This is a genomic window from Streptomyces syringium, assembly GCF_017876625.1.
Lineage (GTDB): Bacteria > Actinomycetota > Actinomycetes > Streptomycetales > Streptomycetaceae > Streptomyces > Streptomyces syringius.
The window spans coordinates 2631257-3092629 of sequence record NZ_JAGIOH010000001.1 but is presented as its reverse complement, the minus strand read 5'-3'; the positions used below and the strand labels follow the sequence as shown (position 1 = coordinate 3092629).

At 71.5% G+C, this 461373-nt stretch carries 379 protein-coding genes, 9 tRNA genes, 3 rRNA genes, 1 other RNA gene, 3 pseudogenes and 1 riboswitch (2 of these 396 only partly in view); of the genes and pseudogenes, 224 read left to right on the top strand and 171 right to left on the bottom strand.

All coding sequences use genetic code 11. From position 1 onward, the window contains the following. On the top strand, positions 1–642 hold the 3' portion of the coding sequence (hutI, locus tag JO379_RS13635) for an imidazolonepropionase (protein WP_209515107.1). 582 nt of this gene lie to the left of the window's left edge; 642 of the gene's 1224 nt are visible here — the last part of the coding sequence; the start codon falls outside the window, past its left edge; its stop codon occupies positions 640–642. A gap of 10 nt (positions 643–652) precedes the next feature. Here hutI and JO379_RS13630 read toward each other — a convergent pair whose 3' ends face one another. Beyond that, entirely contained in the window at positions 653–1132 is a 480-nt protein-coding gene (locus JO379_RS13630) for a nitroreductase/quinone reductase family protein (RefSeq protein ID WP_209515105.1), read from the bottom strand. A gap of 59 nt (positions 1133–1191) precedes the next feature. Here JO379_RS13630 and JO379_RS13625 point away from each other — a divergent pair, with 59 nt between their 5' ends. Continuing rightward, positions 1192–1551 (top strand): MerR family transcriptional regulator, encoded by a 360-nt coding sequence (locus tag JO379_RS13625; RefSeq protein WP_209515104.1) that lies wholly within the window; start codon positions 1192–1194, stop codon positions 1549–1551. A 62-nt stretch (positions 1552–1613) separates the two neighbouring features. Continuing rightward, entirely contained in the window at positions 1614–2354 is a 741-nt protein-coding gene (locus tag JO379_RS13620) for an HAD family hydrolase (RefSeq protein WP_209515102.1), read from the top strand. A 1-nt stretch (position 2355) separates the two neighbouring features. Here the strand turns inward: JO379_RS13620 and JO379_RS13615 are convergent, their stop codons facing one another. After that, positions 2356–3591, bottom strand: coding sequence for a helix-turn-helix domain-containing protein (locus JO379_RS13615; RefSeq protein ID WP_209515100.1), 1236 nt, complete (start codon positions 3589–3591; stop codon positions 2356–2358). 167 nt (positions 3592–3758) lie between these two features. Between JO379_RS13615 and JO379_RS34130 the strand changes: the two genes are divergently transcribed. Continuing rightward, positions 3759–4301: an ATP-binding protein gene (locus tag JO379_RS34130; protein ID WP_372449079.1), complete on the top strand. Its 543-nt coding sequence runs from the start codon at positions 3759–3761 to the stop codon at positions 4299–4301. Between the two features lie 95 nt (positions 4302–4396). Here JO379_RS34130 and JO379_RS13605 read toward each other — a convergent pair whose 3' ends face one another. After that, positions 4397–5287, bottom strand: a complete 891-nt coding sequence (locus tag JO379_RS13605) for an RNA polymerase sigma factor SigF (protein WP_130878195.1) — start codon at positions 5285–5287, stop codon at positions 4397–4399. A gap of 259 nt (positions 5288–5546) precedes the next feature. Here JO379_RS13605 and JO379_RS13600 point away from each other — a divergent pair, with 259 nt between their 5' ends. The 6 genes and pseudogenes from JO379_RS13600 (at position 5547) to JO379_RS13575 (ending at position 11301) form a co-directional block, all read left to right on the top strand. Then, entirely contained in the window at positions 5547–5915 is a 369-nt protein-coding gene (locus JO379_RS13600; protein WP_130878194.1) for an STAS domain-containing protein, read from the top strand. 207 nt (positions 5916–6122) lie between these two features. After that, positions 6123–6617, top strand: coding sequence for an ATP-binding protein (locus tag JO379_RS13595; protein ID WP_130878193.1), 495 nt, complete (start codon positions 6123–6125; stop codon positions 6615–6617). A 216-nt stretch (positions 6618–6833) separates the two neighbouring features. Beyond that, positions 6834–7607, top strand: a complete 774-nt coding sequence (locus JO379_RS13590; protein WP_372449078.1) for a peptidase — start codon at positions 6834–6836, stop codon at positions 7605–7607. A 42-nt stretch (positions 7608–7649) separates the two neighbouring features. Next, the gene (locus tag JO379_RS13585; RefSeq protein WP_130878191.1) at positions 7650–8546 is read left to right on the top strand and encodes a COG1470 family protein; all 897 of its coding nucleotides are present in this window, start codon (positions 7650–7652) and stop codon (positions 8544–8546) included. Continuing rightward, a pseudogene (locus JO379_RS13580) lies at positions 8543–9556 on the top strand (neocarzinostatin apoprotein domain-containing protein); the annotation flags it as partial. The gene JO379_RS13585 and the pseudogene JO379_RS13580, both read left to right, overlap by 4 nt. Positions 9557–9945: 389 nt before the next feature. Then, entirely contained in the window at positions 9946–11301 is a 1356-nt protein-coding gene (locus JO379_RS13575) for a hypothetical protein (protein ID WP_209518693.1), read from the top strand. 104 nt (positions 11302–11405) lie between these two features. Here JO379_RS13575 and JO379_RS13570 read toward each other — a convergent pair whose 3' ends face one another. Beyond that, on the bottom strand, positions 11406–12938 hold the full coding sequence (locus JO379_RS13570; RefSeq protein ID WP_130878188.1) for a peptide MFS transporter: 1533 nt from the start codon (positions 12936–12938) through the stop codon (positions 11406–11408). Positions 12939–13403: 465 nt separating this feature from the next. Between JO379_RS13570 and JO379_RS13565 the strand changes: the two genes are divergently transcribed. Together JO379_RS13565 and JO379_RS13560 are read left to right on the top strand one after the other, a co-directional pair. Then, on the top strand, positions 13404–14084 hold the full coding sequence (locus JO379_RS13565; RefSeq protein WP_130878187.1) for a response regulator transcription factor: 681 nt from the start codon (positions 13404–13406) through the stop codon (positions 14082–14084). Positions 14085–14131: 47 nt separating this feature from the next. After that, the gene (locus JO379_RS13560) at positions 14132–15391 is read left to right on the top strand and encodes a sensor histidine kinase (protein WP_130878186.1); all 1260 of its coding nucleotides are present in this window, start codon (positions 14132–14134) and stop codon (positions 15389–15391) included. Between the two features lie 52 nt (positions 15392–15443). On the opposite strand, the gene JO379_RS13555 is transcribed toward JO379_RS13560, so the two are convergent. Further along, positions 15444–15959 (bottom strand): GtrA family protein, encoded by a 516-nt coding sequence (locus tag JO379_RS13555; protein WP_130878185.1) that lies wholly within the window; start codon positions 15957–15959, stop codon positions 15444–15446. A 223-nt stretch (positions 15960–16182) separates the two neighbouring features. On the opposite strand from JO379_RS13555, the gene JO379_RS13550 reads away from it, so the two are divergent. The 7 genes from JO379_RS13550 (at position 16183) to JO379_RS13520 (ending at position 21984) form a co-directional block, all read left to right on the top strand. Beyond that, on the top strand, positions 16183–17313 hold the full coding sequence (locus JO379_RS13550) for a 5-(carboxyamino)imidazole ribonucleotide synthase (protein ID WP_245382097.1): 1131 nt from the start codon (positions 16183–16185) through the stop codon (positions 17311–17313). Next, complete coding sequence (gene purE / locus JO379_RS13545) at positions 17310–17834, top strand: 5-(carboxyamino)imidazole ribonucleotide mutase (protein ID WP_209515095.1); 525 nt, start codon at positions 17310–17312, stop codon at positions 17832–17834. Before JO379_RS13550 ends, purE begins: the two co-directional genes overlap by 4 nt. Positions 17835–17836: 2 nt before the next feature. Continuing rightward, a complete protein-coding gene (locus tag JO379_RS13540) occupies positions 17837–19036 on the top strand; it encodes a dipeptidase (protein WP_209515093.1) in 1200 nt (399 codons plus the stop codon). A 169-nt stretch (positions 19037–19205) separates the two neighbouring features. Beyond that, entirely contained in the window at positions 19206–19340 is a 135-nt protein-coding gene (locus JO379_RS13535) for a keywimysin-related RiPP (protein WP_130878181.1), read from the top strand. A gap of 114 nt (positions 19341–19454) precedes the next feature. Further along, on the top strand, positions 19455–21269 hold the full coding sequence (locus JO379_RS13530; protein WP_209515091.1) for an asparagine synthase-related protein: 1815 nt from the start codon (positions 19455–19457) through the stop codon (positions 21267–21269). A gap of 9 nt (positions 21270–21278) precedes the next feature. After that, positions 21279–21536, top strand: a complete 258-nt coding sequence (locus JO379_RS13525; protein ID WP_209515089.1) for a lasso peptide biosynthesis PqqD family chaperone — start codon at positions 21279–21281, stop codon at positions 21534–21536. 10 nt (positions 21537–21546) lie between these two features. After that, positions 21547–21984, top strand: coding sequence for a lasso peptide biosynthesis B2 protein (locus tag JO379_RS13520; protein WP_209515087.1), 438 nt, complete (start codon positions 21547–21549; stop codon positions 21982–21984). Positions 21985–21998: 14 nt separating this feature from the next. Here the strand turns inward: JO379_RS13520 and JO379_RS13515 are convergent, their stop codons facing one another. Next, positions 21999–23339 (bottom strand): UDP-glucose dehydrogenase family protein, encoded by a 1341-nt coding sequence (locus JO379_RS13515; RefSeq protein WP_209515085.1) that lies wholly within the window; start codon positions 23337–23339, stop codon positions 21999–22001. 184 nt (positions 23340–23523) lie between these two features. Here JO379_RS13515 and JO379_RS13510 point away from each other — a divergent pair, with 184 nt between their 5' ends. After that, positions 23524–24684 (top strand): acyl-CoA dehydrogenase, encoded by a 1161-nt coding sequence (locus tag JO379_RS13510; protein ID WP_130878176.1) that lies wholly within the window; start codon positions 23524–23526, stop codon positions 24682–24684. 145 nt (positions 24685–24829) lie between these two features. Beyond that, the gene (locus JO379_RS13505) at positions 24830–25621 is read left to right on the top strand and encodes a VOC family protein (RefSeq protein ID WP_130878175.1); all 792 of its coding nucleotides are present in this window, start codon (positions 24830–24832) and stop codon (positions 25619–25621) included. Between the two features lie 66 nt (positions 25622–25687). Here JO379_RS13505 and JO379_RS13500 read toward each other — a convergent pair whose 3' ends face one another. Then, positions 25688–27040 (bottom strand): LCP family protein, encoded by a 1353-nt coding sequence (locus JO379_RS13500; protein ID WP_130878174.1) that lies wholly within the window; start codon positions 27038–27040, stop codon positions 25688–25690. 119 nt (positions 27041–27159) lie between these two features. Here JO379_RS13500 and JO379_RS13495 point away from each other — a divergent pair, with 119 nt between their 5' ends. Then, positions 27160–27708, top strand: coding sequence for an acyl-CoA thioesterase (locus tag JO379_RS13495; RefSeq protein WP_130878173.1), 549 nt, complete (start codon positions 27160–27162; stop codon positions 27706–27708). 223 nt (positions 27709–27931) lie between these two features. On the opposite strand, the gene JO379_RS13490 is transcribed toward JO379_RS13495, so the two are convergent. Continuing rightward, positions 27932–29434 (bottom strand): LCP family protein, encoded by a 1503-nt coding sequence (locus tag JO379_RS13490; protein ID WP_307841986.1) that lies wholly within the window; start codon positions 29432–29434, stop codon positions 27932–27934. A gap of 187 nt (positions 29435–29621) precedes the next feature. Between JO379_RS13490 and JO379_RS13485 the strand changes: the two genes are divergently transcribed. After that, positions 29622–30653, top strand: a complete 1032-nt coding sequence (locus JO379_RS13485; RefSeq protein WP_130878171.1) for a glycosyltransferase family 2 protein — start codon at positions 29622–29624, stop codon at positions 30651–30653. A 70-nt stretch (positions 30654–30723) separates the two neighbouring features. Here JO379_RS13485 and JO379_RS13480 read toward each other — a convergent pair whose 3' ends face one another. The 4 genes from JO379_RS13480 to JO379_RS13465 all read right to left on the bottom strand — a co-directional run bounded on the left by JO379_RS13480 (position 30724) and on the right by JO379_RS13465 (position 36926). Continuing rightward, a complete protein-coding gene (locus JO379_RS13480; RefSeq protein WP_209515081.1) occupies positions 30724–32676 on the bottom strand; it encodes an LCP family protein in 1953 nt (650 codons plus the stop codon). A 99-nt stretch (positions 32677–32775) separates the two neighbouring features. After that, positions 32776–34548, bottom strand: a complete 1773-nt coding sequence (locus JO379_RS13475; RefSeq protein ID WP_130878169.1) for an LCP family protein — start codon at positions 34546–34548, stop codon at positions 32776–32778. A 240-nt stretch (positions 34549–34788) separates the two neighbouring features. Continuing rightward, on the bottom strand, positions 34789–36024 hold the full coding sequence (locus JO379_RS13470) for an LCP family protein (protein WP_307841985.1): 1236 nt from the start codon (positions 36022–36024) through the stop codon (positions 34789–34791). 149 nt (positions 36025–36173) lie between these two features. Further along, positions 36174–36926, bottom strand: coding sequence for a TIGR03089 family protein (locus tag JO379_RS13465; protein WP_130878168.1), 753 nt, complete (start codon positions 36924–36926; stop codon positions 36174–36176). Between the two features lie 139 nt (positions 36927–37065). Between JO379_RS13465 and JO379_RS13460 the strand changes: the two genes are divergently transcribed. The 3 genes from JO379_RS13460 (at position 37066) to JO379_RS13450 (ending at position 40813) form a co-directional block, all read left to right on the top strand. After that, complete coding sequence (locus tag JO379_RS13460; protein ID WP_242626093.1) at positions 37066–38595, top strand: peptidoglycan recognition protein family protein; 1530 nt, start codon at positions 37066–37068, stop codon at positions 38593–38595. An 81-nt stretch (positions 38596–38676) separates the two neighbouring features. Next, complete coding sequence (gene manB, locus JO379_RS13455) at positions 38677–39759, top strand: mannose-1-phosphate guanylyltransferase (protein WP_130878166.1); 1083 nt, start codon at positions 38677–38679, stop codon at positions 39757–39759. A 61-nt stretch (positions 39760–39820) separates the two neighbouring features. Next, positions 39821–40813 (top strand): DNA-3-methyladenine glycosylase family protein, encoded by a 993-nt coding sequence (locus JO379_RS13450; protein WP_209515078.1) that lies wholly within the window; start codon positions 39821–39823, stop codon positions 40811–40813. 130 nt (positions 40814–40943) lie between these two features. Here the strand turns inward: JO379_RS13450 and JO379_RS13445 are convergent, their stop codons facing one another. The 3 genes from JO379_RS13445 to JO379_RS13435 form a co-directional block, all read right to left on the bottom strand. Further along, positions 40944–42299 carry a coenzyme F420-0:L-glutamate ligase gene (locus JO379_RS13445; protein WP_209515076.1) on the bottom strand — a complete coding sequence of 452 codons (1356 nt, stop codon included), beginning with the start codon at positions 42297–42299 and terminating at the stop codon, positions 40944–40946. Beyond that, complete coding sequence (cofD, locus tag JO379_RS13440) at positions 42296–43261, bottom strand: 2-phospho-L-lactate transferase (protein WP_130878163.1); 966 nt, start codon at positions 43259–43261, stop codon at positions 42296–42298. The genes JO379_RS13445 and cofD overlap by 4 nt, the downstream gene beginning before the upstream one ends. A 144-nt stretch (positions 43262–43405) precedes the next feature. Then, positions 43406–43921: a cysteine dioxygenase gene (locus tag JO379_RS13435; RefSeq protein ID WP_130878162.1), complete on the bottom strand. Its 516-nt coding sequence runs from the start codon at positions 43919–43921 to the stop codon at positions 43406–43408. Between the two features lie 652 nt (positions 43922–44573). Between JO379_RS13435 and JO379_RS13430 the strand changes: the two genes are divergently transcribed. From JO379_RS13430 to JO379_RS13420, 3 genes are all read left to right on the top strand, one after another. Then, positions 44574–44837 (top strand): WhiB family transcriptional regulator, encoded by a 264-nt coding sequence (locus tag JO379_RS13430; RefSeq protein WP_004952403.1) that lies wholly within the window; start codon positions 44574–44576, stop codon positions 44835–44837. Between the two features lie 370 nt (positions 44838–45207). Then, positions 45208–48987 carry a glycosyltransferase family 2 protein gene (locus JO379_RS13425; RefSeq protein ID WP_209515074.1) on the top strand — a complete coding sequence of 1260 codons (3780 nt, stop codon included), beginning with the start codon at positions 45208–45210 and terminating at the stop codon, positions 48985–48987. After that, positions 48984–50513 (top strand): DUF5719 family protein, encoded by a 1530-nt coding sequence (locus tag JO379_RS13420; RefSeq protein WP_209515071.1) that lies wholly within the window; start codon positions 48984–48986, stop codon positions 50511–50513. Before JO379_RS13425 ends, JO379_RS13420 begins: the two co-directional genes overlap by 4 nt. 26 nt (positions 50514–50539) lie before the next feature. Here the strand turns inward: JO379_RS13420 and JO379_RS13415 are convergent, their stop codons facing one another. Then, the gene (locus JO379_RS13415) at positions 50540–51010 is read right to left on the bottom strand and encodes a metallopeptidase family protein (RefSeq protein WP_130878158.1); all 471 of its coding nucleotides are present in this window, start codon (positions 51008–51010) and stop codon (positions 50540–50542) included. A gap of 274 nt (positions 51011–51284) precedes the next feature. Between JO379_RS13415 and JO379_RS13410 the strand changes: the two genes are divergently transcribed. The 6 genes from JO379_RS13410 to JO379_RS13385 all read left to right on the top strand — a co-directional run bounded on the left by JO379_RS13410 (position 51285) and on the right by JO379_RS13385 (position 57329). After that, positions 51285–51725, top strand: a complete 441-nt coding sequence (locus tag JO379_RS13410; protein ID WP_130878157.1) for a DUF3499 domain-containing protein — start codon at positions 51285–51287, stop codon at positions 51723–51725. 180 nt (positions 51726–51905) lie between these two features. Further along, positions 51906–53261, top strand: a complete 1356-nt coding sequence (locus JO379_RS13405; protein WP_130878156.1) for a phosphomannomutase/phosphoglucomutase — start codon at positions 51906–51908, stop codon at positions 53259–53261. A gap of 281 nt (positions 53262–53542) precedes the next feature. Then, positions 53543–53728 carry a Trm112 family protein gene (locus tag JO379_RS13400; protein WP_130878155.1) on the top strand — a complete coding sequence of 62 codons (186 nt, stop codon included), beginning with the start codon at positions 53543–53545 and terminating at the stop codon, positions 53726–53728. Positions 53729–53813: 85 nt separating this feature from the next. After that, the gene (locus tag JO379_RS13395) at positions 53814–54968 is read left to right on the top strand and encodes an SIS domain-containing protein (RefSeq protein ID WP_130878154.1); all 1155 of its coding nucleotides are present in this window, start codon (positions 53814–53816) and stop codon (positions 54966–54968) included. 104 nt (positions 54969–55072) lie between these two features. After that, on the top strand, positions 55073–56272 hold the full coding sequence (gene manA, locus JO379_RS13390; protein WP_209515069.1) for a mannose-6-phosphate isomerase, class I: 1200 nt from the start codon (positions 55073–55075) through the stop codon (positions 56270–56272). 88 nt (positions 56273–56360) lie between these two features. Continuing rightward, positions 56361–57329 (top strand): cation diffusion facilitator family transporter, encoded by a 969-nt coding sequence (locus tag JO379_RS13385; RefSeq protein ID WP_130878152.1) that lies wholly within the window; start codon positions 56361–56363, stop codon positions 57327–57329. Between the two features lie 84 nt (positions 57330–57413). Here JO379_RS13385 and JO379_RS13380 read toward each other — a convergent pair whose 3' ends face one another. Then, positions 57414–59402: a fructose-specific PTS transporter subunit EIIC gene (locus tag JO379_RS13380; protein WP_209515068.1), complete on the bottom strand. Its 1989-nt coding sequence runs from the start codon at positions 59400–59402 to the stop codon at positions 57414–57416. Positions 59403–59790: 388 nt separating this feature from the next. Between JO379_RS13380 and ahcY the strand changes: the two genes are divergently transcribed. From ahcY to rrf, 5 genes are all read left to right on the top strand, one after another. Next, positions 59791–61248, top strand: a complete 1458-nt coding sequence (ahcY, locus tag JO379_RS13375; RefSeq protein ID WP_130878150.1) for an adenosylhomocysteinase — start codon at positions 59791–59793, stop codon at positions 61246–61248. A gap of 93 nt (positions 61249–61341) precedes the next feature. Continuing rightward, positions 61342–61956 (top strand): hypothetical protein, encoded by a 615-nt coding sequence (locus JO379_RS13370; RefSeq protein WP_130878149.1) that lies wholly within the window; start codon positions 61342–61344, stop codon positions 61954–61956. Between the two features lie 674 nt (positions 61957–62630). Beyond that, positions 62631–64154 (top strand): 16S ribosomal RNA (locus JO379_RS13365). Positions 64155–64433: 279 nt separating this feature from the next. Next, positions 64434–67557: ribosomal RNA gene (locus tag JO379_RS13360) — 23S ribosomal RNA — on the top strand. 73 nt (positions 67558–67630) lie between these two features. Next, positions 67631–67747: ribosomal RNA gene (rrf, locus tag JO379_RS13355) — 5S ribosomal RNA — on the top strand. The 16S, 23S and 5S rRNA genes sit together here, the layout of an rRNA operon. A 176-nt stretch (positions 67748–67923) precedes the next feature. Here rrf and JO379_RS13350 read toward each other — a convergent pair. After that, positions 67924–69183, bottom strand: coding sequence for a DUF7847 domain-containing protein (locus JO379_RS13350; protein ID WP_209515066.1), 1260 nt, complete (start codon positions 69181–69183; stop codon positions 67924–67926). 191 nt (positions 69184–69374) lie between these two features. Here JO379_RS13350 and mtnA point away from each other — a divergent pair, with 191 nt between their 5' ends. The 7 genes from mtnA to JO379_RS13315 all read left to right on the top strand — a co-directional run bounded on the left by mtnA (position 69375) and on the right by JO379_RS13315 (position 77858). Beyond that, positions 69375–70532, top strand: coding sequence for an S-methyl-5-thioribose-1-phosphate isomerase (gene mtnA, locus JO379_RS13345; RefSeq protein WP_130878138.1), 1158 nt, complete (start codon positions 69375–69377; stop codon positions 70530–70532). After that, positions 70529–71206 (top strand): two-component system response regulator MtrA, encoded by a 678-nt coding sequence (gene mtrA / locus JO379_RS13340; RefSeq protein ID WP_130878137.1) that lies wholly within the window; start codon positions 70529–70531, stop codon positions 71204–71206. The genes mtnA and mtrA overlap by 4 nt, the downstream gene beginning before the upstream one ends. Before the next feature lies 1 nt (position 71207). Beyond that, entirely contained in the window at positions 71208–73193 is a 1986-nt protein-coding gene (gene mtrB, locus JO379_RS13335) for an MtrAB system histidine kinase MtrB (RefSeq protein WP_130878136.1), read from the top strand. A gap of 11 nt (positions 73194–73204) precedes the next feature. Further along, positions 73205–75040: an LpqB family beta-propeller domain-containing protein gene (locus JO379_RS13330; RefSeq protein ID WP_242626089.1), complete on the top strand. Its 1836-nt coding sequence runs from the start codon at positions 73205–73207 to the stop codon at positions 75038–75040. A gap of 110 nt (positions 75041–75150) precedes the next feature. Continuing rightward, a complete protein-coding gene (locus JO379_RS13325) occupies positions 75151–75954 on the top strand; it encodes a ComF family protein (RefSeq protein ID WP_245381456.1) in 804 nt (267 codons plus the stop codon). 248 nt (positions 75955–76202) lie between these two features. Next, positions 76203–76886: a ribosome hibernation-promoting factor, HPF/YfiA family gene (hpf, locus tag JO379_RS13320; RefSeq protein WP_372449077.1), complete on the top strand. Its 684-nt coding sequence runs from the start codon at positions 76203–76205 to the stop codon at positions 76884–76886. Between the two features lie 228 nt (positions 76887–77114). Beyond that, positions 77115–77858, top strand: coding sequence for a response regulator (locus JO379_RS13315; RefSeq protein WP_130878134.1), 744 nt, complete (start codon positions 77115–77117; stop codon positions 77856–77858). Positions 77859–77912: 54 nt separating this feature from the next. Here JO379_RS13315 and JO379_RS13310 read toward each other — a convergent pair whose 3' ends face one another. Next, on the bottom strand, positions 77913–79118 hold the full coding sequence (locus JO379_RS13310; protein WP_130878133.1) for a winged helix-turn-helix domain-containing protein: 1206 nt from the start codon (positions 79116–79118) through the stop codon (positions 77913–77915). 44 nt (positions 79119–79162) lie between these two features. Further along, positions 79163–79756 carry a GNAT family N-acetyltransferase gene (locus tag JO379_RS13305; protein WP_209515064.1) on the bottom strand — a complete coding sequence of 198 codons (594 nt, stop codon included), beginning with the start codon at positions 79754–79756 and terminating at the stop codon, positions 79163–79165. A gap of 338 nt (positions 79757–80094) precedes the next feature. Between JO379_RS13305 and secA the strand changes: the two genes are divergently transcribed. Continuing rightward, on the top strand, positions 80095–82923 hold the full coding sequence (secA, locus tag JO379_RS13300) for a preprotein translocase subunit SecA (RefSeq protein ID WP_130878131.1): 2829 nt from the start codon (positions 80095–80097) through the stop codon (positions 82921–82923). A 66-nt stretch (positions 82924–82989) separates the two neighbouring features. Here secA and JO379_RS13295 read toward each other — a convergent pair whose 3' ends face one another. Continuing rightward, positions 82990–83508, bottom strand: a complete 519-nt coding sequence (locus tag JO379_RS13295) for an Rv3235 family protein (RefSeq protein WP_245381455.1) — start codon at positions 83506–83508, stop codon at positions 82990–82992. A 294-nt stretch (positions 83509–83802) separates the two neighbouring features. On the opposite strand from JO379_RS13295, the gene JO379_RS13290 reads away from it, so the two are divergent. The 4 genes from JO379_RS13290 to JO379_RS13275 all read left to right on the top strand — a co-directional run bounded on the left by JO379_RS13290 (position 83803) and on the right by JO379_RS13275 (position 91655). Beyond that, positions 83803–84306 (top strand): DUF6912 family protein, encoded by a 504-nt coding sequence (locus JO379_RS13290; protein WP_130878130.1) that lies wholly within the window; start codon positions 83803–83805, stop codon positions 84304–84306. Between the two features lie 57 nt (positions 84307–84363). Continuing rightward, on the top strand, positions 84364–85026 hold the full coding sequence (locus tag JO379_RS13285; protein ID WP_130878129.1) for an HAD family hydrolase: 663 nt from the start codon (positions 84364–84366) through the stop codon (positions 85024–85026). Positions 85027–85409: 383 nt separating this feature from the next. Next, the gene (locus JO379_RS13280; protein ID WP_209515062.1) at positions 85410–90419 is read left to right on the top strand and encodes an NAD-glutamate dehydrogenase; all 5010 of its coding nucleotides are present in this window, start codon (positions 85410–85412) and stop codon (positions 90417–90419) included. Between the two features lie 78 nt (positions 90420–90497). Further along, positions 90498–91655 (top strand): putative hexosyltransferase, encoded by a 1158-nt coding sequence (locus tag JO379_RS13275; protein WP_209515060.1) that lies wholly within the window; start codon positions 90498–90500, stop codon positions 91653–91655. Here JO379_RS13275 and JO379_RS13270 read toward each other — a convergent pair. Then, the gene (locus JO379_RS13270) at positions 91583–92089 is read right to left on the bottom strand and encodes a GtrA family protein (RefSeq protein WP_130878146.1); all 507 of its coding nucleotides are present in this window, start codon (positions 92087–92089) and stop codon (positions 91583–91585) included. The two genes, JO379_RS13275 and JO379_RS13270, sit on opposite strands and share 73 nt — an antisense overlap. A 325-nt stretch (positions 92090–92414) precedes the next feature. Between JO379_RS13270 and manB (JO379_RS13265) the strand changes: the two genes are divergently transcribed. The 6 genes from manB (JO379_RS13265) (at position 92415) to JO379_RS13240 (ending at position 101239) form a co-directional block, all read left to right on the top strand. After that, positions 92415–93494, top strand: a complete 1080-nt coding sequence (gene manB / locus JO379_RS13265) for a mannose-1-phosphate guanylyltransferase (protein WP_130878126.1) — start codon at positions 92415–92417, stop codon at positions 93492–93494. Between the two features lie 81 nt (positions 93495–93575). Continuing rightward, complete coding sequence (locus JO379_RS13260) at positions 93576–94397, top strand: polyprenol monophosphomannose synthase (RefSeq protein WP_130878125.1); 822 nt, start codon at positions 93576–93578, stop codon at positions 94395–94397. A 4-nt stretch (positions 94398–94401) separates the two neighbouring features. After that, on the top strand, positions 94402–96006 hold the full coding sequence (locus JO379_RS13255) for a hypothetical protein (protein ID WP_307841983.1): 1605 nt from the start codon (positions 94402–94404) through the stop codon (positions 96004–96006). After that, a complete protein-coding gene (locus JO379_RS13250) occupies positions 96003–97265 on the top strand; it encodes a glycosyltransferase family 87 protein (RefSeq protein WP_209515058.1) in 1263 nt (420 codons plus the stop codon). Before JO379_RS13255 ends, JO379_RS13250 begins: the two co-directional genes overlap by 4 nt. A 3-nt stretch (positions 97266–97268) precedes the next feature. Next, positions 97269–100091 (top strand): bifunctional glycosyltransferase/CDP-glycerol:glycerophosphate glycerophosphotransferase, encoded by a 2823-nt coding sequence (locus tag JO379_RS13245; protein WP_209515056.1) that lies wholly within the window; start codon positions 97269–97271, stop codon positions 100089–100091. Further along, positions 100088–101239, top strand: a complete 1152-nt coding sequence (locus tag JO379_RS13240) for a glycosyltransferase (protein ID WP_242626086.1) — start codon at positions 100088–100090, stop codon at positions 101237–101239. The genes JO379_RS13245 and JO379_RS13240 overlap by 4 nt, the downstream gene beginning before the upstream one ends. A gap of 217 nt (positions 101240–101456) precedes the next feature. Here JO379_RS13240 and JO379_RS13235 read toward each other — a convergent pair whose 3' ends face one another. After that, a complete protein-coding gene (locus JO379_RS13235; RefSeq protein WP_130878122.1) occupies positions 101457–103358 on the bottom strand; it encodes a glycosyltransferase family 2 protein in 1902 nt (633 codons plus the stop codon). A gap of 125 nt (positions 103359–103483) precedes the next feature. Here JO379_RS13235 and JO379_RS13230 point away from each other — a divergent pair, with 125 nt between their 5' ends. Further along, positions 103484–105208: a glycosyltransferase family 39 protein gene (locus tag JO379_RS13230; RefSeq protein WP_245381454.1), complete on the top strand. Its 1725-nt coding sequence runs from the start codon at positions 103484–103486 to the stop codon at positions 105206–105208. An 80-nt stretch (positions 105209–105288) separates the two neighbouring features. Here JO379_RS13230 and JO379_RS13225 read toward each other — a convergent pair whose 3' ends face one another. From JO379_RS13225 to JO379_RS13210, 4 genes are all read right to left on the bottom strand, one after another. Beyond that, the gene (locus tag JO379_RS13225; protein WP_130878121.1) at positions 105289–106170 is read right to left on the bottom strand and encodes a carbohydrate ABC transporter permease; all 882 of its coding nucleotides are present in this window, start codon (positions 106168–106170) and stop codon (positions 105289–105291) included. Then, positions 106167–107531, bottom strand: coding sequence for a carbohydrate ABC transporter permease (locus JO379_RS13220; protein ID WP_130878120.1), 1365 nt, complete (start codon positions 107529–107531; stop codon positions 106167–106169). The genes JO379_RS13225 and JO379_RS13220 overlap by 4 nt, the downstream gene beginning before the upstream one ends. A 13-nt stretch (positions 107532–107544) precedes the next feature. Beyond that, positions 107545–108960: an ABC transporter substrate-binding protein gene (locus JO379_RS13215; RefSeq protein WP_130878119.1), complete on the bottom strand. Its 1416-nt coding sequence runs from the start codon at positions 108958–108960 to the stop codon at positions 107545–107547. Between the two features lie 204 nt (positions 108961–109164). Continuing rightward, the gene (locus tag JO379_RS13210) at positions 109165–112776 is read right to left on the bottom strand and encodes an FtsK/SpoIIIE domain-containing protein (protein ID WP_209518687.1); all 3612 of its coding nucleotides are present in this window, start codon (positions 112774–112776) and stop codon (positions 109165–109167) included. Between the two features lie 501 nt (positions 112777–113277). Here JO379_RS13210 and JO379_RS13205 point away from each other — a divergent pair. The 4 genes from JO379_RS13205 to JO379_RS13190 all read left to right on the top strand — a co-directional run bounded on the left by JO379_RS13205 (position 113278) and on the right by JO379_RS13190 (position 119362). Next, positions 113278–115092, top strand: a complete 1815-nt coding sequence (locus tag JO379_RS13205) for a serine/threonine-protein kinase (protein ID WP_209515054.1) — start codon at positions 113278–113280, stop codon at positions 115090–115092. Positions 115093–115305: 213 nt separating this feature from the next. After that, positions 115306–116622 (top strand): serine/threonine-protein kinase, encoded by a 1317-nt coding sequence (locus JO379_RS13200; protein WP_130878117.1) that lies wholly within the window; start codon positions 115306–115308, stop codon positions 116620–116622. A 466-nt stretch (positions 116623–117088) separates the two neighbouring features. Further along, the gene (gene prfB, locus JO379_RS13195; RefSeq protein ID WP_130878116.1) at positions 117089–118195 is read left to right on the top strand and encodes a peptide chain release factor 2; all 1107 of its coding nucleotides are present in this window, start codon (positions 117089–117091) and stop codon (positions 118193–118195) included. A 222-nt stretch (positions 118196–118417) separates the two neighbouring features. Then, a complete protein-coding gene (locus tag JO379_RS13190; RefSeq protein WP_209515052.1) occupies positions 118418–119362 on the top strand; it encodes an LPXTG cell wall anchor domain-containing protein in 945 nt (314 codons plus the stop codon). A gap of 174 nt (positions 119363–119536) precedes the next feature. On the opposite strand, the gene JO379_RS13185 is transcribed toward JO379_RS13190, so the two are convergent. Beyond that, entirely contained in the window at positions 119537–119731 is a 195-nt protein-coding gene (locus JO379_RS13185; RefSeq protein ID WP_130878114.1) for a hypothetical protein, read from the bottom strand. 276 nt (positions 119732–120007) lie between these two features. Between JO379_RS13185 and ftsE the strand changes: the two genes are divergently transcribed. The 5 genes from ftsE (at position 120008) to ssrA (ending at position 123956) form a co-directional block, all read left to right on the top strand. After that, on the top strand, positions 120008–120697 hold the full coding sequence (gene ftsE / locus JO379_RS13180) for a cell division ATP-binding protein FtsE (protein WP_130878113.1): 690 nt from the start codon (positions 120008–120010) through the stop codon (positions 120695–120697). A gap of 9 nt (positions 120698–120706) precedes the next feature. Next, entirely contained in the window at positions 120707–121618 is a 912-nt protein-coding gene (ftsX, locus tag JO379_RS13175) for a permease-like cell division protein FtsX (protein ID WP_130878112.1), read from the top strand. Positions 121619–121709: 91 nt separating this feature from the next. Continuing rightward, the gene (locus JO379_RS13170) at positions 121710–122948 is read left to right on the top strand and encodes a S41 family peptidase (protein WP_207303913.1); all 1239 of its coding nucleotides are present in this window, start codon (positions 121710–121712) and stop codon (positions 122946–122948) included. A gap of 18 nt (positions 122949–122966) precedes the next feature. Next, entirely contained in the window at positions 122967–123473 is a 507-nt protein-coding gene (gene smpB, locus JO379_RS13165; protein WP_130878110.1) for an SsrA-binding protein SmpB, read from the top strand. 113 nt (positions 123474–123586) lie between these two features. Continuing rightward, positions 123587–123956, top strand: a transfer-messenger RNA (tmRNA) gene (gene ssrA, locus JO379_RS13160). A 69-nt stretch (positions 123957–124025) separates the two neighbouring features. Here the strand turns inward: ssrA and JO379_RS13155 are convergent. The 3 genes from JO379_RS13155 to JO379_RS13145 all read right to left on the bottom strand — a co-directional run bounded on the left by JO379_RS13155 (position 124026) and on the right by JO379_RS13145 (position 127776). Further along, positions 124026–125237: an MFS transporter gene (locus JO379_RS13155; RefSeq protein ID WP_130878109.1), complete on the bottom strand. Its 1212-nt coding sequence runs from the start codon at positions 125235–125237 to the stop codon at positions 124026–124028. A 119-nt stretch (positions 125238–125356) separates the two neighbouring features. Then, positions 125357–126664 carry a DegT/DnrJ/EryC1/StrS family aminotransferase gene (locus tag JO379_RS13150; RefSeq protein WP_130878108.1) on the bottom strand — a complete coding sequence of 436 codons (1308 nt, stop codon included), beginning with the start codon at positions 126662–126664 and terminating at the stop codon, positions 125357–125359. Continuing rightward, positions 126658–127776, bottom strand: a complete 1119-nt coding sequence (locus JO379_RS13145; protein WP_245381452.1) for an NAD-dependent epimerase/dehydratase family protein — start codon at positions 127774–127776, stop codon at positions 126658–126660. Before JO379_RS13145 ends, JO379_RS13150 begins: the two co-directional genes overlap by 7 nt. A gap of 315 nt (positions 127777–128091) precedes the next feature. Between JO379_RS13145 and JO379_RS13140 the strand changes: the two genes are divergently transcribed. After that, on the top strand, positions 128092–129237 hold the full coding sequence (locus JO379_RS13140) for a hypothetical protein (protein ID WP_209515050.1): 1146 nt from the start codon (positions 128092–128094) through the stop codon (positions 129235–129237). A gap of 47 nt (positions 129238–129284) precedes the next feature. Here the strand turns inward: JO379_RS13140 and JO379_RS13135 are convergent, their stop codons facing one another. Both JO379_RS13135 and JO379_RS13130 read right to left on the bottom strand, forming a co-directional pair. Next, entirely contained in the window at positions 129285–129986 is a 702-nt protein-coding gene (locus tag JO379_RS13135) for an antibiotic biosynthesis monooxygenase (RefSeq protein ID WP_165451542.1), read from the bottom strand. Positions 129987–130039: 53 nt separating this feature from the next. Then, positions 130040–130210 (bottom strand): hypothetical protein, encoded by a 171-nt coding sequence (locus JO379_RS13130; protein WP_165451541.1) that lies wholly within the window; start codon positions 130208–130210, stop codon positions 130040–130042. A gap of 83 nt (positions 130211–130293) precedes the next feature. Between JO379_RS13130 and JO379_RS13125 the strand changes: the two genes are divergently transcribed. Then, positions 130294–131259, top strand: a complete 966-nt coding sequence (locus JO379_RS13125) for a LysR family transcriptional regulator (protein ID WP_209515048.1) — start codon at positions 130294–130296, stop codon at positions 131257–131259. Here JO379_RS13125 and JO379_RS33235 read toward each other — a convergent pair. From JO379_RS33235 to JO379_RS13100, 5 genes are all read right to left on the bottom strand, one after another. Continuing rightward, on the bottom strand, positions 131256–131453 hold the full coding sequence (locus JO379_RS33235; RefSeq protein WP_207303912.1) for a DUF397 domain-containing protein: 198 nt from the start codon (positions 131451–131453) through the stop codon (positions 131256–131258). The genes JO379_RS13125 and JO379_RS33235 overlap by 4 nt on opposite strands. A gap of 480 nt (positions 131454–131933) precedes the next feature. Further along, positions 131934–132311 carry a hypothetical protein gene (locus tag JO379_RS13115; RefSeq protein ID WP_130878104.1) on the bottom strand — a complete coding sequence of 126 codons (378 nt, stop codon included), beginning with the start codon at positions 132309–132311 and terminating at the stop codon, positions 131934–131936. Positions 132312–132448: 137 nt separating this feature from the next. Beyond that, positions 132449–133345 carry a helix-turn-helix domain-containing protein gene (locus tag JO379_RS13110; RefSeq protein WP_165451540.1) on the bottom strand — a complete coding sequence of 299 codons (897 nt, stop codon included), beginning with the start codon at positions 133343–133345 and terminating at the stop codon, positions 132449–132451. Between the two features lie 509 nt (positions 133346–133854). Next, a complete protein-coding gene (locus JO379_RS13105; RefSeq protein WP_209515046.1) occupies positions 133855–134055 on the bottom strand; it encodes a DUF397 domain-containing protein in 201 nt (66 codons plus the stop codon). Beyond that, complete coding sequence (locus tag JO379_RS13100; RefSeq protein WP_245381451.1) at positions 134052–134876, bottom strand: helix-turn-helix domain-containing protein; 825 nt, start codon at positions 134874–134876, stop codon at positions 134052–134054. Before JO379_RS13100 ends, JO379_RS13105 begins: the two co-directional genes overlap by 4 nt. Before the next feature lie 112 nt (positions 134877–134988). Between JO379_RS13100 and JO379_RS13095 the strand changes: the two genes are divergently transcribed. From JO379_RS13095 to JO379_RS13080, 5 genes are all read left to right on the top strand, one after another. Further along, positions 134989–135414, top strand: a complete 426-nt coding sequence (locus JO379_RS13095; protein ID WP_130878101.1) for an ATP-binding protein — start codon at positions 134989–134991, stop codon at positions 135412–135414. Next, positions 135336–135647 carry a DUF6255 family natural product biosynthesis protein gene (locus JO379_RS34125; RefSeq protein ID WP_372449076.1) on the top strand — a complete coding sequence of 104 codons (312 nt, stop codon included), beginning with the start codon at positions 135336–135338 and terminating at the stop codon, positions 135645–135647. The genes JO379_RS13095 and JO379_RS34125 overlap by 79 nt, the downstream gene beginning before the upstream one ends. Positions 135648–135657: 10 nt before the next feature. Beyond that, entirely contained in the window at positions 135658–136290 is a 633-nt protein-coding gene (locus tag JO379_RS13090) for a hypothetical protein (protein WP_307841981.1), read from the top strand. Positions 136291–136309: 19 nt separating this feature from the next. Next, positions 136310–136906, top strand: a complete 597-nt coding sequence (locus JO379_RS13085) for an HD domain-containing protein (RefSeq protein WP_130878099.1) — start codon at positions 136310–136312, stop codon at positions 136904–136906. Positions 136907–137114: 208 nt separating this feature from the next. Beyond that, positions 137115–137711, top strand: a complete 597-nt coding sequence (locus JO379_RS13080; protein ID WP_130878098.1) for a CGNR zinc finger domain-containing protein — start codon at positions 137115–137117, stop codon at positions 137709–137711. A gap of 24 nt (positions 137712–137735) precedes the next feature. On the opposite strand, the gene JO379_RS13075 is transcribed toward JO379_RS13080, so the two are convergent. Further along, the gene (locus JO379_RS13075) at positions 137736–138740 is read right to left on the bottom strand and encodes a CHRD domain-containing protein (RefSeq protein WP_209515044.1); all 1005 of its coding nucleotides are present in this window, start codon (positions 138738–138740) and stop codon (positions 137736–137738) included. Positions 138741–139072: 332 nt separating this feature from the next. Here JO379_RS13075 and JO379_RS13070 point away from each other — a divergent pair, with 332 nt between their 5' ends. The 5 genes from JO379_RS13070 to JO379_RS13050 all read left to right on the top strand — a co-directional run bounded on the left by JO379_RS13070 (position 139073) and on the right by JO379_RS13050 (position 145501). After that, complete coding sequence (locus tag JO379_RS13070; RefSeq protein ID WP_242626090.1) at positions 139073–139561, top strand: sigma-70 family RNA polymerase sigma factor; 489 nt, start codon at positions 139073–139075, stop codon at positions 139559–139561. Next, complete coding sequence (locus JO379_RS13065; RefSeq protein WP_130878095.1) at positions 139558–140286, top strand: anti-sigma factor family protein; 729 nt, start codon at positions 139558–139560, stop codon at positions 140284–140286. The genes JO379_RS13070 and JO379_RS13065 overlap by 4 nt, the downstream gene beginning before the upstream one ends. A gap of 168 nt (positions 140287–140454) precedes the next feature. After that, a complete protein-coding gene (locus JO379_RS13060; protein WP_209515042.1) occupies positions 140455–142848 on the top strand; it encodes a HelD family protein in 2394 nt (797 codons plus the stop codon). A 665-nt stretch (positions 142849–143513) separates the two neighbouring features. Beyond that, positions 143514–144947, top strand: a complete 1434-nt coding sequence (locus JO379_RS13055; RefSeq protein WP_209515041.1) for an NAD-dependent malic enzyme — start codon at positions 143514–143516, stop codon at positions 144945–144947. A gap of 272 nt (positions 144948–145219) precedes the next feature. Beyond that, on the top strand, positions 145220–145501 hold the full coding sequence (locus tag JO379_RS13050; protein ID WP_004951951.1) for an HU family DNA-binding protein: 282 nt from the start codon (positions 145220–145222) through the stop codon (positions 145499–145501). Positions 145502–145749: 248 nt separating this feature from the next. On the opposite strand, the gene murA is transcribed toward JO379_RS13050, so the two are convergent. After that, the gene (gene murA / locus JO379_RS13045) at positions 145750–147096 is read right to left on the bottom strand and encodes a UDP-N-acetylglucosamine 1-carboxyvinyltransferase (RefSeq protein ID WP_130878078.1); all 1347 of its coding nucleotides are present in this window, start codon (positions 147094–147096) and stop codon (positions 145750–145752) included. Between the two features lie 252 nt (positions 147097–147348). Between murA and JO379_RS13040 the strand changes: the two genes are divergently transcribed. The 15 genes from JO379_RS13040 (at position 147349) to JO379_RS12970 (ending at position 168293) form a co-directional block, all read left to right on the top strand. After that, on the top strand, positions 147349–148005 hold the full coding sequence (locus JO379_RS13040) for a YqgE/AlgH family protein (RefSeq protein WP_130878077.1): 657 nt from the start codon (positions 147349–147351) through the stop codon (positions 148003–148005). Between the two features lie 200 nt (positions 148006–148205). After that, the gene (locus JO379_RS13035) at positions 148206–148499 is read left to right on the top strand and encodes a DUF3039 domain-containing protein (protein ID WP_130878076.1); all 294 of its coding nucleotides are present in this window, start codon (positions 148206–148208) and stop codon (positions 148497–148499) included. A gap of 273 nt (positions 148500–148772) precedes the next feature. Continuing rightward, positions 148773–150074, top strand: a complete 1302-nt coding sequence (locus JO379_RS13030; RefSeq protein WP_209515040.1) for an extracellular solute-binding protein — start codon at positions 148773–148775, stop codon at positions 150072–150074. Next, positions 150071–150982: a carbohydrate ABC transporter permease gene (locus tag JO379_RS13025; protein WP_209515039.1), complete on the top strand. Its 912-nt coding sequence runs from the start codon at positions 150071–150073 to the stop codon at positions 150980–150982. Before JO379_RS13030 ends, JO379_RS13025 begins: the two co-directional genes overlap by 4 nt. Next, a complete protein-coding gene (locus tag JO379_RS13020; protein WP_130878073.1) occupies positions 150979–151821 on the top strand; it encodes a carbohydrate ABC transporter permease in 843 nt (280 codons plus the stop codon). The genes JO379_RS13025 and JO379_RS13020 overlap by 4 nt, the downstream gene beginning before the upstream one ends. A 4-nt stretch (positions 151822–151825) precedes the next feature. After that, on the top strand, positions 151826–153478 hold the full coding sequence (locus JO379_RS13015) for a beta-N-acetylhexosaminidase (RefSeq protein WP_209515038.1): 1653 nt from the start codon (positions 151826–151828) through the stop codon (positions 153476–153478). A gap of 298 nt (positions 153479–153776) precedes the next feature. Continuing rightward, on the top strand, positions 153777–154703 hold the full coding sequence (locus tag JO379_RS13010) for an FAD binding domain-containing protein (RefSeq protein ID WP_130878071.1): 927 nt from the start codon (positions 153777–153779) through the stop codon (positions 154701–154703). Next, a complete protein-coding gene (locus tag JO379_RS33910; protein WP_209515037.1) occupies positions 154700–157153 on the top strand; it encodes a 2Fe-2S iron-sulfur cluster-binding protein in 2454 nt (817 codons plus the stop codon). The genes JO379_RS13010 and JO379_RS33910 overlap by 4 nt, the downstream gene beginning before the upstream one ends. Before the next feature lie 50 nt (positions 157154–157203). Further along, on the top strand, positions 157204–159504 hold the full coding sequence (locus JO379_RS13000) for a xanthine dehydrogenase family protein molybdopterin-binding subunit (protein ID WP_245382076.1): 2301 nt from the start codon (positions 157204–157206) through the stop codon (positions 159502–159504). Between the two features lie 268 nt (positions 159505–159772). Continuing rightward, on the top strand, positions 159773–160282 hold the full coding sequence (locus JO379_RS12995) for a DUF2563 family protein (RefSeq protein WP_209515033.1): 510 nt from the start codon (positions 159773–159775) through the stop codon (positions 160280–160282). Continuing rightward, positions 160282–161889: a hypothetical protein gene (locus JO379_RS12990; protein ID WP_209515031.1), complete on the top strand. Its 1608-nt coding sequence runs from the start codon at positions 160282–160284 to the stop codon at positions 161887–161889. The genes JO379_RS12995 and JO379_RS12990 overlap by 1 nt, the downstream gene beginning before the upstream one ends. 68 nt (positions 161890–161957) lie before the next feature. After that, on the top strand, positions 161958–163133 hold the full coding sequence (gene mycP / locus JO379_RS12985) for a type VII secretion-associated serine protease mycosin (protein WP_307841977.1): 1176 nt from the start codon (positions 161958–161960) through the stop codon (positions 163131–163133). Between the two features lie 103 nt (positions 163134–163236). Further along, positions 163237–163581 carry a hypothetical protein gene (locus JO379_RS12980; RefSeq protein WP_130878066.1) on the top strand — a complete coding sequence of 115 codons (345 nt, stop codon included), beginning with the start codon at positions 163237–163239 and terminating at the stop codon, positions 163579–163581. Next, positions 163578–167888, top strand: a complete 4311-nt coding sequence (locus tag JO379_RS12975) for a DUF6531 domain-containing protein (protein WP_209515028.1) — start codon at positions 163578–163580, stop codon at positions 167886–167888. The genes JO379_RS12980 and JO379_RS12975 overlap by 4 nt, the downstream gene beginning before the upstream one ends. Before the next feature lie 18 nt (positions 167889–167906). Then, positions 167907–168293, top strand: a complete 387-nt coding sequence (locus tag JO379_RS12970; RefSeq protein ID WP_130878064.1) for an Imm50 family immunity protein — start codon at positions 167907–167909, stop codon at positions 168291–168293. A 321-nt stretch (positions 168294–168614) separates the two neighbouring features. On the opposite strand, the gene JO379_RS12965 is transcribed toward JO379_RS12970, so the two are convergent. The 4 genes from JO379_RS12965 to JO379_RS12950 form a co-directional block, all read right to left on the bottom strand. Then, positions 168615–169028 (bottom strand): phage holin family protein, encoded by a 414-nt coding sequence (locus JO379_RS12965; protein WP_130878063.1) that lies wholly within the window; start codon positions 169026–169028, stop codon positions 168615–168617. Positions 169029–169104: 76 nt separating this feature from the next. Then, positions 169105–169425 (bottom strand): DUF4190 domain-containing protein, encoded by a 321-nt coding sequence (locus tag JO379_RS12960; protein ID WP_209515026.1) that lies wholly within the window; start codon positions 169423–169425, stop codon positions 169105–169107. A 79-nt stretch (positions 169426–169504) separates the two neighbouring features. Further along, positions 169505–169576: transfer RNA gene (locus JO379_RS12955), tRNA-Cys, on the bottom strand. Positions 169577–169674: 98 nt separating this feature from the next. After that, positions 169675–170571: an alpha/beta fold hydrolase gene (locus JO379_RS12950; RefSeq protein WP_130878061.1), complete on the bottom strand. Its 897-nt coding sequence runs from the start codon at positions 170569–170571 to the stop codon at positions 169675–169677. A gap of 109 nt (positions 170572–170680) precedes the next feature. Between JO379_RS12950 and JO379_RS12945 the strand changes: the two genes are divergently transcribed. The 7 genes from JO379_RS12945 (at position 170681) to JO379_RS12915 (ending at position 178870) form a co-directional block, all read left to right on the top strand. Then, a complete protein-coding gene (locus JO379_RS12945) occupies positions 170681–171586 on the top strand; it encodes a LysR family transcriptional regulator (protein WP_130878060.1) in 906 nt (301 codons plus the stop codon). 110 nt (positions 171587–171696) lie between these two features. Beyond that, positions 171697–172251: a cysteine dioxygenase family protein gene (locus JO379_RS12940; protein ID WP_130878059.1), complete on the top strand. Its 555-nt coding sequence runs from the start codon at positions 171697–171699 to the stop codon at positions 172249–172251. Positions 172252–172300: 49 nt separating this feature from the next. Next, complete coding sequence (locus tag JO379_RS12935; RefSeq protein ID WP_372449075.1) at positions 172301–173380, top strand: YeiH family protein; 1080 nt, start codon at positions 172301–172303, stop codon at positions 173378–173380. A 136-nt stretch (positions 173381–173516) separates the two neighbouring features. Further along, a complete protein-coding gene (locus JO379_RS12930; protein WP_209515024.1) occupies positions 173517–174962 on the top strand; it encodes an MFS transporter in 1446 nt (481 codons plus the stop codon). A 157-nt stretch (positions 174963–175119) separates the two neighbouring features. Further along, positions 175120–176907, top strand: coding sequence for a DEAD/DEAH box helicase (locus JO379_RS12925; RefSeq protein ID WP_130878057.1), 1788 nt, complete (start codon positions 175120–175122; stop codon positions 176905–176907). Positions 176908–177229: 322 nt separating this feature from the next. Further along, entirely contained in the window at positions 177230–177871 is a 642-nt protein-coding gene (locus JO379_RS12920; protein ID WP_130878056.1) for an IclR family transcriptional regulator, read from the top strand. Between the two features lie 198 nt (positions 177872–178069). Then, entirely contained in the window at positions 178070–178870 is an 801-nt protein-coding gene (locus JO379_RS12915) for a YlbL family protein (protein WP_209515022.1), read from the top strand. A gap of 60 nt (positions 178871–178930) precedes the next feature. Here JO379_RS12915 and JO379_RS12910 read toward each other — a convergent pair whose 3' ends face one another. From JO379_RS12910 to JO379_RS12890, 5 genes are all read right to left on the bottom strand, one after another. Then, positions 178931–179872 (bottom strand): glycine betaine ABC transporter substrate-binding protein, encoded by a 942-nt coding sequence (locus JO379_RS12910; protein WP_245382073.1) that lies wholly within the window; start codon positions 179870–179872, stop codon positions 178931–178933. Between the two features lie 68 nt (positions 179873–179940). After that, positions 179941–180873, bottom strand: a complete 933-nt coding sequence (locus tag JO379_RS12905) for an ABC transporter permease (RefSeq protein ID WP_130878054.1) — start codon at positions 180871–180873, stop codon at positions 179941–179943. Positions 180874–180913: 40 nt separating this feature from the next. After that, a complete protein-coding gene (locus tag JO379_RS12900; RefSeq protein WP_242626080.1) occupies positions 180914–182128 on the bottom strand; it encodes an ABC transporter ATP-binding protein in 1215 nt (404 codons plus the stop codon). 70 nt (positions 182129–182198) lie between these two features. After that, entirely contained in the window at positions 182199–182846 is a 648-nt protein-coding gene (locus JO379_RS12895) for an ABC transporter permease (protein ID WP_130878052.1), read from the bottom strand. Positions 182847–182933: 87 nt separating this feature from the next. Continuing rightward, complete coding sequence (locus JO379_RS12890; protein ID WP_130878051.1) at positions 182934–183401, bottom strand: Lrp/AsnC family transcriptional regulator; 468 nt, start codon at positions 183399–183401, stop codon at positions 182934–182936. A gap of 121 nt (positions 183402–183522) precedes the next feature. Here JO379_RS12890 and hppD point away from each other — a divergent pair, with 121 nt between their 5' ends. Both hppD and JO379_RS33675 read left to right on the top strand, forming a co-directional pair. Continuing rightward, positions 183523–184665 (top strand): 4-hydroxyphenylpyruvate dioxygenase, encoded by a 1143-nt coding sequence (gene hppD, locus JO379_RS12885; RefSeq protein WP_130878050.1) that lies wholly within the window; start codon positions 183523–183525, stop codon positions 184663–184665. 145 nt (positions 184666–184810) lie between these two features. After that, positions 184811–186216 (top strand): annotated as a pseudogene (locus tag JO379_RS33675) (FAD-binding oxidoreductase). Between the two features lie 145 nt (positions 186217–186361). Here the strand turns inward: JO379_RS33675 and JO379_RS12875 are convergent. Beyond that, positions 186362–186832 carry an SsgA family sporulation/cell division regulator gene (locus tag JO379_RS12875; RefSeq protein WP_130878048.1) on the bottom strand — a complete coding sequence of 157 codons (471 nt, stop codon included), beginning with the start codon at positions 186830–186832 and terminating at the stop codon, positions 186362–186364. A gap of 434 nt (positions 186833–187266) precedes the next feature. On the opposite strand from JO379_RS12875, the gene JO379_RS12870 reads away from it, so the two are divergent. Together JO379_RS12870 and JO379_RS12865 are read left to right on the top strand one after the other, a co-directional pair. After that, on the top strand, positions 187267–188889 hold the full coding sequence (locus JO379_RS12870; protein ID WP_209515020.1) for an RDD family protein: 1623 nt from the start codon (positions 187267–187269) through the stop codon (positions 188887–188889). 91 nt (positions 188890–188980) lie between these two features. Beyond that, entirely contained in the window at positions 188981–189631 is a 651-nt protein-coding gene (locus tag JO379_RS12865) for an RDD family protein (RefSeq protein ID WP_130878046.1), read from the top strand. On the opposite strand, the gene JO379_RS12860 is transcribed toward JO379_RS12865, so the two are convergent. Further along, entirely contained in the window at positions 189617–189877 is a 261-nt protein-coding gene (locus JO379_RS12860) for a hypothetical protein (RefSeq protein WP_130878045.1), read from the bottom strand. The genes JO379_RS12865 and JO379_RS12860 overlap by 15 nt on opposite strands. A gap of 318 nt (positions 189878–190195) precedes the next feature. Between JO379_RS12860 and JO379_RS12855 the strand changes: the two genes are divergently transcribed. Then, positions 190196–192607 (top strand): immune inhibitor A domain-containing protein, encoded by a 2412-nt coding sequence (locus JO379_RS12855; protein WP_130878044.1) that lies wholly within the window; start codon positions 190196–190198, stop codon positions 192605–192607. 169 nt (positions 192608–192776) lie between these two features. Next, complete coding sequence (locus tag JO379_RS12850; RefSeq protein WP_130878043.1) at positions 192777–193109, top strand: hypothetical protein; 333 nt, start codon at positions 192777–192779, stop codon at positions 193107–193109. A gap of 211 nt (positions 193110–193320) precedes the next feature. Here JO379_RS12850 and JO379_RS12845 read toward each other — a convergent pair whose 3' ends face one another. Both JO379_RS12845 and JO379_RS12840 read right to left on the bottom strand, forming a co-directional pair. Then, positions 193321–193914, bottom strand: a complete 594-nt coding sequence (locus JO379_RS12845; RefSeq protein WP_130878042.1) for an isochorismatase family protein — start codon at positions 193912–193914, stop codon at positions 193321–193323. 141 nt (positions 193915–194055) lie between these two features. Beyond that, positions 194056–195396, bottom strand: a complete 1341-nt coding sequence (locus JO379_RS12840; protein ID WP_130878041.1) for a nicotinate phosphoribosyltransferase — start codon at positions 195394–195396, stop codon at positions 194056–194058. Between the two features lie 262 nt (positions 195397–195658). Between JO379_RS12840 and clpS the strand changes: the two genes are divergently transcribed. From clpS to JO379_RS12805, 8 genes are all read left to right on the top strand, one after another. Next, the gene (gene clpS, locus JO379_RS12835; protein WP_130878040.1) at positions 195659–195961 is read left to right on the top strand and encodes an ATP-dependent Clp protease adapter ClpS; all 303 of its coding nucleotides are present in this window, start codon (positions 195659–195661) and stop codon (positions 195959–195961) included. Then, positions 195961–196560, top strand: a complete 600-nt coding sequence (locus JO379_RS12830; RefSeq protein ID WP_209515018.1) for a DUF2017 domain-containing protein — start codon at positions 195961–195963, stop codon at positions 196558–196560. The genes clpS and JO379_RS12830 overlap by 1 nt, the downstream gene beginning before the upstream one ends. Before the next feature lie 423 nt (positions 196561–196983). Then, the gene (locus JO379_RS12825) at positions 196984–198468 is read left to right on the top strand and encodes an amino acid permease (RefSeq protein ID WP_130878038.1); all 1485 of its coding nucleotides are present in this window, start codon (positions 196984–196986) and stop codon (positions 198466–198468) included. A 79-nt stretch (positions 198469–198547) separates the two neighbouring features. Continuing rightward, complete coding sequence (locus JO379_RS12820) at positions 198548–198970, top strand: M67 family metallopeptidase (protein WP_130878037.1); 423 nt, start codon at positions 198548–198550, stop codon at positions 198968–198970. A 113-nt stretch (positions 198971–199083) separates the two neighbouring features. Further along, positions 199084–199197, top strand: a complete 114-nt coding sequence (locus JO379_RS34120; RefSeq protein WP_362214519.1) for a putative leader peptide — start codon at positions 199084–199086, stop codon at positions 199195–199197. Positions 199198–199280: 83 nt separating this feature from the next. Next, a complete protein-coding gene (locus tag JO379_RS12815) occupies positions 199281–199568 on the top strand; it encodes a MoaD/ThiS family protein (RefSeq protein ID WP_130878036.1) in 288 nt (95 codons plus the stop codon). A 3-nt stretch (positions 199569–199571) separates the two neighbouring features. Then, positions 199572–200522 (top strand): PLP-dependent cysteine synthase family protein, encoded by a 951-nt coding sequence (locus tag JO379_RS12810; RefSeq protein WP_130878035.1) that lies wholly within the window; start codon positions 199572–199574, stop codon positions 200520–200522. 283 nt (positions 200523–200805) lie between these two features. Further along, entirely contained in the window at positions 200806–201558 is a 753-nt protein-coding gene (locus JO379_RS12805) for an MBL fold metallo-hydrolase (protein ID WP_130878034.1), read from the top strand. A 76-nt stretch (positions 201559–201634) separates the two neighbouring features. On the opposite strand, the gene JO379_RS12800 is transcribed toward JO379_RS12805, so the two are convergent. Both JO379_RS12800 and JO379_RS12795 read right to left on the bottom strand, forming a co-directional pair. Then, on the bottom strand, positions 201635–202927 hold the full coding sequence (locus JO379_RS12800) for a PTS transporter subunit EIIC (protein WP_130878033.1): 1293 nt from the start codon (positions 202925–202927) through the stop codon (positions 201635–201637). Positions 202928–203157: 230 nt separating this feature from the next. Then, on the bottom strand, positions 203158–204492 hold the full coding sequence (locus JO379_RS12795) for a PTS transporter subunit EIIC (protein WP_130878032.1): 1335 nt from the start codon (positions 204490–204492) through the stop codon (positions 203158–203160). Between the two features lie 225 nt (positions 204493–204717). Between JO379_RS12795 and JO379_RS12790 the strand changes: the two genes are divergently transcribed. The 4 genes from JO379_RS12790 to rdgB all read left to right on the top strand — a co-directional run bounded on the left by JO379_RS12790 (position 204718) and on the right by rdgB (position 206978). After that, the gene (locus JO379_RS12790; protein ID WP_130878031.1) at positions 204718–204951 is read left to right on the top strand and encodes a PTS sugar transporter subunit IIB; all 234 of its coding nucleotides are present in this window, start codon (positions 204718–204720) and stop codon (positions 204949–204951) included. A 102-nt stretch (positions 204952–205053) separates the two neighbouring features. Beyond that, the gene (gene rph / locus JO379_RS12785) at positions 205054–205785 is read left to right on the top strand and encodes a ribonuclease PH (protein WP_130878030.1); all 732 of its coding nucleotides are present in this window, start codon (positions 205054–205056) and stop codon (positions 205783–205785) included. Between the two features lie 130 nt (positions 205786–205915). Further along, positions 205916–206326, top strand: coding sequence for a hypothetical protein (locus JO379_RS12780; protein WP_130878029.1), 411 nt, complete (start codon positions 205916–205918; stop codon positions 206324–206326). Between the two features lie 49 nt (positions 206327–206375). Next, positions 206376–206978 carry an RdgB/HAM1 family non-canonical purine NTP pyrophosphatase gene (gene rdgB / locus JO379_RS12775; protein WP_130878028.1) on the top strand — a complete coding sequence of 201 codons (603 nt, stop codon included), beginning with the start codon at positions 206376–206378 and terminating at the stop codon, positions 206976–206978. Between the two features lie 48 nt (positions 206979–207026). Here rdgB and JO379_RS12770 read toward each other — a convergent pair. From JO379_RS12770 to JO379_RS12755, 4 genes are all read right to left on the bottom strand, one after another. Further along, positions 207027–207102 (bottom strand) — tRNA-Leu (locus JO379_RS12770). After that, positions 207064–207327 (bottom strand): HNH endonuclease signature motif containing protein, encoded by a 264-nt coding sequence (locus tag JO379_RS33905; protein ID WP_307842209.1) that lies wholly within the window; start codon positions 207325–207327, stop codon positions 207064–207066. The genes JO379_RS12770 and JO379_RS33905 overlap by 39 nt, the downstream gene beginning before the upstream one ends. Positions 207328–207977: 650 nt before the next feature. Next, the gene (locus JO379_RS12760) at positions 207978–208604 is read right to left on the bottom strand and encodes an HNH endonuclease signature motif containing protein (RefSeq protein ID WP_209515016.1); all 627 of its coding nucleotides are present in this window, start codon (positions 208602–208604) and stop codon (positions 207978–207980) included. A gap of 94 nt (positions 208605–208698) precedes the next feature. Continuing rightward, positions 208699–210207, bottom strand: a complete 1509-nt coding sequence (locus JO379_RS12755) for an MFS transporter (protein WP_209515014.1) — start codon at positions 210205–210207, stop codon at positions 208699–208701. 273 nt (positions 210208–210480) lie between these two features. On the opposite strand from JO379_RS12755, the gene JO379_RS12750 reads away from it, so the two are divergent. Continuing rightward, positions 210481–211008, top strand: coding sequence for a hypothetical protein (locus JO379_RS12750; protein ID WP_130878024.1), 528 nt, complete (start codon positions 210481–210483; stop codon positions 211006–211008). After that, the gene (locus tag JO379_RS33670) at positions 211008–212249 is read left to right on the top strand and encodes a sensor histidine kinase (RefSeq protein WP_130878023.1); all 1242 of its coding nucleotides are present in this window, start codon (positions 211008–211010) and stop codon (positions 212247–212249) included. The genes JO379_RS12750 and JO379_RS33670 overlap by 1 nt, the downstream gene beginning before the upstream one ends. Before the next feature lie 92 nt (positions 212250–212341). On the opposite strand, the gene bcp is transcribed toward JO379_RS33670, so the two are convergent. Further along, entirely contained in the window at positions 212342–212809 is a 468-nt protein-coding gene (bcp, locus tag JO379_RS12740) for a thioredoxin-dependent thiol peroxidase (RefSeq protein ID WP_130878022.1), read from the bottom strand. Positions 212810–212971: 162 nt separating this feature from the next. Between bcp and JO379_RS12735 the strand changes: the two genes are divergently transcribed. The 3 genes from JO379_RS12735 to JO379_RS12725 all read left to right on the top strand — a co-directional run bounded on the left by JO379_RS12735 (position 212972) and on the right by JO379_RS12725 (position 214210). Next, entirely contained in the window at positions 212972–213292 is a 321-nt protein-coding gene (locus JO379_RS12735) for a DUF3618 domain-containing protein (protein WP_130878021.1), read from the top strand. Between the two features lie 156 nt (positions 213293–213448). Then, a complete protein-coding gene (locus JO379_RS12730) occupies positions 213449–213751 on the top strand; it encodes a GroES family chaperonin (protein WP_048831771.1) in 303 nt (100 codons plus the stop codon). 41 nt (positions 213752–213792) lie between these two features. After that, positions 213793–213857: riboswitch (guanidine-III (ykkC-III) riboswitch) on the top strand. A 32-nt stretch (positions 213858–213889) separates the two neighbouring features. Beyond that, entirely contained in the window at positions 213890–214210 is a 321-nt protein-coding gene (locus JO379_RS12725; protein ID WP_130878019.1) for a DMT family transporter, read from the top strand. A gap of 5 nt (positions 214211–214215) precedes the next feature. Here the strand turns inward: JO379_RS12725 and JO379_RS12720 are convergent, their stop codons facing one another. Next, the gene (locus JO379_RS12720) at positions 214216–216534 is read right to left on the bottom strand and encodes a transglycosylase domain-containing protein (protein ID WP_209515012.1); all 2319 of its coding nucleotides are present in this window, start codon (positions 216532–216534) and stop codon (positions 214216–214218) included. Between the two features lie 281 nt (positions 216535–216815). Here JO379_RS12720 and JO379_RS12715 point away from each other — a divergent pair, with 281 nt between their 5' ends. From JO379_RS12715 to JO379_RS12700, 4 genes are read left to right on the top strand one after another with little or no spacing between them, the layout of a single operon-like run. Beyond that, entirely contained in the window at positions 216816–217616 is an 801-nt protein-coding gene (locus JO379_RS12715) for an ABC transporter permease (protein ID WP_130878017.1), read from the top strand. Beyond that, positions 217609–218478 carry an ABC transporter permease gene (locus JO379_RS12710; protein ID WP_372449073.1) on the top strand — a complete coding sequence of 290 codons (870 nt, stop codon included), beginning with the start codon at positions 217609–217611 and terminating at the stop codon, positions 218476–218478. The genes JO379_RS12715 and JO379_RS12710 overlap by 8 nt, the downstream gene beginning before the upstream one ends. 3 nt (positions 218479–218481) lie before the next feature. Further along, positions 218482–219471 (top strand): ABC transporter ATP-binding protein, encoded by a 990-nt coding sequence (locus JO379_RS12705; protein ID WP_209515010.1) that lies wholly within the window; start codon positions 218482–218484, stop codon positions 219469–219471. A 45-nt stretch (positions 219472–219516) separates the two neighbouring features. Then, positions 219517–220212 carry a DUF1707 SHOCT-like domain-containing protein gene (locus tag JO379_RS12700; protein WP_207303909.1) on the top strand — a complete coding sequence of 232 codons (696 nt, stop codon included), beginning with the start codon at positions 219517–219519 and terminating at the stop codon, positions 220210–220212. 93 nt (positions 220213–220305) lie between these two features. On the opposite strand, the gene JO379_RS12695 is transcribed toward JO379_RS12700, so the two are convergent. Then, positions 220306–221631 (bottom strand): SGNH/GDSL hydrolase family protein, encoded by a 1326-nt coding sequence (locus JO379_RS12695; RefSeq protein WP_209515008.1) that lies wholly within the window; start codon positions 221629–221631, stop codon positions 220306–220308. Between the two features lie 434 nt (positions 221632–222065). Between JO379_RS12695 and JO379_RS12690 the strand changes: the two genes are divergently transcribed. Next, complete coding sequence (locus tag JO379_RS12690; protein ID WP_242626072.1) at positions 222066–223346, top strand: DUF445 domain-containing protein; 1281 nt, start codon at positions 222066–222068, stop codon at positions 223344–223346. Between the two features lie 77 nt (positions 223347–223423). Here the strand turns inward: JO379_RS12690 and JO379_RS33665 are convergent, their stop codons facing one another. Further along, a complete protein-coding gene (locus tag JO379_RS33665; protein ID WP_130878012.1) occupies positions 223424–223810 on the bottom strand; it encodes a DUF4258 domain-containing protein in 387 nt (128 codons plus the stop codon). A 234-nt stretch (positions 223811–224044) separates the two neighbouring features. Here JO379_RS33665 and JO379_RS12680 point away from each other — a divergent pair, with 234 nt between their 5' ends. After that, positions 224045–225190 carry a GDSL-type esterase/lipase family protein gene (locus JO379_RS12680; protein ID WP_130878011.1) on the top strand — a complete coding sequence of 382 codons (1146 nt, stop codon included), beginning with the start codon at positions 224045–224047 and terminating at the stop codon, positions 225188–225190. A 37-nt stretch (positions 225191–225227) separates the two neighbouring features. Here the strand turns inward: JO379_RS12680 and JO379_RS12675 are convergent, their stop codons facing one another. Continuing rightward, entirely contained in the window at positions 225228–226751 is a 1524-nt protein-coding gene (locus JO379_RS12675; RefSeq protein WP_209515006.1) for a beta/gamma crystallin domain-containing protein, read from the bottom strand. A 56-nt stretch (positions 226752–226807) separates the two neighbouring features. After that, on the bottom strand, positions 226808–227278 hold the full coding sequence (locus JO379_RS12670; RefSeq protein ID WP_209515004.1) for a hypothetical protein: 471 nt from the start codon (positions 227276–227278) through the stop codon (positions 226808–226810). Positions 227279–227968: 690 nt separating this feature from the next. Here JO379_RS12670 and JO379_RS12665 point away from each other — a divergent pair. From JO379_RS12665 to JO379_RS12655, 3 genes are all read left to right on the top strand, one after another. After that, positions 227969–229054: a glycosyltransferase family 4 protein gene (locus tag JO379_RS12665; RefSeq protein WP_209515002.1), complete on the top strand. Its 1086-nt coding sequence runs from the start codon at positions 227969–227971 to the stop codon at positions 229052–229054. A gap of 830 nt (positions 229055–229884) precedes the next feature. Beyond that, entirely contained in the window at positions 229885–230685 is an 801-nt protein-coding gene (locus tag JO379_RS12660; RefSeq protein ID WP_209515000.1) for a hypothetical protein, read from the top strand. 85 nt (positions 230686–230770) lie between these two features. Next, positions 230771–231244, top strand: coding sequence for a hypothetical protein (locus JO379_RS12655; RefSeq protein ID WP_209514998.1), 474 nt, complete (start codon positions 230771–230773; stop codon positions 231242–231244). 132 nt (positions 231245–231376) lie between these two features. On the opposite strand, the gene JO379_RS12650 is transcribed toward JO379_RS12655, so the two are convergent. The 3 genes from JO379_RS12650 to JO379_RS12645 form a co-directional block, all read right to left on the bottom strand. Then, on the bottom strand, positions 231377–231616 hold the full coding sequence (locus JO379_RS12650) for a hypothetical protein (RefSeq protein WP_209514997.1): 240 nt from the start codon (positions 231614–231616) through the stop codon (positions 231377–231379). 87 nt (positions 231617–231703) lie between these two features. Further along, positions 231704–231988, bottom strand: coding sequence for a DUF6255 family natural product biosynthesis protein (locus tag JO379_RS34115; RefSeq protein ID WP_372449072.1), 285 nt, complete (start codon positions 231986–231988; stop codon positions 231704–231706). Next, positions 231985–232305, bottom strand: a complete 321-nt coding sequence (locus JO379_RS12645) for a hypothetical protein (RefSeq protein ID WP_209519040.1) — start codon at positions 232303–232305, stop codon at positions 231985–231987. The genes JO379_RS34115 and JO379_RS12645 overlap by 4 nt, the downstream gene beginning before the upstream one ends. A gap of 251 nt (positions 232306–232556) precedes the next feature. On the opposite strand from JO379_RS12645, the gene JO379_RS12640 reads away from it, so the two are divergent. The 3 genes from JO379_RS12640 to JO379_RS12630 are packed head-to-tail and all read left to right on the top strand — an operon-like array spanning position 232557 to position 233867. Further along, positions 232557–233420 carry a helix-turn-helix domain-containing protein gene (locus JO379_RS12640; protein ID WP_307841976.1) on the top strand — a complete coding sequence of 288 codons (864 nt, stop codon included), beginning with the start codon at positions 232557–232559 and terminating at the stop codon, positions 233418–233420. Further along, positions 233401–233649: a DUF397 domain-containing protein gene (locus JO379_RS12635; protein WP_307841975.1), complete on the top strand. Its 249-nt coding sequence runs from the start codon at positions 233401–233403 to the stop codon at positions 233647–233649. The genes JO379_RS12640 and JO379_RS12635 overlap by 20 nt, the downstream gene beginning before the upstream one ends. Further along, positions 233646–233867, top strand: a complete 222-nt coding sequence (locus tag JO379_RS12630; protein WP_130878005.1) for a DUF397 domain-containing protein — start codon at positions 233646–233648, stop codon at positions 233865–233867. Before JO379_RS12635 ends, JO379_RS12630 begins: the two co-directional genes overlap by 4 nt. A 38-nt stretch (positions 233868–233905) precedes the next feature. Here JO379_RS12630 and JO379_RS12625 read toward each other — a convergent pair whose 3' ends face one another. From JO379_RS12625 to JO379_RS12600, 6 genes are all read right to left on the bottom strand, one after another. Then, positions 233906–234319, bottom strand: a complete 414-nt coding sequence (locus JO379_RS12625; protein ID WP_130878004.1) for a hypothetical protein — start codon at positions 234317–234319, stop codon at positions 233906–233908. Between the two features lie 75 nt (positions 234320–234394). Beyond that, complete coding sequence (locus JO379_RS12620; RefSeq protein ID WP_209514995.1) at positions 234395–235252, bottom strand: fumarylacetoacetate hydrolase family protein; 858 nt, start codon at positions 235250–235252, stop codon at positions 234395–234397. Positions 235253–235403: 151 nt separating this feature from the next. After that, entirely contained in the window at positions 235404–236144 is a 741-nt protein-coding gene (locus tag JO379_RS12615) for a YidC/Oxa1 family membrane protein insertase (protein WP_209514993.1), read from the bottom strand. A gap of 123 nt (positions 236145–236267) precedes the next feature. Then, positions 236268–236579, bottom strand: a complete 312-nt coding sequence (locus JO379_RS12610) for a DUF6412 domain-containing protein (protein ID WP_130878001.1) — start codon at positions 236577–236579, stop codon at positions 236268–236270. A 64-nt stretch (positions 236580–236643) separates the two neighbouring features. Next, on the bottom strand, positions 236644–238152 hold the full coding sequence (locus JO379_RS12605) for a sodium:solute symporter family protein (protein WP_209514991.1): 1509 nt from the start codon (positions 238150–238152) through the stop codon (positions 236644–236646). Beyond that, complete coding sequence (locus JO379_RS12600; RefSeq protein ID WP_242626069.1) at positions 238149–238346, bottom strand: DUF3311 domain-containing protein; 198 nt, start codon at positions 238344–238346, stop codon at positions 238149–238151. The genes JO379_RS12605 and JO379_RS12600 overlap by 4 nt, the downstream gene beginning before the upstream one ends. Positions 238347–238713: 367 nt before the next feature. Between JO379_RS12600 and JO379_RS12595 the strand changes: the two genes are divergently transcribed. Genes JO379_RS12595 through JO379_RS12585 form a run of 3 tightly spaced genes read left to right on the top strand, consistent with a single transcriptional unit; the run spans position 238714 to position 241622 of the window. Next, positions 238714–239244 carry a DUF6230 family protein gene (locus tag JO379_RS12595; protein ID WP_209514989.1) on the top strand — a complete coding sequence of 177 codons (531 nt, stop codon included), beginning with the start codon at positions 238714–238716 and terminating at the stop codon, positions 239242–239244. Then, the gene (locus JO379_RS12590; protein ID WP_130877998.1) at positions 239241–239627 is read left to right on the top strand and encodes a DUF6114 domain-containing protein; all 387 of its coding nucleotides are present in this window, start codon (positions 239241–239243) and stop codon (positions 239625–239627) included. The genes JO379_RS12595 and JO379_RS12590 overlap by 4 nt, the downstream gene beginning before the upstream one ends. 30 nt (positions 239628–239657) lie before the next feature. Further along, complete coding sequence (locus tag JO379_RS12585) at positions 239658–241622, top strand: polyprenyl synthetase family protein (RefSeq protein WP_130877997.1); 1965 nt, start codon at positions 239658–239660, stop codon at positions 241620–241622. Between the two features lie 44 nt (positions 241623–241666). Here the strand turns inward: JO379_RS12585 and JO379_RS12580 are convergent, their stop codons facing one another. Then, a complete protein-coding gene (locus tag JO379_RS12580; RefSeq protein ID WP_130877996.1) occupies positions 241667–242641 on the bottom strand; it encodes a zinc-binding dehydrogenase in 975 nt (324 codons plus the stop codon). Between the two features lie 148 nt (positions 242642–242789). Here JO379_RS12580 and JO379_RS12575 point away from each other — a divergent pair, with 148 nt between their 5' ends. After that, entirely contained in the window at positions 242790–243428 is a 639-nt protein-coding gene (locus JO379_RS12575) for a LysE family translocator (protein ID WP_209514987.1), read from the top strand. A gap of 18 nt (positions 243429–243446) precedes the next feature. Here JO379_RS12575 and JO379_RS12570 read toward each other — a convergent pair whose 3' ends face one another. Beyond that, positions 243447–243722 (bottom strand): hypothetical protein, encoded by a 276-nt coding sequence (locus JO379_RS12570; RefSeq protein ID WP_130877994.1) that lies wholly within the window; start codon positions 243720–243722, stop codon positions 243447–243449. 96 nt (positions 243723–243818) lie between these two features. Next, the gene (gene lepB, locus JO379_RS12565; protein ID WP_130877993.1) at positions 243819–244670 is read right to left on the bottom strand and encodes a signal peptidase I; all 852 of its coding nucleotides are present in this window, start codon (positions 244668–244670) and stop codon (positions 243819–243821) included. A gap of 464 nt (positions 244671–245134) precedes the next feature. Here lepB and JO379_RS12560 point away from each other — a divergent pair, with 464 nt between their 5' ends. Further along, positions 245135–245413, top strand: a complete 279-nt coding sequence (locus JO379_RS12560; RefSeq protein ID WP_130877992.1) for a hypothetical protein — start codon at positions 245135–245137, stop codon at positions 245411–245413. Positions 245414–245685: 272 nt separating this feature from the next. Here the strand turns inward: JO379_RS12560 and JO379_RS12555 are convergent, their stop codons facing one another. The 3 genes from JO379_RS12555 to JO379_RS12545 form a co-directional block, all read right to left on the bottom strand. Then, entirely contained in the window at positions 245686–246831 is a 1146-nt protein-coding gene (locus JO379_RS12555; protein WP_307841973.1) for a serine hydrolase domain-containing protein, read from the bottom strand. Between the two features lie 150 nt (positions 246832–246981). Beyond that, the gene (locus tag JO379_RS12550; protein WP_209514984.1) at positions 246982–247461 is read right to left on the bottom strand and encodes a heme-degrading domain-containing protein; all 480 of its coding nucleotides are present in this window, start codon (positions 247459–247461) and stop codon (positions 246982–246984) included. Next, positions 247458–248564, bottom strand: a complete 1107-nt coding sequence (locus JO379_RS12545) for a Gfo/Idh/MocA family protein (RefSeq protein ID WP_209514983.1) — start codon at positions 248562–248564, stop codon at positions 247458–247460. Before JO379_RS12545 ends, JO379_RS12550 begins: the two co-directional genes overlap by 4 nt. 48 nt (positions 248565–248612) lie before the next feature. On the opposite strand from JO379_RS12545, the gene JO379_RS12540 reads away from it, so the two are divergent. The 6 genes from JO379_RS12540 to JO379_RS12515 all read left to right on the top strand — a co-directional run bounded on the left by JO379_RS12540 (position 248613) and on the right by JO379_RS12515 (position 254560). After that, positions 248613–249992, top strand: a complete 1380-nt coding sequence (locus tag JO379_RS12540) for an ROK family protein (protein ID WP_245382054.1) — start codon at positions 248613–248615, stop codon at positions 249990–249992. Positions 249993–250112: 120 nt separating this feature from the next. Continuing rightward, positions 250113–250940, top strand: coding sequence for a hypothetical protein (locus JO379_RS12535; protein WP_209514981.1), 828 nt, complete (start codon positions 250113–250115; stop codon positions 250938–250940). Between the two features lie 132 nt (positions 250941–251072). Beyond that, positions 251073–251852 (top strand): HAD-IIA family hydrolase, encoded by a 780-nt coding sequence (locus JO379_RS12530; protein ID WP_130877986.1) that lies wholly within the window; start codon positions 251073–251075, stop codon positions 251850–251852. Between the two features lie 146 nt (positions 251853–251998). Beyond that, a complete protein-coding gene (locus tag JO379_RS12525) occupies positions 251999–252655 on the top strand; it encodes a hypothetical protein (protein WP_130877985.1) in 657 nt (218 codons plus the stop codon). Positions 252656–252675: 20 nt separating this feature from the next. Continuing rightward, complete coding sequence (locus JO379_RS12520) at positions 252676–253338, top strand: class F sortase (protein ID WP_130877984.1); 663 nt, start codon at positions 252676–252678, stop codon at positions 253336–253338. A gap of 175 nt (positions 253339–253513) precedes the next feature. Next, entirely contained in the window at positions 253514–254560 is a 1047-nt protein-coding gene (locus JO379_RS12515) for a glycoside hydrolase family 6 protein (RefSeq protein ID WP_130877983.1), read from the top strand. Between the two features lie 208 nt (positions 254561–254768). On the opposite strand, the gene glxA is transcribed toward JO379_RS12515, so the two are convergent. From glxA to JO379_RS12500, 3 genes are all read right to left on the bottom strand, one after another. Continuing rightward, positions 254769–256727 (bottom strand): radical copper oxidase GlxA, encoded by a 1959-nt coding sequence (gene glxA, locus JO379_RS12510; RefSeq protein WP_130877982.1) that lies wholly within the window; start codon positions 256725–256727, stop codon positions 254769–254771. Beyond that, positions 256724–258607 carry a glycosyltransferase family 2 protein gene (locus JO379_RS12505; RefSeq protein WP_209514980.1) on the bottom strand — a complete coding sequence of 628 codons (1884 nt, stop codon included), beginning with the start codon at positions 258605–258607 and terminating at the stop codon, positions 256724–256726. The genes glxA and JO379_RS12505 overlap by 4 nt, the downstream gene beginning before the upstream one ends. 324 nt (positions 258608–258931) lie before the next feature. Beyond that, positions 258932–259005, bottom strand: a tRNA-Lys gene (locus tag JO379_RS12500). Between the two features lie 247 nt (positions 259006–259252). On the opposite strand from JO379_RS12500, the gene JO379_RS33900 reads away from it, so the two are divergent. The 3 genes from JO379_RS33900 (at position 259253) to JO379_RS12485 (ending at position 261677) form a co-directional block, all read left to right on the top strand. Beyond that, positions 259253–260119 carry a C40 family peptidase gene (locus tag JO379_RS33900; protein WP_209514979.1) on the top strand — a complete coding sequence of 289 codons (867 nt, stop codon included), beginning with the start codon at positions 259253–259255 and terminating at the stop codon, positions 260117–260119. Between the two features lie 231 nt (positions 260120–260350). After that, entirely contained in the window at positions 260351–261013 is a 663-nt protein-coding gene (locus tag JO379_RS12490) for a nucleoside/nucleotide kinase family protein (protein WP_209514978.1), read from the top strand. Positions 261014–261086: 73 nt separating this feature from the next. Then, positions 261087–261677: a lytic polysaccharide monooxygenase auxiliary activity family 9 protein gene (locus JO379_RS12485; protein ID WP_209514976.1), complete on the top strand. Its 591-nt coding sequence runs from the start codon at positions 261087–261089 to the stop codon at positions 261675–261677. A 79-nt stretch (positions 261678–261756) separates the two neighbouring features. On the opposite strand, the gene JO379_RS12480 is transcribed toward JO379_RS12485, so the two are convergent. The 5 genes from JO379_RS12480 to JO379_RS12460 all read right to left on the bottom strand — a co-directional run bounded on the left by JO379_RS12480 (position 261757) and on the right by JO379_RS12460 (position 264971). Beyond that, a complete protein-coding gene (locus tag JO379_RS12480) occupies positions 261757–262626 on the bottom strand; it encodes a cytochrome c biogenesis CcdA family protein (protein WP_209514975.1) in 870 nt (289 codons plus the stop codon). Next, a complete protein-coding gene (locus tag JO379_RS12475; protein WP_130877976.1) occupies positions 262623–263408 on the bottom strand; it encodes a DsbA family protein in 786 nt (261 codons plus the stop codon). The genes JO379_RS12480 and JO379_RS12475 overlap by 4 nt, the downstream gene beginning before the upstream one ends. 75 nt (positions 263409–263483) lie before the next feature. Further along, positions 263484–263894 carry a hypothetical protein gene (locus JO379_RS12470; protein WP_209514974.1) on the bottom strand — a complete coding sequence of 137 codons (411 nt, stop codon included), beginning with the start codon at positions 263892–263894 and terminating at the stop codon, positions 263484–263486. Between the two features lie 147 nt (positions 263895–264041). Beyond that, positions 264042–264115, bottom strand: a tRNA-Lys gene (locus tag JO379_RS12465). Positions 264116–264212: 97 nt separating this feature from the next. Then, positions 264213–264971: an IclR family transcriptional regulator gene (locus tag JO379_RS12460; RefSeq protein ID WP_130877974.1), complete on the bottom strand. Its 759-nt coding sequence runs from the start codon at positions 264969–264971 to the stop codon at positions 264213–264215. 271 nt (positions 264972–265242) lie between these two features. On the opposite strand from JO379_RS12460, the gene JO379_RS12455 reads away from it, so the two are divergent. Further along, positions 265243–266340, top strand: a complete 1098-nt coding sequence (locus JO379_RS12455; protein ID WP_209514973.1) for an LLM class flavin-dependent oxidoreductase — start codon at positions 265243–265245, stop codon at positions 266338–266340. A 244-nt stretch (positions 266341–266584) separates the two neighbouring features. Here the strand turns inward: JO379_RS12455 and JO379_RS12450 are convergent, their stop codons facing one another. Next, positions 266585–268369, bottom strand: a complete 1785-nt coding sequence (locus tag JO379_RS12450; RefSeq protein WP_130877972.1) for a putative bifunctional diguanylate cyclase/phosphodiesterase — start codon at positions 268367–268369, stop codon at positions 266585–266587. Between the two features lie 385 nt (positions 268370–268754). Here JO379_RS12450 and JO379_RS12445 point away from each other — a divergent pair, with 385 nt between their 5' ends. Next, complete coding sequence (locus tag JO379_RS12445) at positions 268755–269978, top strand: M6 family metalloprotease domain-containing protein (RefSeq protein ID WP_130878086.1); 1224 nt, start codon at positions 268755–268757, stop codon at positions 269976–269978. A gap of 73 nt (positions 269979–270051) precedes the next feature. On the opposite strand, the gene JO379_RS12440 is transcribed toward JO379_RS12445, so the two are convergent. The 7 genes from JO379_RS12440 to JO379_RS12410 all read right to left on the bottom strand — a co-directional run bounded on the left by JO379_RS12440 (position 270052) and on the right by JO379_RS12410 (position 277083). Beyond that, positions 270052–270125: transfer RNA gene (locus tag JO379_RS12440), tRNA-Lys, on the bottom strand. Positions 270126–270213: 88 nt separating this feature from the next. After that, a complete protein-coding gene (locus JO379_RS12435) occupies positions 270214–270864 on the bottom strand; it encodes a bifunctional DNA primase/polymerase (RefSeq protein WP_130877971.1) in 651 nt (216 codons plus the stop codon). Positions 270865–271010: 146 nt separating this feature from the next. After that, a complete protein-coding gene (locus JO379_RS12430; protein WP_130877970.1) occupies positions 271011–271379 on the bottom strand; it encodes a DUF8844 domain-containing protein in 369 nt (122 codons plus the stop codon). 258 nt (positions 271380–271637) lie between these two features. Next, positions 271638–272999: an AAA domain-containing protein gene (locus JO379_RS12425; RefSeq protein ID WP_307841972.1), complete on the bottom strand. Its 1362-nt coding sequence runs from the start codon at positions 272997–272999 to the stop codon at positions 271638–271640. A gap of 43 nt (positions 273000–273042) precedes the next feature. Then, a complete protein-coding gene (locus JO379_RS12420) occupies positions 273043–274623 on the bottom strand; it encodes a hypothetical protein (RefSeq protein WP_209514972.1) in 1581 nt (526 codons plus the stop codon). Then, complete coding sequence (locus tag JO379_RS12415; RefSeq protein WP_372449071.1) at positions 274614–276173, bottom strand: hypothetical protein; 1560 nt, start codon at positions 276171–276173, stop codon at positions 274614–274616. Before JO379_RS12415 ends, JO379_RS12420 begins: the two co-directional genes overlap by 10 nt. Further along, positions 276094–277083: a phosphatase PAP2 family protein gene (locus JO379_RS12410; RefSeq protein ID WP_209514971.1), complete on the bottom strand. Its 990-nt coding sequence runs from the start codon at positions 277081–277083 to the stop codon at positions 276094–276096. The genes JO379_RS12415 and JO379_RS12410 overlap by 80 nt, the downstream gene beginning before the upstream one ends. 266 nt (positions 277084–277349) lie before the next feature. Between JO379_RS12410 and JO379_RS12405 the strand changes: the two genes are divergently transcribed. After that, complete coding sequence (locus JO379_RS12405; protein ID WP_130877967.1) at positions 277350–277943, top strand: histidine phosphatase family protein; 594 nt, start codon at positions 277350–277352, stop codon at positions 277941–277943. 238 nt (positions 277944–278181) lie between these two features. On the opposite strand, the gene JO379_RS12400 is transcribed toward JO379_RS12405, so the two are convergent. Continuing rightward, positions 278182–279606 carry an NsdA family TPR-like regulatory protein gene (locus JO379_RS12400; RefSeq protein WP_130877966.1) on the bottom strand — a complete coding sequence of 475 codons (1425 nt, stop codon included), beginning with the start codon at positions 279604–279606 and terminating at the stop codon, positions 278182–278184. Positions 279607–279872: 266 nt separating this feature from the next. Here JO379_RS12400 and JO379_RS12395 point away from each other — a divergent pair, with 266 nt between their 5' ends. Both JO379_RS12395 and JO379_RS12390 read left to right on the top strand, forming a co-directional pair. Continuing rightward, positions 279873–280331 (top strand): hypothetical protein, encoded by a 459-nt coding sequence (locus tag JO379_RS12395; protein WP_372449139.1) that lies wholly within the window; start codon positions 279873–279875, stop codon positions 280329–280331. Positions 280332–280467: 136 nt separating this feature from the next. Continuing rightward, entirely contained in the window at positions 280468–281337 is an 870-nt protein-coding gene (locus tag JO379_RS12390; RefSeq protein WP_307841971.1) for a spermidine synthase, read from the top strand. A 34-nt stretch (positions 281338–281371) separates the two neighbouring features. On the opposite strand, the gene JO379_RS12385 is transcribed toward JO379_RS12390, so the two are convergent. From JO379_RS12385 to JO379_RS12340, 10 genes are all read right to left on the bottom strand, one after another. Further along, the gene (locus JO379_RS12385; protein WP_130877963.1) at positions 281372–282814 is read right to left on the bottom strand and encodes a GH1 family beta-glucosidase; all 1443 of its coding nucleotides are present in this window, start codon (positions 282812–282814) and stop codon (positions 281372–281374) included. Positions 282815–282888: 74 nt separating this feature from the next. Then, positions 282889–283803, bottom strand: a complete 915-nt coding sequence (locus JO379_RS12380) for a carbohydrate ABC transporter permease (RefSeq protein ID WP_209514970.1) — start codon at positions 283801–283803, stop codon at positions 282889–282891. A gap of 9 nt (positions 283804–283812) precedes the next feature. After that, positions 283813–284832: a carbohydrate ABC transporter permease gene (locus JO379_RS12375; protein WP_209514968.1), complete on the bottom strand. Its 1020-nt coding sequence runs from the start codon at positions 284830–284832 to the stop codon at positions 283813–283815. Continuing rightward, the gene (locus tag JO379_RS12370) at positions 284829–286166 is read right to left on the bottom strand and encodes an ABC transporter substrate-binding protein (RefSeq protein WP_209514966.1); all 1338 of its coding nucleotides are present in this window, start codon (positions 286164–286166) and stop codon (positions 284829–284831) included. The genes JO379_RS12375 and JO379_RS12370 overlap by 4 nt, the downstream gene beginning before the upstream one ends. A 41-nt stretch (positions 286167–286207) precedes the next feature. After that, complete coding sequence (locus JO379_RS12365; protein ID WP_130877960.1) at positions 286208–286432, bottom strand: hypothetical protein; 225 nt, start codon at positions 286430–286432, stop codon at positions 286208–286210. A 145-nt stretch (positions 286433–286577) separates the two neighbouring features. Continuing rightward, positions 286578–287546, bottom strand: a complete 969-nt coding sequence (gene hemC / locus JO379_RS12360; RefSeq protein WP_307841969.1) for a hydroxymethylbilane synthase — start codon at positions 287544–287546, stop codon at positions 286578–286580. A 159-nt stretch (positions 287547–287705) separates the two neighbouring features. Then, positions 287706–287778, bottom strand: a tRNA-His gene (locus JO379_RS12355). Positions 287779–287876: 98 nt separating this feature from the next. Then, positions 287877–288482 (bottom strand): oligoribonuclease, encoded by a 606-nt coding sequence (orn, locus tag JO379_RS12350; RefSeq protein ID WP_130877958.1) that lies wholly within the window; start codon positions 288480–288482, stop codon positions 287877–287879. A 5-nt stretch (positions 288483–288487) separates the two neighbouring features. Continuing rightward, complete coding sequence (locus JO379_RS12345) at positions 288488–289843, bottom strand: helix-turn-helix domain-containing protein (RefSeq protein ID WP_130877957.1); 1356 nt, start codon at positions 289841–289843, stop codon at positions 288488–288490. A 368-nt stretch (positions 289844–290211) separates the two neighbouring features. Beyond that, positions 290212–290544, bottom strand: coding sequence for a hypothetical protein (locus JO379_RS12340; protein WP_242626061.1), 333 nt, complete (start codon positions 290542–290544; stop codon positions 290212–290214). A 340-nt stretch (positions 290545–290884) separates the two neighbouring features. On the opposite strand from JO379_RS12340, the gene JO379_RS12335 reads away from it, so the two are divergent. Then, positions 290885–291406: a universal stress protein gene (locus JO379_RS12335; protein WP_130877956.1), complete on the top strand. Its 522-nt coding sequence runs from the start codon at positions 290885–290887 to the stop codon at positions 291404–291406. A gap of 422 nt (positions 291407–291828) precedes the next feature. Here the strand turns inward: JO379_RS12335 and glmS are convergent, their stop codons facing one another. The 7 genes from glmS to JO379_RS12300 form a co-directional block, all read right to left on the bottom strand. Further along, positions 291829–293649 carry a glutamine--fructose-6-phosphate transaminase (isomerizing) gene (gene glmS, locus JO379_RS12330; protein ID WP_209514962.1) on the bottom strand — a complete coding sequence of 607 codons (1821 nt, stop codon included), beginning with the start codon at positions 293647–293649 and terminating at the stop codon, positions 291829–291831. Positions 293650–293709: 60 nt separating this feature from the next. Then, positions 293710–293985 carry a hypothetical protein gene (locus tag JO379_RS12325; protein ID WP_130877954.1) on the bottom strand — a complete coding sequence of 92 codons (276 nt, stop codon included), beginning with the start codon at positions 293983–293985 and terminating at the stop codon, positions 293710–293712. A gap of 100 nt (positions 293986–294085) precedes the next feature. Then, positions 294086–295006, bottom strand: a complete 921-nt coding sequence (locus JO379_RS12320) for a DUF4429 domain-containing protein (RefSeq protein ID WP_209514961.1) — start codon at positions 295004–295006, stop codon at positions 294086–294088. 32 nt (positions 295007–295038) lie between these two features. Further along, entirely contained in the window at positions 295039–296199 is a 1161-nt protein-coding gene (locus JO379_RS12315) for an acyl-CoA dehydrogenase family protein (protein ID WP_130877952.1), read from the bottom strand. Between the two features lie 3 nt (positions 296200–296202). Continuing rightward, complete coding sequence (locus tag JO379_RS12310; protein WP_130877951.1) at positions 296203–297141, bottom strand: hydroxymethylglutaryl-CoA lyase; 939 nt, start codon at positions 297139–297141, stop codon at positions 296203–296205. Then, positions 297138–299381: an acetyl/propionyl/methylcrotonyl-CoA carboxylase subunit alpha gene (locus tag JO379_RS12305; RefSeq protein WP_209514960.1), complete on the bottom strand. Its 2244-nt coding sequence runs from the start codon at positions 299379–299381 to the stop codon at positions 297138–297140. Before JO379_RS12305 ends, JO379_RS12310 begins: the two co-directional genes overlap by 4 nt. Positions 299382–299407: 26 nt before the next feature. Further along, entirely contained in the window at positions 299408–301039 is a 1632-nt protein-coding gene (locus tag JO379_RS12300) for a carboxyl transferase domain-containing protein (RefSeq protein WP_209514959.1), read from the bottom strand. 88 nt (positions 301040–301127) lie between these two features. Between JO379_RS12300 and JO379_RS12295 the strand changes: the two genes are divergently transcribed. The 4 genes from JO379_RS12295 (at position 301128) to JO379_RS12280 (ending at position 304333) form a co-directional block, all read left to right on the top strand. Continuing rightward, positions 301128–301757: an SACE_7040 family transcriptional regulator gene (locus tag JO379_RS12295; RefSeq protein WP_130877948.1), complete on the top strand. Its 630-nt coding sequence runs from the start codon at positions 301128–301130 to the stop codon at positions 301755–301757. 188 nt (positions 301758–301945) lie between these two features. Then, complete coding sequence (locus tag JO379_RS12290; protein ID WP_130877947.1) at positions 301946–303103, top strand: acyl-CoA dehydrogenase family protein; 1158 nt, start codon at positions 301946–301948, stop codon at positions 303101–303103. Positions 303104–303139: 36 nt separating this feature from the next. Continuing rightward, a complete protein-coding gene (tesB, locus tag JO379_RS12285; RefSeq protein WP_209514958.1) occupies positions 303140–304027 on the top strand; it encodes an acyl-CoA thioesterase II in 888 nt (295 codons plus the stop codon). Positions 304028–304081: 54 nt separating this feature from the next. After that, the gene (locus JO379_RS12280) at positions 304082–304333 is read left to right on the top strand and encodes a hypothetical protein (RefSeq protein ID WP_130877945.1); all 252 of its coding nucleotides are present in this window, start codon (positions 304082–304084) and stop codon (positions 304331–304333) included. A gap of 7 nt (positions 304334–304340) precedes the next feature. Here the strand turns inward: JO379_RS12280 and JO379_RS12275 are convergent, their stop codons facing one another. Further along, a complete protein-coding gene (locus JO379_RS12275) occupies positions 304341–305129 on the bottom strand; it encodes a phosphatase (protein WP_130877944.1) in 789 nt (262 codons plus the stop codon). A gap of 200 nt (positions 305130–305329) precedes the next feature. Between JO379_RS12275 and speB the strand changes: the two genes are divergently transcribed. From speB to JO379_RS12250, 5 genes are all read left to right on the top strand, one after another. Then, positions 305330–306310: an agmatinase gene (gene speB, locus JO379_RS12270; protein ID WP_130877943.1), complete on the top strand. Its 981-nt coding sequence runs from the start codon at positions 305330–305332 to the stop codon at positions 306308–306310. A 168-nt stretch (positions 306311–306478) separates the two neighbouring features. Further along, positions 306479–308593 (top strand): potassium-transporting ATPase subunit KdpB, encoded by a 2115-nt coding sequence (kdpB, locus tag JO379_RS12265; RefSeq protein WP_209514957.1) that lies wholly within the window; start codon positions 306479–306481, stop codon positions 308591–308593. A gap of 108 nt (positions 308594–308701) precedes the next feature. Then, positions 308702–312478, top strand: coding sequence for an ABC transporter ATP-binding protein (locus tag JO379_RS12260; protein ID WP_209514955.1), 3777 nt, complete (start codon positions 308702–308704; stop codon positions 312476–312478). Between the two features lie 233 nt (positions 312479–312711). Then, complete coding sequence (locus tag JO379_RS12255) at positions 312712–314142, top strand: S28 family serine protease (RefSeq protein ID WP_130877940.1); 1431 nt, start codon at positions 312712–312714, stop codon at positions 314140–314142. A gap of 83 nt (positions 314143–314225) precedes the next feature. Beyond that, positions 314226–315404 (top strand): IS4 family transposase, encoded by a 1179-nt coding sequence (locus JO379_RS12250; protein ID WP_209514724.1) that lies wholly within the window; start codon positions 314226–314228, stop codon positions 315402–315404. 224 nt (positions 315405–315628) lie between these two features. On the opposite strand, the gene JO379_RS12245 is transcribed toward JO379_RS12250, so the two are convergent. The 3 genes from JO379_RS12245 to JO379_RS12235 all read right to left on the bottom strand — a co-directional run bounded on the left by JO379_RS12245 (position 315629) and on the right by JO379_RS12235 (position 318410). Next, positions 315629–316258 (bottom strand): hypothetical protein, encoded by a 630-nt coding sequence (locus JO379_RS12245; RefSeq protein WP_209514953.1) that lies wholly within the window; start codon positions 316256–316258, stop codon positions 315629–315631. Positions 316259–316791: 533 nt separating this feature from the next. Further along, positions 316792–317478, bottom strand: a complete 687-nt coding sequence (locus JO379_RS12240) for a TetR/AcrR family transcriptional regulator (RefSeq protein ID WP_209514951.1) — start codon at positions 317476–317478, stop codon at positions 316792–316794. 128 nt (positions 317479–317606) lie between these two features. Next, positions 317607–318410, bottom strand: coding sequence for a sugar phosphate isomerase/epimerase family protein (locus tag JO379_RS12235; protein ID WP_209514950.1), 804 nt, complete (start codon positions 318408–318410; stop codon positions 317607–317609). Between the two features lie 203 nt (positions 318411–318613). Between JO379_RS12235 and JO379_RS12230 the strand changes: the two genes are divergently transcribed. The 5 genes from JO379_RS12230 (at position 318614) to JO379_RS12210 (ending at position 325795) form a co-directional block, all read left to right on the top strand. Beyond that, positions 318614–319825 carry a Gfo/Idh/MocA family protein gene (locus JO379_RS12230; RefSeq protein ID WP_245381450.1) on the top strand — a complete coding sequence of 404 codons (1212 nt, stop codon included), beginning with the start codon at positions 318614–318616 and terminating at the stop codon, positions 319823–319825. Continuing rightward, on the top strand, positions 319822–320976 hold the full coding sequence (locus tag JO379_RS12225; RefSeq protein WP_209514948.1) for a dihydrodipicolinate synthase family protein: 1155 nt from the start codon (positions 319822–319824) through the stop codon (positions 320974–320976). The genes JO379_RS12230 and JO379_RS12225 overlap by 4 nt, the downstream gene beginning before the upstream one ends. Next, positions 320973–321821, top strand: coding sequence for a sugar phosphate isomerase/epimerase family protein (locus JO379_RS12220; RefSeq protein ID WP_209514946.1), 849 nt, complete (start codon positions 320973–320975; stop codon positions 321819–321821). Before JO379_RS12225 ends, JO379_RS12220 begins: the two co-directional genes overlap by 4 nt. Before the next feature lie 298 nt (positions 321822–322119). Beyond that, complete coding sequence (gene recD2 / locus JO379_RS12215; protein ID WP_130877933.1) at positions 322120–324339, top strand: SF1B family DNA helicase RecD2; 2220 nt, start codon at positions 322120–322122, stop codon at positions 324337–324339. Positions 324340–324505: 166 nt separating this feature from the next. Further along, positions 324506–325795, top strand: coding sequence for a citrate synthase (locus JO379_RS12210; protein ID WP_130877932.1), 1290 nt, complete (start codon positions 324506–324508; stop codon positions 325793–325795). Between the two features lie 689 nt (positions 325796–326484). Here the strand turns inward: JO379_RS12210 and JO379_RS12205 are convergent. From JO379_RS12205 to JO379_RS12180, 6 genes are all read right to left on the bottom strand, one after another. Beyond that, positions 326485–328740: a heavy metal translocating P-type ATPase gene (locus JO379_RS12205; protein ID WP_209514944.1), complete on the bottom strand. Its 2256-nt coding sequence runs from the start codon at positions 328738–328740 to the stop codon at positions 326485–326487. A 58-nt stretch (positions 328741–328798) separates the two neighbouring features. Next, complete coding sequence (locus JO379_RS12200) at positions 328799–329032, bottom strand: heavy-metal-associated domain-containing protein (RefSeq protein WP_130877930.1); 234 nt, start codon at positions 329030–329032, stop codon at positions 328799–328801. Positions 329033–329273: 241 nt separating this feature from the next. Further along, positions 329274–329480 carry a helix-turn-helix transcriptional regulator gene (locus tag JO379_RS12195; protein WP_130877929.1) on the bottom strand — a complete coding sequence of 69 codons (207 nt, stop codon included), beginning with the start codon at positions 329478–329480 and terminating at the stop codon, positions 329274–329276. Between the two features lie 193 nt (positions 329481–329673). Beyond that, entirely contained in the window at positions 329674–330693 is a 1020-nt protein-coding gene (locus JO379_RS12190) for a Gfo/Idh/MocA family protein (RefSeq protein WP_209514942.1), read from the bottom strand. Between the two features lie 282 nt (positions 330694–330975). Further along, entirely contained in the window at positions 330976–331995 is a 1020-nt protein-coding gene (locus tag JO379_RS12185) for a Gfo/Idh/MocA family protein (RefSeq protein ID WP_209514941.1), read from the bottom strand. Positions 331996–332193: 198 nt separating this feature from the next. Beyond that, on the bottom strand, positions 332194–333138 hold the full coding sequence (locus JO379_RS12180) for a sugar phosphate isomerase/epimerase family protein (RefSeq protein ID WP_209514939.1): 945 nt from the start codon (positions 333136–333138) through the stop codon (positions 332194–332196). A 267-nt stretch (positions 333139–333405) separates the two neighbouring features. Between JO379_RS12180 and iolC the strand changes: the two genes are divergently transcribed. From iolC to JO379_RS33195, 7 genes are all read left to right on the top strand, one after another. After that, complete coding sequence (gene iolC / locus JO379_RS12175) at positions 333406–334380, top strand: 5-dehydro-2-deoxygluconokinase (protein WP_209514937.1); 975 nt, start codon at positions 333406–333408, stop codon at positions 334378–334380. A gap of 12 nt (positions 334381–334392) precedes the next feature. After that, positions 334393–335274, top strand: a complete 882-nt coding sequence (locus tag JO379_RS12170) for a Cgl0159 family (beta/alpha)8-fold protein (RefSeq protein ID WP_209514936.1) — start codon at positions 334393–334395, stop codon at positions 335272–335274. 157 nt (positions 335275–335431) lie between these two features. Further along, positions 335432–336364: a 5-deoxy-glucuronate isomerase gene (gene iolB, locus JO379_RS12165; protein WP_130877924.1), complete on the top strand. Its 933-nt coding sequence runs from the start codon at positions 335432–335434 to the stop codon at positions 336362–336364. Next, on the top strand, positions 336361–338235 hold the full coding sequence (iolD, locus tag JO379_RS12160; protein ID WP_209514935.1) for a 3D-(3,5/4)-trihydroxycyclohexane-1,2-dione acylhydrolase (decyclizing): 1875 nt from the start codon (positions 336361–336363) through the stop codon (positions 338233–338235). Before iolB ends, iolD begins: the two co-directional genes overlap by 4 nt. A 15-nt stretch (positions 338236–338250) precedes the next feature. After that, complete coding sequence (locus tag JO379_RS12155) at positions 338251–339744, top strand: CoA-acylating methylmalonate-semialdehyde dehydrogenase (RefSeq protein WP_209514934.1); 1494 nt, start codon at positions 338251–338253, stop codon at positions 339742–339744. 109 nt (positions 339745–339853) lie between these two features. Next, positions 339854–341203, top strand: coding sequence for a S28 family serine protease (locus JO379_RS12150; protein WP_130877921.1), 1350 nt, complete (start codon positions 339854–339856; stop codon positions 341201–341203). An 87-nt stretch (positions 341204–341290) separates the two neighbouring features. After that, the gene (locus JO379_RS33195; RefSeq protein WP_245381449.1) at positions 341291–342577 is read left to right on the top strand and encodes a cytochrome P450; all 1287 of its coding nucleotides are present in this window, start codon (positions 341291–341293) and stop codon (positions 342575–342577) included. Between the two features lie 96 nt (positions 342578–342673). Here the strand turns inward: JO379_RS33195 and JO379_RS12145 are convergent. From JO379_RS12145 to JO379_RS12130, 4 genes and pseudogenes are all read right to left on the bottom strand, one after another. Continuing rightward, positions 342674–344770: pseudogene (locus JO379_RS12145) on the bottom strand (MMPL family transporter); the annotation flags it as partial. 384 nt (positions 344771–345154) lie between these two features. After that, the gene (locus JO379_RS12140; RefSeq protein ID WP_307841967.1) at positions 345155–346897 is read right to left on the bottom strand and encodes a sigma-70 family RNA polymerase sigma factor; all 1743 of its coding nucleotides are present in this window, start codon (positions 346895–346897) and stop codon (positions 345155–345157) included. Between the two features lie 313 nt (positions 346898–347210). After that, positions 347211–348776, bottom strand: a complete 1566-nt coding sequence (locus tag JO379_RS12135) for a PH domain-containing protein (protein WP_209514932.1) — start codon at positions 348774–348776, stop codon at positions 347211–347213. Then, positions 348773–349300, bottom strand: coding sequence for a PH domain-containing protein (locus JO379_RS12130; RefSeq protein ID WP_209514931.1), 528 nt, complete (start codon positions 349298–349300; stop codon positions 348773–348775). Before JO379_RS12130 ends, JO379_RS12135 begins: the two co-directional genes overlap by 4 nt. Positions 349301–349397: 97 nt before the next feature. Between JO379_RS12130 and JO379_RS12125 the strand changes: the two genes are divergently transcribed. Continuing rightward, on the top strand, positions 349398–349997 hold the full coding sequence (locus JO379_RS12125) for a TetR/AcrR family transcriptional regulator (protein WP_130877916.1): 600 nt from the start codon (positions 349398–349400) through the stop codon (positions 349995–349997). Between the two features lie 22 nt (positions 349998–350019). Here JO379_RS12125 and JO379_RS12120 read toward each other — a convergent pair whose 3' ends face one another. Then, entirely contained in the window at positions 350020–352200 is a 2181-nt protein-coding gene (locus tag JO379_RS12120) for an FUSC family protein (protein ID WP_130877915.1), read from the bottom strand. Between the two features lie 75 nt (positions 352201–352275). Next, the gene (locus JO379_RS12115) at positions 352276–353208 is read right to left on the bottom strand and encodes an aminoglycoside phosphotransferase family protein (RefSeq protein ID WP_130877914.1); all 933 of its coding nucleotides are present in this window, start codon (positions 353206–353208) and stop codon (positions 352276–352278) included. Positions 353209–353331: 123 nt separating this feature from the next. Between JO379_RS12115 and JO379_RS12110 the strand changes: the two genes are divergently transcribed. The 3 genes from JO379_RS12110 to JO379_RS12100 are packed head-to-tail and all read left to right on the top strand — an operon-like array spanning position 353332 to position 354525. Then, complete coding sequence (locus JO379_RS12110) at positions 353332–353523, top strand: hypothetical protein (protein ID WP_207303905.1); 192 nt, start codon at positions 353332–353334, stop codon at positions 353521–353523. Positions 353524–353568: 45 nt separating this feature from the next. After that, entirely contained in the window at positions 353569–354249 is a 681-nt protein-coding gene (locus JO379_RS12105) for a lipoprotein (RefSeq protein ID WP_130877913.1), read from the top strand. Positions 354250–354303: 54 nt separating this feature from the next. Continuing rightward, positions 354304–354525, top strand: coding sequence for a hypothetical protein (locus JO379_RS12100; RefSeq protein WP_130877912.1), 222 nt, complete (start codon positions 354304–354306; stop codon positions 354523–354525). Positions 354526–354537: 12 nt separating this feature from the next. On the opposite strand, the gene JO379_RS12095 is transcribed toward JO379_RS12100, so the two are convergent. The 3 genes from JO379_RS12095 to JO379_RS12085 are packed head-to-tail and all read right to left on the bottom strand — an operon-like array spanning position 354538 to position 357942. Then, positions 354538–355293 carry a succinate dehydrogenase/fumarate reductase iron-sulfur subunit gene (locus JO379_RS12095; protein WP_209514929.1) on the bottom strand — a complete coding sequence of 252 codons (756 nt, stop codon included), beginning with the start codon at positions 355291–355293 and terminating at the stop codon, positions 354538–354540. Next, positions 355290–357236 (bottom strand): fumarate reductase/succinate dehydrogenase flavoprotein subunit, encoded by a 1947-nt coding sequence (locus JO379_RS12090; protein ID WP_130877910.1) that lies wholly within the window; start codon positions 357234–357236, stop codon positions 355290–355292. The genes JO379_RS12095 and JO379_RS12090 overlap by 4 nt, the downstream gene beginning before the upstream one ends. Position 357237: 1 nt before the next feature. Continuing rightward, entirely contained in the window at positions 357238–357942 is a 705-nt protein-coding gene (locus JO379_RS12085; RefSeq protein WP_130877909.1) for a succinate dehydrogenase cytochrome b subunit, read from the bottom strand. Positions 357943–358028: 86 nt separating this feature from the next. On the opposite strand from JO379_RS12085, the gene JO379_RS12080 reads away from it, so the two are divergent. Further along, on the top strand, positions 358029–358925 hold the full coding sequence (locus tag JO379_RS12080; RefSeq protein ID WP_209514926.1) for a LysR family transcriptional regulator: 897 nt from the start codon (positions 358029–358031) through the stop codon (positions 358923–358925). Between the two features lie 14 nt (positions 358926–358939). On the opposite strand, the gene crcB (JO379_RS12075) is transcribed toward JO379_RS12080, so the two are convergent. From crcB (JO379_RS12075) to JO379_RS12065, 3 genes are read right to left on the bottom strand one after another with little or no spacing between them, the layout of a single operon-like run. After that, positions 358940–359290, bottom strand: a complete 351-nt coding sequence (gene crcB, locus JO379_RS12075) for a fluoride efflux transporter CrcB (RefSeq protein WP_130877907.1) — start codon at positions 359288–359290, stop codon at positions 358940–358942. Beyond that, positions 359287–359778 carry a fluoride efflux transporter CrcB gene (gene crcB, locus JO379_RS12070; protein WP_372449070.1) on the bottom strand — a complete coding sequence of 164 codons (492 nt, stop codon included), beginning with the start codon at positions 359776–359778 and terminating at the stop codon, positions 359287–359289. The genes crcB (JO379_RS12075) and crcB (JO379_RS12070) overlap by 4 nt, the downstream gene beginning before the upstream one ends. Before the next feature lie 46 nt (positions 359779–359824). Next, the gene (locus JO379_RS12065; RefSeq protein ID WP_209514924.1) at positions 359825–361072 is read right to left on the bottom strand and encodes a styrene monooxygenase/indole monooxygenase family protein; all 1248 of its coding nucleotides are present in this window, start codon (positions 361070–361072) and stop codon (positions 359825–359827) included. Positions 361073–361389: 317 nt separating this feature from the next. Here JO379_RS12065 and JO379_RS12060 point away from each other — a divergent pair, with 317 nt between their 5' ends. Together JO379_RS12060 and JO379_RS12055 are read left to right on the top strand one after the other, a co-directional pair. Continuing rightward, entirely contained in the window at positions 361390–361629 is a 240-nt protein-coding gene (locus JO379_RS12060; RefSeq protein WP_130877905.1) for a chaplin, read from the top strand. A 222-nt stretch (positions 361630–361851) separates the two neighbouring features. Further along, positions 361852–363054, top strand: coding sequence for a hypothetical protein (locus tag JO379_RS12055; RefSeq protein ID WP_209514923.1), 1203 nt, complete (start codon positions 361852–361854; stop codon positions 363052–363054). Between the two features lie 7 nt (positions 363055–363061). On the opposite strand, the gene JO379_RS12050 is transcribed toward JO379_RS12055, so the two are convergent. Both JO379_RS12050 and JO379_RS12045 read right to left on the bottom strand, forming a co-directional pair. Next, positions 363062–363265 carry an acyl-CoA carboxylase subunit epsilon gene (locus tag JO379_RS12050; protein ID WP_209514921.1) on the bottom strand — a complete coding sequence of 68 codons (204 nt, stop codon included), beginning with the start codon at positions 363263–363265 and terminating at the stop codon, positions 363062–363064. A 331-nt stretch (positions 363266–363596) separates the two neighbouring features. Beyond that, positions 363597–363669: transfer RNA gene (locus tag JO379_RS12045), tRNA-Arg, on the bottom strand. 305 nt (positions 363670–363974) lie between these two features. On the opposite strand from JO379_RS12045, the gene JO379_RS12040 reads away from it, so the two are divergent. The 7 genes from JO379_RS12040 (at position 363975) to JO379_RS12010 (ending at position 373286) form a co-directional block, all read left to right on the top strand. Further along, positions 363975–365624, top strand: a complete 1650-nt coding sequence (locus JO379_RS12040) for a dynamin family protein (protein ID WP_209518662.1) — start codon at positions 363975–363977, stop codon at positions 365622–365624. After that, positions 365621–367828, top strand: a complete 2208-nt coding sequence (locus tag JO379_RS12035; RefSeq protein ID WP_209514919.1) for a GTPase — start codon at positions 365621–365623, stop codon at positions 367826–367828. Before JO379_RS12040 ends, JO379_RS12035 begins: the two co-directional genes overlap by 4 nt. Positions 367829–368003: 175 nt before the next feature. Beyond that, on the top strand, positions 368004–368498 hold the full coding sequence (locus tag JO379_RS12030) for a single-stranded DNA-binding protein (RefSeq protein WP_209514917.1): 495 nt from the start codon (positions 368004–368006) through the stop codon (positions 368496–368498). A gap of 219 nt (positions 368499–368717) precedes the next feature. Then, positions 368718–370163 carry a Cys-Gln thioester bond-forming surface protein gene (locus tag JO379_RS12025; RefSeq protein ID WP_130877791.1) on the top strand — a complete coding sequence of 482 codons (1446 nt, stop codon included), beginning with the start codon at positions 368718–368720 and terminating at the stop codon, positions 370161–370163. A gap of 185 nt (positions 370164–370348) precedes the next feature. Continuing rightward, a complete protein-coding gene (gene ettA / locus JO379_RS12020; protein WP_130877790.1) occupies positions 370349–372013 on the top strand; it encodes an energy-dependent translational throttle protein EttA in 1665 nt (554 codons plus the stop codon). Positions 372014–372015: 2 nt separating this feature from the next. Then, a complete protein-coding gene (locus tag JO379_RS12015) occupies positions 372016–372489 on the top strand; it encodes an acyl-CoA thioesterase (protein WP_209514915.1) in 474 nt (157 codons plus the stop codon). Beyond that, a complete protein-coding gene (locus JO379_RS12010; RefSeq protein ID WP_209514913.1) occupies positions 372486–373286 on the top strand; it encodes a DUF8010 domain-containing protein in 801 nt (266 codons plus the stop codon). The genes JO379_RS12015 and JO379_RS12010 overlap by 4 nt, the downstream gene beginning before the upstream one ends. 40 nt (positions 373287–373326) lie before the next feature. On the opposite strand, the gene JO379_RS12005 is transcribed toward JO379_RS12010, so the two are convergent. From JO379_RS12005 to JO379_RS11930, 16 genes are all read right to left on the bottom strand, one after another. After that, the gene (locus tag JO379_RS12005) at positions 373327–373731 is read right to left on the bottom strand and encodes a globin (RefSeq protein ID WP_209514911.1); all 405 of its coding nucleotides are present in this window, start codon (positions 373729–373731) and stop codon (positions 373327–373329) included. A gap of 198 nt (positions 373732–373929) precedes the next feature. Next, the gene (locus JO379_RS12000; protein ID WP_209514909.1) at positions 373930–374970 is read right to left on the bottom strand and encodes an FHA domain-containing protein; all 1041 of its coding nucleotides are present in this window, start codon (positions 374968–374970) and stop codon (positions 373930–373932) included. A 105-nt stretch (positions 374971–375075) separates the two neighbouring features. After that, on the bottom strand, positions 375076–376434 hold the full coding sequence (locus JO379_RS11995; protein ID WP_130877785.1) for a vWA domain-containing protein: 1359 nt from the start codon (positions 376432–376434) through the stop codon (positions 375076–375078). Between the two features lie 104 nt (positions 376435–376538). Next, entirely contained in the window at positions 376539–377858 is a 1320-nt protein-coding gene (locus JO379_RS11990) for a protein phosphatase 2C domain-containing protein (RefSeq protein ID WP_209514907.1), read from the bottom strand. A gap of 3 nt (positions 377859–377861) precedes the next feature. Next, on the bottom strand, positions 377862–380474 hold the full coding sequence (locus JO379_RS11985; RefSeq protein ID WP_209514905.1) for a serine/threonine-protein kinase: 2613 nt from the start codon (positions 380472–380474) through the stop codon (positions 377862–377864). Further along, positions 380471–381793 carry a hypothetical protein gene (locus tag JO379_RS11980; protein ID WP_130877782.1) on the bottom strand — a complete coding sequence of 441 codons (1323 nt, stop codon included), beginning with the start codon at positions 381791–381793 and terminating at the stop codon, positions 380471–380473. The genes JO379_RS11985 and JO379_RS11980 overlap by 4 nt, the downstream gene beginning before the upstream one ends. A gap of 135 nt (positions 381794–381928) precedes the next feature. Then, the gene (locus JO379_RS11975; protein WP_209514903.1) at positions 381929–382939 is read right to left on the bottom strand and encodes a glutamate ABC transporter substrate-binding protein; all 1011 of its coding nucleotides are present in this window, start codon (positions 382937–382939) and stop codon (positions 381929–381931) included. Continuing rightward, entirely contained in the window at positions 382936–384315 is a 1380-nt protein-coding gene (locus tag JO379_RS11970; protein WP_209514901.1) for a GlnX family signal transduction membrane protein, read from the bottom strand. Before JO379_RS11970 ends, JO379_RS11975 begins: the two co-directional genes overlap by 4 nt. 311 nt (positions 384316–384626) lie before the next feature. Further along, positions 384627–385448, bottom strand: coding sequence for a tyrosinase MelC2 (gene melC2, locus JO379_RS11965; protein WP_130877779.1), 822 nt, complete (start codon positions 385446–385448; stop codon positions 384627–384629). 46 nt (positions 385449–385494) lie between these two features. After that, positions 385495–385911: an apotyrosinase chaperone MelC1 gene (gene melC1, locus JO379_RS11960; protein ID WP_209514899.1), complete on the bottom strand. Its 417-nt coding sequence runs from the start codon at positions 385909–385911 to the stop codon at positions 385495–385497. Between the two features lie 452 nt (positions 385912–386363). Beyond that, a complete protein-coding gene (locus JO379_RS11955) occupies positions 386364–387380 on the bottom strand; it encodes an N-acetylglucosamine kinase (RefSeq protein WP_209514897.1) in 1017 nt (338 codons plus the stop codon). Further along, the gene (locus JO379_RS11950) at positions 387377–388630 is read right to left on the bottom strand and encodes a 6-phospho-beta-glucosidase (protein WP_209514895.1); all 1254 of its coding nucleotides are present in this window, start codon (positions 388628–388630) and stop codon (positions 387377–387379) included. Before JO379_RS11950 ends, JO379_RS11955 begins: the two co-directional genes overlap by 4 nt. Positions 388631–388646: 16 nt before the next feature. Continuing rightward, positions 388647–389498, bottom strand: coding sequence for a carbohydrate ABC transporter permease (locus JO379_RS11945; RefSeq protein ID WP_209514892.1), 852 nt, complete (start codon positions 389496–389498; stop codon positions 388647–388649). 6 nt (positions 389499–389504) lie between these two features. Next, positions 389505–390458 (bottom strand): carbohydrate ABC transporter permease, encoded by a 954-nt coding sequence (locus JO379_RS11940; RefSeq protein ID WP_130877774.1) that lies wholly within the window; start codon positions 390456–390458, stop codon positions 389505–389507. Positions 390459–390469: 11 nt separating this feature from the next. Further along, positions 390470–391843: an ABC transporter substrate-binding protein gene (locus JO379_RS11935; protein WP_209514891.1), complete on the bottom strand. Its 1374-nt coding sequence runs from the start codon at positions 391841–391843 to the stop codon at positions 390470–390472. Positions 391844–391900: 57 nt separating this feature from the next. Further along, positions 391901–393097 (bottom strand): ROK family transcriptional regulator, encoded by a 1197-nt coding sequence (locus tag JO379_RS11930; protein ID WP_242626034.1) that lies wholly within the window; start codon positions 393095–393097, stop codon positions 391901–391903. Positions 393098–393371: 274 nt separating this feature from the next. On the opposite strand from JO379_RS11930, the gene JO379_RS11925 reads away from it, so the two are divergent. Continuing rightward, the gene (locus JO379_RS11925; protein WP_209514889.1) at positions 393372–401000 is read left to right on the top strand and encodes a LamG-like jellyroll fold domain-containing protein; all 7629 of its coding nucleotides are present in this window, start codon (positions 393372–393374) and stop codon (positions 400998–401000) included. 119 nt (positions 401001–401119) lie between these two features. After that, complete coding sequence (locus tag JO379_RS11920) at positions 401120–401641, top strand: FBP domain-containing protein (protein ID WP_130877772.1); 522 nt, start codon at positions 401120–401122, stop codon at positions 401639–401641. Between the two features lie 61 nt (positions 401642–401702). Here JO379_RS11920 and JO379_RS11915 read toward each other — a convergent pair whose 3' ends face one another. From JO379_RS11915 to JO379_RS11900, 4 genes are all read right to left on the bottom strand, one after another. Then, the gene (locus JO379_RS11915; protein ID WP_130877771.1) at positions 401703–402677 is read right to left on the bottom strand and encodes an acyl-ACP desaturase; all 975 of its coding nucleotides are present in this window, start codon (positions 402675–402677) and stop codon (positions 401703–401705) included. A gap of 342 nt (positions 402678–403019) precedes the next feature. Further along, entirely contained in the window at positions 403020–403292 is a 273-nt protein-coding gene (locus tag JO379_RS11910) for a hypothetical protein (RefSeq protein ID WP_130877770.1), read from the bottom strand. A 47-nt stretch (positions 403293–403339) separates the two neighbouring features. Further along, complete coding sequence (malQ, locus tag JO379_RS11905; RefSeq protein ID WP_209514886.1) at positions 403340–405523, bottom strand: 4-alpha-glucanotransferase; 2184 nt, start codon at positions 405521–405523, stop codon at positions 403340–403342. Further along, positions 405524–405808 (bottom strand): hypothetical protein, encoded by a 285-nt coding sequence (locus JO379_RS11900; RefSeq protein WP_130877768.1) that lies wholly within the window; start codon positions 405806–405808, stop codon positions 405524–405526. It lies immediately after the preceding gene. A 264-nt stretch (positions 405809–406072) separates the two neighbouring features. Between JO379_RS11900 and JO379_RS11895 the strand changes: the two genes are divergently transcribed. Beyond that, on the top strand, positions 406073–409258 hold the full coding sequence (locus JO379_RS11895) for a beta-N-acetylglucosaminidase domain-containing protein (protein ID WP_209514884.1): 3186 nt from the start codon (positions 406073–406075) through the stop codon (positions 409256–409258). 76 nt (positions 409259–409334) lie between these two features. Here JO379_RS11895 and JO379_RS11890 read toward each other — a convergent pair whose 3' ends face one another. Further along, positions 409335–409871 (bottom strand): HNH endonuclease, encoded by a 537-nt coding sequence (locus JO379_RS11890; RefSeq protein WP_130877766.1) that lies wholly within the window; start codon positions 409869–409871, stop codon positions 409335–409337. A gap of 258 nt (positions 409872–410129) precedes the next feature. On the opposite strand from JO379_RS11890, the gene JO379_RS11885 reads away from it, so the two are divergent. Further along, complete coding sequence (locus JO379_RS11885; RefSeq protein ID WP_130877765.1) at positions 410130–411218, top strand: mechanosensitive ion channel family protein; 1089 nt, start codon at positions 410130–410132, stop codon at positions 411216–411218. A gap of 88 nt (positions 411219–411306) precedes the next feature. Here JO379_RS11885 and pepN (JO379_RS11880) read toward each other — a convergent pair whose 3' ends face one another. From pepN (JO379_RS11880) to JO379_RS11870, 3 genes are all read right to left on the bottom strand, one after another. Further along, a complete protein-coding gene (gene pepN / locus JO379_RS11880) occupies positions 411307–413874 on the bottom strand; it encodes an aminopeptidase N (RefSeq protein ID WP_209514882.1) in 2568 nt (855 codons plus the stop codon). Positions 413875–414045: 171 nt separating this feature from the next. After that, entirely contained in the window at positions 414046–415089 is a 1044-nt protein-coding gene (locus JO379_RS11875) for an aspartate-semialdehyde dehydrogenase (RefSeq protein WP_130877763.1), read from the bottom strand. Between the two features lie 201 nt (positions 415090–415290). Beyond that, positions 415291–418593: a S8 family serine peptidase gene (locus tag JO379_RS11870; protein WP_209514880.1), complete on the bottom strand. Its 3303-nt coding sequence runs from the start codon at positions 418591–418593 to the stop codon at positions 415291–415293. Positions 418594–419098: 505 nt separating this feature from the next. Between JO379_RS11870 and JO379_RS11865 the strand changes: the two genes are divergently transcribed. Beyond that, on the top strand, positions 419099–420835 hold the full coding sequence (locus JO379_RS11865; protein WP_130877761.1) for a TIGR03767 family metallophosphoesterase: 1737 nt from the start codon (positions 419099–419101) through the stop codon (positions 420833–420835). Between the two features lie 40 nt (positions 420836–420875). Here JO379_RS11865 and JO379_RS11860 read toward each other — a convergent pair whose 3' ends face one another. Beyond that, positions 420876–421922, bottom strand: a complete 1047-nt coding sequence (locus JO379_RS11860; protein WP_130877760.1) for a hypothetical protein — start codon at positions 421920–421922, stop codon at positions 420876–420878. A gap of 136 nt (positions 421923–422058) precedes the next feature. Beyond that, positions 422059–424665: an aminopeptidase N gene (gene pepN / locus JO379_RS11855; RefSeq protein ID WP_130877759.1), complete on the bottom strand. Its 2607-nt coding sequence runs from the start codon at positions 424663–424665 to the stop codon at positions 422059–422061. A 113-nt stretch (positions 424666–424778) separates the two neighbouring features. On the opposite strand from pepN (JO379_RS11855), the gene JO379_RS11850 reads away from it, so the two are divergent. Continuing rightward, positions 424779–425417 (top strand): mycothiol-dependent nitroreductase Rv2466c family protein, encoded by a 639-nt coding sequence (locus tag JO379_RS11850; protein WP_307841965.1) that lies wholly within the window; start codon positions 424779–424781, stop codon positions 425415–425417. A gap of 168 nt (positions 425418–425585) precedes the next feature. On the opposite strand, the gene JO379_RS11845 is transcribed toward JO379_RS11850, so the two are convergent. The 3 genes from JO379_RS11845 to JO379_RS11835 all read right to left on the bottom strand — a co-directional run bounded on the left by JO379_RS11845 (position 425586) and on the right by JO379_RS11835 (position 429395). Continuing rightward, positions 425586–426227: a superoxide dismutase gene (locus tag JO379_RS11845; RefSeq protein ID WP_130877757.1), complete on the bottom strand. Its 642-nt coding sequence runs from the start codon at positions 426225–426227 to the stop codon at positions 425586–425588. 164 nt (positions 426228–426391) lie between these two features. Next, positions 426392–427693, bottom strand: coding sequence for an amino acid permease (locus JO379_RS11840; protein ID WP_242626055.1), 1302 nt, complete (start codon positions 427691–427693; stop codon positions 426392–426394). A 292-nt stretch (positions 427694–427985) separates the two neighbouring features. After that, positions 427986–429395, bottom strand: coding sequence for an amino acid permease (locus JO379_RS11835; RefSeq protein ID WP_209514876.1), 1410 nt, complete (start codon positions 429393–429395; stop codon positions 427986–427988). 480 nt (positions 429396–429875) lie between these two features. Here JO379_RS11835 and JO379_RS11830 point away from each other — a divergent pair, with 480 nt between their 5' ends. Both JO379_RS11830 and JO379_RS33895 read left to right on the top strand, forming a co-directional pair. Then, positions 429876–430478, top strand: a complete 603-nt coding sequence (locus tag JO379_RS11830; protein ID WP_130877754.1) for a biotin transporter BioY — start codon at positions 429876–429878, stop codon at positions 430476–430478. A 169-nt stretch (positions 430479–430647) separates the two neighbouring features. Next, positions 430648–431472, top strand: coding sequence for a CAP domain-containing protein (locus tag JO379_RS33895; protein ID WP_307841964.1), 825 nt, complete (start codon positions 430648–430650; stop codon positions 431470–431472). Between the two features lie 220 nt (positions 431473–431692). Here JO379_RS33895 and JO379_RS11820 read toward each other — a convergent pair whose 3' ends face one another. Beyond that, positions 431693–433141, bottom strand: coding sequence for an amino acid permease (locus JO379_RS11820; protein WP_130877752.1), 1449 nt, complete (start codon positions 433139–433141; stop codon positions 431693–431695). A gap of 154 nt (positions 433142–433295) precedes the next feature. Between JO379_RS11820 and JO379_RS11815 the strand changes: the two genes are divergently transcribed. Together JO379_RS11815 and JO379_RS11810 are read left to right on the top strand one after the other, a co-directional pair. Next, the gene (locus JO379_RS11815; protein ID WP_130877751.1) at positions 433296–433781 is read left to right on the top strand and encodes a ribose-5-phosphate isomerase; all 486 of its coding nucleotides are present in this window, start codon (positions 433296–433298) and stop codon (positions 433779–433781) included. 180 nt (positions 433782–433961) lie between these two features. Further along, on the top strand, positions 433962–434765 hold the full coding sequence (locus JO379_RS11810) for an Fpg/Nei family DNA glycosylase (RefSeq protein ID WP_130877750.1): 804 nt from the start codon (positions 433962–433964) through the stop codon (positions 434763–434765). A gap of 23 nt (positions 434766–434788) precedes the next feature. Here the strand turns inward: JO379_RS11810 and JO379_RS11805 are convergent, their stop codons facing one another. After that, complete coding sequence (locus JO379_RS11805; RefSeq protein ID WP_130877749.1) at positions 434789–436036, bottom strand: GNAT family N-acetyltransferase; 1248 nt, start codon at positions 436034–436036, stop codon at positions 434789–434791. A gap of 171 nt (positions 436037–436207) precedes the next feature. On the opposite strand from JO379_RS11805, the gene JO379_RS11800 reads away from it, so the two are divergent. The 16 genes from JO379_RS11800 (at position 436208) to JO379_RS11725 (ending at position 455625) form a co-directional block, all read left to right on the top strand. Further along, entirely contained in the window at positions 436208–437347 is a 1140-nt protein-coding gene (locus JO379_RS11800; RefSeq protein ID WP_130877748.1) for a PP2C family protein-serine/threonine phosphatase, read from the top strand. 191 nt (positions 437348–437538) lie between these two features. Continuing rightward, positions 437539–437871, top strand: a complete 333-nt coding sequence (locus tag JO379_RS11795) for a hypothetical protein (protein ID WP_130877747.1) — start codon at positions 437539–437541, stop codon at positions 437869–437871. Positions 437872–437890: 19 nt separating this feature from the next. Continuing rightward, the gene (locus tag JO379_RS11790; protein ID WP_130877746.1) at positions 437891–438205 is read left to right on the top strand and encodes a pore-forming ESAT-6 family protein; all 315 of its coding nucleotides are present in this window, start codon (positions 437891–437893) and stop codon (positions 438203–438205) included. A 44-nt stretch (positions 438206–438249) separates the two neighbouring features. Next, positions 438250–438633 (top strand): DUF6507 family protein, encoded by a 384-nt coding sequence (locus JO379_RS11785; protein WP_130877745.1) that lies wholly within the window; start codon positions 438250–438252, stop codon positions 438631–438633. Continuing rightward, positions 438630–441158, top strand: a complete 2529-nt coding sequence (locus JO379_RS11780; RefSeq protein ID WP_245381446.1) for a hypothetical protein — start codon at positions 438630–438632, stop codon at positions 441156–441158. Before JO379_RS11785 ends, JO379_RS11780 begins: the two co-directional genes overlap by 4 nt. A 37-nt stretch (positions 441159–441195) precedes the next feature. Continuing rightward, positions 441196–441969 carry a hypothetical protein gene (locus JO379_RS11775; RefSeq protein WP_245381445.1) on the top strand — a complete coding sequence of 258 codons (774 nt, stop codon included), beginning with the start codon at positions 441196–441198 and terminating at the stop codon, positions 441967–441969. Positions 441970–442092: 123 nt separating this feature from the next. Then, positions 442093–444594 carry a hypothetical protein gene (locus JO379_RS11770; protein ID WP_209514872.1) on the top strand — a complete coding sequence of 834 codons (2502 nt, stop codon included), beginning with the start codon at positions 442093–442095 and terminating at the stop codon, positions 444592–444594. Positions 444595–444609: 15 nt separating this feature from the next. After that, the gene (locus JO379_RS11765; RefSeq protein WP_209518658.1) at positions 444610–445254 is read left to right on the top strand and encodes a hypothetical protein; all 645 of its coding nucleotides are present in this window, start codon (positions 444610–444612) and stop codon (positions 445252–445254) included. A 162-nt stretch (positions 445255–445416) separates the two neighbouring features. Then, positions 445417–445734, top strand: a complete 318-nt coding sequence (locus JO379_RS11760) for a hypothetical protein (RefSeq protein ID WP_209514871.1) — start codon at positions 445417–445419, stop codon at positions 445732–445734. A gap of 32 nt (positions 445735–445766) precedes the next feature. Next, positions 445767–446462: a hypothetical protein gene (locus JO379_RS11755; RefSeq protein ID WP_209514870.1), complete on the top strand. Its 696-nt coding sequence runs from the start codon at positions 445767–445769 to the stop codon at positions 446460–446462. A gap of 26 nt (positions 446463–446488) precedes the next feature. Then, a complete protein-coding gene (locus tag JO379_RS11750) occupies positions 446489–447061 on the top strand; it encodes a hypothetical protein (protein WP_209514869.1) in 573 nt (190 codons plus the stop codon). A gap of 39 nt (positions 447062–447100) precedes the next feature. Continuing rightward, a complete protein-coding gene (locus tag JO379_RS34110) occupies positions 447101–447580 on the top strand; it encodes a hypothetical protein (RefSeq protein ID WP_372449068.1) in 480 nt (159 codons plus the stop codon). A gap of 13 nt (positions 447581–447593) precedes the next feature. Continuing rightward, on the top strand, positions 447594–449000 hold the full coding sequence (gene eccD, locus JO379_RS11740; RefSeq protein WP_372449067.1) for a type VII secretion integral membrane protein EccD: 1407 nt from the start codon (positions 447594–447596) through the stop codon (positions 448998–449000). Between the two features lie 19 nt (positions 449001–449019). Next, positions 449020–450180, top strand: coding sequence for a MinD/ParA family ATP-binding protein (locus tag JO379_RS11735; RefSeq protein WP_245381443.1), 1161 nt, complete (start codon positions 449020–449022; stop codon positions 450178–450180). Next, on the top strand, positions 450177–454181 hold the full coding sequence (gene eccCa / locus JO379_RS11730; protein WP_209514868.1) for a type VII secretion protein EccCa: 4005 nt from the start codon (positions 450177–450179) through the stop codon (positions 454179–454181). The genes JO379_RS11735 and eccCa overlap by 4 nt, the downstream gene beginning before the upstream one ends. Positions 454182–454197: 16 nt before the next feature. Continuing rightward, positions 454198–455625, top strand: a complete 1428-nt coding sequence (locus tag JO379_RS11725; RefSeq protein ID WP_209514867.1) for a DUF6177 family protein — start codon at positions 454198–454200, stop codon at positions 455623–455625. A 103-nt stretch (positions 455626–455728) separates the two neighbouring features. On the opposite strand, the gene JO379_RS11720 is transcribed toward JO379_RS11725, so the two are convergent. After that, positions 455729–456880 carry an acyltransferase family protein gene (locus JO379_RS11720; protein ID WP_209514866.1) on the bottom strand — a complete coding sequence of 384 codons (1152 nt, stop codon included), beginning with the start codon at positions 456878–456880 and terminating at the stop codon, positions 455729–455731. A gap of 258 nt (positions 456881–457138) precedes the next feature. On the opposite strand from JO379_RS11720, the gene JO379_RS11715 reads away from it, so the two are divergent. After that, positions 457139–457336 carry a hypothetical protein gene (locus JO379_RS11715; protein ID WP_242626030.1) on the top strand — a complete coding sequence of 66 codons (198 nt, stop codon included), beginning with the start codon at positions 457139–457141 and terminating at the stop codon, positions 457334–457336. Between the two features lie 79 nt (positions 457337–457415). On the opposite strand, the gene JO379_RS11710 is transcribed toward JO379_RS11715, so the two are convergent. Continuing rightward, a tRNA-Gly gene (locus tag JO379_RS11710) sits at positions 457416–457489 on the bottom strand. 288 nt (positions 457490–457777) lie between these two features. Here JO379_RS11710 and JO379_RS11705 point away from each other — a divergent pair. The 5 genes from JO379_RS11705 to clpX all read left to right on the top strand — a co-directional run. Then, a tRNA-Pro gene (locus JO379_RS11705) sits at positions 457778–457854 on the top strand. Between the two features lie 257 nt (positions 457855–458111). Continuing rightward, positions 458112–459494: a trigger factor gene (tig, locus tag JO379_RS11700; protein ID WP_209514865.1), complete on the top strand. Its 1383-nt coding sequence runs from the start codon at positions 458112–458114 to the stop codon at positions 459492–459494. A gap of 290 nt (positions 459495–459784) precedes the next feature. Then, entirely contained in the window at positions 459785–460402 is a 618-nt protein-coding gene (locus JO379_RS11695; RefSeq protein WP_370419281.1) for an ATP-dependent Clp protease proteolytic subunit, read from the top strand. Positions 460403–460458: 56 nt separating this feature from the next. Next, positions 460459–461127: an ATP-dependent Clp protease proteolytic subunit gene (locus tag JO379_RS11690; protein ID WP_130877735.1), complete on the top strand. Its 669-nt coding sequence runs from the start codon at positions 460459–460461 to the stop codon at positions 461125–461127. Between the two features lie 152 nt (positions 461128–461279). After that, positions 461280–461373, top strand: the 5' end (the start) of a protein-coding gene (gene clpX / locus JO379_RS11685; RefSeq protein ID WP_130877734.1) for an ATP-dependent Clp protease ATP-binding subunit ClpX. It continues 1193 nt past the right edge of the window; only the first 94 of its 1287 coding nucleotides appear in the window; it begins with the start codon at positions 461280–461282; its stop codon lies off the right edge, out of view.

Sequence of the window (461373 nt, the reverse complement as noted above, 5' to 3'; positions counted from 1 at the left end):
GCGTACGTCGACCTGGTCACCGGCCCGATGCTCGACGCCTGCGCCCCGCACGCCCGCTGGATCGACGTCTTCTGCGAGCGCGGCGCCTTCGACGGCGACCAGGCCCGGGCGATCCTCACCGCCGGCAAGCGCGCGGGCCTGCTGCCGCGCGTCCACGCCAACCAGCTCACCCACGGCCCCGGCGTCCAGCTCGCCGTCGAACTCGACGCCGCCTCCGCCGACCACTGCACCCACCTCACCGACGCCGACGTCGACGCCCTCGCGGGCGGCTCCACGGTCGCCACGCTGCTGCCCGGCGCCGAGTTCTCCACCCGCGCCGCGTGGCCCGACGCCCGCCGCCTCCTCGACGCGGGCGCCGTCGTCGCCCTCTCCACGGACTGCAACCCCGGCTCGTCCTTCACCAGCTCGATGCCGTTCTGCATCGCCCTGGCCGTGCGGGACATGGGGATGACCCCGGACGAGGCCCTCTGGTCCGCCACCGCCGGCGGCGCGGCGGCCCTGCGCCGCACCGACGTCGGCCGCCTCTCCCCGGGCGCCCGCGCGAACCTCGCCCTCCTCGACGCCCCCAGCCACGTCCACCTCGCCTACCGCCCCGGCGTCCCCCTGGTCTCGGCCGTCTGGCAGGACGGCGAACTCGCCTGACGACTCCCTGCTAGCCGACCCGCTCCAGCGCCACCAGCGGAATGTCCCGCCCGGACGCCAGCGCCCGCCGCCGGAAGTCCGCGAACGCGGGATCGGCGGCGATCTGCCGCTCCCACACGCCCTCGCGCGCGGACTCCTCGACGAGGCGGGCCCGCACGGGATAGCGCTCCGCGCCCACCTCGACGACCGCGTCCGGCGCGGCCGTCAGATTGTGGAACCACCCCGGCGCGGCGGGCGCGCCGCCGTTCGACGCGAACACGATCAGCCGCTCCCCGTCCGGGAGATGCACGAGCGGCGTCGTACGGGGCAGCCCGCTGCGGGCGCCGCGCGTGGTGAGCAGCAACAGCCTCGTACCGGCGAACTGTCCGCCGACGCGGCCCGCGTTGGCCCGGAACTCCTCGATGACGCGGAGATTGAAGGGGTTGCTGTTGTTGGGCGGCGTGGCCGGGGAAGCCGGGGAATGCGGGGCGCCGGTGGCTGTGTTCGTCATGGACGCCACGCTAAATTCTCACACCCGTGTGAGATTCAAGCCCTTGTGAGGCAGGCCATATGAAGATCGGTGAGCTGGCGCGCGAGAGCGGCGTGAGCGTGCGCCTCCTGCGCTACTACGAGGAGGTGGGCCTGCTCACCCCCGAGCGCCCCGGCGGCGGCCACCGCCGCTACGCCCCCGACGCCCCCGAGGCTGTCCACCGCATCCGCGCCCTCCTGGCGGCCGGCCTCCCCACCCGCGTCATCCGCGAGATCCTCCCCTGCGTCCAGGGCACGGGCACCGCCTTCGACCCCTGCGTGACAACCCACCTCCGCACCCGCCTGACCGAACTCGACACCCACATCACCGACCTCCAACAGGCCCGCTCCGCACTCGCGGCCCTCCTGGCCGCGACGGAGGGGGTGGCGACGGCGGCGTGACACGGCTGGCCCAGTGGGGTTAGGTGGTTCCTCCGGTCCCGGTTCCCTCAGGAGTGGATGCCATGACCTCGGCGCAGGCACATCGACGACTGGTGCTGTGGGACATCGACCACACCCTGATCGACGGCGGGGGAGTGAGCCGGGAAGCGTACGCGGCGGCCTTCTCACGGGTGACCGGGCAGCCTCTCCGCGAGATGGCGGACATGTCGGGCCGGACCGAGTTGGCCATCTCGACGGACACGCTCCGCTTGCACGGCCTTACCCCCGACCCGGCGATGGTCGAACGGTTCACCGCGGCCGTTGCCGAGGAACTCCATGCCCGCGAGGAGGCTCTGGCCTCCGCCGGGCGCCCTCTGCCGGGGGCACGAGCGGCGATATCGGCGCTGTCGAGCATCGAGGGCACGCATCAATCCCTCCTGACCGGCAACATGCGCAGCCTCGCGGAACTCAAGATGAGGGTCTTCGGTCTGGCCGAGCACATCGATTTCGAGGCCGGGGCATACGGTGACGACGACGTCGAACGTCCCGCACTCCTGGCACACGCCTGGCGCCGCGCACGTTCGCGGCACTGCCATCGCTATACGGGCCGGGATACTGTGATCATCGGCGACACCGTGCTGGACGTCGCCACGGCGAAGGCAGGCGGCGCACGGTCGATCGCCGTGGCGACGGGCACCACATCCGCCGCCGAGCTGGCCGCCTCCGGCGCCGATGTCGTTCTGCCCGATCTCACAGACACGGCGGCCCTGGTGGCTGCCGTGGGCGGAGGCGACCATCCGGCCCCCGCCTCGATCACTCCTTAGATCAGTGCGGACGGGCGGCAGCTTCGATCAGCTCACCGACGCCCTTGTGCGCGCGGTGCGGGGCGAGCCGCCTGGCGAAGTCGGAGCAATTGGCTGTCATGCGCGCGGACGAGATCGTACGGTTGATCGTCAGTGCCGTTCCCGCCTGCGCGCAAGCAGCGTCGAGGTCCCCCTTCGCCACTGCGATGTCAGCCAGTCTCAGGCAGTAATTCACCTGATCGCGCAGCCTTTCCGAGCCGCGGTCGCGGCACAGTGTCAAAGCGGCGGTGAGGTGTGCCTCGGCCTCGTCCAATTCTCCGATCTGCATCAGGCACGTACCCTGCTGGGCGCGCAGCTCTGGTTCGTCGAAGTAGTCGAGCCACACGGGTACGGCGCAGATCTGGTTGAACGTCTCGTGATGATGGTCGGCCTCTCGTAGCAGCCTTCGGCATTCCGCCGCCTCCCCATTCGCCGCCAGAGCTCGTGCCAGCCGCGTAGCCAGCATGGTGGTCACGGGGTTCTGTCCGCCGCCACGATTCGTGTCGTAGGCGGTGCGTGCCAGGGCCAGCGCTTCCGTCGGTGCGTCGTCGTAGAGAGCCGTGAGGCTGAGATACCCGAGAATGCTCCCGGCAAGGCGGAGGTCGCCCACGGTGTGTGCGCAGTACAACGCCGCCCCCAGATACCTTCGGGCGTCTTCGGGGCGACCACCGTCGAGGGAGAGCCAGCCGGCCATCTGTGCCAGCTGAGCTGCGGCACCATGTGCCTGGACTTCGCGTGCGGACGTGAGGCCTTCCGCGATCGCCCGGATCGCCGACTGCAAACTGCGTCGCGCATCAGCCAGAAGAACGTTCGCCCCACCGGCGTTGTCGCGCCGTTGCAAATCGATCAGCTGCCCGTCGAGCGCCAGGGCATCGTTTTCGGAGGACGGCAGGATTCTCACATTCTCGAGGTTGACATCCAGAGGGATTCCCAGAAGAACCGCGATACTTGCTGACGAGCTTGCATTCGCGGGAGCCGCGGTGACGAGGTCGGGGGGAACGCCCAGTGCCTTCGCCCAGACCAATAGCTGGGACCGGTCACGCAAGCGTTTGCGCCCGCGTTCCAGGCGGCTCACCTCGGCCTGGTCGATATTGACGAGCGTTGCCACCGCTCCCTGGGATGCTCCGGTGAACTGCCGGAAGCCGCGCACCACCGCGCCCATGTCCCAGGCGGCCAGGGCGTTGCGGATATCCGGGCGCTGCCAAAAATCATCCGGCACAGTCGGATGTCTGCGATCGCACACTGTGCAGATTCGCGTGGTGTTGTACCGGCTGAGCGCCGCGCCGCAGCGCCTGCAGAGCCTCTGACGATCAGCACTCATCGCATCCCTCGCCCGCCCGGCCCGGTCGCCTACAAGGTGCGGGCCCGAGCCTGTCATAAACGCTCATGAGCCCGCACGGCCTTGGCCCGGATCCTGGATGGCGTACCCGGCAGAGCCGGGACAGTGATCGAGATGCGTTACTGGGAGGACAGGTGCCGGCCCCGATGAATGACGAGGCGGATACCGCGCTTCGGTGGCAGATGCGGTTCACTTCGGTTCGCCGATCGGTTCCCCGCGTCCGCATGCAGGTCGCACGTGTGCTCGGACGGTGGGGCTGCCACCCTGAGGAGCTGGTGGACGCCGTGCTCGTCGTCGATGAACTGACATCCAACGCGGTGCGCCACGGACACGTCAGGGGGCGATTGTTCGAGGTCGAGTTGCGAAGTGGCCCCGAGGGGATTGTCGTCGAGGTCTCGGACGCTCACTTCGGTCGGCCGAGGCCGCGTGAGGCCGGGGAGACCGAAGAGAGCGGGCGTGGTTTGAACCTTGTCGAATCGCTGAGCACTCGCTGGGGTGTCCGGGAGCGGCCTGGAGGCGTGGGGAAGACGGTGTGGGCCCATCTGCCACGGACCACCACGTATAGAGAGTGGAAGCCGCCACCAGGCTGAAGATGCCTGCGGGCGCCATCGCCCCCAAACGCCGCGCGCCGCCCGGGGTCTCCGTGGCGGCGCGCGGCGTTGCGAAAGGGGCGGGGTGCCGGAGGCTAATCCTCCGTCAGCAGGCCCTTGCGGAGGCGGCCCAGGGTCCGGCCCAGCAGACGGGAGACGTGCATCTGGGAGATGCCGAGCTCTTCCCCGATCTCCGACTGCGTCATGTTCGCCACGAAGCGCAGCGAGAGGATCTGCCGGTCGCGCGGGCGCAGTTCCGCGATCAGCGGCTTGAGCGACTCGACGTACTCGATGCCCTCGAGCCCGTGGTCCTCGTAGCCGATGCGGTCCGACAGCGCGCCCTCGGAATCGTCCTCGTCGGGCTGGGCGTCCAGCGAGCTCGCGGTGTAGGCGTTGCTCGCGGCCATGCCCTCGACGACCTCCTCGCGGGAGAGGCCGAGCCGCTCGGCCAGCTCGCCGACGGTGGGCGCGCGGTCGAGCTGCTGCGCCATCTCGTCCCCGGCCTTGGCCAGGTCGATCCGCAGCTCCTGGAGCCGTCGCGGGACCCGCACCGACCAGCTGGTGTCGCGGAAGAAGCGCTTGATCTCACCGATGATCGTCGGCATCGCGAAGGTCGGGAACTCGACGCCGCGGCTCAGCTCGAAGCGGTCGATGGCCTTGATCAGGCCGATCGTGCCGACCTGGATGATGTCCTCCATCGGCTCGCTGCGGGAGCGGAACCGGGAGGCGGCGAACCTCACCAGGGCCAGGTTCAGTTCGACCAGCGTGTTGCGTACGTAGGAGTACTCGTGCGTGCCCTCTTCGAGCGACTCGAGGCGCGCGAAGAGCGTCTTGGACAGGGCCCGCGCGTCGACCGGTCCCACCTCGTCGTACGGCGGGATCTCGGGGAGAGCCAGATTTTCGGGCTCGATCTGCTCGGGCGGGGTTGTCGACGAGGCGGTCTCCCGAGAAGATTCGGTGCGCGGTTCGTCGAGCCGGGGTGACATGGGTGTCCTCCATCATTCTCGGCGTATGGCTGCCGATGCCGTGACCTCTTGCTGCGGTGTGCGGCGCCTCCAAAGCCGTCCGTGGTGGATGTACCTATCTAGCCCTACCCGTCTTCACCTCCACATGGCAAGTCCACGTTGTCCGTTTATATCCGAAAATGACGGATCTTCGGCTTCCGGCCTGCGTATCGAAGGCGTAGGGTTCTCGTAGCGCCACGTAGGACAGCAACACCACGCAGCACACCGAGAAGGGACGCGCATGGACCGCGGGATGGTCGGCAGTGCGAGCAGGGGCCGGCTGAATGTAGAGGTCCGGCGGGAGGGGGCGAGCGCGATCGTCAGACCGGCGGGTGAGCTCGATCACCATACGGCGGAATTGCTGCGCGAGCCCCTGGAGGCGTGCGCCGAGGAAGCCGGGACCCGCGTCATCGTGGACTGCTCCGAGCTGGCGTTCTGCGACTCCACCGGGCTGAACGTGCTGCTCGGCGCCCGGCTGAAGGCCGAGGCCGTCGGCGGCGCCATCCACCTGGCCGCCATGCAGCCCGTGGTCGCCCGGGTCTTCGAGATCACCGGAGCCGAGGCCGTCTTCACCGTGCACGACACGGTCGACGCGGCCCTCGCCGGCTGATCGTCGCGCCCGGCTCCGCCGCCCCTCCGGCACGTCCACCGTCCGGCCCGCTTCCTGTGGCGTTACTCATGCGTTATCCGAGTCACAGGAACCGCGTCGAAGAAGTGGGTGTTCTCACGGATCGGTCGGGCAGGAGTCTGCTGAATCTGTTCAATGTGCCAGGTATCCAACATTTCTCAATCGGTGAATCGGTGAGGTGAAGCGCTGATGAGCACCACCCGGCCGTACCCGCAGCCGGGCGACCGCGGCCCGGAGGCGGGCGGCGCTGCCTCTGCCGGTCCGCCGCGGCCGAGCGGGCAGGTCCGCAGGCTCCACCTCGTCGGGGTCAGCGGTGCCGTGCCGCGCTCCCGCGACTTCACGCGCCAGGCGCTCTACGACTGGGGCTGGCTGCCCGCGGCGAGCGCCGATCACCGCGCCGCCGCCGAGGACGTCCTGCTCGTCGTCTCCGAGCTGGTCACCAACGCCTGCCTGCACGCGAACGGCCCCGACGAGCTGCGGGTGGCCTTCGCGGGCAAGGTGCTCAGGCTGGAGGTCGTCGACCTCGGCAGCGGTACGCCCACCCCCCGCCAACCGCACCGCGCGGGCCGCCCCGGCGGCCACGGCATGTTCATCGTGGAGCGGCTCTGCCTGGACTGGGGCGTCGTCCGCAACGAGGGCGGCAACGGCAAGACGGTCTGGGCCGAACTGGCCGCCCCCGCGTAACCGGTCCGGCCGCCGCTCGCCGCGCCCGGCTGACCTGCCCCTTCCCTTCGCCCCCGGCCCCCGCGGCCGGGCCCGGACGCCTCCGACACGCGCCGCCGGACACCACGGCGGCGTGTTCTGCGTCTTCCCTCGACAAGGTCCCCGGCGTACTGTCGGCGCCCGATCTGATGTGTCGTCAGTGATTTTCGGTACGGCACCGGACGAGAGGGGAACGAGGTGTCCCACCCCCAGAGCCACCCCCGACGGCACGTCCGCCGCGCCCCCGTGCGCCGCGCCACCGCGCTGACCCTGGCCACGGCCCTCGCCGGCGGATCGGCGCTGCTGCTCGCCCCGGCCGCGCACGCCGAGACGGTCGACGTCAACTACCAGTGCAAGACGCCGATCGGGGACAAGAGCGCCGTATCGCCCATCGACATCAAGGGCGTGGCGAGCGGCAGCGCCTACAAACTCACCATGTCCTTCCAGAAGGGCGTCTCCTCCAGCCCCGTCGAGCTCGGCAAGGGCGCGATGAAGCCGAGCGCGATCATCAAGCTCGGCGGCGCGGAGAGCGGGACGGTGGCCGTCGCGGGGCCCGCCAACGACGCGCCGGTTCCGGCCAACACCCCGATAAAGATCAGCGACTTGTCGGGCACCTACACCCCCAAGAAGAGCGGCAAGGTCACCTTCACGGCCGGCACCCTCACCATCGTCGCGCTGGGCACGACGACCACGTGCACCCCCTCCAACGCCCCCAAGCCGTCGCTGAGCCTCGACGTGAAGGGACCGGGCGGCACCGAGAGCACGGGCGGCACCGACGGCACGGGCGGGAGCACGGGTGGCACTACGGGCACGGGTGGCTCGTCGGGCTCCACCGGCGGCGGGGAGCTGCCGCGGACCGGGCCCGCGGACGCGGCCGTCGCCCTCGGCACCCTCGGCGGCACCGTGCTGCTCGCCGGGATCGCCGGCACCCTCTGGCTGACCCGGCGTCAGCGCACCGGCACCGCCCGGTAGCGCGGCCACGAGGCCCGTACGCGTCCGCCGAGGGAGCCGCCGATGCTGTCCCGTACCACCTCCCGCACCCGTACCACCTCCCGCACCCGCACCACCGCTTGTACGCGCGCCGCCGTGACGGCCGCCGTCGTCGCGCTGTGCGCGCTGTCCGCGGCGCCCGCCACCGCGGACACCCGGCCCTGGTCGGCCGCTCCCGCGCCGGGCGGCACCCGGGGGCCCGGCGCGGAGGACCGCTCCTCCTTCTTCCTGGAGGGCGGGCCGGGCACGGTGATCGAGGACAGGCTCACGGTGGTCAACTCCGGCGACCGGCCGCGCACGGTCGCCCTGCGCGGCACCGGCCCGTGGATCGCCCTCGCCGAGCGGCGGGTGACGGTCCCGCCGCGCACCCGCGCCGACGTGCCGCTCACCGTCACCGTCCCGGCCGGCACCGCGCCCGGCGACCACCACGCGGCGGTCGTCGCCACCGGGGACGGCCTGCGGGTCCGGGTGCCGATGGCGGTGCGCGTGAGCGGCCCCGCGCTGCCCGCGCTCACGGTCGAGCACGTACGGGTCAGCGGCAGGGGCGGGGCCGCGGTCATCCGGTACGCCCTGGTCAACCGCGGCAACACCATCCTCGCCCCGCGCCTGACGATCCGTGCGAAGGGCCACTTCGGCGAGGTGCTGCACCGCGTCGCGCGGGGCGTGCCTGCCGCACTGGCGCCGGGCAGCAGCGTCCGGCTGACGGAGAAGTGGCCGGACGCCCCACGGCTGGACCCCGTCGAGGTCCGGATCACCGCACAGGCCCCGGGCGCCGCCCCGGCCACCGCCTCCGGCTCGTACACCCCGCTGCCCTGGCTCGTACCCGCCGTCCTGGCCGGGCTCGGCCTGGCGGGCGCGGGCGCGGCCGGCCGGCTCCTCGTGCGCCGCCGTGGCCGGCGCGGCGCGGGAGCCACAGCATGAGCCGCCGCCCGGGGCGGCCCGGGGCGCTGGCGGCCGCGCTGCTCGCCGTCGCCGCGCTCGTGCTGCTGCCGGCCGGACGGGCGGCAGCGGACGGGCCCACGGCGGCCGTGGACCGCGCCGAGGCGGGCAAGGGCGGCAGCGTCACCGTGACCGGCGCGGGATGGCGGCCGGGGGCCCTCCTCACGCTGCTGATCTGCGGGCAGAACATGATCGGCGGCACCAACGACTGCGCCAACGCGGACGGCCGGGCGGTCACCGTCGGCGACGACGGCCGGTTCAGCCGGAAGATCCCCGTCGCCGAGCCGCCGAAACCGTGCCCCTGCGTGGTGCACGTCGCGACCGTCACGGGCGGGCGGGCGGCCGCGGACGCCGCGTTCCGCGTCGCCGGCCACCCGGTCGAGCCGCTGCCCCGGCAGACCGGCCGGGAGCGGCTGAGCGTGCTCGGGGCGCGGCTGGAGGGCTCCAGCGGCCTGCTGACCTGGTTCGGCGCACCCCCGCGACGCAAGCTCGTCGTCACCGTCGGCAACCTCGGCCCGACCCCGGCCCGGGACCCCGTCTTCCGCGTCGGCACCGCGCACGGCGTGCTCGCCCCGGCCTGGGAGGAACAGCGCTGGCGCGGCACGGTCGCCGCCGGGGCGAAGGCGCGGGTCGCGCTGGACGTGGAGCTGGCGGCCGGGGCGCACGGGGACTACGCCGTCTCGCTCGAGTACGGCGGGAAGCTGCTGGTCGAGCAACCGTGGGACGTACCCCGGCCGTGGGGCGTGACGCTGTTCTGGACCCTGCTGTGCGTGGTCGTTCCGGCGACGGTCTTCCGGGCGGCGATGGCAGCGGTGGCGGCCGCGGGCCGCCGCCGGGACGAGACGCCGACGGCGGCCGGTACGGGCCGCCGCCACCGGGCGGTACGGGCACCCCGGGGGTGGATCCGCCCGACCTCACGCCCGCACCCGCCGGACGCGGAGCGGCTCGCGACCGGGCCCACGAGCCCGGCCCCGGGCACCGGCTCAGCCGCCGACGCGGTCGCGGGCCGCGGCGCCGCCACGGGCGCGGAGGCCGCCCTCGGCCCGGCGCAGGGTCCCGGCTCTGGCGCCCGCAGGGACCCGGCCTCTGGCGGGGGCGCGAGCCCCGTCCCCGCCCCGGGCAGGTCCCGGGGCTCCGGGGCGGACCCCCGCCCGGTAGTGGCTGACGATGCCGGCCCTGGCTCCGGCACCGGTGGGGGCGCCTGCCCGGCCACGGCCCCCGGCCCCGGGGCCCGCCCCCGCAGGGGCCCCGCCGCCCGCGAGGGCCTCCCGTGGTTCGCCGGTGACACGCAGCCACGGGTTTCCGCACCATCCGAGGACGGACCGACGAAGGGAACGACGTGAGTACGCGACGGAGAGCGCGCGCGGCAGGGCTCGCGCTGATGCTGGGGGGCGCGGGCACGCTGCTGAGCGCGGGTAGCGTGCAGGCCGCCGAGGTGTCGTACGCGACCGAGTGCATACCGCCCCCGATCTCGCAGCTGCCGCCCGTGCGGGGCACCACGCGGGCGGACATCACCGCCCCCGCGACGGCGAAGGTCGGCGACGAGGTCGAGGTGGTGTGGAAAACGGTCCAGGCCGCCTCCAAGAACCCCGACATCCTCGATCTGGACAAGGACACCGTCAAACCGACCGGGAAGATCACGCTCGGTGGCGCGCAGACCGGTGAGCTGGCCGTGGAAGGACCGCGGCAGAACCCGCCCATCCCCAAGAACAGCGCCATGATCCTGCCCGACATGAAGGCCAAGGTGAAGCTGACGAAGGCGGGCGAGGTGACGCTCACCCCCGGCGCCTACGCGATCAACGTCAGCAAGCCGCTGCCCACCGACACCAAGTGCTCACCGAAGGAGGCGGTGAAGCCCGCCGCCACGATCAAGGTGACGGACGGCTCGTCCGGCACCAGCGGCGGTACGACGACGACCGGCGGTACGACGACGACCGGTGGCAGCACGACCACGGGCGGTACCACCGGCACCACCGGCACAACAGGCACCAGCGGCGGCACCACCGGCACCACCACGACGTCCGGTGGCGCCACCGGCGGCAGCGACCCCGGTGACGGGCCCCTCACGGGCAAGCAGCTGAACGTCGAGTACCAGTGCAAGACGCCCATCGGCGACAAGAACGTCACCTCGCCGGTCCAGATCAACGCCCTCCGCAAGAGCGGCGTCTTCGACCTCACCGTGAAGTTCGGCAAGTCCGTCATGGACAGCCCCGCCGACATCCCCGCGAAGTCCGTCGTCCCGTCCATGGCGGTCACCGTCGGCGGCGCGGACAAGGGCAAGGTCGAGGTCGTCGGCGAGCCCAACAAGGATCCGATCAAGACCGGGCAGCCCATCGTCGTCCCCGACCTCAAGGGCACGTACAAGCCCGGCGCGAGCGGCAAGGCGACGCTCACCCCCGGTGTTCTGACGGTCAAGGCCCTCGGCACGACCACCGTCTGCACCCCGGCCAAGGACCCGGGCGCGTCCCTCGAAGTGGACACCAAGGAACAGCCCGGCGGCACCACCGGCGCGACTGGATCCACCGGCACCACCGGTACCACCGGGACGACGGGCACCAGCGGAACCACCGCCGGAGGCACCGGCACCGGCAGCAGCAGCGGAAGCGGCGGCTCCGGCGGTCTCGCCGCGACCGGCGCGAGCGGGCCGCTGAAGGCGCTCGCCTTCGCCGCCGGGACGCTCGTCCTCGTCGGCGGCGCGGTCCTCGCCTTCGTCCCCGGGCGCCGGGTGCGCCGCTGAGGCACGGCAGACGGTGACGGGCCCACGCGAAGGCCCCGGCGCGGAGATCCGCGCCGGGGCCCTGTCACGACCGTGGTTGCTCCACGTCGGTTACTTCACGTCGGTTACTTCACGTCGCCCATCAGGGCTTCGATCTTCTTGCGGTACATCCACACCGCGAGACCGGCGACGGCGGCGAGCGTCGCCTGCAGCAGGATCATGCCGGTGCCGTTGAGGTCCACGCCCGCGATGGACAGCAGACCCGTGGTGCAGTCACCGGCGGTGACGGCGAGGAACCACACGCCCATCATCTGGCTCGCGTACTTCTGCGGCGCCATCTTGGTGGTCAGCGACAGACCCACCGGGGAGAGGCACAGCTCGCCCATGGTCTGGATCATGTAGATCGACAGCAGCCACATCGGGCTGACCTTCGTGCCGTCGCCGGCCATCGCCATCGGGACGGCGAAGACGAAGAACGAGGCACCGATGACGACCATGGCCATCGCGAACTTCACCGTGGTGCTCGGCTCGCGGTCGCTGCGGGCGAGCCACACCCACAGCCAGGCGAAGACCGGGGCCAGCGCCATGACCCACAGCGGGTTGACCGACTGGAACCAGGTCGAGGGGAACTCGATCCCGAAGACGTTGTCCGCGGTCTTCTTCTCGGCGAAGGTCGACATCGTCGAGCCCGCCTGGTCGAAGATCATCCAGAACACGGCGGCGGCGACGAAGAACCAGATGTAGCCGCTGACCTTGGTCTGCTCGGTCGCCGACAGTTCCTTGTCGCGCTTGATGCGGGCGAGGACGGTGATCGGGATGATCAGACCGGCGACGGTGATCGGGATCAGCGCCCAGTTGAGCGTGAAGTGTCCGGTGCCACCGACGACGCCGTAGAAGAGGGCCGCGACGGCGAGCCAGATCAGACCCTTGGTGAGCGTCGACTTCTTCTCGGCGGCCGACAGCGGCTTCGGGACGACGCTGCTCTTCGGGTCCAGGTGACGGGTGCCCCACAGGAAGAACGCCAGGCCGAGCGCCATACCGGCGGCGGCGATGGTGAAGCCCAGGTGCCAGTTGACCTTCTGGCCGACGGTGCCGATGACCAGCGGGGCGAAGAAGGCACCGAGGTTGATGCCCATGTAGAAGACGGTGAAGCCACCGTCCCGGCGCGGGTCCTTCGGGCCGTCGTAGAGGTGGCCGACCATCGTGGAGATGTTGGCCTTCAGCAGACCGGAACCGAGCGCGACGAGCGCCAGACCCGCGAAGAACGAGGGCTTGCCGGGGATCGCCAGCGCCAGGTGGCCGACCATGATGGTGGCGGCCGCGATGGTGACCGTCTTGCGCGGGCCCCAGACGCGGTCGCCGAACCAGCCGCCGGGCATGGCGAGCAGGTAGACCATCGCCACGTAGACGGAGTAGATCGCCACCGCGCTGGCCTCGGGCATCGCCAGACCGCCGCCCTGGCTGTCGGGCTTGGCGTCCGGGCCGCCGGCGATCAGGTAGACGACGAGAAGGGCGCGCATTCCGTAGTAGCTGAAGCGCTCCCACATCTCCGTCATGAAGAGGGGGGCCAGGCCGCGGGGGTGGCCGAAGAACGTCTTGCCGGAGCCCGGAGAGGTCTTCTCCTGCTCGGCTGGGTCCTTCGTCAGGCTGGACGCCATGGTCAGTCCTTGGGTGCTCGGGACGCGCGTGGAGCTGATGCGCGCCCGGGTGGGGGTTGGCCGGCACCGGGCACCGCACTGCCCGCCCCCACGCCCCAGGGGTTCGACGCACCTCGGTAGAGGAGATCGGCAGGACAGCCGCGCACCGGGATCCACGCCCCCGCGCACCTTCGCGCGGCGGACCCGGCCGTCAGGTCATTCTCTGTGACGGGACTGGTGGGCCAGTACCGCGCACAGCAGAGACCCCCGGCGTGTTGGACATGCCGAAGGCCCCCGGTAGTGCTACAGACTTCCCGTCACCATACGTCACACCCCGCCCGCAAAAGGAAGGAGTTGAGATATGGATCACAGGTCACTGTGGAACTGTTTGCCCACATTCAATGGTCCAGACCGGCTGGCGGCGCTGTTGCCGCAGGTAGCCCCATCCCCCTCCTGACATGCGGTCGAGCGGACTACCATCACCCCATGACCCGAGTACTGCTCGCCGAGGATGACGCTTCGATCTCGGAGCCGCTCGCACGCGCGCTGCGCCGCGAGGGGTACGAGGTGGAGGTGCGTGAAGACGGCCCCACGGCGCTCGACGCCGGCCTCAAGGGAGGGGTCGACCTCCTCGTTCTCGACCTCGGCCTGCCCGGCATGGACGGCCTGGAGGTCTGCCGCCGGCTGCGCACGGAGGGTCACGGCTTCCCGGTGCTCGTGCTCACCGCCCGGGCCGACGAGGTGGACACCGTGGTCGGCCTGGACGCCGGTGCCGACGACTACGTCACCAAGCCGTTCCGGCTGGCCGAGCTGCTCGCGCGGGTGCGGGCCCTGCTGCGCCGCGGCACGGTCGAGGCCCCGCAGCAGCCGCCCACCACCCACGGCGTGCGGATCGACGTCGAGTCGCACCGCGCCTGGATGGGCGACGACGAGCTCCAGCTCACCGCGAAGGAGTTCGATCTGCTCCGGGTGCTCGTCCGGGACGCGGGCCGGGTCGTCACCCGCGACCAGCTGATGCGCGAGGTCTGGGACACCACTTGGTGGTCGTCCACCAAGACGCTCGACATGCACATCTCCTGGCTTCGCAAGAAGCTCGGGGACGACGCCGCGAACCCGCGTTACATCGCCACCGTCCGAGGCGTCGGCTTCCGCTTCGAAAAGAGCTGACCGGCCTCCGCCGGGCTGTGTTCGTACCACCCTGCCCGGAGGGCACCGTGCGCCGCCGACTGATCAACTCCACCCTCGCCGTCGTGCTCGTCGTGATCGCCGTGTTCGGCATCTCGCTCGTCATCGTCGAAACCCGCACGATCGAGAGCAGCGCGCGGGAGAGCGTGCAGTCCGAGGCCGTCCGGCTGGTGAGCATCCTCGACAGCCGGCTGATCGGCGGCGAGCGCGTGGAGTCGGGGGTGCTGCGCGAGCAGATCACCCCCGACCGGTACGCGCGGGTCGACATCCCCGGCCGGGCCGCCATCGAGATCGGCGAGCGCCCCGAGGGCGATGTCATCGCCTCCACAGAGCGGGGCGAGCAGGGCGAGACCGTACGGGTCGAGGAGTCCCGCTCCGCGGTCAGCAGGGAGCTCGGCCGCACCCTGATGGTGATCCTCGCGGTGGCGCTGCTGGCCGTGATCGCCGCCGTCTTCCTCGCCGTGCGCCAGGCGAACCGGCTCACCGCGCCGCTGACCGACCTCGCCGAGACGGCCGAGCGGCTCGGCTCCGGCGATCCCCGTCCCCGTCACCGCCGCTACGGGGTGCCCGAGCTGGACCGGGTCGCGGACGTCCTGGACGCGAGCGCCGAGCGGATCGCCCGGATGCTCACCGCCGAGCGGCGCCTCGCGGCCGACGCCTCGCACCAGCTCCGCACGCCGCTGACCGCGCTGTCGATGCGGCTGGAGGAGATCACGCTGACCGACGACCCCGAGACGGTGAAGGACGAGGCGACGATCGCCCTCACCCAGGTCGAGCGGCTCACCGACGTCGTGCAGCGGCTGCTGACGAACTCCCGCGACCCGCAGTCGGGCTCGGCCGTCAGCTTCGACCTCGACGAGGTCATCAAGCAGCAACTGGAGGAATGGCGGCCCGCCACCCGCAGCGAGGGCCGGGCCCTGGTCCGCTCCGGAAAGCAGGGGCTCCGGGCCGTCGGCACGCCCGGGGCGGTCGCGCAGGTGCTCGCCACCCTCATCGAGAACTCGCTGATGCACGGCGACGGCACGGTCGCCCTGCGCACCCGGGTCACCGGCAACCAGGCGGTCGTGGAGGTCACGGACGAGGGGCCGGGGGTCTCGCCGGACCTCGGGTCGCGGGTCTTCGAGCGGACGGTCAGCGGCCGGAACTCCACGGGCCTGGGGCTGGCCGTCGCCCGTGACCTGGCGGAGGCGGACGGCGGGCGGCTCGAACTCCTCCAGCCGCACCCGCCGGTCTTCGCGCTGTTCCTGAGCCGTGAGGCGGGCGACCACGGGGAGCCGCACGAGGACTGACGGCCCGGGCGCCCCGCCGGGGGCAACGGCCCCGGATGTCCCGCCGGGGGCGTCAGCGGGTCGCGTCGCCCGTCCCGGCCCGCTGCGGACGGTCGTCCAGGAACGATTCAGCAGTCTCCACCGCCTCACGGGCGGGCAGCGCCCGGAACACCCAGGTGCGGTAGGACCAGAAGCGGAAGACCGTGCCGATGCCGAGGCCGACGACGTTCTTCGCGATGTTGTCCGCGAGCGGCGAGGTGAGGCCGAAGCCGTAGTGCGAGAGGGCCAGGATGCCGTTCTCGATCACCAGGCCGACACCGCTGAACAGCAGGAACAGGGTCAGCTCGCGGCTGCGCCGGTTCTTGTCGCCGGCCCGGTAGGTCCAGTAGCGGTTGCCCACGTAGTTGGTGCCGATCGCGACGCCGGTCGCTATGACGCCCGAGCGCACCACCGCGAGGCCGAAGCCGTGCACACAGATGTTGAAGACGATGAAATTCACCACGAAACCGACGGCGCCCACCGCCCCGAACTTCGCGATTTCGCGGGCCAGCCGCTCCAGCCGGGCACGCATCGCGGACCGTTGACTCATAGTGATCGTCAGGCTCCGTTGCTGGGCGAAACTGGGCATAGGGCAGCCTTCATGCTAACCAGCGGGCCCCGGCCCCAACCGCTGACTCCGGTGAACGGCCGGCGAACGCGCTCCCATCCGGCCGTCGGCTCGGGTGCCCCGGCAGTTGGACGATCATCCAGGCCCGGTCGGAGCTGTTCGTGCGTACGGATACTCTGGGAGCGTGACGTTCCCGGTAGTCGGCATGGTCGGCGGCGGCCAGCTCGCCCGTATGACCCACGAGGCGGGCATCCCCCTCGGCATCAAGTTCAAGCTGCTCAGCGATACCCCGCTGGACTCGGCGGCCCAGGTGGTCGGGGAAGTCGTCATCGGCGACTACCGCGACCTGGACACCCTTCGTGCTTTCGCACAAGGCTGCGATGTGATCACCTTCGATCACGAGCATGTCCCCACCGAGCACCTACGGGCCCTGGAGGCAGACGGCATTCCCGTCCGCCCGGGGCCCGACGCGTTGGTGCACGCCCAGGACAAGGGCGTGATGCGGGCCAGGCTCAGTGAGATCGGAGTGCCGTGTCCCCGGCACCGCATCGTGGCGGACCCCGCCGACGTGGCGCGGTTCGCGGAGGAGGGCGACGGTTTCCCCGTCGTGCTCAAGACGGTGCGCGGCGGCTACGACGGCAAGGGCGTGTGGATCGTCCGCAGCGCGGAAGAGGCGGCGGAACCCTTCCGCGCCGGTGTGCCCGTCCTCGCGGAGGAGAAGGTCGCCTTCACCCGCGAGCTGGCCGCCAATGTCGTCCGCTCCCCGCACGGCCAGGCCGTCTCGTACCCGGTCGTCGAGTCCATCCAGGTCGACGGCGTCTGTGACACCGTCATCGCGCCCGCGCCCGATCTCTCCGCCGAGCTCTCCGCCCACGCACAGCAGCTCGCCCTCAAGGTCGCCGCGGAGCTGGGCGTGGTCGGCCACCTCGCCGTGGAGCTCTTCGAGATCCGCAAGCCCGACGGCTCCTTCGAGGTGCTCGTCAACGAGCTGGCGATGCGCCCGCACAACTCCGGCCACTGGACCCAGGACGGCGCGATCACCTCGCAGTTCGCCAACCACGTACGGGCGGTGCTGGACCTGCCGCTCGGCGACCCGCGCCCGCGCGCCAAGTGGACCGTCATGGCCAATGTGCTCGGCGGCGACTATCCGGACATGTATTCCGCGTACCTCCATTGCATGGCACGCGATCCCGGGTTGAAGATCCACATGTACGGCAAGGACGTCAAGCCCGGTCGCAAGGTCGGACACGTCAACACTTACGGCGACGATCTGGCGGACGTGCGCGAGCGCGCCGCCCACGCCGCCGGATACCTGCGAGGAACGATCACCGAATGACTTCTCCTCTCATCGGCATCGTCATGGGCTCGGACTCCGACTGGTCCGTCATGGAGGCCGCCGCCCAGGCCCTGGACGAGTTCGAGGTCCCCTACGAGGTCGACGTGGTCTCCGCGCACCGCATGCCGCGCGAGATGGTCGCGTACGGCGAGCAGGCCGCCGACCGCGGCCTCAAGGCGATCATCGCGGGCGCGGGCGGCGCGGCCCACCTGCCCGGCATGCTGGCGTCCGTCACGCCGCTGCCGGTCATCGGCGTGCCCGTGCCGCTGAAGTACCTCGACGGCATGGACTCCCTGCTGTCGATCGTGCAGATGCCCGCCGGCGTGCCCGTCGCCACCGTCTCCGTCGCGGGCGCGCGCAACGCCGGGCTGCTCGCCGTCCGGATGCTCGCCGCCCACGACACCGAGCTGCTGGCCCGGATGCGGCACTTCCAGGACGAGCTGAACGAGCAGGCCACGGACAAGGGCAAGCGCCTGCGCGCCAAGGCCATGGGCACCGCCCACTTCGGCTTCGGGAAGTGACCGTGAGCGCCACCACCGCGGCCGGTCACCTCGCCCGCGCCCACGAGCTGCTCGCCGCCCACCCCGTCGTCGACGGTCACAACGACCTGCCGTGGGCCCTGCGCGAGCAGGTCCGCTACGACCTGGACCGGCGCGACATCGCCACCGACCAGAGCGCCACCGGCCTGCACACCGATCTGCCCCGGCTGCGGGCGGGCGGGGTCGGGGCCCAGTTCTGGTCCGTGTACGTCCGCACCGGCATGGCCGGTGACGAGGCGGTCAGCGCGACGCTCGAACAGATCGACGTCGTGCGGCAGCTGGTGAATCGTTACCCCTCCCAGCTGCGGCTCGCGCTCACCGCCGACGACATGGAGGCCGCCCGCGCCGAGGGCCGCATCGCCTCCCTGATGGGCGCCGAGGGCGGGCACAGCATCAACTGCTCGCTGGCCACCCTGCGCGCCCTGCACCACCTCGGCGTCCGCTACATGACGCTGACCCACAACGACAACATCCCCTGGGCGGACTCGGCGACCGACGAGCCCGTGGCGAACGGCCTGACCCGCTTCGGCGAGGAGGTCGTCCGTGAGATGAACCGCCTCGGCATGCTGGTCGACCTCTCGCACGTCTCGGCCGACACGATGCGGGACGCGCTGCGGGTCACCGAGGCGCCGGTGATCTTCTCGCACTCCTCCGCGCGTGCCGTCTGCGACCACCCGCGCAACATCCCCGACGACGTGCTCGGCGCGCTCGCCGCGAACGGGGGCGTGGCCATGGCGACGTTCGTGCCGAAGTTCGTCCTGCCCGCCGCCGTCGAGTGGACCCGGCAGGCGGACGAGAACATGCGCGCCAACGGCCTGCACCACCTCGACACCACCCCCGCCGGGATGGCCGTGCACCGCGCCTTCGAGGCCGCGCACCCCCGTCCGCTCGCCACGGCGGCCACGGTCGCCGACCACCTCGACCACATGCGCGAGGTGGCGGGCATCGACCACATCGGCATCGGCGGCGACTTCGACGGCACGGCGTTCACCCCGGAAGACCTCGCGGACGTGGCCGGCTACCCGAACCTGATCGCGGAACTCCTGCACCGCGGCTGGTCGGACGCCGACCTCGCGAAGCTGACGTGGCAGAACGCGGTGCGGGTGCTGCGGGCGGCGGAGGACGTGGCCCGTTCCGCTACGCGGGGCCCGTCGATCGCGACGATCGACCAACTGGACGGCTGAGCACCGGGGGCCGGGTTCCCGGGCAGCCCGGCCCCTGACGTCCCACCCGTCGTGCACAGGGCCGGTGGGCGCCCGTGGGGTGCTTCGAGCGCGGGGGCGTCCCCCTGGCGCGGGGTGACGCGTGCGCGCACGCTGGTCGAATCGGCCACTCCGGAAGGAGATGTCACCCATGAGTCCCCCCAAGTGCCCTCCCAAGCGTCGCCGTTACGAGCGTCCCGCCCTCACGCCGGCCGGTTCCTTCGCCAAGAAGACCGGTCTCGGGATCAGCGGCGGGCCCGAACTCCTGCTCCTCAAGAGGATGTGACCGCTTACCCGGCCTCCCCGTGACCGGGCTGTGCCGACGGGGGCAAGAGCGGCCCCGGGTGGTGGCCGACCGTCGCCATCCGGAGGCCCGGCGACCGCGGCCGAGAGGAGCTCGATGACCAGTGCCGCCGTTCCGTCGTGGTTCGTCGTTCTTCCCGACTGTCCTTCCGCCGCGCCCGCCCGCACCCTGCTGCCCGCCACGGCGCACCAGCGGACCCGGCACCCCTCCGGCCGCCCGTGGATGGCCGGACGCTGGGGCGACGACGCCGTCATGGCGGAGGCCGGGCACACCGCACTCGCCGTGATCGGCCAGCACGAGGTGACCGCAGGCGCGCTCACCGAAGCGGCCGCACGGATTCGCACACTGGCCGACGTCGGCCCGCTGTACCGCTCGCTGCGGGGCAGTTTCCACCTGGTCGCCTCGGTGGGGGGCCAGGTCCGGGTGCAGGGCCCGGTGAGCTGTCTGCGCAGGGTGTTCCACGCGTACGTCGGCGGTGCCGTCGTGGCGGCCGACCGGGCCGATGTGCTGGCCGGGATGACCGGCGCCGGACCCGACCGCCGCCGGCTGGCCGTTCACCTGCTCCAGCCCTTCTCCTTGCACCCCGTCACGGACCGGCCGGTCTGGAGCGGCGTGAGCGCGGTACCGGCCGGCCACCACCTCAGCCTCCACCGCGACGGGCGAGCCCACCGGGCCCGCTGGTGGACCCCGCCGGATCCGGTGGTGCCGATGGCCGACGGCGCGGCGGCACTGCGCGAGGTACTCGGTGCCGCGGTGGACGTCCGCACGCGCGACAGGCCGGTGCTCAGCGCCGACCTGGGGGGAGTGGACTCGACCGCGGTGTGCTGCCTGGCGGCCCGAGGGGCATCCGGGCTGATCGCCTACACGCTCGCTTCCCGGGACCCGCACGGCGATGACGCGCTCTGGGCCCGCAGGACCGTCGCCGCCCTGGGCAACATCGAGCACGAGGTCCTGCCCGCCGAGGCGGTGCCGTACGTCTACCACGGCATCCTCGACTTCGACGACCCGCTGGACGAGCCGTTTCCCGCCCTCGTCGACCACCACCGGTGGCTGGTCATCGCGCGGGCGGCGGCGGCCCGTGGCTCCCGGCTGCACCTGACCGGCTTCGGCGGCGACGAACTGCTGGGCGGCTCACCCGCCCACCTGCACGCGATGCTGCGCCGCAGCCCGCGGTCGGCGCTGCGCGACCTGCGCGGCTACGCCGGCCTGTACCGCTGGCCGCACCGGCAGGCCCTGGCGCAGTTGCTCACCGACCCGCCGTACCGGAGCTGGCTCGCCCGGGCCGGCGACGACCTGCTCGGCCCGGCCTCCGAGCCGGACGCCCCCTTCCTGGGCTGGGGCATTCCCGCCCGGCTCCCGCCGTGGGCCACCCGGGACGCGGTGAGGGCGGTCCGGGAGGCGGTCCACGACGCGGCGCCCACGGCCGAACCGCTGGCCGCGACCCACGGCCTGCACCAGGAGCTGGGAACGATGCGGGCGGTCACCCGCGTGATCCGCCAGCTCGCCCAGCTGGCGGGCCGCATCGGCGTCACGCTCGCGGCGCCGTACTACGACGACCGGGTGATCGAGACGGCACTGGCGGTGCGGCCGGGGGAGCGGGTCACGCCGTGGCGGTACAAGCCGCTCATCGCAGCGGCCATGCGCGGCATCGTGCCGCCGGAGTCCCTCACCCGCGTGACCAAGGCCGAGGGCTCGCACGACGTCCACGCGGGCCTGAGCGAACACCGCAAGGACCTGCTCGCCCTGTGCGAGGACTCCCGGCTCGCCCGGCTCGGCCTCATCGACGCGGACCTCCTGCGCAGGACCTGCGAGCGGCCGCTGCCCCCGACGCTGCCGTACGAGGTGCTGTACCAGACCGTGGCGTGCGAAGTGTGGCTGCGCACGCTCGAACGCGCCGGCACACCGAGCTGAGGAGCGACCATGCCGATCACCTTGCGCGCGGGGGTGCTGCAGGCCCCGACCGAGTACGGGATCGCCCTGCTGGACGAGGACACCGGCCGGTACTGGACCCTCAACCCCACCGCGGCCTCGGTGCTGCGCACGCTGCTGGCCGGCGGAACCCACCAGGACGCGGCCCGCGTGCTGTACACGGACTACGACACCGACCCCGAGACGGCCGCCGCGGACGTCCTCGACCTGCTGGACGAACTCCGGGCCGCACACCTCATCGAGGCGTAGGAGCGCGTTCATGACCCTGCCCGAAGCCATTGCGCACCGACCGGACGCGGTGTCGCTGCCCCTGCGCACGCTGGTCCGGCTCGTGGTGCTCGGCGCCCGCGTGCTCGGCACCCGGTCCCCGCGCCGGATCCGCACGGTGCTGCGCCTGCTGAGCCGGGGAAGCCGCCCGGCCACGTACGCCGAGGCCAAGGCCGCACGCGACAGCGTGACGGCCGTCAGCCTGCGCTGCGCCGGCCGGCAGGGCTGCCTGCCCCGGTCCCTGGCCACGGTCCTGCTCTGCCGGCTTCGCGGCCAGTGGCCGACGTGGTGCGTCGGTGTGCGACGACTCCCCCCGTTCGGCGCCCACGCCTGGCTGGAGGCCGAGGGGAAACCCGTCGCAGAGGGCTACCCGGCCGACTACTTCCAACCCTTCTTCACCGTGGGAAAGCCCAGCCCGCCCGGCGATTGAGGGCAATCCTTGGCCTAGGCCTGAGGCCGACCCATGGCCCGGTAGGTCCAACCCGCAGAACGCCAAGCGCCGGCGTCAAGCGCATTGCGCCCGTCCAGCATCCGCCGCTCCGCCACGACCGCGGCCAGTGCCGCCGGGTCCAGCTCGCGGAACTCGCGCCACTCCGTGAGGTGCAGCACCACGTGCGCCCCCTGGCACGCCTCGAGCGCGGTCGGCGCGTAGCCGAGGGTGGGGAAGAGGCGGCGGGCGTTGTCCATGCCCTTGGGGTCGTAGACGGTGACCTGGCCGCCCTGGAGGTGGATCTGCCCGGCGACGTTCAGCGCGGGCGAGTCCCGTACGTCGTCGGAGTCGGGCTTGAAGGTCGCGCCCAGCACCGCCACGCGCTGCCCCAGGAAGCTGCCGCCCACGGTCTCGCGGGCCAGCTCGACCATGTGGCCGCGGCGGCGCATGTTGATGGAGTCGACCTCGCGGAGGAAGGTCAGCGCCTGGTCCGCGCCCAGCTCACCGGCGCGGGCCATGAAGGCGCGGATGTCCTTGGGCAGACAGCCGCCGCCGAAGCCGATGCCGGCCCGGAGGAACTTCTTGCCGATCCGCTCGTCGTGGCCGATCGCCTCCGCGAGCTTCGCCACGTCGCCGTCGGCGGCCTCGCAGACCTCGGCCATGGCGTTGATGAAGGAGATCTTCGTGGCGAGGAAGGAGTTGGCGGCCGTCTTGACCAGCTCGGCCGTCGGATAGTCGGCGACGACGAACGGCGAGCCCTCGCCGATCGGTGTCGCGTACACCTCGCGCAGCAGCTTCTCGCCGCGCTCGCCGGCGACGCCCACCACGATGCGGTCCGGGTGCAGGGTGTCCTGGACGGCGAAGCCCTCGCGCAGGAACTCCGGGTTCCAGGCCAGTTCGACGTCCGAGCCCGCCGGGGCCAGCTCGGTGAGCCGGGCCGCGAGCCGGGCCGCGCTGCCGACCGGGACGGTGGACTTGCCGACGACCAGCGCCGGGCGGTGCAGATGCGGGGCCAGGGCGTCGATGGCGCTCTCGACGTAGCTCATGTCGCACGCGTACTCGCCGTGCTTCTGCGGGGTGTTCACGCAGACGAAATGGACGTCACCGAACTCGCCGGCCTCTTCCCACGACATCGTGAAGCGCAGCCGGCCGGTCGAACCCTCGATCCCGGCGACGTGGCGGCGGAGCAGCTCCTCCAGGCCCGGCTCGTACATCGGGACCTTGCCGCGCCCGAGCATCTCGATCTTCTCGGGCACCACATCCAGGCCGAGCACCTCGAACCCGAGCTCGGCCATGGCCGCGGCGTGGGTGGCACCGAGGTAGCCGGTGCCGATCACGGTGATCTTGGGGGCCATGCGTGCTCCATGTGCTGACGGGCTGGACTGCGCCGAGCATAGTCGGGGCCCGGAGCGGGAAGGTCCGGGGGAGATCCCGGGGGTGCCCGGGCGCTGTCGGCAAGCTCACGTATCCCCGTGCGGGGGGCCGCCCCTAGAATCGGGTTACTAAACGGTAGTTAACTCTTTGGGGAGTGAATCCACCTTGGCGGGATCAAAGGACTTCGACCTGTACCGGCCGTCCGAGGAGCACGACGAGCTCCGCAAGGTCGTGCGCTCGCTCGCCGAGGCGAAGATCGCCCCGTTCGCCGCCGAGGTGGATGAGGAGGGCCGCTTCCCGCAGGAGGCGCTCGACGCGCTGGTCGCCTCCGACCTGCACGCGATCCACGTGCCCGAGGAGTTCGGCGGCGCCGGCGCCGACGCGCTCGCCACCGTCATCGTCATCGAGGAGGTCGCGCGGGTGTGCGCGTCGTCCTCCCTGATCCCGGCGGTCAACAAGCTCGGCTCGCTGCCGGTCGTGCTGTCCGGCTCCGAGGAGCTGAAGAAGCGCTACCTGGGCCCGCTCGCCAAGGGCGACGCGATGTTCTCGTACGCCCTCTCCGAGCCCGACGCGGGCTCCGACGCGGCCGGCATGAAGACCAAGGCCGTGCGCGACGGCGACTTCTGGGTCCTCAACGGCGTCAAGCGCTGGATCACCAACGCGGGCGTCAGCGAGTACTACACGGTCATGGCCGTCACCGACCCGGAGAAGCGCTCCAAGGGCATCTCGGCGTTCGTCGTCGAGAAGTCCGACGAGGGGGTCTCCTTCGGCGCCCCGGAGCGCAAGCTCGGCATCAAGGGCTCCCCGACGCGCGAGGTCTACCTCGACAACGTCCGCATCCCCGCCGACCGCATGATCGGCGAGGAGGGCACCGGCTTCGCCACGGCGATGAAGACGCTCGACCACACCCGTATCACCATCGCCGCCCAGGCCCTCGGCATCGCCCAGGGCGCCCTCGACTACGCCAAGGGCTACGTCCAGGAGCGCAAGCAGTTCGGCAAGCCGATCGGCGACTTCCAGGGCGTCCAGTTCATGCTGGCCGACATGGCCATGAAGATCGAGGCCGCCCGCCAGCTGACCTACGCGGCCGCCGCCAAGTCCGAGCGCGGCGACAGCGACCTCACCTTCCAGGGTGCGGCGGCGAAGTGCTTCGCGTCCGACGTGGCCATGGAGGTCACCGTGGACGCCGTCCAGCTCCTCGGCGGCTACGGCTACACCCGTGACTACCCGGTCGAGCGCATGATGCGCGACGCCAAGATCACGCAGATCTACGAGGGCACGAACCAGGTCCAGCGCATCGTCATGGCGCGCAACCTGCCGAAGTAACCCTCCGGGCGTTTCACCGCGACGGCCCCCCGGCACCCCGCCGGGGGGCCGTCGCGCGCGTACGGGGGAACGCCGGTGGCGGTATCGGGCCGGGGCACCGAAGGTGGGGGCGGTGGGGGGTCGTACTGCCCTGGAGGCTCATGACATGCCCGAGGTAACCGCTCCGTACACACCCGGCACCCCCTGCTGGGTCGACCTCATGGTCCCCGACCAGCAGGCGGCGCTCGACTTCTACCGCGACCTGTTCGGATGGCAGGGCGAGGTCGGCCCGCCGGAGACCGGCGGGTACGCGGTCTGCACCCTGAACGGCAAGCCCGTGGCCGGCATCATGACCTCGATGTCGCCCGACCCCGATCAGCCGACACCGCCCACCGTATGGACCACCTACCTCGCCGTCTCCGACACGGACGCCACCGAGAAGAAGATCGCCGACAACGGCGGCACCGTGATCATGCCGGGCATGGACGTGCTCACCCTCGGCCGTATGTCGGTCGTCGCCGACCCCACGGGGGCCGTCTACGGGCTCTGGCAGGCCCGGGACTTCCCCGGGGCGGAGGTCGTCAACGAGCCGGGGGCGCTGATCTGGAACGAGCTGAACACCAGTGACCCCCAGGCCGCCGCGGCCTTCTACTCCGCCGCGCTCGGCATCGAGGCGGTCCCCATCGACGGCGCGCCCGACTACTCCGCGCTCCAGGTCGACGGCCGGACCGTCGGCGGCACCCAGGGGCTGGACAAGCTGCCGCCCGGCACGCCCTCGCACTGGCTGTGCTACTTCGCCGTCGAGGACACCGACGCCTCCGTCGACGCCCTGACCCGGGGCGGTGGCAATGTGCTCGTCCCGCCGTTCGACATGATGGCCGGGCGGATGGCCATCGTGCAGGACCCGCAGGGCGGCACCTTCGCGATGATCAACGCCAAGGGGCCCGCGGCCCCCTGAGAACACGGCAGGGCCCGTGACCTCCGTGCTCCCCGGAGGTCACGGGCCCTGCCCCGCGTTCGTCGCTCACTTGTCCGAGACGGTGACCTTCTCGTCCTTCTTGAGCTGGTCGAAGAGCTGCTTCGCCTTGGCCGTGTCCCACTTCACCGCGACACCGTCGGAGCGGGTCGGGAAGTTCGCGCTCGCGATCGGCACGGTCATCTGCTTGCCGTCGCCGCCCGTCGCGCCCTTCATCGCCCAGAACATCGAGGTGAGGTCCCACAGCTCCATGTCCTTGTCGACGATGAGCGTGTCGAGACCGGAGCCGATGACGGGGTAGAGCCGGAACGGGTTGAGGATCGTCGACGGCGAGGCCGCCTGGTTGGCCAGGGTGTTCAGGAACTTCTGCTGGTTGCGCATCCGGCCCAGGTCCTGGTCCGCCTCCTGGTGGCGCTGGCGCACGAAGGCCAGCGACTGGGCGCCGCTCAGCTCCTGGCAGCCCGCCTTGAAGTCCGCACCCGAGTCCCGGTCCTTCAGCGGCTTGTCCAGGCACATCTCCACGCCGCCCAGCGCGTCCACGAGGTTGCGGAAGCCGCCGAAGCCGATCTCCGCGTAGTGGTCGATGCGCAGCCCGGTGTTGAACTCGATGGTCTGCGCCAGCAGCTCCGGGCCGCCGTCGGCGTACGCCTGGTTCAGCTTGTGCGTGGCGGCGGGGAAGCTCTTGCCGGACTCCTTGCCCTTGAAGGCGGGGATGGTGACGTAGGAGTCGCGCGGCAGGCTCAGCATCGTGGTGCCGTTGTCACCCGTGTGCACGATCATCATCGAGTCGGTGCGCTTGCCGTCCGCCGACCCGGTGTGCAGTTCCTTCTTGTCGCTGTCCGAGAGGCCCTCACGGCTGTCGGAACCGACGATCAGGTAATTGGTGCCCTCGCCCGCCGCCGGGCGGTCCTTCAGCTGACCGAGGTCGACCTCGCGGCGCATCTTGGAGTCGGCCCAGAAGTACGTGCCGACGGAGACGGTCAGCAGCGCCACGACGAAGGCTATGCCGCCGATCTTGATGCGCTTGCGCCAGTCGGGGGCGCCGGTGCGCGGGCCGCGGCCGCCCGGGCCGCCGCCGGTGGGGCCGTGCCGGTGGCCGCCGGGGCCGGCCGGGCCGCCCCGGCCGTAGACCTGTCCCGTGTTGTAGCCGTCGTCGTGACCGCCGGCCGCGTGGGCCGCGCCGTCACCGTAGCCGCCGCCCTGGTCCGGCACGCGGCCGTGACCGCCGGCGGCGCCCTGTGCGTGGCCGTAGCCGGGTGCCGGCTCGGCGGGGCGGCGCGGCGGGGGCGGTGCGGTGCGCCGGATCTGCGGCATGGCGCGCGCGCCCTCCGGCTCGGCGTTCGCGCCGTTTCCGTACCGGTCCTGGCGGTCGTCGGTCCGCCCATCGGCCCAATTGCTCATGACACGAGTGTGCCCGCTGTGGCGACCCGCCTTACAGGGGGATGACGGGTTCGGGGTCGGGCTGTAGCAGAGCTGATGCAAATCCGCCCGTGTCCCCGGGCCCGCATACAGTGGTGGACATGACCAATCAGGACCGCAGCCCGGAAGCGGAAATACCGGGCAAGCCGACGTCCGCCTCCCGCACGACGCTCTCCCACATCATGACCGGCAGCGACACGAATCTGCTGGGCACCGTCCACGGCGGCGTGATCATGAAGCTGGTGGACGACGCCGCGGGCGCGGTCGCCGGGCGGCACTCCGGCGGGCCCGCCGTCACGGCCTCGATGGACGAGATGGCCTTCCTCGAACCGGTCAGGGTCGGCGACCTCGTGCATGTGAAGGCCCAGGTGAACTGGACCGGCCGGTCGTCCATGGAGGTCGGCGTGCGGGTCCTCGCCGAACGCTGGAACGAGTCGACGCCCGCCACGCAGGTCGGCAGCGCGTACCTCGTCTTCGCCGCCGTCGACGAGGACGGCAAGCCGCGGCGCGTCCCGCCGGTGGTCCCCGAGACGGAAAAGGACAAGCGCCGCTACCAAGAGGCCCAGATCCGCCGCACCCACCGGCTCGCCCGCCGCCGCGCGATCATGGAGCTGCGCGAAAAGCGGATCGCCGAGGGCTTCGGGGACTGACCCCCGCGGGGTCCCTGGCGGGGGCCTTGGGGGTCTGCCCTCGGCGTGGGTCGGGCCCGTGCCGCTCCGGTGGGTCGCGGGGCTGCTTCGCTTTACGCCCCGCGACCCACCTGCGCGTCCCGAGCCCTCACGCCGGTGAGCCTGCGGCGCCTCCTCCTGGGGCCCGGGGGCTGCCCCGGCCCCGGCAGGGCCACTCACGTGCCTCCCGCCGCGCTGCGCGCGGTTATGCGCCGTCCGGGCAGACCACCTGGTCGCCCCGGACCGCCGCCGGGGCGGCCCCCGCGGCTTGTGGGGGGTCCTGGGCGCGTACCGGGTGGACGCCCTTGAAGTCCGTGCCCAGGGTCACCTTCATCAGCGGGCCCTGGCCCGGTGCCGGGCGTAGTTCCGCGCCCGGGAGTGCCGCCGCGACGGAGCGGACCGAGCGGTCCCAGCGCGGGTCGTAGGAGATCACCGTCCGCTGGGTCAGCGGTCCGGGCGCGTCCGTCGGCAGGCCGGTGGTGGCGAAGCCCGTCGCGTGCAGGGCGTTGTCGGTCTCGCGGCCCAGACCCGTGCGGCCGCTGCCGTTGAGGACCTGTACCCGGATCTGTCCGGGCGCCACGTCCACCGGCGTCGCGGGCTGGTCCGCCGGCCTGGCCTGTGGCTTCGCGTCCTGCGACCGCCGGGGGGCGTGCACGGTCAGCGGCCGGTCCTCGCGCAGGGCCTGGAACATCTTCCCGGCCGCCGCCTCGTCCCACTTCACCGTTGAGCCGACGCGCGGCACGGGAAAATTCGCGATACCGATCGGCACCGAGGCGAACTCGGCCGAGGCGGGCGTCAGATTCTTCATCCCCTGGGCCAGCTCGACCAGCTCGGCGCTGCCGAACCCCCGGTCGGCCCGCACCGAGCCGAGCAGCGTCGTCCCGACCTCCTGGAACTTCACCGGGTTCAGCAGGCCCTCACCGCCCGCCGCCTTGTGGATCAGCGAGGCGAGGAACCGCTGCTGCCGCTGCATCCGGCCGAGGTCGGAGCCCCCGTCGAGATGCCGGGAGCGCACGTACTGGAGCGCCTGCCCGCCGTTGAGGTCGCTGGACCCCACCGGCAGGTCGAGGCCCGTGTAGACGTCCTTGAGCGGTCGCACCGTGCACACCCGGACCCCGCCCAGCACGTCGACCGTCTTCATGAAGCTGGCGAAGTCGACCTCCAGGTAGTGATCGACGTGCACCCGGGTCAGCTGCTCCACCGCCCGTACGGTCAGACTCGGCCCGCCCTCCGCGTACGCCGCGTTGAGCTTCTGCGGATGGGCGGGGCGGATCCGGCCCTGCGCGTCGGCGCGCTCGGGGATCTCGACGTAGGTGTCGCGCGGCAGGCTGATCACACTGGCCCGGTCGTGCCGGGCGGAGAGGTGCACCAGCATCACCGTGTCGGTGCAGTGACAGGGCGCGCCGCCCAGCCGGTAACGGGTCCGCTCCTCCTCCGTGATCTTGTCGCGGCCGTCCGTGCCGACGACGAGGATGTTCTTGCCCTGACTGGTCTGCGGCCGGTTCGACAGGCCCCCGAACGGATCCACCCGCCCGATGCCGCCCTCGATCCCCGTGACCACCGCGTGTCCGATGCCGCCGGTGCCCAGCACGGCCACGGCGGCGCCGGTGGCGAGGCGCAGTCCCCAGCGCGGGCGGCGGGGCGCGCTGTGGCGGGGCCGGTTCGGGCGGGGCCTGGCCTGGCGGGGGGAGCGGGCCGGTGCGGTCACTTCGAACCTCCGCGACGGACTGGGCAGAACCGGGGAAACGGTAGGCCCATACGATCGTCGGTTCGCGGCCCCACGCCGTCCGGGCGGGGCCTGCCACCCGGGCGGGGCGCTTTCGGGTGCCCCATTGGCGTAACGTGACCGACGATCCGCCGTCCGCCGGGGGCACCCCCCGTACCGCCGAGGAACCATGCCCGATCAGCAGCCGCCCGCCGTTTCCGTCATCATGCCGGTGCTCAATGAGGAGCGGTATCTGCGCACCTCCGTGCGGCACATCCTGGAACAGGACTATGCCGGTGAACTCGAGGTCGTGATCGCCCTCGGTCCCTCCACGGACCGCACCGACGAAATCGCCGCCGACCTGGTGCGGGAGACCGCGAACCACCCCCGCGCCCGGGTCCACACGGTGCCGAACCCCACCGGCCGCACCCCTGCCGCGCTCAACGCCGCGATCAAGGCGTCACGCCACCCGATCGTGGTACGCGTCGACGGTCACGGAATGCTCTCGCCCAACTACATCGCGACCGCCGTGCGGCTGCTGGACGAGACCGGCGCCCAGAACGTCGGCGGCATCATGCACGCCGAGGGCGAGAACGACTGGGAGCGGGCCGTCGCCGCCGCCATGACCTCGAAGATCGGCGTGGGCAACGCGGCCTTCCACACGGGAGGCGCGGCCGGCGAGGCCGAAACCGTGTATCTGGGTGTCTTCCGGCGCGAGGCCCTGGAGCAGCAGGGCGGGTACAACGAGGAGTTCATCCGTGCCCAGGACTGGGAGCTGAACTTCCGGATCCGTGAGGCGGGCGGGCTGATCTGGTTCTCCCCGGAGCTCAAGGTCTCCTACCGGCCGCGGCCCAGCGTCAAGGCGCTCGCCAAGCAGTACAAGGACTACGGGCGTTGGCGGCACGTCGTCGCCCGCTTCCACCAGGGCTCGATCAACATGCGTTATCTGGCCCCGCCGACCGCCGTGGTCGCCATCGCGGCCGGTCTCGTGGTCGGCGCGGCCGTCACCCCCTGGGGCCTGCTGGTCCCGGCCGGCTACCTGGCGGCCATCACCGCCGGTTCGCTGCCCGCGGGCAAGGGGCTGTCGCCGGCCGCACGCGTCCGGATCCCGGTGGCGCTGGCGACGATGCACATGTCGTGGGGGTTCGGCTTCCTGACCAGCCCGCGCTCGCTGGCGAAGCGCGTCATCGCCAGCCGCCGCCCGGCCGTCCGGGCCGACTAGCCGCCCGGCCGACCCGCCGCATGCCGTCCGCCCCGGTCCGTGTCCGTACACGGCACGGGGCGGACGGTCTTCAGAAACGATTCAGCGGATTGACGTTCATGCACGCCGACGTGTCGTTGCCGTTGAGCGGGTCCGAGCTCTTGGGCGCCTTGTTGTCGCCGTCCTTCTCGCCCTTCCCGCCCTTGTCGTCCTTCTTGCCGTCGCCCGTCGCCCCGCCCGTCGGCTCCTGTGAGGAGTCGCTCTCCTCGGGTTCCTCGGTCTTCGGGTACTTCGTGCCCGTACGCCAGTCGCTGCCGATGACCAGCGTCACCCGGTCGACCGTGGGGGACATCCGCAGCGCGCTCTCCGGCAGCCCGAGGGCCTTGGCCACGGCCTCGGCGTCCGGCCGCTCGGCGGTCTTCGGATAGGTGATCGTCGTGTCCGCCTGAGCACGCGGGGCGGAGTCCGACGTCGTCTTGGTGAAACCCGCCTTCACGAGGAACTCGGCGATGTCCGAGGCCCGACGGGTGGCCGGCGGCTGGACGGCGGTGCCGGTGCCGTTGAACACCGTGAGAGCGATGTCGCCCTTCGGCGCCGCCGGCACGGTGGGCTTCGGGCCGCCCTTGTCCGACTTCTTGTCCTTGCCGTCCAGCGCGATGTCGTTGCGGACGAGCGAGAAGAGCTTGTCGGCGTCCCCCGGCTTCGGTATCACGTGTGCGTCCGGGTCCTGCGGATCGGAGACCCACGGCATGGTGGCCATCGTGATGCGCCCGGACGGCACGCGCTTGATGTCGTTGCCGAGGTCGTAGAGCTTCTTGACCGAGCCGAGGTCCTTGTCGACGGTGAGCGCCTTGGTGGCGGCCTCGGCGAGGTCGGTGAGCTGGCCGGGGTCCGAGAGCTTGGTACCGCCCTTGAGCTGGCGGACCATGGCGTTCATATAGATGTGCTGGGCGTGGGTGCGGCCGATGTCGCTGCCGTCCTCGAAGCCGTGCCGGGTGCGCAGCCACTGCAGGGCCTGCTCGCCCTTGACCTTGTGCGAGCCCTTCGTCAGCCGCAGACCGGAGTCCTTGTCGTAGACGTTGGCGTCCACACACACCGGAACGCCGCCGACCGCGTCGGCCATGCTCACCACACCGGCGAAGTCGATCATCATGAAGTGGTCGACGGGAATGCCGGTCAGCTCTTCCCAGGCGGCGACCGTGCAGCCCGGGCCGCCGTTCATCAGGCTGGTGTTGATGATCTGACGGTCGGTCTCCTTGTAGACCGTGCCGTCCTCCGGGTCGGTGCACTTGGGGATCGTCACCCGGGTGTCGCGCGGCACGCTGATCACCGACATGTTGCTGCGGTCGGCCGAGACGTGCACCAGCATCTGGACGTCGGCGAGCGGCTTGCGCCCCGCGTCCTCGCGGGCGCCGCCGAGCTCGACGTTCTTCTTGCTGTTCCGGCTGTCGGAGCCCAGGATCAGGATGTTCAGGGGGCGTTGGCCCGCCGCGTTGGCCGCGCTGCGGTCGAGCCGCTTGTCGCCGAGGTTGAGGTCGCCCTTTTTGAGGTTGCCGTTGAGGTGCTCGTAGTAGAAGTACCCGGCGGCCGCAGTGCCGAGGACGATGACCGCGAGGGAGAGCGCGGTCCAGCGGGCTATTCGGGCAGCGCGCGTGCGCGTGCGCTTGCGCTTGCGCTTGGCCGATCGGTTCTTGGCGTGGGTGGCCTTGCGGGTGGCCTTGCGGCCGGCTCTGGCGGTGGCGGCCCCGTTGCCTTCGGGCTTGTCCGCGTCGGCGGTGTCGGCCCGGTCGCCTCCGGAGGGCGCGTCCGACGTGGCGTCTTCGCCGCCCTCGGAGTCGGTGCGTCCCTCGGTCTCGGCGTCCCAGGAGCGCTCGGCCCCGGCACCCTCGCCACGGGTGGCGTCCGTGGCTTCGCCGCCGGCCGCGTCGGACTTCTTCGCCCGGCGGCCCCGGCGCCCGGACTTCCTGGCGGCCGGAACCCCGCCGCCGGCCGTGTCGTCGGCTGAGGTGCCAGCCGGTCCCCGCACGCCGCTGCTCTGCCGCATCGGGCCTCCCCTGAATGGTGCGTCCGGCCCGAAGGGCAGGCGTGTTGTAGCTGGTGTGACTCTAGTTACTGGCCTAGATGCGGCAGCGGGGGGCCAGGTTCATTTGGCGCAGATGTTCTTGTCGTCGGCTTCGATCTTTTGGATGTCTTTGGGTGCTTTCGCGGGGGCGGGGATGGAGATCGGGGTGCCGGCGGCCTTGAAGTCGGCGCCCAGGACGAGCGTCATCCCGGCCGTCGGCGCGGCGTCGGACGTGGCCTGCTTGAGGGCCTCGACCGGCAGTCCCATGATCTCGGCGAGCCGACGCGCCTGGTCCGCCTGATTGGGGGCGTACTCCAGGACCGTCTTGTCCTTCTTGCCGCCCGTGGCGTTGCCGCCGTTGCTCGTGAGGCGCATGCCCTTGGAGTTCTGCATCCAGGTGACGGCCTCCTGGGCGGCACCCACCCGGCCACTGCCGTTCTGCACCTTCACCCGCACGGCCGCGGGCTCCGCCTTGGGCCCCTTGAGCAGGGCCGCCTGCTTGGCGTCCGCCGCGTCCTTGGCCTTCTTCTCCTTCTCCTTCACCTCGGTGAGGGAGACGTCCTGCTGGACCATGGCGAAGAGCGGATCGGCCTTCGGCTTGTCGAGGACGACCGTCCGGTGGTTCTTCCCCTCGGCGGGGTTGTCCTTGACGGGGACGGTCGCGAAGGTGATGTTCTCGAGGTCGACCTTGCTGAGCTCCTTGCCCAGGCTGGTCAGTTTGCTGACGGAACCTATGCCGGTGTCGACGGTGAGCGACTTGGTGGCCGCGTTGCCCAGGTCGTACAGCTTCTTCGGGTTGGAGAGCGTGTCACCGGACTTCATCTTCCGGATCATCGAACTCAGGAACTGCTGCTGGAGCTTGATGCGGTCCAGGTCGCTCTCGAAGCCGACGCTGTGCCGGGTCCGGACGAACGCGAGGGCGTCCTCGCCCTCGATCTCGTGCCGGCCCTTGCTCAGCTTGAGGTGCGACTTGGGGTCGTTGATGTCCTTGGCCAGGCACACCTCGACACCGCCGACCGCCGACGACAGCTCCTTGACGGCGTTGAAGTCGGCCATCATGAAGTGCGTGACCTTCAGGCCGGTGAGCGCCTCGACGGTCCGCCAGGTGCAGCCCGGGTCACGGCCCTCCTGGCCCAGGCTCTCGTTGAAGCGGACGCCCTTCGTGCCCGGGATGATTTTGGTCTGGCCGTCCTTCTTGGTGGGGCACTCCGGAATGTCGGTGATCATGTCACGGGGGATGGAGAGCGCCGTGGCGTTCGTCCGGTCCTCCGAGACGTGGAACAGCAGCGTGGTGTCGGCGTGGCCGACGCTGCCCGGGTCGCCGTAGCCCTCGTTGCCCTTGCCGTCACGCTTGTCGGTGCCGATGACCAGGATGTTCACCGGGCCGTCGATGACCGCGTCGTTGTTTATCCCGACATCGACCTTGTCGATGTTGTTGTTGAAGTGCTGGTAGACCAGGTAGGCCGCCACCGAGCCGCCGACCAGGACGAAGGCGAGCGTGCCGCCCGTCCACATCAGCGCCTTCTTCTTCTTGCTCTGCTTCGGCTTCGGCTTGCGCCGTCCCTGCGCCGGCTTGGCCCCGGCGCGCCGGGGATTGCCGCGCTGCCCGGGCACCGTACGGCGGCCGGGCTTGCCCTGCGTCCCGACCCGCGATCTCGCGGGAGCCGGTACGGCGGGGGAGCCGGAATCTGCGGAAGCAGAGGATGAAGCAGTCGCGGACGTGCCGCTCCCGGGAGTCGCCTCCGACTCCTCGGCATGGTCAAGGCGCAGCTCGTAGCTGCCTGTTTTCGGGTCGAAGACCCACTGGTCGGCGGGGTCGATGTCGCCCGCCCGCCCACGGCCCTGCGCGTCCACGGTCGCTTGAATCCTCCGTCGGTGCCACGCGGCGCCTACCCCCCCGAGGCGCTCGGTCACGTCGTCTGTGCAGTGCGCGGTCAGCCCGGCCGTGCGCACCGGATCGCTCACACTATCCGCCCAGTTCAGCGTCAAGCGACGCCGGTGACAAATTGCACTCCCCTACAACTGGGCATTCTGCCCAATCCTTTCGCCCGAACGATCATCCGGAGGAAAAGGTGATCGTACCTTTCGGTAAAATCATCCACACATGCCACGTGCTGCGGTGGTTCCCTCGTAGGTGGGCGGAGTAGTGGGCTCAGGGGATCCCGTGGCGGGCGCCGAAGTGCCGGGATCCGAAGGCGCCGGCTCCCGCCGGGGCTTGTTGTCGGCCGCCCGTACGTGCATCCCGACCGCCACCGGCCGGTCGTTCCGCAACTGCTCGAAGAGCTGGTCGGCGTCCGGCTGCACCAGTTCGTCACGGGCGCTGTTGTGGACGTACGGGCGGCGCGGCACGGTGAGGAACTGGACCCGTTCGGAGGGGATGTCCCGTACGGTGCGCACCAGGTCGTACAGCTTGCGGAGGGTGTCCAGCCCGGCGTCCGTGGTCAGCGAGGACGTCGCCGCGTCGAGCACCGGATAGAGCCGCGCGGGGTTGAGCAGCACGCCGCTGCTCTGCATCTCGCGGAACAGCGAGCCCAGGAACTCCTGCTGCCGCCCCATCCGTTCGGTGTCGCTGCCGTTGCCGAGGCTGTAGCGGGCCCGTACGTATCCCAGCGCGGCCTCTCCGCGCAGCACCTGGCGGCCCGCGGGCAGCCGCAGCTTCGCGTCGTCGTCGTCCACGGGCTGCTTGAGGCAGACCTCGACACCGTCGATGGCGTCGACCAGCCGCTTGAAGCCGTTGAAGTCCACGATCACGTGGTGGTCGACGCGGATCCGGGTGATGTTCTCGACCGTGCGGATCGTGCAGGCCGCGCCCGCCAGTTCGTACGCCCAGTTGAACTGCGCGAACCGCTCGTTCGTCCGGGAGCCGTCGGACTGCCGGCAGCTCGGGATCTTCGCCATCAGGTCCCGGGGGAGGCTGACGGCGGTCGCGCTGCGCCGGTCGGCGGCCAGGTGCAGCAGGATCGTGGTGTCCGAGCGCTGCGTGCCGCTGTCGGTGCCGTACGCGCCGTTTCCGGCGCCGCGGGTGTCGGAGCCGATGATCAGGATGTTCTGCGCGCCCTGCACCAGCGCGACCGGGCGCTCCTTCTCCCAGCGCGCCAGCTCGTCCGCGGTGTCGGTGTCGGTGGTGATGTTGCTGTCGAGCCGTTGGTAGAGCGCCCAGCCGACCCCGGCCGCCGTGAGCGTCAGCAGCGTCATCCCCAGCGCCACCCAGCGCAGCCATCGGCGCCGTCGCCGTGGTGCGGGGGCGGGCGTGGGGGCGCCCCACGCCCCGCCGGTGGGGCCGGCGGCGGGCGTGCCGGGGCTGCTGGGGCTTCCAGGGCGGTCTGTCACGGCTGCGGCCCTCCCTCACGGAGTCGGCGGCCTCGCACCAGCGGGAGCCTTCGTGGAGGGCCGGGTTGCGGCCCTCCACGCCTGGTGTGGCGTACGTACGTCGTGCGGCGTACGTACGATCATCGCGCGATCCGGGCGCTCCGGCAGTGTCAGGGGGCCGTCACGGTGACGCGCTCGCTCTCCCGGCGCTTGTCCAGGGCCCCGGCGGAGAGCCGGTCGAGGTGGCGGCAGAGCACCACCGACCCACCGGCGGCGAGCGGTGCGTACAGCCCGGCGGACAGCCCGTGCCAGCCGCTGTACGGCAGGCCCGACAGCAGCCGGGAGCCCGCGCCGAGCCCGTGCTGGGAGGCGTCCGTCCGGGCCCGCTCCACGACCTGCGCACCGGTCAGCTCCGTGCCGTCCACGACGAGCGCGGGCGCGTCCGGGTCCACCGGGGCGAAGGGGGCGAAGCGGTCGCCCTGGCTGGGCACCTCGACGGCGTAGTCCGCGAAGCCCTGCGGGGCCTGCGGGAAGCGCCCGCCCAGGGGGCGCAGCGCGAGCGCGACGCGCTCACCGGAACAGGCGCGCGCCTCCTCCAGGGTGTCCGGGCCGCTGACGACCAGGTCCGCGTCGGCCGGGTCGCCGCCGACCTCGGCCACGACGCCGACGGAGGAGCAGGCGAGCAGCCAGACGGCGGTCTGCCAGTGGGCGGGCACCAGGAGGGCGAGGCGGTCCCCGGGCCCGGCGGCGAGATCGCCCTGGAGCAGGTTGGCGGTCTTCGCCACCCAATTGGCGAAGGTGGCCACGGAGAGTTCCACGCGCTCGCCGGTGGCGTCGTCGTAGAAGGTCACGAGCGGGCGGGCCGGATCCGCGGCGAGCGCGGAACGCAGCAGGTCGGCGGGGGTGCGATCGATGGCGTTCATCATCGTCAGCGTACGCGGCGAGGGCATTGACGGTCAGTCGGACGGACGAGTGGACCGTTCGGCCGGAGGGCGGATACGACCGACTGGCCGTCAACTTTCGAATGGACAGATATCTAGTGATATGACCAGGGTTGTCACTATGCGTGGAATCTTCGTTACTTCTACCGTCACCGCCTGTGCCGCCGCCCTCACCCTGCCGCTGCTCACCACTCCCACCGGCGCCGCCACCGCGCCCGCCGTCCGGACCGCCCCCGCTGCCGGCCCGAGCGGCGTGCCGGGCTCGACCCGGTCACTGCCGCTGGTGCCGCTCCCCGGCGGCGACCGTGCCCTCGGCGGCCGTACCGCCGAGCGGGGGCTGCCGCCCCGGGAGGTCGAGCCGTTCTCCCTGGTGGGCATCGTCTGGGACAGCGCCGCCGCCGAGCTGCGCGGCCAGGCCCAGGTCCGTACCCGCGCGGTGGGCAGCCACCGGTGGTCCGCGTGGCAGGACGTGCAGATCCACGACGACGACCGCCCCGATCTCGACTCCGCCGAGGGCGCCAGCGGCCGTCGGCGGGGCGCCACCGCGCCCCTGTGGGTCGGTGCCTCCGACGCCGTCCAGGTCCGCGTCCGCGCCGAGACCGTGACGGACCGGACCCCCGAAGGCCCGGCCTTCCCCGTGGGCCTGCGCCTCGAACTCGTCGATCCCGGCAAGGACCCGGCCCCCGGGCCCGCCCGGCCCCAGGGCCAAGCGCCGTCCGTGCCGGCCGCCGCACCGGCGCGGGCGGCCGGGGAGCCGACCATCGCCGCTTCCCCGGTCCTCGGCGAGGAGGAGGCCGCCACCTCGGCCGTCAACTCCCTCCTCGCCCCGCTGGGCGCCACCGAGATCCCCGCCCGCGACAAGGACGGCTCCGGGGCCGACGTCGCCGCCACCGGACCCGGCGACGCCCCGGTCAAGAGCCCGCCCCAGGACCCGGACACCGACGGGGCCGCGGACGTGGACACCACGGACGACGCCGCCGACGCCGCCGCGGACGACGCCGCCGACGGTGCCGACCAGGGGTCGCGCTACGTCGAGGGCGGTGGCTACATCGGGCCGCGCCCCCGCATCGTCACCCGGGCCGGCTGGGGCGCCGACGAGTCCATCCGCGAGCGGGGCTTCGTCTACACCAAGACCGTGCGGGCGGCCTTCGTGCACCACACCGCCTCCGGCAACAAATACAGCTGCTCCCAGTCCGCCTCCGTCATCCGGGGGATCTACCGCTACCACGTCCAGAGCAGCGGCTGGCGGGACATGGGCTACAACTTCCTCGTCGACAAATGCGGCACGATCTACGAAGGCCGCTCGGGCGGCGTGGCGAAAGCCGTCATGGGCGCCCACACGCTCGGTTTCAACTCCAACAGCATGGGCATCGCCGTTCTCGGGACCTTCGCGAGTTCCACCCCGCCCACCGCCGCGGTCGACGCCGTGGCCAGACTCACCGCTTGGAAGCTCGGACTGTTCGGCCGCAACCCCCTCGGCTCCACGACCCTGGTGTCCGCCGGCGGAAACCTGTTCAAGAAGGGGACCAAGGTCAGGCTCAAGGTCATCTCGGGACACCGCGACGGCTACGCCACCGAGTGCCCCGGCGACCTCCTCTACAAGAAGCTCGGCAAGGCCCGCAGCACCGCGGCCCGCCTCCAGGGACGCTGACCGGGGCGGGCCGGGCCGCAGGGTCTGCATACACTGGCCGCCGATCACGGCCCGGCCCCAGCAGGAAGCAGAGACGACAAGGTGACTGAAGCGATCCTCCTGGTCGGGGGCAAGGGCACCAGGCTGCGCCCGCTCACGGTGCACACGCCCAAGCCCATGGTCCCGGCGGCCGGAGTGCCCTTCCTCACGCACCAACTGGCGCGGGCGCGCGCGGCGGGGATCGAGCACATCGTGCTCGCCACGTCCTATCTGGCCGAGGTCTTCGAGCCGTACTTCGGCGACGGCTCCGCGCTGGGCCTGCACCTGGAGTACGTCACCGAGGAGGAGCCGCTCGGCACGGGCGGAGCCATCCGCAACGTCGCCTCCAAGCTGCACTCCGCCCCGGACGACCCCGTCCTGATCTTCAACGGCGACATCCTCACCGGCCTCGACATCGAGGCACTGGTCGACACGCACCGCACGACGGGCGCGGACGTCTCCCTGCACCTGACACGGGTCGAGGACCCGAGGGCCTTCGGCCTGGTGCCCACCGACGCCGACGGCCGCGTCACCGCCTTCCTGGAGAAGCCGCAGACGCCCGAGGAGATCGTCACCGACCAGATCAACGCGGGCGCGTACGTCTTCAACCGGTCGGTCATCGACTCCATCCCCGCGGGCCGGCCCGTCTCCGTCGAGCGCGAGACCTTCCCCGGACTGCTCGCCTCGGGCGCGCACCTCCAGGGCATGGTCGACTCCACGTACTGGCTCGACCTCGGCACCCCGCAGGCCTTCGTCCGCGGCTCCGCCGACCTGGTCCTCGGCCGTGCCCCGTCCCCGGCCGTCCCCGGCCGCTGCGGCGACCGGCTGGTCCTCGACAGCGCCGACGTCGCCCCGGACGCCAAGATCACCGGCGGCTCGGTCATCGGCGCGGGAGCCCGCGTCGAGCCCGGCGCGCGCGTCGACGGCAGCACGGTCCTCGACGGCGCGGTCATCGAGACGGGTGCGGACGTGCGCGACTCGCTCATCGGCGCAGGTGCGCACGTAGGGGCGCGTACGGTCCTGACGGGCGCCGTCATTGGCGACGGTGCGCGCATCGGCGCCGACAACGAACTGCGCGACGGGGTCCGCGTCTGGTGCGGCGCGGTCCTGCCGGACGGCGCGGTGCGGTTCTCGTCCGACCAGTAGTTCCCCCGGTTGTCAGCGGGTGCGCCTACGCTCGTAGGTGCACCCGACCTCAGGACACCTCGTGGAATCAGCCGACCGCCTCACCCGAACCACCGTGCGCGGTGGCCGGGCGGCCGTGCCCGCGAGCAGACCCCGCCCGGTGACCGCCGGCTCCCGCACCCGCCGCTGGACCCCGCCGGGCCCGCTGCACCTGGGTGTCACCCTCGGCCCCCTGCGCCGCGGCCCCGGCGACCCGACGTTCCGGGTCACCCCGGACGGCTCGGTCTGGCGCGCGTCCTGCACGCCCGCCGGCCCCGGCACCCTGCGGGTCGCGCGCAGCGGGGAGACGATCGAGGCCGAGGCGTGGGGCCCGGGCGGCGGCTGGCTCCTGGACGGCCTCCCGGCCCTCCTCGGCGCCGAGGACGACCCCGAGGGCTTCACCCCCCGCCACCGCATCGTCCACGAGGCCCACCGCCGCAACCCGGGCCTGCGCCTGACCCGTACCGGCCTGGTCCTGGAATCCCTGATCCCCTCGATCCTGGAACAGAAGGTCACCGCCGACGAGGCGTACCGCGCCTGGCGCCTGCTCGTACGGCAGTACGGCCCCCCGGCCCCGGGCCCGGCGGACCGGATGCACACGCCCCCGGACCCCCGCACCTGGGCCCGCATCCCGTCCTGGGACTGGCACAAGGCGGGAGTGGACGGCAAGAGATCGGCCGCGATCGTCCGGGCCGCGAAGGTCTTCCACCGCATGGAGGAGGCCGCGACGATGGACGCGGAACGGGCCGCCAGCCGCCTGTGCGCCGTCGACGGCATCGGCCCCTGGACGGCGGCCGAGACCCTCCAGCGCAGCAACGGCGCGCCCGACGCGGTCACGGTCGGCGACCTCCACCTGCCGAAGATCATCGGCTACGCCCTCACGGGTGTCCGTGACACGGACGACGCGAGGATGCTCGACCTCCTGACCCCCTACGAGGGCCACCGCCACCGAGCCACCCGCCTGATCCTCCTGAGCGGCCACACGCCACCGAGAAGGGCACCGAGACTGTCGGTGAACGACATCAGGGGCTTGTAGAGACCCACCACCCGCCATCACCCCGACACTCGACCCGGTAGGGCAGTTCGGCAACGATGGGGAGGGCGACGGGGCCGCAGGGGCGGGGCCCCGGCGCCCGCACCACGACGAGCCGCGCCGCTACCTCACCTCACCTCACCTCAACGAACGCGCCGGCGTCCCGCACAGGCCGCTCAGACGGCGCAACCGCAGCCCGCCCCACCGCCACCGCCCCCATCGGATCCCAACCGGCCGGCAGCCCGAGAACGTCCCGCACCACATCGCGGCAGAACATCGTCGAGGACACCCACGCCGACCCCAGCCGCTCACCCGCCAGCGCCACCAGGAAGTTCTGCACGCCCGCACCCGCCGCGACGACGAACATCTCCCGCTCGGCGGCGTTGCGCCGGGCATCGGGATACGTGTGCGAACCGTCCATGACCAGGCACGGCACCACCAGGTACGGCGCCTTGCGCAGCACGTCCCCGCGGCGCACCCGGCGGGCGATGTTCTCCTCGGTGAAGCCGTCGCCGCGCAGGTCGGCGATCCACGCCTCGCGCATCGCGTCGAGCAGCCGCACCCGCGACTCCGCGGACTCCAGCAGCACGAACCGCCACGGCGTCGTGTGATGCGGCGCGGGCGCCGTGACGGCCGCGGCGACGGCCCGGCGCACGGCGCCGCCGTCCACCGGCTCGTCCGTGAACTCCCGGACCGTACGCCGCAGCGTCACCGCCTCGCGGACGGCCTCGGACGTCCCCAGCCGGAACATGTCGTCGGCGGCGTTGCGCACCAGCGCCCGCGCCCCCTCGTCGGTACCGCAGGACCCGTCAACGTCCTCGCCAGGGGGCGCATCGGCCACAACGACATGCGACAGCCCACGCACCACGGCGACCGGCAGCCCCGCCGCCTTGCCCTTGACCAGATCACCCGCGGCCGCCAGCTCGTCCGCCGTGGCCACGACGGTCGCGCTCAGCGGGTTGCCGTGCGCGTCCGTGCCGCCGCGCAGGTCGTCGAGGACGCGCACCCCGGCCGCCCCGATCGCGACGTCCGTCAACCCGCTGCGCCACGGTCGCCCGAACGTGTCCGTGACGACGACGCCGACGTTCACGCCGAGCGTGTCCCGCAGGCCCGCCCGGATCCGCCGGGCCGAGGCGTCGGGGTCCTCGGGCAGGAGCAGGACCGTGCCCGCGGGGGTGTTGGAGGCGTCCACGCCGGCCGCGGCCATGATCAGCCCGAGCGGGTTCTCGACGATGCGCAGCGGGCCGCGCCGGGCCACCACGCGCACGGTCTCGGCGTCGATCGCGGCCTCGCGGTCGTCGGCCTGGACGACGCGGCCCTCGGCCTTGCTGAGGATCTTCGAGGTGACCATCAGGACGTCGCCGTCGGCCAGGCCCGGCAGTCCTTCGGCGGTGGCCGCCGAGGCGATGAGCTTGGCGATGTCGTCCCCGGTGCGCACTTCGGGGATGCCGGGCAGGGCCCAGACCCGGTACGCGGGCAGGTCGCTCACGCGCGGACCTCCTCGGCCAGGGCGAGGGCCTCGGCGGCCATCCGGGCCGTGGCCTCGACGTCGGTCATCATCAGCGGCACGGCGCGGCAGCGGATGCCCGCGGCCTCCACCTCGGGCACCGCGCCCGCGTCGACGGTGTCGACCAGCCAGCCGTCGATGAGGTCCGAGCCGTAGTGCCGGGCGACCGCGGCGGCCGTGGACTCCACGCCGACGGCCGCGAGGACCTTGTCGGCCATGCCGCGCACGGGCGCGTCGCCGACGATGGGGGACAGGCCGACGACGGGCGCCTTCGAGGCCGCGACGGCTTCCCGCACGCCGGGCACCGCCAGGATCGTGCCGACGCTGACGACGGGATTGGACGGCGGGAAGAGCACGACGTCGGCGGCGGCGAGGGCCTCCAGGACACCCGGGGCCGGCTTCGCCTCCTCCGCGCCGACGGGAATGATCGCGTGGGCGGGCACGGAGGCCCGCAGCCGTACCCAGTACTCCTGGAAGTGCACGGCCTTGCGCCCGCCCCCGTCGGGGTCGTCGACGAGGACGTGGGTCTCGACGCGGTCGTCGGTCATCGGCAGCAGCCGGACGCCCGGCTGCCACCGGTCGCACAGCGCCTCGGTGACGGCGCTGAGCGGATAGCCCGCGCCGGTCATCTGCGTGCGGACGATGTGCGTGGCGAAGTCGCGGTCGCCGAGCCCGAACCACTCGGGCCCCACCCCGTAGGCCGCCAACTCCTCCTTCACCGCGAAGGTTTCGTCGGACCGGCCCCAGCCCTGCTCCTCGTGGATGCCGCCGCCGAGGGTGTACATCACGGTGTCGAGGTCGGGGCAGACCTTGAGGCCGAAGAGGTGAATGTCGTCTCCGGTGTTCCCGATGACGGTGATCTCCGCGTCGGGAACTGCTGACTTGAGGCCGCGGAGGAAGCGGGCGCCCCCGATCCCGCCGGCCAGAACCACAATGCGCTGCATGAACGCAGTCTGTCAGCCGGGGGCGGGCGCGCTGAAGAGTGGTGGTGGGTGACAGGCCCGCCCGTCACCCACCCACCGAAGTCACTCGTACGGGTGATCACCGACGGGCTGGAAGTGGGCGGAAAGCGGGCCGGAAGCGAGCCGTCAGCGGGCGACGGCACCCGGGGCGACGGACGGCACGACGCTCGCGGCGGGCGCCGCGTGATGCATCGGCATCTCGGTCAGACCGGGGGAGTAGATGTGCAGGCTGACGGCGGGTTCGAGGGAGTCGTTGACGACCTCGTGGGCGTAGCCGGGGGCGAAGACGCGCTGGTCGCCGGCGCGGAGGCGACGGCGGGCCCCGGTGGCCCCGGTCAGCTCGGTCAGCTCACCGCTCAGGACGGTCAGCACCCCGGAGGAGGGGCCGTGGTCGTGCTGTCCGCTGCCCTGGCCGGGCACCCAGCTCAGTAGCCACACCTCGTAGCCGGGGCCGGTGCGCAGCCGGTGGTACCAGCGGCTGGCGGCGTCGTAGCGGACGAGGTGGGCCCAGCTGTCGCGGTCGGCCGCGATGCCGCGGGCCAGGCCGGCGAACTCGGCGACGGTGGAGGGGTGGGCGGGCACGGGCGGCATGAGGTGCGGGACGGCGAGCGGGTCGCCGGCGATCTGGACGTCGCTGTTCATGTGCGGGAGTTCCTCGGCAGGGATGCGGGCGGCATACGGAGCGGCCTACGAGCGGCGGGGAGACAGGCGAGCACGGAGCGTACGCGCCTGGAGGCACGGCGCCGTGCGGGAGAGAAAGATCAGCTGGAGCTCGGGGGCGTCAACAGCTGCAACAGCGACAGCGAGCCTGCACAGCGCAGCGGGACCCGTAGGCACGGGTCAGGCGGAGCGCGGCGGTTGCTGGCATGGCACCAAGGAGACCGGTTCGGACGCGCTCTGTCAACCATGTGTCGGGTTTGAGGTAAATCTTTCACCTCATCCGGTTACTGTGCGCGATGAAAGGTTTGTGGTGGTGAGGTCGCGGACAGGTGGCGCTCCGACTGGTTCCGTAAACATCGTTCAGCCGGAGCGGTGCAACGGGACGGGCGCGAGTGTCGTCCTCTCTTCGAAGAGGAAGACGGGATGACTGCGACAGGCGGGTGGAAGTGTCCAATCTTGTGACATTTTGGCCACTTTCCGCTTAGCCTTGGTTCCGCAGAGTGAATATGGGGCCCAATAGCAGATCTCGGCTTGACTGGCCCGGATCGGCACACTTGTAATTTCACTCGTGTCGTTCTGCCGCACCCGAAGGCGGCAGCACCACGGGGACGCAAATGACAGACGAGGGGCGCACATGACCGAGCTGTTCCAGCAACTGCTGGTCGAGGAGGCGGACGAGGAGCTCGGCTGGCAGGAGCGCGCGTTGTGCGCCCAGACCGATCCTGAGTCCTTCTTCCCCGAAAAGGGCGGATCCACGCGGGAGGCGAAGAAAGTCTGCCTCGCCTGTGAAGTCCGTTCCGAGTGCCTTGAATACGCCCTTGCGAACGACGAACGCTTCGGTATTTGGGGCGGTTTGTCCGAGCGTGAGCGCCGCCGCCTGAAGAAGGCCGCGGTCTGAGGCACCCGAGCCGACAGGGCCTCCGGGCCCGAGAGCTTTGGCCACCCGTCCAGGGCCCTGCCCCGACGCGTGTTCCGCCGCCGGGACCCGGCGCGCGACCTGACGATATGTCTTATTCAGTGCCCGCTCCGCGGGCTGACGGACAGTCCGGCCCGCACACTCCGTGACACTGTCCACACCCAGGCCATCCCCCCACGGTCCGCCCTCTGCGCCCGCCCGCAGGAGGCGGACCGCATGCGTGCGCAGCCATTAGTGTGGGGGCCCGTCCGCGACGTACCGACGCCCCACGGGGGCGCTCACGTCCAGCGCAGTCCAGCACAGCGTCTTCCGGGGGCGACCCCCGGACCCCGGCCGGAGGGCCCGTACCCCGATGTCCGTGCACAGCAATACGGCGGCCCCCTACCCGGCTGCCTCGTTCGACCAGCCCGCCGGCCCCCCGGCGTTCCCCCGCCACGTCGTCACCGCCGTGCTCGTCGCCCACGACGGCGCCCGCTGGCTGCCCGACGCCCTCGCCGGACTGCTCGGCCAGGAACGGCCCGTGCAGAACGCGGTCGCCGCCGACACCGGCAGCAGCGACGACTCCGCCCGGCTGCTCACCGACGCGCTCGGCGCGGACCGCGTCCTGCACCTCGCCCGCCGCGCGGGGTTCGGCACCGCCGTCGACGAAGCCGTCCGAGCGGCCCCCGCCCCCACCGCCGACGACCTGCCCTACCTCAAGAGCTCCAGCGGCTGGGACCCCGTCAGCCGCACCTGGCGCGAGGACTCCTACGACGCCTACGGCCGGGACGACACGCCGCACCGCGACCGCGACCTCGAACCCGTCCACTGGCTGTGGCTGCTGCACGACGACTGCGCACCCGAACCCGGTGCCCTGCACGAACTGCTGCGCGTCGCCGAGTCCGAACCCCACGCCGCCGTCATCGGCCCCAAGCTGCGCAGCTGGTACGACCGCAGACAGCTGCTGGAGGTCGGCGTCTCCATCGCCCGCAGCGGCCGCCGCTGGACCGGCCTGGAGCGCCGCGAGCAGGACCAGGGACAGCACGACCAGGTGCGGCCCGTGCTGTCGGTGTCCACCGCCGGCATGCTCGTCCGCCGCGACGTCTTCGAACAGCTCGGCGGCTTCGACCCGCGGCTGCCCCTCATGCGCGACGACGTCGACCTGTGCTGGCGCGCCCACGCCGCCGGCCACCGGGTCCTCGTCGCGCCCGACGCCGTGCTCCGGCACGCCGAGGCCGCCGCCCGCGAGCGCCGCCCCGTCGACTGCGCCGGCCGTAAGCCCGCGGGCCCGCACCGCGTCGACAAGGCCGGCGCCGTCTACACCCTGCTCGCCAACACCCGCGGCGCGCTGCTGCCCTACGTCATGCTCCGGATCGTCCTCGGCACCCTGCTGCGCACCCTCGCCTATCTCGTCGGCAAGGTCCCCGGCCAGGCGCTGGACGAATTCACCGGCCTGGTCGGCACGCTGCTGCGCCCCGGCCGGATCCGCGCGGCCCGCAAGCGACGCGGCACACCGGCCGTCGCCGGGAGCGAGCTGCGCCACCTCTTCCCGCCGCCCGGCGCGACCGTCCGCGCCACCGTGGAGCAGGTCGCGAGCAACTTCGGCGGCGCCTCGGAGGCCGAACTCTCCTCCGCCGGCCGCCACGGCGCCGTCGAGTCCGGGCCCGGCGGTGACGACGCCGACTTCCTGGAGGTCGAACAGTTCGCCCGGCTCAAGCGCGTCGCGCGCAAACCCGGGCCCGTCCTCTTCGCCCTGCTGCTGCTCGTCTCCCTCATCGCCTGCCGGGGCCTGTTCGGCGGCGGAGCCCTGTCCGGCGGTGCGCTGCTGCCCGCCCCCGACACCGTCTCCGCCCTGTGGGCGCGCTACACCGACGCCTGGCACCCGGTCGGCGTGGGCACCACCGGCAGCGCTCCCCCCTACCTGGCGGTCCTCGCCGGGCTGGCCACGCTCTTCCTCGGCTCCACGTCCTTCACCCTCACCCTGCTGCTCGTCTGCTCGGTGCCGCTCGCCGGACTCACCGCCTACTTCGCCTCCCGCCCGCTCGTCGACTCCCGGCTGCTGCGGGCCTGGGCGAGCGTCGCGTACGCCTTCCTGCCCGCCACCACCGGCGCGCTCGCCACCGGCAGACTGGGCACCGCCGTCCTCGCGGTCCTGCTGCCCCTGATGGCCCGCGCGGCCGTCACGGCCGCCGGACTGCGCACCCCGGCCGCCCGGCCGCCGTGGCGCGCCACCTGGACGTACGCGCTGCTGCTCACCATCACCACCGCCTTCACCCCCGTCGTCTGGCCGCTGGCCCTCGTGCTGGGGCTCGGCGTGCTGGCGCTGCGCTGCGCACGGGGCGGCGGGGCGGCACTCGCCGCGCACGGGCCGCGCTTCCTGGCGGCGCTCGGCACCCCGCTCGTCGTGCTCGCCCCCTGGTCGTTCGGGCTGCTCGCCGACCCCGGCCGCCTCCTCGTCGAGGCGGGGCTCGACCTCGGCGGCACGGCACCCGGCCCGCTGGGCCTGCTCACCGCCGACCCCGGCGGGCCCAAGGCCCCCGGCCTCCTGCTGCTGACCGGCGTCGTCCTGGCCGCGCTGGCCGCCCTGCTGCGCGAGGACCGCCGGCTCGCGGTCGCCGCCGCCTGGGTCACGGCGCTCACCGCGCTGCTCTGCGCGGGGCTCACGGCCGGGGCCGCGTGGGCGGGCCCCGCCACCCTCGTCCAGGGGCTGGCCCTGATCGCCGCGGCCGCCGTCGGCGCCGAGGGCGCGCGCGAGCGCGTCGCGGCGCTCAGCTTCGGCTGGCGGCAGCCCGTCGCGGCCCTGATCGCCGTCGCCGCGGGCGCCGCGCCGCTGGTCGCGGCCGTCGTCTGGATGGCGGGCGGCGCGGCCGGGCCGCTCCAGCGGCGGGACCCGGTGCAGGTCCCCGCGTTCGTCGCGGAGGAGGCGCGCACCCGCGACCAGGCCCGCACCCTCGTGCTCGGCGGCACCACCGGCCGCGTCACCTACACCCTGGTGCGCGGCTCCGGGGCGCGCCTCGGTGACGCCGAGGCGGCCGCGGCCGCCGGCCGGGACAAGAAGCTCGACGACGTGGTCGCCCATCTCGTCGCCGGCTCCGGCGCCGACCAGACGGGCCGCCTCGGCGAGTACGCGGTCGGCTATGTGCTCGTCGGCGGCGACGCCCCGAAGGCGATGAGCCGGGTCCTCGACGCCACCCCCGGCCTCACCCGGCTCAGCCAGGAGGGCCGCACCGCCCTGTGGCGGGTCGACCGGCGCACCGCCCGCGTGACGATCGTCAGCGGCGCGTCCCAGGGCGGCGGCGACGGTCCGGTGCCCGTCGCCGCCGGGCCGGTCTCCGCGCACACCACGATCCCGGACGGCCCCGAGGGCCGCGTGCTGCGGCTCGCCGACAAGGCGGCCCCCGGCTGGCGGGCCACCCTCGACGGCAAGGCCCTCAAGAGCACCACGGTCGACGGCTGGGCCCAGGGCTTCGGCCTGCCCACCACCGGCGGCAGGCTGGCCCTGACCTACGAGACACCGACGGCGCGGGCGGCCTGGCTATGGGCCCAGGGCGCCCTCGGACTCGTCCTCGTCGTGCTCGCCCTGCCGGGCCGGCGGCGCGAGATCGACGACGACCTGCCGGAGGACGGCGGCGCGGCGGCGGCCCCGGCACCGGCCGCGCTGTCCAAGGCCCCCGCCGCGTCCGTACCCGCGCAGGCCGGTGCGGGGGAGGGCCGCCGCGCCCGCAGACTGCGGGCCGCCGCCGGCGGGGCCCCCGCCGAGCGGCCCGCGGACATCCCGGCCCCGGCCGCCGTGGACCACGCGCCCGAGGCCGCCGACCCCTACGCGCAGCCGACGGCCGACCCGTACGCGGCGGTGCCCTACCAGCAGTACGGCCAGCAAGCGCCTGCCGGTGACGGCTGGGGGAGCGACGCGGCCCCCGCCCCGGGCTACGACCAGTACCCGCAGGACCCGTACGCGGGCCCGTACCAGCAGGCCCACGACCCGCAGGGGCAGCACCCGGACGGCTCGTACCCCCAGCAGTACCCGGCCGATCCCTACGCGGGCGGTGCCTACGACCCGTACGACCCGTACGGCTATGGACAGCAGCAGCCCTACGACACGACGTACGGCGGCGGTACCGGGCCCCACCGTGACGGGAGCGAGCAGCAGTGAAGCGCACCACCCTGTCCCTGTTCGGCGCCGCCGCGGCGCTCGCCGCCGTCACGGGCGTCGCCGCGCTGGGCGGCGCGCCGCCCGCCGCGGAGACGGGCGCCAAGGCTCCCGCCCGGCTGCCCGTGCAGCGCTCGACCGCGCTGTGCCCGGCGCCCACCTCGTCCGACGTCGGCGAGACGACGTACACCTCCTTCACCCCACCGGGGAAGTCCGCTGCGGGCGGGCGGAAGTCCGCGGCCCAGCTGCTGTCGGCGGCGGGCCCCGCGGCGAAGAGTGACGCGAAGGCCGACCCCAAGAAGGCCGGCAAGGGCGCCAAGGCCCCCCAGGAGGCGGGCAAGCCCGTCCTGTCGCTCAAGGAGCCCGGCAAGCCGGCCACTGCCACCACGAGCAGTTCCGACGCCCCCGCCCTCATCGGCACCGCCGACGGGTCGCTCGCCCCCGGCTGGACCACCCAGCAGACCACGGTGATCGCGGCGGGCGCCGGGCGCGGGCTGCACGGTATGACGTGCGCGGCCCCCGACACGTCCTTCTGGTTCCCCGGCGTCAGCACTGCCAAGGGCCGCCAGGACTACGTCCACGTGACCAACCCCGACACCACGGCGGCCGTCGTCGACCTGGAGCTGTACGGCAAGGACGGCCGCATCAAGGCCCCCACCGGCGAGGCCGTGAACGTCCCGCCCCGCTCGACCGTGCCGGTGCTGCTGTCGACCCTGACGGACGCGCCCACCGAGGACCTGACCCTCCATGTGGCGGCCCGCAACGGCCGGGTGGGCGCGGCCGTGCAGGCGTCCGACGAGAAGCTCGGCGGCGACTGGCTCGCCCCGTCCGGCGACGCTTCGCCCGACGCCGTCCTCCCCGGCATCCCGGCCGACGCGACGTCCGTGCGGCTCGTCGCCCATGTGCCCGGTGACGACGACGCCGACCTCAAGGTGCGCCTCGCCGGACCGACCGGCTCGATCAGTCCGGCGGGCCACGAGACGCTGCACGTCAAGAGCGGGATGACCACCGCCGTCGACCTCGGGGACGTCACCAAGGGCCAGGCCGGGTCGCTGCTGCTCACGGCGGAGGGCGACAGCGCCCCGGTCGTCGCCGCGCTGCGGGTCACGCGCGGCAAGGGCGACAAGCAGGAGACGGCGTTCATCCCCGCGACCCCGGCCCTCGACGGGCGGGGCACCGCCGCCGACAACCGCACCGAGGGCAGCACCCTCGCCCTGGCGGCCCCCGGCAAGGAGGCCCGGGTGAAGGTCACCTCCTCGGCGGGCGCGGATGGCGGCAGCCCGGTGAGCAGGACCTACACCGTCAAGGCGGGCACCACGCTGGCCGTGGAGCCGCCGCGGCCGGGCGGGGCGAAGGGCCCGTTCGCCGTGACCGTCGAGAGCATCTCCGGCGGACCGGTGCACGCCTCCCGCACGCTCGCGCTGCCCAAGGACGGGCTGCCCATGTTCACGATCCAGCCGCTGCCCGACGACCGCTCCACGGTGGCGGTCCCGGAGGCGGAGCAGGACCTGTCGATGCTGAACCGCTGACGGCGACGGTGACGGTCGGGGCGGGGTCAGTCCTGGCCGTAGCGCGGGTCCACCGACTCCGGCGCGAGTCCGAGGAGTTCGGCGACCTGCTCGACCACCACCTCGTGGACGAGCAGGGCGCGCTCGTCGCGGCTCTTGGTGCGGATCTCCACGGGGCGGCGGTAGACCACGATCCGGTCCGGGTTGTCGCCGTGCGCCTCGACGTACCGGCCGAGCGGCACGACGTCGCCGTCGAGGCCGAAGGGGGCCGGGCCGTCCGGGTCGTCCGGACCGCCGGGGACCGGCACCTCGCGGACGACGAAGTCGACCGCGGCCAGCTGCGGCCAGCGCCGCTCCAGCCGCTCGGCGGAGTCGTGCACCAGGTCGATGAAGGCCTCGCCCCGGCTGACGGACAGCGGCACCTGGGGCGGTGCGATCGGTCCGCGCATGCCGCGTCCGTGTCGGTCGCGGCGGCGGGGGCGCGGGTCGGCCTGGCGGGGCGGTACGGGGCTGTCCATCACCTCCGAGAGTATCCGCCACCCGGCCGCGCGCACGCGGTACCCGCGCATCTCATCGCATGTCGCCTGATGAGCGTTCTGGTCATCTATGCGATCAATTACAGCCATCTCCAGGATCGGCAGTCGCATGCCGAATGACACTATGTATGCCGGGGGATGACAGATTTCTTTGTCCGCGGGCCCGCGGACACCGCCTGCCGACACAGGTCGACCAGGAGGTTCGGTGGCGCCGCCCGCGGGGCGATCCGGGGCGACACGGAGGAGTGAGGCGGGGGTGAGTCGTCGCGGCCCGCTCAAGAGTGCGGTACCGTCCAACCTCGTGAGCCCTGTACGTCGCTGTTCGCGCACCGCGTGCGGCCGCCCGGCCGTCGCGACGCTGACGTACGTCTACGCCGATTCGACCGCCGTTCTCGGACCGCTCGCCACCTACGCCGAACCCCATTGCTATGACCTCTGCGCCGAGCACTCGGAGCGCCTGACCGCGCCCCGCGGCTGGGAGGTCGTCCGTCTCGCCATCGACAGCGGGCCCGCCCGCCCGAGCGGCGATGACCTCGAAGCGCTGGCCAACGCCGTGCGCGAGGCGGGCCGCCCGCCGGAGCGCGCGCACGGTCCCGTCGCCACGCCCGGCCCCGTCGGTCCGAGCGCCCGGGAGGCCAATCCCATGGAGGTCGCCCGCCGGGGCCACCTCAGGGTGCTGCGCTCACCCGACTCCTGACACCTCCTACGCTGCCCGAAATGCCGACCAAGGCACCGCCTTTGGGTGTTCTGTCTGCTTCTGCGCGTTCTATGGGTCTTCTGTGGTCATGACGGAATCCTCTTCCCGTCCGGCGTCCGGATTGTTCGGAGGCTCCGGGTAGGTTTGTCTTCCCGTACCGGACTCCAGGAGGGGTTGGCTGTGGCTGATCTGTCGCAGATCGTGAAGGCGTACGACGTGCGCGGTGTGGTCCCCGACCAGTGGGACGAATCCCTGGCCGAGCTGTTCGGTGCGGCCTTCGCCCAGGTGACGGGCGCGAGCGCGATCGTGGTCGGCCACGACATGCGGCCCTCGTCGCCCGGCCTGTCGGGCGCCTTCGCGCGCGGCGCCGCCGCGCGTGGTGTCGACGTCACCGAGATCGGGCTCTGCTCGACCGACCAGCTGTACTTCGCCAGCGGCCAACTGGGCCTGCCCGGCGCGATGTTCACCGCCAGCCACAACCCCGCCCAGTACAACGGCATCAAGCTGTGCCGCGCGGGCGCGGCCCCGGTCGGCCAGGACACCGGCCTCGCCGAGATCCGCACCCTCGTGGAGGGCTGGGCCGACGGCGGCGCGCCCGAGGCCGCCGGCAGCGCCGGGGCCGTCACCCGGCGGGACGTCCTCGCGGACTACGCCACGCACCTGCGCTCCCTGGTGGACCTGCGCAAGAGCCGCCCCCTCAAGGTCGTCGTGGACGCGGGCAACGGTATGGGCGGCCACACCGTCCCGACCGTCTTCGACGGCCTGCCGATCGACCTCGTCCCCATGTACTTCGAGCTGGACGGCACGTTCCCCAACCACGAGGCCAACCCGCTCGACCCGGCGAACCTGGTCGACCTCCAGGCCAAGGTCCGCGAGACGGGCGCCGACATCGGCCTCGCCTTCGACGGCGACGCCGACCGCTGCTTCGTCGTGGACGAGCGCGGCGAGCCCGTCTCCCCGTCCGCGATCACCGCCCTGGTCGCCGCCCGCGAACTGGCCAAGCACCCCGGTGGCACGGTCATCCACAACCTCATCACCTCCTGGTCCGTACCGGAGGTCGTCAAGGAGAACGGCGGCAAGCCCGTCCGCACCCGGGTGGGGCACTCCTTCATCAAGGAGGAGATGGCCCGCACCGGCGCCATCTTCGGCGGCGAGCACTCCGCGCACTACTACTTCCGCGACTTCTGGAACGCCGACACCGGCATGCTCGCCGCGCTCCACGTCCTCGCGGCCCTCGGCGGCCAGGACGGCCCGCTCTCCGAGCTGGTGCGGCAGTACGACCGCTACGCCGCCTCCGGCGAGATCAACAGCACCGTCGCCGACCAGGCCGGCCGCGCGGCCGCGGTCAAGACCGCGTTTGCCGTGGACGGCGTAGAGCTGGACGAGCTGGACGGCCTGACCGTCACGAGCACCGACTGGTGGTTCAACCTCCGCGCCTCCAACACGGAGCCGCTGCTGCGGCTGAACGTGGAGGCACGGGACGCGGACACGGTGGCCCGTGTGCGGGACGAGGTATTGGCGATCGTTCGCGCGTAGCCGTTTCCCGTGGGTGACCCGCACCGTTTCCGGCGCCCCGACCACCGAGGGTTTTTCCCACCCCCCACGAAAGGGGGCGGGTCGGAGCGGGTGCTGTGCCAGGCGTAAAGCGAAGCAGCCTGGCACAGCACCCGCGGAGGCCCGACACCGCACCCGAACAGCCCCGCGCAGCGGGAAACGGCGCCGCGCCAGCGGAAAACGGCGCCGCCCAAGGCAAACGTCAAAGCCCCGCGCAGCGGATAGGCTGGCCAAACAGAAACGCACATTCCGAAGGGAACCCCATGCCGCTCGAAGCCGGTCTCCTGGAGATCCTCGCCTGCCCGGCGTGCCACGCCCCCCTCCGCGAGGAAGCCGACGCCGAGCCGAACCCCGAGCTGGTGTGCGAGAGCCAGAGCTGTGGGCTGGCCTACCCCGTGCGCGACGGCATCCCCGTCCTGCTCGTGGACGAGGCCCGCCGCCCCGCCTGATTCCCGTAACGGCCTGACTCCGTCAACCTGACCCCGTCAGGCACACCGCATGGCTTATCCCACGGCGACCGGAGGCTGATCAACGGTGTTCGACGAGACCCTTCTCGATGACCCCGAAGCTCTGTCCCGCGCCGACACCCACGGTCTCCTCCGCGGTGCCGCCGAGTGCGGCGCCCGGGTCCGTACGGCCGCGCGCAACGCGACCGAGGCCGGCGTCGACGCCCTCAAACCGGACGGGCGGCCGCGCGCCGTCCTGGTCGCCGGCCCCGGCCCCACCGCCGGCTGCGCCGCCGACCTGCTCACCGCGCTCGCGGGCGGCGGCTGCCCCGTCGCCCTGATCCGACCGGTCGGCGTCGCGCCCGCGCCGGGCGCCCTGCAGTGGACGCTCCCCGGCTGGGCCGGCCCGCTCGACCTGCTGCTCGTCGCCAGCCCGGACGGCTCGGAGCCGGGCCTCGCCCTCCTCATCGAGCAGGCATACCGACGCGGCTGTTCCGTCGCCTGCGTCACGCCCGTGGGCGCCCCGCTCGCCGACGCCACCCTCCAGGCCCGCGGCCTCGCGATCCCGCTGGCCACCGCCCCGTACGAGACGGTGACGGGCGGCGCCCAGGCCGACGCCGCCCCCGGTCTGCCCGCCGGTCCCGGCACCCTGTGGTCCCTGATCACCCCGATGCTCGCCCTCCTCGGGCGCATCGGCCTGTTCGACGTGCCGCCGACGGCCCTGGAGGCGCTCGCGACCCGCCTCGACCAGACCGCCGAGCGCTGCGGACCCGCCATCGCCACGTACAGCAACCCCGCCAAGACCCTCGCGGCCGAGCTGGCGGACACCCTCCCGCTCATCTGGACCGAGGGCGAGCTGTCCGCCGCCGTCGGCCGCCACTTCGCGACCGTCCTCGCCGCGCTCGCCGGGCGCCCCGCCCTCGCCGCCGAGCTGCCGGAGGCGCTGACCGCGCACGGCACCCTGCTCGCCGGGGCCTTTGCCGCCGGGGCCGACCCCGAGGAATTCTTCCGCGACCGGGTCGAGGACTCCCGGGAACTGCACGCCCGCGTCGTCCTGCTCCGCGACCGGGAAGAGGAGATCACCTCACCCTCACCCGCCGCCCGCGCGCTGGCCCTGCAACGTGAGACGCCCGTCAGCGAGCTGGAGGCCGCCGAGGGCAGCAGCCCCCTGGAGACCGCCGCGGAACTCCTCGCCATCACGGATTTCGCCGCCGTCTACCTGACGCTCGCCTGCACTCCGTAGCGGCGTTCCCCAGACCCCGTAGAAGCGATTCAGGCTGCGGGCGGACGGTCCGCCCCCTCGCCCGCAGCCGGGTCCCAGCCGTACGAACAGTCAGGAACCGCCCCATGGACCGCCTCGAGAACACCGCGCGCCCCTACGCCTGGGGCTCCACCACCGCGATCCCCGAACTGCTCGGCACCCCGCCCACCGGCGAGCCCCAGGCCGAGCTGTGGATGGGCGCCCACCCCGGCGCCCCCTCCCGTCTCGACCGCGGCGACGGCCCCCGCGCGCTCTCCGACACCATCGCCGCCGACCCCGAGGGCGAGCTGGGCGCCGCGGCCGTCCGGCGCTTCGGGCCGCGGCTGCCGTTCCTCCTCAAGGTCCTGGCCGCGGCCGCCCCGCTCTCCCTCCAGGTCCACCCCGACCTGGATCGGGCCCGCGAGGGCTTCGCCGCCGAAGAGGAGCGCGGCGTCCCCCTCGACGCGCCGGACCGCAACTATAAGGACGCCAACCACAAGCCCGAGCTGATCTGCGCGCTCACGCCCTTCGACGGCTTCTGCGGCTTCCGGGCCCCCGCCGCCACCGCCGAACTGCTCGCCGCCCTCGGCGTCGACTCCCTCAAGCCGTACGTCGACCTCCTGCACGCCCACCCCGAGGCGGACGCCCTGCGCGAGGTCCTCACCGCCGTCCTGACCGCCGACCGCGCCGTCATGGCCGAGACCGTCGACCGGGCCGCCGACGCCGCCGAACGGCTCGCCGCGCAGGACGGCCCGTACCAGGAGGCGTACGCCGCGTACGCCGCCGCGGCCCGGCACTTCCCCGGCGACCCGGGCGTCATCGCCGCCATGCTCCTCAACCACGTGCGCCTCCAGCCCGGCGAGGCCCTCTACCTCGGCGCCGGCGTCCCGCACGCCTACCTCGACGGCCTCGGGGTGGAAATCATGGCCAACTCGGACAACGTGCTGCGCTGCGGTCTGACGCCCAAGCACGTCGACGTCCCCGAACTGCTGCGCGTCGTCCGCTTCGAGAGCGGCGACCCCGGTGTCCTGCGCCCCGAGGCCGACGCGGCGGGCGAAGAGGTCTACGAGACGCCGATCGACGAGTTCCGGCTCTCCCGCTACGTCCTCGCGCCCGGCGCCGAAGGGGCCGCCTTGCCGCCCGGCGCGGCGCAGATCCTGCTGTGCACCTCCGGCACCGCCGTCCTGCGGGACGCCGAGGGCGGCGAACTGCTCCTCGACCGGGGCCAGTCCGTCTTCGTACGAGCCGACGAGCGCATCGTCCTGCACGGCGAGGCCACCGTCTTCCGCGCCACAGTGGTGGCCTGACGCGCACTCCCGCCCCACGGCTGCAACAATGACCCGCCGTAAAGGAAAAGCAAAGCAATTCCAGGGGCGGAAGGGACAAAGCGCACACATGAGTGCATCTGGCGGAACCAAGGCCATCGTCGCCGCGCTGGGCGCGAATCTGGCCATCGCCGTGGCGAAGTTCGTCGCGTTCGCGTTCAGCGGCTCGTCGTCGATGCTCGCCGAAGGCGTGCACTCGGTGGCCGACTCGGGCAACCAGGCGCTGCTCCTGCTCGGGGGCAAGAAGGCACAGAAGCAGGCGAGCGAGGAACACCCCTTCGGCTACGGCCGCGAGCGGTACATCTACGGATTCCTCGTCTCCATCGTCCTGTTCACCATCGGTGGCGTCTTCGCCCTCTACGAGGGCTACGAGAAGATCAAGCACCCGCACGACCTGGACAACTGGTACTGGCCGGTCGGGGTGCTCGTCTTCGCGATCATCGCCGAGAGCTTCTCGTTCCGGACGGCCATCAAGGAGTCGAACGAGCTGCGCGGCAAGCAGTCGTGGAGCTCCTTCATCCGTACGGCCAAGGCCCCCGAGTTGCCCGTCGTCCTGCTGGAGGACCTCGGCGCCCTCGTCGGCCTCGTGCTGGCGCTCGGCGGCGTGCTGCTGACCATGGGCACCGGCGACGGCGTCTGGGACGGCATCGGCACGCTGTGCATCGGCGCCCTGCTCGTCCTGATCGCGCTCGTCCTGGCCGCCGAGACGAAGTCGCTGCTGCTCGGTGAGGCGGCCGGCGCCGAACAGGTCGCCAGGATCCGCACCGCGGCCGTCGACGGCGAGTCCGTGACCCGGGTCATCCACATGCGCACGCTCCACCTCGGCCCGGAGGAGCTGCTGGTCGCCGCCAAGATCGCGGTACCGGCCGAGTCCTCGGCCACCCAGGTCGCCGCGGCCATCGACGCGGCCGAGGCGCGGATCCGCGAGGCCGTCCCGATCGCCCGGGTGATCTACCTGGAGCCGGACATCTACAACGCGGACGTCGCCGCCGCGGGCGCGGACCCCACCACCACCCCCGGTGGCCCGGCCCTCCACTGAGCCCCGGCCCTCCACCGAGAGGGTGCTCGACGCATGAACGAAGGCCCCCGCGGATTTCCGCGGGGGCCTTCGTCGGTACGGGGCCTACGGGATCTCGCCCAGCACCCGCATGATCGCCTCCGTGTCGGGAGCCGCCAGCAACCGCTCCCGGAAGCCCGGGTCCATCAGCCTCCGGGCCAGCAGTGCGAGGAGCCGCAGGTGCACATCCCCCGCGGCCGCCTCCGGCACCGCGATCATGAAGATGAGCCGGGCCCTCGTCCCGTCCGGGGCGCCCCACTCGACGCCCTCGGCGGACCGGGCGAAGCCCACGACCGGCGCCGAGACGGCATCGGTCTTGGCGTGCGGAATAGCGATCTCCTCGCCGAGCCCGGTCGTGCCCAGCGCCTCCCGGGCGAGGGCCGTGGCGATGAGCGCGTCGGCGTTCGTCACCTTGCCGGTGGCGGCGAGCAGTCCGGCCATCTCACGGATCGCCGCTTCCTTCTCGTCCGCCACGAGCCGCTGCCGCACCGTCGACGCGGTCAGATAGCCGGAGAGCACCTCGCCGGCACCACCCGGGGCCGGCTCGGCGGGTGCGGTGGGTGCGCTCGCGACGGCGCTTTTCCTCACCGTGCCGCTTCCGACAGACATCAGGGTGACGGTCATCAGCGCGGTCGCCACCGCTCCGACGGCGATGGCGACGAAGAACATCGGCACCCCGCCGACCGCGCCCAGGACGGCCACGATCGGACCGCCGTGCGGCACGCTGTCGGTGACCGCCGCGATCCCCGCGACGGCGCCCGCCACCGCGCCGCCCACCATGTTCGCCGGAATCACCCGGGCGGGCCGGGCGGCAGCAAACGGAATGGCGCCTTCCGTAATACCGAAGAACCCCATGAACAGCGCCGCCAGACCGGTCTCCCGCTCCTGTTCGCTGAACAGCTTCCGACGCAGCAGCGTCGCCAGCCCCTGACCGAGCGGCGGCACCGGGATGGCCGCCGCGCACATGCCCATGATCTCCGGGTTCTTGGAGACCAGGCCCGCGCCGAAGAGGAACGCCGTCTTGTTGACCGGCCCGCCCATGTCGAACGCGATCATGAGGCCGAGGACCACCCCGAGCAGCGCCGCGCTCGTCCCCGTCAGACCGCCGAGCCAGTCCGTCAGATGCTCGAAGACCCACGCGATCGGTCGGCCGATGACATAGATGAAGAACAGACCGAGCGCCGAGGTCGCCACGACCGGGATGACGATGACCGGCATGATCGGCCGGACGAACCGGGGGACCTCGACCTTCTTGATCCACACGACCAGATGGCCGGCGAGGAAGCCCGTGACGATGGCGCCGATGAAGCCCGCGCCCGACTCCGAGTCGTACAGCGCGCCGGTATTGGCGATCCAGCCGCCGATCATGCCGGGGACGAGCGCGGGCCGGTCGCCGATGGCATAGGCGATGTAGCCGGACAGGATCGGCACCATCAGCGTGAAGCCGATGACGCCGATGTCGTTGACGTGCTTCCAGAAGGAGCCCTCCGGGATCACCAGGCCGCCGTCGGGCTGCGCGTGCCCGCCCAGCGCCAGCGACACCGCGATCAGCAGCCCGCCGACGACGACGAACGGGATCATGTACGAGACGCCGTTCATCAGCGCCTTGTAACCGGCGCCGCGCTGCTTCCCGCCGGCCCCGCCCGCCCCGTCGGCCGGCGCGGCGGTCCCGGGGCCGCCGCCCGTCCCACCGCCTTGGTGGACCGGCGCACTGCGGACGCGCTCGATCAGCCGCTCCGGGTGGTGAATGCCCTCGGCGACACCGACCGACAGCACCCGCTTGCCGGCGAAGCGGCCCAGATCGACGTCCTTGTCGGCGGCGACGATGATGCCGTCCGCCTGTATGACATCGTTGTCAGACAGGATGTTCTCGGCACCGATGGAGCCTTGGGTCTCCACCTTCATCTCGTGACCGAGCGCCTGCGCGGCCTGCACCAGCTTCTCGGCGGCCATGTACGTATGGGCGATCCCGGTGGGACAGGCGGTCACGGCGAGGAGCCTGAGCCTCGGCCCGCCCGTCCCCGCGCCGTCGGGGGGATCGGCTGGACTGGTCACATGGATCTCCTCACCACTCGTCGCACAGGAGGGCGCTGTGTCCCCCGCGTTCACCGCATCCTGCAACACGCGACCGGCCGGGCAAAGCGGTTCGGCCCCCAAATCCCGCCGCCGAAAGGGCCCCTGAGCGGCCGGAACCTGCCACTCCGCCGGACGGGAGTCGAACGGGGCTGGGGTTCACCGGGCAGCCCGGTGTAGATTCGTGACCAGAGCCAGACGTCGCTGCTGATGGCGGTCGGGCGGCCCGCACGACGGACCGGCCGAGGGAGAGAGGGCCTCCGACGGACTGCGCTGCGGCCAGGGGACGAGTGTGTCCACAATGTCCAGCAGCCTGACCGCGTGCACGGCCGTACCCACCCTCGCTCGCCCCTCAGGAGGAGCAGCCCGTATGACCACCACCTCCACCGGCCAGGACTTCAAGGTCGCGGACCTGTCGCTGGCAGCTTTCGGTCGCAAGGAGATCACCCTCGCCGAGCACGAGATGCCCGGTCTGATGGCGATCCGCAAGGAGTACGCGGAGGCGCAGCCGCTGGCCGGCGCCCGTGTCACCGGCTCGCTGCACATGACCGTGCAGACGGCCGTGCTCATCGAGACGCTGGTCGCGCTCGGCGCCGAGGTGCGCTGGGCGTCCTGCAACATCTTCTCCACCCAGGACCACGCGGCCGCGGCCATCGCCGTCGGCCCGAACGGCACCCCCGAGAACCCGCAGGGTGTCCCGGTCTTCGCCTGGAAGGGCGAGACCCTGGAGGAGTACTGGTGGTGCACGGAGCAGGCGCTGACCTGGCCGAACACCCCCACCGGCGGCCCGAACATGATCCTGGACGACGGCGGTGACGCCACCCTCCTGGTCCACAAGGGTGTCGAGTTCGAGAAGGCCGGTGCCGCTCCGGACCCGGCCACCGCGGACAGCGAGGAGTTCGCCCAGATCCTCACCCTGCTGAACCGCACCCTCGGCGAGAACCCGCAGAAGTGGACGCAGCTGGCGTCCGAGATCCGCGGTGTCACCGAGGAGACCACGACGGGCGTCCACCGCCTGTACGAGATGCAGCGCGACGGCAACCTGCTCTTCCCGGCGATCAACGTCAACGACGCCGTGACGAAGTCGAAGTTCGACAACAAGTACGGCTGCCGCCACTCGCTGATCGACGGCATCAACCGCGCCACCGACGTCCTCATCGGCGGCAAGGTCGCGGTCGTCTGCGGCTACGGCGACGTGGGCAAGGGCTGCGCCGAGTCGCTGCGCGGCCAGGGCGCCCGGGTCATCGTCACCGAGATCGACCCGATCAACGCGCTGCAGGCCGCGATGGACGGCTACCAGGTCACCACCCTGGACGATGTCGTCGAGACCGCCGACATCTTCATCACCACCACGGGCAACAAGGACATCATCATGGCCGCCGACATGGCCAAGATGAAGCACCAGGCCATCGTGGGCAACATCGGCCACTTCGACAACGAGATCGACATGGCCGGCCTGGCCAGGATCCCGGGCGTCGTCAAGGACGAGGTCAAGCCGCAGGTCCACACCTGGACCTTCTCCGACGGCAAGGTCCTCATCGTGCTGTCCGAGGGCCGTCTGCTGAACCTGGGCAACGCGACCGGGCACCCCTCCTTCGTGATGTCGAACTCCTTCGCGGACCAGACCCTGGCCCAGATCGAGCTCTTCACGAAGCCCGAGTCCTACCCGACCGACGTCTACGTGCTGCCGAAGCACCTGGACGAGAAGGTCGCCCGTCTCCACCTCGACGCCCTCGGCGTCAAGCTCACGACGCTCCGCCCGGAGCAGGCCGCGTACATCGGCGTTCCGGTCGAGGGCCCGTACAAGCCGGACCACTACCGCTACTGATCGCACCCGCGCCAGAAGCCGGTAGTCCCACAGCCGGTACCAGGCCCCCGCCCTCGGCGGGGGCCTGTCCCGTTCCCCGTCAAGGACCCCACCATGCCCCGCGGCCGCTACTCCCTCCACGACCCGCACGATCACACCCCCCTCGGTGAAGAGCACTTCCACTGCGCCACCGGCCCGTCCGGCTGGCGCTATGTCTCCCAGACCACCGCGCCCTCCGGCGACCACTCGGGCTCCGTCGACCTCACCCTCGATGAACTCGGCCGCCCGATCCGTCTCCAGCTCCACGCCGCGAGCTGGCAGGTGCGCGGGGCCGCGCTGGAGGGAGTGACCTGGGTCCGCACGGATCCGACCGGCGAGCACGCGACGGAGGGCAACGTCGCCGCACACACCTTCACGGGCACCTCCCCTGCCTTCTATGTGGCGGTCTCCCGCCTCCTCCGGCTTTCCCCCGGCGGGGGAGCCACCCGGGTCCGGCTCGTCGCCTTCACCGCCCCCGTCCTCGCCCCGCGCACCCTCGACCAGTCGTGGGCGCTGATCAGCAGGACAGCACACGCCACTGACAACGGCCCGCTGGAAGTGGACGAGTACCAGGTCAGCGCCCTGGACACCGGTGAGCAACACACGGTCCACCTCGCCGGCGACGTGGTCCTCTCGGCCCCGGGCATCGAGCTCGAGGACCTGGAGAGCCCTCCCTCGTCGTTCGGCTGATGGAGTCGTTTCGGGTGAAGGCGCTGCCGACTACGCCGATGGGGGTGCCGTCGGATGTGCATCGACCCCCGCTGACCTGCTAGTGTCCTCCTCGCCCCAGAAAACCTGTTGACACAGGATGACAGGGGAGGTAGATTCGAGCAGTTGCAACGAACTGGACAGGTTCACTCGCAACCGTTAGTATCTGAATCGCTTCGGACTGTGAATTGAATTCACGCCGAGCATCTTCGACTCCTTGTTGGAAGCGGAAAGGCCGATTAGCTCGGCCGGAACGAGTCTGATAAAGTCGGAATCGCCGGAAAGCGAAAGCAAGAAGGCGAAACCCCTCCGATGGGGATCGGAAACGAATTCGAGCCGGGAACGGCACGGAAAAGGATCTGATAGAGTCGGAACACGAAATACCGAAGGGAAGCGCCCGGAGGAAAGCCCGAGAGGGTGAGTACAAAGGAAGCGTCCGTTCCTTGAGAACTCAACAGCGTGCCAAAAGTCAACGCCAGACTATAAAATACCCCGTCTCCGGTCGCTCTGCGATCGGGACGCGGTTCCTTTGAAAGTCCTGCCGGTCCCCTGTGGGGTCTGGTGGGCAACAACACAGCGAGGACGCTGTGCACGACCGGACTTATTCCGTCTGGTTGTGCCGCTCAACGCGAGTGTCACCCGATTACGGGTAAACATTCACGGAGAGTTTGATCCTGGCTCAGGACGAACGCTGGCGGCGTGCTTAACACATGCAAGTCGAACGATGAAGCCTTTCGGGGTGGATTAGTGGCGAACGGGTGAGTAACACGTGGGCAATCTGCCCTTCACTCTGGGACAAGCCCTGGAAACGGGGTCTAATACCGGATACGACCTGCCTCCGCATGGGGGTGGGTGGAAAGCTCCGGCGGTGAAGGATGAGCCCGCGGCCTATCAGCTTGTTGGTGGGGTAATGGCCTACCAAGGCGACGACGGGTAGCCGGCCTGAGAGGGCGACCGGCCACACTGGGACTGAGACACGGCCCAGACTCCTACGGGAGGCAGCAGTGGGGAATATTGCACAATGGGCGAAAGCCTGATGCAGCGACGCCGCGTGAGGGATGACGGCCTTCGGGTTGTAAACCTCTTTCAGCAGGGAAGAAGCGAGAGTGACGGTACCTGCAGAAGAAGCGCCGGCTAACTACGTGCCAGCAGCCGCGGTAATACGTAGGGCGCAAGCGTTGTCCGGAATTATTGGGCGTAAAGAGCTCGTAGGCGGCTTGTTGCGTCGGATGTGAAAGCCCGGGGCTTAACCCCGGGTCTGCATTCGATACGGGCAGGCTAGAGTGTGGTAGGGGAGATCGGAATTCCTGGTGTAGCGGTGAAATGCGCAGATATCAGGAGGAACACCGGTGGCGAAGGCGGATCTCTGGGCCATTACTGACGCTGAGGAGCGAAAGCGTGGGGAGCGAACAGGATTAGATACCCTGGTAGTCCACGCCGTAAACGTTGGGAACTAGGTGTTGGCGACATTCCACGTCGTCGGTGCCGCAGCTAACGCATTAAGTTCCCCGCCTGGGGAGTACGGCCGCAAGGCTAAAACTCAAAGGAATTGACGGGGGCCCGCACAAGCAGCGGAGCATGTGGCTTAATTCGACGCAACGCGAAGAACCTTACCAAGGCTTGACATATACCGGAAACGGCCAGAGATGGTCGCCCCCTTGTGGTCGGTATACAGGTGGTGCATGGCTGTCGTCAGCTCGTGTCGTGAGATGTTGGGTTAAGTCCCGCAACGAGCGCAACCCTTGTTCTGTGTTGCCAGCATGCCTTTCGGGGTGATGGGGACTCACAGGAGACTGCCGGGGTCAACTCGGAGGAAGGTGGGGACGACGTCAAGTCATCATGCCCCTTATGTCTTGGGCTGCACACGTGCTACAATGGCCGGTACAATGAGCTGCGATACCGTGAGGTGGAGCGAATCTCAAAAAGCCGGTCTCAGTTCGGATTGGGGTCTGCAACTCGACCCCATGAAGTTGGAGTTGCTAGTAATCGCAGATCAGCATTGCTGCGGTGAATACGTTCCCGGGCCTTGTACACACCGCCCGTCACGTCACGAAAGTCGGTAACACCCGAAGCCGGTGACCCAACCCTTGTGGAGGGAGCCGTCGAAGGTGGGACTGGCGATTGGGACGAAGTCGTAACAAGGTAGCCGTACCGGAAGGTGCGGCTGGATCACCTCCTTTCTAAGGAGCACATAGCCGACTGCAGACAAACGTTCTGCACGGTTGCTCATGGGTGGAACGTTGACTATTCGGCACGATCGGTTTGGTTCACTAGTACTGCTTCGGCGTGGAACGTGATACTGGATGGGTCGGGTCGGGCACGCTGTTGGGTATCTGAGGGTACGGAACGTAAGTTTCGAGCCTTCGCGATGCCGGCCCCAGTGAACTCGACACTTTGGTGTTGGGGTGGTGGGTGGCTGGTCGTTGCTTGAGAACTGCACAGTGGACGCGAGCATCTGTGGCCAAGTTTTTAAGGGCGCACGGTGGATGCCTTGGCACCAGGAACCGATGAAGGACGTGGGAGGCCACGATAGGCCCCGGGGAGCTGTCAACCGAGCTTTGATCCGGGGGTGTCCGAATGGGGAAACCCGGCAGTCGTCATGGGCTGTCACCCGCTGCTGAACACATAGGCAGTGTGGAGGGAACGCGGGGAAGTGAAACATCTCAGTACCCGCAGGAAGAGAAAACAACCGTGATTCCGGGAGTAGTGGCGAGCGAAACCGGATGAGGCCAAACCGTATGCGTGTGATACCCGGCAGGGGTTGCGTGTGCGGGGTTGTGGGAGTTCTCTTGATCAGTCTGCCGGCTGGTCGGCGAGTCAGAAACCGTACAGGTAGGCGAAGGACATGCGAAAGGTCCGGCGTAGAGGGTAAGACCCCCGTAGCTGAAATCTGTACGGCTCGCTTGAGAACCACCCAAGTAGCACGGGGCCCGAGAAATCCCGTGTGAATCTGGCGGGACCACCCGTTAAGCCTAAATATTCCCTGGTGACCGATAGCGGATAGTACCGTGAGGGAATGGTGAAAAGTACCGCGGGAGCGGAGTGAAATAGTACCTGAAACCGTGTGCCTACAAGCCGTGGGAGCGTCGCGCATCAAGCTTGCTTGGTGCGTCGTGACTGCGTGCCTTTTGAAGAATGAGCCTGCGAGTTTGCGGTGTGTTGCGAGGTTAACCCGTGTGGGGAAGCCGTAGCGAAAGCGAGTCCGAATAAGGCGATTGAGTAGCGCGCCCAAGACCCGAAGCGGAGTGATCTAGCCATGGGCAGGTTGAAGCGGAGGTAAGACTTCGTGGAGGACCGAACCCACCAGGGTTGAAAACCTGGGGGATGACCTGTGGTTAGGGGTGAAAGGCCAATCAAACTCCGTGATAGCTGGTTCTCCCCGAAATGCATTTAGGTGCAGCGTCGTGTGTTTCTTGCCGGAGGTAGAGCACTGGATAGGCGATGGGCCCTACCGGGTTACTGACCTTAGCCAAACTCCGAATGCCGGTAAGTGAGAGCGCGGCAGTGAGACTGTGGGGGATAAGCTCCATGGTCGAGAGGGAAACAGCCCAGAGCATCGACTAAGGCCCCTAAGCGTACGCTAAGTGGGAAAGGATGTGGAGTCGCAGAGACAACCAGGAGGTTGGCTTAGAAGCAGCCACCCTTGAAAGAGTGCGTAATAGCTCACTGGTCAAGTGATTCCGCGCCGACAATGTAGCGGGGCTCAAGCGTACCGCCGAAGTCGTGTCATTCACACAATAGGTCCAACGGCCGTGTGGATGGGTAGGGGAGCGTCGTGTGCCGGGTGAAGCAGCCGCGGAAGCGAGTTGTGGACGGTTCACGAGTGAGAATGCAGGCATGAGTAGCGATACACACGTGGGAAACGTGTGCGCCGATTGACTAAGGGTTCCTGGGTCAAGCTGATCTGCCCAGGGTAAGTCGGGACCTAAGGCGAGGCCGACAGGCGTAGTCGATGGACAACCGGTTGATATTCCGGTACCCGCTTTGAAACGCCCAATATCGAATCCATTGATGCTAAGGCCGTGAAGCCGTTCCGGACCCTTCGGGGAAAGGAAAGTGGTGGAGCCGCCGGTCCAAGGTGGTAGTAGGTAAGCGATGGGGTGACGCAGGAAGGTAGTCCAGCCCGGGCGGTGGTAGTCCCGGGGTAAGGGTGTAGGCCGTGTGATAGGCAAATCCGTCACACATTAAGGCTGAGACCTGATGCCGAGCCGATTGTGGTGAAGTGGATGATCCTATGCTGTCGAGAAAAGCCTCTAGCGAGTTTCATGGCGGCCCGTACCCTAAACCGACTCAGGTGGTCAGGTAGAGAATACCGAGGCGTTCGGGTGAACTATGGTTAAGGAACTCGGCAAAATGCCCCCGTAACTTCGGGAGAAGGGGGGCCATGTCCGGTGATGGAACTTGCTTCCTGAGCTGGGTGTGGCCGCAGAGACCAGCGAGAAGCGACTGTTTACTAAAAACACAGGTCCGTGCGAAGCCGTAAGGCGATGTATACGGACTGACGCCTGCCCGGTGCTGGAACGTTAAGGGGACCGGTTAGCTCTGTTTCGACAGGGCGAAGCTGAGAACTTAAGCGCCAGTAAACGGCGGTGGTAACTATAACCATCCTAAGGTAGCGAAATTCCTTGTCGGGTAAGTTCCGACCTGCACGAATGGCGTAACGACTTCTCGACTGTCTCAACCATAGGCCCGGTGAAATTGCACTACGAGTAAAGATGCTCGTTTCGCGCAGCAGGACGGAAAGACCCCGGGACCTTTACTATAGCTTGATATTGGTGTTCGGTTCGGCTTGTGTAGGATAGGTGGGAGACTGTGAAGCATGCACGCCAGTGTGTGTGGAGTCGTCGTTGAAATACCACTCTGGTCGTGCTGGATGTCTAACCTGGGTCCGTGATCCGGATCAGGGACAGTGTCTGGTGGGTAGTTTAACTGGGGCGGTTGCCTCCTAAAGAGTAACGGAGGCGCCCAAAGGTTCCCTCAGCCTGGTTGGCAATCAGGTGTTGAGTGTAAGTGCACAAGGGAGCTTGACTGTGAGACCGACGGGTCGAGCAGGGACGAAAGTCGGGACTAGTGATCCGGCGGTGGCTTGTGGAAGCGCCGTCGCTCAACGGATAAAAGGTACCCCGGGGATAACAGGCTGATCTTCCCCAAGAGTCCATATCGACGGGATGGTTTGGCACCTCGATGTCGGCTCGTCGCATCCTGGGGCTGGAGTCGGTCCCAAGGGTTGGGCTGTTCGCCCATTAAAGCGGTACGCGAGCTGGGTTTAGAACGTCGTGAGACAGTTCGGTCCCTATCCGCTGTGCGCGTAGGAATATTGAGAAGGGCTGTCCCTAGTACGAGAGGACCGGGACGGACGAACCTCTGGTGTGCCAGTTGTCCTGCCAAGGGCATGGCTGGTTGGCTACGTTCGGGAGGGATAACCGCTGAAAGCATCTAAGCGGGAAGCCTGCTTCGAGATGAGTATTCCCACCCCCTTTGAGGGGTTAAGGCTCCCAGTAGACGACTGGGTTGATAGGCCAGGTGTGGAAGACCGGTAACGGTTGGAGCTGACTGGTACTAATAGGCCGAGGGCTTGTCCTCAGTTGCTCGCGTCCACTGTGTAGGTTCTGAAGTAACGACCGTGTTGTGTTCCGGTTGGTTAATTTCATAGAGTTTCGGTGGTCATTGCGTTAGGGAAACGCCCGGTTACATTCCGAACCCGGAAGCTAAGCCTTTCAGCGCCGATGGTACTGCATGGGGGACCGTGTGGGAGAGTAGGACGCCGCCGAACAATTTTTAAGAGTAGCCCCTGTGGGAGCCATTTGGTTCCTGCGGGGGCTATTCTGCGTTTCCGGACAATAATCTCCGGACCGGGACGGGAATGCTCCCCTCGTGATGCTTCCCTTGTGCCCGCCGTTCCCCGGGCCAGGTGCTCAGGCCCGGGGAAACAGGACGGGATACAACGCATTACTTCGAGGCGGCCTGCGCCAGCTCGACGTCGAGGGATTCGCGGCGGATGCGCTGGTCCAGATAAAGCAGCGCGGTCACGCCGGCCGTGATCGGCGCCATCAGCGTCGTGCTGATGACCGCCGCGACACCGGAGATGATCAAAGTGTTCCAGCCGATGGTGCCGGAAGTGGCGCTCTCACCCGTGAAGATCATTTCAATGATGCCGACGGGAATGCCAATAACTGTCGCCACCACGAATACCAGGAATACGGCCAGCAGCTGCACTCCGAAGATTCGCCACCAGGATCCGCGCACCAGCTTCGCGGACCGGCGCAGCGACGCGATGACACCCTGCCTTTCCAGCATCAACGCCGGCGCGGCCAGGCTGAACTGAATCCACAGCCACGCCGCTCCCGCCATCCCGGCCAGGCTGCCGAACAGGGCGACGCCCACGCCCACGGCCTTCGCTCCCGTCGCCGAGATCAGGAGGCCGGGCGCGACCGCCACGCCGAAGACACCGACGATGAGTGCCGGCAGCAGGAAGAGCAGGCCGCTCAGACGGAGCAACTGCGGGCGGGCACTCCGCCAGGCGTCGCCGACCGAGGTCGACCGGCCCAGCACGGCCCGGCTGACGACGACCGTCAGCAGTGCGGTGGCGATGATCGAGCCCAGCAGGCTGACCAGCGCCGTGACCCCCGTGCCCGGCAGGCTCTGGCCTATGGCGTCCAAGGTCTCCCCGGGGCTCGCCGAGGCCGGGTTGTCGAGGTACTCGAAGCCCGGGTTGTCGCGGAACCACACTCCGGTGACCACGGTCGTCACGGCCTGGGTGGTGGCCGCCACCGCCAGGGAGATGCCGAGGGCCGTCCGCCAGTGCCTGCGCAGGGTGCCGAACGAGCCCTCCAGGATCTCGCCGACGCCCAAGGGGCGCAGCGGGATCACGCCCGGCTGGGGCGCGGGCGGGATCGGTGCCCAGTGGTTTCCGCCCCAGGCACCCTGGGGCGGCCCGTACGGGCCCGTGGGGCCGGCGTTGCTCCCGGCCCGGCTCCTGGCGGGGCGGCGGGGCGCGGGCGGGGGGCCTGCTGAGGGGGTGGACCACTGGCCCCTGGGGGGCTGCTCCCGGGCCCACTGGGAGGCGGGTGCGGCCTCCTCCGCCCGAGGGGCCGGCTCTTCCGTGCGTACGGCCTGGTCGTCCGCGGGGGCGGACGGGGCGGGAACGCCGTTGCCCTGCTCGTCGGAGGGGGAGGGCCCGGGCGGGGTGCGGCCCGGAGAGTCGTTCATGGTCGTCGCTCCTTCTCGGTGCCCGTTCGCCGGTGCGGCGGCGAGCGATTGCTCCGTCATCGTGTCACGCGGGCCCCTGGCGGCCGAGGGGCTCGTATCCGGCTCGGATACCGGCTCGCACGTCGGCTCGTAAGGGGGAGAGACCCAAGGGAGACCTTCATTAGTCGGGGTGTGCGGGGCAGACTGGACCAATGGCTGATCAGTACGCGGTACCCGCGGACCCCGCGCCGTCCTCACTGACTCCCGCACTGCGCTGGGAGGAGCCTCCGGAAGGGCCCGTGCTGGTGCTGCTGGACCAGCGACGGTTGCCCGCCGAGGAGATCGAGCTGGTCTGCACCGACGTCCCCGCGCTGGTGGAGGCGATACGCACGCTCGCCGTGCGGGGCGCGCCGCTGCTCGGCATCGCGGGTGCGTACGGGGTGGCGCTCGCGGCCGTACGCGGCTTCGACGTGGACGACGCCGCCGAGTCGCTGGCCCACGCCCGCCCCACGGCCGTCAACCTGGCCTACGGGGTCCACCGGGGCCTGTCGGCCTACCGGGGGGCGCTCAAGGGCGGCGCGGACGTGACAGGGGCCGCCGCGGCGGCCCTGGAGACGGCCCGGGCGCTGCACCGGGAGGACGCGCGGGCCAGTGAGCTGATGGCGGCACACGGTCTGGAGCTGCTGACGGAGCTGCTGCCGGGCGGTGGCCTGCGGATCCTCACCCACTGCAACACGGGCGCGCTGGTGTCCGGGGGTGAGGGGACGGCGCTGGCGGTCGTCGGTGCCGTGCATCGGGCGGGGCAGCTGAGGCGGCTGTGGGTGGACGAGACGCGGCCGTTGCTGCAGGGGGCCCGGCTGACGGCGTACGAGGCGGCGCGGGCCGGGATGTCGTACACGCTGCTGACGGACAACGCGGCGGGTTCGCTGTTCGCGGCGGGCGAGGTGGACGCGGTGCTGATCGGCGCGGACCGGATCACCGCCGACGGTTCGGTGGCCAACAAGGTGGGCAGCTATCCGCTGGCTGTACTGGCCCGCTATCACCATGTGCCGTTCGTCGTCGTCGCGCCGATCACGACGGTCGACCTCAACACCCCGGAGGGCGCCGCGATCGAGGTGGAGCAGCGGCCGGGGCACGAGGTGACGGAGTTCGCCGTGCCGCAGGTGCCCGGGGCCGGGGAAGAGGCGGGTTCGGGGGTGCTGATCGCCCCCCTCGGGACGCAGGCGTACAACCCTGCGTTCGATATCACACCGCCCGAGTTGGTGACTGCAATTGTCACGGAAAACGGGGTTGTTTCGCCGGTCACGGAGGCTGGTCTCGCGGAGCTGTGTGCCAGGTCACGATCAGGTAATGGGATGATGTCGATATGAAGGGACGCGTCCTTGTCGTCGACGACGACACCGCACTGGCCGAGATGCTCGGCATTGTGCTGCGTGGTGAGGGTTTCGAGCCGTCGTTTGTAGCTGATGGCGACAAGGCACTCGCTGCTTTTCGTGAGACCAAACCGGATCTTGTTTTGCTCGATCTGATGCTGCCCGGTCGGGACGGCATTGAGGTGTGCAGGCTGATCCGGTCCGAGTCCGGCGTGCCGATCGTGATGTTGACCGCGAAGAGTGACACGGTCGATGTCGTGGTCGGACTGGAGTCCGGGGCAGACGATTACATCGTCAAGCCGTTCAAGCCGAAGGAGCTGGTGGCCCGGATCAGGGCAAGGCTGCGCAGGTCGGAGGAGCCGGCGCCGGAACAGCTGGCGATCGGTGACCTGGTCATCGACGTGGCCGGGCACTCGGTCAAGCGCGACGGCCAGCCGATCGCGCTGACGCCGCTGGAGTTCGACCTCCTCGTCGCGCTGGCCCGCAAGCCGTGGCAGGTGTTCACCCGTGAGGTGCTCCTGGAGCAGGTGTGGGGCTACCGCCACGCGGCGGACACGCGGCTGGTCAATGTGCACGTGCAGCGGCTGCGCTCCAAGGTCGAGAAGGACCCGGAGCGGCCGGAGATCGTGGTGACCGTGCGCGGTGTGGGCTACAAGGCCGGGCCGAGCTGACATGTCGGGCAACGGTGCCGCCCCGGAGCGGGGCGCGGGGCGGCCCGTCGATGCGACGGGCGGCATATCTTTCTTCCGCCGGCTGTGGCGTGCCGCGCGGCTGCTGCCCGACGGCGCGGCCGCGGGGCCGGTGCATCCGGTGCTGAGGCTGTACGTGCGCTGGGTGCGGCAGCCGCTGCTGCCCGCCATGCGGCTGTGGCGGCGCAACATCCAGGTGCGGGTGGTCGCCACCACCCTGCTGATGTCGCTGGGCGTGGTCCTGCTGCTCGGCGTCGTCGTCATCGGCCAGATGCGCAACGGTCTGCTGGACGCCAAGCGGCACGCGTCAATGAGCCAGGCCGAGGGCGGGTTCAAGGCGGCGCGCGACGCCGCCGACGCGGCTGCCGACCGCAGCCAGGACGCCGCACAGGCCGGTGGCCGCGGTCTCCCGGACTCCGGGGCCTGGCTGACCCAGCTCGTGCAGCAGCTCGCCAGTGGCGGGCAGGGCGTCTATCACGTGGTGGCGCTCAGCGCCGACGCCACCGACACCACCTCCGTGGGCACGCGCGGGCCGCGTGCCTCGGGTGACATCGACCCCGAGCAGAGCGTGCCCGCCGAGCTGCGCCGCAAGGTGGACAGCGCGAACGGCGCGTTCGAGACCCCCGTGTCGATCAAGCGCAACTCCTCGGACGAGGGGGCGCCCGCTCTGGCGGTCGGCAAGCGGCTCTATGACGTCAACGGCAAGCCGTACCAGCTCTACTACCTCTTCCCCTTCACCCAGGAGGAGAAGTCGCTGACGCTGGTGAAGACCACGCTGGCGACCGCCGGGGTCTTCGTCGTGGTGCTGCTCGGTGCCATCGCCTGGCTCGTCGTGCGGCAGATCGTCACGCCCGTACGGATGGCCGCGGGGATCTCCGAGCGGCTCGCGGCGGGCGTGCTCCAGGAGCGCATGAAGGTCACCGGCGAGGACGACATCGCCCGCCTGGGTGAAGCCTTCAACAAGATGGCGCAGAACCTCCAGGTGAAGATCCAGCAGCTGGAGGAGCTGTCGCGCATGCAGCGGCGGTTCGTCTCGGACGTCTCGCACGAGCTGCGGACCCCGCTGACGACCGTACGGATGGCCGCGGAGGTCATTCACGAGGCGCGGGAGGACTTCGATCCGATCACCGCGCGCTCCGCGGAGCTGCTGTACGGGCAGGTCGACCGTTTCGAGTCGCTGCTGTCCGACCTGCTGGAGATCAGCCGGTTCGACGCGGGTGCGGCGGCGCTGGAGGCCGAGCCGGTGGACCTGCGCGACGTGGTGAACCGGGTGGTCGACGCGGCGCTGCCGCTCGCCGACCGCAAGGGCAGCAGACTGCTCGTGCGGGGCGCCGAACAGCCCGTGATCGCGGAGGCGGACGCCCGGCGTGTGGAGCGGGTGCTGCGCAACCTCGTGGTCAACGCCGTGGAGCACGGTGACGGCCGGGACGTCGTGGTGCGGCTCGCCGTCGCCGGTGGCGCGGTCGCGGTCGCGGTGCGCGACTACGGCGTGGGCCTCAAGCCCGGCGAGGCCACCCGCGTCTTCAACCGTTTCTGGCGGGCGGACCCCGCCCGTGCCCGGACGACCGGGGGCACCGGTCTCGGGTTGTCCATCGCCGTGGAGGACGCGCGCCTGCACGGCGGCTGGCTCCAGGCGTGGGGCGAGCCGGGCGGCGGCTCGCAGTTCCGTCTGACGCTGCCGCGTACGGCGGGTGACTCGCTGCGCGGCTCGCCGATCCCGCTGGAGCCGGAGGACTCGCGGCGCAACCGCGGGCTGAACGAATCCGGGGTGCCGCTGGCCGCCTCGGGCCGGGGTGTGCCCGGTCCCGCGCCGCTGCCCGCCGCCGTGCCGGCCCAGACGCGCAACGCCCGGCCGGCCGCCGACCCGACGGCGCTGCCCGGCAGCGGCGCCCGGGTGGTGACGCGCCCGGCCGGGGCGCGCAACGACAACGCCGCGGGCAGTGGCCCGCAGGACCGGAGCAGGACGTGAGGGGCGGGCGCGTGGGCGCGAGGAGCGATGGCCGGAGGCGGCCGGGCTCGGCGGCGGGCCTCCTCGCGCTGGGGCTCAGCGGCGCGCTGCTGGCCGGCTGTGCGTCGATGCCGGACAGCGGCGACGTGAACCCGGTGGACTCCTCGCAGCGGGCCGACGCCGACTCGCAGGTGCGGGTCTACGGTGTCCCGCCGCGCAAGCACGAGCAGCCGCAGGAACTGGTGACCGGCTTCCTCGAGGCGACGACGAGCGACGACCCGAACTACGACACCGCCCGGATGTATCTGTCCAAGAGCGTGAAGCGGCGGTGGGACCCGTCGACGTCGACGACCGTGCTGTCCGACCCGCCGCAGGTGAACGTGGAGCGCACCGGCGACCGGGCCCAGGAGGAGTACACGATCACCCTGGTCGGCAAGCAGGTCGCCAAGGTGGACGCCAAGCACGCGTACAAGCCGGACGAGCGCCCGTACAAGACGGCGATCCATGTCGCGCGCGAGGACGGCGAGTGGCGCATCGACGACCTGCCGCCCGGGCTGGTGCTCGGCGTGTCCGATTTCCAGCGCATATACCGGCCGGTCAATAAGTACTACTTCGCCGAGCTGGGGCCCGGCAAGGCGCCGCGTGACGTGCTCGTCGCCGACCCCGTCTATCTGCGCAAGCGGATAGACCCGGTGACCTCCACGGTGAAGGCGCTCCTGGACGGGCCGACCAACTGGCTCGACCCGGTCGCCGCGACGGCCTTCCCGACCGGCACGAAGGTGGCGGACGAGCGGCTCTCGCTCGACGATTCCAACGCCCTGAAGGTGCGGCTCACCGACCGGGCGGCGGGCATCAACGGCGAGCAGTGCCTGCGCATGGCGGCGCAGCTCTTCTACACCGTCCAGGAGTCGGCCTCGGTCAGCAGCGTCACGTTGCAGCGCGCCAAGGGCGGTGCCCAGATGTGCTCGCTGGGGCGGGAGCAGGTGGGGCGGTACGCCCCGGACCAGACCGTGGGGCACGCCGACCGGCAGTACTTCCTCGACGCCCAGCACCGGGTGGTGAGCCTCAGCGACGTCGAGAAGACGCCGGCGCGCGTGGCCGGGCCGTTCGGTGCCGACGGGACCGTCAATCTGAAATCGGTGGCCGTGGACCGCGCCGAGACCCGCGCGGCGGGCGTGGCCGCCAACGGGCAGTCGCTGTACGTCGCGCACCTGCAGCACGGCGCGGCCCTGGGCGAGCCCCGGGTGACCTCGCGGGCGGCGGCGGGGCTGACGGCGCCGAGCTGGGACGGGCTGGGCGATCTGTGGGTCGCCGACCAGGACCCGGACCGGCCGCGGCTGCTGCGGCTGCCCGGGGGCACGGGCGCGCCGGAGGAGGTCCGGGTGCCCGGCCTCGACGGCGAGCGCATCACGGGGCTGCGGGTCGCGGCCGACGGGGTGCGGATCGCGCTGCTGGTCTCGAAGGGTGACCGCAAGTCCCTGAAGCTCGGGCGGGTCGAGCGGCGGATGAGCGCCGGGCGGCCGAGCCTGTCCGTGCAGGAACTGCGTTCGGTGGCGCCGAAGCTGGAGGAGGTCGACGCCGTGTCCTGGGCGGGCGGCAGCCGGCTGCTGGTGGCGGGCAACGAGCGCGGCGGCCTGCAGCAGTTGCTGTACATCGAGACCGACGGATCGCGGTCGAACGCCGCGGCGCTGCCGGGCATCACGGGTGTGCGGGGCATCGCGGCCCCCGAGAACCCGACCGGTCCGGGCAACTCCAAGAAGGCGCCCGGGGTGGTCGCGGAGCGGGAGGACGGCATCGTCCGTCTGCTGCCGGACATGAACTGGAACTGGGTGGCCAAGGACGGGTCGGCGCCGGTCTACCCGGGGTAGAACCCTCCGCCACGCTGCGGATCCCGTGATCCACAGTGGGTGAGCCCGTGATCCACCGTGGGTTTTCCACAGGGGTGGCAGGGCCGGTCCCGGGGCGGGACAGTTGAGGTATGCGCGGATGGTGGCGAGAGATCACCGGGCTGGTGCTGCCGGTCCCTTGCGCGGGGTGTGGTCTGCCGCGGTCCGTGTTGTGCGAGGAGTGCCGCCGGGAGCTGTCCGGGCGGGGCACCCGCAGGGTCTGGCCCGATCCGGTGCCGGCGGGGCTGCCGCCCGTGCGGGCCGCCGCGGTCTACGCCGACCGGGTGCGGTCCGTGCTGCTCGCACACAAGGAGCGGGGAGCGCTGGGGCTGGCGGAGCCGCTGGGCGCGGCGCTGGCGGGCGCGGTGCGGGCCGTCGGGCAAGAGGCCGGAGCGTGGGGCAGGCGGGGCGGGAGTGGCCCGTTGCTGCTCGTGCCGGTGCCTTCCTCGCGGCGGGCGGTCGCGGGGCGCGGCCATGACGCGGGGCGACGGCTCGCCCTGGCGGCCGGGCGGGCGCTGCGGAGCGCCGGGCAGCCCGTACGCGTGGCGGCGGTGCTGCGACAGCGACGGACCGTCGCCGATCAGTCGGGTCTCGACGCCGGGCAGCGATGGGTGAATGTGTCGGGCGCCCTGGGGGTAGCCGGGGGAGTGAAGCGGCTGTGGCGCGTCGGAGGGCCGGTGGTGCTGGTGGACGACCTCATGACGACCGGGTCCTCGCTGGTGGAGGCAGCGCGGGCAGTTTCCGTCTCGGGCGGCCGGGTGCTGGGGGCCGCGGTGGTCGCGGCCCCGGAGCGGGCGTTCGTGCCCGGCCCGGATTCCGGTGGAACCCCAGGTGGCGGTGCGACGTTCCCGAAGCGAACAGCGGGGAAACACCTGAATGGAGGTACGGCCCGGTAAGGGGTACCGACGGGCGTCCGGGCGAGATATGTTCGGTTGTGAGGAAGGGCAAGCGCTATGCCTCTTATCTCCGAATGGCGCGCTTTGCGTGCTTTCGCAGAAGCTTGAAGTCGATGGGGTGTAGATCTTGTCGATGGGGGAGGAGGAGGTGAAACCGCCGAGTCGGTGGCCCCGGGTATCCCCGGGGTCTGATGCAAGAGGGATGCGCTCCGCACCTTCGGCGGGGCGATCCGGGAACGGAGTTCTGCGTGGACATCGTCGTCAAGGGCCGTAAGACAGAGGTGCCCGAGCGCTTTCGCAAGCACGTGGCCGAGAAGCTGAAGCTGGACAAGATCCAGAAGCTGGACGGCAAGGTGATCAGCCTCGACGTAGAGGTGTCCAAGGAGCCCAACCCGAGGCAGGCCGACCGCTCCGACCGTGTGGAGATCACGGTCCGTTCCCGTGGCCCGGTGATCCGGGCGGAAGCGTCGTCGTCGGATCCCTACGCCGCGCTCGACCTGGCCACGAGCAAGCTGGAAGCGCGACTGCGCAAGCAGAACGACAAGCGTCACACCCGCCGGGGCAACGGACGGATCCCGGCCAGCGATGTAGCGGTGACCGTCGGCGCCGCGGAGCTCACCGACAGCGGAGAGCTCGCCGTCGACCAGTCGGCGAACAAGGTGCCGGTCACGCGCATCGGTTCCCTGGAGGTCCAGGGCGAAGGGCCTCTCGTGGTCCGCGAGAAGACCCATGCCGCAGCCCCGATGACCCTCGACCAGGCGCTCTACGAGATGGAGTTGGTCGGCCACGACTTCTATCTGTTCGTCGACTCCGACACCAAGATGCCCAGTGTCGTCTACCGGCGGCACGCCTACGACTACGGCGTCATCCACCTCAACGCCGACCCGTTCTCCGAGGAGCCCGGCGGCGCGGGTGGTTCGCTCGGCGGCTGACCCCGGTCACCTCCGGCGCCGCGCGCCGTGAGTCGTCACCCATCGAGTTGATGCCCTCGAAGCGCCGCAGCGCTTCCGGGGGCATCAACCTGCGTCCTCAGAAGCGCCTCTCGGCGGCCTCGGCATGAAATCATGGCCGAGCGGCCAACCGCCGGTCCGCCGAAACCGGTTGGCTCGGCGCAGCACTGTTGCATCCGCGAGGGGCCACGGCCTTCAGGGGGAGGAACGATGGCGGACAGGTTCGGGCCCGTACTCGTGCCCGGCGAGGACGACGACGAGGGCGCCCGGGCGGAGCGGAACCCCGCCCGCGCGGAGCCGATCCGGGTCCTGGTCGTGGACGACCACGCGCTCTTCCGGCGGGGACTGGAGATCGTTCTCTTCCACGAGGAGGACATCCAGGTCGTGGGCGAGGCGGGGGACGGCGCGGAGGCGGTGGACAAGGCCGCCGATCTGCTGCCGGATATCGTGCTGATGGATGTGCGGATGCCCAAGCGCGGTGGCATCGAGGCCTGCACCTCCATCAAGGAAGTGGCCCCCAGCGCCAAGATCATCATGCTGACGATCAGCGACGAGGAAGCCGACCTCTACGACGCGATCAAGGCCGGGGCGACGGGCTACCTCCTCAAGGAGATCTCCACCGATGAGGTGGCGACCGCGATCCGCGCGGTCGCGGACGGGCAGTCGCAGATCAGCCCGTCGATGGCGTCCAAGCTGCTGACCGAGTTCAAGTCGATGATCCAGCGGACGGACGAGCGCCGGCTGGTGCCGGCGCCCCGGCTCACCGACCGTGAGCTGGAGGTGCTGAAGCTCGTCGCCACCGGGATGAACAACCGTGACATCGCCAAGGAGTTGTTCATCAGCGAGAACACCGTGAAGAACCACGTACGCAACATCCTGGAGAAGCTGCAGCTGCACTCCAGGATGGAGGCGGTGGTCTACGCGATGCGGGAGAAGATCCTCGAGATCCGCTGACGGATCGCCTCCTGCGGGGGCCGGGCTCCTTTCCGGGGGCGCCGTCCTGCCCTGTCAGTCCAGCGCCGTGACCAGTGCCGCCGCCAGCTTCGCGTCGTCGCAGCGCTCGATCCGTACGGAGTCGCAGCCGACCCACCCGGCCGCCTCCCGGAGCGCCCGCGCCATCGGGGCCACGGCCCTGGGGCCGTCGAGGGACACCTGCCGGGCCACCAGGGTGGTGCCTTCACGGGCCGGGTCCACCCGGCCGAGCAGCCGGCCGCCCGCCAGCAGCGGCATCGCGAAATAGCCGTGCACCCGCTTCGGCTTGGGCACATACGCCTCCAGCCGGTGGGTGAAACCGAAGATCCGCTCGGTGCGCGGCCGGTCCCAGATCAGCGAGTCGAACGGCGAGAGCAGCGTCGTACGGTGCCGGCCGCCCTTCGAGGAGGATTCCGCCGCCAGCGCCGCCGGGTCCGCCCAGGCCGGCTTCGGCCAGCCCTCGACCTCCACCGGCACCAGGCCCGTACCGGCTATGACCGCGTCCACCTGGTCGCCCTTGAGCCGGTGGTAGTCCGCGAGATCGGCCCGGGTGGCCACACCCATCGCGGCACCCGCCTGGGTGACCAGGCGCCGGGTGCACTCGATGTCGTCGATGTCGTCGTGCAGGAGGGCGTCCGGCACCGCCCGCTCGGCCAGGTCGTACACCCGCTTCCAGCCGCGCCGCCGGGTGCAGACCACCTCGCCGGTGTCGAGCAGCCACTCCACCGCGATCTTCGTCTCGGACCAGTCGTACCACTCCCCGCCGTTCTTGGCGCCGCCCAATTCCGTTGCCGTCAGGGGGCCGTCGGCCCGCAGCCGGTCCCGGACGGCCGCGCACGAGCGCTCGGAATCCTGCATCACGTGCCAGCGGTGGCCGCGCGCCTTCATGGCCCGGCGCCGGAAGGCGAAGTGCGGCCACTCCTCGACGGGCAGGATGCAGGCCGCGTGCGACCAGTACTCGAAGGCGTGGTCACCGGACCAGTACGCCGACTCGACCGCCGCGCGGCCCACCGCGCCCAGCCGTGCGTACGGCACCAGCTCGTGCGAGCGGGCCAGCACCGAGATCGTGTCCAGCTGCACCGCTCCCAGGTGGCGCAGCACGCCGCGCACCCCCGCCCGGCGGTCCGGGGCGCCCAGCAGGCCCTGGGCGCGCAGCGCCATGCGCCGGGCCTCCTCGGCGGACAGGCGCGCTTCGGGCGCAGGGCCCTTGGACGCGGCGGCAGTTGTCGTACCGGTTGTCATGGCGATCACCCTAGGCCCGGCCACTGACAACGCCCCGCGAGCGGTCAGCCGCGCTCGGGAAAGGGCAGGTAGGGGGCCTGCGAGGGCAGTCCGAGGTCGGAGGGCAGCAGGGAGCCGACCCAGGCGTCGCGACGGGTGCCGTTGTGGACGATCTTGGACCGCATCGTGCCCTCCATCGTGAAGCCGGTCTTCAGGGCGACCCCGCGCGAGCCCTCGTTCCCGGCCTCGGCGTACCACTCCAGCCGCTCGACGCCCAGCTCCTCGAAGGCCCAGCGGATCACCTCGCGGGCCGCCTCGGCGGTGTACCCGCGACCGCGCTGCTCCTTCGCGGTCCAGTAACCGAGCTCCGCCTGCCGCTCGGGGGTGCGCAGCTGGCCGAGCCGCACCAGACCCATCGAACCCACCAGCCGGTCGTCCTCGCGCGTGAAGAGACCGAACGTGTACATGCTGTCGTCCCGCCAGCCGTCCGGGGCGGTCTCCTCGATGAAGACGCGGGCGTCGTCGACGGTGTACGGGGAGGGCACGCTGGTGTAGCGCGGGATGTCCGGGTCCTGGCAGGCGGCGTGCACGGCCTCCCGGTCGGCGGGGGAGAAGGGACGCAGCACCAGCCGCTCGGTGGTGAGGTTGATGGGCTCCATGGGGGGAGTGTGAACGGTCGGCCGGTCCGGTGCGACCCTTTTTGCCCCCGACCGCGCCGCCCCGCCTGCCGCGCCCCTGCCGGGCCGTCTACCACAGTCGGGCACCGGCCGACGGGGGCGCCCCGAAATGTCACCGCACCGGCACCTTCGAGCCGGGCCGTTCGTTCACTGTGCGGGTGATGCCCGGTTTACGTGCTGACGGACCTCCCGGCGCGGTGGGGTCCTCGCTTACGATGACCGTTGCGGCGGGGACTGTCCCGTCGTGCCCGCGCACCCGACCCCTGCCTGCGGCGGGGGTCTCCCCAGCGCCAGGCCCGACCGGCAAGGAGCCAGCCTACGTGTCCGTCTTCGGCAAGATCATGCGTGCAGGAGAAGGCAAGATCCTGCGCAAGCTGCACCGCATCGCGGACCAGGTCAATTCCATCGAAGAGGACTTCGTCAACCTCTCCGACGCCGAGCTGCGCGCCCTGACCGACGAGTACAAGCAGCGGTTCGCGGACGGCGAAAGCCTGGACGACCTGCTGCCCGAGGCGTTCGCGACCGTCCGTGAGGGCGCCAAGCGGGTGCTCGGCCAGCGGCACTACGACGTCCAGCTCATGGGCGGTGCCGCCCTGCACCTGGGTTATGTCGCGGAGATGAAGACCGGTGAGGGCAAGACCCTCGTCGGTACCCTCCCCACCTACCTCAACGCCCTGTCCGGCAAGGGCGTGCACCTGATCACGGTCAACGACTACCTCGCGGAGCGCGACTCCGAGCTGATGGGCCGGGTGCACAAGTTCCTCGGCCTCTCCGTCGGCTGCATCCTCGCCAACATGACTCCGGCGCAGCGCCGCGAGCAGTACGCGTGCGACATCACCTACGGCACCAACAACGAGTTCGGCTTCGACTACCTGCGCGACAACATGGCGTGGTCGCAGGACGAGCTGGTGCAGCGCGGTCACAACTTCGCGGTCGTCGACGAGGTCGACTCGATCCTCGTCGACGAGGCCCGTACGCCGCTGATCATCTCCGGCCCCGCCGACCAGGCCACCAAGTGGTACGGCGACTTCGCCAAGCTGGTCACCCGGCTCACCAAGGGCGAGGCGGCCAACCCGCAGAAGGGCCTGGAGGAGACCGGCGACTACGAGGTCGACGAGAAGAAGCGCACGGTCGCCATCCACGAGGCCGGCGTGTCCAAGGTCGAGGACTGGCTGGGCATCGACAATCTCTACGAATCGGTCAACACTCCTCTCGTCGGGTACCTGAACAACGCCATCAAGGCGAAGGAACTCTTCAAGAAGGACAAGGACTACGTCGTCATGGACGGCGAAGTCATGATCGTCGACGAGCACACCGGCCGTATCCTCGCCGGCCGCCGCTACAACGAGGGCATGCACCAGGCGATCGAGGCGAAGGAAGGGGTGGACATCAAGGACGAGAACCAGACCCTCGCCACGATCACCCTCCAGAACTTCTTCCGCCTCTACGACAAGCTCTCCGGCATGACCGGTACGGCCATGACCGAGGCCGCCGAGTTCCACCAGATCTACAAGCTCGGCGTGGTGCCGATCCCGACGAACCGCCCGATGGTCCGTCAGGACCAGTCGGACCTCATCTACCGCACCGAGGTCGCGAAGTTCGCCGCCGTCGTCGAGGACATCGCGGAGAAGCACGAGAAGGGCCAGCCGATCCTGGTCGGCACCACCTCCGTCGAGAAGTCCGAGTACCTCTCGCAGCAGCTCTCCAAGCGCGGCATCCAGCACGAGGTGCTCAACGCCAAGCAGCACGACCGGGAGGCGACGATCGTCGCCCAGGCCGGCCGCAAGGGCGCCGTCACCGTCGCCACCAACATGGCCGGCCGCGGTACCGACATCAAGCTCGGCGGCAACCCCGACGACCTCGCCGAGGCGGAGCTGCGCCAGCGGGGCCTGGACCCCGTCGAGCACGTCGAGGAGTGGGCGGCGGCCCTGCCGCAGGCGCTGGAGCGCGCCGAGGCCGCGGTGAAGGCGGAGTTCGAGGAGGTCAAGGAGCTCGGCGGGCTGTACGTGCTGGGCACCGAGCGGCACGAGTCGCGCCGCATCGACAACCAGCTGCGCGGCCGCTCCGGCCGTCAGGGCGACCCGGGCGAGTCCCGCTTCTACCTCTCGCTGGGCGACGACCTGATGCGCCTGTTCAAGGCCCAGATGGTCGAGCGCGTCATGGCCATGGCCAACGTGCCGGACGACGTGCCGATCGAGAACAAGATGGTCACCCGCGCCATCGCCTCCGCGCAGTCCCAGGTCGAGCAGCAGAACTTCGAGACGCGTAAGAACGTCCTGAAGTACGACGAGGTGCTCAACCGCCAGCGCGAGGTCATCTACGGCGAGCGCCGCCGCGTCCTGGAGGGCGAGGATCTGCAGGAGCAGATCAAGCACTTCATGGACGACACCATCGACGACTACATCCGCCAGGAGACCGTCGAGGGCTTCGCCGAGGAGTGGGACCTGGACCGGCTGTGGAGCGCCTTCAAGCAGCTCTACCCGGTGAAGGTCACCGTCGAGGAGCTGGAGGACGCGGCCGGCGACCGGGCGGGCATCACCGCCGAGTTCATCGCCGAGTCCATCAAGGACGACATCTACGAGCAGTACGCGGCCCGCGAGGAGCAGCTCGGCTCGGACATCATGCGTGAGCTCGAGCGCCGCGTGGTGCTGTCGGTGCTGGACCGCAAGTGGCGTGAGCACCTCTACGAGATGGACTACCTCCAGGAGGGCATCGGCCTGCGGGCCATGGCCCAGAAGGACCCCCTGGTGGAGTACCAGCGCGAGGGCTACGACATGTTCACCGCCATGATGGAGGGCATCAAGGAGGAGTCCGTCGGCTACCTGTTCAACCTGGAGGTCCAGGTCGACCAGCAGCTGGAGGAGGTCCCGGTGCAGGACGGCGCGGAGCGCCCGTCCCTGCGCAAGGACGCCCAGGACGCCGTGCCCGCCGGTGGTGGCCGTCCCGAGATCCGGGCCAAGGGCCTCGACGCCCCGCAGCGTCCCGACCGGCTGCACTTCTCCGCGCCGACCGTGGACGGCGAGGGCGGTGTCGTCGAGGGCGACTTCGCCAGCGACGACTCCGTGCGGTCCGAGGCGGACGGCATGACCCGCGCCGAGCGCCGCAAGGCCCAGAAGAACGGTGGCGGCGGCCGCCGCCGCAAGAAGTAGGCGACAGCGCGCACGGAGGCGGTGGCGGGGCACGGAAGTGCTCCGCCACCGCCTCCTGTGCGTCGCTCAGCCCCGCGAGGTCGCCGCGTGCGGGACGGCGGCCCCGCCGAGCTCGACGGCCGAGCACCGCCAGCGCAGGTCCGTGCCGCGCTCCAGCCGGAAGGCCAGTGCCCGCAGCCGGTCCCCGGAGGCGATCCGGGCGAACGCCTCGATCACCTCCGGCCGTGGCCGGAATTCGTCGCAGCGCCGGACGACCGGGGTGCGCCGGCCCGGCGGGGCGGGGCGCAGGGGCGCCTGCGGGGCCAGCGCCGTCAGCTGGTCGTACGCCGCGCCCAGGGTGTGCCCGAGCATCCAGTGCACCGGGCGCTGTCCGCTGAGGGTGAGCAGCAGCCGGTTGGCGAACCAGTAGCGCGGCAGCCGTTCCCGTTCGCGGTGCCGGGCGGCGGGGTCCGTGCCCGGCCGCCGGGGGTCCGTGCGGCGCGGCGGAGCGGTCCGGGCGCCGGGCCGGGTGCCTCCTCCGGGCCTGGTCACGGCCCCGCCTGCCGTCCTGGTGCCGGTCCTGGTGGTGCTGCGGATCGTCTTCATACGGATCGCCCCCGCGATGCCGGGCCCGGTGCTGATACCAGGCGGTAGCTTCGGTCGGTGATCTTCTATCGGCGGGCTTCCGGGGGCGGCAAGGACGGCCGTCCGTCAGGGCGGCGCCCACCGGGCTTCACCTATCCGGGCCACGCGCCGCCGCGAGGCGTGCGCACGGCGGGGCCCGCGGGGTATCGGGGGTGGCCGGGCGCGGGGCTCCCGCCCTTCGAAGGGGGACGTGCGCCTTATGCTGGCTGGCAGCACGGTTGGTAAGCCTCGCGGCACTTCACGAAAGCGGCGGTCATGCGCGTCTACGTCCCTCTGACCCTTCCCGGTCTCGCCGAGGCGCACAAGGCGGGGCAGCTGGGCCCGGCTCCGCTGGACGCCTACGCGGTCACTCCCGCGCTGCGCGAGTGGTACGTCTCCGACGACATCGAGGAGCTGGAGTACGCGGCGCTCAGCCGCGCCGCCCAGGCCTCGCTGCGCAGGCTCGCGGCCGACCCCGACGCCCCGCGCCGGCGCGTCGTCGTGGCGGTGGACGTGCCCGAGGGTGCGGCGGTCGCCGACCCGGACCGCGCGCTGGACGAGTCCGCGCTCGGTGAGGTGCGGCTCGCGGCCGCGGTGCCGCTGGCGAAGGCGGCGGCCGTGCACGTCGACGCCGACGACGCCGAGGCCGATGTCGCGGCCGCGGCGGATGCTCTGGGCGCGGCGGACCACGGTGACGAGGACGCGCGCTTCACGGTGGACGGCGCGGAGGACCACGAGCTGATGTGGTTCGGCGTGCAGGAGCTCCCGAACCTCCTCTGACCTGCGCCGCGGAGCCGACGGCGGCGCGTTGTCACAGGTGGTCGGTACGGTCTTGTCATGGGGAAGCACGTGGCACACATCGTCTGGGACTGGAACGGCACGCTCTTTCACGACATCGACGCGGTGATGTCGGCGACGAACGCCGCCTTCGCGGAGATCGGCCTGGAGCCCATCACCCTGGAGCGGTACCGCGAGCTGTACTGCGTCCCGATCCCGCTCTTCTACGAGCGGCTGATGGGCCGCCTCCCCACCCAGGCCGAGTGGGACCATATGGACGTGGTCTTCCACCGGCACTATCTGGACCATCACCTGCGGTGCGGCCTCGCGGACGGCGCCGAGGCGCTGCTGGAGAGCTGGCAGGGCGCGGGCGGCACGCAGTCGATCCTGTCGATGTACGGGCACGAGCAGCTGGTGCCGCTGGTGCGCGGGTTCGGCATCGAGCGGAGATTCGTCCGGGTCGACGGCCGTACGGGCCCCTCGGGCGGCAGCAAGACCGCGCACATGGCCCGCCACCTCGCCGGGTTGGAGGGCATACCGGCGCGGCACGCGGTCGTCATCGGGGACGCCGTCGACGACGCGGTCGCCGCTGCCCACGTGGGTGCGCAGGCCGTGCTGTACACGGGCGGGTCGCACAGCCGCGCCAGCCTGGCGGCGGCCGGGGTGCCCGTCGTGGACAGCCTGGCGGAGGCCGTCGCGGAGGCGCAGCGGCTCGTCGGCTGAGGGCCGCCCGATCCGCGGCGTCGGCTTTCGGCCACAGCGGAGGGTCGAACGTCTTCGCGTCGCTGTCCAGATCGTCAAACTTCGGGCCCGGGTTTTGTACACAAACGGCTCATGACGGCAACCCCCGGAAGAGCGATAGCCTTACCAGGTGATCAGCGCGATATCCAGCAGGGGCGACGACGCCCCTGTCCTGCGCCCCGAGCGACACCTCGCCCGGGCGGCCGCTGATCCCTTCCACCGGGCGCGTCCGACGAAGTTCGTCAGGAACGGCCCGGTCTTCCCTCATTCCGGCATACCGTCGAATACGACCGGACACCCCGCGTCGCGACGGGATGCCATCACCATCTATGTCTCGCAACGGCGCGCGACAGGAGCCAGAGGACATGCAGACCAAGCTGGACGAAGCCAAGGCCGAGCTGCTCGAACGGGCGGCCCGTGTCGCTGAGAACAGCCCGGCCGGGGGGCAACAACCGACTGGGCCGAAGGGCGAGGGCAGTCTCGACCCGGAGACCCTGACCGCGTTCCTCCAGCGCTATTACCTGCACACCGCCCCGGAGGACCTCACCGGCCGTGACCCGGTCGACGTCTACGGGGCCGCGCTCTCGCACTACCGGCTCGCGGAGAACCGGCCGCAGGGCACCGCGAACGTGCGGGTGCACACCCCGACCGTCGAAGAGAACGGCTGGATGTGCAGCCACTCCGTGGTCGAGGTCGTCACCGACGACATGCCCTTCCTGGTCGACTCCGTCACCAATGAGCTCTCCCGCCAGGGCCGCGGCATCCATGTCGTGATCCACCCGCAGGTGATCGTCCGCCGTGATCTGACCGGCCGCCTGCTCGAGGTCCTCGGCTCCAACTGCGACGCCCACGGCACCGGCAAGGACGCCGAGCTGCCCCACGACGCCCTCGTCGAGTCCTGGATCCACGTCGAGATCGACCGCGAGACCGACCGCGGTGACCTCAAGCAGATCGCCGCCGATCTGCTGCGCGTGCTCTCCGACGTCCGCGAGACCGTCGAGGACTGGGCGAAGATGCGCGACGCCGCGCTGCGCATCGCGGAGAGCCTGCCCGCCGAGGCGGTCCCCTCCGACGTCCCCGCCACCGACGTCGTCGAGGCCGGCGAGCTGCTGCGCTGGCTGGCCGCCGACCACTTCACCTTCCTCGGCTACCGCGAGTACGAGCTGACGAAGGTCACCACCGAGAACGGCGAGGAGGACGTGCTCGCCGCCGTCCCCGGCACCGGCCTCGGCATTCTGCGCTCCGACCCCTCGCACCACGGCGAGGGCCACCACGCCGGGCCCGGCACCCACCTCGCCGGCCCCGCGTCGCCGTCCTTCAGCCGGCTGCCCGCGGACGCCCGCGCCAAGGCCCGCGAGCACAAGCTGCTGGTCCTCACCAAGGCCAACAGCCGCGCCACCGTGCACCGCCCCTCCTACCTCGACTACGTCGGGGTGAAGACCTTCGACGCCGACGGCAATGTGACCGGCGAGCGCCGCTTCCTGGGGCTGTTCTCCTCCGCCGCGTACACCGAGTCCGTGCGCCGCGTCCCGGTCGTCCGCCGCAAGGTCGAGCAGGTCCTCGCCGACGCGGGCTTCTCCCCGGACAGCCACGACGGCCGCGACCTGCTCCAGATCCTGGAGACCTACCCGCGCGACGAGCTGTTCCAGACCCCGGGCGACCAGCTGCGGTCCGTCGTCACCAGCGTGCTCTACCTCCAGGAGCGCCGCCGGCTGCGGCTGTACCTGCGCCAGGAGACCTACGGGCGCTACTACTCCGCCCTCGTCTACCTGCCCCGCGACCGGTACACCACCGGCGTCCGGCTGCGGCTGATCGAGATCCTCAAGGAGGAGCTCGGCGGCACCAGCGTCGACTTCACCGCCTGGAACACCGAGTCGGTCCTCTCCCGTCTCCACTTCGTCGTGCGCGTCGAGCCCGGGGCCACCCTGCGCCACCTCACCGATGCCGACGTCGAGCGCATCGAGGCCCGCCTGGTCGAGGCCGCCCGCTCCTGGGCGGACGGCTTCGCCGAGACGCTGACCGCCGAGGTCGGCGAGGAGCGCGCCGCCGAGCTGCTGCGCCGCTACGGCCATGCCTTCCCCGAGGGCTACAAGGCCGACCACAACCCGCGCAGCGCCGTCTCCGACCTCGGTCACCTGGAGAAGCTGACGACGGCCGGCGGCACCCACGACTTCGAGCTCAGCCTGTACGAGCCGGTCGGCGCGGCCCCCGGCGAGCGCCGCTTCAAGATCTACCGCACCGGCGAGCCGGTCTCCCTGTCCGTCGTGCTGCCGGTGCTCCAGCGGCTCGGTGTCGAGGTCGTCGACGAGCGTCCGTACGAGCTGCGCTGCTCGGACCGGAAGACCGCGTGGATCTACGACTTCGGTCTGCGGATGCCCGAGCGCGTCGAGGGCGAGGACGCCCGCGTCCGCTTCCAGGAGGCCTTCGCCGCCGTCTGGACCGGCCGCGCGGAGAACGACAACTTCAACAACCTGGTGCTGCGGGCCGGTCTCGACTGGCGGCAGGCGATGGTGCTGCGGGCGTACGCGAAGTACCTCCGGCAGGCCGGTTCGCCGTTCAGCCAGTCCTACATGGAGGACACCCTCAGCACCAACGTCCACACCACCCGGCTGCTGGTCAACCTCTTCGAGGCACGCATGTCGCCGGCGCTCCAGCGCGCCGGCCGCGAGCTGACCGACGGGCTGCTGGAGGAGCTGGACGGCGCCCTCGACCAGGTCGCGAGCCTGGACGAGGACCGCATCCTGCGGGCCTTCCTCACCGTCATCAAGGCCACGCTGCGCACCAATCACTTCCAGCGGACGCCGGACGGGAAGCCGCACGGCTACCTCTCCCTCAAGCTCGACCCGCAGGCGATCCCCGATCTGCCGGCCCCGCGCCCCGCGTTCGAGATCTGGGTCTACTCCCCGCGCGTCGAGGGCGTGCACCTGCGCTTCGGCAAGGTCGCGCGCGGTGGTCTGCGCTGGTCCGACCGGCGTGAGGACTTCCGCACCGAGGTCCTCGGCCTGGTCAAGGCGCAGATGGTGAAGAACACCGTCATCGTGCCCGTCGGCGCCAAGGGCGGCTTCGTCGGCAAGCGGCTGCCGGACCCGTCGGTGGACCGTGACGCGTGGCTGGCCGAGGGCATCGCCTCGTACAAGACCTTCATCTCCGGTCTGCTCGACATCACCGACAACCTGGTCGGCGGCGAGGTCGTGCCGCCGAAGGACGTCGTGCGCCACGACGAGGACGACACCTACCTCGTCGTCGCCGCCGACAAGGGCACCGCGACCTTCTCCGACATCGCCAACGAGGTCGCCCAGTCGTACGGCTTCTGGCTCGGGGACGCCTTCGCCTCCGGCGGCAGCGCCGGCTACGACCACAAGGGCATGGGCATCACCGCCCGCGGTGCCTGGGAGTCCGTCAAGCGGCACTTCCGCGAGCTGGGCCACGACACCCAGACCGAGGACTTCACGGTCGTCGGCGTCGGTGACATGTCCGGTGACGTCTTCGGCAACGGCATGCTGCTCTCCGAGCACATCCGCCTGGTGGCCGCCTTCGACCACCGGCACATCTTCCTCGACCCCACCCCGGACGCGGCCACGTCCTACGCCGAGCGCCGCCGTCTGTTCGAGCTGCCCCGCTCCTCCTGGGCCGACTACGACACCTCGCTGCTCTCGCACGGCGGTGGCGTCCACCCCCGCAGCGCGAAGTCGATCCCGATCAACGCGCAGGTGCGGGCGGCCCTCGGCCTCGACGCGGGCGTCAGCAAGATGACCCCCGCCGAGCTGATGAAGGCCATCCTGCACGCGCCGGTCGACCTGCTGTGGAACGGCGGCATCGGCACGTACGTGAAGGCGCACACCGAGTCGCACGCGGACGTGGGCGACAAGGCGAACGACGCGATCCGCGTCGACGGCCAGGACCTGCGGGTCAAGGTCGTCGGCGAGGGCGGCAACCTGGGCCTGACCCAGCTCGGCCGGATCGAGTTCGCGCTGTCGGGCGGACCGGAGTCCACCGGCGGCAGGATCAACACCGACGCCATCGACAACAGCGCCGGCGTGGACACCTCGGACCACGAGGTGAACATCAAGATCCTGCTCAACGCCCTGGTCACCGACGGCGACATGACCGTCAAGCAGCGCAACAAGCTGCTCGCCGAGATGACCGACGAGGTCGGCGAGCTGGTTCTGCGCAACAACTACGCGCAGAACACGGCGCTCGCCAACGCCGTGGCCCAGGCCCCCAGCCTGCTCCACGCCCACCAGCGGATCATGCGCCGGCTCACCCGTGACGGGCACCTGGACCGGGCCCTGGAGTTCCTGCCCAACGACCGGCAGATCCGCGAGCGGCTCTCCCAGGGCCGCGGGCTGACCCAGCCCGAGCTCGCCGTCCTGCTCGCCTACATCAAGATCACCACGGCCGAGGAACTGCTCGCCACCGACCTCCCGGACGACAAGTACCTCGAGCGGCTGCTCTTCGCGTACTTCCCCGAGGCGCTGCGGACGGCCTTCGCCGAGCAGATCGACGCGCACGCCCTGCGCCGCGAGATCATCACGACGGTGCTGGTCAACGACACCGTCAACAGCGGCGGTTCGACCTTCCTGCACCGGCTGCGGGAAGAGACCGGGGCCTCCCTGGAGGAGATCGTCCGGGCGCAGACCGCGGCCCGTGAGATCTTCGGCCTGGGCCGGGTCTGGGACGCGGTCGAGACGCTCGACAACACGGTCGCGGCGGAGGTGCAGACCCGGATCCGGCTGCACTCGCGGCGCCTGGTCGAGCGCGGCACCCGCTGGCTGCTCAACAACCGCCCGCAGCCGCTTCAGCTCGCCGAGACCATCGACTTCTTCCGCGACGGCGTGGCGGCGGTCTGGTTCCAGCTGCCCAAGCTGCTGCGCGGCGCCGACAGCGAGTGGTGGCAGTCGATCCACGACGAGCTGGTCGAGGCCGGGGTCCCGGACGACCTGGCGGTGCGGGTCGCGGGCTTCTCGTCCGTCTTCCCGGCACTCGATATCGTCGCCACCGGGGAGCGCACCGGCAAGGACCCGCTGGACGTGGCGGAGGTCTACTACGACCTCGGCGACCGGCTGCACATCAGCCAGCTGATGGACCGGATCATCGAGCTGCCGCGGTCCGACCGCTGGCAGTCCATGGCCCGTGCCTCCATCCGCGAGGACCTCTACGCGGCCCACGCGGCGCTCACCTCCGACATCCTCGCCGTGGGCAACGGCAGCTCCACCCCGGAGGAGCGCTTCCAGGCGTGGGAGGAGAAGAACGCCGCGCTGCTGAACCGGGCGCGCACGACGCTGGACGAGATCCGCGGTTCGGACGCGTTCGACCTGGCGAACCTGTCGGTGGCGATGAGGACGATGCGCACCCTGCTGCGTACGCACAACTGATCTGCGCCGAACGGCTGAAAGGGGCGGCCCCGGGGAAGTTCTCCCGGGGCCGCCCCTTCGCCGTGCTAAGAGAGACGGATGAAGGTCGTTCCGCGGCTGTGGTCCACCGCGCCGCGCCGCGAGGCCCTGGCCGCGGCGGCGGTGCATCTCGTCCTCGCGGCCCTCGGGTTCACCGTCCTGCTGCTGGTCAACCGCCATCTCGGGCACAGCGTGGAGTGGCTGCTGCGCCGCTGGGACAGCGGCAATTACCTGGCCGTGGCCGAGCACGGCTACCCGGGCCGGATCCCCTACCGCCCCAGCGGGCTGCCGGACTTCTCCCGGCTCGCCTTCTTCCCGCTCGTCCCCCTGCTGATCCGGGGCACGCGGCTGCTGACCGGGCTGCCCGTGGTGTACGCGGGGGTGCTGGTCTCCTGGTGCGCCGCCACGGTGGCCGCCGTGGGCGTGCACCGGCTCGTACGGACGCTGGGCGGCAGCGCGGCGGCCGGGTACGCGTGCGTGGCGCTGTGGTCCTGCTCGCCGTACGCCTTCGCGCTGTGGGTGCCGTACTCCGAGGGCGTCTTCAGCGCGCTCCTGGTGTGGGCCCTGGTGGCCCTGGTGCGGCGGAGCTGGCTGACGGCCGCCGTGCTGTGCGTCGTGGCGGGCACGGTGCGGCCGACGGTGGTGGTGCTGATCGGGGCGGTCGTCCTGGCGGCCGGGTGGGCGGTGGTGCGGGGGCGGGGCGGCGCGCAGGCCTGGGCGGCGCTCGCCCTGGCGCCGCTGGGGCTGCTCGGCAGCTGGCTGTACCTGGGCAGCCGGGTGGGGCGCGTGGACGGCTGGTTCGAGGCGGAACGGGCCTGGGGGCAGGCCTTCGACTACGGCCTCGGCACCGTGGACTTCCTGCGCAGCGTCCTGCTCTACGGCAAGCCGGAGCGGGTCACCGATCAGCGCAACGCGGCCGTGCTCGCGCTGGTGCTGCTCACGGCCGTCGCCGTGCTGGCCCTGGCGCTGGACCGGAGTGTGCCCTGGCCGTTGGTCGTGGTGGTCGCCGGGGCGTGGCTGCTGATGATGGGGACGCCCGGCTCGCCGTTCTCCAAGCCACGCTTCATGCTGCCGTTCCTGCCGGTTCCGCTGCTGTTGGTGGCCAGGCCGCTAGCGCGTGCTCCCTTAGGGGTCCAGGTCTGTCTCTACGGTGGAGGTGCGGTGGTCTCGGGGTGGTATGCGGCCGGCTTGCTCGTGCTGTTCGTGGGGTCCCCGTGAGGGGAGCCGTCCCCGTCGCCCGCCGGCTCGCGGGCGGGCAGGGCGCGGAACACCCAGGCGCGGTAGGACCAGAAGCGGAAGAGGGTCGCCGTCCCGATGCCGAGGAACTTGAAGAGGTTGCTCTGGAACGGGGTGTCCCAGCCGAAGCCGTAGGTGGCGATGTAGAGGACGCCGTTCTCGATCACCAGGCCGACGGCGCTGAAGACGGCGAAGAGGGCGATCTCCCTGCTGCGGCGGCTCTTGTCCCGGTCCCGGTAGGCGAAGTAGCGCAGCCCCAGGTAGTTGAAGGCGATGGCGACCAGCGTCGCGATCACGCTGCACCGGACGACGGGCAGGCCGGTGGTGGCGCGGCAGAGGTTGAAGACCGCGAGGTTGACGAAGATCCCCAGCCCGCCCACGGTGCCGAACTTCGCGAACTCCCGGCCGAGCGCCAGCAGCCCCGTGGGTCCGCCCGCGTGTTTCCCCCGCGGTGCGCGGCCTCCTCGCGTTCTTCGCCTCTCCCGTTTCCCTTGCGTTCCTCGCGTGTCCGTCAGGGGGGCCGATCGCTTCGCCGGTCGCAAGGGCTTCTCCAGATACGGTCGATTCGGTCGCCACGCAAAGCAGACATTTGCCAACAGGGAGCTGATTGTAGTGTAAATTGCCGCGAAAACTCACATGGTGCGACAGTGGCGTCACGAGGCGCGACGACGGGACGGGGGTGGCGATGCGCGACGACAGGTGCGAGGACGACGTGCGGGAACGACGTACGAGGACGGTGGCATGACTGAGGCGGTACTGCTCGTCGGCGGCAGGGGCACCCGGCTCCAGCCGCTCACCCTCAACACGCCGAAGCCGATGGTCCCGGCCGCGGGGGTGCCCTTCCTCGCCCACCAGCTGGCCCGTGCCAGGGCCGCGGGCGTCGACCACGTCGTGCTGGCCACGTCCTACCTCGCCGAGGTCTTCGAGCCGTACTTCGGCGACGGCTCCGCCCACGGGCTGCGGCTGACCTACGTCACCGAGGACGAGCCGCTCGGCACCGGCGGTGCTATCCGCGGCGCCGCCGGCGCTCTCGCCGCGGGCCCCGGCGAGCCCGTGCTCGTCTTCAACGGCGACATCCTCACCGGCCTCGACATCCCCGGCCTCCTCGGCAGCCACCGGCGTGCCGGGGCCGACGTCACCCTCCATCTGACCCGGGTGGCGGATCCGCGCGCCTTCGGCCTCGTCCCCACCGCCCCCGACGGCCGCGTCCTCGCCTTCACCGAGAAGCCCCAGCACCCGGACGAGATCGTCACCGACCAGATCAACGCGGGCGCCTACGTCTTCCGGCGCGAGATCATCGACTCCATCCCCACCGGCCGGCCGGTCTCCGTGGAGCGGGAGACCTTCCCCGGGCTGCTGGCCGACGGGGCGCTGCTGCACGGCGTCGTCGACGCCGCGTACTGGCTGGACCTCGGCCGCCCGGCCTCCTTCGTCCAGGCGTCCGCCGACCTCGTACGGGGCGTGGTCCGCTCCCCGGCCGTCCCCGGCGAGCCGGGCGAATACCTGGTGCTGCCCGGCGCCCGGGTCGAGAGCGGGGCCCTGCTCGCCGGCGGCACCGTCGTCGGCGCCGGTGCCCACGTCGCGGCGGGCGCCGAGGTCGAGGGGTCCGTCGTCCTGGAGGGCGCCCGCATCGAGGAGGGCGCGCGGATCCGGGCGTCCATGGTCGGCGCCGGCGCCCGGGTGGGCCCCCGGACGCTGCTCGACGGCGTCGTCATCGGCGACCACGCCGAGATCGGCGCGGACAACGAACTGTGCGACGGCGCCCGCGTCTGGTGCGGCATGACCATCCCTGACGCCGCCATCCGCTTCTCCGCCGTCTGACCGCCCATGGCCCCCTTCTCCCCGCTGCGAGCCCCCCGACCCTCCTCACCGACCCGGCGCCACACCCACAAGGACAGGCCCATGAGACCCACGCACACCCCCGCCGCCGTGCCCCCGCTGCCCGCCGAGTGGGCACGCACCGCGACGACCGTGGTGATGCCCACGTACAACGAGGCCGCGAACCTCCCCGCGATGGCCGAGGCCCTGATGGCCCTGCCCCTGGAGGGGCTGCGGCTGCTGGTCGTCGACGACAACAGCCCGGACGGCACCGGCAAGGTCGCCGAGGGCCTCGCCGAGCAGTACAACGAGCCGGGCCGCACCCGCGTCGGCGTCCTGCACCGCACCACCAAGGACGGCCTCGGCCGGGCCTACGCGGCGGGCATGGCCCGCGCCGTCGAGGAGGGCGCCGCGTACGTCCTGCAGATGGACGCCGACGGCAGCCACCCGCCCGGCAAGGTCGCCGAGATGCTCGGCGTCGCCCTCGCCACCGGCGCGGACGTCGTCGTCGGCAGCCGCTACGTGCCCGGCGGCACCCTCTCCGAGGCCTGGAGCCCGCACCGCAGGCTGCTCTCCCGCTGGGCCAACGCCTACGCCAGCACCATCCTCGGCACCCGCGTCCGCGACATCACCGGCGGCTTCAACCTCTGGAGCGCCGCCGCGCTGCGCACCGTCGACCTCTCCACCGTCGACAGCGCCGGCTACAGCTTCCAGGTCGAGACCAAGTACCGGGCGCTGCGGGCCGGGTTCACCGTCGTGGAGGTGCCGATCCACTTCGAGGACCGGACCGTCGGCGAGTCGAAGATGAATCTGTCCGTCCAGCTCGAATCCGTCGCCATGCCCTGGCGGCTGCGCGCGAAGGCCGTCCGTGATCCCGGCAGACCCGCCCACAAGCCCGCTCGCTGAGCACGTGGCCCCCGGGGTCACCACCGGCCTCCCGCGCCCCGGGTCGGACGCCGGGCGGCGGTTCGCGGGCGGCGCCGCCCTGCTGCTGTCCGTCCTGCTGCTGCTCATGGTCGTGCGGCTGCCCTGGGCCGGTGACCTCGGGGTGCACGCCGCGGTCCTGGAGCGGCTGCGCACCGACCTGTCCCACCCGGGCAACCCCCTGGTGGACGCACACACCCCGAGCCCGTACTACTCGCCGTGGACAGTGCTGCTGGCCGTCGTCGCCGAGACGACCGGCGCGCGCACCTTCTCCGTGCTGCGACTGGCCGCCCTCGTCGGTCTCGTCCTGCTGTTCACCGGCGTCCGGGCGTTCGTCGTCACCTTCACCCGCCGGGCGGCGGCCGTCCCGCTGGCCCTGCTGTGCGTGCTGCTGCTCTACGGGGTGCGGCTGTTCGCGTGGAGCGGCTTCCCGGGCCTCACCTCGCTGTCCCTGAGCCTCGCCTATCCGAGCACCTTCGCCCTGGGCCTCGCCTTCCACTTCCTCGCCCTGCTGCGCCGGGCCCTCGGCGGGCGCACCGAGGGGCCCCGGGGGCTGCCCGCGTTCGGGGCGCTCGGGGCGTTGCTGGCCTGTGTGCTGCTGAGCCATCAGTTCACGGGCGCGGTCGCCGTGCTCGGCGCCGCCGCGATGCTGCTGGGCGCCAGACCGTGGCCGGCCCGCGCGGTGTGGGCGCGGGCCGGGGCGGCGGCTGCGCTGACGCTGGTGTTGCTCGCCCTGTGGCCGTACTACCCCTTCTTCTCGCTGCCGGGCGCGGGCGGGCTGGACGCCATCCACCGGCCGCTCTACGACCATCTGGTGGTGAAGTTCTGCCTGGTGGGGCTGGGTGTCGTGGCGCTGGGTATGCGGTGGTGGCGCGACCGCCGCGACCCCCTGGTGATCTTCTTCCTGCTGGGTCTCGCCGTCTTCGCGGCGGGCGGGCCGAGCGGTCATCACTCCTGGGGCCGGATCCTCCCCGCCGTCCTCCTGCCCGCCCAGCTCGCACTGGCGATCGAGATCGCGGACGCCGGGGCGGACGCCTTCGCGCGCCGTTCGCGCGCGGTGGCCCCGGCGGTGGCGGTGACGGCCCTGGCCCTGCTGGCCGGGGCCTGGACGCAGGCCGGTGCGCTGGCCTACGTCCTGCGGGACGCGGCCCTTCCGCCGGTGCTGCGCGACGTCCACCGGATCGTCCCCTGGCCGTCGTTCGCCTGGGCGGCCCGCCAGGTGCCCAAAGGAGCGACGGTGATGACCGACGACTACTTCGCGCTGCGGATGCTCCCGGCCTACGGGCCGTACACCGTCGCCCCCGCCTACCCCGACTTCTTCCTCCCCGACGAGCGGCGGCGCCGGGAGGCGACCCGCCGCTACTTCGCCCCGGCCACCGCCCGGGCCGAGAGGCTCGGCATCCTCAAGGAGTACGGCGCGCGGTGGGTGGTGCAGCGGACCGGCGGCCCCGGGCTGCCGGAGGGCGACCCCGCGCTGCGCGAGGCCGCCCGGGGGCCGCGCGGACTGGCCCTGTTCGAGGTCGCCGAGGTGGGCAGGGGCGTCGTCTCGGCCCGGCGCGCCGGCCCGGCCACGGCGGGGAGTGCCCGATGACCGCGCCCGTGGCCCCTTTTGACCGGTCCGACGGGCCCGACGGGTCCGACGGGCCCGATGCCACCGGGCGGTGGCTGCGCGGTGGCGCGCCGTGGCCGGTGCTCGCGGCGGCGTCGCTCGTCTACGCGCTGAGCGTGTGGCAGGAGGCGAGCGCGGGCCGGCTGGGCGTCGACAACGCGGTGGTGGTGCGGGCCGCCCGGACGCTGCTCGACGGCGGCTCGCCCTACGCGGACAAACGGTTCCTCTATCCGCCGGGCGCCGTCTTCGCGGCCCTGCCCGAGACGCTGCTCACCGATCGCGGGGTGTCCTGCGTGGCGCCCGCCGCCACGGCCCTGCTCGTCCTGGTCAGCGTGGTGACGGCGCTGCGGATCTTCGGCGTACGCGCGGACAGCCGGCTCGCCGCCCTCACGGTCGCCGGGCTCGGCGTGTTCCTGCCGCTGCGCAGCGTCGTCCACCTCGCCAACTGGACCGTGTTCTCGGCCCTCGCGTTCCCCGCGGCCCTGCTCCTGGCGCGGCGCGGACGCTGGGGCGCGGCGGGCGTGGTCGTGGGGGTGGCGATCGCGCTGAAGCCGATACTGCTGCCCCTTCTGCTGCTGTTCGTCCTCGCCCGGCGGTGGCGGGCCCTGGCCTGGGCCGTGGGCGTCCCGGCCGTGGTGTCCCTGGGCGCCGCGTGGGCGATGCCCCGGCCGGGGCTGTTCTTCACCCGGACACTGCCGTTCCTGCTGCACGGGCAGGACGCCTACGCCCGCCCGTACGACGCCGCCTGGCCCTCGGTCCTGCCACGCCTCGGCATCCCGCCCTCGCTCGCGTCACTCCTCGCGGTGGGCGCCGCCGTGGCGGTCCTGGCCGTCGCCCGGCTGCGGTGGCGGCGCGGCGGGGAGCAGGGGCTGCGGCTCGTGGAGTGCGCGGCGCTGCTGATGCTCGCGGCGTTCCTGGTGTCGCGGCCGTCGTTCCTCCATTACGCGATGGTGGTGGTGCCGGCGCTGGTCGCGTCGGTGGTGGTCCGGGGGGCCGCGGTGCGCTCGGTGTGGTGCTGGCTGCCGCTGGTGCCGCAGGTCGCCGGGGTGAACTGGCCGGAGTTGCAGAGCGCCGAACGGCACGCCTTCAAGGACTTCGTCATGTTCACCGGAGTGACGGCGGCCCTGTGCGCGGCCGTGTGGCGGGCACGCCCGCACCCGGCTCCGGAGGTCACTGTCAGTGGTGGCACTTACGCTCTGTGTAGTGATCCCGACTCCCGGGACCACTCCGGAACGAGGTGAACTGTGACTGTCGCGCACCCCCTTCCCGGCCCCGACGTCAGCGTGGTCGTGATCGTCTACAACGACGCCGGCCGACTGCCGCGCGCCGTGCGGTCGGTGCTCGGCCAGTCGCTGCGCAACCTCGAAGTGATCATCGTCGACGACTGCTCCACCGACGACACCTTCGCCGTCGCCCGCAAGCTGACGGCCGCCGACCCCCGGGTGCGCCACATCCGGCTGCCGGTCAACAGCGGCGGCTGCAGCGCCCCGCGCAACGCGGGCATCGATGCCGCCCGGGCGCCCCATCTGATGTTCCTCGACAGCGACGACGAACTGCCCTACCACTCCTGCAAATCGCTGCTGCTCACCGCCGAGGAGACCGGTGCGGACCTCGTCACCGGCGAGGTCACCCGGCTGTTCGAGGAGAGCGGCACCACCGGCCTGTGGTACCCCGGCCTGTTCGAGGACGTGCGGCTGGTCGAGGGCATCCGCCGGGCGCCCGGTTTCTTCCTCGACCACCTCTCGACCAACAAGCTCTACCGCGCCGACTTCATCGCCCGGCAGGGCCTGCGCTTCCCCGAGGGCATCCACTACGAGGACCAGCTCTTCAGCGCCCAGGCCTTCACCCTCGCCCGGTCCTTCGCCGTCGTCCCCTGGCCCGTCTACACCTGGCGGCTCGCCGCCGACCCGGAACGGCTGTCCATCTCCTCCAGCCGCCACGAACTCCGCAATGCGGCGGACCGGATCCATGTGGCCCGGCTCATCGACACCTTCCTGGAGGAGACGGGCAACGCGGATCTACGGCCCGCGAAGGACGAGAAGTTCCTCCGCCACGACCTCCGCCTCTACCTCGGCGACCTGCCCTTCCGGGACCGCCGGTGGACCGAGGACTTCGCCGCGGAGGTCACGCCCTACCTGGACGGCATCGCCGCCGAGGCCTTCGCCGCGATGCCGCGCGAGCAGCAGATCTGCCAGTACCTGCTGCGTGCGGGCAGGCTCGACGAGGCCGCCGAGTGCGCCCGCACCCTCGACCGCCCCCAGCTCGCCCCGCGCCACGTCGTCCGGCGCGACGGGCGCACGTACTGGGGGCGGGAGCTGCCCGCGGGCGAGCGGGCCGCCGCCGGACTGGACATCACCGACTGGCGGCTGGACGACCAGCCCTTCGCCGCCGGACCACTGCGGCACGAGGTCGCCCGGCTGGAGGCCGACGGGCCGCTGCTGCGGCTCACCCTGCGCACCTACGACCCGGCACGGCTGCTGACCGGGCCCGGGGCGCAAGCCCTCACGGCCGAGCTGCGGCTTGCCGCGGCCGGCAAACCGCTGGCCGTTCCCTTCCGCTACGAGGAGGCGGACGGCGAGGTCCTCACGGCCGAACTGACCCTCGACCCACGGCTGATCCCGCTCGGGCCCAAGGGGTACCGGGGCCGCCGCCACCCCGTCGTCGTCCTCGGCCGGCTGGGCCTCACCCGCACCGACCCCCTGCTCGCCCCCGCCTTCCTGCCCGCCCTGCGGGTGGCCCTGCCCCTGCACGGGCCGCTCGCCGGGCACCGCGTCCGGGTGGACTGCGAGGGGCGCGGCGCGGGGCGGCTCACCTTCACCTGGGAGCGCGCGGGCGCCCTCGGCCACGCCGAGATCCTGGCCCCGCGCCTCACGCCCCTGCGCCGCCGGATCCACCGGCTGACCCGCCGCGTCACCGGCCCCCGCGCCAAGGCCCTGACCTACCACGAGCTGCAGAAACTGCCCATCGACAACGAGCTGGTGATCTTCGAGGCGCTGGAGGGCCGCGGCTACGCGGACAGCCCCCGCTATATCCACGAGGAGCTGCTCCGGCGCGGCCTGCCGCTGCGCGCCGTGTGGTCCTACTCCGGCAGCCGCTCCTCCTACCCCAAGGGCGTGCCGCTGATCAGACGGGGCAGCTGGGAGTACGTCCGTGCGGTCGCCCGCGCGCGATACTGGGTGGACTCGCACGGCTTCCCGATGATCTACGGCAAGCGGCCCGGCACCCGCTACCTCCAGACCTGGCACGGCCAGGCGTTCAAGCACATGGGCTTCGACGTGCCCGAGCTGCGGCTCGCCAGTGCCGAACGCAAGCGGCAGCACCGCGAGATGGTTGCCCGCTGGGACGCCCTCATCTCGCCCAGCACCGAGTTCGAGCGGACCTTCGTCCGGGCCAACGGCTTCACCGGCGAGCTGCTGCGCACCGGCCTGCCCCGCAACGACGTCCTCGTCCGCGGCGACGAACCCGCGCAGCGCGCCCGGGCCGCCGCCACCCGCGCACGGCTCCAGATCCCCCAGGCGAGCAAAGTGCTGCTCTACGCCCCCACCTTCCGCGACGGCGCGCGCGGCAGCGGCGAGTCCATCCGCGTGGACCTGGCCGGGCTCGTCCCGCTCACCGGGGACGAATGGACGATCGTGGTCCGCCCGCACTACTACGAGCGGTACACCGTGCCCCGCGAGCTGGGCCACGCGGTGCGCGACGGCCGGGACTTCACCGACCTCAACGACCTGCTGCTCGCCTCGGACGCGCTGCTCACGGACTACTCGTCGGTGATGTTCGACTACGCCAACCTGGGCCGGCCCATCCTGCTCTACACCGACGACTACGAGCAGTACCGCACCACCTCGCGCGGCACCTACTACGACCTGCCCGACATCGCCCCCGGCCCGATGCTGGCCACGACGGACGAACTGGCGGGGGCACTGAAGGACTTGGGCGCGGTGCGGGAGGAGTGGGCGGCGGCGTACGGCCGGTTCCAGAAGATGTTCAACTCCCACGAGACCGGGCGGGCGAGCGAAGCCGTCGTCGATCTGTTCTTCGCGGAGGAACGAGAAGGGAGGGCCCGGTGAGCCCGCGCACACTCCGCAATGTCTTCCTGGTCGGCATCGACGTGGACTCCATGGGCGGCTCGCAGCGCGTGCTGCACACCCTCGCCCAGGGCTTCGCCGAGCGCGGGCACCGCGTCGATCTGATCGGGATCCGGCCGAGTCCCGAACCCCACACGTACGTCACCGACCCGGGGTACCGGCACGCCACGCTCTACCCCTCGCCCCCCGCGCCCGCCTGGCGGGCCGCCTCCTTCGCCGAGCGGCTGCACCCCGCCCGGCTGCGGGACGCCCGGGCCGAGCGGCGGGAGCGGGACCTGGCCCGGACGCGGCTGGCCCGGCGGTTCGCGGAAGTCCCCGACGGCTACGTGATCATCGGCTCGCCCTGGGCCGCGGTCTGGCTGAAGGCCGTCGAGCGGTCGCACCTGAAGGGGATCGGGCAGTACCACGAGTCGTTCTTCCAGGCCTGTCACTCCGCGAACCTCCAGCTGATCCTGCGGCACTACCCGGAGCTGGAGAAGTCGGTGTTCCTCAGCGAGCCGGACGCGGCGGACTTCCGCCGCCGACGGCTGCCCAACGCGACGGCGCTGCCGAACCCGGTGCCCTTCACCCCCGCCGCCCCCGCGCCCCTGGACACCCGGCGCGTCGGCGCGGTCGGGCGGCTGGAGCCGGTCAAGCGGCTGGACCGGCTGGTCGACTCCTTCGCCGCGGCCTGCGCCGACCGGCCCGGCTGGGAGCTGCACCTGTTCGGTGACGGCCCGCTGGAGCCGGAGCTGCGCGCGCAGGCCGAGCGGCTCGGCGTCGCGGGCCGGGTCCGCTTCCACGGCAGTGTGCGGGACATGGCCGCCGCGTACCGGGAGCTGTCCGTGGTGGCCCTGACCAGCGAGCGCGAGGGGCGCCCGATGGCGCTCGCGGAGGCGTCCGCCGCCGGGGTGCCCTGCGTGAGCTTCGAGCTGTCCGGCGGTGTGCGCGAGCTGGTCGACCACGGCCGCACGGGCACGCTCGTGCCGCCCGGCGACACGGCGGCGTTCACCACGGCCCTGCGGGAGCTGGTCGAGGACGACGGCCTGCGCGAGCGCTACGGCCGCGCCGCGCGCGACCACGTCGCCCCGCTGGCGCTGCCCGCCGTGCTGGACCGGTGGGAGGCGCTGTTCGAGGAGATCGACCGGTAGGGGCGGGGAGCCCAACGCAGAGAGAGAGGGGGCGGTGATGCGGAAGACTGTCCGACGGATCGTCGGCTGCGGGCTGAGAGTGCCGCCTGCGGCGGCGAGCGCCCTGCGGGCGCGTCCTCAATCGCCGGACCGGCTTGGTCGGGGCTGGGCTCAGCCACAACCAGCCCGTCCGGCGATTGAGGACACCGCCGCGCAGCGGTGGTGCGGACGCCACGGACTAGGCGTCGTCAGAGGGCGGCGGCGGGGCGAGAAGAAGGCCATGGCGCCCGCGGCAGGCGAGGCGGGTCCGCGCCCGGCGCAGCCTGCGCCGGGCGATGTCCAGCGCGCTGCGCGCACCGGGCGCCAGCCGCAGCGCGAGGGAGCCGCCGGCCGTGGCATACGGCTGGGCCAGCAGGATTCCGTGGCGCAGGCTGGGCAGGACGGTCCGGCGCAGCCCGCTGCCGACGGCCCGTACGGTCGTGCGGAACGAGGCGCCGTTCGCGCAGTGCACCCGCACCCGCACGTCCCACACCTGCGGCGCGGCGGTGCCGTCGCGGCGTCCCCGGGCGGCCAGCGCGCTGAGGCCGAGGGAAAGGTGCGCGGTCCACGTCGAGCCGTCGTGGGCCAGCGGGAGGCTGCGGGTGAGGAGCGCGGCGCCGTCCCGGTGGCGCAGTTCGACGTCGACGGTGTGCGGGCGGGCCACGGCCAGCCGCCCGTACAGGTCATGGACGCGCAGCCCCAGTTCGAAGCGGGGTCCGGCGGGGGCGGGCGCCCGGGGCGAGGGGGGTGCGCCCGGGGTGACGGGCGGCCGTGGCGAGGTGTCCGTTCCCGGCAGGGCGGGCGAGGGCGGCGGCCCGTGGTCGTCGGCCCGGGGGAGGGGCCAGGGGCGGAGCCCGGACAGGGAGGGCAGCGGCGGCAGTCCGCGCAGCGCGGCGCGGGGGCCGGTCACGGCGCGTGCCGCCGCGTCGACGGTGATCGGCAGCCGGTGGGGCGGTGGGGAGCCGGGGCCGGTGAGCCCGTCGAGTTCCACCCGCGGCAGGTCCTCCGCCCACACCGGCCGCCCGTCGGTCTCGGCATAGGGCGGCAGCAGCCGGGCCGGGCGGGCGGCCAGCTGGGAGAGGCGGTCCAGGTCGCGCGGCGTCTCGGAGGCCAGCACGACCCGGGCGATCCAGCGGGCGGGCAGCCGGGCGGAGCACAGCTCGACCTCGTCGTACCCGGCCAGCCGGTCGCGGGCCAGCCGCCACCACGCGCGACGGTACGCGGGGCTGCGGGTGGGCAGTTCGCGGACGTACATGCGCAGATCGTGGTCGAGGAACTTCACCCGCGCGGCGTGCGCGAGGGGTTTGCCGCCGGAGTCGAGGAGGATCTGCACGCTCCGCCGGTGGGCGGCCAGGCGCGCCCGCCAATTGGCGACCCGGTCACGGTCGAGGGAGATCGACGGCTTGGCCGCGTCGCGGCGCACGTGCCAGATGTAGACGGTGTCGGGCACGGTCGCCACCCGGGGCGCCGCCGCGAGGACCTGGGCGGTGAAGACGAAGTCCTCGTAGGGGAAGGGGCCCTCGGGGAAGGCGATGCCGTGCTCGGTGAGGAAGTCCCGCGCGTAGAGCTTGTTGACGCAGAGGGTGTCGTGGACGAGCGCCGGGTGGTCCCCGGGGATCCGTACGGCGGGCCGCCGGTAGAGGCCGGGCTGCCACCGGGTGTCGTGGCGCCGGGGCAGCTCGCGGCGTACGCACAGGCCCGCCGAGACGGGGGCCCGGTGCCGCAGGGCGGCCCCCAGCAGGGCGTCCGCCGCGCCCGGCGGGAGCACGTCGTCGCTGTCGAGGAACATCACATAGGGCGCGGTGGCGGCCCGTACGCCGTCGTTGCGGGGGGTGCCGCAGCCTCCGCTGTTGGCCGGGCGGTGGATGACCCGCAGGCGCGGGTGGCGGGCGGCCAGCTCGTCGAGGAACGCGCCGGTGCGGTCGGTGGACGCGTCGTCCACGGCGATGACCTCGGCGACGGCGGGGCCCTGGGCGAGCGCGGAGTGGACGGCGTCGCGGATGTGCCCGGCGTCATTGAAGCCGATGACGATCACGCTGACCCGCGCGACGGGCGGGGCGTCCGGGTCGCGCTCGAAGGTTTCGCTGTCGCTCGCTGCCACAGAACACAGTTTTACCTACGTATTCCCATCAAGCAGGGCATTGCGCCCATAGGTGCGATCACCCGGCGCGGAGACGCGGGCCGGGACAGGGACAAGGAGCGGCAGGGATGAAGGGAGGGGCCGGAATGGGGCGGACCGGACCGACGGTGCCGGCAGGGCTCGGGGGCCCGGCGCGGCGCGCCGACCGGGCGGCGGTGCGGCGGCCCGCCATCACGGACCCGGAGCCGGACGGCCAGCCGGGCACGGAGACGGGCACGGAGACGGGCACGGAGACGGGCAGGGAGACGGGCACGGAGACGGGCACGGAGACGGGCAGGGAGACGGGCTGGGAGCCGGACGGGCTGCCGGGCCCGTCGGCCGGTGCGCCGCCCCGGGGCGTACGGAAGCGCACGGCGGCAGCCGCCGTCCTGACGCCCGCCGCCGTGATGCTCGCGCTCGGGCTGTGGGGGCTGGACCGGGGCACGATGTGGCGGGACGAGAGCGCGACGATCCAGGTGGCCCGCCGCTCGCTGCCCGAGATCTGGCACCTCCTCGGCACGATCGACGCCGTGCACGGCCTCTACTACCTCCTCATGCACGCCGTGCTGGCCGTGCGCGACGACGAGCTCGCGCTGCGCGTGCCGTCCGTCCTCGCCACCGCGGCCACCGCCGCCCTGGTCGGTGCGATCGGATGCCGGCTGGCCCGCCCCCGGGTCGGGCTGTGGGCCGGGCTGCTCTACGCCACCACCCCGTTCGTCAGCCACTACGCGCAGGAGGGCCGCTCCTACGCGCTCGTCGCCACCGGTGCCGCGCTGGCCACCTGGCTGTTGATCCGGGCCGTCGAACATCCCTCGTACGGGCGCTGGACCGGCTACGGCGTGGCCGTCGGGGTCACCGCGCTGCTCCACGAATTCGCGATCCTGCTGCTGGCCGCCCACGGCCTGACCCTGTTGCTCTCCCGGGTGGCGTGGCGGACATGGCGCGGATGGGGGTGCGCGGCGTCGGCCGCGGCGCTGGCGCTGCTGCCGCTCGCCCTCTTCTCCCAGGGGCAGAGCGGCCAGGTCTCCTGGATCAGGACGCCCGGCCCCGAGGAGGCCGAGGCCCTGCTGCGCGCCTTCGCGGGCCCCGGTGACACCGTCCTCGCCGGCACGCTCCTCCTCGCCGCCGTGGCGCTGCTCGTCCCCCGCCCCCGCACCGGGGCCCTCCACCTCGGCGCGGTCGCCCTGCCCCTCGCCCTCGTCCCGCCGGCCCTGCTGTACGCCGCCGCGCAGTGGCAGCCCCTCTTCCTCGACCGGTATCTGCTGTTCGGCCTCGCGGGCGTGCCGCTGCTCGCCGCCGCCGGGGCCGACCGCGTCCTCGGGCTCGTGCCCGTGCCCCCGCGCGGGCGGTGGGCCGTGGCGGCGGCCGGCGCCGCCGTCGTCGCGGGGGCCTTCGCCGGACAGCTCCCCGAGCAGGAGCGCGAGCGGCTGCCGGCCAGTCGCGGTGACGAACTCGCCCGGACCGCCTCGGTGGTCGGGCGGCTGGCGCGGCCCGGCGACGCGGTGCTGTTCCTGCCGCTGCACGAGCGCCGCGTGGCCCTCGCCTACCCACGGGACTTCACCGGCCTGCGCGACCTCACCCTCCAGCGGTCACCCGCCGCCTCCGGCACCCTCTTCGGCGAGGAGGTGCCGGCCGCCGAGCTGCGCGCCCGGTTGGCCCGGCTCCCCGCGAGCGGCCGGGTGTGGGTCGTGTCGGACACCAACGCCGGCGACCGCTGGATCCGCTCCCAACGCGCCGAGCACGCCAAGACCACCGTCCTCGGCGAGCTCTACCGCGAGGAGTCCTCGGTGTTCGTGCGCGGTGGCGCGGTGTCGCTGTACGTCCGCAGATAGGGCATGAGTCCGCGGACCGGTCTTACGACCCGCGTCCGCGGACCGGCTCCGCCCGCGCACCGGGCGGAGCCGTCCGAGTGTCACTTGACGCCGCCCGCCATGATGCCGTTGACGAACTGGCGCTGGAAGGCGAAGAAGACCGCCAGCGGCACGATCATCGAGAGGAAGGCGCCCGGGGCGAGGACGTCGATATTGCTGCCGAACTGCCGGACCTGCTGCTGGAGGGCGACCGTGATCGGCGGGTTGCCGCTGTCCGCGAAGATCAGCGCGATCAGCAGGTCGTTCCACACCCACAGGAACTGGAAGATGCCCAGCGAGGCGATGGCCGGGCCGCCCAGCGGCAGCACCACCCGGGTGAACAGCCGCAGCTCCCCGGCCCCGTCCAGCCGGGCCGCCTCCAGCAGTTCCCGGGGGATCTCGGCGAAGAAGTTGCGCAACAGGAAGACCGCGAAGGGCAGCCCGAAGGCGGTGTGGAAGAGGATCACCCCTGGCGTCGTCTCGAAGACCCCGAGGGTGTTGAAGAGCTTCGCGACCGGAATGAGCGCCACCTGCACGGGGACGACGAGCAGCCCGACCACGACCATGAACCACCAGTCCCGGCCCGGGAAGTCGAGCCAGGCGAAGGCGTAACCGGCGAGCGCGCCGATCAGGATGACCAGCACCGTCGAGGGGACGGTGATCGCAGCGGTGGTGAGGAGGGACCCCATCACCTTGTCGTTGCCGAGCAGATCGCCGTAGTTCTGCGTCGTCAGCCCGCCGGGGTGACTGAAGACCTGCCACCAGCCCGAGGCCTCGATGTCCGCCTCGTCGCGCAGCGAGGAAAGCAGCAGCCCGACTGTGGGCATCAGCCAGAACAGGCCGACGACGAGGAGGAAGACGCGCAGGGCGCCCCCGCCGGCCCGGGCGGCGATCCGCGCGGGAAGCGACCGCTTCGCCCGTACGGCCGTGTCCGTGGTGGTCATCGCCGCCGCTCCCTTCGGATCCTTCGTATGTTCACGAGCATCACCGGCAGGACGAGCAGCAGCAGGAGGACGGCGATGGCGCTGCCGACACCCTGGTTGACGTCCGTGCCGAAGGACGACTGGTAGAGCTGGAGGGCGAGGACGTTGGCGTTGTCGAGGCTGGAGCCGGGGGCGATGATGTAGACGAGGTCGAAGATCTTCAGCACGTTGATCATGAGGGTGATGACGACGACCGCGAGGACGGGCGCCAGCAGCGGCACGGTCACCCGGCGGAAGACCTGCCATTCGCTCGCGCCGTCGACGCGGGCCGCCTCCAGCAGTTCGCGGGGCACTCCCGCCAGGCCCGCCGCGACGAGGACCATCGCGAAGCCCGCCCACATCCAGATGTACGAGCCGATGATGGCGGGGGTGACGAGTGTCGGGCCCAGCCAGTCGACGCCGCCGTAGGAGGCGGCGAAGTTGGCGGCCGGAAGGCGCAGCTGGGCGCCCGCCGCGGAGTCGGGCAGGGTGAAGGTGCCGTCGGCGGCCGAGGTCGCCGAGGCGACGGTCTTCCCGTCCTTGACCGCCTCGACCCTGACGCCCGCCAGAGCCTTCTCGCCCTTGTCGATGCGCCCCGCCGTGCCGCTGCCGCCCTTGGCGAAGTCCAGCCACACCGTGCCGGTGACCTTCCCCGCCACCTCCCGCGGCGGGACGGCGTCCCGGGCGCCGCTCACGTCCTCCGGTTTGACGGCCACCAGCGGCAGAGCCGCCGGAGTGCCCGCCCGTACGGCCGACTTGGTGGTGAACGCGCCGCCGCCGCTCGCCGCCAGGTCCCCGGTCGGCCGGGGGTGCGCGCCGGGGAAGGGCGCGGGGCCGGCGAAGGTGTCGTGGACACCGACCCACACCGCGTTGGCCACGCCGCGGTCCGGGTCCTGCTCGTACACCAGCCGGAAGATGATGCCCGCGGCGAGCATGGAGATCGCCATCGGCATGAAGACCACCAGCTTGAACGCCGTGGCCCAGCGGATCCGTTCGGTCAGGACCGCGAAGATCAGACCGAGGGCGGTGGCGACGGTCGGGCCGACGGCCACCCAGATGACGTTGTTCCGCAGGGCCGTGCGGATCCGGTCGTCGGTGAAGACCTCGCGGTAGTTGTCGACGCCCACGAAGCCGCCGCCGGAGGCGTCGAAGAGGCTGCGGTGGACGGAGTAGCCGATGGGGTAGACGACGAGGGCGCCGAGCAGGGCCAGCGCGGGCAGCAGGAAGCAGGCGGCGACCCACGGCCGGGTGCCGAGCACGCTCCTGGACGGGGTGACGGGCGGGTCGCCGGGCGTCGGCACGGGCCCGGAGGCCGGTCCGCCGCCCGCTGTCGCGGTCGACATGATGACGCGGCCGTCAGTTCTTGAACGCCTTGGCCGCGTCGGACTCCAGTTTCTGCTGGGTGCCCGCCACGTCCTTGGGGTTGCGCAGGAAGTCCTGGAGGTGCTTCCACTCGCCCTGCCCGGGCTTGCCGCCGAAGGAGGCGGGGGCCTGGTCGGACATGTCGAAGCGGAAGTCGTCACCCGCCGAGACCAGCGCCTTGGCGATGGAGCGCAGTACGTCGTTGGGGTACACGGCCGGGTCGAGGTTCTTGTTGGCCGAGATGAAGCCGCCCTCGTGCGCCCAGATGCCGGCGGCGTCGGAGGAGGCGAGGAAGGTCAGCAGCGCCTGCGCGGCCTTGCTGTCCTTGAGGGCCACCCCGACGTCGCCGCCGGTCACCACGGGCGAGTCGGACCCCACCGCCGGGAAGGGGAAGACCTTCGCGTCGGTGCCGATCTTCACGTTCGCGCCGAGGATGTTGGCGGCCGCCATGTCGCCCTCGAAGACCATGCCCGCTTTCGCCTTCTCGCCACCGACGAAGGTCTGGGTGACGGAGGCCGGGAAGGTGACCTGGATGGCGCCGGCGTTGCCGCCCGCCAGCAGCTCCTGCTTGCCGAAGAGCTGCCCGAGGGTGGTCAGTGCTTCCTTGACGGACGGGTCCGTCCATTTGATCTTGTGCTGGGCGAGCCGGTCGTACTTCTCCTTGCCCGCCTGGGAGAGATAGACGTTCTCGAACCAGTCGGTCAGGGTCCAGCCGTCCGCGCCGCCGACCGACACCGGCGGGACGCCGTAGTCGGCGATCACCTGGGCGGTGCGCAGGAAGTCGGTCCAGGACTTGGGCTCCTTCGCGCCCGCCGCATCGAAGATCTTGGTGTTGTACCAGACCAGGGACTTGTTGCTGGTCTTGAAGTACACGCCGTACCGCTTGCCCTCGTACGAGGCGAGGTCCTGCCACCCCTTGGCGTAGTTCTTCTCCAGCTGCGCGGTGGCCTCACCGCCGAGCGGCTTGAGCCAGCCCTTGCGCGCGAACTCCTTGAGCACGCCCGGCTGCTGGAGCATCGCCACGTCCGGCGCCTCGCCGCCGGCTATCTTCGAGCCGATGAAGGAGGACATGTCGTCGCCGCTGGGCACGAACGACACCTCGGCGCCCGTCCGCTTGGCGAATTCGTCCAGCACCTTCGTGAAGTTCTTCTGCTCCGCGCCCGTCCAGACGGCGGTGACCTTGAGCTTCTGCCCGGAGAGCTTGGGGAGGTCGACGGTGTTCGGGAGCGGTTTCGACGAGCCCGTCTTCTCGCCGTCCTTCGGATCCTTGCCGTCGTCCCCGCAGCCGGCGGCTGTCAGGGCCAGTGCGGCCGCCGCGACCAGAGCCAGTGCGCCGCGCGTCGCGCGCGCCCCGCGCGGCGAACTGCGAAGCGGTGTACGCGATAGAAGTGGTGTACGCGATATACGCATAGCCGTCCTCCCCGTGCCCGGTTCCCCGTGGACGGCCGCGCGCCGTACGTCGAACCGGCGTACGGCCTGTCTCCCGTGCCGACAGTCCTACGCCGGGTCCGGAGCTGCCGCAATACCGCATCGGGTATCAACTCACCGATCGTGACCGGGCTGTGATGCGGCGTCACACCGACTCGTGCCGCGGGGCCCCGGTGGACCCGCCCGTCACGCCGGGCGGGGCGGGTCCGGCGGGAGGAGCGGCGGAGCCGGGGACGTGCCCGCCGACTGGGCGGCACGCAGCAGGGCACTGGCGAGCAGGGCCAGGTCGGTCGGTCCGTTGCCCAGCTCGCGCAGGGGGCGGCGGGTGGGCGGGTCGCCCATGCGCTGCCAGTCCACGGGCACGACCGTCGGGCGCAGCGTCGCCGTCCGGGGGATCCGTCCCGTGACCCGGCCCGCCTGGAACGGGGTCATCGCGTCGTCGTCCGGCCGCTGCAACCTGCCGCGCCCCGGGGCGGGTTCGCCCGAGCCGCTGCCGTCACCCGCGCCGTCCGCCGACGCGGGCGCGATCTCCAGCGTGACGCGCAGGCCCGACCGCTCGACCGCCGCCGTGTCGGCCGTGCGGTCCGGGCGCCCGGACGCGGCGACCAGGTGCACGCCGAGCCGCTCGCCGTCCCGGGCCACGGACTCCAGCGCCCGCACGACGGAACCGGCCGCCGGGCGGCCCGTGCTGCCGAGGGCAGGAGCGACGAGCGCGTCGAAGTCGTCGACGAGGACGACGAGGCGGGGCAGGGCCGTCTCGGCGGTGCGCGCCGGGCCGTCCTTCTGCGCGCGCAGCTTGAGGGTGCCGCTCGGCGCGGGGTCGAGGTCGCCGGACGCCGCGTCCGCCGGGCGGCGGGGCGAGATGATCTGCGCGGCGGTGTGCTGGGCGTGCCACCCGCAGAAGTCCAGCCGGCCCAGCAGCTCGGCGCGGCGCTTGAGCTCCGAACTCAGCGCCTGGGCGAACTCCCGCATCCGCACCGGGTCGGCGGCCGCCAGATACGTCGACACGTGCGGCAGGTCCGTGCAGACCCGCAGCCCCTCGCCGCGCTCGGCGCCCGCCCCGTCGACCAGGACGAGCGAGAGCCGGTCGGGGCGGTCGGCGGCCGCCAGCGACGCGGCGAGCGACCGCAGCAGCTCGGTCTTCCCGCAGCCGGGCCCGCCCTCGACGAGCAGATGCGGGCCGTCGGCGGCCAGGTCGACGGTCAGCGGCCCGTGCGGACCGGCGCCGAGGACCGCGACGGCCCGTCCGCCGGGCCGGGCGCCCCGGTCCGTGGCCGCCGCCCAACGGGCCGTCAGCGAGGCGGGGGTGGCCCGGGCCAGGCCCAGCTCGTCCAGCAGCCGCGCGGTCCGCGGCAGCGCCGCCACCACCCGCCCGGCCTGTCCGTGTGCTCCCTGCGCGTCCGCCATCCGCAGCGGCGCCAGCGCCCGCGCGAACCGCTCGGCCCACGCCGCCGACACCGCGTCGACGGCGGCGATGACGGTACTGCCGCCGGGCGCCGATGCCGGGTGGGCGCCGGTGCCGTGGGCGGGCGCCGGGACCGTACCGCCGTACTGCGTGGCGTGTCCGCCGAGCGCGGGCGGGCCGCCGGCCGGCCCGTACCCGCCGGGGGCCGTGCCGCCGGCCTGCGGGCCCGTGCCCGCCTCGAACGCCGCGCCGCCGCGGTGGAGCACCTGCACCACCGTGGCCACGTCCCCGCTCAGCAGCGCCACCGCGCCGCACTGCGGGAAGGCCGGGGAGACCGCGCGGGCCGTGTCGAGGGTGGCGGAGACGGGGGAGGCGGGGGTGGTCGCCGGGGCGTCCGCCAGGCACAGGAGGTGGATGCCCGCCGCCGGGCCGCCCGTGGCCAGCCGCGAGACCGTCTCCCGCAGCGCGGGCGAGCCGGGGTCGCCGTCGACGATCAGGATCGTGTACGGCCCGGTGTGGTGCTCGACGACCGAGGCCACGGCCTCGGGGGCCGCGGTCGCCCAGTTCGGCCCGAGGGGGCCGTCGTCGAGGCGGCGCACGAGCTCCGCCGTACGGGCCTCGGCCTGCTCGCGGTCGTAGGCGACCAGCAGCCGGCAGTCCTGCCCGTGCGTGGGCCGCAGCTGCGGCAGCCAGCCGAGCCAGGACCACTCCGCCAGCCGCTCCTCCACGCTCCGCGAACGGTCGGCACTGATCAGGACGAATTCGAGCGCGGCGGGCGGGTGCAGCGCCGCGAGCTGCGCGAGGACGGACCGGGCCAGCCCGGACAGCCGCTCCCGGGGGCCCGCCAGGCCGAGCGCCCCGACCTCCCGCAGCGCGACCGTCACCGGCACGGACGGCAGCAGCCCGCTGCCGTCGGCGGCGTACCGGTCGGTGGTGCCGAGCCGCACGGTCAGCAGGTCCGCGTGGTCCGGGCCGCGCTCCCACAGCCGGGGCCCGGGGCCGAGCGCGGTCAGCAGCACGCACGCCGGGTCGGGCCACCGCTCGCGCAGCGACCCCGCCAGGGCACGGGCGCGCTCCGCGTCACCCTCGGCCGAGGGCGGCCACTCCTCGGCGACGACCGCCCGCTCGGCTCCCCGCCCGCCGGCCAGCCGCCGGGCCCAGGCGCCTATGCCGCGATTGCGGCCGCCCCGCTTGCCCTCGGCCCGCTCCTCGCCCGCGGTGGGCGGTGCGCTCCGGTCGTCGGGAACGTCGAACTGGGTGCCACGGCCGCCGTGGGTGATGTGCCCGACCGGGGCGTACCCGTCGGGGGAGTAGTCGTCGGTGGCGTAGTCGGGGGTGTAGGGGTCGGGCGCTCCGACGAAGCCGGTGTGGTGGCGAGGCCCGGGCACGGAGGGATCGCCGTAGCCGCTCGGCGCCACGGCTTCCGGCGAGCCGAAGTAGCCCTCGGTGAAGCCGGTGGGCCCGGGGAACCCGACGATCCCGACCGACTGGTGGGTCTCGGCGGTCCTGGCCGCGCCCGTGGTGGCGTGCGCCATCGCGGGGCCGCCGCCTGAGTCACCGAAGCCGCCGGCCGGGGCGGGACCCGCGCCCTGGGGGGCGCGGGACGGCCCGGGGACGCCGGCGTACCCGCCGCCCGCGCCCGCGAACCCGGCGGAACCCTCGGCCCAGGAGGTCGTCCCCCGGGGCTGCCCCGCACTGCCGGGCACCGTCCCCGCCGACACCCGGAGGTGCCCCTCCCCGTCCGGTGCCGCCGGAAGGACGCGCGGCGAGGCGTCGGAAGGGCTGTGCAGGCTCAGCGTGGACTCGCCGACCCGCAGCAGCGTGCCGGAGGGGAAGGGGACCGGGCGGCCGTCGACCGGGGTGCCGTCGAGGACGGTGCCATTGGTGGAGCCCAGATCGTGCAGGGTGACGGCGCCGTCGTCGCTGACGGTGACCGCGCAGTGCAGCCGGGAGACGTCGGGGTCGTCGAGGGGCACGTCCGCCGAGCTGGAGCGGCCGATGCGGACCTCGCCGCCGTGCAGCAGGTGCACGCCGCCCGCGTCCGGCCCGGAGACCACGTGCAGCCGGGCGGCGGCCTCCGGCACGCCGGACAGGAGCACGCCCGCGTGCCGGTCCGGGTCGGCCGGGGCGCCCAGGGACAGGACGGCGCCGTCGATCAGTGGTGGCTCGCCCAGCGCGCAGCGCTGCGCGTCGAGCCGCTCGGCGCCGGCGTAGACGACGACGGCACCGCTGCCGAGATCGCAGCCGGCCGCCGCGGCGGCGGCCGCGAGGCCGCTCGCCACACTGGCGAGGGCCGTCCCGGCGGGGGCGGTCACCAGCACATCGCAGGCGCGCGTGGCGTGAGGGGTGGTGTGGCCGCTGAGCGGCCCGAGGACGGTCAGCCGGATCTGCATCGCCGTCAACGGTCCCTTCCTGCCCGGGGTGCCGGCAGGGTTCCGCACTTCCCCCACCACGCACGGGCGCGTCGGCACGTACAGGTCACCACGTTCGCGCGGGGCCTCCCGCTCCCTCCCCGCCGCATCCGTGCTGTGAGCATCCTCGCACCTGCCACTGACGACGCGCCCGGCGAGAGCCAATTCGTGATCTTGAACGACCATCCGAAGGTGCGAAAACGTGAGGTCGCGAACACCGGATGGCGAAGTCGTGCCGCACCGTGTTCGCTCCGGGTTCGCTAAGGCCCGCTCCCCGTCCCGCACCGTCAGCCGTCCGTGCCCGGTTCCCTCACACGGGGGGCGCGGCGGGACGCGTGTGGCAACCATCTGTCCGGAACGCGCGTCTTTCCCATGAGCCCCACTGAACGAGACCCGTCAACGGGCGGTGCGGCAGCACTACAGTGGGCGAATGGCCGGGCAGCGGCCACCGCAAGCTTGGATCACGATCAGGGAGCGCATGACGTGCGGCCGGTAGGCAGCAAGTACCTGCTCGAGGAGCCGCTCGGACGCGGAGCCACGGGCGTCGTCTGGCGAGCCCGCCAGCGAGAGGCGGCCGGCGCCGAGGCCGCCGTGGCCGGCCAGCCCGGCGAGACCGTCGCGATCAAGGTCCTCAAGGAGGAGCTGGCGAACGACGCGGACGTCGTGATGCGCTTCCTGCGGGAGCGCTCCGTCCTGCTGCGGCTCACCCACCCCAATATCGTCCGCACCCGCGACCTCGTCGTCGAGGGCGATCTGCTGGCGCTCGTCATGGACCTGGTCGACGGCCCGGACCTGCACCGCTATCTGCGCGACAACGGCCCCTTCACCCCCGTGGCGGCCGCGCTCCTGACCGCCCAGATCGCCGACGCCCTCGCGGCCAGCCACGCCGACGGCGTCGTGCACCGCGACCTCAAGCCCGCCAACGTCCTCCTGCGGAACGACGGCCAGGCGATGCACCCGATGCTCACCGACTTCGGCATCGCCCGCCTCGCGGACTCGCCCGGTCTCACCCGCACCCACGAATTCGTCGGCACCCCGGCCTATGTCGCGCCCGAGTCCGCCGAGGGCCGCCCGCAGACGTCCGCCGTCGACATCTACGGCGCGGGCATCCTGCTGTACGAGCTGGTCACCGGCCGTCCGCCGTTCGCCGGCTCGACCGCCCTGGAGGTCCTGCACCGCCACCTCAGCGAGGAGCCGCGCCGCCCGACCACCGTCCCCGAGCCGCTGTGGACGGTCATCGAGCGCTGCCTGCGCAAGCGCCCCGAGGAGCGGCCCAGCGCCGAGAACCTCGCCCGTGCCCTGCGCGTCGTCGCCGCCGGTGTCGGCGTGCACGCCTCCCCGGCCCAGGCCGAGGCCGCGCTCGGGGTCGCCGCGCTGCTCGCCCCGGACCCCGAGCCCGCCCAGGTGCCCGGCACCGGCGCGGACGGCGGCGCCGGTCCCGGCGACGCGGAGCCCACCCAGATGCTCCCGTCGAACGCGGGCTCCTACGACCCGAACGCCGCGACCAGCTTCCTGCCGACCACCCCGCCCGGTCGGAACGATCCGGCCGGCCCGAACGCCGACCCGACCCAGGTGCTGCCCGCCGGCCCCGGCGGTCCGCAGGCGGGCGACCCCACCCGCGTCATGCCGCCGGTGCCCCCGGGCCCGCCGCAGCCCTCGGGCGACGACCCGCACCCGTGGCAGACCCAGCTGCGCGCGGCCCGCGACCGCAACGACCAGACGCAGGTCCAGTACCTGGACCCGAGCGAGGACCCGCTGCGCCGCCGCCCCACGCGCCGGGCCGGTGCGCCCCAGCAGCCCCCGCAGCAGCCCCCGCGTCATCAGCAACAGCCGCCGCAGGGCCAGCAGTACGGGCAGCAGTACGGCCAACAGCAGTACGGGCAGCAGCCGCCGCAGCCCCAGCCCCAGCAGTACTCCCCGCAGCGTCCGCCCCAGCGGCAGCCGAGGCAGCAGCCGCAGCGGCAGCCTCAGCCGCGCTACCAGCAGCCGCCGCAGCCGCCCCAGCAGCAGCACCAGCCGCAGCGCTACACCCCGCCGCCCGCACCCGAGCCCGCCGCCCCGCGCCGCGAGCCCAGGTCGCCGCGGCAGCGCAGCGCGAACCCGATGCGGATTCCGGGGCTGGGCTGCCTCAAGGGCTGTCTGTTCATGATCCTCATCCTTGTCCTCGGGTCCTGGCTGGTCTGGGAGTTCACCCCGCTCAAGGACTGGGTCGCCGACGGCAAGAGCTTCTGGGACGCCACCTGGGACTGGGTCACCGACGTCAAGAACTGGGTCTCCGACCTCGGGTCGGGCAAGTAGCCCGCCCTGTCACCGGCCGGGCCGGGGGGCGTCCCCCGGCCGCCCCCTCTCCGGCACGATCTTGGAGACTTGTCGACATCTGAAGGGTGTTTTCTGCCGCAGAAGCGGCGGTCGGCTCAGATCGGTGCCCCTAACATCCCTTCAGCCGCGTAGCTTTGTCGCCAACGCGCCCTCCCCGGGGGTCGGAGGACCAGGAAAGGAAGCCGAAGAGTCTTGGCACGGAAGATCGGCAGCCGGTACACCGCCCACCAGGTCCTGGGGCGCGGCAGTGCCGGCACGGTGTGGCTTGGCGAGGGCCCCGAGGGCCCGGTCGCCATCAAGCTCCTGCGTGAGGACCTCGCGTCCGACCAGGAGCTCGTCGGCCGGTTCGTGCAGGAGCGCGCGGCCCTCCTCGGCCTCGACCATCCGAACGTCGTCGGGGTGCGCGACCTCGTCGTCGACGGCGCCGACCTCGCCCTCGTCATGGACCTCATCCGAGGGACGGACCTGCGCACCCGCCTCGACCACGAGCGCCGCCTCGCCCCCGAGGCCGCCGTCGCCATCGTCGCCGACGTCGCGGACGGGCTCGCCGCCGCGCACGCCGCCGGGATCGTGCACCGCGACGTCAAGCCGGAGAACGTCCTGCTCGACATGGCGGGCCCGCTCGGCCCCGCCGGGGCGCACCCCGCGCTGCTCACCGACTTCGGCATCGCCCGCCTCGTGGACACCCCGCGCCGCGCCGCCGCCACCGGCGGACTCGGCGGCTCCGCAGCCCCGGGCGCCCGTTCCCCGAACCCGCGCAGCGTCATCGGCACGCCCGACTACCTCGCCCCCGAGATCATCGAGGGCCTGCCGCCGCGCGCCTCCGTCGACGTCTACGCCCTCGCCACCGTGCTCTACGAGCTGCTGGCGGGCTTCACGCCCTTCGGCGGCGGCCACCCGGGCGCCGTCCTGCGGCGGCACGTCACCGAGACGGTGGCGCCGCTGCCCGGCATCCCCGACGAGCTGTGGCAGCTGATCGTCCAGTGCCTCGCCAAGGGCCCCGCGTCCCGGCTGCGGGCCTCGGAGCTGGCGGTGCGGCTGCGGGAGCTGCTGCCGAGCCTGGCCGGCTACCCGCCGCTCGACATCGACGAGCCCGAGGACGGGCAGAGCGCCGCGGACGCCGGGCGGGACGGTGCCTACGACGACCGGTCCGCGGCGGCCGTGGCCGCCGAGCCGCGCCGCCGGGGCGTGGTGCCGCTCGTGCCGGGCGCCGTCGCCGACTCCAGCCGCGACACCCACACGAGCATGCGCGTGCCCGGCCCCGAGGAGCTGGCGGGCGGCGCCCACGGCACGGCCCGCGCCCCGCGCGCTGCCGGGGAGCGCCGGGCGGGCTCCGCGCGCCACCGGTCGGCCGCGGAAGCGCTGCGGCGCCGCCGCGTGAAGTTCGGCGCCGCAGCGGTGGCGCTGGCCGCGGCGGCCGGGGTGGGCGGCTGGTTCGCCGTGGCCGACCACGACTCCGGCGACACCAAGCCGGGCGTCCACCGCACGGAGCCCTCGCCGGGCAGGTAGCGCGTGGATCGGGCGGCCCGCCCGTGGCCCTCCGGCCCCGGTGGAAGGCCGGCCACGGCGGCCGGGCGCGGCGGCGACACACGGGCCCGTTCGACGCCGCCCCGCCCGCGAGCCGCGGGCCTTCGCCAGGCAGGTGGCCCACCCGAGGGCGGCGGGCCGCGCCTTCGCCGGGCGGATCGCACGGCGGGTCCGTGCCCGGACGCGGCGCGACACACGGGGGCCCGTTCGACGCCGCCCCGGCGACATGGCGCCCGGCCCCGGCCCCCTGTCGAAGGGAGTGGCGCCCGGCCCCCGCCGAAGGGAGACGCTCCGCTCCCCCCGGGCTATTGCCCGGGCTCTTGAGGCAGCCCCTATATAGCCGTTATGGCCCGGAAATGCCGGGCCGCGGCCCGGAAATACCCGCCCCGGAGATCCTCGGCGGCCACCTTCGGGCCGTGCAGCCCGGCGCAGCCGTTAGGCTGGGTGCGTGGCAGTCGTTGATGTATCCGAAGAGCTGAAGTCCCTCTCCTCGACCATGGGGTCGATCGAGGCCGTCCTGGACCTCGACAAGATGAGGGCCGACATCGCCGTGCTCGAGGAGCAGGCGGCGGCCCCGTCCCTGTGGGACGACCCGGACGCGGCGCAGAAGATCACCAGCCAGCTGTCGCACCTCCAGGCGGAGCTGCGCAAGACCGAGGCGCTGCGCGGCCGCATCGACGACCTCGCGGTGCTCTTCGAGCTCGCCGAGGCCGAGGACGACGCGGACACCCTCGCCGAGGCCGAGGCCGAGCTGACCGCGGTCCGCAAGGCGCTGGACGAGATGGAGGTCCGTACCCTCCTCTCCGGCGAGTACGACTCCCGCGAGGCGCTGGTCAACATCCGCGCCGAGGCCGGTGGCGTCGACGCCTCCGATTTCGCCGAGCGCCTGCAGCGCATGTACCTGCGCTGGGCCGAGCGCCACGGTTACAAGACGGAGGTCTACGAAACCTCGTACGCGGAAGAGGCCGGCATCAAGTCGACCACCTTCGCCGTGCAGGTCCCGTACGCCTACGGCACGCTCTCCGTCGAGCAGGGCACCCACCGCCTCGTGCGCATCTCGCCCTTCGACAACCAGGGCCGCCGCCAGACGTCCTTCGCGGGCGTCGAGGTGCTGCCGGTCGTCGAGCAGACCGACCACGTCGAGATCGACGAGTCCGACCTGCGCGTCGACGTCTACCGCTCCTCCGGCCCCGGTGGCCAGGGCGTCAACACCACCGACTCCGCGGTCCGGCTGACCCACCTGCCGACCGGCATCGTCGTCTCCTGCCAGAACGAGCGCTCGCAGATCCAGAACAAGGCGACCGCGATGAACGTCCTCCAGGCGAAGCTCCTCGAGCGCCGCCGCCAGGAGGAGCAGGAGAAGATGAACGCGCTCAAGGGCGACGGCGGCAACTCCTGGGGCAACCAGATGCGTTCGTACGTCCTGCACCCGTACCAGATGGTGAAGGACCTGCGTACCGAGTTCGAGGTCGGCAACCCCACCTCCGTGCTCGACGGCGACATCGACGGCTTCCTCGAGGCCGGTATCCGCTGGCGCAAGCAGCAGGAGAAGTAGTCCAACCGCCGACATAGTCGGACATCGCGCCCTTAACTGCCTTGACGCCACCCTGAAAACTGTGAAGGGTGGCGTTCGGCATGCGTATCACTGGGGCGCGTGTGGCGGGGGGCGAGCGGCCCGGCTGGTACGGCCGGTTCAGCCACGTGTGGTCCCCAGGGCGCCATGGCCCCGTGAAGAGCTGCTCCAATGACGAGTTCAGCTACTGGGGGTAGCAGGCAGATGACGAAGAACACGCGACTGCGCGTCGCGCGAATAACTGCCGGTGCGGTGATCGTGGCGGGTGCGTCGCTGACCGCCGCCGGTGTGGCCTCGGCCGCCGGGGTGGATGTCGAGGTCGGCGGCATCGGTGTGAAGGCGACCGTCGGGGCCGCCCCGACGGTCGAGCCCACGGTCGAGCCGACCGTCGACCCGACCGAGATCCCGCAGCCGACGCAGCCGCCCACCACCGGCGGTACGACGACCACGGGCGGCACCACCACCGGTGGTACCACCACGGGCGGCACCACTTCTGGTGGTACCACCACGGGCGGTACGACCACGGGTGGCACGACGACCGGCGGTACGACGACGGGCGGCACCACCACGGGCGGCACCACTTCTGGTGGTACCACCACCGGCGGTACGACGACCACGGGCGGCACGACCTCCGGTGGTACGACCAGCGGCGGCAGCACCAGCGGTGGCTCGACGAGCGGCAGCACCACGTCCGGCGGTTCCACCAGCGGTGGGTCCACCTCCGGCGGCAGCACCACGACCGGCGGCTCGACCTCCGGCGGCTCGACCTCCGGCGGCTCGACCTCCGGCGGCTCGACCTCCGGCGGCTCGACCTCCGAGGGCTCCACCGGCGGGGACGACGACGGTGACAGCACCGGCGGCTCCACCGGCGGCTCCACCGGCGGCGACGACCACAGCGGCTCGGTCACCGGCGGCAGCGGCAAGGGTGACGACGCCACGACGTGCCCGGTGGACACCGACTCCCACTGCGGCACCAGCACCGACAGCGCCGGCTCCAAGCCCGTGCAGCAGGCCAAGCCGAAGGAGCAGCTGGCCCAGACGGGTGCCGGTCAGACGTCCTTCCTGCTGGTCGGCGCCGCGACGATGATCGCCGGCGGCATCGGCTTCCGGATGCTCCCGCGCCTGGTCAACCGGAGCACCGCGGCCTGACCCGGTACCGCGTGCGCTGATACGACGAAGGCCCGGAGCGGGCAAACGCTCCGGGCCTTCGTCATGTCATACGGTCATGTCTACGGTGAGTAATCGTGCTCCGCGGGGGTTACGTCCGCGTGAGGATGCGCATACGCTCCGTCCGTAAGCCGATCGTCGAGCGCGGTCGGGTGATTACGCGGCGAGGCCGTGGGCGACCAGGGCCACCGCGACGAGCGCCACCAGCAGTGCGATCAAGGTGGCGGGCGTCAGTGCGGCGAACGCGCCTTCCTGCTGCTCAAGCCGCTGTCGGCTGGCCCGGCAGACCGGGCACCTGCCCTCGCTGACCCGGCCCGCGCAGCTGGCGCACACCAGTCGGTCGCATGTCATGCGATCTCCTCCTCCGGCACGTCCAACGCGCGGGATACCCGTGTGGTTCCCCTTACCACTGTGCCAGCTTTCCCGCCGTTCGGCGCGACTGCTCGCGCGCAGCGCAAAACGGGGCCCAAATGTCCTCGTTTTGTCCCCGATGGTGTCGGTAATAAACGCGCCAACCCCGGATGCCGACTGCGCGTGCACCGGTCGTTCGCGTATGGTCACGCACACCGACGGGAGCCGCGCGCGCGGTGTTCCGTGCCACTATCCAGGTCGACGCGTGGTGCACTCGTGATCCGATTCGACAACGTCTCCAAGTCCTACCCGAAGCAGAACCGTCCGGCGCTCCGCGACGTCTCGCTGGAGATCGAGAAAGGCGAGTTCGTCTTCCTCGTCGGTTCCTCGGGTTCGGGCAAATCCACCTTTCTGCGGCTGCTGCTGCGCGAGGAGCGGGCCAGCCACGGGCAGGTCCACGTGCTCGGCAAGGACCTCGCCCGGCTCTCCAACTGGAAAGTGCCGCAGATGCGCCGCCAGTTGGGCACCGTCTTCCAGGACTTCCGGCTGCTGCCCAACAAGACGGTCGGCGAGAACGTCGCCTTCGCCCTCGAGGTCATCGGCAAGCCGCGCGGTGAGATCCGCAAGGGCGTGCCGCAGGTCCTCGATCTGGTGGGCCTCGGCGGCAAGGAGGACCGGATGCCCGGTGAGCTGTCCGGTGGTGAACAGCAGCGGGTGGCCATCGCTCGCGCGTTCGTCAACCGGCCGATGCTGCTGATCGCCGACGAACCGACCGGCAATCTCGACCCGCAGACCTCCGTCGGCATCATGAAGCTGCTGGACCGGATCAACCGGACCGGGACGACCGTCATCATGGCCACGCACGACCAGCAGATCGTGGACCAGATGCGCAAGCGCGTCATCGAATTGGAAAAGGGCCGGCTCGTGCGCGACCAGTCGCGCGGCGTCTACGGCTACCAGCACTGAAAGGACGCCATGCGCGCCCAGTTCGTCCTGTCGGAGATCGGCGTCGGTCTCCGCCGTAATCTCACGATGACCTTCGCGGTCATCGTCTCCGTCGCCCTGTCGCTCGCCCTGTTCGGCGGGTCGCTGCTCATGCGCGAGCAGGTCAGCACGATGAAGGGCTACTGGTACGACAAGGTCAACGTCTCGATCTTCCTCTGCAACAAGGTCGACGCCGAGTCGGACCCCGCCTGTGTGAAGGGCGCGGCCACCGAGGACCAGAAGAAGCAGATCAAGGCCGACCTGGAAAAGATGCGGGTCGTCCAGAGCGTTCAGTTCGAAACGAGCGACGAGGCGTACAAGCACTACAAGGAACAGTTCGGGAAATCCCCGATCGCCGGTTCCCTGACGCCGGACCAGATGCAGGAGTCCTTCCGGGTCAAGCTCAAGGACCCGTCCCAGTACAAGGTGATCTCCAGCGCCTTCTCGCAGCGCCCCGGCGTCCAGGTGGTGCAGGACCAGAAGACCCTGCTGGAGAACCTCTTCAATCTCCTCAACGGCATGAATCTCGCGGCGCTCGGCGTGATGGGCCTGATGCTCGTCGTGGCGCTGATGCTGATCGTCAACACGGTCCGGGTCTCGGCGTTCAGCCGCCGCCGGGAGACCGGGATCATGCGGCTGGTCGGCGCGTCCAGCATCTACATCCAGATCCCCTTCATCATGGAGGCGGCCTTCGCCGGGCTCCTCGGCGCGGGCTTCGCCTGCGTCCTGCTCGTCTGCGGGCAGTACTTCCTGGTGAACAACTGGCTCGCGCACCACGTCGACGTCATCCAGTTCATCGGCTGGGACGCGGTGCTCGCCAAGCTGCCGCTGGTGCTCGCGATCGGTTTGCTGATGCCCGCGCTCGCCGCCTTCGTCGCGCTGCGGAAGTACCTCAAGGTGTAACCGGCCGCGCACCGGAACACAGGACATGCGCCGAGGGCGCCGTACGGTCAACTCCCCGTACGGCGCCCTCTCGTGTCCTAGACTCTCGCGCATGCCCGGCCCGACGATGTTCGTTCCGCCGCGCCGCGTCCGTCGTGGAGCGGCTCTGACACTGGTCTTCGCGAGTGTGCTCGCGGCCGGTGCCACCGCCGGTTCCTGGGGGATGGACCGGCAGGACGGCACGGAGCGCGCGGGCGGCAGGTCCTCCCGTACGGTCGCGAGGGCCGTGGACCGCCGGGCCGTGGAGGCGGCCGCCGCGCAGGCCGCGCGGAAGGGCAAGTCCGGTTCGGAGGCCGCCGCCGAGGTGGTCAGCCGCAGTGGCGACCGCTGGAGCGCGGTCTACAGCGCCCGCGAGTACGAAGGTTTCCAGCGCGCGTTGGACGGCGCGTACGTCGGTGTCGGTCTCTCCGCCCGGCGCGGGCCCGGCGGCCGGACGGAGATCGACGGAGTCCAGCCCGGCAGCCCCGCCGAGCGCGCCGGGCTCCGCCCCGGCGACCGGGTCCGCACGGTCGACGGCGCGGACACCACCGGTCGTCCCGTCACCGAGACCGTCGCCCGGCTGCGGGGCGACGCCGGCAGCCCGACGCCCGGCGGCGACGCACGGAAGCCCTCGGTCCGGGCCGCCGCGGCCGCGCCCGGCACGCCCGTGCGCCTGGGCCTCGAACGCGGGAACCGCACCTGGGAGCGCACCCTGCACCGGCAGCGGCTGACCACCGAGAGCGTCACCGTCGACCGGCTCCGTGACGACGAGGCCCCCGCCACCCGGATCAAGGTTGCCTCCTTCACCAAGGGCACCGGCGAGCGGGTCCGGGAGGCGGTGCGGGCCGCCGAGCGCGGCGAGGGCATCCTGCTGGACCTGCGCGGCAACTCCGGGGGCCTGGTCACCGAGGCCGTCGACGCCGCCTCCGCCTTCCTCGACGGCGGCCTCGTCGCCACCTATGACGTGCACGGCGAGCAGCGCGTGCTCCAGGCCGAGCCCGGCGGTCACACCCGGCCGGCGCTGGTCGTCCTCGTCGACGGCGGCACGATGAGCGCCGCCGAGCTGCTGGCCGGCGCCCTCCAGGACCGGGGCCGGGCCGTCCTCGTCGGCGGGCCCACCTTCGGGAAGGGGTCCGTGCAGATGCCCAGCCGGCTCCCCGACGGCTCGGTGGCCGAGCTGACCGTCGGCCATTACCGCACCCCCGCCGGGCGGGCGGTCGACGGCCGGGGCATCACCCCCGACCTGGTCGTCCGCGGTGATGCCGAGCGGCGGGCCCGCACAGTATTGAGTGGCCTCGGGGTGGGGTCCTAGTGCGAGAATGACCGCGCTATGGCTAAGCAGAAGAAAGAGACCCCAGGTCGCAAGCTGGTCGCGCAGAACAAGAAGGCGCGCCACGATTACCACATTCTGGACACCTACGAGTGCGGCATGGTGCTGACGGGCACCGAGGTCAAGTCGCTCCGCCAGGGCCGGTCCTCGCTGGTGGACGGCTTTGTGCAGATCGACGGCGGCGAGGCGTGGCTGCACAACGCCCACATCCCCGAGTACACCCAGGGGACGTGGACCAATCACAGCGCGCGCCGCAAGCGCAAGCTGCTCCTGCACCGCGTCGAGATCGACAAGCTCGACTCCAAGTCGCAGGAGACGGGCCACACGATCGTGCCGCTGGCGATCTACTTCAAGGAGGGCCGGGCCAAGGTCGAGATCGCCCTCGCCAAGGGCAAGAAGGAGTACGACAAGCGGCAGACGCTGCGCGAGAAGCAGGACACGCGGGAGTCGAACCGCGCGATCGCCGCCGCGCGCAGGCGCCAGCGGGCGAAGCAGCAGACGCTGTAGCCCTCCCGGGGCCCGCCCCCGGGAATACGCTGGCACCCTCGTGCGTTGGTCACGTACGATGGGCATCGCACACCACCGGGTGGTGCCGGGTGTGCATCTTGAAAAATCAACATGGGGATGATCGGTTTCGACAGCGGATGTCGAAGCAGGGGAAGCGTGTCGAGGAAGCGGCAATGATCTCGTAAACCATATGTCGCAACCTATAATCGCCAACACCAAGCGCGATTCCTTCGCCCTCGCTGCCTAAGTAGCGACTTGCGAAGTGTCAGCCCGGGCTTGTTCCCGACCCGGATCCTGGCATCAGCTAGGGAACTAAACTTCTAGACCCGGTCACGGGGTCTGGAAGGAAATCAAACAGTGGCTGGGCCCGTCGGAGACTTGTTCGCGTGATCTCCGGGGCCGAGAAAAGCGCAGCGAACTGCACACGGAGAAGCCCTGATTCTGCACCGTTGGACGCGGGTTCGATTCCCGCCATCTCCACTCATCCCATGTGAGCCTGAGGCCCGCGACACCGTCGCGGGCCTCAGGTTTTTCCATGCCCGATCACGGGCCTCAAGGCCGCCGCAGCCGGAGCGAGAGCAGCGCCATCGACACCATCAGTACCAGCAGCACCAGCATGGCGACCCGGAGGTCCACGGCCTCGGCGATGCCGCCGATGATGGGCGGGCCCGCCAGGAATCCGACGTAGCCGACCGCGGAGACGGCGGCGATCGCCGGGCCGGGCCGGGCCGGCCGGAGCTCGGCCGCGTGCCCGAAGACCACGGGGATGACGGCCGCCATGCCGAGCCCGAGGAGCGCGTATCCGGCGAAGCCCGCGCCGGGGCTGGCGACGGAGATCGAGACCACCGACCCGGCGGCGGCGACGAGCGAGCACCCGAGGGTGAAGCGGACCGTTCCCGTGCGGGCCCGGATCCGGTCGGCCGAGAGCCGCCCGATGACCATCCCGGCGGAGAAGACGGCGAAGCCCGCGCCGGCCGCGCCGGGGGAGGCGCCGGTCACGTCGTGGAGGTAGACCGCTCCCCAGTCGTTCATGACGCCCTCGCCCATCAGGGCGCAGAAGGCCACGAGCCCCGGGATCCACAGCCCCGCCGTGGGCAGGGCGAACAGCGGCCCCGGGTCCTCGGCGGTCTCCCGTGGGTCGGGCAGCAGGGCCGTCGCGGCCACGGCCATCGGCACGCACAGGACCGCCGCGGTGAGCGCGAAGTGCCGGCCCACGCCCACGTCCGCGGAGGCGGCCAGGCTGCCGACCACGGCGCCCACGATGCCGCCGATGCTGAACATGGCGTGGAAGCCGCCCAGGACGGCCCGGCGGTACGCCCGCTCGACCATCACCCCCTGGGTGTTCATGGCGACGTCGACGGCGGTGTTGCCGCAGGCGAACAGCGCCAGGTTCGCGGTCAGCAGCGGGAGGCTGGGGGTGACGGCCAGGCCCGCGAGGGCGGCCAGATAGACGGCCATGCCGGTGAACAGCACGGGGCGGCTGCCGAACCTGGCCACCAGGCCGCCCACGAGCGGCAGGCCGAGGAACGCGCCGCCGCTGAGGCCGACCAGGGCCACGGCGAGCTGCCCGGCGGACAGATCGAGCCGGTCCTGGACGGCCGGGACCCGGGACGCCCAAGTGGCGAACGCCGCCCCGGTGATGAAGAACACCGCGGACACCGCCGCTCTCGCGGCGCGCAGCCGGGAAGGCGTTTCGGGCGGGCCCGGCTCCGGCGTCTGCCGGACCGGGGCCCGTCCGTCCGGGGCATCCGATGTGTTCTTCATGAAGCGGCGCGTCCCTCTCCTCGGTCTCCGGCGTACTCTCCAGTCTCTGTACTTGTCCTGCTCAACACCTCACAAAACGGTCAGACGGCGTAGGGGTCGGACGGGTGGCGAAAGAGGACTCATTCCGCTTCGCGCGCGCAGCGGCGGGCGAGGGCGACGAGCGAGGCGCGTTCCTCGACGAGCACCTTGTGGAACACGTCGGCGAACGTGCGCATGGTGCGTGGGTCATTCGGCGGGCCGAGTGAGCTGAAGCTCTGGCCGAGGACCAGCCGGCGCCGGCAGATCTCCTCGGCCACCGGGTACTCCTCGGGCCGGTAGGCGTGCCCCGGGCGGGCGTGGCCGCAGGACCAGGGGCAGCCGCGCCCGTAGCCGCGCAGCTCCTGGAACAGCGTCTGGGCGGGCACGGGTTGGGGCTGCCAGCGCATGATGCCGAGCCCTTCCGCGCGCACCGCCCGCTCCACGGCCTCCCGGAAGGCCTCCACCGGGACGTCGTCCAGGCCGAGCCCCTCGGGCTCGACGAGCAGCGGGTAGAAGAAGTACACGTGGGTGAGGCCCTCGGGCACCACCGGCGGCCTGATGCCGGGGATGCCGTCGAGCGCCGCGGTGAGCGCCGCCCCGTTGTCCCGCCGGATCCGTGACATCTCCGGCAGCCGGGTCAGCTGGGAACGGGCGAAGGCCGCGGCGAGCACGTCGATCCGGTAATTCCAGCCCATGATGCGGGCGTTGTAGTCGCGCCCCTGGCCCGGTAGCTCCTCGCCGAACATCAGGACCCGGCGCGCGAGCCGGTACTGCTCCTCGTCCCGGGTGGCGAACAGCCCGCCCTCGCCGAGCGCCGACAGGGTCTTCGAGCCGTTGAGGCTGGCCCCGCTCATGGTGCCCAGCGCCCCCACCGGGCGGTCGCGGTAGGTGGCGCCGTGTGCCTGGGCGGCGTCCTCGATCAGGGCCAGCCCGCGGTGGTCGGCGATCCGGCGCAGCGCGTCGTAGTCGGCGGGCAGGCCGTTGAGGTCCACCGCGATGATCGCGCGGGTGCGGCCGGTGATCCGCTCCTCGACCAGGGCGGGGTCGATGTTGAACGTCTCGATGCCGGTGTCCACGAAGACGGGGATGGCATTGGCCTGGAGCACGCTCGACGCCGAGGCGAGAAACGTGTCGGCGGGTACGAGCACCTCGTCGCCCGGCTCGACCCCCGCCGCGGCGATCGCCATGTGCAGGGCGGCGGTGCCGGAATTGGCGGCGAGCACGTAGGGCATGCCGGTGAACTGCGCCCAGGCCTCTTCGAGTTCCTGCACGGGCTTCATCGGCCAGTGCCATGGGGTCGCCTGGTCCAGGGCGCCGAGCACGGCCTTGCGGTCCTCGTCGAGGATGTACGGCCACGGCGCCACCGCGCCCTCGGGGATGACCCGCTCCCCTCCGTCCACCGCTAGCATGCCGCCGCCCTGCTCTCCAGGCCGCCGGGGCCCCCGCTCAGCCGCCTCCTGGCGGGCGGCTCCCGGCGGAAGACCGCCTTCGCCGACGGGAGCTCGGGGAAGCGCCCCAGCTCGGCGGCGAGCGCCCTGAGCCCCGCCAGCAGCGTGATCTGCGGCTTGAAGTGGAGTGCGGTCAGCCGGGAGACGTCGGCCACCAGGGCGAAGCTGTCCTCCAGGCTGCTGACGTCGGCCTCCAGCAGCGCCGGCCTGCCCGTGGCCTCGGCCACCGTGTCGGCCAGTTCGCGCATGGAGACGTCACTGCCGGTGCCCAGGTTGTAGATCTCACCCTCCGCCCCGCGGTCGGCGAGCGTGATGAGCGCGCGGCACAGATCGTCGACATGGATGAAGTCCCGCGACTTGCGGTCGATGTCGCCGACCACGGGGATCGGCCGTTCGTTGAGCTGCCAGCGCAGGAACTGCGACACCTCGCCCCCGGCCCGGCGCGGGTCCTCACCCGGCCCGTAGATCACGAAGGAACGGCCGATGACGACCGGCAGCCCCGAGGTCCGCTGCAGGCTGCGCAGCGTGAGCTCGCCGGAGAGCTTGGAGGCCCCGTAGGGGAGGAACGGTCCCGTGGGGTGGTCCTCGCGGATGGGCGAGTGCTGGGGCGTGCCGTAGACGATGGCGGAAGAGAGGTAGACCAGCCGTCGCACGCCGAGTTCGAGGGCGGCGTTGCCGACGTTGCAGGTGGCCAGCGCGTTGAGGTGGAAGTCATAACGGGGGTTCTCGACGGACACGGTCCCGCTGGCGTTCCCCGCCAGGTGGAAGACGACGTCCGCGCCCTGCAGGGCCAGCAGCGTCTCGCCGTAGTCCCGCAGGTCCGCCCGCAGGTGACGGACGCCGGGCAGGGACGCGATGTCCTCGCCGAGGGCGGCGTGGTCGACGACGGTGACCTTCTTGCCCAAGAGGCTCAGGGCCGCGACGAGACGACGGCCGACGAAGCCGGCGCCGCCGGTGACCGCCACCTCGTCGTGCCCGTACAGGGTGCTGTCGAAAGGGGCGCTGCCGGAAAGAGCGCCGGTGGAAAGAGTGCTGGTGGTAAGGGAATTGAACGTACCTGGTGCATGGCTCAAGGCTGCTCCCACGTGGTAGTTCCCGGGTCGCACTGTTGCTGCCATGGACGGAAGAACGGGCACGGGGTCGCACCGAACGAGCCGCATCGCCCCCGTCGCGGATGACCTAAGCCATGGAAGGCAATGCGCCGTGCGGCGCACAAGTGCCTGCCGGAGAATGACTGATTCGCAGCGTTGCCCTTCCGGCGGCCGCGGGCGTAAGGGGAACCCCCGACTTGCTATGGCCACCTGCGCAAACCCGGGAACATCCGCCGGATCCGGGCAACCATCGGGCCGGGGCGGCCATCTTCCTCATTGACCGACAGGGGGTGTGCGGTGAAGTGGACTCGGGCGGCGGTGGCCGTGGTGGGTGCGGGGCTGATGTGGCCGACGGCCGGTCTCGCGATGGCCGACGACGGGCCGGGCGGCGGGGTGAATCTGCTGGTCAACGGCGCGTTCGACAACCGGCCCGGCGAACTGATCGACATCGACGTCCGGGGTGTGCGGGCGGGCGCGGACGTGACCGTCACCTCGCCCGTCTTCGACCGGCCGGTCCGGCTGGCCCCCTCGGACGGCGGCCACCACGGGCGGCCCGCCGTCGAGATGTCCACTCCGCCCGGCACGTACCCGCTCAAGGTCACGGCGGACGGCAAGATCGTGGCCAGGGAACAGGTGGAGGTCAAGGCCTCGGAACGGCCGACGTTCCAGGTGACCACACCGGGCGACGAACTGCGGCCGGGCGAGCAGCTGGGGATGTGGTTCGACGATCTCTACCCCGGCGAGACCGGCGACGCCTTCACCGTGCGCTCCCCGGCCTTCCCCGCTCCGATCCGGCTGACCCACGACCCGAAGGGCGCCGACTGGAACAACCCCCGGATGTTCTCCGCGCTCGTACGGCTGCCGGCCGACGCGAAGGACGGCACGTACAAGGTGGAGCTGACCGGCCCGGACGGCCGGACCCTCCAGAACAAGGACCTCGTGGTCCGGGCCGCCCGGCCCGGTGACAGCGACTACGTGGGCAAGGCGCGCGGCCCCGCCTTCTTCTCCGACGAGGACCGGCCGGAGGACGCCCGCAGCTCCGGGGCGAAGATCGCGGCCGGTGGCTCGGTCAATGTGCTGTGGAGCGACGAGTCACCCGATCCGGGCGAGGAGGGCCGGCTGACCGCGACCTCCCCGGCGTTCGAGCGTGCGGTGCGCTTGAAGCGCGACGACAGCAAGGCGGGCGACGGCGACGACCCGCGCTACTACGGCCCGGCCCGCGTCCGGACCGACCTGGAATCCGGCCGCTACCCCGTCACCGTCGTCAGCCACCACGGCCGGGTGAAGAGGACCGGTCACCTCGTGGTCGCCGGATCCGCTCCCAAGTCCCCGGACGACGGCCCCGACCGCACGGTGCTTCTCGTCGGCGCGGGCACGGGCGGGGCGGCCGTGGCGGCAGCGGCGGGCGTGGTGATCTTCAGGCGGGTCCGGGCCCGCGCCTAGTGCCCTGCCGGGCGGGTCGATCGGGTTGATCCCAGCCCGTCCGGCGTTTAGCGGGCAGCGCCTTCGCGCGTCACGGAACCGTAGAGCTCGTACCGCTTGAAGCCCAGGTGCCGGGTCCCGCTGTGCTCCAGGACCCTGCCCCAGGCGGGGGAGGCGGCCAGGACGGGAAGGGCCGCCTCGTGGGCGGCGACGTCGGGCCACTCGGAGTACTTCAGGACGCGGGTGCCGTCCTTGGTGAGGTGGAAGTGGGCGGCGATCAGCCCGGGGATCGGAGTCTCCTGCTGGGCGGCGACGACGGTGTCGGCCCATGAGCGCTGCCGCTCGGGGGTGGTCGCGTCGACGGTGGCGAGGACGATCAGGCGCGGTGTGAGGGACGTGTCCCCCGTGATGCTCCGGTAGACGTGGGTGCGGTGCAGCCCCGGGCGCTCGATGCCGGGGACGGCCTCGTCGAGTTTGCCGATCATGCCGTCGCGGCGGGCGCGGGCCCAGGCGAGATGGGCCTCGTCGCTGGTCCACTGGGAGTAGTGGAGAAGGCTGCTGCCGTCGGTGTTGAGGAAGATGTGCAGGGCGAGGGACCCGTCGGCGTCTCCGCCGGGGCCCCGGCCCATGTTGTCCGACCACTCCGCGAGAGCCATGTCGGCGGCGGTGCGGGAGCCCTCGGCGCTGCCGACGACCCATTCACTGACGAGGTGGGTGCCGGCGTCGGGGCGGCCGACGTGGGGCAGTTCGAGGCGCGGGGTGGTGGACATGCGTGGTCGGACTCCTTGCGGTGATCGCTGGCAGGTCCGCTCAGCGTCGAACATCAACCACGCTTGAGGTCAAGGTGGTTAAGCAGTCGGGCGAGTCGGCCAGGACGGCGGCGCGGCGTGTTGCGGCCGAACACCGGGCCCGTGGCGGGGCGGGCCATGGCGATCAGGGTGCCGCCGCTGACGGCGAAGAAGGGGGAGGAGTTCGGGTGCGGGCTGTTCGGCATGTCCCCACCCTCGCCGGAGGGCGATGGCGGGGTCCAACACCTGATCAGTGGCCATTGACGCGTCTGTGTTGTTAACTGCGCCGATGCCTCATGACATGGAACCCCGACTGCTGCGCGCGTTCGTCGCCGTCGCCGACGAACTGCACTTCACCCGGGCGGCGGCGCGGCTGTACGTGGCCCAGCAGGCACTGAGCCGGGACATCCGGCGACTGGAACAACGGGTGGGCGGCGAGCTGTTCGCGCGCACCACCCGGCAGGTGACCCTCACGGCGGAGGGCACCCGGCTGCTGCCGTACGCGCGGGCGGTCCTCGCCGCGCACGACGAGCTGGCGGCCGCCTGCGTACGGGAGGAACGGCCGCTGCTCGTCGACGTCGGCGCCAGCGTCGGCGTCCCGTCCCAGGTGCTGACGGCGGCCCGGGAGGCCGCCCCCGAGCAGGAGCTGATCGCCCGGTACCTCAGCGGCCTGACGGGCGCGGCGGGGGAGATCGTCGCCGGCCGCCTGGACGTCTCCTTCGGCCGCGTGGCCGGCCTCGACCCGGCGGTACGGGCCCGGCTCGACCACCAGCCCGTGCGGTACGAGCCGATGGCCGTACTCCTGCCGGAGGACCACCGGCTGGCGGAGCTGCGGGAGGTGCCATGTGGCCAGCTGGCGGGTGAGACCCTCTACGCGGCTGCCGGAAACCCGATGACGGCGGAGTGGACCGACCTCGCGGAAAGGCTCTTCGAGGGGCGGGGAATTCGCGTCGCGGAGCCCTTCCCGGAAATCGAGGGGGACGAGGAGTTCATCCGCGTCATCCGGAAGCGGGGGTGGTCGGTGCTGGCGAGCGTCGAATTCATCGACGTGCCGGGCATGGTGCTGCGACCGCTGGTCGACCCGGTGCCGCTTTCGCCGGTGGCGATGGTGTGGCGGAAAGGCCTGCGGCATCCGGGACTGGACGCGCTCCGGGCGGCGGCGAGTGGGCTGGCCGCGTCACGGGGGTGGCTGGAACGTCCGGGCGGGGCGGGGTGGCTGCCGCCGGGTGACGCGGCGCTGATGGGGACGGATTAGCCCGTCGGCGACACCAGGCGGGCGAGGAATTCCTGCCATGGGCGGTGGGTGAATGAAAGCGCAGGCCGATCGGGGGCATTCGAATCGCGCACCCACACTTCGCGGTGGACGAAAGCGATCTCTACGCAGTTCCCATCGACACCTTGACTGAAGGTGCTCCTGCGCCAAAGTGGCCGAAAAATCTGGTCGCCCACGCGAGTCTCCCTCCCGCTCGGCCGTGATTGATTGCTGACCGGGGAGGGCGCGGCCCGGCTCCCCTGCTATCCCATCAGATTGGCAAGTAATTGGTGATCAGGGAAGGGTGGGCCGGAATACAATTAAATATCTGAGAAATTCGCCATTTGCTCGTATGTGCTGCGGACTGTACGCACCGGGGCCGTACACGCTGTTTGTACGGCCGCGTACCGTTCCGGCGGTGCGGTCCATCGCCTAATCTGAGTTAGGCCCGGCCCCGACTGTGTGTGGCAGAGGAGACGTCATGGGGAACTCGACCTCGGCCGGTCCGTCTCGAGGCGCCAGGCGAGCCTTGTGGTACGTGTACCTACTGGCTGCCGGCATTGCCGCGACGGGCTTCGGAGCCTTGATCGCGGCCGCCACCGGAGGGTCCGTGCTGGTGCACGTACTGGCCTCCGGGGCGGTGGTTGTCGCGGCAGGGTGGATGGCGCCGCCCCTGCTCAGCTGGGTGTATCGCTTGGCTCGCCCTCGTTCGACGGGCTCGCCGGCTCCACGCCGCGCGGGCTCGACCCGGTGAGCGACGATCTGCGGGAAGCGCGCGGCTGACGTCGGCGACTGGCTGCCGCGACGGCGGTGGTGCCCGCGCAGCACCCGGCCACCGTCAGCCAGGCCGAGGGATTCGGTATCAGCAGAAGGGCCACGGTCACCAACGCTCCGGCGCTCAACAGCACGCTGATGACGAGCAGGATCAGGTTCCGTGTCCTGCGGGAGTCCGTCACGATCTCCCGCAGGACGATGACGATGATGTCCCAGGCGCTGGACGAGTCGTCGGGTATCTGGCGTCGGCGGGGGCTCGGCCGCTCGCTACGGCCGGCCATGGTTCCGCAACTCGTTTGTACATCCCCGTAGATGTGCTGCTCCGCCGCGCGTGAAGCCGGGCACGGCAGGGCTGACTATGCTGTTCACGAATCGCTCCGAATCAACCTACTGCTGTAGGCATGGGAGACGGCCTCTCCTACGCCTCTACGCTCACTTCCACCGAGGGCCGGGCCTCCGGGACTCCGTTCATTCCTTCGATCGCCCGGTCGATCAAACGGGGTAGGTCTTCCCGAGGGGCCTGCGCTTCCAGCGCCCAGAATGTTTCCAGGTAGCGGCTGGTCGCTTCGGTGTCGTCACTGAAGACGGAATCCCCGGACGTCTTCTCCAGATAGAGGATGTCGTCCATCTCTCCGTTGAATTCGAGAAGGACGAAGGAGCCTTGCAGGCCGACGTGGGCGCCGACGCTGAAGGGGACGATCTGGATGGAGATGCCGGGGCGGGTCGCCATCTCCTTGAGGTGGAGCAGTTGACTCTTCATTACTCCCGGGCCACCGGTCCAACGATGGATCGCTGCCTCGTCGATGATGAAGAAGAACTCGGGGCGGTGTTCGCTCTCCAGCAACTCCTGTCGCTGGAGTCTGGCTTCGACAGCACGATCCATTCGCTCCCCTGTGATGTGCGGTGCGAAGGCCAGACTCGTCGCCCGCGTGTACTCCTCGATCTGCAGCAGGCCGGGGATCACCAAGGGCTCGAAGGACCGGACGATGCTTGCGGCCACCTCGTACGACAGCAGGTCCATGTAGGGCTTGGGGAGCAGCCCTCGGTACTCCCGGTACGGCATCTTCCGGCTGGCGCGGGCCAGCTCCAGGAAGTAGTCCAGACGCTGCTGGTCGACGATCCCGTACTCGTGGAGCAGCGCCCGTAGGTCGTTGGTGGAGACCCCCACCTGACCGGCTTCGATCCTGATCAGCTTGGAGGGGCTCCAGTCCATCCGGGCAGCCACTTCCAGCTGGGTGAGTCCGGCTTTGGTGCGGGCCTTCTTGAGCTCGGTTCGCAGTTGCCGCCGCTGTACCACGGCGCCCGGAGTAGCCACGATCGCTGGTCCTTCCCCGCAGGACAGGCAATCAGAGACTGCCCTGACGAAATCAGTGTGTGGTCGTTGTCAGCCCTCCGGCAAGTGGCTCGGACGCCACGCGGAAGGTCCTGTCGGGGAGGTGGCACCTCGCCCGCGCGATTTGCCAGCTGGCAGATTGCGCACCGGTTGGCTGCGGGTTGGCAGGAAGGGCACTCCCAGGCAAGATGTTGATCTATTGCCTCATGCCGAATGAGCCTTCACGGGCACGCTTCAAGATCATGCTAATGGGCTAAAAACCGCAGGCCAGAGCCACTCTTGTGCCGTAGGGCTGCGTCGCCGCTGCCTGTGTTGTCGCCTTGCGATTCACTGGCAGGAGCGGACCGGGTGCACTGGGGCGTGTCTCGCGCCCGGGGGCTCACGCGGTGTGACTCGCCTCCGGCGGGGCTGCTGGTGGGTCCGTACCTCCGGGGGACCGCCGACTACTCCACTCGGCGTGCGGTGGGTAGGCCGGTTGGCCCATACGGTACCTAGTCGGCGGTACGGGCGAAGGCCGTGAAGGCCGACCAGGCCTCGGGGGAGAGGGCCAGACGGGGGCCGTCGGGGACCTTGGAGTCACGGACGTGGATGGTGGTGGGGAGGGCTGCAACTTCGACGCAGTTTCCACCCTGCTCGGTGCTGTAACTAGACCTGAACCACGCAAGGTTGTGGCTGAGCTGTGCGCTGGTCATGTCTCTCCTAGCAGCCGGTCCAACAGGCCCTGGGTCTCCTTGGAGTTGAGAGCCTGTGTACGCAGCATTCCATATTTCCGAGTGAGGACACTGACGTCGTCCGGCTCGGAAAAGAGGCGCCCCCCGAGCTGTGCTTCCACATAGGCGAGCTGCTGGTGGCTGGGTGTTTCGAGCAAGACAAAGGGGCCGGAGAGGCCGGCGTGGGAGTTGTAGGCGAGCGGCATGACCTGGATGGAGACGCCCGGCAAGTCGGTGGAGATTCGCAGATGGCGGATCTGCTCGTGCATGACCTTGGAGCCGCCGAGGCGGCAGTGCAGCACGTCCTCGGAGAGGATGAAGCTGAAAGTGACGGGCACCTTGCGATGTAGCAGCTCTTGTCGTTCGATCCGAGCCGCGACGCGAAGTTCGATCTCCTCCTCGCTGAGCGAAGGGGTTGTCGTGCGGAAGGTGGCGCGGGTGTAGTCCTCGGTTTGGAGCAAGCCAGGAATGACCTGGTTCTCGTATGAGTAGTGGGAGATCGCCTCCTTCTCGTACGCCATGAACTCCTCGGCCCAGACGGGGTACCTCTCCCGCGCGGACACGTACTCCACGCCTACCGCCAGTGCGCCGCCCGTCTTCAGGATTCGATCCAACTGTTCCGCCATGTCGGGGAGGAGGGGCCGCCTTCCCTGCTCGATCGAAGCGATCGTCTCTTCGTGCACGCACAGACGATCGGCAAGCCTGCGCTGAGTGAAGCCCGCGTTCGTGCGGAACAGCGCGAGTTGAGCGCCGATGAGCTGCATGGACGTGGACTGCTTCTTGGCGTTCTTCCGGGTCTGCATGGAGACCAACTCCCCACCCATGGGTGCAAATGACCGGTGCGGGACCCGTACAAAAAATCTGTACGGGCTGACGCACTGGTCCACCCTAGTTACCCGCTGCGACCGTTGTGGCATGAAAGACGCGACTCAACTCCCCTACTTCCACAAGCGCTTCTACCGCCGAACTCCCAGATCCGTGCCCATGGCCAGAGACTTCGGCCGCAAGACGCTGGAGCGTTGGGGCCTCACCGACAGGGCCGATGACGTGTTGCTCTGCGTGAGCGAGTTGGCCACGAATGCCCTGCTGCACGGGGTGCCCGTCGGCAGGGGGTTTCTGCTCCACATGTGGCTGCTCGACGATCTCGTCGTGCGACTGGAAATGCACGACAGCGGCGACGGGCGCCCGGTAGCCAGCCTCACCGCTCCGGCGGAGGACGCGCGGGGCCGGGGGCTGCTGCTCGTCGACGCGCTGGCGGACACGTGGGGGGTGGGGGAGCGGGACCCCGGAAAAGTGGTGTGGTGCGAGTTCGCGTGCGCCCCGGCCGAGGGGCAGGCGTGAGGGCCGTGGGCAGGCTCGTCCGGCCGTGCGTGCACCACTCGGGTTGGACGGGGACCGGAGGCGAAGCCCGGTGCGTGGATTGCGGGACGCGGCGGTTCACGGATTACGGGGCGCTGAGGCCGCCGGATTTGCCGGAGGCGGTGACTCCGTCCGATCACGCCCGTTCGACGGCGGACCGGGCGGCTGCCCGGCAGGTGTGGCAGCGCATTCGACTCCGGTTACTCCCTGGGTAGGGTGACCGCCGTGCGAATACAGAACGTGTCAGTTGTCGTGGTCAGTGCGGTGTGCCTGTTGGCCACGGGTTGCTCGGGCGGAAGCTCCGGTAAGAGCGACGGGGCCAAGCCGAAGCCGACCCACACCGTGCTGCCGCAGAGGCTGGACAAGCCGGCGCCCATGCCGGAGGGGACATTGCAGCCTTCCCCGGCCGCCGACGCGTCTTTCAGCGAGAACCTGGCATACGAGTTGCGCCGCAAGACGCAGGCCATGGCGGGGGCGACGGGAAAGATCACCGCCGAGTGCCCCAAGGACGTGGGGTCGAAGAGCGGAACGCAGGCGACGTGCACCACCACCTTTGAGGGCGTCAAGGTGGAGTGGGACGTGAGCATCGGCGGCAAGTCGTCGTTCTCGAACAACTTGGTGGAGTACAAGGCGACCCCGCGCCAGGGCATCCTCACCCGGGACGGTGTCGCCCGCCTCCTCTACGGCAACTATCGCGACAGTATCGATCACGCCCTGTGCAATGACATCCCCAAGGCCGTGGCGGCACCTCTGGGCGTCCAGTCCAAGTACCGCTGCGAAGTCGTCATGAAGGGGAAGGAACCGTTGGGGTACGCCCAGGCCGTGCGGGCCACGGACTCCGGTCCGCGGTACTACTGACGAGTGGTGTAATCCCGCCATGAAGATCAATGAGCTGGTGATTCCCGATTCCTCGGCATGCTCGGCGGCGCTTGAGGTGGCGACCGCCTATTGCTCGCCCGCGTTGCTGAACCACTCGATACGGTCCTACCTCTGGGCGGCGGCCCACGCGAAGGCCTCGGGCATCGCCTTCGACGCGGAACTCCTCTACGTCTCGGCGCTGCTCCACGACCTCGGGCTGGTGAAAGAGTTTGACAGCCACACCGTCCCGTTCGAGGAGGCGGGCGGCCACGTGGCATGGGTCTTCGGGGCGGCGGCCGGGTGGCCCGTCGAGCGGCGGGTGCGGGCCTCCGAGGTGATCGTGCGGCACATGGGGGACGGCGTGGACGTCGCGCAGGACCCGGAGGGGCACCTGCTGGCGTACTCGACGTCGGTGGACATCTCCGGTCGCGGCGCGGACGCGCTGCCCGCGGAGCTGCGCGCCGAGGTGCTGGGCCGCTACCCGCGGCTGGGGCTGGCCGAGGAGTTCACGGCGTGCTTCCGCGAGCAGGCGGACCGCAAGCCGGACAGCGCCGCCGCCGCGGCCATGCGCGGCAACATCGCCGCCCGCATCGCGGCGAACCCGCTCGACGCGTAGCCGCTGCCGCTGACGGCCTCGGCCCACCGTTGCCGGGGCCGGGTGCACCTCCGCTGCGCGGCGGTGTCCTCAATCGCCGGACGGGCTGGTTGTGGCGGGCTCAGCCGCCAAGCGCTCCCTAGGGGTTACGGACTGCCCCTTCGGCCGGGCACCCTAGGGTTGGCGGTAACGCCACAGACCCCCCAGAGGGAAACGGGTGACAGGACACATGGCGGCGGCGAGGGCCTCCTACGACCTGCGGTTCGACTCCGGGCGGCTCTGTCTGGACCTGTTGGCCACCGTCGGCGGCCGACCGGGTGAGGAGCGGCTCGGCAGTGCGGATCAGCTGCGGGACTGGCTGTTCGGGGCCGGGGTCGTGCCGCCCGGCACGCCGCTCGGCGGCGTGGACGCCGGCTGGGTCGGCACGTTTCACGCGGCGCGTGAGCTGTTGCAGCGGGTCGTGCACGCGGAGGTCGACGGGCGGGCCGCCGATGCGGATCTGGAGCGGGTCAACGCCCTCGCCGTGACCGCGCCGCCCGCCGTGCTCGCCGTCCGGGCCGGGGACGGGACGCTCGTCCGTCACATCGCCACCGCGCCCGGCTGCGACGCCCTCGTGGGGCAGGTCGCCCGGGACGCGGTGGATCTGCTCACCGACCCCGTTGCCCGGGGGCAACTGCGGCGGTGCGCGGGGGAGACCTGTTCGCTGGTCTACCTCGACACCTCGCGGGGGCGTCGGCGCCGCTGGTGTTCCAGCGAGGTGTGCGGCAACCGCGAGCGCGTCGCCCGGCACCGGCGGCGCGCGATCGGCGGGTCCGGCCGGGGGTGAATCCCCCGGCCGGGGCACGCCCCACTACTTAGCCACGAACACGTAGTCCGCCTCGTACGGCACTGCCACCTTCGGCTGCCGCTTCGGGTCGCACGCACCCGCCGGGGCCACGCCGCCCCGTGTGTTGAGCCGCAGGATCTCCGTGACCGGGGCGAAGAGACCCCGGGCGGCACCCGACTGCCCGGCCCGCAGGTCGAGTTCGGGAATGTTTCCGTCACCGTTCGGGACCTTGGCGACCAGTTTCCCCGTGACCGCCGAACCGTCGCGCGCGATCCACTGCGGGGCGCCCCCGGACCGTACGAAGGAATGGGCGATGGAACCCCCGAGCGTGGCGCTGACATTGTCCTGAGTGAACCCGTACGTCCCGTCGCCTTTCCTCGTGCACGCGTAGATCTGGGCGCCCTTCACCACCGACGACTGGAAGCTGTTCACGGCGTTCGACATGTCGTGCGGCGCACTCAGTTTGTGGACCTGGCCGCGCACGGCCCCGCCGGGAAATTCGCCGGTGTGGAGATTGAAATAGAAGCCGTTCGGGCCGGACTTCAGCGCGCCGAGCAGCTTCTTGTCCGTGACTTTCACCGTGCCGGTCGCCGTCGAGCGGCCGTCGGGCAGCTTCTTCGCGAAGAAGGGGATTTTGACCGCGCCGTTCTTCCCCCGCGCACCCTGGTGGACGTGCGCGGCCGTGGGCGTCGCGATGCCCCGGAACGAGAAGGCGAACGACACCTCGTCGCCCTGGACGCGCAGGAAGGCGATCGCCCGCCCGTCCTTGTCGCCGACGGCCGGACCGCCCGCCGTGGGCACCTCGTCGATGCCGTTGAGGCTGCCCGCGAAGAACACGGCGTCGCCCCGGTTCGTGGCGCTGAGGGACCCCAACGAGCCCGTCGCGCCGCTCTCGTGGGTGGCGCCGTGCGACTCCGTCCGGCCCGCGCCGTCCTCCTTCGCGTCGGCGGGGATCACCGCGAAGGTGATACCGACGGCGGCTGCGGCCACAGTTGCGCCGGTGGCCAGAACAATGCTCCTGCGCTTCATGATTCGGTCTCTCCCCGTAAAGCGGCCGGTACCCCCTGCAACGGCCTCTCGGGCTGACTTACGGGCCTTTCCGGGCAGCGTTCTCAACCGCGTTCCGAGAGCTGAATCACAGGGCTGCCGTTGAACGCCAAGCCCTTTCGATCCGTACGCCGTTCCGCACGCGATCCTCACGCGATCCCACACCGGAAGTTTCCAAGATTTATCCACCGGCAGTGAGCCGATCACCCGCACCACCCGTATCCAAGCGAGACCACCCGCGCGCTATCGACCTGGGGGATGGCTTGCGCAAGGATGCCGTCGTGGCGGACAGGACGACTCCCGACGAGGAGCTGATGCGGGCGCTCTACGACGAGCACGCCGGCCCGCTCCTGGGCTTCGTGCTGCGCCTGGTCGGAGGCGACCGCCAGCGCGCCGAGGACGTCGTCCAGGAGACGCTGCTGCGCGCCTGGCGCAACGCCGACCGGCTGCGCGGCGCCTCGGGTTCCGTGCGGCCGTGGCTGGTGACCGTCGCCCGGCGCATCGTCATCGACGGCCACCGCAGCCGGCAGTCCCGGCCCCGGGAGGTCGACGCCGGTCCGCTGGAGCTGATACCCGCGGCCGACGAGATCGAGCGGGCGCTGCGCCTGATGACCATTTCCGAGGCACTGGGTGATCTGACCGAAGCACACCGAGAGGCTCTGATCGAGACCTATTTCAAAGGTCGTACGGTGAGCGAGGCGGCGGAAGTGCTGGGCGTACCGGCCGGGACCGTACGGTCCCGGGTCTTCTACGCGCTGCGCTCCATGAAGCTCTCGCTCGAGGAACGGGGAGTGACGGCATGAACCCGCCGGCACAGCACACGGATGTGGGCGCCTACGCACTCGGCGTCCTCGACGAGGCGGACGCCGCCCGCTTCGAGGAGCACCTCGCCGCTTGCGACCGGTGCGCCGCCGAGCTGGACGACCTGATGGGCCTGTCCCCGCTGCTCGACGAACTCAAGGAATCCTCACCCGACCCCGGGGCGCCGGTCACCCGGCCCGGCCCGGCGCTCCTGGACCGGCTGCTGAGCGAGGTCAACGCCGTCCGCCGGGCGCAGCGCACCCGCCGCCTGTGCCTCGTCGCGGCCGCGGCCGCGCTGATCGTCGCGGGCCCCCTGGTCGGCGCCGCCGTCACCGCGCAGGACACGCCCGGCCACAGCACGGTGAGCGCGGCCAAGGAGATGTACGAGGAGGGCGACAAGATCGGCACCGTCGACCCCGTGACCCAGGTCGACGCGACGGTCTCCCTCCAGTCCAAGCCCTGGGGCACCCACGTCGCCCTCAAGCTCGGCAACGTCAAGGGCCCGCTGAGCTGCGACCTCGTCGCCGTCGGCAAGAACGGCGAACGGCAGGTCGTCACCACCTGGGCCGTGCCGCCGGGCGGCTACGGCCTGCCCAAGGCCACGGAGAAGTGGAACAGGGCGCCGCTGTACACGCACGGCGGAGCGGCCCTCAACCGTGATCAGATCGACCGGTTCGAGGTCCGCACGCTCGACGGCAAGCGGCTGGCGACGGTCGACAACGCCTGACGGCCCAGGAGGGCTCCTGAGACGGTCCGCGCGCCCGTCAGCCCATCCGTGGCCGTCTGTCAACGTGTGAACAGTCATAGCAAACCGCTCATGTCCTGACAGGTGCGCTCAGTACCCCTGTTCGCGTACGGTTGACGGCTGCCCTACGCACAGCAGAAGGGGGCCTGGGTGGCCGCGCAGAACGCCACGGACGCGCACGTGGTGACGGAACCGGACGGGGTCCGCGACCGCGAGATCGGTGCCGAACAGCAGCATCTCGACCGGGTGTACCGACGCCTCGAGGAGAAGATCCACGAGGCCGAATTCCTCATGGACGACGCCGCCAAGCGCGGCCAGGTGGGAACGCCTGGAGCGCTCGCCGAGCGGGACGCGCAGGTGTTCCGCGCCGGCGTGCACCTCAACCGGCTGAACAGCGAGTTCGAGGACTTCCTCTTCGGGCGGATCGACTTGCTGCTCGGAAAGGACGGCAAGAAGGGCCCGGACGGGGCGTACACCTCCGTCGAGCCCGCCGACGACGCGGTGCGGGACGACCGGGCGGAGATCGCCGAGACGCTGCACATCGGCCGCATCGGCGTGCTCGACGCGGACTACGCGCCGCTCGTCATCGACTGGCGGGCGCCCGCCGCCGCGCCCTTCTACCGGTCGACCCCGGTGGCGCCGGGCCGGGTGGTCCGCCGCCGGGTGATCCGGTCCAAGGGCCGCAAGGTCCTCGGCGTCGAGGACGACCTGCTGCGCCCCGAGCTGACCGCGACCCTGGACGGCACGGAGCTGGCGGTGGTCGGCGACGGCGCGCTGATGGCCGCGCTCGGCCAGGCCCGCAGTCACACCATGCGGGACATCGTCGCCTCCATCCAGGCCGAGCAGGACATGGTCATCCGCGCGCCCGCCGCGTCGGTGACCGAGGTCGAGGGCGGCCCGGGCACCGGCAAGACCGCCGTCGCCCTGCACCGCGCCGCCTACCTGCTCTACCAGGACCGCAGACGCTACGCGGGCGGCATCCTCGTCGTCTCCCCGACGCCGCTGCTCGTCGCCTACACCGAGGGCGTGCTGCCCTCGCTGGGCGAGGAGGGCCAGGTCGCGATCCGCGCGGTCGGCAATCTGGTCGACGGCGCCGAGGCCGACACGTACGACGAGCCCGCCGTCGCCCGGATCAAGGGCTCCTCGCGCATGCTCAAGGTGCTGCGCAAGGCCGTGCGGGGTGCGCTGGACGCGCCGTCCGCCGCCCCGGCGGCCGCCGCGCCGGCCGAGGACGGCCAGCTGTCGCTGGACGGCCTCGACTCCGCCGCCCCCGCGCCCGGGACACCCGACCGGCTGCGCGTGGTCGCCTTCGGCGGCCGGGTGGAGCTGGGCGCCGACGACCTGCGGCGCATCCGGCAGACCGTGCTCGGCGGCACCGCGCCCGTCAACCTGCTGCGGCCGCGAGCCCGGCGGCTGATCCTGGACGCGCTGTGGTCGAAGTCGGGCGCCGGCAAGCGTTACTCCGACCCGGAGCTGCTGGCCGAGGCGCGGCAGGCCTTCGACGAGGACATCTCCACCGAGGACTACTTCCTCGACTTCCTCGCCGCCTGGTGGCCGGAACTCACCCCGCGCGGGGTGCTCGCCGCGATGGCCGACGAGCGCAGGCTCTCCCGCTGGGCGCGCCGGGTGCTCAACCCGCGCGAGGTCCGGCTGCTGGCCCGGTCGCTCAAGCGGCTGGACGAGCACGGCCGGGGGCCGCTGTCCGTCCACGACGTGGCGCTGCTGGACGAGTTGGAGACGCTCCTCGGCGTCCCCTTCCGGCCCAAGCAGCCGCGCGAGGCGGACCCGCTGGCCCATCTCACCGGGCTGGAGGAGCTGATGCCCGAGCGCTCGGAGACGCGGCGCGAGCGGGCGGAGCGGCTGGCCCTGGAGCGTACGGACTACGCGCACGTCATCGTCGACGAGGCGCAGGACCTGACGCCCATGCAGTGGCGGATGGTCGGCCGCAGGGGCCGTACCGCCACCTGGACGATCGTCGGCGACCCGGCGCAGTCCTCCTGGTCCGACCCGGACGAGGCGGGCGCGGCCCGTGACGAGGCGCTGGGCAGCCGCCCGCGCCGCCGTTTCGAGCTGACGGTGAACTACCGCAACCCGGCCGAGATCGCCGAGCTGGCGGCCAAGGTGCTGGCCCTGGCCATGCCCGGCATGCGCTCCCCGGCGGCGGTCCGCTCGACGGGCGTCGTGCCGCGCTTCGCGGTCGCGGGCGGCGATCTGGCGGCGTCCGTGCGGGACGAGGCGCTGCACCTGCTGGCCGACGTGGACGGCACGGTCGGCGTCGTCGTGCCGATGGGGCGCCGCGCGGAGGCGCGGCGCTGGCTGGCCGGGCTCGGTGACCGGGTGGTCGTGCTGGGCAGCCTGGAGGCGAAGGGCCTGGAGTACGACGCGACGATCGTCGTGACGCCCGCCGAGATCGCCGACGAGTCCCCGGCGGGGCTGCGGGTGCTGTACGTGGCCCTGACCCGTGCGACGCAGCGGCTGACGGTCCTGTCGGGCGAGCGGGACGACCCGGACGCGGAGGGCGTGCCGGATCTTTTGCGGGACTGAACGCTCCGCGGGGTGGCTCCGCCGGCTGCGGGTCGTTGTGCCGCCTGCGGCGGCGAGCGCCCTGCGGGCGCGTCCTCAATCGCCGGACGGGCTGGTTGTGGCTGAGCTCAGCTCAATCAAGCCTGTCCGGCGCTGAGAGCGGCCCGCAGCGTCCGTCCGGATGATCCGCCGGACAGGCTGGTTTCGGCTGAGCTCAGCCACATCGAGCCCGTCCGGCGATTGAGGACAACCACCGGGCAGCGGGGTGCGGACGATACGGCCGCAGCGCCCGTCCGGATGACCCGTCGGAGAGCCAACTCGCGCTACCGGAATCACTTCCCGGGACGGTTTGTTAGCCTGGGTGTGGCACCGGCTCGATCCAAGCCCCCGGGCCCAACCTTAGTCGCTTCGAGCGACCACTTGCCGCGAGGCGAGCATGGCGGGTCGGTGCCACCCAAGCGATATTCGACGGGCGTCCCTCTCAATGGAGAGGGGCGCCCGTCGGCGTTGGCGGCACCGGTCCCACTCGGCCCGCCAGCTCCCGTATGGCGGAAAATTCATTCCGAAAATGGTGGCTGGTTACCGTATACCGGCCAGTAGGTGGGACGATCGGACCCCGCGTTCCTGGGCGACCGCCGAGGCTCGCGCGTATCAAGCGACACAGGGAAAGCAGAGGGAAGTCGGCCATGGCAACGGCGCCTAGCGTCTCGTACTCGATGACGGTCCGACTGGAGGTTCCCGCGAGCGGGACCGCGGTCAGCCAGCTCACCACGGCCGTGGAGTCCTCGGGCGGGTCGGTGACCGGCCTCGACGTCACCGCTTCCGGGCACGAGAAGCTGCGGATCGACGTCACCGTCGCCGCGACCTCCACCGCACACGCCGACGAGATCGTGGGCAAGCTCCGCGGCATCGAGGGCGTCTCGCTGGGCAAGGTCTCCGACCGCACGTTCCTGATGCACCTCGGCGGCAAGATCGAGATGGCGTCCAAGCACCCCATTCGCAACCGCGACGACCTCTCGATGATCTACACCCCCGGCGTCGCCCGCGTCTGCATGGCCATCGCGGAGAACCCCGAGGACGCCCGCCGCCTGACCATCAAGCGCAACTCCGTCGCCGTGGTCACCGACGGCTCCGCCGTCCTCGGCCTGGGCAACATCGGCCCCAAGGCCGCCCTGCCCGTCATGGAAGGCAAAGCCGCCCTCTTCAAGCGCTTCGCCGGCATCGACGCCTGGCCCATCTGCCTCGACACCCAGGACTCCGACGAGATCGTCGCCATCGTCAAGGCCATCGCCCCCGGCTTCGCCGGCATCAACCTCGAGGACATCTCCGCCCCCCGCTGCTTCGAGATCGAAGCCCGCCTGCGCGAAGCCCTCGACATCCCCGTCTTCCACGACGACCAGCACGGCACCGCCATCGTCGTCCTCGCCTCCCTCACCAACGCCCTGCGCGTCGTCGGCAAGAACATCAGCGACGTACGCGTCGTCATGTCCGGCGCCGGCGCGGCCGGCACCGCGATCCTGAAGCTCCTGATCGCGGCCGGCGTCAAGCACGCCGTCGTCGCCGACATCCACGGCGTCGTCCACGCCGCCCGCGAGGACCTCGTCGCCGCGAGCCCCGGCTCCGCGCTGCGCTGGATCGCCGACAACACCAACCCCGAAGGCGTCACCGGCACCCTCAAGGAAGCCGTGCGCGGCGCGGACGTCTTCATCGGCGTCTCCGCCCCCAACGTGCTGAACGGGGAGGATGTGGCCGCCATGGCCGAGGGCGCCATCGTCTTCGCGCTCGCCAACCCCGACCCCGAGGTCGAGCCCGGCATCGCCCGCCAGACCGCCGCCGTCGTCGCCACCGGCCGCTCCGACTTCCCCAACCAGATCAACAACGTCCTGGTCTTCCCCGGCGTCTTCCGCGGCCTGCTCGACGCCCAGTCCCGCACCGTCAACACCGACATGATGCTCGCCGCCGCCACCGCCCTCGCCAACGTCGTCACCGAGGACGAACTCAACGCGAACTACATCATCCCCAGCGTCTTCAACGACAAGGTCGCAGGCGCGGTCGCAGGCGCCGTCCGCGAGGCCGCCAAGGCCGCCGGAGCGTCTGTGACAGGCACCACGACCCTCTGAGCACGGCGCGTCGCATGGCGCGGGGCTCCTGACGCCCCCATAAGGTGGCGGGCAGAAATCAGCCGCAGAGATGCGGCCGTATCCGAGGCTGTGGCGCTTTCCGTGTGACTCTCCAGGGTGCCGGATTGGCTTTCCCGCCACTGGTGGGGGCAGGATGCGTAACTGGGCGCGAGGGTCTGGCAACAGACCCGGGTCCGGGGACTGTCCGAGGGCCCTGGCAGCATCGGCTTCGATCTCACGCCTCATTGGCAAGAAGAACACGGGAGTACAACATGAACCGCAGTGAGCTGGTGGCCGCGCTGGCCGACCGCGCAGAGGTGACCCGCAAGGACGCCGACGCCGTTCTGGCCGCCCTCGCCGAGACCGTCGGTGAGGTCGTCGCCAAGGGCGACGAGAAGGTCACCATCCCCGGCTTCCTGACCTTCGAGCGCACCCACCGCGCCGCTCGCACCGCTCGTAACCCGCAGACGGGCGAGCCGATCCAGATCGCTGCCGGCTACAGCGTGAAGGTCTCCGCGGGCTCCAAGCTGAAGGAAGCCGCCAAGGGCAAGTAAGGCCTGAAGACGCTGAAAGGGCGGTCACCCCCGAGGGGGTGACCGCCCTTTCAGCGTCCCTGCGGCCCTGTAAAGGCCATTACAGGCCCTTCCAGAGCCGCGAAAGCCCGTACGGCCCTCGTGGGGCTGTACGGGCTTCAGCGCGGCTGTACGGGCCTTACGGCCCGTCAGACGTCAGACCTGCTGTGCTGTTCCGGGGGCAACCCCCGGACCCCCGGCCGGGCGAGTGCTCGGCCGGGCGTCACGCGTCAGGCGTGGTTGTGGTTGCCGTTCGGCAGTTCCACGTGCGCGCCCAGGTCCGCGAGCTTCGTCATGAAGTTCTCGTAGCCGCGGTTGATCAGGTCGATGCCGTGCACCCGGGACGTGCCCTGGGCCGCCAGCGCCGCGATCAGGTACGAGAAGCCGCCGCGGAGGTCGGGGATGACCAGGTCGGCGCCCTGCAGCTTGGTGGGGCCGGAGACGACCGCCGAGTGCAGGAAGTTGCGCTGGCCGAAGCGGCACGCCGAGCCGCCGAGGCACTCGCGGTAGAGCTGGATGTGCGCACCCATCTGGTTGAGCGCGGACGTGAAGCCCAGCCGCGACTCGTACACCGTCTCGTGGACGATGGACAGGCCCGAGGCCTGCGTCAGGGCGACGACCAGCGGCTGCTGCCAGTCCGTCTGGAAGCCCGGGTGGACGTCCGTCTCCAGCGCGATGGCGTTGAGCGGGCCGCCCGGGTGCCAGAAGCGGATGCCCTCGTCGTCTATCTCGAAGGCACCGCCGACCTTGCGGTAGGTGTTGAGGAAGGTCATCATCGAGCGCTGCTGGGCGCCGCGCACGTAGATGTTGCCCTCGGTGGCCAGCGCCGCGCTCGCCCAGGAGGCCGCCTCCAGGCGGTCCGGCAGGGCGCGGTGGTTGTAGCCGCCGAGCGAGTCGACACCGGTGATCCGGATGGTCCGGTCGGTGTCCATGGAGATGATCGCGCCCATCTTCTGCAGTACGCAGATGAGGTCCTCGATCTCTGGCTCCACGGCCGCGTTGGACAGCTCCGTGACGCCCTCCGCCAGCACGGCGGTCAGCAGCACCTGCTCGGTCGAACCGACCGAGGGGTACGGCAGGCGGATCTTGCAGCCGCGCAGCCGCTGCGGAGCCTCCAGGTACTGCCCGTCCTCGCGCTTCTCGATGGTCGCACCGAACTGGCGCAGCACCTCGAAGTGGAAGTCGATCGGCCGACCGCCGATGTCGCAGCCGCCCAGGCCCGGGATGAACGCGTGGCCCAGCCGGTGCAGCAGCGGGCCGCAGAAGAGGATCGGGATGCGGGAGGAGCCGGCGTGCGCGTCGATGTCGGCGACGTTGGCGCTCTCCACGTGCGAGGGGTCCAGGACCAGCTCACCGGGCTCGTCACCGGGGCGCACCGTCACACCGTGCAGCTGCAGCAGTCCGCGGACCACCCGCACGTCACGGATGTCGGGGACGTTGCGCAGTCGGCTGGGTCCGCTGCCGAGCAGCGCGGCGACCATGGCCTTCGGCACGAGGTTCTTCGCGCCGCGGACACGGATCTCGCCCTCGAGCGGGGTGCCGCCGTGGACAAGCAGTACATCGTCAGGGCCGGTCATGGATCTCGCGTTCCTGGAGTTGGGCAGGGGGCAAGAAGAAAGGGTAATGCGACCGGAGGGCCCTTCTGTTAGCCCTGGGGGCCTCTTCTTACGTCATGGCTTTGCAACAACACGCTGTGTTTATGGAATGGTCGCTACCGGTTATCGGCGCGGTGGCCATTTTCATACCCTTCTCATCCAACTCGGGACAACCCCGGCTTCGGACTCGCCGTCCACTCCCCGAACCGGCCGGAAATGCGGGATCATGTGGCCATGACCGAGGTGTCCTCGCTCACAGGACGGCTGCTTGTCGCGACTCCGGCGCTCGCTGACCCGAACTTCGACCGCGCGGTGGTGCTGCTCCTCGACCACGACGAGGCGGGCTCCCTCGGAGTCGTCCTCAACCGCCCGACCCCGGTCGGCGTGGGCGACATCCTGGCGTCCTGGGCCGCGCTGACCGGCGAGCCGGGCGTGGTCTTCCAGGGCGGACCCGTCTCGCTGGACTCGGCGCTGGGGGTGGGTGTGGTGCCGGGCGAGCCGCACGACCGCAGCAGTCCGGGCCTGAAGGCCGCCAGGGGAGGCCCCGGGGAGACGGCGGAGGCTGCGGACGCGGCGGACACGGTCGTGGCCGGCGACGGCCCACTCGGATGGCGCAGGGTCCACGGCGCCATCGGACTGGTCGACCTGGAGGCACCGCCGGAGCTGCTGGCGGCGGCCCTCGGCAGCCTGCGGATCTTCGCGGGCTACGCGGGCTGGGGCCCCGGCCAGCTGGAGGAAGAGCTGGTCGAGGGCGCTTGGTACGTGGTCGAGTCCGAGCCGGGTGACGTCTCCTCGCCGGACCCCGAGCAGCTCTGGCGGGCCGTGCTGCGCCGCCAGCGCAACGAGCTCGCGATGGTCGCCACCTACCCGGACGACCCGAGCCTCAACTGAGGCGGCCGGGTTTCTCCGGGTAGCCGGTCCGCCACCGCCCGGTGAGCCCGGTTCCGGCTCCCGCGAGCCGACCGCGCGCCCCGCCGGACGGGTGTTTTCCGGCCACGGCCCCGGGTGTGTCGTACCGCTCACCGAAGGGAGGCGCGGCGGCCGGGCCGGGGCGGGCCCGGTGGCGTCCCACCCCAGTACTCTTGGAAACCATGAGCACTCTTGAGCCCGAGCGCGGGGCAGGGACCGGCACCCTCGTAGAGCCGACGCCGCAGGTGTCGCACGGCGACGGCGACCACGAGCGCTACGCCCATTACGTCCAGAAGGACAAGATCATGGAGAGCGCGCTCTCCGGTTCTCCGGTCGTGGCACTGTGCGGCAAGGTCTGGGTCCCCGGGCGCGACCCGAAGAAGTACCCGGTCTGTCCCATGTGCAAGGAGATCTTCGAGACCATGGGCCCCGGTGGCGACAAGGACAAGGGCGGCAAGGGCGGCGACAAGAAGTAGCCCCCGCCCCACCCCTTCTCCTCGTCGGTGGGCTTCGAGCCCCTCCGCCGGTCGGTGACGGCCCTCTTACGGCCCCTGGGACGCGCAGTCGCGCGTCCCAGGGGCCGTACGCGTTGCACGGGGTGCTTCTGCCGGTCACGAAGTGATCGCGGGACCGGGCCGACCGTCGCAGAACCCTTGTCGGGCCGGTTCGGCCGCCCCTAGCCTCCTCCCAGTTGTGCAAAGCGAAACGCCCATTGCGTATGTTGCAACGCCAATCGGGAGGGGACCTCCATGCCGCTGTCCGCCCGCGTCACCGCCCCGGCGGTGCTCCTCGCGGCGGCGGGGCTCACCGCCGTCACCGCGTGCGCCCCCGCCACCTCCGTCAACGGCGCGCGGGGCGACGCGCGGACCGGCACGCTGCGCGTCTGGCTCTTCCGCGAAGTCGACAACAAACCCAAGGAGGCGGTGGTCCGCGAGGCCGTCGCCGCCTTCACCGCCGATCACCGGGGCGTCAAGGTCGACGTCGCCTACATTCCCGTCGACACCCGCGCCCAGCGGATCAAGGCCGCCTTCAACGACCCGAAGAGCGCCCCCGACCTCGTCGAGTACGGCAACACCGACACCGCCGGGTACGTGCGGGACGGCGGACTCGCCGACGTCACCGCCGACCTCGCCACCTGGGCCGACGCCAAGGACACCGACCCGGCGGCCAAGAGGTCCGTGACCGTGGACGGCAAGCAGTACGGTGCGCCGCTGTTCGTGGGCGTCCGGGCGCTGTACTACCGCACCGACGTCTTCCGCGAGCTGGGACTCAAACCCCCGGAAACCCTGGACGGGCTGGCCGCCACGGCACGGACGATCCACAAGGAACGCCCCGGGCTCTACGGCCTGGTGGTGGGCGGCGCCTACACCTACGGGGCCATGCCCTTCGTCTGGGCGCACGGCGGCGACATGGCGAGGCGTCAGGGCCGCCGCTACGTCTCCGCCCTCGACAGTGACACCGCGAAGAAGGGCATCAAGGCCTACACGGACCTCTTCGGCGCGCAGAACTGCCCCGCGAGCAAGTGCGCCCGGATGGGGGGCAACGACACCGTGCAGGCCTTCGCGTCCGGCAAGGCCGCCATGGCCATCGGCGGGGACTTCAGCCACCGGGCCGTCGAGAACGGCAAGGTCAAGGGCTCCTACGCGGTCGTGCCCCTGCCCGGTGTGAGGCGGGGGCAGATAGCCCCGGCCTTCGCGGGCGGGAACAACCTCGGGGTGCTCAAGAGCAGCGCGCACCGCACGCTCGCCGTGGACCTGATGAAGTCCCTGGCCGGCAAGCGCACCCAGGCCCGACTCTTCGACGCCATGGGCTTTCTGCCCACCTACACCGACGTACGGCGCGAAGCCGCACGCCGGCAGCCCTTCGTCGAACCCTTCGTCCGCACCCTCGCGGCGGGCGCGAAGTCGGTGCCCGCCTCACCGGGCTGGGCGGCCGTCGACGCCGGGCAGGTGCTGCCGACCATGTTCCAGGAGATCGTGAGCGGCCGGAGGAGCGTCGACGCGGCGGCCGGACGGGCGGCCCGGAAGATGAACGAGGCGTTCGCGAAGTGAGCGGCCGACAGCACGGCGCCGGGCGCTGGACGCCCTGGCTCTACCTCGCCCCCGCCCTCGTCGTCCTCGGCGGGCTGCTCCTCTACCCCATCTACCAACTGGGCCTCATCTCCTTCCTCGAATACACCCAGGCCCAGGTCAGCGGAGGCGAGCCCACCAGCTTCCGGGGCCTGGCCAACTACCGCGAGCTCTTCACCGACGGCCAGTTCCGGCAGGTCCTCGCCGCCACCGTGGTCTTCGCGGCCGCCTGCGTCGCGGCCACCCTGGCCGTCGGCTGCGCCCTGGCCGTCCTCCTCACCAAGGTCCGCGCCCTGCCCCGCCTGGCGCTGATGCTCGCCGCGCTCGGGGCGTGGGCCACGCCCGCCGTCACCGGCTCGACGGTGTGGCTCTTCCTCTTCGATCCCGACTTCGGCCCGGTCGACAAGGCCCTGACCTGGATGGGCCTGAGCGGCTTCGACGGCTACGCGTGGACCTACGACCGCTACAGCGCCTTCGCGCTCGTCCTGCTCGAGATCGTGTGGTGCTCGTTCCCGTTCGTCATGGTCACCGTCTACGCCGGTATCCGCGCGATACCGGACGAGGTGCTGGAGGCGGCCGCGCTCGACGGCGCGTCGCAGTGGCGGATCTGGCGCGACGTCATGGCGCCGATGCTCCGGCCGATCCTGATGGTGGTCACCATCCAGTCGGTCATCTGGGACTTCAAGGTCTTCACCCAGATCTATGTGATGACCAACGGCGGAGGCATCGCCGGACAGAACATGACGCTGAACGTCTACGCCTACCAGAAGGCCTTCGCCTCCTCGCAGTACAGCCTCGGCTCGGCGATCGGAGTGGTGATGCTGCTGATCCTGCTGACCGTCACGGTCGGCTATCTGCGGATGCTGCGGCGGCAGGGGGAGGAGATATGACCCGGCCCTGGCGGTTCGCGGCGGAGGCGGTGGCGCTGCTGACGGCGGCCGTGGTCGCCTTCCCGCTGTACTGGATGGTGCTGTCGGCCTTCAAACCGGAGGGCGAGGTGCAGAGCGACCGGCCGCGCCCCTGGACGCTGCACCCCACCCTGGACGCCTTCCGGCGGGTCTTCGGGCAGCAGGACTTCGGGCGGTACTTCCTCAACAGCCTGCTGGTCGCGGCCGTCGTCGTCCTCGCCTCGGCGATCGTCGCCTTCCTCGCGGCGACCGCCGTGACCCGCTTCCGCTTCCGCTTCCGGACCACGCTGCTCGTCATGTTCCTCGTCGCGCAGATGGTGCCGGTGGAAGCGCTGGCGATCCCCTTGTTCTTCCTCATGCGGGACGCGGGCGAGGTGGTGCCGGCGATCGGCCTCAACACGCTCGGCTCGCTGATCCTGCCGCACCTCGCCTTCTCCCTGCCGTTCGCCGTGTGGATGCTGCGCGGGTTCGTCAAAGCGGTGCCGGAGGCGCTGGAGGAGGCCGCCCACCTCGACGGCGCGAGCCGGACGCGGTTCCTGTGGCAGATCCTCTTTCCCCTGGTCTTCCCGGGGCTGGTGGCGACGAGCGTCTTCTCCTTCATCTCCACCTGGAACGACTTCCTCTTCGCCCGGTCCTTCATCGTCAGCGCCACGGAGAACTCGACGCTGCCGATGGCCCTCCTGGTCTTCTTCAAGGACGAGGGCAACGACTGGGGCGGCATCATGGCCGCCTCGACCGTCATGACCCTCCCCGTGCTGCTCTTCTTCGTACTCGTACAGCGCCGACTGGTCTCGGGCCTCGGCGGCGCGGTCAAGGATTGACGCCATGAATGACACCGGTACGGATCTGATCCCCGCACCCCGCCACATCCGCGACACGCTGCCCGGGGGCGGTACGGGCCATGTGATCGACGAGGACACCGAGATCGACGCGGGACCCGGCACCGAGCGCGTGGCGCGGTGGCTGCGCGCCACGGTGGGCACGGCGACCGGGCTGCCGCTCGCCCCGCACGGGGACAGCGCCAACCGCATCCTGCTGCGGATCGCACCCGAGCTCGCCGATGAGCTCGGCGGGCCCGAGGCGTACCGGGTCGCTGTCGACGGCTACCTCGTCGCCATCGACGGGGCGAGCGAGACCGGTCTGTTCTGGGGCGCCCAGACCCTGCGTCAGCTGCTCGGCCCGGAGGCCTTCCGGCGGGCGCCCGTGACAGCGAGGACCGAATGGGCGCTGCGCGCCCTCGTCATCGAGGACGCACCCCGCTTCGCCTGGCGCGGCGCGATGCTCGACGTCGCCCGGCACTTCCTGCCCAAGGGCGACGTCCTCGCCTACGTCGACCTGCTCGCCGCGCACAAGCTCAACGTCCTGCACCTGCACCTCACCGACGACCAGGGCTGGCGGCTGGAGATCAAGCGCCATCCGAGGCTCACCGAGGTCGGCGCGTGGCGGGCACGGACCAAGGTCGGGCACCGGGCGTCCCCGCTCTGGGACGAGCGGCCGCACGGCGGCTACTACACACAGGACGACATGCGCGAGATCGTCGCCTACGCCGCCGAACGGCACATCACCGTCGTCCCCGAGATCGATATGCCCGGCCACTCGCAGGCCGCCATCGCCGCGTACCCCGAACTGGGCAACACCGACGTCATCGACACCACCTCGCTCTCCGTCTGGGACACCTGGGGCGTCAATCCGAACGTACTCGCCCCCACTGACACCACCCTCGCCTTCTACGAGGACGTCCTGACGGAGGTTCTCGAAATCTTCCCCTCGCCGTTCGTCCACATCGGCGGCGACGAGTGCCCCAAGGAGCAGTGGCGGGCCTCACCGACCGCCCAGGCACGGATCGCGGAAGAAGGGCTGGCGGACGAGGACGAGTTGCAGAGCTGGTTCATCCGCCACTTCGACCGCTGGCTCACCGGGCGCGGCCGACGCCTCGTCGGCTGGGACGAGATCCTGGAAGGCGGCTTGGCGGAGGGCGCCACCGTGTCGTCCTGGCGGGGCTACGCGGGCGGGATCGCCGCCGCACGGGCGGGGCATGACGTCGTGATGTGTCCCGAGCAGCAGGTCTATCTCGACCACCGGCAGGCCGCCGGGGACGACGAACCCGTCCCCATCGGCTTCGTCCGCACCCTGGAGGACGTCTACCGCTTCGAGCCCGTACCGCCCGAACTCGACGCCGACGGGGCCGAGCGCGTCATCGGCACCCAGGCCAACATCTGGACCGAGGTCATGGAGAGCCGGCAGCGCGTCGACTATCAGACCTTCCCGCGCCTGGCCGCCTTCGCCGAGGTCGCCTGGTCCCGTCTGCCCGCCCCCGAGGCCCGCGACTTCGCGGCCTTCGAACGCCGCATGACCGGCCACTACGCCCGCCTCGACGCCCTCGGCGTCGACTACCGACCGCCCGGCGGCCCGCGGCCCTGGCAGCGCAGGCCCGGCGTGCTCGGACGCCCGATCGAGGGCGCGCCCCCAATCGTGTGAGCCATGCCGGAAGGTGACCGCCCGCGCGGTTCGCCCCTGGCACGGTGGTCCCCCTCATGTCCTCCACAGACTGCCGTAAGCCGCGCAAGGGTTCCCAATGGTGGCAATCCGCCTACAGCGGAGACATAGCCGAAAAACGGACCATCCTCCTGGCCCGGTACGGAACGGCGGTTCGCGGACCCTCGCGACGACGGACTCGGAAGATGTGCCAGAGTTGCCACGTCCGGGCTGTCAGCACGTACCGTACGGCGGCATCAGACGGGCAACAGCCGGGACCACCGGGGAAGGGGCAGCTGGGTTGACCACGCACGCACCGCAAGCGGCGAACACGGTGACGTTGCCGGGCTCGCTCGATGAGGCCGTCGCGGCCCTCGCCGCCATGCCCGCCGCCGTGCCCGTCGCGGGCGGCACCGATCTGATGGCCGCCGTCAACTCCGGGCTGCTGCGGCCCGCCGCGCTCGTCGGCCTCGGCCGCATCAGCGAGATCCGCGGCTGGCAGTACCAGGACGGCCACGCGCTGCTCGGCGCCGGCCTCACCCACGCCCGGATGGGCCGCCCCGACTTCGCCGCGCTGATCCCGGCGCTCGCCGCCGCCGCGCGCGCCGCCGGGCCGCCCCAGATCCGCAACGCCGGCACCCTCGGCGGCAACATCGCCTCCGCCGCCCCGACCGGCGACGCGCTGCCCGTGCTCGCCGCCCTGGAAGCCACCCTCGTCGTGGCGGGCCCCGGCGGCTCGCGGCGCGAGGTCCCCGTCGGCCACCTGCTGGCCGGCTTCGAGATGCTGGCACCGGGCGAGCTGATCGGCTACGTCCGGGTGCCGCTGCTGCACGCCCCGCAGACCTTCCTCAAGGCCACCGGCCGTACAGGCCCGAGCCGCGCCACCGCGTCGGTCGCCGTCGTCCTGGACCCGGCCCGGCGCCATGTGCGGTGCGCGGTGGGCGCGGTCGCGCCCATGCCGCTGCGCCCCCTGGACGCCGAGCGCTGGGTCTCCTCGCTCATCGACTGGGACGGTGAGCGCACGCTCGCGCCCGAGGCGTGCGCCGCCTTCGGCGAGTACGTCGCGGCCGCGTGCATCCCCGACCCCGCACCGGCCGAGCCGCTCCTGGAGGCCGCACAGTCCCCGCAGCACGGGGAGCCGGGCGCCACCCTGCCGCCCGCCGTCCTGCACCTGCGTCGTACGGTGGCGACTCTGGCCCGCCGAGCACTGGGGAGGGCACTCGCGTGAGTGACGAACAGCAGCGACACGCCTCGCCGACCGGGGAGAGCGGCTGGCAGCCGATCCCCCGCGGCGCGGAACTGGACGCGGAAGGCACGACCTTCGTGCAGCTTCCGCCCGAGCTTCTCGCCCACCCGGGCGCGGCGACCCAGGGCGGCTCCTGGGACCCGCTGGCCGCCCCCGGCGCGGGCGGCTACACCCCGCCGCCGGTCGCGTCCTGGCAGCAGTCGGCGCCGCCGTCGCAGCCGGCACCCGCCCAGGAGCCGGCGCACGGCACGCCCGCGCACACGCCCCTGCACACCATGCCCGCGCAGGCGCAGGCGCCGGATCAGTGGGCCACGCCCCACGCCTCCGCGCACGCCGCGGACCATGCGGTGAGTCACGCGGTGAACCATGCCGCGCAGCACGCCGCGGGTCAGGTCGCGAACCCCGCCGTGAGCTATGCCGGGGACCCTGCCGCGCAGCACGCCGCGCAGGAGCCGGTGCCGTTGGCGGCGGCCGGGGCGGGCGCGATGTCGGCCCAGGACGCGGTGCCGGGTCCGGTGCCGGGTTCGGCATCGGGTGTTCCGGGCGTTCCGGGCGCGTCGGACTGGCCGGTTCCGGCCGGTTCGTACGACTACGCGCAGGTGCAGCAGCAGGGGCACGCCCCGATCCACGAGCAGAGCCACGGTCAGCCCAGCCGCAATCAGCAGAGCCACGGCCAGCCGAGCCACGGTCAGTCGCAGGACTACGGGCACGTTCCGGCGGGCGACGGCGGTGGCGGTGACCCGCACGACACGGCGCAGTGGCCCATGCCGTTCGCCCCGGGCGAGTCCGGCGGGCACGCCGGCGCCGGGGAGCCCGCCCACGCGGCGCACCAGCAGGGCGGGTCGACCGGCCAGTGGACGGTCCCGGCCGCCGGGGACGACCCGGTCGACGAGTCCGGCGAGTACGCCCTCGGCAACGCCGCCGACCCGCACAACACGGCGCAGTGGCCGGTGCCGCACGCCGAGCCCGACGAGGCCGTGAGCGCCGACGCCTGGCACCAGCCGATGGCGGCCATGGGCGCGGAGACCGGCTCGACGGGCCAGTGGTCGATCCCGGCCGCGCAGGACGACACGGCGGACGAGTCCGGGGAGTACGCGCTGGGCGGCTTCGCGGGCGGGTTCCCGGCGCCGGTCACCTCCTCGTTCCCCGCCCCCGGAGCCGATGGACACGGTTCGTTCACCGCTCCGCAGCACGAGACGCACGACACGCAGGTCACCGGTACGGGCGATCATCAGGCCGCACCGTGGACGCAGCCCGCCACGGGCGCGGACGGCTCCCACGCCGGGCATCCGCACGCGGAGGAGCCGGCCGTTCCGGAGACGCCGGCGGCGCCGGAAGGCGGAGACGGGCACGAGCAGGCACCGGCGGTGGACGCCGTCCCGGACGCCGGGCAGCCTGAGCAGTTCGCAGCGGCGGCACCGGAACACGCGCCGGTCGAGTCGCAGGCGGAGCCCCAGTCGCCCCCCGTGTCCGAGGTCGCGTCCGAGCCCGAGTCGTCGGAATATCCGCAGGTAGCGGCGGATCTCCACCCGGTCGGCCGCGAGGCGGACGAGGCGCCGGCCCCGGAAGCCGGCCCGCAGGCCGAAGACCTGCACACCGAAGGTCTGCACACCGAAGGTCTGCGCACCGAAGGTCTGCGCACCGAAGAGCTTCGCACCGACGGCCCGGGGCCGGATGTCCCGCAGCCCGAAGCCGACCAGGCGCCCGCGCCCCCGGTCGACAACCCGCACACCGAGCACCCCCACGCCTCGTACGTCCTGCGCGTCAACGGCACCGACCGGCCCGTGACCGACGCCTGGATCGGGGAGTCGCTGCTCTACGTGCTGCGTGAGCGCCTCGGCCTCGCCGGGGCCAAGGACGGGTGCTCGCAGGGCGAGTGCGGGGCCTGCTCCGTGCAGGTCGACGGGCGGCTCGTGGCGTCCTGCCTCGTGCCCGCCGCGACCGCCGCGGGCGCGGAGGTCCGTACCGTCGAGGGCCTGGCCGTCGACGGGCAGCCGTCGGACGTCCAGCGGGCGCTCGCCGCGTGCGGGGCCGTGCAGTGCGGTTTCTGCGTGCCCGGGATGGCCATGACCATGCACGACCTGCTCGAGGGCAACCACGCTCCGACCGAGCTGGAGACCCGCCAGGCGCTGTGCGGCAACCTCTGCCGCTGCTCCGGCTACCGGGGCGTCCTCGACGCGGTCCGCCAGGTCGCGGACGAGCGCGCCGAGTCGGCCGCGGCACAGGAAGCGGCCAACGAAGCGGTGCACGAGGCGGCCGACGGTACGGCGCACGAGACGGCGTACGAGACCGCGCACGAGACGGCGTACGGAGCCGGCCCCGGGGACGGTGCCGGGTTCGGTCAGGAACAGGCGTGGCCGGGGGCGGACTCGGCACGTATCCCGCACCAGGCGGGCCCGCACGACGGTGGCAGCGGAAGGGCAACGGCATGACTGGAATGGGCGGCTCGGCCGGAGCGGCCGGAATCCCCGATCTCCCGGGGATGGCCCCTTCCGCACCCGCCACTCCCACCGAGCCCCCGACCCACGGCCTCGGCGTCTCGCTGCCGGCCGCCGACGCGGCCGCCAAGACCCAGGGCGTCTTCCCGTACGCCGCCGACCTGTGGGCCGAGGGCCTGCTGTGGGCCGCCCTGCTGCGTTCGCCGCACCCGCACGCCCGGATCGTCTCGATCGACACGTCGGCCGCCGCCGCGATGGCGGGCGTCCGGGCCGTGATCACGCACGCGGACGTCCCCGGTGACGCGGCCCACGGCCGTGGCGTCGCCGACCGGCCGGTCTTCGCGTCGGAGCTGGTGCGCCACCACGGCGAGCCGATCGCCGCCGTCGCCGCCGACCACCCCGACACGGCCCGGCTCGCCGCGGCGGCCATCGCCGTCGAGTACGAGCTGCTGGAGCCGGTCACCGACCCCGAACAGGCCTTCGCGGCCGCGCCGCTGCACCCCGACGGCAATCTGATCCGCCATATCCCGCTCCGCTTCGGCGACCCGGAGGCGACCGGCGAGGTCATCGTCGAGGGCCTGTACCGGATCGGGCGCCAGGACCCGGCGCCCATCGGCGCCGAGGCCGCGCTCGCCGTGCCGCGCCCGGACGGCGGCGTCGAGATCTACACCGCCTCCACCGACCCGCACGCCGACCGCGACCTGGCCGCCGCCTGCTTCGGGCTGGCGCCGGAGCGGGTGAAGATCGTCGTCACGGGCGTGCCGGGCGCGATGGGCGACCGCGAGGACCCGGGCATCCAACTGCCGCTCGGCCTGCTGGCGCTGCGCACGGGCCACCCCGTCAAGCTCGCGGCGACCCGCGAGGAGTCCTTCCTCGCCCACCCGCACCGCCACCCCACGCTGCTGAGGTACCGTCACCACGCCGATGCCGAGGGCAAGTTGGTGAAGGTCGAGGCGCAGATCCTGCTGGACGCGGGCGCCTACGCCGACTCCTCCGCCGAGGCCCTCGCCGCCGCCGTCTCCTTCGCCTGCGGCCCGTACGTCGTCCCGCACGCCTTCGTCGAGGGCTGGGCGGTACGGACCAACAACCCGCCCTCCGGCCACGTCCGCGGCGAAGGCGCCATGCAGGTGTGCGCCGCCTACGAGGGCCAGATGGACAAGCTCGCGGCCCGGCTCGGCATCGACCCCGCCGAGATCCGGCTGCGCAACATCATGGCCACCGGCGATCTGCTGCCCACCGGCCAGACCGTGACCTGCCCGGCCCCCGTGGCCGAACTCCTGCGTGCGGTACGGGACTTCCCGCTGCCCGCCCTGCCGCTGGACGACCCCGAGGCGGACTGGCTGCTGCCCGGCGGTCCCGAGGGCGCCGGCGAGCCCGGCGCGGTGCGGCGCGGTGTCGGCTACGGCGTCGGCATGGTCCACATGCTCGGCGCGGAAGGCGCGGACGAGGTCTCCACGGCCACGGTCAAGGTCACCGGCTCGGTCGCCACGGTCATCTGCGCGGCGGTCGAGACGGGCCAGGGCTTCAGCACCCTCGCCCGCCAGATCGTCCAGGAGGTCCTCGGGCTCGAAGAGGTCTACGTCGCGCCCGTCGACACCGACCAGCCGCCGTGCGGCCCGGCCGCGCACGGCCGTCACACCTGGGTCTCCGGCGGCGCGGTCGAGCGGGCCGCGCGCATGGTGCGCACCCAGCTCCTCCAACCGCTGGCCCACCAGTTCGGCATGTCCCACGAGCTGCTGACGATCGCCGACGGCAAGATCACGTCGTACGACGGGGTGCTCAGCACGACCGTCGCGGAGGCCCTGGACGGCAAGGAACTCTGGGCGACCGCCCAGTGCCGCCCCCACCCGACCGAGCCGCTGGACGACACGGGCCAGGGCGACGCGTTCGTCGGCCTCGCCTTCTGCGCCGTGCGCGCGGTCGTCGACGTCGACGTCGAACTGGGCTCGGTGCGCGTGGTGGAGATGGCCGTCGCCCAGGACGTCGGCCGGGTCCTCAACCCCCGCCAGGCCCACGCCCGGATCGAGGCGGGCATCACCCAGGGCGTCGGCGCGGCCCTCACCGAGAACCTCCGCACCACCGGCGGCCTCGTCCGCCGCCCCGACCTCACGGGCTACTCCCTGCCCACGTCGCTCGACACGCCCGACATCCGCATCGTGAAGCTGGTCGAGGAGCGCGACGTGGTCGCCCCCTTCGGCGCGAAGGCCATCAGCGCGGTCCCGGTCGTCACCTCCCCGGCGGCGGTGGCGGCGGCGGTACGGGCGGCGACGGGCCGCCCGGTCAACCGACTGCCGATCCGTCCGCAGTCGGCGGTGTCCTCGAACGCCGGCGGGCTCGGCGGCTGAGCTCAGCCGAATCAAGCCCGTCCGGCTTGTCGGCTCCCGAACGCTGTGCACACCGGCTCGGGGGATCGTTCACACATGTCAGCCGTACGGCCGCTCTGCGACGCCTCGTCATCAGGGACGCCGAACTGACGGCGTGGCCGGTGTCCTGAGGGGCAAATCGAACGGATGAGTACTCGTACTCATGTTGCTGTCACTGCCTGTCAGTAGGCTGGGGACGCATGGTGATGCATGGACTGACGGGGAAGACGTGAGGGGCGGGGCGGTAGACGTGGTGGACGTGGCCGGTGGGGCGGCGGGGGCGAAGGGGTCGGGTGGGCCGGGTGGGCCCGTCGGGTCAACGGCGAAGCTGGAAGCGGACCTTGAGCAGCTGAAGTCCTTCCAGGGCCGAGTCGACACCCTCCTGACCGACCTCACCGGTTCCGAGGGCGGCCCGGACCGCCTGACAGGCAACCGCCTCGCGCAGGCGGTACTGGGCAAGTCGTTCGGCGAGGCGGACGCCCTGTACTCCGCGTACGACGACGTCCACACCCAGCTGGCGACCCTCTCCCAGCTCCTGTTCGACCAGATCGAGGCCCTGGGCACCGCCATCCACGCCTCTCGGGTCGGCTACGCCAACATCGACCAGGAAGCGCGCGAACGCATGTGGGCCATCCAGGCCAGGGCCAAGGAGCACTACAACCGCGAACTGGACCCGCACCCCGCGAAGGACGTCCCGTCGGAGCCGAGTCCGCAGCCGAGCCCGAAGCCGACGCCGGGCAGCCAGAAGGGCAGCATCTGATGACCACCCCACCTCCGGGCGGCGTAGGCCCGGTCATCCGGCGGACCGTCAACCCCGCTGTGATCACCTCGGACTTCGAGTCGCAGTCCCACGAGCAGCTGCGCGCGATGATCGAGAGCGCGGACGCGGCTGCGACCCAGGCACTCGGCGACAGGCTCAAGGCCGCCGGAGTCGCCATCGGCGAGATCGGCGAAGACCTCCGGACGTACATGTCCCACGTCAACTGGGAGGGCGAGGCCGGCGACGCCTTCCGCGCGTGGGGCGCGAACATGGTCAATGCCACGACGCGGCTGGGAGAGTTCAGCGACAAGGCGGGCACGTGGATGGGCCACGCGGCGGACATGCTGAGCAGGGTCAAGACGTCGATGCCGGAGTACTCAGCGGCGTCGAAGGCGACCCTGAACGACTACCTCTCCCAGCACCCGGGCGGCTTCCTCCTCAAGCCCCCGACTTCCTCCGACGCCCCGAAGCCGGGCGGCGGCGTCCTGGCCGGCCCCACCCCGGAGGCCGCGACGGCGGCCCAGAAGCGGCTCGACGAGGACCACGCGGAGGCGGTGCGGCTGATGCGGCAGCTCGCGGGGTCTTATGTGTGGTCGGCGCACAACATGGGGCAGGTGGAGAGGCCGGTGTTTCAGCCGATTCGGCCTGATCGGATGCCGCCATCGGACTACCGTGATCGGGAGTACGTCCCGAACCCCAACGCTCTAGGGGGCACGAACCCTGCCGCCAGCGGTGACTCTACGCAGCAAGGCGCGCATGCAACTGAAGCGGGTCAAGCTGACACATCAGGTGCGTCAGCATATGCGTCCGTGGCGAAGGCAGGCGCCGGTTCCGTCACCTCGTCGCACTCCGAAACTTCGCCTGTCTCCATGGACGTTGATGGTGGTGTGGCCGTCCCCAGGGTTCCGGCCTACCCGTCCGACGGGCTGGTTGTCCCTTCTGGTGTTGAAGGGGTTCCGGCCCGCGCCCAGTTGCCAGCACCTGGACTGCCACCGATGGGGCGTGTAAAGCCAGGGAAGCCCACCGGAATGGGCCACGGCGAAGCCCCCGCAAGGACAGTGCCGGGGATGCCGGCGCAGGGCGCTGGCGGTGGGGCAATCCCGAAGCAGGGAACGGTCGGAGGGCTGGTGCCAAGGCCAGGGCCGGGCGTTGCACGAATCAACGTGCCGACGACTGGTGTACCGAACGACGGTGTCGTCGGAGGCCGTCCCATGATCCGACCGCCTGGTCAGCCGTCGGCCCAGGTACCCCGAGGCACGGTTATCGGAACAGAGTCTGTCCAAGGCCGTCCTCCGATGGGCCACGGCCTTGGGGGGATCACGCCCGGGGCCCCTGTCGGTGCTCAGGGGCGCGCTGGCATTGGTGGACGGCGCCTGGCCACTGAGACTGGGGGAATTGTAGGTGGACAGGCGCAACCGCGTTCCGGTGCCGTCGACCGGCCGTTCACACAGGGCGGGACTGGTTTGGTACGCAACCCCGGGCAGGCCCCAACCAATCGTAGGGAGACTAGCCGAGGACAGAGGGAGCAGCGCCCCGACTACCTGATCGAGGACGGGGACGCCTGGCTATATGGCAATCGCCGGATCATTCCTCCGGTCGTGGACTGACGTTGGCCGGAGAGCATAGGAAGAGCATGCATCGAAACACTGGTATCGGTGTTTTTAGGAGAGGCGCGGTGTCCGCGACCACCATCCTTGCTGCTTTCGCTGTGTCCGTTGGATCGGCGCAGGCTGCTGACACTCTCCGCTCGCAACAGTGGTACCTGGACGCGATGCATGCTGAGGAGATGTGGCAGACGAGCACGGGTGCCGGTGTGACAGTGGCCGTCATCGACAGTGGTGTGGACGCGGAACTGCCAGACCTCCGGGGGCAAGTTCTCCCTGGCGAGGACTTCTCCGGGATCGCGGGAGGCGCCCACTCGGACTATGAAGGCCATGGGACGTCGATGGCAGTACTCATCGCAGGAACTGGTAAGAGCAACGCAGGTTCCGGATCCTTCGGCCTCGCGCCCGGGGTCAAGATTTTGCCTCTGCGGGTTATCAGTGACAAAGCCCCTGCGACCCAGAAGCTTCCGGGCGTAGCCATGAGTGATGCGATCCGGTTCGCTGCGGATTCCGAGGCCAAGATCATCAACATTTCGATGGGGGGCCCAGGGGAGGTCCCGGAACAAAAGAAGGCAGTGGAATATGCCCTGTCCAAGGGGAAGCTGGTGTTCGCGAGCGTCGGAAACCGCGGCCGCAAGGACAACGCTGTTGTCTTTCCCGCCGCATTTCCAGGAGTGGTAGGCGTAGCGGCAGTCGACGAGGACATCAAGGCGACAGCCGAGTCGGAACACGGCCCGCAAGTAGACCTCGCCGCCCCAGGCGACAACATGGTCACGACCTGCAAGGGCGGCACCGGGATCTGCCGAGGCCACGGCACCAGTGACGCCACCGCCCTGGCTTCCGCCTCCGCCGCCCTCCTATGGTCCGTCCACCCCGACTGGACCGCCAACCAAATCACCCGCGTCCTCATCAACACCGCCGGCGGCCCCCAGAACGGCGACAAGCGCAGCGACTCGATCGGCTACGGCGTAGTCCGCCCCCGCATCGCCCTCAAAAACCCGGGGGACCCGGGCCCCGCGGACGTGAACCCTCTCCCGGGCCCCAACTACGCCTCACCCGCACCGCAGGCAACCGCGTCCCGAGCCACCGGCGGCATGCCCGGACGTTCCACCGCGAACCCCGCCGACAAAGCCGACGGCCTGCTCTCGACGCGCAACGTCCTCGCAGCAGGCGGCGCAGCCGTAGTCGCCGTGGCGGTCGCCGTATCCGTAGGGCTCAAGAGGCGTCGTAGGTCACGCCAGATGTAGCGTGCGCAGAAATCCACGCGATCAGATCGCATCGCACACCGTTCAGACAACAAGGCACCAGTCGTAAGGGTTCCGGCACGGAACCCCATGGGGGAGACGCGTCGTGAGTGACAGCGGCAAGGTCCTGGACATCAAGACCGAGGACATCAAGTCGTCCGCGCCGGTCTTTCACGAGCAGAGCCAGAAGTTGAGTGATGCCCTCACCAAGCTCGTACAGACCTTGGACGGTCTTGGTGAACCCTGGGGTGATGACGACGGGGTCCAGGAGTTCGCGGCGTCCTACCTCAAGAAGCAGAAGTCGATCGAGAGCGCTACAGCCACCCTCGTCCTGGGACTTGTCAGCATCCATGAGGCGATGAACGACATGGCGGACGGCCATGTCGAGAATGACGAGTTGATCGCGGGTATGTTCGCGAAGGCCAAGCCGGGACATGGCGGCGCCAAGTGAGTTTTGCGGACGAGGCGAAGAACGCCCTCGAGAAGATAGGCCTGCACTGGCCGGACGGTGATCCGGGCAAGCTGCGCAAGGCCGCTGCCGCTTGGCAGACATTCGCTGACAGTGTCGATGCGGTGCGTACGCCCGTGAACAACACGGCCGGCGCGCTCATACGCAACAACAAGGGCGAGGCGATTGACGCCTTCGAGGTCTTCTGGAGCCGCTACGCGGGCGACGGAGGAAAGGGCTGGCTGAGCGATATCGCGAAGGCCGCACGGGAGATGGCGACGGGCCTCGAAAAGCTGGCGAAAGCCATCGAGGACGCCGTCGATAAGCTTCAGAATGCTCTCGCCATCAATGGCGCGGTCATCGTCGCCGGTTTCGGCCTTGCGGCGTTCACCTTGGGAGCCTCTGCCGAAGCGTCTGCCGTCGCGGCCGCGGGGATCATCCGACTGGGTGCCACGATGGGTGTCACCATCTCTGCTGTCGCCGCCGAGATCGCGGCCACGACTCTCATCGCCGCCGCCTTCTCCGGGGTGGAGTCGGTAGCCGTCAACCTGGCCGTCGCGCAGCCGATGAAGATCGCCGCCGGGCTGCAAGGCGGTTTCAGCCTGCCTGAGGTCAATGCCGCCGCGAAGGACGGCATGCTGTTCGGCGGGATGTTCGGCGGAGCGCTGGGCGGTGTGGGCGCCCTCACGCGCAATGCAGCCTTGGCCGGCGGCTACCGTAACCTGCTCAAGAGCAACCTCCGGCCCAACATCGTCGAGCTCCCGGCGGCCGCCCGGCCCACGTGTTCGATCAAGTGTGATCTGGACCCGATCGATGTCGCGACCGGGGCCATGCTGCTGCCGCAGACCGACGTCACGCTGCCCGGTGATCTGCCGCTGGTCGTGGAGCGCACCCATCTGTCCTCGTACCGGGCAGGTGGCTGGTTCGGCCCCTCCTGGGCCTCCACGCTCGATGAGCGCGTTCAACTGGACGCTGAGGGCGTGGTGTTCGCCGCAGCCGATGGCATGCGGCTGGTGTATCCGGTGCCGGACCCTTCCACCCCCGCCCTCCCGGTCAAGGGGCCGCGATGGCCGCTGTCGTGGGACGGCACACCCGATGGTGCCCTCACCATCACCGACCCGTTCACCGGAGTCGTACGCACCTTCGGTGGCGCCTCACCCACCGATGTTCCCGGCGCGGTGCAGCTGCCGCTGGAAAGCGTGCAGGACCGCAACGGGGCACGCATCGACATTGAGCGTTCCCTGGGGGGTGTCCCGACCGGGATCCGGCACACGGGCGGCTACTACGTGGCCGTCGACACCCAAGGCCCGCGCGTCACCGCCCTGAGGCTGCTGGACAAGGCGCCATCGCTCTACGAGCCGCGGGAGGACTTCGGCGGCGGTACGGTCCTGGTCCGCTACGGCTACGACGACGCGGGCAACCTCGCCGAGGTCATCAACTCCAGCGGCAAGCCGCTGCGTTTCACGTACGACGCCGAAGGCCGGATCACCTCCTGGACCGACCGCAACGCCACCTCGTACAGCTACGTCTACGACTCACGCGGTCGTGTCGTACGCACCGAAGGCAGTGACGGTTTCCTCTCCGGCGCCCTGTCCTACGACGACGAGTCCCGCACCACCACCGTCACCGACTCCGTGGGGCGCCAACGTACGTACCGGCACAATGCCGACTGCCAGGTCGTCGAAGAGATCGACCCGCTGGGGCACACCACCCTCACGGAGTGGGATGCGAGGGGCGACCAGCGCCTGTCGATCACCGATCCACTCGGCCGCACCACGCGCTACGCATACGACGAGGCCGGAAACCTCCACCGTGCCACCCTGCCCGACGGCTCAACGGCACAAGCGACCTACAACCCGCTGTGCCAGCCGACCGAGGTCATCGAACCGGCCGGAGCCAGGTGGCTGCACACCTATGACGAACGGGGCAACCGCCTCACCACAACGGACCCGGCAGGCGCGGAAACCAGCTACAGCTACGACGACTCCGGCCGCCTGACCGCTGTCACCGACGCCCTCGGCCACACCCATCGCATCACCTTCAATCCGGCCGGTCTGCCCCTGGCCGTCGTCGATCCGCTCGGTCACACCACGACGGTCCGTCGTGATGCCTTCGGCCGGGTCACCGAAGCGATCGACCCGCTGGGCCACACCACCCGGATGGGATGGACCACCGAGGGGAAGCCGCTCTGGCGCGAACAGCCCGACGGCACCCGCGAGACGTGGACGTGGGACGGCGAGGGCAATCTCCTCACTCACACCGACCCCGCAGGCAACACCACCGAGCACACCCACACCCACTTCGACCTCCAGGCCTCCCGAACCGACCCCAACGGCACGCGGTACGACTTCGCCTACGACACCGAACTGCGCCTGACCGGAGTCACCAATCCGCAGGGGCTGACCTGGTCGTACGACTATGACGCGGCGGGCCGGTTGGTTTCCGAGACCGACTTCAACGGCCGCACGCTGGCCTACACCCACGACGCGGCGGGCGCGCTCCTCTCCCGAATAAACGGTGCGGGTGAATCCCTGCACTTCACCCGTGACCTGCTGGGCCGCACGACCGAGCAGCGCTCTGACGCGGGCGAGACGACCACCTACGCCTACGACGTCTCGGGCAGCCTGATCCGCACGGCCAACGCGGACGCCGAGATCACTTGGGAGCGCGACGCCCTCGGTCGCCCGCTGACGGAAACCGTCAACGGCCGCACGACGCGCTACACCTATGACGCCCTGGGGCGTCGCACCCAGCGCACCACACCGTCCGGTCTGCTGTCCGAGTGGACCTACGACGCGGCGGGCCGGCCGGTCGAGCTGGGCAGCGACGCGGGATCGCTGACCTTCACCTATGACGCCGCAGGCCGCGAGACCGGGCGCCGCATCGGCGAGGGTGCGACCCTCACCCAGACCTGGGACGCGACCGACCGCCTCACCACGCAGACCATCACCGGCCACCACCAGGCGGCGGACCGCCTGCTCCAGCACCGCTCCTACGCGTACCGGGCGGACGGCTACCTCACTGAGATCCGCGAACTCACGTCGGGCACGCGCCGCTTCGACCTCGACCGGACGGGGCGAGTCACTTCGGTGAGCGCCCATGGTTGGTCGGAGACCTACGCCTACGACGGCGCGGGCAACCTCACGCACGCCACGGCGCCCGAGCACCCGGCGCCGGGGGACCGCGAATTCTCAGGGACCCTCATCCGCCGTGCCGGCCGCACGGCATACGAGCACGACGCGCAGGGCCGCCTCGTCCGCAAGACGCGCAAGCTGCTCAATGGCCAGACGCGGACGTGGACGTACCAGTGGAACGCGGAGGACCGCCTGACCGAGGCGGTGACCCCGGAGGGGGAGCGGTGGCGGTATGCGTACGACCCGCTCGGGCGCCGGACAGCCAAGCAGCGACTGTCGGACGACGGATCGGTGGAGGAAGAGACGACCTTCGCTTGGGACGGCACGCGCCTCGCTGAACAGTCGGCACTCGATGGCAAGACGGTCACTTGGGAGTACGCCCCTGGTACTCACCGCCCGGTTACCCAGACGGACCACAATCCGACTGCGTCTCGGGTGGCGGATGACTCCCTGCTGTCGAAGTTCACCGGCTCCACGCAGCGCGAGTTCGACGCCCGTTTCCACGCCATCATCACCGACCTCGTCGGCACACCGACAGAGCTCGTCTCACCTGCGGGTGACCTGGCCTGGCAGCACCGCACCACACTCTGGGGAACCCACCTGCCGGCTCCGCCGGAGGGAGCTGTCGACTGCCCTCTCCGTTTCCCGGGGCAGTACCACGATGCCGAAACGGGCCTGGACTACAACCACTTCCGCTACTACGATCCCGAGGCTTACCGTTACATTGCTCCGGACCCTTTGGGCTTGGAGCCTTCGCCCAATCACCATAGCTATATTCTCAATCCCTACTCCTGGGCCGATCCGCTGGGCTTGGCGCCGGACGGTTGTTCGGTCCCGCCGGCGCGCAAGTACTCGCCCAGCAGGAATTCTGCCTTCCGAGACGCCAAGCGGGATCTGGGCATCCCCATGTCACAGCAGCCGGATGACCTGCGTATGGTGCCTATGACTGACCGAACGGGACGTCAAATAATGGGAGACAACGGGCAGCCTGTTATGACACGTGAGTATATTTACACAAGGGAAGACGGTAAGCGGGTGATCGTCCAGGACCACTCGGCTGGTCATGATTTTGGAGAGGGTGGGGTGGGGAATCAGGGCCGCCACCTCAATGTCAGGCCGTATGAGAATCCTCGAACCGGCAAGGTGCCGGGAACCGCACAGCACTATGAATACTGAGTAGGGTGGGACCTGTCAATGTGGACCGAATTTCTGGAAAATTCTGCAGGCATTGAAGGTGTCTATGCGGGGACTCCTCCGGTGCTGGAGGCCGTGCATATTCATGAGATTGGCTTGAATAGGGATGGGCCGGTGCTGAAATTGCGATTCGACCTTCCTGAATATCCGGCCAAAGCCCCGAAGAAATGGGAATCTCAGGGGTATAACACCGTTCAGGTGGAGCTCTGCCTCGGCGGGGTACGTGACATCGCATTGGATGGCTTCAGCAGTGACCCAATCGCTGACATCGTCTTGAGTGGCGGTGAAGTGATTGACGTAGAGGTGGTGTCGAGTGACACCCGGATCCGGGCGTCTGCCGATACTGTCTTTATCTCAAGTATTTCCGCATATCTGGACGCCGGTTGAGTGTCCCGTAACGTCCCACGAACCCAGAGGTCAGAACCTGGGTTGAGGCGATTTTGAGGCTATACGGTCGTTGATGGGCGGACTATGGCTGTACGTCATAAGAGGCTGGCGCATCGTGGTCCCGCGAGACATGGCAGTGCCCTGGTCCTGCGTTTGGATCGCGGAGTGCTGCCGCGCCCCGAAGTGGTGAGCCCGACTTCGTGAGGCGTTCTGCCGCCACCGCCTCAAGCTCCCCGTCGGGGACAGGGCAAGGCGCCACCGGCGCGGAGTGTCTCCGCTCGGTGGCGCGAATCCGGACTGCGTGGGGTGAGCGAAGAGCCGTCAGCCGGCCACTCGTTCCCGCTCCGCTTCCGCCCCCTTCAAGGGGAGTACCCACAGCGCGGCCCACAGGACCGTTCGCGTGACCAGGCCCGCCAGGGCCGCCGCGGCGAAGCCGTTCACGTGGAGGTCGCCGCCCGCCAGGTCGAAGAGCCAGGCGGCCAGGAGCCATATCAGGGTGTCCTGGAGCCAGCCGGCCGCTCCGAGGATGAGGAGGACCACCGGGACCTTGGGGCGGGTGAAGGCCGGGGTGGTGTCCACGAGGGTGGTCAGGATCATGAAGAGGAGGGCGGTCAGGGCCGCCGTCAGGAGGGTGTCCGGCAGGCTGTCGCCGCCGAGGGTCACTCCGGGAAGGAGGCCCGCGGACAGCGCAATGCCCGCCAGCAGGCCGATCTTGCGCTGGTTTTCTTCAGTCATGGGCGTGACTGTGACATGACGTCATCGAGCTCGAAAAATCCGGGAGGCGCCTCCCGGCCCCTCCCGTGGCCGGAATTCACGCGTAGGCGTCGTGCAGCCCCACGATCAGCCACATCAGGAAGCAGGTCGTCGGGACGGTGATGACGGATCCGAGAGCGAGCCCCACGCGAGCCATGCAGCCGTTGCTCGCCTCACCGCGCTTGGCTCTGCGGACGCCCACCACACCGCAGACGATCGCGGCGATGCCGACCGGGATCACCAGGAATATCCCCCCGTCCACGGTGGTCAGCATCCACGTCGACAGAGCGAGAACCAGCGCCGCCGTGCCCGCGCCGTCGCGGTCGTGCGGCGACGTGGGCGGTCTCTGGTGCGGCGGGAACATGGCTCGTTGTGTCATGCCCCGACCGTATGGACGCCCCACCCCGGCCGGCATCGGGGCCCGTACTCATCACCCGGCTGCCCGGGTACTCATGCAGAGGCCGTGGCGGGAATCGAACCCGCGTAACTCGCTTTGCAGGCGAGTCCCTCAACCACTCGGGCACACGGCCGTGTTGTGCCTTCCGCCACGACCATAGGGGGGTGATGGGCAGAGCTCAATGGTGCCGACGGGGTTGGCGCAAGTTGCCATATGGCTGACATGCCGCGTTCATCGGGGTTCATCGAGGCCCGCCCCCGCCAGGAACTGCTCCACCACCGGGCGGAACATCTCCGGCTCGTCCACCCACGGGTAGTGGCCCACCCCGTGCAGCGGCCTCAGCGCGGCGTTCGGGATGGACTCGGCGACCGCCTCGCCCGCGCGCATGCCCGTCACGCCGTCCCGGTCGCCGGTGACCACCAGCGTCGGGCACTCCACCTCGCGCAGGGCCGCGAGGAGGGCCAGGCGGGCCGGCTCGTCGACGCCCTGCCAGAAGCCGGCGCGGGGGACCGGGTTCAGTTGGTCGCCCTCGGTGGCCGCGTGGGTGCGTTGGGGGGTGTCCCAGCGGCCGTAGGCCAGGGGGGCCGCGCGGAGGAGGAGGGAGCGGACCTCTGCCATGTCCGTCGCCGAGCCCAGCATGTGGACGGCCACGTACGCGTCCTTCCACCAGGGTTCCGTGGCGCGGGACTCGAAGATCTGCTCGGCGTCGTCGGGGAGTTCGCCTTGGAGGCGGGAGCCGGGGGTGACCAGGACCAGGTGCGAAAGGTGCTCCCCGTGCGAGGCCGCGTACGCCTGGGCCGTCGCGCACGCCGCGTCGTGGGCGAGCAGCGCGAAGCGCGGGACGTCCAGGTGGGCGCGGAGCGCCTCCAGGTCCTGGGCCAGAGAGGGGAAGGCGTACGCGCCGGGGTCCGCGGCCGTCGGGGAGGCGCCCGTGCCGCGGCTGTCGGGGACGATCAGGGTGCGGTGCGCGTCGAGGCCGCCCAGATCGCCCAGGTATGCCGCATCGCGGCCCGGTCCGCCGGCCAGGCAGACCAGCGGCGGGACCGTCGAACCGTCACGCGCTTCCCGCACGCTGTAGGCCAGGTCCGTGCCGTCGAAGGACGTGAAATGTGAAACGTAGGGGGGCATGGCATCTTCCCTGCCCGTTTTGTGCAAGCCCATTCAGGCCCGGACCCTGATCCAAAAGCATCCATTGGTCACTTGCCCTGCTGTCCCAACCTCCGCTTATGATTCAGCGGTGTTCGACTCCCGGCACATCAGGACGTTCCACGAAGTGGTCAAGGCCGGTTCCTACTCGGCGGCCGCTCGCTCGCTGGGCTATACGCAACCCGCGATCACGCAGCAGATGAAGGCCCTCGAACGGTCCGTCGGCACCCCGCTCTTCATCCGTGTCGGCCGCCGGATGCGGCTCACCGAGGCCGGTGAGGCCCTCTCGCGGCACGCCGAGACCATCCTCGACAGCCTCACCGCCGCCCAGGCGCAAATGGGTTCCCTCACCCGGCTGCGCTCCGGGCGGGTGAGGGTCTGCGCCTTCCCCAGCGCCAGCGCCACGCTCATACCCGAGACGGTGGCCCGCCTCGCCATCGACCACCCCGGCGTCCGGGTCGAGCTCCAGGAGAGCGAACCCCCCGACTCGCTCCACCGTCTCGTGCGCGGCGAGTGCGACATCACCCTCGCCTTCACCTATCCCGGCCTGCGGGAACAGGTCCCCGAGGAGCTCGTCGAGATACCGCTCATGGAGGACCAGCTCACCGTTCTGCTGCCGATAGGGCATCCGCTCGCCCGCCGGCGCGCCGTCAAACTCGCCGATCTCGCGGAGGAGCGCTGGATCGCGGGCTGTCTTCGCTGCCGCACCAACTTCCTGCACGAGTGCGCCGAGCAGGGTTTCGCGCCCGACATCGCCTTCACGACCGACGACAATCTCGTCGTCCAGTCGCTCGTCGCGGAGGGGCTCGGCGTCGCGATGATGCCCGGCCTCGTCCTGTCCTTCCTCCGCCACGACAAGATCACCGGGCGGGCGCTGGACCCGGCCTGCCGCCGCCAGGTCTCCGCCTACGTCCTCCGCGACCACCTCCGCATCCCCGCCACCGCGCTCGTCATGGACGGGCTGAAAGCGGTCGCCGCCCGCCGCGTCGGATGCTGAGCGACGGCCACGGGCGTTCCGCGCGCGACACACATCCATAAGCGCGTGTTGGCACCCCGCCAAGAAACTGTCGTTGGACGTGATGGTTCCGGCGGATCGACTCTGCACGTATGACCACACCCACCGCAGCCTTGACGACCGCTCGCCTCGACCAGCTCGTCGACGACGTCCGGGCGGCCGTTGGCCGTGGCCTGCCGCCCGACACGACGGCGTACCTCGTCGGCGAACGGCTCGCGGGCCACCTCGGCGCCCCCGACCTGCTCACCGACGAACAGCGCGAGGGCGACCCCGACCGCTACCGCCAGCACATCCTGCACGCCGAGTCCGACGGCAGCTTCTCCGTCGTCGCGCTCGTGTGGCTGCCCGGCCAGCAGACGTCCGTCCACGACCACGTCTCGTGGTGCGTCACCGGTGTCCACGAGGGCCAAGAGAGCGAGCGCCGCTACCGTCTCGTTCCCGACGGCACGACGGCCCGCCTCGTCGCCACCGAGGACGTGGTCAACGGCCAGGGCGACGTCTGCGGCTTCGCGCCGCCCGGCGACATCCACCGCGTGCGCAACTCCTGTTCGTCCAAGGCGATCTCCATCCACATCTACGGGGCCGACGTCGCCCGTCTCGGCTCCAGCGTCCGGCGCGTCTACGACCTGCCGGTCGGCGAACTGTGATCACTTCCCGAGCCCCCCGGGCCTCCCGAGCCCCGCGAGGAGTGCCGTCGTGGCACTGATCAGCTCGCGCGTCCGGGACCACGCGGTCGGCGGCGACGGCGGCGCCCCCGGCGCGCCCAAGCCGCCGCGCAAGGTCCCCGCCTCCCTCCCCGGTCTCGCCATGGCCGCCGTCGGCGTCGTGCTCGCCTGGGCGGTCCATCTGCTCGTACCCGCCGTCCCCATGCTCACCGCCGCCGTCGTGCTCGGCATCGCCGCCGCGCACACCCCCGGCCTGCGGGCCCGCATACGCGGCACCGGCCGGGCCGGACTGACCATGGCCGGCAAGCGGCTCATGCGGATCGGCATCGTGCTGCTCGGCCTCAAGCTCAGCCTCCACGACGTCCTCGGGCTCGGCTGGGCCACCGTCGTGATGGTGCTCGCCGTCGTCGCCGCCACGTTCGGCGGGACGCTCTGGCTCGGGCGCAGGCTCGGGCTGCGCGGCGACCAGCCGCTGCTCATCGCCACCGGCTACTCCATCTGCGGCGCCTCCGCGATCGGCGCGGTCAGCGAGGTGACGGGCAGCGACGAGGAGGACGTCGCGACATCCGTGGCCCTCGTGACGCTCTGCGGCACGCTCGCCATCGCCGTGCTGCCGCTGCTGCACCACCCGCTCGGACTCGACGACGCGCAGTTCGGACGCTGGGTCGGCGCGGGCGTGCACGACGTCGGACAGGTCGTGGCCACCGCCCAGACCGCCGGTCCGGACGCCCTGACCGACGCCGTCCTCGTCAAGCTCATGCGGGTGGCCATGCTCGCGCCGCTCGTCGCCGCCGTCGCCATGTCCGTACGGGCCCGCCGCGCCACCCCGGCCGGTGCCTCGACCGGCAAGCGGCCCGCGCTCGTTCCCCTCTTCGTCCTCGGCTTCCTCGCCATGGTCGCCGTCCGCAGCACCGGCCTGGTGCCCGGCGGGGTGCTCGACGTGGCCCAGCACGCGCAGGAGCTGCTGCTCGCCGCCGCCCTGTTCGGGCTCGGCAGCGCGGTGCACCTGCCCTCGCTCGTCCGTACCGGGGGCCGGGTCGCGGCGCTCGGGCTGTCCTCGTGGGTCGTCGTCGCCGGAGCGTCGTACGTGGGCGTGCTGCTCACGACGTGACGCGCATACCCTCCGCGTCCCGAGCCTCCTACGCCTCCCGCAGCTCCACAGGCCCTTCGGCCTACGTCGGATTGCCGAGTCGACTCCCGTCGCACGACAGGTGTCGACCGGCTTTCCCGCTCCTACGCTGACGCTCATGACCGCCTCCGATACCCCGGCCGTGGGTGCCGACGTCCCCGCCATATCCCCACCCGACACCGACCACGACCACGACCACGACAGCGGTGGCGTCCTCGGGCGGCGCTACCGGGCGCTCACCCTCGGCATCGTGTCCGTCGTCTCACTCATCGCCTTCGAGGCGAGCGCGGTCAACACCGCCATGCCCGTCGCGGCCGAGGCGCTCGACGGGATCGAGCTCTACGCCTTCGCCTTCTCCGCCTTCTTCACGGCGAGCCTCTTCGCGATGACCCTGTCGGGGGAGTGGTGCGACCGCACCGGGCCGCTGGTGCCCCTCTTCACCGGCATCGCCGCCTTCGGCACGGGCCTGGTGATCGCGGGCTCGGCCGGGCGGATGTGGATGTTCGTGGCCGGGCGCGGGGTGCAGGGCATCGGCGCCGGGCTGGTGATCGTCGCGCTGTACGTGGTGGTCGGCCGGGCCTACCCGGAGCGGCTGCGGCCGGCCGTCATGGCGTCGTTCTCGGCGGCCTGGGTCGTGCCGGTGATCGTGGGGCCCCTGGTCGCGGGCACGGTCACCGAGCAGCTCGGCTGGCGCTGGGTGTTCCTGGCCATCCCGGTGCTGATCCTGCTGCCCCTCGCCGTGATGCTCCCGGCGCTGCGCGCCCTCCCCGCCGCCGCCCGCGAAGCGGCCCCCGGCCGCAGCCGCGTCGCCCTCGCCCTCGCCGTGGCCGTCGGCGCGGGACTGCTTCAGTACGCGGGCCAGGACCTCAAGGCCTGGTCCCTGCTGCCCGCCGCGGCCGGGCTCGCCCTCCTCGTCCCGTGCGTCCTGCGCCTGCTGCCCCCGGGCACCTTCCGCGCCGCGCGCGGGCTGCCGTCGGTCGTGCTGCTGCGCGGCATCGCGCAGGGCTCCTTCCTCGCCGCCGAGACCTTCGTCCCGCTGATGCTGGTGACCGAACGCGGGCTGTCCGCGACGATGGCCGGGCTCTCGCTCACCGGCGGCGGGCTGAGCTGGGCGCTCGCCTCCTTCACCCAGAGCCGCGGCCGCGCCGAGCCGCACCGCGAGCGGCTGATGAGCCTCGGCATGGCGCTGCTGGCGCTGGCCGTCGCGCTGCTGCCGACCGTGCTGATCGACGGGGTGCCGGTGTGGATGGTCGCCGTCTCCTGGGTGATCGGGGGCTACGGGATGGGGCTCACGATCTCCGGTGGTGCGGTGCTGCTGCTCAAGCTGTCGCGGCCCGGGGAGGAAGGGGCGAACTCCGCCTCGCTCCAGGTGTCGGACGCGCTCGGCAGTGTCGCGCTGGTCGGGGTGGCGGGTGTGCTGTTCGTCTCGTTCGGGGGCGGGTCGGTGACGGCGCATGAGGGTGTGGCGGCGCCGGCTGGTGCGTTCGTGGCCGTGTTCGTGTTGGGGGCGGTGTGTGCGTGTGTGGGGGCGGGAGTGGGTGCGCGGCTGAAGCCGCGGGGGTAGGTCGGGGGGGGCTCCGCCCCGGGCCCCCGGTCATCGATCGCCGGACGGGCTGAAAATTCAGCCCGTCCGGCGATCGAGGACACAGCGGGACGTGGCGGTGCCGCGGACGCGGGTAGGCTGACGCGGTTGCCGATCGCCGACCCAGCCGACGGAGACCGTGACTACCACCACCGCCAATCACCACCTTTCGCCCGCCTTCCCCGGCAGGGCCCCTTGGGGTACCGCCAACAAGCTGCGCGCCTGGCAGGAGGGCGCGATGGGGAAGTACGTACAGGAACAGCCGCGCGACTTCCTCGCCGTCGCCACCCCGGGCGCGGGCAAGACGACCTTCGCCCTCACTCTCGCCTCCTGGCTGCTGCACCACCACGTCGTCCAGCAGGTGACCGTGGTCGCGCCCACCGAGCACCTGAAGAAGCAGTGGGCCGAGGCCGCCGCCCGGATAGGCATCAAGCTCGACCCGGAGTACAGCGCCGGCCCCCTCGGCCGCGAGTACCACGGCGTCGCCGTCACCTACGCCGGTGTCGGTGTGCGGCCCATGCTCCACCGCAACCGCTGCGAGCAGCGCAAGACGCTCGTCATCCTCGACGAGATCCACCACGCCGGCGACTCCCGGTCCTGGGGCGAGGCGTGCCTGGAGGCGTTCGAGCCGGCCACCCGCCGGCTGTGCCTGACCGGCACGCCCTTCCGCTCCGACACCAACCCCATCCCCTTCGTCACGTACGAGGAGGGCAACGACGGCATCCGCCGCTCGTCCGCCGACTACACCTACGGCTACGGCAACGCGCTCGCCGATGGTGTCGTGCGGCCGGTCATCTTCCTCTCGTACAGCGGCAACATGCGCTGGCGCACCAAGGCGGGCGACGAGCTGGAGGCCCGGCTCGGCGAGCCCATGACCAAGGACGCCGTCTCGCAGGCCTGGCGCACCGCCCTGGACCCGCGCGGCGACTGGATGCCGAACGTGCTGCGCGCCGCCGACCAGCGGCTGACCGAGGTCCGCAAGGGCATCCCGGACGCCGGTGCCCTCGTCATCGCCGCCGACCAGGACTCCGCCCGCGCCTACGCCAAGCTGATCCGGGAGATCACCGGCGAGGCGGCCACGGTGGTCCTCTCCGACGACACCGGCGCCTCCCAGCGCATCGACGACTTCGCGGCCTCCGACGCCCGCTGGATGGTCGCCGTCCGCATGGTGTCCGAGGGCGTGGACGTGCCCCGCCTGGCCGTCGGCGTCTACGCGACGACGATCTCCACGCCGCTGTTCTTCGCCCAGGCCGTCGGGCGCTTCGTGCGCTCCCGCCGCCGTGGCGAGACCGCGTCCGTCTTCGTGCCCACCATCCCCACCCTGCTGACCTTCGCCAACGAGATGGAGGTCGAGCGCGACCACGTCCTCGACAAGCCGAAGAAGGACGGCGAGGAGGACCCCTACGCCGAGGAGGACAAGCTCCTCGCCGAGGCCGAGCGCCAGCAGGACGAGGACACCGGCGAGGACGACCAGCTCTCCTTCGAGGCGCTGGAGTCCGACGCGGTCTTCGACCGGGTGCTCTACGACGGTGCCGAGTTCGGCATGCAGGCGCACGCGGGCAGCCCCGAGGAGCAGGACTACCTCGGCATCCCGGGCCTGCTGGAGCCGGACCAGGTGCAGATGCTGCTCCAGAAGCGGCAGGCCCGGCAGATCGCGCACAGCCGCAAGCGGCCCGACGCGGAGGCCGACCTGCTCGAACTCCCCGCCGAGCGGCGGCCGGTGGTCACCCACAAGGAGATGCTGGAGCTGCGCAAGCAGCTCAACACCCTGGTCGGGGCGTATGTGCACCAGAGCGGCAAGCCGCACGGGGTGATCCACACCGAGCTGCGCCGGGTGTGCGGCGGGCCGCCGAGCGCGGAGGCCACGGCGGGGCAGCTGAACGAGCGGATCAACAAGGTCCGCGAGTGGGCCACCCGCATGAAGTAGGACGTGACGCGTTTTTCATCGCCGGACGGGCTGGATCTGCCCGTCCGGCGACGTCGTCCATGTGTCCGCATGCTGGGAACCCCTGCTCGATATCCGTGAATCAGCCGCACGCTGACCGGATTGTGGGCAGACTCTTCCGCTGAGCGGACCGGCTCGCTACCGTGCCGGTCACGCACACGCCCCGTGGCAGCGCCGCCGCGGAGCGCAGCCGGTGCCATGCGACCAAGCGGCCGGCGGCCTCTTGTCGCGCGCTGCCGGACGGGACCGGTGGCGCGAAACCCCCACCGGGACGAGAGCCCGCCACTCATCGGAGGAGGGCCTCGTGACCGCGGAGACCTCACAGACACTCGACCGGGGACTGCGCGTCCTCAAACTGCTCGCCGATACCGACCACGGCCTGACGGTCACCGAGCTGTCCATCAAGCTCGGCGTCAACCGCACGGTGGTCTACCGTCTGCTCGCCACGTTGGAGATGCACGCGCTGGTCCGCCGGGACATAGGCGGCCGGGCCAGAGTCGGGCTCGGTGTGCTGCGGCTCGGCCGCCAGGTGCACCCGCTCGTCCGGGAGGCGGCCCTGCCCGCCCTGCGCTCCCTGGCCGAGGACATAGGCGCCACCGCCCACCTCACGCTCGTCGACGGCACCGAGGCGCTCGCGGTCGCCGTCGTCGAACCGACGTGGACGGACTACCACGTGGCCTACCGCGCCGGGTTCCGGCATCCGCTGGACCGGGGCGCGGCCGGCCGGGCGATACTCGCCGCCCGCCGGGGCGAGGTCGACAGCCCCGGCTACATGCTCACCCACGGCGAACTGGAAGCCGGCGCGAGCGGGGCGGCCGCGCCGCTGCTCGGAGTGACCGGCATCGAGGGCAGCGTGGGCGTCGTCATGCTCGCCGACTCCGTACCCGCCCGGGTGGGCCCCCGGGTGATGGAAGCGGCGAAGGAGGTCGCGGACGCCTTGCGGTGACGCTGCCGCTGGGCTGTTCGGGATTCGGGTTCCCCGGCGGTCGGCGTCCGCCGGGCCGTCTGGCCGCCTGCGGCGGCGGGCGCCCTGCGGGCGCGTCCTCAAACGCCGGACGGGCTGGTCTCGGCTGAGCTCAGCCACGTCCGGCGATTGAGGACACCGCCGCGCACGTCGCGATCACGAGTGAACTAGATTCGCAGCATGCCAGCTGTGTCTCTCCTCGCTCGGTCGCGTGCCCGTACCCTCGCGGTCTGCGCGACGCTCGTCGTCGCCCTGCTCGCTGTCGCGGCGTTCGTGCCGTTGCCGTTCGCGATCGCGCAACCCGGCTCGACCGTGAACGTCCTCGGTTCCGAGGACCGCAAGCCCGTGATCAGCATCAGTGGTGCCGAGAGCCGTCGGACCAGCGGGCAGCTGCGCATGACCACCATCGTGGCCACCGGCCCGCAGGTGAAGGCGAGCCTGAGTGACGTCCTCGACAGCTGGTTCCGCTCCGACCGTGCCGTCATGCCGCGCGACTCCGTCTACCCGCCGGGCAAGTCGGACGAGGACGCCGAGAAGCACAACTTCGCCGAGATGGCGAAGTCGCAGGACAACGCCGCCCGGGCCGCGCTGCGCTATCTCAAGCGGTCCCCGAAGGACGTGAAGGTCGACCTCAGCCTCGCCCGCATCGGCGGGCCGAGCGCCGGGCTGTTCTTCGCGCTCGGCATCGTCGACAAGCTGGAGGGCGACGGGCGCGGCGGCGATCTCACCGGCGGCCGGACGGTCGCGGGCACCGGCACCATCGAGCCCGACGGCACGGTGGGTGCGGTCGGCGGTGTGGCGCTGAAGACGCAGGCCGCCAAGCGGGACGGGGCGACCGTCTTCCTCGTCCCGAAGGGCGAGTGCTCGGACGCCGACGGCCAGGTCCCGAGCGGACTGCAGCTGATCCCGGTGAGCGAGCTGAAGGACGCGGTGGCCTCGCTGCGTGCCCTGGCGGCCGGGCAGAAGGTCCCCAGCTGCTGACCGCAGCCGACAGCAGCCGACCGCCCAACGGCCTCCCGCGCCGTCCGGGCGTCACCCGCGTCACCCCTTCCTGATGAACCCCTCCTTGACCAGCCAGTCCTTGGCCACCTCGTGCGGGTCCTCCCCGTCCACGTCGACCTTCGCGTTCAGCTCCCGCGCCACGTCGTTCGTCAGCTTCGCCGTGATCGGATCGAGCACGTCCCTGATCGCCGGGTACTTCCGCATCGCCTTGCCGTTGATCTCCGGGGCGGCGTTGTAGTTGGGGAAGAAGTGCTTGTCGTCCTGCATCACCGCGAGGTTCATGGCCTTGATGCGGCCGTCGGTGGTGAACACCTCGCCGAACGTGCACGAGCCGCCGCCCGAGACCTGGGTGTAGATGATGCCGCCGTCCATCTTCTGGATGCGGGAGGCCGGGACGTTCATGCCGTAGGTCTTCGCCATGCCCGGCAGCCCGTCGTTGCGGGCCGCGAACTCGCTCTCCACGCACAGCGACACGGCCGACGGGTCCGACTTCGACAGCGCGGCGACGTCGGAGAGCGTCTTCGTCCCGTACTTCTTCTCGTTCGCCCGGTTCAGCGCCAGCGCGTAGGTGTTGTTGAGCGCGGCGGGCGCGAGCCAGACGATGCCGTTGCGTGCGTCCGCCTTCTGCACCGCCCGCCACTGCTCCCTCGGGTCCGTGATCGGCCTGTCGTGGCCGAGGTAGGTGATCCAGGCGGTGCCGGTGTACTCGTACATCCCGTCCGCGCCACCGGTCTTGACCGCCTCGCGGGCACCGATCGACCCCTGGATGTTGGTGCGGTCCAGGACGCTCGCGCCCGCCGCCTTGAAGGCGAGGCCCATGATCTGGCCGAGGATGATGTTCTCGCTGAAGTTCTTCGAGGTCACGGTCAGATCCGCGCCCTTGAGCGGCAGCCCCTGGCCGACCGATCCGGGCGCCACGTCGTCGACCATCGGCGAGCCGCTCGTCAGCCCGCAGCCGCCGAGCACGAAGGGGCCCAGCAGCGCGCCCGCGAGGGCCGCCGCCCAGACCGTGCGCGCCGCGCCGCCCCTGCGCGCCGCCCGCCCCGCCGTCACCTGCCGCCCTCCAGTCCGCGCGGCCGCAGCAGGAGCTCCGCCAGGGACGCCAGCCAGTCCACCAGCAGCGCCAGCGCCACCGTCAGCAACGACCCCAGCACCAGCACCGACATCCGCTGATTGGTGATGCCGGAGGCGATCAGATCGCCGAGCCCGCCGCCCCCGCCGAAGTACGCGAGGGTCGCCGTGCCCACGTTCAGGACGAGCGCGGTGCGCACCCCCGCGAGGATCAGCGGCACGGCCAGCGGCAGTTCGACCCTGCGCAGCACCCCGACCGGGGACATGCCGATGCCGCGCGCGGCCTCCACCAGCGTCGGGTCGATGGCCTTCAGACCCGCGACGGTGTTGGCGAGCACGGGCAGCACCGCGTACGCGATGATCCCGATCAGCGCGGCCCGGGTGCCGATGCCCAGCCAGATCACCAGCAGCGCCAGCAGGCCGATCGCGGGCGTGGCCTGGCCGATGTTGGCCACGCCCATCACCACGGGCGCCGCGGGCCGCAGCCTGCGGCGGGTCAGCAGGATGCCCAGCGGGATGGCGATGATCAGCACGAAGAAGGTGGAGACGACGGTGAGATAGATGTGCTGGCGCAGCCGCAGCCACACATTGCCGTTGTCGATGGAGTTGCGGGCGATGGAGTCGAGGTCGGCGCCGCGGAACCAGAGCCAGGTGGCGAGCAGCACCAGGGTCAAAGTGGCGGGCAGGAAGGTCAGCTTCTGCCACGTGATGCGGCGGCGTGGGGGAGCCGTGGCCGGGGCGGGCGGGGACTGCCCGTCGCGGCCGGGGCCGTCGAGGCCGGTGCCCGACGGCCCGTGCGGTCGCGGTCCGGCGCCGCCGCTCTCCTCGAGGTCGCGGAAGGCGATGCCCTGGACCTCGTGCTCGCCCGCGTGCCGCTCGCCCTCCGGCGGCGGCCCGTCCCCGCGCGTCACGGCGCCACCCGCGGGTGTGCCGGGTGTGCCGGGGCCCGCCTCATGCCCGTTCCCCCTGCCCGCCGGTCGTGCCCTCCTGCTCCTGCCGGGTCTGCTGGGCGCGCCGCTCCTCCAGTTCGTGCTGGTGCTCCACGGCGTCGAGCCGGTCCTCCTCCAGCAGTTGCTGGACGGAGTTCATGAGCGTCTCCATGTCCACCACGCCCTCGTACACCCCGCGCCGCCCGGTCACCGCCACCCGCCCGGTGTTGTCCGTCAGCACCGCCTCCAACGCGTCGCGCAACGTCGCGTCCCGGGTGACCGTGTCGTGCACGAGCGTGCCCGCCCGGGCCAGGGAGCCCTTGGCGCGCATCAGGTCGCCGCGCCGCAGCCATTTGTACGGGCGGTGGTGGCGGTCCAGCAGCAGCAGTTCGTTGGTCGTGCCGGAGCGGAGCTTGTCGAATATCGACTGGAGCGGGTCGTCGATGGTGGCGGTCGGGAAGTCCACCACCGGTACGTCCCGTACGCGGGTGAGGTTGAGCCGTTTGAGCGCCGCGCCGGCGCCGACGAAGCCGGAGACGAAGTCGTCGGCCGGGTTGGTGAGGATCGCCTCGGGGGTGTCGAACTGGGCGATGTGCGAGCGTTCGCGCAGCACCGCGATGCGGTCGCCGAGCTTGATGGCCTCGTCGAAGTCGTGGGTGACGAAGACGATCGTCTTGTGCAGCTCGTGCTGGAGCCGGATCAGCTCGTCCTGGAGGTGGTCGCGGGTGATCGGGTCGACCGCCCCGAACGGTTCGTCCATCAGGAGGACGGGCGGATCGGCGGCCAGCGCGCGGGCGACCCCGACGCGCTGCTGCTGGCCGCCGGAGAGCTGCCGGGGGTAGCGGCCCTGGAACTCGCCCGCGTCCAGGCCCACCAGGTCCAGCATCTCCTCCACCCGGGCGCTGATCCGCGCCTTCGACCAGCCCGTCATCCTCGGCACGAGCGCGATGTTCTGCGCGACGGTCATATGGGGGAACAGCCCGGAGGACTGGATCGCGTAGCCGATCTTGCGGCGGAGCTTCACCGGGTCCATGTCGGTGACGTCCTCGTCGTCGATCCGGATCCGGCCCGACGTCGGCTCGATCAGCCGGTTGATCATCTTCATCGTGGTGGTCTTGCCGCAGCCGGACGGGCCCACGAAGACCACCAGCTCACCCGCCTTGATCTCCATGTTCACGCAGTCCACGGCGGGGGTGGCGCTGCCCGGATAGCGCTTGGTGAGGTTCTCCAGCTGGATGGTGGCCCCGGACGGCTTCCGGCCGGCGGGGGACTGCCCCGCCCCGGCCGGTAGTGGTGCGGCGGGCGACTCAGGCACGGATCCCCCTCGGGATGGTCAGCCGGCCGATCAGGACGTACGCGGCGTCGAAGAGCAGCGCCAGGACGATGATGCCGAGCGTCCCGGCGAGCACCTGGTTGAGCGCGTTGGCGCTGCCCAGCGACGAGATGCCCCGGAAGATCTCATTGCCGAGGCCGGGCCCCGAGGCGTAGGCGGCGATCGCGGCGATGCCCATCAGCATCTGCGTGGAGACCCGGATGCCGGTGAGGATCGGCGGCCAGGCGAGCGGCAGCTCCACCCGGAACAGCCGGGCGGGCCGGGACATGCCGATGCCGGTCGCCGCGTCCACCAGCGAGGCGTCCACCCCGCGCAGACCGACGATCGCGTTGCGGACGATCGGCAGCAGCCCGTAGAGCGTCAGCGCCGTGACCGTGGGAGCCACCCCGAGGCCCGTGATCGGGATGAGCAGACCGATCAGCGCCAGGGAGGGGATGGTCAGGATCGTCGCGGTCGAGGTGACGGCGAGATTGCCGGCCCACTCGCTGCGGTAGGTGGCCACGCCGATCGCCACGCCGAGCAGGGTGGCGACGACCATGCACTGGAACACCGCGCTGGCGTGCTGGTACGTGTCCGCCAGCAACTGGGCGTGACGGTTGCCGACGTACTCCCAGAAGCTCACCCGCTCCTCCTCGCCGCAATGTCGCCGAGCCGGTCCTTCGTCCTCGAGTCCTCCGGGCCCTCGGTCCTGCGAGACTCCTCCGCTCCCTCAGTCCTCCGACGCCTGCTTGACCAGCGGGATGATCCGCAACGGCACCGCGTTCTCCATGACGATCGCTGTGGAGGCCCGCACAATGCCATCAAAACCCACAACCCGGTCGATCACCCGCTGGAGGTCGGCGTTCGAGCGGGCGACCAGACGGCAGAGCATGTCCCCGTGCCCGGTGGTGGTGTGCAGCTCCAGCACCTCGGGGACGGTCGCCAGATGGGTCCGCACGTCCGCGCCCTGGCCCTGCTTGATCTCCAGCGTCGCGAAGGCCGTCACCGGATAGCCGAGCGCCGCCGGGTCCACATCGGGGCCGAACCCCCGGATCACCCCCTGGGACTGCAATCTGTCCAGCCGCGCCTGCACGGTGCCGCGCGCCACGCCCAGGCGGCGCGAGGCCTCCAGAACGCCGATGCGCGGCTCCTCGGCGAGCAGCTCGATCAGGCTGCCGTCCAAACGATCGATCGCCATGGAACACCTCTCGTGGTCATCCTGTACAGAACGCCCGGTAACCCCGACCGGACTATGTACAGAATGCCCAGCGGAAACAGAAACTATTGCGCACCTTGTGGATCAGCGGGACGCTGCGACCATGACTCAGACCACAGATCACACCCCTCACACCGCACGGCAGGCCGACCCGTTCCCGGTCAAGGGAATGGACGCGGTGGTCTTCGCAGTCGGCAACGCCAAGCAGGCCGCCCACTACTACTCCACCGCCTTCGGCATGCGCCGCGTCGCCTACTCCGGCCCGGAGAACGGCAGCCGCGAGACGGCGAGCTACGTGCTGGAGTCCGGCGGCGCCCGCTTCGTCCTCACCTCCGTCATCAAGGCCACCACCGACCACGGTCGTTTCCTCGCCGACCACGTCGCCGAGCACGGTGACGGCGTCGTCGACCTCGCCATCGAGGTCCCGGACGCCCGCCACGCCTACGCCTACGCCCTGGAGCACGGCGCCACCGGCCTGGAGGAGCCGCACGAGCTGACCGACGAGCACGGCACCGTCGTCGTCGCGGCCATCGCCACCTACGGCCAGACCCGCCACACCCTGGTCGAGCGCGCCGGCTACACCGGCCCCTACCTCCCCGGCTTCGTCGCCGCCGAGCCCATCGTGGAGCCCGGCCCGCGCCGCTTCCAGGCCATCGACCACTGTGTGGGCAACGTCGAACTCGGCAAGATGGACGAGTGGGTCGCCTTCTACAACAACGTCATGGCCTTCACCAACATGAAGGAGTTCGTGGGCGACGACATCGCCACCGAGTACTCCGCGCTCATGTCGAAGGTCGTCGCGGACGGCACCCGCAAGGTGAAGTTCCCGCTCAACGAGCCGGCCATCGCCAAGAAGAAGTCCCAGATCGACGAATACCTGGAGTTCTACAACGGACCCGGCGTCCAGCACATCGCCCTCGCCACCAACGACATCGTCGCGTCCGTACGGGCCATGCGCGCGGCCGGCGTGCAGTTCCTCGACACCCCCGACTCGTACTACGACACCCTCGGCGAGTGGGCCGGCGAGACCCGCGTCCCCGTCGAGACGCTGCGCGAGCTGAAGATCCTCGTCGACCGCGACGAGGACGGCTATCTGCTGCAGATCTTCACCAAGCCGGTCCAGGACCGCCCCACCGTCTTCTTCGAGATGATCGAGCGGCACGGCTCCATGGGCTTCGGCAAGGGCAACTTCAAGGCGCTGTTCGAGGCCATCGAGCGGGAGCAGGAGAAGCGGGGGAACCTCTAGCCGGTTCGGGGGCACCGGCCGCGCTGCGCGCGGTGTCCTCAATCGCCGGACGGGCTTGAAAACCAAGCCCGTCCGGCGACCCCGGACCGGGGGCCGGGGCGGAGCCCCGGTTATGGGAAGGGGCGGGTAGGGGAAGGAACTCCCCATGGGCGAACTGATCAAGCTGCTCCACCAAGGCCTTCCCGGCGAAGCCGTGCTCACCGATCCCGACGTCATACGCGCGTACGCCAACGACATGGCGAGCTTCTGCGAAGCCGGCACCCCCGCTGTCGTCGTGCTGCCGCGCACCGTCGAGCAGGTGCGGCACGTCATGCGGACCGCGACCGCGCTGCGCGTCCCCGTCGTCCCGCAAGGGGCCCGCACGGGGCTGTCCGGCGCGGCCAACGCCAGCGACGGCTGCATCGTGCTCTCGCTCGTCAAGATGGACCGGATCATCGAGATCAACCCGGTCGACCGGGTCGCGGTCGTCGAGCCGGGGGTCGTCAACGCCGTCCTCTCCCGTGCCGTCGCCGAGCAGGGCCTCTACTATCCGCCGGACCCCTCCAGTTGGGAACAGTGCACCATCGGCGGCAACATCGGCACCGCCTCCGGCGGCCTGTGCTGCGTGAAGTACGGGGTCACCGCCGAGTACGTCCTCGGCCTCGACGTCGTCCTCGCCGACGGGCGGCTGATGAGCACCGGCCGCCGCACCGCCAAGGGCGTCGCGGGCTACGACCTCACCCGGCTCTTCGTCGGCTCCGAGGGCAGCCTCGGCATCGTCGTCAAGGCGGTCCTGGCGCTCAAGCCCGCACCGCCCGAACAGCGGGTGCTGGCCGCCGAGTTCCCCTCCGCCGCCGCGGCCTGCGCGGCCGTCTGCGCCATCATGGCCCGCGGCCACGCGCCCTCACTGCTGGAGCTGATGGACGGCACGTCCGTCCGCGCCGTCAACGCGATGACGCGCATGGGCCTGCCCGACACCACCGAAGCCCTGCTGCTCGCCGCCTTCGACACCCCCGACCCGGCCCCGGACCTCGCGGCCGTCGCCGAACTGTGCACCGCCGCCGGGGCCACCGAGGTCGTCCCCGCCGACGCCGCCGGGGCCACCGAGGTCGTCCCGCCGACTCCGCCGCCGAGTCCGACCTCCTCCTCCAGGCCCGCCGGATGACCCTGCCCGCCCTGGAGACCCTGCGGCCCGCCACGATGATCGACGACGTCTGCGTGCCGCGCTCCCGGCTCGCCGACATGCTCGACGGCACCGCGGCCATCGCCGAGAAGTACGCCCTCACCATCGGCGTCTGCGCGCACGCCGGTGACGGCAACACCCACCCCGTCGTCTGCTTCGACCCCGCCGACCCCGACGAGGCGCGCCGCGCCCGCGAGTCCTTCGACGAGATCATGGCCCTCGGCCTGGAGCTGGGCGGCACGATCACCGGCGAGCACGGTGTGGGCGTGCTGAAGAAGGAGTGGCTGGCCCGGGAACTCGGCCCGGTGGGGCTGGAGATGCAGCGGGGCATCAAGGCGGTCTTCGACCCGCTCGGCCTGCTCAACCCGGGCAAGGTCCTGGACCTCTGACCGCCGGGCGGGCTCGATTCGAGCCCGCCCGGCGATTGAGGACAGAGCACAGCAGCCCGTCCGGCGTTCGAGGACACCGCCGCGCAGCGGAGGCGCGGGCGACACGGTCCCGCAGCGTCCACTCACATGATCCGGCCGGCACGGCCTACGGCTCCGGCGTCTCCTCCGGCGACCACGGATCACGCCCCCACGGGTCGTCGCCCGGCGTCGGGGCCAGCAGCTCGCGCAGGGCCTCGTCCAGGCCGAGCAGCTCGGACTCCGTGCCCGGCGGGACGGCCCGCAGCGTGCGCTCCAGCCACGCCGCCACCGCCGACGCGGGCGCCCGCAGCAGCGCGCAGCCGTCCGGCGACGTCAGCGCCACGCAGACCGTCGACCGTCGGCCGGTCTTGGCCGGCCACACCCGCACATCACCGACCCCGCATGGCCGAAAGACGCCCTCCACCAGCAACTCCCGGGCGAACGTCCAGTGCACGGGCCGCTCGGAGGTGATGTGAAAAGCGATGTGGACGGCGTACGGGTCCTTCGTCCGGTAGGTCAGCCTGGCCGGTACAGGGATGCTGCGCTCCGGCGACAGCACCAGGCTGAGCTCCAGCTCTCGTTCCACCACGGTGTGCATCTAGTGCGCCCTCTCTGCTCTGCTTCTCTCGGTGCGTGGCCCCTTGTGAACGGGCCCGCACCGGATAGAGCGCATCGACCCCCACACCATTACGCGACTTCGCCACATCCATCCGAATTTTTTTCGCGGGGCGACACTGCGGGTCGCACCGCGTCGGCCGGTCGCACGTGTGAGTGGTCCCGCCCGCGGGACGGCCACAGACGACTGGGCCGTCTGGTAGACCTGTTGGTTGAGCTCCGGGTTGCCTTTTGCGCATAGAGATCACAAGGTCCCGTCATCCGGGTCCGGAGCGGCATACACGACCTCGGGCACGTGCGGCAGACTGTTTGCCGCCATCCGCCCCACCGACCCGACACCCCAGTCACGAACCACCAGGCACGAACCCCAGTCACGACACCCCAGTACGGCCGAACAGATACGGGACATCGGAGACCATGAGCGCCCCTACCTCAGGATCCGCCGACGGCAGCCCCGCTTTTGGGTGGTATCCAGATCCCTCCATTCCAAGCTATATCCGGTTCTGGAGCGGAGCGGCCTGGGTGCCCGGTACGAGCCGGCCCGCCCCCGCCGAGGGGGAGCCGATGCCCGCGCCGCCCGCCGGGGTGGCCCCCGTCGCGGCCCCCGCGCTCGCCGCCCCCCTGCCGCCGGTCCCTCAGCCGGCCTCCCCTGCCCCGCGGGAGACTGCCCGTCAGGCGGACCGCCAGGCGGACCGTCAGGTGGACACCGCGCAGAGCGCCGGGCCGCTGCCGGAAGAGACCGGGCCCATGTTCCTGGACGAGGAGCCCGCGCTGCGCGACGCCCGCGCCGAGGCGGCCGGCCGGAACGACGGCGGCGGTCGGGACGACGGTGCCGGGCGCAACGACCCGGGTGCCGACACCCGTGGCCCCAGCGACTCGCGCGACCCGCGTGACTCCCACGACCCGCGTGACCCCCGGGCCGGCCTGAGCGGCGCCCCGGGCGCGGCCCTTCCCGCCGCCCGCGACCCCCGCCTGCCGGGTGCGGCCACCGACCCCGCCACCGACGCGTCCACCGCCCCGGAGAGCCGCCCCGGCGCCGCGCGCGGCGGTGACGCCCGGCCCGCCCGCGGCGACGGCACGCTGACCATCCGCGCCAAGCGCCCCGGCCCGGGCCCCGCCCCCACGGCCGTCAAGCCCGGCGGCACGATGCAGCTCCGCCCGCCGGCCCGGCCGCAGCCCGACCCGGACCTCTCGCCCGCCCCCCAGGTGTGGCCCGACGCCCGCGCCGCCGAGGCCGCCACCCCGGCGCCGGCCGCGGCCCCCGCCGAGCGGGAGCGCCCGGCGCAGCGCCGCCCGGTGCTGCCCGCCACCACCGTCACCCCCCAGCCCCGGCCCCGGCACGACGAAAGCCGCCCGGAGCGGCCCGCGCCCACCCGACAGGAGCAGCGGCAGGAAGAGCGCCGGGAGCAGCGGCAGGAAGAGCGCCCGGAGCGGCCCGCCCCCGTCGGCTGGGCCCAGCAGGTGCAGCAGCTCGCACAGGCCCACCCCGGCGACGCCATGGGGTGGAAGCCGCCCAAGGACGACCCGTTCCTGAGGATGAGCCAGACGCAGGGCAGGCCCGCCGCGCTCGGCCGGCGGCTCGCCGCCCGGCTCGTCGACACGGCCGTCCTCGCCGGAGCCGTGGGCGCGGCGGCCGTGCCGCTGTGGGGCAAGTCCGTCGACCACATCGACGAGAAGGTGCGGCAGGCGAAGCAGTCCGGGCAGACCGTGACGGTCTGGCTGCTCGACGGCACCACCGGCACCTACCTCGGCATCGTCCTCGGCGTGCTGCTGCTCTTCGGCGTGCTCTACGAGGCGCTGCCCACCGCCGCATGGGGGCGCACGCTCGGCAAGAAGCTGTGCGGGGTGCGCGTCCTCGACATCGAGTCCCACGACACCGTCTCCTTCGGGGCGGCCCTGCGCCGCTGGCTGGTGTACGGGGTGCTGGGCGTCCTCGTCGTCGGCGTGGTGAACGTGCTGTGGTGCCTCGTCGACCGGCCGTGGCGGCAGTGCTGGCACGACAAGGCGGCCCGGACGTTCGTCGCCTCCGCCGGGGACTGATCCGCCGCATTGGTGAAGCCCCGCGCCCCGGGGCAACTCGAACGGCATACGGACGGATGCACATACCGGAACCCTGGGTTCCACTTGGGCCATGAGCACCGACCAGCCGCGCGACGACGACCCGTTTCAGAAGAGGCCGCCGGAGCCTCCTCCCGCCGGATCGCCCTACGGCGGGGCCTACGGGAGTCCCCCGCCCGGCGGCGGGCCGTACGGTGACGACCCGTACGGCGGCGGCCCCGGGGGCGGCGGGCCGGGCAATCCGTACGGGGACCAGTACGGCGCGAGCGACCCGCTCGCGGGCATGCCGCCGCTCGCCTCGCGGCTGCGCCGACTGGTCGCGCGGATCATCGACGGTCTGCTGGTGAGCGTGCCGATCAGCCTGATCTTCTCGCTCGCCTGGAGCGACTACGACCCCTGGAACGACAACGCCAAGTCCACCAGTCTGTCGATCGTGATCGCCGTCGTGTACTTCTTCTACGAGGGGATGATGCTGACCAGCCGGGGGCAGACGGTCGGCAAGATGGCGATGAAGATCCGGGTCGCGATGCTCGACAACGGCGCGATCCCGGCGGGCCGGGCGGGCTGGACGCGTGCCGCGGTCTACTCCCTGCCGGAGGTCGTGCCGTGCTGCGGCTTCCTCTTCTGGCTGGTCAATGTCCTGTGGTGTACATGGGACAAGCCGTATCAGCAGTGCTTGCACGACAAGGCGGCGCAGACCGTGGTGGTCTCAGCCGCCCAGTGAGTGCTCACTGATCCGTGAACCGGTGTGCCCGGGTGTCCGCTGAGCGGGCCCCCGGGCACTCTCGCGCCGTCCCCGGCGGGGCAGCGGCGCGCGCAGGGCGACGAGCAGCCCCAGCGCCAGGGCGGACAGGGTGATGACCGCGATCCCGGCACCCGAGCGCGTCTGCGACAGCAGCAGCATGGCGAGGGTCGAGAGGACAACGGTGGCCGAACCGTAGGCAATCTGCGCGGGAGTCGGACGCGGCATGGCGGGATCCGTCCTCGGAGCATTCGATATGGGGGAGGTGAGTCGGCGCTGGTACGTACCGCAAACCGACTCTACGGTCCTGTCTGCCCGGGCGGAACTTGCGGTAAGCGTGACCTAACCCACGGTGTTGGAGGCACGCAGGGCGCACGGGGTCACCGGCCTGTCCAACAGGTGAGATCGACGCGCCCGTTGATGTCCGATTTCGGCAACTTAAAGGCCGAGTAACGTACTTGCTCCAACCGGAACAGTCAAGATCTGTCTTTTCTTGTTACTGTCCGGTCAAATACCTCCACAGTTGTTACTGGGGAGGCAGCACAAGTGAAGAGCAGACAACGGAGGATCGCCAGGTCCGCCGCCGTGGCCACGGTGGTCACCGCACTCGGCACCGGCACCCTCGCGGTCGGTATCGCCCGTGCGGCGGGCACGACCGACGGCCCGGCCGAGCGGCAGACGATCCAGCGCCAGGACCCTGACCAGGCCAAGCGCGCCGTCGAGCACGACCTCAAGGGCCCGTACACCAAGAAGAACGAAGCGAAGCGGAAGGCCGCCCTCGAGCAGGTCATATCCGGCGACGCCGAGACCGAGCAGCGCGGCGGCTCGAAGGTCGTCAAGCTCGGCAAGGGCAAGTACGTCGAGCTGGCCCGCGAGAAGACCGACAAGATCTTCACGATCCTCGTCGACTTCGGCACCAAGGTCGACGACACGACCATGTACGACCCGGACGGCCCCGACGGCCCCAAGCCGCCGGTGAAGAAGTACGGCGGCACGCCCGGCCCCGCGCACAACGAGATAAAGCAGCCCGACCGCAAGAAGGACAACAGCACGGCCTGGCGGAAGGACTTCAACCGCAAGTACTTCCAGGACCTCTACTTCTCGCACGACAAGAACAAGGAGTCCCTGGCCAAGTACTACGAGAAGCAGTCCTCGGGCCGCTACTCCGTCGAGGGCCAGGTCACCGACTGGGTCAAGGTCCCCTACAACGAGGCCCGTTACGGCTCGAACTACTGCGGCTCCACCAACTGCCCGAGCGCCTGGGACCTGATCACCGACGGTGTGAACCAGTGGGTCAAGGACCAGAAGGCCGCCGGCCGCAGCGACGCGGCGATCAAGGCGGAGCTGGCCAAGTACGACCAGTGGGACCGTAACGACTTCGACGGCGACGGCAACTTCAACGAGCCCGACGGTTACATCGACCACTTCCAGATCGTGCACGCCGGCGAGGACGAGTCCGCGGGCGGCGGCGCCCAGGGCAAGGACGCGATCTGGGCGCACCGCTGGTACGCCTACGGCACCGACGCCGGCAAGACCGGCCCGGCCACCAACAAGGCGGGCGGCACCCAGATCGCCGACACCGGCATCTGGGTCGGCGACTACACCATGCAGCCGGAGAACGGCGGCCTCGGTGTCTTCGCCCACGAGTACGGCCACGACCTGGGCCTGCCGGACGAGTACGACACCACCGGTGACGGCGAGTCCTCCGTCGCCTTCTGGTCGCTGATGTCCTCCGGCTCCTGGCTCGGCAACGGCAAGGAGTCCATCGGCGAGCTGCCCGGCGACATGAGCGCCTGGGACAAGCTGCAGCTGGGCTGGCTCAACTACGGCAAGGCGAAGGCGGCGACGAAGTCGACGCACAAGCTGGGCGTGGCGGAGTACAACACCAAGGACAAGCAGGCGCTCGTTGTCGACCTTCCCGCGAAGAAGGTCAAGACCGACGTCGTCAAGCCCGTCGAGGGCGCCAACCAGTGGTGGAGCGGCGCGGGCGACGACCTGAAGAACACCCTCTCCCGCCCGGTCGACCTGACCGGCAAGTCGAAGGCCTCGCTGGACCTCTCGGGCTGGTGGGACATCGAGGAGAACTACGACTACCTCTACGCCGAGGTCTCCACGGACGGCGGCGCCAACTGGACCCCGCTCGACGGCACCGCCGACGGCAAGGCCATCACCCGTGACGGCGGCGACAAGCCCGCACTGACCGGTGTCTCCGGCGCGTACAAGAAGCTCGCCTTCCCGCTCGACGCCTACGCGGGCAAGAAGGTCGACCTGCGCTTCCGCTACGCGACCGACGGCGGCGCCGGCGGCAAGGGCTTCACGGCCGACGCGATCACCGTCAACGCCGACGGCAAGGCGCTCGTCACGGACGGCGCCGAGGCGGGCGACAACGGCTGGACGGCGAAGGGCTTCACGCGCATCGGCGCCTCCTTCACCAAGGACTACCCGCAGTACTACATCGCGGAGAACCGCCAGTACGTGTCGTACGACAAGACCCTCAAGACGGGTCCGTACAACTTCGGCTGGAAGACCGCCAAGCCGAGCTGGGTCGAGCACTACCCGTACCAGAAGGGCCTGCTCATCTGGAAGTGGGACACCTCGGAGAAGGACAACAACATCAGCGTCCACCCGGGCACCGGCCGGATCCTCCCCATCGATGCCCACCCCAAGGCCGAGAAGTGGACGAACGGTGAGCTGATGCGCAACCGCTTCCAGGCCTACGACTCGACCTTCAGCTGGTTCCCGGCGCAGGGTTACACGGTCCACAACGACGGTGTCGCCAAGCGCGTCAAGGGCAAGGCCGGCTCGCCGGTCTTCGACGACCGCAAGGGCACGTACTACGACAAGTCGAACCCGACCGGCGGTGTGAAGGTTACTGACACCAACACCCGGATCAAGATCCTCCACGAGGCTCTGAACGGCTCCACCATGACCGTCCAGGTGGGTCCGTCCGGCAAGTGACCGGCCAGTAGCCGGTAGCTGTACGGCATCACCCCAGGTCAGACACGCATCGGCCGTCGCCCCCTAGCGGGCGGCGGCCGATCGCGCTGAGAATGCCTGTCATGACCTTCTTATTGACACACTTGTCAAAACCGCGGCTCCGACGGTGTGCGGGAGAGGGGTGACGCGGGTGGCAGGTGGTGGGTTCGCCAAGCTCCCCGACGGCAGCGTGGTCGTCGCCCTGCCCCTGCCCAGCCCACCCGGCGGCGGTGGCACACCGGGCGCCCGGGTACGCGTCCTGGTCCACGCGGCGAACCGGCAGCGGGCCCTGACCCGGCTGCGGAACCTCGGCCTGCGCGCCGTCTACCTGCGCGGCAACACCGAGCCGCCCACGCCGGACGAGATCACGGCCGTCCTCCACCACCCGGACGGCCTCGTCTGGCGCTCCGTCCCCGACGACGACACGGAATCCTGGCATCCGATCGCCACGCTGTTGCGGCGCAGGCCCGCGGGGGCGGCGTAGGCCGTGGTGGGTGCACCTCCGCTGCGCGGCGGTGTCCTCAATCGCCGGACGGGCTGCTGTGCTGTGTCCTCAAACGCCGGACGGGCTTGGCGGCTGAGCCCAGCCATATCAAGCCCGTCCGGCGTTTGAGGACGCGCCCGCAGGGCGCCCGCCGCCGCAGGCGGCAAAGACGGCCCGCAGGCAGAGCCGGACGCGCGGAGCCGGACAGGCGCTAGCCGACCTGCACGACCGGCTTGCCGCTCAGCTCCACGCCCGCGTCCCGCAGCTCCTCCAGCGCCCGCTGGGTGGTGTGCGGGGCGACGCCCGCGGTCAGGTCCAGCAGCACCTGCGTGGTGAACCCCTCGCGCCGCGCGTCCAGCGCCGTGGCCCGGACGCAGTGGTCGGTCGCGAGACCGACCACGTCGACCTCCGTCACCCCGTGCTCGCGCAGCCAGTCCGCGAGCGAGGTGCCGTTCTCGTCGGTGCCCTCGAAGCCGCTGTACGCGGCCGCGTACGCGCCCTTGTCGAAGACCGCGTCGATCGCCCCGGAGGCGATCACGGGCGCGAAGTTCGGGTGGAACCCGCTGCCCTCCGTCCCGGCCACACAGTGCGCCGGCCAGGTGCGTTCGAAATCGGGATGAGCGGAGAAGTGATCACCGGGGTCTATGTGGTGATCACGGGTGGCGACGACGTGCCGGTATCCGGCGGGCGCCTCGCCGACCAGGTCGGTTATGGCCGCGGCCACGTCGGCGCCACCGGCCACCGCGAGGCTGCCGCCCTCGCAGAAGTCGTTCTGCACGTCGACGATGATCAGCGCACGATGCATGGTGCAGATCCTTTTCGAAGGAGTTATCGGCCGACTGTGCGGATCAACTCGCTGTGACCGAGGGTAGTGACTCTCCGCGCGTTGCGGGAGGGCGTGTCCGGCGGGGCGCTCGCCCCACCGGCCCGGTGCGCCCCCGCGCCCTCACGCGTCGTGGGTGACGTACTCCGTCGGCAGGACCGCCTCGCCGCGCGAGAGCTGGGTGGCGGACATGGGCAGCCCCGCGCGGGCCGCGGCGTGCCGGTCGCGGGCCGCGTCCAGCGGCTCCCGGGCGACGACCTCGCCGCCCCGTACGAGCTCCACGAGCAGCTGCCGGCCGGCCAGCTCGTCCGGGACCGGGCCGGTGCCCACGACCTCCGCCTCGGCGGTGCCGGAGGCGTCCAGGCGGCGCGCGGCCCACTTGCGGCCGCCGATGGAGGTCTTGCCGCCCATCGACTTCTTCGCCACCGGCCGCAGCGGCGCATCCGCCCCGCCGCCGTCCGCGCGGGCGACGAGCTTGTAGACCATCGAGCAGGTGGGGTGGCCGCTGCCGGTCACCAGCTGGGTGCCCACCCCGTAGGCGTCGACGGGCGCGGCGGCCAGCGAGGCGATCGCGTACTCGTCCAGGTCGCTGGTGACCACGATCTTCGTCTTGGTCGCGCCCAGGTCGTCGAGCTGCTGCCGCACCCGGTGCGCGAGCAGCAGGAGGTCGCCGGAGTCGATGCGCACCGCGCCCAGCCCGGGGCCCGCGATGTCCACGGCCATCCGGACGGCCTCGGTGACATCGAAGGTGTCCACCAGGAGGGTCGTGCCACTGCCGAGCGAGTCGACCTGGGCGGTGAAGGCGTCCCGCTCGCTGTCGTGCAACAGGGTGAAGGCATGCGCACTGGTGCCGACGGTCGGGATGTTGTAGCGGAACCCGGCCGCGAGGTCGGAGGTGGTGGCGAAGCCGCCGACGTACGCGGCACGGGCCGCGGCCACGGCCGCCAGCTCGTGCGTGCGCCGCGCGCCCATCTCGATCAGCGGCCGCCCGCCCGCCGCGACCGACATCCGCGAGGCCGCCGCGGCGACCGCCGAGTCGTGGTTGAGGATGGAGAGGATGACGGTCTCCAGCAGCACCGCCTCGGCGAAGGTGCCCTCGACCCGCATGATCGGCGAGCCGGGGAAGTACACCTCGCCCTCGGGATAGCCCCAGACGTCACCGCGGAAGCGGTAGTCGGCGAGCCATGCGAGCGTCGGCTCGTCCACGATGCCCTGCTCGGCCAGGAAGGCCAGCACATTGGCGTCGAAGCGGAAGTTCTCGATGGCGTCCAGCACCCGGCCGGTGCCCCCGACGACGCCGTAGCGGCGGCCCTCGGGCAGCCGCCGGGTGAAGACCTCGAAGACCGAGCGGCGGTCGGCGGTGCCGGCCCGCAGCGCGGCTTGCAGCATCGTGAGTTCGTACCGGTCGGTGAAGAGAGCCGTCGACGGCACAGCCACCGGCAGCCCCAGGTCCGCAGCGTTCACTTCGCCCTACCTCGCAATTCCGATCCTGGCGTCTGGCACGGATGCTACCCCGATTACTCGTCAGAGTGACGATTTCTAGGGCCGGTCCCGGCGGAACCCGCCCGTGCGCGGACCCGTTTGTGCGTCGGGGAGGGGGGAGTGGCAGCATGGGATACGTGAGCGACGCACACGAGGCCGCCGGGCCGCAGACGAGGTGGGTCCGCTGCCGTCAGGGCGTGGCCTCGTGGGCCTCGTGGGCGGAGAACGCAACGATGGAGCAGTGGTGAGCGTCGCACCGGTCGAGATCGAACGTCCCGAGTCGAGTGAGGCCCCGTACGCGGTGGCCGAACCGGACGTCCCCTGGGTCACGTTGGTCCACAACGACCCCGTCAACCTCATGAGTTATGTGACGTATGTCTTCCAGGCGTACTTCGGCTATTCCAAGGACAAGGCACACCGACTGATGCTCGACGTGCACCACAAGGGCCGCGCCACCGTCTCCAGCGGCAGCCGCGAGGAGATGGAGCGCGACGTGCAGGCGATGCACGGCTACGGACTCTGGGCGACCCTGTCGCAGGACCGCTGATGGGCGGGCACTTCGAGCCGCTCCCCGGCGGCGGGGCCGCCGTGGCCCTGGACGAGGTCGAGGTCTCCATCCTGCGCAGCCTGGCCGTGCAGCTCCTGGAGCTGATCGGGCCCGGCGCCGACCAGGGCCCGGAGGAGAGTGACCCGCTCGCCCGGCTCTTCGCCGACGGCCCGAGCGAGCCGCCCGCCGATCCGGCGCTGGCCCGGCTCTTCCCCGACGCCTACGGCGCACCCGGCTCCGAGCAGGACGCCCAGGCCCGCGCGTACGCCGCCGAATTCCGCCGCTACACCGAGAACGACCTGCGCGCCCGCAAGCGCGAGGACGCCCTCGCCGTGGTGCACTCGCTCGACTCGCTGACCCTGACCGGCGACGACGACAGCGACGCCGTGCTGCGGCTGTCGGCCGACGAGTGCCGGCAGTGGCTCGGCGCGCTCAACGACCTGCGCCTCGCCATCGGGACCCGGCTGGAGATCGGCGACGAGGACGACAGCGACGAGCTCTTCCGGCTGCCGGACGAGGACCCGCGCAAGCCGATGGTGATGGCGTACCTGTGGCTCGGCGGTCTCCAGGAGACGCTCGTCGAATCACTGATGGCCTAATGGCGGCGTAGCGCGCCGAGCCGCCCTGTGTCGTTCACCGACGGCCGGGGCCGGCAAGGAGCGGGCCCGGGATGTCCGGGTCCCCCGGGTTCGGGCGGCGGGGATGTCCGGAATGCGGACACCGGGCAAGCGGTGTCCGATGATCGGACACTCCACCCCGCATAACGATCCCGTCACCCTAGTGGCAGGCTTTGCCGCCACTATTTACATTTGTCCTACTTTGCGTGTGGCGCCGATCACACATCGTTGAACGATCTCCGGTCCGCGTGTGATAAATCTTCACGACCTGCCTCCGTGACGCCACCCATGTCGCGGCGGGAGCGCTTAGCCGGCCGACCGTCGGCGTTTTTTCAGGAACTCCATCCGGGGGGATCGGGACCCGATCCGGACGCACCGGGTCGGTATGGAGAAAGGCGCACCACCATGACCTCTGAGCAGGTCGCGGACCGTACCGCAGACGCGGGGACCGCAGGGCAGGACGGAAGCGGACAGGGCGCTTCCGAGGGTTACCAGCGTGGTCTGGGCAACCGACAGATTCAGATGATCGCCATTGGTGGCGCCATCGGCACCGGTTTGTTTCTGGGCGCGGGCAAGGCGATAGCGAAGGCCGGGCCCAGCCTGATCCTGGCTTACGCCATCGCGGGCCTGGTCATCTTCTTCATCATGCGAGCGCTCGGTGAGCTGCTCATGTACCGCCCGGTGTCGGGCTCCTTCTCGGACTACGCGCGGGAGTTCCTGGGCCCCTTCTGGGGTTATGTGACCGGCTGGACCTACTGGCTCTTCTGGGTCGTCACCGGCATTACCGAGGTGACCGCCGCGGCCACCTACGTCCATTACTGGGACAAGACAATCCCGCAATGGCTCTCGGCACTGGCCTTCACGGTCATCCTCTACTTCGCCAACCTGATCTCCGTGAAGCTCTTCGGTGAGCTGGAGTTCTGGTTCTCCATGGTCAAGGTCACCGCGATCATCGGCATGATCCTGATCGGCATCGGCGTCCTCACCCTCGGCTTCTCCGACGCCGGTGACACCGCCGCCGTCAGCAACCTCTGGTCCCACGGCGGCTTCTTCGCCGGCGACGACGGCATCGTCAGCATGCTGATGACGCTGCAGATCGTGATGTTCGCCTTCCTCGCCGTCGAGCTCGTCGGCGTCACCGCGGGCGAGGCCAAGGACCCGAAGAAGACCCTGCCCAAGGCGATCAACACCGTCCCGTGGCGGATCGCGGTCTTCTACATCGGTGCGCTGATCATCATCCTGTCCGTGGTCCCGTGGACCGCGTTCGAGGCCGGCAAGAGCCCCTTCGTGGAGGCGTTCGCCCGGATCGGCCTGCCGGCCGGTGCCGCCATCGTCAACTTCGTGGTGCTCACCGCGGCGCTGTCCTCCTGCAACTCCGGCATGTACTCCACCGGCCGCATGCTGCGCGACCTCTCGCTCAACGGCCAGGGCCCGAAGTTCCTCGGCGTCCTCACCAAGCGGGGCCTGCCGCTGCGCGGCACCACCGTCTCCGCCGCGCTGATGCTCGTCGGTGTGTGGATCAACTACCAGTGGCCGGGCGAGGCGTTCAACTACGTCGTCTCCTTCGCGACCATCTCCGGTATGTGGGCCTGGATCATGATCCTCATCGCCCAGCTCCGCTACCGCCGCAAGGCCGACCGCGGCGAGCTCCCGCAGTCCGAGTTCCGCGCCCCCGGCGCCCCGTGGACGAGCCTCTTCGCACTCGGCTTCATCTTCATGGTCATCGTGCTGATGGGCATCGACGAGAACTCGCGCGTCTCGCTGTACTGCGCGCCCATCTGGGCCGCGATCATGTGGGTCTCCTACATGATCCTCAAGAAGCGCAACCCGAAGGCGTTCGAGCGCAAGGACTACACGGTCCACGCGTCCGAGGTCGAGCAGACCCACTGACGCACCCGCCGTCCGAAGCATCCGGGCCCGTCCGTACCACTCTCGGTACGGGCGGGCCCGTCTGCTTATCCTGACGACCATGCTGACCATTACCCAGGCCCTGTACGACCAGATCGTCGCGCACGCCCGCGCCGACCACCCCGACGAGGCGTGCGGCGTGGTGGCCGGCCCGGCCGGCAGCGGCCGCCCCGAGCGCTTCGTCCCGATGCTCAACGCGGCCCGCTCGCCCACCTTCTACGAGTTCGACTCCACCGACCTCTTCAAGCTGTACCGCGACATGGACGACCGCGACGAGGACCCCGTCGTCATCTACCACTCGCACACCGCCACCGAGGCCTACCCCTCCCGCACCGACATCGGCCTCGCGAGCGAGCCCGGCGCCCACTACGTCCTCGTCTCCACCGCCGACACCGACGACGCCGGGCCCTTCCAGTTCCGCTCGTACCGCATCGTGGACGGCGAAGTGACCGAGGAGGACGTACGCGTCGTCGAGGCGTACTGACACCCCCGCGGCCCCGGACGGCCGCACCGGCGCGTCCCGGCCCCCAAGATCCGGTGGTCCGCATCGCGGGACGAACTTCCGGTGCGCGCAGGGGGAATCGATACCATGTGCCCATGGTTTTCCACGACGTGATCCAGAAGGCGCCGGGCACCCTGCTCGTGGCGCGGCGGCACGTCGATCTGTGCCGCCTCGCCGCCGCGCTGTGTCCGCGCGGCGCCGCCGAGTGAGAGCCGCGGCGCCCGCTTCGCCCGCGCCCCGCGCGAACCACGAGCATCCCCGCACTTCCCCGCACTCCGACAGGAGCACAACCATGGCCATCGAGGTCCGCATCCCGACCATCCTCCGCACCTACACCGACGGCCGGAAGGCGGTCGAGGGCAGCGGCGCCACGATCGACGAGCTCTTCAAGGACCTCGAGAGCCGCCACCCGGGCATCCGCGAGCGCCTGGTCGACGAGGCCGCCGGCGGCGAGCTGCGCCGCTTCGTCAACGTCTACCTCAACGACGAGGACGTCCGCTTCCTCGCCGGCATCACCACCGAGCTCACCGACGGCGACAGCGTCACCATCCTCCCGGCGGTCGCCGGCGGCCGGGACTGACCCGTGCGCTACGACAGCCCCCTGGCCGCCGTGGGCAACACCCCGCTCGTCCGCCTGCCCCGCCTGTCCCCGTCCCCGGACGTCCGGGTCTGGGCGAAGCTGGAGGACCGCAACCCCACCGGCTCCGTCAAGGACCGCCCCGCCCTGCACATGATCGAGCAGGCGGAGAAGGACGGCCGGCTGACCCCGGGCTGCACCATCCTGGAGCCCACCTCCGGCAACACCGGCATCTCCCTCGCCATGGCCGCCCGCCTCAAGGGCTACCGCATCGTGTGCGTCATGCCCGAGAACACCAGCGAGGAGCGGCGCCAGTTGCTCGCCATGTGGGGCGCGGAGATCATCCCCTCGCCCGCCGCCGGAGGCTCCAACACGGCCGTCCGGATGGCCAAGGAACTGGCCGGGCAGCACCCCGACTGGGTGATGCTCTACCAGTACGGCAACCCCGACAACGCCGGCGCCCACTACGCCACCACCGGCCCCGAGATCCTCGCGGACCTCCCCGAGATCACCCACTTCGTGGCCGGCCTCGGCACGACCGGCACCCTGATGGGCGTCGGCCGCTATCTGCGCGAGCAGGTCCCGGACGTCCGCATCGTCGCCGCCGAGCCGCGCTACGACGACGTCGTCTACGGCCTGCGCAACCTCGACGAGGGCTTCGTCCCCGAGCTGTACGACGAAACCGTCCTCACCACCCGCTACTCCGTGGGCTCCGAGGACGCCGTCCGCCGCACCCGCGAACTCCTCTCCGAAGAGGGAATCTTCGCGGGCATCTCCACCGGCGCCGTCCTGCACGCCGCCCTCGGAGTGGCCCGCAAGGCCGACCGGGCGGGGGAGCGCGCCGACATCGTCTTCATCGTCGCCGACGGCGGCTGGAAGTACCTTTCGACCGGCGTCTACACCGCACCCACGACGGAAGCGGCCGTCGAGACCCTGCACGGCCAGCTCTGGGCCTAGTCGGCCCGGGGGTGCACCACCGCTGCGCGGCGGTGTCCTCAATCGCCGGACGGGCTGCACATGCAGCCCGTCCGGCGATTGAGGACGCGCCCGCAGGGTGCCCGCCGCCGCAGGCGGCAACGACGGGCCGCAGCGAAGCCACCCGTACGACACGAGCAGCGGCATCCTTACCGGTGACTTCCCCCACAACGTCCCCCCGCGGAGGAGCGACCACCCGTCCCGCGCTTTACGCTCGACGCACCGCATGGCCCCCCGTAACGAGCCCACGGAGGTTCAGGCCCGCATGAAGCTCACCGTCGTCGGATGCTCGGGGTCGTTCCCGTCCACGGAATCGGCCTGCTCGAGCTACCTCGTCGAGGCCGACGGCTACCGGCTGCTTCTCGACATGGGCAACGGCGCCCTCGGCGAGCTGCAGCGCCACATCGGTCTCTACGACCTCGACGCCGTGCTGCTGTCCCATCTGCACCCGGACCACTGCATCGACATGTGCGGCTACTTCGTCGCCCGCTACTACCGCCACGACGGCGGTCGCGCCGCGGCCATCCCCGTCTACGGGCCGGACGGCACGGAGGAGCGGCTCAGCACCGCCTACGGCGACGTCCCGCACGAGACGTCCATGCGCGAGGTCTTCGACTTCCGCACGCTGGCCCCGGGCAAGTTCACCCTCGGCCCCTTCACGATCCGCACCGACCGCGTCCGCCACCCGGTCGAGGCCTTCGCCTTCCGGGTCGAGCACGGGGACCGCTCCCTCGTCTACTCCGGCGACACCGGCCCCTGCGAGGCCCTGCACGACCTCGCCCTCGACACGGACCTCCTGCTGTGCGAGGCGTCCTTCACGCACGGCAAGGAAGACATCCCGGACCTCCACCTCACCGGCCGCGAGGCCGGTGAACAGGCCGCCCGCGCCCGCGTCGCCCGGCTCGTCCTCACCCACATCCCCCCGTGGACGGACCCCCTCACCAACCTCCGCGACGCCCGTTCGGTCTACGACGGCCCGGCCGAGCTGGCCCGCGCCGGGGCGGTCTACGAGCTGTAGGGCCCCCAGACATGACGAAGCCCCCGGCAACCGTGCGCGTTGCGGGGGCTTCGTCGTCCAGGGGAGGACGGGAGGGCTACTTCGCCTCGGCCTTCGCCAGCTCGGCCAGCTCGGCGTCGGACTCACGGCCCGGCGTCGGCAGGTTGAACTTGGTGATCGCGAAGCGGAAGACCACGTAGTAGAGGGCCGCGAAGCACAGACCCACCACGACGAGCAGCCAGGGCTTCGTGGCGATGCCCAGGTTCAGCACGAAGTCCACCGCACCGGCCGAGAAGCCGAAGCCGTCCTTCATGCCGAGCGCCCAGGTCAGAGCCATCGAGACACCGGTCAGCACCGCGTGGATCGCGTACAGCACCGGCGCGACGAACATGAACGTGAACTCGATCGGCTCGGTCACACCCGTGACGAACGCGGTGAGCGCGAGGGAGAACATCATGCCGCCGACGACCTTGCGGCGCTCCGGACGGGCGCAGTGCACGATCGCGAGGCAGGCGGCCGGCAGGGCGAACATCATGATCGGGAAGAAGCCGGTCATGAACTGGCCGGCATTCGGGTCGCCGGCCAGGAAGCGGGCGATGTCACCGTTGACCGTGCCCTTGGCGCCGTCGTACGAACCGGCCTGCAGCCACGGGAAGGAGTTGAGCAGGTGGTGCATGCCGACCGGGATCAGCGCGCGGTTGGCGACACCGAAGATGCCCGCACCGACGGCACCGGAGCCGACCAGCCACTCACCGAAGTTGTGCAGACCCGTGCCGAGCACCGGCCAGATGTAACCGAAGACCACACCGATGAGCAGACCCGCGAAGGACGACAGGATCGGCACCAGACGACGGCCACCGAAGAAGCCCGCCCAGTCGGGCAGCTTGGTGCGGTAGAAGCGCTGGTAGATCAGCGCGACGACGAGGCCTATCACCACACCGCCGAGGACCTTGGCGTCGACCGCCTGCTCCACCATGGCGACCTTGTGGTCGACCACGGCCTCCTTCTTGGGGAGGCTGCCGTCGGTGAAGGTGCCCAGCACCTTCTGGAAGACCAGGTAACCGGCCACGGCGGCCAGCGCGGTGGAGCCGTCGGACTTCTTGGCGTAACCGATCGCGACACCGACGGCGAACAGCAGCGCCATGTTGTCGAGGATCGCGCCACCACCGGCGGACATGAACTCGGCGATCTTGTTGAGGAACGCCGGGAACGACTCCTTGCCGAGCATGTCGCTCTGGCCGAGCCGGACCATCAGGGCGGCGGCGGGCAGGACCGCGACCGGCAGCATGAGGCTGCGCCCGATGCGCTGGGCGACCGCCATCGCGCCGGCGCCGCGCTTCTTCTTCTCCGGTTGCGCCTCTTCGGGCGCCGCCTTGGTGGCCGTACTCATCGGATTCCTCCAGGTGAGGCGGGCACTCGGGAAGGGGGGCGGCCCGCTTATGGTCTACACCACTCAGTGGTTTAGACCTGTTGTAGCACGTGAAGCGGGCATAAAGGAATCCATACTTCCATGGCCTCAGCCACAGACCGAACGGCCCCCGGGTCCAAGGACTCGGGGGCCGTTCCGTCCGCGGGGCAAGGGGTCGGCGCAGCGTCACGCTCCCCTCACTTCGCGTTCCCTTATTTGACGTTCTCCTGCTCGATTTCCTCCGCTACTTCCTCCGGCTCCCGCCCGGGCGTCGGCAGATCGAACTTCGTGATCGCGAAGCGGAAGATCGCGTAATAGACCACGGCGAAACACAGCCCGATCGGAATGATCAACCACGGCTTGGTCGCCAGGCTCCAGTTGATGACGTAGTCGATCAGCCCCGCCGAGAAGCTGAAGCCGTCGTGGACCCCCAGCCCCCAGGTGATCGCCATCGACGCCCCCGTGAGCAGCGCGTGCACCACGTACAGCAGCGGGGCGATGAAGAGGAACGAGTACTCGATCGGCTCGGTGATGCCCGTGACGAACGACGTCAGGGCGACCGACAGCATCATGCCGCCGACCACCTTGCGGCGATGCGGCTTCGCGCAGTGCGTGATCGCCAGCGCCGCCGCCGGCAGGGCGAACATCATGATCGGGAAGAAGCCGGACGTGAACTGCCCCGCCGTCGGATCACCCGCCAGGAACCGGTTGATGTCACCGTGCACCACCGTGCCGTCCGGCTTGGTGTAGTCGCCGAACTGGAACCACACGAAGACGTTCAGGAACTGATGCAGCCCGATCACCAGCAGCGCCCGGTTCGCGACCCCGAAGATGCCCGCGCCCGTGGAGCTCAGATCGACCAGCCACTTGCTGAAGCTCGTCAGCGCGTCACCGACCGGCGGCCAGATCCACAGGCACACCGCCGCGAAGGCGATCGCCACGAACGCCATGATGATCGGCACGAGCCGCCGGCCGTTGAAGAAGCCGAGCCAGTCCACCAGCCGCACCCGGTGGTACCGCTGCCAGAACCAGGCCGCCAGCAGGCCCATCACGATGCCGCCGAACACCCCCGGATTCTGGTACCCGGCCGCGGCCGGATCCCCGCCCGGGGTGACACACACCCCGTTCAGCAGGCCGATGGGCGTGTGCTTGGAGCCGGTGGGACAGTCGTCGGGGAACTGGTGCAGCACCGCGTAGTAGACGAGGAAGCCCGCGACCGCCGCCAGCGCCGTCGAACCGTCCGACTTCTTCGCCATGCCGATCGCCACACCCACCGCGAACAGCAGGGGCAGCCCCAGCGACGAGTCCAGCAGCGCACCGCCCGCACCCGCCATCACCTTGGCCACATCGGTCCAGCCCAGACCGTCCTTGCCGAACACATCGGGCTGGCCGAGCCGGTTCAGGATGCCCGCGGCGGGCAGGACGGCGATCGGCAGCTGAAGACTGCGGCCCATCTTCTGGAGGTTCTGGAAGAGCGTCTGCGTCCACTTCTTCCCGGACGCCCGCCCCTTCGACCCCTCCGGCACCGCCGCCGCGTTCGCGCTCATCTGCGTCCTCCAGGCCGCCGCCCGGGCGACAGCTCCCTCGGTGTGTGCCGCATACTGGTGTAGACCACTTGTGGTGCGGTTCGGGCCTCCCGGAACGCACCGCCGGGTGGTCGCCATCTTTCGTTAGATGGCGGACATATGCCCGCGTAGTTGGGCTGAACGTGGGTTACCGTGTGAAAGCCGGTCGGCGAGACCGCCGAAGGGCCGAGACAACCAGGAGTGCACATGGCTTCCAAGGCTGAGAAGATCGTCGCCGGGCTCGGCGGGCTCGACAACATCGAAGAGGTCGAGGGCTGCATCACCCGACTGCGCACCGAGGTCGTGAACCCCGACCTCGTCGACGAGGCCGCCCTCAAGGCAGCCGGAGCGCACGGCGTCGTGAAGATGGGCACCGCCATCCAGGTCGTCATCGGCACCGACGCCGACCCGATCGCCGGCGAGATCGAAGACATGATGTGAGCCACTGGGCTCCCTGGGCTCCCTGAGCTCCCGCCAAGGGCCCCGCACCGGTTCGCACCGAACCGGAACGGGGCCCTTCGCGATGCCGATAGGCTCATCACCATGTCTCGCATCGACGGCCGCACCCCCGAACAGCTCCGCCCCGTGACCATCCAGCGTGGCTGGAGCAAGCACGCCGAAGGCTCCGTCCTCGTCTCCTTCGGCGACACCAAGGTCTTCTGCACCGCCAGCGTCACCGAGGGCGTACCCCGCTGGCGCAAGGGCAGCGGCGAGGGCTGGGTCACCGCCGAGTACTCGATGCTGCCGCGCTCCACCAACACCCGCGGCGACCGCGAATCCGTCCGCGGCAAGATCGGCGGCCGCACCCACGAGATCTCCCGCCTCATCGGCCGCTCGCTGCGCGCCGTCATCGACTTCAAGGCGCTCGGCGAGAACACCATCGTCCTCGACTGCGACGTCCTCCAGGCCGACGGCGGCACCCGCACCGCCGCCATCACCGGCGCCTACGTCGCCCTCGCCGACGCCATCACCTGGGCCCAGGGCAAGAAGCTCATCAAGCACGGCCGCCAGCCGCTGACCGGCACCGTCTCCGCCGTCAGCGTCGGCATCGTCGGCGGCGTCCCGCTGCTCGACCTCTGCTACGAGGAGGACGTCCGCGCCGACACCGACATGAACGTCGTCTGCACCGGCGACGGCCGCTTCGTCGAGGTCCAGGGCACCGCCGAGGCCGAGCCCTTCGCCCGCGAGGAGCTCAACGCCCTGCTCGACCTCGCGGTCGCCGGCTGCGGCGCCCTCGACGTGGCACAGCGCGAGGCACTGGCCGCGACGTTGTGATTCCCCCGCGGTAATTCCCCGGGAGGCAACCGTCCGACGCGGCGCGCGCGTTCATAGCAGTACAGAGATACGGGCGTATGGTCTCGAAGACCATGCGCCCGTAGCCCGTCAACGGGGAGGGAACTGTTCCATGTCCGTGCTCCGCACCAGGCCCGTACGCCACCGTCGCACCACCGCCGTCGCCGCTCTCGCCGTCGTCGCCCTCGCCGTTCCGCTGGCCGCCGGATGCGGCGCGGCGGAGAAGGCCGTCGACTGCGCACGCCTGGTCGTCGATGTCGGCAAGGACGTCGACGACCTCCAGCGCGCGGTCGGCAGCGCCGCCGACGACCCCGGCAAGGCCGACGAGGCCCTGGACACCCTTGACGCCGACGTGAAGAAGCTCAAGGACAAGACGGACAACCCGGACCTCGACAAGGTCGTCGACCACTTCCAGAGCGCCGTCGCCAACGCCCGCAAGGCCGTCGAGCGCAACGAGAGGCCCGACCTGGGACCGGTCAAGGACGCCGCCGGCGAGCTGACGAAGGTCTGCACGTCGAAGTAGGCGGCGGCCGGTCCCGGAGCGCGGCGGCCCGGCCCGGATAATCGGGACCATGAAGCGCCTGATCCTCGCCACCCGCAACGCCCACAAGGTCACCGAACTCCGCGCCATCCTCGAGGGCGCCGGCCTCGACGTCGAACTCGTCGGGGCCGACGCCTACCCCGAGATCCCCGACGTCAAGGAAACCGGCGTCACCTTCGCCGAGAACGCCCTCCTCAAGGCCCACGCCCTGGCCCGCGCCACCGGCCACCCGGCCGTCGCCGACGACTCCGGCCTCTGCGTCGACGTCCTGAACGGCGCCCCCGGCATCTTCTCCGCCCGCTGGGCCGGCACCCACGGCGACGACAAGGCCAACCTCGACCTCCTGCTCGCCCAACTGGGCGACATCGCCGAGGAACACCGGGGAGCCCACTTCGCCTGCGCGGCGGCCCTGGCCCTGCCGGACGGCACGGAACGCGTCGTCGAGGGCCGCCTGGAAGGCACCCTCCGCCACGAGCCCGCCGGCGCGGGCGGCTTCGGCTACGACCCGATCCTCCAGCCGCTGGGCGAGACCCGCACCTGCGCGGAGCTGACGGCGGCGGAGAAGAACGCGATCAGCCACCGGGGGAAGGCGTTCCGGGGGTTGGTGCCGGTGGTGCGGGAGCTTTTGGGCTGACGAATGTCGAAGTGCGCGGCACTGATACGGTGCCGCGCACTTTCGAAGTGGGCCCGGTGGGACTCGAACCCACGACACACCGGACCTAAACCGGCGCCCTCTTGGCCAGCTGGGGTACGGACCCGTGGCTCCCACTGTACTGTGCCCCGCCACGAGCCTGTGAAGGGATGGTCATACGGGGCGACCGGTTGGAGAAGGTCCCGGTCTGGCTGTGGCAAGACGGGCACAGGTACCGCAGGTTGTCGGCGCGATTGTCCAGACGGTCGCCGTTTATGTGGTCGATCTCCAGTACGAGCCGCTTGCCTTGCCACGTTTCACCGATGCCGCACGCCCTGCAGGCACGAGGCATGGCAATGTCATCGAGTGCTCGTCGAAGGAGGGCGGTGCTCGTGCGGGACGCACCAGGGGCGAGCTGCCGAAGGATGTCGGCGGCGGTTCTGCGATTGCGCGAGGGGCGGCCTCGTTGGTGGCCTTGGCCGACGAAATGCGACGTGGAAATGCCGTACGCGGCAATGCTCCGTGTGACGAGCGATCGGCTCGCTCCATTGTCGGTGCGCCCCAAGAGGCGCAGCACTCCGGCCAGGCTGACCGACTCGGCTACCGCGACCCGTAAGGCACGTTCCGGCAGAGGCGGTCGTGCGCCCCTTGCCCGCCTACCGGTGAAGTGGGAGGTGTCGATCCCGTAGCGATCCAGCTTCCTGCCGATGTGGCCGTACGCGCTGCCGTAGGGCAGAACTCCCATGTAATCGAGCATTTCCCGAATGCTGTGACAGCGTTCGGCAGCTTCTTTGAGGAGTTCCTCGGAGTACGAGTGCCGCTCCCGCTCCGGCAGGGGTTCATCGGCGAAATGCGAGGTGTCGATGCCGTAGTGCTCCAAGCGGCCACGGAGGTATCCGCGCGGTCCGCTGCTCAGCGGAGCGTCGAGCCTGCGCATCATGTCGACGAGGCTGGTGGATTCGGCGGCAGTTCGCTGGAGCAGGTCGCGTGTGTACCTGACGGTCATGCCGCTGCCCGGCGCTTGCGGCCGCGGTATGTGTCGGTCACCGCATGGCAGTTGGGGCACAGGAACCGTAGATTCTCCGGTCGATTGTCCCACCAGTCGCCGTTGATGTGGTCGACCTCCAACCGGAGTGGTTTGCCGTTCCACTCCGTGCCGTTGCCGCATTCGGCACAGGACTCCTCCAGCCCGGTTTCCAGCATCGCCCGGCGCAGCCGTTCGCCGGGCACGCGACCGTCCGACGGTGCCCCCAGGGCGAGTCGACTGCCCACGGTCCCCTTCGGGCGGCCACGGCGGACCTGGGAGAAGTGTGAAGTGTCGAGTCCGAGCGCGGCGATCCGGCGGCCTATGTGGGCCTGGTTGCCGCCCACGGGGCTGATTCCCAAGCGGCGGACCACCTCGGACACGCTGCGCGAGATGGCGACCAGCTCACGCAGCGTGTCCTCGGTGTGCCGGACCCGGCCTGTCGAGATGTGCGAGGTGTCCATCCCGGCCTCGGCCATCTTGGCGCGGATATACCTCCGGCTACCCGGTGTCGACGTGCCGCCGCACCACCGCACCGCCTCGTCGTACGTCGTCGAGACGCGTGCGGCCTCGACGAGCAGCTCGTAGGTGTACTTGACCGGCATGATGTTCCCTCCCCACGACGGCCACGCATCCGTTCGCGGCCTCGAACGAACCAACGAGAGGATCATCGGACAGTTACGCCGACAGCGGGATATGTCAGAACTTCGGCTCCGGCGCTGCCGAGTTGACCATCTCCGCCGCCTCCTCCTTCGTCGCCACCGACGGCGGCGACCCCTCCAGCGGCTGGCGCGCCGTTTCCTTCATGCAGGCCACCGCCACTATGCCCACCAGCGCCGCCGCCATCGTGTAGAACGCGGGCACCATGTCGCTGCCCGTGGCGCTGATCAGGCCCGTGATGACCAGCGGCGTCGTGCCGCCGAAGAGGGACGTGGAGAGGTTGTAGCCGATGGACAGCGAGCCGTAGCGGACGTGGGTGGGGAAGAGGGCGGGGAGGGCGGCGGACATGGTGCCGAGGAGGCAGACCAGGGGGAGGCCGAGCATCAGCATGCCGCCCGCCACCGCGGCCGCGCTGCCCTGCTTCAGGAGCCAGAACGCGGGGACCGACAGGAGGAAGAAGCCGCCCATGCCCGCCATCAGCAGGGGCTTTCGGCCTATTCGGTCGTTGAGGCGGCCCACGAAGGTGATGACGGCCATGAGCAGCGCCATCGTGCCGATCAGGATCAGCAGTCCGTGGGTGTCGTCGTAGTCCAGCTGGTCCGTCAGGTACGTCGGCATGTACGACAGCAGCATGTAGTCGGTGATGCCGTACGCCCCGGCCAGGACGACGCACAGGGCCAGTCGCGACCAGTGGGTGACGAAGATCTGCTTCAGCTCGGTGGTCTCGCTGGTGACGTGCTCGCCGGAGCCGTTCTCCTCCTCCAGTTTCTGGAAGGCGGGGGTGTCCTCCAGCTTCAGCCGCAGGTAGAGGCCGACGAGGCCGAGCGGGCCGGCGGCGAGGAAGGGGATGCGCCAGCCCCAGTCGCCCATGGTGTCGCCGCCGAGTGTGGCGGTCATGACCGTGACGAGGCCGGCCGCGCCGACGTAGCCGGCCAGGGTGCCGAATTCGAGGAAGCTGCCGAAGAACCCGCGGCGTTTGTCGGGTGCGTACTCGGCGATGAACGTGGCGGCGCCGCCGTATTCGCCGCCGGTCGAGAAGCCCTGGAGCATCCGGAAGCAGATCAGCAGGACCGGGGCCCAGAAGCCGATCGTCGCGTACGAGGGGATGAGGCCGATGGCGAAGGTGCCGACCGCCATCAGGATCATGGTCAGCGCGAGGACGCGCTTACGGCCGACGCGGTCGCCGAGGGGGCCGAAGAAGAGGCTGCCCAGGGGGCGTACGAGGAAGGCGACGGCGAAGGTCGCGAGCGAGGACAGCAGCCGGACCGTGTCGTTGCCGGACGGGAAGAAGACATCGCCGATGGTGACGGCGAGGTAGCTGTAGATGCCGAAGTCGAACCACTCCATGGCATTGCCGAGGGCCGCCGCCTTCACCGCGCGTCTGACGGTCTTCTCGTCCGTGACGGTGATGTCCGTGCGGCGCAGGCGGGGGTTCTTGCGGCGGGCGGCGGCCCGGAAGAGGGTTCTGTGGCGCCGGACCGCCTGCGGGTCGCGATCGCGGTCGCGGTCGGTCTCGGCGTCGGCCTCGGTGCTGTTGCCGGTGGGCACGGCTCGGCTTCCTCTCGGTCGGGTCGTCGGCGTCGGTTCCGTCCGTCGGCCCGCGCTGCCGCGCAGTGCTTCTCGTACGGGACACACACGAACAGCACTTCTGCGCGATTGCCGACGGCTCAAACCGTTCCCTTGCTCGATCGCGAGATAGGTCACCCCGCCGAAGCCCGTCGCGGGAGAACCAGATGGTGGCCAAAGGGAACGCGCGGCGTGATTTCTCCGTCACTCACCACAGGGGACGAACCATCACCCGTGTACGAGGAAGAGAGCCCGATGACCGACCGCGCCGCGCCTCGCTGGGCGACCTTGCGCACTGTCGTCGCGACCCTGGCGGTCGTGGCCGTTCTGGTCTGCGGCGGGCTGTGGTTCAGCGAGGCCTCGGAGCGGACGAGCACCGTGGCCGAGGCGCCGAAGACGGCGGCGGCGCAGAAGGCGTGGGCGTCCGACCAGGAGTCGGCGGAGGTCGGCGCGGCGGAGCCGCGGCAGCTGCCCGGGGTGCGGGAGTGCGGGTTCCGTACTCCGACCGTGCGGCCGGAGAGCATCATCCTGAACTGCTCGAACGCGGTCATGGTGGCGAGCGGCATCAAGTGGCTCAGCTATGACGCCGCGGGTGCCGACGGACGTGGGGTGGTGCAGGTGTCCGGTGGTGCGAACGGCGCGGCGTCGGCGTCGTACCCGGCGAAGTTCCGGCTCTACGGGGCGAAGACCGTGGACGGGGTGCGGGCCTTCACGGGGCTCGAGGTCGAGTACACGGGTGCCACGCGGGTCGGGGACCAGACGGAAATCTTCACGATCACGTGATGGGTATCCGTGGCCGGATCGCCCTCGCGATCTCCTTCGTCACCGCGCTGGCGGTCGTGTTCCTCGGTGTGGCCGTGCACCACATCTCCGGGCTGGAGCGGGGCCGGCAGGCCATGGCGTTCCAGGACGAGCTGCTGAGTTCGGCGCTCCAGGTGTACCAGCGGGACGGGACGCTGGCGCTCGGCGCGCAGCTCGACGATTCGGCGCTGCCGTTCGCGCTGTCGCAGGCGGTGGCGCGGGGCGAGTCGGGGACGTACATCAGCACCGGTGGTGACCCGCGGGTGTGGGCGGCGACCGGGGTCGGTGACGACAAGGTGCTGTCGGTGTCGGCTTCGTACCCCGACCGGGATCCCTTGCAGACGGCGCTGGACAAGGCCCTGGTGGTGGCCGGTGTGGCGACGGTCGTGCTGATGGCGGTGGTGGCGTGGTTCGTGGCGCAGAGCCTGTCGCGGCGGTTGCGGCGCAGTGCGGCGGCGGCGCGGCGGATCGCCGCGGGTGAGGCGCCGGACGCGGAGGCGCTGGCGACGGGTGGCCGGGACGAGGTGGCGGAGCTGGGCCGCTCGGTGCATCACATGGCGGCGTCGCTGGCGGCCCGGGTGGAGGCGGAGCGGGAGTTCACGGCGGATGTGGCGCATGAGCTGCGGACGCCGGTGGCCGGGCTGGTGGCGTCGGCGGAGTTGTTGCCGCATCCGCGGGCGGTGGAGATGGTGCGCGAGCGTGCGCAGACGATGCGGGTGCTGGTGGAGGACCTGCTGGAGGTGTCCCGGCTGGACGCGGGGCGGGAGCGGGCGCAGCTGGACGCGGTGGAGCTGCCGTCGCTGGTGCACGGGATCGTCAAGCGGGCGCGTGGGCAGCGCGGTGTCGAGGACGTGGCGGTCGAGGTGGTCGGCGAGGGCCGGATCGTGGCGACGGATGCCCGTCGGGTGGAGCGGATCCTGGTGAACGTGCTGGGGAACGCGGCGAAGCACGGGAAGCCGCCGATCGAGATCCGGGTGGAGGGCACGCGGATCGTGGTCCGGGACCATGGCGACGGCTATCCGCCGGAGCTGGTGGACCAGGGGCCGCGGCGGTTCCGTACGGCGGCGCCGGAGCGTGGCACCGGGCATGGTCTGGGGCTGACGATCGCGGTGGGCCAGGCGGTGGTGCTGGGCGCTTCGCTGGAGTTCGGTACGGCGGAGGGCGGCGGGGCGCAGGTCGTTCTGGATCTGCCGGAGGCGGATCCGCCTCCGGCGGAGGGGTGACGGTTCCCGTGCGGTCCGTTGCGCCTGCGGCGGGCGTCCTCAAACCCCGGACGGGCTGGATTTGCGGCCCGTCCGGAGCGTGAGGGCCGTGGTTAGAGCCCCAGGTCCTTGATGATCTTCGCGACGTGGCCGGTGGCCTTCACGTTGTAGAGGGCGCGCTCGACCTTGCCGTCCTCGTCGACGACGACGGTGGAGCGGATGACGCCCGTGACGGTCTTGCCGTAGAGCTTCTTCTCGCCGAAGGCGCCGTAGGCCTCCAGGACCTTCTTCTCCGGGTCGCCGACGAGCGTGACCTTCAGGGATTCCACGTCACGGAACTTGGCGAGCTTCTCCGGCTTGTCCGGGGAGACGCCGATGACGTCGTAGCCGTGGCCGGCCAGGAATTCCAGGTTGTCGGTGAAGTCGCAGGCCTGCTTGGTGCAGCCGGGGGTCAGTGCGGCGGGGTAGAAGTAGACGATGACCTTGCGGCCCTTGTGGTCGGCGAGGGAGACCTGCTTGCCGTCCGCGTCGGGCAGGGTGAAGGCGGGGGCGGTGTCACCGGGCTGCAGTCGCTCGCTCATGGCTCTCCTCAAGGGTTTTCGTACGCTGTGTCCAGGTCGTGTCGACTCCCGAGACTAGCCAGCTCCCCGATCGGGGGTGCCGCGGGGCACGGGGCCGTGCGAGCTGACAGACTGTCCATCATCAGTCTTAATCACTCTTATCGAGACGACGGAGGCCGCGCGGTGCCGGAAGCCAGGACCCCTGCGCAGATCGAGGCGGACATCGCCCGCAGGCGGAGCGAGCTCGCCGTGACGCTCGACGAGATCGGGGTGCGGATGCACCCCAAGACGATCATTGGTGACGCCAAGGCCAAGGTGGCCTCGAAGGTGGACCAGACCGCCGGGCGGGCCTACGTGGCGGCGAACCGGATCGTCTCGGATGTGCGGGAGCGGTTCGTGACGGAAGAGGGCGCGCCGCGGCTGGAGCGGATCGTGCCGGTGGCGATGGTCGTCGTGGGTGTGGTGGGTCTGCTCACCGTTTCCTCGCGGCGTCGCAAGGCGTAGTCGTTCCGTAGTCGGCCGGTGGCCGGTCGGTGGCCGGTCGGTGGTCGGCCGCATCCGGTACGGGCCGATCCACGACCTATGGCCTCGGCATCCCGCGCGGCCAGGTACGGTCATGGCGTGAGCGCGAACACCACCCACGACAAGCTGCCCATCCGGATGCTCCACGACCGGGTGCTGGTCCGGACCGATATTCCCGAGGGCGAGCGCCGGTCCACCGGCGGCATCGTCATTCCGGCGACGGCGGCGGTGGGCCGTCGGCTGGCATGGGCCGAGGTGGTGGCGGTCGGGCAGAGCGTCCGTACGGTGGAGCCGGGTGACCGGGTGCTGTACGACCCGGAGGACCGCGCCGAGGTGGAGGTGCGCGGGGTCGCGTACGTCCTGATGCGCGAGCGGGATCTGCACGCGGTGGCGGCGGAGCGTCTGGAGGGGTCCGAGGACTCCACGGGGCTGTACCTGTAAGGGCTGTACCTGTAACCCCTGCCACTCCGGTCGACCCGTCCGGTTTGCTACGGTCGAAGGAACCCGACGAGACGCGCCGTACCGGGACATGACAAGACGACGCACCCCTGTTGAAGCACGTTTCACGGAGGTGCCGTCATGGCATGGATCCTGCTCGCCGTCGCCGGTCTGCTCGAGGTCGGCTGGTCGATCGGCATGAAGTTCACCGAGGGGTTCACGCGGCTGTGGCCGAGCGTGTTCACGGTCGCGGGCATCGCGGCCAGCATGCTGTTGCTGGCGCAGGCCGCGAAGACGCTGCCCATCGGTACGGCCTACGGCGTCTGGGTCGGTATCGGCGCGGCCGGAGCGGCGGTGCTCGGCATGGTGGTGCTGGGTGAGCCGGCGACCGCCGCGCGGATCTTCTTCATCGTTTTGCTGCTGGTAGCGGTGGTCGGGCTGAAGGCGACCTCGGGACACTGAGCGCGCTAGAAGTCGCCCAGCAGTGAATCCCGGTCCTCCCCACTACCCCGCCCGTCCTGCCGTCCGTTGGGCCCGTTCGGGCCGAAGGGGATGTCCGGCGGGGAGGGGAAGTCCGTCGGCGGGCCGGGCGGCACGATCGGGGACGGGAAGTCCGTCGGCGGACCCGGGGGCGTCGGGCGGGTGGTCGTCGGCGGGGCCGGCGCGGTCGGCGGGGCGCTGGACGTGGCCGGCGGCGGCGTGGTCTCGGGTGTCTCCATGAGCGGGGCGCCGCCGCTCATCGTCTCCAGGTCGAACTCCTTGACGGGGGTGCCCTCCAGCGCGTCGGCGGTGTACGCGGCCCAGATCTCGGCGGGGTAGCCGCCGCCGTTGATGCGGGACAGGCCCGTGGCCCCGTAGAGGGGTTTCTGTTCGGCGCTGTCGGGGTCCTGGCCCATGACGGCGACGACGGTGGCGAGGTCGGGGGTGTAGCCGGCGAACCAGGCGGCCTTGTCCTCCTCCGCCGTGCCGGTCTTGCCGGCGGCGGGCCGGCCGGCCATCTGGGCCGCGGCGCCGGTGCCGTTGTCGACCACGCTCTGGAGGACGGAGGTGGTGGTGTCGGCGGCCTCGCGGGGGACGGCCCGCTTGGTGTCGTCGCTGGGGAGCCCGACGTTCTCGCCGCCCTTGGCGAGCTTCTGGACGAGCGAGTACGGGCCGTGTCGGCCGTGGTTGGCGAGGGTCGCGTAGGCCTGGGTCATGTCCAGGACGCTCGCGGTGGCGACGCCGAGGGCGATGGAGGGGGTGGCGGTCAGGTCGGGGGTGCCGGCGGGGATGCCGAGGGCGACGGCCGTGTCCTTGACCTTGGCGGGGCCGACGTCCTGGGCCATCTGCGCGTAGACGGCGTTGACGGACAGGTCGGTGGCTTTGGTGACGGTGACGCGGCCGTAGGACTTGCCGTCCTCGTTCTCCGGGCTGTAGCCGACGGGGCCGCCCGGGCCCTGGACCTGGCGGCCGTCGGTGCCGTCGTAGAGCGTGTTCGGGGTGATGGGGCGGCCGCTCTGGGTGGTGGAGTCGTTCTGCACGGCGGAGGTGAAGACGAACGGCTTGAAGGTGGAGCCGACTTGGTAGTCGCGGCGGGTGGCGTTGTTGACGTACTGCTTGGTGTAGTCGACGCCGCCGTAGAGGGCGACGACCTTGCCGGATCTGGGGTCGATGGAGGCGCCGCCGGCACGTACGTAGCTGTCGACCTTGCGGTCGGGGCTGAGTTCGTCCATCAGTTGCCGCTGTACGGCCTTGACGAAGGCGTTCTGCTTCTTGCGGTTGATGGTGGTGGTGATGCGGTAGCCGCCGGCGGCGAGGGTCTGCTCGTCGACGATCTTGTTGCCGGTGAGGTAGTCCTTGACGGCTTCGACGAGATAGCCGCGCTGGCCCGACATGCCGTTGCGGGCCTTGGACTTGCCCGGCGGCGGGAACTTCATCGTGGCGCGCTCGGCCGGGGTGAGCCACTTCTTCTTGACCATGCCGTCGAGGACGTAGTTCCAGCGGCTGAGGGCGCGCTGCTTGTTCTCGGGGTGGGCGCCGACGTCGAAGGAGCTGGGGGCGTTGAGGAGGGTGGCGAGGTAGGCGCCCTCGGCGGTGTCGAGCTTGTCGGAGTCCTTGCCGTAGTAGGCCTGGGAGGCGGCCTGGATGCCGTACGCGTTCCGGCCGAAGTAGCTGGTGTTCAGATAGCCCTCGAGGATGTCGTCCTTCGTCACTTCGCGGTCGAGTTTGATCGCGATGAAGAACTCCTTCACCTTGCGGGTGATGGTCTGTTCCTGGCCGAGGTAATAGTTCTTGACGTACTGCTGGGTGATGGTGGAGCCGGACTGCTTGCCCTTGCCGGTGACGGTATTCCAGGCGGCGCGAACCATCGCCTCGGGGTTGACGGCCGATTCGGAGTAGAAGTCGCGGTCCTCGGCGGCGAGCACGGCGTGCTGGACGTTCTTCGACACCTTGGTCAGGGCGACGCTCTCCCGGTTGACCTCGCCGTCGCGGGCGAGCTGGGAGCCGTCGGAGTAGAGGAAGACATTGCTCTCGGCGACGGCGGCCTTGTTGGCCGGTGGGATGTCGACCAGCAGGTATCCCGCGATCAGACCGCCCGCGATCAGCAGGATGATCAGCAGAACGCCACCGAGCAGCATGCGCCAGGTGGGCACGGCCCGGCGCCAGCCGGTGCGCTGGGGGCGGCGGGGCTTGCCGCCGCCCGTCCGGCCGGGCTGTCCCGGCCGGGCGCCCTGGCCCCAGGCCGCCCGGTTCGCCGACGCGTCACCGTCGCCCGGGGGCCGCTGATGTGGCTGCTCGTCGCTCATGTCTGTAGGGACTCCTCGGCCGTCGTCGGGGGTTCAGCCACGGCGAACGGTGTTGTCGGGCCGTTCCGATGTAGTCGTCTGCCCCGGAAAACACTCTCGCACCATGCGGTCCGTGCCGAAGCGGCGTGGCGCACCTGCGGCAGCTGTAAAGAGCCGTTTGGGTCAGGCTGTTCACTCCAAAGAGTGAAAAACGCGTGGTCCGGGCCGGAGCCGTACGGCTAAGCTCCAGCGCTTTGGGGTGGGCGGACTAACGAGGTTCAACGACAAGGGGTGACACGGGGATGCGCCTGTACGCCGCGGTGGCGGTCAGCGGCTTCCGCCGGCACGCCACCTACCGGGTCGCCACCGCTGCGGGCGTCTTCACCAATACGGTCTTCGGCTTCATCATCGCCTATACGTTCATCGCCCTGTGGGACGAACGCCCGCACCTCGGCGGCTACGACCAGGCGCAGGCCCTGACGTTCGTCTGGGTCACCCAGGCGTTGCTCGCCCCCCTGGAGCTGATGGGCGGTGGTTTCCAGGAGGAGCTGCAGGAGCGCATCCGGTCCGGTGACATCGCCGTCGATCTCTACCGCCCCGTCGACCTCCAGCTGTGGTGGCTCGCCGCCGATCTGGGCCGGGCGGCCTTCCACCTGCTCGGCCGCGGCATCGTGCCGCTGGGCGTCGGTGCGCTGGCCTTCGATCTGGCCCTGCCCGCCGACCCCGCCCGCTGGTCGGCCTTCGGCTTCTCGGTCTTCCTCGGCGTCGTCGTCAGCTTCGCGCTGCGCTATCTGGTGGCGCTGTGCGCGTTCTGGCTGCTCGACGGCGCCGGGGTCAACATGATCAGCGTGCTGCTCGGCATCTTCTTCACCGGGCTGCTGCTGCCGCTGACCGTCTTCCCGGGCCTCTTCGGCGAGACCGTGCGGCTGCTGCCCTGGGCGGCGATGCTCCAGGTGCCGGCCGATGTCCTGCTCGGACAGCACACCGGCCCCGCCCTGGCCGGGGCGCTGGCGTTCCAGGCCGTCTGGGCGGTGGCGCTGCTGGCCGCGGGCCGGGCCCTGCAGTCGCTGGCCACGTCCAAGGTGGTGGTCCAAGGTGGCTGAGGTGTCGGTGCGACATCCCGACAGCGGCGCCCGGGAGGCCGAGGGGCCCCTGCCGCGGCTGCTGCACGGATTGCGGGCGTACGGGCTGATCGTCGCGATGTGGGTGCGCTCGACGATGGCCTACCGCATGTCCTTCGTCATGATGGCGGTCGGGAACTTCCTCACCAGCGGGCTGGATTTCGTCGCCATCCTGCTGATGTTCTCGCACATCGACGCCCTCGGCGGCTTCTCCCTCCCCGAGATCGCGTTGCTGTACGGGGCGACCAGTACGTCGTTCGGCCTGGTCGACCTCTTCCTCGGCAACGCCGAACGCGTCGGCCGGCGGGTGCGTGACGGCACGCTCGACACGCTGCTGCTCCGCCCGGTGCCGGTGCTGGCGCAGATCGCCGCCGACCGCTTCGCGCTGCGCCGGCTCGGGCGGGTCGTCCAGGGCCTGGTGGTGCTGGTCTGGGGGCTGGCCCGGGCGGACATCGCGTGGACGCCGGTCGACGTGCTGCTCGTGCCGGTGATGCTGCTCAGCGGGGCGGGGATCTTCGCGGCCATCTTCGTCGCGGGTGCCGCCTTCCAGTTCTGGGCCAATGACGCCTCGCAGGCCCAGAACTCCTTCACCTACGGCGGCACGACCCTTCTGCAGTACCCGCCGACGGTGTTCTCCCAGGAGCTGGTGCGCGGGGTGACCTTCGTGATCCCCCTCGCCTTCGTCAACTGGCTGCCGGCGCTGCGGCTCCTGGACCGCGAGGACCCGTTGGGGCTGCCGGGCTGGGTGGACTTCTGCGGCCCGCCGGTCGCGCTGGTGATGATCGCGCTTTCGGGGCTGGCCTGGCGGGCGGGTCTCAGGAGCTATCGGAGTACGGGGAGTTGAGCAGTGGCGACGGGTGCCGGTGACCGCGATGACACGTTCATCGAACTGGACGGTGTGGAGAAGGTCTTCGACGTGCGCCGCAAGGCGGGCTTCCTGCGCCGGGAGCGGCATCAGGTGCGGGCGGTGGACGGCATCGGTTTCACCGTGCCGCGCGGGGAGATGGTCGGCTACATCGGCCCCAACGGCGCCGGGAAGTCCACCACGATCAAGATGCTGACGGGCATCCTCGTGCCCAGCGGCGGCCGGCTGCGCGTGGCGGGCATCGATCCCTCCCGCGAGCGCACCCGGCTCGCCCGCCGCATCGGGGTGGTCTTCGGGCAGCGCACCACGCTCTGGTGGGATCTGCCGCTGCGCGACTCCTACGGGCTGGTGCGCCGCATGTACCGCATCCCCGACGCCCGTTACCGCGCGAACCTGGAGCGCTGCGTCGACCTCCTGGATCTGGGCGCGCTGCTGGACGTGCCCGTGCGGCAGCTCTCCCTCGGCCAGCGGATGCGCGGTGACATCGCCGCCGCCCTGCTGCACGATCCCGAGGTGCTCTACCTCGACGAGCCGACCATCGGTCTGGACGTGGTGAGCAAGGCGAAGGTGCGGGAGTTCCTGCGGGAGGTGAACGCCGAGCGGGGTACGACGGTGCTGCTCACCACGCACGATCTGACCGACATCGAGCAGTTGTGCAAGCGGGTCATGGTGATCGACCACGGGCGGCTGGTCTACGACGGCGGGCTGGACGGGCTGCACGCGGTCGGGGAGAGCGAGCGGACGCTGGTGGTGGACCTGGAGCGGGAGCTGCCGCCGATCGAGGGGGTGCCCGGGGCGAGTACGGTCAGGGTCGAAGGTCCGCGTCAGTGGCTGGCGTTCGCGGCGGGGCAGAGCGCGGCGCCGATCGTGGCGGCGGTGGCCGAGCGGTATCCGCTGGTGGACCTGTCGGTCCGGGAGCCGGACATCGAGGCCGTCATCGCGAAAATGTACGCGCGGCGATCGGGGATGTAGGGGTCGCTCGTTAGGCTGTTCGTCATGATGAGCGAGCTTCCTGACATGCGGGCGTCCGACGCCGAGCGCGAGCGGGTCGCGGAGGCCCTGCGCGAGGCCGTGACCGAAGGACGGCTGGACATGGAGGAGTTCGAGCAGCGGCTGGACGCCGCGTACAAGGCCCGTACGCACGGTGAGCTGGTCCCGCTGGTACGGGATCTCCCGGCGCCGGGCACCGCGTCCGCGGTCGTGCCCGGTGCGTCGTCGGCCCCGGTGTCGCCGGCCGACGCGAGCTGGCCGGAGCGGATCGGCGGCACGCCGACCTCGAAGGGTGCCGTCGGCGTGCTGGGCGGTTTCTCGCGCAAGGGCCGCTGGACGGTGCCGCGTGTGTTCACGGCGTTCTGCTTCTGGGGCGGCGGCGAGATCGATCTGCGGGACGCGCGGTTCGAGGACCGCGAGGTGGTCATCCGCTGTTTCGCCATCATGGGCGGCATGCAGGTCATCGCGCCGCCGGATCTCGATGTCGAGGTGTCGGGCATCGGCATCATGGGCGGCTTCGGTGACCGGGGCGGCGATGTGGCGGCCGCCGGCTCCCCGCGGGTGAAGATCACCGGCTTCGCCGTCTGGGGCGGTGTCGGTGTCGAGCGCAAGTGGGCGCGGGCCGAGCGCAAGCGGCTGCGCGAGGAGCTGCGGCGGGAGCGGCTGGAGGGCGAGTCGCGTGACGGCCTGGACGGCGGGGAGCCGCGCAAGAGGCTGGAGTGACGGGGCTTTGCACGTGAGTACGGCCGGGTGGGGGGACTCCCACCCGGCCGTTGTCGCATTTCCCGTCGCGGTTCCCTGGCGCGTTCCCTGTGTTTACAGCGCGGCCGAGGCCTGTCCCTTGAGGGTTTCGAGGTCCACGGCATCGGCCATCGCCCGGTAGCCGGCGTCGCTGGGGTGGAGGTGGTCGCCGGAGTCGTACAGCGGCAGCAGCCGCTCCGGGTCCGCCGGGTCGCGCAGGGCCGCGTCGAGGTCCACGACGTCGTCGAAGACCTGCCCGGACCGGATCTGCTCGTTGACGGCCTGGCGCACGGACTCCTGGACCGGCTTGCCGCCCCGGTGCCCGCCGAAGGGCATCAGCGTCGCCCCGACGACGCGCAGCCCGCGCGCGTGTGCCCGCTCGACCAGCTTCCGCAGCCCCGCGGTGATGCGGGAGGGGTCGGTCTGCTGCGGCAGACGGAGGATGTCGTTGACGCCCAGCTCCATGACCACGACCCGTACGCCCGTGCGGGTGAGGACGTCACGTTCGAAGCGGTCGAGGGCGCTCGGGTTGTTCGCGGGCACGGTGGCCGAACTGCCGAGCAGGACGCGGTTGCCGCTGATGCCCTGGTTGAGGACGCCGTAGGCGGGCGCGCCCGGCTCGGTGCGCAGCCGGGCCGCGAGGAAGTCCGTCCAGCGCCGGTTGGTGTTCGGGGTGGAGGTGACGCCGTCGGTGATCGAGTCGCCGATCACGGCGACGGCGCCCTTCGCGTCCTTGCTCCAGACGTCCACGGCGGTGAGGTAGCGCCAGTACTTGGTCTTCGTCCGGTAGCGCGCGCCGTCGAGGTCCTCGGCCCGGTCGCCGTGGGCGAGGTAGGAGGTCTGACGGGCGTGCGGGTGATGGGTGACCGGGCCCGAGGGGGTCGGCGAGTACGTGGTGACGAGCAGATCGGCCGCCTGGGGGACGACGAGCCGCACGGGGTCGCTGATGACGGAGTGCCCGGCGGGGATCGTCACCGTGGGCCGTGCGCCGAAGGTCAGCCGGCGCATGCTGCCGGAGGCCGCGTCGGCGGTGCCGGGCCCGGCGGCGAGGGCGAGGGACACATGGGTGAGGGCCAGCGGCTGGGTGCCGTAGAGGTTGGAGAGCTGGATGCGCGCGCCGGTGCCGCCGATGGTGGTGTGCACGACGTTGCGGATCGACTGTCCGGCGTAACCGTTCGGGGTGTTCGGCTCGGCGGCGGACGGTGAGGTGGACCAGGAGCCGATCCACGCTCCCGAGGCGGCCGACGTGGCGGGGCGGCCGGGCTCGGGCACCTTCGTCGCGGAGCGTCCCTCGGGGCCGCCGACCCCGAGGAATATCGCGGTCGAGACGACGATCACGAGGGCCGCCAGCGCGGCGAGCACGGCATAGGCCGTACCGCGGGGCAGGGGAGGCCTGTTCATGGGCGGACTTCTCCTGGAGGGGGGAATGCGGAGCGGACGGCTCCGAGGGGTCGGGTCCACGGGACGGGACTGGCACTGATCAGCAACAGCGCCCTCGCGGTCCGATCGCCTCGCCATGATCCCACGGTGGGGCGCGGGTGTGCTGAGCGGCAAAAGGTCACGGGAAGGCCTGGGAAACGATCGGAGAACGGTCGGGGGAAAGCGGTCACACAAGTGGCCACGGAAGCGGCGACGGAACGGTCACGACTGTCGCAGAAGCGGTCACGGGACATGCCCCACGCCGAGGCGTGTCACATGCGACTTGTCAGACGACGGGAACTCCAGGTCCGTTCCCCGAGTACCCCGGGTAGGGACAATGCACATGACGACAGCCGGAACGGGTGGTACGGATGATTCAGTCCAATTCGGGGGAGTCGGCTGCCGCCGAAAGGGTGATGCCCGCTCGGCCCGGCGGATTCACCTACAGCGCGGCCGACGAGGAGAAGCGGCGCGGGGTGCGCCGGATGAAGGCCACGGCGACGGGCCTGCTGGCCGTCGTCGCCGTGATCTACGCCCTCGCGAAGTGGGCACAGTCCTCCGGCGCGGGCGGCTGGGCGGCCTATGTGGCGGCCGCCGCCGAGGCCGGCATGGTCGGCGCGCTCGCCGACTGGTTCGCCGTCACCGCGCTCTTCCGTCGCCCGATGGGCCTGCCCATCCCGCACACGGCCATCATCCCGACGAAGAAGGACCAGCTGGGCGTCTCCCTCGGTGAATTCGTCGGTGAGAACTTCCTCTCCGGCGACATCGTGCGCGGCCGGCTGCGCGCGGTCGGCATCGGTTCCCGCCTGGGCACCTGGCTCGCCGATCCGGACCACGCCGACCGGGTCACCGCCGAGCTGGCCACCGCGCTGCGCGGCGCGCTGACCGTTCTGCGCGACTCCGATGTCCAGGCGGTCGTCGGCGAGGCCATCAACCGGCGGGCCGACGCACAGGAAATCGCCCCGGGTCTCGGGGCGATGCTGGAGAAGATCGTCGCGGACGGCGGCCACCACCGGGTCGTGGACCTGGTGTGCGTCCGCGCGCACGACTGGCTCGTCGAGCACAGCGACTCGGTGATGGACGCCGTCACGGGCGGCGCGCCCGGCTGGACGCCGCGCTTCGTGGACCGCAAGGTCGGCGAGCGGGTCTACAAGGAGCTGCTGCGCTTCGTGACCGAGACCCGCGACATGCCGGACCACCCGGCGCGCGGTGCCATCGACCGCTTCCTCGCGGACTTCGCCGAGGAGCTCCAGTCCGACACGGACACCCGGGAGCGGATCGAGCGGCTCAAGTCCGAGGTGCTGGGCCGCGCCGAGGTGCAGGACCTGATCGCCTCGGCGTGGGGTTCGGTGCGGGCGATGATGGTCGCGGCGGCCGAGGACGAGCGCAGCGAGCTGCGGATGCGGGTCCGCGCCTCGATTCTCTCCCTGGGCGCGCGCATGACGAGCGACGACCGGCTCCGCGCCAAGATCGACGGCTGGCTGGAGGACGCGGCCGTCTATGTGGTGACGACGTACCGGGACGAGATCACGCTGCTGATCACGGACACGGTGGCGAGCTGGGACCCCGAGCAGACCACCCGCAAGATCGAGGCCCACATCGGCAGGGACCTGCAGTTCATCAGGATCAACGGCACGGTGGTGGGCGCGCTGGCGGGCCTGGGCATCTTCACGGTGTCGCGCCTGCTGGGGGCGTGACGCGTTGCCCCTGCCGGGGGGCCACCGGACTCGGTGTGCCCCCCCGGGGCTGTCAAACCGAAGGAGACGGCCCAGTCCTACTCGCCCTTCCAGAAAACGGTGACGACGTTCCAGCCTCCGGTACTGATGCCGACGATGACCACCAGCTCACCGTTGGACATTCCGAGCGTGTACTTCCAGTTGCCGTTCCGCTGGCAGGAGGCGGTTCGGGCGCCGATACGGACACCGTTCCTGATTTCGTCCTCGCTCACCCCGCGCTCGGCCATGCGCTGCAGGGCGTGCTTGCTGAACCCTTTGAAGTCTTGCGGTGCGACGTCCGTGTAGCAAGTCTGGGTGTTTTCGTGTCCGCCCCTGCCGGGGGGACCCACGGTCGCCGTTGCGGCCACCGCCGGGCCGGAGATCGACGCCACCGCTGCGGTGACAAGACTGACGGCCAAGAGGCGAAGGCGCTGCGAACTGTTCACGGTGTTTCCCTTTTCCGGTGCTGTTTGCGCGGCTTGTCGGCCGCTGGGGAAAAGGTGCCAGGTGTCGGTCTACGTCCGGTTCACAGGCGATCAACAGTGGTTGTCGCCGGTACCACCCGCTCGCGTCGTGCGGGCGCGTGTATGTCGTCACCCCCCGAATGGCGGCGTTCGGCCGGAACGCCGGGGGGAACCCATGGGGAGCCCGGAGCCCACCGATCGAAGAGGAGATGAGGCATGGGATCAGGCGAGGACACACCGACGCGGCCGGTGCGCATCATGCCGCTCGGAGACTCGATCACCGAGGGCTGGGGAAGCGCCACGTGGGCCGGCTACCGGGAGGAGCTGTTCAACGAGCTGCACCGGCTCGGTCACGACATCGACTTCGTCGGTCCCCGCAATGACGTCTTTCAGCCGGAGGGCGACCCCGACCACGCGGGGGCGTCCGGTATCACCATTCAGGGCCTCACCGCCGTGGTCCCGGCGTGGGTCTCCGCCGCCGCTCCGGACTGGGTGCTGCTGCACATCGGCACCAACAACATGTACGACGACAACGCCACCCTCGCCCCCGGCTACCTGCGCGACCTGCTGGACGCCATCCAGCAGGCCTGTCCGGCGGCGCACATCCTGCTGGCCTCGATCATCCCCTCCCGGTTCGCTCCCTTCCAGAAGCACATCGACGAGTACAACCAGCATGTCAGGAAGATCGCGGAGGAGCGGGCCGACCGGGGGGTCCACTTCGTCGACATGGCCCCGGCCCTGACCGCCTCGGAGTCCGGGCAGGACGACGACCTGTCGGACAACGTCCACCCCAACCTCCAGGGGTACGCGAAGATGAGCAAGGTCTGGCGGGACGCCTTGCACCCGCTGCTCCCCGCCCCCGAAGGCGGCCCGATCCTCACCCGCAACCCCCACTTCCAGACCACCCGCTTGTCCGCCGCCCACCAGGCCGACCGGGGGTGGGACCGCGGATACTTCCCCGGCTGGGACAACGAAGGCGTCAACGCCTACGCGGCCGAACTGGCCGGCAGCGGCAACGGCTCCAACGCGGTGGGCATGTTCACCGCTCCGCCCATGTACAAAGGCATCTCCACCCGGCTGGCGACCACCCCTCAGGTGCCGGTGCGCGTCACCTTCCGGACCAAGTCCAACTCCCTTGGCCCGGCCTACGCGTGTGACCCGAACGCCGGATCCGACCACACCTTCACCATCGAGGCCGACGGCCACCCTCCGGCCACGATGACCGCTGACGGAAGCTGGCGCACGCTCACCTACGACTTCACTCCCACGGCCACGTTCACCACACTGCGCTTCTCCCCGAACAGCCAGCCGGGCTGCGGCCCCCTGATCACCGACGTCCTGGCGCGCGAAGTCTCCACCTGAGCGCCCCCGACCGGTGGCGGGCGGGGGCGGCACCGGTTCATCCCGCGGAAGCCGGGGTGACGTGGACGGGATTGGAGGGCGATTCCTCGTCGCCGACGGTGAAGGTGAGGGCCGTGGTGCCGGTGGGAGCGTCTTCGGACGCCTCGACGGCCACCCACATCAGGGCCGATCCGCCGACGGGGACGTTCAGGCGGGCCCTGTCGACGGTGAGCGACTGCCGGTCGTCCGAGAGGTGCCCGGGGTAACGGGTCTCGCCGACGTCCGGGCACCACACGGTCAGCAGGTGGTCGGGTCCGCCTTCGGCGACGAAGGACAACCCGTGCTCGGCCGGCAGGGCGGCGGTGACCTTCGCGTCGGTGAGCAGGGCGGAAGTGCCCGTGTTGCGTACCTTTACGCCCGGGTAACCCGGCGGGCCGCCCTGCTTGAGGGTGACATCCGGCGGCCCGCCCGGCTCCACCTCGAACCCTGCCGGGACCACGACGGTCACGGGCGTGGAGGCGGAGTCCTTCTCGCCGACGGAGAACGACAGGGCGGTGCGCGTCGGCTCGGCGTCCTCGGCCGCGCTGACGTCCACCCACATGACGGAGTGCGACCCGGTGCCGGAGAGGCCGGGGTCGACACCGGTGAAGGTGAGGGTCTGTCCGTCCTCCGAGAACTGCCCGGTGTGGACGGTGGTCGCGCCGTGGGCGTCCAGAACGGTCAGCTGGTTGTCCGGATGGCCGGGCTGCCCCCACACCAGCCGGGTGTCCGAGGGGAGGGTGGCGGTGATGGTCTGCGGGGCGATCGGGTCGTTCGTGCCGCCGGTCAGTTTCACGCCGGGGTAGCCGACGGCTCCGCCCTGCTCCAGGATGACGTCCGGCGGCCCGCCGGGCTCGACCGAAAAGGCCGACCTGCTGATGACCACGGGAGTGGAGTCGGAGGAACGCTCGCCGACCGTGAAGCGCAGGGCGGTGTGTGTGGAGAGCGCCTCGGGGATGGCGCTGACGGCGACCCACATCACCCTCTTGCCGCCCGGCGGAATATCCAGGGCGACGCCGTCGAAGAACAGAGTCCGCCCGTCGGACGAGAGCGTCCCCGGATACACCCCGCCGTCCAGCACCGTCAGTTGATGGTCCGGCTGCCCCGCGACACCCCACTGGAGGCCCTTGTCGGCGGGCAGTTCCGCGGTGACGGTCCTGCTGCCGACCGGTGTCGCGCCGGTGTTCGTCACGACCACGCCCGGGAAGCCGGTGATGCCGCCAGGGACCAGCAGCACGTCGGGCGGCCCGCCGGGTGCCACCTCGAACCGTTCCGGCGGGACGCTGTTGTCGGTGACCTTGAACCTCGTCAGGCCGCCGATGTCACTGATGTCCGGCTGGTCGGCTTCCCATTCCCGGTAATTTCCCCTCTGGCTGCCGTGCTGCCATGCGAGGATCCTGGCCCTTCGGCCGACCTCAACGGACAGGAATGTGTCGTTGAGCGGGTCTTCCTCGGCGAACCTGACTTTGTCACCGATTCCGTAAGTGTGGGTGTCACCCGTGTAGTTGAGGCCCGTGTGGAACGTGACCTGGTCGTCGTTCATTCTTCCCCCCTCTCGGTGCTGCCTTGCCGGTGGGCGGTGGTGCGCGGTGGCTCGGGTCAGAGGTTGAACCGGTCGATTTTCAGCACCCAGTTCTGTACGCCGCCGTAGCCGTCGGGGTTTTTGCCGAGCTTCAGCTTCACCCGCGCGGTCACATCCCGTAGGGCGAGTTCGGGTTCGAAGCGTGCCGTGCGGATCAAGGTGTGGCTGGACCACTCGACGTTGCCCCGGGCGGTCGCATAGCGGTGGTTGTCGCTGAGGGGTTCGGCTTGCTGGTCGCCGAAGAAGACTGTCGCCTTCAAGAGCTCGTTGTTGTTCGGGGCCGAGCAGAGCGTTTCCGCGCTGAACGTGGCCACGAACACGGCGCCCAGCGAAGGACGCCCCTGGCCGAGTTTGAGATCGATCTCGGCTCCGGGTACGGCGACCCATGCATCGCTGGTGGTCTCGAAGCGCGTGGTGTCCCATACCGCGTAGGTGACGTCTGCGGGTTTGGCGATACGGAAGGACTTGTTCGGGGCAGGCGTGCTCACGTATGTCGTCCCTTCTCCTCAGGGGTGACGACCATTAGTGATCGGTTCGTCACTGAGTGTTGCTATCAAAATGGCTGCCCCGGCCATTGATGGGCTCATGCGTGACCAACTGCGATTGTCCGAAAGCCGATTGGGTGACGATGCTTGTTCGCTGATGCATGCGGATATCGGACGCGGTTGCGACTTCGAATTCCAGTACCTATGTCGGGGTTCCGGGATCACCCTTATGGGTGAACTGGTGCTGCGTCGCCGCCGCCCCGGCCCGTCAGGTTTGAGCCGTCATCGTCCATGAGTAGCGGCGAGGGAAACCGGCTTCGTAGACACTTCTCTCCCACCTCGCTCAGCGCGCCTCTGTAGTGAGGTGGGCACGGGGTGTCGGCGGCCGGCCGCAGCAGTGCCCGGCGGCGCAAAACGTTTACTGGACAGAACCGTGCGGCGGCCAGCAAAGTCTCTGATATCCCCTGCGCAAACTCTGCTTGTCGGTATCTATCGGGCTGCCCTGAGGGCGGACGATGGACTCGCCAATCCCACCCTGCCCACCTGCCTCGTACACCGGGCGAAGCTTTGCCTTCGCGCACCCCTCGCCCAGGCCATCCGCATTCCCGTAACACTGTTTGGAGGGAATTCACACCCGTGGACACGATGGCACCCCACCTGCCCAGACTGGTCGCGACTCCCACAGCACGCCGCATGTCCCTCATGGCCCGGGTGTACGGATACCCGCCGGCCCACAACGCGGGCTCGGAGTGGATGCTCCACTCGATGCTGCGACCGCTGGCCGAACGCGGCCACCATGTGACGGTCTGGCTCTCGCACCCGGGGAGTATTCGGAAGAGCTACGAGATCGACGGGGTGCGGGTCGTCCCGTACCAGGAGGGCACCGACTTCGCCGCACACGCTCATCGGGCGGACGTGCTGCTGTCGCATTTCGAGAACGTCCCCCTCGTGGCGGGGCTCGCCAGAGACCGTCGGATACCCGTGGCCGTGATCTGTCACGACGACTTCACTTCCAGCTTCCACAATGCGGCGGGCGCCGATCTCGTCGTGTACAACAGCGAGTGGATCCGGCGGGAAGGCGAGATCTTCTACGCCCGTTACCCACGGGAATTCCTGCCCAGGAACAGCATCGTCGTCCGGCCGCCGGTGATCGCGGAGGAATACCGAACCGAGCCCGGCGATTGCGCGACTCTCGTCAACCTCAACCCCGACAAGGGCGGCGAGCTCTTCTGGCAGATCGCCGCCTGGACACCGGAATGGGAGTTCCTCGGTGTCCGCGGCGCCTACGGACAGCAGATCATGCCACCGCCGCGGCTGCCCAACTGCGAGGTCCTCGACGGCGTGCCCGGACAGCTCATGCGTGAGCACGTCTACAGCCGGGCGCGCGTGATGCTCATGCCGAGTCTGTACGAGTCCTGGGGACGGGTGGCGGTGGAGGCGTTCGCCTCGGGCATCCCGGTGATCGCCCATCCCACCCCCGGGCTGGTCGAGTCCCTGGGGGAAGCCGGCATCTTCGCCTACCGCGACGACCTCAACGCCTGGATCCACGCTCTGACGTCCCTGCGGGACCCGGATAACTGGGCCCGTGCCTCCCGTCGGGCCAAAGCCCGGTCCGGCGAGCTGAGTTCGGCTCCCGACCTCGATATCTGGTGCGACGCCGTCGAATCGCTGACGACCACGACGCGCACGCGGAACGGCTCCCGCAGGCGCGACATCGGCACGCTCGTCGATGCCGGTGAGATGACTGTCGATCTGCAACGGAAGGAAGGTACGCCATGACCCAGACGACGCAGAGTATGTGCACCTCCACGCCGGGATACAACCGCTGTGTGCGGTTCGACGTCACTGGCGGGGTTCAGGATTTCCGTGTTCCCGACGGAGTGACCTCACTTGATGCCCGCGTCTGGGGCAGCGGTGGTGGCGGCCCTCTGGGCGGTGGCGGCGGGTTTTCCTCGGGGGTCGTTTCGGTGACGCCGGGCGAGGTGCTCCGGGTAGTGGTGGGAACCACGCCGGGGTTCGGCGGTGGGGCCAAGCAGGGCGGGGGGATGAGCGGTCTCTACCGCACCGGGACGGGCCCCCTCCTCATCGCCGGCGGCGGAGGCGCGAGTGATGCGGCTGGGAGGCTCGCCGGTGGTGCGGGTGGCGGTCAGCGCGGGGGCGACGGGACGGGCCGGGCCTCCGGGTCGTTCAGCGGGAGCCCGGCACGCGGTGCCGTAGGGCGGACAGGCGGGGCCGGGGTGATCTGCCGCCCTGGGCCCGTTGCGGGCAAGGGGGGCGACCTGGGCCAGAACGGGGGTGACGGCGGCGGGTTGATTCCGCTGCCGGGCATGGGCGGAGGCGGTGGCAACGCCCTGGCAGGCGACTACCACGGTGGTGGGGCCGGATACGCGGGTGGTGGCGGTGGCGGCGGCGTTGGCGGAGCCCAGGGCTCTTACGTATCCGGCGGCGCGGGTGGCTCTGGCTTCGCGTCGGGGCCTGGGGTGTCGGGTGGTGTGACGGTTGCGGGCTCGGGGACGAATGCTGCGGGCAGGACCGACCCCTTGTACCAGTCCCCGGTCGGTGACGCGGGCAGGCCGGGGCAAGTAGTGCTTCAGTGGGCGGATTTCACCGTGGCGCCGGGCGGACCGCCGGATGTGGAGCTGGTCCAGGGCGGACCGGTCGGGTACCCAGGAGTCCACGTCGAAGCCGACGTGGCGTTCGACCCGGTATCCGTGTCCGTGGCCCTGCCCACCGGCCGGGACCTGCGCTTCGGCACGCAGACGCTTCCCGACCACCAGCTGACCGTCCAGAACACCAGCGGCCAGACCACCACATACACGGGAGTCCTCTCGGCGGACGGCACGACGCTCGTCTTCTCGGACGTGGACCTGGCACTGCCCGGGACAACGGTGCTGTGGGTCGCCGTGAGCGCCGGCCACGACGCCCCGCTCGGAGCCACCGGCCTGACCTTCACCGTGGGAGGAAAGACCTCCCCCTCCACAACGATCGTCGTCATGCCGGGCTTCACCGTGTCGCCGGGCGGCGACCCTGTGACCGCGGAACGGGGAGGGGATCCCGTCTACCCGGGCGTGGAGGTGCGCAATAACGGGACGCAGGGCATCCCGCCGCAAACCGTCATCGTGACTCTGCCGGCCGGCGCCGACATGCGATTCGGTACGCCGACCAGCCCCGATCACCAATTGACCGTCTGGAAGGCCGGCGGAAACACCACGGTGTACGCGGGAAGCATCTCCGCCGACGGACAGTCTCTGACCTTCTCCGACGTCGACCTCGAAGTCGCCAACGTCGGTTCACAGTCCGTGATGTGGGTCTGCGTGAGCGCGGCCGACACCACGCCCGTCGGCCCCACCAGCGTGGAGTTCTCCGTCGGCGGCCGGACCTCGCCGTCCACGACCGTCGACGTCATTTGAGGGACGCAGCGGCATCGTGTCCCCCTTCTGCGGAAGGGGGACACGTGCTGTCGCCGTGGAACCGGGAATTTCGTAGATTCACCCGGTGACCTACGACATCACGCTCGTGCGCGTACGGCCGGGCCTGACGCTTCAGGAGACGCTCGACCGTCTCAACGCCGACTTCGACCCCGATGCCGACCTGCCCCTGCTCCGGCTCACCGACGCACAACGGGCCGAGTGGGGTCGCATCCTGGAGCGGGTCTCGCGGGAGGTCGGGTCCGTCGAGTCCGAGGAGTACCTGTACAGCCTGACCCTTGAAACGGTTGGTCCGCCGGGACGCGTGCAGTTCGACTACTGCGGGGACACGGCCAACATAGAGGTCGCTTACCGCCACTCGGGTCCGGCGGCGTTGGCGGTGATGGAACGGGCCTATCGCATCGCTCGCATCGTCGAGGAAGAGAGCGGCCTGACCGGCCATGACTTCGAGGTGGACCAGCCCACGTGGTCCGGTGACCCGGTCAAGGCTGCCGCCCGGCTGAGCGGCGTTTCCGGTTGGGCCCAGCAGCACTTGAGTTAGCAGATCGCCGAGCGATGACAGTGCCCATTCCGTCAGACGTAAACGATGCGGACGACAACCCCCCGACGGTTGCTTCGCGCCGATCGGAGTCATCCTTGACCGGGGTGGAGCCATGGCCGCACGGGTCGCTGGTCAAGCGCCGTTCTCGCCGCGGGCAAGGCGCTCGAAGAGGTGTTCGTCTTCTTCATCGGCGCCCGTGCCGACCAGTGCCCAGCGGACCAGAGCGGCAGGCAGCTCAGCCGCAGGGACATGCTCGATCTCGCGGTCGAACTCCTCGGCCTGGTCGGCTGCCATGGTGGCGCGGATGGCCGCGATGGTGCCGGGCAGCTCGACGAGCTCGCCCCCGATGACGGTCTTGAGGGTGGCGTCCACGGTGGTGGCCTCCTTCTTCCTGTCACTTAAGCTACGCCCGCCGCGCCCGGCATGTAGCCCGCCATTGGGTACCGGCGTTCGTCGCAATCAGACGGCTGACGCGGGTGCCGCCCAGCGGGGCGCGCCCACGCCGCTCGTCCCCCAGCGGATGCCGAGCCGTACGATGCGCGCCACGTGGCGGGCTGCCGCGCGGTCCGTTTTGCGGGCTCGGCGTGGGGGTGGCGTGGTGGTCGGCGCCAGCTCTGCCGGGCGCAGGGCGCCGTAGTCCGTGAACCGTCTGGTTCCGCAGTCGTTGCAGCGCGCCTCGCCACGGGTCTGTGTCCAGCCCGACCGGTGCCCGCAGGCCCCGGACCAGCTGCCCTGGCCCTTCACAGCGCGTGTGCCCTGCGTCGGTGCGAACGGACGGCGACGAGGGCGTCGCCGGCCTTCTCCTCGTCGCCGTCCGCGATGGCCCGTCGCCGGGCGGTTTCGAGTTCGGCGCACTCGGCGCAGTTCATGAGACGCGTCGTCGCGGCACGGGCCGCCGCCCGCTCCTCGCTCGTCGCCAACCGCAGGACGTCCGAGGGGACTTCCCACTCCAGGCCGCCGCCGGGCGTTCTGACCTGCACGCGGTCTCCGACGTGCCCCATCACCTGCATGAGCCGATTCTCCCGGGTGTCCATCACGAACACACCCACCCTGTATGTCATTCAGCTACACCCTTCCAAGGCTCGAATGCACGCCAACGCATCCACCCCAGGCGCAACTTGCGCCGAACAATTTCAGCGGTGGGCGCGGCGTATCCAGAATGCATCCGCGTGGCGCTCACGACAAACTTCAATCGATGGAGCGACAAATTGAAGAACGACACTTTGTGGACTGGCACTTGGGGCTTCAATTGGCCAGTATTCGGGGTCCCGGCCGCCGGGGTCGGGAGCACAGATCAGCGGAGGAGCTACGCGTGGGACAGCAGGCACATCGCACCGCCAGGCGTCGCAGGCTCGGGGCAGAGCTGAGGGCGCTCCGGGAAGCGGCGAAGGTCTCACCGGAGGAGGCGGCGGTCGCCATCCACGGTGACAGGTCGAAGATCAGTCGGCAGGAGACCGGTCGCCACCGTGTCACTCGCCTTGAGCTGGATGTCCTGCTGAGCCTCTACAAGGTCAAGGACGAGAGAACGCGAGAGTGTCTGGTCGCCCTTGCGTCCGAGGGGCACAAGCGGAGCTGGTGGCGTCAGTACGGCGAAACCCTGCGACCGAGCTTCAAGGAAGGACTGTCCCTGGAATCCGATGCGACAAAGATCCGTGCCTTCCAGTCGCAAGTGATTCCTGGTCTCCTGCAAACCAGGCCCTATGCAACCGCAGTAATGACTGGTTCGGATCCGCTACCCGAGGAAGAGCTTGAGTTCTATCTCGATCTGCGGATGGAACGGCAGGAAGTCCTGCGGCGGGAAGAGCCGCCGAGCTACATGTGCATCATGCCCGAAGGCGTCCTTCGTCAGCAGATCGGCGGGGCGGCGGTGATGGCGGAGCAACTGCGGCGGTTGGTCGGTCTCAGCCAGTCGTCTGAGATGACGATCCAGGTCACCCCCCTGTCTCAGACCACCTTCACCTGTACAGGTGGCTCGTTCGACATCTTCTCCTACCCGGATCCCATGGGCCTGGAGGTGGTTCAAGTCGAATATCTCGACGGCGCCCTGTACCTGGAGGAGGATGAGGCCGTCACAAAGTACGGGCGCGCGTGGGGACGACTTCAGGCAGCGGCTCTCCCGGCGCAGCAGTCCATCGAGCTGATTGCATCGATCGCACGTGAACTTGAATCTGAGTGAGGTACGCGTGAAACGCCACAATCTGCCCGCATACGCGTGGCGCAAGTCCTCCTACAGCGATAACCAACAGGTCGGGTGTGTCGAGGCGCAGCTGACCGACGACGGCCTCATAGCCATCGGCGACAGCAAGGACCGCACCAGAGGCGCCTTCATCTTCACGCCATCCGCGTGGACGTCCTTCGTCGGCGCCGTCCGGCGCGACGCGTTCAGCAGCCGGGCTGCGGGATGAGGGGATCAGGCGGCCGGAGCAAGCTCATGTTCAAGAAGAGCAGCTACAGCTCCGTCGTCGAGAACTGCGTGGAGATCGCTATACCCGGGAGCGACGGGGCCGCCCCCATAGCGATACGCGACTCGAAGAATCCAGACGGCCCCATACTCTGGTGCGGCCCCCGCGCCTACCGCTCGTTCACCCGAGCCGTCAGAGCGGGTGAGCTTCGTCCCCGGTAGCGGCAGCTACCGCGCGCTCAACGAGCCGGCAGCATGCCCTACCGCTCGTAGCGGGAACGGTAGAGAACAACCAGTGCCAGCCCCGCCCCCAGCATGACCAGCCCCCCGCCGAACGCCATCGACGCGCTCATCGGCGGCCCGCTGTGGGCCAGCTCGTGGCCGTCGCCCGCCACCGGCCCCGCATGCGGGCCTACATTCGGACGCACCGTCGGGGGTGGCATCGGGCGGGGCAGAGGGGGCAGGGGCCGGGCCCCCGCCGTGGGGGCGGCGGGTGTCGCCGTCGCTGACGGGCTGCCCGGCGAGCCGCCCGCCGTCGGGGTCAACGGGCTCGGCCGCGTCGCGGCAGACGCGCTCAGCGCGGCCAGAGCGCACACGAGCAGCACGCCGCCGAGCGCGGTCGCCAGGACCGCCAGGCCGGCCGTACGGGACCTTCCGCCCTCTTCCTTGCGCATGTACGAAAATATGCATGGACAAGGGTGCGGAACCCGGCAACACACGCGCCGGGTCCCCCGTACGTACGCCCGCCGCTACGCCTCCTTGAGTACCTGCCGCTGCCGCCCCAGGCCGTCGATCTCCAGCTCCACCACGTCCCCGGCCCGCAGATACGGCTTGGGTTCCGGTTGGCCCATGGCCACGCCCGCCGGGGTGCCGGTGTTGACGACGTCGCCGGGGTACAGGGTCATGTACTGGCTGACGTACCGCACGATCTGGGCGACCGGGAAGATCTGGTCGGCCGTGCTGCCGTCCTGCCGCAGCTGCCCGTTCACCCACAGGCGCAGCCGCAGGTCCTGCGGGTCGGGGACCTCGTCGGCGGTGACGAGCCACGGGCCCAGCGGATTGAACGTCTCGCAGTTCTTGCCCTTGTCCCACTGGCCGCCGCGCTCCATCTGGAACGCCCGCTCCGAGACGTCGTTCGCCACCGCGTACCCGGCTATCGAGGCGAGCGCCTGCTGGTCGGTCTCCAGGTAGCGGGCCGTCCGGCCGATGACGACGGCCAGCTCGACCTCCCAGTCGGTCTTCTCGCTGCCGCGCGGCACGAGCACCGTGTCCTCCGGGCCGACGACCGTGTCCGGGGCCTTGAGGAAGAGCACCGGCTCGGCGGGGACCTTCACCCTGAGCTCGGCGGCGTGGGCGTGATAGTTCAGGCCCACGCAGACGATCTTGCCGATGCGGCCGACGGGCGGGCCGATCCGCAGGCCGGACGGGTCGAGCGCGGGCAGGACGCGGGCGCCGACGGCGGCCCGGACGTGCTTGAGCGCCGACTCGTCCGCGAACAGCCCGGCGTCCACGTCGGGCACCAGGGCCGACAGGTCGCGCAGCGTGCCTTCCTCGTCCAGCAGCGCCGGGCGTTCCGCACCCGCCGGTCCCACACGCAACAGCTTCATCCGTACGACTCCCACGGTCGAAGGGACGGCCCGGACGGCCTTGTCCGGACCGGCCGATGGGGGACGGCCATCAGGTGAACTGGCCGATCGTGCAAGAACGGCGGCTCCCTCCGCAAGTCCGCGTCCGGCAGTTGGACCGTCACATGGCGGCTCACACGCGGGCCTTGGCCGTCGGCTTCGCCGTCCGAAGGGGCGTCAGGTACGCCCGTTCGGCCGCAGTCCAGGCCGTGGTGGCCGCCAGATAGAGGCCGGCCGCCAGGGGCACGATCGCGGCGGTGACGAGCGTGCCGAAGGTGAGCAGCGGAAGGATCTTGGTCAGGCTCGCCATGCCCGGTACCTGGTCGGCCCCCGGGACCGGCATCGTGGCGGCCGCCTTGCGGCTGCGGGTGTACGTCCACGTCGCCACGGCCGCGATCAGGGCGAACAGGCCCAGGTAGACGAGGCCCTGCGGGCCGAACGCCCCGCCGTGGCCGAGCGCGTCGGCCCACCGGCTGCCGAGCGGGGCGCCCAGCAGGGTGTGGTCGAGCAGGCCGTCGCCGCCGGAGCCGGTGGCGAAGAGGTGGTACATCACATAGAACACGGGCAGCTGCACCATGGACGGCAGGCAGCCCGCCATCGGCGACGAGCCGGCCTTGGCGTACATCTCGCTCGCCGCCTTGTGCAGCCTCTCCGGGTGGTTCTTGTGCTTGCGGCGCAGCTTCTCGAGCTCGGGCGCGAGCGCGGCGCGGGCCCCCTCGCCGCGCGCCGCCGACCTGGCCAGGGGGTGCAGGGCGAGCCGGACGCCCAAGGTGAACAGGACGATCGCGGCGGCCGTCGCCGAGGTGCCGAAGAGCGGGTCGATGACGTCGGCGAGGTGGGACAGCAGGGTGCCGAGGAATGCGAAAACGGACATGGATGAGCCCTCCACGGGGTCTCGTCGTGCCGGAAACGGAAGGGGTTTCGGCGTGACGAGCCGCGCGGGCTCAGCTCAGCTCAAAATGCAGTGCAGTGCAGTGCAGTGGCGGGAGCGGAGCGCCTACGCGGCCGTCGGGAGGAGACGGCCGGGCGCTCGGGGCCGGGGACGGCCCTGGGCATCGGGATCGCGTTGGGCGAGGAACGCCGTACGCAACTCCCGGTCCCGTATCGCGGTGCGTATGCGGGTCGGCGTGAGCGGACCCGTGACGCGGGCGGCGAGAACGGCGCAGGCCAGCAACGCGGCCGCGACGGCCGTCGTCGCGGCCAGTGCCACGACGCCCACCAAGCCGCTCTGTACGAGGAGCAGTTCGGCCAGCAGGAAGAGGAGCACGCTCACGTGCGTACGCAGGGTGCCGCGCAGGACATGACGCATGCTGTGCTCCCCCTCCCCGAAGGCCGTTCGTTCGCGACCGTTCGATCAGTCGTTCGTTCCGATGCTAGACCGTGCCACTGACAACCGGCACGTCCGGGCCCGGATCCGTCGCCAGCACCTCGGAATCCGGTCGTTCGTCCACGGTCCTCGGCCCCAGCCAGGAGACCGCCAGCGCGACCACCAGGTTCAGTCCGAGGGCGACCGCCCCCGCGTTCACGCCCCACAGCGGGTCGTTCTCGGTGAAGACCAGCGCGCACACCAGGGTGCCGCCCGCCACGAGACCGCTCACCGCACCCCAGAGCGTCAGCTTCCGCCACACCAGGCCCAGCAGAATCATGGGCACGAGCTGTGCCATGCCTTCGTAGGAGATGAGCGACAGCCGCACGAGCGTATTGGGCTCGGTATAGGTGAGCAGCAGGGCCAGTCCGCCCGCCGCCACGACCACCACTTGGGCGCCCGTCTTCTGCCGGTCCGGGCGGCCCGCCAGGCCGGGCATGACGCCCAGCACGCTCTTGCCCCACATGGTCCCGATGACCAGCATGAACACCGCCATCGGCACGATCGACGACAGGGCCGCCGCGACTCCGATCACCCCGACCGCCCACGCGGGCAGGGAGTCCACCACGAGCTTGAACAGCGCCAGGTTCGACCCCGGGCCGGCCAGCCCCGGCACCACGAAGATCGCCGCCATGCCCAGCAGCATCGGCACGAACAGCAGCACGTTGTAGAACGGCAGCAGCATCGCGTTGCGGCGCAGCCCGTCGGCGCTGCGCGCGCCGAGGTAGCCCGCCACGGTCGTCGGGAAGATCACCACGGTCAGGGAGTTCAGGAAGCTCGTCGTGACGAACCAGCTTCCGCCCAGGCCGCTGCCGCCGTGCCCGGTGAAGGTCAGCCAGTCGGGCTTCTCCGCCACCAGGCGGTCCAGGAAGGGCCCGTAGCCGTCGAAGTAGTGGAGCGGGACGTAGATCGCGAGGAAGCCCAGGGTGCCGATGACCAGCACGTCCTTGAGCACCGACACCCAGGCGCTGCCGCGCAGTCCGCTCACCACCACGAAGCCCGTGGTGACGGCGAAGGCGATGAAGTAGGCCCAGTTCAGGCTGATCGCGCCGTAGGAGATGGTCGAGACGACCACGCCCATGCCGGTGATCTGGAGCTGGATGTACGGCAGCAGGCACACCGTCGCCAGGATGGCGACGGCCGTGCCGAGCCAGGGGCGCCCGTAGCGGTGGGCGACCATGTCAGTGATGGAGACGAGGCCGTGCTCGCGGGCGTAGGACCAGAGCATCGGCCCGACGACGTAGCCGATCGCGTAGCCGCAGGACATGTACGCGATGACGTAGAGGACCGGCGCGCCGTGGTTGTAGCCCCAGCCCGCCGCGCCGAGGTAGCTGAAGCTCGTGTAGCCCTCGCCGGCCATCAGCACCCAGATGAAGACCGTGCCCATGCTGCGGCCGCCCACCGACCACTCGGTGAGTCCGCCTCCCGAGCCCCGGCCCCGGACGGCGAAGAGGCCGAGGGCGACGGTGAGGACCATGAAGACGCCGAAGACCGACGTCGCGACGGTGGCGTTCACACCCGGCCCCGCTTCCGGTCCCCGCGCCAGGCGAGGAAGACGGCGGCCGGTGTGAGCAGGGTCGCCAGCAGGAGCCAGAAGAAGAGGAAGGGGAGGCCGGCCACGGTGGGATGGACGCGGTCGACGAGAGGGAGTACGCCGAGGAAGAGCGCGTAGGGGGCCAGCAGCCAGAGCAAGGCGGGACGTTTCAACACAGGTCGACCCTAGGTCGTGGTGCGGTTGTGCCTTCTTTCGGCCCGCCTCGGTGGTGGCATCGGCGCAGGCCACGCCGCCTCCCAAGGGGCCCGGTCGGCCGTAGGAATGCTCACCCCTTCGGGTGTAAACGATGTCTGTGCGCCGTGCATTTCGGGGTGCCATAGACGCAGCGTGTAGAGATGGACCGCAATTCAGTGCTCTGCGGTAAACGAATTCATTCCGGTTTTCTTCTTCCTGGCTCCGCGCAACCGGTGAGTGGCCACAGAAATGGGGGAGTTGCCCTTGCGTCGCGACGCGCCAAGCGCACCGAAGGAAATCCCGTCGGCGCCGTCTGGGCATGTCCGACGCCGGCGCTGCGCGGTGGTCATGGCCGTCGTTCTCGGGGCGGCCTATGCCCTTCTGGCCACCGACAGTGCCAGCGCGCTCCAGTTCGCCTTCGCGGGACGCGTGCCCATGGTCATCAGTGCGGAGAAGATCAGTGTGTCCGGGTTGTCGATCACTCCGGGGCTATCGTCGGGAAAGCATTCCGATGCGGCACTCATGTCGCTCTTCCAGGATTTTCGAGCCGATGATGTCTGTGTGACCTCCGTGGTGGAGCTGCCGGTTATCGGAGCCACCACCGCCCGCCTGTATGCCGACTCGCTGTCCGCCTCGAAGTTCACCATCGAGACGTCCTCTCTCAGTACGTCGCGCGTTTCCCTTTCCCCGGCCGGACTGGAAACAGAGCGGGACCCGGCAACGCCCTTCCGGCTTACCGCGGGCTCCTTTCACGCATTCAAGGTCCGCGTCGAACCGCGAGCGTTCGCCGCCGCGAGCCTCGCCGCGAAGGGTTTCCACGCGGACTTCGTCCACGGCCGCCAAGGCTGCCCCTCCAGCCCTCGGGATTCCGGGAAATGACGATGAACGATCTGTGGCCGATCGCACGCTCCCGCTGGCTGCCCTGGTACCGCACACGCCCGTTCTGGGGCGGCTTGTTGATGTGTCTGGGCGGCGTCGAAATCGTGCTGACCACCTGGGACGGCCTGGGCATGCTGCCGTTCTCGGGCACCGCCGGCGCCTCCGCGTGGCTACTGGGCAGTCTGTGTCTCGTCTCCGGGCTCGCCACCTGGCAAGCTCCCGACCGGCGCGCTTTCCCGGGAGTCCTCGCACTCGTGCTGTCCCTGGTCAGCCTTGTCGCAGCCAACATGGGCGGCTTGTTCCTCGGATTCCTGCTGCTGGCATCCGGTGGGGCGATCACCGTGGCCTGGACGCCCGAGCCACGTAACGGCAAGGCATCGTAGGAAAACTCCTCCCAAGAAAGGTCACACGCCTTGGCGCGTTGGGAACTGGGCAAGTTCGACGAGTGCCTCGATCTGGCAGGTATCAATGACGCCGGATTGCGGAAATCGTACCGGGCCTGCTTCAAGCTGGCGTTGAAGACGGACTGGACCATGGCCATGGCCGGGGCGTTCCTGCCGCCGCAATACCGGCCCGCCATGGCCGCGGTGGGAGCCGTGGTGCGCTGGGTGGACGACCTGGCGGACCACCGCAAGGGCAGTGTCGCGCGCTTCTCAGAAGAGACCCATGAACTTCTGACGGAAGTACGCTCGGGATATTCGGCGCACCCCGTGCGGGCCGCGATCGTGCACAGCATCGCCACCTTCGCACTGCCCGTGCCGGCCCTGGAGAAGTTCGTCGCGACGACCCGGGGCGACATCGGGAGGACCGAGTTCGCGACCGAGGCGGAACTGTCGGAGTTCGCCCGCAGTGCCGTGGGCGCTCCCGTCCTGCTGGGCTGTCCGCTGTTGGGCGGACCCTCCGACGATCCCGCCTTCGACCACGCGGTGCTGTCGTTCGGCGAGGGCCTGGACAGGGTGGACAACCTGCGTGACATCTCCGAAGACGTGGCGCGCGGCTGGCTGGGAATTTCGACGGAGACGCTGGAGAACTGCGCCGCGGACCGCACGGATCTCCTCAACCGCAGGCCGACCCCCGCGGTGCTGCAGGCGCTGCGCTGGGAAGCCGACCGCGCCGATGCTCTCCTGTCCGGCGCGGACACCGTGGCGGCGGTGCTGCCCCCTTATGGCAGAGCCGCTATCGAAACCATGCAGTCCCTGTACCGGTTGCATTTGCGGACCGTGACCGACGACCTGCCCGCTACTTTGCGGCGGCGTCCCCACCCGCGCCCGGCTTCCCTGAAACGACTGGCGGTCTCTTCACTGCGGTCCGTCTTCGACGCGGTCCCGCCGCCCCGCGTCGAAATGGCTCCCGCCTGCCCTTCCGCTGCTGCTCCCGTCGTGCCGGAACAACTCCATGACGTCCGTAGTTGGGCGTCGCACCGGGCCATCAGTGCCGAACTGAGACGCTGCTGCGAAGGGGCGGACGACACGCTTCTCGCGCCGATCCAGAACCACGCCCTCCTGCCGGTCGGGAAGCTGCTCAGACCGGTGCTGACCGTGGAAGCCGCCGGGGCCGTCGGCGGGCGCACCGACATGGTCCTGCCCGCGGCGGTCAGCACGGAACTCGTCCATGTCGCGAGCCTGATCCACGACGACATCATCGACGGTGACGACCAGCGGCGGGGCCGGGACTCGGCCCCCTACCGCTTCGGCGCGGACCTCGCGCTCCTCGCCGCCAACGGCCTCGTCATGAAGGCCCTCCAAGGGCTCTCCCGCTGCCGCGAGCGGGGCGTCGGCGCCGAGCGCGTCGCCCAGGCCTTCGCCGAGGCGGGACGCACGGGCGAGGACCTGGCGCGCGGTGCGGCGCTCGAACTGAACATCTCCGACGACCTGACCTGCGGGGTCGACACCTACCTGGAGATGATCAGGCTCAAGACGGCGGTGCTCTTCGGCTACGCCTGCCGCCTCGGTGCGTATCTCGTCGAAGGCAGCGACGACCAGGTCCAGGCGCTGAGCGAGTACGGACTGGCTCTCGGCATGGCCTTCCAGATCACTGACGACCTCCTGCCCTACGACAGCACCTCACAGGCCGCCGGCAAGGACGCGGCCAGCGACCTGCGCAACCATCGCCCCACCCTGCCCCTCCTGCTCGCGCACGCCCATGCCTCGCCACCTCAGCGAGCCGAGCTGCACGCCCTGTGGCACGACACCGACTGCGAACGCGCCCTGCCCGCTGTGCACCGACTGCTCCAGAGCACCGATGCGATGACGCGGGCCCGGGACTTGGCCGTCGCCTACACGGAGCGGGCCCAGAGCCACCTGGACCGGCTGCCCGACTCCCCCTACCGCAAGCGGTTGCGCCATGTGGCGCGGCAGGCCACGCACCGGAGCAGCTGAACTCCGGTCACGGGTGCGGTTGGGGCTACGGCTACGGGCGCGGGTCAGATCGTCAGCACGACCTTGCCCTCGGCCTCGCGGGCTTCCAGCGCGGCATGCGCGTCGGCGGCGCGTGCGAGGGGGAAGCGGGTGATCAGCGGGACGAGGCGGCCCGCGGCGGCCTCGGCCAGGGCGCGGGTGGCGAGCTCGCGCATGCCGCCGGCGGGGACCATGGCCGGGCCGATCGCCCAGGTGACGGTGAGGGCGCGTTCGATGATGTCCTGTGTGGTGATCTCGGTGGCCGTTCCGGAGGCCCAGCCGTGCAGCAGGAAGCGGCCGCCGGGGCCGAGCAGTTCCAGGGCCTGGCGGCCGGTCGTGCCGCCCACGCCGTCGAGGACCACGCTCACCCGACGCCCGCCCAGGGCCTCGCGGACGTGCGCCGGCCAGTCGGCGTCCCGGTAGTCGACCGCGACATCGGCGCCGAGCTCCCGTACGCGTGCCGTCTTCGCCGGGCCGCCCGCCACTCCCACGACGGTGGCACCGGCCCGGCGCGCCGCCTGGACGAACAGGCTGCCGAGGCCGCCGGCCGCCGACATCACCAGCACCGTGTCGTCGGCGGTGATGCCCGCGACGGACAGGACGCCCTGGGCCGTGGAGCCGGTCGTGATCGCCGCTACGGCGGTCTCGGCGTCCAGGTCGTCGGGGAGGGGGTGGAGGGAGCCGACGTCGGCGACGGCCTGCTCGGCGTACCCGCCGTACCCGCCCAACTGCGCCACCACCCGTCGCCCCAGCCACTGTTCGTCCACGCCCGGTCCCACCGCCGACACGACGCCGGCGACCTCGCCACCGGGGATGACCGGCAGCTCCGGCGGCTGGTGCGGGCCGACGGGGAGGCCGCGCCGGAGGGTGGTCTCGATCCAGTGGACGCCGCTCGCCCGTACATCGATCCGCACTTGACCCTCGGCCGGCACGGGCGCGGGAACCTCTTCGTGGCTCAAGTTCCCGGCGGGGCCGAAGGCGTGCAGTCGTATCGCGTGCATGGCGTGCGCTCCTGGATCGGTGCGTCCCGTGGGTGGGGCGGTGTGATCACTCTCCAACATCAACATTGCTTGAGGTCAAGGGAGCGAGGAGACTGAGATCGACCCCGGTGATCGTGCCCGAATTCGGGCAGGATTATGGTGAACATCCATGACGATAAGCACAACGCTATGGTCCTTCGCTTTGGTCGTGGGCCTCCTCACCCTCACCCCCGGCCTCGACACCGCCCTCGTCCTGCGCACAGCGGCGCTCGGCCGCCGCCGACGGGCCTGGGGCGTGGTCCTCGGCATCCAGACCGGCATCCTGGTCTGGGGTGCGCTCACCTCGCTCGGTGTGACCGCGCTCTTGACGGCGTCTCAGATGGCGTACGAGATCCTGCGCTGGGCGGGCGCGGTGTATCTGCTGTGGATGGGCGCCCGCATGCTCATCGACGCCTGGCGCGGCATACGGACCGACGGGACGGGCGAGGCACAGGCCTTGAAGGAGGCCGAGACCCTGTACGAGGGGTGGCGGCAGGGCGCGCTCACCAACCTCCTCAACCCCAAGGTGGGCGTCTTCTACGTCGCCGTCCTGCCGCAGTTCATCCCGGCCGGAGCCCCGCACTTCACGACCGGTCTGCTGCTGACCTGCGTGCACATACTGCTCGGCCTGCTCTGGTCGATGGCGCTGATCGCCTTCGCCCAGGCCCTGCGCGGCTGGCTCCAACGCCCCGCCGCGCGCCGGGCCCTCGACCGCGTCACCGGCACGGTCATCGCGGGCTTCGGCCTGAAGCTCGCCCTGGGGGACTGAGCGGGGAGGGGCGGCCGCTCAGCCGCCGAACTGCTCGCGCAGCCTGACCGTGCACGGGGGATACCCCTTGTTGGCCTTCTTGGGCAGGATCGAGAAGGAGCCGTCGTCATTGCGCACGGCCACGTGGGGAACGCCCTTGAGCGACTCGGGCACGTACCTCTTGACGGTCTTGTGGAGCTCGGCGACCGCCTGCTCACGCGACTTGCCGGACAGGGAGCGGAGGACGGTTATCTGCTGCTGCGCCACCCCGTCCTGGACGACCGTCTGTTCCGATGTGATCCACCACGTGGTCATCGACATCCCTTCCCTCGGGTCCGGGCATGCCTACCCACGGATACCGAACAGGAATCGCGCGACCGTGCGCCACCTGAATAGCGGGTTCGGAGTCCGCTACTCGGCTGCGGACACCCGCGCGCGGGAGCGCCTGCGCAGCCACACCAGCGGTGCCGCGCCCACGAGGGCCAGCGCGCCGGGGGCCGTGGCGGCCACCGTGTTGATGTCCTTCTGGTCGAACGTGCCGGGCACCGGCAGCGTGGACCAGCGGTCGACCGGCCAGGCGACGACGACCGCGCGGCCCACCACATTGCCGACCGGCACCATGCCGCCGCCGGGGTTCTCGCGGTGGTAGCGGGAGTCCGCGGAGTTCTGGCGGTGGTCACCCATCACCCACAGGTGCCCCTTGGGGACCTTGACCTTGAACTGCCCCCTCTCGTCCGTGCTGCAGGCCGTGTTCCCCGCGAAGACGTACGGCTCGTCGAGGGGCTTGCCGTTGACCTTGACCGGGCCCGTGCCCTTGCACTCCACCGTGTCGCCGCCGACCCCGATGACCCGCTTGATCAGGTCCTTCTCCTCGGCGGACGGCATCAGGCCGATGAAGCTGAGCACCTTCTGGGCGGCGTTGGGCTGCGGGGTCGGCTCGTACTTCATCCAGTCGCCCGGGTCGTGGAAGACGACGACCTCGCCGCGCTCGGGCTCCGAGCCGAACCACGGGGTCAGCTTGTCGACCAGCACCCGGTCGCCCGGCTGCAGGGTGTTCTGCATGGAGTCCGACGGGATCGAGAACGCCTGCACCAGGAAGGTCTTGATCAGCAGGGCGAGCAGGAGCGCCACCCCGAGGAGGATCGGCAGCTCCTTCCAGAAGGGGCGCTGCTTCTTTGCCTTCTTGCCGCGCGGGCCCTGTGGCGCCGACCCGTCCTCCGGCCCGTTGTGCTCCGACCGTGCGTCGACCGCCGCGTCCGCCACGCTCTGCTCCTCACTCGTGCTTCCCGCCCGCACCCTGCTCGGCGCGGGCCCGCCACTCCCACAACGAGCGGGAGTTCCACGAGCTCGGGAGTCGGATCGTTCCCGATCGATCCTAGGTGACCTGGGGCTTCCCGGGGCACGGGTCGTGGAGGCGGGTCACCGCGACCGGAGGTCGGCGCCGGGCCCGTCGCGGGAACGGTTGAATTCAGGCCGTGACGGTGCGTGATTCCAGGTGGCGTGATAACGGTGTGTGAGGGGACGGGGTGGCGCGGACTGGTTCGGGGGAAGTGACGGAAACCACGGGGAGTTGGCGGTCTGATATGCGGACTCTGCCCGACTTGCCGGGCCTTCAAGATCCTTATTTCCACTACGCTCCGCGTTGTCGGCCACCTTGGGTAACCGATGGAGGTCGGCGAATTTTCCCCCCTCAACGGGTCGGTACGACCCGGAACTTGGAGAGACGCATGCGTCGTATTTCCGCGCTCGCCGTGACCGCCGCGCTCGCCGGCGGTGTTCTTTTCACGGCCCTGCCCGTCACGACCGCCACCGCGGCCCCCCACAAGACCTGCAACATCAACCAGATGGGTCAGCAGGTCGCCGACCTGAAGGCCAAGGCCGCCACGCTGCGGAAGCTGGGCGAGCCCGAGGCGGCCAAGCGCGCCCAGGCCCAGGCCGACGCCATCGCCAAGAAGCGGGCCGCCTGCATCAAGGCGGACGAGACCTCCGCGAAGCCGCGCTGGTAGTTAACCCCCCACTGCTGGGGCGTGTGCACCTCCGCTGCGCGGCGGTGTCCTCAAACTCCCCCAGCTACCGCTGGGAGGTGCCCCCAGCGGGCTTGTTGTGGCTGAGCTCAGCCACAACAAGCCCGTCCGGCGTTTGAGGACGCGCCCGCAGGGCGCCCGCCGCCGCAGGCGGCAAAGGCGGGCCGGTAGTCGAGGATCCGCCGGCCAGGCGAGAGGCGCTCGCCGCCGCAGGCGGCAAGACGGCCCCGTCGGCCAGGTGCAGGGCAATACACCTAGCGCCCGACACACCCCCGTACCGCCATGAGCAGGGACGCCGTCCTGGCGTCGCCGTGGCCGATCATCCGGTTGGTGACATAACCGAAGCCGACGCCGTATTCGTCGTCGCCGAAGGCCAGTTGTCCGCCCGAGCCGTCGTGGCCGAAGCTGCGGGGGCCGAGCAGGGGGTGGCGGGCCGAGTCGAGGTGGAAGCCGGAGCCCCACCGCGCGCCCAGGTCGGGGAAGCCCGACCAGGAGGCGCCGGCCGACTGCTCCCGCACCGCGTCGGTGACGGTCTCCGGGCTGAGCAGCCGCGGCCCGCCGTCCACACCGTGCGCGGCGGCCGCGTACAGCGTGGCCAGACCGCGCGCCGAGGAGACGCCGCCCGTCCCGGGGAACTCGGCGGTCAGCAGCGCGGGGGAGTTGTAGCCGTGCGGATCGTCGAGGCCGGGGAAGGGCACCAGCCCGTTCGTCGTCAGGATCCGCATGATGAGCGTCTCCGGGTCGGGCAGCGCGGGCCGTCCCCCGGCCTCGACGAGCCGGGCCAGCGAGGGGAGTTCGGCCTCGGGCACCCCGATCCAGGTCCGCAGGCCCAGCTCGTCGGCGACGGCCGCACGGAAGTACGCGCCGGGGGTGAGCCCGGTGATCCGCCGGATCACCTCGCCGACCAGCCAGCCCAGGGTGAACCCGTGGTACTCCAGCGCCGTGCCGGGCTCCCAGAGGGGCTCCTGCTCCTCAAGGGCCTTGATGACCGGGGTCCAGGCGGCGAGGTCCTCGAAGGTCAGCGTGCGGTCGTCGACGGCGGGCAGGCCGGCGCGGTGCGCGAGGACCATGCGCGTTGTGATCTTCTCCTTGCCGCGCTGCCCGAACTCCGGCCAGTAGTCGGCCATGGGGGCGTCGAGGTCGAGCCGGCCCTGCTGCGCGAGCAGATGGGCGCAGATGCCGACGATGCCCTTGGCGGCGGAGAAGACCGGGGCGGCGGTGCCCTCTTCCCAGGCCCGGCCGGTCCGCTGGTCGGCGATGCCGCCCCACAGGTCCACGACCTTGCGGCCGCCCGCGAAGACGGTCACGGCCGCGCCGAGGTCACCGCGCTCGGTGAAGTTCCGGGCGAACTCGTCCGCTACGGCTCCGAACCCCTCGTCGGCCCATCCGCTGTGCTCCACTGTGCTGCTCTTCCCCTCGCGTCGGGGCATGCCGGACCGATGCCCCCCGTGTGCCGTTGGCCCAGGTCACGATACGTACGCCGCGCGATCGGATCGAGCGATATTCCGTGCGCCCGGCCCCGCTGCCCGCCCCGGCCCGCCGCCCTCGCGTCAGTCCTCGGCGAGGAACCGTTCCAGCGCCTCCACCACCAGCGCGTGGTCGTCCGCCTGCGCCAGCCCCGACACCGCGACCGCGCCCACGACGCCCGTGCCGCGCACCGTGAGCGGGAAGGCGCCGCCGTGCGCGGCGTAGCGGTCCGGGTCCAGCCGGGAGGAGTCCTCGAAGGTGCGGCCCTTCGCGCGGAAGCGGGCGCCCACGAGGTAGGAGGACTCGGCGTAGCGCTCGACGACGCGGCATTTGCGGTCCAGCCAGGCGTCGTTGTCGGCGGAGGTGCCGGGCAGGGCGCAGTGGAAGAGGCGTTGGGCGCCGCGCCGGACGGTGACCGTGACGGCGGCGTCGCGCTCGCGTGCCAGACCGGCCAGGAGCGAGCCGATGCGCCAGGCGTCGTCGTTGTCGAAGTGGCCGAGGACCAGGCGTCGTTCCTGCTCCTCCAGCCGTGCGATCTCCTCGCTCACCGGCCCCTCGCTCATCGGCCCGCCCCGATCCGCACCGCACGGCCTTCGGCCGCCGAGGTCCGGGCCGCCTCCAGGACGCGCAGGGCGTCCGCCGCCTCGGCCGCCGTGACCGGCGGCCGGCCGCCCGTGCGCAGGGCCTCCTCGATCGCCGCGTAGTAGGCGGGGTAGTCGCCGGGCAGGGTCGGTACGGGCTCCCCGCCGCCCGTCTGCGGGGACTCGCCCGCCCCGAGGCGGCCCCACGCGCACTCGGGTTCGACGCCCCAGGCCGTGCCGTCGGCCGTGGGGCGCAGGCCCTCGCGCAGCGCGGCTTCCTGCGGGTCGAGGCCGTACTTCACGAAGCCCGCCTCGCTGCCGAGCACCCGGAAGCGGGGGCCGAGCTGGGCGGTGGTGGCGCTCACCCACAGATGGGAGCGGACGCCGCTCACGTGCGTGATCGCGATGAACGTGTCGTCGTCGGCCTCGGCGCCCTCGCGTCGCACGTCGGTCTCGGCGTAGACGGTGGCGGCCGGGCCGAAGAGGTGCAGGGCCTGGTCCACGACGTGGCTGCCCAGGTCGTAGAGCAGCCCGCCGATCTCGGCCGGGTCACCGGACTCGCGCCAGCCGCCCTTGGGACGCGGCCGCCAGCGCTCGAAGCGGGACTCGAAGCGCTGGACCCGGCCGAGGGCACCGTCGTCGATCAGCTTCCGGACGGTACGGAAGTCGTTGTCCCAGCGACGGTTCTGGAAGACGCCGAGCAACAGCCCGCGCTCGTCGGCCAGGGCGGCCAGCTCCTCGGCCTCGGCGGCCGTCGCGGCGAGCGGCTTGTCGACGACCACCGGCAGCCCGGCCTCCAGGGCCCTGCGGGCGAGCGGGACGTGGGTGCGGTTGGGGGAGGCGATGACGATCAGGTCGAGTCCGCCCGCCCGCGCGAAGAGGGCGTCCGCGTCGGCGACCGTGGTGACGCCCGGGTGCTCGGCCACGGCCTGCCGCTGCCGGTCGGGGTCGGCCGTGACGACCGTGTCGAGGGCCAGGCCCTCGGTCGCGGCGATCAGCGGGGCGTGGAAGACGGAGCCCGCCAGGCCGTAACCGATGAGTCCGACGCGCAGCGGGGTGCGGGGGGTGCCTGTGGTGCCATCCATGCTCCCCACTTTGGCAACGCTGTTGCGAAAGTGCAAGCGATGGCGACAATGGGCGGTGTGAACAAAGGTCTGGGCAACCCCCCTCCCGGTGCCAATCTCGCCGCGCTGCGCGACCACAACGCCGCCCTCGTCCTCGGGCTGCTGCGCGACGCCGGTGCGGCGGGCGCGAGCCGCGCGGAGCTGGCCGGGCGTACGGGCCTGACGCCGCAGGCCGTGAGCAAGATCTGCGCCCGGCTGCGGGCAGCGGGCCTCGCCGCCGAGGCGGGCCGCCGCGCGTCCACCGGCGGCAAGCCCGCCACGACCTGGCGCCTGGTCCCGGACGCGGCCCACGCCATCGGCCTCCACCTCGACCGCGACGCCCTGACCGCGACCCTCGTCGACCTCACCGGCACCCCCGTCGCCACCCGCACCGCCCCCCTCGCCTTCGGCGCGGGCGCGGAGGCGCTGCTGGACGCGGTGGCGAAGGAGGTGGCGGCGCTGCTGGCGGATGCGGAGGGGTGCGCGGCCGGGGGGCCGACGGCGGGAACGTCCCCGAGCGCTGTGCGCGGGACCGCTGCCGCGTCGCCGTCCGGGGCGCCCGGCTCGCGCGCGCTCGCCGCGGACGCCCGCGAGGGCTCGTCGGCCGCCGCAGGCGAGCTCGCCGCAGGCGGGGCCGCACACGCCGTGCCCTCCTCGCCCCGCGCGAGCGGCACCGCACACCGCCCCCTCCTCGGCGTCGGCGTCGCCGTGCCCGGGCCGCTCGACCACGCGAGCGGCGTGCTGCACCGGGTCACCGGGTTCCCCGAGTGGGACGGTTTTCCGCTGCGTGACGCGCTCGCGGAGCGGCTCGGGATGCCGGTCGTGGTCGACAAGGACACCAACGCCGCCGCGCTCGGGCTCGTGCTGCGCGGCGCGGGCGGCGGCGCGCCCGCCGCCGACTCCTTCGCCTATCTGCACCTCGGCACGGGGCTCGGCGCCGGGCTCGTCCTCGGGGGCGGGGTGCACCGGGGGGCCAGGACCGGGGCCGGGGAGTTCGGGCACCAGGTGCTCCAGCTCGACGGGCCGCCGTGCCCGTGCGGCAACCGGGGCTGCATCGAAGCGCTCTGCCTGGACGCCGTCGCGGCCGGCGGCACCGCCCGCGCCGCGCGGCTGCTCGGCGTCGGCGCCGCCAACCTCGTACGGCTGCTGGACATCGACCTCGTCCTGCTCGGCGGCCGGACCGTGCTGGCCGAACCGGAGCCGTATCTGCGCGGGGTGCGCGCGGTCCTCACCGAGGACGCCGGCCGCGCGGACGGCCGTACGGTCCCCGTGGCCGTCACCCCCGGCGGCGGCCGGACGGTGGTCGAGGGCGCGGCCGAGCTGGCGCTCGCCCCGCTCTTCGGGCGGTCCGGCACGGCCTTCACGACCCGGTCCGATGAGACGAAAATCGTCACATCGGGCGGTATGTGACGGCCAGTCGGCCGCACGGGGCCGCGCCGCGCCGGGCTCGTGCGCGCGGGCGGTGGGATGTTCCAGAGGACCTGGACCCCACCCGCACCCCACCCGCACTCCCACCGCAAAGGCCCCGCGATGCCCCTGCCCCGTGCCCTCGTCGCAGTCGGCGCCGCCGCGCTCGCGCTCGTCCCGGCGACGGCACCGGCGGCACCGGCGGCCACCGTGCGGGCCGCCGCGCGGTTCGCCGCCGAGCAGCCGCCCTGCGGCGACCCCGGCAGCGCCGCCTTCCCGATCAGCTCGCGGCTGAGCGGCGGCCCCGAGGTGTACGGGCGCGGCGGCGCCCCGCACGGCTGGCGGCTGGAGCTGCGCAACGACACGGGCGCCGACTGCCAGGCCGTGCACCCGGTCGCGGTCCTCGCCGACCGGGGCCGCGCGCTGCGGCCCGGCGACATCCGCCTCGATTTCTACGACCGGGGTGCCGAGCGCTGGCGGCCCGTGCGGTTCGAGCGGACCGACGAGGCCGAGAACGTCGGTGTCTTCGACGGCTCCTCGCCGGACTTCCCCGGCTTCGCCGTCCCCGCCCGCCGCTCGGTCACCGTCGATCTGCGGCTGTCCTTCGCGGCCGGTGCCGCCGAGGGCCCGGTCACGGCCAATGTGACCGCCGTGCAGCGCCGGGGGAACGACGGCGAGTGGGTGGGGGAGTCCGACGACTACACCTTCGCCATCGAGGAGGGCGCGCCCGAACCCGCCGAGGAGACCGGGCGGGGGACCGGCGGACACCCCGGGGACGCGATGGACCCCGGCGACCCCGGTGACCGCACGCCCCGTGACGTCGACGCGAGCCCGCCCGCGCTCGCCGACACGGGCTCCCCGCACCACCTCTTCGGGATCGGGGCAGCGGGCCTCGCGCTGCTGCTCGGCGGGGCGGCGCTGATGTTCGGGGCGCGGCGGTCGGGCCGCTGACCCCTCCCGCGCCGCCGACCGGGAGGTCACGGCCGGGAGCTGATTAGGCTGGAGGGGTCAGGGCGGCGCACAAGAGGTGCCGCTCTGGCGTACCCAGCCCCGGCGAGGGGCGTTTACGGCAGGAGTCCCACTGTGGCAGAGCGCAAGCCCATCGAGTCCTGGCTGACCGACATGGACGGTGTCCTGATGCACGAGGGCATCCCGGTGCCCGGCGCGGACACCTTCATCAAGCGGCTCCGCGAGTCCGGCAAGCCCTTTCTCGTACTGACCAACAACTCCATCTACACCCCCCGTGACCTGCACGCCCGGCTGGCCCGCATCGGGCTCGACGTCCCCGTCGACAACATCTGGACCTCCGCGCTGGCCACCGCCCAGTTCCTGGACGACCAGCGGCCCGGCGGCACCGCCTACGTCATCGGCGAGGCCGGACTCACCACCGCCCTGCACGACATCGGCTACGTCCTCACCGACCACGACCCCGACTACGTGGTCCTGGGCGAGACCCGTACCTACAGCTTCGAGGCGCTCACCAAGGCCATCCGGCTGATCAACGCGGGCGCCCGCTTCATCGCCACCAACCCCGACGAGACCGGCCCCTCCGCCGAGGGCGCCCTGCCCGCCACCGGCTCCGTCGCCGCCCTGATCACCAAGGCGACCGGCCGCGAGCCGTACTTCGTCGGCAAGCCGAACCCGCTGATGATGCGGGCCGGGCTCAACGCGATCGGCGCGCACTCCGAGACCAGCGCCATGATCGGCGACCGGATGGACACCGATGTGCTGGCCGGGCTGGAGGCCGGCATGGAGACCTTCCTCGTGCTGACCGGGCTCACCCGCTCCGAGGAGATCGAGCTGCACCCCTTCCGCCCCTCCCGCGTCGTCGACTCGATCGCCGACCTCGTCGAACTGATCTGACCAGGCCTCAACCGGCCTGAAGCGATCCGATTCGCTCCGAGCCGATCGGGGGCCTTTGGGCACCGGATGGCGCAATACGGCTACGGAGCGGATGCGACGCCGAAGACCGGCGGGTGAACCTTCTGACGTACCCAGGAGGTTTCCCCATGGACTCTGCCCGCTTCACATTCTGTGGCGCCCTCGTGGCGGCGGCCGTCGTCTGCGCTGCCCCCGCGTACGCCGCCGACGACCCCGCCACCATGTCGGGGACCGTCGAACTCACCCCCGTCACCAGCCACCCCGGCGGCGAAGTACAACTGCGCGTCTCCGGCTGCGGCAACAACCGGGCGACCGCCAGCTCCGAGGCCTTCGTCTCCGACGCCGTGCTGGCGAAGGACTCGGCCGGGCTGTTCGCCGAGGCGACCGTCCGTTCGACCGTCGCCCCCGGCGTCTACCCCGTGAAGGTCAACTGCGAGGGCTACGACGCGACGGCCGCGGGCCGGCTGACCATCGTCAAGGAGGGCGAGGAGCCGGAGGGCGCCCGCGACCGGCAGGACGACCGCGTCGGTGCCGAGACCCACGACCGGCCCGAAGGCGGGCAGCCGCCCGGTGACCACACCCTGCCCGACTCCCCCTCCTCCGAGCTGCCCGTCGCGCCCGTGCCCGCGGGCGGCGGCGGCACGTCGATGGCCACCGCCGAGGCACCCGGCACGCCGGGGCTCGTCCTCGCGGGCAGCACCGCGCTGATCGCCGCCGGAGTGATCTGGTACCGCCGCCGCAACGAGGCCGCGCAGCGCCGCGACACCGACGAATCGCGGCACTGACGGAACGCGGGCCCGAGCCGATGTCCGAACCGCGTGCCAGTGGCACCGGCCGCCTGCTGACCGGAGTGACCTGGGCGGCACTACTGCTGGCCCTGTGGCTGTGGGGGCGGGAGATCACCGAGGGGCACGGCCCCGCCACGCCCACCACCGGCGACGTCGCCGCGGCGGGCCGCCCGATGGGGCGCTCGCTGCCCCCGGCCCGTGAACCGCTGCCCGCTTCCCGGCCCCGGGGGCTGTCCATCAGGGCGACGGGCGTCTGGGCCCCGATCGAGGAGCGCGGCCTCAACCCGACGGGGGCGGTGGAACCGCCGCCCTACTCGCGGTCCAACGCCGTCGGCTGGTACCGCGGCGGCCCGCAGCCCGGCAGCGCCGGCGCCGCCGTCCTCGTCGGCCACCTCGACACCCCCCGCGCCCGCGCCGTCTTCTACGACCTCAGCGAACTGAAACCGGGGGAGACGATCACCGTGGCCCGGGTCGACGGCACGAGCGCCGAGTTCACCGTCGAGGACGTCTCCGTCTACACCAAGGACCGCTTCGACGCCCGGAAGGTCTACGGGCCCCGCGAGCCGGACCGGGCCGAGCTGCGACTGATCACCTGCGGCGGTGACTACGACCGCGTCCGGCACTCCTACTCCGCCAACGTCGTCGTCTCCGCCTACCTGACCGGCGCGGGCCGGGTATGAACCCCCGATTCCGGCAGGCCGCGACCGCGGTCCCTGGTCCAACAGGGCGATATGACGCCAAGTCATACCCTGAGCACCCACTGTGGAGGACACGTCTGTGTCAGCATTGAGACGACCGGTCATGTCCCGCGCGGGTCTGGGGGCACCCCCAGGCAGTACAGCCAAGGGGGAGTGGATGTACGGCAGCTACACCGGCCACACACGCAGGGGCCGCACGGGCCCGGCGAGGGCGGCAGCCGCGGTGGGGGCACTGCTGTTGCTCTCCGGGTGCTTCTCGTCCTCGGACACCGCCGTTCCCAAGGAGCGCGAGTCCTCACGGCCGCCCACCCAGCAGCCCAAGGCGCAGGCCCCGTTCTGGGTCAATCCGCAGGCCACCGCCGCCCAGCGGGCCGACCGGCTGCGCCGCGACGGCAAGGCACGGGAGGCCGAGCTGCTCGGGAAGATCGCCGCGCAGCCGGTCGCGGAGTGGATCGGCGTGGACGACCCGGAGGGCCAGACGCGCGGCTTCACCCAGGCCGCCGCCAAGGCCGACCGGGACGCCCTGCTGGTGCTCTACAACATCCCGCACCGCGACTGCGGCCAGTACTCCCAGGGCGGCGCCGCCGACGGCGACGCCTACCGCCAGTGGCTGGACCAGGCGGCCAAGGGCATCGGTGACCGCAGCGCGACCGTGATCCTGGAGCCGGACGCACTGCCGCACATCGAGGACGGCTGCACGCCGCGCGAGTTCCACGAGGAGCGGTTCGCGCTGCTCAACGAAGCCGTCGGCAAGCTCAAGGCGCTGCCGCGCACCAAGGTCTATCTCGACGCGGGCAACCCCAGCTGGGTCACGCCCGCCGGGCGGATGGCGGAGCCGCTGCGCCGGGCCGGGATCGCCAAGGCCGACGGATTCGCGCTCAACGTCTCCAACTTCCAGACCACGCAGGCCAACAAGGACTACGGCCGCAGGCTCTCCGCCCTCGTCGGCGGCAAGCACTTCGTCATCGACACCAGCCGCAACGGCAACGGCCCGCTGAACGGCGGCGACCACGAGAAGGCCTGGTGCAACCCCTCCGGCCGGGCCCTCGGCGACCCCCCGACCACCCGGACCGGGGACCCGCTGACGGACGCCTACCTCTGGGTCAAGCGGCCGGGGGAGTCCGACGGCGCCTGCAAGGGCGGCCCGGACGCGGGCCAGTGGTGGGAGACCTACGCCCTGGAGCTCGCCCGCAACGCCGGCTGACGCGGCCTGTTCTGTGGATGCCGTCCGCACCACCGCTGCGCGGCGGTGTCCTCGAGCACCGGACGGGCTTGTTTCGGCTGAGCCCGGCCACCACCAGCCCGCTGGGGGCACCTCCCAGCGGTAGCTGGGGGAGCTTGAGGACGCGCCGGTGGGCGCTCGCCGCCGCAGGCGGCAAGACGGCCCGGGGGCCGAAGAACCGCCCGACAGGCTAGTCCCGGTCCCCGACCCTGGGCACCTTGATCCAGACCGCCTCGGACGGGGTCCCCTGGTCGTCGATCACATGCAGCATGTACCAGCCGGGGGGCATCAGGGACGTGTCCTCGGGCAGCGTGACGGTGATGTCGTTCGCCGTCTTGGTGAGCTCCAGTTCGATCGAGCGCTGCTCGATGTTGGTGACGTGGGTGAAGGAGCCGGGCCGGATCAGCCGCGCCTTGCGGATGGCCTGGGAGTGCGCCGTCGCGTAGGTGGTCTTCTCGCCCGCCTTCACCGTTCGCGGAGCGGTGTCCCGCAGCGCGGGACGTGAGTCGCGGAAGAGGTAGGGCGGGGTGTAGAGGTCCATCTGCTGCTGGAACGTGGCGGGTTTGGAATTGGCCCGGTCACCGAAGAGCGAGTCGGAGCCGAAGGTCATGACCCGCCCGTCGGGCAGCAGCAGCGCGCCGGAGTGGTAATTGCGGCCCACCAGCGGATCGGCCACCGCGCGCTTGGTGTTGGTCCTCGGGTCGTACAGCTCGGCCTTCAGGACGTTGGAGTCGCTGCGGCCGCGGTAGTCGCCCGAGCCGTTGGTCGTCAGGACGGTGTCGTCGGGCAGGATGACGCTGCTCGGGTAGCGGGCCTTGGCGTAGAGGTCGGGGCCGTCCCGGAAGCGCGGCTTCGGATCGTGCAGATCGACGATGCGCGTCCTGGCGGTGGATTTCTTGTTCTCCCCGACCCCGCCGCCGCCGAGCACCATGTACCGCTGGGCCTGGGCGGGCGGCAGCAGAACGGACATCGAGGTCTCCAGGGTGTCCGGGTCGCTCATGCCGGGCACCTCGGTGAACGCGTTGCTCTCCAGATCCCACAGCCCCGGCACCCGGCCCTTGTCGGCCGGACCGTAGCCCGCGTTCGACCCCGTGTAGAAGATCCGGCCCTTGTCCGTGAGGAAAAGGGCGGGGTAGGTGGGGAAGAACCGCTCCTTGGGGAGATAGCTCCACTTCTTCGTCTTCGGGTCGTAGATCTCGTTCTTCCCGGGGACGACCTGGCCGATCTCGTCCAGCCCGGAGACGGACAGGACCCTGCCGTCGGGAAGGGTGGTCAGCGTCGGATACCAGCGGGCCTCCCGCATCGGGTCGACCGGGACGTACCGCTCGGCGATGGGGTCGAATTCGAAGGAATCCCGGATGCCCTGGAAATCCTTCTTGTCGAAGGAGAGCTTGTTGGCGATGCCGTAGAGGTTCTGGGCGTCCTTCCCCTTCAGACCCTCGATGCGGTAGTTGTCGGTGAGACCGGTCTCGTACTTGGGGCCCTGGCCGAGCGCCTCCACATAGACGCGCGCGGTGCTGGCGGTGACGGTCACCTTGCCCCCCTCCCCTTGCGTCTTCTTGGCGCGGGGCACGAGCAGGGGGTCGTGGGACTCGAAGGTCTTGCCGCTCTTCCCGCCGGTGAAGCGGGTGCCCGCCGGGAGGGTCATGGGCTTGTCGGGGTCCTCGTTGTGGACGACCATCAGCCCGCCCGCCTTGGTGACGTCCCCCTCCAGCTTCTCGTAGCGCTGGGTGCCGCCCGCGACCAGCAGTTTGCCGTCGGGCAGCTGGGTGTGCCCGGCGCAGAAGAGGTCCTTGGGGGTGTCGATGTTCTTGTAGGTGTTGTGCTCGGGGTCCCACAGGACCGAGCGGAAGCTCTTGGCGTCGAAATTGGCGGCGTTGTTCCCCGAGCCGGCGACGAGCAGCACCTTGCCCGTGTGCAGCAGGGCCGCGTGGATCGTATTGATCCGGTATTCCCGGGGCATGTCGACCACTTTCCAGTGACCGTTCGCCGCCTTGTACCCCGGTTGGTTGATCTTGTAGTCGTGGTACTTGGCGGAGGCGTAGCCCCATATGGCGGGGCCGTTCATCCCCGCCAGGACGACCGCCACCGCCGCACCGATGCCTACGCGGCGGGTGCGGCGGCTGACGCGGAACGGGCGGGCTCTCATGCGCGGGCCTCCACGGCACGGTCGGTGTGGCGGAGGGTCCACCACCAGGCGACGATCGGCGCGACAGTGATCGCGAGGGCGAGCGAAGCCCAGGTGGTCATCGCAACATGCGTGTGGCCGAACCAGAAGGAAGCGGCCAGCGAGCCGCCGAATACCACCAGGAAGAACAGGTGCACACGGAACGTGCCGAACAGAGTGTCGGGACTGGCCGAGTCGCCCTTCGGCGTCACCACGAAATTGCTCTTGCGGCGCAGCACGGCGTCCATCAGCGAGCGGGCGTAGATCGGCGCGGACAGCGCGGACATCACCATGCCGGCGAGCCCGCCGGAGCCCTCGGGCTCGTGCGGTGAGACATTGTGCCGGCGGTTCCAGATGTACAGCCCGATCTGCAGGGCGGCGGCATCGCTGTAGAGCATCATCCAGATCTCCGAATTGATGGAGATGCCGGAGGCGCCGAGGCCGAGGAAGAGGGCACAGCTCAGCGCGCCCAGCATCCAGTTGATGGCGGTCATCGGGTAGTAGATGACCATCAGGGTGTAGTTCAGGAATTTCCCGGGGGAGAGGGTGAAGGGCCCTTTCCAGAACTGCTTGAGGATCGTCTCGTAGGTGCCCCGGGACCAGCGCAGCTGCTGGGTGAAGAAGTCGGTCCACGCGTTCGGCCCCTCGCCGACGGCGAGCACGTCGGGGGTGTAGACCGAGCGCCACTTCTTCCCGGTCGCCGGATTGCGGTGCCGGTGCAGCTCGAAGCCGGTGGCCATGTCCTCGGTGATCGAGTCGTACAGCCCGCCGATGCCCTTGAGCGCGCTGATCCGCACGGCGTTGTTGGTGCCGACGAACATGGGCGCGCCGTAGCGGTTGCCGGCCCGCTGGATCAGGGCGTGGAAGAGGAACTGCTGGCTCTCGGCGGCCTTGGTGACGGCCGCGTCGTAATTGCCGTAGACCTGGGGACCGACGACGAAGGCGATGTCGGGATCGCGGAAATAGCCGAGCATCCGCTCCAGGAAATTGGGCAGCGGCACGTGGTCGGTGTCGACAGAGGCAAAGAAGTCGTAATCGTCGCCGTGGGCGTCCAGCCAGGAGTTGTAGTTCCCGTGTTTGGTCTTGGCGCGGTGCGGGCCCTTCTTCTGGTTCCACTTCTCGACGCCCTTGCGGGAGAAGTGCCGCACCCCGAGCCGCCGGCAGACGTCCTTGACCTCGGGGTCGTCGCCCTCGTCCAGCAGCCATACGTCGAGCGGGCCGCGGTGCCGCAGCCGCATCGCGCCCTCCAGGGTTTTGGTGACCATCCCGATCGGCTCCTTGCCGGGGACGAACGAGGTCAGGAAGGCGACCTTGGTGCCGGTCTCGGGCACGACGGGGACCGGGTCGCGGGCGACGAGCGTCGCATGGGCGTTCGACGTGACATTCAGGGTGCGGAACAGCTCGATGAGGCCGATGGAGACGAGCATCACCGCGTCCAGGAACCGCATGGCGGTCGTGGCGTGGTCGCGCTCGGTCCAGTGCGCGGGCTGCATCAGCCACACCAGCAGCCCCAGCGATACGACGGGTGCGGCCCCGAGGAGCAGCGCCGCCCGGATCCGGTGCGGCTCGTCCGCGAGGAGACTGCGATAGCGGACGCGGTAGGGCTCGATGGGGTGGGGCTGGGTCAGCGGGCCGGCCAGCCGGCTGTAGTGCTCGTAGTCGAAGCGGGGCCGTGGCCTGCGCTGATGCGGCGGGGCAGCGCCGGGCGGGGCTGATCCGGCTGCCCCGGTCGCACCGGCGGTGCCGGCCGGAGGGGGCGGATCCGGCGGGATGCGCGGGACCGGCGCACGGGGCGGGCGCGGGCGCGTGGCCGAGGACGGATCGTGGGACTGCTGCCGGGCATGGGCAGGCGTCGACGTCATGAGTCATCCCCCCGACACGCAGCTGTCTGCGTGTGTCAGATCCTGAGCCCGCGGACCCCCCGGCCGCTCGGGCGCAGGGGCACCGGCTCCCCCCGGCACCCCACCCGACCCACTGCTCACGCAGCGAGAACGAGTCGTTGCTGTCGGTTCAGGATCTCCGACCCCGCGTCATGATCGCAAGGGTGAAACGAGGTGGTTACCGGGCAAAGCGGTGCGTCAAGCGAAGGAGTGTGCGAAAGGTGTCGAAGGGGGTGAGGCGCATCCCGCGGCCCGGCCCGGACACGACGAAGGCCCTCACTAATGGTGAGGGCCTTCGACTGTCTGTGCGCCGCCAGGGACTCGAACCCCGGACCCGCTGATTAAGAGTCAGCTGCTCTAACCAACTGAGCTAGCGGCGCCTGCTGACAGAGAAAACTCTACCTGATGTTCGAGGGTGCTTCCGACCACCCCGCGAGCCGCCCGCGGGAGCGGCGTCTCTCCCGCCGTGATCGGCTCACACCGCGCCGACGTGCGGTTTCTCCGGCCCGTTGAGAAGCTGTGGCGAGTACGGACGCGTGACAAGCGGTCCGGCGGGCCGCCGCGGCACGGCGGGTGCGGGCCCGTCGGCGACCGCCCCGGACAGGCGTACGGGAAGGCGGTGAGGCGGTGCGGACTCCGGCATTCACCGAGGAACCACCCGACGGCCGTGGATGCCCGCTCTGCGCGGACACGGCCGCCGCCCCGGCGCGGGCGGACGACGGTGACGCTGCTCACGCCGAGCCTCTCGGCGAGCTTCCCGACGGGCCTCTCGACGAGGGCGGTACCCGGCACCGGTGCGCCCTGCGCGGCGCGATCGTGGCGGCGGTGGGGGTGGCGGTCATCGCCGGCTCGGGAACGGGTGCCACGGCCGCCCCCGAGCCCCCGGACCCGGTGGGCGGGGACAGCTCCGTCTACGAACCCGGCGACGCGGAGGATCCCGCGCTCCCCGGCGACCCCCTCGCGGACGAGCCGGAGCCGGGCGAGTCGGAGCCGGGCGAGCCGGAGCCGCAGGAGCTCGCCGTCCCGCTCAGCGACCAGGACATACCCGGCGTCGCCGCCCTGCGGGGGCCCCTCTCCCCGCCCCTCCCGGCGGATCCCGCAGGGACGCCGCAGGCTCCCACCGCCGCCGAGCCCCGACTGGAGTCGGCCATCACCTTCGCCATGGCCCAGATCGGCGACCCCTACAAGCTGGGCGGCAACGGTCCCCACGCCTGGGACTGCTCCGGGCTGATCCAGCAGGCGTACCGCCGCGCGGGCGTGAAGCTGCCGCGCATCGCCGCCGACCAGTACCGCGCCACCAAGCGCATCACCCGCCGTGCTCTGCGCCGCGGTGACCTCGTCTTCTGGTCGACCAACGGCAAGGCGTCCGGCGTCCACCACGCCGCGATCTATCTGGGCGGCGGCAAATACCTCGAGGCTCCCCGCCCGGGGAAGAAGGTCCGCATCTCGACCTTCTCCTACTACAGCCCCAACCTGTACGGCCGACCGCGCTGACCTGGCTCGGCGCCGACGGCACCCGTACGGCCGCCGTCCGCCGTCCCGGCGGACGGTCGGGGACTGTCCGGCCGCGCTCTCGGTCGCCGGCTCACCCGCCGTTTCGTCCTCAATCTCCCCCAGCTACCGCTGGGAGGTGCCCCCGGCGGACTGGTTGTGGCCGGCTCAGCCGCAGAGCCCGCTGGCACACGGCCCGCAGCCGAAGATCCGCCGGAGGCCTAAGGTGCGGGCATGGGGAACATTGCCGAGCTGGCGGCCGACGCATGGAATCTCACGGCGGCCGACGGCCGTCGCGTCGTGCTGGGCATCGCGGGCCCGCCCGGCGCGGGGAAGTCGACGCTCGCCCGGGCGCTGGTCGCCGAGCTGGAGCGGCTGCACGGCGCCGGCGCGGCCGCGTATCTGCCCCTCGACGGCTTCCATCTCTCCAACGCGCAGTTGGAGCGCCTCGGCCTGACCGATCGCAAGGGCTCCGCGCCGAGCTTCGACGTGTGGGGCTACGCCGCGCTGCTGCGCCGGGTGGTGGAGGAGCGCGAGCGCAGCGTGTACGTACCGGACTACGACCGTGTCCTTCACGAGCCGGTCGCCGCCCGGCACGAGGTGCCGCCCCCGACCGGGCTGGTGGTGACCGAGGGCAATTACCTGGCGTGCGACGAGCCGGGCTGGCGGGAGGCCCGTCGGTGGCTGGCCGAGGTCTGGTATCTGGAGACGCCCGACGAGGTGCGTCAAGGGCGTCTGGTCGAGCGGCAGTTGGCCGACGGGCGCGATCTGGCGGGCGCGCGGGCCTGGGAGCTGGGCAATGACCGGCCCAACGGTGAACTGGTCAAGTCCTCGCGCGTGAACAGCGACCGGATTCTCGCGTCCTTTGGCCTGGACATGACTATTTCGGAGGACTAATCTCCGACTTGGTCTAGACCGCACACTCCACCCACCTCACGGAGAACCCCCCACGTTCTCGAGGGAGCGAAGCATGCGCAAAAAGATCAGTGCGGTGATCATCGGCCTCTCGGTGGCCTGCGTGTCCGTGCTCGCCACCGGCAGCGCCAACAGCCACGGCTACACCGACTCCCCCACCAGTCGGCAGGTGTTCTGCGCGAAGGGCACCGTGAAGAACTGCGGCGAGATCCAGTACGAACCCCAGAGCGTCGAGGGTCCGAAGGGCTTCCCGTCCCGCGGCCCCGCCGACGGCCGGATCTGCGCGGGCGGCAACAGCCGCTTCGCCCAGCTCGACGACCCGCGCGGCGGCCAGTGGCCCGCCACCAAGCTCACCGCGGGGCAGGGCTACGGCTTCCGCTGGAAGCTCACCGCCCGGCACGCCACGACCGACTTCCGCTACTACATCACCAAGGACGGCTACAACCCCGCCAAGCCGCTCACCCGCGCCGACCTCGAACCCCAGCCCTTCATGAGCGTGCCCTACGGGGGCCGGGTCCCCGAGGCGACCGTCACCCACCAGGGCGCCGTCCCCACCCTGAAGACCGGCAAGCACATCATTCTTGCTGTCTGGACGATCGCGGACACGCCCAACGCCTTCTACGCCTGTTCGGACGTCCAGTTCTGACCTGAGCCCCCACCGGCGCCGGGCCGGCCGGGAGACCTTTGGTGCGCACCGCGCACCGAGGTCTCCCGCGCCGGCCCGGTCACGTTTCGCGGACCGGCGCGCTCCGGTCGGCGGGCTCAGCAGGCTCAGCAGGCTTGACCGGCCGCAGCGCGATCCGGGCCAGCACCCCCGCGACGACCAGCGCGATCACGGCCAGCAGGGCGTAGTCGGGCACGGCGTTGCCGATCCGGGAGGCGAGCTCCTCCAGCTCGAACTCCTGGTCGGCGTCCAGGATCCCGGGCAGGCCGGTCGTCCCGTCGTAGGCGAGGAAGAGCACGCCGATGCCGATGAAGAACAGCCCGGACACCAGCGAGGTCGTGTGCAGCCGCAGCCGGCCGAGGCGCAGTTCCCGGCCGCGCAGCCAGCCCCGGCTGCCGAGCTTGAAGCGGTCCCAGAACACGGCCAGCACGAACAGCGGCAGCGCCATGCCCAGCGCGTAGACGGCGAGCATCGACGCCCCGTACACCGGGTTGCCGTTGACGGCGGTCACGGTCAGCACCGCGCCGAGGATCGGCCCGGCGCAGAAGCCCGCCAGCCCGTAGACGCAGCCCAGCAGGAACGTCGAGGCAGCCGAGCGCGGGGTGATGCGCCCGGCGGCGGCCTGGGCCTTCCTGGAGGCGAAGCCGAGACCGAGGATCTGGGCGGCGCCCATGGCGATCACGATCCAGCCGCCGGCGGTGATCAGCAGATCGCGGTGGCCGTTGAAGAGCCGGCTGGCGGCCGTGGAGGCCGCGCCGAGCGGTACGAGCGTGGTCGCGAGCCCGAGGTAGAAGACGCAAGTGCGGGCCAGCAGCTTGCCGGGGCTCGCGAGGGAGTACGCGAAGAACGCGGGCAGCAGCAGCGCGCTGCACGGGCTGAGCAGGGCGAGGGCGCCGCCGAGGAAGGCGGCGAGGTAACCGATGTCGGTCACTTCTCGCTCTTCCCGCTGTCCCCGCCCTTGGCCGGGCCGGCCGCCTTCGCCGCCTTGGCGGCCTTGGCCTGGGCGATCGCGGCCTCGAAGGCGCTCATCGGCTGGGCGCCCGCGACGGGCCGCCCGCCGACGAGGAAGGAGGGGGTGCTCTGCACGCCGAGGGCGTAGCCCTCCTCCTGGTCCTTCTTCACGGCGGCCTCGGACGCCGAGCCGTTCATGTCCTCGCGGAACCGGTCGACGTCGGACACGCCGGCCGTGCGGGCCATCTCGACCAGCTTGTCCTCGGCGAGCGCGTCACCCTTGCGGAGCTTGGCGAACAGCTCGTGGTGGAACTGCGGGAAGCGGCCCTGCTGCCCGGCGGCCCAGGCGGCCCGCGCGGCGCGCATGGAGTCCTTGCCGAAGATGGGGAAGTTGCGGAACTCGATGCGCAACACGCCCTCGTCCACGTACTTCTTGATCAGTTCGGGCTGGGTCTCGCGGGTGTAGCGGCCGCAGTACGAGCACTGGTAGTCGGAGTACTCGACGAGCACGACGGGCGCGTCGGTCCGGCCGAGGGCGAGCGGGTCGCCGTCCTTACGGCGGCTGGTGGCCTTCTCCGCCTCGTCGTAGGCGGGCTGCTGCGGGTCGGCGCCGGGCTCGGAGGAGGCGGACGCCTCCCGCTTGCCGGAGCCGCCGGCGTTCTTGCCGATCGCGATGCCGGCCGCGACGAGCGCGACGACGAGGGCGAGGACCGCGCCGATGGCCGCGAGGCGGCGGGCGGGCGAGGTGAGCGGTGCGGACATGAGGAAGGGACTCCATGGGTCTGACGGATTCTGGGCATGCCGGGGTACGGCCCGGGCGGGCCGTGGTGGGCGGGTCTAGATCCGTAGGACGGGGAGCAGCTCGGCGCAGCCGGCGACGGGGGCGGGCGGCGACCTCGGCACGGTGGCCCGTGGCGGGAGCGCGGCGGGCAGCGCCGCGCGGGTCGCGGCGGGTGCGGTGAGCGGGTCGCCGTGCCCGGCCGGGACGACGGCCTCGGCGCCCCCCGGCGGGAGGCCCTGCGGACGGCACGTGCCGCCCGCGTCGCCGGAGCCGGCCCGGGCGGTGTGGGGGTCGTGGATCTCGGGCCGGGTGTCCTGCGGGACGGTGGCCGTGGTGCCGCTCGCCGCCCGCGCGTACGCGGAGTCGAGCGCGCCGGAGAGGAGCCGGCCGGCCGGGGTCGGGCCGGAGAGGACCGCGAGGAGGAGCAGGAGCAGCGCGGTTGCCGTCGGACGGCGGTGCTGCGGCACGTGGCCCTCCTTCCCGGTCCTCATTACGCGCGGCAGGGCCCGCCGCGGCCCCCATGCTACGGCGGCCGGTCGGCGGACGGTCTCCCCCGAGAACTTCCGGGAGCACGACGAAGGCCCTCACCATCGGTGAGGGCCTTCGACTGTCTGTGCGCCGCCAGGGACTCGAACCCCGGACCCGCTGATTAAGAGTCAGCTGCTCTAACCAACTGAGCTAGCGGCGCCTGCTGACAGAGAAAATAATACCCGGTCCGAACGGGTGCTCCGAACCACCCGCCGCCGGGGCCCCTCCCGCCCCTTTCTCGCGGGCGTCGGAGGGGCTCAGAGGGACATCGACAGCAACAGGGGTGCGGCCTTCCGGTTCAGTGTCTCGGCGGCCTGCCGCAGCCGGTGGGCGTGGGCCAGCGGGAGCGAGAGCGCGAGACAGCCGACCGAGTGCCCGGCGGTGATCGGGACGGCGGCGCAGACCGTGCCCACCGCGTACTCCTGGAGATCGAGGACGGGGACGGTCGCGGGCTGGGCGTCGAGCTTGCGGAAGAGGACCTGCTCATTGGTGATCGTCCGGGAGGTGAGCCGGGCGGTCTTGTGGCGCGAGAGGTGGTCGCGCCGGTCGTCGTGGTCGAGCTGGGTGAGCAGGCACTTGCCGAGCGCGCTCGCGTGGGCGGCGGAGCGGAAGTCGACCCATTCGTTGACCTTGGGCGTGCGCGGGCCGTCCGCGTACTGCGTGATCCTGACCTCGCCGTCGATGTAGCGGCTGAGATAGACGGCCGCGCCGAGCGAATCGCGCAGCGCGAACAGCGACTGCTGGAGCTTGCGCTCCACGGCCTTCGCGCGGTCGCCGCCGGAGCCGAGCAGCACCAGGGACTCACCGATGATGTAGGCGCCGTCGCCGACCCGCTCCACGTAGTCCTCGCGGCGGAGCATCAGCAGCAGATGGGCGAGGTGGCCGGCGGGCAGGCCGGTCTCGCGCGCGATCTGGGCCTCGGTGACGCCGCCGGAGTGTCTGGCGACCGTCTCCAGCACGCGCAGGGCGTACTGCACCGAGTGGAACGGCGCGGTCGGCTCGGGCTTGAGCGCCACGGTTTCCCCCTAGCGGTTTCCAGCGAGTATCCGCTCTCCACGATAAAGGCGAAAGGGTCCTTCAGGAGCGGGTGTTGAGGAGTTGGACCCGGGTATCGGGCGCCTGTCCAGGGAAGCGCCCCGAAGGCATATGCCGATGTCATAAAAAGGGACTCCGCGGTGCGGCCGGGAATAAGCGGAGTGATGCTCCGGTTGGGGTGGGCGCGACGTGCGGGACACCCCGCGCGGCGCGAGCGACCAGACGCAGCGCCAACCAGGGAGGCGGGCCACCGTGGCCGACGAGCGGGACGACATCATCCGGGCCGAGCCCAAGGGAAGCGCGCCGGTGCCGCTGTCCGTACTGGACCTGGCGACCGTCGGCAGCGGCCGGACCGCCCGGCAGGCGCTGGGCACCACGGTCGAGCTGGCACGGCTCGCCGAGCGCCGGGGCTACCACCGCTTCTGGGTGGCCGAACACCACTCCATGCCCGGCGTGGCCAGCTCCTCCCCGGCCGTCATCCTGGCCCACCTCGCGGCCCGCACCGACCGGATCCGCCTCGGCTCCGGCGGCGTCATGCTGCCCAACCACGCCCCGCTGGTGATCGCCGAGCAGTTCGGCACCCTGGAGGCCCTCGCCCCCCGCCGCGTCGACCTCGGCCTCGGCCGGGCGCCCGGCACGGACGGCGCGACCGCCGCCGCGCTGCGCCGCTCGGACCGGCTGCGGGAGGGGGCGGACGACTTCCCGCAGCAGCTCGCCGAGCTGACGCGGTTCCTGGACGACGACTTCCCCGACGGCCATCCCTACGCCCGCATCCACGCCGTCCCCGGGCCCGTCCAGGGCCGGGTGCCCGGCGGGGTGCAGCGGGCGGACCGGCCCTCGGTCTGGCTGCTCGGCTCCTCCGGCTTCAGCGCACGGCTCGCCGGGGCCCTCGGCCTGCCCTTCTCCTTCGCGCACCACTTCTCCGCCGCGAACACCATCCCGGCGCTCCAGCTCTACCGCGACTCCTTCCGGCCCTCCGAGGTCCTCGACCGCCCGTACGCCAAGATCGGCGTCCAGGCGTTCGCCGCCGACGACCCGAAGGAGGCCCGCCGTCAGGTCCTCACCGGGGCGCTCGCGATGCTGCGGATGCGCACCGGACGGCCCGGGCTGATCCCGACGCCGGAGGAGGCCGAGGCGTACGACTTCGGCCCGGCCGAGCGGGAGTTCGTCGACGACTGGCTGCGCAATGTCGTCTTCGGCACCCCGGACGAGGTGCGCGCGGGCTTGAATGCCCTCGTCGAGCGGACCGGCGCGGACGAGCTGATGCTCACGGCCAACGCGCATACGCCGGGGCTTCGGCTGCGCAGCTATGAACTGATCGCGGACGCGTACGGCTTGCCGGACGCGTAGGCCTGTCCGGCGGATCGTCGGCTGCGGGCCGCCTTTGCCGCCTGCGGCGGCGAGCGCCCTGCGGGCGCGTCCTCAAACGCCGGACGGGCTTGATTCGGCTGAGCTCAGCTGCCAAGCCCGTCCGGCGATCGAGGACACAGCACAGCAGCCCGTCCGGCGATTGAGGACACCGCCGCGCAGCGGGGGTGCGGACGACACGGCCCGCAGGGCCCGGTCACATGCCCGCCGGACAGGCGTGGGGCCCTCACGGCCGTACCCCCGTGCGCAGCAGCGCCGAGATGCGGTCGGCCGGCACCGGCCGGGAGTAGAACCATCCCTGGCCGGTGTCGCAGCCGATCCGCCCCAGCCGTTCCGCCTGCTCCGCGCTCTCCACGCACTCCGCCGTCACCGTGAGCCCCAGCCGGTGGGCGAGCTGGACGAGCGCCTCGACGATCGTCTCGTCGGCCGGGTTGGGGTGCTCGTCCGCACGGAAGCCGTGCACGAACGACCCGTCGAGCTTGAGGGTGGAGACCGGGAGCCGGCTGAGGTAGGCGAGGTTGGAATAGCCGGTGCCGAAGTCGTCGATGGCGATGGCGACGCCCATGTCGCTGAGCTGCTGGAGCTGCTGGAGCGGGCGGCCCGCCGAGCCCATCAGCGCGGACTCGGTCAGCTCCAGCTGCAGCAGGTGCGGCGGCAGCCCGGTCTCGGCGAGGATCCGGGCCACGTCCGTGACCAGGTCGGAGTCCCACACCTGGCGCACCGCCACATTGACGCTGACGACGAGCGGCTCCTCGGGGTGGTCGAGCTGCCAGCGGCGCGCCTGGCGGCAGGCCGTCGCGAGGATCCAGCGGCCCAGCGGCACGATCGCCCCCGTCTCCTCCGCCAGGCCGATGAACCGGTTGGGGGCCAGCGTGCCGAACTGCGGATGGCGCCAGCGCACCAGCGCCTCCACCCCGCGCACGATCCCGTCGCCCAGCCCCACCAGCGGCTGGTACTGCAGGACGAACTCGTCGCGCTCGACGGCGGGCCGCAGGGTGCTGGAGAGGGCCTGGCGGGTCATCCGATGGGCGTTGCGCTCCGGGTCGAAGAGCGTCCAGCGGGCCTTTCCGTCCGCCTTGGCCCAGTACAGGGTGGTGTCCGCGGCCTGCATCAGCTCCGTCGCGTGCGTACCGGCCGCCGGGCGCTCGACGACGCCGATGCTCGCCGACACCGACAGCCGCTGCCCGGCCACGTCGAACGGCCGCTGGAGCGCCGTCAGTACGGCCGCGGCGAGGGTCACGAGCTGCTCGGTGCCCGCCGACTCCTCGACCAGCAGCGCGAATTCGTCGCCGCCGAGCCGGGCCACCAGATGGCCGTCGGGCGCCGCGCACTCGCTCAGCCGCTGGGCCACCAGCCCCAGCAGCCGGTCGCCGGCCCGGTGGCCGAGGGTGTCGTTGACGGCCTTGAAGCCGTCCAGGTCGAGATAGCACAGCCCGATCCGGCCGCCGCCGTCCCGGGACACGGCCGCCGCGCCGAGCGCCGCGGCCAGCCGCTCGAAGAACAGGCTCCGGTTGGGCAGCCGGGTGACCGGATCGTGCATCCGCAGATGCCGCAGCCGCTCCCGCAGCTCCCGCCGGTCGCTGATGTCGGCGACCGACAGCAGCGTCTCGCGGCTGTCGGGCAGCTGGGTCAGCGTCACCTCCGCCCACACCCCCCGGCCGCCGCGGTGTCTGAGCCGACGGGTGCAGTGCAGCCGGTCGCGGCGGCCGAGCAGCACCTCGCGGTACTCGCTCCAGGTGCGGGCGTCCTCGCGCAGGCCGGTGAAGTCGGCCGCGGGGGAGTCGGCCAGCCGGGCGGGGTCGGTGCCGAGCAGCGCGCCCAGCGCGTCGTTGGCGGTGCGTACGAGTCCGTCGCGGCCGACGACGGCCATGCCCAGCCGCGCGGCATGGAAGGCGGCACGGAAATCGCTCGAAGGTACGTTACGTTGCGTGACGACTGGAGGCGTTGAACCGGGCGTGCCGCCCTGGCCGTCGAGGGTTCCGCTCACCGCTCGCTCCCACGTGGCATTCATTCCGCACTGGTTTCGTTTGGTTCTCGTGGATCTCGTACGCGTGGTCGAAAACGCGGCATATGACCGCCCTGTCGGGGGTATCCCGTGCTGGAAATGTGGCGATCATAGGGCTCGCGCCAGGACCGTTCCAGCGGCCCTCCCGCGAGCGCCCGAACCGCCGTCTCTGGTTTGTCCGTTTTTGCATGACCGTGCGCGCTCGTGCCTGAGTCCGGGTGGCCGCGTCTTCTCGATTGACCGTCAGTGACTGAGTGTGATGTACCCAGAAGTCGGCTTAGTCACTCGACTGGGGTAGTGGAACAGGGCATATCACCACAAACAATCAGAGGGTGGGTGAGGTGTCCCGAATCCGTCTCCGGAGGTCGACGTGGTGCGTCCGCAGACACCCATGGGAGTGGACCGGCAGCCCCGCTGGCGCCGCGCCGGAGCCGTGGTCACCTCGATGTGCGCGATCGCCGCCACGACCGTCGTCGCCGGACCGGCGCAGGCGGCGGGGCCCGGCGGGCCGTGCGCGCTCCCCCGCAGCCAGGCCCACCACTCCGAGGGCCTCGACACCTGGAACCCGGCCTACCCCCGCCCCCTCGGCCACCTCGACGCCGTCATGGTCTTCCTGTCCTTCCCCGGCTCCCGGCCCCGCACCACCCCGGCCCAGCTGGCGGCCGACCACTTCCCCGGCACCTCGCGCTTCTTCGACCGGGCCTCCTACGGGCGGTTCTCGCTGCACCCCCACCCCGTGAACCGCTGGCTGCGCATGCCGCGGTCGGCCGACTCGTACCGGATACAGCGCGACTGGGACGGCGACCGGCGCGCCGCCTATCTGCGCGACGCCATCGCCGCCGCCGACCGCGTGGTGGACTTCGCCCGCTACGACCTCGTCTACCTCGTCGCCGACCCCGACGCCCCGGGCGTCGACTCCGACGCGACGAAGGTCGTCAACCTCGACCGGCCCGTCCGGGTCGACGGCACCGTGCTCCGCCGCATCGTCACCGTCTTCGAGCACCACCCGCCGGACCGCAACGTCCTCGCCCACGAGACGGGGCACGTCCTGGACCTGCCCGACCTCTACCACCGGCCCACCGACGGCAAGGGCGACTGGGACACCCACGTCGGGGACTGGGACCTCATGGGCAGCCAGTTCGGGCTCGCCTCCGACCCCTTCGGCTGGCACAAGTGGAAGCTGGGCTGGCTCACCGCGCGGCACGTCCGCTGCGTCCGGTCCGCCGGCAGCACCCTGCACGCGCTCCACGCCCTGGAGGCCCCGATGCGGCCCGGCGTCGACTCCCGGACCCGGATGATCGTGGTCCGTACGGGCGAGACGAGCGCCATCGTCATCGAGGCACGCGGCGCGTCCGGCAACGACACCACCACCTGCTCCGAGGGCGTGCTGGTCTACCGGGTGCTCAGCGACACCGCCTCCGGCGGCGGACCCGTCCAGGTGCTGGACGCGCACCCCGACAGCCAGGCCTGCTGGGGCGAGTCCGTCTACCCGCCGCTGGCGGACGCGCCGCTGCGCGCGGGGGAGTCCCTGTCGACGGGCCCGGACGGGGTGCGGGTGGAGGTGCGGGCGCGGACGGCCGACGGGGCGTGGACGGTCGCGGTGCAGCGCGAGTGAGAGCCGCGCCCGGTGGCGCCTCATGGGAACACGACGAAGGCCCTCACCAAGGGTGAGGGCCTTCGACTGTCTGTGCGCCGCCAGGGACTCGAACCCCGGACCCGCTGATTAAGAGTCAGCTGCTCTAACCAACTGAGCTAGCGGCGCCTGCTGACGTGGAAGACTTTAGCACCCTGTTCCGGGGATACGAAAATCCATAAGGCCGGGCCCGGCGGGAGCCCCGGCGCCCGCGCGGTCAGCGGGGCGCGGGGGTCGGTGTGGCGAAGGGCGCGGCCTCGATGCCGCCCCCACCTGCGGGCTCGGCCGTCGCCCCCTCGCGGGCGGCCCGTACGCACGCCCACAGCAGGACCTCCGGACCCGGGAGCCAGGGGTGCCGCACCTCGGGGGCCACCAGCCAGCGGGAGACGGGAGCCGTCGGCTCCTCGTCGCCCGGCGGATAGAGCGCGGGGGCGGTCACCGCGTCGCCCTTGCCGTGGCACAGCAGCGGCGGCACCGCGCGGGACCACTCCTCCCAGGCGAGCAGCGCGGGCAGCCGCTGGGCGGTGCCGGGGGCGGCGAACAGCAGCAGCCGGCCGCGCTGGGCGGCGACCGGGCCGGAGCCCGGGCCCGCGGACCACAATCGGTCCAATAACCGGCGTCCGAACAGTGCCGGCGCGCTGATCACATCGAACGTCGTGCCGCAGGGGAGCACGACCGGTGCGCTCGGCTGGTCGCACCACAGGGCGTGGACGCTCTGCGGGAAGGGGCTGGCCGAGGCGAGCCAGTCGGCCCCGGCGAGGGTGACGTAGGCGGCGGTCGCGCGGTGCGGGGACGGGTGAGGGGGCTGCTGCGGGGCGACGTGGGAGTGCGGGCGGGCGGGGCGCGGGTGGTGCGGCCAGGAGCTCATGGGTCCTATATTCAGCGCCATCTCCGGTGCCACTGCCGGGAGTTGCCCGAACTCGGGACAAGGCGATGAGGGGTGCGCTAGTTTGTGCGCCGCATATGCCAACGGCCCATGATCGAGGACCATGGGCCGCCGTGGCCACCGGGCGGTCAGTCGACCGCTCTGCCGCTGCGCAGCAGGTCACGGCCGAATTCGACCATCTTCTTCGTGTAGTCCTCGCTCCACTCGGCGCGCGCCGCGATCACGGCGGTGGGCAGCCGGTCGAAACGCCGGGGGTCGGCGAGCTGGGCGGCGGCCACCGCCTGGTACTCCATCGCCCGGTCGGCCGCCGCACGGAAGGCCAGCGCCAGCTCGGTGGAGCGGGCCAGCAGCTCGCGCGGGTCCTCGATCGACTCCAGGTCGAAGAAGTGCTCGGCCTCCGCGACGGCCTCGGGCGGCTCGAAGAGCAGCTGCGCGGGCTTCAGGCGGCGCGGCCCACTCCCACCGCGCGCGTCGGCAGCCGACTGCGGCTCGCACATGTACATACCTCCAGGATCGTCTCCACCGCCATCCATTGTCCTGCGTCGCGCAAGTAGGCCCACGGGCTAAGGCCTGTCCGGCGGTTTGTCCTGCGCCGCGAGCCGTCGTGCCGCCTGCGGCGGCGGGCGCCCTGCGGGCGCGTCCTCAATCTCCCCCGGCTACCGCTGGGAGCTTGAGGACACAGCACAGCAGCCCGTCCGGCGCTTGAGGACACCGCCGCGCAGCGGTGGTGCGGACTCCGCCGGGCACGGCACGGGTCAGGGGCGCCAGGCCACCCGATGGTCGGACCATTGGTCCCACGTCGACATCATCGCCTCCCACCCGTCCGGGAACTTCACCGTCACCCCCAGCTGCACGGGCTCCGCCGACGGGTGCTCGTCCAGCAGGCGGTCGACCCCCGCCCGGCACACCACGACGCACGCGTGCCGGTGCCGTGAGGCCAGCACGCACAGCCGGCCCGTCTCCAGGTGGAACGCCGTCGCGTCCGGGCGCCCCGACAGCGGATGCAGCATCACCGTCACATCGAACTCCCGGCCCTGCAGCCGGTTCGCCGTGTCCACCGTGACGCCGGACACGCCCAGCCCGGCGAGGGCCGCCCGGACGGCCGCGGCCTGGTCGCGGTGGGCCGTGCCGACCGCGATCCGGTCCGGCGTGAGCGGCACCGGGTCCGGTGACCGCTCGCTCGTCGCGACCCCGCCCCGGTCCAGCATTCGCCGCACCACCAGCGCCACCGCGCCGACCGCCTCCGGGTCCGTCCGCGGCGTGTGGCGGGCGGGCAGCTCCAGCAGGCCCCAGCCCGACTCGGCCGCCTCGTCCAGCACCCGGTCCGGGCCCGAACCGTCGGAGGGGACGCCGAAGGACAGCCGCCGGTCGCCGTGACCGGTGCCGCTGCGGAACGGCGTGTAGGGGTAGAAGGCGTCCGAGACGAGCGGCGCGGCGGACGCGGGCAGCCGCCAGGACACCGGCAGCCGGTGCTGCGGCAGCTCGGGATTGTGCGCCAGCAGCGTGGTCACCGCGCTGGCGGACGGGTCGTACGACAGCCCCGCCCACTGGGCCGAGCCGTCCGGGCCCACCACGCTGAACGGGTCCAACTGCCCCGGGTCGCCGACGAACAGCGCCCGCTCGAACAGCCCGGCCACCGCGAGCAGCGCGTCCGAGCGCATCTGGTACGCCTCGTCGACGATCGCGTGGCCCCACGGCTCGGTGACCTTGGTGTGCGCCCACTTCGCGGCCGTGGAGACGACGACGTCGAGCCCCGCGAGCTCCGCGGCCTTCGCGGACGTCACGACGGACGTGAGAGCGTCGAGCGCCGGGTCGTAGGGCCGCGCGTCGCTGCTGTGCAGGCGCCCGACGGGCAGCTCCGGGTCCTGCTCGGCCAGCCGCAGCACCAGATCGTCGACCTGGGCGTTGGTCTGCGCGACGATCATCAGCGGCCGGCCGGCGGCGGCCAGCTCGCGCGCGGCCCGCACGACCAGCGTCGACTTGCCCGCACCCGGCGGGGAGTCCACGACGACGCCGCGGTGCGGGCTGTGCAAGGTGTCCCGCAGGATCGCGTCCGTCGCGGCGCCGGCCGCCGCCGCGGGGTCGAAGGAGGCCGTGCGGGGTGCTCGCAGGCTCACGGGGCCACCCGCCGGGCAGGGGCGGGCGGCATCCGGTACTCGGTCACAGAAGGTCCTCCGCGGTCACCGGGTCGGGGCCGTCCTCGTGCGTGCCCGGCGGGCCGCCGTGGGTCCACGGCGTCCGCTCGGGGTCGGGCAGCTCCGGGCCGCCCCGGGGAGCGTGCTCGAACAGAGTCCAGCACACGTGGTCGCCGGGGACCGGCACCGACCCCGGGTCGGGGACCTTGCCCCGGCCCATGCCACCCGTCAGCCGAACGGTCAGCGCGCCCGCCCCGTGGGCCACGAACTCGGCCGACTGCGCCTTGCCGTCCGCCAGCGCGCGGTGCACCTTCGCCCCCTCGGCGACGTGCGGACCGTCGTCCGTCCGGACCGTGACCAGGGGGCGCGGGCGCGGGACCTTCGCGTCCGAATACTCCATGACCACCTCGGTGACCTCGCCCGCGAAGGCCTCGCCGGCCAGCCGCCGCGCCGCCATGACCAGCGGATCGTCCAGCGCCTCCTGCGCGTCCAGCTGTGCCTGCGCGGTCTCCCGCGCCGCGAGCTTGCGGGCCGCCGTCACCGCGTCGTCCCGCTTGGGCTGCGGCGGCTCCCCGGCCCGTACGCGGTCGCGGTGCGCGGTGTAGGACCAGCGGTCCCGCTTCCACCGCTCACCCACCCTGGCCCCCTCCGGGAGGGCACGCAGCAGATCGACGCCGCGCCACACGGCATCCCAGGTGGGGCGCAGCTGCGAGGTGAGGAGGGCGCCGATCTCACGCTCGGCGCCGGCCAGCGCGTCCCGCGCGGACGGGTGGTACGGGCCCGCCTCCAGGACCTCCGCGCGCGCCCGGTCGTAGCGGGCGACGGCGGGCGCCAGCCGCTTGTTGTCGAAGACCGGGTCGGTGGAGGGACCGGCTGGCGGACAGAGCAGCAGGCCGTCCGGGCCGCGCCCGAGCTCCGCGCGGACGGCCGCTTCCGCGCCCGTCGTCCCCGCCGGGGGATCGATCCAGGCGAGCAGCGCGCCCAGATGCTGATCCTCGAGGTTCGACTGGCCGGTCGCCCAGTGGCGGCCCAGCAATTGCGTCATCGGCAGCAGCAGCGACGAGCCGGGGACGCGGGCCCGCTCGCCGAAGTGCGTCAGCCAGCGGCCGAGCAGCGGCACGCGCGGGGGAGCGGGGTAGGGGGTTTCCGGGTCCTGCTCGGCGGTACGGCGGAACCGCATGGACCGCCCCAGCAGCCGTACGTACTCGACGCCCCCGCCGCTCGGCACCAGCAACTGCGGGGCGTCCGCGCACAGCTCGACCTCGACCGGGACCTTCTTGCCCGTCTCCGGATCGGTCTCCTTGCGCTGCTCCAGCACGACGTCGTCGGCGAACGACTCGATGTACGGCAGCACGGCCTCGGCCAGCTCGGCGAGGAACGCGGACCGCAGATCCCGGTCGCGGGGCTGCGCCACCATCAGCAACCGCGGCGCGTCCCGCTCGGTCCCGACCAGCGCGCCGAGCGGCGCCCCCGCCTCACCGGCGGTCGTCAGCGGCACGAACACGAGCGGCCGCTCGGACACCTGCCGGTGCCGCACGGTCGCCATCGGCCGCGCCCGCCCCTCCTGCACGGCCTCCAGCCGCGCGAGCGTGGTGATCAGCGACATGCGGCCTCCGTCCGGGACGTGGTGTGCCCTGGCGGGCAGCCTTCCGAGGCGCCCAGTGCCTCCGCGCGCAGCGCCGCCGCGCGGCGGAGCGCGGAGACGGTGGGGTCGGCGGCGTCGCCCGTCTCGCCCAGGGCGGCGGACAGGACGGATTCCACCGTGGTCAGCGCGCCCAGCTCGCCGCGCACCCCACGGCCCAGCGTCTCCACCGCACCGGCCGCACGGGCCCGCGCCCGGCAGTGGAAGGCCAGCTCGCACGCGGCCAGGCACTCCGGGGCGTAGGCCGCGCCGACCGACTCGACGGCGGTCGCCAGCTCCGCGGCGGGCCGCGTCGCGGTCCGGCCGTCGTCGGCCAGACGCAGATCGAAGGTGGTGTCGGCGGGCAGTGCGGCGGCGATGTCCTCGACCCGGGTCAGCCGGGCCAGCTGACGGCGGGTGGTGGCCAGCTGCTTGCGGACGTCGACGAGCTCGGCGGCGGGCAGGTTGGAGAAGTCCTTGGGACAGACCAGCAGGATGTGATGCCGCACGCGCGCGCCACGGGTCCGGCCGGAGGCCGGGGTGTCCTCGGGGTGACTGCGGGCCCCACTGTCCGCACCGGCGGGATGCGGTGCGGTGGCGTGGGTGTCCTGGGGGTGGGCAGTGCCCTGGGGATGGGCAAGGGGCCGCGCACCGGCCGGCTCGCGCGAGGGCGGGACCTCGGGGTGGGTGCGGGCGTCGGGTCCGCTGCCCGGGTCGTCCGGGTGGATCAGCGGCAGGTCCGCGAGGCCCGGCCGGGCGTCCGGGCCGGTGGCGGGCCCGTCGCCCGGTGCGTCGTGGTGGCCCGGCGGACGCGCCACCGCGCCGTCCTCGCTGTCGCCCCGCCCGGAGGGCCGGGGCAGTCGCGCCGCCACGTCCTCCAGCGCCAAGGCGTACACCGCGGCCTGTCGTGCGGCCGCGCCCACCTTCGCCGTGTCGGCCGCGCCGTCGATCATCGCGAAGGACTTGATCTCCACGACGGTCCAGCTGCCGTCGGGGTGGACGACCACCGCGTCCGGTTCCAGATAGACCGGGGTGCCGGCGACCTGGAGGGCCAGCAGGGGGTGGTCCAACAGCGTCCAGCGGCCGGCGGCCGTGGCGTCGCGCAGGGCCAGGGCCGTACGGGCGGCCCGGCCCTCGGGCCCGACGGCCGACAGATCGGGGGCCGGGGCGGGGTCCGGGCCGGGTTCGTGCGAGCCCTCGCCCAGCCGCTCCCGCAGCAGACGGATCAGCTCGGCGCCGCCGTCGCTCTTGACCCGGGACTCGAAGGCGTTGCCCCGGACGAAGGCGAACTGCGACTGCCCGAAGGTCGCCGGCGAGCCCAGGGCCCGGGCCAGCGCGCCCTTGTCGATCCCGGCGCCGTCGAGCAGTGCCCGGCGGTGACAGCCGGGATTGGCGGCCAGCGCCGCGAGGGCGCGGGCATCGAGCGGGTGCGGTGCGACGGCCGGGCCGCGCAGGTCAGCGAGTCGCTGCCGCAGCCCCGTCGGGGTGGCTGTCGACGGCCCCGCCACGGGCCGGCTGTCGAGGGATCTGGTCACTGGCGTCCGCCTCGCGAAGTCTCTCCGGCGCCCCCGAACGATCCCTCGGGGCCCCTGCTCCGGAGGGCGTCGACCGGGGAAGCGCTGTACCCGCCGAAGTGTCGCACCCGCCACTGACACTCGCGGGCGTCTCGCTGGTTTCCGCGTCGGCCGTCGCCCGGAAGCGGCCCTGGATCCGCTCGACGAGCCGCAGCACCGGACGGGCCAGCAGGAAGCCGGCGCCCATCACGGCGGCGCCCGCGACGGCGTCCAGGAAGTAGTGGTTGGCGGTGCCCATCACGATGATCGTGATGGCCAGCGGGTAGACGACGCCCGCGATCTTCGCCCAGGTCGTGCGGCCGTAGCGCCACAGCACGACGCCGCACCACAGGGCCCATCCGACGTGCAGGCTGGGCATGGCCGCGTACTGGTTGGTCAGCCCGCCGAGCCCGCGCGGGGCGCTGGCCTCGCCGCCCCACCAGCCGTAGGAGCCGTACTGGGCCATCGTGTCGACGAACCCGTAACCGGGGTCGAGCAGCCGGGGCGGGCAGGTGGGCAGCAGGGTGAAGCCGATCAGCCCGATGAGGGTGGAGACCATCAGCCACGTCCGCAACGGACGGTAATCCGCCGGGCGGCACTTGAAGAGCCAGATCAGCAGCGCCGGGGTGAGCAGGTAATGCAGCGACGCGTAAGCGAAGTCGGCGGGTATGCCGAGGGAGGCGTGCTCGGTGAACAGCCGGTTGAGCGGGTGCTCGAAGTTTATTCGGAACGTTTTTTCAAGATCGAGAATTGACAGGCCGTGGTCGACGGCTGATTGCACGTCGCCCCGGACCAGCAGCCGGCCGGCCGAGTACATCGCGTACACCACGGCGATCAGCGGCAGCTCGGTCCACCAGCGCGGCCGCTTCCCGAGTGGTGCGGTGCGGTACATCCGGACGCTCTCCATTTGTTCAGGCGGCCAACAAGCGCGCATGCAACCGTACGGTGTAAGCCACTTGGCTCGCACACCGCCCCGAGACTTCCCGGCTACACCCTGTTCGCCCGCTGTTGTGCGGTCGTCTACGGGTCGTGAGGGAAGAGACGCTTGAAATGGCCACAGGGTTGCCTGTGAAAGGGGTGAGCGATGATGGGGGTGGGACGGACGAGCTTGTCGTTCTGTCGCCAAAATCACCCAAATCTTCTGAAGGGGGCCCCTCCATGGCACCGCGCATCCTGCTGGCCCGGCACGGACAGACGGAGTGGTCGCTCTCCGGCAAGCACACCGGCCGTACGGACATCCCGCTCCTCGACGAGGGGCGGCGCGGGGCCAAGCTGCTCGGCGAGCGGCTGCACCGCGAGCCGTGGGACGCGCTGCCGGGCGTCGAGGTCCGCACCAGCCCGCTGGTGCGCGCCAAGGAGACCTGCGAGCTGGCCGGCTTCGGTGACCGGGCCACGACGTGGGACGCGCTGATGGAGTTCCACTACGGCGCGTACGAGGGAATGACCCCGGACGAGATCAAGGCGGGCCGGCCGGGCTGGCTCATCTGGCGCGACGGCGTCCCCGAGGGCGAGACGCTGGCGGAGGTCGGGGCGCGGGCGGACGAGGTCGTGGAATGGGCCCGCTCGGCCGACCGCGACGTGCTGATCTTCGCCCACGGCCACATCCTGCGCGTCATCGGCGCCCGCTGGCTCGGCCTCGACGTCTCCTTCGCCTCCCGCATCCGCCTCGACCCGACCTCGCTCTCGATCCTCGGCTGGGCCTATGGCGCTCCGGCGATCGAGCGCTGGAACGACACGGGGCACCTCGCGTAGCGGTTCGGGGTGTGGCCGAGCTCAGCCGAAACCAGCCCGTCCGGCGATTGAGGACACCGACGCGCGGCGGGGGTGCAGGCAGACGGCCCGCAGGCGCCCCGGCCGCAAGCCGTCTTACCGCCTGCGGCGGCGGGCGCCTCTCGCCTGGCCGGCGGGTCCTCGACTACCGGCCGTCTTGCCGCCTGCGGCGGCGGGCGCCCTGCGGGCGCGTCCTCAAACGCCGGACGGGCTTGTTGTGTCACGCCAGGCGCGCAGCCGACTGGCGTGACAAGAAGGACGCCACTACCGGATCATGCTCGTGCGGGCGCAGCAGGCGGGCCGTGGAGGCGAGCATCGCGCGGATGCGGGAGGAGCGGACCTGGTCGAGCAGGTCCAGGACGCGTTCGCCCGCCGCCGCCGCCTCGTCCGGGCGGCCGGCGCGGGCCAGGTCGCCCGCGAGCTGCGCGGTGAACAGCGCCGTGTTGCGCGCGAAGTGCGAGTCCTGGAGGAAGACCGCCTGCCGCGCGTGCTCCACCGCGCGCGGCCAGTCGCCGAGCGCCGACCAGCACTGCGCCTCCAGCCCCTCCAGTTCCGCCTCGCCGAAGAACGTCATCCACTCCGGGTCCGTCGCCCCCGAGCCCCGGCCGAACAGCGTTCGCGCCCGCAGCAGCGCAGCCTCGCACGCCGGCCGGTCCCCGAGCCCGGCCCAGCCGCCCGCCTCGCGCAGCGTCAGCAGGGACATCAGCCGGGCCGAAGAAAGCTTCCGCCCCGCCCGCTGCGCGGCCTGCGCCGCGCGGACGGCCTCTCTCGGGCGGTCCGCGTCGCGCGCGAGGAAGGCGGTGTTGCAGAACGCGTGCGCCTCCAGGGCGGCGTCCCCGGCGACCCGCGCGGTGGCGAGGGCCTCGGCGTAGTGGGAGCGGGCGTCGGCGAACCGGCCCGAGTCGTGGGCCAGCCAGCCGACCGAGATCGCGAGTTCGCCCGCGCCGGCGTGCAGCCGGTCCGCGACCGACTGCCGCCGGGTTCCCGCGTCGAGCAGTTCGTACGCCAGCCGCAGCGGCTGCGCGGCGCGTCGGTAGAGGCCGTCGCCGCCGTGCCGGTCGTCGAGGACCCGGATGCGCCGAACCGCCCGCTCGACGGCGGAGGCCTCGGCCTCGCCGACACGGCGGGGCGGGCGGGCGCCGGGGGGGCCGCCCAGCGAGGCGGTGGCCACGGCGGCCGTGCCGCTGGTCATGAACGCGCGACGCAACACGTCGCTCTCCTTGGTGCTGTCCGACCGCTGCCGGTCGAAGGGCTGGTCGAAGGGACTGTCAGGGGCGCTGTCGACGAGATCGTCCGAGGGGGCGGAGTCGTGGGTCGCTTCGGGGATCTCGGATTGCGGGGACGGCGTACGCTCCACTCCGCGCGCCCCCCACCCGCGCACCGCGTCCCGTGGCGCGAAGCCCATGTCCGCCGGTTCGCGACCGGGGAACATGTGCCGGAACACCCGTTCGTAGGCGTAGTTGGGGCAACGGATCTCCCCGGATTCGACACGTCCGATGTAGCGCGCGTCGCAGGAGACCTGCTCGCCGATCTCGCGCGCCGCACGCCGTACGGCCGCCGCGAACTCGCCAGGTGAGCGGTGTCCTCGCAACTGCCGGAAGGCGGTGTTCGGGCGGGGTGACGAGGATGCGTGGGACGACGCCATGGCCGGGCCCTCTCCCTGGCGAATGCCGCCCCGCGGGCGCTCCGGGGCGGGCGGCTGTACGTGCCTTTGCGGCATGAAAACCGTACCGGCTGTGAGGCGTTCACTACGCTCGGTTTGGCTACAAAACGGATATCTCACGCACCATCCGCCATGAACTGCCATCCTTTGCGGCGGCTGTGCGCCGTAGCCGTTGACGCGGTGGGGCGTTGGAATCCATGGAGTGCGCTCGACGCGGAGTGCCCACGGCGGAGGAGGCGTTTCCCTTGGTGGAGGCCGGAGTGGACATCGGTGGTTCGCGTACGACGGCTACGACGGCGCTGCACCGACCGCGCCAGGACCGCAGCCCGTTCCCGTACCCGCCCGTCACGTTCGACGACGCCGGCCCGTGCGACCTCGTCACCGTCCCCGCCCGCCAGGGCCTGGAGGCGGTCGACATCCTGCGGCTGCGCGACGGCGTGGGACCCGTCCTGCACGACGGCGCGTGCGACACCCTCGGCTTCCTCGTGCCGCCCGGCACCGCCGCCGGCTGGGACGTGCCCGGCAGCGCCTGCACGCAGACCTACGGCCGCGCCCCCCGGGGCGGCCACGCCGAGCCCCCCGTCACCGGCACCGGCTGGCTCGTCCCGCCCGACGCGGCCTTCACCTCCTCCACCGACCCCGCCGTGCTGAGGGCCGCGCTCGGCGAGGCGGCCCGGACCATCGAGGCCGTCGACCGCTGCCGCTGAGGCCTGTCCGGCGGATCTTCACGGGCTCCAGCTGCCGCTGGGAAGTACCCCGGCGCCGCCCGCTGATCCACGAAGATCCGCCGGACAGGCCCGGGCCGCCGCGCGGGCCGCCGGGGCCACGGGCGATACTTGCCAGGTGGCGAAGGGCAAGCAGAAGCAAGGGCGCGGGCGCACCGCGGAGCCGGTATCGGCGCAGGTGGCCGGGGGTCTGGCGGAGCTGGTGCCCGACCGGGACCGGCCGCGCGGCCGCACCCTCTTGATCGACGGGGCCCCGCAGTCCCATGTGGACCTCGACGACCCCGCGTACCTCGACTTCGCCTATCAGCGGCGCCTCGGCCACATCGCCGACCTCGTGGCACCGCCCGGCAAGCCGATCCAGGTGCTGCACCTGGGCGGCGGGGCGTTCACCCTCGCCCGGTACATCGCCGCGACCCGCCCCCGCTCGACCCAGCAGATCATCGAGATCGACGCGCCGCTCGTCCAGTTCGTCCGCACCGAGCTGCCCCTGGACGGCGGCTGGCGGATCCGGGTGCGCGGCGTCGACGCCCGGGAAGGGCTCGCCAAGGTGCCGGACGGCTGGGCGGACCTGATCATCGCCGACGTCTTCAGCGGCGCCCGCACCCCCGCGCACCTGACCAGCGTGGAGTTCACCGGCGAGGTGCGCCGGGCCCTGCGCCCGGGCGGCTTCTACGCCGCGAACCTCGCGGACGGTCCGCCGCTCGCCCATCTGAAGGCGCAGATCGCGACCGCGGCGGCCGTCTTCCCCGAGCTGGCCCTGACCGCCGAACCGGCGGTGCTGCGCGGGCGGCGCTTCGGCAACGCCGTGCTGCTGGCCGGCGACCGGGAGCTGCCCGTCGCCGAACTGACCCGGCGGGCCGCCTCCGACCCGCACCAGGCGCGGGTCGAACACGGCCGCGCCCTGGCCGACTTCACGGGCGGCGCGGCGCCGGTCACCGACGCCGCGGCCCGGCCCTCCCCGGCGCCGCCGCCGGACGCCTTCGCATAGCGGCGGCAGCGCTCACGGGAGTACTGAACGGCTCTCAGAACGGCGGGAGTTGCCCGCTCCGCACCACCTGGGAGTACCACCGGGCACTGGACTTGGGCGTACGGGCCTGGGTGGCGTAGTCGACGTACACCGCGCCGAACCGCTTGCTGTAGCCGTAGGCCCACTCGAAGTTGTCCAGCAGCGACCAGAGGAAGTAGCCCCGCACGTCCGCGCCGTCGGCGATCGCCCGCCGCACGGCGTCGAGGTGCGCGTGCAGATAGGCGATGCGGTCCGGGTCGTGCACCACGCCCTCGCCGTCCGGCTTGTCGTCGTAGGCGGCACCGTTCTCGGTGACGACGAGCGGCAGCCCGGGGACCTCGCGGGCGAAGCGGATCAGCAGGTCGTAGAGGCCGGTGGGGTCGACGGACCAGTCCATCGCCGTCCGTTTGCCGGGCGGTTGGTGGAAGGCGACGCGGTCCGCGCCGGGCCAGGGGGACCGCTCGCCGCCCCCGTGGCCGTCCGCGCGTGAGGGGCGGCTGTCAGTGGTGCCTGATACCACTGTGGGTGCGTAGTAGTTGATGCCCAGCGCGTCGAGGGGGTGGTTGATGGTGTCCGGGTCGCCGTCGTACACGAACGACCAGTCCGTGATCCCCGCCGTGTCGGCCAGCAGGTCGTCGGGGTACCTGCCGTGGAGCATGGGATCGGTGAAAATACGCGTGGCCAGGGCGTCGACGCGGCGCGCCGCGTCCACGTCCTCGGGCGCGGCCGTGCGGGCCCTGACGGCGGCGGGGTTGAGGGCGACGGACAGCCGCGCCCGGTCGGGGAGGACCGCGCGCAGCGCCGCCGCGCCGAGACCGTGCGCCAGGTTCAGATGGTGCGCGGCCCGCAGTGCCGCGAGCTCGTCCGTACGGCCCGGGGCGTGCACCCCCGAGCCGTAGCCGAGAAAGGCGCTGCACCAGGGCTCGTTGAGGGTGGTCCACAGTTCGACCCGGTCGCCCAGCGCCTCGGCGACGAGCTGGGCGTAGTCGGCGAAGCGGTGTGCGGTCTCGCGCTCCGGCCAGCCCCCGGCCGTCTCCAGCTCCTGCGGCAGGTCCCAGTGGTAGAGGGTCAGCATGGGCTGGATGCCGTGCGCGAGGAGGTCGTCGACGAGGGCGCGGTAGAAGTCGAGGCCGCGCCGGGAGGCCGGGCCCCGGCCGGTGGGCTGGACGCGCGGCCAGGAGACGGAGAAGCGGTACGCGCCCAGCCCGAGCTCCGCCATCAGCGCCACGTCCTCGTGGCGGCGATGGTAGTGGTCGGTGGCGGTGTCCCCGGTGTCCCCGCTGAAGACCTTGCCGGGGATACGGGCGAAGACGTCCCAGATGGAGGGGGTCCGGCCGCCCTCCTGCGCCGCGCCCTCGACCTGGTAAGCGGCGGTGGCCGCCCCCCAGAGGAAGCCGGGTGGGAAGTTCACGGACGGGGAGGGGGAGGGCGAGGGGGACGGTGACGGAGAAGGGGTCATCGAAACGCTCCCGAGGTGGGGGAAGGGGAGGGCGAGACAGACGAGACAGAGTGAGACACGGGGGCCATCAGCGGTCAGCCCTTCACGGCGCCCTGCATGATGCCGCCGACGATCTGCCTGCCGAACAGCGTGAACGCGAGCAGCAGCGGCAGCGTGCCCAGCAGCGCACCGGCCATGATCACGGCTTGGTCGGGCACATAGCCACGGCCCAGCCCGGTGAGGGCCACCTGCACGGTCGGGTTCTCCTGGGTCAGCGCGATGATCGGCCAGAAGAAGTCGTTCCACGCCTGGACGAAGGAGAGCATCCCCAGGACGGCCATCGCCGGTCGCGCGACGGGGAAGACGACGTGCCACACCACGCGCCAGCTGCTCGCGCCGTCGACGCGGGCCGCCTCGATCAGCTCGGTGGGCAGCGCCTCCACGAGGTACTGCCGCATGAAGAAGACCCCGAAGGCGCTGACGAGCGTGGGCAGCACCACCGACTGCAGCCGGTCGGTCCACTCCAGCTCGGCGACGACCATGAAGAGGGGCACCACGCCGAGCTGTGGCGGGATCATCATCGTGCCGATCGTCAGCATCAGCAGGACGCTCTTGAACCGGAAGCGCAGTTTGGCGAAGGCGAAGCCGGCGACGGTGCAGAAGAGCACGGTGCCCAGCGCCACGGAGCCCGCCACCAGCACGGTGTTGAACAGCGCGAGGCCCATGTTGGCGTCCGTCCACGCCGTCTCCAGGTTCCGCGCCAGATTGCTGCCGAACCACAAGGGCGGCGGGGTCCGGGCGAGCCGGGAGCTGTTCCGTGAGGCGGCGACCGCCGTCCACACCAGGGGGAACAGCGAGCCGACGGTGAAGATCGCCAGCACCGCGTAGGCGACGGGGCCGCCGTGCAGCTGCCGTCCCGCGCGCCGGGTGCCGGCCCCCGGCCCGTGTCCGGGCCGGCCGGCCGGGACGGGTGCGGGCGCCGGCTGGTCGGTCGTCGTGGTCGTCGTCACGGCAGCCCCTCAATGACTCGCGCGCAGTCGCCGCGCGACGGTCGCGTTGACCGCGGCGATCAGCAGCAGGATCAGGAACATCGTCCAGGCGACGGCACAGGCGCGCCCGAGGTGGAAGAAGAACCACCCCTGCTCGTAGAGGTAGAGACCGAGGGTCTGGAACTGGTGGGAGGCGCCGCCCTTCTGCCCGCCCGCCCCGCCGAACAGCAGTGGTTCCCCGAAGAGTTGGGTCGCCCCGATCGTCGACACCACGATCGTGAAGAGGATCGTCGGCCGCAGCGCGGGCACGGTCACATGCCGGAACTGCTGCCACCGGGAGGCGCCGTCGAGGGCCGCCGCTTCGTAGCGGTCGTCCGGCACGGCCCGCATGGCGGCCAGGTAGATCAGCGCGTTGTAGCCCGTCCACCGCCAGATCACGATCGAGGAGACCGCGAACCGCGAGGTCCAGGTGCCGCTCTGCCAGTCGACCGGGTCGATCCCCACCGCGCCCAGGGCCCAGTTGACCATTCCGTAGTCGCGCCCGTAGAGCAGCACGAAGACGAGCGTCGCGGCGGCGACCGAGGTGGCGTACGGGGTGAGCAGCGCGACGCGCCAGAAGTTCGCGGCGCGCAGCCGGTAGTGCAGCAGATGGGCCAGGCCGAGGGCCATCAGCAGCTGGGGGACGGTCGACAGGACGCCGATGGTGAAGGTGTTGCCCAGGGCGTTCCAGAAGAAGTCGTCGTCCAGCAGCCGGGTGTAGTTGCGCAGCCCCACCCACCGCATGTCGTCCGGGGCGGCCAGCTCCACGCGGTGCAGTGACGCCCAGCCCGTATAGAGGAGGGGGAAGAGCCCGAAGGCGGCGAAGAAGAGGAAGAAGGGAGCGACGAAGGCGTACGGGCTGTAGCGGACGTCCCACCGGTGGAGCCGGCCGCGCACCCGGCCCGCCCGGCCGGGGCCACGGTCCGGGCCTCGCCGCGGGGTGCCGCCCTCGCCCCCGGGGCCCTCGTCCCCCGCGCCGGCGTCCTGGGCCGCGGTGGCGGTCGTGGTCATTCGTCCACCGCGTTCTCGATCTCCTTCTGCGTCGCCTTCCAGGCCTCGCGCGGGGATCTGCCCTGCTGGTCGATCTGGAGCAGACCGATGTCGGTGAAGGCGGTGCCGATCTGCTGCTCGTCCGGGCCGATCACCAAGGTGGGGATGCCCTTGGCCGCCGCGGCGAAGATCCGTCCCGTCGGCGCGCCGCCGAAGTAGGGGTGCCTGGCGTTCCTGACCTGCGGCATGTCGTACGAGGAGGGGGTGGAGGGGATGCTCGCCTGCCGGTCGAAGAGCTTGGCCTGCTGTGCGGGCGCGGTCAGCCAGACCGCGAGGCTGACCGCCGCGGCCTTGTGCCGGGCCGCCTTCGGCACGCCGATGAAGGAGCCGCCCCAGTTGGCGGGCCTGGGCGCGGCGGCCACGTCCCACTTGTTCCTGCCCGCCTCGCCGGCCTTCTCCTTGATGTAGCCGAGCATCCACGGCGGGCAGGCGACCGTGGCGAAGCGCCCGTTCGCGTACGCCTGGTCCCACGGCTTCTCGAACTGCTTGAGCCGTGCGGTCAGCCCGCCCCGCGCCGCCTGCACGGCCAGGTCCCAGGACGCCTTGACGGCCGGGCTCTTCGCGTAGATCGGCTTGCCGCGCCGGTCGTAGTAGCGCTCGGGGTAGGCGTGGATCGAGGCGTTGTAGACCCCGGCGGCCGAGTCGGTGAAGACCGTGCCGGCCGGTGCCCGCTTCTTGTACGCCTTGCCCGTGTCGATGTACTTCTGCCAGTCACCGGCCCACAGCCTGCCGACGGCCTCCCGGTCCGTGGGCAGCCCGGCCTTCTTGAAGAGATCCTTCCGGTAACACATGGCGATCGGCCCGATGTCCGTGCCGAGCCCGACCGTCCGGCCCTTGCGGTCCGTGGCCTGCTGCCACTTCCAGTCCAGCCAGTCGCTCCGGCGCACCCCCGCCGCCTTCGACAGGTCCTCGAACTTGCCGGACAGCGTCGTGGCCACCTCGTTGATGTTGGCGACCTCCACGGCCTGGATGTCGGCGAGTCCGCCGCCCGCCGCGAGATGGGTCAGCAACTGCGGGTAGTAGGCGTCGTTGCGCTCGATCACGCTCTCCTTGATCGTGACGTCCGGGTGCAGCCGCTCGTACTCCGCGTAGAGCCCGGCCTGCTTGTAGCCGAAGACGCCGAAGGTGCCGATCGTGATCGTGGTCTTCCCGCTGCCGTCACTTCCGGCGCCCCCGGTGCCGCTCGCGGCGGGCCCGTCGTCCCGGGCGCAGCCACCGAGGAGATGCGCGCCGAGCGCGGCGAAGGCCCCGAGGACCACCGCCCGCCGCCGGTAGGTGCACGTGCTGCCGCGCAATTGCGTCCTCCTGATGAGAGTTCCGCCGGGGGGAGGAGGCCCTAGAGGTCCGCGAGATCCGCCTCGGTCCTGTCGGCCCCCTCGATGACGCCGTGGACGGCGAGGCAGTAATAGATCCCCTCGACGTCCTCCACCACCCCGTTCTTCGCCTTGCAGTCCGCCTCCGAGATGGGACCCGGATCCGCCACGGACGGTGTCGCTCCGATGACGGTGAACGCCAGAGCGGCACAGGACGTGACGATGATGGACGCAGCCCGACGGCGCATGAGGTGCCCCTTTCCTGGGAAGGGCGGGGCGGCTGCCCGCCTGCAACTCATTGAAGGGCCGCGCGTGTCGCCGACACCTCCACTACCCGAAAGGGTGAGGGTGTGTCTCCTCGAAGTCACCGGGATGGGTGTGCGCGGGGGTGGCTCAGTGGACGGTGCCGGCGATGATCTCGGCCGCACCCTGGCGGAGCAGTTCGGTGCTGACCCGGCCGCCGAGGTCCACCGGGTCGTCGGCGGAGCCCCGGATATGGGCGCGGACGAACGTGGACCCGGCCTCGTCGAAGACCATGCCGCGCAGCGAGAGCCGCCCGTCGACCTCGGTGTCGCAGTACCCCGCGATGGGGGAGTTGCAGTGACCGCGCAGGCCGTAGAGCATCGCCCGTTCCGCCGTGGCCTCCGCCAGGGTCCGCGCGTCGCCCAGCTGCCGGAGCAGCGCGAGGAGGTCGCCGTCGGCGCGGCGGCACTCCAGCACCAGGACGCCGGCGCCGACGGCGGGCAGGATCTCGTCGACGGTGAAGACCTGCCGGGCCCGCTGTCCCAGCTCGAGCCGTTCGAGCCCGGAGGCCGCAACGACCAGCGCGTCGAGCGCCGGGGCCATGGCCTTCGTGCCGTCGAGCTTGCCGAGGCGGGTGCCGACGGTGCCGCGCACCCGGACGATGCGCAGGTCCGGCCGGGCGCGGCCGAGCTGGGCCCGGCGGCGTACGGAGGACGAGCCCACGTGCGCCCCGGCGGGCAGCTCGGCGAGCGTGCGCACGCCGGAGTCCTCGGGCACGACGAGGACGTCGCGCGCGTCGTCGCGCGGCAGCATCGCCGCGAAGACCAGGCCCTCGGGGAGGGGGCCGTCGCCGGGGACGTCCTTCAGGCAGTGGACGGCCAGGTCGATGTCACCGCTCTGCAGCCGGAGGTCGATGGCCTTCACGAAGAGGCCCTTCCCGCCGAGCTTCGAGAGATCGCCCTGCCACTGGTCGGCCTCCGTCTCGATGGGGACCACGTCGGTGCCGAGATCGGGTTCGAGTTTGCGCAAGAGCTCGCGGACCCGCTCGGTCTGGGCCAGCGCCATGGGGCTCTTGCGGGTGCCGATGCGCAGCGGGCGGCTGTGGGGGGAGGGGTTCACAGAAAGCACCATGGCATGTCGCCCGGACCCCGGTACCGGCTCCGGGGCGCTGTCCCGCTGACGAGGGATCAGCCAGGGGGAGAGAGGAGAGGGGCGGGGACGAGCGGGGATACGACGAAGGCCCGGTCTGTTTTCACAGACCGGGCCTTCGTCATACAGGGTGAGTAACGGGACTTGAACCCGCGACATCCTGGACCACAACCAGGTGCTCTGCCAGCTGAGCTATACCCACCATGTCCGGTGCGTTTCCCACCGGCTGAGAAAAAGTGTACAGGGTCTTCAGGGGTGCTCGCTCCCAGATGACACGCGTCCTGGGAGCGAGCTGCGTCACTATCCCTGAGCGGGCAGGACGTGCTTGGCCGCGATGGCCTTCGCCGTGTCCGAGTCCGGGCCGGGCTGCGGTACGAAGATCGCCTCGCGGTAGTACCGGAGCTCGGCGATCGATTCCTTGATGTCGGCGAGTGCCCGGTGGTTGCCGCTCTTCTTCGGACTGCTGAAGTAGGAGCGGGGGAACCAGCGCCGGGCCAGCTCCTTCACCGAGGACACGTCGACGATCCGGTAGTGCAGATGGTTCTCCAGCTCGGGCATGTCCCGCAGCAGGAAGCCGCGGTCGGTGCTGACCGAGTTTCCGCACAGCGGGGCCTTGCCCGGCTCCGGGACGTGCTTGCGCACGTACGCCAGGACCTGACGCTCCGCGTCCTCGAGCGTCGTCCCGCCGTCCAGCTCCGCGAGCAGCCCGGAGGCCGTGTGCATCTGGCGCACCACCTCGGGCATGGTGGTCAGGGCCTCGGCGGGCGGGCGGACGACGATGTCCACGCCGTCGCCGAGGATGTTCAGCTCAGAGTCGGTGACCAGGGCGGCCACCTCGATGAGCGCGTCGTCCGACAGCGAGAGCCCGGTCATCTCGCAGTCGATCCACACCATGCGATCGTTCATACGTCTCACCCTACGGGGCGTTCCCGCTGGCCGGGCAGCCGTGGGCTGTAGAGGTCGGACTCCGGCTTGCCGGGCTCGGGGCCGAGTCCGCCGTGGCCGCCATGACCGGTCCCATGGCCGAGGTGCCCGCCAGGTCCGGAATGACCGCTATGTCCGCCATGTGGTGGTGGAGGTGCCAGGGAAGCGCCGGTCACGGCATGGGCGCCGGCCATGGCCGTCCGCCGCATCGCCATCACCGAGGACTCCCCGGGCCGCTGCTCGGGCAGATCCTGCCGCTCGAAGCGGTCCCCTCTATCAGGACGGTCCGGACGCTCGCCCCGCTCCGGCCGGTCGGCCGAACCGCTCTGCGGCCGGCGCGCCCGGTAGGCGGCCCGGTAGGCGGCGGGGGAGGACCCCAGCTGCCGGCGGAAGTGGCCGCGCAGGGCCACCGGCGAACGGAAGCCGCAACGCCCGGCGACCTCGTCCACGGAATAGTCCGAGGTCTCCAGGAGCCGCTGCGCCTGAAGCACCCGCTGGGTGATCAGCCATTGCAGCGGAGCGCTCCCGGTGAGCGAGCGGAACCTCCGGTCGAAGGTGCGCCTGCTCATGTAGGCGCGCGCCGCCAGGGTCTCCACGTCGAACTGCTCGTGGAGGTGCTCCAGCGCCCAGGCGACGACCTCGGCGAGCGGGTCGGCGCCGATCTCCTCCGGTAAAGACCGGTCGAGATAGCGCTCCTGCCCGCCGCTGCGGCGTGGCGGTACGACGAGACGGCGGGCCAGGGCCCCCGCCGCGTCGGCGCCGTGGTCGGTGCGGACGATGTGCAGGCACAGGTCGATGCCTGCCGCGGTGCCCGCGGAAGTCAGTACGTCACCGTCGTCCACGAAGAGCTCCCGCGGGTCCACGTGGACCGACGGATAGCGCTTGGCGAGCGTGGGCGCGTACATCCAATGGGTGGTGGCGGGCCTGCCGTCGAGCAGTCCCGCGGCGGCCAGTACAAAGGCCCCGGTGCACAGCCCGACGATGCGGGCGCCCTCTTCATGGGCGCGGCGCAGCGCGTCGAGTGCTGCGGTCGGTGGCGGCTGGGTGATCGACCGCCAAGCGGGCACCACGACAGTGCCCGCCCTGGAGAGTGCCTCCAGGCCGTACGGTGCGGTCAGTTCAAGGCCGCCGGTTGTTCGCAATGGCACATCTTCGCCCGCGCACACCAGCAATCGGTAGCGGGGGACTCCTGCGTCCTGTCGGTCGATGCCGAACACAGAGAGCGGAATGGAGCTTTCGAAGATGGGGCCGCCGCTGAATAGCAGCACTGCGACGATCTCCCGGCGGCGGCGTCCGGAGAGCTTGCGCGCGGTCTCCGGTACGGTCGTGGAGTCCTGGCTCATGGCGCTAAGCCCCCCTCGGCGGTCGAGTCCTCTCGGTCCTGCACGTTTCCCCTCGGTCCTGAACGGTTCCCCCGCCGGTCATGGCCAAGATCGAATCTACTGCGTCGAATGGAGACGCGGTGACCAGTTCACCACCCGGCTCTATGTCGACATGACAACTTGGCGCGAAGCGTTCGATCACGAAGCGTTGCACTTGCAGGCCCCGGTGAAAAGTACGCCTCTCGCCCATGCCCACTCCCCGTAGGGCGCAACCGCCCTCAACGGTCCTTTCCTTGCTGGTCGACCGGCTGTTGGGGGGTGCTTTGGCCAAGGGATGGAGTTCGGCCCCAAGTTGGCTGAAAACCTACGGGTGCAGGCGTGCGAGGCCGTCAGTCGACCGGATGGGCGGCGCCCGGATGGCGCGCGCCGCGGTGCGAACCGGTACCGGTCCGGCCCCGCCTGCCGCGGTGCGGAACCGTCTGTTCCGCCGCTACCCGGGCGGCGCTGCGCTCGGACTGGCGCAGCAGGGCGTGGCAGGCGCAGGTGACCGCCACCAGACCGGCCGCCGTGCCGGCGGCGCCCCCGAAGGACTGACCGCACATCAGCAGGACGATGGGGACCAGGACGCAGCTGAAGGCCGCCCAGCGGACTACGTCGCTCACCGGATCGGGGGATTCCCCTTCGGTGGCGTCGGCGCGGACGGACTCGCGGGTTCCGGGCACGGAACGGCTCCCTGGTGGCGACTGCTGGCGGTAGTACAACGCCCGGCCGGGCCCCGGGTCACTGGGAAGGAGGGCATCAGGAGCACGGCCGGGGCATTGCGTTGCGCGCCGCCCTCGTGCATGCTCCGGGGAACGCCCCGGGGGGTGTGGATCCGGCAGGCCTGGCCGGGCGGCCTCTGGGCAGCCGACGAGTGGCGCCGTACCCTGGGGGGTAAGCACTTGAAAAGATGAATCCCGGACGGATTTTTTCGTCCTTGATCATCTGGCCCGTCCCCCTCGACAACTCCAATCAGCCCCCGTCGATCCCCCTCCGCAAGAGGACTCCTTCGCCGAGACACCGATGGCCGGTCACGAATTCTCCGAACCCGCGGACCGCAAGCGGGTCGCCGATCAAGCGGCGCACCCCGAAGCGGCGGAAGAAACACGTCATTCCTGCGATCCGGCGTTCCAGCACGGTGTCGTGGTGGGCTTCGACGGCTCCACGTCGAGCGAGCGAGCGCTTGCATATGCAATCGGGATGGCCCGGCGCTCGGGCTCCGGGCTGATCATCGTCCATGTGGCCAACCGGCTGCCGACGACCGTATGGGCGGGCTGTGAGCCGCCGGTCTTCGTGGACGTCCCCGACCACCGGACCGAGGTGCTCGGCCTCGAACTGGCCTGTGCGGACTATCTGTCCGAGGTGCCGTGGATCCTCGTCGAGCGCGGTGGGGACATTTGCCATGAACTGGAGGAAGTCGGCCGGGAGTACGCGGCGGACGCGATCGTGGTCGGCTCCACCCACGGCCTGGTCGGCCGGATCTTCGGCTCCGTCGCGGGGCGGCTGGCGCGGCGCGCACAGCGGCCGGTCGTCGTCATCCCATGATCACCGCCGTCGGCGGCAGGCGCTCGGCGTAGGTCGATTCGCGGTCAACTCGCATGCGCCGTACGGGAGATGGTGCCGCGACGCGCCCCGGGGATGGCGCCAAATCCGCCTTGACAAGGCCGATGAATCTACTCGCGCGTAGAGGTGGATAGTGCCCCGGCGGCGGGTACAACCCGCTACATGTGACGTGCTGCCGGACGGGAGGTGACGGTTCCCGGGACCGGCGGCATCACCGCCGGCGTGAGGGCGACGCCGGCGCAGGGGAGGCGGTCCTCCCCGCGCGCGTGGTGGCACGTGCGGGGAAGACCGTCCTCCCTTTTGCGGCTGAACCGCCGCCGCTCTCGCGGAGGTGGCTGATCGCCGCTGGGGTCGCTCAATTGATGGTCGCGGGGACAGGCCGCTTCCTTTGAGCTCGCCCGGGTCTACTCAACCGTGACGGACTTCGCCAGGTTGCGCGGCTTGTCGATGTCGCGGCCCATGGCCTTCGCCGTGTAGTAGGCGAGGAGCTGGAGCGGGATGCCCATGAGGATCGGGTCCAGCTCGTCCTCGTTCTTCGGCACGACGATCGTGTGGTCGGCCTTCTCCTGCACCTGGTGCGCGACGGCGAGGATGCGGCCGGAGCGGGCCTTGATCTCCTCGAGCGCGGCGCGGTTCTTCTCCAGCAGGTCGTCGTCCGGGACGATCGCGACCGTCGGCATGGCGGGCTCGATCAGGGCCAGCGGGCCGTGCTTGAGCTCGGACGCGGGGTAGGCCTCGGCGTGGATGTACGAGACCTCCTTGAGCTTCAGCGAGGCCTCGCGGGCGACGGGGTAGCCCCGGACACGGCCGATGAACATCATCGACTTGGCGTCGGCGTACTCCCCGGCCAGCTTCTCGATCTCTTCCTCGTTCGCCAGGATCTCGGCGATCTGCTCGGGCAGCTTGCGCAGGCCCGCGATGATCCGCTTGCCGTCGGCGACGGACAGGTCGCGGGTGCGGCCCAGGTGCAGGGCGAGCAGGCCGAAGGAGACCACCATGTTGGTGAAGCACTTGGTGGAGACGACACAGACCTCGGGGCCGGCGTGCACGTAGATGCCGCCGTCGGTCTCGCGGGCGATGGCCGAGCCGACCACGTTGACCAGGCCCAGGACGCGGGCGCCCTTGCGCTTGAGCTCCTGGACGGCGGCGAGGACGTCATAGGTCTCACCGGACTGGGAGACCGCGATGTAGAGGGTGTCGGGGTCCACGACCGGGTTGCGGTAGCGGAACTCGGAGGCCGGCTCGGCGTCGGCGGGGATCCGCGCCAGCTCCTCGATCATCTGCGCGCCGATCTGGCCGGCGTGGTACGAGGTGCCGCAGCCGAGGATCTTCACCCGGCGCACGGCGCGCGCGTCACGGGCGTCGAGGTTCAGGCCGCCCAGGTGCACGGTGGAGAAGCGGTCGTCGATCCGGCCGCGCAGCGCGCGGTCGACCGCGTCCGCCTGCTCGTGGATCTCCTTGTGCATGTACGTGTCGTGGCCGCCCATGTCGTACGACTCGGCCTCCCACTCCACGGTGGTCGGCTGTGCCGAGGTGGAGGAGCCCTCGGTGGTGTACGTGCGGTAGTCGTCGGCCCGGAGCGTGGCCATCTCGCCGTCGTCGAGGGTGACGACCTGGCGGGTGTGGCTGACCAGCGCGGCGACGTCGGAGGAGACGAACATCTCCTTCTCGCCTATGCCCAGCACCACGGGGGAGCCGTTGCGGGCGACGACGATGCGGTCCGGGAAGTCGGCGTGCAGGACGGCGATGCCGTACGTGCCCTCGATGTGCTTGACGGCCTCGCGGACCTTCTCCTCCAGCGTGCCGGCCTCGGAGCGGGCGATGAGGTGGGCGAGGGCCTCGGTGTCGGTGTCGGAGACGAAGACGAAGCCCTCGGCCGTCAGCCTGGCGCGCAGGTCGGAGGCGTTGTCGATGATGCCGTTGTGGACGACGGCGACCTTCTCCTCGGCGTCCAGGTGCGGGTGGGCGTTGACGTCGTTGGGCGCGCCGTGGGTGGCCCAGCGGGTGTGGGCGATGCCGGTGCTGCCGTTGAAGCGCTTGGGCAGGCGCGCCTCCAGCTCACGGACACGGCCCTTGGCCTTGGCGGACTTCAGGCCGCCCGTCTTGCCGCTCGCGTGCAGGGCGATACCGGCGGAGTCGTAGCCGCGGTACTCCAGGCGCTGGAGGCCCTCCAGCAGCAGCGGCGCTACGTCGCGCTTACCGATATAACCGACGATTCCACACATGGTGTTGACCCTCCCAGGCAAACGATCAGTGATGCTCGGCGGCGGCAGAAGCCGCCGGTCTCAGCCGTAGACGATGCGGCGCAGTTGCCGCAGCGAGAGCTCGGGTGGCGCCACCGCGCGGTGCGGCAGTTCCGCCGCGACCCGCTCGAAGATCTCCGCGTTGTTCAGTCCCCCGGACTGGAGCTCGCGGTGTCGGCGGCGCACGAACGCCTCGGTCGTCTCGTCGAAGTACGCCAGGACGTCCAGGACCACCCGGGCGGCCTCGCCGCGCTGAAGCGGCGTGCTGCGCACCAGGTGGTCCACCAGGTCGTCATGGGTCATACGGCGTTCGAGCACCCGTTGATACTGAGGGGTGTCGAGGTCTTTCGCAAGAATCCTGCCCGATATCGGGCAGGAGTGAAGATCGAAAGGGTGGGGAGAGCCCAGAAATGTCGGATTAGAAGCGCTTGAGTACGGCCTGCTTCGCCGCCGCGAACTCATCGGCGGTGAGGATTCCGCTCTGGTGCAGCTCGCCCAGCTCACGCAGGCGCCGCAGCAGCGCGTCATGATCGGAGGCCGGGGCGGCGGGGGCGCCGTCCGTGCCGGGGGCGCCGGACGGGTCGGGAGCGCCGGGCGGCAAGGCATTGGCGAGTGCGGGACGGCCCGCCGCGCCCGCTCCCGAGGGGTGCGGCAGCCGGGCCAGGACCGCGGCCGCGACCAGCGCCATCAGCGGATCCTTCTTGAAGCCGTACAGCTCGATCGCGTGCGGATCGTGCTTCGGCGGGGCCTTGGTCGCCCCCTTGACCAGGACGAAGCGCAGATATCCGTTCTCCAGGCCGTGGGAGGGCAGCCACTCCACCGCTTGGATGTCGGCCACCGGGAAGGTCCGCGTCCCGGCGGACTTCTTGCCCTCCTCGGTCATCCAGTTCCACTCCAGGCGGACCCACTCGCCGTCGAAGGAGACGGTGCCGTCCCCGGCGCCCACCGACAGCGGCACGGCCGGGCCCGGCAGCAGATAGCGGTCCGTGGGACCCTCCGGCACCTGCTCCAGCAGCAGGGCGTTGCGCACCTCGTCCACGAGGTACTCCGCCACGCCCGTCCGGCCCGGCTCGACCGCCAGCTGATACGGATCGGCGCCGTCCGGCAGCCGGCCGCGCACGGCCTGCGCCAAGGGGTCGGCCCCGTCGCGCGGACGCAGCCGCAGCCGGCCGCCCTTGCGGCCCGGCTCGAAGGCGATACCCGCCACGGCCGTCAGCGGCACGGCCAGCTCACCCAGCGTCTGGCGCAGCAGGTGCACCCCACGCTCGCGCCCGGGCACGATGCGTATCGTGTCGCCGTCGAACGCCCACGTACCGTCCTTCTGGAGGATCTCAGCCATGAAGGAGATTCTCGCAGGCGCGCGGGGGCGCCCTACAGGCCCAACTCGCGGGCGATGAGCATCCGCTGGACCTCGCTCGTGCCCTCGCCGATCTCCAGGATCTTGGAGTCCCGCCACATGCGGGCCACCGGGTACTCGTTCATGAAGCCGTAGCCGCCGTGGATCTGCGTGGCCTCGCGGGCGTTGGTGACGGCGATCTCGGAGGAGTAGAGCTTGGCCAGCGCCGCCTCCTTCTTGAACGGCTCGCCGTGCAGCAGCCGCGACGCGGCGTCGCGCCACGCGATCCGGGCCGTGTGCGCCCGCATCTCCATGTCGGCGAGCTTGAACTGGATCGCCTGGTTGGCGCCGATCGGCTTGCCGAAGGCCTCACGGGCCTTGGCGTAGGACACCGACTCGTCGACACAGCCCTGGGCGAGGCCCGTCGCCAGCGCCGAGATCGCGATCCGGCCCTCGTCGAGGATGCGCAGGAACTGGGCGTACCCGCGGCCCTCCTCGCCCAGCAGGTTCGCCGCCGGCACCCGGACGTCGGAGAAGGACAGCTCGCGGGTGTCCGAGGCGTTCCAGCCGACCTTGGAATAAGGGGCCGCGACGGTGAAGCCGGGCGTGCCGGAGGGCACGATGATCGACGAGATGCGCGGCTTGCCGTCCTCCTCGCGGCCGGTGACGGCGGTGACCGTGACCAGGCCCGTGATGTCCGTGCCCGAGTTGGTGATGAAGCACTTGGTGCCGTTGATCACCCACTCGTCCGTGGCCTCGTCCAGCCGGGCGGTGGTGCGGGTGCCGCCGGCGTCCGAACCGCACTCGGGCTCGGTCAGGCCGAACGCGCCCAGCATCTGGCCGGAGCACAGCTTGGGCAGCCACTCCTGCCGCTGCTCCTCGGTGCCGAAGCGGAAGATCGGCATCGCGCCCAGCGAGACACCGGCCTCCAGGGTGATCGCCACGGAGGAGTCGACGCGGGCCAGCTCCTCCAGGGCGAGGCCGAGCGCCAGATAGTCGCCGCCCATCCCGCCGTACTCCTCGGGGAAGGGCAGCCCGAACAGGCCCATGCGGCCCATCTCCCGCACGATCTCGTACGGGAACTCATGGCGCTCGTAGAAGTCGCCGATCTTCGGGGCGACGACGTCGTGCGCGAACTCCTGCACGGTACGGCGCAGTGCCTCGTGCTCGGGGGAGAGGCGGTGGTCCAGCGACATGACTCAAAGCTCCTGGGGGGAGAGGGCGCGGACGGTGCGGGACGGGCTGGGCCGCCCCAGATGGCCGGCCATCCACACGCTGGTGGCGGTGAGCCGGCCGAGGTCGACCCCGGTGTCGATACCGAGGCCGTCGAGCATCCACACGAGGTCCTCGGTGGCGAGGTTTCCGGTGGCGCTCTTCGCGTAGGGGCAGCCGCCGAGGCCGCCGGCGGAGGCGTCGACGACGCGTACGCCGTGGCGCAGGGCGGCCAGGGTGTTGGACAGGGCCTGGCCGTAGGTGTCGTGGAAGTGCACGGCGAGCCGCTCGGCCGGCACGCCCACCGCGCCCAGTGCCGTCAGGACCGCCGAGACGTGGCCGGGGGTGGCCACGCCGATCGTGTCGCCGAGGCTCAGCTCGTCACAGCCGAGGTCCAGCAGCCGACGGGCGACCCGCGCGACCTGCCCGACCGGCACGGCCCCCTCCCAGGGGTCGCCGAAGCACATCGAGAGATAGCCGCGCACGGTGACGCCGGCCTCCCGTGCCGTGGCCACGACGGGCGCGAACATCTCCAGCGACTCGTCGACCGTGCGGTTGAGGTTGGCCTTGGCGAACGACTCCGTGACGCTGCCGAACACCGCGATCTCGCGCACGCCGAGAGCGAGGGCGCGGTCCAGGCCGCGCCCGTTCGGCACCAGGACCGGGAGACGGGCCGTCACGCCGTCGAGCATCGGCATCAGCTGCTCGGCGTCGGCGAGCTGGGGCACCCACTTGGGGTGCACGAAGCTCGTCGCCTCGATGGTGGTGAGCCCGGCATCGGCGAGCCGGCGGATGAACTCCGCCTTCACCTCGACCGGGACGACCGTCTTCTCGTTCTGCAGCCCGTCGCGGGGACCGACCTCGTGGATCCGGACGCGGTCCGGGAGGCCGGGCTCCGGCACGACCATGGGAAGTCCGTCGGTCATGACTCCTCCTGCGGGGCGTCGGCGGGGGTGACCACGGCCAGGACCTGGTCCATGGCGACGGTGGCGCCCGCCGTCACGTCCAGCTCGGTGACGGTCCCGTCGTGCGGCGCGGAGATGACGTGCTCCATCTTCATCGCCTCCACGACGAGCAGGCTCTGCCCGGCGGTCACGGCGTCGCCGACGGCGGCCTTCACGACGGTGACCGTGCCGGGCATCGGCGCGGTCAGCGCCCCGGCGTGCGCGGCCCCGGCGCCGCCCCGGGCGCCGGTGGGGTCGTGGTCCTGGACGTGCCAGGTGTCGCCGTCACGTCCGAGCCAGGTGCCCTCCGGGCTGGTGGCGTGGGTGAGGGTGTGGGTGAGGCCGTTCAGTTCCAGGGTGACGGTGTGGGGGGTGAGGGTGACGATGCGGGTGGGGTGGGCGGGGGTCTTTTCCCCAGCCCCGCCCCTTCCCAGCTGCATCGATGTGCGGCTCCGCCGCGTGGGGGGCAAGCCCCCGGGCCCCCGGGATGACGGCGGCTCGGCGCCGCCGGGCACGGTGCCGGCGAGCTGCGCCGCCTGGTTGCCGGGCTTCGCGGACGGGGCGCCACACTCGGGCCCCCGCGGCGGCTCCGTGCTGCCGGTGGTGGCCGTATCCGTGTCCGGCAGGCGGATCTCCGCCTCCGCCGCGCCGCCGCGCACCTCCACCGCCACCGGGTCCTGGCCCGGTACGCGCAGGTGGTGGACCGTCCATGCCGGCTCCCCGCCCAGGCGCCAGCCCGTCGGGAGGGAGAACGGGTCCACCCAGCCACCCGCACGGAGTGCGTCCGGCTCCAGCGCCGTCTGGCGCAGCAGTGCCGCCGCCGCGTACACCTCGTCCGGGACGGACCCCCGCACCAGCGCCACCGCGTCCCGGTCGACCAGCCCCGTGTCCAGCGCGCCCGACACCACCTTCGGGTGCGCCAGCAGCCGGCGCAGGAAACCGGCGTTGGTGTCCACGCCCAGGACGGTCGTCTCCGCGAGGGCGGCGCGCAGTCGGCGCAGGGCCGTCGGGCGGTCCGGGCCGTAGGCGATGACCTTCGCGAGCATCGGGTCGTAGGAGGTGCCGACCTCCGTGCCCTCGGCGAGGCCGGAGTCCACCCGCACGCCCTCGCCCGTGGGTTCGCCCAGGGCGAGCACCGTGCCCGCCGACGGCAGGAAGTCCACCCGGCCGTCGGCCGTCGGCCGCGCGGTCTCCGCGCAGATGCGGGCCTCGACCGCGTGGCCGGTCAGTGTCACCTCGGCCTGAGTGCGGCCCAGCCGCTCGCCGGCGGCGACCCGGACCTGCCATTCGACGAGGTCCAGTCCCGTGATCAGCTCGGTGACGGGGTGCTCGACCTGGAGGCGGGTGTTCATCTCCATGAAGTAGTACGAGGAGGGGTCGTCGCCCGGCACGATGAACTCCACCGTGCCCGCGCCCGTGTAACCGCAGGACCGCGCCGCCTGCACGGCGGCCTCGCCCATCGCCGCGCGGGTGGCCTCGTCGAGGAAGGGGGACGGCGCCTCCTCGATGATCTTCTGGTGGCGGCGCTGGAGGGAGCACTCGCGCTCGCCGAGGTGGATGACGTTGCCGTGGCCGTCCGCGAGGACCTGGATCTCGATGTGCCGGGGGCGGTCGACCCACCGCTCGACGAGCAGGGTGTCGTCCCCGAAGGAGCCGCGGGCCTCGCGCCGGGCCGCGGCGATCTCCTCGCCCAGCAGCGCCTCGTCACGGACGAGCCGCATGCCCTTGCCGCCGCCGCCCGCCGAGGGCTTGAGCAGCACGGGCATGCCGATCTCCCGGGCCGATGCCGCCAGTTCCGCGTCGGTCAGACCGCTGCCGGAGGAGCCCGGCACGACCGGCACGCCCGCCGCCCGTACGGTCTCCTTGGCGCGGATCTTGTCGCCCATCAGCTGGATCGCCCCGGCGGGCGGGCCGATGAAGACCAGCCCGGCGTCCGTGCAGGCGCGGGCGAACGCCGCGTTCTCCGCGAGGAAGCCGTAGCCGGGGTGGACGGCCTGCGCGCCGCTGCGCGCCGCGGCCGCCAGCAGGCGCGGGACGGACAGATAGCTCTCGGCGGCCGCCGCGGGGCCGATCCGCACGGCCGTGTCCGCCTCGCGCACATGGCGGGCGTCCGCGTCGGCGTCGCTGAACACGGCGACCGAGCGGATGCCGAGCGCGCGGAGCGTACGGATGACGCGGACCGCGATCTCGCCGCGGTTGGCGACCAGGACGGTGTCGAACATGGTGTCTCCGCTTGTCATGAGGGCGCTCACATCCGGAAGACGCCGTAGCCGGGCGCCGACGGGTCCTTCGCGGGCAGCGGGGCGTTGGCGCAGGCGGTCAGCGCGAGGCCGAGCACCTGCCGGGTCTCCAGCGGGTCGATCACCCCGTCGTCCCACAGCCGCGCGGTGGCGTAGTAGGCGCTGCCCTGCGTCTCGTACTGCTCGCGGACCGGGGCCCGGAAGGCGTCCTCGTCGGCCGCGCTCCACTCCTCCCCGCGCGCTTCGAGCTGGTCGCGCTTGACGGTGGCGAGGACGGACGCGGCCTGCTCGCCGCCCATCACGGAGATCTTGGCGTTGGGCCACATCCACAGGAAGCGGGGGGAGTAGGCCCTGCCGCACATCGAGTAGTTGCCCGCGCCGTACGAGCCGCCGACGACGACCGTGAGCTTGGGGACGCGGGTGCAGGCCACCGCCGTGACCATCTTCGCGCCGTGCTTGGCGATGCCGCCCGCCTCGTACTGCCGCCCGACCATGAAGCCGGAGATGTTCTGCAGGAAGAGCAGGGGGATGCCGCGCTGGTCGCACAGCTCGATGAAGTGCGCGCCCTTCTGGGCGGATTCGGAGAAGAGGATGCCGTTGTTGGCGACGATGCCCACCGGGTGGCCGTGGATCCGGGCGAAGCCCGTCACCAGGGTCTGCCCGAACTCCGCCTTGAACTCCTGGAAGCGGGAGCCGTCGACGATCCGCGCGATGATCTCGCGGGCGTCGTAGGGGGTGCGGGAGTCGACCGGGACCGCGCCGTACAGCCCCCTGGGGTCCACCCGGGGCTCCTCGGCGGGCTCCACCGCCCAGGGCAGCGGGCCGCGCCCGGGGAGGGTGGCCACGATGTTGCGCACGATCCGCAGGGCGTGCGCGTCGTCGTCGGCGAGGTGGTCGGTGACGCCCGAGACCTTGGAGTGGACCTCGCCGCCGCCCAGCTCCTCCGCGGTGACGACCTCGCCCGTCGCGGCCTTCACCAGCGGCGGGCCGCCCAGGAAGATCGTGCCCTGGTCGCGCACGATCACCGCCTCGTCGCTCATCGCCGGGACGTAGGCGCCACCCGCCGTGCAGGAGCCGAGCACCGCCGCGATCTGCGGGATGCCGGCGCCGGACATCCGGGCCTGGTTGTAGAAGATCCGGCCGAAGTGGTCGCGGTCGGGGAAGACCTCGTCCTGCAAGGGGAGGAACGCACCGCCGGAGTCCACGAGATACAGGCAGGGGAGCCGGTTCTCCAGCGCGACCTCCTGGGCGCGCAGATGCTTCTTGACGGTCATCGGGTAGTACGTGCCGCCCTTGACCGTGGCGTCATTGGCGACGATCACCACCTCGCGCCCGGAGACCCGCCCGATGCCGGAGATGACGCCCGCCGCCGGGGCGGCCCCGCCGTACATCCCCTCGGCCGCCAGCGGCGCGAGCTCCAGGAACGGCGACCCGGGATCCAGGAGCGCGTCCACCCGGTCGCGCGGGAGCAGCTTTCCCCGCGCGGTGTGCCGTGCGCGGGCCTTCTCGCCCCCGCCCAGCCGCGCGGCGGCGAGCTTCTCGCGCAGTCCGGCGGCCAGCTCGCGGTGGGCGGCCTCATTGGCCCGCCAGGCGTCGGACGCCGGATCTGCGGTGCTCCCCAGCACCGGTGCCTGCTGCATGGACTCGAGCTCCCTTGCTCGGTTAATGAGCGTTAACACGTTTCCTTCAGGTTAACGACCACTAACGCAACTGTCTAGAATTGATTTCGTGACCGACGCAGCAACCCGCCTCCAGCCCGCCCCCGCCCTCACCCGCCGTGAGCAGATCCTCCGGGAGGCCGCCCGCCTCTTCGCCGAGCGCGGTTTCCACGGTGTCGGGGTGGACGAGATAGGGGCGGCGGTCGGCATCAGCGGCCCCGGTCTCTACCGGCACTTCGCCGGCAAGGACGCGATGCTGGCGGAGCTGCTGGTGGGCATCAGCGAGCGGCTCTTCGACGGGGGCTGCAAGCGGGTCGCCGAGGCCGCGGCCGAGGCGGACGGAGACCCGGCCGCCGTGCTCGACTCGCTCATCGACGGCCATATCGACTTCGCCCTGGACGACCGGGCGCTGATCACCCTCCACGACCGTGAGCTGGGCCAGCTGCGCGACAGCGACCGCAAGCAGGTGCGCTCCCTCCAGCGCCGGTACGTGGAGCTGTGGGTCGACGTCGTCCGCCGGCTCCACCCGGACGCCACCGAGGCCGACGTCCGCGCCGCCGTGCACGCCGTCTTCGGCCTGCTCAACTCCACCCCGCACCTCAGCCGCCCCGCCGCCCTCCCGGGCCGCACGGCCACGGCGGCGCTGCTGCGGCGGCTGGCGCTCGGTGCGCTTGCCGCGTTGTCCGCGGATGCGGTGTAGGTCGTGGTGGGTGCACCTCCGCTGCGCGGCGGTGTCCTCAAACGCCGGACGGGCTTGATGTGGCTGAGCTCAGCTACAACCGGCCCGCCCGGTGATCGAGGACGCGGACTCTGGACAGCCCTGCTGACCCCTCGGTAACTTCAGCCGAGCAAGCGCTTAGTAGGCGTGGGACGAGGGAGGGGGCCGCTGTGCGTCGCACGGTGTTCAACGAGGATCACGAGGCGTTCCGGGAGACCATCCGCGACTTCATCGCCGCCGAGGTCGTGCCCTTCTACGACGAGTGGCGCGAGGCCGGTTCGGCGCCCCGGGAGTTCTACAAGAAGCTCGGCGAGCTGGGTGTCTTCGGCATCGAGGTGCCCGAGGAGTACGGCGGCGCGGGCGAGAGCAGCTTCAAGTTCCAGGCCGTCATCGCCGAGGAGTGCGCCCGGGCGGGCGTGAGCTTCGGCGGCAGCGGCGTGCACACCGCGCTCTGCCTGCCCTACCTCCTGAAGTACGCCACCGAGGAGCAGAAGCGGCGCTGGCTGCCCTCCTTCGTCTCCGGCGACATGATGACCGCCATCGCCATGACCGAGCCCGGCACCGGCTCGGACCTGGCCGGCATGAAGACCACCGCCAGGCTCTCCGAGGACGGCACGCACTACGTCCTCAACGGCGCCAAGACCTTCATCACCGGCGGTGTCCACGCCGACCGGGTGCTCGTGTGCGCCCGCACCGCCCCGCCCACACCCGAGGACCGGCGCGGCGGCATCTCCATCCTCGTCGTCGACACCGCCTCCGAGGGCTACGCGGTCGGCCGCAAGCTGGAGAAGCTCGGCCTCAAGACCTCCGACACCGCCGAACTCTCCTTCACCGACGTCAAGGTGCCCGTGGAGGACCTCCTCGGCGAGGAGGGCGAGGCGTTCGGCTACCTCGGCCACAACCTCCCCCAGGAGCGGCTGGCCATCGCCGTCAGCGCGTACGCCCAGTCCGCCGCGGCCGTGGAGTTCGCCAAGGCGTACGTCCAGGACCGCACCGTCTTCGGGCAGTCGGTCGCCGCGTTCCAGAACACCAAGTTCGTCCTGGCCGACTGCAAGTCCGAGGTCGACGCGATGCAGGCGGTCGTCGACCGCGCCCTCGACGCGCACGACGCCGGTGAGCTGACCCCGGCCGACGCCGCGTCCGCGAAGCTCTTCACCACCGAGCGCGCGGCCACCGTCATCGACAAGTGCCTCCAACTCCACGGCGGCTACGGCTACATGATGGAGTACCCGATCGCGCGCCTGTACGCGGACACCCGCGTGACCCGCATCTACGGCGGCACGAGCGAGGTCATGCGCTCGATCATCGCCAAGTCGATGGGCCTGTAGGCCGCCCCACCCATCCCGTAAGGAACCACCGGCCCCATGAGCGAGCCCACCACCCCCCTGGACGATCTGCTCGGTCAGCTCGACCTCGAGCCTATTGAGCAGGACATCTTCCGCGGCACCACCGGCCGCCCCACCCTGGTGCCCCGGGTCTTCGGCGGGCAGGTGGCCGCTCAGGCCCTGGTCGCCGCGGGACGCACCGTCCCCGGCGACCGCCTCGCCCACTCCCTGCACTCCTACTTCCTGCGCCCCGGCGACCCCGAGGTGCCCATCGTCTACACCGTCGACCGGATCCGCGACGGCCGCTCCTTCGCCACCCGCCGCGTGGTGGCCGTCCAGCACGGGCAGCCGATCTTCCACCTCTCCGCGTCCTTCCAGACGTACGAGGAGGGGCTGGAGCACCAGGAGCCGATGCCGCCGGCGCCGGACCCGGTGACTCTGCCGACCGCCGCCGAGATGCTGCCCCAGTACGCCGACCACCTCGGCGGACCCGACATCGTGGAGCTGATCCTCAAGGCGCGCGGGGCCGTCGACCTGCGGTACGCGGAGGAGCCGCCGTTCGCCAGCATGGGGGAGCCGCGCGAGCCCAAGTCGCAGGTGTGGTTCCGGACAAACGGCAAACTGGCCGACGACCCGCTGCTGCACCTCTGCCTGGCCACCTATGTCTCCGACATGACGCTCCTGGACTCCGTCCTGCTCGCCCACGGGCGCGGCGGCTGGGCGGTCGGTGACGTCGTCGGGGCCAGCCTTGACCACGCCATGTGGTTCCACCGGCCCTTCCGGGCCGACGAGTGGCTGCTCTACGACCAGGAGAGCCCGACCTCCCAGGGCGGCCGCGGGCTCGCCAGGGGTCGGATCTTCACGCAGGACGGGCGGTTGGCGGTTTCGGTCATCCAGGAAGGCGTGGTCCGGGTCCCGCGTGGCTGAGCCAAGTACCCTCGTGAAGCTGATCATTGGGAACGACTTCGGGAGGGAACAGCGATGACGCGCGCGCCGGCGCCCATGGCGATGGTGACCAGAGTGCTGCTGATGGGCGGAGGCATCGTCGGCATCGTCCTCGGCGCCATAGCCCTGTTCTTCTGGCACACCAGGATCGTCGAACTCACCGGCGGCCCCCGGGTGGTGTCCGGAATCGGCTTCCGGCTCGCCGAGGCCGCGGTCCTCTACGGAGGCAGCTGGCTGTGCGTCCGCGCGTGGAACGGCGGTCCCGGCACGTCGCGGGAAACGGCCTAGCCCGGTCCTAGGCCTGCGCTGCCAAGCCCGCCGCGGCCAGCAGGTACGCCGTCAGCGGGTCGTAGAAGCGCGGGCTGAGGACGTGGTCGTCGAGCGGCACGGCGACCTGGAGGGTCCCCTCGGCCTCGGCGAGGAAGAGGGCCGGGTCGTTGGAGTCCGCGTAACCGACCGCGTCCAGACCGCGCTGGGCCGCGCATCCCGCCCAGCCGTGGTCGGCGACGACCAGGTCCGGCAGCGGGCGGCCCTCCCGGGCGAGACCGTCGAGGATCGCGGCCATGGGGGCGGGGGAGTGCGTGTGCCACAGCGTCGCCCCGCGCTCGAAGACGGCGACGTCCGCGAACTGGAAGACGTACCCCTCGTCCGCCGTCAGCCCGTCCGGGATCACCACGATCTCGCACCCCGCCGCCCGCAGCGCGGCGGCCGTGGCCCGGTGCACGTCCAGCAGCCCGCCGGGGTGCCCGGTCGCGAAGAGCACCCGCTGCCGGCCCGCCGCCGCCTTGCGCAGCACGGCGGCCATGCGGTCCAGGGCCGCGACCGTGAGCTCGGGGTCGATGGTGTCCTGGCCCGCGCGGTGGCCCAGATCGTCGCTGACACCGCAGCGCTCCGCCATGACGGCCAGCACGTCCTGCTCGTCCGTCCAGCGGTCGCCGAATTCCAGCCCGAACCAGTAGTGGCGATCACCGTTCGCGAGCTTGCGGTAGTGGTCGAGGTTGTTCTCGCGGGGCGTCGCGACGTCTCCCGCGATGCGCGTACGGACGAGGTGATCGATCAGAGCGGTACGGCTGGGTATCGACATGGGCTCATTCTCTCCCGCGTTGTGTGCACGATGGACGAGGCGCCCCCACGCGATGGACGTCGTGTCCATATGGCGAGTCCGGACCCCTTCAATCCGTACATGTGCGGAATCCGTCGCCCTGCCTACCCTCGGGTACGTCCTCCACTGCCGCCCCGACGTTGCCCCGACCGTAATTCGTCCGTGATTCGAGAGGCCCCCGCATGACCCCCCAGAACAGCCCCGCCCCCCTTGAACCGCGTGGCCCCGTCGACTCCTCCCGCATCCCGCGCTACGCCGGTCCCGCCACCTTCGCCCGCCTGCCCCGGCTGGACGAGGTCGGCACCACCGACATCGCCGTCGTCGGCGTGCCGTTCGACACCGGCGTCTCCTACCGGCCCGGCGCGCGCTTCGGCGGCAACGCCATCCGTGAGGCCTCCCGTCTGCTGCGCCCGTACAACCCGGCGCAGGACGCCTCCCCCTTCGCCCTCGCGCAGGTCGCGGACGCCGGTGACATCGCGGCGAACCCGTTCAACATCGACGAGGCCGTGGAGACCATCGAGGCCGCGGCGGACGACCTGCTCGGCACCGGCGCCCGCATGATGACGCTGGGCGGCGACCACACCATCGCGCTGCCGCTGCTGCGCTCGGTCGCCAAGAAGCACGGCCCGGTCGCCCTGCTGCACTTCGACGCGCACCTGGACACCTGGGACACCTACTTCGGCGCCGAGTACACCCACGGCACGCCGTTCCGCCGGGCCGTCGAGGAGGGCATCCTCGACACCGAGGCGCTGTCCCACGTCGGCACGCGCGGCCCGCTGTACGGCAAGCAGGACCTGACCGACGACGAGAAGATGGGCTTCGGCATCGTCACCTCGGCGGACGTCATGCGCCGCGGCGTCGACGAGATCGCCGACCAGCTCCGCCAGCGCGTCGGCGACCGCCCGCTGTACATATCCATCGACATCGACGTCCTGGACCCGGCCCACGCCCCCGGCACCGGCACCCCGGAGGCGGGCGGTCTGACCTCCCGCGAGCTGCTGGAGATCATCCGCGGCCTGTCCTCCTGCAACCTGGTCTCCGCCGACCTGGTCGAGGTCGCCCCGGCGTACGACCACGCCGAGATCACGTCGGTGGCGGCGTCGCACGCGGCGTACGAGCTGACGACGATCATGTCCCGGCAGATCGCGGCATCGCGCGTCTGACCCACCCGGGGCTCCGCTCCCGGACCCCCGGTCCTCAAACGCCGGACGGGCTCATTTGCCGGCCCGTCCGGCGTCGTGCGTAAAGACCCCGTAAGGCAAGGCGCCCCCCGCGCCAAAGATCCGTAAGGACACGGTCACGGTCCGTGCCCGGCCCGGTTGGCTGAGCGCATGCTCTACCGTGCCCCGCAACGCCGCAACCCCCGCCGCCACCGCCGGGTCGCCGGCGGCCTCGTCGATCCCAAGCAGCTGATCGCCTCCTTCCCGGACGCGGTCCGCAAGCTGCACCCGAGGGTGATGGTCAAGCACCCGGTGCTGTTCGTCGTCGAGGCCGGGGCCGTGCTCACCACGCTGTCCGCCGTCCTCGACCCGTCCGTCTTCACCTGGCTGATCAGCGTCTGGCTCTGGCTCACCGTGGTCTTCGCCAACCTCGCCGAGGCCGTCGCCGAGGGCCGGGGCAAGGCGCAGGCCGAGACGCTGCGCCGCACCCGCTCCACCACCGTCGCGCGGCGGCTGCGGTCCTGGCGGGTGGGGATCGGGCGCTACGACTGGGAGGAGCAGCGGGTGCCGGCGGCCGATCTGCGGCCGTACGACTTCGTGGTGGTCGAGGCGGGCGAGACCATCCCCGGTGACGGCGAGGTCGTCGACGGGGTCGCGGCGGTGGACGAGTCGGCCATCACGGGCGAGTCCGCGCCGGTCATCCGCGAGGCGGGCGGCGACCGCTCGGGCGTCACGGGCGGCACGAAGGTGCTCTCCGACCGGATCGTCATCCGGATCACCTCCCGCCCCGGCCACACCTTCCTCGACCGCATGATCGCGCTCGTCGAGGGCACCACCCGGCAGAAGACCCCCAACGAGCTGGCGCTCAACATCCTGCTCTCCTGCCTCACCGTCATCTTTCTGCTGGCCGTGGTCTCGCTCCAGCCGATGGCCGGCTGGTCGGGTGCCCCGCAGAGCATCACCGTGCTCGTCGCCCTGCTGGTCACCCTCATCCCGACCACCATCGGCGCGCTGCTGTCCGCCATCGGCATCGCGGGCATGGACCGGCTCGTGCAGCGCAACGTCCTCGCCCTGTCGGGCCGCGCCGTCGAGGCCGCCGGTGACGTCAACACCCTGCTGCTCGACAAGACCGGCACCATCACGCTCGGCGACCGGCAGGCCGCGTCCTTCGTGCCCGTCAAGGGCGTCACGCACGAGCTGCTCGCCGACGCCGCCCAGCTGTCCTCCCTCGCCGACGAGACCCCCGAGGGCCGTTCCGTCGTCGTGCTCGCCAAGGAGAAGTACGGACTGCGGGAACGCCCCGAGGGGGATCTGGCGCACGCGCACTGGGTGCCCTTCACCGCGCAGACCCGGATGAGCGGCGTCGACTTCGCCTACGGGGAGGAGTTCTGCCGCATCCGCAAGGGCGCGGGCGCCTCCGTGACGCGGTGGGTCGCCCAGCGCGGCGGTTCCGTACCCGCCGAGGCGGGCTGGATCACCGACTCCATCGCGGCCGGGGGCGGCACCCCGCTGCTCGTCGCCGTCGAGGACGCGGACGGCGCCCGGGTGCTGGGCGCCGTCCACCTCAAGGACGTCGTCAAGCCCGGCATCGCCGAGCGCTTCGCCGAGCTGCGGGCCATGGGCATCAAGACCGTCATGATCACCGGCGACAACCCGCTCACCGCCAAGGCCATCGCCGCCGAGGCGGGCGTCGACGACTTCATGGCCGAGGCCACCCCCGAGGACAAGCTGGCCCGGATCAAGGAGGAGCAGGCGGGCGGCAACCTCGTCGCGATGACCGGCGACGGCACCAACGACGCCCCGGCACTGGCCCAGGCCGATGTGGGCGCGGCCATGAACACCGGCACCTCGGCCGCCAAGGAGGCCGGGAACATGGTCGACCTGGACTCCAGCCCCACCAAGCTCATCGAGATCGTCGAGGTCGGCAAGCAACTGCTCATCACCCGCGGGGCCCTGACGACCTTCTCCATCTGCAACGACGTCGCCAAGTACTTCGCGATCGTCCCCGCCATGTTCGGCGGCGTGGCCGGCTACGAGGGCCTGGAGAAGCTCAACATCATGGGCCTGCACAGCTCGACCTCGGCCATTGCCTCGGCGATCGTCTTCAACGCGCTCGTCATCGTCGCCCTGATCCCGCTCGCCCTGCGCGGGGTGCGCTACGCCCCCTCCTCCGCCCACGCGCTGCTGCGCCGCAACCTGAGCCTGTACGGGCTGGGCGGGCTGATCGCGCCCTTCGCCGGCATCAAGCTCATCGACCTGCTGATCCAGTACCTGCCCGGCATCTGACGCGGACACGCAGCGCCACCGACGGCGATCACTTTGTTGCGATGGGATGAAAAACGCAGCCCACAGCGTTGGGGCCTTCCGTCAGTGGAGAACAGCGGGAGGTCTCGGGTGGCGGCGACGGATACGACCGGTGCGGCGGAAGACGCCGGTCAGGGCTGGGCGAAACGGCTCGCTCACTACTGTTGGCGATACCGCCGCACGGTATGGCTCGCCCTGGGCTCCTCGCTCGCCGGCATGGCCGTCATGGCCCTCGTCCCGCTGATACCCAAGCTCATCATCGACGACGTCATCGGCTCCCACGAGCGTCCCCTCGCCCCCTGGGCCACGCTCCTGATCGTCGCCGCGGTCGTCGTCTACGGCCTGACCTACATCCGCCGCTACTACGGCGGCCGGCTCGCGCTCGACGTGCAGCACGACCTGCGGACCGAGATGTTCGCCTCCATCTCCCGGCTCGACGGCAAGCGGCAGGACGAACTCTCCACCGGCCAGGTCGTCGGCCGGGCCACCAGCGACCTCCAGCTGATCCAGGGCCTGCTGTTCATGCTGCCGATGATGATCGGCAACATCCTGCTCTTCGTCATCTCCCTCGTCGTGATGGCGGTCCTCTCCCCGCTGCTCACCGTCGTCGCCCTCGCCGTCGCCCCCGCGCTGTGGTTCCTCGCCCAGCGCAGCCGCACCAAGCTCTTCCCCGCCACCTGGTACGCCCAGGGCCAGGCCGCCGCCGTCGCGGGCGTCGTGGACGGTGCCGTCACGGGCGTGCGGGTCGTCAAGGGCTTCGGCCAGGAGGCGCAGGAGGCCGGCAAGCTCCGCGAGGTCAGCCGCAGGCTCTTCGCCGGGCGGCTGCGGACCGTGCGGCTCAACTCCCGCTACACCCCCGCCCTCCAGGCCGTCCCCGCCCTCGGCCAGGTCGCCATGCTCGCCCTCGGCGGCTGGATGGCCACCCGCGGCCAGGTCACCCTCGGCACGTTCGTCGCCTTCTCCACGTACCTCTCCCAGCTCATCGGTCCGGTACGGATGCTGACCATGATCCTGACCGTCGGTCAGCAGGCCCGCGCCGGAGTCGAGCGCGTCTTCGAACTCATCGACACCGAACCGGCCGTCGAGGAGCGCACGGACGCCCGCGCGCTGCCCGAGGACGCCCCCGCCACCGTCGAATTCGACGACGTCACCTTCGGCTACGACCCCGCCCGTCCCGTCCTCGACGGCTTCTCCCTGCGCCTGGAGCCCGGCGAGACCGTCGCGGTCGTCGGCGCCTCCGGCAGCGGCAAGTCGACCGTCTCCCTGCTGCTCCCGCGCTTCTACGACGTGACGGGCGGTGCGGTACGGGTCGGCGGCCACGACGTGCGCGAGCTGACCCTGTCCTCGCTGCGCGCCGCGATCGGGCTGGTCCCCGAGGACAGCTTCCTCTTCTCCTACAGCGTCCGCGACAACATCGCCTACGGGCTGCCGGACGCCACCGACGAGCAGATCCGCGCCGCCGCCCGCGCCGCACAGGCGGACGGCTTCATCTCGGACCTGCCCGACGGCTACGACACCAAGGTCGGCGAGCAGGGCCTCACCCTCTCCGGCGGCCAGCGCCAGCGCATCGCGCTCGCCCGCGCCATCCTCACCGACCCGCGCCTGCTGCTCCTCGACGACGCGACGTCGGCGGTCGACGCGCGCGTGGAGCACGAGATCCACGAGGCGCTGCGCGGCGTCATGGCCGGCCGGACGACGCTGCTCATCGCCCACCGGGCGTCGACGCTGGCGCTCGCCGACCGCATCGCCGTCCTCGACGGCGGCCGGCTCGTCGACGTCGGCACGGCGCAGGAGCTCGAAGAGCGCTGTGAGCCCTACCGGCGGCTGCTGACCGACCCGGACACCCTCGGCGGCGTCCAGCAGGACCCGGCGGGCCTCACGGCCGCACCGGGCGTCACCGATACCGCCGAGGCCACGGCCGTCGGGCACGCGCGCGTGGACGGCGTCACCCCCGCCCTGTGGGTGCGCAAGGAGACGGCCGGTACGTCGGCGGCCGACGGCATGGACGGGTCCCTGGCCGGGATGCCCGCCACGCCCGAGCTGCTGGCCAAGGTGGCCGCGCTGCCCCCGGCGTCGGACATCCCCGACATCGACGAGGAGCAGGCGGCACGGCCCGAGAAGGACTACGGCCTGCGGCAGCTGCTGCGCGGCTTCCGGGCGCCCCTGCTGGTGAGCCTGCTGCTGGTGACCGTCGACGCCGTCGCCGGTCTGCTGCTGCCCGTACTGATCCGGCACGGCATCGACCAGGGCGTCCAGCGCGCGGCGCTCGGCGCGGTCTGGGTCGCCTCCGGGCTCGCGCTCGCCGTCGTGGTCGGACAGTGGGCGGCACAGGTCGGCGAGATGCGGATGACGGGACGCACCGGCGAACGCGTGCTGTACGCGCTGCGCGTGAAGATCTTCGCCCAGCTCCAGCGGCTCGGGCTCGACTACTACGAGCGCGAACTGACCGGCAAGATCATGACGCGGATGACGACCGACGTCGACGCGCTGAGCTCGTTCCTCCAGACCGGTCTGATCACCGCCGTCGTCTCCGTCCTCACCTTCTTCGGCATCCTCGTCGCGCTCGTGGTCATCGATGTGCAGCTGGCCCTCGTCGTCTTCGCCACCCTGCCCCTGCTCGTCGTCGGCACCGTCGTCTTCCGGCGCAAGAGCGTCAAGGCGTACGAGCTGGCCCGTGAGCGGGTGGGCGTCGTCAACGCCGACCTCCAGGAGAGCGTCGCGGGGCTGCGCATCGTCCAGGCGTTCCGCCGCGAGGCCGTCGGCGCCCGGCGGTTCGCCGAGCGCAGCGACGGCTACCGGCAGGCGCGCATCCGCGGCCAGTGGCTGATATCCGTCTACTTCCCGTTCGTCCAGCTGCTGTCGTCCGTCGCGGCCGCCGCGGTCCTGATCGTGGGCGCGGGCCGGGTGAGCGAGGGCACGCTGACGGCGGGCGCCCTGGTGGCGTACCTGCTCTACATCGACCTCTTCTTCGCCCCCGTGCAGCAGCTCTCGCAGGTCTTCGACGGCTACCAGCAGGCGACCGTCTCCCTCGGCCGGGTGCAGGAGCTGCTGCGCGAGCCGACGGCGACGCCCGTGCCGGAGCGGCCGCGCGAGGTGCGGGAGCTGACCGGCGAGATCGTCTTCGACGACCTCCACTTCCACTACGGCGACGGCGAGGAGGCCCTCGCCGGCATCGGGCTGACGATCCCGGCCGGGCAGACGGTCGCGTTCGTCGGCGAGACGGGCGCGGGCAAGTCCACGCTGGTGAAGATGGTCGCCCGCTTCTACGACCCGTCCTCCGGCGCCGTCCTCGTCGACGGCCACGATCTGCGGGAGCTGGACCCGACGGGCTACCGGCACCGCCTCGGCGTCGTCCCGCAGGAGCCGTACCTCTTCCCCGGCACCGTGCGCGACGCCATCGCCTACGGCCGTTCCGACGCCTCCGACGCGGAGGTCGAGGCGGCGGCGCGGGCGGTCGGGGCGCACGAGATGATCGCCACCCTGGAGGACGGCTATCTGCACGAGGTCACCGAACGCGGCCGCAACCTCTCGGCCGGCCAGCGGCAGTTGATCGCCCTGGCCCGCGCCGAGCTGGTCGACCCGGACATCCTGCTGCTGGACGAGGCCACCGCCGCCCTGGACCTGGCGACCGAGTCCCTGGTCAACCAGGCCACGGACCGGCTGGCGGGCAAGCGCACGACCCTCGTCGTCGCCCACCGGCTGACCACGGCCGCCCGCGCGGACCGCGTGGTGGTGCTCGACCACGGCCGGGTCGTGGAGGACGGCACACACAGCGAACTGCTCGCGCTGGACGGGCGGTACGCCGAGCTGTGGCGGACCTTCACCGGAGAGGCGGTCCCGGCGTACCGGGCGGGGGTCGTGGGGTGAGCCCGGAATGACCACGGGCGCGTGCTCCCCCGGGCGTGACGCGCCGGCGCAGTCGCGCGCGTTCGCCAACGGCACGGTCGTGGTCAGGTGCCGCAAGCACAGCGGTTGATCATCTTCCGCTTAGCGGCGGTCAGTCGACGACCACTCAGTGATCAGTCGAGAGAAAAGTCTGGCGTGGCGGATGACGCCCCCGGTAGGTTCGCGGCGACTTTTGCGAACCCAGGGGAGGGCGAATGCGCAAGGCGCTCAGATGGCTGCTGGCGCTGGTGGTGCTCATAGGTGCCATCGGTGTCAGCGGTGCGACGGCGGGGACGGCGACGGCCGCCGCCGATCCGGACATCAAGGAACGCATCCTGAAGATTCCCGGGATGAGTTTCGTCGAGGAGAAGCCCTACGAGGGCTACCGCTACCTCGTGCTGAACTACACCCAGCCGGTCGACCACCGGAACAAGGCCAAGGGCACCTTCCAGCAGCGCTTCACGCTGCTGCACAAGGCCACCGACCGGCCGACCGTCTTCTACACGTCCGGGTACAACGTCTCCACGACGCCCAGCCGCAGCGAGCCCACGCGCATCGTCGACGGCAACCAGGTCTCGATGGAGTACCGCTTCTTCACCCCCTCCCGGCCCCAGCCGGCGGACTGGAGCAAGCTCGACATCTGGCAGGCGGCCACCGACCAGCACCGCCTCTACCAGGCCCTCAAGCCGGTCTACGGCAAGAACTGGCTGGCCACCGGCGGCAGCAAGGGCGGCATGACGGCGACGTACTTCCGCCGCTTCTACCCGAACGACATGAACGGCACCGTCGCCTACGTCGCGCCCAACGACGTGGCCGACAAGGAGGACTCGGCCTACGACCGCTTCTTCGCGAACGTCGGCGACAAGGCCTGCCGCACCCAGCTCAACTCGGTCCAGCGCGAGGCGCTCGTCCGCCGCACCGAGATCGTGGCCCGCTACCAGAAGTGGGCCGACGACAACGGCCAGACCTTCAAGGTCGTCGGCAGCGCCGACAAGGCGTACGAGAACGTGGTCCTCGACCTGGTGTGGGCCTTCTGGCAGTACCACCTGCAGAGCGACTGCAAGACCGTCCCCGCGACCAACGCCTCGACGGACGCCCTCTACAAGTTCGTCGACGAGATCTCCGGCTTCTCGGCCTACACCGACCAGGGCCTGGAGCGCTTCACCCCGTACTACTACCAGGCGGGCACCCAGCTCGGTGCGCCCACCTTCGAAACCCGGCACCTCAAGGGCCTCCTTCGGTACCCGGGGATCTACCAGCCGCGCAGCTACGTGCCGCGTGACATCCCGATGCGCTTCCAGCGCGGTGCGATGGCCGACGTGGACCGCTGGGTGCGCGAGGACAGCACCCGGATGCTCTTCGTCTACGGCCAGAACGACCCGTGGAGCGGCGAGCCGTTCCGCCTCGGCAAGCGCGCCGCGGCCCGTGACGACTACCGCTTCTACGCACCGGGCGGCAACCACGGCGCGAACATCTCCCAGCTCGTCGCCGACGAGCGGATCAAGGCCACGGCCGAGGTCCTCGAATGGGCCGGTGTCGCGCCCGCGGCCGTGAAGAAGGACGAGTCGCGCGCCAAGCCGCTCGCCCCCTACGACGCGAAGCTCGACCGCCAGAGTGTCGAGCGGGAGCAGACCCTGCGGCCGTGACGTTCTAGGGACAGGCCCTAGGCCCAATGCCGTTGCGATAGCTGTGGGCGTAGGCTTTGGGTGCTGTTCCGGGGGTGGTGCCGATGGCTGAGCGTGTGCCTGAGCTGGCGGGTCTGGGGTTGTTGACCTGGGTGTATCCGCCGGGCTTGGTGGATCGGGTGGTGGCGGCGTGCGGCCGGACCGAACAGCGCAGACGGCTGTTGCCGGCTCGGCTTACGGTCTATTTCGTGCTGGGTCTGGCGCTGTTCTCCCCGGCGCCGTATCTGGAGGTGCTGAGGCATCTGGCCGAGGGCCTGCGGAGTGCCGGCCTGTGGGGCGACTGGCGGATCCCCGCCAAGTCATCCCTGTTCAGGGCCCGGGAGAGGCTCGGGGCTGAACCGTTGCGGGTGCTGTTCGCCGCCACCGCGAGGCCCTTGGCCGGGACGGGAACACCCGGTGCGTCCTGGCGGCGACTTCGGCTGACGGCAGTGGACGGCACCTGCTGGGACGTCGCCGACTCACCTGCGAATGCTGCGGAGTTCGGCCGTCCGGGCAACACCCGCAAGCCGGACCGGTCGGCGTTCCCGCAGGTACGAATGGCCGCGTTGGTTGAGTGCGGGACGCATGCGGTGCTCGACGCGGAGCTGGGCGGCTGCCGGGTCGGCGAGCTGACCCTGTCGGCCCGGCTGGTGCGCTCAACCGGCCCGGACATGCTCGTGCTCGCCGACCGTGAGTTCCTCGGTGTGCCGTTGTGGCGGGCCTTCACCGCGACCGGTGCCCATCTGCTGTGGCGGGTCTCGGCGAACCGGGTGCTTCCCGTTCAGCAGCGGCTTGCGGACGGCTCCTGGCTCAGCCGCCTGCATGCCGGCACCGACGGGAAGAAGCGTGACCCGGTCCGGGTGCGGGTGATCGCCTACGGGCTCGAAGGAATCGGTCCCCGTTCGGGAGTGGAGGAGTACCGCCTGGTCACCGACCTCCTCGACGAAGAGCTCTACCCCGCAGCGGAGTTGGCCGCCGTGTACTGCGAGCGGTGGGAGGCCGAATCGGTATTCGCCGAGATCAAGACGCAGCAGCGCGGTCCGCGGGTCGTGCTCTCCAGCAAGACGCCCGAGGGTGTGCGCCAGCAGATCTGGGCGCACCTGCTGGTCCACTACGCCCTGCGGTCTCTGATGGTCCGATGCGCCACCGCCCAAAGAACCGATCCGGACCGGCTCTCCTTCACCGACACGCTGCGCGCCGTCCGGCGCAGCGTCACCACCTCGCCAGGTGTCTTTTCCCCCTGAACTGCTGATCGGACACCTGACGCGGTGGCGTGACGACAGCCTGGACGGCCTTCGGCCCCCACGCCGACTTCGCAGTCAACCACGGGTCGTGAAACGCAAGATGTCCAACTACCGGCTCAAAAGAGCCGCACACCGCCACTGGCCACAACCCACCCAAACCCCCACCCAGGCCGTCCTCATCCACCCACCGAGAACGGCCAGACCGTAACGCAACGGCATTGGCCCTAGGCCAGGCGGCGGGCGCACCCGATGGGTGTCCCGCCGCCGACCTGTACGTACAGGGCCGTCGACGGCGGGCAGTCGGCGCGGGTGCGGACCGTGCGCGTCACCAGATACTCCGGGGGACGGGCGGGGGAACCGTCGCAGGCGGTCTCCTTCACCACGCCGCGCCGCTCGGTGTACACGCAGTCGCCGACGACCGTGAGCGGGCCGCCGCCCATGCCGGGGTCGCCCGGGTGCGGCGGCCGCAGATTGCGCATGCAGGCGTAGCCCTCGGGGGCGCTGTCCTCCTCGGAGACGCCGTCGACGGCGGTGATGTGCAGGACGTAGTCGGTGGCGGACGGGCAGCGCGGGCCCTTCGCCAGCGGGCCGTTGAAGCGGGCGAGAACCCGCGCCGCGGCCGCCGGGCCCGCGCAGGGCACCTCCTCGATGGCGGCGGCCGCCCGGCCCCGGCTCGCGCACTCCTCCGCCTCCAGGAACACCGGGCCCTGCCCGGACCGGGTGGGTCCGGCTCCGGCCGGGGCGGCGACCGCCGCCGCCTCACCGCGGCCGGCCCCCTGACACGCGGACAGCGTGTACATCCCCACCAGCACCGCGCACACCAGCAGCGCCTTCGGCAGCGCGCCTCGGCGCATGAACTCCCCCGTCCCCGTGATGCGCGTACAGAGTGGCCCGCCCGGCCCCGTACCCGCCAGGCGTGGGCCGGGCTTCGCGGAGCGTGACCGCCTGTCCGCCGGGCCGCCGCCGGCGCTCTCGAAGGGGGGTGCGCCGACGGCGGCGTGCTGCCGGTCGCAGGCGGCGGAGAGGGTGGCCGGCGGCGACGCCGGCACCGCTCTGCGAGGAATCAGCGACAGCACGCGCCTTGGACGAGCTGTGCCGCCGGGCGGTTCCGCGCCTGGGCCTGTCCGGCGGATCACGGGGGCGCACCACTGCTGCGCGGCGGTGTCCTCAAGCGCCGGACGGGCTGGTTGGCTGGGCCCAGCAATATCAGCCCGTCCGGCGCTTGAGGACAGAGCACAGCAGCCCGTCCGGCGCTTGAGGACAGAGCACAGCAGCCCGTCCGGCGCTTGAGGACAGAGCACAGCAGCCCGTCCGGCGCTTGAGGACGCGCCCGCAGGGCGCCCGCCGCCGTAGGCAACACAGCGGTCGGCAGTCGAGGGCCCGCCGGTCAGGCGAGAGGCGGCAACGACGGGCCTGCAGCCGAAGATCCGCCGGACAGGCCCTGAGCGGTTCCCCCGGAGGCGGGCCGCGCTGCGCGGCCCCGGCCGGGCAGCCGCAGCGTGAGGAGCTTGGCGCGCGGCGCCAGCCGGCGGATCATCGCGAAGACCGACTCCGTACGGGAGTGGTCGGTGTCCAGCACGCTGAAGAGGTTGGCCCCGAGGTAGAAGGCGATCGCCGCGTTCGCGAGGTCGCGCGGCGGGGTGAGCCGGGCCAGCGGGGTGCCGCCGATGACCCGCTCCAGGGTCTCCTCGATGAAGTCCTGCCACGGCTCGGCCCGTGCCCTGATGCCCTCGCGCAGCTCCGGCTTGGCGACGGCGGCGGCGACCAGTTCGCTGAAGAGCGTCAGATGGCCGCCCGCCAGGTCGTCGCGGTAGATGCGGGTGGCGGCCTCGGCGAGCTCCTCCAGGGTGGCGGCGTGCGCGACGGTGGCGCTGTGCAGGGCCATCCGCTCGGCGGAGGAGCGGTCGAGGGCCGCGAACAGCAGCGGGTCGACGCCGCCGAAGTGATAGAAGACCAGGGCCGAGTTGACCCCGGCCTCCTTGGCGATCGTCCGGGCACTGGCCTTGCCGTACCCCTGCGTCCGGAGCACCGTCCCCGCAGCGGCGATCAGTCGTTCCTTGGTCTCCACCGTCATGTGCCGCCCTCTCGCAGAGGGCTCATCATACGGTCGGGGCAGGGGCCGGGACGGGGCCGGAGGCGGGTCGACGCCGTGGTCAGAGGCGGTGTCCGGGGGCGGGTCCGCGATGTCTTCGGGCCGCGCCCTCAGCCCGATCCGGCGCCGGCGAGCAGGCCCAGCAGATACTGCCGTCCCGGCCCGGCCAGCTGGGCGAAGTCGGCCGTGTGCGGATGCCAGCGCTTCTCGTACTCCCAGCTGAGCCAGCCGTCCCAGCCCGCCCGGCTGAGCTCGCCCACGCAGGCACCCAGCGGCAGCACCCCCGAGCCGAGGGCGAGCGGGGCCGGATCCTCGGCCGAGGCGACGTCCTTGACCTGCACATAGCCCAGGTGCGGGGCGACCGCCGGGAAGCTGACGGCCGGTTCCTCGCCGCCGAGCCAGGTGTGCAGCACGTCCCACACCGCGCCGACGCTGGGGTGCCCGACGGGACCGAGGACCCGGGCGGTGTCGGCGGCCCGGGGGTGCGAGTCGTGCGTCTCCAGCAGCACCCGGACGTCCCTGTCGGCGGCGAGCGGCGCGACGGCCCCGAGCCGGCGGGCCGCGAGCGCGTCGGCCTCCGCCGCCGGCAGATCGCCGCCTCCGGGGAAGACCCGCACGTACGCCGCGCCGAGGTCCCCGGCGAGCCGGATCAGCTCCTCCAGCTCGCCGAGCACCACCTCGTCGGCCTGCTCCGCGGCCACCCGTGCGTACCCGGCCACGGCCAGGATCCGCACCCCTGCCTCCGCGAACTCCCCGGCCACCCGGTCCCGCTCCGCGGCCCCGGTCCCGGGGTGCACGGGTTCCTCCGGGTGGGCCCGCAGCTCCACGCCGTCGTAGCCGTACGCGCCCGCGAGCCGCACCACCTCCGGTACGGGCAGACCGGGCACGGCGAGGGTGGAGAAGGCCAGCTTCATACGGGCTCCGTAGGTCGTCGGCGTGGCGCGGGCGGGCGGTGGCGGCCACCCGTGCGTGTCCTTCGTGATCCGTTTCCCGCTGGGCCGACGAAAATGCCCCCGCGGCGGCAAACGGTGCGAATCGCCGCGTGGGCACCGGTGGAGGTGCTAGCTTCGCAGGCGCTCGTGACAGGTCGTGGCCGGCGAGGAGAGGACCCGCTCCGATGACGCACAGATCGGCCGGAGCAGCCGGGGGCAAGGCCGGCGGTGGTGCCAGGACCGCCAGGACGATACGCATCGCGATGAACGGCGTGACCGGCCGCATGGGCCACCACCAGCATCTCGTGCGCTCCGTTCTCGCCCTGCGCGAGCAGGGCGGCATCGACCTCGGGGACGGCACCGCGCTGTGGCCCGAGCCCGTCCTCGTCGGGCGGAACGAGGGCCGGCTGCGGGCGCTCGCCGAGCGGTACGGCGTCCCGGAGTGGTCCACCGACCTCGACGCCGTCCTCGCCGACCCCACCGTCGACGTCTATTTCGACGCCCAGATCACCGCCGCCCGCGAGGCCGCGCTGCGCAAGGCCATCGCCGCGGGCAAGCACGTGTACTGCGAGAAACCGACCTCCCTCGACGTCGGCGGCGCCCTCGACCTCTACCAGCGCGCCCGGCGGGCGGGCGTCAAGCACGGCGTCGTCCAGGACAAGCTGTTCCTGCCGGGGCTGCGCAAGCTCAAACGGCTCGTCGACGGCGGGTTCTTCGGCCGGGTGCTGTCCGTGCGCGGCGAGTTCGGCTACTGGGTCTTCGAAGGCGACTGGCAGCCCGCCCAGCGGCCCTCGTGGAACTACCGCGAGGCGGACGACGGCGGCATCACCGCCGACATGTTCCCGCACTGGGAGTACGTCCTGCGCGAACTCTTCGGGCCCGTCCGGTCCGTGCAGGCGCACCTGGCCACCCACATCCCCCGCCGCTGGGACGAGCGCGGCCGGCCCTACGAGGCGACGGCCGACGACGCGGTCTACGCGATCCTCGAACTGGACGGCGGCGTGGTCGCCCAGCTCAACTCCTCCTGGGCGGTGCGGGTGCACCGTGACGAGCTGCTGGAGTTCCAGGTCGACGGCACCGAGGGCTCGGCCGTCGCCGGGCTGCGGTCCTGCCGGGTCCAGCACCGGTCGGTCACCCCGAGGCCCGTCTGGAACCCCGACCAGCCGGTCACGGGAGACTTCCGGGCGCAGTGGCAGGAGGTCCCGGACAACGGGGACGACGGGCCCGGGACCAATGCCTTCAAGGCGCAGTGGGAGCTGTTCCTGCGGCATGTGGTCCTCGACGAGCCCTGGCGCTTCGACCTTCTCGCCGGTGCCCGGGGCGTGGAACTGGGCCTGCTGGCCCGGATGTCCGCCGCCGACGGCCGCCGGATGGACGTCGGGGAGCCGGGGCGGTGATCCGGCTGCCGGACGCCTCCGGTGCCCTGCGTCCGTACACGCCCCGGGAAGCGCCCCCGGCGCCCCCCGGCGGCCCGCCCCCGGCGTCCCGTGCCGTCCTGGCCGCCGCCCACGTCGTCGCCGACCCCTTCGGCAACACCACCGGTCAGGGCCCCGCCGACCTCGACTGGGAGGCCACCCTCGCCTTCCGCCGCCATCTGTGGGCGCACGGTCTCGGAGTCGCCGAGGCCATGGACACCGCCCAGCGCGGCATGGGCCTCGACGCCCGGGCCGCCGCGGAACTCGTCCGGCGCTCGGCCGTCGAGGCGAAGGCCGTCGGCGGCCATCTCGTCTGCGGGGCGGGGACCGATCAGCTGACACCCCCGTACGGCACCCCGGCCGATGTCTGCGCCGCCTACGAGCAGCAGCTCGCCCACATCGAGGGGCACGGCGCCACGGCCGTGGTGATGGCCTCCCGGGCCCTCGCGGCCGTCGCCACCGAAGCCGACCACTACCGGGAGGTTTACGGGCGGCTGCTGCGCCAAACGGCCGGACCCGTCATCCTCCACTGGCTCGGCCCCATGTTCGACCCTGCCCTGGAGGGCTACTGGGGCAGCACCGACCTGGACACCGCGACCGACACCTTCCTCGACATCGTCACCGACCGGCCGGACAAGGTCGACGGCGTCAAGGTGTCCCTGCTCGACGCCGACCGGGAACGCGCGCTGCGCCGCCGTCTCCCCGCCGGGGTGCGCTGCTACACCGGCGACGACTTCCACTACCCCGAGCTCATCGAGGGCGACGCCCACGGCCACAGCGACGCCCTCCTCGGCGTCTTCGACCCGCTGGCGCCCCTCGCGGCCCACGCGACGCGGCTGCTGGACACCGGGGACCGGCAGGGCTTCCGCGCCGTCCTGGACCCCACCGTCACCCTCGCCCGGCACCTCTTCGAGCCGCCCACCCGGTACTACAAGACGGGCGTCGTCCTGCTGGCCTGGCTGGCCGGTCACCAGGGCGCCTTCGCGATGGCGGGCGGGCTGCACTCCGCCCGCTCCCTGCCGCACCTCGCACGCGCCTACGAACTGGCCGACGGTCTCGGGCTGTTCCCCGACCCGGGGCGTGCCGAGGAGCGGATGGCGCGGCTGCTGGCGGTGCACGGGGTGGAGCGGTGAGCGACCCCGGCCCTCCCGCCGCTCCGGCGGGGTTCAGCCTCAACCAGCAGACCGTGCGGCAGTGGTCGCTCCCCGAGCTGGCGGCGGGCTGCGCGGCCGCCGGAGTGCGGCACGTGGGGCTGTGGCGCGAACCGGTCCGGGAGTACGGCGCCCCGGCCGTCGCCCGGCTCGTGCGGGACGCCGGACTGACCGTCACCAGCCTGTGCCGGGGTGGTTTCCTGACCGCCGCCGACCCCGCCGGGCGGGCCGCGGCCCTCGCCGACAACCGGGCGGCGGTGGAGGAGGCCGCCGTGCTCGGCACCGACACCCTCGTGCTGGTCTCGGGCGGTCTGCCGCCGGGCAGCCGGGACCTGGCCGGGGCCCGCGAGCGGATCGCCGACGCGCTGGCCGAGCTGGGCCCGTTCGCGGCCGGGCACGGAGTGCGGCTCGCGATCGAACCGCTGCACCCCATGTACGCCGCCGACCGGTGTGTGGTCTCGACGCTGGGTCAGGCCCTGGACCTCGCCGAGCGGTTCCCCGCCCGGCAGGTCGGGGTCGTGGTGGACACCTACCACCTGTGGTGGGACGACACGGTGGCCGCACAGCTCGTACGGGCGGGGGAGAGCGGCCGGATCGCCGCGTTCCAGCTCGCCGACTGGGTCACCCCGCTGCCCGAAGGGGCCCTGCTGGGGCGGGGGCAACTGGGGGACGGGTGCGTGGATCTGCGCTGGTTCCGCGAACGGGTGGCCGCCGCCGGATACACGGGGGCCACCGAGGTCGAGATCTTCAACCCCGCCCTCTGGGCGCGCGAGGGGGCCGAGGTCCTCGCGGAAGTGCTGGACCGGTACCGGGATCATGTGCTCTGAGTGAGCGGGGCCGTCATTACGGTCACGGTCCGTCGCGATCGGTAACGGATCGATAACTCCTCGAAATCGCTGCAACCCTACGGCGCCCGAGTGAGTCGTACATGGCATCGGGCTTCCCGGGGAGGGATCCGGGGGGATTCGGGGAAGCCGATTCTGGGGGGAACGCGAGGGGCCCGGTCGTCGGACCGGGCCCCTCGAATTTTTCCGTCGCGGTGGTGGGAAAGAACTGCCCCCGCTGCTGTACCGGAGTTATCCACAGGCCCGAACGCCTGTCGGACCCGGGCGGTACCGTCGGGATATGGTGCAACTGGCAGTGGTCGAAGGGGTCCTCGAGCGGATCACCTACGCCAATGAGGAGAGCGGTTACACGGTCGCCCGGGTCGACACCGGCCGGGGCGGCGGCGATCTCCTCACCGTCGTGGGCTCCCTGCTCGGCGCCCAGCCGGGGGAGTCGCTGCGCCTGGAGGGCCGTTGGGGCTCCCACCCGCAGTACGGACGGCAGTTCACCGTGGAGAACTACACGACGGTGCTGCCCGCCACGATCCAGGGCATCCGCCGCTATCTGGGCTCCGGCCTCATCAAGGGCATCGGCCCGCGCATCGCCGACCGCATCGTCAGTCACTTCGGCACCGACACCCTGGAGATCATCGAGGAGGATCCCAAGCGCCTCATCGAGGTCCCCGGGCTCGGGCCCAAGCGCACCAAGTCGATCGGTGCCGCATGGGAGGAGCAGAAGGCCATCAAGGAGGTCATGGTCTTCCTCCAGGGCGTCGGCGTCTCCACCTCCATCGCCGTGCGCATCTACAAGAAGTACGGCGACGCGTCGATCTCCGTCGTCCGTAACCAGCCCTACCGCCTGGCCGCGGACGTGTGGGGGATCGGCTTCCTGACCGCCGACCGCATCGCCCAGTCCGTCGGCATCCCGCACGACAGCCCCGAGCGGGTCAAGGCCGGCCTGCAGTACGCCCTGTCCCAGTCCACCGACCAGGGCCACTGCTACCTCCCCGAGGAGCGGCTGATCGCGGACGCGGTGAAGCTGCTCCAGGTCGACACCGGGCTCGTCATCGACTGTCTCGCCGAACTCGCCGCCGACGAGGAGGGCGTGGTCCGCGAGCAGGTCCCCGGCCCCGAGGGCGGAGCGCCCGTCACCGCCGTCTACCTCGTCCCGTTCCACCGCGCCGAGCTGTCGCTGGCCGGGCAGCTGGCCCGGCTGCTGCGGGCCGGGGAGGACCGGCTCGCCGTCTTCCGGGGCGTCGAGTGGGACAAGGCCCTGGCCTGGCTCGCCGACCGCACGGGTGCCGAACTGGCCCCGGAGCAGCAGCAGGCGGTCCGGCTGGCGTTGTCGGAGAAGGTCGCGGTCCTCACCGGCGGCCCGGGCTGCGGCAAGTCCTTCACCGTGCGGTCCGTGGTCGAGCTGGCCCGTGCCAAGAAGGCCAAGGTGGTGCTCGCCGCCCCCACCGGGCGGGCTGCCAAGCGGCTGTCCGAGCTGACCGGCGCCGAGGCCTCCACCGTGCACCGGCTGCTGGAGCTCAAGCCCGGCGGCGACGCCGCCTACGACCGCGACCGGCCGCTGGACGCCGATCTGGTGGTGGTCGACGAGGCGTCCATGCTGGATCTCCTCCTTGCCAACAAGCTGGTCAAGGCCGTGCCGCCGGGCGCCCATCTGCTGCTCGTCGGCGACGTCGACCAACTGCCCTCGGTCGGCGCCGGCGAGGTGCTCCGCGACCTCCTCGCCCCGGGCGGGCCCGTCCCCGCGGTCCGGCTCACCCGCATCTTCCGGCAGGCCCAGCAGTCGGGTGTGGTGACCAATGCGCATCGCATCAACTCGGGGGTACCGCCCATCACCCAGGGGATGGCGGACTTCTTCCTCTTCCCCGAGGAGGACACCGAGGAGGCCGGCCGGCTCACCGTCGATGTGGCGGCCCGGCGGATCCCCGCGAAGTTCGGCCTCGACCCCCGGCGCGACATCCAGGTGCTGGCCCCGATGCACCGCGGCCCGGCCGGTGCCGGCACGCTCAACGGCCTGCTCCAGCAGGCCATTACGCCCGCCCGCCCCGATCTGCCCGAGCGGCGCTTCGGCGGCCGGGTCTTCCGCGTAGGCGACAAGGTCACCCAGATTCGCAACAACTACGAAAAGGGACAGAACGGCGTCTTCAACGGCACGGTCGGTGTGGTCACCGCGCTCGACGCCGACGAACAGCGCCTGACCGTGCGCACCGACGAGGACGAGGAGGTCGGCTACGACTTCGACGAGCTCGACGAACTCGCCCACGCCTACGCGGTGACCATCCACCGCTCGCAGGGCAGCGAGTACCCCGCGGTGGTGATCCCGGTCACCACCGGTGCCTGGATGATGCTCCAGCGTAATCTGCTCTATACCGCCGTGACCCGGGCAAAGCGGCTGGTGGTGCTGGTGGGCTCGCGGAAGGCGCTCGGGCAGGCGGTGCGCACGATGTCGGCCGGAAAGCGCTGTACAGCGCTTGATCATCGGCTCGGAGGTGGCGTTCGTCTCGGTTGAGTTTACCAATCGGGGCGAAGGGGGCAGGATGGGCAGGCTGGGCGGCACTGAGTGCCGCCTTTAGGCCCTATGGCCGACCCCGAGTGCACGTACATCGTCCAAATGGGGGAAGGTAGGGGTAGTCAGGGCACCTCGAAGAAGAGGCACAACGTCGGTGAGGGATGACGTGAGCGACAACTCTGTAGTAGTGCGGTACGGGGACGGCGAATACACCTACCCGGTGGTCGACAGCACTGTCGGCGACAAGGGCTTCGATATCGGCAAGCTCCGCGCCCAGTCCGGTCTGGTGACCCTGGACTCCGGTTACGGCAACACCGCCGCCTACAAATCCGCGATCACCTACCTCGACGGTGAGCAGGGCATCCTGCGCTACCGCGGTTACCCGATCGAGCAGCTCGCCGAGCGCAGCTCGTTCCTCGAGACGGCGTTCCTGCTGATCAACGGCGAACTGCCGACCGTCGACGAGATGGCGGCGTTCCAGGGTGAGATCACCCAGCACACGCTGCTGCACGAGGACGTCAAGCGGTTCTACGACGGCTTCCCGCGCGACGCCCACCCGATGGCGATGCTGTCGTCCGTCGTCAGCGCGCTGTCGACGTTCTACCAGGACAGCCACAACCCCTTCGACGAGCAGCAGCGCCACCTGTCGACGATCCGACTGCTGGCCAAGCTCCCGACGATCGCCGCGTACGCGTACAAGAAGTCGATCGGCCACCCGGTCGTCTACCCGCGCAACGACCTCGGTTACGTCGAGAACTTCCTGCGCATGACCTTCTCGGTGCCCGCCGCCGAGTACGACCTGGACCCGGTCGTCGTCAACGCGCTCGACAAGCTGCTGATCCTGCACGCCGACCACGAGCAGAACTGCTCCACGTCGACCGTGCGCCTGGTCGGCTCCTCGCAGGCGAACATGTTCGCCTCGATCTCCGCCGGCATCAGCGCCCTGTGGGGCCCGCTGCACGGTGGCGCCAACCAGTCGGTCCTGGAGATGCTCGAGAGCATCAAGGCCAACGGCGGCGATGTCGACTCCTTCATCCGCAAGGTGAAGAACAAGGAGGACGGCGTCCGCCTGATGGGCTTCGGCCACCGGGTGTACAAGTCCTTCGACCCGCGCGCGAAGATCATCAAGGCTGCCGCGCACGATGTCCTCTCGGCGCTCGGCAAGTCCGACGAGCTGCTGGACATCGCGCTCAAGCTGGAGGAGCACGCGCTCTCCGACGACTACTTCGTCTCGCGCAACCTCTACCCCAACGTGGACTTCTACACCGGTCTGATCTACCGGGCGATGGGCTTCCCCACCGAGATGTTCACCGTGCTCTTCGCGCTCGGCCGGCTGCCCGGCTGGATCGCCCAGTGGCACGAGATGATCAAGGAGCCGGGTTCCCGCATCGGCCGCCCGCGCCAGATCTACACCGGTGTCGTCGAGCGCGACTTCATCCCGGTCGAGCAGCGCTGACGCCGTAGGCGTACGTAGCCGCACGCGGTCGTACGAGAGGCGCCCCATCCCCTTCGGGGGGTGGGGCGCCTTCGTCGTGCGCGGCGCAGAGAAGCTTCATTCACCAATGTATGTACCAACTAGAAGGCGCCTCGGCTCCGATCCCCCCACGGGTCGGAGCCGAGGCGCCTTCCGTTCCCCGGTTCGGATTCCCCCCACGGGATCCGGCCGGGCGCCTCGGCGTGCCGGGCGCGTGGCACCGGCGGACGCGATCTGCCGGGACGCGTACGGGAGGGCCGCTCAAAGCTCCCCAGGTACGTGCCCCGGCCACGCGTGGCCGGTTTCGTCCCCCAAGACGATCCAGCACTGCATGGTTAGACCATCCACCCCCCTGAATGGTTACCTGCATATTGCTGTGATCTAGGTCTCTTGCCATAACTGGACGTAAAAGGGCAAGATCCCCGTCCGCCAAATCGCTCCGGGGGCGGTGCGGGTGTTGTGTCGGTTATGTGGATTACGTGAAGCGCCGCAGGCGCAGGCTGTTCGTCACCACGCTGTGCCCTCCCGGGGGCAACCCCCGGACCCCCGGCCGGGGTCGCGGCAGCCCGCGGCCTAGGTGAAGCGCCGCAGGCGCAGGCTGTTCGTCACCACGCTGTGTCCTCCCGGGGGCAACCCCCGGACCCCCGGCCGGGGGCGCGGCAGCCCGCGGCCTAGGTGAAGCGCCGCAGGCGCAGGCTGTTCGTCACCACGAACACCGACGAGAAGGCCATCGCCGCGCCCGCGATCATCGGGTTCAGCAGTCCGGCCGCGGCCAGCGGCAGCGCGGCGACGTTGTAGCCGAAGGCCCAGAAGAGGTTGCCCTTGATGGTCGCGAGCGTCCGGCGCGCGAGCCGGATCGCGTCCGCCGCCACCCGCAGATCGCCCCGGACGAGCGTGAGGTCGCCCGCCTCGATGGCGGCGTCCGTGCCCGTCCCCATCGCCAGGCCCAGATCGGCCGTGGCCAGAGCGGCCGCGTCGTTGACGCCGTCGCCCACCATCGCGACCGTACGGCCCTCGGCCCGGAGCCGCCGGACCACGTCGACCTTGTCCTGCGGCATGACCTCGGCGATCACCTCGTCGATGCCGACCTCGGCCGCCACCGCCTCGGCGACCGCCTTGTTGTCGCCCGTCAGGAGCACCGGCGTCAGTCCCAGTGCCCGCAGCTCCGCCACGGCCCGGGCGCTGGTGGCCTTGACCGTGTCCGCGACGGCGAGGACACCGCGTGCCCGCCCGTCCCAGGCGACCAGCACCGCCGTGCGGCCCGCCGTCTGCGCCGCGGACACCGCCCGCGCCAGCTCGGCGGGCAGTTCGATCCCCCGCCGGGTGAGCAGCGGCTCACGGCCGACCAGCACCTCGTGGCCGTCGACGACACCCCGCACGCCGAGGCCCGCCACGTTCTCGAACTGCTCCGGCGTCGGCAGCGCGCCGGTCCGCCCGATGGCGGCCTCCGCCACGGCCCGCGCGATCGGGTGCTCGGAGGCGTGCTCCAGCGCCCCGGCGTACCGGAGCAGCTCGTCCTCGTCCACGCCGGGTGCCGCGATCACGTCGTGCAGGCCCATGCGGCCGGTGGTGACCGTGCCGGTCTTGTCCAGGACGACCGTGTCGACGCGGCGGGTGGACTCCAGCACCTCCGGTCCCTTGATGAGGATGCCGAGCTGCGCGCCCCGGCCGGTGCCGACCATCAGGGCCGTCGGGGTGGCGAGGCCCAGGGCACAGGGGCAGGCGATGATCAGTACGGCTACGGCGGCGGTGAAGGCCGCGGTGGCGTCGGAGGTGGCCAGCAGCCAGCCGGCCAGCGTGCCGAGCGCGATCAGCAGTACGACGGGGACGAAGACGCCGGAGACGCGGTCGGCGAGGCGCTGCACCTCGGCCTTCCCGTTCTGCGCGTCCTCGACGAGCCTGGCCATCCGCGCGAGCTGGGTGTCCGAGCCGACCCGGACGGCCTCGACGACGAGGCGCCCGGAGGCGTTCACGGTCGCGCCGGTCACCGCGTCGCCGACGGTGACGTCCACGGGCAGGGACTCGCCGGTGAGCATCGAGACGTCGACCGCCGAGGCGCCCTCGGTGACCGTGCCGTCGGTCGCGATCGTCTCCCCGGGCCGTACGACGAACCGGTCGCCGACCGCCAGCCGGGAGACGGGAATCCGCTGCTCGCGCCCGTCGCGCAGCACGCTCACGTCCTTGGCGCCCAGCTCCAGCAGCGCCCGCAGCGCGGCCCCCGCCTTCCGCTTCGAGCGCGCCTCCAGGAAACGCCCGGCGAGGATGAACGTGGTCACCCCGGCCGCCGCCTCCAGATAGATCGCCGACGAGCCGTCCGTCCGCGAGACGGTCAGGTCGAAGCCGTGCCGCATGCCCGGCATGCCCGCCGTGCCGAGGAACAGGGCCCACAGTGACCAGCCGAAGGCGGCCAGGGTGCCGATGGAGACGAGCGTGTCCATGGTGGCCGTGCCGTGCCGGGCGTTGGTCCAGGCCGCCCGGTGGAAGGGCAGCCCGCCCCAGACCACGACGGGGGCGGCCAGCGTCAGCGACAGCCACTGCCACTTGTCGAACTGCAGCGCGGGGACCATCGCCATCAGGACGACGGGGACGGACAGGGCCAGCGAGACGGCCAGCCGCTGCCGCAGCCCGCCCGCCTCCCCGCCGCCGTCACCGTGCTCCGCCTCCGCGGCCTCCGGCTCCGGCGGGCGGGGCACCTCGGCGGTGTAGCCCGTCTTCTCGACGGTCGCGATGAGGTCGGCGATCTCCACCCCGGGGCCGAAGGCGACGCGCGCCCGCTCGGTGGCGAAGTTGACGGTGGCCTCGACGCCGTCCATCCGGTTGAGCTTCTTCTCCACGCGGGCGGCACACGACGCGCAGGTCATGCCGCCGACGGTGAGTTCCACCTCGGCGGTGGGCGGCGTCGTCCGGGTGGATGTCGTGCTGGTCATCGCGTCGCTCCTGGCGGGCGGACGGGTGGGCGGGCGGGTAGGGGCCGGCTCGGGTGGGTCAGACGCGGCCGGTCAGTTCGTAACCGGCCTCGTCGACGGCGGCGCGGACGGCCTCGTCGTCCAGCGGGGTGGTGGCGGTGACGGTGACCTGGCCGGTGGCTGCGACGGCCTGCACCGATGTGACGCCCGGGAGCGCGGTGAGTTCGCTGGTCACGGCGGACTCGCAGTGGCCGCAGGTCATGCCGGTCACGCGGTAGACGGTGGTGGAGGCGGTGTTCGTCCCAGCGGTCATGGTGGTGCTCCTCGGTAGTTTTCGATCAACTCGACAGCGTCAACACCTTACCCCCTAGGGGTATTCCTTCGGGTGGCGGTTCCGGGGATTTCCACCCGGCCGCGTGCCTGCCCGTACGCCTGCCTTTGCGCCTGCCCGCGCGCCGTCATGGAAATGGGCCCCAGGCCGAGGGGGAGCTCGGCCTGGGGCCCGGCTGGTGGGCGGCGGTGAGGAAGGGGAAGGGGGCGGGGGAGGGGCGGGTTCAGTCCTTCGATCCGCGCCGGGAGCGGTTGCCGGGCCGCCGGGCGACCCAGGCGCGGATGGTGTCCGCGAACCAGTAGGGCTTGCCGCCCTCGGTGAGGTCGGGTGCGGGGAGCAGTCCGTGCTTGCGGTAGGACCGCACGGTGTCGGTCTGCACCCCGATGTGTGCCGCGATTTCCTTGTAGGACCAGAGCCGACGGTCGGTCATCTGTCGCGCCTCTCCGCTGCGCCGCAGCCACGGAGGGGGGATCCGTCGGGAAGCTGCGGCGCGGCCGTTCTTGATCGCTGAGCCTGCCCCCAATGAACGACGCAGAGTGACCGGGCAGGCGGGGCTGTCGAACGGCTGTGACGGAAGGGCCACGCAGGCGTGACCACTGTGACGTGCGGGTGACACGGAGTGCTCAGGGGAAGGGGACCCCCGACCGTTCGGCCACCTCCGCCGGCCGCACGGGCCGGCCCTCCCGCCGGGACAGCTCGCACGCCTCCGCGACGACCAGCGCACGCAGCCCCTCCCCACCGGAACAGGGATTGGGCACCTCGCCCCGCGCGGCCCGTACGAAGGCGGCCAGCTCGGCGCGGTACGCGGCGTCGAACCGCTCCAGGAAGCCGCCCCACGGCCGTACGGGCGCCCTCGGCCCGCCCGGCTCGGCCGATGTCATGGGCGTACGGTCGTCCAGCCCGACCACCCATTGGTCGCGCTCGCCGGACAGCTCCATCCGCACGTCGTACCCCGCGCCGTTGTACCGGGTCGCTGTCGCGGTGACGAGCGTGCCGTCGTCCAGGGTGAGCAGGACGGCAGCGGTGTCCACGTCACCGGCCGCGCGGAAGAACGCGGCGCCGTTGTCCGTGCCCCGGGCGTAGACCTCCGCCACCTCACGGCCCGTCAGCCAGCGGACGGTGTCGAAGTCATGGACCAGACAGTCACGGATCAGCCCGCCGGACAGCGGCAGGAACTCCGCCGGTGGTGGCGCCGCGTCCGAGGTGACGGCCCGGATGGTGTGCACCCGACCCAGCCGCCCCGCCCGCAACGCCTCCCGAGCGGCCCGGAACCCGGCGTCGAAGCGCCGCTGGAACCCCATCTGCAACAGCGTCCCCGCCGACTCGACCTCGCGCAGCGCACGGGCCGTGCGGTCGAGGTCGAGCGCGACCGGTTTCTCGCAGAACGTGGGCAGACCTTTGCGTGCCGCTTCGGTGATGAGGTCGGCGTGTGCGGCGGTCGCTGCGGTGATCACTACGGCATCCGCGTCCGCGAGTGCGGCTTCCGCCGTGGTTGCCGCCCGCGCCCCGACGCGCTCTGCGAGCGCGGCGGCTCGCGCCGGGTCGGCGTCGGCGATGACGAGGGTGTCGACGCCGTCGGTGTGCGTGAGGGTGGTGGCGTGGAACGTGCCGATGCGGCCAGCTCCCAGGAGTCCGATCCGCAATGGGGGTGCCTCCGTGTTGTGTGCGGGTTCGCCTGCGGCGGGCTGTTGGGGCTTGGGCCGTCGGCCCCGTGCGGCGTCGTTTCCCGCCTTCGGCGGTGGGTGGGGGTCCGGGCCGTCGGCGCCGCCGTGCGTTCGTCGTGGGTCGGGCCCGTGCCGCTCCGGTGGGTCGCGGGGCTGCTTCGCTTTACGCCCCGCGACCCACCTGCGCGTCCCGGGCCCTCACGCCGGTGGGCCTGCGGCGCCTCCGCCCCTGGGTGGGGAGGGGGCAGGGTGCCCGGCACGTCAGCGGTACAGCGACGGCCGGTCCGGTAGTTCCACTGCCACACGCGTCCCCGCGGCCTGCGCTCGGACGCCCGCTTCGCAGACGACCGCGGCCGCGTAGCCGTCCCAGACGCTGGGGCCCTCGACCAGGCCGCGGCGGGTGGCGTCGACCCAGTGGCGGACCTCGCGGTCGTACGCCTCCTCGAAGCGCTGGCGGAAGTCGGGGGCGATCTCGCCGCCCCACCGCCCGGCGGCGTTCACGGTCAGGCCGTGCGCGTCCCCGATCAGCGCCGTGCCGCGCTCGCCGACCGCCTCGCAGCGCACCTGGTAACCGAAGCCGCAGTTGACGAAGATCTCGACGTCGACGACCGCGCCGCCCGAGGTCTCGAAGAGGACGAACTGGGGGTCGCTCAGTGCCCCGGGCGCCGCCGACGAGGGGGTGGGCTTGAGGACGGTGACGGCGGTGATCTCCTGGTCGAGGAGCCAGCGCGTGGCGTCGATCTCGTGCACGACCGAGTCGTTGATCATCATCTGCTCGGTGAACCCGGGCGGTGTGGACACGTTGCGGTGGCGGCAGTGCAGCATCAGCGTCCGGCCGAAGTCGCCCGCGTCCAGCAGTGACTTCAGCCGCATGTACTCAGCGTCGTAGCGGCGCATGAAGCCCACCTGCACCCGCCGGTGGCCCAGCCGGGTCTCCGCCTCCAGGACGCGCAGCGCGGACCCGGCGTCCGGGGTGAGCGGCTTCTCGCACAGCACCGGCAGATCGCGGTCGAGCGCTTCGAGCAGCGCGGCCTCGTGGGCCGGGCCGGGCGAGGCGATGAGGACGGCGTCCACGTCGTCGGCGTCCATGGCGGCGGCCGGGTCCGTGTAGGCGGTGGCGCCGTCGAGGCGGTCGGCGATCCCCTTGGCGCGGTCGCCGTCGATGTCCACGACGGCCGCGACGCGCGCCCCGCCGACGACCTCGTCGATCCGCCGGACGTGGTCCGCGCCCATCCTGCCCGTACCGATCACGGCTACGCCGAGCGTTCCTTGCTGCGTCATGGTTTCCCTCGTTCTCGTTCGACTACGAGCCGTCCGTGCCGCCTGCGGCGGTGGGCGCCCTGCGGGCGTGTCCTCAATCGCCGGACGGGCTTATATAAGCCCGTCCGGCGATTGAGGACACCGCACAGCAGCCCGTCCGGCGCTGGAGGACACCGCCGCGCAGCGGAGGCGCACTCGTGACGATCCGCCGGCCAGGCGCTACGCGCCGCACGAGCGCAGATAGTGGCGGGTGCGCCGGGCGATGGGCAACGGCCGGTCCGGCGGGCAGGGGTACATGTCCTGTTCGACGATGGCGAAGAGGTCGACGTCGAGCTTGCGGGCGGCCGCCAGGACGGGCTCCAGGGCCGGTACGCCGCGCGGCGGTTCGCACATCACGCCGCGTCGGACCGCGGGTCCGAAGGCGGTGCCCTCGGCGAGGACGTCCGCGAGGACCGCCGGGTCCACCTGCTTGAGGTGGAGGTAGCCGATCCGCTCGCCGTAGGTCTCGATGAGCTTGACGCTGTCCCCGCCGCAATAGGCGTAGTGCCCGGTGTCCAGACAGAGGTTCACCAGGTCCGAGTCGGTGGCGTGGAGGAAGCGCTCGACGTGCGCCTCGGTGTCGATGTGGGTGTCGGCGTGCGGGTGGACGACGATGTCGAGCCCGTAGCGCTCGCGCACCTCGCGGGCCAGCCGTTCCGTGCCGGTGGTGAGGTGGCGCCACTGCTCGGCGGTCAGTTCGGGGCTCTCGATCAGCTCGGCGGTCTTGTCGTCGCGCCAGAAGGAGGGGATGACGACGAGGTGGCCGGCGCCCGTCGCCCGGGTCAGCTCGGCGACCCGCGCGACGTGCGCCCAGGTGGCGTCCCAGGCCGCCGGGCCGCGGTGCAGGGCCGTGAACACCGTGCCGGCGGACACGGTCAGGCCGCGCTGTTCCGTTTCGTCGCGCAGCCGGGCGGGGTCGGTGGGGAGGTAGCCGTACGGGCCGAGTTCGATCCACGCGTAGCCCGCCTCGGCGACCTCGTCGAGGAAGCGCTGCCAGGGGACCTGCCGCGGGTCGTCGGGGAACCAGACGCCCCACGAGTCCGGCGCGGAGCCGACCCGGATCCGGCCGGGGGAGCTCGGGGCGGGGGAACCGGAGGGGGGAGAAGGGGAGTGGGCGGCGGGCATGCGGCGGCTCTCCTCTCGCCGGTCGGCGGTGACCGGTCAAGGGCTGGTTCTCCCGTGCCGAAGGGCAGGGGTGGGGTTGCCGGTAGCTTCCCTGCCGGGTAGATGGGTGTCAAGGCTTCGTCCGGACATATGGACGTACAGTCAATGCCCTTTCGAGGGACGTCCATATGTAAGGACAAATCCTTGACAGGGTCCCGTGCGCCCGGCTAGACCTGACCGGAGCCGACCGGAGCCCGATCCGCCGGCGGAAGGACGGAGATGGCAGACATGAGCGCACCGGTCGAGCCGTACGACCTGCTCACGATGGGCCGCGTCGGGGTCGACCTCTATCCGCTCGAGACCGGGGTGCCGCTGGCGCGGGTGGAGACCTTCGGGAGGTTCCTCGGCGGCTCGCCCGCCAACGTCGCGGTCGCCGCCGCCCGCCTGGGGCGGCGCACCGCCATCATCAGCCGCACGGGGGCGGACCCGTTCGGCGAGTACGTCCACCGGGCGCTGCGCGACTTCGGCGTGGACGACCGGCTCGTCCTGACCAGCCCCGACCACCCCACCCCGCTCACCTTCTGCGAGATCTTCCCGCCCGACGACTTCCCCCTCTACTTCTACCGACGGCCCAAGGCGCCGGACATGGAGCTGCGCGCCGACGAGCTCGACCTGGCCGCCGTGTGCGAGGCCCGGATCTTCTGGATGACCGGCACCGGCCTCTCCGAGGAGCCGAGCCGCACCGCCACGCTCGCCGCCCTGGAAGCGCGCACGGCCGCCGGGACCGGGGGCGTCACCGTCTTCGACCTCGACTGGCGGCCGATGTTCTGGAACAAGGGGGGCTGGAAGGCCCCGGACGAGGCCCGTCGCCAGTACGCGAAGGCGCTCGGCCACGCGACCGTGGCCGTCGGCAACCTCGACGAGTGCGAGATCGCCACCGGCGTCCGCGAACCGGCCGACTGCGCCCGGGCCCTGCTGGCCACCGGGGTCGAACTCGCCGTCGTCAAACAGGGGCCCAAGGGCGTGCTCGCCGCGCACCGCGACGGCACCGTCGCCGAGGTGCCGCCGGTGGCCGTCGAGGTCGTCAACGGCCTCGGCGCGGGGGACGCGTTCGGCGGCGCGCTGTGCCACGGGCTGCTCGCGGGCTGGGACCTCGAACGTGTGATCCGCTACGCCAACGCCGCCGGGGCACTGGTCGCCTCCCGGCTCTCCTGCTCGGCCGCGATGCCCACCCCGGCCGAGATCGACGAACTCCTCGCCTGAAAGAGGCACCGCGTGAGCACCATCGGAATCTCCGACCTCGTGAAGGTGCGGAGCCGGCAGCCCGAGGCCGTCGCCGAGGCGGCGGCCCGCCGGGCCCGCCGCCCGCTGGTCGGCGACAGCGGCCGGCTCCTGATCATCGCCGCCGACCACACCGCGCGCGGCGTCCTCGCCGTCGGCGACCGCGCCCACGCCATGGCCAACCGGGCCGACCTGCTGGAACGGTTGTGCCTCGCGCTTTCCCGCCCCGGCGTGGACGGCGTCCTCGGCACCGCCGACATCCTCGACGACCTGCTGCTGCTCGGCGCCCTCGAGCACAAGGTCGTCGTCGGGTCCATGAACCGCGGCGGTCTCGCCGGCGCGGCCTTCGAGATGGACGACCGTTTCACCGGCCACCGCGCCGCCGACCTGGCCGGGCTCGGCTTCGACGCGGGCAAGCTGCTGCTGCGCATCGACTACGACGACCCCGGCTCGCTGAGCACGATGGTCGCCACCGCACGCGCCATCGACGACATGGCCGCCCACCGGCTGCCCGTGTTCGTCGAACCCTTCCTCTCCCGGCGCGTCGCGGGCAAGGTCCACAACGACCTGAGCGCCGAGGCGGTCACCAAGTCCATCGCCATCGCCTCCGGTCTGGCCGGCACCTCCGCCTACACCTGGCTCAAGGTGCCCGTCACCGACGACGCCGACGACATGGCGAGGGTGATGGAGACCTCCACCCTCCCGGCCGTCCTGCTCGGCGGCGACGTGGGCGACGACCAGGACGCGGCGTACGAGAGGTGGCGGGCGGCGCTTCGTCTGCCGACGGTTTTGGGGCTGGTGGTGGGAAGGGCTCTGCTGTACCCCGGAGACGGGGATGTTGTGTCTGCTGTCGACACCGCGGTGGGGTTGCTGTGACGGGCCGAGAGACCTTCCCCAGCCCCGCCCCTTCCCGTAACCGGGGCTCTGCCCCGAGCCCCGGTCCTCAATCGCCGGACGGGCTTGCTTTTCAAGCCCGTCCGGCGATTGAGGACACCGCGCGCAGCGCGGTCGGCAGTGACGAGACGAGGACCGTATGACCTCCGCGAAGCACCACCTCCCCGCCGGCACGGCGACCGGCGACGGCCCCTACGCAGTGGACGTCACCCCCGGCCGCGCCGGCTGGCGCTACTCCTCCCTGCGCATCCTGACCCTGCTCCCGGGCGGCAGTCACACCTTCCCCACCGGTGACAGCGAATGGATCGTGCTGCCCCTCAGCGGCGGCTGCACGGTCGCCACCGACAGCGGTGAGACCTTCGAACTCCACGGCCGCGACAGCGTGTTCGCCGCCGTCACCGACTTCGCCTACCTGCCGCGTGACGCGCGCGCCACCGTCACCTCCCCGGCCGGCGGCCGCTTCGCGCTCACCGGGGCGCGCTGCGAGCGCCGGCTGCCCGCCCGCTACGGGCCCGCCTCCGGCGTGCCCGTCGAGCTGCGCGGCACCGGGAACTGCTCCCGGCAGGTCAACAACTTCGCCGCCGCGGGCGTCTTCGCGTGCGACAGGCTCATCGCCGTCGAAGTGCTCACCCCCGGCGGCAATTGGTCCTCCTACCCGCCGCACAAGCACGACGAGCACCGCCCCGGCCTGGAGTCGGAGCTGGAGGAGATCTACTACTTCGAGATCGCCGGCGGCGACACCGGCCTCGGCTACCAACGGGTGTCGCCGTCGCGGGAGCGGGGGACCGACGTCCTCGCCGAGGTCCGCAGCGGTGACGCCGTGCTGATCCCCGACGGCTGGCACGGCCCGTCCATGGCCGCGCCCGGCCACGACATGTACTACCTCAACGTGATGGCCGGGCCGGGTGCCGAGCGGGAGTGGCTGATCTGCGACCACCCCGACCACGCCTGGATCCGCGGCACCTGGCCCGAGCAGCCCGTGGACCCGCGTCTGCCCCTCTACCCCGCCCGGGAAGAACCCATCCGGGAAGAACCCGCCCGCCAGGAACCCGCCCAGGGAGAAGCCCGATGACCCGACGGCTCACGGTCGCGCAGGCCCTCGTCACCTTCCTCGCCCACCAGTACACCGAGCGCGACGGCCGGCGGCAGCGGCTGATCGACGCCTGCTGGGGGATCTTCGGTCACGGCAACGTCGCCGGCATCGGGCAGGCGCTGCTGGAGTCCGAGGGCGCCCTGCCCTACCTCCAGGGCCGCAACGAACAGGCCATGGTGCACGCCGCCGTCGGCTACGCCCGTCAGCGCGACCGGCTCGCCGCGCACGCCGTCACCACCTCCATCGGGCCCGGCGCCACCAACCTCGTCACCGGTGCCGCGCTCGCCACCGTCAACCGGCTGCCCGTCCTGCTGCTCCCCGGCGACACCTTCGCCACCCGGCCCGCCGACCCCGTCCTCCAGCAGCTCGAACCGCTCGGCGCGGGCGACGTCTCCGTCAACGACTGTCTGCGCCCGGTGTCGCGGTACTTCGACCGGATCACCCGCCCCGAGGCGCTGATCCCCGCCGCCCTCCAGGCCATGCGGGTGCTGGCCGACCCGGCCGAGACGGGCGCCGTCACGCTCGCCCTGCCCCAGGACGTCCAGGCCGAGGCCTACGACTGGCCCGAGGAGTTCTTCGCCGACCGCGTCTGGCACGTACGCCGCCCGGCACCCGACCCGGCCGCGACCGCCGACGCGGTGGCGGCCGTGCGGGCCGCCCGGCGGCCCCTGATCGTCGCGGGCGGCGGCGTCCACCACAGCGAGGCCGAGGACGCCCTGCGCGCGCTCGTCGAGGCGACCGGCATCCCCGTCGCCTCGACCCAGGCGGGCAAGGGCTCGCTGCGCCACGACCACCCCGCGGACGTCGGCGGCATCGGCCACACCGGCACGGCCGTCGCCGACGAACTGGCCCGCACCGCCGACGTGGTCATCGGCGTCGGCACCCGCTACAGCGACTTCACCACCGCCTCCGCGACGCTCTTCGCACCCGGCGTCCGCTTCGTCAACCTCAACATCACCTCCTTCGACGCCCACAAGCTCGCCGCCCTGCCGCTGGTCGCCGACGCCCGTGCCGGGCTCCAGGCACTCACCGAGGGCCTGGCCGGACACCGGGTCCCGGCTTCGTACGAGGCCGAGTACGCCGCCGGGAAGGCCGCCTGGGAAGCGGAGGTCGGGCGCGCCTACGCGGTGGGTGACCCCGGCGCCCGGCCCAGCCAGGCCCAGGTGCTCGGCGCGCTGGACGCCGTCGTCGGCGACGAGGACGTGATCATCAACGCGGCGGGCTCGCTCCCCGGCGATCTGCACAAGCTGTGGCGGGCCCGCTCCCGCCGCCAGTACCACCTGGAGTACGGCTACTCCTGCATGGGCTACGAGATCCCGGCCGCGATCGGCGTCCGCCTGGCCGCCCCGGACCGGCCCGTGTGGGCGCTCGTCGGCGACGGCACGTACCTGATGATGCCCACCGAGCTCGTCACCGCCGTGCAGGAGGGCGTCGCGATCAAGGTCGTGCTGATCCAGAACCACGGCTACGCCTCCATCGGCGGCCTCTCGGAGGCGGTCGGCGGCGAGCGCTTCGGCACCGCCTACCGCTACCGGGCCCCCGACGGCACGTACACCGGCGACCCGCTGCCCGTGGACCTGGCCGCCAACGCCGCCTCCCTCGGGATGGACGTGCTGCGCGCCCGCACGGCCGGTGAGCTGCGCACGGCGCTCGTAAAAGCGCGCGCCGCGGACCGGCCCACATGTGTCTATGTGGAGACCGAAACAGCCGACAGTGTGTCCGGGGCGCCCCCCGCCCAGGCGTGGTGGGATGTGCCTGTCGCCGAGACCGCGACCCGCCCGGCGGCCGTCAGGGCCCGCCGGGACTACGAGCGTCACGTCGCCGCCCGCCGCCGTTACCTTGGAACGTAAGAGAGGTCGCAGCAGATGAAGACCGTCAACCACTGGATCGGCGGCACGTCCGTCGAGGGTGCCTCCGGCGCGTTCGGCCAGGTCACCGACCCGGCCACCGGCGCCGTCACCACCCGGGTCGCGTTCGCGTCCGCCGAGGAGGTCGACGCGGCCGTCGCGGCGGCCAAGTCCGCGTTCGGCACCTGGGGCACGTCCTCGCTGGCGACCCGCACGGCGGTGCTGTTCCGCTACCGCGCCCTCCTCGACGCCCACCGCGACGAACTCGCCGGGCTGATCACCGCCGAGCACGGCAAGGTGCACTCCGACGCGCTCGGCGAGGTCGCCCGCGGCCTGGAGATCGTCGAGCTGGCCTGCGGCATCACCCTCCAGCTCAAGGGCGAGCTGTCCACCCAGGTGTCCGGCGGTGTGGACGTCGCCTCGATCCGCCAGCCGCTCGGCGTCGTCGCGGGCATCACGCCCTTCAACTTCCCGGCCATGGTCCCGATGTGGATGTTCCCGCTCGCCATCGCCTGCGGCAACACCTTCGTCCTCAAGCCGAGCGAGAAGGACCCCTCGGCCGCGCTGCGCCTGGCCGAACTCGCCGCCGAGGCCGGGCTGCCGGACGGCGTGCTGAACGTCGTGCACGGCGACAAGGTCGCCGTCGACCGGCTCCTGGAACACCCGGACGTCGCGGCCGTCTCCTTCGTCGGCTCCACGCCCATCGCCCGCCACATCCACGGCGTGGCCACCTCCCACGGCAAGCGCGTCCAGGCCCTCGGCGGCGCCAAGAACCACATGCTGGTCCTGCCCGACGCCGACCTCGACGCCGCCGCCGACGCGGCCGTCTCCGCCGCCTACGGCTCGGCCGGCGAGCGCTGCATGGCCATCTCGGCGGTCGTCGCGGTGGGCGACACGGGCGACGCGCTCGTCGCGAAGATCCGCGACCGCGCCGAGAAGATCAAGATCGGCCCCGGTGACGACCCCACGTCCGAGATGGGCCCCCTCATCACCAAGGCCCACCGCGACAAGGTCGCCTCCTACGTGCACGGCGCCGCCGCCCAGGGCGCCGAGGTCGTCCTCGACGGCACCGGCTTCACCGTCGAGGGCTACGAGGACGGCCACTGGATCGGCCTGTCCCTCCTGGACAAGGTCTCCACGGACGCGGACGCCTACCGCGACGAGATCTTCGGCCCCGTCCTGTGCGTGCTGCGCGCGGCGACGTACGAGGAGGGCATCGCCCTGATCAATGCCTCGCCGTGGGGCAACGGCACCGCCATCTTCACCCGCGACGGCGGCGCGGCCCGCCGCTTCCAACTGGAGGTCCAGGCGGGCATGGTGGGCGTCAACGTCCCCATCCCGGTGCCGGTCGGCTACCACTCCTTCGGCGGCTGGAAGGACTCGATCTTCGGCGACCACCACATCTACGGCAACGACGGCGTGCACTTCTACACCCGCGGCAAGGTCGTCACCACCCGCTGGCCCAACCCCGAGGACGGCGGCGTCGACCTGGGCTTCCCCAGCCACCGCTGACACGAGCTGACACGGCCTGACCCGGCCTGAGCGGTCTCCCCCACGCGGGGGAGGCCGCTCACGCGCGCGGGGGGTCCGGCGGCCGGACGCGGCCGGTTGACTGGCGGGCATGAGGAAGCACACGCGCACCCGGACGCTCCGCCGTCTCGTCACCCTCGGCCTGCTCGCCGGGCTGCTGGTTCCCACGGCGCGGGCGGGGGCCCTGGAACGCACGCCGGAGACGCCCGACGGTGACATCCGGGCCAGGGTCGAAGCCGTGCCCGGCATGCGGCTGACCGGCGAGAAGCCCGCCGCCCCCGGCTACCGCTACTTCGAGCTGAGCTACCGGCAGCCCGTCGACCACCGCCACCCCGGGCGGGGGACGTTCGAGCAGCGGCTGACCCTGCTGCACAAGTCCGTTCAGCAGCCGATGGTGCTGTACACGACGGGCTACGCGCTGGGCGGAGACCCCGCGTTCCGCTCCGAGCCCACCAGGCTCGTCGACGGCAACCAGATCTCCACCGAGCAGCGGTACTTCGGCACGTCCCGGCCGGAGTCCGGGGCCGTGGACTACACGACGCTGGACATCTGGCAGGCAGCGAGCGACCACCACCGGCTGATCCGGGCGCTCAAGGCGCTGTACGGCGGGCCCTGGATCTCCACCGGCGGCAGCAAGGGCGGTATGACCTCCGTCTACCACCGCCGCTTCTACCCGCGGGACGTGAACGGCACCGTCGCCTACTCCGCCCCGAACAACACCGACGACCGCGACGACACCGCGTACGACGCGCTCGTCGAGCGGCTGGGCACCCCGTCCTGCCGCGCCGCGCTCAAGACGGCACAGCGGGAGGCGCTGGTGCGGCGCACGGAGCTGGCCGGCCGCTACACCGAGTGGGCGGCCAAGGAAGGGCGGACGTTCACCACCGTCGGCGGCGCGGACCGGGCGCTCGAACTCGCCGTGCTGCGTGCCGTGCCGATGTTCTGGCAGTACGGCGACGCCGGGAAGTGCGCGCAGGTCCCGGCGCCCACCGCCTCGACGGACGAGCTGTACGCGTGGCTGGACGCGACGTCCGGTCTCAAGAACTACACCGATCAGGTGCTCGCGCCCCTGACGCCGTACTTCCACCAGTTGGGCACCCAGCTCGGCTACCCGCAGTACCGGACCCCGCACCTGGACGGGCTGCTCCGCCACCCCGGCGTCCAGGACGTTCGCAGCTACGTCTCCCGGGACATTCCGCTGCGCTTCCAGCCGCGCGCGATGGCCGACATCGACCGCTGGGTGCGCCGTCACGGCAGTGAACTGCTCTTCGTCTACGGCGACAACGACCCGGCCACGGCCGAACGCTTCCGGCTCGGCCCCGGCAGCCGTGACGCCTACGTCGAGGCCGCGACGGCCAACCACCGGGCGCGGCTGTCGGACCTGGCGCCCGACGCCCGCGCCCGCGCCGAGGCCGCGCTCGGCCGGTGGGCGGGGCGGTAGCCGGGCGGTACTGGCGCCTTCACCGGTTCGGTTGAACCGGGAGCAGGACCCGCCCTCGGGAGGGTGGTCGAACGGTACGGTCCTGGTATGAGCGGTCGCCGCTTCCCCGTTGCCTCGCTCCTTGCGCGTATCCCCGTCGCGCGAGCGCGCAGAACGCGCGGCGTCGTCGGCAGTGGTCGCTCCGCCGGGTCGGTGCTCCCGGATTCGGTCCTGGTGGCCCTGCGGCGCGAGGGGTTGGACCCGGTCGTCGGCCAGGGCCGGGAGCACGGGGCCGAACCGGTCACCAGGGTGGCCCGATGGTTCGGTGTCAACGCCTGGCTCGTCACCGGCCGCGAAGAGGTCAAGGCGGTACTCGGCGGAGCGGACGCGTTCAGCAGTGACTTCTCCCGGCTGGTGGAGGGCGCGGGCGTCGACGCGGGAAGGCATCCCGGTGGGCTCGGGTTCAGCGACCCGCCGGAGCACACCCGGCTGCGCCGCCTGCTGACACCGGAATTCACGGTTCGGCGGCTCGGCAGGCTCGCCCCCGTGATCGACGAGATCATCGAGGCGCGGCTCGACGCGATGCAGGACGAACCGGGCCCCGTCGACCTGGTGCGGTCCTTCGCACTGCCCGTCCCGGCTCTGACGATCTGCGAACTGCTCGGGGTTCCGCACGCGAGCCGCCCGGAGTTCCAGGAACTGAGCGTGGCCCACTTCGACGCGTCCGGCGGACCGGACGGCTTGCTCGGCGCCACGTCGGCAGCCATGGCACAGCTGACGGAACTGGTGCGGCAACAACGGGCGTCCCCCGGTGACGGGCTGATCGGCATGCTCGTACGCGAGCACGGCGACGAGATCGAGGACAGGGAGCTCGCCGGGCTGGCCGACGGACTGGTCACCGGCGGGCTGGAGACCACGGCGAGCACGCTGGCCCTGGGCTCCCTCGTCCTGCTGAGGAACCCCTCGCTGTGCCGCCTGGTCCGGGCCGGGGAGATCCCCGTCGACGGACTGGTGGAGGAGCTCCTGCGCCACCTCTCGGTCGTCCAGGTGGCGTTCCCGCGGTTCGCCCGGCGGGACATCGTCGTCTCGGGTGTGAGGATGGCCAGGGGAGATCTGGTGCTGTGTTCGCTCAGTGCCGCCAACCGCGCCGGACCCCCGGCCCCCGGCGCGACGGAGTTCGACCCGATGCGGCCGGCCGTCTCCCATCTGGCCTTCGGCCACGGCATCCATCGGTGTATCGGTGCCGAACTGGCGAGGATGCAGCTACGGGCCGCCTGGCCCGCGCTGCTGAGGCGGTTCCCCGCCGCGCGACTGACGATCGGGCCGGACGAGATCGACTTCCGGGAGCTCTCCATCGTCTACGGGGTACGGTCCCTGCCGGTCCTGCTGGCCTGACGGCACGGCACCCGGCGGACGGCGAAGCGCGAAGGCCCCGCGGCCCGGGCCCGCCCTGTCCGTGTGGGTGACCGCGAACCCCCGCGCCCCGGGCAGCCACCAGTTCGCCCGGCCCACGAGCTGCATCACGGCGGGAACGAGCAGCGCGCGGATGACGGTGCAGTCCAGCAGGACGGCCACGGCCAGCCCGGTGCCGACGACCTGAAGGTGCAACAGGTCCGACAGCGCGAGCGAGGCCGTCACGGTCGCGAACACGACGGCCGCCGAGGTGAACAGCCGCCCGCTGTACTGGAGTCCGGTCGCCACGGCTGTCGACGTAGGGGCTCCCCGGCGGTGTTCCTCGACGATGCGCGACAACAGGAACATCTCGTAGTCCATGGAGAGACCGAACGCTACCGAGAACATCAACGGAGCGATCACGTCGGTGACCCCCGCGCCCGCCGGACCGAAGAACGGACCGGCCGTCCACCCTTCCTGGAAGACGGCGACCAGGAGCCCGAACGTGGCCATCAGGCTCAGGGCGTTCAACAGCAACGCCTTGGCCGGGATGAGGAGACTCCGGGTGAACACCAGGAGCAGCACGAAGGTGGCGGAGGCGGCGAAGCCGACGGCGGGGGGCAGACGGCCGGCCAACACGCCCTCGACGTCATCGAGTCGGGCACCGGCCCCTCCCACGAGCACTGGAGCCGGCGCGGGCACCGCACGCAGCCTCGCGGCCAGCCGGCTGCCCTGCGGCGTGAGGCCGTCCTGCGGCCCGGGCCCGGTGGAAGGGCCGGCGGAGCGCACGGGAGAAGGGACGACCGACAGCCGTGTGGCGCCGTCGGCCGTGAACCGTTCCGCCGAACCGGGCGGCAGCGCCGACCTCAGTCCCTGCCGGTAGGAGCCGGTGGCCGTGTCCACCCGCTGTACACCCGGGACGCGGGACAGGCGACGGGCGAACCCGTCGAGCACCTCCGCGGAACGCGTGGCGCGCGGGCCGAGGAGGACGACGGACGGTCTGTCCGACACGGTCGCCGCGAAGGCGGCGCGCACCTCCTGGGACGTCCGGGCGACCGGGGAGGACTGCGGAAGCAGCCGGTCGCCGTACATGCCGAACCTCGTCAGGGCGGCCGGCGCGGCCAGGAGACCGAGCAGGAGCAGCACGCCGACCGCGACCGCCGCCGGTCTCCTCGTCACCCACAGGGCCAGCCGGTACCACGCGCCCGCACCCTCGGCGGAGAGCGTTCTCCCCCGCGGCCGCAGCCGGGCGAAGACGTCCAGGCGGTTCACGCGCTCCCCGAGCAGCACCAGCAGCGCGGGGACCACCAGCAGCACCCCCGCGACGGAGGCGAGCACCACCGCGACACCGCCGTAGGCGATCGACCGGACCAGGGGGAGGGGAAAGACGAGCAGCGTGCACAGGCACACGGCGACGACGGCCCCGGAGAACGTCACGGCGCGCCCGGCCGTCCGGAGCGTCGCCCGCACGGCCGCGCCGGTGGCCTCGCCCCGCGCGAGCTCCTCACGGAAGCGGCTGACCAGGAACAGGCAGTAGTCCACGGCGAGCCCGAAGCCCAGGGCGGTGGTGATGTTGAGAGCGAAGGCCGACACCGTGGTCACCTCGGTCAGCAGGCGCAGGAACGCCGTGGTGCCGACGACCGCGAGTACGCCCACCGCCACGGGGATCAGCGCCGCGACCGCGCTGCCGAACGTCCACAGCAGGACCACCAGCACCAGGGGCATGGCGACGATCTCGGCCAGGCGCAGCCCCCGCTCGCTGAGGCGGTCGCTCTCGGAGAGGACGGCGACCCCGCCGGCCGCGGAGACGCGCAGCGGCCCGGCCCTCCCCGTGTACCGGGCGACGACGTCGTCACCGGCGGCGCGCGCCGCACGTTCGTCCCCGTGGAACCGGACGAGAACCAGGGCGCGGTGCCGGTCGGCCGTCCGCAGCCCGGCCGGGCGCCGGGGCCAGTAACTCCGCACCCAGGCGGTGCGGGGATCGGCCGTGAGCCGGTCGGTGAGCTCACGGCCGGACATGGCGGCCCGCTGTTCGTCGACGGAGCCGGAGGCCGTGGCGAGCAGCACCAAGTGCGGCTCCCCGGCACCGAAGCGGGAGACCAGGACGGCTTCGGCACGGACGGACTCGGCCGAGGAGGGCAGGATGGCTTCGGGGGCCAGCCGAGCGTGGGTCCCGAGCGCGCCGATGGCCGCCACGCAGCCGAACAGGGACACCAGGAGCAGCACGACCCACGCGCCACGCGGGGTGAGCCTCACGCCCCTGTCACCGCATCCGCCTCCGGAGAACCGCCGGTCGCCGCCGCTCTGAGAGCCCCTCGCCACCAGCGGTCTAGCAAACCCGGAGCTCTCCCGGCAACGGCGGCCGGACGGTACCCACGCGCCGGTGGGAGGTCCGCACTCCCCCCGGCGCGTGCCCGACCCGCCGCGCACCTGCCCGGCAGGGAGAACAGGGCGAGGAACTGCCGTACGTCCGGGGTGCCGACGGCAGCGACGCGATACGAGAACGGTCGCCTCCGCGCGCTACGGGAGCGCCGGTGCCGGGCGTGCCCACGTTACGCACAAGGGAGGGGCGCCAGGGGATCAGCGTGCGCCGAAGACCTGGGTCCACTTCGGGCCGCCGGAGTCGGAGGTGACGCCCACGCCGATCTCCTTGAACGCGCAGTTGAGGATGTTCTTCCGGTGGCCGGAGCTGTTCATCCAGGAGTCCATGACGGCCGACGGACCGCTCTGACCGGCGGCGACGTTCTCGCCGTAGGTGCTCCAGCGGTAGCCGGCGGCGGTGATCCGCTCGCCCGGGCCCTGGCCGTCGGGGTTGGTGTGGTCCATGTAGTCGCGGGCGGCCATGTCGTCGGAGTGCCGCTGGGCGGCCGTGGTCAGCTGCGCGTTGCTCGTCAGCGGGGAGCAACCGGCCTTGGCGCGCTCCTCGTTGACCAGGGCCACGACCTGCTGCGCGGTGCTGCCGCCGCCCGTGTTGCCGGTCGCCGGCTTCGGCTTGGGCTTCGGGCGGGCCGGGGCGGTGTCGGGCTTGGGCTTCGACGTCGTGGCACTCGGCTCGGGCGCCGCCGACTTGGCCGAGGCGGAGGCCTTGGGAGAGGGCTTCTTGGACGCCGACGGGCTGTGGGAGGGCGAGGGCTTGGCGGAAGCCGAGGCACCGGTCTCGATCGGCGAGGGGGTGCGGTCCCCGAAGGGCACGGCCTGGCCGGGGGCGCTCGCGGTCGTCGGCTCGGTGTTCTCGGAGGAGTCGGAGAAGAGGTACGAGCCGCCCAGGGCGGCGCCGCCGAGGAGGGCGAGCACCCCGGCCCCGATCCCCGCCCGTACGGCGGTGCGCTTGGGGCGGGCGCGGTGGCTGCGGGGAGCGGAGGACCCGTGGGGGGAGTCGGGTATGGAGGAACGATTCGGCATAGCGGCCTGATTCGGTATCGGGGACGTTTCCGGTGTCGGGGACGCGAAGACGGAGGTGTGGGGGTCGGTGTACGGGGCGGGGTCCGGGGGCGAGGAGAAGGCCGCCGGCTGGGTGTCGAGCACGGCGCCGCCGCCCCACCACCCGAGCAGGGCGCCCGGGACGGGCACCAGGCCGAGGCCGACGAGCAGCCCCTCGGCGGGGACCAGGGATCCCCCGGCGCCGCCGCAGCCCGCGCAGCCGCGCGTGTGCCGGGCGAGGCGCTTGCGCCACAGCGCGGAGGGGGTGCCGTCCCAGGGCGCGACGAGTTCGGCGAGCTCCTGGCAGCGCGGGGTGGCGGCGAGTGCCCGGACGACGCCCCGGGCGACGTCGAGCTGGGCCTTGCAGCGCTGGACGCGCACGGCGGTGTGCTGCGGGGAGAGGCCCAGGGCGGCGGCGACCTCGGCGCGGGTCAGCTCGCCCGCGGCCTCCAGCCACCACAGGGACAGCACGTCCCGGTCCCCGTCGTCCAGCCAGCGGGTGGCCTCCGCGACCTCGCGGCGCTGGCCCGACAGGCCCAGTCGCACGATGGTGAGGTCGACGAAGTCGGCACCGGGGTCCGGCACTTCGCGGCCGACCTCCTGGAGTCCGCCCACGGGGGTCTCCTCGCGTTGTCCGTCCCGCCAGTGGCTGCGTATCTGGTTCATCGTGATCGCGACGAGCCACGACCGGCAGGAGGCCGGATCCCGTAGCCCGTCAAGGCCGTTGATCATGCGGAGCATGGTCTCCTGGACCACGTCGTCGACGTCCGCGTGCCCGTTCAGCGCGCGGCCGACGATGTTGTAGACCAGCGGCAGGTACGCGGCGACGAGTTCGTCCTGCGCGGCGGCGTTCCCGGCGCGCGCCGCCTCGATCACGGCCGCGGTCACGCTGTCACTCTGCACGCCCCGTCCACCTCTTTCCGCACCTGAGTCGATTGCCGTCCCGACACATGGGAGACCCGAAGCCGCTCATCCAATAACAAGAATGTGGAGATCGGTTCGGGCGGAAAGATCGAAACGGCGGGTGCGCGCGGGTGGCGGCGCGCGGGCCGAGGTGGCCGGGGGAGGGTGGGGGTTCGCGGCGAACGTCCAGCTCAGGTCGGGTTTCTGGAAGATCGACGGCGCGCGGGCCCGGGCCCGTCGGCGGGCTCTGGATCAGCCCGCCGCGGGCCCGGTGTGAAGCACCTCACGTGCGTCTCACCTGCACCGGTGTGCCCTATATGCGCGCCTCGTCACGTGCGTTGCGGGGGTGTTCGGCGAACGACGACCGGTCCAGAAACTCCGTCACGATCCCCGGCGTCGCCGTGTCCGCGAACCCCGCCGCCTCCATGGCCGACATGTCCCGGATGCGGTATCCGTCCTCACCGGCCGCGACCCCCGCCGTCACGGTGACCACCCCGGACCGGCGGGAGAACGGCGTGTCCGAGAACGTCCACGCCAGCACCGCGTCCCGGCGCAGCGTCACGGTCTCCCGTCCGAACGTGCCCGACCGCACCACCAGATGGCGGCCCCGCACCGCGTGCCCGAGCGCGCGGTAGGCGTCGCGCGCGAGCGCGCAGGCGACCGGTGCCGCCAGCAGCGCGTAGGCCACCGCGCAGTACAGCAGTACGGGCGTGAGCAGACAGCCCAGCACGGCCAGCGCCACGGTCGGCGGCAGGACGGACCACGTCAGCGCGCGCACGACCCGGCGCCGCAGCGCCGCTCGCGGATGCGGGCGCAGCCCGTCCGTCTCGACCTCCTCGCCCAGCACTCCCGCGCACACCCGCAGCGCCTCGGCGCGGGAGGCGGGCGGCAGGACGGCGCTGCGCTTGCGGTTCTCCTCGCGGTTGCCGAGACCGCCGGCGACCGCCCGTACGCTCGCCCCGCCGCCCGCGCGCAGCAGCAGGGGTTCGCGCAGGGCCACCCCGCGCAGCCTGGCCCGCTCGATGGAGACGGAACGGGTCGTCAGCAGCCCGTGGCGGACGCCGAGGGTCTCCCGGTCGGTCCATTCCAGGCGGTACCGTCCCCAGTTCTCGGCGTAGAGCAGCACCGAGCCGATCACGCCGGTCGCCACCACCGCGAGCAGGGCCGCCGGGACGGTGAGCCACAGCGCACTGTGGCCGAACTCCTCGAACCACCGGCGGACGAAGCCGATCCGCCAGGGCTTGACCCCGATCCCGTCGAGCACCCGCCACACGGCACCCGAGGCGGCGAAGACACCTCCGAAGACCCAGAACGTCAGCGGCGCGTAGCGCAGCCGGCGCAGGTCGGCGGTGGCGAGGACGGGGTCCTGGGCGCTCACGGCCCCGGCGCGGGCCAGCAGTTCGGCCCGCAGCCGCACGGCCTCGGGCCGGGACAGGGCGTCCAGTGACAGCTCGCTGCGGCCGCCCGCCGAACCGGCCGTGCCCGCCCGCAGGACCGTGAGGCCCAGGACGCGCTGCACGGGGTTGGCGGTCAGGTCGACGTTGCGCACACGGTGCAGCGGGACCGACCGCAGCCGCCGGGTGAACAGGCCCGTGCGCACTTCCAGGGAGTCGTCGGTGACGCGGTAGCGGGTGCGCGACCACGTGACGAACCCGGCGGTGGTGATGACGGCGAAGACGACCCCGATGACCCCGAGGGTGAGCCACCCGCGGGGGTCGGGTTCGCCGCCGGTGGCCAGCGCGGTGAGCGCCAGCGAACCCAGCGGGGCGGCCAGCCAGGCGCAGTGCACGAGGAGGGTGCGGGGGTCGAGCGACCGCCAGCCGTCCCCGTCCCGGGCGGTGTCCCGGCCCCTGTCCCGATCGGTGTGCCGCCCGGTCACGCGGCGTCCCCCGGGACGGCGCGGGCGGCGGCGGTGATGCGCTCGGCCAGCAGCCGGGCATCGGCGTCGGACAGGCCCGCGATCTTCACGTCGCCCGCCGTGGAGGCGGTGGTGACGGTGACGGTCGCGAGGCCGAAGTACTGCTGGATCGGGCCGCGCGCGGTGTCGACGGTCTGGACGCGGGACAGCGGGGCTATCCGGCGCTTCTGCCAGAACCACCCGCTCGCGGCGTAGACCGCGGTGTCCCCCAGCTCCCAGGCGTGCACGCGGTACCGCCAGGCCGGCATGGCCAGCGTGTACGCCAGCGCGGGCAGCACGAGGACGACGAGCAGCAGCGGGCCGAGCCAGGGCAGGGCGCCGGGGAAGAAGAGGAGGGACAGCACGCCCAGCGTCAGGGCGGTCAGCAGCAGCGGGCCGCTGACGGTGACGAGCGACTGCACGGTCCACCAGCGCCGGGCGCGGGGATCGACGCTGTTGCGCGGCGGCCGGAGCCTGACGCGCGTGTGGTGCCGGTGTTCGGCCATGACCGCCCCCGTCCCTTTTACAAGTCAATCGTATTGGATCGCCGCGGCCAAGGTATAGCAATACACTTGACCTGTAAAAGCGAGGAAGGGGCGCCACGTGCCCAAGCGGGTGGACCATGAGGAACGCCGTCAGAAGATCGCGGAGGCCCTCTGGCGCATCGCGTGCGAGCGCGGGCTCGACGGGGCGAGCCTGCGCGACGTCGCGGCCGAAGCGGGCATCTCGCTGGGGCAGTTGCAGCACTACTTCTCCAGCAAGGACGACATGCTCGTCTTCGCCCTCGACCACATCAGCGCCCTCGCCGCCCGCCGCATCGGCGAGCGCGTCCACGCCCTGGCCGAGGCCCCGGCCCCGCGCGACATCCTGCGCGAATCAGCGGTGGAGATGCTGCCCCTGGACGACAACAGCCGCACCGGCAACCTCGTCCAGATCGCCTACTTCGTCCGGGCCGTCCACGACGAACGCCTGCGCCGCCACGCCAAGGAGGGCATCCCCGCCCTGCGCGGCCTCTTCGCCCACCAGATCCGGGAGGGCATCACCCGCGGCGAGGTCGCCCCCGGCCGGGCTCCCGACACCGAGGCCATGCTGCTGATCGCGCTGCTCGACGGCCTGACGAGCTACATCCTGCTGGAGGTCGTCTCCGGCGCGGAGGCGCTGCACCTGGTGGACGAGCATCTCGACCGGCTGTTCACGCCCTAGCCGGTCAAGCCGCCCGGCGGGGCTACTTCCGCCGGGCCCGGTTGCGGCCGCCGGGGCCGCGGGAGAGGACGCCCGCGAGTTCGTCGAGGGCGTCCACGAGGAGCTCGGCGGCACGCACCGCCACCCCCTCGTCGCCCACCCGCGCCTGCCACGCGGCGTACGCCTGGAGGGGACCCGACCAGTCCAGCTCCCGCCGCTCCCGGACGGCCGAGACCGCCTCCGGCAGGGCCGCGCGCAGGGCCGCCGCGAAGTCCTCGGCCTCCTTCGACGGGCTGGCGTCCCGGTCCGGGAGGTGCGCCTCCATCAGCATCGCCGTCCGCCCCATCGTGGCCAGCGCCGCCTCCGCGCCCCGCTCCGCGCTGCGCGAGATCCCCCGGTGGCGCACGGGCTCCCGCTGCGCGCGGGCGACCGCGTCGTCCCAGGCCTGGCGTGCGGCCCGGGCGTCCAGCAGCGCCTCGCGCACCCGGCGCGGTTTGCGGTCGGCGGGCCGGGCGAACGCGTCGAGGACCGCGAGGGAGTACCGGCCGTTGGCGGCCAGCCAGTCCGCGAGCCGGTCGCGCAGCTTGGGCGTCTCCCAGGCCGGGAAGAGCGCGTACGCGGCCATCGCGAGCAGCCCGCCCAGCAGGGTCAGGATCACCCGCTCCTCCACGGTCTGCGACCAGCCCTCGCCCGCGATGCCGAGCAGGAAGACGACATACGCGGCGATGCACGCCGAGGCCACGCTGTAACCCGTGCGCATCAGCAGATACATCAGCCCGATGCAGACCACGGCGAGCGCCGCGCACACCCACGGACCGGGGTGGGCCAGGGCCATCACCAGGCCGCCGACGAACACCCCGACCAGCGTCCCGACGAAGCGCGCGACGCCGCGCGAATAGGTCTGGCCGAAGTCCGGCCGCATGACCATCACCGACGTCATCGGCGCCCAGTAACCGTGCCCCAGCGGCAACGCGCTGCCCAGCGCGTACCCGGCCAGCGAGACCGCCGCGACCCGCACCGCGTGCCGCCCGATCGCCGACGACCAGCGCGCCTCCCGCCGCAGCGCCCGCAGCCCCACCGGCACCAGCCGGGGGACGGTGGGCCGCAGCAGATGGCGGTACGGCTCCTTCTCCCGGGAGTTCGTGGAGCCCTTGAGGAGTGAGCCCTTGAGCGATCCCTTGAGTGAGCCCTTGGCCGGCTTCGGCGGGCGGTCCCCGTTGGCGGGCGGGGCCTCCTTGACGGGCTCGTCGGTGGCCTCCACGGCGTCCGCGAGCAGCGCGATCAGCCGCAGCGCCGAGCGGCGGGCGGGCCCGGTCAGCATCGAACCGGACTCGGCCCCTTCCAGGACCGCCATCACCTCCGGCGGCAGCCGCACCGGCCTGCCCCACCGGATCGACCGCGCCACCGCGTCCAGCACCGTCGCGGCGGCGGCCAGCAGATCCCGTACGTGATCCCGCTCCGGCCCCTCGGCGGGCGCCCCCACGACGGGGTCGGCCAGCGAGGCCAGCACCGGCCGCAGCCGCTCGGCGACCCCGCGCGGCCCGCCCAACTGGCGGGGGCGGTTCCGGGCCTGGCGGGGGGTGAGTTCGGCGGCGCTGCGGGCGTCCATCAGCGGCTGCGCGTCGAACCGCGCCACCGGGTCGTGCCGCAGCCGGCGCGCGTAGTCCGCCTCGGCGGCCAGCGCGTCCGCGAGCGCGTCGCGCTGGAGGCCCCAGGGTCTGATGGGGAAGAGGACGATGAGCGCGGCCTGGACCACGCCCGCGCAGACGATGATCCCGGCGTGCAGCAGCGCTCCCGCGACGGACGTGGGCAGCGTGACGGTGATGAGCATGACCGCGACGGTCTGCGTCGCGACCATCCCCGACACCGGCCCGACCGCCCACGCCATCCCCGCGAACAGCGTCCAGACGGCCAGCAGCACCGCGAACGCGAGATGGTCGGCGGCGGCCATGTACCCCAGGAACGTACTGATCGCGAGCCCCGCCGCCACCGCGAGCGCCAGCACGGGCCGTGGCCGCCAGGACCGCTGGAAGGTCACCAGCGCGGAGGCGAACGCCCCGAACGCCGACGACACCGCCAGCGTCGGCGTGGCGAGCCACAGCACGACCCCGATGACGATCGCCACCCCGGCCGCGCCCCGCACCGCGACCAGCGGCTCCAACTTGGTCCGCTCGACCGTCAGCCCGGTGCGGACGGTGTCCTTCAGCGCCTTCGACCAGGTCATGCCCCGAGCTTACGGTCCTGACCGCAGCCAAACGGAATGTGACCGACCGTTTGTTTGCGCTGCCTTACGGGGCCCTCAGGCGAGGCCGGGCAGGGACAGCGGGGCCCGGGCACGCCACTGCTCGACGACGGGCTCCAGCATCGCGCCGAGCTCCGGCATGCGCGGCACGAGCGCCAGGGCACCCACCACCTGGAGCATCCGCGCGCCCTCCATGACGTCCAGGAGGGCCCGGTCCACCCGGGTGCCGCTCGCACGCTCGTAGGCCTCGATCCCGCGCGGGCCGACGAGCGTCAGGTCCCACTCCACGGGCCCGCGCGTGACGTCCTCGAAGTCGTTGAACACATAGCCGTCGGCGGTCCGCAGGACGTTGTAGGACGGCGAGTCACCGTGCAGCGTCTGCACGCGGGCACCGGGGAAGTACGCCGGAAGGTCGCCCACGAGCGCTTCGAGGACCGCGTACTCCCGCTCGGCCCGGTCCAGCTCCGCCGTCGTGAGCGACTGCGGCCGCTTCGCCAGCTCGGCGAGCGCCGGCTTCAGGGCAGGCACCAGGGGCGACAGCGTCGGCAGCGGCTCGCCGGGATACCCGGCCAGCAGACCGTGCAACCGGGCGGCCCAGCCCGTCTGCTCGGCGAAGCGTTCCTCCAGTGTCCGCTCCCCGTCGGCGTCCGCCTCACTGACGAACTCCCAGAACGTCAGCGACCTGCCCTCGAACGCGACGGGTTCACGCGGCACCAGCGGACTGGGCCGCACGACCGGGGCCCCGCTGTCGGCCAGCCACCCCGCCACGGCGAGCTCGTGGCGCTGCTTGGCCGCCTGCTCCGCCACGGACGCGAGCGCGAGCGTCGGGACGCGCACCACCACCGGATCCGGCGCGAGATGAACCAGTACGTTGAAGACGTCGTGCAGCACGCGCGGGTCGTCCGCCCGCAGACCGAGCCGCTTCCCGGCCCGGGTCGCGAGGCCCACGGCCTCCTCGGCACGCTTGCTGAGTGTGTTCGGGTTCGCCATGCAACGATCCTGCCCGCGGGAGCGGCACGGTGTCGACGGGGTTTCCGCAGGCCCGGACCGCCTCGGCGCGGGCGTCCGCGGGTCACCCTGTGGGCGAGGGCCGGCGATCCCGGGAGCGGAAGCGTGCCGGGGCTCTGCTTCGCGCTGTTCGCCGTGCTGGAGCACGTGAACCACTTCCACACCCAGCTCATGTACGACACCGCCGAGGACCGCCGCGCCCTGCGCGAGAACGGTCTGCGCCGCGCGCATCCCGCCCGTGATCTGGACCGCGGTGACGGGCGCCGGAAAAGCCGTTTGGGCGCGCCGACCCCGTAAGGCTAAATTTGCGCGGTTGATTCGACTTTGGCGAGGACAGAACAGATGCGCAAACTCACGTGGGCTGCGGCGACCGCGGTGCTCTCGGTCGGCATGCTCACCGGCTGCTCGTCCGCTGACGGAAAGAGCGGCGACTCCGCCAAGGCCTCGGCCGGCGCGGCGAAGGAAACCGAGAAGGGCACCGGGCAGGACTCCGGGAAGAAGGACGCCGGAAAGACCGTCGGGAAGAAGGACTCGGCCCGGATCGGTACCGCCGGCACGGCCTGCGAGCTCCCGGTGTCGTTCGAGGTGGCGAAGGGGTGGAAGCCCGCGGCGTCGTCCGCCGAGGACGCCAGGATGCTGGCCAAGCTCAACGACCGCACGTCGGTCACGGCTGCCTGCGTGGTCGACGCCAAGCCGGCGGGCCTGCTCGGCAATATGCGGGTGTGGACCGCGGGGCGGACCGACAAGTCGCCGCGCCAGGTCCTGGACGCGTTCATGGCCGAGGAGAAGCGCGTCAGCGAGCAGGAATTCAGCGAGACCAAGGTCGGCGGCCTGACCGCCGCGGAGGTCACGTACAAGGAGTCGAGCCCGCTGCTGGACGAGCCGTCGCCGCAGCGCGCCCTCGCGGTGACGACCCCGAAGGGCACGGTCGTCCTGCACCTCACCGCGTTCGACGGCGGCGAGTACAAGGACATGCTCCCGGCCTACGAACTGGCCAAGAAGACCCTGCTCCCCGCCTCCTGAACCTATCCTCAAAAGCGTCTGACGAGCCGGACGGACGCAAGCTGAGGAGCGTATGTGAAGCGGAAGGCCCCGAGTGCGTTGTGGGGAGTCGGAGCCACCCTCCTGCTCGCCGCCGTCGTGGTCGCGGTGGCCTTCGCGGTCATAGGTGCGTTCGAGGTCGACGAGACGGTGAAGCCGCGTCCCACCCGGGACAGCTACTCCGCCGACGTCGACCTCGACTTCCCCGACCCGCCTCCGCCGCCCGAGGTGTACCGGCCCCCGGGCACCGTGCGGTGACCGCCGACGCGGTCACCCGCGCCGTGCCCCGCCCTTGAGCGTCGCCCGCAGGTACTCCCGGTTCATCGTCGCGATCGACGACAGCGGGATGCCCTTCGGGCAGGCCGTCGCGCATTCGCCGGTGTTCGTGCAGCCGCCGAAGCTCTGGTCGTCCATCGCGCCGACCATGTCCAGCACGCGCGACTCCCGCTCCGGGGCACCCTGCGGGAGCACGTTCAGGTGCACCACCTTCGCCGCCGTGAAGAGCATCGCCGAGCCGTTCGGGCAGGCCGCGACGCACGCGCCGCAGCCGATGCACTCGGCGTGCTCGAAGGCGAGGTCCGCGACGGGCTTCGGGACGGGCGTGGCATGGGCCTCGGGCGCGGCACCGGTGGGGACCGAGACATAGCCGCCGGCACCGATGACGCGGTCGAAGGCCGAGCGGTCGACGACCAGGTCCTTGACCACCGGGAAGGCCGACGCCCGCCACGGTTCGACGTCGACCGTGTCGCCGTCCTGGAAGTGCCGCATGTGGAGCTGGCAGGTGGTGGTCCGCTCGGGACCGTGCGCCTGGCCGTTGATGACCATGCCGCAGGCGCCGCAGATGCCCTCACGGCAGTCGTGGTCGAAGGCGACGGGCTCGTCACCGGAGAGGATCAGCTCCTCGTTGAGGTGGTCGAGCATCTCCAGGAAGGACATGTCCGGGGAGATGCCCGTGACCTCGTAACGGGTCATAACACCGGCGGAGTCGGGTCCGGCCTGGCGCCAGATGCGCAGGGTGAGTTTCATGCGTAACTCCGCTGGATGGGGTGGACGTACTCGAAACGCAGCTCTTCCTTGTGGAGCACGGGCGCGGTGCCCGTGCCCGTGAACTCCCACGCCGCCGCGTAGGCGAACTCCTCGTCCTTGCGCGCCGCCTCGCCCTCCGGCGTCGCGCTCTCCTCACGGAAGTGGCCGCCGCAGGACTCCGTGCGGTGCAGGGCGTCCAGGCACATCAGCTCGGCGAGCTCCAGGTAGTCGACGATCCGGTTCGCCTTCTCCAGCGACTGGTTGAGCTGCTCGCCCGTGCCCGGGACCTTGATCCGCCGCCAGAACTCCTCGCGCAGCGACGGGATGCGGCCCAGCGCCTTGCGCAGTCCGCTGTCGGTGCGGGCCATGCCGCACTCGTCCCACAGGAGCTCGCCCAGCTCGCGGTGGAAGGAGTCGGGGGTGCGGTCGCCGTCGTTCTCCAGCAGGCGCCGCAGCCGGGTGGTGACGTCGGTGACGGCTTCGGTGACCGCCGGGTGCCCGGGGTCGACCGGCTCGTGCGGGTGGCGGGCGAGGTAGTCGTTGATGGTGGCGGGCAGGACGAAGTAGCCGTCGGCCAGGCCCTGCATGAGGGCCGAGGCGCCGAGCCGGTTGGCGCCGTGGTCGGAGAAGTTGGCCTCGCCGATCGCGAAGAGACCGGGGACGGTGCTCTGGAGGTCGTAGTCGACCCAGAGGCCGCCCATCGTGTAGTGGATCGCCGGATAGATGCGCATCGGCACCTCGTACGGGTTCTCGGCGGTGATCCGCTCGTACATCTCGAAGAGGTTGCCGTACTTCTCCTCGACGGCCTTGCGGCCCATCCGGGCGATCGCGTCGGCGAAGTCGAGGTAGACGCCCTGCCCGCCCGGACCCACGCCACGGCCCTCGTCGCAGACGTTCTTCGCGGCGCGGGAGGCGATGTCGCGCGGGACGAGATTGCCGAAGGCGGGGTAGATCCGCTCCAGGTAGTAGTCGCGCTCGTCCTCGGGGATCCGCGCGGCGGGCCGGGTGTCGCCCTTCGCCTTCGGCACCCAGATGCGGCCGTCGTTGCGCAGCGACTCGCTCATCAGCGTCAGCTTGGACTGGTGGTCACCGGAGCGCGGGATGCAGGTGGGGTGGATCTGGGTGAAGCAGGGGTTGGCGAAGTACGCGCCGCGCCGGTGGGCCCGCCAGGCGGCCGTGGCGTTGGAGTTCTTGGCGTTGGTGGAGAGGTAGAAGACGTTGCCGTAACCGCCGGAGGCCAGCACCACGGCGTCCGCGAAGTAGCTGGAGACCTCGCCCGTGACCAGGTCCCGGGCGACGATGCCGCGTGCCCGGCCGTCGATGACGATCAGGTCGAGCATCTCGGTGCGCGGGTGCATCTCGACGCCGCCCGCCGCGATCTGCCGGGTGAGCGCCTGGTACGCGCCGAGCAGCAGTTGCTGCCCGGTCTGGCCACGGGCGTAGAAGGTGCGGGAGACCTGGACGCCGCCGAAGGAGCGGGTGTCCAGCAGCCCGCCGTACTCGCGGGCGAAGGGCACGCCCTGGGCCACGCACTGGTCGATGATCTCGACGGAGACCTGGGCGAGGCGGTGCACATTGGACTCGCGGGCGCGGAAGTCGCCGCCCTTGACGGTGTCGTAGAAGAGCCGGTGGATGGAGTCGCCGTCGTTGCGGTAGTTCTTGGCGGCGTTGATGCCGCCCTGGGCGGCGATGGAGTGGGCGCGGCGCGGCGAGTCCTGGTAGCAGAACTGCACCACGCGATAGCCCTGTTCGGCCAGTGTGGCCCCCGCCGCGCCGCCCGCGAGACCGGTGCCGACGACGATCACGGTGTGCTTGCGCCGGTTGGCGGGGTTGACGAGCCTGGCGTCGAAGCGGCGGCGGTCCCAGCGCTCGGCTATCGGGCCCTCGGGGGCCTTGGTGTCGGTGACGGGCGCGCCGACACCGTAGTCCAGGTATTCGGACATCTCAGCTCACGACTCCCGTCAGGACGCCCACGGGCGGGGCGAGGAAACCACAGGTCAGCAGGGCTGCCAGGGCGTTGGCCAGGAACTTCAGCGCGCGGTCGCGGCGCGGCGAGCCGGCGCCGAGGGTCTGCGCGGCGCTCCAGAAGCCGTGCCGGATGTGCAGACCGAGGGCGAGCACGGCGACGATGTAGAAGGCCGTGACGGCCGGCCGGTCGAAGGACGCGACGAGGTTCTCGTACGGGCGGCCCTGCTGGGCGTTGGGGTTCACGGTGAGGGTGGTGAGGTCGAGGATGTGCCAGACGATGAACAGGGCGAGGATCACCCCGCCCCAGCGCATCGTGCGGGTCGCGTAGCTCGCGCGCCGCGGCGTGTGCCGGTACTTCACCGGGCGGGCGGCGCGGTCGCGGCGGCTGAGCTGGTACGCGGCCACGCCGTGCAGGACGACGGAGACGCTGAGCGCCACCCGCGCCGCCCACAGGAACCACTCCCGGTGCAGGAACGGTTCGCCGACGGTGCGGATCCAGTGCCCGTAGTGGTTGAACTCCCCGGCCCCGAAGAAGACCTTCAGATTGCCCATCATGTGGGCGACCAGGTACGCCAGCATGATCAAACCGGTGACGGCCATGACCGCCTTCTTGCCGACGGTCGAGTGCCACACGGTGCCGATGAGGGACGGAGGCCGCTCCGTCCGGGTCGCCAGTGCCATGGGTCCGACGCTAGGCAGCCGCTCTCCATCCGTCCAAGACATGGTGGACCTGGTTTCCATAGGCAGTGCCTATCTATGCTGGACGCGTGCAACTCCAGCAGCTCCGCTACTTCGCCACGGTCGCCGAGGTCCGGCACTTCACCCGGGCCGCGGAGGCGCTGCACGTCGCCCAGCCGTCGCTCTCCCAGCAGATCCGCGCCCTGGAACGGGAGCTGGGCGCCGAGCTCTTCCACCGCGCCCGGGGCAACATCACGCTCACCGACGCGGGCGAGGCACTGCTGCCGCTCGCCCGGCGGATCCTCGCCGACACCGAGACCGCGCACCGCGAGGTCCAGGAGGTCGCCCGGCTGCGCCGGGGCCGGGTCCGCCTCGGCGCGCCGCCCAGCCTGTGCGCGAGCCTGGTGCCGGACGTGCTGCGCACGTACCACGCCCGCTACCCCGGCATCGAGCTCCTCATCGACGAGGGCGGCTCGCGGGACCTCGTCCGCACCCTCGCCGCCGGCGGACTCGACCTGGCCCTGATCATCACCCCGCTGGCCGTGGGCGCCCCGGCCCTCGCGACCACCGAACTCCTCCACGAGGACCTGGTCGCCGTCTCCGACCCCGCCTCACCCGCCCCGACCCGGCGCCGGGCGCTGAAGGTGGCGGACCTGCGGGAACTGCCGATGGTGATGTTCCGCCGCGGCTACGACCTGCGGGAGATCACCACGGCTGCCTGCCGCGCGGCCGGCTTCGACCCCTCGTTCACCGTCGAGGGCGGCGAGATGGACGCGGTCCTCGGCTTCGTCCGCGCGGGCCTCGGCCTCGCCGTCGTCCCCGGCATGGTCGCGGCCCGCTCGGGCCTGCGCGTCACCCCCTTCGACGACCCCCGCATGCGCCGCACGATCGCCATCGCCCACCGCAAGGACGCGACCCCGCCCCGCGCGGCACGCGAGCTGCGGCGGGTGCTGCTGGAGCACCTGGCGGCGGAGCCGGAGGGGTGACGAGCGGGGCGGTCTCAGCCCGCCCCCACCAGCGCCGCCCCCGCGCAGGCCGCGCCCAGGCCGCAGGCCACGCTCGCGGCGACGTTCGCCACCGCGTACGCGCGCCTTCCCTCCTCCGCCAGCCGCAAGGTCTCGTAACTGAACGTCGAGTACGTCGTGAGCGCCCCGCACAGTCCCGTGCCCAGGGCCAGGTGGACCTCGGCCGTCGCGCCGGTGAGGAGGCCGAGGACGAGGGAGCCGGTGACGTTGACCGTGAACGTGCCCCAGGGGAAGGCGGAGGCGTGGCGGGACTGGACGGCGCGGTCGGTGAGATAGCGCAGGGGAGCGCCCACCATCGCACCGGTGATGACGAACAGCCAGGTCACGCCGCGGCCTCCCGGCGCGTCACGCGGTCGAACAGACGGCGGGTCGCGGTGGCCGTCGCCCACACCGCCGCCAGCGCCGCGAGCGGGGTGGCCGCCGCATAGGCCAGGGCGGTCGCCGTACGGCCGTCCGCCAGCAGCTGCCGGATGTCCACCGCATACGTGGAGAACGTGGTGAAACCGCCCAGGATCCCCGTGGCGAGGAAGGGCCGCAGCAGCGGGTGGGGCACGGCGAGCCGGGACACCACGGTCAGGACGACGCCGATCAGCGCGCAGCCGACGAGGTTGATCCCGAACGTCGTCCACGGGAAGGCGCCGCTCGCCGTCGGCCACAGCAGCCCCGCGCCGTAGCGCGCGGCGGCGCCCAGTCCGCCGCCCACCGACACCGCGCAGAGCACCGGCCAGTGGTCACGGACCGTGCCGCGCACGTCCTCGGCTTCGACGTCGGGGTCGATCGGCTCGATCGTTCCCGCTGGTCCGGGCCGGTCCACGGCCGCCGCCTCCTCCTGCGCATCCCCTGACAAAGACGGCCCCAGGCTACCGCCGCACCGTGGCGGAACCGATCGCCGCCAGATAGGCGTCGGCGCGGTCGGGGTCCGTCAGCCACTCCTGGAAACCGGCCGGATCCGCGTAGCCGTTCACGTACCGGTGGGCGACCTCCGGATGGCCGGCCGCCGCCGTCAGCACGCGGCGCACGTGCTCGGGCCGTGGACCCAGCATGAGGTTGGTGAAGGCGGTGACGTGCCGCGCGTGCTCCCAGAACGCCGCGAACGTCCCGCTCATCCAGGCCCGGTCGAAGGGCTCCTCGCCCCGGTCCGTGACCGAGCGGAGGTAGCCCGCCGCGCAGCGGGCCGCGCTGTTCGAGCCCTGCCCGGTGACCGGGTCGTTGAGGACCACCGCGTCCGCCATGCCGAGCACGTGCCGGCCCGGGGCGACCTCGGCGACCGGCCGGCGGACCGTCGGGGTGACCGCGCCGAAGAGCGCCGCGCCCGCGTCCGTCGGCTCGGCCTTCGCGCACAGCTCGTACTCCCAGGGCGCGTACCGCCGGAGCAGCTCCAGCGACCGCTTCAGCGTCGCCTCCGGGTCCGGGCGGTCCTGCCAGCAGTCCAGCGGACCGCCGGGGCGCCCCTCCCAGAACAGGATGTGGCACGGGCCCTCGGCGACCAGGGCGGGCAGCACGAAGAACTCGCCCGCGTCCCCGGCGGAGTACAGCCGCCCGTGCGGGCCGGGCAGCTCCGGGCCGCGCCCGACGCCGTGCAGATAGACGCAGGCCAGGGCGCGCTGGGGGCGGTCGTAGGGGCTGTGGCGGTCGTCGCGCGCGAAGGTCTCGGCGAGGGCGCCGCGACCGGAGGCGACCACCGTCAGATCGTGGGCCGAGGCGAGGTCCGCGAGGTCCGCCGGGGTGACGGCCCGGTACTCCACCCGGCCGCCGCGCTCCTCGAACAGCTCCAGCCAGCGGGCCGTCTTGAGCCGCTGGTCGACGGACCGGGCGGGCGTGTCGAGGCGGGCGGCCAGGGAGCGGATCCGCGCGCCCGGCGGGTCGATCGAGGCCATCGACATGCCCTCCACGGGCGGGGCCGCGTCGTCCCACAGATTCAGACCCGCCGCCCGCTCCAGGGCGAGCGCGGGGCCGAACATCAGCTGCGTGGACATGACCCGCCCGGCCCGGATCCGCTCCGGCGTCCGGTCCGTGACCACGGTCACTTCGTACGCCCCCTCGGCCCGCAGTCCCAGGGCCAGTTGCAGCCCCGCCTGCCCCGCTCCGACGATCGCGATCCTGCGCATCGCTGCCTCCGTTGCCGGTTCTGCCGCTGGTCCTGCCGCCCGGTCCTGCCGCCGGTTCTGCCGCTGGTCGGGTGCCCGTCAGAGGTCCCCGCGCGGGCCCGTGGGGCCACGCCCGCACCCCGTTGTAGCGGGGCCCGGCGCGCGCTGTACAGATGGCGCGCCCCCGTCCGCCGCCGTCACGACACGCGGTGTGTCCCCGCTGCGGTCACCCGTCCGCGCGCCGTACGAAACCTTTGCGAGGTTTGGGCGTTTATCCGGCTCCCGACCGTCACCGGCCGGGAGCTCCTCCCCGTACGACGAAGCAAAGGTGTCTCCCCATGTCACGTATCACCAAGGCAGCAGTCCTGACCGCCACCATGGGCGCCGCTCTCGCCGGCTTCAGCGGCGGCGCCGTCGCCGACTCGGGCGCCAAGGGTGTCGCCGCCGGGTCCCCGGGCATCGTCTCGGGCAACGTCATCCAGGTGCCCATCCACGTGCCGATCAACCTCTGCGGCAACACCATCGACATCATCGCGCTGCTGAACTCGACGAACGGCAACACCTGCGTCAACGCCTGATCCCTCAGGCGGGCCGGGAGCGATCCCGGCGGTTCCGGGCGGGGCCCGCTCTCTTCGATTCCCTTCCGCCCCGGCCCTGGAACGCCTCGTGTGGCGCCCCCGACCTCGTCGGCGGGCGCCACACGCATGTGCGCGTCCGCCCGCCCCGGCCGACCGCATTAGCATGCGCACGTCACGGAGCGCTTCTCCCGGAGCGTCCCCCTCCCTCGACGGAAGCAACACATGCGCATCAAGCGGATATTCGCCGCGACCGCCGCCCTCACCGCCCTCGTCACCACCGCCGCCTGCGACGGCGGCGGCAAGGACGACGGCCGCGCGGCCCCGGCCTCGACGAACAGCACCGGCTCCGCCGGGCCCGACACCGGACCGCCGTCCGCCGGCTCGCTGGCCGAGGCGCAGCAGTACGTCCAGCGCCATACCTCCTGCGAGCAGCTGAGCACGGATCCCGCGGACAAGCGCATGCCTTCCCAGGACCCGGCGAAGCCCGGGACCTGGTCCGTGACCGAGCGGGGCGTGTGCAGCGACCAGCGCGAGAGGGGCCAGATCGTCCTCTACCGCACCTCCGACATGAAGGAGTTCCAGGCGGGCTACAAGAAGCACGTCTCGGACGCCATCGACGGCGGGAAGGGCGACTACGGGCTCTTCAGCCGTGTCTTCGTCGGCAAGGACTTCGCCGTCGTCCCGAGAAGGACCGAGACGGCGATGGCGCTCGCCAAGTCCGGGCTGCGCATCCTCACCTGCAACCCCACCTTCGGTGTTCCCAAGGGATACAAGAGGGAGAAGGCGCTGGTCGAGCACTGCGTCCTCAGCGACTTCGTCAACAGCCAGGACGGCAAGGGCAGTGTGAACCACCAGAGTCCGGAGGAGGAGGGCCGGGAACGCGGGGAGAGCGCCCGGCCCAAGGAAGGGCGCAAGCCCGAGAACAGCCTCGGCCTCGCCGAAGCCGGCAGCCTCACCGAGCTCAAGAAGCTCGTCACCAGCGAACTCGGCTGCGAGCAGTTCTCCACCGACCCCGAGACCGTGGCTGTCTCCTCTATCGACTACCTGCCCGCCATCGAGGGCGACCACAAGATGTGGGGCGTCGGCGAGCGCGGCATGTGCGGCTACCCGGGCGGCGAGCGCCGGGCCCACGACCTGTCCTGGCTCGACAAGGTCGACGACATGATCACCTTCCAGACCAAGGCCAAGGCCGCCCAGCTGAAGGAGCTCCGGGAGAACGGCGGCCGGTACAGGGCCACCCGGAGCATGGTGCTCGTCGGGAAGAACGTCGCGGTCGAGACCAACAGCGCCTCGGCCCGGCACGGTCTGTACCAGGCGCAGTTCCTCCATCTGAACTGCCGGGAGGGCTTCACCGCCCCCGAGGGCTACCGCTTCGAGAAGGCCCTGGTCAACGGCTGCGTCCTGACCAACTACGAAGGCAGCTGAGCTGCCTTCAACGCTGCCAGCTGTGCGGGGCGCGGAAGCCCTGCGTACGCTCCAGCCGCCGCCACCGCGCCGAGGAGGCGTGCTGCCCGCCGCCCCGGCCCCGCCCGCCGCTCCCGGCGGCGGCGCGGGCCAGCAGCACCGCTGTGAGAGCGGCGACCTCCTCCTCGCTCGCCCGGCCCCGCTCGACACGGACGAGGTAATCACTGCTCATCGCTGCCCCCACCCCTCACTCGGCGGGCCCCGCGGAACCGCGGGCCCGTCCGGCGCCTCGGGCCCCATCATGTGCGCGCGGCCATGGGAGACCGCTCGAGCCCCGATGGAGCCGCCGACGGTCGGCGGAAGCGGCGCAGGTAGCGGAAGCGGCGGAACCGGCGGAATGAGTCGCGCGAATCGACCGGCGTGCGGGCCGTGCGCCACCCCATGGGCCACGGCCGTCACAGGCCTTCCCGGCGCTTACGCCGCCACTACGCCGTTCTCGCTAAAGTGCCCCTGACCTGCGAAAAAGCCCTCCAGGACGGAGGGCTGGGCCAGTACGGGAAGAGCGCCCCCGGCAGGACTCGAACCTGCGGCCAAGCGCTTAGAAGGCGCCTGCTCTATCCACTGAGCTACGGGGGCCGGTGTGTGCGGCGGTCGCGGACGGCTGAAGCCCCGGGCTCGGTGGTGCCGTGACCTTGCCGGGGACAAGGATAGGGCTCCGCGTACCTCGTCCCGGTTGCTTCACCTCCGTGACACGATGTGGAGGTTCGGTGAAGCGGTCCTGATAATCGCAGGCAGGTGCGAATTTTGCATCGCTTTTGACGCCTCACGCGCCGGGTGTTGTGTACTCGTTATGCCTGGGCCTCATTCGCCACGCCTCGCGCGCCATGGGCTATACGCTTCAAAAACACAACAGAATTGGGCATTCTGCACGTGTGGCGACCTTGGACGTACGGCCCCGACTGCTCGACGCGCTGTCCGCACTGCGTGACCGTGTCGACGCCGCACGCTTCCCGCTCCCCCTTCCCGGCGCCGCCCGCGCCCGTCGAAACCGTGCCGAACTCCTGGCGCAGCTCGACGACTACCTCGTGCCCCGCCTGTGCGCCCCCGAAGCGCCCTTGCTCGCCGTTGTCGGGGGATCCACCGGGGCCGGCAAGTCCACGCTGGTCAACTCCCTGGTGGGCCGTCGGGTCACTGAGGCCGGGGTCCTGCGGCCGACAACCCGCACGCCAGTTCTCGTCTGCCACCCCGACGACCACCACTGGTTCGCCGGGCCGCGGATCCTGCCGGAGCTGCGCCGGGTGTGGGTGCCGGCCCAGGACACCATGGTCCGGGAAGCGTTCAGCGTGTTCGAGGGGGACGGCCCGGCCGGGCTCCAGGAGGAGGCGGACGACCTCGGTGGCGGGGCCGACGAACCCGCCGCCCTGCGGATCGAGACCGACCGGTCCCTGCCGCGCGGCCTCGCCCTCCTCGACGCCCCCGACATCGACTCCCTCGTCACCCGCAATCGTGAACTCGCCGCCGAGCTGATCTGCGCCGCCGACATCTGGGTACTCGTCACCACCGCCACCCGGTACGCCGATGCGGTGCCCTGGCACCTGCTGCGGACCGCCAAGGAGTACGACGTCACCCTCGTCACCGTGCTGGACCGGGTGCCGCACCAGGTGTCCGTCGAGGTGTCCCGGCAGTACGGGGCCCTGCTGGAGGCCGCCGGGCTCGGGGACGTACCCCGCTTCACCATCCCGGAGCTCCCCGAGTCCGCCGGCGGGGGCAGCGGACTGCTGCCCGCCACCGCCGTCGCGGGGCTGCACGCCTGGCTCGCCCAGCGGGCCCAGGACCCCGCGGCCCGCACCGTCGCCACCGCCCGCACCGTCCGCGGCGTGCTCGCGTCGCTCCAGTCACGGCTGCCCGGTCTCGCCGGGGCCTCGGCCGTCCAGCACGCCGCGGCCGTGCGACTGCTCCAGCGGGTGGAGGACGCGTACGGGCGGGCCGTCGAGCGCGTACGGCGGGAGACCGCCGCCGGCGAAGCACTCGCGGGCGACGCCCTCACCCACTGGCGCGGCCAGCCGCTCGACAGCACCCCGGACGAACTGCTCACCGCCCTCACCGGCTCCCTCACCGCCCTTCTGTGCTGCGCGGCCGACGCCGCCGACGAGGACATCGCCACGGCCTGCGGTGCCGACCCCGCCGCCGCGGCCGCCCTCACCCCCCGCGACCCGGACGGCGCCGCCGGCCGGATCGGCGTGGCCGCCCGCCGCTGGCGGCGCTGCCTGGAGGAGATCGCGGAGGAGGAGGTACGGGCCCTGGAGCGCGCCGCGTCCGTCGACACCGAGCGCGTCGCCGCCCTCCTCGCCGCGGGCCTGCTGGGCGGCCGTCGTGCCCGTACGGCCGGGGAGACGCTCGCCGAGACGCTCGGGGCGCAGGGCGCGCTGCGACTGCGCGACCGGGGCGGGCAGTTGCTGGCCGAATGCCTGCAGCAGGTGCTCCACGCCGAGCGGGACCGGCGGACCGCCCCCCTCGACGCCCTCGACGTGACCCCCGACTCCCAGGTCGAGCTCATCGCCGCGCTGTCCGTACTGCAGAAGGAAAGGTGACGGCCGTGCACTCCGCCGACAGCCGCGACGAACCCGAAGGCCGCACCGGACGACGACACGAGCGGGCGGAGCGACAGTTTCCCGACCGCACGCCCCAAACCTGGGACGACGGGCTGATCGCACGCCGTGCGCAGCCGGAACGCTCCCGGCGGGGCGGCCGCGACGGCACCCCCGGGCGGGAGCACGACCGGCCGGCCGCCCGGCCCCCGGTCGCGCCCCCGCCCCGGGTCGCGACGCCGACCGGCAACGCCCTGCGGCCCCGCCTGGACGCGCTGCGGGAGCTGGTCGGGCTGTCGCGGGCGCGGCTGGACCGGCGGACGCTGGCCGAGGCCGGGCGGGTGCTGGAGGAGGCCGAGGCGCGGCAGCGGCACTCGCTCGACCTGACGGTGGTGGCGCTCGCCGGGGCGACCGGCAGCGGCAAATCGACGCTGTTCAACACGCTCGCCCGGGCGCCGCTCTCGGAGGCCGGGGTGCGTCGGCCGACCACCGCCGCACCGGTCGCCTGCACCTGGACGGACCGCGCGGACGGCCTGCTCGACCGGCTCGGCATCCCCGCGAAGGCGCGTCGGCTGCCGTCCCGCCCGTACGACCGGGGGCTGAGCGGGCTCGTCCTGCTCGACCTGCCCGACCACGACTCGGCGGCGCCCGGCCACCGGGAACAGGTGGACCGGTTGCTGGGGCTGGTGGACGCGGTGATCTGGGTGGTGGACCCGGAGAAGTACGCGGACGCGGTGCTGCACGAGCGCTATCTGCGGCCGCTGGCGGGCTATGCCGAGGTCACCTTCGTCGTGCTCAACCAGGTGGACCGGCTGTCCGGCGACGCCGCCGACCAGGTGCTGGACGATCTGCGGCGGCTGCTGGACGAGGACGGCCTCGCGCTCGGCGAGCACGGTGAGCCGGGGGCGGTGGTGCTCGCCCTCTCGGCCCTGACGGGGGAGGGCGTCGGCGAACTGCGGCAGTTGCTGGGACAGTTCACGGCGGAGCGCAGCGCGGCGGAGCTGCGTCTGGCCGCCGACGTGGACGGCGCGTCGGCGCGGCTGCGCCCCGCGTACATGGCCGAGGGGCGGCCGGGGCTCACGGAACGGGCGCGGCAGGAGTTCGAGGACCGGCTGGCGGAGGCGGTGGGCGCCCAGGCGGCCGGGCTGGCGGCGGAGCGGGCCTGGCTGCGGGACGCGGAGCGCGCGTGCGGGACGGCGTGGGCGCCGGTGCGACGCTGGTACGAGCGCAAGCGGCCGGCGGCCAAGGGCGGCGCCGGACGGGGCGCGGAGACGGGCCTGACCGGCGTGACCGGGGCGGCCGGCGCGGGGAGCGGTGGCGGCCGGGTGCCGCGCGCCGCGCGGGCCGAGGCCGTGGCGAAAGCGGCCGGCGCGGGGCGGCGAGGCGCCGCCGCCGGGGCGGAAGGTAAGGCTCCGGTCGCTGGGCCGGCCTCGGGTGCCGGTCGGCTCCCTGACTCCGTGTCAGGTTCCGCTTCACGTTCCGTTTCGTTCCCCGGCCCGGATTCTGGTGCGGGCGCCGATGCGAGTCCTGCTTCGCGTGCTGATGCGGGTCTCGTCCCGGGAGCTGCCGCAGGCCGCACGCGGCGCGCCGGGGCCGAAGAGTCCGCGACCGGTGTCCCGGGCGGTGCCCCGGCAGGCACTTCCGGCGTCCCCGGCATCCCCGCCTCGTCCCGCCGCACGGCCTCCCGGCCGCTCGTCGAGCAGGCGGTGCGCACCCTCGCGTACGAGGCCTCCGTCGGGCTGCCCGGCCCCTGGGCGCAGGCCGTGCGCGAGGCGGCGGGGCGCGGGACCGAGCAGGTGGCCCAGGCGCTGGACGAGGCGGCATCGGCGGCGGCCACCGCGACCCGGCCACCGCGGCCCCGGTGGTGGGCGGTGGTGGCGGTCGTGCAGGTCGCGCTGCTGGTCGTGCAACTGGCGGGCATGGCGTGGCTGACGGGGGCGGTCACGGGAGTCTTCGGCGGGGAGTGGTGGGCGCCGGGGCTGCTGATCACCGCCGGCGGCGTGGGCGGCCCGATCCTCGCGTGGGGCTGCCGGCTGGCGGCCCGCGGCCCGGCCCGCGGGCACGGGGCGGAGACGGAACGCCGACTGCGGGGCGCCGCCGCGGGCTGCGGTCGGGCGCGGGTGCTGGAACCGGTGGTCGCCGAGCTGCTGCGGTACCGGGAGGTGCGGACGCAGTTCGTGATCGTGGCGGGAGAGGCACAGACGTAGGCGGGGCGGGGGTCACGCCCCCGCCCGTCACCCCTGTGGGGCGTCACCCCTGTGGGGGACGGCTTTTTCCCCAATGGGCCGGTCGTCCACAGGCCCCGGCGGGCCCCGCCGATTCGGGGCAGCATGAGGTCACCGGTAAGGACGGGGCAGTCGAACCATTCGGGGGGCGGTCGGTATGAACGAGACGCTGGTGACGGTCGTGGGGAACGTCGCGACACAACCGGACTTCAGGGAGTCGGCGAACGGGGCGGCGGTGTCGCGGTTCCGGCTCGCGGCCACGGTGCGCCGTTGGGACCGGGGGCGCGAGGAATGGACCGACGCGTACACGAGCTTTTACACCGTGTGGGCATGGCGGGCCCTGGCCGCGAATGTGGTCGCCTCGGTGACCATCGGCGAACCCCTCATCGTGCAGGGGCGGTTGAGAATCCAGGAGCAGGAGCGCGAGGGGAAACGGTGGCTGTCGGCGGACATTGACGCCACGTCGATCGGGCACGACCTCGCGCGCGGCACATCGGCCTTCCGGCGGGTATCGCCCGCCCGGCCGCTGCCGCTCGAACCCGTGCGGATGACCGGGGTGGTGAGCCCGGTCGGCGCCGGAGAAGCGCCCGCCGCACGAGAGCCTGCGGGAGAGCCCGCCCGGGAGCCCGCGGGAGCGGCGACTGCCTTGTGAAATGAGGGGTTTGTCCCGGTGATTTATCGATAATGCCAGGATGAATGCGCCTTCCCGGTAACGATTCCGATTCGGATCGGTTGAGCGCACGCATGGGTGGGCATCGGGCCGCGGCCGCTCCTTAGGATCCCGTTCGTATCAACAAGGGCTTCTGAGTTTTGAGTTCGCCGGCGAGCCGCACCGATCGGGGTCGATCCACGCTTGCCTGAAAGGAAATCGATGATTTCTGTAACGAGGCGCGGAGCTGCCCGCCTTACCGCGGTGGCCCTGGCCTCCACCCTGGTGGTGACGGGTGCGATAGCCGCCGCGATCCCCGCCGCGGCGGACGAGGCGCCACAGCACGCGGGCGGCGTCAGCGCCTCGCTCGGCCGGATCACGGCCGGCTCCGAAGCCGTCGTGCGCGACGCGCGCAAGACCGGGAGCGTCCAGGCCGGCCTGTTCGAGATGAAGGTCGACGGCGGCGGCACACTGCAGACGTACTGCGTCGACATCCGCACCAACACGGTGGAGGGCGCGAGGTACAAGGAGACCGGCTGGAGCGAGTCGTCCCTGCACGGCAACAAGGACGCGGGCAGGATCCGCTGGATCCTCCAGCACTCCTACCCCCAGGTGAACGACCTGGCCGCGCTCGCCAAGGACGCCGGATCCGGCCCCCTCGACGCGAACACCGCCGCGGCGGGCACCCAGGTCGCGATCTGGCGCTACTCGGACCACATCAAGGTCGACGCCAAGAACCCCGCGGCCCAGAAGCTCGCCGACTACCTCCACAAGAGCGCCGAGGACGTCGAGGAGCCCAAGGCGTCCCTCACGCTCTCCCCGCCGGCCGTCTCCGGGAAGTCCGGGCAGCAGCTCGGTCCCGTCACCGTCCGCACCAACGCGGGCAGCGTCTCCGTGGCGCTCGCCGGTGACGCCGCGGGCAAGGGCGTGAAGATCGTGGACAAGGACGGGAAGCCCGTCACCACCACCCGCAACGGCGGCCGGCTCTTCTTCGACGTGCCCTCCGGCGCGGCCGACGGCACCATCTCCCTCAAGGCCACGGCCGCCACCAAGGTCCCGGTCGGCCGCGCCTTCATCGGAGACCACACCAAGACCCAGACACAGATCCTGGCCGGTTCCAGCGAGAGCACCGTCTCCGCCACCGCCACCGCGAACTGGGCGGAGAAGGGCGCCATACCCGCACTGTCGGCCAGGAAGAGCTGCGCCAAGGGCGGCGTGGAGATCACCGCGGTCAACAAGGGCGACCAGGCGTTCACCTTCGAGCTCGAGGGCAGGAAGCACACCGTCAAGCCCGGCGGCTCCGGGACCACGCTCGTGAAGGTGGCCGAGGACCAGGCCTACAAGTTCACGATCAAGGGGACGAACGGCTTCTCCAGGACCTTCGCCGGGATCATGGACTGCGAGACCGCGCAGAACACCCAGGTCTCCCGCATCGGCACCCACGGTGCCCCGGGCGCCGCCGCTCCCTCCCCCCGCCCGAGCAGGACCCCGGCAGGCACCACCGGCGGCTCCCACGGCTCCGCCGGCCACGGCACCACCACGGGGGACCTGGCGAGCACCGGCGGCAGCACCGCCACCCCGAAGATCGCGGGCGTGGCGATCGCCCTGATCGTGGCCGGCAGCGGCGCGGTCTACCTCCTCCGCAGGAACAGGCCGACGGGTCAGTGACGCGCGGCGAGAGCCCCGGCGGGAGCCGGGGCCACGGCCCGGGGCAGGGCCGGGCGTGAGCGGGTCCGCGGTCCCGGCGGGCCCCGCCGTGCCGGGGCCGCGCCCGCAACCCGTTTCCGCCCAGGGCGCCCGGTGCGGCAAGATGGTGTGTATCTGCCCACTCATCGATTGCCGGACGGTTTCTCTTGGCTGAGTACATCTACACCATGCGCAAGACGCGCAAGGCGCACGGCGACAAGGTCATCCTCGATGACGTGACGCTGAGCTTCCTGCCCGGTGCGAAGATCGGTGTGGTCGGCCCCAACGGCGCCGGTAAGTCCACCGTCCTCAAGATCATGGCCGGGCTGGAGCAGCCCTCCAACGGCGACGCGTTCCTGACGCCGGGCTTCAGCGTCGGCATCCTGATGCAGGAGCCGAAGCTCGACGAGGCCAAGACGGTCCTGGAGAACGTCGAGGACGGCGTCGCCGAGGTCAAGGGGAAGCTCAACCGCTTCAACGAGATCGCCGAGCTGATGGCGACGGACTACTCCGACGCGCTGCTCGATGAGATGGGCAAGCTCCAGGAGGAGCTCGACCACGCCAACGCCTGGGACCTCGACGCGCAGCTCGAGCAGGCCATGGACGCGCTGGGCTGCCCGCCCGGCGACTGGCCGGTCACCAACCTCTCCGGTGGCGAGAAGCGCCGCGTCGCGCTCTGCAAGCTGCTGCTCGAGGCCCCCGACCTGCTGCTGCTCGACGAGCCCACCAACCACCTCGACGCCGAGTCGGTGAACTGGCTGGAGCAGCACCTCTCCAAGTACGCGGGCACCGTCGTGGCGATCACCCACGACCGGTACTTCCTCGACAACGTCGCCGAGTGGATCCTCGAGCTCGACCGCGGCCGCGCGCTCGCCTACGAGGGCAACTACTCCACGTACCTCGAGAGCAAGCAGGCCCGTCTGAAGGTCGAGGGCCAGAAGGACGCCAAGCGCGCCAAGCGGCTCAAGGAAGAGCTGGAGTGGGTCCGCTCCAACGCCAAGGGCCGTCAGGCCAAGTCCAAGGCCCGTCTCGCTCGCTACGAGGAGATGGCGGCCGAGGCCGACAAGATGCGGAAGCTGGACTTCGAGGAGATCCAGATCCCGCCGGGCCCGCGTCTGGGCTCCATCGTCGTCGAGGTCAACAACCTCTCCAAGGCCTTCGGTGACAAGGTCCTCATCGACGACCTGTCCTTCACCCTGCCGCGCAACGGCATCGTCGGCATCATCGGCCCGAACGGCGCCGGCAAGACGACGCTGTTCAAGATGATCCAGGGCCTCGAGACCCCGGACTCCGGCGAGATCAAGGTCGGCGAGACCGTCAAGATCTCCTACGTCGACCAGTCCCGCGCCAACATCGACCCCAAGAAGACGCTGTGGGCCGTCGTCTCCGACGAGCTGGACTACATCAACGTCGGTCACGTCGAGATGCCCTCGCGTGCGTACGTCTCTGCGTTCGGCTTCAAGGGCCCGGACCAGCAGAAGCCGGCCGGTGTCCTCTCCGGTGGTGAGCGCAACCGCCTCAACCTCGCGCTCACCCTCAAGCAGGGCGGCAACCTGCTCCTCCTCGACGAGCCGACCAACGACCTCGACGTCGAGACCCTGTCCTCGCTCGAGAACGCCCTGCTGGACTTCCCCGGCGCGGCAGTGGTCGTCTCCCACGACCGCTGGTTCCTGGACCGGGTCGCCACGCACATCCTGGCGTACGAGGGCAACTCGAAGTGGTTCTGGTTCGAGGGCAACTTCGAGTCCTACGAGAAGAACAAGATCGAGCGGCTCGGAGCGGACGCGACCCGTCCGCACCGTGCCACGCACAAGAAGCTGACCCGGGGCTGACCGTGGCGCGCCACCTGTACTCCTGCCCCCTGCGCTGGTCGGACATGGACGCGTTCGGCCACGTGAACAACGCGGTCTTCGTGCGCTATCTCGAAGAGGCGCGCATCGACTTCATGTTCCGGCTGGCGCCGGGGGAGGGCAGCGAGTCCTTCCAGGGCGGGTCCGTCGTGGCCCGGCACGAGATCGACTATCTGCGGCCCCTGGTCCACCGGCATGAGCCGGTGACCATCGAGACGTGGGTGACCAAGGTGGGCGCCGCCTCCCTGACCGTCGCCTACGAGGTCAAGGACGCCGACCAGGTGTACGTACGGGCCTCCACGGTCGTCGTCCCCTTCGACTTCGACCGGGGCAGGCCGCGGCGGATCACCGCCGAGGAGAAGATGTTCCTGGAGGAGTTCCGGGACGACGCCGGGCCGGCGGCCGCTGATGCGGGCGGGCAGCGGGACACCCCCGCGAAGGAGGCCGTCGGCGTATGACGGCGCACCGGCACCCGCACGGTCAGCGGCTGCGCTTCGCCGATGCCGGAGAGGCGGCCGACCTGGCCGCCTTCCTGGCCCGGCTGATCCACTACGACCGTGCCGCCGCCGTCCGTCTGCAGGCGGGCGGCGGGGTGCTCGGCGTCTTCGGCCGGCCGCCGTCGTTCGAGGTGCTCGCGATCCGCACCGCCCGGCTGACGGATGACGCCGCGCTGGACGTCACCGTGTCGGCCGGGCAGCTGGCCGACGCCCTCGATGCGGCCGGGGCCGGCCGCGCCGCCCGGGCCGACGGCCCGGAGATCACCGTGCCCGAGTCCGTCACCGGTCCGCCGTGGGCCGGCCTGCTGCCGCCGCGCGGCGGCTGGCAGCGGGTGGCCGGCCTCCCCGACGTGGCGGCCGTGCGGGACGCGGTCGCCGCCGCGGTCGCGGAGTTCCGCGCCCGGGACGAGGCGCTCCCCGAGCAGCACCGGACCCGGGCCGAGCGTGACCGCATCGGCCGGGAGATCTGGTCCCGCACCCTCGGCGACACCCGGCTGCCGCTGCGCGCGGTCCACGCCGCGCAGTCGCTGGGATTCCTGCGGCCCCCGCGGACCGCGGCCGTGCCCCGCACCCGGTCCGGGGCCGCCGAAGCCGCGAACGGGACGGCCGGCACGCCCCGTGCGGCTGTGGCGACGGTCCTCGCCCCCGAGCCGCTGGCCCTCTTCGCCGCGGGCGGCTGGCTGCGGCTGCGCACCCCCTACGGCTCGATAGCCGTCCGTACGGGAGGCCTCCCCGGCCTCACCGTCACTCCGGCCTGACCGGTGGCGCCGGGCGCGCTCAGCCCCCGGTGCCGACCGCTCAGCCCTCGGTGTTGACCATCGACGCGGCGGCGTAGGTCAGGTAGTTCCACAGCTGCTCGGTGTGGGCGGGGGAGAGCCCCAGCTCGTCCACCGCGTCCCGCATGTGCCGCAGCCACGCGTCGTGCGCGGCCCGGTCCACGGCGAAGGGTGCGTGCCGCATCCGCAGTCGCGGGTGGCCGCGGTTGTCGCTGTAGGTACGGGGGCCGCCCCAGTACTGGATGAGGAACAGCACCAGGCGCTCCTCGGCCGGGCCGAGGTCCTCCTCCGGGTACATCGGCCGCAGCAGCGGGTCCTCCGCGACGCCCTGGTAGAAGCGGCGGACCAGGCGCCGGAAGGTCTCCTCGCCGCCGACCTGCTCGTAAAAGGTCTGCTCCTGAAGCGTGCCGCGTGGAATCTTGTTCACGCTCCCATGGTCTCAGACGGCCCGGCCGAGGACCGGCGATGTAGGACCACCGGTAACGGGACACGGCACCGGGACGGCCCGCGACCCGGCTGGATCCGGCCATACCCGCGAGTAGCCGCGGAGAGGGGCCACAGGAACGTTTCGGCGTCACCGTGTCCGGCCCTCGCCTTCGCCGCCCGGCCCCCATCGCGCCGGATGTCAGCCCCGGTGGACCGTGATCGTGGTCCACGCCCCGACGTGCACCCGGTCACCGTCCTGGAGGGGCACCGGGACGTAGGGCTGGATCGAGTCCTCGGAGCCGTTGATCGTCGTGCCGTTGGTGGAGTCCTGGTCGACGACCGCCCAACTGCCGTCCGGCTGCTGGACGAACATGGCGTGCTGGTGCGAGACGCCCGGGTCCTCCGGGGGCCGGGACAGATCGATGTCGGGCGACTCGCCCGTGCTGTGCCGGCGGCGGCCGATGGTGACCTGGTGGCCGCTGAGCTGCAGACGCAGCTCGGGGGAGTACGCGGGGAGGTTCAGCCCGGACGCCTCGGGGCCGCTGCGGTTCATCATCGACCGGAAGTACTCGCGGTCCGGCCCGATGACCGCGACCCAGCCCGCGGGCGGCGCGAGCGGCGGCCCCTGCGCCGGCACGGGCGGGGGCGCCCCCTCCGCGACCGCGGCCCGGTCCTGCGGCTGCCCCTCGTATCCGTACCGCGCGGCCGACGGAGTGCTCGGCGGCGACAGCACCCAGTCGTCCTCGCCGAAGGTCTGCGGCTGCGGCGCGAGCGGCTCGGCGGGCCGGTTGATCTGGGACGGGCGTGAACCGTGGTACTCGAAGCTCTGCGGCGGCGGTGTCTGCCGCGACGGGGGCGGCGGTGCCGACTGGAAGCCCTGGACCTGCGACGGCGGGGTCGCGTACGGGTTCGTCGCCTGCGTCAGGAAGTTGTAGCGGCACTCCTCGCAGAACGGCGCCTGCGCCTCACGGGGGGTGCGGCAGTGCGGGCACAGCTCCGCCTGCATGGTGGCGTCCCCACCGGGATCCGGGAAACCGTAGCCCCCCGAAGCGCCCCCGGGAACCGCACCGGGAGCGCTGCCGGGCACGCTCTGCGGGCCGCTCGCGCCGACCAGGGGCGGTCCGGGAGGCGGGGGCGGGGGGACGGCACCCGTGGGTGCGCCGGCCCCCGACATCCGGCGGCCGCACACCTCGCACCAGTCCTCGGCCGCCGACTGATGGCCGTTCGGGCAGGTCGGCATCTCGGTTCATTCCCCCTCGTGTGCCGTTCGGCGACGGTCTCCGCCGCGGCCGCCCCATGCGTCCGCCGCGCCCATTCTTCCCTGTTCAGGTCTTCGTTCAGCTGGTTACTTCTTGACGCGAACCGTCTTGGTGGAGCGGGTTTCCAGCGTCATCTGCGCCTCCGCCGAGACCTTCGCCTTCAGCCGCACAGTACCCGCCGCCGCGTCCACGACGTCCACTACCTTCGCGAGCAGTTTCGCGGTGTCGTCATTACCCGAACGGCTGGCCAATTGCACGGCCCGCCCCAGTTTCGCCGTGGCGCCGTCGAGGTCCCCCGACTTGCGCAGCTCCAGGCCCTGTTGGATGACCCGGGCCAGTTCGGCCTGGCCGGTGTAGTGGGCGACCTGCGCGTTGATGGCGGTCGACGCCGCCAGATCGTCCGTCCACACCGCCCGGACGAGCCCCTGCGCGAGCACCTGCGGGGGCGAGCCGTCCGGCGCGGGCAGGACGAGCGAGACCCGCGCGGCGAGCATCTCCTGTCCCACCTCGGCCTGCGGCACCCGTACGCACACGTGGTAGTCCCGCGACTCGTCGCCCCAGGAGCCGGTGGGGTAGTCGCCCGCGCGCGGCCCGGCCTCGGTGCGGCGGCCGGTCAAGTCCTCCACGGTCGGTGCCACTTGTTTGACGAACCGCACCTCGGCGCCCAGCGGGGTCCACAGCCGCAGGGAGACGTCCGCGATCTCCTTGCCCATGACGGACTCCATCATCGTGGTGAAGTCCGCGGCCAGCCCGGCCGGGTCGGCGACGATGTCGGCGGTGCCCAGGAGCGCCGACGCGATGCCGGTGACCTCCTTGACCTCCCAGTCCGTCCCGACGCCCCGGGCATCACAGGTGAACCGGCCCGCGCACGCCTCCAGCGTCGTCAGCAGCTCCTTGGGGCCCTCGTGCTCATTGCGGCCGTCGGTGAGCAGGATGCCGTGACGTATCGCCGCGTCCGAGGAGGCGAGCAGCTTGTCGGCGAGGCGCAGCCAGGTGCCGATGGCGGTGCCGCCGCTCGCACTGATCTTCCGCAGGGCGTCCTTGGCCTGGCCGCGGGTGGTGGCGTCGGCCACCGCGAGCCGGCCGCCGCCGGGGTAGATCTCCTTCGCCTGGTGGGTGCCGGAGACGACGGCGAAGGCGACGCCGTCGCGCAAGGTGTCGATGGCGGCCGCGGTGGCGTCCCGGGCGTTGCGCATCTTGACGGGCGGGTACTCCATCGAACCGGAGGAGTCGACCATGATGACGACGGCCGCGTCCGGCGCGGGGGAGGCCCCGGAGGGCGAGGATGAGGCGAAGGTGGGGGCGGGCGTCTCTCCGGTGGTGCCGCCGCCGGTGGCGGTGACCGTGACGATCGCGTTGACCTCACGGCCGCCCTCGGGCAGATGCGTGTTCTGGTAGACCTCGGCGGAGAACCTGGGCACGCGCGGCTTGGAGAAATTCGCCATCGGATCCGCTCCTTCGTTCCACGTGGACACATGGACGGGCGGACAGGCGCGCCGGTGCCCCGAAGTGACACCGGCGTGCGATCCCCCCGTGGCCGTTCGGGCCGTCAGGCCGATCCTGCCCCTTCCGACGGGGTGGGGAACGGCAGGATCGCCACTGTTACGTTGTCGTGGCCCCCTCCGTCCAGGGCATGGCCCAGCAGATGGCGTGCGCACTCCAGTGGCCGCGAGCGGGCGTCCGGCGGCACGACCGCGGCCATCTGCTCGGCGGATTCGGCGTAGTTCCACAGTCCGTCGGTGCACACCACCACGACGCCCGGCCGGTCGGGGTGGAAGGAGGCGGTGTGCGGTTCGATCTCGTACGCGTCCGCGCCGAGCCAGCCGGTGATGGCGTGCGCGCGTTCGTCGGCGTACGCCTCGGCCTCGGACATCAGGCCCGCCGCGACCATCTGGGCGGCCCAGGAGTCGTCCTCGGTGAGCCGGGCGGGCTGGGTGGCGCGGTCGTCCGGCACCCAGTACGCGCGGCTGTCGCCGATCCAGCCGACGGTCAGCAGATCGCCGGTGACGACGGCGGTCACGATCGTGCAGGCCGGGGCGTTCTCCTGGCGGTGCCGGTCGTGCTCGCGCGGCCGGTGGCCGGGCGAGGCGAGGGCGCCCACGGCCTCGGCGGCCCGCAGGATCGCCTCGTGCGTGGCCTCTTTCGGGGACGTGCCCAGCGGCAGCGTCGTCATCAGCGTCTCGCGCGCGGCCAGCACGGCCGCGGCGGACGCCTCGTCGGGGCGGGTCGCGGACGACACCCCGTCGCTGACGACGGCGATGACGGCCGTGCCGCCGTCGCCCTGGGCCGTGGTGGACACGGCGTACGCGTCCTCGTTCCGGTGGTGGCGCAGGCCACGGTCGCTGACCGCCGCGACGCCTGCCGACTCGTGCTCCATGTGATCCCGTTCGCGCGGCTGTGCATGCCCGCAGTGTTCGCAGTACCCGTCTTTGTCGATCATCCCGCCCCGGCAGGCCCCGCAGGTCCGGCCGGTGCCGGGACACGCCGGGCCCGAGCCCGGGGCGGCCGCCGGGCCGCCGTGCGCCTGGGCCGGCACCCCGGCCGGCGCGTCGGTGGCGCGCGGGTCGGGGACGGCGTCATGGCCGGGCGCCCGCCCGGGTCCGTACGGCCCGGTGCGCGGCTCGGCGGCCGGCCGGGCCGCCGGGTCCGTACGGCCCTCCGTGCCCGGCGCGGCGAGGCGGTAGTCCTCCCCCCGCCCTCCCCCGGGCTCCGGCCGCAGCCGTGCCGCGACGGGCCCCGCGCCGTTTCGCGCGGGGGGCAGCGCCGAGAGGTCCGCACCGCAGCGGCCGCAGAAATTGTCGGCCGGCTCCAGGGGCTCGTCGCAGGCGGGGCACACCGTCAGCTGTGGGGGTTGCGGCAGTTGCGACATCGATCACACCCATGTCCTGGGGCGGAAACGGTTGGCCCGCTCCACCAGTTCGATCCTTTCGTCACCGCGCTGGGCGAGCCGGGCGAGCACGCGGTACGAGCGTTCCAGCCCGAAGCGCAGCCCCCGCTCGTCCAGGTCGCTGCCGAGCAGCGTGCGCGGGCCCGGTGGTGCGCCGGGGCCGCCCGGCGCACCACTGCTGCCGGACAGCACCCAGTCCAGCGCGCTGCCCAGCACCTCCGTCGACAACTGTTCGCGGCGCACCGCGTCCAGGCCGAAGTCCGCGAGCCGCTCCACCTGCCCGGCGGCGGCCGTGAGGTCCGCCAGCAGCGCGTCCTGGGCGGGGCGCTGCCGCAGCCGGGCCCGGACCGCCGCGACGCGCGCCGCCGTGTAGTGGATGGAGGCCTCCGGCACGGACTCCAGGGTCCGTACGGCGCCCGTGCGGTCCCCGGTGGCGAGCCGCACCCGGGCCAGCGCGAAGGCGGCGCTGACGAAGCTCGGGTCCGTCGTCCACACCAGGCGGTAGTACTCGGCGGCGTTGTCGAGCTGGCCGAGCACCTCCGCGCAGATCCCGAGGGCCAGCTTCGGGGCGGGCTCGCCCGGGAACGCGTCGTAGACGGCGTCGAAGGACAGCGCGGCGATCTCGTTGCGGCCGGAGGCGAGGGCCTGCAGCCCGCGGTACCAGACGACCCGCCAGTCGTCGGGGTGGGCGGCGTCGAGCTCGGCGACGGCCCGCGCCGCCTGCTCCGTCTCGCCGAGTTCCAGCTGGGCGCGGAGGCGGCGCAGCCGCACCTCCGGTGAGTCGGTGGGCGCGGCCTGGAGCGCCGCGTGCACCTCGGCGGGCTGGGAGGCGAGCAGGCCGGCGAGGAACCCGGCGTTGGGGTCGGCCGGGTCGACGAGGGGGACCGGCAGGGCGAGGGCGGCGGCCCGGGCGTCGAGCGCGGCCCCCGACACCGCGGCAGCGGGCACCGCGGGCACGGCACCGGGCGGCGGTGCGGCGGGCAGGGCCGGCGGCGTGGGCGCCGGGGTCTTCCGGCGCCCGCGGTGCACCCGGCCGCCCAGCGTGGAGGCGGCCTCGGACCGTTCCTCGAACAGCCGGGTGTCCACGACCCGCAGCTCCGGCCCGAACAGCGTGGACAGCGCGGGCCGCGGCCGTCCCGTCTGGAGCGCCACGACCTCCCGCAGCACGCCCGTCAGCTGGTCGGCCATCTCCGCGGCGGATGCGAACCGCCGCCCGGGGTCGGGGTCGGTGGCCCGGACGAGCAGCCGGTAGAAGGATTCGTAGCGGGTGAAGACCTCGATGTGCTCGGGGTCGGGGAGCCGGTCCGCGAAGACGTTCGTATAGCCCTGGAAGTCGAAGGTGAGCACCGCGAGGGTACGCGCGACGGTGTAGAGATCGGAGGCGACCGACGGGCCCAGCTCGGCGATCTCCGGGGCCTGGTAGCCGACCGTGCCGTAGATCGCGCTGCTGTCGTCGTCCATCCGCCGGACCGCGCCCATGTCGATGAGTTTGAGCTGGTCCTGCTGCTGAATGGCGTTGTCGACCTTGAAGTCGCAGTAGAGCAGGTTGCGGCTGTGCAGATGGCCGAGGGCCTCCAGCGCCTCGATGCCGTACGCGCAGGCCTGCTCGACCGGCAGCGGGTCGCGGCGCCCGTCGGGCTGCCGCCGTTCGTTGGCGATCTCCTTGAGCGACTTGCCGCCGACGTACTCCATCACGATGTAGCCGTCGAGGCTGCCGGTCCGCTGGTCGAGGTGCTCGACGAAGTTGTAGATGCGGACGATGTTGGAGTGCTCGATCTCGGCGAGGAAGCGCCGCTCGGAGAGGGCGACCGCGAGCGCGTCCTCGTCACCGGTGTCGAGCAGGCCCTTGAGGACCACCCAGCGGTCGGAGACCGCCCGGTCGACGGCGAGGTAGATCCAGCCGAGCCCGCCGTGTGCGAGACAGCCCGTCACCTCGTACTGCCCGTGCACCACATCGCCCGGGCGCAGCTTCGGCACGAAGGAGTACGGGTGGCCGCACTTGGTGCAGAAGCCCTCGGTGCGCCCGGGGCGGTCGCCGCGCGAACGGCCGACCTGCGCACCGCAGTCGCTCTTGCTGCAGAACCGCTTGCGCTCGGGCACCTCCGGATCGGCCAGCACCGCCGCCCGGGGGTCCGGGCGGGGCACGCCGGGCATGGTGACCAGGCCCGCGCCGAGTTTGTTGCGCCCGGAGGCGGCACCGGAGGAGTGCGAGCTGCGCACCGACACCGACTGCGACGCGGTCCCTTCGGAGCCCCCGGACAGCGACCGCGACAGCCGCCCCGAGACGGACCGGCGGGACCCCGACGACCGCGAGGACCGCGACGAGGACCCCGACGAGGACCGCGACGACTGCGACGAGGCCCCGGACCGCTCGGAGGGCTCCGACGACGGCACCGCCGCGAAGCCGCCGCCCCCGCCGGGGGAGCCGACGCGGCTGATGCCGGCCCGCCCGCCGCTCGTGACGCCCGTGGACGGCGAGGAGAGCGTCCCCACCGGCGTGACGACGGGGGCGAGCCCGCAGGTGTCGCAGTACCGCTCGCCGCCGCCGACGTCCTCGTACGTCCCGGCACAGCCGGGCCGCTGGCAGGCGCTGTTCATGATTCCCCCCTACGGTCGGTGGGCTCGTGCGCCGCGGCCCCGGCGGGCGGCGACAGCGTCTCGGCCACCGCCCGCTGATAGCGCAGCACGGCCTCCTCGGCGGCCATGAGGTCGCACGGCGCGCTCCACAGCCGGCGCCGCGCGTCGTCGTACCGCTCGATGAGGAAAGGGTCCTCCGCCAGTCCGTGCCGGGCGACCTTCGCCTTGTACGCGTCGAGGCGGCCGCGGAGTTCGGCCCGCACGGCCAGCGGCGCGGTCACCGCCGTCAACGACTCGCGGGCGCGCAGCAACTCCTCCTCGGAGCGCTCCTCCAGGCTCTCCAGGAGCGGGGAGAGCCGGTGCCACTGGGCGCGCCGGCGCTGGTCGGCGGCGGCCGACAGCTGTTCGTACAGCGCGGTCGGCGGACCGGAGACGGCGGGCACATCGGACCCGGCGATCTTCGAGAGGACCTCGACGCGGGCCAGCCGGGCCTCGTGCAGCGTGCGGTCCGCGCGGGAGAGCACATCGCGCACCCGCATCAGCCGCTGCTCGGCGTCCTGCCGGACGTCGAGGACGGCCTCGATCTCACGCCGTACCTCCTCCAGGGCGCGGGCCGCGCGGTCGTAGCGGGCGGTGTCCGGGCGGCCGCCGCCGGGCGCCGAGCTGGGCGAGGCGCCGTACCAGAAGGCGAGCGGATCGGATATCACCTCGGCACGCAGCGACGTCAGCTCGTGGGTGATCTGCTCCAGGTCGTCGCCGGAGGGGTGCTCGCCGGGCCGCACGCCCACCGAGTGGGCGAGGGAGCGGGTGCGCTGGAGCTCGGCGGCCAGGAGGTCGATCCGGGCGGGCAGCGCGGACCAGACGGCGTCGGCGGTGACGACCACGTCGAGCGCCTCCGCGTACCAGCCGTTCATCCGCTCGACCAGCTCGGTCAGGCTCAGCCGTTCGCTGAGCCGCGCGGCGGGAGCGAGGGCGGGGGAGAGGGCCAGGGTGCCGCCGCCGGGCAGGGTGACGCCGGAGCCGCGCAGCAGGTCGGTGAGTTCGGCCAGCTCGCCCTGGGTGGGCCAGCGGCGGCGGGCGCGCAGCTCGCGGGCGGTGGTCAGGACGTCGGTGTAGACGTCGAAGTGCGTCCACAATTGGGTGATGAGCTGCTCGGCGACCGCCCACCGGCTCTTGGTGGCGCCGGTCAGCTCCGCCCCCTCCAGGAGACGGCGGCCGGCGTGGTCCTGGAGGGCGAGCAGCGAGGATTCGACGGCCTCGTGCTCGGCGCCCAGTCTCGCCAGCGCACGGTCCACCTCCTCGCGGCTCAAGGCCGGCCCGGTGGGCCCCGCGACCGCCATCGATCCCCTCTCCTGTCCGCGGCCCGCGCCGCGTACGTCCGCTGCTGCTCCCGCCCCCGTGGGGTTCCCCCGAAGGCGTCCGGCCCGTGTCCTCGGGCCCGCTGGTCCCTTCCGGCCCGGTGTGCGCCGTGCCTGTCAGTCCTTGTACTTGGGCACTGGTGGGCCGGTGATGCCCGGGAGTTCATGGGCGAGCCACTTCTCGTAGGCCCGCATCCACGCACTGGCGGTGCCGCCGCGGCGGTACTCCTCCAGAACCTCGTTGACCCGGCGTACCAGGTCGGAGTCCCGGAGATTCATCGCCACGCCGTACGGTTCGGTGGTGAACGGTTTACCGACGAGCCGCAGCGACGGGTCCTGGGCCGCCTGCCCGGCCGCCAGGGCGTTGTCGGTGATCACCGCGTCCACCCGGCCGAGTTGGAGCCGCACCAGGCAGTCGAGCTGATTGGGCACGGTCAGCACCTGGGCGCCGTGCGATTCATTGGTCAGCTCGCTCTCCCCCGTGGATCCCTTGGCCGTACAGACCTTCTTCCCCTTCAAAGTGTCGTCGAATGCCTTGATCGGTGAGTCTTTGGGGGCCAGCACCTGCTGACCCGCTTCGAAATAGGCGGTGGAGAAGGCGACTTGCTTGATCCGGTCACAGTTGATGGTCATCGTGCGGGCGATGATGTCCACCTTGCCCTTTTCCAGGGCGGGTATGCGCTGGTTCGTGGGTATCGCGAGAAAGGTGACCTTGTCGGCGTCGCCCAGGACGGCCTTGGCGACGGCCCGTACGAGGTCGATGTCGAAGCCGCTCAGCCGGCCGTTGGCCGGGTCGCGGTAGCCCCAGCGGAAGCTGTTCTGGTCGACGCCCGCGATCAGCCGGCCGCGGTTCTTGATCCGCTGCGCGGCCGGGCCGTCCGCGCCGCCCGCGGGCCGGAGGCTGGCCTCGGGGTCCTGGCACTTCGCTGCGGCCTCCGGGACCCGGGGGCCGGCCGCCGCCCGGTCCGCCCGGTGCGCGCCGCCCCGGCCGCCGTCGGCCCCGGCCGGGCCGGGCACCAGCAGCGCCGCCGCGGCGGCCAGCGCGCACACGGCCGCCGTCACGGCCCAAGCGGTGGTCCCGCGCCGGGCTCCGTATCGTGTCGTCAACGCCCCGCCTCCCCGTGTCATCGGTACTCCGACAGCCTGCGGCCGATGCCGAGCACCGCGCCCGCCGCCCCCAGCACGGCCAGCACGGCGGCGCCCGCCGTCAGCCCCGCGAGCGCCCCGCGCCCGTCGTCCGCCGCGCGGCGGAACTCGCCCTGCTCGTGGGCCAGCGCCCGGCGCAGCGCGTCGTCCACCCGGTCGAAGGACTCGCCCGTGCTGCCCCGCTCGCCGATCACCTTCGGCAGGGCCTGCTCGTAGTTCCCGCCGTCGTCGGCGGTGCGGGCCTCGCCGTGCCGCTGCTGCCACCGGCGGACGTCCTCGATCGCCTTGTCGACCGGGTCGCCGCCCGCGGAGTCGTCGGCGAGGGACCGGGCCCGCTCCAGCAGGGTGCCGCGCTCGGGTGCGCCCCGGTCCCCGCCGACGAGTCGGCGCATGCCCGCGCGGTAGCTCGCCTCGTAGGCGTCGTCGCCGCCCGGGGTGAGCACGGCGCCGCGTGCCACGAGGGTGAGGTTCTCGTCGCCCCGGGCCTGGAGGGAGGCGATACGGGCCTCGTTGAGCACCTGGAGGGACTGGGCGCCGTGCGCGGAGGAGTCCCGCAGCTCCGCGCGGGCCACGCCGTGCCCGACGACCAGCCACAGCAGCACGACCGTGGTGGCGGCACTCGCGCCGAGCAGGCCGTGGTTGAAGACGCGGTTGGTGCGCAGATATTCGCGGCGCTGGGCCCAGCCGAGCGCCGCGAGGGCCAGCACCCCGGTGCCGAGGGCGGCCCAGGGCCAGCGCTCTGCGTCGTCGTAGTCCGCGCCGAGCCGGCCGGTCTCCGCCTCGTAGAGCCGGCGGGCGGCGGGCAGCAGCTCCTCGCGCATGCGGTCGCCCGCGTAGCGCAGATAGGCGCCGCCGAGCGGAAGTCCCTGACGGTTGTTGGCGCGGGCCGACTCCACCAGACCGGTGTACTGCGGAAGTTGTTCGTTGAGCTTCGCTATCTGCTCACGTGCGGAGGCAGAGCCCTCGGTATTGGCCGCGGCCTTGACCAGCAGTCCGGACGCCAGGGCGATGTCCTTCTCGTATCTCCGCCGGACCGCGTGCGGCTCCTGGCCACCGGCGAGGAAGCCGCTTGCGGCGGTGGTGTCGGCGTCGGCGAGCGAGCGGTAGATGTCCGCGGCGTCGGCGCTCAGCGGCTGGCTGTTGCCGACCACGGCGTCCGAGGCCGCCACCCGGTCGTCGACCTGCCAGGCGGTGACCGCCCCGAAGACGATCAGCAGCCCGGCCAGCACCGCCCCGATGCCGCGCAGCCGGCCCGGCTCGGTGACCGCCGCGGCCCGTAGTCGGTCGAGCCCCTCGCGCCATGCCGTACGCCCGGGTACCGGACCCGGGACGCCGCCGGTCGGCTGCGGGTATGACACGAGACCTCCCCCTCGGTCGCCGGGACACCCTCCGCCCGTCGGCGGGGTACGGATGCCCGGCCAGCAGTATGGCCGCAGGAACTGACAAAAACACCGGTAACGCATCGATCTTGTTCAGATCGCGATCTTGGTCGGTGGTGCCGAGCCGTTCCCGTAGGCGCATCTGCGCTCGTTCCCTCCTCCTCTCCACGCGAGCGCTCCGCGTCCGGTTCCCGGGCCGCCTCCCGCGCCCGCGCCGCACAGCCGCGCCCGCCCCTCCGGCCGGGGGGCCGAAGGGGCGGGCGGTGACGCGGGGGACGGCCTACGGGCCGTCAGCGGTCGTAGGTGTAGAAGCGGGTGTGGTCGAGCATGTCGGCCGGGGTGACGTTGTTCCAGGGGCGCATGGTGTCGCCCAGGTCCACGACGTTGGCGGTGCCGGCCGCCGGGAGGTACGTCGAGGTGGGGTGGGCGCGCTGCCACTCCGTCCACAGCTTGTCTATGAAGCAGTGGTGCAGCCAGAAGACCGGGTCGTTCGGCGAGACACCGGAGGACATCTGGCCGCCCATCCATACGTGCACCCGGTTGTGGAGGTTGACCCCGCGCCACCCTTCGAGGTGGTTGCGGAAGCCGTTCGAGGAGCTGTTCCAGGGGGCCATGTCGTAGGTGGCCATGGCGAGGACGGAGTCGACCTCGGCCCTGGTGGGCAGCTGCGCGACGCCGGCGCCCATCTCCCGCTGGAGGTACGGGCGGCTGTCGACGTTCACGGTGATGGGCCACTTGCCGCCGCTGTAGGCGAAGGGCCCGGTGGTCACCTGGGCGTCGCGGGGGCGGCCGTTGCCCCCGAGGAAGTCCGCGCCCCAGATCGAGGCGGTGGTGGTGCGGTCGACGGTCCAGTCCCAGTAGGGGAGCGTCACCGAGGCGTCGACGGTCTGGAGCTCCTTCTCGAACTGGATGAGGAACTGCCGGTGCCAGGGGAGGAAGGAGGGCGAGCGGTGGCCCACGCGGTCCCCGTTGTCGGTGTCGCTCATGATGAACTGGTTGTGCGTCCGGACGAGGCCGTCGTAGCGCCCGCTCTTCTTGAGCTCCAGCAGGGCGTTGACGAAATTGCGCTTCTCGGTGGCGGTCAGGCTCGCCTGGTTCTTGCGCACTGCCATGGGGGTCGTGTTCCTTTCGGGGAGGGGCTGGGGAGTGGCAGGCGGATCAGGTGGCGATCGGGACGAGCGTCGCGCCGCGCAGCTTGTCCACGGCGGCACGGGCCACGGCGCGCGGGTCGGCGTAGGTCTCGTAGTGGTTGATGACGCTGATGTAGGTGCCGTCGGCGTCCCGCATCAGGTGCAGTTCCTTGCCGTCGATCGAGACGGTGAAGCCGCCGCCGTGGTGGGCACCGTGGCCGCCCTCGGCGGCCTTGCCCACGATGCGACGCCCTTGGTAGAGCTCGTCGAACGGCACGGGCCCGCCAGGGGTGGCGGGGCCGCCGTGACCGGAGTGGTCGGTGGTCGAGGCGGCCTGGGCGAGGGTGCCGGTGCCGGCGAGCACGCCCGGAACGGCCAGGGCCGCTCCCGCGACGGCCACGGCGGTTCCTCTGAGCACAAGACGGCGATTGACGTTGGACGACATGCGTGAACCCCTGGGGACGAATGATCAGGAGCAGGGTTTGTCACGAATGCACCGCAACGCCCTTTGGGCGGCGGTTGCTTGTCGTATTTCGTGACTCATCCATGCGGAGCCGGATGCTCGCATGACCACCGAGAAGGGGGTGAAACGGATAAGCGGAATGTGGACATTGGGTATATGAAGGGTCAACAAGCGGGAAGAGAGGAATTGTTGCCGCATTGCGCTGTTGACGCGGTGTCAGGAAAAAAGTCCCAACGGAATGATCTTGATGGGACGTTTTGCGGTACGGGGGTGTCCGGGGTGACGCCCCTCACGGTGTGAAGCTGGCGTGAAAGTCGCCACCGGCGAGGCGGTTCCCGGCCGTGGGGTACGGCCTCCGCGGCGCCGGTGGCGACGATGTGGGTGATCTTGTCCGGGGTCGGCTTCGGGTGTTACTACGTGCCGTATGCACGCGCCTACGTGTAGTGGGCACGCAATCGGTTGTGGGCGGCGTCCGGTACCCCGACGTGGTCGAGTGCCAGCAGCGCCGCGCCCAGCACCGGCGGCGCCGTGACGACCACCGGCCGGGCCGCCGGAGCACGCTCCGCCAGCAGCTCCTCGATCTCGTCGAGCAGCAGGGAGTGCCGGGCCGCCAGGACGCCGCCGCCCAGCACGACGGGCACCTCGGCCTCCAGCAGCTCCAGCCGGGCCAGCGCGACGGCGGCCATGGTGACGATCTCCCGCGCCTGCTGGGCGACGATCGCCCGGGCGACCGCGTCGCCGTCGGCGGCCACCGCGAACAGCAGCGGGGTCAGCTCCTGGCGGCGCGCGGCCGACACCCCGCCCAGGTGCAGCGCCTCGATCAGCGCCGCCATGTCCGGCAGCCCGAAGTGTGCGGGCACGGCGTGGGCCAGCGCGCTCGCCTCGCCCCGGCCGTCGTGGGCCCGCGCGGCCCACCACAGCGCCTCGTCCGCCAGGTGCCCGCCGCCGCCCCAGTCGCCGGAGAGCCGGCCGATCGCGGGGAAGCGGGCGATGCGGCCGCCCGGGGCCAGCCCCACGCAGTTGATGCCCGCGCCGCAGACGACGGCGACGCCCGTCGGCTCGCCCTCGTCGGGCAGGCCCGCCCGCAGCAGGGCGAAGGTGTCGTTGGCGACGGTGACCGAATGCCCCCACCCGTAGGCGGCGATCTCCTCGGAGAGCCGCCGCTCCTCCACGGGCAGATCGGCGTTGGCCAGACAGGCCTGGACGTGGTCCACCCGCAACGGCCCGGTCAGCCCCGCCCGGGACGCGGCCTCGGCGACGAGCGGCACGAGTATCGCCACCGCCTGCTCGGTGCCCACGACCGGCGGCTGGAAGCCCCCGCCGCGCGCCTGGCCGAGGACCGTGCCGTCGGTGGCCACCACGGCCACGTCGGTCTTGCTGTTGCCGGCGTCGATGGCCAGCACGGCCCCGGGGACGGCCGCCGGGGAGGCCGGTTCCGTCTGCTTGCTCATGCCCACGCGAGGTGCTCCCGGTTGTGTGCGAGAAGGTCGTCGGTCAGCCGGTCCGCGTACTCGATCTGGCCCACCAGCGGGTGCGCGAGCAGCGCCTCGAACACCCGGTCGCGGCCGCCCTCGACCGCCGCCTCCAGCGCCAGCCGCTCGTACGCCGTGACGTGCCCGATCAGCCCCGCGAAGAGTGGTTCCACCGGCCGTACCGGCAGCGGGTGCGCGCCGCGCGCGTCCACCGAGGCGGGTACCTCGATGACCGCGTCGTCGGGGAGGAAGGGCAGCGTGCCGTTGTTGAAGGTGTTGACCACCTGGACGTCACCGGTGTCGCGCAGCAGGGACGAGGTCAGCGCGACGGCGGCCTCCGAGTAGAAGGCGCCACCCCGCTTGGCCAGCAGCTCCGGCTTCTCGTCCAGGGCGGGGTCGCCGTACAGGGCCAGCAGCCGCCGCTCCATCTCGGCCACCTCCGCGGCCCGGGAGGGGCCGGTCCTCAGCTCCCGGACGACGACGTCGTGCTGGTAGAAGTAGCGCAGGTAGTACGAGGGCACGACGCCGAGCCGCTCCAGCAGGGCGCGCGGCATGCGCAGATCGGCCGCGATCGCCTCGCCGTGCTCGGCGATCAGCTCGGGCAGCACGTCCTCCTCCCCGACCCGCACCGACCGTTCCCAGGTGAGGTGGTTCAGCCCGACGTGCTCCAGAGCGACGTCCTGGGGGGAGACGCCGAGCAGGGCCGCGAACTTCCGCTGGAAGCCGATGGCCACATTGCACAGCCCGACGGCCCGGTGCCCGGCGGTCAGCAGGGCCCGGGTGACGATCCCGACGGGGTTGGTGAAGTCCACGATCCAGGCGTCCGGATTGCGCCGCCGGACCCGCTCGGCGATGTCGAGCACCACCGGCACCGTGCGCAGCGCCTTGGCGAGGCCGCCCGCGCCCGTCGTCTCCTGCCCGACGCAGCCGCACTCCAGCGGCCACGTCTCGTCCTGCTGCCGGGCCGCCTGCCCGCCCACCCGCAGCTGGAGCAGGACGGCGTCGGCGCCGTCGACGCCCGCGTCCAGGTCGGAGGTCCAGGAGATCCGGCCGGGGTGGCCCTGCTTGGCGAAGATCCGCCGGGCGAGCCCGCCGACCAGCTCCAGCCGGTCCGCGGCCGGGTCGACCAGGACGAGTTCCGTCAGCGGCAGCACGTCCCGCAGCCGGGCGAAGCCGTCGACGAGTTCGGGGGTGTAGGTCGAGCCTCCGCCGACCACGGCGAGCTTCATACGAGCCTCATGGACATCAGCCCTTTACTCCGGTGAGAGTGACGCCTTCGACGAAGGCCTTCTGAGCGAAGAAGAAAACGAGGATGACCGGGGCCATGACCAGCAGCGTCGCCGCCATGGTCAGGTTCCAGTCGACGCTGTGCGCGCTTTTGAAGGACTCCAGGCCGTAGGACAGGGTCCAGGCGCCCGGGTTCTGCGCCGCGTAGATCTGCGGCCCGAAGTAGTCGTTCCAGCAGGAGAAGAACTGGAAGAGCGCGATCGCCGCGATGCCCGGCTTCGCCATGGGGACGACGACGCGCAGCAGGGTGCGCAGCTCCCCGCAGCCGTCGATCCTCGCGGACTCCAGGTATTCGGTGGGGATGGTCAGCAGGAACTGCCGCAGCAGGAAGATGGAGTACGCGTCGCCGAACGCCAGCGGGATGATCAGTGGCCACAGCGACCCCGACAGATGCAGCTGCTGCGCCCACACCAGGTACATCGGTACGACGATGACCTGCGGCGGCAGCATCATCGTCGCGATGACGAGGGTCATCGCCGTGCGGCGCCCGCGGAAGCGGAACTTGGCGAGCGCGTAGGCGACCGGGATCGAGGAGCACACGGTGAAGAGCGTGCCCAGTCCCGCGTAGATCAGTGAGTTCTTCCACCAGTCGAGGAAGCCGGGGGTGCGGAAGACCTCCGCGTAGTTGGACCACTGCCACTCGTGAGGCCACAGCTCACCGCTCATCGCCTGTTCGTCGCTCATGACCGAGGTCAGCAGGACGAAGACGAAGGGCAGGACGAAGAAGAGCGCGACGGTGACGGCGGTGATGTGCACGGCGATCCAGTGCAGGGCACGGGTGCGCGTGCGGGCGCGGGCGGTGGTGTTCATGTCGGCTCAGTCCTCCGCCGTCTGCAGGCCGGCGCTTTTGCGCATCAGGAGCGAGGTCACGGCCATCGCGATGGCGAAGAGCACGAGCGAGAGCACACACGCGGCCCCGGTGTTGAAGTTCTGGAAGCCGAGCGAGTAGATGAGCTGCGGCACGGTGAGGGTGCTGTGGTCGGGGTAGCCGGGCTGGATGCTCGAGCCCGGTCCGACACTGACGCCGGAGGCGAGTTTTCCGGCCACGAGCGCCTGGGTGTAGTACTGCATGGTCTGTACGACGCCGGTCACGACCGCGAACATCACGATCGGGGTGATGGACGGCCAGGTGACGTAGCGGAACTTCGCCAAGGCGCCCGCACCGTCCAGCTCGGCGGCCTCGTACTGCTCCTTGGGCACGTCCAGCAGGGCCGCCATGAAGATCACCATCAGATCCCCGATGCCCCACAGCGAGAGCATCACCAGCGAGGGCTTCGCCCAGTCCGGATCGTTGAACCAGTTGGGCGCGGAGACGCCGATGGCGGAGAGGACCTCGTTGACCGGTCCCGTGCCCGGGTTGAGGAGGAAGACGAAGGCGACGGTCGCGGCCACCGGAGGGGCCAGATAAGGGAGGTAGAAGAGCGTGCGGAAGAGCCCGACGCCGGACTTGATTTTCGTGACGAGCAGCCCGATGCCGAGGCCGAAGACGACGCGCAGGGCGACCATCACGACCACGAGCCAGAGGGTGTTCCACAGGGCGGGACCGAACAGCGGCATCTGCCCGAGCACGTACGTCCAGTTCCGCAGGCCCACGAAGGTGGGGGCCTCGATCTGGTTGTAGTGCATGAAGGAGAAATAGACGGTGGCGAGGAGGGGATAGGCGAAGAAGACGCCGAAACCGACCAGCCAGGGGGAGAGGAAAGCGAGGGTGCGCAGCCGTGCGCGGCGGTGCTTGCGCCGCAGTGCGGGTGCGGGGTGCCGGGGGGCCATGGCGGACTCCGTCAATCCTGGGACTGGAGGGTGTCGTTGTCTATCTGCCGGTCGAGTGCGCGCAGCCCCTTGGTGAGGTCGCGGACCTTTCCGGACTCGACGTCATAGGCGAAGTCCGTGAACGTGATGATGTACTGCCCGCCGTTGACGGACGGTGGCATGCCGACGCTGTGACGATTGCGGGCGATGTCGAGGAAAGTGGCGAAGGCGGGGTCACGGTCCAGCCTCGGTGAGGCGAGCGCGGCCTTGGTCGAGGGCACATTGCGCATGGCGTTGGCGAAGGTGACGACCTGATCGGTGTCGGCGGTCAGGAATCGCACCAGCTCCCAGGCGGCGTTCTGGTGCTTGCTGCTGTGCGCGATACCGGCGACGGTGCCGGTCAGATAGCCGCGCCCGTAGGTGTCGGCCTTGTCGTCGGGCACCGGCAGGGGCGCGGTGGCCCACCGGAACCGGGGCTTGGCGTCCTCCAGCATCAGCCCGCGCCATTCGCCGTCCAGATGCATGGCGAGCTTGCCGGTCACAAAGGCGTTCTGTGAGGACATCTCGTCACCGAAGGTGGTACGGAATTCCTCCAGCGGCCCGTATCCGCCGAGCGCGGTGATCAGGTCCCGCTGGAAGGTGAGGAACTCCTTCGCCGCCGTGCCCTCGGCGAGCCGGGACTTGCCGTCGGCATCGAAGTACGTGGGCCCCCACTGGGCGAAGAGCCGGTCCGGTTTGTTCTCGTACAGCCTGTAATTGGGCATGAAGCCCACCCGCCGGTACGAGCCGCCCTTGGTCCGCTCGGTGAGTTTGACGGCGGCGCGCTTGAACTCGGACAGGGTCCGCGGCGGCCGGCTGATGCCCGCCTGCTCGAACGCGTCCACGTTGTAGTACATGCCGTAGGCGTCCGCGAGGAGCGGCAGCGCGCACTGCCTGCCCTGGTAAGCGGTGTAATCCAGCAGGGTTTTCGGGAAGACCGCCTTCTTGTCCAGGCCGGTCTTCCTCATGAACGGGTCGAGGTCGACCCACATGCCCGACGAGCAGTACTGGCCGACGTTGTTCGTGGTGAAGGACGACACGACGTCGGGGGCATCGCCGCCACCCGCCCGCAGGGCCTGGTTCACGGTCGCGTCGGTGACGTTCCCGGTGGACTTCACCCGGATATTGGGGTGCAGCTTCTCGAACCGGGCGATCGACTCGTCGATCGCCTTGACTTCCTTCTTCTCCGACCATCCGTGCCAGAACTTCAGCGTGACGGGCGCCTTCGGGTCGTCCTTGTCGCTGCCGGTGGACGGATTGGCGCAGCCCGCCAGGAGAAGCACCGCGGTGAGGAGTAACGCGGCGGGGCGCACCGGCTCCGTCAGGTGGTGTGCCCGGCTGCGTATTCGGCTTCGTGGGCGCGGCATGGCGGGACTCCTTTCACTGCGGGGGAGGAGGGAGGGGACGAGAAGGAACACGCGCGGTCAGGCGGTGTCGAAGACGGTGTCGCGGGTGGCGGTGAGCGCGGTCAGGAGCGCGCCGTTCAGAATCGGGGCGCTTTCGACGGTGCTCAGCCGCAACTCCGGCCGGGGCAGGGCCAGTCCGGACATCTCCGCCCCCACCAGCTCGCGCAGCCGCTCCCCGCCGGCCCGGCACACCTCGCCCGACAGCACCACGAGCGCGGGGTCGACGACCGCGACCACGGCCGCGAGCCCGAGGGCGATGCGCCGGGCCAGATCGGTGAGGACGTTGTCACCGGTGCCCGGCACGGCGGCCGCCCGGGCCAGCGCCTCGGGGGCGGTGCGGGCGTCGATGCCGTAGGTACGGGAGAGTTCGAGCACGGCGGGTGAGCTGACGAGCATCTGGAAGCCGCCGCCCCCGTCCGGGCCGGTCGTGGCCTCCGGTCCGCCGCGCGCGAGCGGCGCGCCGGGCAGCGGCATGTAGCCGACCTCGCCCGCGCCGCCGGTCGCCCCCCGCAGTGGCTTCCCGCCCAGCACGACGGCCGCGCCCACGCCCTCGTCGGCCCACAGCAGCACGAAGTCGTCGAAGCCCCGGGCGGCACCGCCGTGTTGTTCGGCGACGGCGGCGAGATTGACGTCGTTCTCGATGACGACGGGCGTGCCGAGCGCCTCGGCGAGTTCGCCGCGGAGCGTGCGCGCGTGCCAGCCCGGCAGGTGCGGGGCGTAGCGCAGGGTCCCGGTGCGGGGGTCGAGCGCGCCGGGCGTGCCGATGACCGTGCGGTGCAGCGCGTCCCACCCGAGGCCCGCGCCCCGTAGCGCCCCGGCCACGGCCTCGGCCACCAGGGCGGGTGTCCGGGTCCGCACCTCCTCGGCGAGGGCGTCGGCCTCGATGTGGTGTTCGCCGACGACGCGGCCGGTGATGTCCGCGACGGCCGCGGTGATCCCGTTCTCGTCGGCGGCGAGCGCGGCCACGTGCGCGATGGCCGGGTTCACCTCGTACAGCCGGGCGCTGGGGCCGGGCCGGCCCGTGACGCTCCCGGACGACACGACCAGCCCGCCGGCCTCCAGCCGGCCGAGGAGCTGGGAGGCGGTGGGCTTGGACAGCCCGGTCAGCTCGCCGAGCCGGGTGCGGGTGAGGGGGCCGTGGGTGACGAGCAGATCGAGCGCGGCGCGGTCGTTCATGGCCCGCAGCACGCGGGGTGTCCCGGGGGCCTGGGCCATGGCCTCGCACCCGCCCTTCGACGTCTCGGAAAGTCTGTTAGGAAACCTTCCTATTGGGGTGGGACGGTAGGACGCGGATCGACACGGCGTCAATAACCATGCCGCGCGGCCGCGGGCCCCGAAACCGGCCAACTGCCCGTTCGCCCTGGCGGAATCCGCCTCTTGACGTGCGATTTTACCTTGAGAAATCGTTTGATCGCTGCGTGTCATGAGGCAGAGGTGTGTGGTGACGTCTGCCCGGTCCCTCTGCCAGAGTCCTTTCCAGGGAGACCCTTTGTCCGGCGACAGCCACCTGCTCAAGGTCTACAGCGACCGCCCCTACGTCCACACCACCACGGTGCGCCACCAGGGCACGACCGTGGCCCTGGCCATGGACGACCAGCGGCGGCTCGTGTACACCGTGCTCGACCTCGCGCGGCACGACGAGACCAAGGGCGAACTCGACGCCGCCTACTGGTCGGAGAACCCCCTCCCGCTGCGTTTCCCCTCCGAGATCACGGATGCGGGCTTCGCGGCCGTCGGCGCCACCGCGCTGCCGACCGTCAAGCGCGGCGGCAGGGTGGAGGCCGCCCCCGGCGAGCGGCTGGACGAGGACGAGGTGGACCCCTTCCTGTCCACCACGGCCAGGCTCACCGCCCTCGCCCCCTTCCACGCCATATCCGACGGCACGCACATCGTGGTGCTGCGCCAGTCCATCGGGGCGGCGCACCCCGACGCGGTCCACAAGCTCACCGGCGGCGCCTCCTCCGGCGATGGGGACCGCGCGGACCACGTCAAGGACCGCGAGGGCGCCAAGGTGCCCCTGGTGGCGGACACCCTGCTCTGCGACCGCTTCCTGCTCGTCGGCGGCGAACTGAAGCCGGTCCTGGAGGCCCGCTACCGCCGCAGCCGCCACAGGACCCGCCCCGACTCGGCCAAGGACAGCCTCGGCACCACGGACATGGAAGGCCGCCCCTTCCACGAGCCGACCCAGGAGCTGTCGTTCGTCCGCAACCTCTCCGGCGGGCGCTTCACCGCCTTACTCGTCCCCACCGCCGTGCACGGGCGGCAGCGCTGGCAGGTCTTCGCGCACAACGACGCCACCGGCCGCATCGACTCCTTCAACATCGAGCAGGGCCGCGACGGGCTGTTCAACCTCCAGGGCACGCAGGCATGGACCAGCCCCGACGCCGCCTACCGCGACGCGGTGTACGAGAGCGGGCCGGGCACCTGCCCGTTCAGCGGGCAGCCGCTGGTTCCCGTGGTGAGCACCGAGGGGCACGCGGAGACCGCGCTGGCCTTCGGCGAGGGCGACGCCCATGTGCGCGTGCCCGAAGGACCGCGGCTCGCCGGCACCGACTTCACCGTCGAGTTCTGGGCGCGGCGCACCGCGACGGGCCGCCAGGAGTTCCTGATCGGCCACGGGGACGAGTCGGGCAGCCCGCTCAAGTCCCTGCACATCGGTTTCCGCGAGGACAACCGCTTCACCTTCGCCTTCTACGCCGAGGACCTCAACGTCGACGGCCCGGTCACGGACACCTCCTGGCACCACTGGGCCTGCGTCTACGACCACGAGGCCCGTCGGCAGACCGTCTACCGCGACGGCGAGCAGGCCGGCAGCCGCACCACGGGCTCCGGCTACACCGGTACCGGCGCCCTGCTGCTGGGCCGCGCCCTCGCCCAGGGCGCCCGCGCCGAACTCGACGAGGTACGGATCTGGGACCGCGCCCGGACCCCCGACGAGATCGAGCGTGACAAGAGCGTCCGCCTCATCGGCAACGACCCCGGCCTGATCGCCTACTACCGCTTCGACGAGGGCTCCGGCACCCGCCTGCACGACCAGACGGACCACGCCCGCCACGGCGCGTTCGTCGGCGCACCGCGGTGGGTGGCGTCCGAAGCGCCCATCGGCGACCACCCCGGCGTACGCCGCGACAGCTTCGCGGTGACCGGCCGCACGACCGTCTCCGGGCTGTCCGCCGTCCTCTACCACCAGCAGGAGGACACCAGCACGGGCTACGACCGGGCCGCGAAGCCCGCCAAGCGGCAGGCCCGGGTGCTGCTCTCGTACGCGACCGGTGGCCCCGACCCGAAGACCGGCGCGGCCTCCGAGGAGTCGTACCTGGCCACCGTCGACTTCGGCGTGGGACGCGACGGGCGGCTCGCCCAGGTCCCCGACGAGCTGACGCTGCCGGTGCTCGCCGCGCCGGACGGCAGCGCCGACGTGGAGACGATCAGTGAGCTGGACGGCCGGATCCGGGAGACGGTCCGGGAGATCGCGGCCAAGGAGGCCGAGGCCGCCGACCTCACCCGGCAGACCGCCGACGTACCGGAGCTGGAGCGCCTGCGCGGGCTCTTCTACACCCGGTCGCAGGACTTCACGGGCTGGTCGCTCCGGCTGCGCTTCCGGGTGACCCGGAACGGCAAGGACCAGTACCTCGCGGTCAAGGGCGACGGCCAGGGGCAGGGCGACTACCCGCCGGTGATCCGCACCTCCGACAAGGACGCGAAGTCGGCGCTGTGGTCCATCGAGATGCCGCCCGGGTCCGGGTGGAACGGCTCCATGCTCTACAACCTGCGCAACATCCACACGGGCAAGGACCTCAACGTCTCGGGCGCGAGCAAGGACAACGACACCCCGCTCATCGTCTACCGGCGCGAAGCCGGCGCCTGGAACAGCCTCTTCGGCATCTACGAGCAGCGCGACGGCTCCGTCCTCCTGACCAACCGGAACAGCGAGAAGTCGGTCTGCGCGCCCGACCGGCTCGACGACCGCGTCGTCCAGCACGACACCACCGGGATGGCCGACTACGCCGCCGGGCTGATCATCCTGGAGCGGGTCGCCCTCTACGGCGGGCACCCCGACATCGCCGACGCCGTCAAGCGCGTCGAGGCCCTCGATGCGCAGCTCGCCGAGCTCCGGCCCAAGCGCGAGCTGCTCGCCGAGCGGCAGCGCGAGATCGCCGCCCTCCAGGCCGAGTTGGCCGCCGCCCGCGAGGAGCTCGCCCGTCTGACCGGCGGCCTCAAGGGCGCCGACGACATCGCGCTGCCCATGCCGCAGCTCTCCCTCGACCGCACCGGTCTGAGCTGCTCCGGCGCCCTGCTGGCCTTCGCCCGCTCGGCCGACCGGCCGCACCTGCTGGACAGCGCCACCGGGAACGTCGTGGTGTATTTCCGCGGCTCCAACGGGCAGTTCTTCGCCGCCTACTACGACACGGTGGTGGCCCGCTCCTCCCGGCGTCTGACGGCGGGCGACGGCACGGCCGTCACCTTCACCGCCCGGGACTCCGGCACCGACCTGGGCGCGGTACGGATCCGCGTCAGCGAAGGCGACGGGCCCGGCCTGTGCGACCTCACCGTCGAGCGGGACGGGGAGCGCGAGACCTGGAAGCGGCTGCCGCGCCGGGCCGCCGACTTCGCCGCGATCGTCAACGGGGCGCCGGAGACGCCCGTCACCGTGGGCGCGGTGAAGTCGTTCGACGCCACCACGCGACTCCTGTCCGGCGGCAAGGCCGGTGACATCGTCGGCGGTGTGCTCCAGCTCGCCGAGGCACTGTCCGGCGCCCTGCCCGCCCGTACGCCCGTCACGGTCGGCGGCCACCTCTACCTCACGGAAGCCGACCACGCGCCGGGAGCGACCTCGCTCCGGCTGGGCGACGGTGAGGGCGGACCCGAGCCGCAGCCGGGCGATGCGGTCGTGCGCCTGCGCTACGACCACCGCTCCGCCTCCTCCAGCCGGCCCGGTGTTCCGCTGTCCGCGGGCTCCCACCTGCTGTTCGCCGACCCCGGTGCGGCACAGGAGATCCCGCTCGGCGAGGTGGCCGACCCGGTCGCCGGGCACGCCTGCCGCTGGCGCGCGGACAAGCCGGGCCGGGCGTACTCCTTCGACGGACAGCGGAACGTCCTCACCCTGCCGGAGGAGCAGCTGGACCGGGCCGCGGTGACCCGCGACCTGACCCTGGAGGCGTGGATCAACCCCGAGCGGATCTCGGGCGCGGCCAGGATCGTCCACGCCCGCACCGGCGACGTCCCGTACTCGCTGGGGCTCCTCGCCCCGACCGCCGTGGCGACCCCCGCGCTGGCCTTCGACGGCAAGAGCGGCGTGGCCGTCACCGAGAAGAGCATCGACCTCGCCGGCAAGAGCTTCACGGTGGAGTTCTGGGCCCGGCGCACGACGGAGTGGGAGTACCGGCCGCACTACATCATCGGCCACGGGACCTCGCACGCCACCACGAGGGGATCCCTGCACATCGGCTTCCGCGACACCAGCGCCTTCACGTTCGCGTTCTACGGTGACGACCTCACCACCAACCACGGCAACGACGACACCGACTGGCACCACTGGGCCTGCGTCTACGACGCGGCCACCCGGGAGCAGGTGATCTACAAGGACGGCGTCGAGGAGGGCAAGCGCGTCGCGTCGGGCCACTACCTCGGCAACGGTGACTTCAGCTTCGGCAGCTCCTTCGCCGGCTGGGTGCCCGAATACGCGCAGGTGGAGACGGACGAGGTCCGGCTGTGGGACACCGCCCGCACCGCCGCCGAGGTCCGGCGGATGAAGAACCGGCGGCTGACCGGCGAGGAGCCGGGCCTGATGGGCTACTGGCCCTACGCCGAACCGGCACCCCAGGTGGCCGGGAAGCCGGGCGTCCTGGACCGCTCCGGCAACGGCCGGCACGTGTACCTCAAGGGCGGCGTCAGCCCCGTCACCGCGCCCGCCGCCCTGTCCACGGCGGCGGACCCGGACGCCGGCTACCGCGTCGTCGCCGCCGTCGGCGGCAGCCTCGTCGCCACCCGCGCCACCTTCCCCCCGCGCGAATGGGCCCACCTCGCCGCCGCCTACGAGCAGTCGTGGGCCGTCGAGCTGACCGACGGCGCGTACCTCGAGACTCCCGACAACGACGCCCTCGACATCCCCGACGACCTCACGATCGAGGTCTTCTGCCGCGTCGACGCCCTCGGCACCACCCAGGGCCTGCTCTCCAAGGGCCGGGCCGCCGACGGCTCCGGCGGCAGCGTCCCCTACCGGCTGCTCGTCCTGCCCGACGGGACGCTGGAGTTCGCCTTCGAGGAGCCGGGCGGCAAGCTCGTCCGGCTCGCCTCCACCGCGGCCCTGACCGCCGGAACGTTCCACCGGATCGGTGTCGTCCGCAAGGGCGGCCGGTCGACGCAGGAGCGCAAGGGCAACCAGGAGATCACCACCGTCGGCGCGGACGGCAAGCCGGTCAAGCAGACCGTGGAGCTCGTCGAGTCCGTGGACATGCGGGAGTGGCAGGAGGTCCGCTTCTTCATCGACGGCCGCGAGGCCGGCACCGCCCGCTACGAGGGTCCCGGCCCCAAGGGCAACACCGGCACGCTCGACATCGGCCGGGCCCGGGACGGCCTTGAGACGCACGCCTTCACCGGCGTCGTCGCCGAGGTCCGGCTGTGGGGCGCGGCACGCGACGCCGCCCAGCTCGGCGCGCCCGTCTCCACCCGCGACCGGGGCCTGACGGCGCACTGGCGGTTCGAGGAGAACGCGGGCAACACCGCCGCCGACACCACCGGCTCGCACGCCCTCCGGCTGCGCGGTGCCCGCTGGACCCGCAATCCCGACCCGCGCGGCAGCGCCTTCCGTCTCTACCGCAACGGCGTCTCGGTGGCCTGCGACCCGCTGGAGTCGGCGGACTTCGCCGACCACGGCGACGCCCAGCTCACCCTCGGCGCCCGGCGCAAGGACGGCACGGCCGGCCAGGCCTTCGACGGCGTACTCGAAGAGGTGCGGATCTGGCGCACGGCCCGCACCCAGGAACAGGTCCTCGACAACCTCTTCACCCGGCTGGGCGGCGAGAAGGAAGACCTCATCGCCTACTGGCCGTTCGACGCCGCCTCCACCGAGACCACGGCGGAACTTGTACGGGACGAGGGGCTGCGCGGCAACCACCTGACGCTGTCCGGCGGTGACGCCCGTCCCGCCGCGGTCCTGTCCACGGCGCCGGTCTCCACCGACACCGCCCAGGTCCGCTCGGCGCTCGCCGCGATGCGCACCCCCTTCCACGAGACGGTCTCCGGTTCGCCGGCCGTCGCCGAGTACGCCGACATGCAGTACACCGCCAAGGGCGAGGCGTTCGGCGTCCTGAAGCGGGCGTACGGCTATCTGCGGGACGGCCGCTGGCACCTGGTCACCGGCTACAAGGTCGGTGACCTGGTGAGCGAGTGGGTCAGCCAGGTGCAGTTCGACCCGCAGCTGGTCGGCTATGTCGAGGGCGCGCCGCCGGTCCCGTCGGAGAACCTCACGCCCAACACCGTCGACCCCGACCGCTCGACCTACGACGGCATCGCGTCGGTGGAGTTCACCGAGGCCGAGGAGGTCGTCCACTCGCTGTCGTCGGCCAAGGAGCGCAGCGTCGACGCGGCGTTCGGCTTCGCGCTGTCGAACGAGGTCGACGTCGACATGTGGATGATCACCGCACCGCTCGGCTTCGGTGTCGCCAAGTCGATGGTGAAGGCGAAGGTGTCGGCGGGTGTCCGGGGCAGCCTGGAGTTCTCCAACAGCTGGGCCGAGGAGACGGCCGTCTCGCAGGGCGAGAACACCGCCCGTTCCCTGAAGGTCGACCTCTCCGGCAGCTGGGAGGACCCGCTGAGGCCCCTCAACCCGGCCCTCGGCCGCCGTTACATCCCCGTCAACACCGGCTTCGCCCTGGTCCAGTCCCAGACCGCCGACGTCTTCGCGCTGCGGCTCGCGCACAGCGGCGCCCTGGTCGCCTACCGCATCCAGCCCAACCCCGACATTCCCAAGGACTGGAACGTCGTTCCCTTCCCCCTCAACCCCCGCTACACCAAGCAGGGCACCCTCGACGGCACGGTCGGCTTCGACGAGCGCGGCAAGGTCCTCGACCCGGACTACACCGCCGCCCGCGACCACGGCGAATACAGCTACTACAAGCCGCGCGAGGCCTATGCCATCAAGCGGCGCATCCAGCGCGAGCAACAGCGGCTGCGCGGCTACTACGAGTCCGTGTCCACCGAGACCCACGCACCCGACCCCACCGCCGAGCGGGCGGGCCGGGTCCTGGGCGGTGCGATCGGCGGGGACACCGCGCCCGGCACGGCGCGGGAGACCGCCGGCAGCTCCACCGGTGCGGGCTTCTCACGCCGCGACCTGGTCAACACCTATGTGTGGACGGCGGACGGCGGGTTCTTCGCCGAGACCACCGAGACCACCGACGCCGTCAGCGAGACCACCTCGGGCTCCTACTCGCTGTCCGGCTCGGTGGGCACCTCCCTCGGCACGTCCTTCGACGTCATGGGCATCGGCATCAACGCCCAGCTCGACGCCTCCATCGGGGGCGGCATGACCGCCACCCGGGCGCGCGGCAAGGAGGCCACCCGGTCCTTCGGCCTCAACGTCACCTGCTCGCCGTCGGGCAACGTCCAGCAGTACGACGCGGGCCGCAAGCCGGTCTTCGACGCCGACGGCAAGCCCGTCAACGCACCCGGCAAGGTGGACGCGTACCGGTTCCTCAGCTTCTACCTCGGCGAGGACACCGAGCACTTCGACACCTTCTTCCACAAGGTCGTCGACCCGGCCTGGCTGGAGAGCGGCACCGACCCGAACGCGGCCGCGCTGCGCCAGGCCCGCCAGTCGGACCGCAAGCCGCCGTGCTGGCGGGTGATGCACCGCGTCACCTTCGTCAGCCGGCTCCTGCCGCCCGTCGCCGCCGCCGAGGCCGCGCCCCTGGAGCGGGCGATGCGGCAGCTGGACGTGGAGAGCAACTACGAGCTCGTCCGGCGCCTGGACCCCTACGTCAAGGGCGCGGCCACCGGACGGGCCGAGCTCTCCCGGGCGGTGCGCGACGCGCTCGCGACGCACCTGCCGGAGCTGAGCCCGCACGCGGAGGAGGTGACGGGCTTCCTCGCGCAGTACTACGGCGTCGAGGGCTGACCGGCTGAGCGACGTCCCGCCGACGGATCCACGCTGTCGGCGGGACGGCCGGCACAAGGGCGCCAGGGCCGGAAAAATCATGCGACGTCCCGGCCCCGCCGGTGTTAGCTTCAACCACCATGGAACCACTCGGCGAGAACGACATACGTGCCTCCTTCGTGAACTGCTCCAAGGGGGAGGCGCGCCGGCTCAGCCTGCCCCGGGGACTGGCCGAACTCCCCTGGGCGGACCTCGACTTCCTGGGCTGGCGGGATCCGGGCGCCCCGGACCGCGGCTACATCGTCGCCGAGCGGGCCGGGGAGCTGGTGGGGGTCACGCTGCGCGTCCCGCAGGGCGGCCCGCGGAGCATGATGAAGACCACGATGTGCTCGCTCTGCCTGACCGGGCACGTCGCCTCGGGGGTCTCGCTGCTCGCCGCCCGCAAGGTCGGCGCCGCCGGCCGCGACGGCAACACCGTCGGCGCCTACATGTGCGCGGACTTGGCCTGCCCGCTGTACGTGCGGGGCAAGAAGCAGCCGCTGCTCGCGATGCGTTACAAGGAGACCCTGGACGTGGAGGACCGGATCACGCGCACGCTCGTGAACCTGGACGCGTTCCTGGACAAGGTCTTCCGGGTCGAGGACGCGCCGGCCCGGGCCTGAGCCCGGACGCACGGAAGCCGGGGCAGCCGCCCCGGCTTCCGTGCGTGCAGTAGTGCGCGGCTCAGGCCTGCTCGGCCCGGGCCCGGCGGCGGGCGAGCAGCGCCTCGCGGCGCTCGTCGAACTTCGTCGCCTGGTCGTCGAGGCCGCCCATGTACAGCCCCAGCTCCTCCTGGGCGCGCAGACCGTCCGGGCCCAGCCCGGTGATCTCCAGGACCTTCAGGAAGCGCAGCACCGGCTGCAGCACGTCGTCGTGGTGGATGCGCAGGTTGTAGATCCCGCCGATGGCCATCTGCGCGGCGGCCCGCTCGAAGCCGGGGATGCCGTGGCCCGGCATCCGGAAGTCGACCACGACGTCCCGCACGGCGCTCATCGTCTGGTCGGGCGCCAGCTCGAAGGCCTTCCCCAGCAGATTGCGGTAGAAGACCATGTGCAGGTTCTCGTCCGTGGCGATCCGGGCGAGCATGCGGTCACAGACCGGGTCGCCGGAGTGGTGGCCGGTGTTCCGGTGCGAGATGCGGGTGGCCAGCTCCTGGAACGCGACGTACGCGACCGAGTGCAGCATGCTGTGCCGGTTGTCGGACTCGAACCCCTCCGACATGTGCTGCATGCGGAACCGCTCCAGCGCGACCGGGTCCACGGCGCGCGAGGTGAGCAGGTAGTCCCGCATCACGATGCCGTGCCGGCCCTCCTCGGCGGTCCAGCGGTGCACCCAGGTCCCCCAGGCGCCGTCGCGGCCGAAGAGCGAGGCGATCTCGTGGTGGTAACTGGGGAGGTTGTCCTCGGTCAGCAGGTTGACGATGAGGGCGGTACGCCCGATGTCCGTCACCTTCGACTGCTCGGGGGCCCAGGCCTCGCCGCCCATGACCCCGTCGAAGTTCCGCCCGTCGCTCCACGGCACGTACTCGTGCGGCATCCATTCCTTGGCGACCTTGAGGTGGCGGTTCAGCTCGGTCTCGACGACCTCTTCGAGTGCGAACAGCAGGCGGCTGTCGCTCCACACGGCCCGGGAATGGTGGCGGAGGGGGGCGATGGTCACAGACAGCTCCTGGTGCGGGGACGATCTTACTTACGGATCCGTAGGTTACGACACCGTAGGTTAAGGGTGCGGTAAACGGCAAGAGCCGCCCTTCCGCAAGGACGGTGTGTGCGGTGGCCGTCACGGCGTGTGCGTCGACGAGGCGTGCCCTGGCGGGCTATGGGGAGCTGATGCGAGGGCTCAAGGGCCACATGGCGTCGTGGGCCGACGGTCCGGTCAGCGCCGTCGTGGCCGTGCGCGACGGAGCCGGGCACAGCGAAAAGCCCGGCACCTCCGCGGGAGCGGGAGGTACCGGGCTGAAAAACTCGGCGGAACTCGGAAAAAAGGGGGGTGGGACAGCCGTTACCGCGACGGGCGCGGGTGGTGGGTGTCGTGCGTGTGGGGGTTGTCCGAGTGCTTCGCCGCGACCATCGTGAGGCCCGCGATGACCAGGAAAGCGACGATCGGCGCGGCGACGTAGAGGCCGAGCGTGTTGATCACGCTCATGCCCGGACCCGGGTCGTCACCGTCGTCGCGGGTGAGCGCGAACGCGGGGGACGACATCAGCAGCATCAGCACAGTGCCGGCGGAGATGGCGCCGGCGCGCATGGCGTTCTTGTTGACCTTGTTGCTCACGGGCTCAACGTATCGGACCCGCGTCCGCCCCGCGCGCCCGGGGTCGCCTATGGGGGGCCGACCGGGCCGACCGGGCCCGTCGCGGGCCATTCCCCCCACGTCCCGCCCCAGGTCTTTCCCCAGGTGCCGCTCGTCGGCGCGGTACGCAGCTCGTCCATCAGGGCGTGCAGCCGCGGGGAGGCCGCCAGGTCCTCCAGGGAGAGCGGGCGGCCGGTCGCGTCGGCGATGGGGAGCCGCCAGTTCGGGTACTGGTCCCAGGTGCCCGGCAGGTTCTGCGGACGCCGGTCACCGACCGTGTCCGGGAGCCAGACGCCGATCATCCGGGCGGGGGTGCGCAGCAGGAAGCGGTGGACGGCCTTGACCGCGGCCACCTCGTCGCCCGGGCCCTCGGGGAGCAGGCCCAGCCGGCCGAAGAGCGCCATCCACTCCGCGACCGCCGTCGCGTCCTCCCGCTGCTCCACGCCGAGCGGGCGGGTCAGCAGGCCGAGCCGGTGGCGCAGCTCCACATGGTCGCCGGTGAGACGGGCGGCCGTGCTCGGCAGGTCGTGGGTGGTGGCCGTGGCCAGGCAGTCGGTGCGCCAGCGCCCGGGCTCCAGCGGCTCCGCGCGGCCGCCCGCGCCGTCGTAGTCCCGCTCGAACCACAGCACCGACGTCCCCAGCACCCCCCGCTCGGCCAGCGACTCCCGCACGCCCGGCTCGACCGTGCCCAGGTCCTCGCCTATGACGGTCGCGGCCGCGCGGTCGGCCTCCAGCGCGAGGACGCCGAGCATCGCCTCCGCGTCGTAGCGCACGTACGTCCCCCGCGTCGGCTCGCACCCCTCCGGTACCCACCAGAGCCGGAACAGGCCCATCACATGGTCGATGCGCAGCGCGCCCGCGTGGCGCATCAGCGCGCGCAGCAGATCGCGGTAGGGGGCGTACCCCGTGGCCGCCAGGGCGTCGGGGCGCCAGGGCGGCAGCCCCCAGTCCTGGCCGTGCGGGCTGAAGGCGTCGGGGGGAGCGCCGACCGACATGCCGGCGGCGAAGGCGTGCTGCTGCGCCCAGGCGTCCGCGCCCGCGGGATGCACTCCGATGGCCAGGTCGTGGACGAGGCCGATGCGCATGCCCGCCTCGCGCGCGGCCCGCTGGGCGGCGGCCAGCTGCTGGTCGGTGAGCCAGGCGAGCCAGCAGTGGAAGTCGACGCGGTCGAGGAGCTCGCCGCGGGTGCGGGCCGTACGGGCCGAGCGGGGGTCCTTCAGGGCGCCGGGCCAGGTGCGCCAGTCGGGGCCGTGCACCTCGGCGAGCGCGCACCATGTGGAGTGGTCGTCGAGGGCCTGGCCCTGCTCGGCGAGGAAGTCGCAGTACGCGGCGCGGCGGCCGGGGCTCAGCGGCACGGCCCGCACCAGCTCCAGCGCCTGGCGCTTGGCCGCCCAGACCGCGTCCCGGTCGATGAGGGCATCGCGCCGCAGCACGCCCTCGCGCAGCGCGGCGGCCCGGCCGAGGAGCACCTCGGCGCGCTCGCGCGCGGGGCCGTCGAGATAGGCGAACTCGGCGATGTCCTCGACCCGCAGATAGACCGGGTCGGGGAAGCGACGGGAGGAGGGGCGGTACGGCGAGGGATCGGTGGGCGCGCCGGGCACGGCCGCGTGCAGCGGGTTGACCTGCACGAAGTCCGAGCCGAAGGCCCGGCCCGACCAGGCGGCGAGCTCGGCGAGGTCACCGAGGTCGCCCATGCCCCAGGAGCGGGCGGACAGCAGCGAATACAGCTGCACGAGGAAGCCGTGGGAGCGCTCGGGCGGGGCGGGCAGCCGCTCGGGGGCGACGATCAGCGGCACGCACGCGCTCCGGCCGTCGGGGGCGTGGGCGCGCAGCAGATGACTGCCGAGCGGCAGGGCCTCCGCGAGGCCCGCCCCGCCGAACAGGGGCGCACCGTCCCAGGCGATTGCCCGACCGCCCTCGGTGTCGACCCGCAGGGCCGTGCCCTCCGGCAGCGTGGGCAGTGCCCGCCCGTGGGCGCGCGGCGTCCCGTCCGCCGCCGCCCGCAGGACCACCGCCCCGGGCAGCAGCCGGCGGCGCTCGGTGGCGGCATGGGCGTCCAGGGCGTCCCGGACGGCACGGGGGGTGGACGCGTCGACGCCCAGTGCGGCGAGGACCGCGACGACGGTGTCCTCGGGCACCTGGAGTCCCTGGCCGGGCGCGGGCTCGTAGGAAGTGGCGACACCGTGCAGTTCGGCGAGCCGCGCTCGGCCCATTCAGACCTCCGAGGACTCCGTACCGAAGGCCGGTCCGTGGACCGTGGCCGTGGGTTCGCTGGTGAGCGGCAGTTCGGTGGCCAGCGGGGGCTCGCTGGTCAGCGGGGTCGCGTCGGCGAGCGGCGGCTCGCTGGTCAGCGGGGGCTCGGCGGGGGCCCCGGAACCGGAGCCGGCCGGGAGCGGGCCGTCGAACTCCGGGAGGTAGCCGTCGTCGTGCGCGCACGCACACGGGGACGGCACCGGTTTGGACAGGGCGGACAGCAGGAGCTGGGCGGACGCGGCCACAGGGGCCTCCCGGGGGTGACGGCAGTGGGTCACGTCTGCACTACCCACTCGGGGCGGCCGCAGACGTACCGGACCAAGGAACGTGTCCCGGGTCACATTACGTTCCTCTATGTCGATTTAGCGGTGCTTTCGTGGGCTTCGTTTTCCGTTCGCTCATCGACTCGCCGGGCAATACCGGCACTTCGGTCACGTGCGTTGACACGCATCGCGCCTGGTGATGGGCTCACTGCCCACGAGCGTGCACCTTGGGGCGAGGAGAAAGCCGTGCGGTTCCCGGGTAACGAACCCTCGTACGACAGCCACGGCGGAGAGCGGCAGGCGGAGCAACCGGCAGAGCGGCACGAGCAGCGACAAAAGGGGCGCGTGCTCCGTGCCGTCGGCACCGGCCGCCTCGGCCGCCTGGGTGAACCCTTCGTCGCCCGCCCCCGCAAGGCCGGAGCCACCGTGCTGGCCGCGGCCCTCCTCGGCGGACTGCTCGGCGGCGCGCCCGGTGCCGTCGCCGACCCGCGCACCGGCGGCGCCACCACCACCGCGGGCCCCGCCGACCGGGAGAGCGCCGACGCCGCGCCCGCCGTCTGGCCGCGCCCCCAGTCGCTGAGCGCCCAGGGCTCCTCCGCGCGGATCGGCGACGAAGTCACCGTCATGGCCGACTCCGGCGCCGACCCCTACGCCCTCGACGTGCTCCGCGAGACGCTGCGTGCCCTCGGCGCCCGTACCGTCGTCGACGCCGGCGCCGGCGGCACCCCGCCGCCGCGCGGCCTGATCGTCTACGCGGGCGGGCAGCCCGCCGAGGACGCCCTGCGTGCCCTCGGCGCCCCCGCCGTCGACGACCTGCCCTCCGGCGGCTACCGCCTCGCCACCGGACAGGTGGACGGGCGGCCGACGGTCGCGCTCGCGGGGCTGGGCCCGGACGGGCTGTTCCACGCGGCGCAGACACTGCGCCAGCTGGCGGTGGAGCGCGACGGCGGCAAGGCCTTCGCCGGCGTGGTGGTGCGCGACTGGCCGGGCACGGCCGTGCGCGGGCTGACCGAGGGCTTCTACGGCCGACCCTGGTCGCGGCAGCAGCGCCTGGACCAGCTCGACTTCATGGGCCGCACCAAGCAGAACCGCTATCTCTACGCCCCGGGCGACGACCCCTACCGCCAGGCCCGCTGGCGCGACGCCTACCCCGCCGACCAGCGCGCCGAATTCCGGGCCCTGGCCGAGCGGGCCCGCCGCAACCACGTGACGCTCGGCTGGGCGATCTCGCCGGGGCAGGCGATGTGCTTCTCCTCCGACTCCGACCTGCGGGCGCTCGCCCGCAAGGTCGACGCGATGTGGGCGCTGGGCGTGCGCGCCTTCCAGCTCCAGTTCCAGGACGTCAGCTACAGCGAGTGGCACTGCGACGCGGACGCCGACGCCTTCGGCTCCGGGCCCGAGGCGGCGGCCGCCGCGCAGGCCAAGGTCGCGGGCGCCCTCGCCCGGCACCTGGCGGCCAAGGGCCCCGAGGCGGCCCCCCTGTCGCTGCTGCCCACCGAGTACTACCAGGACGGGCGGACGGCCTTCCGGCGTGCGCTCGCGGGCGCCCTCGACCCGCGCGTGGAGGTGGCGTGGACGGGCGTCGGGGTGGTCCCCAAGACCATCACCGGCGGTGAACTGGCCGACGCCCGGGCCGCCTTCGGCCACCCGCTGGTCACCATGGACAACTACCCGGTCAACGACTACGCGCAGGACCGTATCTTCCTCGGCCCCTACACCGGCCGGGAGCCGGCCGTCGCGGTCGGCTCCGCCGCCCTGCTCGCCAACGCCTCCGCCCAGCCGGTCGCCTCCCGCATCCCGCTGTTCACCACCGCCGACTACGCGTGGAACCCGCGCCAGTACCGCCCCGAGGAATCCTGGCGCGCTGCCGTCGACGACCTCGCCGGCCACGACCCCGCCACCCGCGAGGCCCTCACCGCCCTCGCCGGCAACGACCGCTCGTCCGTCCTGGGCGGCGAGGAGTCCACGTATCTGCGCCCCCTGCTGGACGCCTTCTGGGCGGCCCTGGCCACCACCGACGCCGGGCGGCTGACGGAGGCCGGTGACCGGCTGCGCACCGCCTTCCGCGCCATGCGCGACGCCCGGCAGCGGCTCTCGGGCTCCCTCGGCGGCCTCGACGCCGAGGTGCGGCCCTGGCTCGAGCAGCTGGCGCGGCACGGCGAGGCGGGCGAGAAGGCCGTGGACATGCTCACCGCCCACGCGCGCGGCGACGGCACCACGGCCTGGCGGGCCCAGCTGGACGTGCAGCGGCTGCGCGAGCGGATCGAGGACAGCCGGGTCACGGTCGGCAAGGGCGTCCTGTCCCCGTTCCTGGAGCAGGCCCTGGCCCGGGCCAACGGCTGGACGGGCATCGACCGGCCGCTGCGCACCACCGGCCCGGCCACCGACGGCGACCCGACCACGAGCAGCCCGTCCGCCCCCGGCGAGACCCTGACCGTGCGGCTGCCGCGCCCCCGCCCGCTGACCGCCGTTACCGTGCTCACCGCCCCCGCCCCCGGCGTGCGCGGCACCGTCGAGGCACACGATGCCGACCGCGGCTGGCAGCCGCTCGGGACGGTCTCCGACGGCGGCTGGACGCAGGCACCCGGCAAGGGCGTACGGGCCGACGCGCTGCGCCTGGTCTGGGCCGCGGGCAGCACGGCGCCGGCCGTCCACGAGGTCACCCCGTGGTTCGCCGACGACCCCTCGGCCGACTTCGAGCTCACCCGCCGGGACGCCGACGCCGAGATCGGCGGCCGCCCGGCCGTCGTCGACGCCCGGATGATCACCCGGCGGCCGGGAACGGTCCGCGAGAAGCTCACCGTCATGGCGCCCCCCGGAGTCACCGTCCGGGCACCGGCGGAGATCACCTCGCCGCGCGGCGGTGTCACCACGGCCCGGATCGAGCTGTCGGTGCCCGCCGGGACGGCCGCGCGCACCTTCACCGTGCCCGTCCGCCTCGGCGACCAGGAGCGGATCCTGACCGTCCGGGCCTATCCGCCGACCGGCGGCCCGAACCTGGCGCGCGGGGCCCGGGCGACCGCCTCGGGCCAGGAGACGGGCCGTTTCCCGGCCTCGGCGGCCATCGACGGCGAGACGGGGACCCGCTGGTCCTCACCGGCCTCCGACGACGCCTGGTGGCAGCTGGAGCTGGCCCGCCCGGCCCGTCTCGGCCGGCTGGTCCTGCACTGGCAGGAGGCGCACCCCGCCCGCTTCCGCGTGCAGGTCTCGCCCGACGGGCGCACCTGGCGGGACGCGGCGGTGGTGGCCGACGGCAAGGGCGGGGTGGAAACCGTCCGCATGGACGCGCCGGGCGCGCGCTTCGTCCGGGTACAGGGCGAGAAGCGGGCCACCCGCTTCGGCTACTCCCTGTGGGAGGTCGAGGCGTACGCCGTACAGGAACGGCCGGGGGCGGCTCCCCGGCAGGAGGACAAGCAGGAGAGCAAGCGCTGAGACCGGGCCATCGCCGCGCACGCGCCCTCGAAGCCCGGGGAGCGCGGTGCACCTGGACGACAATGGCCCGGTCGACTCAGGCGGAAATGCCGTCGATCCGGGCCATCGCGTCCTGGGCGCCGTATGCCTCCAGGTAAGGCAGCCAGCGTGGATCCCGGTGGCCGGTGCCGATGATGCGCCAGGCCAGCCCCGACGGCGGGGCCGGTTGGTGCCGCAGCCGCCAGCCCAGCTCCCCGACGTGCCGGTCGGCCTTGACGTGATTGCAGCGGCGGCACGCGGCCACCACGTTCTCCCAGGCGTGCTGGCCGCCGCGGCTGCGCGGAACGACGTGATCGACGCTGGTTGCGACGCCACCGCAGTACGCGCATCGGCCGCCGTCACGGGCGAACAGAGCACGGCGGGTGAGCGGAACGGGCCCCCGAAAGGGCACCCGCACGAAGCGCTTCAGCCGGACGACGCTGGGTGCGGGGACGGTACAGGTCGCGCTGTGCATAAAGGCGCCGGAGTCCTCGAGGCTGATGGCCTTCTCATTGAGGACGAGTATGAGCGCGCGGCGGAGCGGTACGACGCCGAGCGGCTCGTACGACGCATTGAGGACCAGGACATGCGGCACGGGTGCCTCCTTGTACGCCGGCGGCGCGTGGCTCGCGCCGGGACGATCTCCTGCAAGTGTCCCCTGACCCCCGCTCGGAGCGCCACCATCACCGGGTAACGGGCCACAGGTGTTTTCGAGCACACCGCGTTCATCCCCCGCCCAAGACCTGTTCCATCTCGAACACAGCAACGGAACGCGACGTCTGCCCCGTTAGTGTGGTGAGTCCGCCCGTTCCGCTTCTCGGCGCGGGCGTGTCCCACACGAAGGGTTCCTGCTGTGTTCTGGTCCGCTGCTCTGGGCGCAGACTCACCGACCACCCCGCCGCCCTCGTCCCTGGACGAGGCGCAGAGGACGGCGAACGACGCCGCCGGCTGGGTCGAGGAGAACTGGTCCATCTGGCTCAGCAATGGCCTGCGCATGATCCTGATCATCGTGATCGCCGTGGCCATGAGGCATCTGATCCGCCGGGCGATCACCAAACTGATAGCGCGCATGAACCGCAGCGCCGAGGCCGTCGACGGCACGGCGCTCGGCAGCCTCCTGGTCAACGCCGAACGGCGCCGGCAGCGCTCGGAGGCCATCGGCTCGGTGCTGCGCAGCGTCGCCTCGTTCCTGATCATGGGAACGGCGGCCCTGACGGTGCTGTCCGTCTTGCAGATCAATCTGGCCCCGCTGTTGGCCAGCGCCGGTGTGGCGGGTGTGGCCATCGGTTTCGGCGCCCGCAATCTCGTCACCGACTTCCTCTCCGGCGTCTTCATGATCCTTGAGGACCAGTACGGCGTCGGCGACGAGGTCGACGCCGGTGTCGCCACCGGCACCGTCATCGAGGTCGGCCTGCGCGTCACCAAGCTGCGCGGGGCGAACGGCGAGATCTGGTACGTCCGCAACGGCGAGGTCAAGCGCATCGGCAACCTCAGCCAGGGCTGGGCCACCGCGGGCGTCGACGTCCAGGTCCGGGCCACCGAGGACCTGGAGCGGGTCCGCTCGGTCGTCATCGCGGCCGGTGAGGAGATGGCGAAGGCCGAGCCGTGGAACGAGCGGCTCTGGGAGCCGGTGGAGGTCCTCGGCCTGGACGCGGTCTACCTCAATTCCATGGTCGTCCGTGTCTCGGCCAAGACGATGCCGGGCAAGGCCCTCGGTGTCGAGCGGGAGCTGCGCTGGCGCATCAAGCAGGCCCTGGACGAGGCGGGCATCCGTATCGTCGGCACCGCCCCCTGGGAGGCGGAGGACGAGGCCGCCGCCGACCCGAGCGCCGCCGTGGCGGCCCCCTCGGTGCTGGCCAACCCCACGTCCCCGCAGTCCCTGGCCACGGCCCCGATACCGGCCCCGCTCACGCCGGGCGCGGGGGCCCCGCTGGGCAAGTAGCGCCGCCACAGCCCTACACCGTAGAACGCCGGGGGCGCCCCGGGCCGCAGTGGCCCGGGGCGCCCCCGTTTTCCGTCGCCGACGGGCGTCAGGCCGCCGCGGCGTCCGCCGCCTGGGCCTTCAGCGCGCGCTCGACACCCGCGCGGGACTCGGTGACCAGCCGGCGCAGGGCCGCGTTCGGCCCGGCCGAGGCCAGCCACGCGTCCGTCGCGTCCAGCGTGTCCTGCGACACCAGCAGGGACGGGTAGAGGCCGACCGCGATCTGCTGCGCGATCTCGTGGCTGCGGCTCTCCCAGATGTCCTTGACGACCGCGAAGTACTTCTCGCTGTAGGGGGCGAGCAGCTCGCGCTGGTCGGTCTGGACGAAGCCGCCGATGACCGCTTCCTGCACCGCGTTGGGCAGCTTGTCGGACTCCACGACCGCGGCCCACGCCTCGGCCTTCGCCTCGGCCGTGGGACGCGCGGCGCGCGCGGACGCGGCGTGCCGCTCGCCCGCCGAGGTCTTGTCGCGCTCCAGCTCCGCCGCGATGGCCTTCTCGTCGGCGCGGCCGGTGGCGGCGAGACGCTCCAGCAGGGCCCAGCGCAGCTCGGTGTCGACGGCGAGGCCCTCGATCACCTCCGTGCCGTCCAGCAGCCCCTGGAGCAGGTCGAGCTGGTCACCGGTGCGGGCCGTGTCGGCGAACGCGCGGGCCCACGCCAGCTGGTGGTCGCTGCCGCCCTCGGCCGCGCGCAGCTGCTCGAGCGTCGCCTCGGTCCACCGCGCCAGGCCGCTCTCGCGCCAGTCGGGGGCCGCGTACAGGTCCAGGGCGAGCTTCGCCTGGCGCTGCAGCGACTGCACCACGCCGATGTCCGACTCCTTGGTGACGCCGGACAGCACCAGCGAGAGGTAGTCGCGGGTGGCCAGCTCGCCGTCGCGCGTCATGTCCCACGCGGAGGCCCAGCACAGGGCGCGCGGCAGGGACTCGGTGAAGTCGCCCAGGTGCGCGGTGACGGTCGCCAGCGACTCGGCGTCCAGCCGCACCTTCGCGTAGCTCAGGTCGTCGTCGTTGAGCAGCACGACGGCCGGGCGGGCCCGGCCCACCAGCGCCTCGACGGGCGTCAGCTCGCCGTCGACGTCCAGCTCGATGCGGTCCTTGCGGACCAGCTTGCCGTCCTCGTGCTCGTACAGGCCGATGGCGATGCGGTGCGGGCGCAGCGTCGGCTCGCCCTTGGCACCGGCGGGCAGCGCCGGGGCCTCCTGCTTGACGGCGAAGGAGGTGATGACGCCGTCGGCGTCCGTGGTGATCTCGGGGCGCAGGATGTTGATCCCGGCCGTCTCCAGCCATGCCTTCGACCAGGTCTTGAGGTCACGCCCGGAGGTCTTCTCCAGCGCGCCCAGCAGATCGGACAGCCGGGTGTTGCCGAAGGCGTGCGCCTTGAAGTACGCCTGCACGCCCCGGAAGAACTCGTCCTGACCGACGTACGCCACCAGCTGCTTGAGCACGGAGGCGCCCTTGGCGTAGGTGATGCCGTCGAAGTTGACCAGGACGTCGTCCAGGTCGCGGATGTCCGCCATGATCGGGTGGGTGGACGGCAGCTGGTCCTGCCGGTACGCCCAGGTCTTCATGGAGTTCGCGAACGTGGTCCACGAGTGCGGCCACTTCGAGCCCGGCGCGTACGCCTGGCAGGCGATGGAGGTGTACGTGGCGAACGACTCGTTCAGCCACAGGTCGTTCCACCACTCCATGGTGACCAGGTCGCCGAACCACATGTGGGCCAGCTCGTGCAGGATCGTCTCCGCCCGCACCTCGTACGCCGCGTCCGTCACCTTCGAGCGGAAGACGTACTGGTCGCGGATGGTGACCGCGCCCGCGTTCTCCATCGCGCCCGCGTTGAACTCCGGCACGAAGAGCTGGTCGTACTTGGCGAAGGGGTACGCGTAGTCGAACTTCTCCTCGAACCACTCGAAGCCCTGCCGCGTGACCTCGAAGATGGCGTCCGCGTCGAGGAACTCGGCCAGCGAGGGACGGCAGTAGATGCCGAGCGGGACGCTGCGCCCGTCCTTCTCGTACGAGCTGTGCACGCTGTGGTACGGGCCGACGATCAGCGCGGTGATGTAGCTGGAGATCCGCGGCGTCGGCTCGAAGCGCCAGACGTCGCCCGCGGGCTCGGGGGTCGGCGAGTTCGAGATGACCGTCCAGCCCTCGGGCGCCTTCACCGTGAACTGGAAGGTGGCCTTGAGGTCCGGCTGCTCGAAGGAGGCGAACACGCGGCGCGCGTCCGGCACCTCGAACTGCGTGTAGAGATAGGCCTGCTGGTCGACCGGGTCGACGAACCGGTGCAGTCCCTCACCGGTGTTGGTGTACGCGCAGTCCGCGACGACCGTGAGCTCATTGCGCCCGGCGAGCAGGCCCGGCAGCGCGATCCGGCTGTCCTGGAACACCTCGGAGGCGTCGAGCGCGGTGCCGTTCAGCACCACCTCGTGCACGGTGGGGGCCACCAGGTCGATGAACGACTCCGCGCCCGCCTCGGCCGCGTCGAAGCGGACCGTGGTCTTCGACCGGTAGGTGCCGCCCTCCTGCGCGCCGGAGAGGTCGAGGTCGATCTCGTACGAGTCGACGGTGAGCAGGCTCGCCCGCCGCCGCGCCTCTTCGCGGGTCAGATTCGTTCCAGGCACCTGGGCATCTCCTTAACATCGCGACTTTCCGCCCATCCTTCCATGGGGACGGGGGCGGGCGCCCGTGTTAATCCGGCTGCGGGCCGCAAACGCCGGACGGGCTGCACATGCAGCCCGTCCGGCGTTGGAGGACACCGCCGCGCAGCGGAGGTGCGCAGGTACCCGCAGGCGTCAGCCGCGAAGCTCCGCCGCCACCAGCTCCGCGATCTGGACGGCGTTGAGTGCCGCGCCCTTGCGGAGGTTGTCGTTGGAGAGGAACAGCGCGAGGCCGTGCTCGACGGTCTCGTCGACGCGGATCCGGCCCACGTAGCTGACGTCCTCGCCGGCCGCCTGGAGCGGGGTCGGGATCTCGGAGAGGGCGACGCCGGGGGCGTCCTTCAGCAGCTCGTGCGCGCGCTCGACGCTCAGCGGACGCTCGAAGCGGGCGTTGATCTGGAGCGAGTGACCGGAGAAGACCGGGACGCGGACGCAGGTGCCGGAGACCTTCAGGCCCGGGATCTCCATGATCTTGCGGGACTCGTTGCGGAGCTTCTGCTCCTCGTCCGTCTCGAAGCTGCCGTCGTCGACGATCGAGCCGGCCAGCGGCAGCACGTTGAAGGCGATGGGGCGCTTGTAGACACCGGGCTCCGGGAACGTCACGGCGTCACCGTCGAAGGCGAGCTGGTCGGCGGCCTCGGCGACCTGGCAGACCTGGGTGTGCAGCTCGGCGACGCCGGCCACGCCCGAGCCGGAGACGGCCTGGTAGGTGGTGGCGACCATGGCGGTCAGCCCGGCCTCGTCGTGCAGCGGACGCAGCACCGGCATGGCGGCCATGGTGGTGCAGTTGGGGTTGGCGATGATGCCCTTGGGGCGGTTCGCGATCGCGTGCGGGTTGACCTCGGAGACGACGAGCGGCACCTCGGGGTCCAGCCGCCAGGCGGAGGAGTTGTCGATCACCACGGCACCGGCCGCGGCGACCTTCTCCGCGAGCGCGCGGGAGGTGGCGCCGCCGGCCGAGAAGAGCACGATGTCCAGGCCGGAGTAGTCGGCCGTGGAGGCGTCCTCGACGGTGATCTCGGTGCCCCGCCACGGCAGCGTGGACCCGGCGGAACGGGCCGAGGCGAACAGGCGCAGCTCGGCGACCGGGCCGATTGAATTGAACGCGCCCCGCTCGTCGAGGATCTTGCGCATGACTCCGCCGACCTGACCGGTGGCTCCGACGATTCCGATCCTCACGGGCGCTCCCTACCTCATACGTTCACGTGTGCGTGTATCGCGATAGACGGTCTTACCTGGTTCAACAGTTCCATCATGAGGTGCTACCCGCACCAAAAGTCCAATCCATTGCCGCAGGCCCCGGCCCTGCGGTGACCGGGATCACGGCTACGGGGCGGGCGCCCGTGCGGGCGCCCGCCCCGTAGGCCGTTCACCGAGGGGTTACGACACGACCTTCTCGATCTTCACGCTGCCGCCGCCCGCGGCCGTGCCGGCCGCGTTGACCAGCTGGACGTCACCGAAGAAGGTGCGCCCTTCGGGAGCCGCGCCCGCGACCACGACCTGGGCCGTGACCTGGGCGGACGCGCCCGCGTCGAGCTTGACGACGGCGGCCGGGTCGACCTTGACCTCGCCCAGCGCGGGGGCGAAGTACACATCGCGGTAGTCGTACTCCGTGCTGCCCGCGGGCACCTCGTAGCCGCTGACCTCGATGGTGTACTCGCCCGCGGCGGGTGCCTTCAGGCTGACCAGCTCGTCCGAGCCGCCGCTGGTGGAGGCACCGACGGGCTTGCCGTCCTTGAAGACGGCCAGGTCCAGATCCGCCTTGGGGTCCGAGGCGCCGCCGATGGCGGCGTCGAAGCGGGAGACGCCCGCACCGAGGGTGACCTTGGTGGTCCGCTTCTCACCCTTCTTGATCGACGGCCGGTCGATCTTCGACGAGCCGAGCTGGCCGCCCTTGAGCCTGCCGTCGAGCGCGGCGAAGCCGTTGGTGGCCTTCCAGGACACCGTGGCGGGGGTGCCGATCTTCGCCTCGGGCACGGTCTGCGTGGCCGGGTCGAAGGCGACGCCCAGCACGGAGGCCGTCAGCGCGTACGGGTTGTCGAGCAGCGGGGAGGTGCGGCGGGACTCGACCTCGATCTCCCAGACACCCGGCATCGGGTTGGCGTACGTCCGCAGCTCGGGGCGGCAGGTGTTGGCCGGGTTCGGGTAGTTCGGGTAGCAGTTGACCGTGGAGGTCGGGTCGGCCGGGACGCCGTAGGGGCTGATGGCGATGAACCGGGTCTGGCTGCCCGCGGCCAGGCCGCCGAGCGAGACCTCCAGCGACTTGGCGCCCTTCGGCACCTTCACGAAGTACGAGGTGGAGGCGTTGCGCGTGGCCGTGCCGGAGGCCTTGACCACGTACGACGGCTGCGCCAGCGGCTGTGCGACGACGACGGTCGACAGGATCTGCTTGTCGATGCCCTCGGTGCGGCCGTCGTCGACGGTCAGGATCGCGCTGTGGATACCGGCCGCCTTGGCCTTGGCACGCACCTTGACGGTGACCGGCTTGTTCAGCGGCAGCCTGACCTCGTTGTCACCGACGATCTTGAACGTGCCGTCGTTGTTCTCCCAGCCCAGCTCGTGCCAGAGGGCACGGTCGGGGCCGGTGGTGCGGGTCACGACGACGTCGTAGGTCTTGCTCTCGCCGGCCTTGAGGCCGCCCTCGCGGTCGTAGAGCCCGGTGCCGAAGCCCGGGGTCTTCAGCGCACCGGAGAGCGCCGTGGAAACCGGGGCCTTGACCGTGTACGCGTGACCGGTGGCGCCCGCGCGCAGCGCGTCCCAGGCGTCCTCGATCTGCATCAGGCCCGCACCCTGCTCGTGCGGCTGGAAGCCCTTGATCTTCTTCGCGGTGCTGGTGAGCGCCGTGCGCAGATCGGCCGGGGTGAGCTTCATCTTCTTCTGCTTGGCGGCCGAGATCAGCAGCGCCGAGGCACCGGCGGCCTGCGGGGAGGCCATCGAGGTGCCCTGCAGCATGCCGTAGCCCGGCGGGAGCTGGTAGCCGGCCTCGGCGACGGGCGCGCCGGGCTCCCAGGTGGGAGTCGTGTTGACCGAGGCACCCGGGGCGGAGATCGTCGGGGTGAAGCCGCCGTCCTCACGCGGGCCGCGCGAGGAGAACGGCATCATCGCGTACGAGGTCTTGACCTCGGAGCCGTAGTTGGCGGCCCAGGTCTCCTTCGACACGGACGCGCCGACGCTGATGACCTTGTCGGCCAGGCCGGGGTCGCCGATGGTGTTGGTGCCGGGGCCGCTGTTGCCCGCCGAGATGACGAGCTGGACGCCGTAGTCGTCGATGAGCCGGTTGTACAGCTCGGAGCGGGCGTTGTTGCCGTCGTTCAGCGCGGGCAGTCCGCCGATCGACATGTTGACGATGTCGACACCGCGGTTGACGACGAGGTCGATCATGCCCTCGGTGAGCGCCACATTGGTGCAGCCGCCGGACCAGGTGCAGGCGCGCGAGGAGACGAGCTTCGCGCCCGGGGCCGCGCCGCTCATCTTCCCGCCGAACAGGCCGTTGGCCGCGGTGATGCCCGCGACGTGGGTGCCGTGCTCGGACTCGATGACGCCGATGTTGACGAAGTCGGCCTTCTTGCCGACCCAGTCGCCGCCCTTCGGCGTCATCGAGACGTCCTTGCGGATCTGGATGACGAAGGGGATGCGCTCGGCGATCGGGGTGTCGGGGTTGTCGGTCCCGAAGTAGCCGATCTGGTAACCGTCCTTGTACGGCTTCATCTCGGCGTCGTTGCCGAAGTCGCCGTTGTCGTCGAGGTCGACGCGGGCGGTGCCCTTGGCCTTGTCGTACAGGACCGCCCAGGAGTCGGTGGTGTCGCCGTCCCGGTTCAGGTCGCCCTTCATGTCGCCGCCGGCGGTGACGCTCTCCCGGAAGAGGCTCACGTCGTAGGAACCGGCGGGCACGGTGTAGTTGCGTCCGTTGAAGGAGAAGCTCGGCCCGGAGACGGCGTTCGTCATCGGCAGCCACGTGCCGTCGGCGTCCGCGAGCGGGTCGGTGGCGGTGACCCAGTCGACGATCTTGCGCTCGCCGGTGGTGGTCTTCTGCAGCGCGGGGTGGCCGAGGTCGACGCCGGAGTCGAGGATGCCGATGGTCACGCCGCGGCCGTCGGCCTTGGGGTGGTCCTCGACGAAGTCGACGGCACCGGTCTCGAAGGACGGCTGGTAGGGGTTGGCGGCCGGGGTCTTCCGGTCCGGGCCGGGGTACGCCTTGGCCTTCGCGGCGCGCTCGCCCTTGACGGTGTCGGCGCGCGGCGTCGGGTCGGGAAGCCGGATCTCCTGCTGGAGGTCGATGCCGTGCACGGAGGCGAGCTTCTTCGCCTCGTCGATGGCGGCGTCGGCCTTGCCGGTCGGGACGGTGGCCCGGACGTAGCCGAGCTTGTCGTAGGACTCGCCGACCGAGGCGCCCTTGATGGCGCCGATCTTGTCCTTGATCTGCTCGGTCCCGCCGGGGGCCGTCGCGATCATCATGGTGACGGTCTTGACGCCGTCGGCCTTGGCGTCGGCGAGCAGCTTCGCGTCGTGCGAACCGAGCTTGTCCGAGGAGGACTTGACCGGGCCCGGGGCGGGGCGGGGGTCGTCGGCGAAGGCGGGCGCGGCGCCCGCGGCGGTGAGCGCGGCCACGACGGAGGCCGCGACGGCTATTCGGGCCGCGCGTCTCGCGCCGCCGACGGGGGCGTGCTGGGGATCGGGGGTCATGAATATCCCTAGGTGACGACGTAGAAGGACGTACGAGGACCTGGCGGGGCCAGGGAGGAAGCGTCCGGAAATCGGACCGGATGAGCGCTCACTTTTATGGAAGTGACGGGGGTTTGGGGAGAGTTGTCGGGGTGGGAAAGTAAGGATGGCGTAAACCCGCCATGCGCCACCCGGGATGAAGCATGCCGAAGGCCGTGAAGCGGTCAGGGGTGTTCTCGCAGCTCAGCATGTGTAAGGCAAACGGACTACAGCACCGCCCCCGTGACCGGCCAGGCCGTTCCCCTCGCGGGTGAACGCTGAGTGAGCGTCAGCGCGCCAGGGGACGAGTGCTGTATGTCTGTTCGCAATCGCCAAGATCGATGTGAGGTGATCGGCGGCGGCCGTTGCGGCCGCGTTCACGCCCAGGTCACTCGCGCTGCCAACGATCCTCACTGACAGAGCCGACTCACAGGACCGCAGCTCAGCAGCCCGTCCCGCCTTCGCGTTCGCACCGGGGAGACCGCATATGCCTCGCAGATCCCGTAGACCCGCAGGACTCGACCGCCGCACGTTCCTCGCAGCGGCGGGCGCCGTCGGCACCGCCACCGCCACCGGGCTCGGACTCGCCCTGGGGCCGGACAGCGGCCGGGCCGCCGCCCTTCAGCCCACGGCCGACACCCCGGAGAGCGCGGCCGCCGCCGAGGACGTCGCGGCGGCCACCCCGACGGGGGCCGGCACCACCCTCGTCTCCGTCGCCGCGCCCGGCGGCACCACCGGCTACCGGCGGCTCGGCGAGGGCCCCGGCTGGCCGCGCGTCGTACGCTCCGAGCTCGCCACCGGCCGGCCGGGCCGGGAGGACCGCCGTACCACACTGGCGTCCTTCGTGCAGTTCACGGACCTCCACCTGACGGACGTGCAGCACCCGCTGCGCTACGAGTTCTTCCGGGCCGGCGACGCCGGGGCCTGGCGCCCGCACGAGGCGCTCACCCTGCCCGGCGCCGTCGCCCTGGTCGAGCGCGTCAACAAGCTCCGCCGGGGGCCCGCCACCGGCACGCCGCTGGGCTTCGTCATCACCACCGGCGACAACGGCGACGAGAACGCGAAGATCGAGGCGGAGTGGTTCCTGACCGCCCTCAGCGGCGGCCGGCTGAACCCCCAGACCGGCGACCCCCGCCGCTACGAAGGCGTCCAGGACAGCGGCCTCAAGCTGTACTGGCACCCCGACAGCGCCCTGAACGACGACGACAAGAAGCTCGGCTACCCCCGCATCCCCGGCTATCTGCGCGCCGCCACCCGCCGCGTCGACAGCCCCGGCCTGCGGATCCCCTGGTACTCGACCTTCGGCAACCACGACCTCCTCTCCGGCGGCTGCTATCCGGCCAAGGGCAGCTTCATCGAAGAGGTCTGCGTGGGGAACAAGAAGCTCCAGACCATCTCCGCCGCCGAGGCCAAGTGGCTCATGGAGGGCGAGGTCGCGGGCGTCGACCCCAAGGGCGAACGCATCAGGGCGCTGCTGCGCGAGCACAAGAAGAACCTGCGCACGGTCACCGCCGACCCGCGCCGGGTGCCGCTGTCCGCCCGCGAGTACATCGCCGCCCACCTCGACCCCGCCCACAAGGGGCGCGGGCCGCTCGGCCACGGCTACACGCGCGCCAACCTCGACTCCGGCGAGCTCTACTACTCCTTCCGGGTCTCCGACCGGGTCGTCGGCATCAGCCTCGACTCGACGGACCCCGGCGGCCACTACCAGGGCTCGCTGGGCACCGCCCAACTCAAGTGGCTGGAGCGGACGCTGAAGGACCACCGGGACGAATACGCACTGATCTTCAGCCACCACCCGAGCTGGAGCATGAACAACCTCACGCCCGACCCCGCCCGCCCGGGCGAGAAGCGGCACGACGGTAACGAGCTGATCGCCCTCCTCCAGCGCCACCCGAACGTCCTGGCCTGGATCAACGGCCACAGCCACCGCAACCGGGTGCGGCCGCGCGGCAGCTTCTGGGAGGTCTCCACCGCCTCGCACGTGGACTATCCGCAGCTCGCGCGGGTCATCGAGGTCACCGACAACAAGGACGGCACGGTCTCGCTCTTCACCACCCTCATCGAATCGGCCGCCCCCTACCGCACCGACTACGCGGACCTCTCCCAGACCGGACTCGCCTCCCTCTACCGCGAACTGGCCTTCAACGCCCCGGGCTCGGACGGCTCCCTCGCCGGTTCCCCCACCGACCGGAACACCGAACTGCTGCTCGCCAGGCCCTGACGGAGGCGGCCCGGCCGACGGCGGGGCTTACTTCGCGGGCTTACTTCGGCAGGACGACGACGTACGCGGCGGGCTCGCGGTCGGCCGACGCCATCAAGGCGGTACGGGCCACCGCGGCCTGCTGCTCCGGTGCCTCGCGCAGCTTCTTCGGTGTGATGTGCACGACCAGGATGCCGAGCCGCTCCATGCGGTCGCGCTTGCCCGCCTGCTCCGCCCAGAGCGCGTCGTCGTCCTGGCGCGGCGTCCGCGCGTCGATCTCCAGCGCCACCCCGTACTCCGGCCAGTAGGCGTCCACGCCGCCGAGCCGCGGGCCGCCGGGCAGCCGCAGGTCCACGTTCCACAGCGGCTCGGGCAGCCCGTGCCCGCGCACCACGTCGTACAGCCTGCTCTCCGCGATCGCCCGGCTCTCGGCGAGCAGGGTGTCGACGGCGTCCACCACGGCGGGCCGGTTCATCAGCCGGGCACGGGTCAATTCCCGTACCACCGCACCCGCTTCGCAGTGCCCGCCGCGCACCGCCTCGGTCAGCAGCCGGTGCACCGTCGTCGGCTCGGCGAGTCTGCCCACCGCGTCGGCGACCGCGCGGGCGGGCGGGGCGACCGGCACCCCCGTCAGCCGGATCGGACGCGGCAGGGTGTGGGCCCGCACCACCCGTACGAAGCCGGTCGACCGCAGCCGCCGGGTGCGCGGCACGAGCACGTCGATGTGGCCGAGGGAGAGCAGCGGGGGAGCGGAGGTGAAGCTGTGCAGGGCGAGCGCCGCCAGGCCGGTGATCATGGCCTCGCCGTACGGGGCGGCCGCCATCGCGGCGTCGGCGTCGCCCGGCCGCGGGCGGCCCGCCGCGGCCTGGGTGCGCGGCAGGGTGTACAGCAGCCCGGCGTGCAGCCGTTCCTCGCTGGTCGGCGGGCCGGGGCGGAGCAGGAAGACGCCGGGCAGCAGCTGCTGCCAGGGGCCGCCGGGCCGGCAGCGCTCGGCGACCGTGGCCCCCGGGACGCCGTGCTCGCGCAGTTGACGTGTGGTCAGTACGCGGTGCCGGACGTCGGAGCGGTGGTGCAGGGGGCGGGGGGACAGGGGGGTGTCGGGGTTCATGCCCCGGCCATTCCCGCTGCCCGCCCACCTCCTAACCGCTGTTACACACCCGTCGGCAAATCAGGACAACTTCGCCCTAAAGTACGGGCGTTCGATGCCGATTACGGGCCGTCGCGCCATCGTTACTGATGGTGATTCAGTTCGCCGCGCCCGCGTCGCAGTCCTGCGCCCGCAGCGCCCGCGCGAGGTCGTCCCGCTCCTCCAGCACCAGCCGCCGCAGCGCGGGCGCCGCGTCCTCGTGCGCCGCGAGCCAGGCGTCCGTCGCCTCCAGCGTCCGCCGGTCGTCCTGGAGCATCGGGAACAGCCCGCGCACCACGGCCATGGCGATCTCGATGGACCGCTCCCGCCACACCCGCTCGATCACCTCGAAGTAGCGAGCCGCGTAGGGCGCCAGCAGCTCCCGCTGCCCCGGCTGGTCGAAGCCCGCGATGGTGGCCTCGGCGAGGGCGTTGGAGAGGGCGTCGGACTCCACGACCGCCGCCCACGCCTCGGCCTTGACCTCCGCCGAGGGCCGCGAGGCCAGGCAGCGCACCTGGTGCCGCTTGCCGGAGGCGGTGTTGTCGCGGGCCAGCTCGGCGGTGACGGCCTGCTCGTCGGCCGCGCCCTGGGCGGCGAGCGTGCCCAAGAACGCCCACCGCAGCTCCTGGTCGACCTCCAGGCCGTCGATCTTCGCGTTGCCGTCCAGCAGCCCGCGCAGCAGCTGGAGATCGGCCGCGCTCTTCGCGGTCTGCGCGAAGAACCGCACCCACGCCAGCTGGTGGCCGCTGCCGGGCTCGGCGAGCCGCAGCTCGCTCAGCGCGGTCCGGGCCAGGAGCCGGCCGCCCTCCTCGCGCCAGTCGGGCGCCACGTAGTGCACCAGAGCCGTCCGCGCGCAGCTGTGCAGCGTCTGGAGCACGCCGATGTCGCTCTCGGCGCCGGCGAACCGCTCCACCAGCCCCAGGTACTCACGGGCGGGCAGCAGGCCGTCTCGGGTGAGGTTCCACAGCGCGGACCAGCACAGGGCGCGGGCGAGGGGGTCGGTGAGGTTTCCGAGGTGCTCCCGCAGGGTGGCGAGCGAGACCTCGTCGAAGCGGATCTTGCAGTAGGTGAGGTCGTCGTCGTTGACGAGGATCAGCTCGGGCCGCTCGGCCCCGGCCAGCTCGGTCACGACCGTGCGCGGACCGGCGACGTCCACCTCGGCGCGGGCGTAGCGCACCAGCGCGCCACTGATGTCCTCGCGGCGGTAGAGGCCCACGGCCACCCGGTGCGGGCGCAGCTCGGGGTGCGAGGCGGGGGCCTCCTGGAAGACCGACAGCTCGGTGATCCGGTCGGCGGCGTCGTAGGTCGCGTGCGGCGTCAGCGAGTTGACCCCGGCCGTCTGGAGCCAGGACCGGGACCAGGCGGCCATGTCCCGGCCCGAGGTCTCCTCCAGCACCCGCAGCAGGTCCGTCAGCCGGGTGTTGCCGAACGCGTGGCGCTTGAAGTAGCGCCGGGCGCCCTCCAGGAAGGCGTCCCGGCCCGCGTAGGCCACCAGCTGCTTGAGCACCGAGGCGCCCTTGGCGTAGGTGATGCCGTCGAAGTTGAGCTTGGCGTCCTCCAGGTCACGGATGTCGGCCGTGACGGGGTGGGTGGAGGGCAGCTGGTCGGCGCGGTAGGCCCAGGCCTTGCGCTGGTTGGCGAAGGTGATCCAGGCGTTCTCGAAGCGGGTCGCCTCCACCTGCGAGAAGGCGCCCATGAAGTCCGCGAAGGACTCCTTCAGCCACAGGTCGTCCCACCACTCCATGGTGACCAGGTCACCGAACCACATGTGCGCCATCTCGTGCAGGATGACGTTGGCCCGCCGCTCGTACGACGCCTGCGTCACCTTGCCGCGGAAGACGAACTCCTCCCGGAAGGTCACGCACCCCGGGTTCTCCATGGCGCCGATGTTGTACTCCGGCACGAACGCCTGGTCGTACTTCCCGAAGGGGTACGGGTAGTCGAAGTGGTCGTGGAAGAAGTCCAGGCCCTGCTTGGTGACGGTGAAGACGTCGTCGGCGTCGAAGTGCTTGGCGAGGCCCTTGCGGCACAGCGCGCCCAGCGGGATGTCGAGGACGGTCCCGTCGTCGAACGTGCGGCGGTAGTGGTCGCGGACGACGTGGTACGGGCCGGCGACGACGGCCGTGATGTAGGTGGAGATCGGCTTCGTGGGCACGAAGCTCCAGGTGCTGCCGTCGGCGCTGCCGGTGCCTGCCGGGCGGGGCTCCCCGTCCTGCGCGCCGTTGCTCAGCACCGTCCAGCCGGTGGGCGCGGTCACCGTGAAGGTGAAGGGGGCCTTGAGGTCGGGCTGCTCGAAGTTCGCGAAGACGCGGCGGGCGTCGGCGGGCTCGTACTGCGTGTAGAGGTAGACCTCGCCGTCCTCGGGGTCGGCGAAGCGGTGCATGCCCTCGCCGGTGCGGCTGTAGGCGCACTGGGCGTCCACGACCAGCGTGTTCTCGGCGGCGAGGGAGGCCAGCTCGATCCGGGTGCCGTCGAAGACGGCCTTGGGGTCCAGCTCCGTGCCGTTGAGCGTGACGGCGGTCACCGACGGCGCCACCAGGTCGGCGAACGTGCTCGCCCCCGGCTCCGCGCAGCGGAAACGGATGGTGGTCACCGAACGGAAGGTGCGGGGCTCCGGGCCCGCGCCCACCGCGGACCGCAGATCGAGCGCCACCTCGTAGCCGTCCACGGTCAGCAGTGCGGCCCGCTCGCGGGCCTCCTCACGGGTCAGGTTCTCACCGGGCACGACGGGACTCCCTCGGGTGAATGTCACGTATGTCGAATGTCGAACACCAGGAATCATGGCACGCGGGTTGGTTGTTGATTCAGCTACTGACCTGCCCGGAAGAGGAGACCCGCGTGAGTGTTTCGGAGAAGACCCCCGTCGACTTCTGGTTCGACCCGATCTGCCCCTGGGCGTGGATGACCTCGCGCTGGATGCTCGAGGTGGAGAAGGTCCGCCCGGTCGAGGTGCGCTGGCACGTCATGAGCCTCGCGGTGCTGAACGAGGACGAGCTCGACCAGGTGCCCGAGGAGTTCCGCGAGTATCTGCGCACGGGCGCCTGGGGGCCGGTGCGGGTCCTGATCGCGGCGGCGAAGGAGTACGGCGACGAGGTGCTCGGCCGTCTCTACACCGCGCTCGGCACCCGCTTCCACAACGAGGCCCTGCCGCGCGACCGCGACACGATCGTGGCCGCCCTGGCCGAGGCGGGCCTGCCGGCCCGGCTGGCGGACGCCGCCGACTCGGACGCCCTCGACGCCGATCTGCGCGTCTCGCACAAGGAGGGCATCGAGAAGGTCGGGCAGGAGGTCGGCACCCCGGTCATCGCCGTCCCCGGTGCGGACGGCGGTCAGGTGGCCTTCTTCGGCCCGGTCGTCACCCCCGCCCCCAAGGGCGAGGCGGCGGCCAGACTCTGGGACGGCACGCTGCTGGTCGCCTCGACCCCCGGCTTCTACGAGCTGAAGCGCACCCGGACGCAGGGCCCGGTCTTCGACTGAGGTCCGTGACCCCGCACTGCGTGATGGGGGCCATGATGGGGGCCATGATGGGGAAGGCCCCCGCGCGATGCGACCGTGCGGGGGCCTTCCGTGTGCCTGCCGCGTGAAGGGTGAGAAGACGATCACGAGCAGGCCGTGTGCGGGGTGCCGCTCGGGCACCCGGGGGTGTTACGGGACCAGCAGGAGCGTGTTGCCCCGCTCCTTGGCCGCGGCGTAACGGGCGGCGACGTCCTGCCAGTTGACGACCTGCCACATGGCCTCGATGAAGTCCACCTTCTGGTTCTTGTACTGAAGGTAGAAGGCGTGCTCCCAGGCGTCGAAGACCAGGATCGGGACCGAGCCCTGGCCGACGTTGCCCTGGTGGTCGTAGACCTGCTCGACGATGAGCCGGCCGCTGACCTGCTCGTAGGCCAGCACGCCCCAGCCGGAGCCCTGGGTGGTGGCCGAGGCCTTGGTGAGCTGGGCCTTGAACTTCTCGAAGGAGCCGAAGGACTCGGCGATGGCGTCGGCCAGCTCGCCCACGCCGTCCTTGTCGAGGGGCTCGCCGCCGCCGTCACCGGTCATGTTCTGCCAGTAGATGCTGTGCAGGATGTGACCGGAGAGGTGGAAGGCCAGGCTCTTCTCCAGGCCGTTGATCGCGCCCCACTGGTCCTTGTCGCGGGCCTCGGCGAGCTGCTCGAGGGTGTCGTTCGCGCCCTTGACGTACGCCGCGTGGTGCTTGTCGTGGTGCAGCTCAATGATCTTCGCGTCGATGACGGGCTGGAGCGCCGCGTAATCGTAGGGAAGTTCGGGAAGTGTGTAGATGGCCATGCCGAGCCCTCCGACTGCTTATTGCAATTAACTTGCAGGTAAACGCTATCAGCAAGTGCAACTGAGGTGCCGTCACGGGGCCGGTCTTCCGTCGAAAGACCGAGGCGGGGTAGGTCCTGAAGATCAGGACCTACCCCGCCTCGGTGTGCGGATGCGGTGGAGCGTCAGCGCTTGGCGGCCGCCGCGCGCTGCTTGGCGTAGCCGATCAGGGCGAGGGCGATCGCCAGTCCGGCCGTGAAGTACAGCTGGAGCCGGGTCTCCTCCTCGCGCAGCATCAGCGCCAGGACCCCGACGATGCCGGCCAGCGCCAGCCACGTCAGGTACGGGAAGAGCCACATGCGCACGATGAGCTTGTCCTGCGGGATCTGCCGGCGCCCCACGAGCTGGGACACCGCGATGAAGCCCCACACCACGAGCGTGGCCGCGCCGACCATGTTGAGCAGCCACTTGAAGATGGTGTCCGGCCACCAGTAGCTGAGCAGGACGGCGACGAAGCCGAAGGAGGCGGAGGCGATGACCGCGAGACGCGGCACGCCGTTGCTGACCTTGGCGAGGACCTTCCAGCCCTGGCCGCGGGCGACGAGCGAGTACGCGATGCGCGAGGAGCCGTAGATGTTCGCGTTCATCGCGGACAGCAGCGCCACCAGCACGACGACGTTCATGATGTCGCCGGCGTGCGGGATGTCCAGGTAGTCCAGGACGGCGACGTACGGGCCCTTGGCGGTCACCGACGGGTCGTTCCAGGGGATCAGGGTGACGACGATGGCCAGCGAGCCGACGTAGAAGAGGGCGATGCGCCACATCGAGGTGCGGACCGCGCGGGCGACGCCCTCACGCGGCTTCTCGGACTCGGCCGCCGCGATGGTCACCGTCTCCAGGCCGCCGTAGGCGAAGACGGAGGCGAGCAGGCCGACGACGAGCCCGTCGAGGCCGGTGGGGAAGAAGCCGCCGTTGCCGGTGAGATGACTGGCCCCGGGGGAGTCCGTGCCGGGCAGGACGCCCATGATGGCGAGCACGCCGAGGACCAGGAAGAGACTGATCGCGCCGACCTTCAGCGTCGCGAACCAGAACTCGAACTCACCGAAGTTGGCGACCGCGGCCAGGTTGGTGATCGTGAAGACGACCATGAACAGCGCGACCCACATCCAGGACGAGGTGTCCGGGAACCAGCCGACCATGATCTTCGCCGCGCCTATCCCCTCGGCGGCGACGGCGACGCACAGCAGGGTCCAGAACACCCAGCCGGAGGTGAAGCCCGCCCACGGGCCGATCGTGCGCTCCGCGTGCACCGAGAAGCTGCCGGAGGCCGGATTGGCCGCCGACATCTCACCGAGCATGCGCATCACGAGCATCACCAGCAGTCCGGACGCCGCATAGGCGAGCACGACCGCGGGGCCGGCGGCGGCGATGCCGCCGCCCGAGCCGACGAAGAGCCCCGCGCCGATGACGCCACCGAGCGCGATCATCGACAGATGGCGCTGCTTGAGGCTGTGCGACAGAGCCGCGGCGTCGGTGCCGACGTCATTGGCCGGAACGTCGGTGGTTGATTTCGGGTCGGAGGCCGCGCACTCAGGCGGAGAGGGGGGTATACCGGTCATGATCGTGTCTGCCCCGTTGGGTGTGAGCGGAAAAGTTGCCTCAGTGTGAAGGCCACGTTCGCTCAGGACAACACCCTTTGCAGAGGTGTCCGATATTCAGACGTCGGTATGACCGTACGTACCTGATGTATCGCCAGAACAAACGTGTTTTACGGCCGATCTATCGGGCCGGGCGGCCCGTCGTGCGCAGCCGGAGCTCGCGCAGCCCCGCGACCACGAGCACCGCGCCCGTCGCTGCCGCCGACCACAGCAGCTGCGGCCGGGCCGCGTCGTCGGTCAGCATGAGCACCAGCACGGCGCCCATCGCGGCCAGCGCGACCCAGGTCAGATAGGGGAAGCACCACATGCGCAGCGTCAGCCGCTCCGGTGCGTCGCGCTCGATGCGGGGACGCAGCCGCAGCTGGGAGACGGCGATCAGACCCCAGACGAAGAGCAGGACCGCACCCACCGCGTTGAGCAGATAGTGGAAGATCGAATCCGGCCACTTCAGGTTCAATATGACCGAGATGAAGCCGAAAGCGACCGATGCGAACACCGCTCGTCGGGGCACGCCACCGTCGGAGATCTTCAGCAGCGAGCGCGGCGCCTCCCCGCGCTCGGCGAGCGAGAAGACCATCCGCGACGAGCCGTAGAGATTGGCGTTCAGCGCGGACAGCAGCGCCACGAAGACCACGATGTTCATGATCTGCCCGGCCCCCGGCACCCCGATGTGGTCGAGGACGGCCACGTAGGGGCTCTGCCCCGGCTTCATCGAGGACCAGGGGAGAAGCGTGACGATGACGAGCATCGAGCCGACGTAGAAGAAGAGGATGCGGTACACGGCGCTGCGCACCGCCCGGGCCACCGCGCGCGCCGGGTCGTCGGACTCGGCGGCGGCGATCGTGACGACCTCCAGGCCGCCGAAGGCGAAGACGACGGCGAGGACGCCGGAGACGACGCCGCTGACGCCGTTGGGCAGGAAGCCGCCCTGCCCGGTGAGGTTCGTGAACCCCACGGCCTCGGTGTCCGGCAGCACGCCGAAGATCGCCAGCAGGCTCAGGCCCAGGAAGAGGACGATCGCGCCGACCTTCAGTGCCGCGAACCAGAACTCGAACTCGCCGAAGTTCTTCACCGCGGCGAGGTTGGCGGTGGTGAACACCACCATGAACAGCAGCACCCAGCCCCACTGCGGCACCGACGGCACCCAGCCATGGGCGATCTGCGCGGCGCCGGTCGCCTCCACGGCGAGCACGACCACCAGCAGGAACCAGTACAGCCAGCCCACCGAGAACCCGGCCCAGCGGCCCAGCGCGCGCTCCGCGTGCACCGAGAAGGCGCCCGAGGCGGGCATCGCCGAGGACATCTCGCCGAGCATCCGCATCACCAGCATCGCGAGCGCGCCCGCGATCAGGTACGACACGATGATCCCCGGCCCCGCCACGGCGATCCCGGCCCCGGACCCGACGAACAGCCCGGCCCCGATCACCCCGCCCAGCCCGAGCATGGTCAGATGCCGCTGCTTCAGCCCCGCGGACAGCGGTTCTCTCTCGTCACCGGTACGGGACTCGGCGACAGACGGTGCGTCGTGCATGGGGCTTCGTACTCTCGGGATCTGTGCGGTGGGGGCTGCGGCGGACTCATGGACTCCGAATGTGTGGACTCCGCGAATCCGGCTACTTCCGACAGATTCTCCCGACCGGGTGGTATGTGCCAAGCTCCGCAGGTCGGGGGTGACGAGCATCACGGGTTCGCTGGGCGCCGGCCTTTGCGCGGGTCACCTGCCGGCGACGGGGGTGCGTGTGCGGCTGGTGCCGCGGCTCTCCGCCCTCCGGGGCGGGCGGGGCGCCCGCGGGGGCCCCGCGGGCGGCCTGGACGCTCAGGGCCCGACCACGGGCCGTCGTCGCCCGGTGGGCCCTCGCAGGCCGCGGGCCGGAGGCCCGCCCCCGCGTGCGGGGTTCGGAAGCCTCCAAGCCGGAGGCCGTCGGTTTGTCGCGGGTGCCCGGTGCTCGCGCGGTGACGCTCGGCTAACGTCAGGCTGTCCTTAGTTGCCCAGTCACCTCGCGGAGTACCGATGGCCACCGCCGCTGCCTCAGTTTCCCGGACCGGTACGGTCCTCGCCGATCTGCTCCCGGCCTCCACCGCCGGCCGCGCCCGCGTGCGCGACGCCGCCCTGGTCATGGGCGGCGCGGCCCTCACCGGCATCGCCGCCCAGATAGCCGTCCCGGTGCCCGGCTCGCCGGTCCCGGTCAGTGGCCAGACCTTCGCCGTGCTGCTGGTCGGCACCGCGCTGGGGGCCCGGCGCGGCTTCCTCTCCCTCGCGCTGTACGCCGTCGTCGGCATGGCGGGCATGCCGTGGTTCGCCGAGGCCAAGTCCGGCGCCACCTTCCCGTCCTTCGGTTACGTCCTCGGCATGCTGCTCGCCGCGACCGTCGTCGGCGCCCTCGCCCGCCGCGGTGCCGACCGTTCCGTGCTGCGCACCGCCGGTGCCATGGCGCTGGGCTCCGCGATCATCTACGCGGTCGGTGTCCCCTACCTCGCGCTCGCCACGCACATGTCCTTCGCGGACGCCGTCGCGAACGGTCTGACGCCCTTCCTGATCGGTGACGTCCTGAAGGCCGCCCTCGCCATGGGCGCGCTGCCCGCCGCCTGGAAGCTGCTGGAGCGCCGCGGCTGACACCCCCGCGATACCTGTACGGGCCGGGCCCGCACCCCCTCACGAAGAGCGAAGAGGGGGTGCGGGCCCGGCCTGTACACGCGTCCGCAGATTTTTGTTATCGGCGTCCGGCCGCCGCGTCTCCTGAGTGTTGGACCAGCTCAAGACCCCGCACCGGAAGTGGATCCGCGTGAACCGTGAACCCGAGACTGTGACGTTCGACCCCGCCCCCGAGGGAAGCCGGCGCTCCCGCCGGAGCCGGGGCAGGCGCCCGCGGCGAGCCGCGCTGGTGACCGGGGCGGTGGCCCTGATAGCCGTCGCCGGTGGCGGCTACGGCGTGGCCCAGGCGGTGGGGGACGGCGGCGGGGACAGCCGTCCGGCCGCCGGGGCGGCCTCGGTGCGGGACGGGCGCCAGGCCACCGAGCCGGCCGCCGTCGCCGCCGGGAAGAAGAAGGCGACCCCGACCGCCACCGCCTCCGCGAAGCCGAAGAAGAAGCCCGAGGAGACCGGGAAGGAGACGGCGGACCCGGCGAAGGCCGGCCAGAAGAGCGGTTCCCCCGCCAAGCCCAAGCCCAAGCCGACGAAGAAGCCCAAGCCCAAGCCCAAGGGCACCCCGGCGGGCGGGCCGACCGCCCGTCTCGCGCAGCAGGTCGTGGAGATGGTCAACGCGGAACGGGCCCGCGCCGGCTGCTCGCCCGTCACCGTCAACGCCAAGCTCCAGGCCGCGGCCCAGGGCCACTCCGACGACATGGCCGCCCGCGACTACTACGACCACACCACCCCCGAGGGCAAGAGCCCCGGCGACCGGATGACGGCCGCCGGATACCGCTGGAGCACCTACGGCGAGAACATCTTCAAGAGCCCCAAGGACGCCCGTACGGCGATGGACGGCTGGATGAAGAGCCAGGGGCACCGGGACAACATCCTGAACTGCTCCTTCAAGGAGATAGGCGTGGGCATCAACCTCAGGGCGAACGGCCCTTGGTGGACCCAGAACTTCGGCGCCTCCCGCTAGGGCCTGACCGGCCTGTCTGCGCTTTCCCTTACGGGCCGGGCGTGCGCTTGCCCCCGCGGGCCGTGGCGTGTGCACCACCGCTGCGCGGCGGTGTCCTCAATCGCCGGACGGGCTGCTGCAGCCGGCACGCGCCCGGCGCCGCCATCGCGTACACGAACGGGCCGGGCCCGTACCCCCTTGCACAAGGGGGTACGGGCCCGGCCCGAAACGCGAGAGGGAACTACTTCGTGGCAGCCGCCTCGCCCTTGCGGCGGCGGTCCAGGACGATGCCGATGGCCAGGACGATCGCGCCCACCAGCACGGAGGCGAGAACCACCTGGCGGTTGTCGCCGCCCGCGTAGACCATGTAGCCGAGCACGAAGGTGATCATGCCGATGGTGGCCCACGTCAGGTACGGGAAGAGCCACATCTTCACGACGTGCCGCTCGGGGGTCTCCCGCTCGATGATGCGGCGCATCTTCAGCTGGGTGAAGCAGATCACCAGCCAGACGAAGAGCGCGACGGCACCGGAGGCGTTCAGCAGGAACTTGAAGACGGTGTCCGGCCACACGTAGTTGAAGATCACCGAGAGGAAGCCGAAGACGGTCGAGCCCAGGATCGCGATGCGCGGCACGCCGGTCTTGCTGACCCGGGCGAAGGCCTTCGGCGCGTCGCCGCGCTGGCCGAGGGAGAAGGCCATGCGGGAGGCCGTGTAGAGGCCCGAGTTCAGGCAGGACAGGACGGCGGTCAGAACGATGACGTTCATGATCTGGCCGGCGTGCGGGATGCCGATGGAGTCGAGGGCCGCGACGTAGCTGCCCTTGTCGGCGATCTCCTTGGAGTCCCACGGGAGCAGGCTGACCACGACGAGGATCGAGCCCAGGTAGAAGACGCCGATCCGCCAGATGACGCTGTTGGTGGCCTTGGTGACCGCGCGCTGCGGGTCCTCGGACTCACCGGCGGCCAGGGTGACGATCTCGCTGCCCATGAAGGAGAAGACGACCATCAGCACACCGGTGAGGATCGCGCCGGGACCGTTGGGCAGGAACCCGCCGTGCGAGGTGAGGTAGTCGAAGCCGGCGCCGGGGTTGTCGGAGCCGGGGAGCACACCGAAGACCGCGAGCAGACCGATGGCGACGAAGCCGGCGATGGCGACGACCTTGATGCCGGCGAACCAGAACTCGAACTCGCCGTAGGAGGCGACCGAGGCCAGGTTGGTCGCGGTGAGCACGACCATGACGATCAGGGCCCAGCCCCACTGGGGCACGGCCGGTATCCAGCCTTCGAGGATCTTGGCGCCGGCGGTCGCCTCGACCGCGAGCACCACGACCCAGAAGAACCAGTACAGCCAGCCGATGGAGAAACCGGCCCAGCGGCCCAGCGCCCGGTCCGCGTAGGCGGAGAAGGAGCCGGAGGTCGGGTTGGCGGCGGCCATCTCGCCGAGCATCCGCATCACGAAGACGACCATCGCGCCGACGAGGGCGTACGACAGGAGGATGCCGGGGCCCGCGGCGGCGATACCGCCGGAGGAGCCCACGAAGAGGCCGGCGCCGATCACGCCACCAATAGCGATCATGGACAGGTGGCGGTTCTTGAGCCCGGCCTTCAGGCCGTCCTGGCCGGACGCGGGGCCCTGGCCGGGATCGCCGGCCGTCGGCGCCTTCGTCATTGTCGGCGGTGTCGCGCTCATGGAACGTTTCCTTTGGTTCTCGGGTTTCGAGCTTCCGCATTAGAACTTTTTGAAGGTGTCTTTCGGAAGACCCGAATCCGTATCGTTGTATTCACGGGGTAACCCCCGGCCCCGACGACGGGTGCCCCCGGCGAGTCGTGCCACACTCGGACGCATGCGCGTGTACCTCGGCTCCGACCATGCCGGCTACGAACTCAAGAACCACCTCGTCGAGTGGCTCAAGGCCCAGGGCCATGACCCCGTCGACTGTGGACCGCACATCTACGACGCCCAGGACGACTACCCCCCGTTCTGCCTCCGCGCCGCGGAGCGGACCGCCGCTGACCCCGACAGCCTCGGGATCGTGATCGGCGGCTCGGGCAACGGCGAGCAGATCGCCGCGAACAAGGTCAAGGGCGTCCGGGCCGCGCTGGCCTGGAGCGAGCAGACCGCCGCCCTCGGGCGTGAGCACAACAACGCCAACGTGATCAGCGTCGGCGGCCGGATGCACACCCAGGAAGAGGCGACGAAGTTCGTCGAGATCTTCCTCGCCACGCCGTACTCCGGTGAGGAGCGCCACACGCGCCGCATCGAGATGCTGAGCGCGTACGAGACCACTGGCGAGCTCCCGGCGATCCCCGCCCACCACCCGCAGGGCTGATACCCCTTTGTCCTCAAGTGCCCGGACGGGCTGAACAGGCCCGTCCGGGCACAAACCAGCCCGTCCGGCGTTTGAGGACACGGCACAGCAGCCCGTCCGGCGTTTGAGGACCGGGGTCCGGGGCGGAGCCCCGATCTCGAAGCCGCGCCGGTCAACGCATCCCGTCCGGAGGACAAAGCCGTGCCCGAGGGGCATACGATCCACCGCCTCGCGGCGGACCACCGCGACCTCTTCGCGGGCCGTCCGGCCCGGGTGAGCAGCCCGCAGGGCAAGTTCGCCGACAGCGCGGCCCTGCTCGACGGCCGGGTGCTGGAGACTGCCGAAGCCCACGGCAAGCACCTCTTCCTCGGCTTCGCCGCGACCGGCTGGGTCCATATCCACCTCGGCCTCTTCGGCAAGCTCGGCTTCGGCACGGGCCAGGCGCCGCCGCCCACCGCGACCGTGCGGCTGCGGCTCGCGAACCCCGGTGCCTACGCCGATCTGCGCGGGCCCACCACCTGCGCCCTGATCACCGACGGCGAGAAGCAGGCGATACACGACCGGCTCGGCCCCGACCCGCTGCGGCCCGGTGACGACCCCGACAAGGCGTGGCGGCGGATCTCCAGGAGCCGCACCACGATCGCCGCGCTGCTCATGGACCAGAAGGTCATCGCCGGGGTCGGCAATGTCTACCGCGCGGAGGTCCTCTTCCGGCACGGCGTCGACCCGTACCGCCCCGGCCGCGAGCTCACCCGGTCCGAGTGGGACGCGATCTGGGCCGACCTGGTCGTTCTGATGCGCGAGGGCGTGCGGAACAACCGGATCGACACCGTCCGGCCCGAGCACACGCCCGAGGCCATGGGGCGCCCGCCGCGCGTCGACGACCACGGCGGCGAGGTCTACGTCTACCGCCGGGCCCACCTTCCCTGCCACATCTGTGACGGCGAGATCCGTACCGCCGAACTCGCCGCCCGCAACCTCTTCTGGTGCCCCACCTGCCAGTGACCGGCCGGCCGCCCGGGGTGGTTTCAGAACCCGTGCGGCAGCCAGGGCGCCACCGTGCTGCCGAAGGCCGAGGAGGCCTCCTCCAGCGCGGACGGCCGCACCTCCGTCACCAGGCCCGCGCCCGCCAGCGAGGCCAGCGACACCCCGCCCAGGTACGCCGTGCCCAGCTCCCGTACGGACAGGGCCAGATCCGGCGCGTCGTCGGTGCGCTCGCAGGACGCGCCCTTCGCATCACCGGTCAGCCGCCAGCGCCCCGCGTTCCAGGGGCAGAAGTCGTCCGCCACCTCGAACACCACGTCCACCGGCGTCCGGTACGTACGGGCCGACAACGCCGCGCCCACGTCGACCAGCCGGACGTGGAGCGAGTCCCGCACCCCGATGTCGCAGCGCCGGATGTCGGTCACCAGGTGCAGCAGCGGGTCGTCGACGGGACGGTTCGTCGTGGTGACCCGTGTCGTCAGGTCGATCTCGGTCAGGAAGCGCCACAGCGCGGCGTACGCCTGCGGGGTCAGCGCCTCCAGATCACGCAGGACCACCGCGCCCTTCGGACCGGCCAGGTCCCAGTCGGCGCGCACCGCGTAGCGCGCGTAGCCGACCACCTCACCGTCGGCCTCCGCGAGCACGCACTGGAGCGGCGAGGCCCCTTCGCGCTTGTCCGGCGGGTCGAGCAGCGGCTGCTTCTCCCAGCCCGGCTGACGGACCAGCATGCCCGGACGGGCGGCTGCCCGGCGCGCGTAGACGGCCTCGCACGCGTCGCGCGCATCCTCGGGCTTCGAGTCACGCAACCGCACGCCCTCCGCGCCCTCCGACGCGTCGGTACCGGGCGGCACCGTGATCCGCACCCGGGTGGTGTCGATGGTCGCGTGCAGGCTGTGCGTCGCGGCGCCGTAGCCGAACCGGCCGTAGATCGCGGGCTCCGAGGCGGTCAGCACGGCCAGCGGCTCGCCCCAGGACCGGACGTCGTCGAGCAGGCGCCGCATCATCTCCCGCAGCACCCCGCGCCGACGGTACGTCGGCCGTACCCCCACCATCGTCACGCCCGCGGTGGGCACCGCTTCGCCGCCGGGCACCGTCATCCGGAACGCCAACGTGCCCGCCGTGCCGATGACTTCATCGCCGTCCCAGACGCCGATGGAGCGGTCGAAGCACGTCAGCTCCCGCCACAGCGTCCGTTCCTCGGCGGTGTCCGCCGCCCCGCCGAAGGCCAGTTCCAACGTTCCGTACCACTGGTCCCAGTCGTCAGGACGCAATACTCGTAATTCCGTCGTCATACCCCATGCCTAGCAGCGCGTTCCCGGCCCGCGCGAACGAATTTCGCCTAGGCTGTGCTCTACCGAGTCGTTCCCGAGGCCCTCCTGGCGGCACACCGGTGCCTCCCGGCGGACGTGTCGGCGCGGCGTGAATCGACGCACCGCCGAATGGGTGGATAAGGTCCCGATGCAATGACTGGCGGCGCGGAGACCCCGACGGCCCGGATGCGCAAAAGACTGCACCGGGTCCGCACGAGTGTGCGCAAAGCAGGTGTCGACTATTTCCGCGGCGACGGCTCCGACTGGCTGGCCCTGACCGCCCTGCTGCTCGCCGTCCCCGCCCTGACCTTTGGCACCGTGGCCAACCCCGAGTGGTGCGACCCCGCCGCGCTCGTCCTGCCCATCGTGGCCGGCGGACTGCTGCTGCGGCCCGCGAGCCTGCTCGGGCTGTACGCGGCCTCGGCCGCCGCCCTCATCGTGGAGTCCGCGGCGCTGGATGACCCCGGCTCGTACGGCGCCGACCGGGTCACCCCCGGCACCATCCTCGTCGTCGCCGCGGTGGGTTTCCTCGGGCTGCTCATCGCGCAGTTCCGCAGCCGCGTCGGGGTGCCCTGGCGGCGCGGCGGCACGATGCTCTTCGACCTGCGCGAGCGGATCCGGGTCCAGAGCAAGCTGCCGAAACTGCCGCGCGGCTGGCACCGGGAGATGGCCCTGCGCCCGGCCGGCGGCCAGTCCTTCTCCGGCGACTTCGTCGTCGCCGGGCGGACGAACGGCGGCCGCACGCTGGAGGTCGTCCTCACCGACGTCTCCGGCAAGGGCATGGACGCGGCCTCCCGAGCCCTGCTGCTGTCCGGTGCCTTCGGCGGTCTGCTGGGCTCGCTGCCACCCCCGCAGTTCCTGCCCGCCGCCAATGCCTATCTGCTCAGACAGGACTGGGACGAGGGCTTCGCGACCTCCGTCCACCTCGTCCTCGACCTCGACAGCGGCGACTACGAACTGCTCTCCGCCGGGCATCTGCCGGGGCTCCAACTCAGCGCGGGCACGGGCCGCTGGGAGGAGAAGGCCGCCGAAGGCCCCCTGCTCGGCGTCTACGACGGCGCGCGGTTCGACCCCGTCAAGGGCACCCTGCGCCCCGGTGACGTCCTCATGCTCTTCACCGACGGCCTCGTCGAGACGGCCGAACGGGACCTCACCGAGGGCATGGACCGTCTCACCGGGGAGGCCGACCGCTATGTCGCCTCCGGCTTCCACGGCGCCGCCTGGCACCTCATCGAGGCCGTCGCCAAGGACGTCAATGACGACCGGGCGCTGCTGCTCATCTGCCGCGACTGAGCCCCGCTTTGTCACAGGCCCGTGACAGGCCGGGTTTGTTGTGCGACGAATGCGACTTCTGAGTAACAGCTATGCGGAAGTGCCCCCTGCTCACGTTGCAGGCGGCAATGAGGGGTTGATAGACATGGCACGCCAGTGCGGGCCGTGGATGTTCGAGCGGCCTGTTGTGAGAGGTGACCGGGGGTGAGCTCGTGAAGTTCGATATGGGTAACACGGCGCTGACGGGACTGATGTCCCGTACGCAGGGTTCGAGTGAGGATCTTGGTGGTCTGATCCGCCAGCTGATTGCCGCCGCCGCACCGTTGGAGGGCAAGTTCAACGGTTCGGGCAAGGTGGCGTTCGATCAGTTCAAGGCGCACTCGGACGAGGTGACGGCCGCGCTGAACGGCTCGCTGCGCTCGATCCTGGGCGGTCAGTCGGGGATGGACACCTCGTTCGGCCAGGGTGACCAGGAATCGGCGGACAACGCGAAGCAGCAGATGGCGGCGGCGAACTTCGACGCGGCTCGTTTCTCGGGCCGCTAGGAATACGGGGGTAGTTGACATGGGTGGAACGGGTACGGACCGGCGGAGTTACGACATCGGCGCCTCGACCGAGGTGCAGGGGTCGCTGGACGGCATCATCGGCCGGCTGGAGACGGTGCTCGGCGAGCGCGAGGCGGCGGTGAAGGCGGCCATGGCCGACTTCCAGGCCGACGGCGTCTCGGACGAGTACCACGGCAAGGAGCAGCGCTGGGACAAGGCGGCCGCCGAGGTCCGCTCCATCATCAAGCTGCTGCGTACGACGATGGACAAGAACGACGGCACGGCGCACCAGACGCTGGCCAGGGCCAAGGCCGCCGTCGACAACATCGGCTGACGCCGGGGCACGGGAAAGAAACGTTTTACAGAACGGGGGGCATCGTGTCCAAGTGGGACATCAAGCCGGATGGCGTTCGTGGAGTCCTGAGCAAGACCGCCGAGGCCGGCGGCAAGTTCGAGGAAGAGTTCAAGTCGTACGGCGAGCACTTGATGGGCTCCGCGACGACGGCGGGCACGATGGTTCTGGGCGGGACCGAGATCCCCAAGGGCGGTGCGTTCGGTCCCGTGGCCCAGGCGCTGCAGGAGTTCCAGCAGAAGACGGAGAACGACCTGAAGTTCCTCCCGGTCCGGACGGGGAAGTCCATCACCGGCGCGCGCCTGGCCACTGAGGAGTACCTCAAGGGCGACCTGGAGATGGCGAAGAACAAGCAGGAGGAGTACTCCAAGGCTCCGACTCCGGAAGAGATGAAGGGCCCCAAGAAATGATCGATCTGGGGAAGATACCGACCTTCACGGGCAATCTGGAGACCTTGGAGACGCACGCGGCTTCGCTGAAGACGACTGCCTCCAGCATTCGCGGCACGGGCAAGGACGTCCATAACGCCTTTCAGGCGCTGGACCCGGTCTATGACGCTCCCGAGCAGGAGCATCTGCTCAATTCGACGATGCCGGTGCGGGACAAGGCGGACGAGTTCGCGAAGAAGCTGGAGTCGGTCAGTGGTGCGTTGACGAGTTTCGCGTCGAGTGCGAAGCCGCTCGTCGACAAGATGAATCAGCTGCGCGCGGATGCGAAGAAGTTCGTCGCCGAGAACAAGGATGACGACGACTGGCAGCAGGACCAGGGCAAGATCGACGAGAATGCGCGTCTTGTCCGTGAGGTCGGCACGACCTGGGTGGCGTTCCAGGGAGTGGAGCGCGATGCTGCCAACAAGATCACCGCGTTGGTCGGTGGCACGCATTTCGTCGTCGACGACGGTTCGCACAAGGCCGGTATGTACGGCTTCCGGGAAAGCGACATCAAGGACGCCAAGGAAACGCCTTGGGGGACGGTCGACGAGCGTGAGTACACGGGCCTGCGGGCCGCGTGGGAGTGGACGAAGGACAACGTCGGCGGTGCGCTGGAGGGTTTCTTCGTCGACGGCGTCTGGGGCACCCTCAAGGGCCTGGGCAGCATGGTCAACGTCTTCGACTGGGACAACTTCAAGAAGACCTGGTCGGGCATCGGCGACGTCTTCGGCGGTGTCAGCGCGTACATCATGACCCCGTACGACTGGGCGATGGACAAGATGTTCGGCCCGGTCGACCACAGTGACACCGACAAGCAGAAGGCGGCGCTGCGCAACTTCGGCAAGTCGCTGGTCGCGTGGGACGAGTGGGGCACGAATCCGTCGAAGGCGGTCGGGATCGTCGCGTTCAACGGCCTGACCCTCGGCGCGGGCTCGTTCCTCAAGCTCGGCAAGGCCGGAAAGGCCGGGATGGTCACGGAGGCCGCGACCGTCATGGGCAAGGCGGGTGTGCTCGTCGACCCGATGAGCTACCTGGGCAAGGCGGCGAGTGTCACCAAGCTGAAGATCGGCGACCTCATGGAGGGCCTGAAGGCCAGCCAGGCCGGCGTCGACGACATGGCGCGCAACGTCCCCACCGGCACCTCGCCGCACCCGACCGGGGTCACCCCGCCTGCGGCCCACACGGGCGACACGACTCCTTCCCCCTCGGGCGAGGGCTCGTCGACGCCTGCCCACACGGGCGACGGTTCTTCGACCCCGTCCCACGCTGGTGATTCTTCGTCCACCCCTGCCGGCTCCGGTGAGAAGACGCCCGCCGGCCGTGAGTACGAGGGCCCCGACGGCGAAAAGTACGTCGTCGGCGAGGACGGTCACATCCGGGACACGAACGGCAACGTCGTGCCGGACAAGGCTCCCCACCCGGAGCCGCACAAGGACGACCTGCCCAACGTCAAGGAGCCCGAGACCGCTCCGGTCAAGGAGCCGGCCAAGGAGCCGGTCAAGGAGAAGGTGCTCGAGGGCGCGGGCGGACCCAGCCGCGTGGAGACGGGGACGGGTGCGGGCTCGCACACCCCGTCCGGCGGCGGCACGGGCCATGGCGCCGGCGGCCACGGCGAGACGCCGGGCACGGGCGGCGGCGCCGGCGGGCACGGTGGCTCGGACGGTACCGGTGGCTCGGGCAAGGACTCCGGTTCCACCGATTCGGGCTCCGGCTCGGGCTCGGACAAGGGCTCGGGTACCGGTTCCGGCGCGGGTGCGGGTCACACCGGTGACTCCGGCGCGGGCGCGGGCGACTCCGGTTCGGGCGCGGGCGCGGGTGACTCCGGCGCAGGTGACTCCGGTTCGGGTTCGGGTTCGGGCTCGGGTGACTCCGGCTCGGGCTCCGACTCCGGCGACTCCGGCTCGGGTGATCACACGCCGCCCGGCACGTACCAGCCCGGTCCCGCCGAGGTTCCCCCGCCCCTCAAGCGTCATGACGCGGACTTCTCGGACACCCACAACAACAAGGGCCAGCGCAAGAGCTACCTCAACGAGGACGGCGACCTCGTACCCGCCAACCCCAACGGTGACGCGACGATCGTCGACCACATCGTGGGACGCGAGCCGAAGAAGTCGGAGAGCCCTTACACCTCGACCAGTGAGGACGGCGCCAACGCCAAGGACTACGGCGGCCAGAAGATCCAGATCGATCTGCCCCGGCTCGTGGACGACATAGCCAAGGGCAAGGTCAAGGGTGTGGAGGTCTACTCGCCGAGGGAGGTCGAGAAGGCGATCCAGCAGGCTGCCGACAAGGTCGCCGGCCGGCCCGTGGACATCACCGTCCCGCGGGACACACCGCACCCCGAGATCGATGCGAGGGCCGCGGAAATCGCCAAGGAACTCGGCCTCGGCAAGGCCAAGACGAAGAGCCTCGCGCAGCGCATGAAGGACATGATGCACACCCGCCGGGATTCGGAGTGGCTGATCAAGGGCGTCGTGCCGCGTGACTACATCAGCGGACCGTGACGACGACCGACGGGCGGAATGCGAAAGGATGCCACTCATGACCCGCTTCAGTGAATTGCTCGGCACGGATTTCGACGGTGAGCCGACGACGGACATCGACGACGTGATCTTCGGTGCCTTCGACGAGCCCGGCCACCGGGACCGCGTGCCCGGACTCGTCGAGCTGATGAACGACCCCGCCGAACCGGAGATCGAGCGTTTCCTGGCCTGCGTGGCGCTGTCGACCTGGGGCGAGACGGCCGGCTACGAGGCGGTCATCCGGGCCGCCGCGGACCCCGGGGGCACGCCCTGGTACGACTTCTCGGTCGACCGCAAGTTCTCCGTCGACAGCACGTTCGCGCAGCTCGCGGACGCGGTGGCCGACGGGGACCTGGCACGGGAAAAGGGAACCGAGGAACTGCGCGTGGAGGCGGCCCGCGCCTTGGTGCGGCTCGCCGACAGCCAGTACTTCGAGGACAAGCTGGGCGAGCTGTTCGACAACGCCACACTGCGGGCGCTGCTGGACGACATCAAGCAGGCCGTCGACCGGGGCGTACGGTCCCTGGCGTCGGGCGCCAAGCCCCGGTTCGACCTGCCCACGCAGCTGGTCGACCTGGCCAGTGCCGTGTCGGTGATCGACGGCCCCCTGGGCGTGGAGCTGGCCACGAGCGTGCTGAAGGTCGGTTCCTCCCCCCGCGCCCTGAACCACGCGGTCGCGCTGGTGTACCGCGCCAAGGGGCCGGAGTCCCGGCAATTCGCCGAGTACCTGACGGCGGTCGGTGACGAGAAGGTGTGCGCGGAGGTTCGCGAGGCGCTGGGGCGCGCCGAGTAGGGCGGCTTCTCGTCGAAGCGGACGTATGCGAAGGCGGCCGGTGCACCGCTACGGCGGTGCACCGGCCGCCGTCGACGCGGTAGGGGCCGCTGAAGCCGGCGGAGAGTTCGAGGGGGGCGAAAAGTGATTGATCTGGGGAAGATACCGACCTTCACGGGAAAGCTGGAGGAGTTAGAGAAGCATGCTGGTGAGCTGAAGAAGACTGCTTCCAGCATTCGTGGCACGGGTAGGGACGTGCACACTGCTTTTCAGGCGTTGGATCCGGTGTATGACGCTCCCGAGCAGGAGCAATTGCTTGATTCGACGATTCCGGTGCGGGACAAGGCGGATGATTTCGCGAAGAAGCTGGAGTCGGTCAGTGGTGCGTTGACGAGTTTCGCGTCGTCTGCGAAGCCGTTGGTCGACAAGATGAATCAGCTGCGCGCGGATGCGAAGAAGTTCGTCGCCGAGAACAAGGATGACGACGACTGGCAGCAGGACCAGGGCAAGATCGACGAGAATGCGCGTCTTGTCCGTGAGGTCGGCACGACCTGGGTGGCGTTCCAGGGCGTCGAGCGTGACGCGGCCAACAAGATCACTGCGCTGGTCGGTGGCACGCATTTCGTCGTCGACGACGGTTCGCACAAGGCCGGTATGTACGGCTTCAAGGAAAGCGACGTCAAGGACGCCAAGAAGACTCCTTGGGGCACGGTCGACAAGCGTGAGCACACGGGTCTGCGGGCCGCGTGGGAGTGGACGAAGGACAACGTCGGCGGTGCGGTGAAGGGCTTCTTCGTCGACGGTGCCTGGAGCACCCTCAAGGGCCTGGGCAGCATGGCCAATGTCTTCGACTGGGACAACTTCAAGAAGACCTGGTCGGGTATCGGTGATGTCTTCGGCGGTGTCAGCGCGTACATCATGACCCCGTACGACTGGGTGATGGACAAGACGTTCGGCCCCACCGACCACAGTGACACCGACAAGCAGAAGGCGGCGCTGCGCAACTTCGGTAAATCCTTCGTCGCGTGGGACGAGTGGGGCAAGAACCCCTCGCGGGCCGGTGGGACGGTTGCGTTCAACGTCCTGACCCTCGGTGCGGGCGCGTTCTTCAAGCTCGGCCAGGCCGGCCAGGCCGGCCAGGCCGGGAAGCTGGGCGCGGGCGCGAAGGTGGCGACCGTGGTGGGCAAGACGGGCGTGATCGTCGACCCGATGACGTATGTCGTCAAGGCCGGGAGCCTTACAAAGCTCAAGGTCGGCGACCTCATGACGGGCCTGAAGGCCAGCCAGGCGGGCCTGGACGACATGGCCCGCAACGTCCCCACGGGGAACTCACCGCACCCGAGTGAGGGCAACGCGCCCTCAGCTCACCCGGAGGGGGCGTCCACGCACCCCGCCGGTTCCGGGGAGAAGACCCCCACGGGCGAGACGCCCGCCGGTCGTGAGTACACCGACGCCGAGGGCAACAAGCGCGTCATCGGTGACGACGGTTTCATCCGGGACGAGCACGGCGACGTCGTCCCCGACACGGCTCCCCACCCGGAGCCGCACAAGGACGACCTGCCGAACGTCAAGGAGCGCGAGACCGTTCCGGTCAAGGAGGAGCCGAAGGTCCTCGAAGGCGCGGGCGGGCCCAGCCGCGTGGAGAACTCCGCGAACCACCCGACGGGTTCGGCGCACCCGGGCGGCGGGTCCCACCCGACCGGCGGGGGTGGCGGTTCGCCCAACACGCCGTCCACGGGCGGTCATGCTGCGGATCACTCGACTGGCAACGGCACGGACTCGCACACGCCGTCAGGCGGGAGCGGTGGCTCGCACACCCCTAGCGGTGGCGGCGGTCACGGTAGTCCGGGTTCCTCCGGTCACGACATGGGCGGCCATGGCGACGGCCCGGAGACGCCAGGTGGCGTCAGTGATGCCGACGGCCCGTCCTCGGGTGACGGGGGTGGGACCGGCGATGGTCCGGGAAGCGGCTCCGGAAAGCCTGAGCGGCAGCCTGCGGTCATTCTGGAAGGCGACCGGATAGGCCAGCAGCCCAGCGGACCTATGGCCCCTGAGCGGGAGGCCGCCGTTACGGCGGCTCTCAAGGACGCGAAGGTGCCGCCAGTGGACCAGGGTCGTATGTTGACGCAGCTGAAGAAGTCGGAATACGGGGCAGCTGTTGCAGAATACATCTCGAGCGGCAGATTTGCGGATATCCCCATGTTCAAGGATCCCAAGGGCCTCCTTTTTCAGGTCAAGCAGAACGACATGATCCCGGCTGTGCATCAGGCGATGGAGCACGCTGCGGAGCTCCAGGCCAAGGGAATCAAGAACATCGAATTCGAGCTGAAGCTTCCCGAGAAGCAGCTCGATCTTGACGTGCTGGTCCGCGTGGATGGCCGAATCGAATACGGTGCCCAGCTCAAGGACGTGGACAGCGTCACGGGCATCAAGTCGGCAGTCAAGAAGATCGCGGACAAGCAGCTCGGTGGGTCTGGAGTTGATGTCAAGGTTGGCATTCTGGATGTCAAGGGTCTCCGGAGCGAGCTCACGGAGCGTGAAATCCAGGCCGTGCAGAGGGCCGCTGACCGCACTAACGCCTCTTTTGAACTAAAATTCGACGACGGGTCTGTCACCATTTATCCGACCAATGCCGCCAAGCGATAAGGAAGTTCGATGACTATGCTGATGCGCTCGCCGAGAGAGTGCGGCTCGTGGTTCTGGGACCTGGACGACGTGGCGGAGCCTGGCCTGGAGTCCGCGCTCAGGACCGCGGGGCGCATGGGTGCGGTGCTCCAGAAGCACGCTTTGCTGGAGCCGGACTCGCTTGAGTGGAACTGGTTCCAGGTCGGAAAGGGCGGCCTCGGTATCCATAGCCGCCTGGACCTTGTCAGGCGTTCGCTCGACGATCCGGCATTGCCCGATGACCTCCGCGCCTGTCGGCCGACCGGTCACCCGCAGGCGGAGATGGGCGGAATTCTTGTGCTGGGATCCGGGGCGTGGCTCGACGCGAGCGGAACGCGCCACAACGAGTACCGTCTGGTCGAACTCATGGTGTCACCTGACGAGATCGGCCCTTCGGCCGAACTGTCCGTGTACCACGATGTGTGGGGTCGGTGTGATTTCCGGGGTGAGCCCCACCCGGCCATCCATGCTGCCAACGCGCCGCGGCTCGCTTCAGCCCTGCAGGAGCTCGTTCAGGTGCTCGGAGTCGAGGCGGAGCCCGGCGAGCCGACGTACTACGGTCGAGCAGAGGGTCACGGGCTCAAGGATCCCGACATCATCGACGGTCGGGGGCCGGATCTCACCGATGCGGTATTTGGCTAGATGGCCAACCCGGAGCAAATTGCCGTAATCGCTGCAAGGCATCTGGGCGGATGCTTTTGAGAGGCAACGGTTGACGTATTCAAGGCCGGGGTCCCGGACCCTCGCGCCGCTGGAAGCCGCTCGGCAGCGCAGGATCCTCCGCCGGGCAGCATCCGTGATGCCGTGAGGGATGCGCCCGGCCCCGACGAGCGGGAGATCGCAGCCTATCTGCGCGGCGGTCACGTGCTCTTCGCGTCCATGGGCGTGGTGGACGACGTGCTGGGGTCGGGCGAGAGCATCATCGGTGGCGGTTCCCTGTTCACCGACGGCGAATGGGTATGGCGAGGAGATCTCTGGTTCTACGTGACCACTTATCACCTCACCCTGCCGGACGAGTTCGTCACCCGGGCCCGCGCGGCGGGCTTCCAGATGCCGGCCGTCGGGCAGGAGCGCCTCATGGAACTGACGGACGCGGTGCTGGAGCTCCGGTCGGCAGAGTAAGCGTGGCGAATGGTGACGCGCGAGGTGCGCCGATGAGTTTCTTGATCCAGGCAGGCTGCCCGGCCGTTCGGACGTGTGCATCCGCCGCCGACATGGCGGATGCGGTCGGCGAGATGTACTCCTCCGACGCCGAGGACGCCATTCTCGTGTGGAACCTGGTGCCGGTCCGGCTGTCGTACGGGTACGACCTCGCGGCCCTTCTCGACGACCTGGTGCCTCTTCTCGAGGAGATTCAGCGGCCGGAATTCTCCGCGGCCGAGGTGTTCTGGGGAGCCGATACCTTCTCTGCTGAGTGGCAAATGGTCCGCGAGGACGATTCGCTGAGGATTCAGGCGCGCTGGCACAGCACGCTCGGGAACTACGAGTCGCTGTTGACCGAGCGGGGCGACGCAGTGGTCCCTGCGCGGACGTTCGTCGGCGAGTGGGCGAAAGTGCTGAAGCGGATCGTGAGCGATATCGAGGCGAAAGCCGTAGAGCTGGAGGACGCCGACATCTTCCTCCGCGCCAAGGCCTTGCTCGCGGGGCCTGAGCTGACGGGTCCCGAGCCGACGGGCCGACGCCCCGAGGCCCTGGATCGTCCGGTTCGGTTGTCATCCGCTGACGGTCGGCGACGGCAGAGTGCGTCGGAAGGTCCGCGAAGTGCCGAACGGCGGCGGCACTTTGCGTTCCCCCGGCAAAAGTTGATAGGCATAGCGGCCGGTGTGTGTCATGACCGCGCCGTTCCATAGTGCAGTGATTGATTCGGGGGACTTTTGTGGCTACTCCGCCGCAACAGCAGCCATTTCCGGCGCAACAGCCGTTCCAGCAGCAGCCCGGTTTCCCGCCGCAGCAAGGGCAGATGCCTCCGCAAGGCCAGATGCCCCCGCAGGGCCACGCTCCCCAGCAGGGCTGGGATCAGCAGGGCACGCCGCAGCAGGGATTTCAGCCGCCGTCAGGACAGGTGCACTGCCGCCTGTGCGGTGGATTTCCCGCCGTCGAGGCGACCGTGCGCGGGCATCAGGGCATTTTGATCATGATGCGGTCCCTGTCGCTCAAGGGGCCGTTCTGCCGGAATTGCGGCACGGCCGTATGGCGCGACATGACCGGAAAGACCCTGCTCCAGGGCTGGTGGAGCCCGCTGTCGCTGGTGCTGCTGACCCCCTTCACCCTGCTGTGGAACCTCTTCGTCAGGGTCAAGATCAACAAACTCCCGCCGCCCGTTCCGGGGCAGCCGGGTATGCAGATGAACCCCGGTGTGCCGCTGCGGAAGCGGCCCGCGGTGCTGGGGTTGCTGATTCCGGTGAGCTGGCTGCTGTTCATGGCCTTTCAGATCGCGCGGGGTTCGTAGCGGGTTCACAGGAGTCGGCCGGGCTCGGCTGATCGGGGAATGATGACGAAGGATTACGACAGTCAGCTGCTGGAGTCGGTGTCGGTACGGCGCCGGCGCATGCGGGACGCGCTGATCTTCGGTGCCCAGCGGGCCCGCCGTACGGCGGACGAGAAGCTCGGCAAGATATTCGCGGGGATCGCCGTCGCGGCGGTGCTGTGTGCCGGTTGTGTGGGCTGGTCGTTCATCCAGCACACCCTGGCCAAGCAGAAAGAGCAGCAGAAGCAGCAACAGCAGCGCTATGCGCCGCAGGTGACGCCGTCGCCTTCGTTGTCGCCTTCGCCGTCCGCCTCGCACAAGAAGTTGTCCGCGCCGCATACGAAGCTGCCCGGCTCGTATGTGAAGCCGACTGCCTCGCATACGAAGCCGACCGCCCCGCGCGCGAAGCCGTCCGGCTCCTATGCGAAGCCGTCCCCCGCGCCTACGAAATCGGCGAAAACCCCGAAAGGAACGCACAAAGTGACGGAGCCGGCCCAGTGATAGGTTCTGCCGCGTGGTGAATGTGGGGGAAAAAAAGCGTACGGAATTGAGCAGGATCACTCTCGTCGGCGACCGCCGGCGAGTGGATCTTGTGCTGCCCGCGGACGAACCCATCGGGCGGCTTCTGCCCGACGTTCTGCGGCTGTTGGGCGACAGGGTCGGCGAGCGACCGGCGGCCCGGCATCTGATCACCGCTGAGGGAACGGTTCTGCCGCAGGACGGGACCCTCGCCGAGGCCGCCGTGCCCGACGGTGCCGTGCTCCGGCTCGTCCGTGTGCACGACGCGCCCTCCGCCCCCGTCGTGCACGACGTCACCGACGAGCTCGCCGAGGACCTGGACGTCCGCGCCTGGCGCTGGCGGCCCGAGGCCCGGCGATGGACCGCGAGCCTGGCGACGATCGTGCTGGCCGTGACCGCCGGTGTGCTCGCGCGCACCAGCCTCGGCCCGGCCTCGGTGGCGGCCGCGCTCGCCGTGACGGCCGTGCTCGTCGCGGCCGTCGGCGCCGTCGCCGGCCGGATCGGCATCCGGGCCGGCCAGGGCGGTCAGCGCGCCCGGACGGACGACCGGGCGGGCCAGGCCGGCCGCGACCTCGGCACCACCCTCATGCTCACCGGTGGCGCGCTCGGCGCGCTCGCCGCGTGGACCGCCGCCGACGCGCACGCCTGGACCGGACCCGCGCGGCTCGCCGCCGTGCCGGCCGCGCTCGCCGTGACCCTCGCCCTCCTCGGACTGTTCTCGCAGCTCGGCAAGGGCGGTCTGATCGGCGCCGGAGCCGTCGTCGCGACCACCGGCGCGTGGGAGGCCGTCGCCGCGCTCCAGGACGACCCGGCACGCGTCGGATCCGTCATGGCCGTCGTCTCCGTCGTCGTCCTCGGCCTGCTGCCCCGTCTCGCGCTGATGGCGGCCGGGCTCACCGGACTCGACGACCGCCGCTCCGGCGGCTCCTCCGTCAGCCGCCACGAGGTCGAGACCGCCCTGGCCGCCACCCACCGCGGACTGGTCCTGGCCACGGTCGCCGTCGCCGTGTCCGCCGCGGCCGGCGGGCTGCTGGCCGTCACCTCGCCCTCGTGGTGGACGGTGCTGCTCGCGTCCGTCGTGGTGGTCGTGCTGCTCTCCCGCTCGCGCGCCTTCCCCCTGATCGCCGAGGTCGTCACGCTGCTGGCGGCCGCCCTGGTGCTGCTCGTCCGCCTCGTGGTGCTGTGGATCGACCACATCCCCGGCACGCCGACCGGGCCGCTGGCCGCGCTCTGCGGGGTGGCGATCGTGCCGCTCGCCGTGCTGGCGGTCCGGCTGCCGGAACACGTCGGCGTCCGGCTGCGCCGCGCCGTGGACCTCGTCGAGACCATCGGCGTGATCGCACTGTTCCCGCTCGCGGTCGGGGTGTTCGGCGTCTACGTACGTCTGCTCCACCAGTTCTGAGCTCCAGGAGAGACACCGCATGTCCCAGGACGACTGGCAGGGCGACGTACTGCGCAACCTGCGCAACCTCAGCAACGATCCCGGCGAACCGGACCGGCCCGGGGAGCGGGCCGGCCGGCCCCCGGCCGCATCCGCCGACGCGCCCGCACAGGCCGGCGCGCCCTCGCAGGCGGAGGCGCCCGGCCGGGCCGAGGCGCCCGGCCGGGCCGTCGTCGACCCCCGCCCGGCGCCCGCCCCCCGGCCCCTGCCCACGCCCGTCACCATGGAGCTCCCGCTCCCCGAGGAGCTGGTCAAGGGCAAGCCGCTCAGCGGGGACACCGCCGCCAAGCGGACCTCCCGCTCGCTGCGCCGGCTCGTCGGCTCCTCGGCCACCCGCGAGGTGGAGGAGGCGACCCGTGTCGCGCAGGCGCTGCAGCAGCCCCTCACCACCGGCCGGCAGATCATCGTCACCAGCATCCGCGGCGGCGCGGGCAAGACCACCGTCGCCGCGCTGCTCGGCCGCACCTACGCGCACTACCGCCAGGACCCCGTGCTGATGCTGGAGGCCGACCCGGCGCTGGGCACCCTCCCGGCCAGGCTCGGCGTCACCAAGGTGCGCTGGACGACGAGCGACGTCGCGCAGCTCATCGACCCGTCGATGCAACTCACCGACGTCGTCGGCTACCTCGTCCAGCTGCCCGACCGGGGCTGGCTGCTGCCCGGCAGCCAGGGCCGGGTGGGACACCGGCTGGAACTGGCCGACTACCGCTCGGTGATGGTCGCGCTGCGCCGCTACTTCGGCATCACCGTCGTCGACTGCGACAGCCTCCCCAGCGAACTGTCCCGCACCGCCCTGGCGGCGGCGCAGGCACGGGTGCTGGTCACCCCCGCCACCGTCGAGGGCATCACCAGCACCCGCTCGGTGCTGGACTGGATGGCCTCGTTGCCGCGACCCAAGATGCTGGAGGGAACCGTGGTGGTCGTCGCCGCCACGTCCCCGCATTTGACGCTTGATGTGACCGCGGCGCGCGAGCACCTCCAGCTCGACGGCGTGAAGGTCCTGATGCTCCCCTACGACCGGCACCTCGCGACCGGCGGCCCGATCCGTACCGACCTGCTCGGCCAGGTCACGCGCGAGGCCGTCACCGAGCTCGCCGCCGAAGTCCTCACCCGAGCCATGAGCAGGCGAAGCAACCGATGAGCACCCGCATAGTCCACCGCCCCGCCCGCACCACCCGGCCGCTGCCCACCCCCGAGGCGCGCACCATCGAGCCGCCGCCCAATCTGCCCGAGGGCAAGACCGGCGGCGCCATGCACACCCTCATGCCCATCGCCGGCGTGATGAGCTCCGTCGTAATGATGACGATGGTGCGCAACAGCCAGTTCGCCGGGCTGGGCGCGATCGTGCTCCTCGTCACCGTCATCGGCTCGGTCGGCATGCTGCTGTCCCAGCGCGGCAAGGCCCAGCGCACCCGGCGCCAGCAGCGCGAGCGCTATCTGGAGTACCTGGAGGAGCTCCGCGAGGAGCTGGGCGCCGAGGAGCGCGAGCGCCGCGAGAAGGCCCGGGTCCTCGACCCGCCGCCCGAGGCGCTCTACGACCTCGTGCGCGACCCCGCCCGGCTGTGGGAGCGCCGCCGCCGCGACAGCGACTTCCTGCGCGTGCGCGTGGGCACCGGCCGGATGCCCGTACGCCCCCTGGACATCGGCGAGCAGGGCAGCAGCGTCCTCACCCCGCCCGACCGGTTCATGCTCAACGAGGCCGGGGCGCTGAAGAATCGATTCTCCACGGCCACCGACCTACCCCTGACCGTCCCCCTCGACCGCGTCGGCAACGTCAGCGTCGTCGGCGACCGCGAGGGCGTCCTGCGCGTCGTACGCGCCCTGCTCACCCAGACCGCCGTCACCCACGCCCCCGACGACGTCGCCATCGCCCTCGCCTGCCCCGGCGACCGCATGACCGACTGGTCCTGGGTCAAGTGGCTGCCCCACACCCTCGACCCCGACGAGCACGACGGACCCGTCAGCGCCCGCCGCATCGCCCCCGCGCTCGCCCAGCTCGCCCGGCTCATGAACCGGGACCTGCGCGCCCGCGCCTCCTACGCCGCCGAGGTGCGCCGCGGCCTCTCCGGCAAGGACGCCCTGGAGATGACCGGCCGGCTGCTGGTCGTCAGCGACGAGTACGGCGAGGACGCGCACGAACTGCCCCGCCCCGACGACGCCGTGACGCTGCGGGACATGGGCGTCACCGTGCTGCACCTGGTGGCCGAGCGGGTGCAGGAGCCCGGCCAGGTCTCCCTGCGCATCACCGTCGACGGCGACCAGGTCCACATCGAGGACCTGCGCCCCGCCGAGCCCGTCACCTCCCACGGCACCGCCGACCGGGCCACGGCCCCCGGCGCCGAGGGCCTCGCCCGCCTGCTGTCCCCGCTGCGGCTGTCCCCCGAATCCCTCGTCGACGCCCCGCTCTCCGGCCCCGTCGACTTCGCCGAGATGCTCGGCGTCGAGGACCCCGCCGCCCTGGACGTCCGGGAACTGTGGCGGCCCCGCGGCGAACGCGCCTTCCTGCGCGTACCCATCGGCATCAGCGACTCCCGCCAGCCCGTGCTGCTCGACCTCAAGGAATCCTCCGAACTCGGCATGGGTCCGCACGGCCTGTGCGTCGGCGCCACCGGCTCCGGCAAGAGCGAGCTGCTGCGCACCCTGGTACTGGCCCTGGTCGCCACCCACCCGCCCGAGGACCTCGCCATGGTCCTCGTCGACTACAAGGGCGGTGCCACCTTCGCGCCGTTCGCCGACCTGCCGCACGTCGCCGGCGTCATCACCAACCTGGAGAACCAGGCCGGGCTCGTCGAGCGCGTCCACTCCTCCCTCGCCGGCGAGGTACAGCGCCGCCAGCAGGTCCTCAAGGACGCCGGGAACATCGCCGACATCGGCCACTACGCCGCCCTGCGCGAGACCCGGCCCGACCTGGAGCCGCTGCCGCACCTCTTCGTCGTCATCGACGAGTTCGGCGAACTCCTCACCGCCAAACCCGACTTCATCGACCTGTTCCTGTCCATCGGCCGCATCGGCCGCTCCATCGGCGTGCACCTGCTGCTCTCCAGCCAGCGCATCGAGGGCGGCAAGCTCAAGGGCCTGGACACCTACCTCTCCTACCGGCTCGGCCTGCGCACCTTCTCCGCCGACGAGTCCCGCACGGTGCTGGACACCACCGACGCCTTCCACCTGCCGCCCATCCCCGGCTTCGGCTACCTCAAGGTCGACACCAGCGCCTACGAGCGGTTCAAGGCGAGCTTCGTCTCCGGCCCCTACCACGGCCCGGTCGCCCGGGACGTCGAGGACGACGGACCGGTCGTCCACCCCTACCCGGACTTCAACACCCTCGGCGAGCCCGAGGCGGCCCCCGGCGACAGCCAGCCGGCCATGCGCCACCGCAACCCCGGCCCCACCGTCATGTCCGTCGTCGTCGACCAGCTCAGCGACGCCGCCCGGCCCACCCGCGGCATCTGGCTGCCGCCGCTGCCCCGGGCCATCGCCCTGGACACCTCGGCGGGCCCGCTCCGGGCCGGCGAGCGCGGCATGCAGCTGGCCGTCCGGCCCGGCCCGCTCAAGGTGCCGATCGGTCTCCTCGACGACCCGGCCAAGCAGTGGCAGGGGCAGTGGGTCCTCGACCTCACCGTCGCCGGCGGCCACGCCGCCGTCATCGGCGGCCCCCAGTCCGGCAAGACCACCCTGCTGCGCACCCTGGCCCTGTCCCTCGCCATGACGCACACGCCGCGTGAGGTCGGCATCTACGGACTCGACCTCATCGGCGGCGGCCTCGCCGCCCTCTCCGGGCTCCCGCACGTCGGCGGCATCGCCGGCCGCGCCGACCGCGAACGCGCCGTCCGCACGGTCGAAGAGGTCCGCGGCATGCTCGCCGCCCGCGAGGAACTCTTCCGCGAGCACGGCATCGACTCCGTCGAGCGGCTGCGCGAACTGCGCGCCGAGGGCCGGCTCCCCGAGCTGTCCTCGACCGAGATCGTGCTCCTCATCGACGGCTTCGGCGCCCTGCGCGACGACTTCGACGAGATCGAGGAGACGGTCACCGACCTGCTCAAGCGCGGCGGCGGCTACGGCATCCACGTCGTCGCGGGCATGCTGCGCTGGAACGACGTCCGCATCGCCACCCAGTCCCTGTTCGGCACCCGCGTCGAGCTGCGGCTGAACGACCCCGGCGACTCCAGCATCGACCGCAAGCTCGCCGAGACCCTGGCCCCGGACGAGAAGGGCCGCGTCCTGACCGACGGCAAGCTCTTCGCCCAGACGGCGCTGCCCCGCATCGACTCCCTCGCCTCGGCCTCCGACCTGGGCCCGGCCGTCGAACAGGCGGCCATGGTGATCCATTCGTCCTGGTCCGGCGACGGCGCCCAGCGGGTCAGGGTGCTGCCCACCCGCATCCCCGCCGCCTCCCTGCCGTCCGTGACGGCCGAGCCCAACCGGGTGCCCCTCGGCCTGGACCAGACGGCCCTCGCGCCCGTCCTGCTCGATCTGTTCAAGCGCGACCAGCACCTGATGATCCTGGGCGACAGCGAGTGCGGGAAGACCAATCTGCTGCGCCTGATCACCCAGGGGCTCATGGAGCGCTACTCCGACGAGGAGATCGTCTTCGCCGTCATGGACCCGCGCCGCGGCCTGCGCAAGCTGGTGCCCGAGGAGTACCGCGGCGGCTACGCCCACAACTCCCGGCTGTGCGGCGCGCTGGCCGCCGGCATCGCCACCGAGCTCGAGAAGCGCATGCCCGACGACCTCGCCGCCCAGGACGCCCTCGCGTCCGGCACCTGGTACTCGGGTCCGCGCATCGTCATCCTCATCGACGACTACGACATCCTCACCACCGGCGGCCAGCAACCGCTCGCGCCGTTCATGCCGTTCATCCCCTCCGCACAGGACATCGGCCTGCACTTCGTCGTCACCCGCAGGGTGGCGGGAGCCTCGCGGGCGCTGTACGAGCCGTTCCTGATGACGCTCCGGGAGAGCGGCACGACGGCGGTCGTCATGACCGGCGACCGGCAGGAGGGCCAGCTCTTCCCCGGCGTCTACGCGAGCGCCCAGCCGCCCGGGCGCGGCACGCTCGTGCGCCGGGGCGAGACGACCCGGCTGATCCAGACGGCGCTCGCCGTCGCGGACGGCGACACCGAGACGACAGCCGACCGCGCATGACCAGGGGGAACACCGCATGACCAAGGATGTGATCGCGCTCACCGAGCGCATGCCGGACGCGCTGAGCGTCCTGGCGGGCCTGCTCGCCGGCGGCCCGGACCTGCTGGTCGGGACCACCGGCGAGGGAGCCGTGGTCCAGCTGTGCGACGCCGAGGGCCGGCCGCTCGTCTCGATCGAGGCGCCGCTGATGCTCCAGGTGCCGGGCGAGGCGGCCCGGCTGCTGGGCCCCGGAGCCGAGCCGTCCGGTGACGGCCCGGCGTGGTGGATCGAGGCCCGCGCCACCACGGGCGTCCCCCAGGCCGAGCAGCTCGCGGGGGCCTTCGCGGCCCGGCTGACGATGCTGCTGGGCGGCCGGGTCTGGCCGCCGGACGCCCCCGGCACCGCCGGCGCGGCCCGCCCGGTCGACGTCTCGGGCATCACGGCCGTCCCGGTCCCCGCCGCCGCCCAGCCGGCCGTCGACATGCTCACCGACGAGGCCGCCGTCGTCCTCCAGGACCGCCCGGTCGTCCCGATGACGAGCTGGCTCTCCGAGGCACTGCGGGCCACCGTGGAGAGCGACCGGTCCCTGCAGATCGTCACCCCGCCGCACTGCCGCCTGTCCCTGCCCACCCGCATGCTGGTGCAGTCCACGCCCTCGCGCTGGGTGGTGCAGGACGAGCGGTGCGGCTACTACGACGGGCTGACCGGCGCGGTACTGCGCTGGCAGGACGGTGCCTTCTCCCCGGACCGGGACGAGAGCGGCGAGAGCCCGGTGGCGGACGCCTTCACCGAGGTCCAGGCCACCGGCGAGCGTCAGCTCATCGTCTCCTTCCGCACCCTGCACCAGCCCGAGGCGGACCTCGTGCTCGGCGGCGCGCTGGAAGCCGCCTGGCAGGCGCTGACCGGCGGCCCCCCGGCCGGCTGGGGGACGTCGGAGCCGGCCGGTCTGATCTGGTCGCGGCGGCAGCTGACCGAGCTGGCGTACGGGCGCGCGCCCCAGCCCACCTGGACGGTGGTCGTCGGCACCCCGGAGCGGCCGGCCGTCGCCACTCTCCGCGTGATCCGCACCTCGGAGGGTGTGGAGGAGGACGTCACGCTCACCCTGGGCTACGGCCCCGATGAGCAGCTGCCCCTGGAGGCGCTGCCGGAGCTGGCCGGCGAGCTGGTGACCCGGCACGGGCTGAAGACCATGATGTGCCAGCTGCGCGAGGCGCGCCGGGACCTGAGCGCCCCGCCCCGCTTCGAGCGCCCGCCGCTGCCGTACGCCTTCGTCCTGGGCCCCGCGGAGGTCCGGGAGGCGGGGCGCGACATCGCGAGCAGGACGCCGCTGAAGGACCGCCCGGTGCAGCTGGGCCCGAGCGCCCGGCCGGGCTACTACTACCCGCTCGGCGACGGCGAGTCCGCGGAGAGCTGGACCGCCCTCGAGCAGCTCGTCCGCCATCTGCGCGGGGCGCCGCCGCTCTAGGTCCGTCGCCTGCACCACCGCTGCGCGGCGGTGTCCTCAATCGCCGGACGGGCTGCACTTGCAGCCCGTCCGGCGATTGAGGACGCGCCCGCAGGGCGCCCGCTCAACGACCCCGCGTCGCGGAAGCCTTCCCGGAAGCCTTCCCGGAGGCGGTGTCCTTGACGAAGGCCCACTCCATCTTCGGCTCCATCGCGAAGCGGAAAACCCTCCGCACCGGCTTGCTGCACAGCGCGGTCATCATCGCGATCGCGAGCAGTGTCACGACGACCTCGCCCACCGGCTGCCGGATCCACGCGTAGGCGTCGTACCACTCCCACCAGCGCGACAGCTTGATCAGGAAGCCGTGCAGCAGATACCCGTACAGGGTCCCCGCGCCGAGCGCCGTGAACCACACCGTCCGCCCCGGCACCCAGGCGAAGAAGCAGGCGATCAGTACGGCCGCGCAGGCGAAGAGCGCGAGCTGCATCACGGGCGCGGCCCACAGCGGTGCGTCGAGTTCCTGGACGCTGTCGTTGTGGTAGAACCACGCGGTGTCCATGGTCGGCGCGAGCCAGTAGGCGACCGCGACGGCGGCCGCGAAGACCGGCACCGCGGCGATCCGCACCCAGCGCTTGCGCACGAGGTGGAAGTGTTCGGGCTTCATGTGCAGCCCGATCACGAAGAACGGCAGGAACTGCATCACCCGTTGGAGATCGAAGTCGGTGCCGACCTCGGGGGAGAGCTCGGCGAGGATCGCGATGACGAAGGCGACCGGCACCGGCCAGCGGATCAGTTTCCAGATCGGGGTGGTCAGCCGCCAGACGAACAGCGCGGCCAGGAACCAGTTCAGGTACCAGGGATTGAGCAGCGAGATCGCCTCGTCGGGCGCGTCGTCCTCCGCCCAGTGCTGAAAGTACGTGTACGCGACCTCGAAGATCAGGTACGGCACGACGACGCCCGTGAGCAGCCGCTTGAGCTTGGCGGGGCTCATGTCGAAGCCACGGGAGAAGTAGCCGGAGATCAGGATGAAGGCCGGCATGTGGAACGCGTACACCGTCATGTACAGCGCCGTCGCCGCCCGGCCGCCGTGGGTGAGCGGCTCCCAGGCGTGCCCCAGGGCGACCAGGACGATCGCCAGGTACTTCGCGTTGTCGAAGAAGGGGTCACGCTGCGGGGCGGGGGCCGGGGCGGGCGGCGGTACCGGCGCCGCACCCGGCCCGGAGGCGGCGGAAGCGGAGGCCACGGGGCGCGCGGGAGGCGTGGCGGTGGGGGACATTCGAGGCACCCTAGCGGCGGAAGCGGAACGCGTAAAACCTTGCCCGTACGTACGCACACGGCCCATGGCTTACCTCCGCGATCTTCGGTAAACCGCCGCAAAAGCCTCCTCGGTGACCCCGTTGTGATTCCGTTGGCGAATCGTCACGGCGCCCCACTGGCGGGCGAGTTGATGGCACGATGGTTGCCGAGCGGGGTCCGGGGGGCACCATGTCCTCCGGGGGGCGGCCAAGGGATTCCGACCGAGGGGTGATCAGTTGTGACCACTGTTTCACTGTCTGTGGTGTTACTTCTGGCGATCATCCTGGTGGTGATGTACCGCGCGGGCAACATCAAGGCCGGCCCGGCGATCGTCGCCATACTCTTCGGTTTCTTCCTCAAGAACACGAGCATGGCGGAGCCGATCCAGCGGTTCCTCAACTCGATCGCCGAGACGATCAACAACATCAAGTTCTGACCGCGGGCACACCGGGCCGTGCCGGCGGGCGGCCCGACGGGCATGCGAAACGCCCCCGGCCGGGGCCGAGGGCGTGCGCTGGAGCGGGCGACGGGAATCGAACCCGCGTAGCCAGTTTGGAAGACTGGGGCTCTACCATTGAGCTACGCCCGCCGGGTCGGTGCTCCGCCTGTGCGGCGAAGAACGCGGTCATCGTATCAGGGGTGAGCGGCGAGGTGTTGTGGCCCTCCACGCCGCTGATCGACGGCGTCGGACCCCCGCGCCGGTTGTCCGGAACGACTCGCCGACGGCCGTCGGCCGGCCGCCGTCGGGGCGGTCGCCGGTCGATCACCGGTCGATCACCATCCGTCCCCGTCGTCCCCCTGGACCCACCGGGATGACCTGCGCGGAAATCGCGTGCACCAAGGGGCCTTCGGGCATGTACCCTACGTGTCGCACCGACGGGGTGTGGCGCAGCTTGGTAGCGCGTCCGCTTTGGGAGCGGAAGGTCGTCGGTTCGAATCCGGCCACCCCGACCAGCACGACATGTTTTCCGGGTTTCCCGGTTTTTTGAGATCGCCCGCCGTTTCCGGACGTTTTCCGGTGTTTTCCGGAGCGTCCAGAGGTTTTCCGGCCCGTCCCGCTCGTCTGTACGCGCCGCACGGCCAAGATCACATTGTGGGGCTCAACCTGCTTGCGGTTACTATGCAAGCTGCGCGCCTGTGTGTCTCTCTGCCGGGCGCGGAGCGCTGAACCTCAGCGGAAACCCAGCAGTCAGCCCCAAGGAGACCGAACCGTGAAGAGCGCCGTGGAGACCCTGAACCCGACTCGGGTTCGGCTCACTGTCGAGGTGCCCTTCGAGGAGCTCAAGGCCAGCCTCGACGCGGCGTACAAGAAGATCAACCAGCAGGTCACGGTGAAGGGCTTCCGTCAGGGCAAGATCCCGGCCCGCGTCATCGACCAGCGGTTCGGCCGTGGTGCGGTGCTGGAGGAGGCCGTCAACGACGCGCTGCCGAAGTTCTACACCGAGGCGGTCAACGAGGCCGACCTGAACCCGCTGGGCCAGCCCGAGGTGGACATCACGGAGCTGAAGGACGGCGAGCTGCTGGCCTTCACCGCCGAGGTGGACATCCGCCCGGCCCTCGAGATCCCGGACTACTCCGGCATCGAGGTCACCGTCGACGCCGTCGAGGTGTCGGACGAGGACGTCGAGAAGTCGCTCGAGCAGCTCCGTGACCGCTTCGCCACCACCTCCCCGGTCGAGCGCGCCGCCGCCGAGGGCGACATCGTCACCGTCGACCTGGAGGCCAAGGTCGACGGCGAGGTGCTGGAGGACGGCGTCGCCACCGGCGTCGACTACACCATCGGTTCCGGCCAGCTCCTGGACGGCATCGACGAGGCCGTGACCGGCCTCGAGGCCGGCGGCACCGCCACCTTCACCTCCGAGCTCAAGGGCGGCAGCGCCGAGGGCAAGGAGGCCGAGGTCACGGTCGTCGTCACCGCCGTCAAGGCCCGTGAACTGCCCGAGCTGGACGACGACTTCGCCCAGCTGGCGAGCGAGTTCGACACGCTCGAGGAGCTGCGCGCGGACAGCGTCAAGCGTCTCGGCCGGATGAAGAAGTACGACCAGGCCACCCAGGCCCAGGAGAAGGTGCTCGAGGAGCTGCTGAAGCTCGTCGAGGTCCCGATGCCCGAGAAGCTTCTCGAGGACGAGGTCAACACCCGCAAGCACAACCTGGAGCACCACCAGCTGGGTCAGATGGGCCTGGACCTGGCGAAGTACCTGGAGATCCAGGGCAAGTCCGCCGAGGACTTCGACGCCGAGCTCAAGGAGCAGGCCGAGAAGGGCATCAAGACCCAGTTCGTCCTCGACGAGATCGTCAACAAGGAGAAGCTGTCGGTCGGCCAGGAGGAGCTCACCGAGCACCTCATGCGCCGTGCGCAGTCCTCCGGCATGAGCCCCGACCAGTTCGCCCAGGCCGTCGTCGAGGGTGGCCAGGTGCCGATGCTCGTCGGTGAGGTCGCCCGCGGCAAGGCCCTCGCGACCGTCGTCGAGGCCGCCACGGTCAAGGACACCAACGGCGAGGTCGTCGACCTGGACGACGAGGACGAGACCGCCGAGACGGTCGAGGCCGCCACCGAGACGGCCGAGGCCGCCGAGGAGAAGACCGAGGCCTGATCCCAGGCCTCTGCGCAGCCCGCAGAACCCCTTACGGACGGGCCCGTACGTGTTTCGCACGTACGGGCCCGTCCGTGGTCTCCGGGGCCTGTCAGGGCCCCTGGAACCTGCGCTCAGAGCGAACAGTTCCTGATGCGGGATGGCGCCCGCCGGACAGCGCGTTAGGGTCCGTAGATACGAGGGCAGGGGAGACGTGGGAGCGGGCCGGGCAGGACTGGCCGCACCATCCCCGACCTCAGGTAGAAGACGCGGAGACGGCCCGTTGCCGTCAGAGACGAGCAGGTGGATACGTGACGAATCTGATGCCTTCCGCCGCCGGTGAGATTGCCTTCGGTGGTGGCCTCGGCGACCAGGTCTACAACCGGCTGCTCGGGGAGCGGATCATCTTCCTCGGCCAGCAGGTCGACGACGAGATCGCGAACAAGATCTGTGCGCAGTTGCTGCTGCTGGCCGCGGAGCCGGACAAGGACATCTTCCTTTACATCAACTCGCCCGGTGGCTCGGTGACCGCCGGCTTCGCGATCTACGACACCATGCGTTACATCAAGAACGACGTGGTCACGATCGCGATGGGCCTCGCGGCCTCCATGGGGCAGTTCCTGCTGACCGCGGGCACCCCGGGCAAGCGCTTCGCGCTGCCGAACTCGGACATCCTCATGCACCAGGGCTCCGCGGGCCTCGGCGGCACCGCCTCGGACATCAAGATCCAGGCCGAGCAGCTGCTCCGCACGAAGAAGCGCATGGCGCAGATCACCGCGGAGCACACCGGCCAGACGGTGGAGACGATCATCCGCGACGGTGACCGTGACCGTTGGTTCACCGCGGAGGAGGCCAAGGAGTACGGGATCATCGACGAGATCATCACCTACGCCTCCGGCGTTCCGGGCGGCGGCGGCACCGGGGCCTGATACCCCCCGGCAGCACCGCCTCGAAGCCGAATCCCAGCCCACCGATCGCCATCAGGATGGTGAACACCCGCATGAACAACTTCCCCGGCAGCGGCCTCTACACCGGCCCGCAGGCCGAAGCCCGCTACGTCGTGCCGCGCTTCGTGGAGCGCACCTCCCAGGGCGTCCGTGAGTACGACCCGTACGCGAAGCTCTTCGAGGAGCGCGTGATCTTCCTGGGCGTCCAGGTCGACGACGCCTCCGCCAACGACGTCATGGCGCAGCTGCTGTGCCTGGAGTCGATGGACCCCGACCGTGACATCTCGATCTACATCAACTCGCCGGGCGGCTCGTTCACCGCGCTGACCGCGATCTACGACACGATGCAGTTCGTGAAGCCCGACATCCAGACCGTCTGCATGGGCCAGGCCGCCTCCGCGGCCGCGATCCTGCTGGCCGCCGGTACCCCCGGCAAGCGGATGGCACTGCCGAACGCGCGCGTCCTGATCCACCAGCCGTCCAGCCAGACGGGCCGTGAGCAGCTCTCCGACCTGGAGATCGCGGCGAACGAGATCATGCGCATGCGTACGCAGCTCGAGGAGATGCTGGCGAAGCACTCCAGCACGCCGATCGAGAAGATCCGTGACGACATCGAGCGCGACAAGATCCTCACTGCCGAGGACGCGCTCGCGTACGGTCTGGTCGACCAGATCGTTTCGACGCGTAAGACGTCTGTTTCGGTCTGAGTTCCGGTCCGGGCACCGTTGTCGGGTGGCAACCCCCTTGGACCGAGTAGGTCCAAGGGGGGCCCGCACAGGGGGCCCGGCAAGGTACCGTCGATAGGCAAGCACCCGGGTTCGCAGAGCAAGGCGGATCCCAGGCGAAGGGGAAGCACCTCGTGGCACGCATCGGTGACGGCGGCGACCTGCTCAAGTGCTCGTTCTGCGGCAAGAGCCAGAAGCAGGTGAAGAAGCTCATCGCGGGTCCTGGTG

Coding starts and splice junctions, on each gene's coding strand:
- JO379_RS13630 (WP_209515105.1), bottom strand. CDS start 1,132: ATGACGAACACAGCCACCGGCGCCCCGCATTCCCCGGCTTCCCCGGCC.
- JO379_RS13625 (WP_209515104.1), top strand. CDS start 1,192: ATGAAGATCGGTGAGCTGGCGCGCGAGAGCGGCGTGAGCGTGCGCCTC.
- JO379_RS13620 (WP_209515102.1), top strand. CDS start 1,614: ATGACCTCGGCGCAGGCACATCGACGACTGGTGCTGTGGGACATCGAC.
- JO379_RS34130 (WP_372449079.1), top strand. CDS start 3,759: ATGAGCCCGCACGGCCTTGGCCCGGATCCTGGATGGCGTACCCGGCAG.
- JO379_RS13605 (WP_130878195.1), bottom strand. CDS start 5,287: ATGTCACCCCGGCTCGACGAACCGCGCACCGAATCTTCTCGGGAGACC.
- JO379_RS13600 (WP_130878194.1), top strand. CDS start 5,547: ATGGACCGCGGGATGGTCGGCAGTGCGAGCAGGGGCCGGCTGAATGTA.
- JO379_RS13595 (WP_130878193.1), top strand. CDS start 6,123: ATGAGCACCACCCGGCCGTACCCGCAGCCGGGCGACCGCGGCCCGGAG.
- JO379_RS13585 (WP_130878191.1), top strand. CDS start 7,650: ATGCTGTCCCGTACCACCTCCCGCACCCGTACCACCTCCCGCACCCGC.
- JO379_RS13575 (WP_209518693.1), top strand. CDS start 9,946: ATGCTGGGGGGCGCGGGCACGCTGCTGAGCGCGGGTAGCGTGCAGGCC.
- JO379_RS13570 (WP_130878188.1), bottom strand. CDS start 12,938: ATGGCGTCCAGCCTGACGAAGGACCCAGCCGAGCAGGAGAAGACCTCT.
- JO379_RS13565 (WP_130878187.1), top strand. CDS start 13,404: ATGACCCGAGTACTGCTCGCCGAGGATGACGCTTCGATCTCGGAGCCG.
- JO379_RS13555 (WP_130878185.1), bottom strand. CDS start 15,959: ATGAGTCAACGGTCCGCGATGCGTGCCCGGCTGGAGCGGCTGGCCCGC.
- JO379_RS13550 (WP_245382097.1), top strand. CDS start 16,183: ATGGTCGGCGGCGGCCAGCTCGCCCGTATGACCCACGAGGCGGGCATC.
- purE (WP_209515095.1), top strand. CDS start 17,310: ATGACTTCTCCTCTCATCGGCATCGTCATGGGCTCGGACTCCGACTGG.
- JO379_RS13535 (WP_130878181.1), top strand. CDS start 19,206: ATGAGTCCCCCCAAGTGCCCTCCCAAGCGTCGCCGTTACGAGCGTCCC.
- JO379_RS13530 (WP_209515091.1), top strand. CDS start 19,455: ATGACCAGTGCCGCCGTTCCGTCGTGGTTCGTCGTTCTTCCCGACTGT.
- JO379_RS13525 (WP_209515089.1), top strand. CDS start 21,279: ATGCCGATCACCTTGCGCGCGGGGGTGCTGCAGGCCCCGACCGAGTAC.
- JO379_RS13520 (WP_209515087.1), top strand. CDS start 21,547: ATGACCCTGCCCGAAGCCATTGCGCACCGACCGGACGCGGTGTCGCTG.
- JO379_RS13515 (WP_209515085.1), bottom strand. CDS start 23,339: ATGGCCCCCAAGATCACCGTGATCGGCACCGGCTACCTCGGTGCCACC.
- JO379_RS13505 (WP_130878175.1), top strand. CDS start 24,830: ATGCCCGAGGTAACCGCTCCGTACACACCCGGCACCCCCTGCTGGGTC.
- JO379_RS13500 (WP_130878174.1), bottom strand. CDS start 27,040: ATGAGCAATTGGGCCGATGGGCGGACCGACGACCGCCAGGACCGGTAC.
- JO379_RS13495 (WP_130878173.1), top strand. CDS start 27,160: ATGACCAATCAGGACCGCAGCCCGGAAGCGGAAATACCGGGCAAGCCG.
- JO379_RS13485 (WP_130878171.1), top strand. CDS start 29,622: ATGCCCGATCAGCAGCCGCCCGCCGTTTCCGTCATCATGCCGGTGCTC.
- JO379_RS13480 (WP_209515081.1), bottom strand. CDS start 32,676: ATGCGGCAGAGCAGCGGCGTGCGGGGACCGGCTGGCACCTCAGCCGAC.
- JO379_RS13465 (WP_130878168.1), bottom strand. CDS start 36,926: ATGAACGCCATCGATCGCACCCCCGCCGACCTGCTGCGTTCCGCGCTC.
- JO379_RS13460 (WP_242626093.1), top strand. CDS start 37,066: ATGCGTGGAATCTTCGTTACTTCTACCGTCACCGCCTGTGCCGCCGCC.
- cofD (WP_130878163.1), bottom strand. CDS start 43,261: ATGCAGCGCATTGTGGTTCTGGCCGGCGGGATCGGGGGCGCCCGCTTC.
- JO379_RS13435 (WP_130878162.1), bottom strand. CDS start 43,921: ATGAACAGCGACGTCCAGATCGCCGGCGACCCGCTCGCCGTCCCGCAC.
- JO379_RS13430 (WP_004952403.1), top strand. CDS start 44,574: ATGACCGAGCTGTTCCAGCAACTGCTGGTCGAGGAGGCGGACGAGGAG.
- JO379_RS13425 (WP_209515074.1), top strand. CDS start 45,208: ATGTCCGTGCACAGCAATACGGCGGCCCCCTACCCGGCTGCCTCGTTC.
- JO379_RS13415 (WP_130878158.1), bottom strand. CDS start 51,010: ATGGACAGCCCCGTACCGCCCCGCCAGGCCGACCCGCGCCCCCGCCGC.
- JO379_RS13400 (WP_130878155.1), top strand. CDS start 53,543: ATGCCGCTCGAAGCCGGTCTCCTGGAGATCCTCGCCTGCCCGGCGTGC.
- manA (WP_209515069.1), top strand. CDS start 55,073: ATGGACCGCCTCGAGAACACCGCGCGCCCCTACGCCTGGGGCTCCACC.
- JO379_RS13385 (WP_130878152.1), top strand. CDS start 56,361: ATGAGTGCATCTGGCGGAACCAAGGCCATCGTCGCCGCGCTGGGCGCG.
- ahcY (WP_130878150.1), top strand. CDS start 59,791: ATGACCACCACCTCCACCGGCCAGGACTTCAAGGTCGCGGACCTGTCG.
- JO379_RS13370 (WP_130878149.1), top strand. CDS start 61,342: ATGCCCCGCGGCCGCTACTCCCTCCACGACCCGCACGATCACACCCCC.
- JO379_RS13350 (WP_209515066.1), bottom strand. CDS start 69,183: ATGAACGACTCTCCGGGCCGCACCCCGCCCGGGCCCTCCCCCTCCGAC.
- mtnA (WP_130878138.1), top strand. CDS start 69,375: ATGGCTGATCAGTACGCGGTACCCGCGGACCCCGCGCCGTCCTCACTG.
- mtrA (WP_130878137.1), top strand. CDS start 70,529: ATGAAGGGACGCGTCCTTGTCGTCGACGACGACACCGCACTGGCCGAG.
- mtrB (WP_130878136.1), top strand. CDS start 71,208: ATGTCGGGCAACGGTGCCGCCCCGGAGCGGGGCGCGGGGCGGCCCGTC.
- JO379_RS13325 (WP_245381456.1), top strand. CDS start 75,151: ATGCGCGGATGGTGGCGAGAGATCACCGGGCTGGTGCTGCCGGTCCCT.
- JO379_RS13315 (WP_130878134.1), top strand. CDS start 77,115: ATGGCGGACAGGTTCGGGCCCGTACTCGTGCCCGGCGAGGACGACGAC.
- JO379_RS13310 (WP_130878133.1), bottom strand. CDS start 79,118: ATGACAACCGGTACGACAACTGCCGCCGCGTCCAAGGGCCCTGCGCCC.
- JO379_RS13305 (WP_209515064.1), bottom strand. CDS start 79,756: ATGGAGCCCATCAACCTCACCACCGAGCGGCTGGTGCTGCGTCCCTTC.
- JO379_RS13295 (WP_245381455.1), bottom strand. CDS start 83,508: ATGAAGACGATCCGCAGCACCACCAGGACCGGCACCAGGACGGCAGGC.
- JO379_RS13290 (WP_130878130.1), top strand. CDS start 83,803: ATGCGCGTCTACGTCCCTCTGACCCTTCCCGGTCTCGCCGAGGCGCAC.
- JO379_RS13285 (WP_130878129.1), top strand. CDS start 84,364: ATGGGGAAGCACGTGGCACACATCGTCTGGGACTGGAACGGCACGCTC.
- JO379_RS13280 (WP_209515062.1), top strand. CDS start 85,410: ATGCAGACCAAGCTGGACGAAGCCAAGGCCGAGCTGCTCGAACGGGCG.
- JO379_RS13275 (WP_209515060.1), top strand. CDS start 90,498: ATGAAGGTCGTTCCGCGGCTGTGGTCCACCGCGCCGCGCCGCGAGGCC.
- manB (WP_130878126.1), top strand. CDS start 92,415: ATGACTGAGGCGGTACTGCTCGTCGGCGGCAGGGGCACCCGGCTCCAG.
- JO379_RS13260 (WP_130878125.1), top strand. CDS start 93,576: ATGAGACCCACGCACACCCCCGCCGCCGTGCCCCCGCTGCCCGCCGAG.
- JO379_RS13250 (WP_209515058.1), top strand. CDS start 96,003: ATGACCGCGCCCGTGGCCCCTTTTGACCGGTCCGACGGGCCCGACGGG.
- JO379_RS13230 (WP_245381454.1), top strand. CDS start 103,484: ATGGGGCGGACCGGACCGACGGTGCCGGCAGGGCTCGGGGGCCCGGCG.
- JO379_RS13225 (WP_130878121.1), bottom strand. CDS start 106,170: ATGACCACCACGGACACGGCCGTACGGGCGAAGCGGTCGCTTCCCGCG.
- JO379_RS13220 (WP_130878120.1), bottom strand. CDS start 107,531: ATGTCGACCGCGACAGCGGGCGGCGGACCGGCCTCCGGGCCCGTGCCG.
- JO379_RS13215 (WP_130878119.1), bottom strand. CDS start 108,960: ATGCGTATATCGCGTACACCACTTCTATCGCGTACACCGCTTCGCAGT.
- JO379_RS13210 (WP_209518687.1), bottom strand. CDS start 112,776: ATGCAGATCCGGCTGACCGTCCTCGGGCCGCTCAGCGGCCACACCACC.
- JO379_RS13190 (WP_209515052.1), top strand. CDS start 118,418: ATGACGAAGAACACGCGACTGCGCGTCGCGCGAATAACTGCCGGTGCG.
- JO379_RS13185 (WP_130878114.1), bottom strand. CDS start 119,731: ATGACATGCGACCGACTGGTGTGCGCCAGCTGCGCGGGCCGGGTCAGC.
- ftsX (WP_130878112.1), top strand. CDS start 120,707: ATGCGCGCCCAGTTCGTCCTGTCGGAGATCGGCGTCGGTCTCCGCCGT.
- JO379_RS13170 (WP_207303913.1), top strand. CDS start 121,710: ATGCCCGGCCCGACGATGTTCGTTCCGCCGCGCCGCGTCCGTCGTGGA.
- smpB (WP_130878110.1), top strand. CDS start 122,967: ATGGCTAAGCAGAAGAAAGAGACCCCAGGTCGCAAGCTGGTCGCGCAG.
- JO379_RS13155 (WP_130878109.1), bottom strand. CDS start 125,237: ATGAAGAACACATCGGATGCCCCGGACGGACGGGCCCCGGTCCGGCAG.
- JO379_RS13150 (WP_130878108.1), bottom strand. CDS start 126,664: ATGCTAGCGGTGGACGGAGGGGAGCGGGTCATCCCCGAGGGCGCGGTG.
- JO379_RS13135 (WP_165451542.1), bottom strand. CDS start 129,986: ATGTCCACCACCCCGCGCCTCGAACTGCCCCACGTCGGCCGCCCCGAC.
- JO379_RS13130 (WP_165451541.1), bottom strand. CDS start 130,210: ATGCCGAACAGCCCGCACCCGAACTCCTCCCCCTTCTTCGCCGTCAGC.
- JO379_RS13125 (WP_209515048.1), top strand. CDS start 130,294: ATGCCTCATGACATGGAACCCCGACTGCTGCGCGCGTTCGTCGCCGTC.
- JO379_RS13115 (WP_130878104.1), bottom strand. CDS start 132,311: ATGGCCGGCCGTAGCGAGCGGCCGAGCCCCCGCCGACGCCAGATACCC.
- JO379_RS13105 (WP_209515046.1), bottom strand. CDS start 134,055: ATGACCAGCGCACAGCTCAGCCACAACCTTGCGTGGTTCAGGTCTAGT.
- JO379_RS13100 (WP_245381451.1), bottom strand. CDS start 134,876: ATGCAGACCCGGAAGAACGCCAAGAAGCAGTCCACGTCCATGCAGCTC.
- JO379_RS13095 (WP_130878101.1), top strand. CDS start 134,989: ATGAAAGACGCGACTCAACTCCCCTACTTCCACAAGCGCTTCTACCGC.
- JO379_RS13085 (WP_130878099.1), top strand. CDS start 136,310: ATGAAGATCAATGAGCTGGTGATTCCCGATTCCTCGGCATGCTCGGCG.
- JO379_RS13080 (WP_130878098.1), top strand. CDS start 137,115: ATGGCGGCGGCGAGGGCCTCCTACGACCTGCGGTTCGACTCCGGGCGG.
- JO379_RS13075 (WP_209515044.1), bottom strand. CDS start 138,740: ATGAAGCGCAGGAGCATTGTTCTGGCCACCGGCGCAACTGTGGCCGCA.
- JO379_RS13070 (WP_242626090.1), top strand. CDS start 139,073: ATGCGGGCGCTCTACGACGAGCACGCCGGCCCGCTCCTGGGCTTCGTG.
- JO379_RS13065 (WP_130878095.1), top strand. CDS start 139,558: ATGAACCCGCCGGCACAGCACACGGATGTGGGCGCCTACGCACTCGGC.
- JO379_RS13055 (WP_209515041.1), top strand. CDS start 143,514: ATGGCAACGGCGCCTAGCGTCTCGTACTCGATGACGGTCCGACTGGAG.
- JO379_RS13050 (WP_004951951.1), top strand. CDS start 145,220: ATGAACCGCAGTGAGCTGGTGGCCGCGCTGGCCGACCGCGCAGAGGTG.
- murA (WP_130878078.1), bottom strand. CDS start 147,096: ATGACCGGCCCTGACGATGTACTGCTTGTCCACGGCGGCACCCCGCTC.
- JO379_RS13040 (WP_130878077.1), top strand. CDS start 147,349: ATGACCGAGGTGTCCTCGCTCACAGGACGGCTGCTTGTCGCGACTCCG.
- JO379_RS13035 (WP_130878076.1), top strand. CDS start 148,206: ATGAGCACTCTTGAGCCCGAGCGCGGGGCAGGGACCGGCACCCTCGTA.
- JO379_RS13030 (WP_209515040.1), top strand. CDS start 148,773: ATGCCGCTGTCCGCCCGCGTCACCGCCCCGGCGGTGCTCCTCGCGGCG.
- JO379_RS13020 (WP_130878073.1), top strand. CDS start 150,979: ATGACCCGGCCCTGGCGGTTCGCGGCGGAGGCGGTGGCGCTGCTGACG.
- JO379_RS13015 (WP_209515038.1), top strand. CDS start 151,826: ATGAATGACACCGGTACGGATCTGATCCCCGCACCCCGCCACATCCGC.
- JO379_RS13000 (WP_245382076.1), top strand. CDS start 157,204: ATGGCCCCTTCCGCACCCGCCACTCCCACCGAGCCCCCGACCCACGGC.
- JO379_RS12990 (WP_209515031.1), top strand. CDS start 160,282: ATGACCACCCCACCTCCGGGCGGCGTAGGCCCGGTCATCCGGCGGACC.
- JO379_RS12970 (WP_130878064.1), top strand. CDS start 167,907: ATGTGGACCGAATTTCTGGAAAATTCTGCAGGCATTGAAGGTGTCTAT.
- JO379_RS12965 (WP_130878063.1), bottom strand. CDS start 169,028: ATGACTGAAGAAAACCAGCGCAAGATCGGCCTGCTGGCGGGCATTGCG.
- JO379_RS12960 (WP_209515026.1), bottom strand. CDS start 169,425: ATGACACAACGAGCCATGTTCCCGCCGCACCAGAGACCGCCCACGTCG.
- JO379_RS12950 (WP_130878061.1), bottom strand. CDS start 170,571: ATGCCCCCCTACGTTTCACATTTCACGTCCTTCGACGGCACGGACCTG.
- JO379_RS12940 (WP_130878059.1), top strand. CDS start 171,697: ATGACCACACCCACCGCAGCCTTGACGACCGCTCGCCTCGACCAGCTC.
- JO379_RS12930 (WP_209515024.1), top strand. CDS start 173,517: ATGACCGCCTCCGATACCCCGGCCGTGGGTGCCGACGTCCCCGCCATA.
- JO379_RS12915 (WP_209515022.1), top strand. CDS start 178,070: ATGCCAGCTGTGTCTCTCCTCGCTCGGTCGCGTGCCCGTACCCTCGCG.
- JO379_RS12890 (WP_130878051.1), bottom strand. CDS start 183,401: ATGGCGATCGATCGTTTGGACGGCAGCCTGATCGAGCTGCTCGCCGAG.
- hppD (WP_130878050.1), top strand. CDS start 183,523: ATGACTCAGACCACAGATCACACCCCTCACACCGCACGGCAGGCCGAC.
- JO379_RS12875 (WP_130878048.1), bottom strand. CDS start 186,832: ATGCACACCGTGGTGGAACGAGAGCTGGAGCTCAGCCTGGTGCTGTCG.
- JO379_RS12870 (WP_209515020.1), top strand. CDS start 187,267: ATGAGCGCCCCTACCTCAGGATCCGCCGACGGCAGCCCCGCTTTTGGG.
- JO379_RS12865 (WP_130878046.1), top strand. CDS start 188,981: ATGAGCACCGACCAGCCGCGCGACGACGACCCGTTTCAGAAGAGGCCG.
- JO379_RS12860 (WP_130878045.1), bottom strand. CDS start 189,877: ATGCCGCGTCCGACTCCCGCGCAGATTGCCTACGGTTCGGCCACCGTT.
- JO379_RS12845 (WP_130878042.1), bottom strand. CDS start 193,914: ATGCATCGTGCGCTGATCATCGTCGACGTGCAGAACGACTTCTGCGAG.
- JO379_RS12830 (WP_209515018.1), top strand. CDS start 195,961: ATGGGCGGGCACTTCGAGCCGCTCCCCGGCGGCGGGGCCGCCGTGGCC.
- JO379_RS12825 (WP_130878038.1), top strand. CDS start 196,984: ATGACCTCTGAGCAGGTCGCGGACCGTACCGCAGACGCGGGGACCGCA.
- JO379_RS12820 (WP_130878037.1), top strand. CDS start 198,548: ATGCTGACCATTACCCAGGCCCTGTACGACCAGATCGTCGCGCACGCC.
- JO379_RS34120 (WP_362214519.1), top strand. CDS start 199,084: ATGGTTTTCCACGACGTGATCCAGAAGGCGCCGGGCACCCTGCTCGTG.
- JO379_RS12815 (WP_130878036.1), top strand. CDS start 199,281: ATGGCCATCGAGGTCCGCATCCCGACCATCCTCCGCACCTACACCGAC.
- JO379_RS12805 (WP_130878034.1), top strand. CDS start 200,806: ATGAAGCTCACCGTCGTCGGATGCTCGGGGTCGTTCCCGTCCACGGAA.
- JO379_RS12800 (WP_130878033.1), bottom strand. CDS start 202,927: ATGAGTACGGCCACCAAGGCGGCGCCCGAAGAGGCGCAACCGGAGAAG.
- JO379_RS12795 (WP_130878032.1), bottom strand. CDS start 204,492: ATGAGCGCGAACGCGGCGGCGGTGCCGGAGGGGTCGAAGGGGCGGGCG.
- JO379_RS12790 (WP_130878031.1), top strand. CDS start 204,718: ATGGCTTCCAAGGCTGAGAAGATCGTCGCCGGGCTCGGCGGGCTCGAC.
- rph (WP_130878030.1), top strand. CDS start 205,054: ATGTCTCGCATCGACGGCCGCACCCCCGAACAGCTCCGCCCCGTGACC.
- JO379_RS12780 (WP_130878029.1), top strand. CDS start 205,916: ATGTCCGTGCTCCGCACCAGGCCCGTACGCCACCGTCGCACCACCGCC.
- rdgB (WP_130878028.1), top strand. CDS start 206,376: ATGAAGCGCCTGATCCTCGCCACCCGCAACGCCCACAAGGTCACCGAA.
- JO379_RS33905 (WP_307842209.1), bottom strand. CDS start 207,327: ATGCCTCGTGCCTGCAGGGCGTGCGGCATCGGTGAAACGTGGCAAGGC.
- JO379_RS12760 (WP_209515016.1), bottom strand. CDS start 208,604: ATGCCGGTCAAGTACACCTACGAGCTGCTCGTCGAGGCCGCACGCGTC.
- JO379_RS12750 (WP_130878024.1), top strand. CDS start 210,481: ATGACCGACCGCGCCGCGCCTCGCTGGGCGACCTTGCGCACTGTCGTC.
- JO379_RS33670 (WP_130878023.1), top strand. CDS start 211,008: ATGGGTATCCGTGGCCGGATCGCCCTCGCGATCTCCTTCGTCACCGCG.
- bcp (WP_130878022.1), bottom strand. CDS start 212,809: ATGAGCGAGCGACTGCAGCCCGGTGACACCGCCCCCGCCTTCACCCTG.
- JO379_RS12730 (WP_048831771.1), top strand. CDS start 213,449: ATGCTCCACGACCGGGTGCTGGTCCGGACCGATATTCCCGAGGGCGAG.
- JO379_RS12725 (WP_130878019.1), top strand. CDS start 213,890: ATGGCATGGATCCTGCTCGCCGTCGCCGGTCTGCTCGAGGTCGGCTGG.
- JO379_RS12720 (WP_209515012.1), bottom strand. CDS start 216,534: ATGAGCGACGAGCAGCCACATCAGCGGCCCCCGGGCGACGGTGACGCG.
- JO379_RS12715 (WP_130878017.1), top strand. CDS start 216,816: ATGCGCCTGTACGCCGCGGTGGCGGTCAGCGGCTTCCGCCGGCACGCC.
- JO379_RS12700 (WP_207303909.1), top strand. CDS start 219,517: ATGCGGGCGTCCGACGCCGAGCGCGAGCGGGTCGCGGAGGCCCTGCGC.
- JO379_RS12695 (WP_209515008.1), bottom strand. CDS start 221,631: ATGAACAGGCCTCCCCTGCCCCGCGGTACGGCCTATGCCGTGCTCGCC.
- JO379_RS12690 (WP_242626072.1), top strand. CDS start 222,066: ATGCCCGCTCGGCCCGGCGGATTCACCTACAGCGCGGCCGACGAGGAG.
- JO379_RS12680 (WP_130878011.1), top strand. CDS start 224,045: ATGGGATCAGGCGAGGACACACCGACGCGGCCGGTGCGCATCATGCCG.
- JO379_RS12675 (WP_209515006.1), bottom strand. CDS start 226,751: ATGAACGACGACCAGGTCACGTTCCACACGGGCCTCAACTACACGGGT.
- JO379_RS12665 (WP_209515002.1), top strand. CDS start 227,969: ATGTCCCTCATGGCCCGGGTGTACGGATACCCGCCGGCCCACAACGCG.
- JO379_RS12645 (WP_209519040.1), bottom strand. CDS start 232,305: ATGACATACAGGGTGGGTGTGTTCGTGATGGACACCCGGGAGAATCGG.
- JO379_RS12630 (WP_130878005.1), top strand. CDS start 233,646: ATGAGGGGATCAGGCGGCCGGAGCAAGCTCATGTTCAAGAAGAGCAGC.
- JO379_RS12625 (WP_130878004.1), bottom strand. CDS start 234,319: ATGCGCAAGGAAGAGGGCGGAAGGTCCCGTACGGCCGGCCTGGCGGTC.
- JO379_RS12620 (WP_209514995.1), bottom strand. CDS start 235,252: ATGAAGCTGTTGCGTGTGGGACCGGCGGGTGCGGAACGCCCGGCGCTG.
- JO379_RS12615 (WP_209514993.1), bottom strand. CDS start 236,144: ATGTCCGTTTTCGCATTCCTCGGCACCCTGCTGTCCCACCTCGCCGAC.
- JO379_RS12610 (WP_130878001.1), bottom strand. CDS start 236,579: ATGCGTCATGTCCTGCGCGGCACCCTGCGTACGCACGTGAGCGTGCTC.
- JO379_RS12595 (WP_209514989.1), top strand. CDS start 238,714: ATGGCCGTCGTTCTCGGGGCGGCCTATGCCCTTCTGGCCACCGACAGT.
- JO379_RS12590 (WP_130877998.1), top strand. CDS start 239,241: ATGACGATGAACGATCTGTGGCCGATCGCACGCTCCCGCTGGCTGCCC.
- JO379_RS12580 (WP_130877996.1), bottom strand. CDS start 242,641: ATGCACGCGATACGACTGCACGCCTTCGGCCCCGCCGGGAACTTGAGC.
- JO379_RS12575 (WP_209514987.1), top strand. CDS start 242,790: ATGACGATAAGCACAACGCTATGGTCCTTCGCTTTGGTCGTGGGCCTC.
- JO379_RS12570 (WP_130877994.1), bottom strand. CDS start 243,722: ATGACCACGTGGTGGATCACATCGGAACAGACGGTCGTCCAGGACGGG.
- JO379_RS12560 (WP_130877992.1), top strand. CDS start 245,135: ATGCGTCGTATTTCCGCGCTCGCCGTGACCGCCGCGCTCGCCGGCGGT.
- JO379_RS12550 (WP_209514984.1), bottom strand. CDS start 247,461: ATGAGCGAGGGGCCGGTGAGCGAGGAGATCGCACGGCTGGAGGAGCAG.
- JO379_RS12545 (WP_209514983.1), bottom strand. CDS start 248,564: ATGGATGGCACCACAGGCACCCCCCGCACCCCGCTGCGCGTCGGACTC.
- JO379_RS12540 (WP_245382054.1), top strand. CDS start 248,613: ATGGGCGGTGTGAACAAAGGTCTGGGCAACCCCCCTCCCGGTGCCAAT.
- JO379_RS12535 (WP_209514981.1), top strand. CDS start 250,113: ATGCCCCTGCCCCGTGCCCTCGTCGCAGTCGGCGCCGCCGCGCTCGCG.
- JO379_RS12525 (WP_130877985.1), top strand. CDS start 251,999: ATGGACTCTGCCCGCTTCACATTCTGTGGCGCCCTCGTGGCGGCGGCC.
- JO379_RS12520 (WP_130877984.1), top strand. CDS start 252,676: ATGTCCGAACCGCGTGCCAGTGGCACCGGCCGCCTGCTGACCGGAGTG.
- JO379_RS12515 (WP_130877983.1), top strand. CDS start 253,514: ATGTACGGCAGCTACACCGGCCACACACGCAGGGGCCGCACGGGCCCG.
- glxA (WP_130877982.1), bottom strand. CDS start 256,727: ATGAGAGCCCGCCCGTTCCGCGTCAGCCGCCGCACCCGCCGCGTAGGC.
- JO379_RS12505 (WP_209514980.1), bottom strand. CDS start 258,607: ATGACGTCGACGCCTGCCCATGCCCGGCAGCAGTCCCACGATCCGTCC.
- JO379_RS12490 (WP_209514978.1), top strand. CDS start 260,351: ATGGGGAACATTGCCGAGCTGGCGGCCGACGCATGGAATCTCACGGCG.
- JO379_RS12485 (WP_209514976.1), top strand. CDS start 261,087: ATGCGCAAAAAGATCAGTGCGGTGATCATCGGCCTCTCGGTGGCCTGC.
- JO379_RS12475 (WP_130877976.1), bottom strand. CDS start 263,408: ATGTCCGCACCGCTCACCTCGCCCGCCCGCCGCCTCGCGGCCATCGGC.
- JO379_RS12450 (WP_130877972.1), bottom strand. CDS start 268,369: ATGAATGCCACGTGGGAGCGAGCGGTGAGCGGAACCCTCGACGGCCAG.
- JO379_RS12445 (WP_130878086.1), top strand. CDS start 268,755: ATGGGAGTGGACCGGCAGCCCCGCTGGCGCCGCGCCGGAGCCGTGGTC.
- JO379_RS12435 (WP_130877971.1), bottom strand. CDS start 270,864: ATGAGCTCCTGGCCGCACCACCCGCGCCCCGCCCGCCCGCACTCCCAC.
- JO379_RS12430 (WP_130877970.1), bottom strand. CDS start 271,379: ATGTGCGAGCCGCAGTCGGCTGCCGACGCGCGCGGTGGGAGTGGGCCG.
- JO379_RS12420 (WP_209514972.1), bottom strand. CDS start 274,623: ATGTCGCTGATCACCACGCTCGCGCGGCTGGAGGCCGTGCAGGAGGGG.
- JO379_RS12410 (WP_209514971.1), bottom strand. CDS start 277,083: ATGTACCGCACCGCACCACTCGGGAAGCGGCCGCGCTGGTGGACCGAG.
- JO379_RS12405 (WP_130877967.1), top strand. CDS start 277,350: ATGGCACCGCGCATCCTGCTGGCCCGGCACGGACAGACGGAGTGGTCG.
- JO379_RS12400 (WP_130877966.1), bottom strand. CDS start 279,606: ATGGCGTCGTCCCACGCATCCTCGTCACCCCGCCCGAACACCGCCTTC.
- JO379_RS12385 (WP_130877963.1), bottom strand. CDS start 282,814: ATGACCCCTTCTCCGTCACCGTCCCCCTCGCCCTCCCCCTCCCCGTCC.
- JO379_RS12375 (WP_209514968.1), bottom strand. CDS start 284,832: ATGACCACGACCGCCACCGCGGCCCAGGACGCCGGCGCGGGGGACGAG.
- JO379_RS12365 (WP_130877960.1), bottom strand. CDS start 286,432: ATGCGCCGTCGGGCTGCGTCCATCATCGTCACGTCCTGTGCCGCTCTG.
- orn (WP_130877958.1), bottom strand. CDS start 288,482: ATGAACGATCGCATGGTGTGGATCGACTGCGAGATGACCGGGCTCTCG.
- JO379_RS12345 (WP_130877957.1), bottom strand. CDS start 289,843: ATGAGCCAGGACTCCACGACCGTACCGGAGACCGCGCGCAAGCTCTCC.
- JO379_RS12335 (WP_130877956.1), top strand. CDS start 290,885: ATGGCCGGTCACGAATTCTCCGAACCCGCGGACCGCAAGCGGGTCGCC.
- glmS (WP_209514962.1), bottom strand. CDS start 293,649: ATGTGTGGAATCGTCGGTTATATCGGTAAGCGCGACGTAGCGCCGCTG.
- JO379_RS12320 (WP_209514961.1), bottom strand. CDS start 295,006: ATGGCTGAGATCCTCCAGAAGGACGGTACGTGGGCGTTCGACGGCGAC.
- JO379_RS12315 (WP_130877952.1), bottom strand. CDS start 296,199: ATGTCGCTGGACCACCGCCTCTCCCCCGAGCACGAGGCACTGCGCCGT.
- JO379_RS12310 (WP_130877951.1), bottom strand. CDS start 297,141: ATGACCGACGGACTTCCCATGGTCGTGCCGGAGCCCGGCCTCCCGGAC.
- JO379_RS12305 (WP_209514960.1), bottom strand. CDS start 299,381: ATGTTCGACACCGTCCTGGTCGCCAACCGCGGCGAGATCGCGGTCCGC.
- JO379_RS12300 (WP_209514959.1), bottom strand. CDS start 301,039: ATGCAGCAGGCACCGGTGCTGGGGAGCACCGCAGATCCGGCGTCCGAC.
- tesB (WP_209514958.1), top strand. CDS start 303,140: ATGAGCGAGCCCACCACCCCCCTGGACGATCTGCTCGGTCAGCTCGAC.
- JO379_RS12280 (WP_130877945.1), top strand. CDS start 304,082: ATGACGCGCGCGCCGGCGCCCATGGCGATGGTGACCAGAGTGCTGCTG.
- JO379_RS12275 (WP_130877944.1), bottom strand. CDS start 305,129: ATGTCGATACCCAGCCGTACCGCTCTGATCGATCACCTCGTCCGTACG.
- speB (WP_130877943.1), top strand. CDS start 305,330: ATGACCCCCCAGAACAGCCCCGCCCCCCTTGAACCGCGTGGCCCCGTC.
- kdpB (WP_209514957.1), top strand. CDS start 306,479: ATGCTCTACCGTGCCCCGCAACGCCGCAACCCCCGCCGCCACCGCCGG.
- JO379_RS12255 (WP_130877940.1), top strand. CDS start 312,712: ATGCGCAAGGCGCTCAGATGGCTGCTGGCGCTGGTGGTGCTCATAGGT.
- JO379_RS12250 (WP_209514724.1), top strand. CDS start 314,226: ATGGCTGAGCGTGTGCCTGAGCTGGCGGGTCTGGGGTTGTTGACCTGG.
- JO379_RS12245 (WP_209514953.1), bottom strand. CDS start 316,258: ATGCGCCGAGGCGCGCTGCCGAAGGCGCTGCTGGTGTGCGCGGTGCTG.
- JO379_RS12240 (WP_209514951.1), bottom strand. CDS start 317,478: ATGACGGTGGAGACCAAGGAACGACTGATCGCCGCTGCGGGGACGGTG.
- JO379_RS12235 (WP_209514950.1), bottom strand. CDS start 318,410: ATGAAGCTGGCCTTCTCCACCCTCGCCGTGCCCGGTCTGCCCGTACCG.
- JO379_RS12230 (WP_245381450.1), top strand. CDS start 318,614: ATGACGCACAGATCGGCCGGAGCAGCCGGGGGCAAGGCCGGCGGTGGT.
- recD2 (WP_130877933.1), top strand. CDS start 322,120: ATGGTGCAACTGGCAGTGGTCGAAGGGGTCCTCGAGCGGATCACCTAC.
- JO379_RS12205 (WP_209514944.1), bottom strand. CDS start 328,740: ATGACCAGCACGACATCCACCCGGACGACGCCGCCCACCGCCGAGGTG.
- JO379_RS12200 (WP_130877930.1), bottom strand. CDS start 329,032: ATGACCGCTGGGACGAACACCGCCTCCACCACCGTCTACCGCGTGACC.
- JO379_RS12195 (WP_130877929.1), bottom strand. CDS start 329,480: ATGACCGACCGTCGGCTCTGGTCCTACAAGGAAATCGCGGCACACATC.
- JO379_RS12185 (WP_209514941.1), bottom strand. CDS start 331,995: ATGACGCAGCAAGGAACGCTCGGCGTAGCCGTGATCGGTACGGGCAGG.
- JO379_RS12180 (WP_209514939.1), bottom strand. CDS start 333,138: ATGCCCGCCGCCCACTCCCCTTCTCCCCCCTCCGGTTCCCCCGCCCCG.
- iolC (WP_209514937.1), top strand. CDS start 333,406: ATGAGCGCACCGGTCGAGCCGTACGACCTGCTCACGATGGGCCGCGTC.
- iolB (WP_130877924.1), top strand. CDS start 335,432: ATGACCTCCGCGAAGCACCACCTCCCCGCCGGCACGGCGACCGGCGAC.
- iolD (WP_209514935.1), top strand. CDS start 336,361: ATGACCCGACGGCTCACGGTCGCGCAGGCCCTCGTCACCTTCCTCGCC.
- JO379_RS12155 (WP_209514934.1), top strand. CDS start 338,251: ATGAAGACCGTCAACCACTGGATCGGCGGCACGTCCGTCGAGGGTGCC.
- JO379_RS12150 (WP_130877921.1), top strand. CDS start 339,854: ATGAGGAAGCACACGCGCACCCGGACGCTCCGCCGTCTCGTCACCCTC.
- JO379_RS33195 (WP_245381449.1), top strand. CDS start 341,291: ATGAGCGGTCGCCGCTTCCCCGTTGCCTCGCTCCTTGCGCGTATCCCC.
- JO379_RS12130 (WP_209514931.1), bottom strand. CDS start 349,300: ATGGCCGAACACCGGCACCACACGCGCGTCAGGCTCCGGCCGCCGCGC.
- JO379_RS12120 (WP_130877915.1), bottom strand. CDS start 352,200: ATGACCTGGTCGAAGGCGCTGAAGGACACCGTCCGCACCGGGCTGACG.
- JO379_RS12115 (WP_130877914.1), bottom strand. CDS start 353,208: ATGGCGAACCCGAACACACTCAGCAAGCGTGCCGAGGAGGCCGTGGGC.
- JO379_RS12105 (WP_130877913.1), top strand. CDS start 353,569: ATGCGCAAACTCACGTGGGCTGCGGCGACCGCGGTGCTCTCGGTCGGC.
- JO379_RS12095 (WP_209514929.1), bottom strand. CDS start 355,293: ATGAAACTCACCCTGCGCATCTGGCGCCAGGCCGGACCCGACTCCGCC.
- JO379_RS12090 (WP_130877910.1), bottom strand. CDS start 357,236: ATGTCCGAATACCTGGACTACGGTGTCGGCGCGCCCGTCACCGACACC.
- JO379_RS12085 (WP_130877909.1), bottom strand. CDS start 357,942: ATGGCACTGGCGACCCGGACGGAGCGGCCTCCGTCCCTCATCGGCACC.
- JO379_RS12065 (WP_209514924.1), bottom strand. CDS start 361,072: ATGCGCAGGATCGCGATCGTCGGAGCGGGGCAGGCGGGGCTGCAACTG.
- JO379_RS12060 (WP_130877905.1), top strand. CDS start 361,390: ATGTCACGTATCACCAAGGCAGCAGTCCTGACCGCCACCATGGGCGCC.
- JO379_RS12055 (WP_209514923.1), top strand. CDS start 361,852: ATGCGCATCAAGCGGATATTCGCCGCGACCGCCGCCCTCACCGCCCTC.
- JO379_RS12050 (WP_209514921.1), bottom strand. CDS start 363,265: ATGAGCAGTGATTACCTCGTCCGTGTCGAGCGGGGCCGGGCGAGCGAG.
- JO379_RS12030 (WP_209514917.1), top strand. CDS start 368,004: ATGAACGAGACGCTGGTGACGGTCGTGGGGAACGTCGCGACACAACCG.
- JO379_RS12025 (WP_130877791.1), top strand. CDS start 368,718: ATGATTTCTGTAACGAGGCGCGGAGCTGCCCGCCTTACCGCGGTGGCC.
- JO379_RS12010 (WP_209514913.1), top strand. CDS start 372,486: ATGACGGCGCACCGGCACCCGCACGGTCAGCGGCTGCGCTTCGCCGAT.
- JO379_RS12000 (WP_209514909.1), bottom strand. CDS start 374,970: ATGCCGACCTGCCCGAACGGCCATCAGTCGGCGGCCGAGGACTGGTGC.
- JO379_RS11995 (WP_130877785.1), bottom strand. CDS start 376,434: ATGGCGAATTTCTCCAAGCCGCGCGTGCCCAGGTTCTCCGCCGAGGTC.
- JO379_RS11990 (WP_209514907.1), bottom strand. CDS start 377,858: ATGTCGCAACTGCCGCAACCCCCACAGCTGACGGTGTGCCCCGCCTGC.
- JO379_RS11985 (WP_209514905.1), bottom strand. CDS start 380,474: ATGAACAGCGCCTGCCAGCGGCCCGGCTGTGCCGGGACGTACGAGGAC.
- JO379_RS11980 (WP_130877782.1), bottom strand. CDS start 381,793: ATGGCGGTCGCGGGGCCCACCGGGCCGGCCTTGAGCCGCGAGGAGGTG.
- JO379_RS11975 (WP_209514903.1), bottom strand. CDS start 382,939: ATGACACGGGGAGGCGGGGCGTTGACGACACGATACGGAGCCCGGCGC.
- melC2 (WP_130877779.1), bottom strand. CDS start 385,448: ATGGCAGTGCGCAAGAACCAGGCGAGCCTGACCGCCACCGAGAAGCGC.
- melC1 (WP_209514899.1), bottom strand. CDS start 385,911: ATGTCGTCCAACGTCAATCGCCGTCTTGTGCTCAGAGGAACCGCCGTG.
- JO379_RS11955 (WP_209514897.1), bottom strand. CDS start 387,380: ATGAGCAAGCAGACGGAACCGGCCTCCCCGGCGGCCGTCCCCGGGGCC.
- JO379_RS11950 (WP_209514895.1), bottom strand. CDS start 388,630: ATGAAGCTCGCCGTGGTCGGCGGAGGCTCGACCTACACCCCCGAACTC.
- JO379_RS11945 (WP_209514892.1), bottom strand. CDS start 389,498: ATGAACACCACCGCCCGCGCCCGCACGCGCACCCGTGCCCTGCACTGG.
- JO379_RS11940 (WP_130877774.1), bottom strand. CDS start 390,458: ATGGCCCCCCGGCACCCCGCACCCGCACTGCGGCGCAAGCACCGCCGC.
- JO379_RS11935 (WP_209514891.1), bottom strand. CDS start 391,843: ATGCCGCGCCCACGAAGCCGAATACGCAGCCGGGCACACCACCTGACG.
- JO379_RS11930 (WP_242626034.1), bottom strand. CDS start 393,097: ATGGCCCAGGCCCCCGGGACACCCCGCGTGCTGCGGGCCATGAACGAC.
- JO379_RS11920 (WP_130877772.1), top strand. CDS start 401,120: ATGGAACCACTCGGCGAGAACGACATACGTGCCTCCTTCGTGAACTGC.
- malQ (WP_209514886.1), bottom strand. CDS start 405,523: ATGGGCCGAGCGCGGCTCGCCGAACTGCACGGTGTCGCCACTTCCTAC.
- JO379_RS11870 (WP_209514880.1), bottom strand. CDS start 418,593: ATGACCCCCGATCCCCAGCACGCCCCCGTCGGCGGCGCGAGACGCGCG.
- JO379_RS11865 (WP_130877761.1), top strand. CDS start 419,099: ATGCCTCGCAGATCCCGTAGACCCGCAGGACTCGACCGCCGCACGTTC.
- JO379_RS11860 (WP_130877760.1), bottom strand. CDS start 421,922: ATGAACCCCGACACCCCCCTGTCCCCCCGCCCCCTGCACCACCGCTCC.
- JO379_RS11845 (WP_130877757.1), bottom strand. CDS start 426,227: ATGGCCATCTACACACTTCCCGAACTTCCCTACGATTACGCGGCGCTC.
- JO379_RS11840 (WP_242626055.1), bottom strand. CDS start 427,693: ATGATCGCGCTCGGTGGCGTCATCGGCGCGGGGCTCTTCGTCGGCTCG.
- JO379_RS11835 (WP_209514876.1), bottom strand. CDS start 429,395: ATGCACGACGCACCGTCTGTCGCCGAGTCCCGTACCGGTGACGAGAGA.
- JO379_RS11830 (WP_130877754.1), top strand. CDS start 429,876: ATGGCCACCGCCGCTGCCTCAGTTTCCCGGACCGGTACGGTCCTCGCC.
- JO379_RS11820 (WP_130877752.1), bottom strand. CDS start 433,141: ATGAGCGCGACACCGCCGACAATGACGAAGGCGCCGACGGCCGGCGAT.
- JO379_RS11815 (WP_130877751.1), top strand. CDS start 433,296: ATGCGCGTGTACCTCGGCTCCGACCATGCCGGCTACGAACTCAAGAAC.
- JO379_RS11805 (WP_130877749.1), bottom strand. CDS start 436,036: ATGACGACGGAATTACGAGTATTGCGTCCTGACGACTGGGACCAGTGG.
- JO379_RS11800 (WP_130877748.1), top strand. CDS start 436,208: ATGACTGGCGGCGCGGAGACCCCGACGGCCCGGATGCGCAAAAGACTG.
- JO379_RS11790 (WP_130877746.1), top strand. CDS start 437,891: ATGGGTGGAACGGGTACGGACCGGCGGAGTTACGACATCGGCGCCTCG.
- JO379_RS11780 (WP_245381446.1), top strand. CDS start 438,630: ATGATCGATCTGGGGAAGATACCGACCTTCACGGGCAATCTGGAGACC.
- JO379_RS11775 (WP_245381445.1), top strand. CDS start 441,196: ATGACCCGCTTCAGTGAATTGCTCGGCACGGATTTCGACGGTGAGCCG.
- JO379_RS11765 (WP_209518658.1), top strand. CDS start 444,610: ATGCTGATGCGCTCGCCGAGAGAGTGCGGCTCGTGGTTCTGGGACCTG.
- JO379_RS11755 (WP_209514870.1), top strand. CDS start 445,767: ATGAGTTTCTTGATCCAGGCAGGCTGCCCGGCCGTTCGGACGTGTGCA.
- JO379_RS34110 (WP_372449068.1), top strand. CDS start 447,101: ATGATGACGAAGGATTACGACAGTCAGCTGCTGGAGTCGGTGTCGGTA.
- JO379_RS11735 (WP_245381443.1), top strand. CDS start 449,020: ATGTCCCAGGACGACTGGCAGGGCGACGTACTGCGCAACCTGCGCAAC.
- eccCa (WP_209514868.1), top strand. CDS start 450,177: ATGAGCACCCGCATAGTCCACCGCCCCGCCCGCACCACCCGGCCGCTG.
- JO379_RS11725 (WP_209514867.1), top strand. CDS start 454,198: ATGACCAAGGATGTGATCGCGCTCACCGAGCGCATGCCGGACGCGCTG.
- JO379_RS11720 (WP_209514866.1), bottom strand. CDS start 456,880: ATGTCCCCCACCGCCACGCCTCCCGCGCGCCCCGTGGCCTCCGCTTCC.
- JO379_RS11690 (WP_130877735.1), top strand. CDS start 460,459: ATGGTGAACACCCGCATGAACAACTTCCCCGGCAGCGGCCTCTACACC.